At 38.1% G+C, this 461,373-nt stretch carries 414 protein-coding genes, 1 tRNA gene, 2 pseudogenes, 2 riboswitches and 3 other annotated features (2 of these 422 only partly in view); of the genes and pseudogenes, 108 read left to right on the top strand and 309 right to left on the bottom strand.

What is annotated here, in order from left to right; genetic code table 11:
• The 5 genes from purQ to purE form a co-directional block, all read right to left on the bottom strand.
• Nucleotides 1-38, bottom strand: partial view of a phosphoribosylformylglycinamidine synthase subunit PurQ gene (purQ, locus tag AC6CHJ_RS02990; RefSeq protein ID WP_498287240.1) — the 5' end (the start) only. Its footprint begins 649 nt before the window's first position; 38 of the gene's 687 nt are visible here — the first part of the coding sequence; it begins with the start codon at nucleotides 36-38; its stop codon lies beyond the left edge, outside the window.
• On the bottom strand, nucleotides 35-289 hold the full coding sequence (purS, locus tag AC6CHJ_RS02985; RefSeq protein ID WP_147194494.1) for a phosphoribosylformylglycinamidine synthase subunit PurS: 255 nt from the start codon (nucleotides 287-289) through the stop codon (nucleotides 35-37). The genes purQ and purS overlap by 4 nt, the downstream gene beginning before the upstream one ends.
• The gene (gene purC / locus AC6CHJ_RS02980; protein WP_498287238.1) at nucleotides 282-1,001 is read right to left on the bottom strand and encodes a phosphoribosylaminoimidazolesuccinocarboxamide synthase; all 720 of its coding nucleotides are present in this window, start codon (nucleotides 999-1,001) and stop codon (nucleotides 282-284) included. The genes purS and purC overlap by 8 nt, the downstream gene beginning before the upstream one ends.
• 94 nt (nucleotides 1,002-1,095) lie before the next feature.
• Nucleotides 1,096-2,244 carry a 5-(carboxyamino)imidazole ribonucleotide synthase gene (gene purK / locus AC6CHJ_RS02975; RefSeq protein WP_498287236.1) on the bottom strand — a complete coding sequence of 383 codons (1,149 nt, stop codon included), beginning with the start codon at nucleotides 2,242-2,244 and terminating at the stop codon, nucleotides 1,096-1,098.
• Nucleotides 2,228-2,713 (bottom strand): 5-(carboxyamino)imidazole ribonucleotide mutase, encoded by a 486-nt coding sequence (gene purE, locus AC6CHJ_RS02970; RefSeq protein ID WP_147194502.1) that lies wholly within the window; start codon nucleotides 2,711-2,713, stop codon nucleotides 2,228-2,230. The genes purK and purE overlap by 17 nt, the downstream gene beginning before the upstream one ends.
• Nucleotides 2,714-2,862: 149 nt before the next feature.
• Nucleotides 2,863-2,964, bottom strand: a riboswitch (purine riboswitch).
• 656 nt (nucleotides 2,965-3,620) lie between these two features.
• On the opposite strand from purE, the gene AC6CHJ_RS02965 reads away from it, so the two are divergent.
• Nucleotides 3,621-3,920 carry a DUF3784 domain-containing protein gene (locus AC6CHJ_RS02965; RefSeq protein WP_498287234.1) on the top strand — a complete coding sequence of 100 codons (300 nt, stop codon included), beginning with the start codon at nucleotides 3,621-3,623 and terminating at the stop codon, nucleotides 3,918-3,920.
• Nucleotides 3,921-4,042: 122 nt separating this feature from the next.
• Here AC6CHJ_RS02965 and AC6CHJ_RS02960 read toward each other — a convergent pair whose 3' ends face one another.
• The 3 genes from AC6CHJ_RS02960 to AC6CHJ_RS02950 all read right to left on the bottom strand — a co-directional run bounded on the left by AC6CHJ_RS02960 (nucleotide 4,043) and on the right by AC6CHJ_RS02950 (nucleotide 6,023).
• A complete protein-coding gene (locus AC6CHJ_RS02960; RefSeq protein WP_498287232.1) occupies nucleotides 4,043-4,633 on the bottom strand; it encodes a histidine phosphatase family protein in 591 nt (196 codons plus the stop codon).
• Nucleotides 4,634-4,641: 8 nt separating this feature from the next.
• Nucleotides 4,642-5,403, bottom strand: coding sequence for a thermonuclease family protein (locus AC6CHJ_RS02955; RefSeq protein ID WP_498287230.1), 762 nt, complete (start codon nucleotides 5,401-5,403; stop codon nucleotides 4,642-4,644).
• A gap of 74 nt (nucleotides 5,404-5,477) precedes the next feature.
• A complete protein-coding gene (locus tag AC6CHJ_RS02950; RefSeq protein ID WP_498287228.1) occupies nucleotides 5,478-6,023 on the bottom strand; it encodes a phosphatidylglycerophosphatase A family protein in 546 nt (181 codons plus the stop codon).
• A 94-nt stretch (nucleotides 6,024-6,117) separates the two neighbouring features.
• Here AC6CHJ_RS02950 and AC6CHJ_RS02945 point away from each other — a divergent pair, with 94 nt between their 5' ends.
• The 3 genes from AC6CHJ_RS02945 (at nucleotide 6,118) to AC6CHJ_RS02935 (ending at nucleotide 7,875) form a co-directional block, all read left to right on the top strand.
• Nucleotides 6,118-6,843, top strand: coding sequence for an alpha/beta hydrolase (locus AC6CHJ_RS02945; RefSeq protein WP_498287226.1), 726 nt, complete (start codon nucleotides 6,118-6,120; stop codon nucleotides 6,841-6,843).
• Between the two features lie 84 nt (nucleotides 6,844-6,927).
• Nucleotides 6,928-7,443 carry a YjcG family protein gene (locus tag AC6CHJ_RS02940; RefSeq protein WP_498287224.1) on the top strand — a complete coding sequence of 172 codons (516 nt, stop codon included), beginning with the start codon at nucleotides 6,928-6,930 and terminating at the stop codon, nucleotides 7,441-7,443.
• A gap of 3 nt (nucleotides 7,444-7,446) precedes the next feature.
• Nucleotides 7,447-7,875, top strand: a complete 429-nt coding sequence (locus AC6CHJ_RS02935; RefSeq protein WP_147194521.1) for a GNAT family N-acetyltransferase — start codon at nucleotides 7,447-7,449, stop codon at nucleotides 7,873-7,875.
• A gap of 103 nt (nucleotides 7,876-7,978) precedes the next feature.
• Here the strand turns inward: AC6CHJ_RS02935 and AC6CHJ_RS02930 are convergent, their stop codons facing one another.
• From AC6CHJ_RS02930 to AC6CHJ_RS02900, 7 genes are all read right to left on the bottom strand, one after another.
• The gene (locus AC6CHJ_RS02930; RefSeq protein ID WP_392994897.1) at nucleotides 7,979-8,281 is read right to left on the bottom strand and encodes a hypothetical protein; all 303 of its coding nucleotides are present in this window, start codon (nucleotides 8,279-8,281) and stop codon (nucleotides 7,979-7,981) included.
• Between the two features lie 79 nt (nucleotides 8,282-8,360).
• Nucleotides 8,361-8,606: a stage VI sporulation protein F gene (locus AC6CHJ_RS02925; RefSeq protein ID WP_066784841.1), complete on the bottom strand. Its 246-nt coding sequence runs from the start codon at nucleotides 8,604-8,606 to the stop codon at nucleotides 8,361-8,363.
• Nucleotides 8,607-8,619: 13 nt separating this feature from the next.
• A complete protein-coding gene (locus tag AC6CHJ_RS02920; protein ID WP_392994899.1) occupies nucleotides 8,620-8,787 on the bottom strand; it encodes a YjcZ family sporulation protein in 168 nt (55 codons plus the stop codon).
• Nucleotides 8,788-8,852: 65 nt separating this feature from the next.
• The gene (spoVAE, locus tag AC6CHJ_RS02915; protein WP_392994901.1) at nucleotides 8,853-9,218 is read right to left on the bottom strand and encodes a stage V sporulation protein AE; all 366 of its coding nucleotides are present in this window, start codon (nucleotides 9,216-9,218) and stop codon (nucleotides 8,853-8,855) included.
• A 10-nt stretch (nucleotides 9,219-9,228) separates the two neighbouring features.
• Nucleotides 9,229-10,233: a stage V sporulation protein AD gene (locus AC6CHJ_RS02910; RefSeq protein WP_392995667.1), complete on the bottom strand. Its 1,005-nt coding sequence runs from the start codon at nucleotides 10,231-10,233 to the stop codon at nucleotides 9,229-9,231.
• Entirely contained in the window at nucleotides 10,233-10,688 is a 456-nt protein-coding gene (gene spoVAC, locus AC6CHJ_RS02905; protein ID WP_392994902.1) for a stage V sporulation protein AC, read from the bottom strand. Before spoVAC ends, AC6CHJ_RS02910 begins: the two co-directional genes overlap by 1 nt.
• Nucleotides 10,688-11,101, bottom strand: a complete 414-nt coding sequence (locus AC6CHJ_RS02900; RefSeq protein WP_392994904.1) for a YhcN/YlaJ family sporulation lipoprotein — start codon at nucleotides 11,099-11,101, stop codon at nucleotides 10,688-10,690. The genes spoVAC and AC6CHJ_RS02900 overlap by 1 nt, the downstream gene beginning before the upstream one ends.
• 137 nt (nucleotides 11,102-11,238) lie before the next feature.
• Between AC6CHJ_RS02900 and AC6CHJ_RS02895 the strand changes: the two genes are divergently transcribed.
• Nucleotides 11,239-11,784 (top strand): CotY/CotZ family spore coat protein, encoded by a 546-nt coding sequence (locus tag AC6CHJ_RS02895; protein ID WP_392994906.1) that lies wholly within the window; start codon nucleotides 11,239-11,241, stop codon nucleotides 11,782-11,784.
• Nucleotides 11,785-11,923: 139 nt separating this feature from the next.
• Complete coding sequence (locus AC6CHJ_RS02890; RefSeq protein WP_392994908.1) at nucleotides 11,924-12,469, top strand: CotY/CotZ family spore coat protein; 546 nt, start codon at nucleotides 11,924-11,926, stop codon at nucleotides 12,467-12,469.
• Between the two features lie 168 nt (nucleotides 12,470-12,637).
• Here AC6CHJ_RS02890 and AC6CHJ_RS02885 read toward each other — a convergent pair whose 3' ends face one another.
• From AC6CHJ_RS02885 to AC6CHJ_RS02860, 6 genes are all read right to left on the bottom strand, one after another.
• Entirely contained in the window at nucleotides 12,638-13,087 is a 450-nt protein-coding gene (locus AC6CHJ_RS02885) for a hypothetical protein (protein ID WP_392994910.1), read from the bottom strand.
• Nucleotides 13,088-13,137: 50 nt separating this feature from the next.
• The gene (gene mgtE, locus AC6CHJ_RS02880; RefSeq protein WP_249775541.1) at nucleotides 13,138-14,514 is read right to left on the bottom strand and encodes a magnesium transporter; all 1,377 of its coding nucleotides are present in this window, start codon (nucleotides 14,512-14,514) and stop codon (nucleotides 13,138-13,140) included.
• A 554-nt stretch (nucleotides 14,515-15,068) separates the two neighbouring features.
• Entirely contained in the window at nucleotides 15,069-15,992 is a 924-nt protein-coding gene (locus tag AC6CHJ_RS02875) for an RluA family pseudouridine synthase (RefSeq protein ID WP_392994912.1), read from the bottom strand.
• Complete coding sequence (locus AC6CHJ_RS02870; RefSeq protein WP_066784812.1) at nucleotides 15,992-16,798, bottom strand: NAD kinase; 807 nt, start codon at nucleotides 16,796-16,798, stop codon at nucleotides 15,992-15,994. Before AC6CHJ_RS02870 ends, AC6CHJ_RS02875 begins: the two co-directional genes overlap by 1 nt.
• Entirely contained in the window at nucleotides 16,795-17,475 is a 681-nt protein-coding gene (gene yjbM / locus AC6CHJ_RS02865; RefSeq protein ID WP_066784810.1) for a GTP diphosphokinase, read from the bottom strand. Before yjbM ends, AC6CHJ_RS02870 begins: the two co-directional genes overlap by 4 nt.
• A 20-nt stretch (nucleotides 17,476-17,495) precedes the next feature.
• Nucleotides 17,496-17,882, bottom strand: coding sequence for a UPF0738 family protein (locus tag AC6CHJ_RS02860; protein ID WP_147194553.1), 387 nt, complete (start codon nucleotides 17,880-17,882; stop codon nucleotides 17,496-17,498).
• 213 nt (nucleotides 17,883-18,095) lie between these two features.
• On the opposite strand from AC6CHJ_RS02860, the gene AC6CHJ_RS02855 reads away from it, so the two are divergent.
• From AC6CHJ_RS02855 to AC6CHJ_RS02840, 4 genes are all read left to right on the top strand, one after another.
• Nucleotides 18,096-18,674 (top strand): CYTH domain-containing protein, encoded by a 579-nt coding sequence (locus AC6CHJ_RS02855; RefSeq protein ID WP_147194555.1) that lies wholly within the window; start codon nucleotides 18,096-18,098, stop codon nucleotides 18,672-18,674.
• Nucleotides 18,675-18,748: 74 nt separating this feature from the next.
• Entirely contained in the window at nucleotides 18,749-19,543 is a 795-nt protein-coding gene (locus tag AC6CHJ_RS02850; protein ID WP_498287220.1) for a lytic transglycosylase domain-containing protein, read from the top strand.
• A gap of 191 nt (nucleotides 19,544-19,734) precedes the next feature.
• The gene (locus tag AC6CHJ_RS02845) at nucleotides 19,735-20,136 is read left to right on the top strand and encodes a globin domain-containing protein (RefSeq protein WP_066784795.1); all 402 of its coding nucleotides are present in this window, start codon (nucleotides 19,735-19,737) and stop codon (nucleotides 20,134-20,136) included.
• Complete coding sequence (locus tag AC6CHJ_RS02840) at nucleotides 20,133-20,945, top strand: DsbA family protein (protein ID WP_147194558.1); 813 nt, start codon at nucleotides 20,133-20,135, stop codon at nucleotides 20,943-20,945. Before AC6CHJ_RS02845 ends, AC6CHJ_RS02840 begins: the two co-directional genes overlap by 4 nt.
• Before the next feature lie 458 nt (nucleotides 20,946-21,403).
• Here the strand turns inward: AC6CHJ_RS02840 and pepF are convergent, their stop codons facing one another.
• The 4 genes from pepF to spxA form a co-directional block, all read right to left on the bottom strand.
• A complete protein-coding gene (pepF, locus tag AC6CHJ_RS02835) occupies nucleotides 21,404-23,218 on the bottom strand; it encodes an oligoendopeptidase F (RefSeq protein ID WP_498287218.1) in 1,815 nt (604 codons plus the stop codon).
• A gap of 60 nt (nucleotides 23,219-23,278) precedes the next feature.
• Nucleotides 23,279-24,394 carry a competence protein CoiA gene (locus AC6CHJ_RS02830; RefSeq protein WP_498287216.1) on the bottom strand — a complete coding sequence of 372 codons (1,116 nt, stop codon included), beginning with the start codon at nucleotides 24,392-24,394 and terminating at the stop codon, nucleotides 23,279-23,281.
• Between the two features lie 97 nt (nucleotides 24,395-24,491).
• Nucleotides 24,492-25,151 carry an adaptor protein MecA gene (gene mecA, locus AC6CHJ_RS02825; protein ID WP_147194567.1) on the bottom strand — a complete coding sequence of 220 codons (660 nt, stop codon included), beginning with the start codon at nucleotides 25,149-25,151 and terminating at the stop codon, nucleotides 24,492-24,494.
• 414 nt (nucleotides 25,152-25,565) lie between these two features.
• Nucleotides 25,566-25,961 (bottom strand): transcriptional regulator SpxA, encoded by a 396-nt coding sequence (spxA, locus tag AC6CHJ_RS02820; RefSeq protein ID WP_066791827.1) that lies wholly within the window; start codon nucleotides 25,959-25,961, stop codon nucleotides 25,566-25,568.
• 507 nt (nucleotides 25,962-26,468) lie between these two features.
• Nucleotides 26,469-26,684 (top strand) — a binding site (T-box leader).
• Nucleotides 26,685-26,740: 56 nt separating this feature from the next.
• On the opposite strand from spxA, the gene trpS reads away from it, so the two are divergent.
• Nucleotides 26,741-27,730 (top strand): tryptophan--tRNA ligase, encoded by a 990-nt coding sequence (trpS, locus tag AC6CHJ_RS02815; RefSeq protein ID WP_147194570.1) that lies wholly within the window; start codon nucleotides 26,741-26,743, stop codon nucleotides 27,728-27,730.
• Here the strand turns inward: trpS and AC6CHJ_RS02810 are convergent.
• The 3 genes from AC6CHJ_RS02810 to AC6CHJ_RS02800 form a co-directional block, all read right to left on the bottom strand.
• A complete protein-coding gene (locus tag AC6CHJ_RS02810; protein WP_470411867.1) occupies nucleotides 27,684-27,842 on the bottom strand; it encodes a hypothetical protein in 159 nt (52 codons plus the stop codon). The genes trpS and AC6CHJ_RS02810 overlap by 47 nt on opposite strands.
• 212 nt (nucleotides 27,843-28,054) lie before the next feature.
• Nucleotides 28,055-29,290, bottom strand: a complete 1,236-nt coding sequence (gene fabF / locus AC6CHJ_RS02805; protein ID WP_066784784.1) for a beta-ketoacyl-ACP synthase II — start codon at nucleotides 29,288-29,290, stop codon at nucleotides 28,055-28,057.
• A gap of 28 nt (nucleotides 29,291-29,318) precedes the next feature.
• Nucleotides 29,319-30,257 carry a beta-ketoacyl-ACP synthase III gene (locus AC6CHJ_RS02800; protein WP_066784782.1) on the bottom strand — a complete coding sequence of 313 codons (939 nt, stop codon included), beginning with the start codon at nucleotides 30,255-30,257 and terminating at the stop codon, nucleotides 29,319-29,321.
• A 327-nt stretch (nucleotides 30,258-30,584) separates the two neighbouring features.
• On the opposite strand from AC6CHJ_RS02800, the gene AC6CHJ_RS02795 reads away from it, so the two are divergent.
• On the top strand, nucleotides 30,585-30,788 hold the full coding sequence (locus AC6CHJ_RS02795; protein WP_066784779.1) for a YjzD family protein: 204 nt from the start codon (nucleotides 30,585-30,587) through the stop codon (nucleotides 30,786-30,788).
• A gap of 53 nt (nucleotides 30,789-30,841) precedes the next feature.
• On the opposite strand, the gene AC6CHJ_RS02790 is transcribed toward AC6CHJ_RS02795, so the two are convergent.
• Nucleotides 30,842-32,989 carry an ATP-dependent Clp protease ATP-binding subunit gene (locus AC6CHJ_RS02790; protein WP_147194573.1) on the bottom strand — a complete coding sequence of 716 codons (2,148 nt, stop codon included), beginning with the start codon at nucleotides 32,987-32,989 and terminating at the stop codon, nucleotides 30,842-30,844.
• A gap of 198 nt (nucleotides 32,990-33,187) precedes the next feature.
• On the opposite strand from AC6CHJ_RS02790, the gene AC6CHJ_RS02785 reads away from it, so the two are divergent.
• Nucleotides 33,188-33,892, top strand: coding sequence for a Crp/Fnr family transcriptional regulator (locus AC6CHJ_RS02785; protein ID WP_392994928.1), 705 nt, complete (start codon nucleotides 33,188-33,190; stop codon nucleotides 33,890-33,892).
• A 97-nt stretch (nucleotides 33,893-33,989) separates the two neighbouring features.
• On the opposite strand, the gene AC6CHJ_RS02780 is transcribed toward AC6CHJ_RS02785, so the two are convergent.
• The 3 genes from AC6CHJ_RS02780 to AC6CHJ_RS02770 form a co-directional block, all read right to left on the bottom strand.
• Entirely contained in the window at nucleotides 33,990-34,298 is a 309-nt protein-coding gene (locus tag AC6CHJ_RS02780) for a metal-sulfur cluster assembly factor (RefSeq protein ID WP_066784777.1), read from the bottom strand.
• 52 nt (nucleotides 34,299-34,350) lie between these two features.
• Nucleotides 34,351-35,121, bottom strand: coding sequence for a prolyl oligopeptidase family serine peptidase (locus tag AC6CHJ_RS02775; RefSeq protein ID WP_147194576.1), 771 nt, complete (start codon nucleotides 35,119-35,121; stop codon nucleotides 34,351-34,353).
• Between the two features lie 74 nt (nucleotides 35,122-35,195).
• Complete coding sequence (locus AC6CHJ_RS02770) at nucleotides 35,196-35,825, bottom strand: HAD family hydrolase (protein ID WP_498287215.1); 630 nt, start codon at nucleotides 35,823-35,825, stop codon at nucleotides 35,196-35,198.
• Nucleotides 35,826-36,236: 411 nt separating this feature from the next.
• Between AC6CHJ_RS02770 and AC6CHJ_RS02765 the strand changes: the two genes are divergently transcribed.
• Nucleotides 36,237-37,046 carry a Cof-type HAD-IIB family hydrolase gene (locus AC6CHJ_RS02765; protein WP_147194582.1) on the top strand — a complete coding sequence of 270 codons (810 nt, stop codon included), beginning with the start codon at nucleotides 36,237-36,239 and terminating at the stop codon, nucleotides 37,044-37,046.
• A 25-nt stretch (nucleotides 37,047-37,071) separates the two neighbouring features.
• Nucleotides 37,072-37,929, top strand: coding sequence for a DegV family protein (locus AC6CHJ_RS02760; RefSeq protein ID WP_498287214.1), 858 nt, complete (start codon nucleotides 37,072-37,074; stop codon nucleotides 37,927-37,929).
• Nucleotides 37,930-37,981: 52 nt separating this feature from the next.
• Here the strand turns inward: AC6CHJ_RS02760 and AC6CHJ_RS02755 are convergent, their stop codons facing one another.
• The 16 genes from AC6CHJ_RS02755 to uvrB all read right to left on the bottom strand — a co-directional run bounded on the left by AC6CHJ_RS02755 (nucleotide 37,982) and on the right by uvrB (nucleotide 63,420).
• Nucleotides 37,982-39,448 carry an alpha-amylase family glycosyl hydrolase gene (locus AC6CHJ_RS02755; protein WP_498287213.1) on the bottom strand — a complete coding sequence of 489 codons (1,467 nt, stop codon included), beginning with the start codon at nucleotides 39,446-39,448 and terminating at the stop codon, nucleotides 37,982-37,984.
• 176 nt (nucleotides 39,449-39,624) lie between these two features.
• The gene (locus tag AC6CHJ_RS02750) at nucleotides 39,625-39,981 is read right to left on the bottom strand and encodes a YisL family protein (protein ID WP_066784757.1); all 357 of its coding nucleotides are present in this window, start codon (nucleotides 39,979-39,981) and stop codon (nucleotides 39,625-39,627) included.
• 165 nt (nucleotides 39,982-40,146) lie between these two features.
• A complete protein-coding gene (locus AC6CHJ_RS02745; protein ID WP_392994935.1) occupies nucleotides 40,147-41,049 on the bottom strand; it encodes a fumarylacetoacetate hydrolase family protein in 903 nt (300 codons plus the stop codon).
• Nucleotides 41,050-41,090: 41 nt separating this feature from the next.
• Entirely contained in the window at nucleotides 41,091-42,275 is a 1,185-nt protein-coding gene (locus AC6CHJ_RS02740) for a DUF418 domain-containing protein (protein WP_392994937.1), read from the bottom strand.
• An 11-nt stretch (nucleotides 42,276-42,286) separates the two neighbouring features.
• Nucleotides 42,287-45,952 carry a helicase-exonuclease AddAB subunit AddA gene (gene addA, locus AC6CHJ_RS02735; protein WP_498287212.1) on the bottom strand — a complete coding sequence of 1,222 codons (3,666 nt, stop codon included), beginning with the start codon at nucleotides 45,950-45,952 and terminating at the stop codon, nucleotides 42,287-42,289.
• Nucleotides 45,933-49,442, bottom strand: coding sequence for a helicase-exonuclease AddAB subunit AddB (gene addB / locus AC6CHJ_RS02730; protein WP_498287211.1), 3,510 nt, complete (start codon nucleotides 49,440-49,442; stop codon nucleotides 45,933-45,935). The genes addA and addB overlap by 20 nt, the downstream gene beginning before the upstream one ends.
• A 52-nt stretch (nucleotides 49,443-49,494) precedes the next feature.
• Nucleotides 49,495-50,121 carry a TVP38/TMEM64 family protein gene (locus tag AC6CHJ_RS02725; protein WP_392994943.1) on the bottom strand — a complete coding sequence of 209 codons (627 nt, stop codon included), beginning with the start codon at nucleotides 50,119-50,121 and terminating at the stop codon, nucleotides 49,495-49,497.
• A gap of 327 nt (nucleotides 50,122-50,448) precedes the next feature.
• Nucleotides 50,449-51,618 carry a PDZ domain-containing protein gene (locus AC6CHJ_RS02720; protein WP_498287210.1) on the bottom strand — a complete coding sequence of 390 codons (1,170 nt, stop codon included), beginning with the start codon at nucleotides 51,616-51,618 and terminating at the stop codon, nucleotides 50,449-50,451.
• Between the two features lie 236 nt (nucleotides 51,619-51,854).
• Nucleotides 51,855-53,285 carry a S41 family peptidase gene (locus tag AC6CHJ_RS02715; protein ID WP_498287209.1) on the bottom strand — a complete coding sequence of 477 codons (1,431 nt, stop codon included), beginning with the start codon at nucleotides 53,283-53,285 and terminating at the stop codon, nucleotides 51,855-51,857.
• 81 nt (nucleotides 53,286-53,366) lie between these two features.
• The gene (locus tag AC6CHJ_RS02710) at nucleotides 53,367-53,942 is read right to left on the bottom strand and encodes a peroxiredoxin family protein (protein WP_184117514.1); all 576 of its coding nucleotides are present in this window, start codon (nucleotides 53,940-53,942) and stop codon (nucleotides 53,367-53,369) included.
• A gap of 160 nt (nucleotides 53,943-54,102) precedes the next feature.
• Complete coding sequence (locus tag AC6CHJ_RS02705) at nucleotides 54,103-55,380, bottom strand: murein hydrolase activator EnvC family protein (protein WP_498288505.1); 1,278 nt, start codon at nucleotides 55,378-55,380, stop codon at nucleotides 54,103-54,105.
• Nucleotides 55,381-55,441: 61 nt separating this feature from the next.
• Nucleotides 55,442-56,326 carry a permease-like cell division protein FtsX gene (ftsX, locus tag AC6CHJ_RS02700; protein WP_066784732.1) on the bottom strand — a complete coding sequence of 295 codons (885 nt, stop codon included), beginning with the start codon at nucleotides 56,324-56,326 and terminating at the stop codon, nucleotides 55,442-55,444.
• Entirely contained in the window at nucleotides 56,316-57,002 is a 687-nt protein-coding gene (gene ftsE / locus AC6CHJ_RS02695) for a cell division ATP-binding protein FtsE (protein ID WP_066784729.1), read from the bottom strand. The genes ftsX and ftsE overlap by 11 nt, the downstream gene beginning before the upstream one ends.
• A 211-nt stretch (nucleotides 57,003-57,213) precedes the next feature.
• Nucleotides 57,214-58,410, bottom strand: coding sequence for a DUF4097 family beta strand repeat-containing protein (locus tag AC6CHJ_RS02690; RefSeq protein ID WP_392994951.1), 1,197 nt, complete (start codon nucleotides 58,408-58,410; stop codon nucleotides 57,214-57,216).
• 157 nt (nucleotides 58,411-58,567) lie between these two features.
• Nucleotides 58,568-61,432, bottom strand: a complete 2,865-nt coding sequence (gene uvrA / locus AC6CHJ_RS02685; protein WP_249775527.1) for an excinuclease ABC subunit UvrA — start codon at nucleotides 61,430-61,432, stop codon at nucleotides 58,568-58,570.
• A gap of 5 nt (nucleotides 61,433-61,437) precedes the next feature.
• Nucleotides 61,438-63,420 (bottom strand): excinuclease ABC subunit UvrB, encoded by a 1,983-nt coding sequence (gene uvrB / locus AC6CHJ_RS02680; RefSeq protein ID WP_498287208.1) that lies wholly within the window; start codon nucleotides 63,418-63,420, stop codon nucleotides 61,438-61,440.
• Nucleotides 63,421-63,867: 447 nt separating this feature from the next.
• Here uvrB and AC6CHJ_RS02675 point away from each other — a divergent pair, with 447 nt between their 5' ends.
• Nucleotides 63,868-64,428, top strand: coding sequence for a competence protein ComK (locus AC6CHJ_RS02675; RefSeq protein ID WP_150283706.1), 561 nt, complete (start codon nucleotides 63,868-63,870; stop codon nucleotides 64,426-64,428).
• Here the strand turns inward: AC6CHJ_RS02675 and AC6CHJ_RS02670 are convergent.
• The 11 genes from AC6CHJ_RS02670 to AC6CHJ_RS02620 all read right to left on the bottom strand — a co-directional run bounded on the left by AC6CHJ_RS02670 (nucleotide 64,418) and on the right by AC6CHJ_RS02620 (nucleotide 80,632).
• Entirely contained in the window at nucleotides 64,418-64,771 is a 354-nt protein-coding gene (locus AC6CHJ_RS02670) for a YhjD family protein (RefSeq protein WP_066784719.1), read from the bottom strand. The genes AC6CHJ_RS02675 and AC6CHJ_RS02670 overlap by 11 nt on opposite strands.
• A 219-nt stretch (nucleotides 64,772-64,990) precedes the next feature.
• Nucleotides 64,991-66,089 (bottom strand): peptide chain release factor 2 gene (gene prfB / locus AC6CHJ_RS02665; protein WP_147195101.1). Its coding sequence is split into 2 segments (ribosomal slippage): nucleotides 64,991-66,016 and nucleotides 66,018-66,089, totalling 1,098 coding nucleotides; the frame shifts between segments, so codons are not numbered across the junction.
• A gap of 265 nt (nucleotides 66,090-66,354) precedes the next feature.
• The gene (gene secA / locus AC6CHJ_RS02660) at nucleotides 66,355-68,862 is read right to left on the bottom strand and encodes a preprotein translocase subunit SecA (protein WP_498287207.1); all 2,508 of its coding nucleotides are present in this window, start codon (nucleotides 68,860-68,862) and stop codon (nucleotides 66,355-66,357) included.
• 390 nt (nucleotides 68,863-69,252) lie between these two features.
• On the bottom strand, nucleotides 69,253-69,822 hold the full coding sequence (gene hpf / locus AC6CHJ_RS02655; protein WP_249775524.1) for a ribosome hibernation-promoting factor, HPF/YfiA family: 570 nt from the start codon (nucleotides 69,820-69,822) through the stop codon (nucleotides 69,253-69,255).
• A gap of 392 nt (nucleotides 69,823-70,214) precedes the next feature.
• A complete protein-coding gene (locus AC6CHJ_RS02650) occupies nucleotides 70,215-74,774 on the bottom strand; it encodes a hypothetical protein (RefSeq protein WP_498287206.1) in 4,560 nt (1,519 codons plus the stop codon).
• 153 nt (nucleotides 74,775-74,927) lie between these two features.
• Nucleotides 74,928-75,314 carry a PilZ domain-containing protein gene (locus AC6CHJ_RS02645; RefSeq protein ID WP_392994962.1) on the bottom strand — a complete coding sequence of 129 codons (387 nt, stop codon included), beginning with the start codon at nucleotides 75,312-75,314 and terminating at the stop codon, nucleotides 74,928-74,930.
• 118 nt (nucleotides 75,315-75,432) lie between these two features.
• Nucleotides 75,433-75,792: a flagellar protein FliT gene (locus AC6CHJ_RS02640; protein ID WP_392994964.1), complete on the bottom strand. Its 360-nt coding sequence runs from the start codon at nucleotides 75,790-75,792 to the stop codon at nucleotides 75,433-75,435.
• Nucleotides 75,792-76,223: a flagellar export chaperone FliS gene (fliS, locus tag AC6CHJ_RS02635; RefSeq protein ID WP_498287205.1), complete on the bottom strand. Its 432-nt coding sequence runs from the start codon at nucleotides 76,221-76,223 to the stop codon at nucleotides 75,792-75,794. Before fliS ends, AC6CHJ_RS02640 begins: the two co-directional genes overlap by 1 nt.
• Before the next feature lie 6 nt (nucleotides 76,224-76,229).
• Nucleotides 76,230-78,044, bottom strand: coding sequence for a flagellar filament capping protein FliD (fliD, locus tag AC6CHJ_RS02630; RefSeq protein WP_498287204.1), 1,815 nt, complete (start codon nucleotides 78,042-78,044; stop codon nucleotides 76,230-76,232).
• Between the two features lie 12 nt (nucleotides 78,045-78,056).
• Nucleotides 78,057-78,398, bottom strand: a complete 342-nt coding sequence (locus AC6CHJ_RS02625; protein ID WP_066784695.1) for a flagellar protein FlaG — start codon at nucleotides 78,396-78,398, stop codon at nucleotides 78,057-78,059.
• Nucleotides 78,399-78,535: 137 nt separating this feature from the next.
• Nucleotides 78,536-80,632, bottom strand: a complete 2,097-nt coding sequence (locus AC6CHJ_RS02620; protein WP_498287203.1) for a methyl-accepting chemotaxis protein — start codon at nucleotides 80,630-80,632, stop codon at nucleotides 78,536-78,538.
• A gap of 406 nt (nucleotides 80,633-81,038) precedes the next feature.
• On the opposite strand from AC6CHJ_RS02620, the gene AC6CHJ_RS02615 reads away from it, so the two are divergent.
• Nucleotides 81,039-82,730, top strand: coding sequence for a methyl-accepting chemotaxis protein (locus AC6CHJ_RS02615; RefSeq protein ID WP_498287202.1), 1,692 nt, complete (start codon nucleotides 81,039-81,041; stop codon nucleotides 82,728-82,730).
• 367 nt (nucleotides 82,731-83,097) lie between these two features.
• Here AC6CHJ_RS02615 and AC6CHJ_RS02610 read toward each other — a convergent pair whose 3' ends face one another.
• The 9 genes from AC6CHJ_RS02610 to AC6CHJ_RS02570 form a co-directional block, all read right to left on the bottom strand.
• Nucleotides 83,098-84,663, bottom strand: a complete 1,566-nt coding sequence (locus tag AC6CHJ_RS02610; RefSeq protein ID WP_498287201.1) for a Vga family ABC-F type ribosomal protection protein — start codon at nucleotides 84,661-84,663, stop codon at nucleotides 83,098-83,100.
• A gap of 320 nt (nucleotides 84,664-84,983) precedes the next feature.
• Complete coding sequence (gene lpdA / locus AC6CHJ_RS02605) at nucleotides 84,984-86,435, bottom strand: dihydrolipoyl dehydrogenase (protein ID WP_498287200.1); 1,452 nt, start codon at nucleotides 86,433-86,435, stop codon at nucleotides 84,984-84,986.
• Nucleotides 86,436-87,656 (bottom strand): dihydrolipoamide acetyltransferase family protein, encoded by a 1,221-nt coding sequence (locus AC6CHJ_RS02600; RefSeq protein WP_498287199.1) that lies wholly within the window; start codon nucleotides 87,654-87,656, stop codon nucleotides 86,436-86,438.
• 90 nt (nucleotides 87,657-87,746) lie between these two features.
• The gene (locus AC6CHJ_RS02595; RefSeq protein WP_498288503.1) at nucleotides 87,747-88,760 is read right to left on the bottom strand and encodes an alpha-ketoacid dehydrogenase subunit beta; all 1,014 of its coding nucleotides are present in this window, start codon (nucleotides 88,758-88,760) and stop codon (nucleotides 87,747-87,749) included.
• Nucleotides 88,761-88,772: 12 nt separating this feature from the next.
• The gene (gene pdhA, locus AC6CHJ_RS02590) at nucleotides 88,773-89,828 is read right to left on the bottom strand and encodes a pyruvate dehydrogenase (acetyl-transferring) E1 component subunit alpha (RefSeq protein WP_498287198.1); all 1,056 of its coding nucleotides are present in this window, start codon (nucleotides 89,826-89,828) and stop codon (nucleotides 88,773-88,775) included.
• Nucleotides 89,829-89,846: 18 nt separating this feature from the next.
• On the bottom strand, nucleotides 89,847-90,989 hold the full coding sequence (locus AC6CHJ_RS02585; protein WP_498287197.1) for a Leu/Phe/Val dehydrogenase: 1,143 nt from the start codon (nucleotides 90,987-90,989) through the stop codon (nucleotides 89,847-89,849).
• A gap of 280 nt (nucleotides 90,990-91,269) precedes the next feature.
• Entirely contained in the window at nucleotides 91,270-91,725 is a 456-nt protein-coding gene (locus AC6CHJ_RS02580; RefSeq protein WP_066784673.1) for an Lrp/AsnC family transcriptional regulator, read from the bottom strand.
• 49 nt (nucleotides 91,726-91,774) lie between these two features.
• Nucleotides 91,775-93,130 (bottom strand): sodium-dependent transporter, encoded by a 1,356-nt coding sequence (locus AC6CHJ_RS02575; protein ID WP_498287196.1) that lies wholly within the window; start codon nucleotides 93,128-93,130, stop codon nucleotides 91,775-91,777.
• Between the two features lie 204 nt (nucleotides 93,131-93,334).
• Nucleotides 93,335-94,345 (bottom strand): NAD(P)H-dependent flavin oxidoreductase, encoded by a 1,011-nt coding sequence (locus tag AC6CHJ_RS02570; protein ID WP_498287195.1) that lies wholly within the window; start codon nucleotides 94,343-94,345, stop codon nucleotides 93,335-93,337.
• An 80-nt stretch (nucleotides 94,346-94,425) separates the two neighbouring features.
• Between AC6CHJ_RS02570 and AC6CHJ_RS02565 the strand changes: the two genes are divergently transcribed.
• Nucleotides 94,426-94,944, top strand: coding sequence for a gamma carbonic anhydrase family protein (locus AC6CHJ_RS02565; RefSeq protein WP_498287194.1), 519 nt, complete (start codon nucleotides 94,426-94,428; stop codon nucleotides 94,942-94,944).
• Nucleotides 94,945-95,079: 135 nt separating this feature from the next.
• Here the strand turns inward: AC6CHJ_RS02565 and paaX are convergent, their stop codons facing one another.
• The 15 genes from paaX to AC6CHJ_RS02490 form a co-directional block, all read right to left on the bottom strand.
• Complete coding sequence (gene paaX, locus AC6CHJ_RS02560) at nucleotides 95,080-95,970, bottom strand: phenylacetic acid degradation operon negative regulatory protein PaaX (protein WP_147194679.1); 891 nt, start codon at nucleotides 95,968-95,970, stop codon at nucleotides 95,080-95,082.
• A 71-nt stretch (nucleotides 95,971-96,041) separates the two neighbouring features.
• Nucleotides 96,042-96,818 (bottom strand): enoyl-CoA hydratase-related protein, encoded by a 777-nt coding sequence (locus tag AC6CHJ_RS02555; RefSeq protein ID WP_392994988.1) that lies wholly within the window; start codon nucleotides 96,816-96,818, stop codon nucleotides 96,042-96,044.
• 96 nt (nucleotides 96,819-96,914) lie between these two features.
• The gene (locus AC6CHJ_RS02550) at nucleotides 96,915-98,120 is read right to left on the bottom strand and encodes an acetyl-CoA C-acyltransferase (protein ID WP_498287193.1); all 1,206 of its coding nucleotides are present in this window, start codon (nucleotides 98,118-98,120) and stop codon (nucleotides 96,915-96,917) included.
• Nucleotides 98,117-98,989, bottom strand: a complete 873-nt coding sequence (locus AC6CHJ_RS02545; RefSeq protein WP_498287192.1) for a 3-hydroxyacyl-CoA dehydrogenase — start codon at nucleotides 98,987-98,989, stop codon at nucleotides 98,117-98,119. The genes AC6CHJ_RS02550 and AC6CHJ_RS02545 overlap by 4 nt, the downstream gene beginning before the upstream one ends.
• 70 nt (nucleotides 98,990-99,059) lie before the next feature.
• Nucleotides 99,060-100,577, bottom strand: coding sequence for an aldehyde dehydrogenase family protein (locus AC6CHJ_RS02540; RefSeq protein WP_498287191.1), 1,518 nt, complete (start codon nucleotides 100,575-100,577; stop codon nucleotides 99,060-99,062).
• A gap of 14 nt (nucleotides 100,578-100,591) precedes the next feature.
• Entirely contained in the window at nucleotides 100,592-101,365 is a 774-nt protein-coding gene (locus AC6CHJ_RS02535; protein ID WP_498287190.1) for an enoyl-CoA hydratase-related protein, read from the bottom strand.
• A 12-nt stretch (nucleotides 101,366-101,377) separates the two neighbouring features.
• The gene (locus AC6CHJ_RS02530) at nucleotides 101,378-102,154 is read right to left on the bottom strand and encodes an enoyl-CoA hydratase/isomerase family protein (RefSeq protein ID WP_498287189.1); all 777 of its coding nucleotides are present in this window, start codon (nucleotides 102,152-102,154) and stop codon (nucleotides 101,378-101,380) included.
• A complete protein-coding gene (locus tag AC6CHJ_RS02525) occupies nucleotides 102,151-102,459 on the bottom strand; it encodes an EthD family reductase (RefSeq protein WP_066784641.1) in 309 nt (102 codons plus the stop codon). The genes AC6CHJ_RS02530 and AC6CHJ_RS02525 overlap by 4 nt, the downstream gene beginning before the upstream one ends.
• Before the next feature lie 18 nt (nucleotides 102,460-102,477).
• Nucleotides 102,478-102,978: a 1,2-phenylacetyl-CoA epoxidase subunit PaaD gene (paaD, locus tag AC6CHJ_RS02520; RefSeq protein ID WP_256366253.1), complete on the bottom strand. Its 501-nt coding sequence runs from the start codon at nucleotides 102,976-102,978 to the stop codon at nucleotides 102,478-102,480.
• A gap of 26 nt (nucleotides 102,979-103,004) precedes the next feature.
• Nucleotides 103,005-103,817, bottom strand: a complete 813-nt coding sequence (paaC, locus tag AC6CHJ_RS02515; protein WP_498287188.1) for a 1,2-phenylacetyl-CoA epoxidase subunit PaaC — start codon at nucleotides 103,815-103,817, stop codon at nucleotides 103,005-103,007.
• Complete coding sequence (gene paaB / locus AC6CHJ_RS02510; RefSeq protein ID WP_251645422.1) at nucleotides 103,814-104,158, bottom strand: 1,2-phenylacetyl-CoA epoxidase subunit PaaB; 345 nt, start codon at nucleotides 104,156-104,158, stop codon at nucleotides 103,814-103,816. Before paaB ends, paaC begins: the two co-directional genes overlap by 4 nt.
• Nucleotides 104,159-104,182: 24 nt before the next feature.
• Nucleotides 104,183-105,121, bottom strand: a complete 939-nt coding sequence (gene paaA, locus AC6CHJ_RS02505) for a 1,2-phenylacetyl-CoA epoxidase subunit PaaA (protein ID WP_392995673.1) — start codon at nucleotides 105,119-105,121, stop codon at nucleotides 104,183-104,185.
• Nucleotides 105,122-105,280: 159 nt separating this feature from the next.
• Complete coding sequence (locus tag AC6CHJ_RS02500; protein ID WP_392995001.1) at nucleotides 105,281-105,520, bottom strand: ferredoxin; 240 nt, start codon at nucleotides 105,518-105,520, stop codon at nucleotides 105,281-105,283.
• A gap of 37 nt (nucleotides 105,521-105,557) precedes the next feature.
• Nucleotides 105,558-106,580 carry an NAD(P)/FAD-dependent oxidoreductase gene (locus tag AC6CHJ_RS02495; protein WP_147194711.1) on the bottom strand — a complete coding sequence of 341 codons (1,023 nt, stop codon included), beginning with the start codon at nucleotides 106,578-106,580 and terminating at the stop codon, nucleotides 105,558-105,560.
• A gap of 25 nt (nucleotides 106,581-106,605) precedes the next feature.
• The gene (locus AC6CHJ_RS02490; RefSeq protein WP_392995003.1) at nucleotides 106,606-107,934 is read right to left on the bottom strand and encodes a phenylacetate--CoA ligase family protein; all 1,329 of its coding nucleotides are present in this window, start codon (nucleotides 107,932-107,934) and stop codon (nucleotides 106,606-106,608) included.
• A gap of 267 nt (nucleotides 107,935-108,201) precedes the next feature.
• On the opposite strand from AC6CHJ_RS02490, the gene AC6CHJ_RS02485 reads away from it, so the two are divergent.
• The 6 genes from AC6CHJ_RS02485 to AC6CHJ_RS02460 all read left to right on the top strand — a co-directional run bounded on the left by AC6CHJ_RS02485 (nucleotide 108,202) and on the right by AC6CHJ_RS02460 (nucleotide 114,237).
• Nucleotides 108,202-108,879 (top strand): TrkA C-terminal domain-containing protein, encoded by a 678-nt coding sequence (locus AC6CHJ_RS02485; RefSeq protein ID WP_392995005.1) that lies wholly within the window; start codon nucleotides 108,202-108,204, stop codon nucleotides 108,877-108,879.
• Nucleotides 108,880-108,968: 89 nt separating this feature from the next.
• The gene (locus AC6CHJ_RS02480; RefSeq protein WP_066784624.1) at nucleotides 108,969-109,172 is read left to right on the top strand and encodes a zinc ribbon domain-containing protein; all 204 of its coding nucleotides are present in this window, start codon (nucleotides 108,969-108,971) and stop codon (nucleotides 109,170-109,172) included.
• A gap of 269 nt (nucleotides 109,173-109,441) precedes the next feature.
• Nucleotides 109,442-111,091 carry a peptide ABC transporter substrate-binding protein gene (locus AC6CHJ_RS02475; RefSeq protein ID WP_392995006.1) on the top strand — a complete coding sequence of 550 codons (1,650 nt, stop codon included), beginning with the start codon at nucleotides 109,442-109,444 and terminating at the stop codon, nucleotides 111,089-111,091.
• Between the two features lie 299 nt (nucleotides 111,092-111,390).
• A complete protein-coding gene (gene pdxR, locus AC6CHJ_RS02470; RefSeq protein ID WP_392995008.1) occupies nucleotides 111,391-112,839 on the top strand; it encodes a MocR-like pyridoxine biosynthesis transcription factor PdxR in 1,449 nt (482 codons plus the stop codon).
• Nucleotides 112,840-112,843: 4 nt separating this feature from the next.
• The gene (locus tag AC6CHJ_RS02465) at nucleotides 112,844-113,755 is read left to right on the top strand and encodes a D-alanine--D-alanine ligase (RefSeq protein ID WP_392995010.1); all 912 of its coding nucleotides are present in this window, start codon (nucleotides 112,844-112,846) and stop codon (nucleotides 113,753-113,755) included.
• Nucleotides 113,756-113,811: 56 nt separating this feature from the next.
• Nucleotides 113,812-114,237 (top strand): GNAT family N-acetyltransferase, encoded by a 426-nt coding sequence (locus tag AC6CHJ_RS02460; RefSeq protein WP_498287187.1) that lies wholly within the window; start codon nucleotides 113,812-113,814, stop codon nucleotides 114,235-114,237.
• Nucleotides 114,238-114,309: 72 nt separating this feature from the next.
• Here the strand turns inward: AC6CHJ_RS02460 and AC6CHJ_RS02455 are convergent, their stop codons facing one another.
• From AC6CHJ_RS02455 to AC6CHJ_RS02445, 3 genes are all read right to left on the bottom strand, one after another.
• Nucleotides 114,310-115,788 (bottom strand): aldehyde dehydrogenase family protein, encoded by a 1,479-nt coding sequence (locus AC6CHJ_RS02455; RefSeq protein ID WP_498287186.1) that lies wholly within the window; start codon nucleotides 115,786-115,788, stop codon nucleotides 114,310-114,312.
• A 208-nt stretch (nucleotides 115,789-115,996) separates the two neighbouring features.
• Nucleotides 115,997-116,479 (bottom strand): hypothetical protein, encoded by a 483-nt coding sequence (locus AC6CHJ_RS02450; RefSeq protein WP_498287185.1) that lies wholly within the window; start codon nucleotides 116,477-116,479, stop codon nucleotides 115,997-115,999.
• Between the two features lie 74 nt (nucleotides 116,480-116,553).
• Nucleotides 116,554-116,844, bottom strand: a complete 291-nt coding sequence (locus tag AC6CHJ_RS02445; RefSeq protein WP_498287184.1) for a hypothetical protein — start codon at nucleotides 116,842-116,844, stop codon at nucleotides 116,554-116,556.
• Nucleotides 116,845-117,246: 402 nt separating this feature from the next.
• Between AC6CHJ_RS02445 and AC6CHJ_RS02440 the strand changes: the two genes are divergently transcribed.
• The 4 genes from AC6CHJ_RS02440 to AC6CHJ_RS02425 are packed head-to-tail and all read left to right on the top strand — an operon-like array spanning nucleotide 117,247 to nucleotide 120,439.
• Nucleotides 117,247-117,891 (top strand): class I SAM-dependent DNA methyltransferase, encoded by a 645-nt coding sequence (locus AC6CHJ_RS02440; protein ID WP_446738769.1) that lies wholly within the window; start codon nucleotides 117,247-117,249, stop codon nucleotides 117,889-117,891.
• 2 nt (nucleotides 117,892-117,893) lie between these two features.
• On the top strand, nucleotides 117,894-118,364 hold the full coding sequence (locus AC6CHJ_RS02435) for an S-ribosylhomocysteine lyase (protein WP_498287183.1): 471 nt from the start codon (nucleotides 117,894-117,896) through the stop codon (nucleotides 118,362-118,364).
• Between the two features lie 15 nt (nucleotides 118,365-118,379).
• Nucleotides 118,380-119,303 (top strand): PLP-dependent cysteine synthase family protein, encoded by a 924-nt coding sequence (locus AC6CHJ_RS02430; protein ID WP_498287182.1) that lies wholly within the window; start codon nucleotides 118,380-118,382, stop codon nucleotides 119,301-119,303.
• Nucleotides 119,304-119,305: 2 nt separating this feature from the next.
• Nucleotides 119,306-120,439, top strand: coding sequence for a bifunctional cystathionine gamma-lyase/homocysteine desulfhydrase (locus tag AC6CHJ_RS02425; RefSeq protein WP_498287181.1), 1,134 nt, complete (start codon nucleotides 119,306-119,308; stop codon nucleotides 120,437-120,439).
• 266 nt (nucleotides 120,440-120,705) lie between these two features.
• Here the strand turns inward: AC6CHJ_RS02425 and AC6CHJ_RS02420 are convergent, their stop codons facing one another.
• The 18 genes from AC6CHJ_RS02420 to AC6CHJ_RS02335 all read right to left on the bottom strand — a co-directional run bounded on the left by AC6CHJ_RS02420 (nucleotide 120,706) and on the right by AC6CHJ_RS02335 (nucleotide 137,768).
• Entirely contained in the window at nucleotides 120,706-121,176 is a 471-nt protein-coding gene (locus AC6CHJ_RS02420; RefSeq protein ID WP_498287180.1) for an SMI1/KNR4 family protein, read from the bottom strand.
• Between the two features lie 23 nt (nucleotides 121,177-121,199).
• A complete protein-coding gene (locus tag AC6CHJ_RS02415; protein WP_498287179.1) occupies nucleotides 121,200-122,882 on the bottom strand; it encodes an HNH endonuclease in 1,683 nt (560 codons plus the stop codon).
• Between the two features lie 1,030 nt (nucleotides 122,883-123,912).
• Nucleotides 123,913-125,106 carry a flagellin lysine-N-methylase gene (gene fliB, locus AC6CHJ_RS02410; protein ID WP_498287178.1) on the bottom strand — a complete coding sequence of 398 codons (1,194 nt, stop codon included), beginning with the start codon at nucleotides 125,104-125,106 and terminating at the stop codon, nucleotides 123,913-123,915.
• Nucleotides 125,107-125,271: 165 nt separating this feature from the next.
• Entirely contained in the window at nucleotides 125,272-126,489 is a 1,218-nt protein-coding gene (locus tag AC6CHJ_RS02405) for a flagellin N-terminal helical domain-containing protein (RefSeq protein WP_498287177.1), read from the bottom strand.
• A gap of 144 nt (nucleotides 126,490-126,633) precedes the next feature.
• Nucleotides 126,634-126,846 carry a carbon storage regulator CsrA gene (csrA, locus tag AC6CHJ_RS02400; protein ID WP_498287176.1) on the bottom strand — a complete coding sequence of 71 codons (213 nt, stop codon included), beginning with the start codon at nucleotides 126,844-126,846 and terminating at the stop codon, nucleotides 126,634-126,636.
• A gap of 4 nt (nucleotides 126,847-126,850) precedes the next feature.
• Nucleotides 126,851-127,288: a flagellar assembly protein FliW gene (gene fliW, locus AC6CHJ_RS02395; protein WP_498287175.1), complete on the bottom strand. Its 438-nt coding sequence runs from the start codon at nucleotides 127,286-127,288 to the stop codon at nucleotides 126,851-126,853.
• An 11-nt stretch (nucleotides 127,289-127,299) separates the two neighbouring features.
• Nucleotides 127,300-127,854 (bottom strand): DUF6470 family protein, encoded by a 555-nt coding sequence (locus AC6CHJ_RS02390; protein WP_498287174.1) that lies wholly within the window; start codon nucleotides 127,852-127,854, stop codon nucleotides 127,300-127,302.
• Between the two features lie 55 nt (nucleotides 127,855-127,909).
• Nucleotides 127,910-128,779 carry a flagellar hook-associated protein FlgL gene (gene flgL / locus AC6CHJ_RS02385; RefSeq protein WP_498287173.1) on the bottom strand — a complete coding sequence of 290 codons (870 nt, stop codon included), beginning with the start codon at nucleotides 128,777-128,779 and terminating at the stop codon, nucleotides 127,910-127,912.
• A gap of 17 nt (nucleotides 128,780-128,796) precedes the next feature.
• The gene (gene flgK, locus AC6CHJ_RS02380) at nucleotides 128,797-130,419 is read right to left on the bottom strand and encodes a flagellar hook-associated protein FlgK (protein ID WP_498287172.1); all 1,623 of its coding nucleotides are present in this window, start codon (nucleotides 130,417-130,419) and stop codon (nucleotides 128,797-128,799) included.
• A 29-nt stretch (nucleotides 130,420-130,448) separates the two neighbouring features.
• Nucleotides 130,449-130,943 carry a flagellar protein FlgN gene (locus AC6CHJ_RS02375; protein WP_498287171.1) on the bottom strand — a complete coding sequence of 165 codons (495 nt, stop codon included), beginning with the start codon at nucleotides 130,941-130,943 and terminating at the stop codon, nucleotides 130,449-130,451.
• A gap of 12 nt (nucleotides 130,944-130,955) precedes the next feature.
• Nucleotides 130,956-131,219 (bottom strand): flagellar biosynthesis anti-sigma factor FlgM, encoded by a 264-nt coding sequence (flgM, locus tag AC6CHJ_RS02370; protein WP_498287170.1) that lies wholly within the window; start codon nucleotides 131,217-131,219, stop codon nucleotides 130,956-130,958.
• A gap of 171 nt (nucleotides 131,220-131,390) precedes the next feature.
• Entirely contained in the window at nucleotides 131,391-131,807 is a 417-nt protein-coding gene (locus AC6CHJ_RS02365; protein ID WP_498287169.1) for a TIGR03826 family flagellar region protein, read from the bottom strand.
• 129 nt (nucleotides 131,808-131,936) lie between these two features.
• Nucleotides 131,937-132,536: a ComF family protein gene (locus tag AC6CHJ_RS02360; RefSeq protein ID WP_498287168.1), complete on the bottom strand. Its 600-nt coding sequence runs from the start codon at nucleotides 132,534-132,536 to the stop codon at nucleotides 131,937-131,939.
• A complete protein-coding gene (locus tag AC6CHJ_RS02355; RefSeq protein WP_498287167.1) occupies nucleotides 132,533-133,975 on the bottom strand; it encodes an ATP-dependent helicase ComFA in 1,443 nt (480 codons plus the stop codon). The genes AC6CHJ_RS02360 and AC6CHJ_RS02355 overlap by 4 nt, the downstream gene beginning before the upstream one ends.
• A gap of 121 nt (nucleotides 133,976-134,096) precedes the next feature.
• Nucleotides 134,097-134,939, bottom strand: coding sequence for a DegV family protein (locus AC6CHJ_RS02350; RefSeq protein WP_498287166.1), 843 nt, complete (start codon nucleotides 134,937-134,939; stop codon nucleotides 134,097-134,099).
• A 131-nt stretch (nucleotides 134,940-135,070) separates the two neighbouring features.
• A complete protein-coding gene (locus tag AC6CHJ_RS02345; protein ID WP_498287165.1) occupies nucleotides 135,071-135,700 on the bottom strand; it encodes a nuclear transport factor 2 family protein in 630 nt (209 codons plus the stop codon).
• A 215-nt stretch (nucleotides 135,701-135,915) separates the two neighbouring features.
• Nucleotides 135,916-136,590 (bottom strand): response regulator transcription factor, encoded by a 675-nt coding sequence (locus tag AC6CHJ_RS02340; protein ID WP_066784550.1) that lies wholly within the window; start codon nucleotides 136,588-136,590, stop codon nucleotides 135,916-135,918.
• Nucleotides 136,591-136,622: 32 nt separating this feature from the next.
• On the bottom strand, nucleotides 136,623-137,768 hold the full coding sequence (locus AC6CHJ_RS02335; RefSeq protein WP_147194822.1) for a sensor histidine kinase: 1,146 nt from the start codon (nucleotides 137,766-137,768) through the stop codon (nucleotides 136,623-136,625).
• A 186-nt stretch (nucleotides 137,769-137,954) separates the two neighbouring features.
• Here AC6CHJ_RS02335 and AC6CHJ_RS02330 point away from each other — a divergent pair, with 186 nt between their 5' ends.
• Together AC6CHJ_RS02330 and AC6CHJ_RS02325 are read left to right on the top strand one after the other, a co-directional pair.
• Nucleotides 137,955-138,590, top strand: a complete 636-nt coding sequence (locus AC6CHJ_RS02330; RefSeq protein ID WP_249775473.1) for a YigZ family protein — start codon at nucleotides 137,955-137,957, stop codon at nucleotides 138,588-138,590.
• A gap of 137 nt (nucleotides 138,591-138,727) precedes the next feature.
• Nucleotides 138,728-139,939 carry an LCP family protein gene (locus tag AC6CHJ_RS02325; RefSeq protein WP_392995043.1) on the top strand — a complete coding sequence of 404 codons (1,212 nt, stop codon included), beginning with the start codon at nucleotides 138,728-138,730 and terminating at the stop codon, nucleotides 139,937-139,939.
• 413 nt (nucleotides 139,940-140,352) lie between these two features.
• Here AC6CHJ_RS02325 and AC6CHJ_RS02320 read toward each other — a convergent pair whose 3' ends face one another.
• Nucleotides 140,353-141,396, bottom strand: a complete 1,044-nt coding sequence (locus tag AC6CHJ_RS02320) for a glycosyltransferase family 4 protein (RefSeq protein ID WP_066784542.1) — start codon at nucleotides 141,394-141,396, stop codon at nucleotides 140,353-140,355.
• A 624-nt stretch (nucleotides 141,397-142,020) separates the two neighbouring features.
• Here AC6CHJ_RS02320 and brnQ point away from each other — a divergent pair.
• Nucleotides 142,021-143,343 (top strand): branched-chain amino acid transport system II carrier protein, encoded by a 1,323-nt coding sequence (gene brnQ, locus AC6CHJ_RS02315; protein WP_498287164.1) that lies wholly within the window; start codon nucleotides 142,021-142,023, stop codon nucleotides 143,341-143,343.
• Nucleotides 143,344-143,642: 299 nt separating this feature from the next.
• Nucleotides 143,643-145,220, top strand: coding sequence for an FMN-binding glutamate synthase family protein (locus AC6CHJ_RS02310; RefSeq protein WP_147194834.1), 1,578 nt, complete (start codon nucleotides 143,643-143,645; stop codon nucleotides 145,218-145,220).
• Nucleotides 145,221-145,531: 311 nt separating this feature from the next.
• Here the strand turns inward: AC6CHJ_RS02310 and AC6CHJ_RS02305 are convergent, their stop codons facing one another.
• Entirely contained in the window at nucleotides 145,532-146,848 is a 1,317-nt protein-coding gene (locus AC6CHJ_RS02305; RefSeq protein WP_498287163.1) for an NAD-dependent malic enzyme, read from the bottom strand.
• A 578-nt stretch (nucleotides 146,849-147,426) separates the two neighbouring features.
• Here AC6CHJ_RS02305 and AC6CHJ_RS02300 point away from each other — a divergent pair.
• The 3 genes from AC6CHJ_RS02300 (at nucleotide 147,427) to AC6CHJ_RS02290 (ending at nucleotide 151,674) form a co-directional block, all read left to right on the top strand.
• Nucleotides 147,427-149,118: a methyl-accepting chemotaxis protein gene (locus AC6CHJ_RS02300; RefSeq protein WP_498287162.1), complete on the top strand. Its 1,692-nt coding sequence runs from the start codon at nucleotides 147,427-147,429 to the stop codon at nucleotides 149,116-149,118.
• 210 nt (nucleotides 149,119-149,328) lie between these two features.
• A complete protein-coding gene (locus tag AC6CHJ_RS02295) occupies nucleotides 149,329-150,639 on the top strand; it encodes a C40 family peptidase (protein ID WP_498287161.1) in 1,311 nt (436 codons plus the stop codon).
• Between the two features lie 300 nt (nucleotides 150,640-150,939).
• Nucleotides 150,940-151,674 (top strand): C40 family peptidase, encoded by a 735-nt coding sequence (locus tag AC6CHJ_RS02290; RefSeq protein WP_498287160.1) that lies wholly within the window; start codon nucleotides 150,940-150,942, stop codon nucleotides 151,672-151,674.
• A gap of 80 nt (nucleotides 151,675-151,754) precedes the next feature.
• Here the strand turns inward: AC6CHJ_RS02290 and AC6CHJ_RS02285 are convergent, their stop codons facing one another.
• Nucleotides 151,755-153,236 carry a S1C family serine protease gene (locus AC6CHJ_RS02285; RefSeq protein WP_498287159.1) on the bottom strand — a complete coding sequence of 494 codons (1,482 nt, stop codon included), beginning with the start codon at nucleotides 153,234-153,236 and terminating at the stop codon, nucleotides 151,755-151,757.
• 320 nt (nucleotides 153,237-153,556) lie between these two features.
• Between AC6CHJ_RS02285 and AC6CHJ_RS02280 the strand changes: the two genes are divergently transcribed.
• The 5 genes from AC6CHJ_RS02280 (at nucleotide 153,557) to AC6CHJ_RS02260 (ending at nucleotide 156,152) form a co-directional block, all read left to right on the top strand.
• Nucleotides 153,557-154,270 (top strand): WecB/TagA/CpsF family glycosyltransferase, encoded by a 714-nt coding sequence (locus AC6CHJ_RS02280; RefSeq protein ID WP_498287158.1) that lies wholly within the window; start codon nucleotides 153,557-153,559, stop codon nucleotides 154,268-154,270.
• A gap of 182 nt (nucleotides 154,271-154,452) precedes the next feature.
• A complete protein-coding gene (locus AC6CHJ_RS02275) occupies nucleotides 154,453-154,782 on the top strand; it encodes a hypothetical protein (RefSeq protein WP_498287157.1) in 330 nt (109 codons plus the stop codon).
• Nucleotides 154,766-155,404: an O-methyltransferase gene (locus tag AC6CHJ_RS02270; protein ID WP_498287156.1), complete on the top strand. Its 639-nt coding sequence runs from the start codon at nucleotides 154,766-154,768 to the stop codon at nucleotides 155,402-155,404. Before AC6CHJ_RS02275 ends, AC6CHJ_RS02270 begins: the two co-directional genes overlap by 17 nt.
• A 160-nt stretch (nucleotides 155,405-155,564) precedes the next feature.
• Complete coding sequence (locus AC6CHJ_RS02265) at nucleotides 155,565-155,951, top strand: potassium channel family protein (protein WP_066784496.1); 387 nt, start codon at nucleotides 155,565-155,567, stop codon at nucleotides 155,949-155,951.
• A gap of 130 nt (nucleotides 155,952-156,081) precedes the next feature.
• A tRNA-Thr gene (locus AC6CHJ_RS02260) sits at nucleotides 156,082-156,152 on the top strand.
• A gap of 164 nt (nucleotides 156,153-156,316) precedes the next feature.
• Here AC6CHJ_RS02260 and AC6CHJ_RS02255 read toward each other — a convergent pair.
• The 4 genes from AC6CHJ_RS02255 to AC6CHJ_RS02240 form a co-directional block, all read right to left on the bottom strand.
• Nucleotides 156,317-159,220, bottom strand: a complete 2,904-nt coding sequence (locus AC6CHJ_RS02255; RefSeq protein ID WP_498287155.1) for an immunoglobulin-like domain-containing protein — start codon at nucleotides 159,218-159,220, stop codon at nucleotides 156,317-156,319.
• A 656-nt stretch (nucleotides 159,221-159,876) separates the two neighbouring features.
• Nucleotides 159,877-160,167 carry a DUF2653 family protein gene (locus tag AC6CHJ_RS02250; RefSeq protein ID WP_066784491.1) on the bottom strand — a complete coding sequence of 97 codons (291 nt, stop codon included), beginning with the start codon at nucleotides 160,165-160,167 and terminating at the stop codon, nucleotides 159,877-159,879.
• On the bottom strand, nucleotides 160,155-160,634 hold the full coding sequence (locus tag AC6CHJ_RS02245; RefSeq protein ID WP_066784490.1) for a hypothetical protein: 480 nt from the start codon (nucleotides 160,632-160,634) through the stop codon (nucleotides 160,155-160,157). The genes AC6CHJ_RS02250 and AC6CHJ_RS02245 overlap by 13 nt, the downstream gene beginning before the upstream one ends.
• A 134-nt stretch (nucleotides 160,635-160,768) precedes the next feature.
• Nucleotides 160,769-162,511, bottom strand: a complete 1,743-nt coding sequence (locus AC6CHJ_RS02240; RefSeq protein ID WP_392995066.1) for a bifunctional metallophosphatase/5'-nucleotidase — start codon at nucleotides 162,509-162,511, stop codon at nucleotides 160,769-160,771.
• A 264-nt stretch (nucleotides 162,512-162,775) separates the two neighbouring features.
• On the opposite strand from AC6CHJ_RS02240, the gene AC6CHJ_RS02235 reads away from it, so the two are divergent.
• Complete coding sequence (locus AC6CHJ_RS02235) at nucleotides 162,776-163,162, top strand: PaaI family thioesterase (RefSeq protein WP_236717725.1); 387 nt, start codon at nucleotides 162,776-162,778, stop codon at nucleotides 163,160-163,162.
• Nucleotides 163,163-163,311: 149 nt separating this feature from the next.
• Here AC6CHJ_RS02235 and AC6CHJ_RS02230 read toward each other — a convergent pair whose 3' ends face one another.
• From AC6CHJ_RS02230 to AC6CHJ_RS02205, 6 genes are all read right to left on the bottom strand, one after another.
• Complete coding sequence (locus tag AC6CHJ_RS02230) at nucleotides 163,312-163,914, bottom strand: competence protein ComK (RefSeq protein WP_184117518.1); 603 nt, start codon at nucleotides 163,912-163,914, stop codon at nucleotides 163,312-163,314.
• 310 nt (nucleotides 163,915-164,224) lie between these two features.
• Complete coding sequence (locus AC6CHJ_RS02225; RefSeq protein ID WP_249775461.1) at nucleotides 164,225-164,563, bottom strand: DUF5658 family protein; 339 nt, start codon at nucleotides 164,561-164,563, stop codon at nucleotides 164,225-164,227.
• A 121-nt stretch (nucleotides 164,564-164,684) separates the two neighbouring features.
• Nucleotides 164,685-165,083: a hypothetical protein gene (locus tag AC6CHJ_RS02220; RefSeq protein ID WP_249775460.1), complete on the bottom strand. Its 399-nt coding sequence runs from the start codon at nucleotides 165,081-165,083 to the stop codon at nucleotides 164,685-164,687.
• Between the two features lie 155 nt (nucleotides 165,084-165,238).
• Nucleotides 165,239-166,693, bottom strand: a complete 1,455-nt coding sequence (locus tag AC6CHJ_RS02215; RefSeq protein ID WP_498288501.1) for a methyl-accepting chemotaxis protein — start codon at nucleotides 166,691-166,693, stop codon at nucleotides 165,239-165,241.
• A gap of 199 nt (nucleotides 166,694-166,892) precedes the next feature.
• Nucleotides 166,893-167,543: a C40 family peptidase gene (locus AC6CHJ_RS02210; protein WP_147194883.1), complete on the bottom strand. Its 651-nt coding sequence runs from the start codon at nucleotides 167,541-167,543 to the stop codon at nucleotides 166,893-166,895.
• A gap of 369 nt (nucleotides 167,544-167,912) precedes the next feature.
• Nucleotides 167,913-168,170 (bottom strand): hypothetical protein, encoded by a 258-nt coding sequence (locus AC6CHJ_RS02205; protein ID WP_147194886.1) that lies wholly within the window; start codon nucleotides 168,168-168,170, stop codon nucleotides 167,913-167,915.
• A gap of 160 nt (nucleotides 168,171-168,330) precedes the next feature.
• Between AC6CHJ_RS02205 and AC6CHJ_RS02200 the strand changes: the two genes are divergently transcribed.
• Together AC6CHJ_RS02200 and AC6CHJ_RS02195 are read left to right on the top strand one after the other, a co-directional pair.
• Complete coding sequence (locus AC6CHJ_RS02200) at nucleotides 168,331-168,960, top strand: LysE family transporter (protein ID WP_066784462.1); 630 nt, start codon at nucleotides 168,331-168,333, stop codon at nucleotides 168,958-168,960.
• A 52-nt stretch (nucleotides 168,961-169,012) separates the two neighbouring features.
• Nucleotides 169,013-170,269 carry an MFS transporter gene (locus AC6CHJ_RS02195; RefSeq protein WP_498287154.1) on the top strand — a complete coding sequence of 419 codons (1,257 nt, stop codon included), beginning with the start codon at nucleotides 169,013-169,015 and terminating at the stop codon, nucleotides 170,267-170,269.
• Between the two features lie 41 nt (nucleotides 170,270-170,310).
• On the opposite strand, the gene AC6CHJ_RS02190 is transcribed toward AC6CHJ_RS02195, so the two are convergent.
• The 3 genes from AC6CHJ_RS02190 to AC6CHJ_RS02180 all read right to left on the bottom strand — a co-directional run bounded on the left by AC6CHJ_RS02190 (nucleotide 170,311) and on the right by AC6CHJ_RS02180 (nucleotide 171,240).
• Nucleotides 170,311-170,577 (bottom strand): YqhV family protein, encoded by a 267-nt coding sequence (locus AC6CHJ_RS02190; protein ID WP_371859438.1) that lies wholly within the window; start codon nucleotides 170,575-170,577, stop codon nucleotides 170,311-170,313.
• 118 nt (nucleotides 170,578-170,695) lie between these two features.
• Nucleotides 170,696-170,971, bottom strand: a complete 276-nt coding sequence (locus tag AC6CHJ_RS02185) for a hypothetical protein (RefSeq protein WP_147194895.1) — start codon at nucleotides 170,969-170,971, stop codon at nucleotides 170,696-170,698.
• Between the two features lie 29 nt (nucleotides 170,972-171,000).
• Entirely contained in the window at nucleotides 171,001-171,240 is a 240-nt protein-coding gene (locus AC6CHJ_RS02180) for a hypothetical protein (protein WP_150283637.1), read from the bottom strand.
• 149 nt (nucleotides 171,241-171,389) lie between these two features.
• Between AC6CHJ_RS02180 and AC6CHJ_RS02175 the strand changes: the two genes are divergently transcribed.
• Nucleotides 171,390-171,764: a hypothetical protein gene (locus AC6CHJ_RS02175; RefSeq protein ID WP_249775458.1), complete on the top strand. Its 375-nt coding sequence runs from the start codon at nucleotides 171,390-171,392 to the stop codon at nucleotides 171,762-171,764.
• Nucleotides 171,765-171,868: 104 nt separating this feature from the next.
• Nucleotides 171,869-172,693, top strand: coding sequence for a hypothetical protein (locus tag AC6CHJ_RS02170; RefSeq protein WP_249775457.1), 825 nt, complete (start codon nucleotides 171,869-171,871; stop codon nucleotides 172,691-172,693).
• Between the two features lie 43 nt (nucleotides 172,694-172,736).
• Here AC6CHJ_RS02170 and AC6CHJ_RS02165 read toward each other — a convergent pair whose 3' ends face one another.
• The 15 genes from AC6CHJ_RS02165 to AC6CHJ_RS02095 form a co-directional block, all read right to left on the bottom strand.
• The gene (locus AC6CHJ_RS02165; protein ID WP_498287153.1) at nucleotides 172,737-174,164 is read right to left on the bottom strand and encodes an aldehyde dehydrogenase family protein; all 1,428 of its coding nucleotides are present in this window, start codon (nucleotides 174,162-174,164) and stop codon (nucleotides 172,737-172,739) included.
• A 269-nt stretch (nucleotides 174,165-174,433) separates the two neighbouring features.
• Nucleotides 174,434-175,843 carry an efflux RND transporter periplasmic adaptor subunit gene (locus AC6CHJ_RS02160; protein WP_498287152.1) on the bottom strand — a complete coding sequence of 470 codons (1,410 nt, stop codon included), beginning with the start codon at nucleotides 175,841-175,843 and terminating at the stop codon, nucleotides 174,434-174,436.
• 15 nt (nucleotides 175,844-175,858) lie between these two features.
• Nucleotides 175,859-176,521 carry a hypothetical protein gene (locus AC6CHJ_RS02155; RefSeq protein WP_498287151.1) on the bottom strand — a complete coding sequence of 221 codons (663 nt, stop codon included), beginning with the start codon at nucleotides 176,519-176,521 and terminating at the stop codon, nucleotides 175,859-175,861.
• Nucleotides 176,522-176,674: 153 nt separating this feature from the next.
• Nucleotides 176,675-177,673, bottom strand: a complete 999-nt coding sequence (locus tag AC6CHJ_RS02150; protein ID WP_498287150.1) for a nuclease-related domain-containing protein — start codon at nucleotides 177,671-177,673, stop codon at nucleotides 176,675-176,677.
• A 1,079-nt stretch (nucleotides 177,674-178,752) separates the two neighbouring features.
• On the bottom strand, nucleotides 178,753-179,673 hold the full coding sequence (gene rbsB / locus AC6CHJ_RS02145; RefSeq protein ID WP_498287149.1) for a ribose ABC transporter substrate-binding protein RbsB: 921 nt from the start codon (nucleotides 179,671-179,673) through the stop codon (nucleotides 178,753-178,755).
• A gap of 11 nt (nucleotides 179,674-179,684) precedes the next feature.
• Entirely contained in the window at nucleotides 179,685-180,641 is a 957-nt protein-coding gene (gene rbsC / locus AC6CHJ_RS02140; protein WP_221297946.1) for a ribose ABC transporter permease, read from the bottom strand.
• Nucleotides 180,607-182,103: a sugar ABC transporter ATP-binding protein gene (locus AC6CHJ_RS02135; protein ID WP_498287148.1), complete on the bottom strand. Its 1,497-nt coding sequence runs from the start codon at nucleotides 182,101-182,103 to the stop codon at nucleotides 180,607-180,609. The genes rbsC and AC6CHJ_RS02135 overlap by 35 nt, the downstream gene beginning before the upstream one ends.
• Nucleotides 182,104-182,120: 17 nt before the next feature.
• Nucleotides 182,121-182,510, bottom strand: a complete 390-nt coding sequence (rbsD, locus tag AC6CHJ_RS02130) for a D-ribose pyranase (protein WP_249775451.1) — start codon at nucleotides 182,508-182,510, stop codon at nucleotides 182,121-182,123.
• Nucleotides 182,511-182,515: 5 nt separating this feature from the next.
• Nucleotides 182,516-183,391: a ribokinase gene (rbsK, locus tag AC6CHJ_RS02125; protein WP_498287147.1), complete on the bottom strand. Its 876-nt coding sequence runs from the start codon at nucleotides 183,389-183,391 to the stop codon at nucleotides 182,516-182,518.
• A gap of 11 nt (nucleotides 183,392-183,402) precedes the next feature.
• Nucleotides 183,403-184,377, bottom strand: coding sequence for a LacI family DNA-binding transcriptional regulator (locus tag AC6CHJ_RS02120; protein ID WP_498287146.1), 975 nt, complete (start codon nucleotides 184,375-184,377; stop codon nucleotides 183,403-183,405).
• 225 nt (nucleotides 184,378-184,602) lie between these two features.
• The gene (locus AC6CHJ_RS02115) at nucleotides 184,603-186,642 is read right to left on the bottom strand and encodes a cellulose biosynthesis cyclic di-GMP-binding regulatory protein BcsB (RefSeq protein ID WP_498287145.1); all 2,040 of its coding nucleotides are present in this window, start codon (nucleotides 186,640-186,642) and stop codon (nucleotides 184,603-184,605) included.
• Between the two features lie 11 nt (nucleotides 186,643-186,653).
• Nucleotides 186,654-187,913, bottom strand: a complete 1,260-nt coding sequence (locus tag AC6CHJ_RS02110) for a glycosyltransferase family 2 protein (RefSeq protein WP_498287144.1) — start codon at nucleotides 187,911-187,913, stop codon at nucleotides 186,654-186,656.
• Nucleotides 187,906-189,354: a DUF2334 domain-containing protein gene (locus AC6CHJ_RS02105; protein WP_498287143.1), complete on the bottom strand. Its 1,449-nt coding sequence runs from the start codon at nucleotides 189,352-189,354 to the stop codon at nucleotides 187,906-187,908. The genes AC6CHJ_RS02110 and AC6CHJ_RS02105 overlap by 8 nt, the downstream gene beginning before the upstream one ends.
• Nucleotides 189,344-190,198, bottom strand: coding sequence for a diguanylate cyclase domain-containing protein (locus AC6CHJ_RS02100; RefSeq protein ID WP_249775445.1), 855 nt, complete (start codon nucleotides 190,196-190,198; stop codon nucleotides 189,344-189,346). Before AC6CHJ_RS02100 ends, AC6CHJ_RS02105 begins: the two co-directional genes overlap by 11 nt.
• Nucleotides 190,182-191,246: a glycosyl hydrolase family 8 gene (locus AC6CHJ_RS02095; RefSeq protein ID WP_498287142.1), complete on the bottom strand. Its 1,065-nt coding sequence runs from the start codon at nucleotides 191,244-191,246 to the stop codon at nucleotides 190,182-190,184. Before AC6CHJ_RS02095 ends, AC6CHJ_RS02100 begins: the two co-directional genes overlap by 17 nt.
• A gap of 423 nt (nucleotides 191,247-191,669) precedes the next feature.
• Here AC6CHJ_RS02095 and AC6CHJ_RS02090 point away from each other — a divergent pair, with 423 nt between their 5' ends.
• Together AC6CHJ_RS02090 and AC6CHJ_RS02085 are read left to right on the top strand one after the other, a co-directional pair.
• Nucleotides 191,670-193,124: an MFS transporter gene (locus AC6CHJ_RS02090; protein WP_147194947.1), complete on the top strand. Its 1,455-nt coding sequence runs from the start codon at nucleotides 191,670-191,672 to the stop codon at nucleotides 193,122-193,124.
• A 266-nt stretch (nucleotides 193,125-193,390) separates the two neighbouring features.
• Nucleotides 193,391-193,882 carry a TspO/MBR family protein gene (locus tag AC6CHJ_RS02085; RefSeq protein ID WP_498287141.1) on the top strand — a complete coding sequence of 164 codons (492 nt, stop codon included), beginning with the start codon at nucleotides 193,391-193,393 and terminating at the stop codon, nucleotides 193,880-193,882.
• Between the two features lie 365 nt (nucleotides 193,883-194,247).
• On the opposite strand, the gene AC6CHJ_RS02080 is transcribed toward AC6CHJ_RS02085, so the two are convergent.
• The 8 genes from AC6CHJ_RS02080 to AC6CHJ_RS02045 form a co-directional block, all read right to left on the bottom strand.
• A complete protein-coding gene (locus tag AC6CHJ_RS02080; protein ID WP_498287140.1) occupies nucleotides 194,248-195,246 on the bottom strand; it encodes an HAAS signaling domain-containing protein in 999 nt (332 codons plus the stop codon).
• A complete protein-coding gene (locus AC6CHJ_RS02075; protein WP_498287139.1) occupies nucleotides 195,233-195,580 on the bottom strand; it encodes a PadR family transcriptional regulator in 348 nt (115 codons plus the stop codon). The genes AC6CHJ_RS02080 and AC6CHJ_RS02075 overlap by 14 nt, the downstream gene beginning before the upstream one ends.
• 381 nt (nucleotides 195,581-195,961) lie before the next feature.
• Nucleotides 195,962-196,675: a CAP domain-containing protein gene (locus tag AC6CHJ_RS02070; protein WP_184117519.1), complete on the bottom strand. Its 714-nt coding sequence runs from the start codon at nucleotides 196,673-196,675 to the stop codon at nucleotides 195,962-195,964.
• 135 nt (nucleotides 196,676-196,810) lie between these two features.
• A complete protein-coding gene (locus tag AC6CHJ_RS02065; protein WP_150283621.1) occupies nucleotides 196,811-197,266 on the bottom strand; it encodes a GNAT family N-acetyltransferase in 456 nt (151 codons plus the stop codon).
• A gap of 156 nt (nucleotides 197,267-197,422) precedes the next feature.
• Nucleotides 197,423-198,097, bottom strand: a complete 675-nt coding sequence (locus tag AC6CHJ_RS02060) for an N-acetylmannosamine-6-phosphate 2-epimerase (RefSeq protein ID WP_498287138.1) — start codon at nucleotides 198,095-198,097, stop codon at nucleotides 197,423-197,425.
• 1 nt (nucleotide 198,098) lies between these two features.
• Entirely contained in the window at nucleotides 198,099-198,974 is an 876-nt protein-coding gene (locus AC6CHJ_RS02055) for an ROK family protein (RefSeq protein ID WP_498287137.1), read from the bottom strand.
• Nucleotides 198,975-198,983: 9 nt separating this feature from the next.
• The gene (locus tag AC6CHJ_RS02050) at nucleotides 198,984-199,655 is read right to left on the bottom strand and encodes a FadR/GntR family transcriptional regulator (RefSeq protein WP_251645345.1); all 672 of its coding nucleotides are present in this window, start codon (nucleotides 199,653-199,655) and stop codon (nucleotides 198,984-198,986) included.
• The gene (locus tag AC6CHJ_RS02045; RefSeq protein ID WP_498287136.1) at nucleotides 199,633-200,349 is read right to left on the bottom strand and encodes a FadR/GntR family transcriptional regulator; all 717 of its coding nucleotides are present in this window, start codon (nucleotides 200,347-200,349) and stop codon (nucleotides 199,633-199,635) included. The genes AC6CHJ_RS02050 and AC6CHJ_RS02045 overlap by 23 nt, the downstream gene beginning before the upstream one ends.
• A 193-nt stretch (nucleotides 200,350-200,542) precedes the next feature.
• On the opposite strand from AC6CHJ_RS02045, the gene AC6CHJ_RS02040 reads away from it, so the two are divergent.
• The 4 genes from AC6CHJ_RS02040 (at nucleotide 200,543) to AC6CHJ_RS02025 (ending at nucleotide 205,501) form a co-directional block, all read left to right on the top strand.
• Complete coding sequence (locus AC6CHJ_RS02040) at nucleotides 200,543-201,412, top strand: N-acetylneuraminate lyase (RefSeq protein WP_498287135.1); 870 nt, start codon at nucleotides 200,543-200,545, stop codon at nucleotides 201,410-201,412.
• Nucleotides 201,413-201,504: 92 nt separating this feature from the next.
• The gene (locus AC6CHJ_RS02035; protein ID WP_147194980.1) at nucleotides 201,505-203,046 is read left to right on the top strand and encodes a sodium:solute symporter family protein; all 1,542 of its coding nucleotides are present in this window, start codon (nucleotides 201,505-201,507) and stop codon (nucleotides 203,044-203,046) included.
• 232 nt (nucleotides 203,047-203,278) lie between these two features.
• Nucleotides 203,279-204,397: a C39 family peptidase gene (locus AC6CHJ_RS02030; RefSeq protein ID WP_498287134.1), complete on the top strand. Its 1,119-nt coding sequence runs from the start codon at nucleotides 203,279-203,281 to the stop codon at nucleotides 204,395-204,397.
• 48 nt (nucleotides 204,398-204,445) lie between these two features.
• A complete protein-coding gene (locus AC6CHJ_RS02025) occupies nucleotides 204,446-205,501 on the top strand; it encodes a DUF5776 domain-containing protein (RefSeq protein WP_498287133.1) in 1,056 nt (351 codons plus the stop codon).
• A 182-nt stretch (nucleotides 205,502-205,683) separates the two neighbouring features.
• On the opposite strand, the gene AC6CHJ_RS02020 is transcribed toward AC6CHJ_RS02025, so the two are convergent.
• Nucleotides 205,684-206,547 (bottom strand): pentapeptide repeat-containing protein, encoded by an 864-nt coding sequence (locus tag AC6CHJ_RS02020; protein ID WP_498287132.1) that lies wholly within the window; start codon nucleotides 206,545-206,547, stop codon nucleotides 205,684-205,686.
• A gap of 184 nt (nucleotides 206,548-206,731) precedes the next feature.
• Here AC6CHJ_RS02020 and AC6CHJ_RS02015 point away from each other — a divergent pair, with 184 nt between their 5' ends.
• The 3 genes from AC6CHJ_RS02015 to AC6CHJ_RS02005 all read left to right on the top strand — a co-directional run bounded on the left by AC6CHJ_RS02015 (nucleotide 206,732) and on the right by AC6CHJ_RS02005 (nucleotide 211,005).
• Nucleotides 206,732-208,081, top strand: a complete 1,350-nt coding sequence (locus AC6CHJ_RS02015) for a uracil/xanthine transporter (protein ID WP_498287131.1) — start codon at nucleotides 206,732-206,734, stop codon at nucleotides 208,079-208,081.
• An 82-nt stretch (nucleotides 208,082-208,163) separates the two neighbouring features.
• Complete coding sequence (ggt, locus tag AC6CHJ_RS02010; protein WP_249775432.1) at nucleotides 208,164-209,795, top strand: gamma-glutamyltransferase; 1,632 nt, start codon at nucleotides 208,164-208,166, stop codon at nucleotides 209,793-209,795.
• A 46-nt stretch (nucleotides 209,796-209,841) separates the two neighbouring features.
• Entirely contained in the window at nucleotides 209,842-211,005 is a 1,164-nt protein-coding gene (locus AC6CHJ_RS02005) for an oxalate decarboxylase family bicupin (RefSeq protein WP_147194990.1), read from the top strand.
• 134 nt (nucleotides 211,006-211,139) lie between these two features.
• Here AC6CHJ_RS02005 and AC6CHJ_RS02000 read toward each other — a convergent pair whose 3' ends face one another.
• A complete protein-coding gene (locus tag AC6CHJ_RS02000; protein WP_249775431.1) occupies nucleotides 211,140-212,624 on the bottom strand; it encodes an FAD-dependent oxidoreductase in 1,485 nt (494 codons plus the stop codon).
• 89 nt (nucleotides 212,625-212,713) lie between these two features.
• Entirely contained in the window at nucleotides 212,714-213,379 is a 666-nt protein-coding gene (locus AC6CHJ_RS01995) for a YoaK family protein (RefSeq protein ID WP_147194995.1), read from the bottom strand.
• Nucleotides 213,380-213,996: 617 nt separating this feature from the next.
• Here AC6CHJ_RS01995 and AC6CHJ_RS01990 point away from each other — a divergent pair.
• A complete protein-coding gene (locus AC6CHJ_RS01990; RefSeq protein ID WP_249775430.1) occupies nucleotides 213,997-215,208 on the top strand; it encodes a SpoIIE family protein phosphatase in 1,212 nt (403 codons plus the stop codon).
• A 101-nt stretch (nucleotides 215,209-215,309) separates the two neighbouring features.
• On the opposite strand, the gene AC6CHJ_RS01985 is transcribed toward AC6CHJ_RS01990, so the two are convergent.
• The 4 genes from AC6CHJ_RS01985 to AC6CHJ_RS01970 all read right to left on the bottom strand — a co-directional run bounded on the left by AC6CHJ_RS01985 (nucleotide 215,310) and on the right by AC6CHJ_RS01970 (nucleotide 219,364).
• Nucleotides 215,310-216,398: a Ger(x)C family spore germination protein gene (locus tag AC6CHJ_RS01985; protein WP_249775429.1), complete on the bottom strand. Its 1,089-nt coding sequence runs from the start codon at nucleotides 216,396-216,398 to the stop codon at nucleotides 215,310-215,312.
• Nucleotides 216,383-217,417, bottom strand: a complete 1,035-nt coding sequence (locus AC6CHJ_RS01980) for a GerAB/ArcD/ProY family transporter (RefSeq protein ID WP_249775428.1) — start codon at nucleotides 217,415-217,417, stop codon at nucleotides 216,383-216,385. The genes AC6CHJ_RS01985 and AC6CHJ_RS01980 overlap by 16 nt, the downstream gene beginning before the upstream one ends.
• A complete protein-coding gene (locus tag AC6CHJ_RS01975) occupies nucleotides 217,414-218,832 on the bottom strand; it encodes a spore germination protein (RefSeq protein ID WP_249775427.1) in 1,419 nt (472 codons plus the stop codon). Before AC6CHJ_RS01975 ends, AC6CHJ_RS01980 begins: the two co-directional genes overlap by 4 nt.
• Nucleotides 218,833-219,163: 331 nt before the next feature.
• Complete coding sequence (locus tag AC6CHJ_RS01970; RefSeq protein ID WP_147195002.1) at nucleotides 219,164-219,364, bottom strand: hypothetical protein; 201 nt, start codon at nucleotides 219,362-219,364, stop codon at nucleotides 219,164-219,166.
• Between the two features lie 847 nt (nucleotides 219,365-220,211).
• Here AC6CHJ_RS01970 and AC6CHJ_RS01965 point away from each other — a divergent pair.
• Entirely contained in the window at nucleotides 220,212-221,954 is a 1,743-nt protein-coding gene (locus AC6CHJ_RS01965) for an ABC transporter ATP-binding protein (RefSeq protein ID WP_498287130.1), read from the top strand.
• Nucleotides 221,955-222,144: 190 nt separating this feature from the next.
• Here the strand turns inward: AC6CHJ_RS01965 and AC6CHJ_RS01960 are convergent, their stop codons facing one another.
• From AC6CHJ_RS01960 to AC6CHJ_RS01950, 3 genes are all read right to left on the bottom strand, one after another.
• Nucleotides 222,145-222,669, bottom strand: coding sequence for a DUF1643 domain-containing protein (locus tag AC6CHJ_RS01960; protein ID WP_147195006.1), 525 nt, complete (start codon nucleotides 222,667-222,669; stop codon nucleotides 222,145-222,147).
• Nucleotides 222,670-222,772: 103 nt separating this feature from the next.
• The gene (locus tag AC6CHJ_RS01955; protein ID WP_498287129.1) at nucleotides 222,773-223,405 is read right to left on the bottom strand and encodes a DUF1801 domain-containing protein; all 633 of its coding nucleotides are present in this window, start codon (nucleotides 223,403-223,405) and stop codon (nucleotides 222,773-222,775) included.
• Nucleotides 223,406-223,438: 33 nt separating this feature from the next.
• Nucleotides 223,439-224,236 (bottom strand): ABC transporter substrate-binding protein, encoded by a 798-nt coding sequence (locus AC6CHJ_RS01950; RefSeq protein ID WP_498287128.1) that lies wholly within the window; start codon nucleotides 224,234-224,236, stop codon nucleotides 223,439-223,441.
• Nucleotides 224,237-224,582: 346 nt separating this feature from the next.
• Here AC6CHJ_RS01950 and AC6CHJ_RS01945 point away from each other — a divergent pair, with 346 nt between their 5' ends.
• Genes AC6CHJ_RS01945 through AC6CHJ_RS01935 form a run of 3 tightly spaced genes read left to right on the top strand, consistent with a single transcriptional unit; the run spans nucleotide 224,583 to nucleotide 227,417 of the window.
• Nucleotides 224,583-225,173, top strand: coding sequence for a DeoR family transcriptional regulator (locus AC6CHJ_RS01945; protein ID WP_498287127.1), 591 nt, complete (start codon nucleotides 224,583-224,585; stop codon nucleotides 225,171-225,173).
• A gap of 36 nt (nucleotides 225,174-225,209) precedes the next feature.
• On the top strand, nucleotides 225,210-226,766 hold the full coding sequence (locus AC6CHJ_RS01940; RefSeq protein WP_498287126.1) for a copper resistance CopC/CopD family protein: 1,557 nt from the start codon (nucleotides 225,210-225,212) through the stop codon (nucleotides 226,764-226,766).
• Between the two features lie 18 nt (nucleotides 226,767-226,784).
• Nucleotides 226,785-227,417, top strand: a complete 633-nt coding sequence (locus tag AC6CHJ_RS01935) for a YcnI family copper-binding membrane protein (protein WP_066784326.1) — start codon at nucleotides 226,785-226,787, stop codon at nucleotides 227,415-227,417.
• Between the two features lie 247 nt (nucleotides 227,418-227,664).
• Here AC6CHJ_RS01935 and AC6CHJ_RS01930 read toward each other — a convergent pair whose 3' ends face one another.
• The 17 genes from AC6CHJ_RS01930 to AC6CHJ_RS01850 form a co-directional block, all read right to left on the bottom strand.
• Nucleotides 227,665-231,183, bottom strand: coding sequence for a S8 family peptidase (locus AC6CHJ_RS01930; RefSeq protein ID WP_498287125.1), 3,519 nt, complete (start codon nucleotides 231,181-231,183; stop codon nucleotides 227,665-227,667).
• Nucleotides 231,184-231,448: 265 nt separating this feature from the next.
• On the bottom strand, nucleotides 231,449-233,113 hold the full coding sequence (locus tag AC6CHJ_RS01925) for a glycerol-3-phosphate dehydrogenase/oxidase (protein ID WP_498287124.1): 1,665 nt from the start codon (nucleotides 233,111-233,113) through the stop codon (nucleotides 231,449-231,451).
• Nucleotides 233,114-233,260: 147 nt separating this feature from the next.
• Nucleotides 233,261-234,751: a glycerol kinase GlpK gene (glpK, locus tag AC6CHJ_RS01920; RefSeq protein WP_498287123.1), complete on the bottom strand. Its 1,491-nt coding sequence runs from the start codon at nucleotides 234,749-234,751 to the stop codon at nucleotides 233,261-233,263.
• A 240-nt stretch (nucleotides 234,752-234,991) separates the two neighbouring features.
• The gene (locus AC6CHJ_RS01915; protein WP_498287122.1) at nucleotides 234,992-235,822 is read right to left on the bottom strand and encodes an MIP/aquaporin family protein; all 831 of its coding nucleotides are present in this window, start codon (nucleotides 235,820-235,822) and stop codon (nucleotides 234,992-234,994) included.
• Nucleotides 235,823-236,009: 187 nt separating this feature from the next.
• Nucleotides 236,010-236,555: a glycerol-3-phosphate responsive antiterminator gene (locus tag AC6CHJ_RS01910; RefSeq protein ID WP_280524617.1), complete on the bottom strand. Its 546-nt coding sequence runs from the start codon at nucleotides 236,553-236,555 to the stop codon at nucleotides 236,010-236,012.
• Nucleotides 236,556-236,891: 336 nt separating this feature from the next.
• Complete coding sequence (locus AC6CHJ_RS01905; protein ID WP_498287121.1) at nucleotides 236,892-237,674, bottom strand: YibE/F family protein; 783 nt, start codon at nucleotides 237,672-237,674, stop codon at nucleotides 236,892-236,894.
• Complete coding sequence (locus AC6CHJ_RS01900) at nucleotides 237,671-238,789, bottom strand: YibE/F family protein (protein ID WP_498287120.1); 1,119 nt, start codon at nucleotides 238,787-238,789, stop codon at nucleotides 237,671-237,673. Before AC6CHJ_RS01900 ends, AC6CHJ_RS01905 begins: the two co-directional genes overlap by 4 nt.
• 118 nt (nucleotides 238,790-238,907) lie before the next feature.
• Nucleotides 238,908-239,825, bottom strand: a complete 918-nt coding sequence (locus AC6CHJ_RS01895) for a nucleoside hydrolase (RefSeq protein ID WP_498287119.1) — start codon at nucleotides 239,823-239,825, stop codon at nucleotides 238,908-238,910.
• A gap of 318 nt (nucleotides 239,826-240,143) precedes the next feature.
• A complete protein-coding gene (locus AC6CHJ_RS01890; protein ID WP_498287118.1) occupies nucleotides 240,144-241,415 on the bottom strand; it encodes a right-handed parallel beta-helix repeat-containing protein in 1,272 nt (423 codons plus the stop codon).
• A gap of 162 nt (nucleotides 241,416-241,577) precedes the next feature.
• Nucleotides 241,578-242,258, bottom strand: coding sequence for a DUF4956 domain-containing protein (locus tag AC6CHJ_RS01885; RefSeq protein ID WP_147195136.1), 681 nt, complete (start codon nucleotides 242,256-242,258; stop codon nucleotides 241,578-241,580).
• Nucleotides 242,259-242,276: 18 nt separating this feature from the next.
• Nucleotides 242,277-242,984: a polyphosphate polymerase domain-containing protein gene (locus tag AC6CHJ_RS01880; protein ID WP_498287117.1), complete on the bottom strand. Its 708-nt coding sequence runs from the start codon at nucleotides 242,982-242,984 to the stop codon at nucleotides 242,277-242,279.
• Between the two features lies 1 nt (nucleotide 242,985).
• A complete protein-coding gene (pelG, locus tag AC6CHJ_RS01875; protein ID WP_498287116.1) occupies nucleotides 242,986-246,075 on the bottom strand; it encodes an exopolysaccharide Pel transporter PelG in 3,090 nt (1,029 codons plus the stop codon).
• A 2-nt stretch (nucleotides 246,076-246,077) separates the two neighbouring features.
• On the bottom strand, nucleotides 246,078-247,493 hold the full coding sequence (gene pelF, locus AC6CHJ_RS01870) for a GT4 family glycosyltransferase PelF (protein WP_498287115.1): 1,416 nt from the start codon (nucleotides 247,491-247,493) through the stop codon (nucleotides 246,078-246,080).
• Nucleotide 247,494: 1 nt separating this feature from the next.
• Nucleotides 247,495-249,327, bottom strand: coding sequence for a DUF2194 domain-containing protein (locus AC6CHJ_RS01865; RefSeq protein ID WP_498287114.1), 1,833 nt, complete (start codon nucleotides 249,325-249,327; stop codon nucleotides 247,495-247,497).
• On the bottom strand, nucleotides 249,311-250,216 hold the full coding sequence (locus AC6CHJ_RS01860; RefSeq protein WP_498287113.1) for a hypothetical protein: 906 nt from the start codon (nucleotides 250,214-250,216) through the stop codon (nucleotides 249,311-249,313). The genes AC6CHJ_RS01865 and AC6CHJ_RS01860 overlap by 17 nt, the downstream gene beginning before the upstream one ends.
• 2 nt (nucleotides 250,217-250,218) lie before the next feature.
• Entirely contained in the window at nucleotides 250,219-252,402 is a 2,184-nt protein-coding gene (locus AC6CHJ_RS01855) for an NAD-dependent epimerase/dehydratase family protein (RefSeq protein ID WP_498287112.1), read from the bottom strand.
• A 515-nt stretch (nucleotides 252,403-252,917) separates the two neighbouring features.
• Nucleotides 252,918-254,069 carry a glycerate kinase gene (locus AC6CHJ_RS01850; protein ID WP_498287111.1) on the bottom strand — a complete coding sequence of 384 codons (1,152 nt, stop codon included), beginning with the start codon at nucleotides 254,067-254,069 and terminating at the stop codon, nucleotides 252,918-252,920.
• Nucleotides 254,070-254,275: 206 nt separating this feature from the next.
• Here AC6CHJ_RS01850 and AC6CHJ_RS01845 point away from each other — a divergent pair, with 206 nt between their 5' ends.
• On the top strand, nucleotides 254,276-255,058 hold the full coding sequence (locus AC6CHJ_RS01845; RefSeq protein ID WP_498287110.1) for a helix-turn-helix domain-containing protein: 783 nt from the start codon (nucleotides 254,276-254,278) through the stop codon (nucleotides 255,056-255,058).
• 84 nt (nucleotides 255,059-255,142) lie between these two features.
• Here AC6CHJ_RS01845 and AC6CHJ_RS01840 read toward each other — a convergent pair whose 3' ends face one another.
• The 3 genes from AC6CHJ_RS01840 to pxpB are packed head-to-tail and all read right to left on the bottom strand — an operon-like array spanning nucleotide 255,143 to nucleotide 257,630.
• On the bottom strand, nucleotides 255,143-255,910 hold the full coding sequence (locus AC6CHJ_RS01840) for a LamB/YcsF family protein (RefSeq protein ID WP_498287109.1): 768 nt from the start codon (nucleotides 255,908-255,910) through the stop codon (nucleotides 255,143-255,145).
• Nucleotides 255,911-255,912: 2 nt separating this feature from the next.
• Nucleotides 255,913-256,923, bottom strand: a complete 1,011-nt coding sequence (locus tag AC6CHJ_RS01835) for a 5-oxoprolinase subunit C family protein (RefSeq protein WP_498287108.1) — start codon at nucleotides 256,921-256,923, stop codon at nucleotides 255,913-255,915.
• Nucleotides 256,920-257,630, bottom strand: coding sequence for a 5-oxoprolinase subunit PxpB (gene pxpB / locus AC6CHJ_RS01830; protein ID WP_147195160.1), 711 nt, complete (start codon nucleotides 257,628-257,630; stop codon nucleotides 256,920-256,922). The genes AC6CHJ_RS01835 and pxpB overlap by 4 nt, the downstream gene beginning before the upstream one ends.
• A gap of 265 nt (nucleotides 257,631-257,895) precedes the next feature.
• Here pxpB and AC6CHJ_RS01825 point away from each other — a divergent pair, with 265 nt between their 5' ends.
• The 9 genes from AC6CHJ_RS01825 (at nucleotide 257,896) to AC6CHJ_RS01785 (ending at nucleotide 266,648) form a co-directional block, all read left to right on the top strand.
• A complete protein-coding gene (locus tag AC6CHJ_RS01825) occupies nucleotides 257,896-258,603 on the top strand; it encodes a DUF969 domain-containing protein (RefSeq protein ID WP_147195162.1) in 708 nt (235 codons plus the stop codon).
• Nucleotides 258,603-259,556, top strand: coding sequence for a DUF979 domain-containing protein (locus AC6CHJ_RS01820; RefSeq protein WP_498287107.1), 954 nt, complete (start codon nucleotides 258,603-258,605; stop codon nucleotides 259,554-259,556). The genes AC6CHJ_RS01825 and AC6CHJ_RS01820 overlap by 1 nt, the downstream gene beginning before the upstream one ends.
• A gap of 13 nt (nucleotides 259,557-259,569) precedes the next feature.
• Nucleotides 259,570-260,217 (top strand): pyroglutamyl-peptidase I, encoded by a 648-nt coding sequence (gene pcp, locus AC6CHJ_RS01815; RefSeq protein WP_392995178.1) that lies wholly within the window; start codon nucleotides 259,570-259,572, stop codon nucleotides 260,215-260,217.
• 412 nt (nucleotides 260,218-260,629) lie between these two features.
• On the top strand, nucleotides 260,630-261,499 hold the full coding sequence (locus AC6CHJ_RS01810) for a MurR/RpiR family transcriptional regulator (protein ID WP_498287106.1): 870 nt from the start codon (nucleotides 260,630-260,632) through the stop codon (nucleotides 261,497-261,499).
• 3 nt (nucleotides 261,500-261,502) lie between these two features.
• A complete protein-coding gene (locus AC6CHJ_RS01805) occupies nucleotides 261,503-262,630 on the top strand; it encodes an amidohydrolase (protein ID WP_498287105.1) in 1,128 nt (375 codons plus the stop codon).
• Entirely contained in the window at nucleotides 262,631-263,440 is an 810-nt protein-coding gene (locus tag AC6CHJ_RS01800) for a GNAT family N-acetyltransferase (protein ID WP_392995184.1), read from the top strand.
• Nucleotides 263,441-263,442: 2 nt separating this feature from the next.
• Complete coding sequence (menC, locus tag AC6CHJ_RS01795; protein WP_392995186.1) at nucleotides 263,443-264,549, top strand: o-succinylbenzoate synthase; 1,107 nt, start codon at nucleotides 263,443-263,445, stop codon at nucleotides 264,547-264,549.
• 13 nt (nucleotides 264,550-264,562) lie between these two features.
• Nucleotides 264,563-265,639: a YkvI family membrane protein gene (locus tag AC6CHJ_RS01790; protein ID WP_498287104.1), complete on the top strand. Its 1,077-nt coding sequence runs from the start codon at nucleotides 264,563-264,565 to the stop codon at nucleotides 265,637-265,639.
• A 169-nt stretch (nucleotides 265,640-265,808) separates the two neighbouring features.
• Entirely contained in the window at nucleotides 265,809-266,648 is an 840-nt protein-coding gene (locus AC6CHJ_RS01785) for a glycerophosphodiester phosphodiesterase family protein (RefSeq protein WP_498287103.1), read from the top strand.
• Nucleotides 266,649-266,816: 168 nt separating this feature from the next.
• On the opposite strand, the gene AC6CHJ_RS01780 is transcribed toward AC6CHJ_RS01785, so the two are convergent.
• Genes AC6CHJ_RS01780 through AC6CHJ_RS01765 form a run of 4 tightly spaced genes read right to left on the bottom strand, consistent with a single transcriptional unit; the run spans nucleotide 266,817 to nucleotide 271,611 of the window.
• Nucleotides 266,817-268,397 (bottom strand): ROK family protein, encoded by a 1,581-nt coding sequence (locus AC6CHJ_RS01780; protein ID WP_498287102.1) that lies wholly within the window; start codon nucleotides 268,395-268,397, stop codon nucleotides 266,817-266,819.
• Entirely contained in the window at nucleotides 268,397-269,491 is a 1,095-nt protein-coding gene (locus AC6CHJ_RS01775; protein ID WP_498287101.1) for an S-methyl thiohydantoin desulfurase family protein, read from the bottom strand. Before AC6CHJ_RS01775 ends, AC6CHJ_RS01780 begins: the two co-directional genes overlap by 1 nt.
• Nucleotides 269,492-269,520: 29 nt before the next feature.
• Complete coding sequence (locus AC6CHJ_RS01770; protein ID WP_498287100.1) at nucleotides 269,521-270,840, bottom strand: purine-cytosine permease family protein; 1,320 nt, start codon at nucleotides 270,838-270,840, stop codon at nucleotides 269,521-269,523.
• 48 nt (nucleotides 270,841-270,888) lie between these two features.
• A complete protein-coding gene (locus tag AC6CHJ_RS01765; RefSeq protein WP_498287099.1) occupies nucleotides 270,889-271,611 on the bottom strand; it encodes an aspartate/glutamate racemase family protein in 723 nt (240 codons plus the stop codon).
• Between the two features lie 214 nt (nucleotides 271,612-271,825).
• Between AC6CHJ_RS01765 and AC6CHJ_RS01760 the strand changes: the two genes are divergently transcribed.
• Nucleotides 271,826-272,413, top strand: coding sequence for a TetR/AcrR family transcriptional regulator (locus AC6CHJ_RS01760; RefSeq protein ID WP_498287098.1), 588 nt, complete (start codon nucleotides 271,826-271,828; stop codon nucleotides 272,411-272,413).
• A 106-nt stretch (nucleotides 272,414-272,519) separates the two neighbouring features.
• On the opposite strand, the gene AC6CHJ_RS01755 is transcribed toward AC6CHJ_RS01760, so the two are convergent.
• The 5 genes from AC6CHJ_RS01755 to AC6CHJ_RS01735 form a co-directional block, all read right to left on the bottom strand.
• Nucleotides 272,520-273,947 (bottom strand): M20 family metallopeptidase, encoded by a 1,428-nt coding sequence (locus AC6CHJ_RS01755; RefSeq protein ID WP_498287097.1) that lies wholly within the window; start codon nucleotides 273,945-273,947, stop codon nucleotides 272,520-272,522.
• Nucleotides 273,948-273,976: 29 nt separating this feature from the next.
• Nucleotides 273,977-275,401, bottom strand: coding sequence for a YfcC family protein (locus AC6CHJ_RS01750; protein WP_498287096.1), 1,425 nt, complete (start codon nucleotides 275,399-275,401; stop codon nucleotides 273,977-273,979).
• 333 nt (nucleotides 275,402-275,734) lie between these two features.
• Entirely contained in the window at nucleotides 275,735-277,348 is a 1,614-nt protein-coding gene (locus tag AC6CHJ_RS01745; protein ID WP_498287095.1) for a M20/M25/M40 family metallo-hydrolase, read from the bottom strand.
• A gap of 57 nt (nucleotides 277,349-277,405) precedes the next feature.
• Complete coding sequence (locus AC6CHJ_RS01740) at nucleotides 277,406-278,167, bottom strand: dimethylarginine dimethylaminohydrolase family protein (protein ID WP_498287094.1); 762 nt, start codon at nucleotides 278,165-278,167, stop codon at nucleotides 277,406-277,408.
• A gap of 25 nt (nucleotides 278,168-278,192) precedes the next feature.
• A complete protein-coding gene (locus AC6CHJ_RS01735; protein ID WP_498287093.1) occupies nucleotides 278,193-279,065 on the bottom strand; it encodes a dimethylarginine dimethylaminohydrolase family protein in 873 nt (290 codons plus the stop codon).
• Nucleotides 279,066-279,218: 153 nt separating this feature from the next.
• Here AC6CHJ_RS01735 and AC6CHJ_RS01730 point away from each other — a divergent pair, with 153 nt between their 5' ends.
• On the top strand, nucleotides 279,219-279,956 hold the full coding sequence (locus AC6CHJ_RS01730) for an IclR family transcriptional regulator (RefSeq protein ID WP_249775372.1): 738 nt from the start codon (nucleotides 279,219-279,221) through the stop codon (nucleotides 279,954-279,956).
• Nucleotides 279,957-280,012: 56 nt separating this feature from the next.
• On the opposite strand, the gene AC6CHJ_RS01725 is transcribed toward AC6CHJ_RS01730, so the two are convergent.
• From AC6CHJ_RS01725 to AC6CHJ_RS01690, 8 genes are all read right to left on the bottom strand, one after another.
• Nucleotides 280,013-281,446 (bottom strand): amino acid permease, encoded by a 1,434-nt coding sequence (locus tag AC6CHJ_RS01725; protein WP_249775371.1) that lies wholly within the window; start codon nucleotides 281,444-281,446, stop codon nucleotides 280,013-280,015.
• Between the two features lie 359 nt (nucleotides 281,447-281,805).
• Nucleotides 281,806-282,888, bottom strand: a complete 1,083-nt coding sequence (locus AC6CHJ_RS01720; protein ID WP_392995207.1) for a DmpA family aminopeptidase — start codon at nucleotides 282,886-282,888, stop codon at nucleotides 281,806-281,808.
• A 52-nt stretch (nucleotides 282,889-282,940) separates the two neighbouring features.
• Nucleotides 282,941-283,906, bottom strand: coding sequence for an ABC transporter ATP-binding protein (locus AC6CHJ_RS01715; protein ID WP_392995209.1), 966 nt, complete (start codon nucleotides 283,904-283,906; stop codon nucleotides 282,941-282,943).
• Nucleotides 283,907-284,899 carry an ABC transporter ATP-binding protein gene (locus tag AC6CHJ_RS01710; protein WP_392995211.1) on the bottom strand — a complete coding sequence of 331 codons (993 nt, stop codon included), beginning with the start codon at nucleotides 284,897-284,899 and terminating at the stop codon, nucleotides 283,907-283,909. It abuts the gene before it with no gap.
• A gap of 18 nt (nucleotides 284,900-284,917) precedes the next feature.
• The gene (gene nikC / locus AC6CHJ_RS01705; protein WP_249775970.1) at nucleotides 284,918-285,802 is read right to left on the bottom strand and encodes a nickel transporter permease; all 885 of its coding nucleotides are present in this window, start codon (nucleotides 285,800-285,802) and stop codon (nucleotides 284,918-284,920) included.
• A 33-nt stretch (nucleotides 285,803-285,835) separates the two neighbouring features.
• Nucleotides 285,836-286,756 carry a glutathione ABC transporter permease GsiC gene (gene gsiC / locus AC6CHJ_RS01700; RefSeq protein WP_147195198.1) on the bottom strand — a complete coding sequence of 307 codons (921 nt, stop codon included), beginning with the start codon at nucleotides 286,754-286,756 and terminating at the stop codon, nucleotides 285,836-285,838.
• A gap of 81 nt (nucleotides 286,757-286,837) precedes the next feature.
• Nucleotides 286,838-288,448: a glutathione ABC transporter substrate-binding protein gene (locus AC6CHJ_RS01695; protein WP_498287092.1), complete on the bottom strand. Its 1,611-nt coding sequence runs from the start codon at nucleotides 288,446-288,448 to the stop codon at nucleotides 286,838-286,840.
• A 36-nt stretch (nucleotides 288,449-288,484) separates the two neighbouring features.
• Complete coding sequence (locus AC6CHJ_RS01690) at nucleotides 288,485-289,495, bottom strand: asparaginase (RefSeq protein WP_392995216.1); 1,011 nt, start codon at nucleotides 289,493-289,495, stop codon at nucleotides 288,485-288,487.
• Between the two features lie 303 nt (nucleotides 289,496-289,798).
• Between AC6CHJ_RS01690 and AC6CHJ_RS01685 the strand changes: the two genes are divergently transcribed.
• Both AC6CHJ_RS01685 and AC6CHJ_RS01680 read left to right on the top strand, forming a co-directional pair.
• Nucleotides 289,799-290,701 (top strand): DMT family transporter, encoded by a 903-nt coding sequence (locus AC6CHJ_RS01685; protein WP_498288499.1) that lies wholly within the window; start codon nucleotides 289,799-289,801, stop codon nucleotides 290,699-290,701.
• A 52-nt stretch (nucleotides 290,702-290,753) separates the two neighbouring features.
• Nucleotides 290,754-291,131: a DUF4181 domain-containing protein gene (locus AC6CHJ_RS01680; protein ID WP_392995218.1), complete on the top strand. Its 378-nt coding sequence runs from the start codon at nucleotides 290,754-290,756 to the stop codon at nucleotides 291,129-291,131.
• A gap of 56 nt (nucleotides 291,132-291,187) precedes the next feature.
• Here AC6CHJ_RS01680 and AC6CHJ_RS01675 read toward each other — a convergent pair whose 3' ends face one another.
• From AC6CHJ_RS01675 to AC6CHJ_RS01635, 9 genes are all read right to left on the bottom strand, one after another.
• Complete coding sequence (locus AC6CHJ_RS01675; protein ID WP_498287091.1) at nucleotides 291,188-292,525, bottom strand: purine-cytosine permease family protein; 1,338 nt, start codon at nucleotides 292,523-292,525, stop codon at nucleotides 291,188-291,190.
• 69 nt (nucleotides 292,526-292,594) lie between these two features.
• The gene (locus tag AC6CHJ_RS01670) at nucleotides 292,595-292,909 is read right to left on the bottom strand and encodes a cupin domain-containing protein (RefSeq protein WP_066784157.1); all 315 of its coding nucleotides are present in this window, start codon (nucleotides 292,907-292,909) and stop codon (nucleotides 292,595-292,597) included.
• Nucleotides 292,910-292,923: 14 nt separating this feature from the next.
• Complete coding sequence (locus AC6CHJ_RS01665; RefSeq protein WP_150283553.1) at nucleotides 292,924-294,657, bottom strand: hydantoinase B/oxoprolinase family protein; 1,734 nt, start codon at nucleotides 294,655-294,657, stop codon at nucleotides 292,924-292,926.
• A gap of 1 nt (nucleotide 294,658) precedes the next feature.
• Nucleotides 294,659-296,701: a hydantoinase/oxoprolinase family protein gene (locus AC6CHJ_RS01660; RefSeq protein WP_392995224.1), complete on the bottom strand. Its 2,043-nt coding sequence runs from the start codon at nucleotides 296,699-296,701 to the stop codon at nucleotides 294,659-294,661.
• Between the two features lie 24 nt (nucleotides 296,702-296,725).
• Complete coding sequence (locus AC6CHJ_RS01655) at nucleotides 296,726-297,271, bottom strand: helix-turn-helix domain-containing protein (RefSeq protein ID WP_498287090.1); 546 nt, start codon at nucleotides 297,269-297,271, stop codon at nucleotides 296,726-296,728.
• A gap of 424 nt (nucleotides 297,272-297,695) precedes the next feature.
• Nucleotides 297,696-299,174 carry a sodium:solute symporter family protein gene (locus AC6CHJ_RS01650; protein WP_498287089.1) on the bottom strand — a complete coding sequence of 493 codons (1,479 nt, stop codon included), beginning with the start codon at nucleotides 299,172-299,174 and terminating at the stop codon, nucleotides 297,696-297,698.
• Nucleotides 299,171-299,371: a DUF3311 domain-containing protein gene (locus AC6CHJ_RS01645; protein ID WP_251645232.1), complete on the bottom strand. Its 201-nt coding sequence runs from the start codon at nucleotides 299,369-299,371 to the stop codon at nucleotides 299,171-299,173. Before AC6CHJ_RS01645 ends, AC6CHJ_RS01650 begins: the two co-directional genes overlap by 4 nt.
• A 60-nt stretch (nucleotides 299,372-299,431) precedes the next feature.
• A complete protein-coding gene (locus AC6CHJ_RS01640; protein ID WP_498287088.1) occupies nucleotides 299,432-300,619 on the bottom strand; it encodes a M20 family metallopeptidase in 1,188 nt (395 codons plus the stop codon).
• A gap of 21 nt (nucleotides 300,620-300,640) precedes the next feature.
• On the bottom strand, nucleotides 300,641-301,888 hold the full coding sequence (locus tag AC6CHJ_RS01635; protein WP_498287087.1) for a Zn-dependent hydrolase: 1,248 nt from the start codon (nucleotides 301,886-301,888) through the stop codon (nucleotides 300,641-300,643).
• A gap of 197 nt (nucleotides 301,889-302,085) precedes the next feature.
• Between AC6CHJ_RS01635 and AC6CHJ_RS01630 the strand changes: the two genes are divergently transcribed.
• The 3 genes from AC6CHJ_RS01630 to AC6CHJ_RS01620 are packed head-to-tail and all read left to right on the top strand — an operon-like array spanning nucleotide 302,086 to nucleotide 304,745.
• A complete protein-coding gene (locus tag AC6CHJ_RS01630; protein ID WP_498287086.1) occupies nucleotides 302,086-303,921 on the top strand; it encodes a helix-turn-helix domain-containing protein in 1,836 nt (611 codons plus the stop codon).
• A 35-nt stretch (nucleotides 303,922-303,956) separates the two neighbouring features.
• On the top strand, nucleotides 303,957-304,346 hold the full coding sequence (locus tag AC6CHJ_RS01625) for a hypothetical protein (protein WP_498287085.1): 390 nt from the start codon (nucleotides 303,957-303,959) through the stop codon (nucleotides 304,344-304,346).
• Nucleotides 304,347-304,379: 33 nt separating this feature from the next.
• The gene (locus AC6CHJ_RS01620) at nucleotides 304,380-304,745 is read left to right on the top strand and encodes a hypothetical protein (RefSeq protein ID WP_249775355.1); all 366 of its coding nucleotides are present in this window, start codon (nucleotides 304,380-304,382) and stop codon (nucleotides 304,743-304,745) included.
• A 44-nt stretch (nucleotides 304,746-304,789) separates the two neighbouring features.
• On the opposite strand, the gene AC6CHJ_RS01615 is transcribed toward AC6CHJ_RS01620, so the two are convergent.
• Together AC6CHJ_RS01615 and AC6CHJ_RS01610 are read right to left on the bottom strand one after the other, a co-directional pair.
• The gene (locus tag AC6CHJ_RS01615) at nucleotides 304,790-305,221 is read right to left on the bottom strand and encodes a hypothetical protein (protein ID WP_147195225.1); all 432 of its coding nucleotides are present in this window, start codon (nucleotides 305,219-305,221) and stop codon (nucleotides 304,790-304,792) included.
• A 12-nt stretch (nucleotides 305,222-305,233) separates the two neighbouring features.
• Entirely contained in the window at nucleotides 305,234-305,734 is a 501-nt protein-coding gene (locus AC6CHJ_RS01610; protein ID WP_498287084.1) for a GNAT family N-acetyltransferase, read from the bottom strand.
• 140 nt (nucleotides 305,735-305,874) lie between these two features.
• Between AC6CHJ_RS01610 and AC6CHJ_RS01605 the strand changes: the two genes are divergently transcribed.
• Both AC6CHJ_RS01605 and AC6CHJ_RS01600 read left to right on the top strand, forming a co-directional pair.
• Nucleotides 305,875-306,438: an N-acetylmuramoyl-L-alanine amidase family protein gene (locus tag AC6CHJ_RS01605; protein ID WP_498287083.1), complete on the top strand. Its 564-nt coding sequence runs from the start codon at nucleotides 305,875-305,877 to the stop codon at nucleotides 306,436-306,438.
• 326 nt (nucleotides 306,439-306,764) lie between these two features.
• On the top strand, nucleotides 306,765-307,109 hold the full coding sequence (locus AC6CHJ_RS01600; RefSeq protein ID WP_184117524.1) for a DUF4181 domain-containing protein: 345 nt from the start codon (nucleotides 306,765-306,767) through the stop codon (nucleotides 307,107-307,109).
• 228 nt (nucleotides 307,110-307,337) lie between these two features.
• Here AC6CHJ_RS01600 and AC6CHJ_RS01595 read toward each other — a convergent pair whose 3' ends face one another.
• The 5 genes from AC6CHJ_RS01595 to AC6CHJ_RS01575 form a co-directional block, all read right to left on the bottom strand.
• Nucleotides 307,338-308,594 (bottom strand): helix-turn-helix domain-containing protein, encoded by a 1,257-nt coding sequence (locus AC6CHJ_RS01595; protein ID WP_249775351.1) that lies wholly within the window; start codon nucleotides 308,592-308,594, stop codon nucleotides 307,338-307,340.
• A 119-nt stretch (nucleotides 308,595-308,713) separates the two neighbouring features.
• Nucleotides 308,714-310,351 carry a M4 family metallopeptidase gene (locus AC6CHJ_RS01590; protein WP_498287082.1) on the bottom strand — a complete coding sequence of 546 codons (1,638 nt, stop codon included), beginning with the start codon at nucleotides 310,349-310,351 and terminating at the stop codon, nucleotides 308,714-308,716.
• Nucleotides 310,352-310,659: 308 nt separating this feature from the next.
• Nucleotides 310,660-310,815, bottom strand: a complete 156-nt coding sequence (locus AC6CHJ_RS01585; RefSeq protein ID WP_498287081.1) for a hypothetical protein — start codon at nucleotides 310,813-310,815, stop codon at nucleotides 310,660-310,662.
• Between the two features lie 198 nt (nucleotides 310,816-311,013).
• Nucleotides 311,014-312,087: a helix-turn-helix domain-containing protein gene (locus AC6CHJ_RS01580; RefSeq protein ID WP_498287080.1), complete on the bottom strand. Its 1,074-nt coding sequence runs from the start codon at nucleotides 312,085-312,087 to the stop codon at nucleotides 311,014-311,016.
• An 81-nt stretch (nucleotides 312,088-312,168) separates the two neighbouring features.
• Nucleotides 312,169-312,765: a class I SAM-dependent methyltransferase gene (locus tag AC6CHJ_RS01575; RefSeq protein ID WP_498287079.1), complete on the bottom strand. Its 597-nt coding sequence runs from the start codon at nucleotides 312,763-312,765 to the stop codon at nucleotides 312,169-312,171.
• A 284-nt stretch (nucleotides 312,766-313,049) separates the two neighbouring features.
• Between AC6CHJ_RS01575 and AC6CHJ_RS01570 the strand changes: the two genes are divergently transcribed.
• The gene (locus AC6CHJ_RS01570; RefSeq protein ID WP_498287078.1) at nucleotides 313,050-314,078 is read left to right on the top strand and encodes a DUF5011 domain-containing protein; all 1,029 of its coding nucleotides are present in this window, start codon (nucleotides 313,050-313,052) and stop codon (nucleotides 314,076-314,078) included.
• A 459-nt stretch (nucleotides 314,079-314,537) separates the two neighbouring features.
• Here the strand turns inward: AC6CHJ_RS01570 and AC6CHJ_RS01565 are convergent, their stop codons facing one another.
• From AC6CHJ_RS01565 to AC6CHJ_RS01555, 3 genes are all read right to left on the bottom strand, one after another.
• A complete protein-coding gene (locus AC6CHJ_RS01565; RefSeq protein ID WP_498287077.1) occupies nucleotides 314,538-315,407 on the bottom strand; it encodes a DNA-3-methyladenine glycosylase family protein in 870 nt (289 codons plus the stop codon).
• A 171-nt stretch (nucleotides 315,408-315,578) separates the two neighbouring features.
• Nucleotides 315,579-316,424 (bottom strand): glyoxal/methylglyoxal reductase, encoded by an 846-nt coding sequence (gene pgoN, locus AC6CHJ_RS01560; RefSeq protein ID WP_147195246.1) that lies wholly within the window; start codon nucleotides 316,422-316,424, stop codon nucleotides 315,579-315,581.
• 22 nt (nucleotides 316,425-316,446) lie between these two features.
• Entirely contained in the window at nucleotides 316,447-317,640 is a 1,194-nt protein-coding gene (locus AC6CHJ_RS01555) for an MFS transporter (RefSeq protein WP_249775345.1), read from the bottom strand.
• A 201-nt stretch (nucleotides 317,641-317,841) separates the two neighbouring features.
• On the opposite strand from AC6CHJ_RS01555, the gene AC6CHJ_RS01550 reads away from it, so the two are divergent.
• Nucleotides 317,842-318,213: a winged helix-turn-helix transcriptional regulator gene (locus tag AC6CHJ_RS01550; protein ID WP_147195695.1), complete on the top strand. Its 372-nt coding sequence runs from the start codon at nucleotides 317,842-317,844 to the stop codon at nucleotides 318,211-318,213.
• A gap of 159 nt (nucleotides 318,214-318,372) precedes the next feature.
• On the opposite strand, the gene AC6CHJ_RS01545 is transcribed toward AC6CHJ_RS01550, so the two are convergent.
• Nucleotides 318,373-319,068 (bottom strand): hypothetical protein, encoded by a 696-nt coding sequence (locus AC6CHJ_RS01545; RefSeq protein ID WP_498287076.1) that lies wholly within the window; start codon nucleotides 319,066-319,068, stop codon nucleotides 318,373-318,375.
• A 451-nt stretch (nucleotides 319,069-319,519) separates the two neighbouring features.
• Here AC6CHJ_RS01545 and AC6CHJ_RS01540 point away from each other — a divergent pair, with 451 nt between their 5' ends.
• Nucleotides 319,520-319,696: a hypothetical protein gene (locus tag AC6CHJ_RS01540; protein WP_184117525.1), complete on the top strand. Its 177-nt coding sequence runs from the start codon at nucleotides 319,520-319,522 to the stop codon at nucleotides 319,694-319,696.
• A 551-nt stretch (nucleotides 319,697-320,247) separates the two neighbouring features.
• Complete coding sequence (locus tag AC6CHJ_RS01535) at nucleotides 320,248-320,811, top strand: hypothetical protein (protein ID WP_498287075.1); 564 nt, start codon at nucleotides 320,248-320,250, stop codon at nucleotides 320,809-320,811.
• A gap of 130 nt (nucleotides 320,812-320,941) precedes the next feature.
• On the opposite strand, the gene AC6CHJ_RS01530 is transcribed toward AC6CHJ_RS01535, so the two are convergent.
• The 9 genes from AC6CHJ_RS01530 to AC6CHJ_RS01490 all read right to left on the bottom strand — a co-directional run bounded on the left by AC6CHJ_RS01530 (nucleotide 320,942) and on the right by AC6CHJ_RS01490 (nucleotide 328,923).
• A complete protein-coding gene (locus AC6CHJ_RS01530) occupies nucleotides 320,942-321,241 on the bottom strand; it encodes a hypothetical protein (RefSeq protein WP_498287074.1) in 300 nt (99 codons plus the stop codon).
• A 75-nt stretch (nucleotides 321,242-321,316) separates the two neighbouring features.
• Nucleotides 321,317-323,023, bottom strand: a complete 1,707-nt coding sequence (locus AC6CHJ_RS01525; protein WP_498287073.1) for a M20/M25/M40 family metallo-hydrolase — start codon at nucleotides 323,021-323,023, stop codon at nucleotides 321,317-321,319.
• Nucleotides 323,024-323,157: 134 nt separating this feature from the next.
• The gene (locus AC6CHJ_RS01520; RefSeq protein ID WP_498287072.1) at nucleotides 323,158-323,898 is read right to left on the bottom strand and encodes an IclR family transcriptional regulator; all 741 of its coding nucleotides are present in this window, start codon (nucleotides 323,896-323,898) and stop codon (nucleotides 323,158-323,160) included.
• An 87-nt stretch (nucleotides 323,899-323,985) separates the two neighbouring features.
• On the bottom strand, nucleotides 323,986-325,401 hold the full coding sequence (locus tag AC6CHJ_RS01515; RefSeq protein ID WP_066784067.1) for an alanine/glycine:cation symporter family protein: 1,416 nt from the start codon (nucleotides 325,399-325,401) through the stop codon (nucleotides 323,986-323,988).
• Between the two features lie 190 nt (nucleotides 325,402-325,591).
• Nucleotides 325,592-325,807, bottom strand: coding sequence for a DUF2922 domain-containing protein (locus tag AC6CHJ_RS01510; RefSeq protein WP_392995268.1), 216 nt, complete (start codon nucleotides 325,805-325,807; stop codon nucleotides 325,592-325,594).
• 20 nt (nucleotides 325,808-325,827) lie between these two features.
• Nucleotides 325,828-326,046 (bottom strand): DUF1659 domain-containing protein, encoded by a 219-nt coding sequence (locus tag AC6CHJ_RS01505; RefSeq protein ID WP_392995270.1) that lies wholly within the window; start codon nucleotides 326,044-326,046, stop codon nucleotides 325,828-325,830.
• A gap of 110 nt (nucleotides 326,047-326,156) precedes the next feature.
• Nucleotides 326,157-327,467 carry an aldehyde dehydrogenase gene (locus tag AC6CHJ_RS01500; RefSeq protein ID WP_498287071.1) on the bottom strand — a complete coding sequence of 437 codons (1,311 nt, stop codon included), beginning with the start codon at nucleotides 327,465-327,467 and terminating at the stop codon, nucleotides 326,157-326,159.
• Between the two features lie 346 nt (nucleotides 327,468-327,813).
• Complete coding sequence (locus AC6CHJ_RS01495; protein WP_498287070.1) at nucleotides 327,814-327,939, bottom strand: hypothetical protein; 126 nt, start codon at nucleotides 327,937-327,939, stop codon at nucleotides 327,814-327,816.
• A gap of 234 nt (nucleotides 327,940-328,173) precedes the next feature.
• Nucleotides 328,174-328,923, bottom strand: coding sequence for an SDR family NAD(P)-dependent oxidoreductase (locus AC6CHJ_RS01490; RefSeq protein WP_498287069.1), 750 nt, complete (start codon nucleotides 328,921-328,923; stop codon nucleotides 328,174-328,176).
• Between the two features lie 365 nt (nucleotides 328,924-329,288).
• Between AC6CHJ_RS01490 and AC6CHJ_RS01485 the strand changes: the two genes are divergently transcribed.
• The 5 genes from AC6CHJ_RS01485 to AC6CHJ_RS01465 all read left to right on the top strand — a co-directional run bounded on the left by AC6CHJ_RS01485 (nucleotide 329,289) and on the right by AC6CHJ_RS01465 (nucleotide 334,492).
• Nucleotides 329,289-330,719 (top strand): GntP family permease, encoded by a 1,431-nt coding sequence (locus tag AC6CHJ_RS01485; RefSeq protein WP_498287068.1) that lies wholly within the window; start codon nucleotides 329,289-329,291, stop codon nucleotides 330,717-330,719.
• Between the two features lie 65 nt (nucleotides 330,720-330,784).
• Nucleotides 330,785-331,501, top strand: coding sequence for a CoA transferase subunit A (locus tag AC6CHJ_RS01480; RefSeq protein ID WP_147195262.1), 717 nt, complete (start codon nucleotides 330,785-330,787; stop codon nucleotides 331,499-331,501).
• Nucleotides 331,492-332,142, top strand: coding sequence for a 3-oxoacid CoA-transferase subunit B (locus AC6CHJ_RS01475; protein WP_147195264.1), 651 nt, complete (start codon nucleotides 331,492-331,494; stop codon nucleotides 332,140-332,142). The genes AC6CHJ_RS01480 and AC6CHJ_RS01475 overlap by 10 nt, the downstream gene beginning before the upstream one ends.
• A gap of 31 nt (nucleotides 332,143-332,173) precedes the next feature.
• Nucleotides 332,174-332,959 (top strand): 3-hydroxybutyrate dehydrogenase, encoded by a 786-nt coding sequence (locus AC6CHJ_RS01470; RefSeq protein ID WP_498287067.1) that lies wholly within the window; start codon nucleotides 332,174-332,176, stop codon nucleotides 332,957-332,959.
• A 141-nt stretch (nucleotides 332,960-333,100) separates the two neighbouring features.
• Nucleotides 333,101-334,492, top strand: coding sequence for a sigma-54 interaction domain-containing protein (locus tag AC6CHJ_RS01465; protein ID WP_392995280.1), 1,392 nt, complete (start codon nucleotides 333,101-333,103; stop codon nucleotides 334,490-334,492).
• Between the two features lie 130 nt (nucleotides 334,493-334,622).
• Here the strand turns inward: AC6CHJ_RS01465 and AC6CHJ_RS01460 are convergent, their stop codons facing one another.
• Nucleotides 334,623-335,495: an effector binding domain-containing protein gene (locus tag AC6CHJ_RS01460; RefSeq protein ID WP_498287066.1), complete on the bottom strand. Its 873-nt coding sequence runs from the start codon at nucleotides 335,493-335,495 to the stop codon at nucleotides 334,623-334,625.
• A gap of 453 nt (nucleotides 335,496-335,948) precedes the next feature.
• Here AC6CHJ_RS01460 and arr point away from each other — a divergent pair, with 453 nt between their 5' ends.
• Nucleotides 335,949-336,365, top strand: a complete 417-nt coding sequence (gene arr / locus AC6CHJ_RS01455) for an NAD(+)--rifampin ADP-ribosyltransferase (protein WP_147195274.1) — start codon at nucleotides 335,949-335,951, stop codon at nucleotides 336,363-336,365.
• A gap of 128 nt (nucleotides 336,366-336,493) precedes the next feature.
• Here arr and AC6CHJ_RS01450 read toward each other — a convergent pair whose 3' ends face one another.
• From AC6CHJ_RS01450 to AC6CHJ_RS01430, 5 genes and pseudogenes are all read right to left on the bottom strand, one after another.
• Nucleotides 336,494-336,865 (bottom strand): DoxX family protein, encoded by a 372-nt coding sequence (locus tag AC6CHJ_RS01450; RefSeq protein ID WP_498287065.1) that lies wholly within the window; start codon nucleotides 336,863-336,865, stop codon nucleotides 336,494-336,496.
• A gap of 419 nt (nucleotides 336,866-337,284) precedes the next feature.
• On the bottom strand, nucleotides 337,285-337,854 hold the full coding sequence (locus AC6CHJ_RS01445) for a hypothetical protein (RefSeq protein ID WP_498287064.1): 570 nt from the start codon (nucleotides 337,852-337,854) through the stop codon (nucleotides 337,285-337,287).
• A 462-nt stretch (nucleotides 337,855-338,316) separates the two neighbouring features.
• Nucleotides 338,317-338,466 (bottom strand): annotated as a pseudogene (locus AC6CHJ_RS01440) (DNA alkylation repair protein); the annotation flags it as partial.
• A gap of 9 nt (nucleotides 338,467-338,475) precedes the next feature.
• The gene (locus AC6CHJ_RS01435) at nucleotides 338,476-340,908 is read right to left on the bottom strand and encodes a S8 family peptidase (protein WP_498287063.1); all 2,433 of its coding nucleotides are present in this window, start codon (nucleotides 340,906-340,908) and stop codon (nucleotides 338,476-338,478) included.
• Between the two features lie 262 nt (nucleotides 340,909-341,170).
• Nucleotides 341,171-341,839, bottom strand: coding sequence for a DNA alkylation repair protein (locus AC6CHJ_RS01430; protein WP_498287062.1), 669 nt, complete (start codon nucleotides 341,837-341,839; stop codon nucleotides 341,171-341,173).
• A gap of 217 nt (nucleotides 341,840-342,056) precedes the next feature.
• Nucleotides 342,057-342,142, top strand: a riboswitch (cyclic di-GMP riboswitch).
• A 23-nt stretch (nucleotides 342,143-342,165) separates the two neighbouring features.
• On the opposite strand from AC6CHJ_RS01430, the gene AC6CHJ_RS01425 reads away from it, so the two are divergent.
• Both AC6CHJ_RS01425 and AC6CHJ_RS01420 read left to right on the top strand, forming a co-directional pair.
• Nucleotides 342,166-342,942 (top strand): hypothetical protein, encoded by a 777-nt coding sequence (locus AC6CHJ_RS01425; protein ID WP_498287061.1) that lies wholly within the window; start codon nucleotides 342,166-342,168, stop codon nucleotides 342,940-342,942.
• A 514-nt stretch (nucleotides 342,943-343,456) separates the two neighbouring features.
• Nucleotides 343,457-344,491, top strand: coding sequence for an acyltransferase family protein (locus tag AC6CHJ_RS01420; RefSeq protein WP_498287060.1), 1,035 nt, complete (start codon nucleotides 343,457-343,459; stop codon nucleotides 344,489-344,491).
• A gap of 160 nt (nucleotides 344,492-344,651) precedes the next feature.
• On the opposite strand, the gene AC6CHJ_RS01415 is transcribed toward AC6CHJ_RS01420, so the two are convergent.
• The 5 genes from AC6CHJ_RS01415 to AC6CHJ_RS01395 all read right to left on the bottom strand — a co-directional run bounded on the left by AC6CHJ_RS01415 (nucleotide 344,652) and on the right by AC6CHJ_RS01395 (nucleotide 353,897).
• Nucleotides 344,652-349,160 carry an endonuclease gene (locus tag AC6CHJ_RS01415; RefSeq protein ID WP_498287059.1) on the bottom strand — a complete coding sequence of 1,503 codons (4,509 nt, stop codon included), beginning with the start codon at nucleotides 349,158-349,160 and terminating at the stop codon, nucleotides 344,652-344,654.
• A 543-nt stretch (nucleotides 349,161-349,703) separates the two neighbouring features.
• Nucleotides 349,704-350,471 (bottom strand): PHP domain-containing protein, encoded by a 768-nt coding sequence (locus tag AC6CHJ_RS01410; RefSeq protein WP_498287058.1) that lies wholly within the window; start codon nucleotides 350,469-350,471, stop codon nucleotides 349,704-349,706.
• A 16-nt stretch (nucleotides 350,472-350,487) separates the two neighbouring features.
• Nucleotides 350,488-351,306 (bottom strand): energy-coupling factor transporter transmembrane component T family protein, encoded by an 819-nt coding sequence (locus AC6CHJ_RS01405; RefSeq protein ID WP_498287057.1) that lies wholly within the window; start codon nucleotides 351,304-351,306, stop codon nucleotides 350,488-350,490.
• A complete protein-coding gene (locus tag AC6CHJ_RS01400) occupies nucleotides 351,293-353,026 on the bottom strand; it encodes an ABC transporter ATP-binding protein (protein WP_498287056.1) in 1,734 nt (577 codons plus the stop codon). Before AC6CHJ_RS01400 ends, AC6CHJ_RS01405 begins: the two co-directional genes overlap by 14 nt.
• Nucleotides 353,019-353,897, bottom strand: a complete 879-nt coding sequence (locus tag AC6CHJ_RS01395; protein ID WP_392995686.1) for a DUF8171 family membrane protein — start codon at nucleotides 353,895-353,897, stop codon at nucleotides 353,019-353,021. The genes AC6CHJ_RS01400 and AC6CHJ_RS01395 overlap by 8 nt, the downstream gene beginning before the upstream one ends.
• 151 nt (nucleotides 353,898-354,048) lie before the next feature.
• Between AC6CHJ_RS01395 and AC6CHJ_RS01390 the strand changes: the two genes are divergently transcribed.
• Nucleotides 354,049-354,240 carry a hypothetical protein gene (locus tag AC6CHJ_RS01390; RefSeq protein WP_498287055.1) on the top strand — a complete coding sequence of 64 codons (192 nt, stop codon included), beginning with the start codon at nucleotides 354,049-354,051 and terminating at the stop codon, nucleotides 354,238-354,240.
• Here the strand turns inward: AC6CHJ_RS01390 and AC6CHJ_RS01385 are convergent.
• The 7 genes from AC6CHJ_RS01385 to AC6CHJ_RS01355 form a co-directional block, all read right to left on the bottom strand.
• Nucleotides 354,226-355,428 (bottom strand): amidohydrolase, encoded by a 1,203-nt coding sequence (locus tag AC6CHJ_RS01385; protein WP_498287054.1) that lies wholly within the window; start codon nucleotides 355,426-355,428, stop codon nucleotides 354,226-354,228. The two genes, AC6CHJ_RS01390 and AC6CHJ_RS01385, sit on opposite strands and share 15 nt — an antisense overlap.
• Nucleotides 355,429-355,560: 132 nt before the next feature.
• On the bottom strand, nucleotides 355,561-356,991 hold the full coding sequence (locus tag AC6CHJ_RS01380) for a YfcC family protein (RefSeq protein WP_498287053.1): 1,431 nt from the start codon (nucleotides 356,989-356,991) through the stop codon (nucleotides 355,561-355,563).
• Nucleotides 356,992-357,537: 546 nt separating this feature from the next.
• Entirely contained in the window at nucleotides 357,538-357,843 is a 306-nt protein-coding gene (locus tag AC6CHJ_RS01375; protein WP_249775319.1) for a DUF2628 domain-containing protein, read from the bottom strand.
• 190 nt (nucleotides 357,844-358,033) lie between these two features.
• Nucleotides 358,034-359,482 carry an NPCBM/NEW2 domain-containing protein gene (locus AC6CHJ_RS01370; protein ID WP_498287052.1) on the bottom strand — a complete coding sequence of 483 codons (1,449 nt, stop codon included), beginning with the start codon at nucleotides 359,480-359,482 and terminating at the stop codon, nucleotides 358,034-358,036.
• Between the two features lie 31 nt (nucleotides 359,483-359,513).
• Nucleotides 359,514-360,980, bottom strand: coding sequence for an immunoglobulin-like domain-containing protein (locus tag AC6CHJ_RS01365; RefSeq protein WP_498287051.1), 1,467 nt, complete (start codon nucleotides 360,978-360,980; stop codon nucleotides 359,514-359,516).
• A 157-nt stretch (nucleotides 360,981-361,137) separates the two neighbouring features.
• Nucleotides 361,138-365,355 carry a S8 family serine peptidase gene (locus tag AC6CHJ_RS01360; RefSeq protein WP_498287050.1) on the bottom strand — a complete coding sequence of 1,406 codons (4,218 nt, stop codon included), beginning with the start codon at nucleotides 365,353-365,355 and terminating at the stop codon, nucleotides 361,138-361,140.
• A 397-nt stretch (nucleotides 365,356-365,752) separates the two neighbouring features.
• Entirely contained in the window at nucleotides 365,753-366,925 is a 1,173-nt protein-coding gene (locus tag AC6CHJ_RS01355; protein WP_498287049.1) for an MDR family MFS transporter, read from the bottom strand.
• Between the two features lie 127 nt (nucleotides 366,926-367,052).
• Between AC6CHJ_RS01355 and AC6CHJ_RS01350 the strand changes: the two genes are divergently transcribed.
• The 3 genes from AC6CHJ_RS01350 (at nucleotide 367,053) to AC6CHJ_RS01340 (ending at nucleotide 369,355) form a co-directional block, all read left to right on the top strand.
• On the top strand, nucleotides 367,053-367,532 hold the full coding sequence (locus tag AC6CHJ_RS01350; protein WP_498287048.1) for a hypothetical protein: 480 nt from the start codon (nucleotides 367,053-367,055) through the stop codon (nucleotides 367,530-367,532).
• 110 nt (nucleotides 367,533-367,642) lie between these two features.
• On the top strand, nucleotides 367,643-368,083 hold the full coding sequence (locus AC6CHJ_RS01345; protein WP_498287047.1) for a hypothetical protein: 441 nt from the start codon (nucleotides 367,643-367,645) through the stop codon (nucleotides 368,081-368,083).
• Nucleotides 368,084-368,266: 183 nt separating this feature from the next.
• Nucleotides 368,267-369,355 carry a fibronectin type III domain-containing protein gene (locus AC6CHJ_RS01340; protein WP_498287046.1) on the top strand — a complete coding sequence of 363 codons (1,089 nt, stop codon included), beginning with the start codon at nucleotides 368,267-368,269 and terminating at the stop codon, nucleotides 369,353-369,355.
• Between the two features lie 63 nt (nucleotides 369,356-369,418).
• On the opposite strand, the gene AC6CHJ_RS01335 is transcribed toward AC6CHJ_RS01340, so the two are convergent.
• The 12 genes and pseudogenes from AC6CHJ_RS01335 to AC6CHJ_RS01280 all read right to left on the bottom strand — a co-directional run bounded on the left by AC6CHJ_RS01335 (nucleotide 369,419) and on the right by AC6CHJ_RS01280 (nucleotide 383,240).
• Nucleotides 369,419-372,394, bottom strand: coding sequence for a S8 family peptidase (locus AC6CHJ_RS01335; protein ID WP_498287045.1), 2,976 nt, complete (start codon nucleotides 372,392-372,394; stop codon nucleotides 369,419-369,421).
• A gap of 215 nt (nucleotides 372,395-372,609) precedes the next feature.
• The gene (locus AC6CHJ_RS01330; protein ID WP_498287044.1) at nucleotides 372,610-372,924 is read right to left on the bottom strand and encodes a hypothetical protein; all 315 of its coding nucleotides are present in this window, start codon (nucleotides 372,922-372,924) and stop codon (nucleotides 372,610-372,612) included.
• 308 nt (nucleotides 372,925-373,232) lie between these two features.
• Complete coding sequence (locus tag AC6CHJ_RS01325) at nucleotides 373,233-373,454, bottom strand: immunoglobulin-like domain-containing protein (protein WP_498287043.1); 222 nt, start codon at nucleotides 373,452-373,454, stop codon at nucleotides 373,233-373,235.
• The gene (locus tag AC6CHJ_RS01320) at nucleotides 373,455-373,688 is read right to left on the bottom strand and encodes a hypothetical protein (RefSeq protein ID WP_498287042.1); all 234 of its coding nucleotides are present in this window, start codon (nucleotides 373,686-373,688) and stop codon (nucleotides 373,455-373,457) included. It abuts the gene before it with no gap.
• A gap of 329 nt (nucleotides 373,689-374,017) precedes the next feature.
• Nucleotides 374,018-374,611, bottom strand: a pseudogene (locus tag AC6CHJ_RS01315) (DUF1533 domain-containing protein); the annotation flags it as partial.
• 843 nt (nucleotides 374,612-375,454) lie between these two features.
• Complete coding sequence (locus tag AC6CHJ_RS01310; RefSeq protein WP_498287041.1) at nucleotides 375,455-376,033, bottom strand: hypothetical protein; 579 nt, start codon at nucleotides 376,031-376,033, stop codon at nucleotides 375,455-375,457.
• Nucleotides 376,034-376,748: 715 nt separating this feature from the next.
• Entirely contained in the window at nucleotides 376,749-378,518 is a 1,770-nt protein-coding gene (locus AC6CHJ_RS01305; protein WP_498287040.1) for a hypothetical protein, read from the bottom strand.
• 702 nt (nucleotides 378,519-379,220) lie between these two features.
• A complete protein-coding gene (locus tag AC6CHJ_RS01300; RefSeq protein WP_498287039.1) occupies nucleotides 379,221-379,598 on the bottom strand; it encodes a PM1101 family membrane protein in 378 nt (125 codons plus the stop codon).
• Between the two features lie 150 nt (nucleotides 379,599-379,748).
• Nucleotides 379,749-380,588, bottom strand: coding sequence for a tyrosine-type recombinase/integrase (locus AC6CHJ_RS01295; protein WP_498287038.1), 840 nt, complete (start codon nucleotides 380,586-380,588; stop codon nucleotides 379,749-379,751).
• Between the two features lie 11 nt (nucleotides 380,589-380,599).
• Entirely contained in the window at nucleotides 380,600-381,487 is an 888-nt protein-coding gene (locus AC6CHJ_RS01290) for a tyrosine-type recombinase/integrase (protein ID WP_498287037.1), read from the bottom strand.
• Between the two features lie 19 nt (nucleotides 381,488-381,506).
• Nucleotides 381,507-382,340 carry a site-specific tyrosine recombinase/integron integrase gene (gene xerA, locus AC6CHJ_RS01285; protein WP_498287036.1) on the bottom strand — a complete coding sequence of 278 codons (834 nt, stop codon included), beginning with the start codon at nucleotides 382,338-382,340 and terminating at the stop codon, nucleotides 381,507-381,509.
• Between the two features lie 6 nt (nucleotides 382,341-382,346).
• On the bottom strand, nucleotides 382,347-383,240 hold the full coding sequence (locus AC6CHJ_RS01280) for a tyrosine-type recombinase/integrase (protein WP_498287035.1): 894 nt from the start codon (nucleotides 383,238-383,240) through the stop codon (nucleotides 382,347-382,349).
• Between the two features lie 306 nt (nucleotides 383,241-383,546).
• Here AC6CHJ_RS01280 and AC6CHJ_RS01275 point away from each other — a divergent pair, with 306 nt between their 5' ends.
• The gene (locus tag AC6CHJ_RS01275) at nucleotides 383,547-384,422 is read left to right on the top strand and encodes a helix-turn-helix domain-containing protein (protein WP_498287034.1); all 876 of its coding nucleotides are present in this window, start codon (nucleotides 383,547-383,549) and stop codon (nucleotides 384,420-384,422) included.
• 910 nt (nucleotides 384,423-385,332) lie between these two features.
• Here the strand turns inward: AC6CHJ_RS01275 and AC6CHJ_RS01270 are convergent.
• Nucleotides 385,333-388,716 (bottom strand): immunoglobulin-like domain-containing protein, encoded by a 3,384-nt coding sequence (locus AC6CHJ_RS01270; protein WP_498287033.1) that lies wholly within the window; start codon nucleotides 388,714-388,716, stop codon nucleotides 385,333-385,335.
• 1,206 nt (nucleotides 388,717-389,922) lie between these two features.
• On the opposite strand from AC6CHJ_RS01270, the gene AC6CHJ_RS01265 reads away from it, so the two are divergent.
• Entirely contained in the window at nucleotides 389,923-390,408 is a 486-nt protein-coding gene (locus AC6CHJ_RS01265; RefSeq protein ID WP_498287032.1) for a sigma-70 family RNA polymerase sigma factor, read from the top strand.
• A gap of 129 nt (nucleotides 390,409-390,537) precedes the next feature.
• Here AC6CHJ_RS01265 and AC6CHJ_RS01260 read toward each other — a convergent pair whose 3' ends face one another.
• The 9 genes from AC6CHJ_RS01260 to AC6CHJ_RS01220 form a co-directional block, all read right to left on the bottom strand.
• Nucleotides 390,538-390,693, bottom strand: a complete 156-nt coding sequence (locus tag AC6CHJ_RS01260; RefSeq protein ID WP_158512616.1) for a YwzD family small protein — start codon at nucleotides 390,691-390,693, stop codon at nucleotides 390,538-390,540.
• Nucleotides 390,694-391,028: 335 nt separating this feature from the next.
• Complete coding sequence (locus AC6CHJ_RS01255) at nucleotides 391,029-391,634, bottom strand: alpha/beta hydrolase (RefSeq protein WP_498287031.1); 606 nt, start codon at nucleotides 391,632-391,634, stop codon at nucleotides 391,029-391,031.
• A gap of 40 nt (nucleotides 391,635-391,674) precedes the next feature.
• Nucleotides 391,675-392,283 (bottom strand): flavin reductase family protein, encoded by a 609-nt coding sequence (locus tag AC6CHJ_RS01250; protein ID WP_498287030.1) that lies wholly within the window; start codon nucleotides 392,281-392,283, stop codon nucleotides 391,675-391,677.
• Between the two features lie 23 nt (nucleotides 392,284-392,306).
• A complete protein-coding gene (locus AC6CHJ_RS01245) occupies nucleotides 392,307-393,245 on the bottom strand; it encodes a ring-cleaving dioxygenase (RefSeq protein WP_498287029.1) in 939 nt (312 codons plus the stop codon).
• Nucleotides 393,246-393,266: 21 nt separating this feature from the next.
• The gene (locus tag AC6CHJ_RS01240) at nucleotides 393,267-393,887 is read right to left on the bottom strand and encodes a nitroreductase family protein (protein ID WP_498287028.1); all 621 of its coding nucleotides are present in this window, start codon (nucleotides 393,885-393,887) and stop codon (nucleotides 393,267-393,269) included.
• A gap of 137 nt (nucleotides 393,888-394,024) precedes the next feature.
• Complete coding sequence (locus AC6CHJ_RS01235) at nucleotides 394,025-394,618, bottom strand: NADPH-dependent FMN reductase (RefSeq protein WP_498287027.1); 594 nt, start codon at nucleotides 394,616-394,618, stop codon at nucleotides 394,025-394,027.
• A 12-nt stretch (nucleotides 394,619-394,630) separates the two neighbouring features.
• Nucleotides 394,631-395,614 carry a ring-cleaving dioxygenase gene (locus AC6CHJ_RS01230; protein ID WP_498287026.1) on the bottom strand — a complete coding sequence of 328 codons (984 nt, stop codon included), beginning with the start codon at nucleotides 395,612-395,614 and terminating at the stop codon, nucleotides 394,631-394,633.
• A 127-nt stretch (nucleotides 395,615-395,741) separates the two neighbouring features.
• Complete coding sequence (locus AC6CHJ_RS01225) at nucleotides 395,742-396,269, bottom strand: YceI family protein (RefSeq protein WP_147195327.1); 528 nt, start codon at nucleotides 396,267-396,269, stop codon at nucleotides 395,742-395,744.
• Nucleotides 396,270-396,649: 380 nt separating this feature from the next.
• The gene (locus AC6CHJ_RS01220; protein ID WP_066791788.1) at nucleotides 396,650-397,645 is read right to left on the bottom strand and encodes an LLM class flavin-dependent oxidoreductase; all 996 of its coding nucleotides are present in this window, start codon (nucleotides 397,643-397,645) and stop codon (nucleotides 396,650-396,652) included.
• 193 nt (nucleotides 397,646-397,838) lie between these two features.
• Nucleotides 397,839-398,062: a binding site (T-box leader), on the top strand.
• A 56-nt stretch (nucleotides 398,063-398,118) separates the two neighbouring features.
• Nucleotides 398,119-398,343, top strand: a binding site (T-box leader).
• Nucleotides 398,344-398,391: 48 nt separating this feature from the next.
• Between AC6CHJ_RS01220 and thrS the strand changes: the two genes are divergently transcribed.
• The 3 genes from thrS (at nucleotide 398,392) to AC6CHJ_RS01205 (ending at nucleotide 402,390) form a co-directional block, all read left to right on the top strand.
• Nucleotides 398,392-400,305 carry a threonine--tRNA ligase gene (gene thrS / locus AC6CHJ_RS01215; protein WP_498288497.1) on the top strand — a complete coding sequence of 638 codons (1,914 nt, stop codon included), beginning with the start codon at nucleotides 398,392-398,394 and terminating at the stop codon, nucleotides 400,303-400,305.
• 434 nt (nucleotides 400,306-400,739) lie between these two features.
• Nucleotides 400,740-401,690 carry a nuclease-related domain-containing protein gene (locus AC6CHJ_RS01210; protein ID WP_498287025.1) on the top strand — a complete coding sequence of 317 codons (951 nt, stop codon included), beginning with the start codon at nucleotides 400,740-400,742 and terminating at the stop codon, nucleotides 401,688-401,690.
• Nucleotides 401,691-401,904: 214 nt separating this feature from the next.
• Nucleotides 401,905-402,390, top strand: a complete 486-nt coding sequence (locus AC6CHJ_RS01205) for a tetratricopeptide repeat protein (RefSeq protein ID WP_498287024.1) — start codon at nucleotides 401,905-401,907, stop codon at nucleotides 402,388-402,390.
• A gap of 81 nt (nucleotides 402,391-402,471) precedes the next feature.
• Here the strand turns inward: AC6CHJ_RS01205 and AC6CHJ_RS01200 are convergent, their stop codons facing one another.
• The 5 genes from AC6CHJ_RS01200 to AC6CHJ_RS01180 all read right to left on the bottom strand — a co-directional run bounded on the left by AC6CHJ_RS01200 (nucleotide 402,472) and on the right by AC6CHJ_RS01180 (nucleotide 409,861).
• Nucleotides 402,472-404,676 carry a glucosaminidase domain-containing protein gene (locus AC6CHJ_RS01200; protein ID WP_498287023.1) on the bottom strand — a complete coding sequence of 735 codons (2,205 nt, stop codon included), beginning with the start codon at nucleotides 404,674-404,676 and terminating at the stop codon, nucleotides 402,472-402,474.
• A 125-nt stretch (nucleotides 404,677-404,801) separates the two neighbouring features.
• Entirely contained in the window at nucleotides 404,802-406,364 is a 1,563-nt protein-coding gene (locus AC6CHJ_RS01195; RefSeq protein WP_498287022.1) for a glucosaminidase domain-containing protein, read from the bottom strand.
• 245 nt (nucleotides 406,365-406,609) lie between these two features.
• Nucleotides 406,610-408,157: a glycosyltransferase gene (locus tag AC6CHJ_RS01190; protein WP_498287021.1), complete on the bottom strand. Its 1,548-nt coding sequence runs from the start codon at nucleotides 408,155-408,157 to the stop codon at nucleotides 406,610-406,612.
• A gap of 60 nt (nucleotides 408,158-408,217) precedes the next feature.
• Nucleotides 408,218-409,015, bottom strand: coding sequence for a teichoic acids export ABC transporter ATP-binding subunit TagH (gene tagH, locus AC6CHJ_RS01185; protein WP_249775297.1), 798 nt, complete (start codon nucleotides 409,013-409,015; stop codon nucleotides 408,218-408,220).
• Between the two features lie 24 nt (nucleotides 409,016-409,039).
• Nucleotides 409,040-409,861, bottom strand: coding sequence for an ABC transporter permease (locus tag AC6CHJ_RS01180; protein WP_066791781.1), 822 nt, complete (start codon nucleotides 409,859-409,861; stop codon nucleotides 409,040-409,042).
• Between the two features lie 408 nt (nucleotides 409,862-410,269).
• Here AC6CHJ_RS01180 and AC6CHJ_RS01175 point away from each other — a divergent pair, with 408 nt between their 5' ends.
• Together AC6CHJ_RS01175 and tagD are read left to right on the top strand one after the other, a co-directional pair.
• A complete protein-coding gene (locus AC6CHJ_RS01175; protein WP_392995354.1) occupies nucleotides 410,270-411,427 on the top strand; it encodes a CDP-glycerol glycerophosphotransferase family protein in 1,158 nt (385 codons plus the stop codon).
• A gap of 25 nt (nucleotides 411,428-411,452) precedes the next feature.
• Nucleotides 411,453-411,839 carry a glycerol-3-phosphate cytidylyltransferase gene (gene tagD / locus AC6CHJ_RS01170; protein WP_392995356.1) on the top strand — a complete coding sequence of 129 codons (387 nt, stop codon included), beginning with the start codon at nucleotides 411,453-411,455 and terminating at the stop codon, nucleotides 411,837-411,839.
• Nucleotides 411,840-411,936: 97 nt separating this feature from the next.
• Here tagD and AC6CHJ_RS01165 read toward each other — a convergent pair whose 3' ends face one another.
• Both AC6CHJ_RS01165 and AC6CHJ_RS01160 read right to left on the bottom strand, forming a co-directional pair.
• Nucleotides 411,937-412,125, bottom strand: a complete 189-nt coding sequence (locus AC6CHJ_RS01165; RefSeq protein WP_498287020.1) for a hypothetical protein — start codon at nucleotides 412,123-412,125, stop codon at nucleotides 411,937-411,939.
• 247 nt (nucleotides 412,126-412,372) lie between these two features.
• Nucleotides 412,373-412,729: a hypothetical protein gene (locus tag AC6CHJ_RS01160; protein WP_498287019.1), complete on the bottom strand. Its 357-nt coding sequence runs from the start codon at nucleotides 412,727-412,729 to the stop codon at nucleotides 412,373-412,375.
• Nucleotides 412,730-413,047: 318 nt separating this feature from the next.
• Here AC6CHJ_RS01160 and AC6CHJ_RS01155 point away from each other — a divergent pair, with 318 nt between their 5' ends.
• Nucleotides 413,048-415,033 (top strand): acyltransferase family protein, encoded by a 1,986-nt coding sequence (locus AC6CHJ_RS01155; RefSeq protein WP_498287018.1) that lies wholly within the window; start codon nucleotides 413,048-413,050, stop codon nucleotides 415,031-415,033.
• A gap of 145 nt (nucleotides 415,034-415,178) precedes the next feature.
• Here the strand turns inward: AC6CHJ_RS01155 and AC6CHJ_RS01150 are convergent, their stop codons facing one another.
• From AC6CHJ_RS01150 to AC6CHJ_RS01140, 3 genes are all read right to left on the bottom strand, one after another.
• Nucleotides 415,179-416,573, bottom strand: coding sequence for a polysaccharide pyruvyl transferase family protein (locus tag AC6CHJ_RS01150; protein WP_392995364.1), 1,395 nt, complete (start codon nucleotides 416,571-416,573; stop codon nucleotides 415,179-415,181).
• Between the two features lie 34 nt (nucleotides 416,574-416,607).
• Nucleotides 416,608-417,786: a CDP-glycerol glycerophosphotransferase family protein gene (locus AC6CHJ_RS01145; protein ID WP_249775290.1), complete on the bottom strand. Its 1,179-nt coding sequence runs from the start codon at nucleotides 417,784-417,786 to the stop codon at nucleotides 416,608-416,610.
• A gap of 172 nt (nucleotides 417,787-417,958) precedes the next feature.
• Nucleotides 417,959-419,053, bottom strand: a complete 1,095-nt coding sequence (locus tag AC6CHJ_RS01140; protein WP_498287017.1) for a glycosyltransferase family 2 protein — start codon at nucleotides 419,051-419,053, stop codon at nucleotides 417,959-417,961.
• Nucleotides 419,054-419,237: 184 nt separating this feature from the next.
• Here AC6CHJ_RS01140 and AC6CHJ_RS01135 point away from each other — a divergent pair, with 184 nt between their 5' ends.
• On the top strand, nucleotides 419,238-419,702 hold the full coding sequence (locus tag AC6CHJ_RS01135; protein ID WP_498287016.1) for an SAM-dependent methyltransferase: 465 nt from the start codon (nucleotides 419,238-419,240) through the stop codon (nucleotides 419,700-419,702).
• Nucleotides 419,703-419,911: 209 nt separating this feature from the next.
• On the opposite strand, the gene AC6CHJ_RS01130 is transcribed toward AC6CHJ_RS01135, so the two are convergent.
• A complete protein-coding gene (locus AC6CHJ_RS01130) occupies nucleotides 419,912-420,898 on the bottom strand; it encodes a YhdH/YhfP family quinone oxidoreductase (protein ID WP_498287015.1) in 987 nt (328 codons plus the stop codon).
• Nucleotides 420,899-421,000: 102 nt separating this feature from the next.
• Between AC6CHJ_RS01130 and AC6CHJ_RS01125 the strand changes: the two genes are divergently transcribed.
• The gene (locus AC6CHJ_RS01125; RefSeq protein WP_147195374.1) at nucleotides 421,001-421,420 is read left to right on the top strand and encodes a MarR family winged helix-turn-helix transcriptional regulator; all 420 of its coding nucleotides are present in this window, start codon (nucleotides 421,001-421,003) and stop codon (nucleotides 421,418-421,420) included.
• 52 nt (nucleotides 421,421-421,472) lie between these two features.
• Here AC6CHJ_RS01125 and AC6CHJ_RS01120 read toward each other — a convergent pair whose 3' ends face one another.
• The 5 genes from AC6CHJ_RS01120 to AC6CHJ_RS01100 form a co-directional block, all read right to left on the bottom strand.
• Complete coding sequence (locus AC6CHJ_RS01120; RefSeq protein ID WP_498287014.1) at nucleotides 421,473-422,111, bottom strand: LysE family translocator; 639 nt, start codon at nucleotides 422,109-422,111, stop codon at nucleotides 421,473-421,475.
• Nucleotides 422,112-422,335: 224 nt separating this feature from the next.
• Nucleotides 422,336-423,493, bottom strand: coding sequence for an aminotransferase class I/II-fold pyridoxal phosphate-dependent enzyme (locus AC6CHJ_RS01115; RefSeq protein WP_498287013.1), 1,158 nt, complete (start codon nucleotides 423,491-423,493; stop codon nucleotides 422,336-422,338).
• Nucleotides 423,494-423,635: 142 nt separating this feature from the next.
• Nucleotides 423,636-424,784 carry a CDP-glycerol glycerophosphotransferase family protein gene (locus AC6CHJ_RS01110; protein ID WP_498287012.1) on the bottom strand — a complete coding sequence of 383 codons (1,149 nt, stop codon included), beginning with the start codon at nucleotides 424,782-424,784 and terminating at the stop codon, nucleotides 423,636-423,638.
• 2 nt (nucleotides 424,785-424,786) lie between these two features.
• Entirely contained in the window at nucleotides 424,787-425,812 is a 1,026-nt protein-coding gene (locus AC6CHJ_RS01105; RefSeq protein WP_249775282.1) for a ribitol-5-phosphate dehydrogenase, read from the bottom strand.
• On the bottom strand, nucleotides 425,809-426,522 hold the full coding sequence (locus AC6CHJ_RS01100; protein WP_498287011.1) for an IspD/TarI family cytidylyltransferase: 714 nt from the start codon (nucleotides 426,520-426,522) through the stop codon (nucleotides 425,809-425,811). The genes AC6CHJ_RS01105 and AC6CHJ_RS01100 overlap by 4 nt, the downstream gene beginning before the upstream one ends.
• 754 nt (nucleotides 426,523-427,276) lie before the next feature.
• Between AC6CHJ_RS01100 and AC6CHJ_RS01095 the strand changes: the two genes are divergently transcribed.
• A complete protein-coding gene (locus AC6CHJ_RS01095; protein WP_066791768.1) occupies nucleotides 427,277-427,462 on the top strand; it encodes a sporulation histidine kinase inhibitor Sda in 186 nt (61 codons plus the stop codon).
• Nucleotides 427,463-427,897: 435 nt separating this feature from the next.
• On the opposite strand, the gene AC6CHJ_RS01090 is transcribed toward AC6CHJ_RS01095, so the two are convergent.
• On the bottom strand, nucleotides 427,898-428,365 hold the full coding sequence (locus AC6CHJ_RS01090) for an IDEAL domain-containing protein (protein WP_066791767.1): 468 nt from the start codon (nucleotides 428,363-428,365) through the stop codon (nucleotides 427,898-427,900).
• Between the two features lie 212 nt (nucleotides 428,366-428,577).
• On the opposite strand from AC6CHJ_RS01090, the gene AC6CHJ_RS01085 reads away from it, so the two are divergent.
• Both AC6CHJ_RS01085 and AC6CHJ_RS01080 read left to right on the top strand, forming a co-directional pair.
• A complete protein-coding gene (locus AC6CHJ_RS01085; protein ID WP_498287010.1) occupies nucleotides 428,578-430,149 on the top strand; it encodes an SWIM zinc finger family protein in 1,572 nt (523 codons plus the stop codon).
• A complete protein-coding gene (locus AC6CHJ_RS01080; RefSeq protein WP_498287009.1) occupies nucleotides 430,146-432,920 on the top strand; it encodes a DEAD/DEAH box helicase in 2,775 nt (924 codons plus the stop codon). Before AC6CHJ_RS01085 ends, AC6CHJ_RS01080 begins: the two co-directional genes overlap by 4 nt.
• A 268-nt stretch (nucleotides 432,921-433,188) precedes the next feature.
• On the opposite strand, the gene AC6CHJ_RS01075 is transcribed toward AC6CHJ_RS01080, so the two are convergent.
• Nucleotides 433,189-433,614, bottom strand: a complete 426-nt coding sequence (locus AC6CHJ_RS01075; protein ID WP_147195385.1) for a single-stranded DNA-binding protein — start codon at nucleotides 433,612-433,614, stop codon at nucleotides 433,189-433,191.
• Between the two features lie 298 nt (nucleotides 433,615-433,912).
• On the opposite strand from AC6CHJ_RS01075, the gene AC6CHJ_RS01070 reads away from it, so the two are divergent.
• Nucleotides 433,913-434,347, top strand: a complete 435-nt coding sequence (locus AC6CHJ_RS01070) for a YwpF family protein (RefSeq protein WP_307723578.1) — start codon at nucleotides 433,913-433,915, stop codon at nucleotides 434,345-434,347.
• A 64-nt stretch (nucleotides 434,348-434,411) separates the two neighbouring features.
• Here the strand turns inward: AC6CHJ_RS01070 and AC6CHJ_RS01065 are convergent, their stop codons facing one another.
• The 32 genes from AC6CHJ_RS01065 to prfA all read right to left on the bottom strand — a co-directional run.
• Entirely contained in the window at nucleotides 434,412-434,801 is a 390-nt protein-coding gene (locus tag AC6CHJ_RS01065; RefSeq protein ID WP_498287008.1) for a hypothetical protein, read from the bottom strand.
• Between the two features lie 123 nt (nucleotides 434,802-434,924).
• Nucleotides 434,925-435,365 carry a 3-hydroxyacyl-ACP dehydratase FabZ gene (gene fabZ / locus AC6CHJ_RS01060; protein ID WP_066791762.1) on the bottom strand — a complete coding sequence of 147 codons (441 nt, stop codon included), beginning with the start codon at nucleotides 435,363-435,365 and terminating at the stop codon, nucleotides 434,925-434,927.
• Nucleotides 435,366-435,393: 28 nt separating this feature from the next.
• A complete protein-coding gene (locus tag AC6CHJ_RS01055; protein WP_066791761.1) occupies nucleotides 435,394-435,684 on the bottom strand; it encodes a DNA-directed RNA polymerase subunit beta in 291 nt (96 codons plus the stop codon).
• Between the two features lie 18 nt (nucleotides 435,685-435,702).
• Nucleotides 435,703-436,536, bottom strand: a complete 834-nt coding sequence (locus AC6CHJ_RS01050; RefSeq protein ID WP_498287007.1) for a flagellar hook-basal body protein — start codon at nucleotides 436,534-436,536, stop codon at nucleotides 435,703-435,705.
• A 24-nt stretch (nucleotides 436,537-436,560) separates the two neighbouring features.
• The gene (locus AC6CHJ_RS01045; protein ID WP_147195391.1) at nucleotides 436,561-437,400 is read right to left on the bottom strand and encodes a flagellar hook-basal body protein; all 840 of its coding nucleotides are present in this window, start codon (nucleotides 437,398-437,400) and stop codon (nucleotides 436,561-436,563) included.
• Nucleotides 437,401-437,533: 133 nt separating this feature from the next.
• Entirely contained in the window at nucleotides 437,534-438,532 is a 999-nt protein-coding gene (locus tag AC6CHJ_RS01040) for a rod shape-determining protein (protein ID WP_249775276.1), read from the bottom strand.
• 155 nt (nucleotides 438,533-438,687) lie between these two features.
• Complete coding sequence (locus AC6CHJ_RS01035; protein ID WP_066791757.1) at nucleotides 438,688-438,969, bottom strand: sporulation transcriptional regulator SpoIIID; 282 nt, start codon at nucleotides 438,967-438,969, stop codon at nucleotides 438,688-438,690.
• A gap of 84 nt (nucleotides 438,970-439,053) precedes the next feature.
• Nucleotides 439,054-439,713, bottom strand: coding sequence for a M23 family metallopeptidase (locus tag AC6CHJ_RS01030; RefSeq protein ID WP_147195395.1), 660 nt, complete (start codon nucleotides 439,711-439,713; stop codon nucleotides 439,054-439,056).
• Nucleotides 439,714-439,723: 10 nt separating this feature from the next.
• Nucleotides 439,724-440,743 carry a stage II sporulation protein D gene (spoIID, locus tag AC6CHJ_RS01025; protein ID WP_147195396.1) on the bottom strand — a complete coding sequence of 340 codons (1,020 nt, stop codon included), beginning with the start codon at nucleotides 440,741-440,743 and terminating at the stop codon, nucleotides 439,724-439,726.
• Between the two features lie 563 nt (nucleotides 440,744-441,306).
• A complete protein-coding gene (murA, locus tag AC6CHJ_RS01020) occupies nucleotides 441,307-442,608 on the bottom strand; it encodes a UDP-N-acetylglucosamine 1-carboxyvinyltransferase (RefSeq protein ID WP_498287006.1) in 1,302 nt (433 codons plus the stop codon).
• A 443-nt stretch (nucleotides 442,609-443,051) separates the two neighbouring features.
• The gene (locus tag AC6CHJ_RS01015; protein WP_066791753.1) at nucleotides 443,052-443,297 is read right to left on the bottom strand and encodes a DUF1146 family protein; all 246 of its coding nucleotides are present in this window, start codon (nucleotides 443,295-443,297) and stop codon (nucleotides 443,052-443,054) included.
• Between the two features lie 204 nt (nucleotides 443,298-443,501).
• Nucleotides 443,502-443,906, bottom strand: a complete 405-nt coding sequence (locus AC6CHJ_RS01010; protein WP_147195399.1) for a F0F1 ATP synthase subunit epsilon — start codon at nucleotides 443,904-443,906, stop codon at nucleotides 443,502-443,504.
• Between the two features lie 24 nt (nucleotides 443,907-443,930).
• Nucleotides 443,931-445,346 carry a F0F1 ATP synthase subunit beta gene (gene atpD / locus AC6CHJ_RS01005; RefSeq protein ID WP_066791751.1) on the bottom strand — a complete coding sequence of 472 codons (1,416 nt, stop codon included), beginning with the start codon at nucleotides 445,344-445,346 and terminating at the stop codon, nucleotides 443,931-443,933.
• A 47-nt stretch (nucleotides 445,347-445,393) separates the two neighbouring features.
• A complete protein-coding gene (gene atpG / locus AC6CHJ_RS01000) occupies nucleotides 445,394-446,254 on the bottom strand; it encodes an ATP synthase F1 subunit gamma (protein WP_147195401.1) in 861 nt (286 codons plus the stop codon).
• A 51-nt stretch (nucleotides 446,255-446,305) separates the two neighbouring features.
• Nucleotides 446,306-447,826, bottom strand: coding sequence for a F0F1 ATP synthase subunit alpha (atpA, locus tag AC6CHJ_RS00995; RefSeq protein ID WP_066791749.1), 1,521 nt, complete (start codon nucleotides 447,824-447,826; stop codon nucleotides 446,306-446,308).
• A 28-nt stretch (nucleotides 447,827-447,854) separates the two neighbouring features.
• The gene (locus AC6CHJ_RS00990; RefSeq protein ID WP_147195403.1) at nucleotides 447,855-448,391 is read right to left on the bottom strand and encodes a F0F1 ATP synthase subunit delta; all 537 of its coding nucleotides are present in this window, start codon (nucleotides 448,389-448,391) and stop codon (nucleotides 447,855-447,857) included.
• Nucleotides 448,388-448,912 (bottom strand): F0F1 ATP synthase subunit B, encoded by a 525-nt coding sequence (atpF, locus tag AC6CHJ_RS00985; RefSeq protein ID WP_147195405.1) that lies wholly within the window; start codon nucleotides 448,910-448,912, stop codon nucleotides 448,388-448,390. The genes AC6CHJ_RS00990 and atpF overlap by 4 nt, the downstream gene beginning before the upstream one ends.
• A 162-nt stretch (nucleotides 448,913-449,074) precedes the next feature.
• Nucleotides 449,075-449,290, bottom strand: a complete 216-nt coding sequence (atpE, locus tag AC6CHJ_RS00980) for a F0F1 ATP synthase subunit C (protein WP_147195406.1) — start codon at nucleotides 449,288-449,290, stop codon at nucleotides 449,075-449,077.
• 77 nt (nucleotides 449,291-449,367) lie between these two features.
• Nucleotides 449,368-450,081, bottom strand: a complete 714-nt coding sequence (gene atpB, locus AC6CHJ_RS00975; RefSeq protein WP_392995398.1) for a F0F1 ATP synthase subunit A — start codon at nucleotides 450,079-450,081, stop codon at nucleotides 449,368-449,370.
• Between the two features lie 28 nt (nucleotides 450,082-450,109).
• Nucleotides 450,110-450,481, bottom strand: coding sequence for an ATP synthase subunit I (locus AC6CHJ_RS00970; RefSeq protein WP_066791744.1), 372 nt, complete (start codon nucleotides 450,479-450,481; stop codon nucleotides 450,110-450,112).
• 653 nt (nucleotides 450,482-451,134) lie between these two features.
• Nucleotides 451,135-452,253 (bottom strand): non-hydrolyzing UDP-N-acetylglucosamine 2-epimerase, encoded by a 1,119-nt coding sequence (gene wecB / locus AC6CHJ_RS00965; RefSeq protein ID WP_498287005.1) that lies wholly within the window; start codon nucleotides 452,251-452,253, stop codon nucleotides 451,135-451,137.
• Nucleotides 452,254-452,276: 23 nt separating this feature from the next.
• Nucleotides 452,277-452,906 carry a uracil phosphoribosyltransferase gene (gene upp / locus AC6CHJ_RS00960; RefSeq protein ID WP_066791742.1) on the bottom strand — a complete coding sequence of 210 codons (630 nt, stop codon included), beginning with the start codon at nucleotides 452,904-452,906 and terminating at the stop codon, nucleotides 452,277-452,279.
• Between the two features lie 420 nt (nucleotides 452,907-453,326).
• Nucleotides 453,327-454,589 carry a serine hydroxymethyltransferase gene (gene glyA / locus AC6CHJ_RS00955; protein ID WP_066791741.1) on the bottom strand — a complete coding sequence of 421 codons (1,263 nt, stop codon included), beginning with the start codon at nucleotides 454,587-454,589 and terminating at the stop codon, nucleotides 453,327-453,329.
• Between the two features lie 28 nt (nucleotides 454,590-454,617).
• On the bottom strand, nucleotides 454,618-455,160 hold the full coding sequence (locus tag AC6CHJ_RS00950; RefSeq protein ID WP_392995401.1) for a TIGR01440 family protein: 543 nt from the start codon (nucleotides 455,158-455,160) through the stop codon (nucleotides 454,618-454,620).
• A gap of 23 nt (nucleotides 455,161-455,183) precedes the next feature.
• Nucleotides 455,184-455,627, bottom strand: coding sequence for a ribose 5-phosphate isomerase B (gene rpiB, locus AC6CHJ_RS00945; RefSeq protein ID WP_249775274.1), 444 nt, complete (start codon nucleotides 455,625-455,627; stop codon nucleotides 455,184-455,186).
• 256 nt (nucleotides 455,628-455,883) lie between these two features.
• Entirely contained in the window at nucleotides 455,884-457,176 is a 1,293-nt protein-coding gene (locus tag AC6CHJ_RS00940) for a methyl-accepting chemotaxis protein (RefSeq protein WP_249775273.1), read from the bottom strand.
• A gap of 3 nt (nucleotides 457,177-457,179) precedes the next feature.
• A complete protein-coding gene (locus AC6CHJ_RS00935) occupies nucleotides 457,180-457,617 on the bottom strand; it encodes a low molecular weight protein arginine phosphatase (protein WP_147195417.1) in 438 nt (145 codons plus the stop codon).
• 55 nt (nucleotides 457,618-457,672) lie between these two features.
• Nucleotides 457,673-458,170, bottom strand: coding sequence for a manganese efflux pump (locus tag AC6CHJ_RS00930; protein ID WP_147195419.1), 498 nt, complete (start codon nucleotides 458,168-458,170; stop codon nucleotides 457,673-457,675).
• A gap of 427 nt (nucleotides 458,171-458,597) precedes the next feature.
• Nucleotides 458,598-459,632, bottom strand: a complete 1,035-nt coding sequence (locus AC6CHJ_RS00925) for an L-threonylcarbamoyladenylate synthase (protein ID WP_392995404.1) — start codon at nucleotides 459,630-459,632, stop codon at nucleotides 458,598-458,600.
• Between the two features lie 108 nt (nucleotides 459,633-459,740).
• Nucleotides 459,741-460,349 (bottom strand): stage II sporulation protein R, encoded by a 609-nt coding sequence (locus AC6CHJ_RS00920; protein WP_249775270.1) that lies wholly within the window; start codon nucleotides 460,347-460,349, stop codon nucleotides 459,741-459,743.
• 45 nt (nucleotides 460,350-460,394) lie between these two features.
• On the bottom strand, nucleotides 460,395-461,261 hold the full coding sequence (prmC, locus tag AC6CHJ_RS00915) for a peptide chain release factor N(5)-glutamine methyltransferase (protein ID WP_498287004.1): 867 nt from the start codon (nucleotides 461,259-461,261) through the stop codon (nucleotides 460,395-460,397).
• On the bottom strand, nucleotides 461,245-461,373 hold the final stretch of the coding sequence (gene prfA, locus AC6CHJ_RS00910) for a peptide chain release factor 1 (protein ID WP_147195427.1). Its footprint extends 951 nt past the window's final position; the window shows 129 of its 1,080 coding nt (coding positions 952-1,080); its start codon lies off the right edge, out of view — the gene reads right to left on this strand; it ends in the stop codon at nucleotides 461,245-461,247. Before prfA ends, prmC begins: the two co-directional genes overlap by 17 nt.

Below are 461,373 nucleotides of genomic sequence, written 5' to 3'. Positions count from 1 at the left end.
CAGTTCGAACCAGGAAATACAATGACAGCAAACTTCATAGCGCGGCAACCTCCTTGATATCGTAGCGATAGTCTTCAATCACCGTGTTTGCCAGGAGTTTCTGGCACACTTCATTGACCAAACCATCTATATCTTGTTCTTTTTGATCAATGGTAAGTTCAAGATATTTACCAATTCGTATATCTTCAACTCCTTTATAGCCAAGGCTATGCAAGGATTGTTTTACAGCCGAACCTTGAGGATCTAATACACTTTCACGCAATGTAATATATACTTGTACCTTATACATGGATTTCTTCCTCCAATTTCATGAGAATCGTTTGGTAAGCTTCTGTTAAACTGCCTAAGTCCCGGCGAAAGACATCTTTATCTAGCTTTTTATTTGTAGCTGTTTCCCATAGTCGACAAGTATCCGGCGATATTTCATCTGCAAGCAAAATTTTACCGTCTGCTGTTTTGCCGAACTCTAATTTAAAATCTATAAGTGTAATACCAAGTTCTTGAAAGAAAGCACTCAACACTGCATTTACCTGCTGTGCATACTGTTTTAGCAAAATTACATCCGCTGTGGAAGCAATCGCCAGTTCTTCAATATGATCTTCATTGAGCAGTGGATCGCCCAATGCATCATCTTTATAGTAAAATTCAACAAGCGGTTTAGAGAATGGCACGCCCTCTGCTATACCGAGCCTTTTGGACAGGCTACCGGCAGCTTTGTTTCGCACTACCACTTCCAATGGAATAATGGATACTTTCTTTGCAAGGTGCTCTCGTTCGGAAATTTTCTGGATGAAATGAGATTGAATGTTTTCGCTATGAAGCTTTGAAAACAGCAAACTTGTAATCGAATTATTTAAAACCCCTTTACCTGCAATCTCTGCTTTTTTCTCCCCATTAAAAGCAGTGGCTTCATCCTTATATTGTATTAGGACTACATCTTCCTGATCTGTTGCGTATATCTTTTTTGCTTTCCCTTCATATAACATCTCTCTCTTTTCCATTCCTGCCCCTCCATTTTCCGAATAGTATGACTAAATAATTGATAAAATACGCCATAAAGATAGTCAAACACCTATTTCAATATATGTGCATGATTTATGTGTTTAAGGGTGTTTTCCATAATCCGCTTTTTTCAATTTGCACAAGAGCTTCTTCTGTATTCCGGTGAAGAATATTAATATGGCCCATTTTCCGATTAAACGCCGCTTCTTTTTTTGCATAAATGTGATACTTCCACCCATGACTATGTGATATCGTTGTAATCGCGTTCTCCATATGCTGTCCCAGCAAATTCATCATGACAACGGGTTTTAGCAATTCGGTACTTCCTAGTGGCCAATTACAGATTGCCCGAATATGCTGTTCAAATTGTGAGGTTTCGCAGGCATCCAGTGTGAAGTGTCCTGAGTTGTGCGGCCGTGGTGCGAGTTCATTCATAATCACTTTATCTTCTTCTGTCAAAAACATCTCGACCGCAAGCGTGCCGACAACTTCTAGCTTTTCTGCGAGCATCATTGCCTGTTTGGTAGCCTCTTCGGCTGCTTTTTCACTGATGCGGGCAGGTACAATGGTCTGCGCTAAAATATTGTCTTGATGAATATTTTCAGCAATTGGGAAGCACGTGCATTCACCGTCTGCTTTTCTAGTCAAAATGACAGATATTTCTTTCACGTAGGGCACCCAAGCTTCTAATACACAGACACCGCTTTGTATAAGATCGCTTGCGCGAGATAAATCTATACGGCTCTTTATTACAAGCTGCCCTTTACCGTCATAACCGCCGCGAGCTGTTTTTAATACGCACGGAAATCCTATTTTTTCTACCCCGATTGCAAGTTCCTCCAAGGTTTGAATGACACAATATGGAGCGACCTCAACACCGCTGGACTTTAGAGCCGTTTTTTCAGCAATACGGTTTTGGCTGATTCTTAATAATGCAGAGCCTTGAGGCAAATACGCATAATCACTAAGCCAATTCAATGCTGGAGAGCTAATATTTTCGAATTCAAATGTAATGACATCACTTACACCTGCAAGTTCTTGTAATTTTTCTGTATCATCATAAGCACCAATAATCTCAACATCTGCTACCTGTGCACATGGCCCATTTGGAGTGGGATCTAATACCGCAACACGAAACCCCATTGCTTTCGCAGCAATGGCCATCATTCTGCCAAGCTGTCCTCCGCCGATAATGCCAATCGTTTGCCCCGGTACAATCACAAGGCTATGTAAGTTGTTCACTGCTGTTTAGCACCTTCTCCCTTGTCTCATTGCGCATTCTTTCTAACTTTTCCGCTAACATTTCATCTGATGTCGCCAAAATTTGAGCAGCCAGCAGACCAGCGTTTGTTGCACCTGCTTTCCCGATTGCTACTGTTGCGACTGGCACACCGCCAGGCATTTGCACAATCGATAAAAGAGAATCTAACCCATTGAGCGCCTTTGTTTGTACTGGAACGCCAATAACGGGAACCGTTGTCTTAGCAGCTGTCATACCTGGTAAGTGGGCCGCTCCTCCTGCACCAGCGATTATTACTTTTATGCCGTGTTCCTTTGCCCCTTCGGCATATTGGAATAATAATTCTGGCGTTCGGTGAGCTGATACTACTCGTTTTTCAAAGTCGATTTTCAGTTCCTCTAAAATGGCACATGTATGCTTCATTGTTTCCCAATCAGATGTGCTTCCCATAATTACCCCAACTTGTGGCATCTCTTTCCCTCCATCTAACATAAAGATTAAGTAAGACATCACTCTACTCTGCATTCTTTTGAAATAAAAAACCGGACAGATTACTTTCAAAGAGAAAGTAGTCTGTCCGGAAAGTGAAAATGGGTACACTGGTCCCATTCTATCCAGCAAACGGTTCTACTTTCTCTCATAGTCCAATAATTTACGGTTATTGGGTAGAAACTTTCGGGCCATATTCCCGGGGATATATGAGAGAATTTCTTATTACACCCTGATAATACTACAGGATTATCCAGCTGTCAAACCAATAATCGAACATTATATAATTTTATTTATATAATGTTCGCTTTTTAAATAACTAATTATAAACCGCACCGCTCCAGACGGCGCTTTCCGCGGGCTTGGCTTCAATCTCCTCATCACTTCGTTCTTGCGGGGCTTTCAGCTCAAGCTTTTCAAGTAGAAGATGCTATCTATAGCTAGCCGAATGTAAAAACAAGGTTTAATTTTTGCTCATAATGTCTACTTATTTCGCTTCGCTCCAGACGGCGCTTTCCGCGGGCTTGGCTTCAATCTCCTCGTCACTTTGTTCCTGTGGGGCTTTCAGCTCAAGCTTTTCAAGTAGAAGATGCTATCTATAGCTAGCCGACCGTAAAAACGAGGTTTAATTTTTCCCCATAATGTCTGCTTATATCGCTGCGCTCCAGACGGCGCTTTCCGCGGGCTTGGCTTCAATCTCCTCGTCACTTTGTTCCTGCGGGGCTTTCAGCTCAAGCTTTTCCCGCAGGAGACGCCGTCTTCCGCTACGCTATAGGATAAAGATTGTTCAAGTTTTTTGTTGCATAGTATGATGAAATCAACATTTTACACTTTTAGGTTTTTTACGTATTCTAATACATATTAAATTGTAAAGGACGGAAGAGCGGATATGAATCTTAACGGGTTTATTTTAACTTTAATTGTGGGATTCATTTTAATCTTATTAGGTTATTTAATTTGGTATAAAAAGATGCTTTTTCTAATTGCGAGTTATAATGAAACAACTTTTGAAGGGGATAAAGAAAAGTTAGCAAAGGGCACGGGCATTGTTCTTATCTTATTAGGTATAGTTTTGATAGTTTTGCCTTATTTTCTATACTGGTTTGGAAACACTCTAGTCTATTGTTTACTCGCTATTATAGGAATAGCTGGAATAATAGTAGTTATTATGATGAAGAGTAAACCATAGTTTAAATCGTCTATTTTTCATTCTTCTAATAGAATCACATAAAAAAGGATAGATAGAGCTGTTTCAATCGTCTCTATCTATCCTTTTTAAGCATTTAAAGTTGTAATAACAACATACTGTTTCTACTTGCCCTCTTGTTTTAAATCCGTCATATAGCTTGTATCATTATATGTTTCTAATAACCATTTCTCTTTTTCATATGATATTGTGCTAACTCCACCGTTTGATAAGCGAGGGACTTCCGGAAAAACTGCTATCTTATCGACCATATCAAAGATTGTATGGATGACTGCTCCATGTGTGACTAAGATAACCTCATCGTGGGGATAGCTTTGCTGAATCTTTTGCAAACCCTTTGCTAACCTTTGGCAGAGACTTTCCATAGATTCTTGGTTCGGATATTGCTTGCTTGGATATAATTTCAAACGTTCTTCTAGTGTTAGTCCTTCTGCCTTGCCAAAGTTTCGTTCTTTAAACTCGTCTATCAAAATTAATGGCAGGTGCAGCGTTTCATTCATTATAGTAGCAGTTTGCCGTGCTCTTTGAAGTGTGCTACTAAAAATAGCTTGGCAATTTTTATCTTGAAAGTAATTCCTACAAGCAATCGCCTGCCGCTTCCCATTTTCATTCAGTACAGTATCTGTCCCACCTTGAATTTTCCCCGCTAAATTCCAATCTGTTTCTCCATGGCGAAGCATATAGATTTTTGTCATTGATACACCTACCTTGCCGCTTTTGTAAAACCTGCCTTTTTGGCTTCCTCTTCTGTACAAAATGTTTTTTCCGGTTTTACATTATTGTACTGAGCCATTCCTGGCATGTGGTATAGTTTATTTCCTTTGCTGTTGATATTGCCTTTAATCGTACAAGCACTTTTTCCGTTATCTTTTTGTCGGAAAGTCCCGTTTGAATTTTTCGTATGTTGTTGCTTTTCAACAACAGATTTGACAAATCCTCGATCCGTCACATATCCGTCATATCTCCATATCCCTATCTTCTTTTTCTTAGCTTGTTCTTGAATATCTTTAAATTCATTTACATACTTTGTATTCGGCTGATAGATATAGCCAACACGCGCTAGTCCCTCAGCCACTAATTGTTCTTGCACACTTTTTCCATCTGCATAGACATAAGCTAGCAGGCGGCCATACTTGTCCTCCTTATCGCCAACATCAAACTCTAAGGAAACGTTTTTAGCATGATTCAATATCTCTCTATTTTTAGACTGTGCCTCGCGCCCGTATGGCTGCTCACCAAGTTGTTTATGATACATCTCGGGTGTATCAATCAATAAGTAGCGAACTTTTTTTAGTTCACCATTATATTTTACCTTAATTGTATCGCCATCCATCACGCTTATTACCTTTACAGGTACCTTTTCTGATGTTTCAGTTTCTTGTTCATTGCTAGAAGAATTGTCCAATGTACAGCCGGCAAGTACTACAAGTACCAAGCTGCATAGTAGGATGATCCACCATTTCATACTATCACCATATTTTCTTTATAAATTTGCATAACGCGACGAAACAGCGCCAAGTATGACGCTGCCCAAAGACGCTATACTCTGTCTCTTCCTGCAATGGATTCACCTGTTTCTTCGACGTCGCGAATACGATGTGCTAGTCGAGAAGAAGCAGATGCAGCAATGCTTGCAATCAAATCATCTAAAAATGTGTGGACGCCTGTTCCGTCTCTAGTATCCAATTTCTTGATGATGCCGATTTTTTGCTTATCTAAATGTCCATACGTTGTCATTGCTATACTTCCGTATGTGAGAACAGAGCCTATCGCAAGTGTTTCATCAATGCCAAACAGGCTTTCATCTGATTCTATTAATTGCTGCAACGGCTGGGATAGCATTCCCTTTTCTGCTAGTTCATCTAATTCAACTCCGACGAGAATAGCATGCTGTACCTCTCTCTTATTGAGAACCCGTTCGACTGATTGAATGCAATGTGCCAGTGTCAAGCCGTTGCTATAGGGATATTGCATTTCAAATACAATTTCGGCGATATCGCTAATCAATACGCCACGTCGCAAAATTGCTTCTTTTGCTGCATTTCGGACGTTTTCGGAGGATATATTCACTTTTTCATTATACATAATAATGACCTCATTTCTCCCTATATTTCTTATTATACCTTTGCAAATTCATATGTTACAATTTCCCTACAGAATGTTGAAGGGTGTGTTTGGTATGGGACAAGGAACTATTAACGATATAGCATTTTTTAGCGAAGCACTACAAGAAGAATTACATTTGTTGATTTATCTACCAGAAAATTATTCACCGCTTTACAAATATACTATTTTAATCGCTTCTGACGGGCGCGACTATTTTCAGTTAGGACGCATTTCTAGAATTGCCGATGAATATTTGGCAAATGAAGAGATTGAAAATTTAATTATTGTGGGCGTTCCATATAAAAATGTGGAAGATCGTAGACGCAAGTACTTGCCAAATGGCGACTTACATACCGCTTATTTGCGTTTCTTAGCACATGAGCTTGTGCCCTATTTAGACAAAAATTATTCCACTTATCATATGGGCATGGCCCGGGCACTCATTGGTGATTCTCAAGCAGCCACAGTATCTTTGCTTGCCGCTGTCGCCTATCCTAATACTTTTGGAAAGGTACTGCTTCAATCGCCGCAAGTGAATGAAGAGGTGCTCCAGAAAGTCCAAGAAATGAAAGATCCTCATGCTTTTTCGGTATATCACGTTATCGGTTCTTTAGAAACGGAAGTCGTGACGATGGATAAAAAAGTAAAAGACTTTTTGACACCAAACCGAAAACTTCACCAACTGCTTAAGGAACTAGATGTTGAAACGTTTTACGATGAATTTGAGGGCAAACATACGTGGAAATTTTGGCAAGCTGACTTAAAAAGAGCTATCCGACAAAATTTCGGTCAAAAATAAATAGTTAGGTAATAACCTTTACAGTAATTTCTGCTATACTGAAAATTAAGTTAATTATTTTTCTATTAAGGAGGTTTTCATAATATGAAATATGGAATTGTTGCATTCCCATCAAAAGAAATCCAAGATTTTGCTAACTCTTATCGTAAAAGATATGATACCCATTACGCAAAAATTACTCCGCATATTACATTAAAAGGAGAAACAGAAATCCAATCTTCTGAAATTGAGGAAATCTCAGCATCTATTAAGAAGGTGTGCGAACAATTTAATCCGCTAACTATTTCTATTTCAAAGATTAGCTCTTTTGCACCTGTAAATAATGCCATTTATTTAAAAGTGGAGCCGACAGAACAACTTATGCGCTTATACGAGGCATTAGAAAATGATGTTGCAGGCGGCGAAGCAAAATATAAATTTGTACCTCATATTACGATTGCCCAAGATATGAGCGACGGGGAACATGATGATGTCTTTGGCCAATTGCGCATGACAAAGGTTGATTTCAACGAAACAATTAATCGTATTCATTTGCTTTATCAGTTAGAGGATGGTTCTTGGACAGTGTTTGAAACTTACCGACTTAGAGGAGAAGAGTAATTATTGGTTTTCGCTAAGATTGTTGAAACAGAAAAAGAATTGCAGGATGCTTTTTTTGTTCGAAGAGAAGTGTTTGTGAAAGAACAAGGAATTCCTCAACCTTTAGAAATAGATGAATATGATGAGAGTGCTACACACTTTGTCGCATACTTTGATAATCGACCGATTGCCGCTGGGCGTGTAAGATTTACAGATGAACTAGTAGCTGTTGTAGAACGCGTATGCGTTTTACCAGATTTCCGGCGAAAGCAGATTGGTATTCTCATGATGAATTGCCTAGAAGATTTTATTCATGGCTCAGAGATTCGTAAAGTAAAGTTGAATGCCCAAACGCATGCTATTCCTTTTTACGAGAAACAGAATTATATCATCACTTCTCCAGAATTTCTCGATGCCGGAATACCTTACCGCGCTATGGAAAAAATAATATAACAGCAAAAAAGCTACGATGTCTTTGAATCTCAAGTACATCGTAGCTTTTTATTTGGAAGAAGTATGAAAGGGTTTAGGTTGATCCATTGATGAAATGAGCATATTAGACATATAAGTTGCAAATCAATCCCTTATCCGTTTTATTCACAATTTCGTGATCGTAAGAATCAGCTGTATGGCGTTTAGGCCTGTGTATGATTGGTTGGTGTACAGGTGTAGATCTTTTTTTCTCTACATAGAAAGATTGCTTCATCGTTTGTCTTTTTTGCTCTAACTCCTGCTGAAACTTTGATGAATTTTTGACTTTCTCAACACGTTCAATGTATGAATAGGATTCTCTAGTTTGTGCAGAGCGATTGATATATTGAGCAGCTTGATAGTCATTTATTGGTAAAATATAACTCATTATAAGCACCCCCGACAGTTTTTTATCCTTTATACCCTATATGTTCAAAAGATAAACATCATGCCGAGGGAATCTTATATTAAAGCATATCTTGGATTTTACTTATGTCCAAATTCTTGCCATTCTTCATAATAGAATTGACAATTTGCTCTTCTAGATCTTTTGAAACAGGCTTATTTGCAAGCTTCGCTACTTTTTTTACGATTTTACGTACTTGACGTTCATCTTGAAAGTCGGCGCTTTGAATGGCATTTGCTAGTGCGAAGACTTCTTCCATCGGAACCCCAGTCTTTTGTTCAATCTTACGAAAGAAAGGTGAATTCATTCAATATCCTCCTCTAGCAAATGAAACTTGCGCCAACAATAATCAACAAGATGAATAAAACAACGATTAAAATGAAAGTAGATCCACCGTAAGAAGATCCACCACCTTCATAACCATAGCAGCCTCCGCCGAAGCCGCCTCCGTATCCGTAACCGCCTCCGCATCCGTATCCCCATGACATATACATCCCCTCCTCTCTTTTCTCTATATCCTATGCCATTTGGAAAAGAGAGACCGGGCGTATGTCTATGGATGCTGACCTTTTGAGTGGAAAATAAGCGCACCAATCATACCAAAAACAATTGCTGCACTGATACCCGAACTTGTCACTTCGAACATTCCTGTCAGAACGCCAATCCATCCGTGCTTTTCTGCTTCCGCTAGAGCACCGTGGGTCAAGGAGTTACCAAAGGAGGTGATCGGAATAGTTGCACCAGCTCCAGCAAAGTCAATTAACGGTTCATACAAATTAAAGCCGTCTAAAACTGAACCAAGAACAACCAGAATACTTAAAGTATGTGCTGGGGTCAGTTTTCCTAAATCCATAATCAGTTGCCCTACAACACAAATAAGGCCTCCTACAATAAAAGCAATCAACAATGTTGCAATCATATTTATATCCTCATTTCATTGAAATTTCGATGGCGTGTGCCGTGCAAGGAATAGACTCATTTTGCTGAACAGTAAGCGGTGAAAGCAATGCTCCTGTTGCGACTGCTAAGACCCTTTCATACTTCTTCTCATTCAATCCCTTTAGAATAGTACTGAAAAAGACAGATGCAGAGCACCCCGCACCACTTGCTCCGGCTAGAAATTTTTGATCATCTCCATAGAATTCTGCTCCGGCATCACGGATTTTCATGACATCTTGCTGAGCCATCCCTTCTTTAATTAAACATTCCTGTAATATTGGAAGACCAACCTTCGCCAAATCTCCCGTAATGATTAAATCATAATCGCTTAATGATTGGCCTCTTCCTTTTAAATGCCTTGTAATTGTGTCGCAAGCTGCAGGTGCCATAGCTGCCCCCATATGGAAAGGATCATTTTGCTGCAAATCGATGGATTTTCCGACAGTTGCAGCCTCTATAACAGGACTATTCATCTGCCCTTTTGCAATTAATGCATAGCCTGCTGCTGTTACGGTCCATTGAGCTGTACCAGGTTTTTGTCCGCCATATTCCACTGGATATCGAAATTGTCTTTCAATGGAGTTATGCTGGCTTGCTGCACCAGCCAAGGCATATTTACTTGCCCCTAATTCTGTTAGCAGTGCTGCCACAATAGCTCCAGATATGGAAGTAGCACAGGCAGAATAAAGTCCAAAATACGGAATACCTAGCGTAGACGCCAGAAAGTTGGAGGGGGTCATTTGATTAACTAAATCTCCACTCATAAGGAAGTCAACATCACGTTCTTTAATATTCGCTTTTTCTAACGCAATTTGACATGCTTGAAGAGCCATCTGCTTATGACCTTTTTCATTAGATTTTTCTTCTGCTCTTTCATCATCTAAAAGAAGATCAAAATCTGCAGCGAATACACTTTTTTTCTCTAGAGGCCCACCTACTACTCCAGAAGCAATAATGGAAGGCTTTGATGGGAAATAAATTACTCCTTGATCCATTACCAATTCGTCACCCCCACCGTTACTAATATAAGTTTTACTAGTGCTACAACGAAGGCTGATACAACGCCGAATACAATAACAGAACCAGCTAATTTAAAAATATTGCCACCGACACCGAGTACATATCCTTCAGATTTATGTTCAATTGCTGATGAAATAACAGCATTACCAAAACCTGTAACAGGTACAGCGCTGCCAGCTCCTGCAAATTGTGCAAGTTTCTTATAAAGCCCAAATCCAGTAAATAGCATTGATAAGAAAATTATGGTTGCGACTGTCGGGTTTCCTGCTGTTCTTTCTGTAAAGTTAAAATAAGTCATATAAAAAAACGTGATCAGCTGGCCAATTGTGCAAATGATGCCCCCTACGAGAAAAGCCTTTAAACAGTTTTTTATAATGGAAGGTTTTGGCGACAGGGATTGTTGTAAAGTATCATATTGTTTTGCATCCATTAAGTTTGTTCCTCCGCTAATTCTTTTAGATTTTTAATTTTTTCTTTTACCTTCTTCTCACTCATTTTCTTCTCATTTAATCGATCTGTTTCCATTATTATTTTCTGATCTGTACTAACTAGCACATCGCGATTAGGAAGCGCACGCTTAATTTCTTTTTTCCACTTCTTTTCATATTTCTTTTTATTCCATTTTGAAAATGGCTTTACCTCAACACCCACAATTGCCTCTTTTTTTGTAAATAAGATAGATACCTTCTGGACATGTTTGTCATGACCTAAAACTTTTTCTACCGATTGCCGTTCTTCCTGATATTTGTGGTCATCATTGACTGAGATAGCTGTACTATTAGATTTTCCGCATCCAGCAAGCAAAGTTAAAAGAGTGATAAATATCAACAGACTTTTTTTCATATCTTCCCCATCCTTTTTACTGATAGTATGCGAATTTTAGATTCAATTTATTCAAATGCAATAATGATAATAGCCTGTGCCATCTCGTTGATTAGCCATATAGTATAAAGAATTGGAAATAAGGAGGTGAAATTTGAATGGGTTGTGGAAGAGAAAGTACAAGTGTGAGCCCAATTATTTCAGGAAGTTGCGTGTGTGACGTATTACAAACAATTTTGGACCTCCAAGTTCAACGAGAAAATAACGAGTGCGGTCCTTGTCCTTCCAGCTGTTTCCTAGAACCTCTAGGCGGTTTAGTAAGTCCATCAAGATCAAATGCTGATACTCGTGTATTTATGCTAGTGACTAAAGATGGCACGCCGTTTAAAGCTTTCTTCAAAAACTCTCGTCATCATCGGAATTCTCCAGGGAATGGAGCACAAGGCGGTATGAATAATCATCATCATCATCAGTCTTGCTTCTCTGTTTTCTTCCGTGTAGAAGACATTTTTGATGACTGCTGTGCAACATTACGTGTATTAAAACCAAACCGTAACATCCTTAAAGAATGTGGCTCTATTGACTTCAACAAAATTTGTGAAGTAACTGACTTTGAACTTACAGATAGTTGCATTACCGTAGATCTAAATTGCTTCTGCGGTGTACAATGCGTGCAAGATGTCTTCCTAGACGTTTGCCGCTAAAAAGCTCGCTCAAGGTGAAACAGCGTCGTAATATTACGAAGGGCCCTAATCTAAGATTAGGGCCCTTTGTTCTTATAGCCCAGTCTCTTTTTTTAATAAGGCATATGTTATAGAGAATCTGAATAAGGATGTGATAATAATGGGTTGTGGAAGAGAAAGTTCAAGCAGTTCAAGTTCAAGTTCAAGCGTTAAGCCAATCACTTCAGCTAATTGTGTGTGTGATGTCGTGCAAGCAATCTTAGACATTCAAACACAGGACATCACGAATGATTGCCAATGCCCTTCCAACTGTTTCCTAGAACCTCTCGGTGGCTTGGTAAGTCCGGCTAGATCCAATGCGGACACACGTGTATTTATGTTATTAACAAAAGATGGCACACCATTTAAAGCATTTTTCAAATCGCGTCACCACGCTTCACAAAATGATGGTCCACCTCATCATCACGGATGTTTTTCTGTATTTTTCCGTGTAGAAGATGTATTTGATGGCTGTTGTGCAACGTTGCGTGTATTAAAACCAAACAAAAACATTCATAAAGATTGCGATTGCGGCTCGATTGATTTAAATGCACTTTGCGATGTAACGGATTTTGCCCTTACAGATAGCTGTATTACTGTGGATTTAAATTGCTTCTGCGGCGTGCAATGCATCCAGGACGTCTTCTTAAATGTTTGTCCTGATTAACAAAAATACCTAAACCAGAAAACGAATAGACGCGAAAAAGCGGGATTCTCCTTTACTATGGTGAATCTCGCTTTTTTCATACCGAAAAATAACTCATAGTGTGAATTATTTTTCAGCATAAAAAAAGCCTAGAAAAATATCTAGGCTAATTTTTAAAAAAATATTCTATTACTCAAAATCGATTTTGTCTTGTTCAACATGTTGGACCTGTGTTTTAAAGAAAGAGCTTCCTCTCCACACCAAATCAGAAAATTCCCAAACCTTATATGTTAACAATTTTTCAGAGGTTTGAATAAAGACGTCTTCTGTCTCACTATCAAACTTCTTTACTACTCCAGTAATCTCCTGCCCATCATTCAGTACAAATACAAGTGGCTGATATGCCCTTTGCTGGAATGGCTTTGACAGGAAATGAAGTCTCTCTTTTCTTTTTACTAATTCATCAGCTTGAAGATTATGTTTGCTTGGGTTTTGTTCATTCTCTAAGTGCTCTAGGTGCTCTGTTTGGTCTTCAATTACTATATTTTCGATTAGCACCTCGCCAGTTTCGACAGGGACCACCGTTTCCCTAAAAAAAGCAGGGGGCGTTTTGATAAAAAGGAGTGGGTCTTTTCCCACAATCACACATCCTTTTTATTTTTATCATATGCCTAATATGCCATATGGGTTCACATGAGATGATTAATGAAAGCTGTAGCAATTCCTAAGTAAATCAGAATACTGGTAATGTCATTTAATGTTGTGATAAAAGGACCTGAAGCAACTGCAGGGTCAATATTCATGCGGTGCATCACTAACGGAATCACTGCACCAGCCAACGTTGCCACGACGATTGAGCAACAGATGGCCACACCTACCAACAATCCTAGAAGGAATGTATGTTGCCAGAAGTATACAATGCCGAGCGCGATGATCCCGCAAACAACTCCCATGATGATGCCAGTGACCATCTCTCTAAGCATCAATGCCCATTTGTTATCTTCTTCTGAATTCCCTGTCGCAATACCCCGGACCGCAACCGCAAGCGCCTGTGTACCACTATTCCCTGAAGTCCCGCCAATTAACGGTATAAATGCAGCCAACAACGCTACTTTTTCAAGCGTATCAGTAAATAGATCAACTAAATTAGCCGTAATCATACCAAGGAACAACAGTATGACAAGCCAAGGTAATCTTTTTTTGGCAGCCAAAAAAGGATTCTTGTCAAATGTATCCATATCTGAAACACCTGCTAGCTTGGAATAGTCCTCAGATGCTTCTTCATCAATAACATCAATAATATCATCAACTGTGATAATACCGAGCATTTCATTTTTTGAATTAATAACGGGCACCGCTAGGAAGTTATAGTCCTTCATAATCTGAGCTACATCTTCCTGGTCATCCGCTACCTTCACGCTTACGACACGATCGTTCATAATTTCATGGATTAGTGTATCTTCATCCGCGATAATTAAATCACGCAATGAAATGACACCTGCCAAATGTTCTGCATCATCCACCACAAAGATATAATAGATGGTTTCGGCATTCGGCGCCTCATTCCGCAGTATCGTCATAGCAGACCTTACAGTGGAATTTTCGGGGATTGCCACATATTCCGTGGTCATAATAGAACCCGCAGTATATTCCTCATAATGAAGAAGCTCCCGAATTTCCTGGGCATCTTCATTGCTCATTAATTTTAAAAAATGGCTAATTTGGTCTTTGTCTAATTCATTTAATACATCGACCGCATCATCCGTGTACATTTCTGAAATCATTTGCGCCGCATAAATAGGCGTCATTTCCTCAAGAAACCGAGTATATCCATTATCGTCAAGTTCTAGAGCTTCGAAGATTTCCGCCAACTCTTTCGGGGACAAGTATTGATAGATCACCTGTCGTATATCTGGTTCCACCTTCTCATAAAACTGTGCCTGATCATATGGATGAAGCGATAAATACTCTTCTCTGAATGCAAGTGTATCGCCTTGGTGAATTAACGAGCATAAATGCTCTTCATCAAATTGTACTTCATCATTTTCTGTTGTGTTATCCATCATGCATGTCCCCTCCTCTCGATTTGGATCTTTTTTAATACCTTACTATAATAGTTCGAAGTTTCGACAAGGGTCAATTCTTTTTTAGTGTTTCTGTCGAATCAATTTCATAAATCCGTTTTCATAAAAGAACGTTTTAACCTTTTATTTATTCATAATAGTTCTGGCTAGACACACTTTGCAGTGGAAGACTTAATCAATTCATTCTTGCAAGTATTCAGCTCAAGCTCTACCTGCAGTGATCACTATATCTACTGCACTATACCCCAAAAATATCATATAAAAAAGAGCCTGGGACATAACTAAAGTAGTCCGTTCCCCTGCGCTCCAAAAGATCGCTTTCCGCGGGGCGCACCTTGAGCCTTCTCGTCGCTTACGCTCCTGCGGGGTCTCAAAATTGCACTAAATCCCGCAGGAGTCGACCTTTTTCCGCTCCGGTCCACTCCCAAAACTGAATAGGGGTTTGGGATATTTAAAGGCAGTCATATAGAAAAAATGCATGAAGGCGTATTGTCCTTCATGCATTTTTATTTTTGAAATTATGGCCCAGCCTCTTGTTAATTTACACCACTATTTGAATGGCTGAGCAAAATATGCTCCATATCTTCCGGAAGATTGCTATACCATATCATTTCCTCTTGGGAGAGAGGATGTTGAAGCTTTAGCGAAACACAGTGCAGCGCCTGCCGTCTAATCAATGTGCACTTTCCTCCATATAAGTCATCACCCAGCAATGGATGTCCAAGCGAAGATAGGTGTACACGAATCTGATGTGTTCTGCCTGTATGCAAAGTCAAACGAACATGGCTTACTTCTTCTCCATTTACATTAAAACGGTTTAAGACAGTGACATCCGTATGGGCGTATTGTCCATCCTCTGTTACTTCACGTTCAATAATGCTTCCTGCTTTTCTGCCAATCGGTGCGATGATTTGCTGAAAGTCTTCTTTCACGTGGCCATGTACAAGAGCTTCATATGTTCGGTAAATGGTATGCGATTTTTGTGCTTCGCTGAGCAAATGATGTATATGGCGGTGCTTTGCTATACACATCAACCCTGATGTATCGCGGTCTAATCTTGTGACGATATGAACAGTGGATGCCACATCCTGCTCTTGCAAATGCCCCGCAATCTTATTCGCAATACTGCCTGTCGGATGGTCATGTGAGGGTATAGAACTTTGACCATCCGGCTTTTCGACAATCAATAACGCTTGATCTTCATAACAGATAGTTAAACGTCCTTTTTCAGGTATTAAGCCAGCACTAATCTCTTCTTTAGGAAAAATAACCTTAATTTCGTCGCCTTCTGTTAAGGGACGACGCACATTCTGTTCTTCACCATTGACCAACAGTGCGCCACCGCGAAATTTGATCGCTGTTAATGTTCTCTTCGAAATGCCAAATTGAGCTAGTGCATCTCTAAGTAATTGTCCATTTAGAGATGCATGAAACGTTAAATGGTATCGTAAATCTTTCATTAGTCCCTCAAATCGCTATCAATAAAGGAGTCGTGTACACGTTGCCAGAAAGGAAATGCTCTAAAACGCGCAAATCTTACTTTATCTTTTGCCACACGATATTGAATGGTTTTCACGTTTTTATGCAAAAGCTGAATATGATCAATCGTTACCATAAAATCATCCACCTTTACAGGCTTTAATACACAGTTGTGATGTGCAGGTAACACGAGCGAAGAGCCAACTGTACGGAATACGCGATTATTAATAGAAGCCATTTCCGTTAGTTGAATTGTCTCTAATGACGGATGAATGATGGCTCCTCCCAGTGCCTTGTTATAAGCTGTACTGCCGGAAGGAGTAGAGACACATAGACCGTCGCCGCGGAAACGTTCAAATAGCTTACCGTTTAACTCTATATCCATTACTAGCGTGACCTCTGGCGACTTCACAGTAGATTCGTTTAGCGCTAAATAGGTAAAACAATCCGTATTGTCTTGATAATTAATCGTCATTTCTAATAATGGATACTCAATCACATCAAACTCATTTTTAGCAATTGAAATGACCAATTTTTCAATTTCAGCTGGCTTCCAATCTGCATAGAAACCGAGATGACCTGTATGGATTCCTACAAAAGCCACTTCTGATAGCATATGTGTATATCTATGGAAAGCCTGTAATAGTGTACCGTCACCGCCGATAGATAAGACTATTTCCGGCTTTTCTTCGTCTAATTCCAACCCGAAATGTGTTAAATAGTTAATAGCTCGTTCCATCAGTTCATTAGACTGTGGATCATTCCGTGACTGAACTGCGAATCTCATCGTTTTCCTTCATCTCCTTTCCCTTGGCTTTGGCGCACTTCTGGATTGTTTGCTTCTTTATATTCTGTGAAATATGCCTGCGCTTCTCGAATCTCCTCGCGAATCTCAGACATCTCCTCATCAAGCATGAATGCCGCTTCGGCTGCGCTTTGAAGACGCTTTTTTATCTCGTCAGGAAATAACCCTTTATATTTATAGTTTAACGAATGTTCAATTGAAGCCCAGAAATTCATAGCGAGCGTTCGTATTTGGATTTCTGCCAATATCTTTTTTTCGCCCTGAATGGTTCCGACAGGATATTCAATTATCATATGATAAGAACGATATCCACTTTTTTTCACATTCGTAATATAATCTTTTTCTTCTATGATATGTAAATCATTTCTTTGACGCAAAAGGTCAATCACAACTGGTATATCATCGACAAATTGGCACATAATTCGCACGCCTGCGATATCTTGCAATTCATGTGCAAGTGTATCGGAAGGTTCAAAGACCAAACCTTTTTCCAATGTCTTATCATATATACTTGCAAGCGGTTTTACTCTGCCTGTGACAAATTCAATCGGCGATGTCCTATTTGATTTCTCAAATTGAGCACGTATTCCTTTTAATTTTATTTTCAATTCATCAACGGCTTGCTTATATGGCTGCAAAAAGCGATCCCATTGTCCCATGATAAGTCCCCCTAACACATTTAGGCTTCACTCAAAAGTTGTGCAAACACTTCCTCAACCGCTGTTGTAAAAGCTTCGCCGTAATTAGAGTTGCCTTCAATATTATATATTAGCGATCTTAATTCATCCCATAGATGAACTAATTCCACTTTACCCGCATCCCATTTTAACACAGGTACTGCATTTATCTGCATAGCAGCAGCTAAATTCGGCCAAATAGCTTGCGGGAATTCCACATAGCTATATCCCTCTTCCTCGTCCATCATATATACAAAAGTCATGGCATCCGAGTCTGTAATAAGCTTGCCGGACGGCGTTCCCATTATATTCTCCTCTTGGTTTTCAAGTAGAAAATTAATATGTGTATTTTCTAAAGTACTACTGCCAATCGTATATGTTTTTCTCACTATTCTTCTCCCCTTTTGTGAAGTGTTTCTCTTGTTTTGTATTATGGATTTCACGATCAAATTGTTCGCTCTTTACTTAGTTGTAGAACTCCATATTATTTTATCATAAAGACGTTCTTTTCTAACCATATTCTTCATTTTTACATCTGTACACCTTTGTTGTCATTTTAGCCTATATTCCGCTATAATTCAGGATAAGAAAGGGTGAAAAGAATGCCCCAAGAATTAGAAATTGAATTCAAAAATATGCTGACAAAAGATGAGTTTATCAAACTCGCCAACTATTTCAACCTAAAACAAGATGACTTTCGTGAACAAACCAATTATTACTTTGATACAAGGGACTTCTTACTGAAACAGCTGCGTGCAGGTCTCCGTATACGAAAAAAAGGCTCTTCCTTTGAATGTACATTAAAAGAACCGTTCACCGGTATAGGGCTCATGGAAACAACGGACAGGCTAACTGCAAGCGAAGCAGACTCTTTTCTAAAAGGAGAAGGCCCACTTGCTGCCTCAGAAGTAAACCAACGGCTTGAAGCATTAAAAATTAATATAAAAGACTTAAATAATATAGGTACACTTATCACCAAACGTGCCGAAATAAAGTACGAGGGTGGTCTTCTAGTTTTAGACCATTCAAATTATGGACGTACGGAAGACTATGAACTAGAATATGAAGTATCAAATGAGGAAAAAGGAAAAGCAACATTCCTTGAATTTCTTGCTAGCCATTCGATTCCCATCCGTCCTGCAGAGAAAAAAATTGCCCGCTTGATGAATGCGAAAAAGTAAGATCTTTCTCTTATTACATCATGTGTAAGGGATATTTTTTACAATCTCTGTTTGATAAAAAGTGAGGTCTATTCATGAACATTCAATCTATTCTTCCATATATACAATCACTTAATACGAGTACGGCAGATATAAATGGAAATAACACAACAAATTCTTTTGCTAACATGATGGGGCAATCTGCTGGCTTATCAACAGAATCATCCGATACTTCGCAAATGCTTGGTATGTCTAATGCTTTGTCGAATACAGGAACACAATTATTGCAATTATTATCTTCTAGCGGTATGCAGAATAGTAATTTAGCCAACGCCTTCAATCCGACCCAACTGTTGGGCAGCTTAGGCTCCTTATCCAACAGTGCCAACTCGCTTTATTACAACGGGACATCTCCCGTTTACAGTCCAGCTACGATGAACTTTACAAATGGTTCCGCGTCTGTGTTAAATACAAAACAGCAGCCCATGAGTGCCGCGACAGGGTCTGGGCCACAAACGGGTTTTGATGAGTTAATCACGAAGGCTTCCAATATGTATGGGATTCCGGAAAAAATGATAAAATCGGTAATTAAACAAGAATCTGGCTTTAATCCAAGTGCTACTAGCTCCGCTGGTGCAGGAGGTTTAATGCAATTAATGCCGAGTACCGCTAAATTCTTGGGTGTTTCCAATGTGTATGATGCCGAACAAAATATCATGGGCGGTACTAAATATTTAAAACAATTATTTGATAAATTTGGGGGCAATTACGATTTAATGCTCGCTGGATACAATGCAGGACCTGGAGCAGTTGCAAAATATGGCGGCGTTCCTCCTTATAAAGAAACGATGAACTATGTGCAATCTATTATGAATACATTTAATGCTTAAGTCTCTTATATTACTGGCCAATCTTAGCTAACTGTCATCTTTTTACGTTTAATTATGTATGATTTTAGCACGTAGATTGGCTTTTTACTTTGTACTCTATGAAATTTGAAATAGATAACGTATCATTTGTTTGAGAAAATAGAAAGAGGTTGATAAAATAGGATTACAGCTAAAGCAAAGGAGATACATCTATGATGCAAAAACCTATTATCCCATTTGAGGAAATTGGTGAGGAAAGACTCTATAAATTAATTGATATTTTCTATTCAAAAGTTGCCAACAATCCGAAGCTAAAGCCTATATTCCCTGATGATTTAACTGAGACCGCACGCAAACAAAAGCAATTTCAAACTCAATATTTAGGCGGTCCCAACATTTATACACAAGAGCACGGCCATCCCATGATGAAAGCTAGGCATATGCCATTTAAGATTACTCCTGAAAGAGCTCAAGCTTGGTTGGAGTGCATGTCCGAAGCTATGGATGAAGTCGGCTTAGACGGCAAATTTAGACACGTGTACTATCAACGTCTTGTCCAAACTGCACATCACATGATCAACGCACCGGACGAAGACGAGGAGGTTTTAGAGTGAACAATATTCAGTATTTAAGCGAAAAACCTGCTGTCTCCCCATCTCTAAGCAAACCGATTGAACTTTATGTGTTCATTGATTTGCTTTCTCCGGGGAGCTTTGAACTTCAAGCGCTAATCCGACAATTACAAATAAACTATGGCCATTATTTTTCAATGCGCTTTGTCCTGAGCACAGAATTAAATTCTTTAAACAGTGCTTGTCAGCGTATTAATAGTTGCCAAACACAAGAAGAGCTAGTGGACCTATCACATCCTGTCCTGCCTTCCATCGCCGTAAAGGCTGCGGAACTGCAAGGAAAAAAAGCAGGTTATCGCTATTTAACTAAGCTCCAGGAATACACCTATTTAAATACAAAAAATGTATGCCAATGCAGTACATTACAAGAAATCGCTTATGAAACAAATCTAGATGTAGAAGAATTCCAAACAGACTTTTTATCCGTGGAAGCTTCCCGCTCTTTCCAAAATGATTTATGCATCGCACGAGAAATGGAAGTAGATGAAGTGCCAAGCTTTGTATTCTTCAATGAAAATATTGAGGATGAGGGATTAAAAGTTTCAGGCAGTTACTCCTATGAAGTCTATGAAAAAATATTAGAAGAATTACTCGGTGAAAAGCTAGTTTGCCAGCAACCGCCATCAGTAGAAGATTTATTCCATCGCTTTCATACATTTACAACAAAAGAATTAGCAGCAATTTATCAAATTTCCCCTTCTACTTGTGAACGTGAGCTAAAGAAAAAAATGTTGCAACAAAAAGTAGACCGAGTGAGTTATGAAAACTTATCGCTCTGGCGTTTAAAATAAATGAACAAAAAAGCCCTAACTGTTGATAACAGTTAGGGCTTTCTATGTTGAGATATAACATTCTAAAAAGGGCAAAAAAATAAAGAAGCATCTCTACGGGAGATGCTTCTTTTCACAAAGGGGATGGGAGAAATGTTCACGTTCAAACAAAGGGGTGTATGTTTGTTTGTGATTTATTTCACATCTATTACTTTAGCACGGAAAATCGCATATATCAACGCTTTGAACATCTTTTCACAAAGTTGTCAAATAGAAAGCGTTATCATTGAATATTATCCATTTATTCACAGGGCTTTCTTCTATATGCGTAATAATTTAATATGTGGATGAAGTGGGGATAGCTACACTTTCCTGGGGTCAGACTTCTCTAATACTTTCTATTAGCAATATCCCCCGTCTGTACCCAAAGCAAAAAAGATTGAACTCTTCAACTAGAGAGTCCAATCTTTATCATTCGTTTATTGTTCTGACAAAAGCTTTTCTAATTCTTCTAAGTTTCGCTCGAACACTTTACATGCTTCTTCAATTGGGGATGCAGATTCCATATCAACACCAGCAGCTTTTAAAACATTGATAGGATAATCTGAGCAGCCTGCTTTTAGGAACTCATTGATATAGCGCTCTACAGCTGGTTTGCCCTCTGATAAAATTTGAGAACTTAATGCAATTGCAGCACTTTTACCTGTTGCATATTGATACACATAATAGTTGTAGTAGAAGTGTGGAATGCGAGCCCATTCCAAGCCGATCTCTTCATCTACGACCATGTCGTCACCAAAATATTTCTTATTTAACTCATAGTATACTTCAGTCATACGATCAGCAGTTAGAGCTTCACCTTTTTGGTCCATTTGATGAATAATATGCTCAAATTCTGCGAACATTGTTTGACGAATAATGGTTCCACGGAAGCCTTCAAGCCAATGGTTTAAGATATAAATTCTTGTTTTCGGATCATCAATTGTTTTCAGCAGGTAGTCATTTAACAATTCTTCATTACATGTGGATGCTACCTCTGCCACAAAAATTGAATAATCACCGTACACGAACGGTTGATTGTTGCGTGTGAAATAACTGTGGACACTATGTCCAAATTCATGCACAAGTGTGAACAAGTTATCCAGATTGTTTTGCCAGTTCATCAGAATGTATGGATTTGTTCCGTAAGAACCTGATGAATAAGCCCCGCTGCGTTTGCCTTTGCTTTCTAAAACATCCACCCAGCGATCTTTTAAAGCTTGCTCAACGATACCTACATACTCATCACCCATCACACTTAAGGATTTGAGCATATGTTCCTTGGCTTCGTCATAAGTCATATCAATTTTTGATTCAGCGACAAGTGGTGTATAGACATCCCACATATGCAATTCATCTACTTGAAGCATTTTTTTGCGCAATGCAATGTAGCGGTGCATCAACGGTAAATACTTGTGGATAGTTTCAAGCAATTGATCGTATACTTTTTCTGGAATATGATTTGCGCTCATAGCAGCTTGGCGGGCAGAATCATAATGGCGAATTTCAGCATTCACATTATGAGCTTTCACATTGCCTGATAACGTTGCTGCAAACGTATTTTTAAAATCTCCATACGTTTTGTACATCGCACGGAATGCAGCCTCACGGACTGAGCGATCTTTGCTTTCCAAGAAATGAACATAGTTGCCATGAGTTAATTGAACTTCATTACCTTCTTCATCACGTACAGTTGGGAATTCCAGGTCTGCATTGTTCAGCATGCTAAAGGTATTAGAAGAAGCACCCGTTACCTCAGACATTTGCGAAAGCAATGCCTCTTGCTCTGCAGGCAAAATATGAGGGCGTTCATTATTAATTTCTTCTAATTCATGTGTATATAATTGGAGATCCTTATTTTCTTTCAAATATTCTTTAATTACCGCTTCATCCAACGCTAAAATTTCCGGCGTCAAGAAAGACAGGCTTGTAGAAACCTTTGCATATAATGTTTTAGCGCGACTGTCCATAGCTTGGTATGTGGAATTCGTTGTATCTTGGTCATTGCGCATATGAGAATATGCATAAAGCTTTCCAAGCTTAGTATAAACTTCATCGCGGAAACGAAGGACTTTAAGCAATGCATCCGATCCTTCAGCAATAGTACCTTGATATTGCGAAGCCTGTTTCGCCAATTCTGTTAATTCTTGATAAGAAGTTTCCCAATCAGCATTTGACTGAAAAATATCTTCCAATTTCCATGTTAATTCCTCTGGTACTTCTTCTCTTGTAAGTGCTTTCGTTTTTTCTGTCATTACTTAAACCTCCTACTTTCAACTCCAAAAATGGACTGCTCTATTATTTTCTCAATTTTCTTAAGTTTTTGCAAGAAATTGGCTATAAATATAGTGAAATATCTTTTCTTCCTCATAATGGCTAAATATATCTTCAATATCTAAATGATTTAATATTTCGCTATAAAAACGAATTGATTCTGTATCTACACATATGCCATGTGAGTCAGTGAAATCCTTTGCTAATTTTGGACTATAAGCCATACAATTTTGATGCTGTGTATATAAAAAATATAGCCATAACAGCTGCCATTCAACTGCTTCTATTGAATGCGGCTTTTTATTTATTGGGATGCCAACAAATAAGGGCAACTTCTCAGGGATGACTCGTAAATAATAGCAAGCACGTAAAAAGGGATCCTTTACTCCCCTCTTGCTTATTTGTAGTCTTCCTCTAAGAACTCGTTCTCGTTGCCTTTTCCAAAGCTGCCAATATTCTAAGCATTCATTCTTTGTGAGTGCACTTGCACGCAAAAAAGGAAAGTGCTGTTGGTCAATGGCAAGTGTTTGTACCTTTGCAATGAAGCGATACCCGCCAATAGGGAGCAGATAATTAAAGTACACGAATAGTTTTAAAGTGGGGTTGTAGGTGATGAGATGGGCATGTTGATTACTATATGTGATGAACTGCTGTTTAAATGGGGATAAACGTATTTGTTGAATTCCAACTTTATGAGGATTTTTGGCCGTAGGGGTATGTAAAATCCACAGTGGAATCATTTTTTCCTTGTGATAGCCAGTTGTACGTTTTACCATTTGGGGTTTGGAAATCGTACTGTATTGAAATTCAATAGCATATTGCTGTTCTTCTACTTTGATAAGAAGATCGGGACGTTGCATTAAACTTTTTAGATAAGGCTCTAGCTTTGCCTCTATCTGCAGTCTTTGAAACATTTCATATAAATGCCGTTTTCCAAGCAAGTGTGTAGCTGTCTCGCCTTCTGAAAAATACTGGCAAGACCCTTTCTTTCTGTGTGCAAAATGCGGAATCATCACTTGTCCAATTTTTAAATGCACGGCTTTTTGGCATTGCGGACAATAAAATTGTTCTTTTTCTCTCAAACGACTTAACCCATTTTTATCCTCATTTCCAGACAACAAAATGAGCTTGTTCGAGGAATCAAGTGCCGTCAACATTCAATCACCTCCACAAACCAAGTGTAAGAATATTCAACACTGAATGCAAACAAAAAACCCTCTCTACTTGGAAATAGAGAAGGTTTCAAAGAAACTGTTAGAAGTATTTTCGTACTGTTTCTAAACAGTTTTTATCCATAATTAATTTTCCGTATTCTTCTAAAAGGTGAATGGTTGTATCTGCTTCTTCTGCACATTCGGAGATAACGCTTAGATAGTCTTCTAAATCATCCATCGTCATTTCCTCGTCAAAGTCAGCATGCAAGAAATACTTGCCTTTCATCTCGAAAAGTGATGTTTCAAAGTTTGCACTTTGCGGCATTCTTTCTGCTATATCAATTATGTCGTCAAAGTCTTTTAGGATAAACGTATACCCATCTATATCATCCTCAACTTCGCCGAAAATTGTATCAAAGTTAGAGGAACCCGCCTTCGCATCAAGCCCACTAAACGCATTTTCAAAAAACTTTCTTTTTTCTTCAATACTGGAAGGGAGATCCATCAAACCATCAGGAGATAACTTTGTAGATGTTACCGTCAATTCGAGACCTTTGTCAGTTGCCACAACTTGGATCCATAACGGGCCATCCATTTCAAAATCTATATCATCATTAATTTCTTCCATCATAACCCAGAAGAGTTCTTCGCCTTTATCACGGTCATACCAAATTTCATCTTTGGTGAATCCTCGTTCTTCAATATCAACGTAAGAAATGAAGAGTTTTAGTGTATTCTCATTAATGCGTTCCATATCCATTTTACACAACCCCCTTCGGTCCATAATTATAATATTCTTCAACGATCATGTAGCCAGATTTTCAAGGTGTATTACTTTAACAGCGTCTATTACTATTGTATGACGAGATGGTGAAAAATGAAAAGGATAAATCTTAGGAAATATCAATAGTATATGAATTATAATAGTTTTAAGTTCCATTTGCCAATAAGAAGCAATAGATTATGGCAATGTGAATAGAATGTATTCACCGCAATTGTTTTAACATTATATTCTGATGCCTTGCCATTGTTGACACATCGCTGTTCTTTAATATCCTCATGTCTTTACCTTCTTCTTTACCCACAAATGGCTTTTAAAAAACGAAAAAAGCTAAAACCCATCAGACGATGGATTCTAGCTTAGCTTGTACACCTGTACTTGATCTATACAGAGTTAGTTCACCATTTTTTGCGCTTCTTGCAATTGGTAAGCACGAACTTTACGTGGTAGGAAACGACGAATTTCATCTTCGTTGTACCCCACTTGCAGACGCTTTTCGTCTAAAATGATTGGACGTCTTAATAAGCCAGGATTTTCTTGGATTAACTCATATAATCGTTGTAAAGGTAATGATTCAACGTCTACTTTTAATTTTTGGAAAATCTTTGAGCGTGTAGAGATAATCTCATCTGTGCCATCTTCCGTCATTCGTAGTATTTCTTTAATTTCGCTTATGCTTAACGGCTCCGCGAAGATATTTCTTTCTTTATATGAAATCTCATGTTCTTCTAACCATGCTTTTGCTTTTCTACATGAAGTACAACTCGGTGATGTAAAAAGAGTGACCATCATCTCAAAAACACATCCTTTCGAAAATGTGAGTTAATGTATATAGGAATTGCTGTATTGTTAAATTAGAATTACTCTAATAAAGAAGTCTAACATCATTATACACCATAAATTCTCATTTGAATATACACAAAATAGAAATTACATCAATTGATTGACGACTAAATATGACGAATTATTCTATTATGTTCAGTTTCACTATTATTCGTCATAGAGCAATTCTCAGTTATATCTGTATTATCCCCATTTTCAGGAACAACTAAACATAAAAATCCAGAATAATTTTCTCAATTAATACCTTTACACTGAAAATGAGTTGCTATACTATTATTTACGTTTAATTGCCAAAAAGGTTCCAAAACTTTTTGAAAAGATGAAAAATAAAGAAGATATTTTTTAGATATTCTCTAACTGACTTGCAGTAGACAAATAAAAGCTTTCTCTATAATTGGAAGTTATGCAACAGTTGCTTTTTCAAAAACGCTATATTATAATTTTCACCATATTGATAAAACGTTGAAGAAGAAGAGTACTTATAGTTCGTTTGTAAAGAGAGTCTGTGGCTGGTGGAAACAGATCATACGCTATAGGGAATGGGCTTCTGAGTAGCTTTATGAAAACATAGTAGTAAGGCTCGGGTTTGTCCTACGTTACAGGATTAGAGTGGCCGGATTCGGCAAACTTGGGTGGTACCGCGGATACATAACATTATTCGTCCCTTTTCAGAGGGATGAATAATGTTTTTTGTTTTTATAAGAAATTTTTAGGAGGAAAAAGAAATGAAAAGAATTTTTTCAGGTGTACAACCAACAGGTGTCATTACATTAGGAAACTATATTGGGGCCTTTCGGCAGTTCGTGGCTATGCAGGAGGATTATGATTGCATCTTTTGTATCGCTGATGAACATGCAATTACTGTACCGCAAGACAGCGATTCACTAAGAAACAGCATACGAGCTCTTGCCGCTACTTATATTGCAGCAGGCATTGACCCTCATAAATCAACATTATTCATTCAATCTGAAGTTCCTGCACATGCACAAGCAGGCTGGATGTTAACTTGTACAGCTTATATCGGAGAATTGGAACGCATGACTCAATTTAAAGATAAGTCGAAAGGAAAAGATGCCGTATCAGCAGGCCTTTTAACTTACCCTCCATTAATGGCAGCAGATATCTTGCTTTATAATACAGACATCGTTCCTGTTGGAGAGGATCAAAAACAACATCTTGAAATCACACGTGATCTAGCAGAGCGATTCAACAAACGCTATGGCGAAGTATTTACTATTCCAGAAATTCAACTCCCTAAGAACGGCGCTCGCATCAAATCACTTCAAGATCCATTGAAGAAGATGAGCAAATCAGATGAGAACAAAAAAGCAACAATCCGTTTGCTGGATACGCCAAAAGAAATCGAGAAAAAGATCAAATCAGCCGTTACTGATTCGGAAGGTATCGTGAAATTCGATATGGAAAATAAGCCAGGCGTTTCTAATCTTTTAACTATTGAAGCAGCGTTGAGCAATATGTCGATAGACGATTTAGTCTCAAAATATGATGGACTTGGCTATGGTGCTTTTAAAGCTGGCGTAGCGGAAAGCGTTATTCAACACCTAACACCAATTCAAGAAAGATACAATGAATTAATTGATTCACCTGAATTGGATGAAATTCTGAATGTTGGTGCTGAGAAAGCCAACAAGATTGCAAGTGAAACTGTTACGAAAATGGAGTCCGCGATGGGCTTGGGAAGAAAAAGACGGTAATCAGTCCAAGACATGCTCCTAAAAAGATTTTAAAATCCACTGTCTTCAAGATGAAAATAAATACATCAGACCATGGATAACCGAGAGCATGATAGTTTAAATACAAAATCATATGAGTGGCGGTCAATACAACTAGTCCATAACAAATTAAAAAAAATAAGAATCGCATATCATTATCCTTTTCTTGTTTTTTTATTTCAGTGTTTGAAAGAGATTTGTTGTGTGAAATTTCGCTTTGTCGTTTAAAGAATCTATTATAAGCTATGAAAAAAAGCCTTTCTCTATTCATGAGAAAGGCTTTTCTACTAGTTTTAACTTTTTGTATTACATCTTTTTAAACAGTAGTGAAGCATTATGTCCACCAAAACCAAGCGAATTGCTCATCACGTAAGAGATTTCTTGCTCTCTTGCTTTATTTGGCACATAATCCAAATCACATTCTTCATCTGGTGTTTCAAGATTCATTGTCGGTGGCAGAATATTTTCTTGCAACGCCAATACAGAGAAGATTGCCTCAATGCCACCTGCTGCACCAAGTAAATGGCCGGTCATTGATTTAGTTGAACTGATCGCTAATTTATAAGCATGCTCTCCGAAAACTGTTTTGACCGCTTTCGTTTCGAATAAATCATTATAGACCGTACTTGTTCCGTGAGCATTAATGTAATCCACTTGCTCAGGAGATACATCTGCATCATTAAGTGCTTGTTGCATAGCACGTGCTGCTCCTTCACCTTCTGGAGCAGGAGCTGTGATATGGTGGGCATCACCTGTTGAGCCGTAGCCAATAACTTCTGCGTAAATTTTTGCACCACGGTTAACCGCATGCTCATATTCTTCCAAGATCACAATACCAGCACCTTCGCCAATGACGAAGCCATCACGATTTTTATCGAACGGACGTGAAGCTGTTTTTGGATCTGGATTTAATGTTAGTGCAGTATTTGAACAGAAACCAGCTACTGCCATGTTAGTAATCGGTGCTTCTGCTCCACCTGAAATCATGACATCAGCATCACCACGTTCAATTACCTTGAAGGCGTCACCGATTGAGTTTGTACCTGATGCACAAGCTGTTACTGAACATGAATTAATCGCTTTTGCTCCGAAATGGATGGATACTTGACCCGCAGCCATATCGGGGATCATCATTGGTACAAAAAATGGACTCACACGACGTTGCCCTTTTTCAAGGAAATTATTATATTGCTGTTCAAATGTCTCCATTCCACCAATTCCTGAACCAATCCATACACCCGTGCGCAATCCGACCTCAGGCGTAATTTCTAGGTTTGAATCTTCAACAGCCATAATAGATGCGGCTAATGCATATTGAGTAAAACGGTCCATTTTTCTCGCATCTTTTTTAGAAATATATTTTTCAATATCAAAGTCTTTTACTTCAGCAGCAATTTTAGCCGGAAATTTTTCTGGATCCAATCTTGTTAATGGTCCAATTCCAACATGGCCTGCTTTAATATTTTCCCAAGTTGTTGAAATATCGTTTCCTAGCGGTGTTACTGCTCCAATACCAGTCACTACTACTCGACGTTTTGCCATGGTTATAATTCCTCACTTTTCCTTTGTGTTATTTTCCCCATCTCATTGCAACAGCGCCCCAAGTTAATCCAGCTCCGAAACCTACTAAAACAAGTAGATCATCATCTTTAATGCGGCCGTTCTCCAACTCTTCTACTAACGCATTACCAATTGAAGCAGCTGAAGTGTTACCGTATTTGTGGATAACTGACGACATTTTTTCAGGCGGTAATTCCAACCGTTGTCTAGAAGCTTCCATGATACGGATATTAGCTTGATGCGGAATCAAAAAGTCTACATCATTTTTTGTTAAGCCTGCTTTATCAATTACATTTAGTGCAGATTGCCCCATTTGACGAACTGCAAATTTAAATACTTCGCGGCCATTCATTGAAAGATAGTTTTCTTTCGTTTGATATAGATGATTTCCACCTGAACCGTCTGAACCCAATTCAAATGAAAGTATACCTCTTCCTTCAGAAACTTTACCTACCACTGCTGCAGCTGCACCGTCTCCAAAAAGAACGGCTGTATTACGATCAGACCAGTCAACAATTTTTGTTAGTTTTTCAACTCCAACAACCAAAACATAATCGTAAACACCTGACTCAATAAACTGCTTAGCTGTGACTAAACCATAAATATAGCCAGCACATGCTGCAGAAAGATCCATCGCTGCTGCATTAACTGCACCAAGCTGGTCTTGTATCATGCAGGCTACACTCGGAAACGGCTGATCCGGCGTAACAGTAGCTACTAGAATTAATCCAATTTGTTCTGGTTTTATGCCAGCGTCTTTGATCGCTTTATCTGCTGCTTCAAATGCCATATGGGATGTATCTTGGTCATCTGCAGCGATATGACGTTCTTGTATGCCAGTACGTGTGCGAATCCATTCATCTGACGTATCCATCATTTTTTCTAAATCAAAATTTGTTAATACCTTCTCTGGAACACATCTTCCTACTCCAACAATCCCAGCATTCATGAGGTAGCGCCTCTTTTCTTATTATCAATTATTAGTATCTGGTCTTAATTATAGCGAATAATTCTCTTTTTATCAATATGAATCAATTTTGTTCTTATCAGATTGCAAAAGTTTCTTCCAAAAAAATAAAACGTTATGGTATGATAGAGTTGATAAAAAGTGAAACGAACACTCAGATTTCATGAGGTTTAATCCTCAATTAGTGCGCGTTGAACCAATCGGGCATTTATGGTCAGTAACTCTTCTAACCATTCGTTATCACTCAAGTGTTGAGTTGAGGTCTTGCTGCCCCCATAATGCGGATAAAAGTGAGCTAGAGGTGATTATATGAAATACATTATGTTAGTGATTTGGTCAGCATTATTGGTTTCCACTTTAAACTATGTTGTGAGCTCAATCAATAATGTGCCATTAGATGGACCAGCATTCACAAAAGGATTATGGATATCACTTATCATTTCAGTATTAATCTTAATAATGGATGCAGTGATTCCAAAAGATTCACCAAAAGAAATCGGTCAACACGAATAATGACTAAAAAACCTGTCCCAAATAATGGACAGGTTTTTTATTTTGAAGAATGATTATTTACTTTCTTTATGAATGGTTACTTTACCATCCTCCAAGGCTACTACTAATCGGTCTCCGGCGCTTGCTTCGCCTTTTAATAATTCTTGCGCTACCAAAGTTTCAATATAGCGTTGAACAAAGCGGCGTAGTGGACGTGCGCCAAATGCAGGGTCAATGCCTTCTTTGACTACCCATTCTAGTACATCTTCATTTACGATTAGCTCAATATCTTGTTCTGCCACCCGCTTTTGAAGGAGTGCTACATATTTTTTAGCAATTTCGTAATATTGTTTTTCTGATAAGGAATGAAACATCACGATATCATCAAGTCGGTTAAGCAATTCAGGTTTAAAATGTTGTTTCAATTCTGCCATTACTAGATCTTCGATTGCATGATCGCTATCTTGCCCTTTTAACTCCAACAAATAGTGTGAGCCAATATTGGAAGTTAAGATAATGACTGTATTAGTAAAGTTGACTGTACGCCCTTGACTATCGGTTATGCGACCATCATCCAATATTTGTAACAAGATATTCGCTACATCAGGATGAGCTTTTTCAATTTCATCGAGCAACACAACAGAATAAGGATTTCTGCGAACGGCTTCTGTCAATTGACCGCCTTCTTCGTATCCAATATATCCTGGAGGTGCACCCACTAATCTTGAAACACTGTGTTTTTCCATGTATTCGGACATATCTATACGAATGAAATGATCTTCTGAATCAAATAGCTGAGCAGCCAATGCTTTAGCTAATTCTGTTTTGCCGACACCTGTTGGACCTAAAAATAGGAATGAACCAATAGGCTTGTTCGGATCTTGAATGCCAGCTCTTGCACGCCATACAGCTTCCGTCACCAATCTTACCGCATCGTCTTGCCCTACTACACGTTCATGCAATGTGTCTTTTAGATGCAATAGCTTTTCGCGTTCACCTTCTACTAATTTAGTCACAGGAATACCCGTCCATCTTGAAACGATTGATGCAATCTCTTCCGCTGTTACATCTTCCCGTAACAAACGGCTTTCATCATCAGTTTGCAAAGATTTTTCAAGCGATTGCAGTTCTTTTTCTAATTCTGGAATTTTGCCATGGCGCAAAACGGCAGCTTTGTTAAGATCATATTGATTCTCTGCATCCTCTAATTCTCTACGATAGCGGTTTAATGTTTCCCGTTTTTCTTGGATAGCTTGCAGTGCATTTTTTTCTGACTCCCACTGCTCTTTCATATTTTTAGATGATGCTTTTAATTGATCTAACTCTTCGCGTAAAGCTATAAGCCGTTTTTTGCTTGCTTCGTCTTTTTCTTTTTGTAACGCTTGTTCTTCAATCTCTAGTTGCATTTGGCGACGTGTTACTTCATCTAGCTCTTGTGGCATTGAATCGATTTCAGTACGAATCATCGCACAAGCTTCATCGACTAAATCAATCGCTTTATCTGGTAAGAAGCGCTCTGTTAAATAACGATTAGACAATTCTGCTGCCGCTACAATCGCTCTATCATGAATTTTTACGGCATGATGCAATTCAAAGCTTTCCTTTAAACCACGTAAAATGGAAATAGTATCTTCTACTGATGGCTCTCGCACGAGTACTTGTTGGAAGCGACGTTCAAGCGCCGGATCTTTTTCAATATACATGCGATATTCATCAAGCGTTGTCGCGCCAATACAATGTAATTCACCGCGTGCAAGCATTGGTTTAAGCATATTGCCTGCATCCATTGCTCCGTCTGTTTTTCCTGCGCCAACAATAGTATGAATTTCATCAATGAATAAAATAATACGGCCTTCACTTTCTTTGACTTCTTTCAAGACACCCTTTAACCGTTCTTCAAATTGGCCACGGTAGCTCGCACCAGCCACTAATGCACTCATATCAAGCTCATATATGAGATGATCCTTTAATCCTTCAGGTACATCTTTTTTTACAATACGCTGTGCAAGGCCCTCAACAATAGCTGTTTTCCCTACCCCAGGTTCACCAATTAATACTGGGTTATTTTTCGTTTTACGGGACAATATTCTAATAACATTCCGAATTTCTTGGTCTCGACCAATGACAGGATCCATCTTTCCTTTTTTCACTTCTTCTACTAAATTCCGTCCAAATTGTTCTAATGGGCTTTTTTGCTCTTCGTTATTCATTTGCATTTGCATTCAAATCAGCTCCCTTTGACCATTACTGACCTTATGTTGATTTTATTATATTCTTCTCTATCTTTAATGTAAAGTAATATGTTTGACCTTATTTGACTAAATAATAATTACCATTATTTACTGTATTCACATGACTATCATTCTAACTACGCTGTGTTATAATGAGAAAAATAGATTACGCGAAGGATGGGATAGGTATTGGCAGATTTGGATCATTTTGAACCGCTTCCACAAAAGATACGGAAAATCTTTGAAGAACATGGTTCATTGATTAAATTTCCTAAGAGTAGCCATATTTGCATCGAGGGAGAGCCAGTTAAAGATCTTTTCTTTATCGTAGCTGGGAAAGTGGTTGTATCGAAAGAAACTGCAGGAGGCAAAGAATTGTCGCTCCGAATTTGTGGTAGTGATGATTGCATTGGTGAAGGAATTGTTTTTAGCACATCTGGTTTTTATCCACTGAGTGCGAAAACATTGGAAGCCTCTCAAATTCTTACATTAGATGCAGGCCTTTTCGAAATACTTTTAGCTCAAGAACCTGATTTGTTAATTGAGTATATTAAATGGCTGCAGCTTCAAAATTTAAAAACCCAAACGAAGCTGCGTGATTTGCTGCTATTTGGCAAGAAAGGTGCGCTATATTCCACTATCATTCGTTTATCCAATACGTACGGTGAAAAAATAGAAAATGGTGACATTCTAATTAACTATCCATTAACAAACACTACGCTAGCAAATTTGTGTGCTACAAGCCGTGAAGTAATCAATCGTACGCTGCATGAATTAAAGAATTTAGACGTCATTTCTTTTGATAAAGGATTGATTACCGTCCATCAATTAAACTATTTAAAAGATCAATGTGAATGTGATAACTGCCCTATTAGCGTCTGTCGTATTGACTAATGCTCTATCTTCTATGTATACCCTACTGTCATGAATATATTCGGAATGCTTATATAAAAAATCAGTGAAGAACTAGTTCTCCACTGATTTTTAATTTTTATCGAATACCTAATGCCATTTTTGCGTAGCGTGACATCTTATCTTTAGACCAAGGCGGATTCCAGACAACATTGACATCTACATCTTTTACTTCTGGAATTTCAAATAAAGCTGTACGGATTTGATCCACAATCACTGGTCCCAGTGGGCAACCCATAGAAGTAAGTGTCATTGTGATGACGCATAGTCCTTCTTCAGACATATCCACGTCATAGACTAAACCTAAATTGACGATATCTATACCCAGTTCTGGGTCAATAACATTTTCAAGTGCACCTAGAATATTTTCTTTTAAATCTGCATCCATGGTTTTATCCCCTTTCTTCATATTGTTCCCTAATCATATCATCCCTAAATCACTATGCCAAATGGTCAGCAAGGAAAGCAGTCCCTGCAAGCATCCCTGCACGAGATACTTTGTGGCCAGAAGACGAATCAACCATAAACGCCAAATCTTCTGGATGATCCTGATAATAATCTTTTTGAAGTAGTTTATAAAATTCATGCGTAGGCTTAAATGGTACCATTTGGTCCTTTTTGCCATGCCAAAAGAATACAGGGCGACCTAACAGACCTTCTGGTTCTTTACTTAAGTCAAAACGACTAAGCGTTTTATACATTCTCTCTAACTCTTCGTCATTCAACGGAATTTTAAACCCTTTTTCTTCAATGCCGGCAATTTGTTCCTTCGCTAATTCTACATAAGCTGGAGAGCCCATCATAACAGCCGCGGTTTTGATCCACGGATATACTTTCAATGCGCCAAGCGTCACAATGCCACCCATTGAGGTTCCAGAAAGGCCAATTTCACCTTCTTTTGCCAACCCTTTTTCTAGCAGCTGGTTGCGTAAAAATTGTACTTCTTCGATAGAAGTTAAAACAATTTCCCAAAAACGAAGACTCAACTGAACTTCATCCAGTTCTTCTTCGCGTTCCCCATGCAATAGCGCATCAGGCAATAATACACGTAGACCCTTATTTACTAACTGGTAAGCATAATGTAGATTATGTTCTTTTGCGCTTGTAAATCCGTGCAAAAAAATGACAGTGGGCGCTTCTTTTGTCGCCGACTGTTCATTGTATATATGAAGTAAAGGGATATTGCCCCAAATTTCATGGTCCACTTTCATTTCATTCACTCCCTCATTTCGTTATGTCAATGTTATCAAAAAAAAGAAAGTGAAGCCAATCTGATGTTATATACTTATGGTTTCAAGCCTACTAATACTGCTATATCCTGTGGTTTTTTTAACACGTATTCCGCTAAGTCATAGCCCTCTGTTGTTTTCGCTCCCCACAATGCCAGGGCAAAATGTACTCCTGCTTTATAGGCGCAATGCATATCATAGATGGAATCACCAATGTACAGCGCGCTACTACTTGGTATACCTAATCCTTCTAGGCAAGCCAATAGTGGCTCTGGCTCTGGTTTGTGTTTGACTGTATCGTCAGCGCAAACTATATACTGAAAATAGGTATTCAATCCAAATGGTTCGAACTCTCTTTTCAATTCGTCTCTTGTTTTAGAAGTAACAATCCCCATTTGGATCTGCTTATCAGCCAATAACTCTATAATTTCTTCTATATCGCTAAACAATCCAACCTCATCAGCATATTCTAATACGGCTTGCGACCACTTCTTATCCATTTTATCTACATTCATAACAGGGAGTTGCTTGAGTGCCTCTTTCCCCGGAATTCCTAAAGAAAACTTTAGATCATCTAATTCATAACTTAATCCTTCTTCTTTCAATACCTGCTGTAGAGATAATAAGATGGCTTTTTCTGTATCCAATAAAGTACCATCAATATCAAAAATAATCGATTTGTACATCTGAACCACTCCCCTTTGTTAGTTATTCTAAAAATTATATAACCTTTAGAAATACATTAAACCCTTTATTGTGAATAAACTTTGACTAAAGCCTTATTGAAAGGATAAACTTTAATATATCTTACCAACTGAATCAACTTCATATATCCATTTAAATAGTGTATAAACGAACTTTTTTATTTTTAATCATTCAGAATTTCTGCGAATTAACGCTTCGCTTCAAACGGCATTTTTCGCGGACTTACACTATAAAATAAAGAAAGCTCGTTCATTTCAACTATATGGTGAAAATGATTCAGCTATTGGCATTTAAACATATGTATTCCTATGATGAAAATTTCACTTAAATCACAGGACTAGCTAAATTTGGACTACACATCGACAAAACAAATAAGAAAAGGAGTTATCAGCATGGCACAACAACATTTAATTGTTTTAGATTTAGATGGAACCCTATTAACTGATGAAAAAGTGATTTCTGATAAAACAAAGGCCACATTGCAAAAAGCTAGAGAGGCTGGACATGAAGTCATGATTGCAACAGGAAGGCCCTATCGTGCAAGTAAATTGTTCTATCATGAACTAGGTTTGCACACACCCATCGTCAATTTCAATGGTGCATTTGTACATCATCCTCTAGACCAAAACTGGAAGACAGTACATAAGCCGATTGACTTAAAAGTTGTACAAGAAGTCGTAGAGTCATTAAACAGAGAGCAGTTTGAAAATTTAATTGCTGAAGTCATGGATGACGTGTATGTACAATACCATGATGAGAAGCTATTAAATATTTTTAGTATGGGTGACCCGAAAGTAACGACGGGAGACTTGCATCAATATCTAAAAGACAACCCAACAAGTTTGTTAATTCAAGCGAAAGAAAGCAGCGTGCCGAGCATTCGTCAATACCTGGCAGACACGAAAGCCGAATTGATTGATCATAGGCGTTGGGGAGATCCTTTCCCGGTCATAGAAATCGTACGTCATGGCTTGAATAAAGCTGTCGGCCTCTCTCATGTAGCGAAAGACCTGGGCATTCCTCGCGACCGCATTATTGCTTTTGGCGATGAGGACAATGACCTTGAAATGATTGAATATGCAGGTGTAGGCGTAGCAATGGGCAATGGCATTAGCCAACTTAAAAATATTGCGAATGAAGTAACAACAACCAACAACGAAGACGGAATTGCTGAATTCCTTATTGATCGTCTTCATATATAGAGAATAGAATACAGGGGGTTTTAAAATGAGAATTTACGCAGATAGCGCATCTGATTTGCCAAAGTCTTTTTATGAACAAGAGGATGTTACACTCTTCCCACTTCGCGTTCATCTAAAAGGAAAAGAATATGATGACATCATTGGCGTCGACATGGATGAGGTGTATCAAGCCATCCGGGATGGAGAATCATTAAAAACCTCGCAAGCTTCACCCGAACGTTTTTTGAAGGAATTTAACGCTTTAGGTCAATCCGGAGAAGAAGGAATCTACATTGCTTTCTCATCTGAACTTTCGGGAACCTACAATACTGCCGTCATGATGGCGCAGCAGGCAAAAGAAAATTACCCGGATTTAAAGCTAACTATTATTGATACAAAATGTGCCTCTCTTGGTTACGGACTAATCGTTAAAGAAGCTGCCCGCATGAAGAATGAAGGCAAATCTTACGATGAAGTGACGGAAAGAGCGCGATTTAACGCACTCCATATGGAGCATTTATTTACAGTAGATGATTTAGATTATCTTGCAAAGGGTGGCAGACTCTCCAAAGCGAGTGCTTTTATCGGTGGCCTTTTGAGCATTAAACCTGTTTTAGATGTAGAAGATGGAAAATTGGTGCCTATCGAAAAATATAGAGGGCGCAAAAAAGTATTTAAACGCCTGATAGAGTTAATGAAAGAACGAGGCGACTCACTTTCTGAACAAGTGATTGCCATTAGCCACAGCGATGACCTCGCTGCAGCAGAGGAAATGAAAGCTTTGATTGAGGAGAATTTTCATCCTAAAGCAGTAGAAATTCATTTAATCGGATCCGTCATTGCGGCACATACAGGGACAGGTACTATTTCTGTCTTCTTCTTAAATCAGCTGCCCGAAAAATAAAAGAATACAAAAAAAGCTCTTTCTTATCTTTTCGATAAGAAGAGCTTTTATTTTATGCTTTTTTCCCTCTACGTCCTCTACGAAGCAACAAAACAATGAAGGTAATAAAGATGACATACACAAGTCCTAGCGCTATCATATACGGAATATTAATTCCCTTATGGTCAGTAACTTGGTAAAACTCAACAAGTTCACGGTCTAAAACAATGTTGTATTTTTCATCTTCTTTTTGTTGGCGCACAATATCTTTTTCAAAGATGCCGTGCAGTTCCTTATTATTACCAATCACAGATGGATCCAAAACATATCTCTTTGTTTTATCTGTATTATTGACAACTATAATCCATTTTTCTTTTCCAGAGTAGCGCTCATATACGATTAAACCATCTTTATTTTCTAACAGCTTAAATTTCCCTGTACGCAATGCCTCCGATTTGTTTCTAACTGATTGAAGATCTTCAATATAGGAAATAATATCATCTTTTGTACGGAAATCCATTGGCGCATGTGATTCATCTGTGGTCACACCATTTTGCGCGATTTCAGTACCATATGAAACAATCGGCACACCAGGCAATGTCATGATTGCTCCCAGTGCAACTTTAATCCGTGTAGGTGGGAACATGTTTTCTTCAGCAGATGCATGTGTAAAGCGAGCACTATATAAATCATCAAGCATTAGTGCAACAGGCTTTTGCGAGGTATCGTTAATACTATTACCTAATGGCTTCTCTAGCTGTGAAGAGTCTTGATCCACATTCTTAAAGATGGATTGGTATGTATCAATCGTATCTTTGTTTACTTTCAAATCAAAATCAGCATCGCTTGGCTCATTTGTAATCACATACAAATTTTTATTTTTTTGTTTAAGCGCTGTAATCATCTTATTGAGAAATGCAGTGTCTGCTTTGCCAAGCTCTGTTAATCGGATTCCATCCACTTTATACTTACCTACAAAATCTACTGCTGCTTGTATTAATGCGTCTTGTACAGCAGGATTGGATGTCTTCCAATTGATGCGATCAGAATTTGCTAGCTCGTACCAGTCTTGATGGCCTTTTTCTAATACCCATGCATGATTTTTACTTACATTGTTAATCGGAAAATCTACCATCGTTTTAATTTGGTTTTTATGCAAAGTTCCAATTAATGATGAAAATTCTTTGCCTGTACCGAAATGGCGCTCAATTTTATTGTAATCTACAACGGCTTGTCCATCATATGTTTCGGATGAAAAAACAGAACCTAATGAAAGCATGGTAAAACCTAAATCTTGAAAATATGAAAGCTTAGTAGCGATCCCATCAAAGTCTCCACCATGAAAAGCTTTTGGATCTTTTGCATTAATATTATAATCATTCTCTACATTTTTATCGAAAAATCGGTCTATTAATACATCATAAATACTTTCATTTTGAATTTGGGGTGTCTCTTCTTTCGCAGATACTGCCGGGGCTGTGCCAATTGCCGTGGCCAGCAATATGGATGCAACTGTAGTACTAATCCATTTTACATTCAACTCGAAGTCCTCCTCTATAGAACTGTCCAACATAATTTTAACAAACGAATAACAATCTCTCCATACGTACTTGCAAAAAAAATGTAATCCTTCTGTAATTTCAACAAAGTTGTGAATGTCCTTTGACAGAAAAAAACACACATTCTTACAGAATGTGTGCTTTAATCTACTGCCTTTTAGATATGAAGGAAACCTAATGGCAAATGTGCTCCCATATATACAGTGAATACAAGGAAGATAATAAAGAGCGCCCAAAGTACGCCTGTAGATTTTGATTTTTGTTTGCGAACTAGGACCATTTCCATCATGCCGATTACAAGTAATCCGCCCAATAGTTTTAATCCGTATTCCATTGCCATAGAGCCTGCCATTGCAGAACTAAATACAACGCCGCCTGAAATAATGATTAAAATGTAGAATACACGTAAAATCATATGTGTGATTTTTTGGCCTTTAGAGCCGTTTTGCATCATAACAGCTACGAAGAATAAAATGACTGCTATAATAACCGATGTAAAATGTAAGTGTATCATTTCGTATTTTCCCCCAAATAGTTATTGTCTTATTTATCCTACCAAATTTGTTATGTACTATACAAATTTTAGACCGATGGATAATAGATTCCATCGGTCTTATTCTTAATTCTGACATAATTATTTCAATAATGTAGATTAAAAGGGCTACACATGTCAGCTTCGTTATTCAAAACTGTTTACCAAAGTGCCGATTCCTTCGATTGATACTTTCACCACATCTCCTGCTTTCAGGTATTGCGGCGGATTCATACCCTTACCGACGCCTGCAGGAGTGCCAGTCAAAATAACATCTCCAGGTTCTAACGTTACTAATCTAGAAATCTCTACTATTAAATCTTCAACAGTGTGCATCATATCTAGGGTTGTACCATTTTGACGTACTTCGTCATTTACCTTTGTCACAACAGTTAAATTCTGCGGATTAGGTAATTCATCTTTCGTCACCAAATAAGGTCCCATTGGGCAAGAGCCATCTAAACTTTTGCCTAAGAAAAATTGCTTATGTTTTCCCTGTAAATCTCGTGCAGTAATGTCATTGGCAATCGTATAGCCAAACACATAATCAAAGGCTAGGTTTTTCGGTATGTCTTTTCCCTTTTTGCCAATCACAACAGCTAGTTCACCTTCATAATCCAATTGAGATGTTACATTTGCATGTATAGGCAAAGTTTGTTCGTCAGCAGCAATAGCTGTCGGCGCTTTTGTAAATACGACAATATCCTCAGGAGCTTCTGCTGCACCCATTTCTTTTGCATGCTCATTATAATTTTTGCCAACGCAAATAATATTTTTAGTAGTACGCGGTATAGGCGCCAACCACTCAATATCATTAAAGCTATATTTAAAGTGAGCTGGGTTCTCTGATTCTTCAGCAGCTCTTACTAGTTTGCGTGTTTGCTCCACAAATTCAAAGCCATTCGTCATGCCTTCTACTATTGTTTTAGCATACGAAGGCAGAACTTGTAGCTCATCCTGAATCGCAAGTACATCCCAAACTGCTTCTTCTTTTTTCACCTTTGGACCAAAGCCCAATTGATCATTATAACGAAAAGAAAGAATTTTCATAAATGTAGCACTCCTTTTTTTACCCATCATACAACATTTACTTAAATATTTCCTCTTTTTTCGCTAATCTTTCCATACGTAATACGTTTCCATAGGCTTTCTAGTGGTCCTTGGCGAAAAATCAATAACCAGAACATAGAAAAAACTGCTAAAATCGCGTATATTCCAAGCGCTAACCAGGTGATTGTATCAAGACCTAATTTTCCATAAAGCCCTAATCCAAAATGATAAAAAATAAGTGTACAAATAAGGGATTCTAATAAGTAAACAGTTAATGACATTCTCCCTGCCATCGCAAAAGGCAATAAAATCTTCGTTGCATAAGGAATGCAACAAATAAGAATGATAGCACTAGCATATCCAACAGCTAAAAGCGGTCCACCGAATTGCATTTGAATGCTATCTAGAAAATAAGTGCGATCCATTGTATAAGGCAACATTTTTAAAATAATTCCAAGTACAATGAGCACGACCGCAGTCACAACCCACTTAGATAGATGATTTTTAGCACTTTCTATTAACTTCCATTTAGCCGCCGCGGCTCCAATTAACATGAAAGGTAGTATGGTGAACAAGGCCATAATCCACATAGAAGGAGAAAATTGTACGCTCGCATCTGTTAAACGTTGCTGGAACGCATCCATCCAAGAACCGCTCCCATAAGCTTTAATCGCACTTTGAACAGCTTGTATATCCGCGTATTCAAATGTATCTGATGAAGCTTTAACTAATGAGGCGATATATGCCCGCAAAGCTACCAAACCATTTATTGCTCCGTAAAATAGCAAACCAATCGCTAATAAAAACTGGGGCTTCATACGAATCAAGCTAATGGCAATAAGGCCGCAGAAAGCATACATCATTAAAATATCTCCCCACCAAAGAAGCAGTACATGAAGTACACCGATGATGAATAGCACCACCAAACGTTTTACGCTCAATTTATAAAAACTTTTTCCTAGTCTTTCCGCCTTTTCCTGTTGCATCGCAAGACCATAGCCGAACAACATGGCAAAAAGCGGATAAAAACTGCCCTGCACGAGAATATCCAACCATTTATGATATGAAATATCAAGCGGCGTTGAAAAATACGTCTTTAAATCTACATATGGTACTGGCGTACTGAATGCAAACATATTTACGAGAAGAATGCCAAGTAAACTGACCCCTCGCAGAATATCTATGGTAGCGACTCTCTCTTTGGTCGCCGTTGGGGTACTCTGCACGTCTATTCCTCCTATAATTGTATAGAGTGATTAGCATTAAATGCGTAAATCACTTTCTCTGCAATCTCAATCTTCAATATCTCTTCTATTGCTTTTTTATAGAGTGAAAGCTGCACTTCATATCGCTTAACCATTTCAGTACGCAAGCCCTCTATTGATTGCATATGGGGCAAAAGTCGATCCGTCTTATAATCGAGCAAAATCCACTTCCCAGTTGCATCTTTTAACAGGCAGTCGATTACCCCCTGCACAACCTGCGTATCTCCCTCATTGTCTGCAAGACTTAGCGTGAAAGGCATTTCTCGATGAAGCTCTTGCGCATTCATAAAGCGGATGCCTGTTTCACTTTTAAAGAAGTCGATAATCTTGTTCGGTTTCACAGCTTTCGCTTCTTCTTCTGTTAACAGTTGGCGCTCCACTAAAGAATCCACAAACCTGCGTACCGTTTCTTCGCTATGAAGACCTTCTTTTGGGATATGCTGCATCACTGTATGGATAGCTGTCCCCGTTTCTGCTGCTGTCAGAGATTGCTGCTGTAAAAATGCAGGCCTTTGTGCTACTCTTTGCTGATTTGGCGTGCTGCTCGTAAAGAGCTCTGGCTCTTCTTGTGATTGTAGCTGCTGCAGTCTCTTTAATTCACTGACAGATGTTTTGGAACGTTTAGCAATCGCTCGTTCATATGCGTAAGGTTCGTCAAAGCGTCTTTCGATCTCTGCAACCATTGCCGGATTTACTTCCGCTTCTGGTAAAGATTCTTTATCCTCTTCTACTTTCTCTACCTCAGTTTCATACAAATCATTCACATGCAAAACATTTAATTTCCATTGAGATTGTTCTGCCCCTACCTCTTCTCCTTTGAAATGAGGATGTCTTGCAAATGCCGGTCCGATCCAATCTAAATAGCTTTTTGCTTTTGCGCGAAGGTAGTCCGGAAGCATTTCTCCATCTGGCAGCTGTGCTGAATCCGTCCACTGTTTCTTCGCTTTCTCCCAATCTTTAATCGTTCCAAGTAAGAAAAGCTTCTCCTTCGCCCTTGTCATGGCTACATACAGAATACGCATCTCTTCTGATTTCATTTCTAGTGTTTTCTTTTCTACCATCGCAAGGAAAGGCAGAGATGTGTACTGGATTCTCTTTTCTGGATCAATCATCTTCACAGCTAAGCCAAATTCTTGGTCAAATAAGTAAGGCAAATGGAAATCCATTTTATTAAATTCACGGCCAAGCCCTGCTACAAAAACAAAAGGAAACTCTAGGCCTTTAGATGAATGGATGGTCATGAGACGAACAACATTTTCCTTCTCACTGATAGCTTTAGCAGTTCCTAAGTCATTTCCCCGCAACCGCATGCGCTCTACAAAACGTAAGAAGCGGAAAAGACCTCGGAATGACGTTTTTTCATAAGCTATAGCCCGATCATGTAACGCACGGAGATTCGCCTGCCTTTGCTTGCCATTTGACATAGCTCCGACCATCTCATAATAATTTGTATCCATATAAACGCGCCATATCAAATCAGCCAGAGATCCGCGTCTTGCCAAATCTCGCCAATCCTCTAGTTGCAATAAGAAACGCTGTAACTTCGAGGCAGTATTGGCGTTTAACCCGGCTCCTTCACTACGCACGAATTGTTTAAGCGCTTCGTAGAATGATGCCTTCGGTTGTGCAAGGCGAATTTTGGCCAATTCATTTTCAGTAAGACCCACAAAAGGTGCTCTTAAAACCGATACAAACGGAATATCTTGATAAGGATTATCGATTGTTTTTAAGGTGTTTAACATAATCATGACTTCAAGTGCTTCAAAATAACCTTTTGAAATCTCCGCATACAATGGGATCTCCGCTGCCTTAAACTCATCCACCAAATCTGCAGACCAAGTCATTGAACGCATTAGAATGACAAAATCCCTATACTCGATGGGTCTTTCTTTTTTGGTCCACGGATCCATTACTGTCATACCTGAATCCATCATGCGTCTAATTTCTTTAATCATAAATCTAGCTTCTTGCTGGGATTTCTTTAACTCTTCTTCCTCGGATGCTTGCGAACCGCTTTCATCCTCATTCTCTTCGGTATATAAAATAGCCAATTCAATTGGCATTTCTTTTTCGTCATAAGGTGCTTGTGGTTTTAAAGCGGCAGCTTCATCATAAACCACTTCTCCTACTTCCTCGCCCATGATTTGTTTAAAAACATAGTTTGTTCCATGCAACACTTGTGGACGACTACGGAAGTTAGCGTTCAAGTCTATACGGAGGCCTGAATTCTCCCCCTCATTGTAAGCTAGATACTTATGAAGAAATAGAGTTGGTTCTGCTAAGCGGAATCGATAGATGGCCTGCTTCACATCACCGACCATAAACATGTTGCCGTTTGATGCTTCACCTGTTTTGATGAGCTGTAGGATGGTCTCTTGAAGAAAATTGACATCTTGGTATTCATCAATTAACACTTCTTTAAAATGGGCCCGATAATCAAGTGCAACCGACGAAGGCACCATTTCGCCATCCACGTCTTCCGTTAAAATAGCTAATGCGTAGTGTTCTAAATCTGAAAAGTCTACTAATCCCTTTGAGCTTTTAGCTGCTCCATACATTTCGCTAAATTGTAAAGCCAGCTCTACCAACGTTGCAATCATCGGCTTCATAAAGCGAATTTCATCAAGCAGCCTTTCTGGAGAACGCTGAAAATACTTTTCAACTGGCTTTTCAAACATTTCTTTTACTTGCTTACGTTTCGCTTTTGCCATTTCTAGCAGTTCTTCATCACAGCTACCCTTCTTTTGGGCTTTCGCTCTGTCTAGTTTAGCCTTTTGGAAGAATGAATGAGCCTCCTGCCAGCTTCTCTCACTAACAAGAGCTCTTGCCTCTTGAAGCAGCACTAAATCTTTTTCTGCTGTTTCCCCATACGCATAAGGCCCATCTGGCAACAGTGCAAGCTGACGGATTTCTTGGGCAATGTGGATAGCCCCATCAATATCATGCAAAATGGCCTTTTTCACATATGGAATGAAAGGCAAATCATCTACAACAGCATCATCTGCAATGGTATATTGCTCTGGCAAGGCCAAAAGCCATTTAGATGGCTCTGGATTGACGCGAGACATTTCATATAACTTAGAAATGAGCACTTCAATCGCCTGGTCATCTCGATCGGATGTAAAACTATCCACTAACCGGTAGACACGCTCTGCATATTCACCGTCATAGGCCGCTTCTAGCACTTGCGCGAGAATATCATCCTTTAGCAATGCTGCTTCTGTTTCATCTGCAATGCGAAAACCTGGGTCTATGTTCAGTAAATATGCATATTGCCGCACGATATTTAAGCAAAACGAATGCAGTGTAGAAATCTGCGCTTTATTAATCAGACTTAATTGCCTGCGCAAATGCTTAGAAGTAGGGTCTTTCTTAATTTCCTTCTCAAGCGCATCGGCCATACGATGTCTCATTTCTGCCGCAGATGCATTTGTGAATGTAACAACAAGCAGCTGATCAACGTCAATGGGATGGTCAGATGAAATGACTTTCTCAATCATCCGATTAATCAATACTGCCGTTTTACCTGACCCTGCTGCTGCAGAGACTAGGATATCTTGTCCAGTTGCCCATATGGCTTTCCACTGTTCGTCCGTCCATGTCGCATCGTCCGGCTTTTTAGGTATGGCTGAGGTCATCGTGACCACTCTCCTTTCGTATCTTTTCAATTACTTGTTCAGGCTTATCCAGCGATAATTGGCGATAATGCTGCGCTGGGTCTGTTGTATCAAATTGACATACACTTTTAAATGAACAGAACTCGCATGCGGTACGCTGATTCATCTTGAATGGGCTTATGTCCGTTTTGCCTTCCAAAATTTCCTGGCCTGCCTTTTTATGCTTACTCCGAATAAAGTGTGTAAGTGAACTCATATCATCTGGCGCTATGATGGATGACATACCGGGAGATGCATTGCCGTCTTTTTTGACATAAACAGGCACGACCTTGGAATATCCTCCACTCTCAGCAAGATTTTCGTCCATCGCAAGGATTGATTGAGAATCATTTAATAATAGGCCACGCATTTTAAATTCCTTTAAACGCTCAGTTTCGGCTTCTTCTATTGATAAGCTATTAGATGCGCTTAGCATTGGGTTGTGAACATGAATATAAAGAACGCCGCCAGCTTCGGCATGGACCGGAAGCCATTCCTCTGAATTCGTAATGGCCACATCTAGGTATGTCAGCATCTGTAAAGATAGTCCATAGTAAACTTCATTTAAATCCAGCTTGCGGGCAGATGATTTATAATCGACAACGCGTATATACGGTTTACCGTCAATGGTTGTTGCATCCACACGGTCAATTCGGCCGCGCATTTGCATTTTCTTATTGTTGTCCAACTGAATAACAAGTGGTGGCAAAGGCTCATTCGGCCCAAAAGCTGCTTCAATCGCAATGGGTTTAAAGCCCGACACTCTTGCATGCTGGCTTAGCGATTGCAGTGTACGTTGTACGATATAGGTCAACTTTCGAGCAATATAGCGGTAGCGTGCATTGCTTAATAAAATTTGGTGATATAAAAGTGGCGATATTTCTTCAACAGCTTTTTTAGCTAAATGCGCACATTGCTCATTCGTTAATTGGCTCCATGAGAGGTGCAGACAATCCGTTTCTTCACTAATCCATTTCAAAGCAGCATGAAAAAGATCGCCGATTGTAGGTGTTTCTAAGCGATACTCTGCTCTTTCCTCCAGATTTAATCCATACATTGAAAAATGGGAGAATGGACAGCGATAAAACTTCTCTATTCGCGATACACTGGAAGTTAATGTAGATCCATAAAGGGCCTCTGTCATTTCAGCTGTTAAAGGTTCAGCCTGCCCATGCGTTTTTAATGGACGCATTAAGCGCTCTAAAATGGTTCTCCAATAAGGATCCTTCTCATAATACTGTTGAAGCGCTAACCATTCAGGACTTAACTCTCCATGCTCCTGTTGCATCCGTAGTCCTTTCATTAAATACGCAAGCGACGTACGCGGATGCACAATATATGACATAATATCAAAAGCCTCAGTCGATTCGGTCGGATCAATAAGCGCCATTGTTTTACGTATGTTTTTCAGTTGATCTTCCAAGCGTTTGATATACAAAGACGGTAGCAGTGCCTTGCTTTCTTCATCAGCCATCGCATAAGAAACAAACAAACGATGGGATTGCATAGTAAATGCATGGTAGGTGATAAATTCTTCTTCTAACAAGCGAGTTTTAGAGGTTGGTGCGATTTCATGCCCAAGTCTTGAAAACCACTCACGTTCGCTGTCTGCCAATATCCCTTCATAATCGAGCCGTTTTGGATACACACCATCATTTACGCCAATCACAAAAACTGCCTTAACATGTGTTAAACGAGCTATATCAGCTGATGCTATTGTTATTTGGTCTATAGAAGGCGGAATTCTTGAGAACTCCAATGTATCAAAGCCTTCATCTAAAATCTCAAAGGCTTCTTCCAAATTCATAGGCTGATCGCCAAAAAGAAGAACAAACTGGTCTAGGATATCCACCCAATTTTTCCATGCTTGTTCATGCTCACTTGCTTCCAGTAAACGTCCTTTTTCAATTTCATAGTCCTTTAACGTTTGCAGCTTATCAAATACTTCTAGCGTCTCCATGAAACGATAAATGGCTGTGGCGATATCTCTCCCAGTAACGGCTTCTTGCAATTCCGTTTCCAACGATTTCAATGGGACACGTATTTTTTCACGTACCAATTCTATCTCCTGTTGATACGCTCGTTCTTCGTCTGTTTGATTGGCCGTATATAATTCCAGACCGCGATATTTTTTATAGAGCCAGCGATCATCTTCAAACCAGCGTTTTCCGTATATACCTTTTGCCAAAACAAAATTTTCAAGTAAGTCCGCTCTTTCTCGCCATATTTGCTTTTCTGCATTCATTGGGAAAAATAAATCTGTTTTGACGGCACGGAAAATAGGCTCATACTGCCAGCCAGATTGGATAGCTTCCAAAGCTGATCGGCTTAATTCAATCAGCGGATGATGAAGCATCGGCTTTTTTTGGCTAACAAAGTATGGCAGATCATATTGAGGAAAGATCGTGTGGATTAGGGGATCATAGACATCTTGTTGGCGATAAAGAATTGCCATATCACGATAACGCATGCCATCCTCATGGACAAGCCCATGAATTTTTCGGGCAACAGCATGAACTTCTGCCCGACGATTAGATGCTTCAATGATCTCCGCACTGCCATCGCTCTCTTGTTGAAGTGCTGGGAATGCATCAAACTGACTTTCTAAATGTCGTAAATCAGCCGTCTGAAATCTGTGTTGCTCTCTTTGATGGATAGTCGGTTCTAATTCAACGCCATTTTCCTGCGCTATTTCAATTAATTTAGCGCACGTTCTTGAAGATTGATAGAACAATGCATGCTCGTCTTCTGCATCTGCAATAGACTCCATTGGTAAAACAACCGTTACGCGGCGCGCTGTTTTTAGCAATTCCTCTACGACTTCTAACTCTCGTGTAGTAAATGCCGTAAAGCCATCTATATAAATGTCTGCCTGTTGGATAGCAAGTGATTTTCCCAGCTGTGACGCTAACAATGGATAGTAGCCCTCACTATCAACATACGTCGTGCCCAATGATTCTTCTATTGCCCCTACAAGCAAATGTAAGTCATGCATTTTATCCTGTAGCGTTTTAGGCGCATCTACATCTGCAAAACTAGCCATTAGATTTGTTAGCGCTGTACTATCCAAACTATATCTGCTAAATTCCTTTAGCAATGACTCCATTTCAGCTGTAAATCCCCGTTTATCAGCAGCTTTCTTAAACAGAGCAAATTCTTCTTTGTGTTGGTCCAACAATTTCCGGATCAGCATTCGATAGCCAAAGCCATTGACTTCTTTGCGGCTAATCCCACCTGTTTCTTGTAGAACACGCCATGCCAGTCGTTTAAAGGTTGTGACTTGTGCACGAATAAGCCCTTTAATGCTATATTCGTGTGTCATATCTCTCTCGGCTGAAAATGACATCTGATCAGGCACAATTAAAAAAATCGGCGAACCAATTGGCTGCTCTTCCACTTTCGCCACAATTTCTTGTTGAATCAGGGCTGTTTTGCCCGATCCAGATCTGCCTGTAATGAATCGCAGTGACATACATAACCCCCACTTTCTTTTCCTTTATTATAGCACAATACGAACTAGCGTTCTATTTATGTTCATATTTAGATGAATTTCTCATTTCTTCTTTCATTTTATTGTTCATTCGCGCTTCGACATGCTTTCCTCCCCACCATAAGAGAACCAGAACGACCACAATCAAGCCTGTCCTAACAGGATTTGTAATGAGTGCTCGCAAATCTGAGCCTATCCAACTAATAATAAAGATCATCACTAGCTTTGCCAGCATCACCGTGACTAAATAATTCTTCTTTTTAAGCTTGGATAAGCCCGCCACCACATTGACAATAGCTGATGGGGTGAAAGGAAAACAAAGCAATATTAATAATGGGGTGAACCCTTGGTATTCAACCCAATGTATAAGCTTTTGAACAGCAGAACGATTTGAAATAAAGCGCAGGATTTTGCTTCTGCCAAACTTTCGGATAATAATAAATACAGAGTAAGCCCCTAACACTGCGCCTGCCCACGAAAATAAAAATCCCCACCATAATCCATAGGCGCTAGCATTCGCCACCACGAATGCCGCTAATGGCAAAAACGGCAAAAAAGCCTCTAAGAATGGCAAGGCTATAGCTAGTAGAGTCCCAATTAAACGATAATGTTGTGCAAGCAGCTGAAATTTCTCAATGGATAACCATTCAGGCACGGTCATTGCCCCTTTCGACAAATCTTACTTTTATAGTTAAGACTAATATAGCCATTTATAAGTTGCGTTACGATTCAGTTGAAACTTTTTTGCTATTTTCGATATACATTTACCCGTTGAACTTAATAGGGGGGTAGTCCAATTATTATACAACACTTTGTACAGGGGTGAGAGACAAAAGGATTGCCTTAATTTCGACATGTTGTTCTCCAAAATACAAAAAGACGGCCTGTCCTTTCAGACAGCAACCGTCATAATAGATATGTTTCTATTTATATATATGCTAGTTTTAAGAATTAACTCTAGCTTAATCTTCTGCTTGCAATGTATCTTCTATCGAACTACTAGCAAGCCAATTCGATAGTGGTCATGACGATAAATGACATGCTGCCTTAACCGAACTTCTCCGTCCTGGTCAACCACTTCTAGTCGACAATGAGCTGCATTTATTTGGAGCGCTTCATATAATTCTTCTTCATTTGAGACCGGAATGCCATTGACTTTACGAATGCATTCACCCACTTGAATGCCCATAGCTGCAGCCGGGGAATCCGGCAAAACCCCCGCAACCATCACACCATTATCTTTGGGCGTTACGGCATAGGTACCATGGCGTTCACTTAATGAATATAGGATTGAAATAAAAATACGTCCAATTATACCGACAAATACTGCTGCGACTCCCATGATTGGAAAGAAGTATGCAATAATTCCTTCAATTAAGACAAGCAGGCCCAGTATTTCAATTGTTTTCCCTACTTGTGGATAAAAGTGTACCGGCAACAACTTTCTTGATCTCTGTTGGAAACCAATGACAAACGGTACAAGAATTAGTGAGAATGTATTGCTTCCTAGCGTAAACTGCGGCCAATATGGAACATATTCGTGAATCGCTCCACTCGGAATGACGAAGAAAATAGGCAGCATCCACAATCGTTTGGCAAGGTAGATAGCGGATGGTAAACCTCGTTCAGACTTTAATATTTTAGGTGAAGCAAGTTTAGCAGCGTTCTTTAAGACAAGAGCACCTTCCGCGACCAGCACAAGCCCAATTAATATAGGAATCGTACTTAACATCCCGACATGCATAGAATGGCTTGTCACATCCCATTTCAAGAAGTGCCAAGAGCCATCTGCAATATATGTATACCATAAGATAACAAATGCGATGCCAAGTGGATAAACAGCAGAAGCTGCATGATAATAAAAAACAGCGATTAAAATAACGCCGACGACTGCACTGATTACAATAAATTGAATGGGAACTGTTAATCCTACGATTAAGCTTATGGCTGAGATGATAACTCCAGGCAACCAGCCTTCTTTCACCATAAGGATTGTCTCAGACCATCCCCAAAAAATTCGTGTCTTAAAGGATTTCCGTTCTGATTTTACACGCTGATAGCCAATTAAAATAGCGAATAAGATTCCTATATATAATAAAGGATTTAAAAAGAAACGGCCGATGCCTTTGATAAATTCCATGATTACATCTATGTACATACGTTTTGCATCACCTTTCATTCTCCGGCAGTTAATATAATGGTGCTTTCATTGTATCAAACAGCCGATTGAAAACGAAGTGTTTTAATGATTATGTACCATTTATCTTATATTAGGGAATGTAAAAGCGGTGAAAAGCAATAGTTTACTCTTCTTCACTTTCTGGCTCAAGAATTGCAAGATTAGCCCTGTAGGAAGCGGTCGAGCATGACTGCTCACCTACAGGGCTTTCTCATCTATTTCAATTTTTGATTAATATAGCTAATCGCCATTTGGAGCTGCGTATCATTTTCTTCTTTCTCTCTATATTGAACCATCTCTTCACGCAGGGTTGTTAAGAATTCCTCATTCATCTCACTTTTGCCGGACAGATTGTGTTTATCACTATACTGTTGAACAGCTTTTGCTGTGGATTTGTCATAATACCCATCCAATCGGCTAATTTGGTAGCCCTGTGTTTTTAATACTTCTTGGATGGATTGGATATCATCTGCAAAATCTCCTTCTTTAAATTTCCCTGCGATTGGTGGCAATTTCATATGAAATAGGGGATTTTGTTCCACTTCAACTCCAGCTTGGATACCCTTGCCATGAATCCATTCCCTTTTTGGCGTCAGCCATTTATTCGTAGAAAGCTTCAATTCGCCCCCATTAGATAATGGCCAAGTTTCTTGTACAGTACCTTTCCCAAAACTTTTAACACCAATAATAATTGCTCGATCTAACTCTTTTAACGCTCCACTTAGCACTTCACTCGCAGAGGCACTTCCCTCATCTTGCAGCAGGACCATCGGCAGCTGTTTTAACTTTTCATCATAATCAAACGCAAGATCATCTTTTGCGACTTTTAAAGGCTCTTGATTGCCCATCGCATCTTCCATGTAGGCGAAAGTAGAATCCGGTTTAACGACACTTCCAATAACTTGTGCGACACTTTTGAGATATCCGCCAGGGTTGCTTCTTACATCAATGATTAAAGCTTGAATATTATTTTTCATTAGTTCGCTTGTTTGCTGGTACCATTCTTCTGCCGTCTTTTCACCAAAAACAGAAATAGCGATATAACCAATATTTTTGTCTTTTACCCCAATGAGCTTGCTTTTGACAGATGTTTGCGCAATTGCTCCTCTTGTAATTTTGATATCTACATGTCGGTTTTCTGAAGGCCTAAATACTGTCATGGTAAGGGTTGTACCCTCATCGCCCCTTATAAGTGCAAGCAATTGAGTTAATGACTTTCCTTCTGCCCTTTGCTTATCTATTTGGACGATTTCGTCATAAGGTTTAAGCCCAGCTTTCTCAGCTGGTGACCCTTTCATTGGCGACACGACAATAAACCGGCCTTGGCTTTGGGTAATCTCTGCTCCTATCCCTACACGTTCATCAGATAATTGTTCCTTATGCATTTTTGCTTCTTCTTTTGTATAGTAGGTGCTGTATGGATCCTTCAAAGCGCCCGCCATACCTGTAATCGCGCCTTCAACCAATTGTTTTTCCGTTGTACTATGAACCGACTCTTGGCGAATTAATTGATATGCTTCTCCAACAGGTTCTAAAGTCGTTGATTCAGCCTTCACTGCTTCTTTTGTTTTTTGGGACTTCATGAAATAGAAAATCCCTCCGCATACCAATACACTAATAAATAAATAAAGCCACCATTTTCGCATTAATCTCAGTCCCTCCCATATCTTTGCACTATATGAGAGAGAGTCCTGAAATAAAACTAAAATGGTGGACATGTTTTGAAATTATTTTAGGGAACTCATTGCATATTCCATCATTTTCCTATCCATTGGACCCTTAATTATCTGCTTAATTTGTCCTTTTTCGTTAATGAAATAGGTTGTAGGAATGTTAACTATTTCGTACTGCTTTTGCTGTTCCCCTTTCTTATCTAATAAGATAGGGTATGTGATATCGTACGATTCGGCAAACTCTTTAATATACTCTTTACTTTTATCAGCACTAGTCAAATTGACCGCTAATATTTCTACATTATCTTTTTTATTCAAGCTTTTATAATACTTCTCCATTTGTGGTATCTCTTCTTTACATGGTGGACACCATGTTGTCCAGAAGTTCAGGATTATTTTTTTGCCGCGATAATCTGATAGCTTCACTTTTTTCCCTTCGAGAGTCTTAAGCGTAAAATCAGGAGCATATTGACTGATTTCTACTCCACTCTCTTCTACTTCTTTTGTTTCTACTTGTGTGTATGAGGTGTCGATTTTTTCTGCTTCTGTTATTTTCGACTTTAAAAAGTTCGTGAGCGCAAAAACAATTAATGCCGCGACTAGCAGCAAACCGAAAACTTTCTTTTTCACTTTTTCGCCTCCAGCTTTGCATATCTATAAGAATTTATGCTTGTTACCATACTAAAAATGCTATCACAATCTAATTTGAAAAGCTATGAATGCTGTGTGAATAGATACATTGGAAATAAAAAAGTTGCCGGCTAAATAGCCAGCAACCAATTCATTATGTTTAAAATGAGATATACCGCAAAGGATTGACCGCTCCTACTTTTTGCCCTTCCCATGGTGTTGTATGGATTTCAAAATGGAGGTGGCTGCCGTATGCGCGGCCTGTATGCCCCATATAGCCAATCACCTGGCCTTTATGAACCCTTTCGCCAACAGATACCTTATATTGGCTTAAATGTGCATAAACTGTCGTAAAGATATGTCCTTCAATGGAATGTGTCATCATGATCACATTGCCGTAGGTAGACAAGGGACTAGCACGAAACACTACTCCATCGGAGGCTGCTACTACAGGGGTGCCCTCTTTATTCGCAAGATCAATACCATAGTGAAATTCTGCACCTTCACCTAAATCCCGCCAACCGTGATTGGATGTCAGCCGCCCTACAGCCGGCTTTGTCCATGTTCCAAACGTGACCTCGGGCAGTTCGCCCGTCTCCATTTGAGAAGCAGCCGAAGTAGCTGCATTTGACGTAGAGGACATTTGTGCTGCTAGGTTTGCTAGTCTTTGCTGTTCTTCTTCAATCTCTCTTTTCACATTTTCACTCATCGTGACAGCTTCTGAGTATTCCTTTTCAAGGAGTCTCTTCCCTGTTTGCAGCTTTTTTTGTTCTGCTTCCAGTTTGTCGATTATACGATTTTTATCTATTATTTGTTCATCATACGATTTACGAAGCAATTCTAATTGTTCACGGTAGATTTTTTTCTTCTCTACTTTCCCATCAAGCTCTGCCTGTTTCTCTTCCAAACGCTCCTTTTTGTAGCGTTGTTCTCGTAAAATTTGGCGATCTGCTTGTAATAATGTATTCACAGCACCTACACGGTCAATAAAATCACCTAAACTTTGTGATTGTAAGACAAGGGTCACATAGCTTAAACTCCCATTGTTTTCTTGAAGAGCCCTTGCACGATTATCAAGCAATTCAGAACGTTGATTGATTGTTTGCTGCATGCTTTCAACCGATACACTTAATTGTTTGATTGCTTTAGACATCTTGTGTTCTTTCGCAAGCACGGAACCAATTTTCAAATCAGTTTTAGTAAGTTTACGATCAAGGCTAGCGATTTGGTCCATATAATTCTCAATTGTTGCTTGATGTTGATTAATCTCAGAAGTTTTTGCATCTAATTTTGAATGGATTTCACTTTTTTCTTTGTCCATTCTTTGCTGTTTACTATTTAAGTCCTTGATAGATGTTGCATGCACCTTTATCGTTGGCCATACTAGAGTAAATGCGATTGTGGTACATAGTAAAGCTTTTAAGGCCCTTGATTTCATGTTCAACCACGAATCCCCCTGATATTCTTTCTCTCTCAACATTGCACATTTATGGCTTAACTTACACTTTTAAGAATTTACGTACAGACATAAAACTTCCCCACATACCGATGATTACGCCCATTACTAATATCAATGCATCTATCTCAATGATAAATGGAGAAACGCTTAGCAATTCGAACACTTCTCCCTTTAATCTTGGCGCTAGCGCACTATGGATATTTGCATACGCAAGCGTTACAACTACAATCGGAATAATTGATCCTAAAATACCTAGCCAAATCCCTTCTAGTAAGAAAGGAATGCGTACAAACCAGTTTGTAGCACCTACAAGTTTCATGATTTCAATCTCTTTACTTCGAGCAAAAATAGTAATTTTGATAGTATTCGAAATTAGGAACATTGCAGTCAGCAATAAGGCAATGATGAGTACAATCCCCACATTTCTACCTGTGTTTAACACATTGAAGAGCTTCTCGATTTTCCCTTTTCCGTATAGCGCTTCATATGTACCATCCATCTTATCAATTTGTTTAGCGATTTTCGCTGTCTGTTGAGGGTTGGATGCTTTGACATAAAGAACATTTCGCAATGGATTACTTTGTTTAAATAAACTTAAATCATTACCAAAGTCTTTCACTAAACCGCTTAATTCACTCTCTTTTGATGAATAGCGTATTGATTCTACCCCTGGCAAGTTCTTAATTTGATCTTGCAGATTGCTCTCATCTTTTTCATTTGCTTGTAAATCGATGAGTACTTTGATCTCCACATCGTTTTCCAGATCATCGGCAACTTTGTTTAAGTTCATCATAATCACCATAAATACTCCTACAAGCAATAGGGTTACGGTGACGGCACTGACAGAAGCAAATGTCATCCATCCATTTCTGGCAATTGATTTAAAGCTTTCTCGTAAATGACGCGACAAGGTGTTAAATTTCATAGCCGTAATCACCTCCTCGTTCATCACGAACAATTAGTCCGCCTTCAATGGCAACAACACGACGCCTCATATTATTAACGATTTCTCGATTGTGCGTCGCCATAATAATGGTTGTCCCTCTTGCATTAATCTCTTCAAATAAACTCATAATCTCCCAAGATGTATCAGGGTCTAGGTTTCCGGTCGGTTCATCGGCAATTACTACTTTTGGTAAATTGACAATGGATCTCGCAATCGACACGCGTTGTTGCTCGCCACCCGATAATTCATCCGGAAACATTCTCGCTTTCTTTTTTAAGCCCACTAAATCCAACACATCCATCACACGTTTCCGTATTTTTTCCGGATGTTCTTCAATTACCTCAAGAGCAAATGCGACGTTCTCAAAGACAGTAAGCTTTGGCAGCAGCTTAAAATCTTGAAAGACTACGCCGATTTGCCTTCTTAAGTAAGGAACTTCTTTATTCTTCAAATTAGACAGGTTCATGCCATTCACAACAATTTCACCTGATGACGCTTTTTCTTCCCGATACATCATCTTAATAAAAGTCGATTTCCCAGCACCGCTCGGACCGACAATATAAACAAACTCCCCTTGGTTAATTCTTATATTGAGCCCATTCAGCGCTACAATACCATTGGGGTACTTTTTATAGACATTCTTCATTTCTATCATATTTAGACCACCTATGTTTTAGTAAAACTTGACTATTTTCCACTCTATTATATCACGGCACTATTTGTCTACCATTACAAGTGTATTTCAAATAGGTGAATTATTACTTGGGTGTTTCTTTTTATTTACTTGTTATTTAATGTGCAAAAAAAGACTGCATCAAAAGAAAGCGTTAAAGCTTTCTTTTAAAGCAGTCTTCTTACCATAACTTTTAAAGGTTATATCGAACTATAACTGAACCAGTTTTTGTTTCCCCTTCAACTAGCAGAGTTTGTGTATCTTCAATTACTTTTGAGAATTGTACACTCTTTTGCAAGAACTGATTTTGTTCATTTTGTCGTTGGATATCCGGTAGACGCACATCTACTTTTCCTAAGTTTGAAGTGACTTCACCCTGTAGGGAGGTATTATTCGGTATATAAATTTCCACTGCACCAGCAATTGTTTGGGCACGGATATTCTTTGCTTTTTCAGTTCGAGTCGTCACTACGACATGGCCATTAGCTGATTTCGCATCTAATTCTTCTATTTTGCCATCGACATAAATGCGGCCATTGACTGTTTCTACTTCTGCTTTTTTCCCTTTCACATCACGTAGGTCAATTGCGCCATTGGCAGTTTCTGCTTCCAATTGGTAGAAACCAACATTTTTGAAATCAATACCACCATTCATTGTTTTGACTTTTATTTGTTCGATGTCAATGTTAGCTGTTTTAAATCCTCCATTGAATTGGCGGATTGTGACGAAATCATATTTTTTTGCCGGAATGTAAATAGTAGCATCTAGGCGCAGTTTTTTTGTTGCAGAGACAATTCGTAATGTATCATCATCTGCCTTGCTGACTACACCTTGATTGAATTCATTTAATATGTCATCCGACATTTTTCCAATGGTTGGTCGAATTCGATATACAATTTTCGCGCTCTCTTCGTTCGTTGGAATCAACTCGATATTACCATTGGGAATATCAATACTAATATTAGAAAACGTAGCGTTTTGTAACTCTTCTATTTTTTCTTCTGAGGCTGAAGAACTCATAAACCCTTTGTCAAAATCGAATTCTTTCACTTTCGAGAAAGTAGTGTTCATTAAATTCACCAATTTCGTTCCAAATTGTGTGAAGTCTTTTCGTATTTCTTCAAAGAATTCATCTTCATTGCCCGATTGGCGTTGTTCAGTTGTCTGCTCCCCATACTGGTCACTTGCCATCTTCTCTTTTTTCGACTCATTTTCGAAATATTCTTTCTGTGGAGCAGTCTTGCTGCTATCAGTTGTTGCTTTATTTTCGTTTGGCTGTTGATTCATGTTTGATGGCTGCTCAAGTTTTTCAAATAGTACGATTGCTTCTTGGGCGGTGATTGTGCCTTTTTCGACTAAATCCAAAATTCGTTTACGTTCATCTTGCATAATAACACCCTCCATTATTCGTCTTACTACATGTACGAATTCACTGGCAAAAAGTTTCATAATAGCGGAAGGAGATATACCTGCCAAAGCTTACTTAGCTCTCTATGACAGATAAATCTCCATTTCCAGTCATGCTATCTTAATCATTTTACTAATACTATTTCTGCGCTTTTTCGAGCGATGCTTCCATACGGGCTCGATCACGTTCTAATACACGATTCAAATAAAATCCAGTATATGAACCTTCTGTGTCAGCTACTTGCTCAGGCGTTCCCTTAGCAACAACAGTACCACCTTTATCTCCGCCTTCTGGTCCCATATCTATAATGTAGTCAACTGTTTTTATTACATCAAGATTATGTTCGATAACCAGCACTGTGTCGCCATTCTCTACAAGTCGATGTAACACTTTCAATAGACGAGAAATATCATCTGCATGAAGTCCTGTTGTCGGTTCATCCAATATATAAATGGATTTTCCATTAGACCGTTTATGCAATTCAGATGCCAGTTTAACGCGTTGCGCTTCCCCACCGGATAACGTAGTTGCTGGTTGGCCAAGTTTGATATAACCTAATCCCACATCAACTAATGTTTGCAGCTTTCTAGCAATACGCGGGATGTTTTTGAAGAATTCCAAGCCATTTTCAACTGTCATTTCGAGCACATCTGAAATATTTTGGTCTTTATATTTTACCTCAAGTGTTTCCCGATTATAACGTTTGCCATGACATACTTCACATGGTACGTAAACATCAGGCAAGAAATGCATCTCAATTTTGATGATCCCGTCTCCACGACACGCTTCACAGCGTCCGCCTTTGACATTAAAGCTAAAGCGTCCTTTTTTATAACCGCGTACTTTCGCTTCATTTGTAGAAGCGAACACATCTCGAATATCATCAAATACCCCTGTATATGTTGCTGGGTTAGAACGTGGCGTTCTACCGATTGGTGACTGGTCAATATCTATCACTTTTTCTAACTGCTCGATCCCTTCTATTTCTTTCACTTCGCCAGGCTTAATCTTGGCGCGGTTCAATTTATGAGCGAGCGTTTTATATAGAATTTCATTGACTAACGTACTCTTCCCAGATCCAGAAACACCAGTTACCGCAACAAATACGCCTAATGGAATATCTACTTTTACATTTTTCAAATTGTTTTCTCTTGCCCCTTTAATCTTGATATAGCGGCCATCAGGGGTTCTCCGTTCAATTGGCAATGGGATAAATTTCTCGCCGCTTAAATATTTCCCTGTCAATGAATGCGGATTATGCATAACCTCCTGCGGTGTACCGGCAGCAACAATTTCACCGCCATGTGCTCCTGCGCCAGGTCCTACATCGATTAAATAATCAGCGGCCATCATTGTATCCTCATCATGCTCAACAACAATCAATGTGTTGCCCAGATCTCTCATGCTTTGCAATGTAGCGATTAGACGGTCATTATCGCGCTGATGTAGGCCAATTGACGGCTCATCTAGGATATATAACACACCAGTTAACCGAGAGCCAATTTGAGTGGCGAGACGAATACGCTGTGCCTCCCCGCCCGATAATGTGCCTGCTGCACGGTTTAATGTTAGATAATCCAAACCAACATTGATTAAAAAGCTTAATCGCTCTTGAATCTCTCTTAAAATCAACCGGGCAATCTGCATATCTTTTTCCGATAGCTCTAGTTCTTTAAATAGTTGGAATGCTTCTTTTACAGATAGCTCTGTTACTTCACCAATATGCATACCATTGATCTTTACAGCTAATGATTCGGGTTTTAAACGATGACCGTGACATGATGGGCACGGTTGCTGTACCATGTATTTTTCCATTTGCTCACGTACATAATCCGAGCTAGTTTCTTTGTAGCGTCGTTCTACATTTCTTAACACACCTTCAAAGAAAATATTTTGGTCTCGTACGCTTCCGAATTCATTTTCATAGTGGAAGTGAATACTATCATTTCCCGATCCATTCAATATCTTATCCATTTGTTCACTTGATAGCTCTTTTACCGGCACATCCATTGGGATGCCGTAATGGTAGCAAACAGCTTTCAATAATTGCGGATAGAATTGTGAGCTTGTTGGAATCCATGGAGCAATGGCTCCTTCATCCAATGTCAAATCCCAGTCTGGTATGACTAATTCTTTATCTACTACTAGTTTAGAGCCAAGACCGTCACATCTTGCACATGCACCAAACGGGCTGTTGAAGGAGAACATTTTCGGTTCTAATTCGCCGATTGAAAAGCCACAAATAGGACAAGCGTGATGTTCGCTGAATAACAGTTCTTCATGTTCCATCACATCGACTACTACACGGCCTTCTGCAAGCCTTAACGCTGTTTCTAATGAATCGCTTATACGTGCCTCGACGCCTTCTTTTAAAACGATACGGTCTATGACCACTTCAATCGTATGTTTTTTATTCTTGTCTAATTCAATATTATCGTCTAAATCGCGGAGTTCACCATCTATTCGTGCACGAACAAACCCCTGTTTTTTTAGATCCTCTAAAAGTTTTACATGTGTGCCCTTTCTCCCTTGGATCATGGGTGCAAGCAGTTGAAGCTTGGTACGCTCAGGATACTGCTTAATGCGATCCACCATTTGTTCAATGGTTTGAGAAGTAATTTCAATACCATGCTTTGGACAGATTGGTTTTCCGACACGAGCAAAAAGCAATCGCAGGTAATCATAAATCTCCGTTACCGTTCCGACTGTTGAACGTGGATTTCGGCTTGTTGTTTTTTGATCGATTGATATGGCAGGCGATAAGCCTTCTATCGCATCTACATCCGGCTTGTCCATCTGACCTAAAAATTGCCGTGCATAAGATGACAGCGACTCAACATAACGCCTTTGACCTTCCGCATAAATCGTATCAAAAGCGAGAGAGGATTTCCCTGAACCCGACAAACCAGTAATCACGACTAATTGGTCTCTTGGAATGGTCACATCTATATTTTTTAAATTATTTGCTCTGGCACCTTGTACTACAATCTCTTGATTTTTCAAATTGGTCATCCTTCCGACTTCAATTCCAAAATAGTGTCTCTTAATTCTGCTGCCCGCTCAAAATCAAGCGCTTTTGCAGCATCCTTCATTTCTGTCTCTAATGATTCAAGCAATGTGATTTTTTCCGCCTTCGTAAGCTTTTTGCCTTGGGTTGCCTTTGTCAAATATGATTCAGGTTCCTCCGCAGCTTGTGTTGCGCGAATCACATCCCGAATTTCTTTTTGTATAGTTTTAGGTGTAATATTGTGTTTTTCATTATATTCCATTTGAATTGTACGACGGCGTTCCGTTTCCTCGAGTGCTTTTGCCATTGAATCTGTAATGCGATCAGCATACATAATGACATGCCCATTGGCATTTCGAGCAGCACGACCGATTGTTTGGATTAAAGAACGTTCTGAACGAAGGAAACCTTCTTTATCCGCATCTAAAATAGCGACAAGCGAAACTTCCGGAATGTCTAGTCCTTCACGAAGCAAGTTAATACCGACTAGTACATCATATGTTCCTACACGCAGCTCGCGAATAATCTCAATACGCTCTAACGTTTTTATTTCAGAGTGCAAATACTGTACCTTGATGCCCATCTCTTTTAAATAATCGGTTAAATCCTCCGACATTTTTTTCGTAAGCGTCGTAATGAGTACACGTTCATTCCGTTGAATTCTATTTTGAATTTCATCCATTAGGTCATCGATTTGGCCTTCGATTGGGCGTACATCGATTTCTGGATCAAGCAAGCCAGTCGGGCGAATAATTTGTTCAGCCATCTCAGGTGTATGTTCCAATTCATAAGGACCAGGCGTTGCCGAAACATAAATTGCGTTATGAATATGTTTCTCAAATTCTTCAAATTTCAGCGGCCTGTTATCAAGTGCGGACGGCAAGCGGAATCCGTGTTCTACTAGTACGTTTTTGCGTGCTTGGTCTCCATTATACATACCACGGATTTGCGGCAATGTAACATGACTTTCATCAATAACAAGCAGAAAGTCTTCCGGGAAGTAATCAAGCAATGTATAAGGTGTAACACCAGCCGGGCGCAATGTAAGATGCCTTGAATAGTTTTCTATGCCAGAGCAGAAGCCCATTTCGCGCATCATTTCCAAGTCGTAATTCGTTCGTTGCTCTAATCGCTGTGCTTCAAGCAGCTTGTCTTCTTCTCGCATATGTTTTAATTGATCTTTCAGTTCTACTTCAATATTATCTATTGCTTTTAATAATTTCTCCTCACGCGTAACGAAGTGGGATGCTGGGAAAATAGCAATATGTTCTCTATCTCCAAGTACTTCGCCTGTCAACGCATCTACTTCTCTAATGCGGTCAACTTCATCCCCGAAAAATTCAATACGGATACAGTGTTCATCTCGAGATGCAGGGAAAATTTCGACTACATCTCCGCGCACTCTAAAGGTACCACGCGTGAAATTTATATCATTTCGTTCATACTGGATATCTACCAGTTTGCGGAGCAGCTGGTTGCGTTCAATTTCCATCCCTGTACGAATGGACACAACCATTTCACGATACTCTTCCGGGTTCCCCAAGCCATAGATACAAGAAACGGATGCAATAATAATTACATCATCTCGTTCAAACAATGAGGAAGTGGCAGAGTGCCGCAGTTTATCGATTTCATCATTGATGCTGGCGTCCTTTTCAATGTAGGTATCGGTTTGTGGCACATACGCTTCCGGTTGGTAATAATCATAATAGCTGACGAAATACTCGACAGCATTATTTGGAAAAAACTCCTTAAACTCACTGTAAAGTTGACCTGCGAGCGTTTTATTATGCGCAATGATCAGCGTCGGCTTTTTCACCTCTTTGATAACGTTTGAAATCGTAAAAGTTTTCCCCGTTCCTGTTGCGCCAAGAAGTGTTTGATGCTGTTTATTTTGTCTAACGCCTTCAACCAGTTCTTTAATCGCTGCAGGCTGGTCGCCACTCGGTTGATATGCGGAATGTAATTCAAAATCTTTACTCATTTGGTTCCTCCCCGTTCCTTAAAACTCTTAGACATATTTTAACATAGCTACGCACAAGTATCCAGAAATAAGCGAACGTACGTTTTATTGTTTAAATAAAAAAACCGCTCCATCTGAACGGTTTTTAATTTTTAAATTGAATGATAACAGTCACAGTTTTCTACTTTGGGGGCTTTTACTGAGAAAGTAAAACAAAAATAGTTTAATTTTACCCTCATATGGCCCAAGCAAAGTATTCATTCTACCAACAAAAAGAGAAGAACGACCAATGATATGGCACTTTTCTCTGTTTTATTTCCTGAAATACTTTTTGTTAGTATAGGAAAAACAACATGAATATGCAATCTTTTTTACTTTCTCATCTATCTATAGAAATAGTGTAGTTGAGATCATTATATACCCGTAAATTTAGTCTTTGAATCCACCAACATACTAGGAGGAATAAAAATGGAAATTATAAAAATTCATGAATTTTATCTCACACCGGATATTTGCATGCTTAAGCCTATTTTGGTAGACAAACGAAATTATTCACTTGTTATTGAGCTCAATCGTCAATACATCGTCTCGTGTACCGTGACCCGATTGATTAATTATATTTGTACTTCACTCGGCACTTCATTGGACGTATCACTGGAATATTCAAATTACGTATTTAGCAAAGTAAACGAACATGCCAAATCAGACACAATTATTAAACTACCTATCATCTTAACGGCTCTTTTACAGCCATATATTTTCTTTCCGACTGCATCACCTAAGAAAAAGCATAACGCATGGATTTTGTGGCAAAATTTTAGAGGACATACTATGATGAATAAACAAGAAATGGGCTTATATTTCAAAAAAGGAGTTTATATAGAGGAACAATTAAGTTTTACAACACTTTCAAGGCAGCAATATTATGCTTCCATCCTTTATTTCCGTCATATGGACGAGGTGATTAATAGACATCAAAAAATGGACAATCGTTCAATTATAGAGCGCGGCTTGTTTCTTATGACTTAGATAAATAGTGAGTTAACAGTTCTTCCACATGATTGCGCAGCCGAATATTCGAGTATCGGCGGCAATCTTGGGCTCTTTTATTGATAAAAATGTATTCGGAGAATAGATCATCTCGCTCCCCGCGGAATACTTGCAGCTGATGCATAGCCAAATAACGTTTCGTCTCAGCCAGTTCTTTGTGGACTCGCTTGGTTGTCTGTTCAAGCAGCCTTATATAGGGTTGTTTTAATTTAAAATGCCCTTGCTCAAATTCCTTGCTATCACGCTTTAGAATTTGCAGCACCATTGGCAAGTAAATGGCCTGCTCTAACCTATGAATTGCTTCATTCGATAAATTCAACATCGCCAACAACCTCCATAGAAAACAAACGTTCTTATTTTATTTTATATTCGAGTTGCTCATTTAGCAAGTAAATTTAAGAACAAACGTTTGGTATATTTTGTCTCAATACCCAAAATAGAAAGAGACAACACCGCTACTAGCAAAAAATACGCCCGTTCAGATGAGACCTTGCAAAAGTCTATCCGCTCGGGCGTATTATTTATTCATAACTTACAGTTTTTATAATTGTGAGCGCAAATATGCATTAATAAACTGGTCAATATCGCCATCCATCACCGCTTGGACATTACCGGTTTCTGTGTTGGTGCGATGGTCTTTCACCATTGAATACGGATGGAATACATATGAACGGATTTGGCTACTCCAGCCGATTTCCTTCTGTTCACCGCGGATATCATCTAGCTGAGCTTGCTGCTCTTCTACTTTTAGCTGATACAATTTCGCCTGCAGCATATTCATCGCTTTCTCACGGTTTTTAATTTGTGAGCGTTCAGCCTGGCATGCTACCACAACACCTGTTGGCAAGTGAGTAATACGGACAGCGGATTCTGTTTTATTGATATGCTGTCCTCCTGCGCCTGATGCACGATACGTATCTACTTTTAAATCTTCTGAACGAATTTCAACAGCAATCTCATCAGTAAACTCCGGCATAACATCTGCAGACACAAAGGAAGTATGTCGACGTCCCGCGGAATCGAATGGTGAAATACGTACAAGGCGATGAACGCCTTTTTCGGCTTTCAGGTAACCGTATGCATTATGTCCACGAATTGCGAGTGTAACAGACTTCAACCCTGCTTCATCGCCTGGCAAGTAGTCTAATGTTTCTACTTTGAAATCATGTTTTTCTGCCCAGCGCGTATACATACGCAAAAGCATAGACCCCCAATCTTGGGACTCGGTACCGCCTGCACCTGGGTGAAGTTCCACAATGGCATTGTTTTGATCGTAAGGATCGCTTAAAAGCAATTGCAGTTCGAAATCCTCGGTGCGTTTTTTAAACTCATCCATCTCGTTAAAAAGTTCTTGCTGCAATTCTTCATCTGGTTCCTCTTTCAATAAATCCAGTGTCATTTCAAGGTTTTCTTGCGTTTCAACTAATTCGTGAAATTCGTTGACGATTTCTTTTAAACCTCTGGATTCACTGATAATTTTTTGCGCATTGTTTTGATCATCCCAGAAAGATGGCTCAAGCATCATTTCATCCAATTCTTGAATCCGCGCCTCTTTGTTTTCTAAGTCAAAGAGACCCCCTAAAGTCTTCTAATTTTGTGGACGTCCCATCAAGGTCGTTCCGAACATCTGATAATTCCATCATAATTTGTTCCTCCAATTACATTAAATATTCAATAATTTATCACGCATCTTGGCCAATTTTCAACAACTAAGGCTGGATGTTATTCACTGTAAGTATACTTATAGAAGGGAGAATTTTCTACAACTATACCTATGAAAAGACATAAAGGAGTTGTTCAAATTTTGAACAGCTCCTTTTGCCAATTACATCATTCATTTTAACCCACATTACGGGCAGTAAGAGCTCATCAGCGGGAGATAAAGAATCCCACTATTTTTACTCTTTATACAGCACCGTGGCAGTTTTTATATTTCTTACCGCTACCGCATGGGCATAAATCATTACGACCTACTTCTTGCTGTTTACGGACTGGCTTGCGTTTAGAAGTCTTTTCATCGGTTTTCGGATTTACCGCTTCACCCTTCGCTACTTCTTCACGTTCAAGATTACTGCGGATTTCTGCTTTCATTGCATATTGAGCAACGTCAGAACGGATTGCTTCTACCATTGCTTCGAACATCGCAAAGCCTTCTGATTGATATTCACGAAGCGGATCTGTTTGAGCATACGCACGTAAATGAATACCTTGGCGCAATTGGTCCATTGCATCGATGTGGTCAATCCATTTAGAGTCAATTGCACGAAGCAAGATAACTTTCTCAAACTCGCGCATGCGGTCTGGCGTAAGTTCTTCTTCTTTTCGGTCATATTCTTTTTTCACTTCAGTGCGAAGGAATTCAATGATTTCTTCTTGTGTTTTCCCTTTGAATGAATCGACAGTAGCAACGCCTTCTGGTAGCAAATTAGCACCTACAAAACTTGCTAGTCCTGTTAGATTCCATTCAGTTGGATTTTCTTCAGTTGTATATGAATGAACTGCGCTAACTAGTACTTCGTCTACCATTGATTCAACTAAGCCACGCATATTCTCTGTTTCCAAAACCTCATAACGCTCTTTATAGATGATTTCACGTTGTTGACGCAAGACATCATCATATTGCAATAAGCGTTTACGCGCATCGAAGTTATTACCTTCTACACGTTTTTGAGCAGATTCAACGGCTTTGGATACCATTTTCGATTGGATTGGCTGTGTATCGTCCATCCCTAATCTTGTCATCATATTTTTCATGCTTTCTGAGCCGAAACGTTTCATCAATTCATCTTCCAAAGAAAGATAGAATTGTGTGATACCAGGGTCACCTTGACGTCCAGCACGGCCTCGCAGCTGATTATCGATACGGCGTGATTCATGACGTTCTGTACCAATAACGGCTAATCCGCCTAAATCAAGTACGCCTTCACCAAGTTTAATATCTGTACCACGACCAGCCATGTTTGTTGCAATAGTTACAGCGCCTTTTTGACCTGCTTCTGCAACAATCTCTGCTTCGCGCTCATGGTTTTTCGCATTCAAGACATTGTGCGGAATGCTGCGTTTTGCTAATAAATGCGAGATTAATTCTGATGTTTCGATAGCAACTGTACCAACAAGTACTGGCTGCCCTTTTTGATGACGGTCTGCAATTTCATTTGCCACCGCTTCAAATTTACCTTGCATAGATGCATAAATTAAATCCGGACGGTCATCACGTGCAATTGGTTTGTTAGTCGGAATCACAACAACATTCATATTATAAATATTGCGGAATTCCTCTTCTTCCGTTTTAGCTGTACCTGTCATACCAGATAACTTTTCATACATACGGAAATAGTTTTGGAACGTAATAGTCGCCATGGTCATAGACTCGTTTTGAATTTCCACGCCTTCTTTTGCTTCGATGGCTTGGTGTAATCCTTCTGAATAACGGCGGCCTTGCATAATACGTCCTGTAAATGAGTCAACGATTAATATTTCACCGTCTTGTACCACATAATCAACATCCAAGTGCATACTAACATGCGCTTTTAACGATTGGTTAATGGCATGGTTTAGACCAACATGCGTTAAATCAAACAAGTTATCAATATTGAAAGCTCTCTCTGCTTTTTCAATCCCTTGTTCTGTCATTGTAACGCCTTTAGTTTCTACATCATAATTGTAGTCTTCATCTTTTTTCAATGTGCGTACAAACGCGTTTGATTGTTTGTATAAGGCAGCTGATTTATTCGCTTGACCAGAAATGATTAAAGGTGTACGGGCTTCATCGACTAAGATGGAGTCCACTTCATCGATTACTGCATAATGCAGCGGGCGTTGAACACGTTCTTCTTTATAAAGCACCATGTTGTCGCGCAAGTAGTCGAAGCCAAGTTCGTTGTTTGTGCTATATGTGATATCACAAGCATAAGCTTCTCTTTTTTCATCTTTTGACATGTTATTCAAGTTCAATCCAACTGTTAAACCTAAAAATTCATATAATGGACGCATTGTTTCAGCATCACGGCTTGCTAAGTACTCGTTGACTGTAACAACATGCACGCCTTTATGAGTAAGGGCATTTAAGTAAACAGGTAAAGTGGAAGTCAACGTTTTACCTTCCCCTGTCTTCATCTCAGCAATATTCCCTTCATGAAGCGTTGCGCCCCCCATTAATTGAACTGGGTAAGGGTACATGCCTAAAACGCGTTTAGATGCCTCACGAACAACTGCAAAAGCTTCAGGGCGAATTTTATCTAAATCTTCGCCGTTAGAAAAACGTTCGTAGAATTCATTCGTTTTTGCTTTTAATTCTTCATCTGTTAATTTAGCCATATCTTCAGCAAATGCATCGACTGCACTTGCAACTTTTTCTAAGTGTTTTAATTCTTTTTTATTTGGATCAAAAATTTTATTTAATATGCTAGGCATTGATTTTCACATCCTATATAGTCTCAACCTTCATTTTAACACTGTCTGAACGTTTAAAGCAAATGAACAATTAGTAAAAATCTATTATTCCTAAACAAATAATACAAGGAAAAAAGATATACAGAATTGAAATTTACAAATCTATTCAGTGTGATGAATCAAATCATCTACTGTGAGCGTTCACTTAACATATAACAGTAATGATAACTTAACAGTAAAGTAAATAAATTGAAAAATCAATCTTTAATTTCTTTTAAAAGAAATACATAGAAGGAAAGATTTGATTTCAAAAATTGATAATGAAGGATATCACACAAAAGCCCAGCTGAGCAAACATTAGGTTGCTCCTGCTGGGCTTATCTAAAAAGCAAATACTATGAATTTATTATCTTAACTAGTTTCAATCAGTCCGTATTTACCATCTCTGCGTTTGTAGACAATATTTGTGCCGTCTGACTCTGCATCTGTGTAAATAAAGAAATCATGACCGAGTAAGTTCATTTGTAGAATGGCTTCCTCTTCGTCCATAGGTTTCAAGGAAAGTTGTTTTGTACGGACAACTGATAGTTCTTCCTCTGAATCATTCGGATCAGTCACTGCTCCAGGGGAATTTTCAGTCTGAACATTTGCAAAGTAAATGCCTACTCCTTCACGATCGCGGAATTTACGATTAACTTTTGTTTTATGCTTGCGAATTTGACGTTCCAACTTGCCAATAATCAAGTCAACTGCAGCATACATATCATCATTAGCCTCTTCTGCACGTAAAGTTAAACTTTTCATAGGAATTGTTACTTCTACTTTCGTACTCTTGTCATTGTAAACCTTTAAATTTACATGAGCAATCGCATTAAGATCTTCATTGAAATAGCGTTCTAATTTTTGAAGCTTTGTTTCAACATACTCTCGAATTGCTGGAGTTACCTCAATGTTTTCACCACGAATGTTAAATGTTAGCATGTAAACTCCTCCTTTAATCAACCATACTAATATTATTCTACAATGCCCGTTAAAACCCTTCTTAAAACACATAATTAATTAATTTTTTTTGATGTTGTTATTGTGTTCTGCCACTATTTTGTCTTATTTCCACTAAAGTATATTGCTTGGGACTTAGATATAGAACAAAATGATATATTTTTGATATTTTAAAGAAATTACAAAATAAAGTTGAGGGGGTTCATTTAAACTCGAAATGGATAAACAAACTCTTCATCACTTCTATCTGGACATATTGTATTACTTGGCCTAAATAAAGAAAAAAGAAGAACAGCTTATGCTGCCCTTCTCGTTTGGTTACTTTCCATTTATAGGTCTAGTTTCGGAACATTAATCTTGTTGCTTAAAAATCATCAAAGGTCATTCAACTGATTTTTAATATCATACACTGCATAGAAATATTGATAGCGTTGTAACGCTTTGCGGTCAATAAGTGTACTTAATTTGATCTCTTCTCCCTTGATAAGCTTTGGTATGTTCAGGTCTTTGTACAGCCCATCAAGATCCTTCATTTTACTTATAATTTTAGTGCAAGTAGCGTTTGCATCCCCTGAGCAATATTCATTATTATTATTTGTTTCATCTGCAGACATTTCCTCTACAACGTTTACTCCACTCTCAAATTCAGTAAGTTTTTGAATGGCGGGTTCAATATTTTTATCTTGGCGATACTGTTTTAATTTGTTTATATTCTTCACATATTTTTTTGCATTATCCGACATAACGTCATATGTTTTACTTGCTTCAATAACTGCTTTTGTATATCCAGACTTTCCGGGTGTAATAGCTAGAATCTTTTTATCAAGTTCTTTAGCAGCTTTAAGATTTTCGCCTTCATTTAACAGGTCTTTTTGTGTTTCATTGTTAGCAATTTTTCTATCAACAATGGCCTTTTGATCCTTACCTAACTTTTCATAGAGAGCAATCGCTTGCGACAATTTATCAATATAAGCGTCATTAACGTTGATACCTAGAGCCCCCAAATCAACTACAACTGTCACAATTGGTGCGTATTTATTGTAGACTGCTAGCACTTTGCTATCGACATATGTTAAGGCTTTTTTATCAAGTCCTTGATACAAATTCACCGCTGTCTCCACGTCAGAATATGGACTGTCTGGATTTAAACTGTTAACAGCCCTTTCAAATTCTTCAGCGGCTATTTTTGGTGTTGTGTACTCCCCTCCTGATTCGATACTATTAAAATTCGTCACTACATATTTTTTCACTGTATCTGACAATTTTTTATACTCCTGTATCAGTTTTTTCAAATCAGTCCCATATTTTTTGCTATTTGGATCAAGTGATCGATAGCTATTATCTAATTTTTGAGCTTGTTTGATTGGTGTTTCTTCGGTTAAAAATTCTTTTTTCCAATCTGTATTCGAAACAATAGCTTTTGGATCTAACGACAATTTTTTATAAATGACAATTGTGGAAAGCATTAGTTGAATATCATTATTGCTATACTTACCATCCTTGTTTATCTTAGCTATATTCCCCCCCATTTCTACTAACGGAGCATAGCTATTATATTTTGTTAACGTTGGCTTATCTAATAGAGAATTCTGCACTTCATTTAGTGCATTATACTTGTTGACCACATTCTCAACACCACTGAAAGAACTACTCTTAGACAATCCGTTCACCGCTTGAATAAAGTCATCAATTTCGTCCATTATTACTTTTGCATTAAACAGTTTTTCAAAACCCTTAATTTCGTCAGAGTAAATAACATAAGCCTGAACGTTCGTCCCTGCATGCATAAATCTGTAGTAAAGGGCAATTGCCCCATCTCTATAGTTAGAATTAGATGGATTTAACGCTTCATACGCCTCATTAATTTTTTGTGCTTCTAGGAAATTCTGAATCGCTACATCACTCAGCGGGATTGACGGACGAATAATTTCATTTTCAACAAATACACGGTTCGGATCATATGGAATATTATGTGTTTTCTCATATGTGTGGTCATTTGCGTACCTTGGCGCTTTACTAATAATGGCTCTTTGAGGAGAATCCATTTGATTATAAAGCTCTATTGCCTTATTAATGCTTTTTAGGTCATTTTTATTGATTAGTTTATCCTTCGAAGCATAACCTTCCCCTTCAACAAACCTTCCATATTGTACGTATATGCTTTTGGCGATATCCTGAATCGTCAAGATATCTTCGAATTTCTGATATTGTTCCATAATTGTCGGATCTAAAATAGTTGTTAGTGGCACATTATACTGTGCATTGATCATGTTATATTTCACATTATTTACATAGAAATCTTTCACTCTTTTTACATCCAACAAGCCAGGTGTATATCCTTTATTGCTGATTTCCCATAGATCTTTTACCATTTGCTCGAATTCTCTTGCAGTAGCTAGCTGTGGAATATATCTTGTACCCACTTGTTCCAAGGCCTTTTTGTTAGCTACATATTTTTTCACCTGTGAAGGTGCACGATCATAAAGAGAATAGTAGACTTTCAAAACATCCACTTCATACTTGCTATCAGTAGGCTTAATTTTCTCGAATGCTTTATCGATTGTTGCAGCTTGAGCAATTTCATCCGCATCTTGTAAAAACTTATATTTAGAACGGTCTGCATCATCTATTACTTTTTTCGGATCAGTTGCTAACTTTTTATACGTTTTGATAACTTGTTGTATATATTCGATATTAGTAGGAGAAATATCATTTGGATCATCTATTTTAATCAAATTAAACATTTGCATAATATCTGCAATTGGCTCGTATTGTTTATACTTTTTCATGATTTTACTGTCGACAAGACTGCTAACTTTAGTATAAGGCTCAACATTTGCTAAGTAGTAAGTAACTGCTGGGAGAACATCTTGTACGGCTTTGCTTTCTCGGTTCAATTGATTAACCTTCTTTTCAAAGTATGAAGCAACATCTTTTTCTTTCTTATAAGTTGCTTCTAATCCCGCTATTTTTGATCCATTCACTAAATATTTTAGCATTTCAGGAGATGCATCGTCATAGTCACTATATACTTTTTTGGCATCTTTCGGATACGTTTTACTCGATTTTTTCAATTTAGCATATGCTTTATCCAATGCTTGCGCTTCTTTTATATTAGCTTCTTCACCACCAAGCACATCAATCGTTGGCTTGTGTGTCTGTGTGGCACTATCTACAATCGTTTTTTGTGGCGTGCCTAGTTTTTTATACGTTTTAATAACAGATAAAAGATCGGCAATATTCTTCGTTGAATAGCCGTAGTAAGTACTACTCAATGTCTTATCCGGAATTTTTTTGAATGCTGCAACAACTTGAGGTATCCCAGCATATTGATTGTATGTCTTAAGCACGTCTTTATCCACTAGTGCTGTTTGATTCGGTTTTGCGTTAGACATGGTGTTGTACTTATCAACAACTTTTTTCAGGTCTTGTAACGTTGTATCTGCTGTTAAATCATTGACCGATTTAGTAAAGTCAGCTGCTTTTTCTTTCGCTTCTTTTGTAATTTCAGGTATTTTTTCAATTGCCTTAGCGTTTTTTACAAATCGTTTCACATCAGTTGAGACATTATTATATGCATCATAGGCTTTTTGCAAGTCCGCTAAGTAACTAGGGCTTGTTTTTTTCTTCTGTGTGGCTTCGTACTCTTTATCAATTGCCTGTGCGCTAGCTACGTTCTTTTCTTCTAAAAGATATGGCTTTTTGGAATCTATTTTTGTTTGAACAATCTCTTTCTGCTCCGCTCCGAGCTTTTTATATTTTGCAAGCTGATCAATTAAGTTATCTATTTGTGCTGTTTCTAAATGAACAGTAGTCAAATCCGGTAACTTGTTTATCCCATCTACAATACCTGGTATAGGCTCGTACTTTTTATAGATAGCTACTATCTTTTTATCTACCAAATCAAGTGGAGCTAATTTAGGATAACTATTTGGAGAGCCTGCTGTTTTTTTGCTTATTAACTTATATTTATCGACAGCATTTTGAATATTAATGAGTGTAGGTGAAACGGCTTCATCAATATCATTTACGTCTTTCGTAAAAGACTCAGCTGCTTTTATTTGATTATCATAAATATTACTTAGTTTATCAATTGATGTAGCATTTGGCATAAAACTCGCCACTAGAGAGTTTTCTGGAGTTGCTTTTTTATATTCCCAATACAAAGCAACAGCATCTTTTCCATACGTATTACTGGATGTCTTCAAACTTGCGTATTTCTTCTCCAGTGTGGCAGCTGTTTTAATTGTGTCAGCTTGAGTTAAATAACCATTTAATTTACTTTTCTCTTCTGGACTCATTAAATGGTCTAACAGATTTTTTTGAGCGCCAGAAAGCTTATTATACGACGTTAAAAAGTCATATATTCTGGGACCATTGTTTGCCTTTGTAGCTTCACTTGTTTCCTCCGCAGTCGCTAGAGTCATTAAGCGATATGAACTTGTAACAGTGTTATAATGATTTAATTTTTTTACCGTAGTAGCAGGGACAGCCGCTTTGGTTGCTGCATTCATGCTATCATAGGTCTTTTTCAACGGAGCAGCTTTTGTTCTGTAGTTTTTATCAGTTAATTTAGCGACGTCAGCTTGGAGCTTTTTTACTTTCTTAAGAGCTGGCTGTATTTTTGCCCAATGCTTTTTTAAAGTTGAATAATTCGCAACTAACTTTTTGTCTTTTTTCGATAGTTTATCGTATGCACTTTTGGCAGTTTTTGTTTTTTGGATGTAGTCAGCTTTTTGAGATTTAATCGCTTTAATCTTATTAATAACTGCTTTAGCTTTTTTGCTTGTTTTTTTGGATACCATCGTAATATCAGCATGGGTTGATATGTCAGTACCGGCTTGTGCTTCTATGCTTTCCTTGCTAGCAGCAGACAAAAATGTAGGCGCGATTAATACAGCTGCAAGTCCCATAGCCACAAATGATTTACGCATATGAATCCCCCTTTATGGAATGTTATTTATATAGTCTCTCTTAGTCTCTCTTCTATTATATCGGAAGAGAAATTGGTAATGTTAGAATAACTGGTTTATTTAAGAAATGAAAAATCCCGTAAAGATTTGTTTCTCTACGGGAATAGTCTACATTTATATTTGCTGTTTTTTGTCAATGATTTCTTGTTTACGACGTAATTTTAATTCTGAAATTATCAGCGTTTCAATCAGCTCATCGGTTTCTAAATCTATACCATAATGATAATGGCCAAAAGCAGGACGCTTCCATTTCACTTCACCATGTACAGCAATAGGTTTGGCATGTAAGACAAAGAGAAGCTCAATAACACAAACTTTGCCTTCAATTGGTAAATTATCGTTTAAAGCAATCCTCGCACCGCTGGGGCTTAAATCGACTAACTGGCAAAATTCTGAGGCAGAAGAAAAATCCTGTACAGTTCCGTCCATTATTACTTTATACTTTGAAGTTATCCTGTTCTCAAATATATGCCGAAATGACTCGGTACGTTTAAACTTCATAACGCTTTCCAACACCTTTACTACTAAATTGTTTCTATTATAACGAGAGTGACAATATGAAGAATAGAACTAAAAAAGACTCTAGCAAAAACAGCAGCCTTCGCTAGAGTAATTACTTTTACTTCTTACCATCAAAGTAGCTACCATCCATCACACGGACACTCGCATAAGGATCAACGTAACTTCTTTCAGATTTCTTAGATAAATGGAGATTTTTTATATCTGTTGAGATTTCATCTTTCTGGGCTTTCAAACGTTTTCGGATTCTTTCATCTAGCTCACGCAACTGCATTTCAAACGGATGACCCGGCAGTGGATTTACTTCCAACTGCTGTAGTTTCTCAATAATAGCTCCTCGTTCATCTAATAAACGTTCTGTTATTTGTAAATAATCATCCCGCTCTTTATCCGGCGGCAGCTCGGACAAATGTTTAAAAAGCTGTGCAGATACTTGCAATAGTTGCTGAAGCAAATCCATTATAATTGATTTCCTACAAACTGTTTTTGGCGGTTAAACTTAATGACTTCTTTCCATGTATCACGGAACTCTACCACTAAGCTCTCCACTTCATCAATAATGGAAGGATCATTTTTTATATTCGCCTCCATTAAACGGCGATTCATATAATCATAAAGTGGCAACATTTCATTTGAAACAGCCAAATCCATATTTAATGTAGACATTAATTCTTTGATGATATTTTGAGCTTTAATAAGATTAGTATTTTTCACTTCAATATTTTTCTCAAGAATTCCTTTTTTTGCTTGATGCAAAAATTTCAGACAGCCATTGTATAACATAAGTGTTAGCTCACCAGGAGAGGCGGTTGTGACACTATTTTGTTTGTATGCATTATAAGCATTTTGTGCTTGCAAGTTGGACAACTCCTTTTTATTTACAAAGTTCATATATATCTATTGGGCGAAATAAGAGGCTTGGCTATTTGCACGTGCGATGGCATCCTCCATCGCCGAAAATTGCTTCCAATAACGATTTTCTATTGTTTTTAAACGATCTTTCCAATCAGCAATTTTATCAGTAAGACCCTCAAGCTGTTTACCAATCGTATACGTGTTATCCACTGAAGAGGCCTTACCAGCACGTTCTTCAATCGTTTTTACAGTATTTTGTGAAATCTTACGCATTTGAGCGACTATCCCTGTATCAGATTGGGTAAAGAGTTTCATAACGCTTTCCGGATCTTTTGTTAGAGCTCCTCGTAGCTTGTCCTCATTGATCTCTAATTTTCCGCCATCAGTAAAGGTATTAGTTGTAGTAATACCGATTTCGAAAAGAGCTTTCTTTGTTCCATCGCCCATATCCACTCCGTTATACAGAGTGCTACGCAGATTGGAAAGCGCATTACGAACGATAGAATCACTGCGAATGGCGCCAGACTTTGCTTTTTCTTCCCATCTTTTGATTTGATCTTCAGACATTTGAGAACGCTGTGCATCTGTAAGCGGCTGATAGTCCTTGTACTTAGCTTCACCAATTTTATCATTCAATGACGTAATAAGATCATTATACAAGTTGATGAAATCTTTCATTTTACCCATCATGGCATCAGTGTCTGTTGAGGAGCTGATGTTAACGGTATTCAAATTCGCATTAGTAGGATCTTCGATAAAAGCTTGCTTTAATGTAATAGTGTAGCCAGAAATGGAGACTTGGTTTGATGTACTTTCCATGTTAATGCCATTTATTTTATACTGTGCATTTTTTCCACTTTCTACAATTTCATTTGTTTGTTCTGAACCAAAGCCTAACGCTTGCATAATCCCTTTATTTGTTAAAGTCTTTTCAGTTTCTACTCCGTTTTCATCTAACGTACTCTCACTAACAAATTGAACTGAACCTCCCTCTGCTTTTCCAGTAGCATTTACTGTAAGTGACATTTTTCCGTTCGCAAAAATTGCTGTTAGTCCCTCTTTATTTAGTTTGCTTGTAAAGTCAGAAATAGTATCAGTGTCTTTATATCCAATCTTAACTTCCTTCATTGAGCCATCATTTTGAAGAACCTTCAACGTCAAGCTATGATTCCCCGAAGAAGCACCTAATTGTGAGAGAGTTGTATTTTTGTCTGCCGTATAGGTACTAGTTTTTTTATTTAATTCTTCTACAAAATTATTATCGCTACTTTCGTATATTTCTTGACCTAAATCTAACTTTCCACCAAGTAACTTTGCATTTGTTAAACCTGCTGTTTTTAACTTTTTTATTAAGTCTTCTACGGAATCAGTAGATGAATAACTAACAGTCTTTTTCTCGCCATCTTCACTTAGTTTAAAAGAAAGTTCACCATCACTGCCTAGTGTTGTTTTATTTTCTAATCCTGTGACTGTAATTTCCGTAGAAGAGATTGCTCGACCCGCCGTAGCGAGCTGTGTCACACTCTCAATTGAAAGTGATCCGCTCGCTGATGCAGAAGCTGTAACAGATACTTTTGTACTATCTGATACATTAACTGTCTTCGTTGGATACTTTCCTTGAAGACCAAAATTATCGAACAATGTTTTTTCAAACGTCGAAAATTTAGTATTTACTTCCCGATAAGCATCGCGTTGCCATTCATATTTTTGCTTTTGTTGTACAAGCTTTTCCATTTGGATACTTTGCGCTTGCATTAGTTTTTCTACCATAGATTCCGTATCTATACCGGATGCTAAACCAGTTATACGACTACCGCTTGTTTGTAAATATGAATAACTTGATATATTGTTCGCCATTTCATTCACTCCTTAAATCTTTTCGTCTACTATATTTCCGATAATCTTTTGCATTTCGTAGTAAGCATCTAATACTTGTTTAGATGGGATTTCACGAATCACTTCATCTGTTTTCGAGTCGACCACTTTGACATAATACTCTTTCAATCCATCATGATAGACAAACTTCAAGTTATTATTATGTACCTCCATGAACTCATTCAACTTGTCAATTGCTTTTTGGAAAGTTGCTTTTGGTATGTCATTTTCTTTGTTTTGATTTAAACTTTCTTCCGTTGATTCATTCGCATTTTTTGTTAAAGGTGTATTTGCTATAGCCGGATCGACCGGCGGCATCTGTGAAGCAATTCGCATAGACAGATTCCTCCCTACAATTAGCATGCATAATTAGTTACCTTTAATATCGGATAAGTCTTTTGCTTTTCAATAGTTCATTAGAAAGAAATCAAAAAACCGCCACTCCAAATAGGAATAGGCGGTTTTCTGTTCAATTATTTAAAGCGTTCAATAACATCTTCTAATTCACTGGCAATTTGTTTCATATGCTCAGTAGAAGTTGACACATGCTCCATTTCTTGCTGTTGTTGGACAGCAGATGCACTCACTTCTTCCGCTGATGCAGCCGTTTCGTCTGAAATCGCCGCTACATTGCGAATTGCTTCCATTGCTCTTTCTTTATATGTCAGCATTTCTTCTAGCTTCTTGGACAATTGCTCAATGGAGCCGCCCATTTCTTTTGCTACTGACGCGTTTTCCATAAACGTTGTCTCGGTATCAGAGACAGATTGATTGGTTGTTTCCATCAATTCTATATTATGTTGAATGAGCGAAACTGTTTGAGCTGTTTCATTCAAAATTTCTTGCACTGTATGCTGAATACTTTCTGTTTCTGTACGTGATTGCTCAGCCAACTTTCTTACTTCTTCTGCCACAACCGCGAATCCTTTGCCATGCTCCCCTGCTCTTGCAGCTTCGATGCTCGCATTCAATGCCAATAAATTAGTTTGTGCTGTAATGCCCTGGATGGATTCAATGACCGCATTAATTTCTGCCATCTTATGGGATAGAACTGAAATTTGAGCTTCCACTTTACTGTTCATATCGTTAGTGGTTTCATGATGATTACGAAGTAATTCTACTTGCTTAATTCCTTGTTTAGTAGAATGAGCTGATTTCAGTGACAACTGATCCATATTTGCAGAAAGTGCTGCTAATGCATCAATCTGTGAAGAAAGATCCACCATTTGCTGATTTGTATTTTCTGCATCAATTGATTGTTGTTGGGCACCTTGCGCAATCTGTTCTACTGCTGCTGCCACTTCTTCGCTCGCCGCTGAAACCTCTTCAAATGCACGATGCACGTTCGTAGATGTTTGATTCAAGCGCGAAGTAGATTCTTTGACCGTGCCAATGACTTCATTTGTTTGGTCTAACATATCATTGAACGCTATAGCTACAAGCCCAATTTCATCCGGACGTATTTGCGATTCATCTATTTTCTCAGTTAGATCACCTGAAGCTGCTTTTTCAATGGATTTTCTTAAGCTGGCAAGAGGTTTCAATTGATGATGAATGAACCAGAACGACACAGCTGCCATCAGGATGATGATAATAACACCTGCAATGATTGTTAGAGTTAAAATAGATTTAAACGTAGCCAGAATACTTGATTTAGGAACTACCGACTGCACGCTCCATACCTCATCTGCTCCCTCGACTTTTATGGGTGCAAATGCGTTAAAGGCTTGTTCTTTTAATTGCTTTGAATCAACATACAGACTTGGTATATCACCTTTTGCCAATTGGCTTTTTACCGGTTTCCAATTAATTGCATTCGCCATATTGGTTCCAGTGATTTTGGGGTTAATACTATTCGCTACCACAGTCCCATTGTCTGTGATAATACTTGCATAACCTCCATCAGGCTTCATGTCCTTAACCAATTCATTTAAGAAATCCATTGAAATTCCAGCTGTTATTACACCTGCAAATTGATGATCTTCTGTATAAATAGGCGCAGCTATAGAAGCCACATAAATAGATTCATTTCCTACTTTAAACTCCTGTGGTTCCGTTAATACAGTACGATCTTCATTTTTAGGAATAGCGTACCATTTACTCATCTCTTCATTATCATATCCGACTGCTGGTACAACATTAACTTGTTCGTTATTTTTTAACATATACGGGATGTATCGGCCATGTTCATCCAATAACTTAGGATCTACTAAATTCTTTTTAGGCGCGATATTTTTTTCTAAAATGACAGATATGCCGGTAAGCTGCGTAGTATTATCTAAGTTTTGCTTCATAATACTTAAAACTGATTGCGCTGTTAGTTTATGATCATTTGCCAGTGCTTCTAACGCATGTTTTGTAGCCTTTATTGTTTCTTCTGTGGCCTCAAATCGTTCAGAAATTTCCGCAGCATATAGTTCTGAATGCTCTTTTGCATATTTTTCTGAGTCTTGGATACTTTTTTGATATAAATTGATACTTACTAATACTGAATATATCAGGAACAATATTAGAAACAGCCCTATAATAACCCCTGACAATCTCCAACCTATACTTTTGGTCTTCTTCATGTTATTTTTCTCCCCTAGTTGTCTCTATGTATAGCGTTTTGGACCAATATACCCAAAAGGCGATCGGTACGTTAAACTATTCTACCATGTTCATTCAATAGTAAAAAGTAATAAGTATTTTTCCAGAAACATTCCAAAGAATAAAAATATTAGCTTCCAATTTAAAAATATTGTAAATTTAATAACATGTTATTATAATAGAAAAGTTGCTGGGCAATTTGACTTAATAACTATATAAAGATGCTTTTCTCATTGAAAAAAGAGTATATACAAAACATAAATAACTTTGTACATAGCACCACAAAGCATAAAATAGGTCAAAAGATTTGTTGTTTTAAGAAAACAACAAATTCCCAATAGAATTAAAATTATATGCTATAAAGCATAGTAGAAAAGGATGATGAAAATGAAATGGACCATTAACCGAAAACTTCTCGGTGGTTTCGGAGTAGTAATTGCGATCTTAATTGCTATGGTTGCAATAAGCTTTTCCCAACTTCGTTCAGTGAATGATAGTTATAGCTTCCTCTTGCAAGACAAAGCACAAAAAGCTGTGGATATTAAAGATTTACAGGTTGCCGTAAAGCAAGAAATGTCTAGTTTAAGAGGCTATTTACTTTTAGGGACTGATCAAGCTTTACAAGAATATACACAATCACGCGAGGATTTTAAAAATAAGTACAATAATCTACAAAGTAGATTTAAGATTGCTGAAGCTAAGAAAATGTTAAGTGATTTAAATAATATTGAAGATGAATATAACCAACTCTCCGAGCAAGTCGTTGCACTTCAAAAACAAAAGAAAACAGAAGAAGCAAATCTTTTAATGACTTCAAAAGGAAAAGATATTGTAACTCGTATTAATGAGCAATCAAAAAAGCTTTCTGATTATCAAAATGATATTCTGGACAAAGGTAACAAAGAAACATCAGACACAGTAAAACATACAATAAACGTGTTAATTATCATCGGCATCATTGCAGTTATAATCTCCATTACCATTGCATGGTTCATCGGCCGTCTTATATCTAAGCCACTCATCGCCATTGCACAATCAACCTCGCGCGTTTCAGACGGTGATTTAACTGTTGAGCCTATTCAAGTGAAAAATAAAGATGAAATTGGTGATTTAGCTCAATCATTCAATTTGATGACTGATAACCTTCGTAGTTTAATTCATAAAGTAAACAATAATGCAGTCCAAGTTGCTTCTTCAGCAGAAGAATTAACTGCTAGCGCTGAACAAACTTCACTGGCGACAAACCAAATTGCAACGAGCATCCATGAAATTTCAAGCGGTGCAGAACTGCAAGGCCAAGGTGCAATGGAAAGCTCTAGTGCAATGAATGAAATGACAGTAGGTATTCAACAAGTAGCTGAATCTTCAGCACAAGTTTCTGAACTATCAAGCGATACATTAAAAGAAGCTAATAATGGCCATGACTCGTTGAAAAAAGTGATTTCTCAAATGAACACCATTACAGATGTAGTAGATGATTCTGCTAGAGTCGTCAAAAATTTGGGCAGCCATTCTGAAGAAATTGGCCATATTATTGAAGTGATAACTTCAATCGCCGATCAAACAAATTTGTTGGCACTAAACGCTGCGATTGAATCAGCTCGAGCTGGCGAACATGGCAAAGGCTTCGCAGTAGTTGCTGCCGAAGTACGAAAATTAGCTGAACAATCCAAGCAATCCGCTGACCAAATCGCTCAATTGATCAGCAAAATTCAAAATGATACGGCACGTGCAGTAGATGTTATGACACAAGGAACACATGAAGTGCAAGTCGGCATGACTGTCGTACATGAAGCTGAAACTGGCTTTAAAGAGATTATGAAATTAATAGAACAAGTTTCTACCAAAATAGAAGAGTCTACAGCTATCTCTGAAGAAATGTCAGCAGGCGCTGAACAAATCAACGCCACTATGGAAGATATAGCTCAAATAGCACAAACTTCCGCGACAAATACTCAACACGTGGCTGCTGCTTCTGAAGAGCAACTGGCATCAATGGAGGAAATTTCTTCTTCTGCTTTGGCGCTTTCTAAGATGGCGGAAGAGTTGCAAGAACATGTGAACCAGTTCAAAATCTGATTTATCATTGATTTGTAACTTTTAAATATCACCACAAACGAAAAAGACGCTACTCGATTGAGTAGCGCCTTTTTCATCCCACTAGTTGCGGGATTCAAGGGAAATTACTAGAAAATAATTCTAGCGCTAAATATAACGGTTCAGGACGAGTGTTCCTTTCGCCCGGAAACTAAATTCCCCGTACAAGGTGTTTTCCAATACATCTTCTGCAGTCGCTGTTAAACACTTCATGTCTATCAGTCCCCTTCGTTGTAGTATTGTTTTTCCCTTGTATTTTATATATACCCGCTGTCGCAGGCTTAAAACATATTTTATAAAATTTGTTAGGATTGATAGTAGCTTTTTCTTCTGACTACCAATTACGGAGCTATTTTAATTCCCTTTTTTCTTTCAGCAACCTTTGAAATTCCATCTCTAATTCACTAGACGGTTCAATACTTAGGCGGCTGAGCACTTCTGTTATTTTTGTCTCTAATAAGAGAAGCTGGTCAGACTTAGAATTATCTTTTTTAGGCTTTTGTTGCTGTACATATTGCGGATAACTACCTTCGAAAATATGGATCTTCTGCTTCTTAACCTCCAATATTCGAGTAGCAATCTTTTCAATAAATTGACGGTCATGCGATACAAAAAGAATCGTGCCTTCATAATCTTGCAGGAGTGATTCTAAAGCTTCTACCGCTTCAGTATCTAAGAAATTAGTCGGCTCATCTAGCACTAATGTATTTAGATCACTGACAAATAATTTGGCGAACGCTACTTTTACTCGTTCACCCCCGCTTAATACACCAACAGGTTTATACACATCATCATGATAGAAATGCAAGCGTGCAAGAACTGTACGAATTAGGTCTTCCCCTCTTTTAGAAGTAGATTGCACGTTTTCTAGGATTGTTTTTTCGGTGTCTAATATATCGAGTTTCTGACTGAAATAGCCCATTTGAATAGAGGGAGAAATCGAAATGCCTGCATCTCTTGCCATTATTTTTTTGAGGAGTGTTGTTTTCCCTGTTCCATTTGCTCCGATTATTGCTAATTTATCGCCGCCTCGTATGAAGAAGCTTGCTTTTTTCCATAGCTTTCTTTCCCCGAAAGACCCTTCCACGTTTTCAAATCGAAAGACTATACGTCCATTCACTAAATCTGCATGAGGTAAATCCATTTTTATAGGGGCACGCTCTTTGCTCTTTTCCACTTTTTCAAGATTTTCTATTCTCGTTTCAATGGCTTTAGCAGATTGATATAACTTTTTTTGTTTTTTTGCAAAGTATGGCTTTGTTCCAGTAATTCTAGCTTCTGAGGAGCTCAGCTTTTTCGGTTTTTTTGTGGCTCTTTTTGCTTTTTCTTCTTTTAATATTAAAGCTTCTTCAAGCTGTTTCTTTTCTTTTACGTACTTTTCGTATGCCGCTTGCTCTTGATTCTTTTCCACTTCTTTTTGTTTTACATATTCACTATAATTGCCTTTATATTTTGTCAGCTGGCCATCTCTTATTTCCCATATACTCGTGCAGAGAGCATCCAAAAATGTCCGGTCATGTGATACTAAAATAAATGCTCCTTGCCAGCTTTTCATACTTTTTTCCAACCAGCTGATATGAGAAAGGTCCAAATGAGTTGTCGGTTCATCTAATAGCAGTAAGCCTGAATTTCGATTGAGGCTTTTTTGAATATATTCTTGTGTGACTTCTCCACCACTTTTGGTTGTGACATCAACCTTTAATTGCGGAATATACTCACACTCTACATATTGATGCACAAACCCATTATCAGGCGTTATTTTCTGAGCTAAAATCTGTAATAGTGTCGTCTTTCCGCTTCCGTTCGGTCCAACTAGCCCAATCCGTTCATGCTGTTGCACCTCGAGTTCTGTAATATCCAACAACAAACGATCTTTTACATAATGTTTTATTTGTCCCGCTTTTAATACCTGCATAAATTCATCTCCTTTTGGAGACAGAAAATGCCTCCTATTTTATGCAGAATAGGAGGCATTCATAATAGAGGATCATTAAATAAGCCTATAAAGAGACCATTCAATCCAACTATAGAAATACAATCCTATTCTGAAAATGACAATTGAAGGCATCAAAAAGAAGCGGTGTCCGCCTACTTAAAACCTTCATTTGTGTGTTTTCAATCATAGGATTAGTAAATCATTTAGTTGGGTCACCCTCTCGTCCGTTTGAATTACAATTATCTTAAACCAAAGAGCAAAATTCTGTCAAATGAAATTTGCCCTCTGTGGAAAATCTTTTACCTAATAAAGCTCAAGGAACTTTCCTTTTGCCTTTTTCCCTTTGGTACAGTATGGATTGCCTGGCCAATAAGCCCTTCCACACTTTCTAACAGGGCTTCATTCATACTAGGGTGGGCAAAGGCCGGAAATTTTGCATCCTCTTCTTTCGCTGCCATTTCCAATAGTTGAACAAATGCGCTTGATAGCTCAACCGCTCCTTCTCCTATCATATGAATGCCTAAAATAAAGTCATTTGAAGCATCTGTCACTACTTTAATAAAGCCATCTTTATTGCCAGTAATCATGGCATAGCCATTACTCCCCAATGCAAATTGATTTACACGAAGATCGATTCCAAGATTTTGGGCTTGCTGTTCAGTCAAACCAACTGAAGCAATTGGCGGAATGGAATGAACAATGGTTGGTAGGAATGCTAAATCTACCTCCGGATTGCCACCAGCAATCGATTCTACTGCGGCTTTGCCTTGCTTGATTGCCTTTACTGCGAGAAGTGGACCTTCCGTCACATCCCCGATCGCGTAAATAGAGGGAACTGTTGTCCTCATATTTCGATCAATCTTTATAAACCCATTTACATTTTGCTCGATACCAAATCGTTGTAGCCCTAGATCCTCTACATTCGGCTTCCTGTTCCCTGCTGCGAACAAATGTGTACCTGAAACATCCTCTTCTTTTCCTTGCGTTCTGAACCTTACATCTATACCTGCTTCTGTTTCCTCGGCTGACAAAATCTTCGCTTCTTTGTAGACCTTTATCTTCTTTTTCTTCAGTAACCGGTTCAATTCCTTAGTGATAGAACTATCAAATATAAAATCATCTGTGTCTTCCAATAGAATTGTCACTTGAGCCCCTAATGCATGAAAGCTTGAAGCCACTTCTAGCGATATATAATCATGGCCATAAACGATTAAATGCTCGGGCAACTCCTGCAAATCAAATATTTCCTGAGAAAGCAGCATACGCTTATTGGTTTTGGGACATCCCTCTGGCAACACAGGGCTACTACCTGTAGCGATAATTGCTTGCTTGAACGTATAAATATCAAATTGGTGGCCATTTTCAACACCAATCCGATCTTCTCCAATCAATCCTGCCTTCCCTTTAATTATTTCCACTTTATTGGCTTTGCAAAGTGTTTCTACACCACTTCTGAGTTGATCAGTCACTTTCGATTTATAGGAAAGCAGCTTGTTTAGGTTAAATGATGTTTCCCCAACGAAAAGACCTAGCTCTTTCATATGCCCAGTTTCTGACTGTTTTTTCGCAGCATATGTAAACACTTTAGACGGAATGCAGCCCCTATTCAAACAAACGCCGCCAAGTTTTTCTTGCTCAATCAACGTTACAGATAAACCAAGCTGCGCAGCACGAATGGCCGCACTATATCCGCCGGGGCCGCCACCGATAATGACCAAATCTCTTTCTTGACTGATATCTCCAACGACCATCTATATCATCTCCAGCATCAGTTTGTTTGGCTGTTCAATTAAACTAGCAAAACGATTTGTAAATGCAACCGCAGTAGCACCATCTGCAACACGATGATCAAAAGACATGGACAATGTCATCACATGTCCAATAACAATCTCATCATTCTCCGTCACGATTGGTACTTTTTTTGTTTTATGGAAAGCGATCAGTGCTGTTTCCGGATAGTTGATAATTGGTGTTGCACCTGTACTTCCAAGCGGGCCCACATTACTAACAGTAAATGTGCTGTTTTGAATTTCAGCAGCCACAAGCTTGCCGTCTCTCGCCTTTTCATTTAAGCGTTTCATTTCATCATGGATTTGTTTTATTGATTTCGTATCAGCATGATGAATAACTGGAACAATTAAGCCCTCTTTTGTATCTACTGCCATGCCAAGATGGTACTCTTTTTTTAGCAATATTCTATCGTTTTCTTCATCGAGCTCTGCATTAAATACAGGGAAATCTTTCAAAGCAAAGACCAGGGCTTTCATGAAGAAAGCAGGCACCGATACATGAACGCCTTCCTTCTTTAATTCCTCCCGCAGCTTCAGAAGTTTTGTCATATTGACTTCTTCAAAATGGGTCACATGCGGAATCGTAAAGAGGGATTTTGTCATTTTCTTCGCGATTTGTTTGCGTATACCCTGGAACGGAATTTCATCAGGCGATATTGGCTTTGCCAGGATTTCTGGCTCTAAAATAGTCGATACAGCTTCATTCTCTGCTAACTGTTCTCCCTTCATAAACCGGTATACATCTTCTTCTGTTACCCTTCCAGAGGGATCCGATGGTGTAACATCTTCAATATTGATATGGTGATCGCGTGCAATTTTGCGTGTATAGGGAGTAGCTAATACGCGATTAAACGAAGAAACAAACTCATTATTCTCCTTTAATAGCACCGGAACTTCTTCTTTAGGAGTTTCAGATGCCTTGCCTTCACTAACAGGTTCTAAGCTTCCTTCTCCTTCAATGTAAAGCAGCGTCGTACCTACAGCTACGGTTGTGCCTGTACTAATAATAATTTCTTTTATTGTACCGGCTCCAGGTGAGGGCAATTCTGCCACCATCTTATCCGTCTGCACTTCTACAAGCGGCTGGTCAGCTATCACCCGATCTCCTGGTTTAACAAGGTAATGAATAATTTCACCTTCTGTCATTCCTTCTCCGATATCATGAAGTTTTACCTCTAGCATAGACGTTCCCCCATTTCAAAAATCAGAATGCATTTATTCTCTTTATAGAAAAATAGAAGACGCCAGGAATTGGCGCCTTCAGCCACACGATTAGAAATGAACAGCCTTTTCAATACTTTCTAATACACGTGCTGGCGTTGGAAGAAAGTCTTCCTCTAATGCAAAGAAAGGCACTGGCACATCAAAGCCTGTAACACGCTCAATAGGCGCCCGCAAATATAAGAAAGATGTATCGTTAATAATAGAGATAATATCATTGCCAAGACCGCCAGTTAAATGAGCTTCATGAACAATAACAGCTCTCCCTGTTTTTTGTACAGATTCCGCAATGATTTCTCGATCGATTGGATAGAGTGTTCTCAAATCAATAATGTCACAGCTGATTCCTTTTTTCACGGCTTGCTGCGCCGCCTTTTCTACAAGGGGCATCATAGCCCCCCAGGCAATCAGAGTGACATCTGTACCTCCTCTCACCCTTTTTCCTTTGCCAATCTCAACTGTATATTTTCCAACCGGCACTTCTTCTCTTTTCGCACGATAGCTCTTCATTGGCTCAAGCATTAATACCGGGTCTGGGTCTTCCATTGCCGCGATCAGCAGCCCTTTTGCGTCATAGGGAGTAGATGGGCAAACAACCTTTATTCCCGGCATATGTGTGAACAGGGATTCTGTGCTATCAGAATGAATTTCAGGTGAACGGATTCCTGCGCCGTATGGGGCTCGAATAACCATCGGCACAGTATAATGCCCCATGGTTCTCATCCGAAGCCGTGAGACATGTGTCATAATTTGTTCGTAAGCTGGATAAATGAAGCCTAAAAATTGAATTTCCGCAATAGGTTTAAATCCATTGACTGCAAGGCCGATAGATGTACCTATAATTCCAGCTTCTGAAAGGGGTGTATCAACAACACGATCAGTACCAAATTTCTCTTGAAGCCCTTCCGTCGCACGAAAAACTCCCCCATTCTTTCCAATATCCTCACCAAGAATCATGACACTTTCATCGCTTTCAAGCAGCGTTTTCATCGCATCATTGACAGCTCCTACTATCGTCAAAAGCTGTGTGGCCGTATTTTCTCGTTGTATCTCCTTAACTTCCATTTCCAAAGCCCATTACCCCCTCTTCAAATGTGCAAGATAGGATTCTTTTTGCTCAGCCAGTTGTGTCGGCATTTCAGCGAAAACATGGTCGAACAAATCTTCCACGTTTGCTTTTGGATAGCTTTCCATCTCTTCAACAGCTGTCTCTACTTCTGCTTTGATTAATGCTTCTATCTCAACAATCCAAGCCTCATCCCAGCAGCTGTTTTTCTTCATAAAACGCTCTAGTCGCACTAATGGATCTACTATCTCTTTCCCTTGGTCTTCCGGACGATATTTTGACGGATCATCTGCAGTTGTATGGGCACCTGTACGCCAAGTCACCGCTTCAATAAGCGTTGGCCCTCTACCGTTTCTAGCATCTTCTAAGGCCTTTTTAGCCTCAAAGTAAACAGAGAAACAGTCATTGCCGTCAATACGTACTCCTGGCATGCCATATGCGACAGCTTTTTGAGCAATCGTTTCAGAATTCATTTGCTTTTCAATCGGAACCGATATGGCATACCGGTTATTCTGATTAAAAAATAAGACAGGTGCTTTTAATACACTGGCGAAATTTAATCCTTCATGGAAATCTCCTTCAGATGTTGCTCCATCTCCAAAATAAGCAATGGCTGCATTCCGCGTCCCTTTACGCATTTCTGCCCAAGCTGCTCCTGCTGCATGCGGCAATTGTGTAGCAATCGGCACAGCAGGCGGAAAAATATTCTTTCCTACAGGGGGAACACACCCCTCTGCTCTTCCATTCCAGTAAAGATAGGTCTCTACCATAGGGGCGCCAAATGTAAGCTTTGCACCGTGATCGCGGTATGTTGGAAACATCCAATCATCCTGCCCCAGTGCTAGTGCACTGCCCACCTGTGAAGCTTCCTGCCCCTCCATTGGTGCATATGTGCCAAGGCGTCCTTGCCGCTGCAAGCTGATCGCTTTTCTATCAAAGGCCCGAATCCGCTTCATATGGTAAAACAACTCTTTTGCTAGCTCTCCATGCAGTTGTTCACAATAGGAAGCGTCTACTACGTTTCCTTCATCATCTATGATTCTTTTGATCGGAAATTGAGTCTCCATAGTACCCTCCTCACACAATTATTTACGAATCGCCCATTTTGGCTTGATAGAAGAAGTGAAGAAGCTGTTTCGCTTTCCTCTGGATGCCATGCGTTGCTCACACATTCGGTTTGCTGCTTCCATCGTAGTGATGCTGTCCAGTCTTGCTTGCTGGTATACTTCAAGAATGGCATCATAAATATGTTTTGTTTTTGCAAGTACACGTTCTTTATTCACACCGTATAATTCATCCGCTACCTGAATGAGACCACCCGAGTTGATAATGTAATCCGGTGCATATAGAATGCCTTTTTCAGTAAGCTGTCTTCCATGCTCTTCAGCAAGAAGTTGATTATTGGCTGAACCAGCGATTGCTTTTACTTTCAACTGTGCAATGGTTTCATCGTTAATAACTCCACCAAAGGCACAAGGAACAAAAACATCTGCTTCTTGTGTATATATTTCATGGCTAGCCACAATAGAAACTGAACCTGGCATAGTTTTTGCTTTTTCTTGTATCGCCTGTAAGCTTTGTTCGTTGATATCTGTCACAATCAAATGAGCGCCTTCTTCCAGTAAGCCTTCTGCTACTTTAAAGCCAACTTTTCCTAAGCCTTGAACGGCATATGTATGGCCGCCAAGACTGTCTCTACCAAAGAGCGTTCTATTTGTTGCTTTGATGCCATAAAGAACACCCATAGCAGTCGGAACAGAAGAATCTCCTCCGCCTCCATAAGCTTCCGGTACACCAACGATACAATTGGTCTCTTTCATGGCATGAATGAAATCTTCCATATTTGTGCCCATATCTGTCCCCGTATAAAAACGGCCACCCAGCGATTCAACAAACTGGCCAAAAGCTCTGAACAATTCAGGTGATTTATCTTTTAACGGATCCCCGATGATAACTGCTTTTCCTCCACCAAAATCAACGTCTGAGGCAGCACATTTATAACTCATGCCTTTCGAGAGGCGCAGGGCATCTTCAAGTGCTTCTTCCACACTGTTATATGGCTGCATGCGGCACCCGCCAAGCGCAGGTCCAAGCGTTGTATTATGAATGGCAATAATTGCCTTCAAGCCCGATGCCGGATCGTTGCAAAAGACCACTTGTTCATGTTTAGACATTTTTTCAAAAAGCGTAAATTCTTCTGTTATTGATTTCTTTTCTACCAGATTCATTTTTATCCCCGCTTTCATTGAATGGTTGACGTCTCTTCTCCACTGTAAGCCCTTTCAAAATAGTGCTAATGAAGATAAATAAATGTAACTTTAATTATAAAAGGTTAGAGTGTACAAATATATATCAAACTGATCTAATTTTCTGAAATTATTTAACATTATGAATATATTTATTGATCAATTACTCCGATTTGTAAGTTCCTTTTACTGCAGTAAAAAACCCCTTTCCAAAGTGAAAGAGGTCGCGAATGAAAGTCTATTATTCTTTTATTTTAAAGGCTCACGGCCATTCTTGCTCAATAGCTGATGGCAAAACTATTTTTTCCGAAACAGGTGATTTTAGCACGATCGATGTATGGATAATACCGTAGTGAATTAGATAATCAATAAGCTTATTTAAATGGTCCACATCATTGACTGCTGCCTTCAATAAATAGTTCACAGTGCCAGTTAAACGGTGACATTCAATGATATCGGGATGGTTTCGAGTCATTTCTTCAAAATCATCATAAAGAACCTTTACTTCACTCACCTGAATGAATAAAAGCAGGTTTCGACCTACTGCATTAGGCAATACTCTTGCTCCAATTTTGTCGATCGTTCCTTTTTCAGTTAACCTTGTAAAACGTTCGGCTACACTTGGCCTGCTGAGGGAGAGTTTTTTTGATAAATCGCTTAGTGTAATTCGTCCATCTTCCTGAAGAATTTTCAAAAGTTGAATATCTGTCACGTCCATGTTATCACCCTCAAACGTTTTATTTTACGCATAGCTTTCTTCTATTCTATTAAAAAAAATAGTCGAAGACGCCAAGAACATCCAAGTAAACAATCACAATCACAACAGGCACAATGTATTTAATCAATAGGAACCATGTAGCAAAAATTTTCTTTCCAATAGATGAGCCAGAAGAAATCTCTTCTACTAATCTTTCTTTTGAAATTTTCATCGGAACAAAAATGGCGATCAACAAAGCCCCCAGCGGTAGAAGCAAATTACTTACAAGATAATCAGCCGCATCAAAAATAGACTTTTTGAAAATCAATACGTCGCTCCACACACCGTATGACAGTGCAGAAGGTACGCCTACAACAAAAATAAGTAGACCGATGATCCATGAATATTTCATCCGTTTGCTGTCATCGCCTTTTGCTAGTACGGCCACAATAATCTCAAGCATAGAAAAAGCAGAAGTTAATGCGGCAAATAAAAATAGGATTAAAAAGGCAAGTAAAAAGACAATGCCAAATGGAATTTGGTTAAAGACTGTTGGCAGCACATTAAATAGCAATACTGGCCCTGCATCTGGTTTCAGACCAAACGAGAAAACAGCAGGGAAAATAGCCAATCCAGCTAACACTGCTACAAGCAGGTTCATGACCACGATGGAAATAGCGGATTGTGGGATACTTTCCTTCTTAGATAAATAGGAGCTGTATGTGACCATGACGGATACCCCCACACTCAAGGTAAAGAATGACTGCCCCATGGCAAATAAGATTGTATCCGAAGTAATCTTTGATAAATCAGGATTAAGAAAGAATTCAAGTCCTTTCATTGATCCTTCTAGTGTTAGAGAACGAATAATAATAAGCAGGAATAAAATAAACAATGCCGGCATCATAAATTGGCTTGCCTTTTCAATACCAGCTGTTACACCCCGTGAAACCACATAAATCGTGATGGCCATAAACAAGAATTGACCGAAAATAGAAAGGAATGGACTGGATATCGTTTCGCCAAATAAAGTCCCATATTGGACTTCTGTTAGACCATTTAAAGCCCCGGTAAAACCTTTATAAATATAAATTAAGATCCATCCGCCTACTACACTATAAAATGATAGCAAGATAAAGCATGTAAAAATGCCAAGCCTTCCAATAAAATGCCATGAAGAGTTTGGCGCTAGTTCCTTATATGATTCTATTGCATCTTTTTGCGTACTTCTTCCGATAATGAACTCTCCAATTAAAAGCGGCAAACCGACAAGCAATGTAAAGAGAATAAAAATGAGTAGAAAAATTCCTCCCCCGCTTGTACCCGCTACATAAGGAAACTTCCAGATAGCGCCGAGCCCAATTGCAGAACCAGCAGCTGCCAGAATGAACCCCAGCTTCGATGACCATTGTTCTTTCTGTTCCAATACTCCACCCCTTCATATTTATTAAACAGGAAAACGCTTACACTTCTCTCTTTTAATCCCCTCTATTGGTATAACGTTTTTCCAACTTCATTTTATCAACCCGTTATATGAAAATCAACATTATTTTCTGAAAATTCTATCACCTATATTCAACAAAATCCGCTCCTTACAAGGGGATATTTTCCTTGTAAGGATTAATCAGTACTATATATCCTTTTCTCCAAGGATAACAGTCGCACCTTGCTTCGCCGCACGAAATCGGATTTCTTTTACTTCTTGTGCTGCAAAATTAAGCTGCTCATCTGCCGATTCCATCATTCTTTCGAACAATTCCTTAACAGTCGGTACATCATCAATTAGTCCTGCAATTTGGCCACTGTTAATAAAGCCATTTTCCATATCGCCTTTCAACGCGCCTTGTATATGTTTATCTTCCGAAGTCCATTCTGTATACTGATCTAACGTCATCCCCTCTTGTTCCTGCTCTTTTAAGCGCTTTGCATAAGGATTTTTTAAAATCCGTCTGACCCTACCAACACTGCGACCCAAAATCATCGTTTCTGTATCCTCTGCTTGGACAAGATGATTCTTGTACGCTTCATGGAATGGCGCCTCTTTTGTTGCAATCAGCCTTGTCCCTATTTGTACGCCGCTTGCGCCAAGTATAAGAGCTGCTGCTAAGCCTCTGCCATCGCCAATCCCACCAGCAGCTAGTACCGGTACATTTACATGCTCCACAATCTGTGGTATCAGTGTAAATGTAGTTAATTCAAGAGAAGAGTTAATCCCTGCTGCTTCGAACCCTTCCGCTACAAGGATATCCGCACCAGCTGCCTCTGCTTTTTGTGCATGTTTAACAGATGCTACAAGTGCAATTACCTTGATTCCATGTTCATGGAGTAGTGGAATGAGTGGTGCTGGATTACCTGCTGATAGTGAAACAAACGGAATTTTATGCTTGATAACCAAATCAATAAGATCTTTTGTATAAGGTGATACGCTTATTGCTATATTTACCGCAAAGCTTTTAGCTGTAAGCTGTTTTGTTTCTAGAATAATCTTTTCTACCTCATCAGGATCCATAGTACCGCACCCAATCGTGCCAAGCCCTCCCGCTTCTGAAACGGCAGCGGTTAATTGGGCATTGCTAATATTGCCCATCCCCCCTTGGATAATAGGATAGTTTATTTGAAGCAATTCACAAACATCTATCATTTTTTCTCCTCCCTTTGAAATTATGTTATAATAAATAGAATAGAAAAACAATTTAGAAAATTACTGACGGAGGGTATGCTATGATTATTGCTTTTAACGGGAAAAATCCGCAGCTCGAAGAAAATGTATTTATTGCACCTGGCTCTCAACTGATAGGAGATGTCCATGTCGGCTCAGAATCGACCATTTGGTTTAATGCTGTGCTTCGCGGCGACGAAGGCTCCATTACAATAGGTAAACGATGCAGCATCCAAGATAACTCAACCATACATTTGTATGAAGGTTCTCCGGTTGTCGTGGAAGATGAAGTAACGGTTGGCCATAATGTTATTTTGCATGGCTGTAAGGTGGGGAAACGTTCAATTATTGGCATGGGGTCCACCATACTAGACAATACAGAAATCGGTGAAGAGTGCATTATTGGCGCCAACACTTTAATTCCGAGCGGCAATAAAATTCCTCCTCGTTCACTTGTGGTTGGCTCACCTGGTAAAGTGGTCCGCGAACTAAATGACAAAGACCTTGAACTCATTCAGTTATCTATTGATACGTATGTGCAAAAAGGATATGACTTTAGAAAAGCTTTAGAGCAAGATTAAATTATGTTAGCACCCAACAGACATCTAACTATCAGCTAGTAGTAAATAGTATGAACCAATGGGTTAAAAGATGCCTTGGATATATTTTATATACTAGTAGATTGAAAACCCAGAAAGCTTTTCGTTTTCTGGGTTTTACTTTGGATTCTCATTGACTAGATATGGATGATGCGCTGCATTATACGTTTTGTCTTTACGACGCATATCATTATCCTCACTGAATACTTCTTCAAAAAATCGGCTGGCTGGCTCTGCCAGTAATTTGTAGTATTGGCTGAATAGAAGTGAGGCATGGTCACCATTCCACAAAGGAGGTAACAACTCTTTTGGCAATCCCGGGTCGGTAAATAGAAATTTACGGTATTCATGCACTAGGTTCGCCCGCGCAACAAAACATTCCGCATCTGTCATTTGCCCAGTTGCCATAGCACTTTGGTGGATAATATATCTTTTGCTATATGTTGCAATAAACTCTTCATACTTTCCTTCAATCTCTTGTAGCGGCCAACTTTTTTCGACAAGTGCACGGTCTTCATTTGGCCCTTTGTAATCTGAAACAAAGAAATCAACATACTCGCTTATTTCATATTTTTCAACTAGCATCTTCACTTCTTTTTCAAGATCGTTTGGTGAAATCCAACAGCCACTTGAAAAGCTCCCGAAACCACTCCATAGTAGCTCTTTGCGTAATTCATCACGGATTAACCTTTTTTCTTCTGGAATGGTATACATCAGCATGCGCCATTTGCCATCCCATGAATGTGCCTTTAACTTGAAAATCCGGTGTGCTGCTTCTTCCATACGCGCTTCTCCCCGTGGCGTAAGGTAATAATAGCTTTTGTTCCCCTTTTTTTCGGATACAATCCAGCCCTGCTTCACCATTCGAGAGACAGCAACTCGAACGGATTGCTCATTATGTCCAAACTCTTTCAATACACGAATTAAACTGCCGATCCATATTTTATTTCCGTAATGACGAATATAGTCGCCATAGATGGTGAAAATCATTGATTGTGTATTCGCCATTTCATTCCTCTCTTTCTTCTTTTTTCGACATTTCTTTATTTTCTTATTATAACGTTAATTTGATAGAATGCCTACTTGCCGATATACTCTGGTTCCCTTTTTTCACTAAAAGCCTGTAGTGCTTCTAAGCGATCTGTTGTTGGTATCGTAAGTTCATACGCTTTAGCTTCAATAGCTAGACCTGTTTGTAAGTCTGTATTCATTCCTTGTGTGATAGCATATTTGGCTTGTTTTAAAGCAACAGGACCATTTTTCATCATATCTACCGCCAATTGTTCACAGGTACTCATTAATTCCTCTTTCTTCACTACTTGCAATACAACCCCCATGGACAATCCTTCTTGTGCTGAAAATTTCTTGGCGGTAAAAATGAGTTCCTTCGCTTTCATTTCCCCTACTAATCTAGGCAGGCGCTGTGTTCCACCTGCTCCTGGTATGATGGCCCAGCTTGTTTCAGTCAAACCCATTTGCGTATCTTCTACTGCGATGGGGAAGTCACAAGCAATCATCAATTCAAATCCACCGCCCAGTGCATAGCCATTGACTGCTGCAATGGTTGGCTGTGGGAGGCTCGCAATGCCATTGAATACATCGCGAATTGCTTTTACATTTCGTCGGACTTCTGCTTCGGTTAAATGTTTGCGCTCTTTTAAATCAGCACCTGCGCTAAATGCTTTATTGCCGGCACCAGTAAATATGACTACTTTAACCTCTGGGTCAATCGAAATTTCATCTGTAACTTCTTGTAAGCATTTAAGAGTCTCATAATTAAAACAATTAAGAGATTCTTCCCGATTAATAGTTACATAAGCAATATTATTTTTCTTCGTATATAATACGGTCGACATACTACCATTCCTTTCTATTAAAAAGACTGTCCGTCTTTTGCCCACGCTCTTACATAAAAGAGCATGGGGCTTGAAGGGACAGCCTATTTACAACGTTTATTCATTGTAATTTTCTACAATAGCTGCAATGCCTTGACCGACACCAATACACATTGTGACCAATCCGAATTTTTCGTTTCGCCTTTTCATCTCATAAAGAAGTGTTGTCAAAATACGAGCCCCACTAGCACCTAATGGATGGCCAAAAGCGATGGCTCCTCCGTTGACATTCACTTTATTCGAATCTAATTCTAGCTGGCGAATGCATTCAATTGACTGGGAAGCAAAAGCTTCGTTCAACTCAATAAGCCCGATATCATTTACAGTCAGGTGTGCTCGTTTAAGCGCTTTTTGGGTTGCGTAAATTGGGCCAAGACCCATAACGGCCGGTTCTAGCCCCGCTGTAGCTCCTGTTATATATTTGGCGAGCGGATTTACATTTAGCTCTTTCGCTTTTTCCGCGCTCATAAGCAGCAATGCAGCTGCCCCATCGTTTACCCCAGATGCATTTCCCGCTGTCACAGTACCACCTTCAAAAAGTGGCTTTAGGTTTCCAAGCTTTTCAAGTGTTGTCTCTGGACGCGGATGTTCATCACGGTCAACAACCATTTCACTTCCTTTGCGGTCCTTATATACAACCGGAACAATCTCTTCCGTAAAACGATTTTCTTCCAATGCTTTTTTGGCCCGTTGCTGACTTTCATGTGCAAATGCGTCTTGATCCTCACGAGAAATGGCATAGCGCTGCGCAACATTTTCTGCCGTTTGCGGCATCGAGTCTGTTCCATACATTTCATGTAGTACAGGATTAGTAAAACGCCAGCCGATTGTTGTATCTTGCAGTTCCATATTTCCCCGTGGGAACTCCTGATTTGGCTTTGCCATGACTAATGGCGCTCGTGTCATGCTTTCTGTACCGCCTGCAATAAAGATATCTCCTTCGCCTACTGAAATTGCTCGTGCAGCATACATCACAGCATCTAAGCCTGAGCCGCACAGGCGATTAACCGTGGTGCCGCCGACCTCTACTGGAAGACCTGCAAGTAGGGCTGCCATTCTTGCCACATTGCGGTTGTCTTCTCCAGCTTGGTTCGCGTTGCCTAATACAACTTCTTCAATCTGTTCTGGAGGGATTGCCGGGTTTCGCTCAAGCAATGCTTTAATGACAACTGCTCCAAGATCATCCGGCCTGACATCCTTTAATGAACCTTTATATCTACCAATTGGCGTACGGACTGCATCTACAATAACGACTTCTCTCATTTTTTTATCAGCTCTTTTTGATCAGTATAGTCATACACGCCTCTTCCACTTTTGCGGCCAAGCCTTCCCGCTTTCACATACTGTTCAAGAAGTGGTGCAGGACGATATTTTTCACCTAGCTTTTCATGCAAATACTTTAAGTTGTTCAAACGGACATCAAGGCCCACAAGATCAACTAATTCAAAGGGACCCATTGGATAATTCAATCCAAGTTTTATCGCTTTATCAATCTCTTCAGGCGTGCCGAGCCCTTCTTGTAACATATAGAAGGCCTCATTACCGACTAATGCACTGATCCGACTTGTCACAAACCCAGGGAATTCATTAATGACAACGGTCTCCTTCCCCATTTTTTCAGCGACTTCTCTAATTACAGATGCTGTTTCATCGCTTGTTTCTAGCCCGCGGATAATTTCAACGAGAGGCATTTTATGTACAGGGTTGAAAAAATGCATCGCAATCGTTTTATCCGGACGCTTCGCATAGGAAGCAATCTCTGTCGGGCTCATAGTAGAAGTATTTGTTGCGAAGTAGCAATGCTCTTGGGCATGCTCCTCCATCATTTCAAATACTTGTTTCTTAATAGCTGCTACTTCTGGTACAGCTTCAATCAGTAAATCAGCCCCTGCCGCGACGAATGCTAAGTCTGTTTCAAAATGTAAATTTCCACGAGCCTGTTCTGCTGCCTCTACAGTGATATGTCCACGGGAGATGCTTTTTTCAAAAATGGTCTCAATCTCTTTTTTTGCATTATGCAATGCCTCTTCGCTTACATCTGCAACTGTGACAGAGTATCCGCCAAGTGCTCCAACATAAGCAATTCCTCTGCCCATGACACCTGAACCAATGACGCCAATGCGTTTGATCATATTTTTCTCCTCCTTTATGCAGGAAAACGGACAAGAGATCATGGTCACCTGTCCGTCTTCAATAAATAGTTTAAACGCCTAATGGATTAAGGGGACGGCTGCCATAGTAAGATAGGATACTCTTTGTTTCTGTGTAGAGATCCAGTGACTCAATACTTAGCTCACGGCCAAAGCCTGACTGCTTGTATCCGCCAAATGGCGTTCCCGGAAATGCAGAGAACGGACAGTTGACCATGACAATGCCTGCTTGAATCCCGTTGGCTACACGTGTTGCTTTGGCGCCGTCTTTTGTCCAAACCGCAGAACCGAGACCAAATTCCGTATCGTTCGCCAGCTTAATCGCTTCTTTTTCATCTTTAAACTTCATGACAACAACAACAGGTCCAAAGATTTCTTCTTTTACTGCTTTCATATCATGATTTACATTTGCAATCACAGTTGGTTCATACCAGAAGCCATTTTCAAAGCCTTCAGGTTTTGCCACATGCCCTCCAGCAAGAATTTCTGCGCCATCTTCCACCGCAGATTTTACATAGCTGTCAATTGTGTCAAGCTGACGTTGGTCGATGATTGCCCCCATATGTGTACCTTTATCAAATGGATCGCCCAGTTTAATAGCTTTTGCCTTTTGGACGAACTTGCTCATGAATTCCTCATATATATCTTCTTGCACATACAAGCGTGAACGTGCTTCGCAAGATTGTCCGCTATTATAGAAAATACCAAACAATGATCCATCAACTGCCGCATCAATGTCTGCATCATTAAAGACAAGATTAGGCGATTTGCCTCCAAGCTCAAGTGTCACGCGCTTTAATGATTGCGATGCTTTGGCCATAATGTTTTTCCCAATTGGCGTAGAGCCTGTGAATGCAACTTTATCCACTTGTGGATGACCCACTAGATAATCGCCCACTTCAGCACCTGATCCTGGAATAATATTCACAACGCCTGCAGGAACACCTGCTTCTAGGCAAATTTCGCCAAGGATAATCGTTGTAAGTGGTGTAAGCGAAGCAGGTTTAACAATAACTGAACAGCCAACAGCAATCGCCGGTGCCACTTTCCATGCAGCCATCATCATCGGGTAATTCCATGGCGTGATTTGGGCACAAACGCCGACAGGTTCTTTTTCTGTATAGTTATGGAATTGTCCAGGCACATTATTGACCGTCCCGCGGTGGCCGACAATCGCGCCTGCGTAGAATTCAAAATCTTCAATGGCTTGCATAACCTGTCCCTGTGCAGCATGGATAGACTTACCTGTATCAAGAATTTCTAGTTCCACTAGTTCGTTGAAACGGGCACGCATAATAGAAGCAATCTTATTCAATACTTGTGCACGGCGGCCGACAGGGTACTTCTTCCATTTACCGTTATCAAATGCTTCGCGTGCAGCAGATACCGCTCGATCTGCATCCTCTTTTGAAGCTTTTGCTACTTCAGCTACCAATTCGCCGGTTGCAGGATTGTATACTTTTATCGTTTCGTCACTGCTGCTTTTTACCTTCTCTCCGTTAATGATTAAATGGTAAAAATCTCGTTTCATTGCTGCTTGTTCTACCTTGATTTCTTGAGTTGTTGACATCTATTCCACTCCTTTTATTTTCCTAGGAAAACTGGTTTTCTCTTCTGCATAAACGCATCAACGCCCTCACGATGATCAGCTGTCAAACCAGCGATCCGTTGTCCTTGGGCTTCACGTTCAAGATATTCGTCAAATGAAAGTGTGCTTGCCTCTTTCAGTGACCGTTTGATTAAGCCCATTGCCTTTGTCGGCATAGTTGCAAGGCGGGCTGCAAATGTGTGTACTTCATCAGTAAATGTTTCTGCTGTATAAACTCTATTAGCGAGACCAAGCTCAACAGCTCTCTCTGCTGGTATTTTCTCACCCAGCATTGCTAACTCAGCTGCTTTTCCTTCACCTACAAGCTTCGTTAGGAAATAAAGATTGCCTGAATCCGGTATGAGCCCAACATGTATAAAAGCATTAACGAAACTAGCATTCTCAGAAACTAAGCGAAAATCACAAGCAAGCGATAGAGAAAATCCAGCACCAGCGGCAACTCCGTTCACGGCTGCTACGATGGGCTTTTCGCATCGCCTCATCTCTTTTACCATTGGTCCATAATGCGATCTTAAAATATCTCCGTGATCCATCGTTTCATCTACTTCAGACAAATCTTGGCCGGAACAAAACGCTCGCCCTGCTCCTGTGATTACTATTGTCCGGACTTCTTCATCTCGTGAAGCTGTCTTAACGGCATCTTTGATTTCACTGTTCATCCTTGCTGTAAACGCGTTAAGTTTGTCAGGTCTGTTCAACGTGAGCCAGGCAACTCCATCTCTTACATCATAATGAATGGTTTCAAACATAGATGCAGCTCCTTATCTACCTTTATATTCTGGTTTTCTTTTTTCTACAAAAGCATTCATGCCTTCTTTTTGATCCTGTGAAGCAAAAAGAAGATAAAAATTTTTTCGTTCATACTGCATGCCCTCGTATAGTGGATAATCGACAGCCTTATTGACTGAATCCTTGATCAGACGTAAAGAAAGTGGTGGCTGTTTTGCAATCTTGGCCGCAAATTTCAATGTTTCTTCCATTAATAATTCCGGGGAAACAATTTGATTAATCACACCATGTGTTAAAGCATCTTCTGCTGGAATCCTCTCTCCTGTCCAAAGCCACTGAAGCGCTTTTGTTCGTCCTGCCAGCTTTGTCAGCCTTTGAGTCCCACCTGCTCCAGGCATAACACCGAGTGATACTTCTGGGAAACTAAATTCGGTGCCAGAAGCCGCGATTAAAAGATCGCAGCATAACGCAAGCTCAAATCCGCCGCCAAATACAAACCCTTTCACAGCTCCAATGATAGGCTTTTTTATGAGTGAGAGGCGGTCCCAATCGGCAAACTGGTTTAACAATTCCAGCCGAATCGGATCATCCTCCGCCATTTCATCTATATCAGCGCCAGCTGAGAAAGAGTGACCCTTTCCGGTTAAGACAATCACCTGCACCTCTTCATTTCGGTCAAATAACTCCATTGCTTCCACGACTTCACTGACCATTTTTCGATTAAGAGCATTTAACTGGCGGGGGCGGTTTAACTCTATGACCGCCGTTCCGCCTGTTATAAATGTGTCGATACAGTCAAAAGCACTCATTCTACTTCCTCGCCGATCATCAATGTTACAAGATCACCTGCAAATCCCATTAAATCTTTTCCGGAAGCTTTCCCTTCATCCGATTTCATGCCACTTTTCAAATCTTCCATGCTGTCATAAATCATTTCGCACATGAGATAAAGATCTGGTTCACCGCCTGCCATCACATTTTTAGTAAATCTCGTTACTTTCATTTCACGAAGACCTGGAATTTTTGCTGTAACGGGTCCGTGAACATTAAAATAATGCTCATCAAATTTCTCTTTGTCTTTCGGTTGTTTGTATAATGCCACTACTTTTGCCATTCTAAATCCCTCCACTTTTTACATGATTGTTGATACTGGTTTCATTGCTTCAAACGGGTTCTTACAACTTTTGCAGTACAAAATGCTTCTGCAGGCAGTAGGCCCGAAGATATTTTCCATGGTTACATAAGTAGAATCGCAGTAAGGGCAATCCACATGCCATGAACCATCTTCTTCAAAGTGCTGCGGCGGCGGAGCAATACCAAATGCGCGCAGCCCTTTGTGCCCTTCTTCAGTAATACGTTCAGATGTCCAAGGTGGATGGAATACAAATTCGACTTCTACCTCACCCACCGATGGCAGTCTTTTCACTGCATTCACTGTATTTTTCTTAATAATTTCTAATGCAGGACATCCCAGAAAAGTGGGAAGGAGCACTACATTCACGTTGTTCCCTTCCACATTCACTTTCTCTACCATGCCTAAATCAATGATGCTGACTGTATCGATTTCTGGATCTTTCACGCCCATTAACGCATTTAATACTTCTTGTCGAATTTCTTCTTCAAGTGATACCACCTGAGATCACCTCTTTTGATGTTCATTTACCAAGCTGCTGCAGGATCTAATCTGTACACTTCTGACAGAGTCTTTAATGCAGATGCCAATTCTTCCGTATGATCGCCATTGCGGCCATTCTTTGCCGAAGCTTCTGGAAGGTCTGGCACTTTCATCGCAACACATTCAAAAGGTAACGCCATGTTCGATTTCCATTCCTCTTTTAATTGATCTTCGCTGGCAATTAGACCGCTCTGATCAATCGCTGTTTTTTCATCTCCGTACGAGAAAACATCGCCAAAGTCCTTCATCACAAGCTCTATTGCTTCGTTCATTCGGCGTTTTGCTTCTTCTGTTGAATTGAGAAGCTGAATAAACCATGTTTTCCAGTGCAGAAGATGATAGTACAGCTCCATGTTTACTTTTACAGCCGTTTCAGCAAGCGGCTTATAGTTGCTTTGCCGTAATGAATCCATCTTGACTTTTTTCGCTTGGGTGTAGAAGAAATTCCTAACAACGGCGTAAGCCCAGTCATATTTCGGTGTTTCCATGTAATAGCCTTCACCGTTCACTCGTTCAGCGAGCACACTATTTCTTCTATCCTGAGCTTCTCGCAGGTGTGCAAGGTCATCTGCTTTTCCAGGACCAAGATCCTCAAGCAGTGTATAGAACATAGCCGCATGCCCCATTGTATCTTGACTGATGGAGGAAGACGCCACATCCTCTTCTATATGTGGGGCAAGGCCGAGCCATTCAGAGCCGCGGAAAGAGATGAGAAAATCATCGTCCGCTAATTGAAACAATAGATTTTCTAATGCTTTTTTATATTCAGGGCTTAAAACGTTTTCTCCGCTGCTCATTTGCTGTTCCCTCCCCAAGATAGAATCTCTTTTTCATCCAGCATTTGCTGCTCGTAATGGCGCCACTTCTTTTTCAGATAGCCATAGCCTTTAGTTGTACGATATTGCTTATTATCCAATCGGCCGAGCGTCAGTTTCTCATCAGCATTCATAGAACGGATATGTTCTCTATCTACAATCCAGATATCTGCAACAGGCTCACGGCGCATAAAGTTTTCTTGTGCCATGATAAACGCCATATCTTTGTTTGGCGCAAGCAGGCTAAATTGGTGTTGAAAAGCAGAACTCGGCGTTCGTTTGCTAAACACTTCAAATTCTCGGTAAAATGTTTTTTCTGCCATTTATATGACCTCCCATCGGTACAATTAATTGGTTGTAGCTGCTAATGCATCACGAACCCATGCGTTATTTTCATATGAGGTTCTACGAAGATTGAGGCGAGCTTGTGAACGTGGTCCTTGGTTTTTAATAATTTTCTTAAACTCAGACCAATCCGGCTGCTGGTAGATCCACATTTGTTTTTCTTCATCGTAATGCATGGTTGGATCCGGCAGTTTAAGCCCGAGCGAAAGAATCCGTGGAATATATTTTGTAAAGAAGTCTTGCCTTAGTTGTTCATTTGTTTTTGTACGGATTTTATATTTAATCGTAATGTCCTGTTTGGAGGAGCCAGTTGTTTCCTTACTTGCCGGGCCAAAGAACATCAACAAAGATTCCCACCAATGATTTATTGCTTCTTGTACCATCGTTCTCTGTTCTTCTGTTCCTTCTGCAAGCGCCATAATGATGGCTTCCCCATGCTGTGCATGGAAGACTTCTTCTGCACAGATGCGCTGAAGTGCTCGTGCATACGGACCATAGGAGGAGCCAAGCATGTTTGTTTGAGTAATAATCGCTGCGCCATCTACGAGCCAGCCGATCAGCCCTGCATCTCCCCAAGATTTCGTATCCATATGGAAGACGTTATGGAATTTTAAGTCTCCATTAAATAAATCCTGCATGATATCGCTGCGGGTTTTACCGTATGGCTTCAATAAATCTTCCGCTACGCGAAGCAGTAGTTGCCCATGCCCCATTTCATCTTGCACTTTCGCCATGATGGCAAGCTTTCTATGAAGCGTCGGGGCTTTCGGTACCCATTCTTTTTCCGGAAGTGCTCCCATAATTTCGCTGATACCATGCATGGAAATTAACTTAATGAGCGCGATTCGATATTCTTCAGGCATCCAGTCATCGGCCTCAATTTTATCTCCCGCTTCAATCCGCTCGATAAATTGTTCAAGCATTTCTTCTTCGCTTTTCATTGCCAGATTAGACACTTGCTCTCCTCCTAAAAAATTAATTTATTTGTAGTTTTCTATAACAGATTTACACGCCGTTACGATTATATGTTATGTGTCAAAGAAATATTTCCACCATTATCAGGTTTTGTTGCGCTTCCCCACTTTTAATAAAAGGACTATTTAGGATTTCACAACGAAAAATGGCTCACTTTCCACTTTTATTGAATCTGTCGGACAACCTTCTACCGCATCCTCTAAGTCTTCAAGCAGATATTCAGGAACTTCAACGCGTCCTTCGTTATCATCTAAAATGACATGAGAGATGCCTTCTTCGTCATAATCGAAAATATCTGGTGCACTGGCTTCGCAAGCACCGCATGCAATACAAGTTTCTTTGTCCACCATGGTGTACTTCGGCATGATAAAAGTTCCTCCTTTGGTCTTTGTAAGGGGTAGTTTACACAGATTTTGCTATGTTTTTTTCGCTTTCTCCCATCACAGAGGTGCTGTGCAATGGCTGCACTTTTGCTTTTGGGTCAATATAGACTTTGGCATTGCTAACTGCAGTTGGCGCTTCGCCGAAACCACTGGCAATAAGCTTTACCTTTCCTTCGTATGTGCAAATATCTCCGGCAGCGTAAATCCCTTCAATATTCGTTTCCATCCTTGAGTTAACAACAATGCTATTCTTCTCAATCTCGAGACCCCAATTCTTCATAGGTCCAAGCGATGACACAAAGCCGTATGTGACGACAACATCATCCACCTCAATCGTCTCTTTTCGGTCGCCTTTTACCTGCTCCAGCACAACCTTTTCAATCCGATCTTTACCGATTAATTCTGTTGGAACAAACGGCGTCATGATCGTAACTGAAGAATTCTTCATATTTTCCACGCTATGCTCATGGGCTCGGAACTTATCTCGTCGGTGGGCAATGGTAACCTGTTCAGCTATTGGTTCAAGCATTAATGCCCAATCTACCGCTGAATCTCCTCCTCCAAACACTTGCACTTTTTTACCGGCAAATTTGTTAAGGTCTTGGATGAAATAATGGAGGTTTTGACCTTCATACTTCTCTGCTTCTTTCAACTCCAGCTTCCGAGGCTGAAAAGCCCCATTTCCTGCTGTAATAACAATGGCCTTGGTATAATGAATGCCATTGTTTGTTGTTAACTCAAAAATGCCATCTTCTCGTTTTTCAAGAATTTCAACTGATTCCCCTAAGCAAATAGTCGGTTGAAATTGGTCCATCTGTTCTTTCAGATTATCAACCAGCTCCTGCGCCTTGATTTTTGGAAAACCCGCCACATCATAGATATATTTTTCTGGGTAAAGTGCCGATAGCTGACCGCCAAGCTGCGGCAGGCTCTCAATCACTTTGCAGGACATTTTCCGCAAACCTGCATAAAAAGCAGTAAACATGCCAACTGGCCCACCACCAATTATCGTAATATCAAAAATATTCTGATTTTCATTCATTCAATTCCGTCCTTCCATGTTTCTATTACACTACTACTGCCTTAGAATCTCTTAAATCAACAATTCGGGCAGCTTTGCCTTCTGACCTTGGTATTGCTTTAGGAATATTAAAGACAGTGTTTATGGTCACTAAGCATGTAGATTTCATTACACGCTGGATTTCTTTCTTTATTTTCGAAACACGTTCATGTGACAAGTCTTGGCCTATTTCCTCATATAGCTTGCTTTCTATCTCGACATGTAACACTGCTTCGTCCATTGCTCCATTGCGGATAAGGTGGATTTGGAAATGCGGCACAAGTCCATCGATTTGAAGTAGCACCCGCTCTATTTCAGATGGGAAGACATTTACACCTCGGATAATAATCATGTCATCCGTACGTCCCTTTACTCTAGACATTCTGACTGTTGTCCGTCCACAGCTACATTTTTCTCTTGATAAAGAGGCAAGGTCGCCTGTACGATAACGTAAAACTGGAAACGCTTCCTTTGTTAAGCTTGTAAAAACAAGCTCGCCAATTTCTCCATCTGAGACTGGTTCCAACGTCATCGGATCAATTACTTCTACAAAGAAATGATCTTCTTGTACATGTAGGCCATCTTGCGCTTCTGCACACTCAATTGAGACACCTGGCCCCATAATTTCGCTCAATCCATAAATATCAACTGCTTTCAAATTAAACATCTCTTCAAGCTTAGTCCGCATCTCTTCAGACCAGGGCTCAGCACCAAAAATGCCATATTCGACCGATGTTTCTCTCGGATCTTTTCCCATCTCCAGCATCTTCTCACCTATGTTTAAAATGTAAGATGGGGTTCCACAAATTCCACGCGGTTTGAAATCTTCAATAACCGTGATTTGCCGTTCTGTATTACCTCCTGATATGGGAATGACTGCCGCTCCAAGTATTTCAGCACCGTAGTGTAAGCCAAGCCCACCTGTAAACAATCCATAGCCGTATGCATTGTGGAATATATCCGTTTTCTTCCCTCCCGCAGCCACTATGGACCGGGCGACAATTTCGCTCCAAACTTTTAAATCATTCTCTGTATAACCAACAACAGTCGGCTTCCCACTTGTTCCTGATGAAGCATGGATTCTCACAAGCCTCTCTTGTGGAACAGCAAATAAACCATATGGATAATGATCCCGCAAATCTTGTTTTTTTGTAAATGGGAGCCTTAGTATGTCATCCAAGCATTTAATATCATCTGGTGTAATCCCTATTTCACTAAATTTATTTCTATAGAATTCTACATTTTCATAGACTAACCTTACTGTGTTTTGAAGCCGCTCAACCTGTAAGCTCTCCATTTCAGAACGCGCCATTGTTTCAATTTGCGGATTGTACATGTGGTGTAACCCCCTAATTGTAGAATATGGAACATTAAAATCTGAAACTATATAACACTTTTTAAACGATTAATTATTTAGTTGTAATACAATTAAATTCTAATTTTCGTTTTACCAGTTGTCAACTGTAAATTCTGAAAATTCTTTTATATTTGAGCGTTACCTTCTATATCTTAAAAGCATTTGAGATTTAGATAACAAAAGTAGCATGTTTCTCAAGAAGCAAGAATCGGGTAATTAAAGGAGGGATAAGGAGCGTGAGCGAAGATGGGCTACGTATTTATTATGTTATATTTCGTGATTATTGGTTTCGTAATTGAGATTTCTGTCATGTTATTTCACTTTACCGGCCTCAAAACAAAAATATCGAGGTTTCAGGTCATCTCAATGCTAACAGCCACTGGCTTCACGACAGATGAATCCAAGATTATCATTGATCATCCGATACGAAGAAAAATTGCATCATTTCTTATATTATTCGGTGCCTTTTCACTTGCGGTCATCATTTCCTCCATCAGTAATATTCTGTCGGACGATTTAAGATTAAAAGAGCTATCCATCATTTGCGGTGTACTCTTTGCAATTCTGGCGATTTTAAAATTGCCTTTGACTCGAAAAAAATTAACACGATCTTTTAAACGAGAGTTAGAGAATGAATTTCAAATATATGAGCGTCCTGTAAAAGATGTTTTATATCTAGACAGTGAGGATTTTGTAACAGAAATGAATATTACTGAACACTCTAAATTAGTGGGTAAAAGGATATCTGACATATTAGATGAGAAAGAAGACATACGTATATTATTCATTAAAAGAGGAGAAGTTTGGATAAGAAAGGATTTATTCTCCTGTACCTTAAATCAAGGTGACCAAGTACTGCTCTATGGAAATAAAAAAGAGATTGAAGAAAAATTTGCTCGGGAACTAAATCAAAAGATGATCTAACGTATTCAAATAAAATAAAAATCGTAACGAATCTTTTAGTTCAATTATTCGTAGATGAATCATAGACAAAATGAAAAGGAGGAATTGAATTGGAAGGTAAAGGCTGTATTAAGTGTGGTTGTACGGATGCTGTTACGAAGGAAGTTGCTATGACGGGCACAGGTTTGTCCAAGATGTTTGATATTCAGCACAATCAATTTATTGTGGTGTATTGCAAAAATTGTGGGTATGCAGAGTTTTATAACAAAAAGTCATCTGCTTCCTCAAATATTTTAGATTTATTCTTTGGTTAGATGATATGTAGTTCGCTAATTGCATAAGATGAAACAAAAAAAGAGAAGTGAGAAGCCACTTCTCTTTTTTATTATCTAGTTATCTCCTCTTAATTATATTTCATATTCCAAAGAATGATATATTTCGATATGCGAAATTATAGTACTGAAAATTCATTAAATTTTAATAAATTTAATAATTCTGTTTTATTCTACTTTATCCTTTGATATAGTATTAATAGTTACTCTTCTCAAGTAGCTAAATTTTTCATTAGATAAGGGGGATTTTTATGAAGAAAAGGTTTTTATCGCTTGTGCTATTATCAGCTTTAATGCTAGTACTTGCTGCATGTAACTTCGGCGGAACGAAAGAAAAAGATACCTCTTCCGGCGGTCAATCTTCTGGCACTACCAAAAACGAAGATAAAACGTTAAATCTTTCAATCGCGTCTGAACCACCGAGCTTAAATCCACAATTGGCAACGGACAGTACATCTGGTGCTATCATCCGTGCAGCATTTGAGGGTCTTACTCGTGTAGACAAAGACGGTAATGTTCAAAACGCAATGGCGGAGGATGTAAAAGTTAGCGACGATAAACTAACTTACACTTTCAAGTTGCGTGATGCAAAATGGTCAAATGGCGATCCTGTAGTAGCAGGCGACTTCGCTTACGCTTGGAAATGGGCGCTAGATCCAAAGAACGCTTCTGAATATGCATCTATTCTTTACCCTATTAAAGGTGCAGAAAAGTTTAACGGTGGAAAAGGTTCTGCTGATGATTTAGGAATCAAAGTAGTTGATGAGAAAACATTAGAAGTAACACTTGAAAACCCAACTCCTTACTTCTTAGAACTAACAGCATTCTATACTTATATGCCTGTTAACGAAAAAGTAGTTAAAGACAATAAAAAATGGTTCGCTGAAGCTGGCGATACTTATGTAACAAACGGTCCTTTCACATTGAGCGACTGGAAACACAATGATTCCGTTACCCTTAAAAAGTATGCTGACTACTGGGATAAAGATAATGTAGCTTTATCTACTGTTAATATTAAAATGGTTGAATCTGAAACAACTGCTAACCGTATGTTTAAAAGCGGTGATCTTGATTACTTAGGCTCTCCATACCAAACTGTTCCACTTGATGCAATGGATGGTTATAAAAAAGACAAAACGTTAAAATCTACACCATATGCAGCAATCTATGAATATAAGTTCAATACAAAAGGTAAATTCACTAAAAACGCTAATATCCGTAAAGCATTATCTTATGCAATCGACCGTCAAGGTTTAGCTGATAATGTACTAAAAGGCGGACAAAAACCAGCATTGAGCAATGTGCCAATCGCAATCGAAGGCTTTGAAGAAGAAAACAACAAATTCAAAGACAACGATATCGAAGCAGCGAAAAAAGCACTTGAAGAAGGTATGAAAGAATTAGGTATCAAAAAAGCTAGCGATATCAAAATTGGCATTTCTATCAACACAAGTGAAGCACACGCTGCTATCGCACAATATATTCAAGAAGGCTGGCACAAAAACCTAGGTATCGAAGTGAAGATGGATAACTCAGAATGGCAAGTATTCCTTGATAAAGTAACTGCCCTAGATTATGATGTAGCACGTATGGGCTGGATCGCTGACTTCAACGATGCTTACACATTCCTAGAACGTTATGATACTGCTAAAAATGGTAACAATGATACTGCTTGGGAAGATCCAAAGTACAAATCTTTACTAGTTTCTGCAACAAAAGAAACGGACGAAAACAAACGTCTTGATTTATTAAAAGAAGCTAACACAGTGTTAGCTGAACAAATGCCAATCGCACCAATCTACTTCTATGTAAACAACTATGTAGAAAAAGATTATGTGAAAAACATGGCACCAAACAAGCTAGGTGAAATTGACCTTAAAGCTGTAGATATCGAAAAATAACTTTAAAAAACTGCTTCCACCGTTAATTCGTTGGAAGCAGTTTTTTAGTTTCCTATAGTTTTGTATAATTTAGTATAGAGATTTTTTCTATACTGGCTTGCTTTTGTCGATATCTAACCCCCTACTTTTATATTTCGCTTTTCAAAAAAGGTACCTCAGAAATTAATGCCAGTTGTACATTCATTTGTTATCACTACCTATAGTACTTCCCCCTACCACAAGACACGAAAAATACATATTGTGTGGACCTTTTGAATTTTGATTGGAAATGTAAAAATGTTATGGAGAGGATGAATTCATTGTTTAACGATTTTAAGCTAACGAAAGGTCGTCCTATATATATTCAACTGAAGGATTATCTTAAAAGGATGATTACCAACGGACATTTACTTGAACAACAAAAGCTTCCATCTACCCGCGAACTCAGCTCATTATTATCCATCAGTCGAAATACCGTTCTAACGGCTTATACAGATTTGGAGCAAGAAGGGCTTATCTATGCGGTGAAAGGAAAAGGACACTTTGTAAGCCGTGTTGAAACATTCAAATCCCAATCCATCCAGTTGAATTGGACAGAAAAGATCAATCAGCAAACCTTTCTTGCAGAAAAGATGGACCTCATGAAGCATGGAGTGGGCTGGAAAAAAGGAATGATCTCATTTACTAGCATCGCCCCCGATGAAAAGCTTTTTGATGTAGAGAATTTCAAAAGAGCTTTTTTAAATCGGATGTCCTTAGAGGGAGATATTGTTCTGAACTACGGCTATGCAAAGGGCTATAAACCACTTATCGAATACCTGCTTCATTACATGGAGATTAAAGGGGTCGATACGAGAAACAAAGATATTTTAATTACAAATGGATTTACGGAAGGCCTTGATTTACTTTTATCCTCTTTAAATAAAAAGAATGGCCGTCTTATTTGCGAAAACCCAACCCATCATTCTGCCCTTAAGCTTTTTCAATTACACGGCTTTGAAATCGATGGAATTGAAATGGAAAACGACGGTGTTAATGTAAAGAAGCTAGAAAAATCCCTATCCGAAAAGGAATATGATTTTGCTTACTTGATTCCGTCTTACCATAATCCAACGGGCATCGTAACTTCCTCAGAAAAAAGGAAGAAAATGATGGATCTGTTTTCAGCCTATCAACTGCCCATTATTGAAGATGGATTTAATGAAGAATTACGTTACTCAGGATCACATCTAGCACCGTTAGCTGCTTTTGGTGGACTTGGCAATAACGTCATATATATTAGTAGCTTCTCTAAGATTCTTTTTCCTGGCTTACGGGTTGGGTGGATTTTAGCTGACAAAGAGTTGATTTATTACTTGGAAAGTATGAAAAGAGCCCGTACTATTCATACATCAACGTTAGATCAAGCGGTGTTGTATCAATATTTAAATGATGGCTATTTTGAAAAATATATAAAAAAAGCGAGAGCAGTCTATAAGAAAAAATATGAGCTGGCTGTCAATTGCTGTAAGCAATATATCCCCTGTAAACGGATAACCGGTGACGGTGGACTACACCTTTTTATAGAACTAAATAACAATATAGATGCACAAAAGCTACTGGAATCATGTTACCCAAAGGGCGTTGTTTTTTCGTTAGGCCATGTTTTTTACACGGACAATAATGGAAAACATACGCTGCGTTTAGGCTTTTCTAGGCTACAAAAAAACGAGATTGTTGAAGGAATTAAAATTATAGGAGACACATTAAAAACTAATTTTGGAGGTTAAACAAATGAGAGTTGGCGTCATTATGGGAGGGGTTTCCTCCGAGAAGCAAGTTTCAATCATGACAGGTGAAGAAATGATGGTCCATTTAGATAAGGATAAATATGAGGTCGTACCGATTCGTATTGAGAAAAAAGAAGACCTAATAGAAAAAGCACGGAATCTTGACGTTGCACTATTGGCGTTACATGGTAAATATGGTGAGGATGGGACAATTCAAGGTACTCTAGATACTTTAGGCGTTCCCTATACAGGAAGCAATGTCTTGTCCAGCAGTTTATGTATGGATAAGAATATATCGAAAAAGGTCATCAGATATGAAGGCGTACAAACACCTGATTGGATTCACCTTTCAAATAATGATGAACTTAATCTGGACGAATTAGATCAATTGGGATTCCCTGTAGTGGTGAAACCTAATTCAGGCGGTTCGAGTGTAGGTGTAAAAATTGTGTATGACAAGGAATCAGTTAAATCAGCGATAGCGGACGTATTCAAATGGGATACAGAAGTAATTATTGAAAAGGTTATTTCAGGCGACGAAATCACTTGCCCCATATTGGATGGAAAGCTTTTGCCTATCATTTCTATACGGCATCAGGGTGAGTTCTTTGATTACACCTCGAAATATGATGATGCAGCTACCATTGAAGAGGTGGTTCAGCTCCCTAACGAAACACATAATCTTGTCGCTGATTCAGCCATCTCTTGCTATAAGGCATTGAAATGTAGCGTTTATGCCCGAGTAGACATGATGATTTACAACGGTGTTCCCTATGTGTTAGAAGTTAATACACTACCTGGATTAACAAAAAATAGTCTAATGCCGAAAAGTGCAGAAGCAGCAGGTATACCTTACTCTCAATTGCTTGATTCTATTATTGAAAGTTCACTTCAAGCTAGGAGAAATGAAGCTTAATATATAACCTGATGAGAGTTAAATGTTCTATTGGAAACAATAAGGAGTGGAATAAGATGGTTATAAGAAAAGCGGTTATAGAGGATTGGAAACAGATTTCTTCGCTATTAGACCAGTTGGATTACTCGAATACTGAATCATTTATTAAAGAGAAGCTCGAAGTACTTCTTCGCAATCCGAATGAAGAATTATTAGTTTTTGAGGAAAGCAATCAAGTTATTGCGTTCATATCAATGCATTTTATCCCCCAGCTTGCTCTGAAGGGCGATTTCGCTAGAATAAGCTATTTCGCAGTTGATCAACATATTAGAAGCAAGGGGCTTGGGCGCAAGATTGAAGAGTACTGTACGAATTTAGCCATTGAAAAAAATTGCGATAGAATCGAAGTGCATTGCCATTCAAGAAGAACCGATGCCCATAGGTTTTATATGCGACAAGGGTATTCTGAATCACCGAAATACTTTATCAAAATGTTGGCCTAATCTGACTAAACTTTTTGGTTATCAAAAAACGAGAAACCCCAGCAGGTTTCTCGTTTTGGCTAAATGATAAATTTATTCAGGAATATACGGCAATTCCAGCTCATTTGGCAGGTTGATAACGTGAGTTTCTGTGTAGGACTTAATGCCATCTTCCCCATATTCACGACCCACACCTGATTGTTTGACACCTCCAAATGGGAAACGAACGTCTAATCCTTGCACTGCAGCGGTGTTAATCATCGTTGTGCCAGCTTCAATACGACGAGCTACTTTAATTGCATGTTCTTCTTCGCCCCATACTGAACTTGTTAAACCATAGATGCTTTCATTATGCAGCTTGATTACCTCTTCCTCATCATCAAAAGGAAGTATTGGTACAGTTGGCCCGAATTGTTCTTCTACAACGATGCGGTCATGATAGTCTGCCCCCAACACTAATGTTGGCTGTAGAAAATACCCATTATCCATTAGTTCAGGATTTACAATCGTACCAAGCTGAACAATTTCAGCTCCTTTACTCTTCGCTTCCTCCACTAAACTTTTCACAAAGGTCACTTGATTTTTGTTGTTCACCGGACCAACTGTTACTTTTGGATTGAACGGATCCCCTACTTTAATCCATTTGTTTGCGGCTTCAATATATTTTTCCACAAATGCATCATAAATCGACCGATGCACATAGACACGCTTCGCAATCATACAAATTTGTCCAGCTGTTAGGAAGTTGGAAATCACCATTCGGCGTAATGCCCGTTCGTCGTTGACATCAAAGTCTTCCAATACAATAGCAGCATCGTTTCCGCCAAGTTCTAATGTCATTTTTTTAATGGTTTCAGAAGCTGCCTTCATGATATTTTTCGCCGTATTTGTACCGCCTGTAAAAGCAATTTTCGCCACTTTAGGATTTGATGTTAGTTCAATCCCTACTTCTGCATCCCCGTTCACCAGATTTAAAACACCAGCAGGAAATTCATCTGCAATGATTTCAGCTACACGGCTTACTGCTAAAGGAGCAAACGGGCTTGGTTTTAGCACCATCGTATTTCCTGTTAAAAGCGCAGGCGCAATTTTAATAGTCGAAAGAGAAATAGGATAATTCCAAGGCGTGATTGCTGATACGACGCCAACAGGATCATGCGTAATAATGGTTCTGCCGTTTTCATGTTTTTTATCTTCAGGTGCTGTCACTTTTTTGACATGCTCAACAGCAAATTCCATCCACATAAGAGAAATAGCAATCTCTCCTTGCGCATCGTAAAGGGCTTTCCCATGCTCACGAGACAATAGTTCCGCAATTTCGGGCGTTGCATCTTTAATTTTTTGTATCGCCCGTTTCATTCTTTCAATCCGTTCTTCTACATCTGTCCATGCCCAAGTCTTAAATGCTTCAAAAGCTGCATCAATTGCTTGGACTGTTTCTTCCTTCGTATTATTTGGAGCGTAACCTACAATTTGATCAGGATGTGTTGGATTTTCTCGTGTAATTTTTTTATCTGTTTGTATTTTCTCGCCATTTATTATAGCGTTTACTGTTATCGGTTCCTTAGTCATAAATAACCCTCCAAATTTAGCAAACTTCGCTTTCTTAGTATGTTAATCTGACCTGTTTTTATACTTATGAAAGTCGTTTGTAATTGGAGAAGCTAAACCTCAGAAGCTTGAATTTATTACATGGTTTCTTCCTACTCTAGTTATAGGCATATGAGTCGAAGAAAAAAACAAGAATTAATAAGCCTTCTTTTTAAAATACTGCTATATCCTATGTATATTTTTTTAGTTTTTTTAAGTCATTTCTAAAATCACTTTTATAAGAGTCATCTGAAATATAATCCAGAAAATCCGCAAACTCATTTCCTTTTTCATAGAAAGTTTCAATAAATTCCTTAGTATCGCTAGCTAATAGCTGTTCATCTACTGATAAGCGTAAACTACTTTTATTTTTCTTTTCGAACTTAATTTGGATAGGAATATTAGGAAAATAAATTTCACCTTCTCCATTATCTATGAATTTTTCTAATGCATTTTTATAAAAGTACCATAATGAATCAATATCATCATAAGCATCAAAATCTTCTATTTTTCCATGAATACCGTTTTCAAAGACAAGAACACCTTCTAAATTTAATAATCCATCTTCAAAAATATCTTTTTTTGTAGCAATAATTTCTTTTATTGCTTCTATTTTTTCAATATTAATAAACATATCTTCTTCTTTTAAAAAAATAAAGGACTTAATTCTCATTTAATAAATATCCTCCTTTACTTTTACTACATAATACAGTGGTTTTATCCTTATCATAAGCAGTCTTATACTAATTACTTTTTGCACTCTTCCAATCTTATTTCTTTAATTATTTTCTCAGCGTTATTCATTTCAGCTAGTAATCGATTTTGATAGTCACTATAGCTATCCATATACGCTTTTACCCCACCCAAAATATGTATTTCCACTATATACTCCCGACCTGTTAATATATCTAGAGATTTTTTATACCTTTTATATATTAAGTGTAATACACCACTATTATTAATTTGTTCCCCATAATCTTCCTCCAAATAACCTATCACGACTCTTATTTGTTCAATTAACTGCTTCTTCTTATCCACCTTATCCCCCCTAACTAGTAGCATAGTTTTTTATTTATTATAAGGTGAAAAAGGAGAATTTGTCGCTATATCTTCGACGAATTCATATAGTCTTCGTATATATTAAGGGGAAAATCCCTGTAAAAAAGCCGAAACTTCTTCTTTTTTGCAAATCTTGTGAAATTGAAAGCATTCACTTTAAGTGAAAATAAGGTGTGAAGACAATCGTCAAAAAAACTGATAGCTCCATATATTAAAACAAGCGGAATGTAACTGTAGCTGCTTCCACAGTAAAGTTTGTATTAGTTCTTCACTATTTTGTTAACGTGAAAAAATAGATATTTGACATTCTTGATTTTTCTGAAAACATCTGGTAGTCTAATTTTAATTCCTAGTAAATTAATCTGAAAAGAGGGGATGAGTATGGGAAGAGAATTCAACGACTTGTTTGATCAATGGGCCCAGACATATGATGGAACGATTTCGGGCCATGATCTTGAATATACAGAAGTGTTTACAAGGTATGATGAGATTTTAGAGGAAGTGGCAGACCGTGCATCCGGTTTTGTTATTGAATTTGGTGTAGGAACCGGCAACCTGACGAGCAAGCTTGTCAGCAAAGGAAGTGAGGTCTATGCTGTTGAACCATCCCAAGGGATGAGAGAAAAAGCAAAGGAGAAGCTCCCTGATCTCACGCTGATTGACGGTGATTTTCTTCAGTTTCCCAATCCTCTCGTAAAAGCCGATGCAATTGTCAGCACCTATGCCTTTCATCATTTAACAGATGAAGAGAAAGATAGAGCGATTGGCCGTTTTCATGAAGTGCTCAATGAGAATGGGAGAATTGTTTTTGCTGACACTGTTTTCTTGGACGATAATGCCTATAAAGCAAAAATCAAAGAGTCCGAGGAAAAGGGATTCTTCCGGCTTGCCGAAGATTTAAAAAGTGAGTACTACACGACCATTCCTGTTCTGACCAAATTATTCGAGAAGAATGGTTTTTTAGTAAAATTTGAGCAACAAAATGAGTTTGTCTGGCTAATAGACTCAATAAAAAAGGAGAGATAACTATGGCAGCACAACAAAAGATGAATGTAGAAAGCTTTAATCTCGACCATACAAAAGTAGCAGCACCCTATGTCCGACTTGCAGGTGTCAAAGAAGGGATCAACGGAGATGTCATCCGCAAATATGATATTCGCTTTTGCCAGCCGAACAAAGAGCATTTAGAAATGCCTGCTTTGCACTCGCTTGAGCATATGATGGCAGAATTCAGCCGGAACCATTCTGATAAAATTGTCGACATTGGACCAATGGGCTGCCAAACAGGCTATTACATGGCGTTAATCAACCATGATGATTATGAAGAAGTACTCGATATTCTTGAAAAAACGCTGAATGATGTGCTGGTAGCGACCGATGTACCTGCCTGCAACGAGGTACAATGCGGCTGGGCAGCGAGCCACAGCCTGGAAGGTGCAAAAGAAGCAGCAAGAAAAATGCTGGCAAAAAGAGACGAATGGACAGAAGTATTTGCCTAAAAATGAGGGAGCAGTATGAAGTACGCAAAAAACATTCAACAATTGATCGGCCATACTCCGTTGCTTGAATTGAATGCTTTTCCTTTGCCTGAAGGTGTCAGACTGTTTGCCAAATTAGAATTTTTCAATCCTGGTGGCAGTGTAAAAGACCGGCTCGGCCAGTATTTGCTTGAGCAGGCTTTTCGTTCAGGAGAACTTCAGAAAGGCGGCACGGTGATTGAACCAACCGCTGGCAATACTGGCATCGGTTTGGCGCTTGCAGCCATCCATTATGGGGTAAAAGCTGTATTCGTCACACCAGAAAAATTTAGCCAAGAAAAGCAAATTTTAATGAAGGCGCTTGGAGCAAAAGTGGTGAATACGCCGACAGTGCTCGGGATGGAAGGCGCCATAAAGAAAGCAGAAGAGCTTCTACAAACAATTCCTAATTCCTATTATCCAGGACAATTTCGGAATGAATGGAATCCTGCCACTTATTATGAAACACTCGGTCCTGAACTTGTAGAAGCAATGGAAGGACAGATTGATATATTTGTAGCGGGAGCTGGATCAGGCGGGACATTTACCGGAACTGCCCGCTATTTAAAGGATCACGTTCCCGGTGTCCGCTGTGTCGTGGTAGAACCTGAAGGATCCATATTGAACGGCGGAAAGCCAGGAAGCCATGAGACAGAAGGAATTGGCATGGAATTCCTTCCCCCATTTATTGATACTGTATTATTTGATGGAATTCATACGATTTCTGATAAGGATGCATTCCATTATCTGAGGGAAGCGGCAAGATTAGAAGGCCTATTGGTCGGGAGCTCTTCCGGCGCTGCCCTGGCTGCAGCGTTGAAGGAAGCGGAACAAGCGGCTCCAGGAAGCCATATTGTCACCATTTTTCCTGATAGCAGCGAACGATATATAAGTAACAGAATATATGACGAGGTGAAATAAAGATGAAAAAGAAAACACAATTAATACATGGTGGAATCAGCAGTGATCCATATACTGGTGCAGTTTCAATACCGATCTACCAGTCTAGTACATTCAAGCAGGACGGCGTCGGCAATTTCACATACGAATACGCAAGAACAGGCAACCCGACGAGAGAAGCGTTGGAAAAGCTGATTGCTGATATCGAAGGCGGCGCTCGTGGGTTTGCATTCGGATCTGGTATGGCTGCCATTACAGCAGTAGTTCATTTGTTCTCATCTGGCGACCATGTGATCTTAACCGATGACGTGTACGGTGGTTCCTTCCGTGTCATGACGAAGGTATTCAACCGTTTTGGCATTGAAGTTTCGTTTGTAGATACAACAGATCTAGATGCAGTTAAGGAGGAGATTCGACCTGAGACAAAGGCAATCTTTGTGGAGACGCCTACGAATCCTCTATTGAAAGTGACAGATATTAAAGCGGTCAGCGCAATTGCCAAAGAGCATCATTTACTGTTCATCGTTGACAACACATTTAGCACGCCTTACTGGCAGAACCCGATTGCATTGGGCGCAGATATTGTTCTGCACAGCGCGACGAAGTATCTTGGTGGTCATAGCGATGTCGTGGCTGGTCTCGCCGTAACGGCAACAGAAGAGCTTGGAGAAGACCTCCATTTCATCCAAAACTCTACCGGCGGGATACTAGGACCACAAGACAGTTGGATTTTGATGAGAGGCATCAAAACGCTCGGTATCCGTATGGAGGAAATCGAATCGAATACAAAAGCGATTTTAGAGATGCTCCAAGAAGAGGAAGCAGTAGGAAAAATCTTCTATCCAGGCCTTGCAGATCACCCGGGACATGAGGTCCACCAATCCCAAGCTGGCGGATTTGGAGGCATGGTCTCCTTTACTGTGGAAAATGAGGAAAAAGCGCGGGAAGTTGTGAAAAATGTTCGCTACTTCACATTGGCAGAAAGCCTTGGTGCTGTCGAAAGCTTGATCTCTGTTCCCCCTCTCATGACTCATGCTTCCATTCCACGAGAACGGAGATTAGAACTGGGCATTGAGGATGGACTTGTACGGATTTCGGTTGGACTGGAAGATGCCGAAGACCTTGTGGAAGATTTGCGCTCTGCTTTGCGGAAATAAGGAATACTAAAAAGCTGCGGAATTTTATTCTGCAGCTTTTTTGTGTCTAAGGTATATATGTGGACCTTGAAAGTGGATAAGGGAAATTTCCATCATTATTCAAGAGGCTCGAGGTTTTATTCCCTCTTAATATCACAAGAGAATACACATAAGTAAAACACCTGTTGCTCAAAAGGCAATCAGGTGCTTTCTTTTATACTACAAAATAACCCTGTCATTAATATCAAATTTAATTTCATATTTTTTCAGCTTTTTCATTCTTTGTTCTATTCAAGTGTCTTTAAAAATTCGGTAAAGTTATCTGCTACATTATATGTAACAGGCTCAAACTCACCGGATTCTTCATGAGACCATACACAAACTGATGGATTGTCTTTATCTATTCTATAATCTAAGCATACAAAGTCGCCCGCAAAAACACTGGCTATTGGCAATACCTCTGCTCCTAATAAGTCTTCATTATCTGTTAATCTTTCACCTATTTGAGAAAATACAACATCTATATCATAAATTCCTTTTGGATGATTCTCAATATCCTCTAATATACATAAAAATCTTTCTAACGCATAACTACGGTTGTTACACACAAATGTTGCTTCCTCAACTTCTACACCATTATTTTCTTTTATAAATTCTAAGAATGAATTGGGTAATGATAGTCTCCAATATTTTTCATGATTTTTTATTAATTCCTCTGAAGGTAACGGTCTTACTATTGTGTTCTTTTTTATTTTCATGTTTCTTCTCCTTTCTTTAATTGCTACCTGGGAGCATCTGCCCACATTCCTGTAGATCTGCCACCATTATGAATAGTTATATTGTGTATTCCAAAGGGTACTAACTCCATTTTGCCTGGTACTTCCGTATGGTGCCATGTCATCCCTTCTGGTCTTCCTCCAATTATATTATCTAGCCATTCAAATTGTGCCTCATCAGACTTTAACCAGAGACCTTCTGGTAAATCTTTAGTCACTACCACAAGTCCAGCGCCCTTAAAATCTGCAAAACCATATCTCATTCTATCTGCTTTTATAACATTTACATTTGGAATCAGACCATCTGCAATTGCTTTTTCCTTTATCAATTTCTTTTGGCGAGCAGATAAATACTCTCCCCCATGTAAGGACTTATTCCATGACCAAGTTTTGTTTGTTTGAATTTTTTCACTGTATAATCGTACAAAATCATCAACAACGTCATCAAAAGTTTTGGTACCATTAATAAACTCATCGATGTTTTTTAGGTTTACTTTACCCGCACCCTTAGCAGTCAAAATCCCATCCTTCTCCGCCTGCTTCACCGCTAAATACTCATCCGCCTTCGCAGGGAGTTTACCAGATGGAAGTCCTCGTTCTACACCCGTGACTACATTCCCAGCGGTTGTTTGAACCGCACGGACTTCGATTGGGCGGAGGGCATTGTCAATAAATTTGGCTGATTGGCGGACTGTTTGTTGGCCTGTCTTTGATGTGACTGCAGCGAGAACTGGATGCTTCAGGGTAAATTTCAGCTGATCGCCATGGGCTTTTCCTAGATTCCTCGCATGTTCCAGTGTCGACTTTAAGGCAGATCCCCCTGCATTCTCAACAGTTTTATAGGCTGATTTCATTACATTCGCAAGAGCTGGCATATTTTTTAATAAGGCTTTTCCCGCAGCTGCGCCGGCGCCCGGCACAATCGCAAATGCCCCCCTTACTAGTCGTTCGTTATCAGCGAGTTTTCTGCCGGATATGAGATCTTCTCCCATGATGGCTCCTCCGACATCAATGGCCGTGTAGGCAGCGCCTGCCACGAGCCCAGCGGGTGGGCAGACAATCGTTAAGCCTACTACAACTCCTGTAGCAATTAAATTAAACCAAAATTCCTTCTTCTCTTGACCCGCACGGATGCCTTCATATTCAAAGGCACCACTATTTAAAGCGGCTGTTTCATAATCCTCCTGGGAAGCTTTGACATCTGGATTTTCCAGCTTCCACGCCTCATATTCAGCTTTCAGGTTATCAGAATACTCCGTGTCGGCTTCATATAAATCCGTTAGCTTGATTTCCTTTTTATCGTGTCTATAAAAAAAGGGACCTGTTTGAACGTTAATCGTATTCGCTGTTGTGTACGCAGAAACATTCATATCCGCCATCTTTTGCATATATTCATCGATGCTTTTATAGAAAGGTTCGTCTACTTTTTCATCTATAATTTTACCAATTCCCTTGGCATAATCATATAATTTTTTGTACTTCTCACGGGTGGGTTTTGCTTCTGGTTGGTATGTCTGGGGGCTAAAAGTAATGGCTCTATCGATATCTTTGTCTGCTATTTCGCTCTTCGATTCCTTAAATAGGTCATCTGCATGCTCATACTTATTGTCATACTTGTGCGCTTCATTCACTTTTTCCAGTGCCGAAGCTATACTCTTCCACTTCGCCTCTTCATAGAGAATCTTCACCTACTGCAACACCTCTTATAACAATTGAGGGGGCAATATTCATATACGTCTCCTTCAATTGTAAAAAATTTATATTTCTATTTTAAAAAAGGAAAATATAGGCGTCAATGAGCATTCTAGTTTAGAAGAATGTACCGACAAAGCATGGTGTTTGTTAAAAGAATCATATTAAAAGGTGGAAAATAGAGAAATTGAATAGATCACTTTAATTGTTCTATGTAAATATATCCATCTTGAGAAATGAAGATAAGACTAATCGTCTTATACTTTTTGGCTTGAGAAATCTCTAATGGACTACCTCCATAGAGAAAATAATTAATAAAATTGACAAGTTGAGAGGTGATAAGAAGAAATAAAAACCGCGTATACGAAAATGAATGGATAGCCTTTAAAACGATCTGAAGATATTTCCAAAGTCTAAATAAGGAGATATCCTAAAAATACGAAAGATTTTTCATTATTACATATACTCTCCAAAATAAAATTAGGGCTTCTCAAAGAGAGAAGCCTATTATTAAGAATATCATATGTTTACGAAATACCTTTGTAGTCTAAACAAACGTGAATGTAAAAATTTCACGTGTTTAGAATTCTTAGTACCTAGACTTTTTCGAGTTAAGAATTGAGGTTTATCATTGTAACACATATTTATTTAAAGCATTTTGAATAATATCTTTCCATATTATAAAGGATGGATATAAAAAATCATTTATAATGTTGACTTTTATATAATAGTGTTCAAAATATCCATCTAGTTTAAAAACTGCTTCCGTTACACACTGAAACTTTTCAATCGCCTGTTGGATTGATTTATCGTCCGCTAATAAGTGTTTAAGTAAAAAGTTTGCCTGAGAATACTGGTCAAAGAATCGAGAATATCAAATAATATTAGGTCGCCCTCTGTCTTACTAAAATCAGTAAAACTACTATAATATATACAAAACCCTCTTCAATTCCGTTTACAAGATTAAAATATTGTTGACATAAATTAATTTTTTCTTCCGTTATCAATGGCATTACTTAATTCAACCTAATTTTTAATTAATATTGCCATGTAAGGCATTGTTGTAAATTTGTTATCTTTTAATAAATCAAATATTCTAATTAAGTAGGTATTGTTATGTTCAACAGTTTTTGCAAAAGACTGAATTAGCTTGATAATAAGATCTGTGGTTAACCCCTGGTGAAAACCTGCCATGCCAATTAAATGGAGCTTAATCATTGAATAGTGTATGATTAACATCACATAATCATCGAAAAGAGTTTTAAGTTCGAAAGGGAATAGATTTTTAAAGACATGATTTACAACATAATTTTCTAAAATGTATTCATGTTCTGACATAAAAGGATTGTAATAGTCTTCAATAGCCTTTTTATAATGATTAGTAACTTCTTCAACGGTAGATTCTTTGGTATAGTTAATACCTGATAACATCTCAGTTAAGCACTCAAAATATCGATGGCTGTTAATCCCTTGGCTATATCGATAATCAACTAGTTCTTTACATAACTCCATTTGTATTGCTAATTGAGATGGTACTTCAACAAGCATAGCTTCCATACCTCGATCTGCCATTACATTAGTATACTTGGCAATGATATTAGGAATTTCATCAATATAGCCTTGATCAATGTATTCCTGTACTTTTTGATAGAACATTCCTAAAAGGATGAGCCGTTCTGATAACGTATAAGTACGATCCTGTAGAACCTGAATAGAAAATATGCGTAATTCCCAAAAGTACTTCTGTGGTGTTTTTTTAAGTTCATCTGTCTTTAAGTTTCTTACGATAAATCCAGGAGTATTAGCTGGTTCTTCAACCTCGTCAAATTCCATCCCATTTGGATTTAAAAGTGCCAACCGTGCCGCTTCTGGACAAGACATAGTAGCTGATTTTTCCACTACATCATTAATACTGTTAATTGAGCGAGGATAGACAGCACAAGTATTCGATAAAAATTCTTCTCCCAAATTCATCTGTACCCTACAAAGCTTTTCTTCAGATAGGAAAGAACAATTTCCTCTCTTGTCCATTTTTATTTTAGCATAGGATTTTGAAGACGCGTTAGAACGTTGTCTAGTCACATTCTTTGCAAAGAGCGGCTTTAGTTCTGCATCACTTGATTTTTTATATTTTTTATAGGTTTCTTCATCGATATTTACTCTCCATCCTATACAACAGGAGTCTTCACAAGCAGAGCCTATACATGAAAATTGTTTCATATATTGTGGAACAAGTAACTGTCTATTATTGTATGAGTAAGTGTCATGGACTTCGTCTCCTTAGAAATATTACATAACTAACATAGAAGTCTTGAAAATTAAGGCACCTATGTTAATTATGAAAAAAAAAAAGAGATTGGGATAATCCCAATCTCCCTTGGTAAATTAACGAAGAAGTTGTAGAACTCCTTGTGGTTGTTGGTTCGCTTGAGCCAACATAGCTTGTGCAGCTTGAGAAAGAATAGAGTTCTTAGTTTGGTTCATCATTTCTTTCGCCATGTCTACGTCACGGATACGAGATTCCGCAGCAGTTAGGTTTTCAGAAGATGTATTTAAGTTATTGATTGTATGCTCTAAACGATTTTGGTTAGCACCTAGTTTAGAACGTTCAGCAGATACTTTATCAATAGCTGATTGAATAGTTGTAACTGCAGATGCAGCCGCAGAATTCGTTAGAACACTAAGAGCTTGTTCTGTAGTTGTACTACTTGTACCATCAGTAACTCCTAATTTAGCGTTTGCTGTTCCGGTAGTGGAAATACCTAAAGCTTTTGCTCTCATATCAGAAATGTCTAGTGTTAAACTTTGGTTTTCATTAGCGCCAATTTGGAATTTTAAGCTTTTAGTTGGATCTGCTGCAACTGCAGTAACCTTGTCAACCCCTGCAGTATTTACAGTTACTGCACCACCATTTACTGTTGGTGCAGTAGCTGTTTCTTTACCAGTTTTTTGTGTTAATTTAAAATTAGCACCATCTGCAGCCGCAGTATATTTTGTATTTAAATTAGTATTACCATTGATTTTCGCAATTAAATCTGTTGCATCTTTAAATTTACCAGTATCACCAGCAGTAGCAGATGCATCAAAAGTAAATGTTTGTCCATCTATTGTAAAGTCATTATTTGAGAATGCTACTGTATAATCTCCAGCAACTGCTGTTACACCTGCAACTGCCGCACCGTCTTTAGTTCCATTCAATAATTTTTGAGTATTGAATTCAGTTGTATTACCAATACGGTTAATTTCTGAAGTCATTTGGTTAATTTCTTTTTGGATTTCTTCACGGTCAGAAGTTGTATTAGTATCGTTACCAGCTTGTACTGCTAACTCACGCATACGTTGAAGAATATCATGTGTTTCGTTTAATGCACCCTCAGCCGTTTGGATCAAAGAGATACCATCTTGAGAGTTCTTAGAAGCCATATCTAAACCGCGGATTTGTCCACGCATTTTTTCAGAGATTGCAAGACCTGCAGCGTCATCTCCAGCTTTGTTAATACGAAGGCCTGAAGATAATTTCTCCATTGATTTTGATTGAGCATTTGTTGCACTACCCAATTGACGATGTGTGTTAAGAGCTGCGATATTGTGATTGATAATCATTATTTGTTCCTCCTTGGATTATACGGTTCACATCCTTGTGAACCTTTGTTTTTGGCAGGGAATCAAGCCGGCCGGTCTCTTTTCCCTGTTACATACTTACTATCGGAGCGATGTGTAATAGTTTAATAGTTTTAATTAAATTTTTTACTTTTTCTTTTTAAAAATGTCTAAATTTTGGATTACTGCTTCTGTGTTTGATTCTGACACTTCTGTTCGCAGTTCGCCTCGCACGATTTCTACACTTTTCGGAGCTTGGATGCCTAGTTTGATTTGATCACCTTTAATTTCGGTAACGACAATCTCTACTTCATCCCCTACCCAAATGGTTTCGCCAACTTTACGTGATAGTACTAGCATCTCCTCACCCCTTTATACTTTCTGTTGAAATTAGGTGACGGATACTATAATCTTCATTGTTTAAAATAATTTGTTTTGCTTTATTATTACTAGTGTTCCAGACGATTGGAGCCTTAAGATTGACGGTTGATTGCTCGATTGTTTCTTTTAGTGAAACAATTGAAAGGACTGCAACTTCTTTAGGGGCACTTAAGTGCAATGAATGAACGATGGCTTCGTCGATCTCAAAATTATAATTTGTTGTGATTTCATAAGGATTGGTGACGATAAACGCTATCTCTGCTGTTAAGACTGATTGAAGCACATGAAATGCCTCATTATCCTCAATGGGCAGTAGGACAAACTCTTTTTCCCCCTCAAACCCTGGAATGCCATGTTCAAAATGTAGAATTTGAGATGATTCAATCTCCAATTCTCCTAGATAGGCTGTTTGGATTTTCACGCTATCTCTCCTTATACTTGCCAATCAATTTTTAATGACGGATACTGTAGCGTTTCCATAGTTACTTTACCCGGTGTATAGTTATGAATTGGCTTATTAATTTTAGTGTTGTTGATTACTTTTTGTGGCTGTGCTTCAATATTTGCTTTGCCTGGCTGGAATGAAATTTTGACGCTGCCAGGTGATGGAACAAACTTGATACCTAATCCTGAATAAGGTTGCCTTCCAGATTGTTCGGCATGTACAGGGATTGGATTGGATCCATTCTCAATACGCATAAGATCGTCTCCCTCCCCTGCCCTTCTTGAAATTCCCTCGAGTAGCTGCCCACGGCTATAACTAGCGACTTCTGCTGTGCGTCTGATACTGCTCATCATATCTAAGTCTGCACGTGCTTCTGTTGTATCGATGGAAAGCTCGGGCTTAGTCGTACTAATTTCGAGAATGGCTGCTGGCTGTTCCAAATCTAGATTTGCCTGCGGCTGCTGGATTTCTTGTACAGGCTGCTGAATGTTTAGTCCTAACTTCCCTTGTGTTGATTCTAACTGTAATTTCGGCATGTCCATAGATGTCACCTCTTTAAAGAAAGCGTTTGGACACATAGTTCCAAACGCTTAACTCTTATCTTAAAAAGTCTGTCAATGAAGGCTGAATAATACGAGCTCCAACAGACAATGCAGCTCGATGGATGGATTCCTGTGTGATCATGTTAGTGATTGCCTTTTCATAATCAACATCTTCATTATCGGCCATTTGCTTGGTCGTAATAATTTCTTGCGATGATAAACGATCTTCCATTAATTCCACGCGATTTTGACGTGCGCCAATGTCTGCACGAATAGTCAATAAATCATTGCTATTAGTATTTAAATCCGATAAAGAACTACTGTAATCTTCTGCTGTTGTAGCACTATCCAACTTTGCAAACATATCATCAATACTTTGGAAAGTTTTGAGTGGCATCGTGTTTGATTGCAATGAAATGCCGTCAAATATCTCTATATTGATGGATTTTTCAAATGCTGGATCAGTTTCATAGGCGCCTGTTTCTTTATTAAATGGCGCTGTAGTTGTTTTCGTACCGCTGAAAATATACTTCTCACCAATTTTTGTATTGGATAAATCTTGTACATGCTGTCTTAATTGTTTTAATTCCGCTTTAATTTTATCACGATCTTCATCTGTTGTAGTATCACTTGAAGCTTGAATTAATATATCATTCGTCCGTTGCAGTGCTGCATTCACTTTATCCAGTGTGCTGTCAGAAGTATCCAGCCAATTGGATACTTCACCTATGTTACGTTCATATTGCTCTACTTTTCCAAGTGCGGTACGATAATTAATCCCTTTCATAACAACAACAGGGTCATCGGATGGGCGGTTTACTTTTTTCCCTGTTTCCACTTGGCGCTGCAAATCGCCCATTTTACCGTAGCTATTTGATAGATTGCGCAGCATATTGTTCGAGAGCATCGACTGTGTTACACGCATCTCACTTTACCTCCTACCTATAGACCTACTCGGCCCATGCCGTTAATAATTTTATCTAATGTTTCATCAATTGCTGTAATCATACGAGCAGATGCGCTGTATGCTTTTTGGAATGTAATCATATTGGTCATTTCTTCATCCAATGATACAGAGCTAGTGGATGCACGACGTTCTGTCACAGATTGTAACAGCGTTTCCGAACTATACTGCAAACGGTTTGCTTGTTGGCCGTCAACACCGAGCTGACCTATTAATCCTTCGAAATAAGATTGCGTACTGATATCACCTAACTCTTTGATTGGCGAAAACTTCATATTCGCAAGCTCTTGCGCTTTTTTACCATTACCTGGTTCTGAGTTACCTTTTGGAGAATCGGAAGCGGCAATTAATTTTGGGTCTTTCACAATATCCTCATCAACTTGGATATTCGTAGCTGAAATTACCCCTGATCCATCTTTTGTTACGAAGAAAGCTTTGCCTATTTCTCCATTTAAATCTGTACCGCCCTGATGAATTTCATTAAACTCTTTCGCAAAAGCTTGTGCCATTTTATCTAAGTTTGCAAGCATGTCTGGCAATTTACCCACAAGAGTGCCTTTTGTACCTTCTGTACCATCTGTTGCTTCTGTGCCACCTACAAGGTAACCGTATGAATTCACTAAAGATTTCAGCTTACCTGTGTCAGTAAATGTACTCGCTTTTTGTATCTCTTTGGTTTGTGATGACCAGTCGCTATTAATCGGGGTTTCGACAACTTTTTTATCTCCATCAAGTGTTTTTTTGACCAGATAGAAACCAGTTACAGGTTCTGTAGGGGTTACGCCATCTTTAGCTCCCTCTGTCCGCAGTTCAGCATGTTCTGCACCATCTACTAACTTCAGCTTCTTATCTCCTATTTTAATAGAGATAGTGAGCGAGCCTTCAGAAATAGCTAATGCGTTGCCCCCTGATTTTTGATATTCCAAATCAATCGGGAAATAGCTAGAAAGCTCATCAACAAGATTATCTCTCGCATCATACAAATCATTAGGCAAGTAGCCATTTGGTTCTACATCTTTAATCTGTCTGTTGATATTAGCAATTTGTTCGGCAATTGAATTAATATCCCTTAGTGAGATACCAATTTCTTTGCCCACGTTATCTTGTACTTGTTTTAGTGAAGTTGCCATGTAGTTAAAAGAATCTGCTACTGCCACGCCACGTTGAACAACAACTGCGCGTGCGCCACCATCTTCTGGGTGTACGCTTAAGTCTTGCAATGAATTCCAAAATTCGTTCATCGTTTGGGCAAGCCCGTAATCGGATGGTTCGTTTAAGATATCTTCCATTTGCGTTATGACTTGCGATGTAGATTGCCAAAATCCGAGTTTATTGGTCTCTTGTCGGTATTGATTGTCAACAAATTTATCACGGACTCTTTCTATTGATCCCGCTTCAACACCTGTACCTAAAAAACCAGGCATTCTAGGTGAGTTTGTGCCTACACCCGGGAATCCTTGAGTCGGCTGCAAGTTGACGCGTTGACGCGAATAGCCGATTGTATTGGCATTAGAAATATTATGGCCGACTGTGTAAAGTGCTAGTTGTTGGGCTGCAAGGCCTCGCTTGCTTGTTTCTAAACCCATAAAAGTGGAGCCCATTCTTTTTCCTCCTATAATAATTCGTGCATTTATGCTTGCGAATCGAAATTTGTTTTCGGCATATGGCTGCCTCTGGTTTCGTTTTTTGAATAATTCACTTGATTTTGCTCAGGGCGCATCAAGTCGAGCGTCATATTGACATATTGTAGCGATTGGTAAATCATTTTTTGATTTAATTCATTTTGCTGTTTCAATGAATCTATAAGACTAACTAAGCGATCGCTAGCCTCTTTCAATGCGTTTTTTTCACCTTGTGTGCTAGCTGCTTCCATAACTTGTGCAACAGTATTACTGCCAGACGAAGCAAATCCCTTTGCTTTGAAGTAATCCGTTACTGCCTTCTGGCGCTGTTGTTCAAGTTGCGATATGGCTAGTACATGTGCTTGCTCGTCTTTCAGCATTTGGTCGAGAGCTTCCATATCGCCGACTTTGATTAGGTCTGTTTTGCGATAAGCTAGTTTGAGCAGGCTTTTATGCATTTTTTCAAGTTTATCCATGATGGTTAACAGCGGCTCTATGGACATGTTCTCTCTCCTTTATTTGCGGTAATAGCGCAATAAGTCTGATGCTAATTTATTTGCATCGACTTTGTAGTTGCCTGTTTCCACTTGTTCTTTAATTTGACCAATGCGTTCTGCGCGGTCGGTACTGTAGCTTTTGATTCCTTGAAGGTCTTTCGCTGCAGATGAGATCTCAATTTGGTCCGTCATATTGACCGTACTCTTCTTTAATTTCTCAGTTTTTAATGATTGATTTTGGTATGGATTTACCTTATTCACACCGTAATTTTGGATTTTCAACGTAATGACCTCCTCTTTTTTTATGATCGTCTACTTTTTATTTCGGTACAATTTGGTGAATGTTAAGCCAATACACAATAAAACGAAAGAGTTCCTATTGTTTGTGATTTAGTATAGTACTTTTTTCTATAAAAAAACCTTCATTCGCCAAAAGGAATGAAGGTTTGTGTTTTATTTATTATTTCTGTCAGATAAATAAGTTGCTTTCGTTTTTTCATCTCTCGCTTGCCTAAATTCACGTGCTGCATCAAATTTATTCAGCTCTTTTTTCAATACATCTGCACAATCGTCGCAAAGTTTACCCGACGTTGTTAAGCGTCCACATTGATCGCACGGATAGCCTAAATTCGGGAATAAGGCCGGTTGCAGCCTGTTTTTTCTAACCCATTTATATAAAAGCTCTTCTTCCACGCCTGTGACTTCAACAATCCGTTCAACTGTCGCTGCTCGGTTTTCTCGTTTACGCAAAAAGCGATAGACGACTTCATACATCTTTTCTTCATCCTGTGTACATTTCGGGCAGACTTCCCTTACGCCAGTATAATTAAAGAAGCCACCGCACTTCGGACAATTTCGCAATTCTCCCATTGTCATTCCTCCAACTTATTAGCCACTAAGACTTTTGGCATTCTATGGACATCATAGCAAAACAAAAAGCATATGCCTATAGAAAATTAAGTGAAAAGTCAATAAGAGTTTATATTATTACAGGCACTATTATCCTTGAATCAGTGCAAATGACGTTACTTTCCTCGCCCCTGCTTCCCTTAGTAACGCAGCAGCATGTTTAAGAGTTGTACCTGTTGTCACAATATCATCGATCAACAGATAATCGATATTCTCTATCTGACAGTCTTCCTTTAAACTGAAAAATTGCTCTGATTGCTCCCGCTCCAATTTTGATTTAGTCGCTTGGTTTTGCGTAGTCATTTTCTCTAAACAATGTGTATAAGTGATGCTAGCAACCCTCAACAGTTCATCCACCAGGGCAAATGTCCGTTCTTTTTTCTTTAAAGGATGCATAGGAATTGGCACAATCGTCGCAGAACTATTTTTCAAATAAGTAGCAATGTCTGACCGAAAAACTTCTGCTAAAACAACATCCTGCCCAAATTTGAATTGATGAAGATAATCATGCATCGCTCCATTATAGTGATATAGCGCAAAGACATCTTCATATTTTTGCTCGCTGTCTTGTACCCGCTCAAATTTCCCCAAGCACTTCTCACAGACAACAGGCTCGGGCATTGAAGTAAACAGCAACTTCCAAGTAAGTTGGTGACGCAATGGTGCTGAGCATAAATAGCAGTGCATCATTGAATCACTTCCATTTCGTTCAGCTTTACGATTTCCCTTCGTGCCTCATCCATTTCCAACGTAATGCCATGATGGAAGAATACTAAATCTCCTGAAGGATGGTCCGCTGAGCGGCCGACACGTCCACCAATTTGGATGAGCGCACTTTTGTTGAAAATGGCGCTTTCCGAACCAACCACCGCTACTTGCACTCGTGGAATGGTGATGCCACGTTCTAAAATAGTTGTGGTCAAAAGCCCTGGTATTTTACTCTGCCTTAAAGCTAGCACCTTTTCTTTTCGGTCTGAGTCCTCTGCGTGAACAGCTTGTATAGCTGGATGCAATTGCTGAAATAAGCCAACCGACTTTTCCATTAGCTCAATTGTAGGAAAAAACACTAAAAAAGGTTCTTCTTTCTCCAGCCGATCACAGATCCATTGCTTTAGCTTTTGAGGGATTTTGCCTTTTGTTAGTTTCTTTTGATAACTGAACAATGAATCAAAACGCGGCACTGGCAAAGGGTGTGTATGATACCTTCTAGGAATAAAAGAATATCCGCCCTTGCTTTTTTTAATCCTATTGTTTAATTCATCAGATGGTGTTGCGGTTACATAAAGAATGGGTGCTTCCGGTTTCTTTGCTTTCTGCACAGCTTCTTGTAATGTTTGATCAAATGTATATGGAAAGGCATCCGCTTCATCAACAATGACTACATCAAATGCTTCTTCAAAACGGTAAAGCTGATGTGTCGTTGCCATGATGAGTTGTGAATAGCGTTTATCCACCTCCGCTCCCCCATAAAGTGCTTGTACAAATGTTTGTGGAAACACTTTTTGAAACCGCGGAGCAAGCTCGAGCACTACATCTGTTCGAGGCGTCGCCACACATACTCGTTTATGGCTCTTTAGGCATTCGGCAATGGCTGGGAATAAAATCTCAGTTTTCCCCGCTCCACAAACTGCATGCGTAAGATGATCTCTACTTAGGCGTACACTTTCTATCAGCTCGACAGAAGCCTTTTCTTGCTGTGGTGTAAAGGTACCTTCCCATTCAAACGTATTTCCCTTGGACACTATTTTCTTTCGAGGACCAATCCATTTTATTAATTGTGTACAGGAACTGACTCTGCCCATGTTAATGCAATGCCTGCAGTACACACATGTCTGTTCACACTTTGCACAATGAAAACATGCGAAAAAGTGTTGGTTTATATTGCGACAACGATTACATTGCCATTTTTCTTTGGAAAATAAATGATTAGTTGTAGAGATTAATTGAACGCCAGAGATGACTTCTACATAGCCAAGCTTAATTTGCTGATCGATTGTTTCACTTCTTAAAAATGATTGATTGCGTAGCCATAGCCTGCCAGTTAAAAAGTCTCGAAGCTGATGATGCAAAAGGTGTAAAGGGGAAGATTGGGTAAGAATAAGCTGTGATTTGTTTAACTGAAATCGCAATGTTTCCCTCCAATTCTGGGGTTGGATTGAATTAAGTTTAGCGATATTCGAGAGTCATAACAAGGGATATTTCATAAAAAAAATCCCGATAGACAAACTTGCATCAACGGGATTTTAACAATTATTTTCGATACCACCCAAGCCCAAGTGAACCCTCGCCAAGGTGCGTACCAATAACAGGACCGAAATAGCTTAATGTGAATTCAACGGATGGATATTTTTCTTGAAGGACACGCATCCATTCTTTCCCTTCCTCTTCACAATTACCATGGATGACGGAAGCTTTGATATTTGGATGGACTGCTACATCTTCGCCAAGTAAATCTTCTATACGCTTAAGCGCTTTTTTACGTGTACGGATTTTTTCAAATGGGACAATCACTTTATCTTGGAAATGCAAGATAGGTTTAACTTGCAGCAATCCACCGATTAAGGCTGATGCCGCTGATAGACGGCCACCACGTTGCAAGTGCGCCAAATCGTCCACCATAAAGTAAGCACGTACTGTTTTTTTCATTTCTTCAAGTCTCGCTATGATTTCTTTTGCAGAAGCACCTTGTTTGGCCATTTTACCTGCCTCAATGACATAGAAGCCTTGGACATAACAGGCAATTTCACTATCAAAACCATGTACATCTAAATTTTTGACCATCTCACCAGCTTGTACAGCGCCTTGATATGTTCCACTAATACCACTTGATAAATGGATTGTTACGACTTCATCATAGTCTTTCGCTAGTTTTTCAAACAAGGAGACAAATTTGCCGATTGGCGGCTGCGATGTTTTAGGAAGCTCTTTTTCTTCCCGAACTTTTTTATAGAACGTCCCTACGTCTAGATCGACGCCTTCCTCATAAGACTCTCCCTCAAAAATAACGCTTAGTGGGACTACATGTATATTTAAATCTTTTATTTCATCCTCTGACAGATAGGCTGTGCTATCTGTAACGATGGCGGTTGTCATTAATTGTTCACTCCCCTACCTACATAAATACAATTCTATAATAGATCCCTTGTTATGTTCAATGGGAAATAGATAAACTCGGCAAAACAAAAATGAACGCAAAGATTTCTCCGCGTCCATTAGCAGTACTTCTATTTTTTTGTGCCCATGACATAGACGGCAGAAACGCCCCATTTGCCATTGTCCTTCGTCATTACTGTCACTTGGTTGAGTGGTTGTGTGAAGGAGTTGCTGTCCTGTTTCACAACAGTTTTGATATTCGCAAAGATTTCTGCGTAATTGTCCTTGTATTTCTTCAAGGTAATATTTTTAGCGGTGCGCTTTACATCATAGTCTTTAAACGCTTGTTTAGTGTAGTCAATTTCTTCTTTATAATCGAAGCCTTGTGGTTTATCCGCAATGGTGTTGGCATATCGATCAATATCTTTATCATTAAATGCAGCAATATATTCATCGAAGACGGCTAATATAGCTTTTTTCTCTTCAGCTGGCGCTGTTTGATCTTCATCAACTTTGCCGTCTGAATTTAGCTCAAAACCTACACCTTCATCATCTGAGGAAACAGATGATTTCGCGGGCTGTTCATTCGCTTCTGTATTTTGTTTCGTATCGGAAATACCGTGATTAATCGCGTTATTTTGAGATGTATAATCACTATCTTTGGTCGACCCTGTATTGCTACTCGCTTTTTCATCATTGTTGCCACATGCAGCTAGCATCAACGCACATACACCGACTAGCGCTATCTTTCGTAAAAACATGGATGAGGCCCTCCTACTTTGTATTCAGCAAACATATTGACGTCAAAAGAATTAATATGTTTCATTTCAAACAATATCAGTATAATCCAGTTAAGATAGCGTGTCATCTTCTTTTAACTTCCTTAACTTCCTCGGTATCCATCTTAACACGGTATAAATAGTAAAAAGCTAGAGTAGCGGGTCGAACTCCGCTATACTCTAGCTTTTTAAATTTCTTATCTTACTTCGACCCAGCCGTTTTTAATTGCGGTAACAACTGCTTGCGTACGGTCGTTTACATTCATTTTTTGAAGAATGCTTGATACATGGTTTTTAACTGTTTTCTCTGAGATGAATAATGTTTCACCAATTGCTCTATTGCTTTGACCATCTGTTAAAAGTTGTAGCACTTCACATTCACGCTTTGTAAGCAAGTGGAATGGACGGCGAATTTCTGTTTGATGGAATGAACCTTTGTTTTCGCGTTCGCTTAAACGACGGTATTCCGCTACTAAGTTTCTTGTTACTTTTGGATGCAAGTAGGAGCCGCCAGCAGCTACGATTTTAATCGCATCAACAATTTCATCCGCATCCATTTCTTTAAGCATATAACCTAATGCACCTGATTTTAATGCATGCGATACATATGACTCGTCATCATGGATGGACAAAATCATCACTTTAGCATTAGGGTGTCCTTCAATAAGCTCAGCTGTCGCTTCGACGCCATTTTTTTGTGGCATATTAATATCCATCAAGACAACATCTGGTTGATACTCTTCATATAGTTGGATAAGATCCGTACCATCGTCGCCTTCTGCAACGACTTCAAATGAATCTTCAAAGTCCAATATACGTTTAACCCCTTCGCGGAATAATTGATGATCATCAATAATAATAATTTTTGTCATGAAAACTTCCTCCTAAATTGCACCTAAATTCTCTATTTTGTTTTAATTGGTATTTTAAACATGATGCGCGTTCCTTGTTTTTCTACAGAATCTAAATTCATTTCGCCACCTAGCAAATCGACACGTTCCTTCATTCCAATCAAGCCAAAAGAATTCTGTTTTGTAGTTTGTGGATTAAATCCAATGCCATCATCTTTAATGGAGATATTGATAAAGTCTTTACAACTCTCTAGTTTAACCCACACCTGATGTGATTTTCCATGTTGGATTGCATTATTTACACACTCTTGCACCAAACGGAAAATGGCTACTTCGTATTTTGAATCAAGCCGGGTCTGTTCTCCAATGCTTTGGAAATAAACCTTCGTTCCTTGATGATACTCTTCTACAGAACTTAGGTATTTTTTCAAGGTCGGTACGATTCCTAAGTCATCTAGAGCCATAGGTCGTAAATCATAAATAATACGTCTTACCTCATGCAAGGCATCCCGCACCATACCCTTTAGTTCTACTATTTCCAGCAAAGCTTTTTCAATACCTCGTTCTTGATATGTACGATTGATTATATCAGTGCGTAGCAATACATTAGCAAGCATTTGTGCGGGACCATCATGAATTTCTCTTGAAATCCGTTTTCTTTCTTCTTCAGTGGCTTCAATAATTTTCATGGTGTAGTCTTCACGCATCTTCGCATTTTCTAATGCCGGACGAATGCTCTTCAAATCAACGGTCAAATAATTCAGCACCACGTTAACTTGGCTAACCAAATGATCCGCCCGTTCAATTGTATCGAGTAGAGAGCGCATTCTTCTTTCTAAGTCATCTCTCTTATCGCGCAATAACCTTTCTTCTGCTTGAAGAATCGAATAACGAATCTGAATCTTATTTGCTTGGTCATAGGCTTTTTGAATCTCTGCTTCACTATAAATGTTGAAATTCTTAGAAACTTCCGCTAAACGAGTTCTCGACAATCGTGACTTTTTCTCTAGCACATCATTTTCCAGAATTACTTCCTTTATTTTAGAACGAACTTGTTCCAGCTCGAGTTTCATTTCATCAAATGTTTTGCGACTCTGTTCACTGATAGTGAAGATGTCATTCTTTGATTCGTCGATGGTTTTAATCATTCGGTTGAAGATTAAATCCAACGATTCTAAGTCGAATTTATCGTTTAACATTCACATCATCCTTATTTTTTGTGCTACATTTAAATCAATACTTCGCCTGTTTGCTGGCTTATATATCTTTCCTACTGTATTCACATCATTATTATATCACGTGTCAGACTTAAGACTATTAAATTATGATGACAAACAGATGTCTAAGGCTTCACGAAATAGGACCTATATAAAGAGGAGTGTAACATGAGAAAAAATTATTTAACAATAAAAAGCGCTGGTTCGAATGAAATTGTAATATCAAAATCAAGATTTATCTCTAATTGTAAACGGGTGGAAAATGAGGAAGAAGCATTAGACTTTATTCAATCAATTAAAAAAGAGCATCATTCTGCAAATCACAACTGCTCTGCATATATAATCGGTGAGAATAACCAATACCAAAAAGCAAATGATGATGGAGAACCTAGTGGAACTGCCGGTGTACCTATATTAGAAGTTATCAAAAAACAAAACCTGCAAGATACAGTCATTGTCATCACTCGCTACTTCGGTGGCATAAAATTGGGTGCAGGCGGTTTAGTACGAGCGTATGGTAAGGCAGCGTCTGCTGGTATTGAGGCTAGCGGAGTCGTAGAACGAAAGTTACATAATGTTATGAAGGCAGCAATTGACTATACCTGGCTCGGAAAACTAGAAAATGAAATTCGAAATTCTTCTTATTTAATTAAAGAGATTGCTTACGCAGATAATGTAGAATTTTACGTATATGTTCCTGAAGAACAAGAAGCAGAGTTTAGCGAATGGTTGACAAACATGACTAATGGGCAAGTAATGATTACATGTGTTGACAAAGTATTTCGTGAATTCGACAAAATATAATGAAATTTTAATTTTACCTTTACATTTTCACATAGTATAATGAAGTTCGCTATATGTGCTAAAAGAAACTTCTTTCTTTTGAATAGCGTCAAATAATTATCTACACTTAGTATTCCTAAATTTAGAGGAGATTATATATGACAAATTCTAGAATACAGGCAAAAAAAGAGAAAAGAGTGAAAAAGACGCCTAAGAAGAAAAAGTCGCGTCTCGCTTTAAAAGTCTTTTTAATTGTCATTGCATTAATGCTCGTTTCTGGCGGTGCCTATGCATACTATTTATACAAACAAGGCGAGAAGGCTGCCAACAAAGCATATGATAATGAAAACCAACGTGAAAAATCTGATTTGCGTACTGAAAAAGTTGAACCGTTGAAAGACAATATCTCAATCCTATTTGTTGGGATTGATGACAGCGAAAAACGAGAACAAGGCACTGATCATTCCCGCTCAGATGCTTTAATGCTTGCCACTTTAAATAACAAAGATAAATCAGTAAAATTATTGAGCATTCCGCGTGACTCTTATGTTTATATTCCCTATGTAGGCTACCAAGATAAAATTACGCATGCCCATGCATACGGCGGTACACAAGCAACAATCGATACTGTTGAAAACTTGTTGAATGTTCCAGTGGATTACTATTATCGATTGAACTTTGATGCGTTTATTCAGATTGTAGATGCATTAGGCGGTATCGAAGTGAAAGTACCTTACGCCCTACATGAGTTAGACGAAAATGACAAACGGACAGTTAACTTAAAACCTGGAAAGCAAGTCCTAGATGGTAGTGAAGCATTAGCGCTTGCACGTACACGCCACCAGGACAGTGACATACAACGTGGCGAACGCCAACAAATGATTTTAAAAGCCATAATTAAAAAAGCTTCTTCCGTTTCATCATTCACAAAATATGATAACATCCTTGCAGCAATCGGTAACAATATGAAAACCAATATGACGTTCGGCGAAATGAAGTCCCTTGCGGCCTATGTGAAAAACGGGATGCCAAAAGTTAAGTCGCTTTCATTAAAAGGTAACGATGATATGTCTACAGGTGTTTACTACTATAAACTTGACGAAAATGGTTTAGCTGAAACACGCCAAGTTTTGCAAAAACAACTAGGAATTAGTGACAGTGATTTAAACAAATCAAATCAACAAACTGACAACAACACTAATCAACAAAATACTAATAATCAGCAGAACAATACTAATCAACAAAACACGAATAACCAACAGCAAAACACAAACCAACAAAATAATAATGCCGGAAACAACAATGCTGGCTACCAATCTGGATCCACTAACAACTATAGTGGCAGTTACAATTCCGGCGGTAATCAATAAAGTCGCTTCATTGGCTAATAAATAAAAAACACCCCAAACGTTAGAATCAAATCTAGCTTTGAGGTGTTTTTTGGTCTTTCACAATAATTTTTTCAATCCAAATTAGTATTGCGTAATAATAGTTTCGTTTCAAAAAGCACTTTCTACGTGCTTGTTTTAATCTCTTCGTCACTACGTTCATGCAGGACTTTATGTTCAAGTGCATTTCGTAAGAGATATCGTATCTACAACCCTAGTTAAAAAAATCCATCTATTTACTGAGTTTAATGATATTGAATAACTAAATCATCCTTCCCTATCTTTACTAAACTTCAGCTAGTTATTCATTTCCTTTATCTATTTATTAACTAAAAAAAGACGTGAAAGATATATATCTTTCACGTCTTTTAATTAGAATTTTAAATAATCACTAGTTATTTACGTCTTACTAGATTTAAAAGTGGTCGGTAATTTTGTCCAGCTAGTCCAATCGCTTCAACAAATAATTCAATGGCTATCAAGATCACCGTGATTAACAAAATAGCTCCCCATACTGTAGCCATCGAGAATGTAACTGCTGCTACTCCGAACATCGCTGCAATACCGTAAATTAACAGTACTGTTTGGCGATGAGTAAATCCAAGACTCATCAAACGATGATGCAAATGGGATTTGTCAGGACTAAATGGCGGTTGTTTATTTAATAAACGGCGCACAATAGCAAAGAATGTATCTGAAATTGGCACGCCCAACATTACGATAGGAATAACCAAAGAGATAAACGTAACATTTTTAAAACCAAGTAATGATAAGACGGCAATCATAAAGCCAAGGAACAGCGCGCCTGTATCACCCATAAAAATTTTAGCTGGATGGAAATTATAAAATAAGAAACCACAAGTACTTGCAGCAAGAATTAAAGCAATCACAAGTACAAAACCATTACTCATAATAAACGCCATACCAGCAAGTGTAACTAAAGCAATCGTAGAAACACCAGCAGCAAGGCCATCCAATCCATCTATTAAGTTAATTGCATTTGTAATAGCTAATATCCAAAGTATCGTTAATGGAATACTAAAGTATCCAAAGTCTAATTTTCCGTTAAAAGGCAAGTTGATAAAATCAATTTGAACGCCGCCAAAGAAGATGACGATTAATGCTGCTGCCAATTGGCCAAGCAGTTTTGCTTTTGGCGTAATTTCAAGCATATCATCAAGAGCCCCAGTTATAACAATCACAAAGCCGCCAAGCAAAATAGCAACTATCGATACAGACTTATCCATAGGATGTGCCACAGCAATCCCTATTAGAAAGGCTATAAAAATGGCTAAACCGCCAAGTCGCGGCATTACACTGCTGTGTACTTTGCGATGGTTTGGTTTATCAACAGCGCCAATGCGGTATGCGAGTTTCTTAACGAACGGAGTCAAGAGTATTGAAGCAACAAAAGCTACAATTAGTGCTAGGTAAGTCATATTACCCGTCCTCCTTACGAACTCTACATCATTTTATATGAAATATGCGTCCCAATAACGCAGTGATATACTATTTCTCATTAAGTACAAAGACTATTATAGCACGAAATTAGCAAAATAGCAGTCTCTTTCAAGGAATTCATTGGGCAACTCACATTCACAAATGTACTTCTTCCCCAATTCTATTCTTTATACACATAGACAAAATGCAGTCGCTCTACTTATTTCTAATCTTCACTATATATTAATTGGGATACTCTAAAATTACAAGACGTATTTAAGAACAAATTGTTCCAATTATTGTTCTTCATTTTACCAGACTATTGATCTCTTTAAAATAGAACTGTTAATAGTAAATAAATACATTTAAAAAGCCTTAAGATTTTAATGTATTCGACAAATTATAAAAATATTCATCTTTTTATCACAAAATAGTGTTTTTTTCGATATTTTTTTATGGTACTCTAATCAATAGCTTTTGAAATTTTAATTAGAATTTTCAGATATTAAATAAATTCACTTACTATTCTAATTAAAAAATGATATACGGCAAAACACAGGCCAATGAAAAACACTAAAACACTTCTTAGATTTTTCAGTGCCTAAGTAAAAAGGAGTTTTTCTATGGAAATTCAAAAACTGTCACTTGGAGAAAAAATTTCGGTAGGATTTATGCTATTTGCCCTTTTCCTTGGTGCAGGCAACATTATTTTCCCGCCATTGCTAGGACAACAATCAGGCGAACATTTTGTATTAGCCATTATAGGATTTTTAATCACAGGTGTGGGTTTGCCTTTACTAGGCGTTATTACAGTTGCTAAATCAGGTGGCGAATTACAGGATATGGCTTCTAAAGTAAGCCCATTATTTGGAATCATTTTCACAGCAATTGTTTATCTAGCTATCGGTCCTTTCTTCGCCATGCCGCGTACCGGAACCGTTTCATACGAATTAGGGGTAAAACCTTATTTATCAGAACATACCGCTTCTATGAGCTGGCCACTAATTATTTTTACAATACTCTTCTTCTTAATTACCGTGTTTTTTGCATTGAATCCAAGCAAGCTTATTGACCGAGTAGGAAAAATTCTAACACCAGCACTTCTGATTGTAATCGCGGCTCTTGCCGTAAAAGCTGTTGTAACCCCAATGGATGGAGCAGGAAAAGCGATTGGTAAATATGTCTCAAATCCATTCGGCGAAGGTTTTGTACAGGGCTATTTAACAATGGACTTTCTTGCAGCACTAATTTTCGGTATTGTAATCATCGAAGCATTAAAGGGTAAAAATATTACGCATAAACCAACTGTTGTGAAAACAACTGTTTTTGCAGCCTTTATTGCAGCAGCTGGGCTTGCGCTCGTTTATATAGCTCTTGGTTATATAGGTTCTTCCAGCTACCAATCAATTGGCCAATTTAAAGAAGGTGCAGATATTATTACAAAGTCTGCCTACATTCTATATGGACAATTCGGTAACATTTTATTAACTGCGGTGATTTTGCTGGCATGTCTGACAACTTCGATCGGATTAATGACAGCCTCATCAGAGTTTTTCTATAAATTGTTCCCATCGATTTCATATAAAACATGGGTTTGGATTTTCGCAATCTTCTCTACTGTTGTATCAAACATAGGTCTAGCACAACTAATTGCAATTTCAACACCAGTTCTATTAGCTATTTATCCGCTAGCAATTGTTTTGATGATATTAACATTGGTATCTAAATGGTTCAATGACGCACGCTCTGTATACATTACTGCACTAATCTTTACTGCTCTCATTAGTATTTACGATGGTCTTAAAGGTGCAAATATTAAATGGCCAGGCTATGAGGCATTTTTGAAAGAAATTCCACTCTATACAACAGGAATCGGATGGCTCATTCCCGCTTTAATAGGTGCAGTGATTGGCTGGATCATTTCTCTTTTCCTAAAAAGAAAATAATATATTATTATTTAAGCGATTAGAGCGAATCTCTAATCGCTTTTTATTGTGTTTTCATTTAATAGGATAAAACAATATTTTAAACCTTCCCTTTAACCAGTCATAGGCAATCGTTTACCTTCTATATAATTATTAATTTTGATTAAATTTACAACTATAAAAAAACGCTTTCAAAAATTTTATAAAAGACTCAACTTTTTAAGAACAAAAGCTTGAATTCATCTCATAGTGTGATATATTTAATACGCTATTGAGATATATTCATAAATTAGACACAAAGGATTGAGGGTGTAACAAAAATGGAGTGGTATGAATTAGTCGCTTCGATTATTTTAATTTTATTGGCAATCTTTGTCGTTGTTCTAGGGATCGCATTATTATTCCTGCAAATAATGGACAAAAAACAAAAACAACATGCCATCTTGCGAAATTTCCCGGTTCTTGGCAGGGTCCGCTATATTACAGAAAAAGTCGGTCCTGAGCTTCGACAATATCTATTCGACGGAGACAATGAAGGGAAGCCATTTAGTCGAGAAGACTTCTTACATGTCGTATTACCTGGGAAATACTTGAGTAATGTCATCGGATTCGGTTCAAAAAGAAATTTTGAAGAACCAGGATATTATATTCGTAATGCCACATTTACTAAACAAGTAGAAGAAATGCGCGTAGACCAAACACAAACAGTTGAAACACAAAAATATGTAATTGATTCAGATAGCCTAATTAGCCGTAAAGAGCATACTGAAAAAATTGTCGCTAAACCATGGTTATTGCCTGATGAAGACGCCGTTGTCATTGGACCTAATTGCCGTGAGCCTTTCCATGTGAAGAGCTTGGTTGGCCAATCAGCGATGAGTTATGGTGCTTTAGGGAAAAATGCAATTAGCGCTTTATCAAAAGGGATCGGCTTAGCCAAAGGTTCTTGGATGAACACTGGTGAAGGGGGCGTTTCCGATCACCATTTAGCGGGTGGTTCTGACCTAATCGCACAAATTGGTTCTGGTTTATTTGGCTTCCGTACACTTGAAGGCGACTTCAGTTTTGAATTATTAAAAGAAAAAGCAGCTATACCACAAGTAAAAGCATTTGAACTAAAATTGGCTCAAGGTGCAAAAACACGAGGCGGCCACGTCGAAGGCGATAAAGTAACCGAAGAGATTGCCCGTATCCGTAACGTAGTACCTGGTAAAACAATCAACAGTCCAAACCGTTTCCGCCAATTCGATGATTTCCCATCATTATTCGACTTTATCGAACAAATTCGTGAGGTAGGCGGACTTCCAGTCGGCATTAAAGTGGTTATCGGCAGTCCAGATGATGCAGACAACCTTGCTTCATATATGAAAGAGTCTGGCAAAGGCCCTGACTTCATTACAATCGATGGTGCTGAAGGCGGTACTGGTGCTACTTATCAAGATTTAGCTGATAGTGTGGGACTTCCATTGCACAGCGGTCTTGTCCTTTTACATGACGCACTTGTAAAACATGGTGTCCGAGACCGTGTCAAAATCATAGCTTCCGGTAAAATTATCACTTCAGATCGTGCAGCTGTCATCCTTGGCCTTGGCGCAGATTTAATCAATGTAGCACGTGGATTTATGATTTCAGTAGGATGCATTATGGCACAACGTTGTCACACAAATGAATGCCCTGCAGGAGTAGCTACAACAGATCCAAAACTTCAAAATGGTTTAATCGTTGATGAGAAAAAGTTCCGCGTTACTAACTATATTTTAACAATGCGGGAAGGCCTTTACCGAGTAGCAGCTGCTGCCGGCCTGGATTCTCCTACTAAATTTAATAGCGAACATATTGTCTATAAAGATGAACATGGCCGTGTATATAAAGTAGAAAACCTTAATCCTAAATTTTAATTTAAATAGAAAGAACTCCCCTGCTCTTTTAGCGGGATGGTGAATACATGCGAGTATAAGAGCGATTCCGTCGTTCTTATGCTCGTTTTTTTTCGTATAAATTCATTCGATTGTTTCAACTGATACAAATCTACCTCACTACCATCTACTAGTGCTTACATGCTTAACCATCTTAATATAAAACAATTTATATATATTTATACCTGACAAACTTAAAATTAAAGTATAAAGGCAACTTCAGTTGAAAACCCAACAAAAGTTGCCTTTTTTATTTAGAAAGCAAGGTAGGTTATTCTGGTACCCAGCCTATTTTAATCTAACTCTTTTAATGCAATTCGTTCCACTGCTTTCGCAACAGAGCTGTGGACATTCGGATCTAGTGGGTGTGGCACTAAATCGCCATTATGTGTAGCATCCACGATTGCATTCGCTGCAGCCAGCAACATCGGATAAGTAATGCTTTTTGCATTGGCATTTAAAGCACCACGGAAGATGCCTGGGAACCCAAGAACATTGTTTACAAGTCGTCCATCAGCCGCATAGGCCGCTCCTGCTTGTAATGCCTCCTCTGGTGTGATTTCAGGGAATGGATTGGATAACGCCAATATGATTTGCCCTGTTCTCACCATGCTTGGTTTAATAAGACCTTTGACACCGGTTGTCGCAATCACAATATCACATTTTTGCATGAGCTCTTCTAAAGAATTCATAACTGTACCACCGAAACTGCGTAAGCGATCACAAGAACTTTCTTGTAAATCACTACCACACACTTCTTTCACGCCATACTCAATCAGCATACGAGAAATGGCAAGTCCTGCAGCTCCAAGACCTACTTGTCCAACAACTGCTTGTTTTAAGTCAACGCCTGCATAACGGCTAGCAGATAAAACTGCAGCTAATGTTACAACCGCAGTACCATGTTGGTCGTCATGCATAACAGGTATATTTAAATCTTTCTTTAAGCGTTCTTCGATTTCAAAGCAATGAGGTGAACCAATATCCTCTAGAAGAATCCCGCCAAACCCTTGTGAAATATGTTTTACTGTTTCAACGACTTCATCAGGATCACTCGTATCAAGTAGTATTGGTATACCGCTAATTCCTGCAAATTGGTCAAACAGCACAGATTTGCCTTCCATGACAGGCATCCCAGCTACAGATCCTATATTACCAAGCCCTAAAATAGCAGTACCATCTGTGACAATCGCTACTGTATTACCAATGCTTGTAAAGTAATTTGCTTTCTCAGGTGAACGCTCAATTTCTTGGCAGACACTTGCCACGCCAGGTGTATAAATACGTCGAAGATCACTAAGTGAACGAACATCAATCTTCCTGGACATATGTATTTTTCCACCTTCATGAGCCTTCATTACATCGTCGGAAACAGCGCGGACAGTAATATCTTCTAAACCATTTAACGCACCCACAATGGCATCCAATTGTTCTACACTGTCGCATGTACAAGAAACATCACGAATTGTAGACAACGTGCCAATCTTTAGCGTCTTAATATCGCCGATATCGCCACCTTGGTCGCCGATCGCTTTTGCAACTTTAGCGAAATTCCCTGGTTTTGATGGTGTTTCTACTATTAGACTACGTATAATATTTTGTATTGCCATATATTTTCCTCCACCTTACACTATTATGACTATTTTGTGACGATTAGAAATACATTCTACCCCTTTCGTCTTTAAAGGTAAATATACTCCCTATAAACTTACAAGATTTCTGTTCAAAATAAACGAAATAGAGGTTCTTTCATTATGCTAAAAGAAAAATTAATTCAATTAGAAATTAAGTGTATAGAAGTTGTAGTACTTAGTTATACTGGAAATATAATCATCCAACTCCCATAGCATATTTCGATTTGAAATATAAATTCATGTGAAAAAACCTTCCCCCAAGAGAACCGCTTCCCCCTTAGCGGTTCTTTTACTATTTAATCCGACTTATTTCCCGAGGAATAACCTTTATTTTTATTTATTCCCCTTGTATTGATTACTAAATCTTCTCTTTTACACAGTAATTCTATTTTATTTTAAAGTAATCATCTTATTTTTGCACTAAATTATGAAAAATTTGTCGAAAATGCAAACATGCCTATTTTCAGATGAGGCAGTTACATTTATACTAGTAAAAGTATAAGTAAATTCAGTCAAAAGTTACAAAATCCATTGTGAAAATATGAGGTGTGGTAATGAGCATTAAAAAGATGATTCGTCTGACAATCATAATTACAGCTATTTTAGTTATTCTAAACGGATTAAGTTTAGGCTATCTGGCAAAAAGTATATCCAATCAAAACAAAATTGAAAGAATTAACCGAGAAGATAGTTCAATTGCTCTTTCATTGATGAAGAATACTGAAACAAAGTCTTCTAATATTCGTACATACGCAGAATCTGGCTCTAGCCGTTTCTTACAAGCTTATGAGCGTGAGGTCCAATCCTCACTAAACGCTGATGAGACTTTAAAAAAATTAAAGAGCAATCAACTTCCAGAAGATATTATTGCTCTTGCCGAATATGCGATTACACAATCAGAACAACTTAAACCACTAGAAGAAAAAGCAATCTCATTAGCAAAATCCGAGGAATTCGTCCAGGCAAAAGATATACTTTATGGAACTGAATATAGTTTATTAAAAGATAATATCAGCAGCTCTATTGATTCTTTTGACAAATCATTAAAAAAATTAACAGCAAAACAAGTAGCAAAAGCTAAAACGCAGGTAAAAGTGAGCATTATCACAATGGCGGGCCTTCTAGCGCTATTTATGATTTATATTGCAGTAGTTCTATCTTATTTTTCTCATAAAATGAAACCTATATACTCACTAAAGAATTTTGTTTTAGAAGTAGCGAATGGCAATTTAACAATTGAACCAATTCACCATGGACAAGAAGATGAAATTGATGAACTTTCGGAAGCATTTAATGGCATGTATCAAAATTTAAGAGACATGATCCATACATTAACTCAAACGAGTGAACATCTAGCAGCTTCTTCCGAAGAATTGTACGCGAGTACTGAGCAAACCAATAATACAACTAAAATTGTAAGCCAAAAAATTGATCAGCTTGCACTTGATTCTGCGATGCAAACTGACTACTTAACAAATGGAACAAATTCAGTGAATGTTGTTGCTAGCCAAATTAGCGCTGTAGCCGAATCAGCTGCTTCCGCTGCTAAATCAGCTGCAAACTCATCAGACAAAACGGTATTTGGCGGAAAGCATCTAAAGAATACGGTCAAACAAATAAAAGAGATCAAAGCAGAAGTGGCAGAAACCCAAACTTCTTTATTAGAGCTCGCGAATAGTTCAAAGAGAATTAACAGCATGCTTTCTACGATTACTGAAATTTCGGAGCAGACGAATCTGTTAGCACTTAACGCAGCAATAGAAGCGGCTCGTGCCGGGGAGCATGGTAAAGGTTTTGCGGTAGTGGCCGGGGAAGTTCGAAAGCTTGCAGAGGAATCGGCACGTTCAGCGAATGAAATACGTGAAACAACCGAAAATATCGAAAAGTATATGCATAAAACAGTACAGCAAATGGAACAAGTCAATTTAAAGGCTGATGATGGTTTCAACAGTATTCAAACAACAGGTAAAGCATTCCAGGAGATTTATACAATGTCTATTAATCTTTCTAATGAAATAAAAGAAGTATCGACTATTACCGAAGAAATGGCAGCAGCCTCTCAGGAAACTGCAGCTTCCCTTGAAAATGTAAATGCTATTTCACAAGAAACAAATTCAAAAACTCAAGAGATTGCTAACCTGAGTGAGGAGCAATATGCAATTGTTGAAGAAATTACAGCCTCAGCAGAAGAGTTGAGCCAGTTAGCAGAAACATTAAACAAACAGATACAAGTCTTTCAAGTGTAAAGAAAAAGCGCAAATTGCGCTTTTTTTATTTTCACCTACTTATTTAATGGTCCTTTAGTAGTTACCACTCCTACATATATTTTAAAAATATTTCAATCTATCTATCAAAACTCCCTTTTTTCGTCAGTTGATTGTATTAAATCCCATTTTTCTCTACAATACAGTTAATAAAATATACTCATAAGATCCAACCCAAAAGGAGTGACCTATATGAAAAAAGCAATCGTTTCTGCTCTAGCTGTATGTGCTACCACTTTTGTAATACATGACCAAGATGCGAAAGCAAGTACTAATACATACAAGGTAAAAAGTGGTGATTCACTATATGTCATAGCAAAAAAGAAAAATACGACAATCACCAAACTTAAAAAACTGAACCATCTGACTTCAGATCTTATTTATGTAGGACAAACCTTAAAAACCTCAGGCTCAACGAGCAACAGTGCGAGCAAGAAAACCTCTGCTCCGAAAAAAAGTACAACAAGTAAAAGTACAACTGTTACGAAAAAGTCTGGTACGTACAAAGTAAAACCAGGAGATTATATCGCAAAAATTGCAGCCAATCATGGTATTACATTATCAGCCTTAATGAAAGCTAATGGCCTAAAAAATGACCTTATTTTTGCTGGCCAAACATTGAAGATACCTGGCTCAAGTACTACAGTCACTCATGTTTCTTCTAACAAGAATAATTCTCCAAAACCAACGACAAGCAAAAAAGCAACGACCTACACTGTCAAATCAGGTGATTATGTAGGAAAGATTGCTGCAGCTTTTAACGTATCCATTGCGTCAATCGAAAAAAATAATAACATAAAAAACCATGTTATTTATGTTGGTCAAAAGTTAAAAATTAATGGGTCTTCAACAAAACCAGCAAGCAATAACACGAAACCAGCGACACCTAGTAAGACTCCAGCAGCACCTTCAAACGCAAAAAAATATACTGTGGTGTCAGGTGATACGCTTTCGGTAATAGCTCACAAATTTGGTATAACAATCACACAGCTAAAATCTTGGAATGGATTAACTTCAGATATGATTCGCGTTGGACAAGTCCTCGCAGTAAAAAATAGCGGAACAACAGTCCAACAAGATAAAGAGAATACAACAGGTGTGTCTAATCCAACACCTGGACAAGCGTCATCTACTGTATTAAAAAATGCTATTAATATTGGGCTTTCTATGAAAGGAACACCTTATGTATGGGGTGGTTCTTCGCCAAGCGGCTTTGATTGCAGCGGTTTTATTTACTATGTATTTAAACAAGCTGGCTATAAAAACATCAGCCGCACAAGCGCTGCTAGCTATGAGGCACGCTCTTACTATGTTTCCAGTCCGAAACCTGGCGATCTAGTATTCTTTAAAAATACGTACAAGACTGGTATCTCGCATTTAGGGATCTATATTGGGAATGGCCAATTCGTCCATGCCGGCGGTGATTATGTACAGGTATCTTCGGTAAATGAATCTTATTGGAAGAGCCACTTTGATAGCTATAAACGATTTTATGATTTATAAGTTATAAATTTTCCCTATATTACTAACTTTTAAACCTTATCTAATATTTTTGGATAAGGTTTTTTTACATTGAGAAAGCCTGATATATCAACGTTTTTGTCGAAGTGTAATCATTATGCTCTATTTTTGTTACAAGACTGTAATATAACTGTAAACGAAATAGCATTGTTAATTTATCAGATTTTTTATAAAGTTATACTTGTAAAAAACGAAACAAAACATAACATTTGAACTATAATGATTGAACTTAAATAACTACGAAATATAAAAAAACTTACTAGAATAGTTGGAGGACCTTTCATGAAAAAGAGAACTTTCTTAACGGCTATCGCATCAGGCGCATTAGCATTAACAATTGGATTTGGCCAAGTAAAAGCAGCAGAACAACATGATACAGCAACTACTACAGAACATACATCTATTACAATGGTTTCAAGCTCACAAGCTGTTAAAATCAGCGGCAAATACCATGTTACTGCAAATTCCTTAACATTACGTAAGTCACCTTCTCTAACTGCTGGAAAGTTAGGTTACTTCAAAAAAAATAAAACTGTAAATGCAAGCTACAAAAAAGTAGTGTCAGGTAGAACATGGTTAAAAGTTAGTGCACAAGGCAAAACAGGCTGGATGTCTGCAGCTTACTTAAAAGCTGGCGCTGGCGTTAAAACAACTTCTTCTAGTACAAATCAAAGTGATATTGTAAATACAGCTAAAAACTACTTGGGTGTTCCTTATGTTTATGGTGGAACCACTCCATCTGGTTTTGACTGCAGTGGTTTTACACGCTACGTTTTAAGCAAACATGGTATTACTTTACCACGTACAAGTCGTCAGCAACGTGCTGCCCTACCATATACAAGCAATCCACAACCAGGAGATTTAGTATTCTTTAATGTAGGTGGCGGTGCTATTACACATGTGGCAATTTATGCAGGCAATGGCATGATTGTTCATGCAGCAGGCAGCCATGTACAATACCAAACAATGAGCACTTATTGGAAAAATTACATTCATAGCTACGGTAGCATTCGCTAACTGAATGTTATAAGTAGTGCCCGTTAGAACAAATATATCGTACGTTAAAAAAGCTCAGCTAACGTAGCTGAGCTTTTTCATTAGGATGCAGTTTGATAAGTTTCTTCTTCACTTGCAGGTTCAGTTGACTTTGGTTCTACAACTGATTTGTTTTCCTTAACACTTTTCGTTTGAACTGCTGGTGTTTCTTCATCATCAGTATCTTGCTCTGTTGTCTCCAATTCTTCTGCAGAGGCTCCATCGTCTTGAGTACTGTTGATCGTAATTTCTTTAAATTGATAATCCGCATAGTCGTCGATAACAATTTTATAGATTATTTTTTCTTTTAATTGATGCTCTTGCTTATTTTTATCTACATAAGTGAATGTAGAGTCAACTTCGGCAGTCGCATAATCGTCTGTGATTTGAATATTGCCGATTGAATGTTTTAAATCTTTATACTTTCTGCCATCAGCTGTGTATGTTTCTAGCATCTTAGATGCAGCATTTTGCGCTGTACTTCCTGGTAGGATATAGGACTCATATGAAGGTCTTTTAACTGGGTCTTTAATAGCAAGTGGTACAAGATCATAGAAGCTATCGATATAATCTTTTATCAAGTCTTTCCCTAGATATGCTTCATCTCTGTGATCATTATCAAAATCTTGATCGTTATCAATATCGATCTCTACATCTTTGTTTGACCATCCTGTAATTAAATTCATTATTTGTTTAATTGGTATAGCGTAACCTATTTCAGGTTGATCTGTTAAAATAATCGAATTAATACCAATTACGTTACCTGTTTCTGCATTAATCAGCGGGCCACCGCTAGAACCGGGATGCAAACGAGCTGTCATTTCATATAGACCGCTATATGTGTATTCATCCGTAAACTCTGCGCCAATGTTTGTGATTTTTCCTTCAGTTGAAGTGCCGCCCTTATTATTCGGGCTACCAATTGCAATAACAGGCGTGTTAAGTCTTGCTGGTGCTGTATCTAAAACGAGCGGATCTTTCCCTTCGAGTTCTGGTACACGTATAAGTGCAACGTCTGTCTTTTTTGAAATTCCAATGACCTGACCTTGAAACTCTTGGCCATGCTCATTTGAAACTAAAACATAAGAAGCATCTTTCGCGACATGGGCATTCGTGATAATGTCTCCTTTTTTGTTAAATAGGAATCCAGAGCCTTGCTGCAAATCTGTCACGATCGTATAGACTTGCGTTTTAGCGTTTGCAATAATTGCAGAGGTATCATTTTTAGGCATAACAACATTTGTTTCTTCTTTGGTCGTCGTTGGTTGGCCAGTTGCAGGAATATCATTAGTCACACTGCCCTCTTGACGGCTAGCTGTCACCTTATCCTCTTGTTCCTTTTTCGGTTCTTCTTTCTTTTTTGTCTCTTCCTTTTTAGGCTTATTGATTTTTTCTACTTTAATATGTTCATTTTCATTTGCTGACTTTTCATTTTTGGTTAGGAGCATAAACGCACCCAAGATAATGGCTGCCATTAAAACAATGGATACAGCTATTCTTTTGATGGATGCTTTCTTTGGCTGATACCGTCGATTTTTAGTCATCACACATCCACTTCCTATCATTATTTAATTGTCAATACTATAGACGAATGAGCCTATATGAAAGTTTCAAAATTTTATCAATTCGGCTTTCTAGATTCAATTTCACAAAGATTATCATAGCATAAATTCCAGAGAATAGAATGAGAAAATAGATTTTTTTCGAAGGTATTTCTACTTATTTGTTTTACCCTATTTTCAGCACTATATGCACTCCTCACTTTCTTTTCCATAGGTCTCCTTTATAATGTCTACTCGGTTTATTTAAAGATTCCATTCCGTAGTATATAATGAGGGAAAAAGTGTTATGGAAGGTAAGTTGAATGAAAAAGATAAATATATTGGGCATTCCTTTTGTAGATACTACCAAAAAAGAGTTTGTAAGCCATGTTTTGACCTTGGCAACCAGCAACAAGGAACCCATTTCAATCGTAACAGCGAATCCCGAAATTGTTATGCTAACAAAAGAAAATGCACAATATGAACAATACGTACAGCGATCGACCTATGTAGTCGCAGACGGTATAGGCGTTGTCATCGGTTCTAAAATATTAGGTACTCCTTTGCGCGAACGGATACCAGGCTATGAATTAGTACACGCATTTATGAAAAATGCTGATGTTAATAAAAATCGATTCTTCTTTTATGGCGGCAAGCCTGGTGTAGCAGAAGCAGCGGCTAAAAAGGCAATCGCCCTCTACCCTCATATTAATATTGTAGGGACTGCTGATGGCTATGGTGACAGTGACGCAGTAGCCACTCAGGCAGCGTCCTTAAAGCCTGATTTTATTTTTATTGCTACGGGAGCTCCCAAACAAGAAGAATGGATAGCTAGTCACCGCCATCAATTCGAGCACTGTGTCATGATGGGCGTAGGCGGCAGTTTGGACGTGTTATCAGGCAATGTTCGCCGTGCGCCACAACTCTTTATCAAGCTTAATCTTGAATGGTTCTATCGCCTAATCACACAACCCACCCGTATAAAACGTATGATGAAAATACCTCTTTTTCTGCTTAAGGTGTTGCAATCAAAATAACAATTTGCCGATTCTATTAAATTGAATCGGCTTTTTTATATTCCCAATTTCCATTCAAAAATCCAATAGCAATTTTTTAATAAAAATTCGCTCTTATAATTTATATTGATTTGTTGTATACAATTGTATACAATAATTTTATATTCCGATTGTATACAATTGTATACAGAAAGAGGTGCGATATGAGACCAAATGAGGAAAGAGGCGGCCGACATCGGCATCATGGCGGCCATCATACAAAGGGTCCTAAAACATTTAGGCGCGGCAGAGCAATAGCGTTTTTAGAGATACTTCAGCTAAAACGTATGACTATCAAACAGCAACTAGACGAACCCGAATTTGAAACTATTAAGCCAATCTTAATCGGCGAGTTAAAGGCACTCGACATGGTTATCAACGAATTTATACAGCTATTTGATTTAGAAGAAAGTGATGAAATGGTAACAACTGAAAATCCTTCTATAGAAGCCTCAGAAACGATAGGAGATCCTGCAGATGAAACTAATCAATGAATACATCGATAGCCTCTTCGCTCCAACAGATACAGGTTTAGAGGACGTGCTGACATCGATTGAAGAAAACGGAATGCGTTCTATCTCCGTATCACCTGGATCTGGTAAGCTTCTTACTATGCTGGTATCTTTATCACAAGCTAAAGAGGTACTAGAAATTGGAGCACTTGGCGGCTATAGTGGCATATGCTTGGCCAGAGGATTTGGCAGTGAAGGTTATTTAACATCACTCGAATTAGAGGAGAACTATGCTGCCCTCGCTCATCAAAACTTAACCAAAGCAGGCTTTGGTAATCAAGTTACCTACTTGACTGGTCCAGCACTAGAAAGCCTCCAAATTCTAAAAGAAAATAATAAACAATATGACTTTTTCTTTATAGATGCAGACAAACTAAATTACATTAACTATTTAAACGCTTGTATCGAACTCGCCAAAGATGGTGCTATCATTGTCACAGACAATGTCTTAGCTGGCGGTAGTGTTGCTGATCCAAACGCACAGCCTAAACGATATAGCGAGTTTATGAAAGAGTACAATCAAACAGTCTCAGAACACTCTCAGTTGCAATCTGTATTAATACCGATCGGCGACGGAATGACGGTTTCACGCGTGATAAAATAGTTATACAAAATGCTGACTGCTAGCAAATGCTATATGCTTTGTGAGCAGTTTTTCAATTTTTAATCCTGCTTATCCGACTCCCCCACCCCTCAACCTAGAAATATTTTCCCTTGCATGATACTGTATCCAATGAATAATAACGAGGAGGAATTATCTCACTTTGATTTCATTTATCCTAACACTAAAACGACTGCTAGAAGCTTTGTATAAATCATCAAAACACCCTTTATTTTTATCGCTTATTACTACCCTATTTTTCATCATTCTGTCAGGCGTGTTATTTTATACACAAAAAGAAGGCTGGGCCGTACTAGACGCCATCTATTTCTGCGTTGTGAGCATTATTCCAACCGGCATCGATACCAACCTTTCCCCTGAAACAGCGATAGGAAAAGTATTCACTATGTTCTATCTTATCGTTGGAACAGGCACAATGCTCCTAACACTCATACTTTTGGCCAAATCGACCATCAATAATGATGATGATTTTAAGAAAACCTTTAAAAGTGGTAAATGGAAGCGCGAGGGACAAGAGGAAGAGAAATAATTCCAGCTCTTCTCACCTGCATTATGAGAAGAAACGTTACGATCTATTGGAACTTTTTTAAATTTCACCTAAATCGTGAAATCTGAATTATGAAGAAATAAGTGCTATACTACTGGTGTAAATAATTATTGCCGACTTAGTTTAATGGCAGAACGGTGGTCTCGTAATCCACTGATAAGAGTTCGATTCTCTTAGTCGGCATATTAAAAAACCGACAACTAACATAAATCCCCTCTACCTTTAAGTAGAAGGGATTTGATTGTTACAGTATTAAAAAGCATTAAGCTCCTAATCTACTATAAGATTAGGAGCTTATTATTGTAATTCTTAAACCTTTACTATTCAAAGAGTAGAAGGTTACTTGTCTATCTAGATTCTGAAACTGTTAAAGTTTTAGAATCATTAATATTATCAATTACTTTTCCAGTAGTAACATCAATTAATGAGAATTTAATTGTGTACTCACCTGCTTTAGAAAAATTAACAGTCATTTCTGTTGTTTGATCATAATCAGCAGAGACAGCAAATCCACTATCAGGTCCCCATTTTCCAGTTTCTTTTCCATCTGCTTTAAGAGCTTGTTCTAAAACGTTATTCAAGCTGTCAGTAGCTTTGAAAGTTGCTGTTGCATCTTCAGGACCACTAACTACAAAATTAAATTGAGCGTTCTCATAGCCTTTGCCTAAATTTTCGATAGCTTTAAAGTTAACTTTCACTTGGTTATCTTCATTTGCCACCAAGTTTGCAGGGACTTCAAAACCAAATGCATATTTTGAATTAGTTGCATCTACAGCTTTAACCGTAACATTAAATTCTTTTGTGATACTTTGAACACCGTTAAAGGTTGCAGTCAATGTTACTGTTTTGTCTCCAGCCAAAGCAGAAGGACGAGTGATTTTACCAATTTCAGAAATTATATCTTTGTTGTTAGTAGTCCAAGTAATCTTAGTACCGTTTGTTCCTTCTGATGGTAATACTAAATCATCTGTAACTGCATCTAGATTTTCTAGTTTGTTAGCTTGAGCTAAGTTAAATACATTTTTAGCATCTTCAGCATTTACTTTGTCAATATTATCTTGAATTGCTTTAACTGTTATTACATTTCCGTCAATTTCACTGCTGTATTTTGCAATCAAATCTGTGCTGACATTTTTAAATCCATTTTCTTTCAAAGATTCAAGTAGACGTACTTGGCTCACACCGTTAGCTGTAAGTACACTTTTCACTACTTTCACTTCATCTAGACGATTGCCAAAGTCTTCTTTGATATTTTTCCCTTTTTTATCTCCATCTTGATAAACAAGGTCTGCCGGTACTGTAGTGATTGCTTGTTCAGCTTCGGTGATCGCTTGTTCATTAGTAGGAGCTTGTTCTGCAGCTGCTACCTTAGATTCTACTTTACTCACAATTTCATTAGTAACACTATCGATTACTTCTTGAATTGCTTTAGCATTCGTCTTAGCTTCATGGTTAGCTCCTAATTCTGCTGCGTAAGTTTCGATATATTCATCGCGTACATTTGTAAATACACCGAGCTCTTCACCATCTTTTAATGCTTTAAGAAGTGTCACTTGGTTTTCTGCTGTGTTGACAGCAGTGACAGTGTTGATTTCATTAATTGTTTTTTGGATTTCAGAAACAGTTTTATTATTAGTGCCAAGCTTTGCAGCATAAGTCTCGATTAAATCAGCATTAATGTTCTTGAAATATTCATCTTGAAGAGCTTTCAATAATTCCACTTGGTTTGTAGCCTCATTAACTGCTTTAACTGCAGCGTCTGCCTTTGCAAAGTCTACAGTAAAATTAGCGTCCGCAGATACTTCTCCAACAGTAACACGTACAGTGTAATCTCCATCTTGAAGGTTACTAAAAGTTGTAGAAATTTTACCATCTGTATCGATTGCAACGTTTTCTTTCACTGCTGTAGCTTGTGCAGAAGTATCTCCGTTAGCAAATACAGAAACAGTTGCTGTTGCTTTTTCATTCTCCGTTACATTTAGCACATCAAGATTTTTAGCTGATGCAGTTACTGCTGTTGTTTTTGTTGTTTCATCTGTAACTGCTTTTACATCCTCGACCTTTACTTCTGTTGCTTTAACTACAACAGTCACAACAACTTTTTCAGCTTTGTTACCTGCAGCGTCTTCAGCACTGAAAGTTACTGTATAAGTTCCTGAAACAGTAGTATCAATCTTATCAAGTTCTTTTCCTTCAGCATTTGTAATAGTAGATTTCACTTCTACTTCTTTATCCTTATTATCTGTTGCAGTTACTGTTGGAAGGGTGAAGTCAGCACCATTTTCAACAGTGATCGTAGCCTCTCCATTAATTGATAATTTTGGAGCTTCTGTATCAGGCGCATCGTATTTTACGGTAGTTTTGTATTCTTCTCCTTTATAAGAGAAAGTTATTACGTTTTCGCCAACAGTTAGTTCTTTTTCAAGAGTGATAGTTACTAATTCATTAGAGTCTTCAAATTTCACAGAAATTTGCTTTGAATTAATTACAGTTACTGATTGTAATTCCAGCTTAATTTTTACACCCTTTTTTATAGTGACAACCTTACCATCAATTTTAAAGTCGCCGTTTGCTAAAATGCCATTATTGTAATACTTACCATTTGCCTTTGCTTTTACAAGACCTTTAGCGCGAGCAAAACCATCAAATAAAATGTCTTTATCTGTCACTAAGTATTGACCAACATTTTGGTGACCATTTTTGTATAGATATTTATCTTTTTTAGCAGTTTTATAACCTTTTTTCAATTTGCCATTGTAGAATAATAACTCTTCATGATTAGCCGTTTTATAGCCCTGTTTAAGGTAACCATTGTAATACAGTGAAGGGTTTTCATTTACATCTCCGTATACCTCATAACCTTTTGCAAGATGACCATCTTTGTATAAACGCTCTCCATTCCCAGCAACTTTAAAACCAGTTTTAAGAGAACCGTTATGGAACAATAGTTTATTATTTCGAGCAGTTTTGTATCCCTTTTTAAGAGATCCGTCGTGATAAAGTTTAATTGTTTTACCTGAACCTACAGTTTTATACCCTTTATTCAATTTACCATTGTGGTAAAGTTTTGATTTGAAAACTACGTACCCTTTTACTAATTTCCCTGTTTTAGCATTTACTAGTTTGCCATGTGACACTTTATATTTAGAAGCCGCAGATGCGTGTGTTGTTCCTGGAAGGATCGCAGCAGTTACTACAGATGTGACTAGAGCAACAGCAGCAGCACTTTTAACAAGTTTAAAATTTTTCATTTTCCATTCTCCTTTTACAAACGAACTATTATAGGATTACGTATCTATGCATTTAATACGACTAAATATACTAAAAAAATACAATTTATAATCCTCAGTGACCATATTATCATACAATTTGATAAAGTATAATAGTTTTTTGCAAAATATTAATAAAAAGCGAATAATAAATAATTAATACTAATAAATTTATATCATTTACCACTTTTAATTACTATTTATCTACTTTAAAAATTGGATATAAAACTTATAAGTACCTTCTATTACTTTAAATACTATTATAGTAAAAATACGTAACTAAAAATAATTGAAATTATTATCCAAACCCCTACCCTCTTTTCAAATTTAACTAGGACTTTTTTATACTAGTATAATAAAAAATAACCATATCGTTCGTATTTTATATATTTTCTTTGCTTTTATTTCGACATAATTCGACATTCATTCGTATTTTAGTGGAATTTTTCAAAACAAAAGAGATTAATTGCTATTTTCTCCCCCCCGTTCTCCAGTTAACTAACTAATATATTTTGGTTTATAAAATTACCTATGCACCATTTTTCAAATGATAATCTAATAAGACTCTTAGCCCCTTATTACGTCTTTTCCATTTTCCTAAAAAATAAAAGCCATCCATAATTGGATGGCTTTATTTCTTATTCTATAACGGCAATCATGCCCTCTTCATCATCAATTTCTAATCGGATGCTTGCTGCATAGGGATCTACGTTGGTTTCTTCTTGTAAATAGGCACGGATAGCGGACAACATGTTGGCTACGCGATACGTATCTTGTCGATTATTATAATATGCATCGGCAGAGTAGCCTTCATCGTCATCAAAGCAAAGCTCGATCTCTACATTTTCGGGCATTACATTGATTTGGCGTGCATGGTATACGCATAATGCGTTAATTAATTGGTCCTCTGATAAGACTATTGTTTCCATACATTTCGGTCCTCGTCACGTTTTTTGTTGCCACGGAACATTTGGAAAACTTTCATGATTAACATAATAAGTACCAAGATGGCAATAACATTGATTAATAAACCAAATAAGTTGCCCATTGCACCCATATTGCTAAGCATTCCACCAAATAAAAGTCCTGCCAGTCCTCCGAGCATCATGCCACGCATAAATCCGCCCTTTCTTGGAGTTGAATTAGCGGTTTTTGATTTGTTAGTTTTGTTGTTAAAGCTTGAGTTTTTGTTATCTTGTGTATTTCGATTTGTATTGGATTTATTGTTATTGAAAATAGAATTATTGGAATTACCGTTTGAATTAAAACCTCTTTTGCCTGATTTGTATCCTCTTGCATCAGCTGTGATGCTAAAATGGTCTGAAACAACAGGCCCTACAGTTGAGAAAGCAAGAGTAGCTGCAAATAAAGCTGCCGCAAGTTTTTTAAATTTCAATTAAATACCCTCCATTAGTGTGTAATTAATATTACTTACTCTTATCTTATCATTTTCCTTACATTATATGAAATGAAACGCTAAGGCAAAAAAAATCCTCCTGCTTTTATAGCAAGAGGATTTTTATTAGTTTGTTAGTCCACTTTTACATTACGCACTTCTGTTGGCTCATCAATAGTTTGTTTACCTTTTAAGTAGTTGATGAATGCATCAGTATCTACTTCGATTGTTTTATCATTTGTTGCTGTTGTGAATGCTTTGAAGTTATCGCCACCTGTTGCGATAAAGTCGTTAATTACAACAGAATATGTTTTTGCAGAATCAATTTTTTCATCTGTATCTCCTACAAATACATCTACAACACCTTTTGAATTATACGTATAGTGCAAGCCAGATACTTCTAAGCCATAACCACCTGTGAATTGTTGGTTGATTGCTTCTTTAATATTAGCACCAGTCATGTCTACAACTTTCAAGTAGTTGCCGAATGGTTGGACTGCTTGCGCTTTACCCCATGTAATAACATTTTTGTCTCCGTCTTTAACTGTAGTAAGGTCAGCACGGATACCACCAGAGTTTGTCATAGCAAAGTCAGCATTGTAGCCTAGAGCTTTTGCTTGGCTTAATTGTCCATCAGTTACTAAGTTGCCGACTGGAGAACCGCCTAGTGGATGAGCGACACGGTCTCTTGTAATGGATTCAAATGATGCTGTTGCGATTGGCGCATCAATTTTCTCTTTTACTAAAGATTTCGCTTCGTTCACAATGCCATTTACCTTCTTAGATACTTTGTTGCTGTTGATTTGTTCTTCAGTTGGCAAGTAGTTATATTTTACAATACCAGATGGTGTTTTAATAAAGTCTTTTGTCTTTTTGCTAATTTTACCTGTTACAACTGAATAGGCTTTACCAAATGATTTTGCCTCAATAATGCGTGTATTTTTGTAAACGCCATTAGCAAAGTTGTGATCATGGCCGCCGATTACTACGTCTACAGAGTGTTTCGGATCGATTTTTTCAAGCTCTTTCAGCATATCCACTGTTTGGCCTAAAATTTTCTCTTTTCCTTGTGTTTCAATTGATGTGTCTGCATCTGTGTTATAGGCACCTGAGTGTGCAACTACGACGATTGCATTTACACCTTGTTTACGCAAAACTTTTGAATATTTTGCGATTGCTTTTGCCGGATTTACCACTTCGATATTCTCAACGTGTTTAGATAGTACTACTGTTTTAATGTCTGGTGTAACGACACCGATAAACCCAACTTTAACTCCACCATATTTTTTCACTGTATAAGGTTTGAAGCCACTAAGGATTTTCTTAGACTTTTTATCTACAATGTTGGAAGTTAGGATCTCCATATTGCTTTTAGTCAATTTATAATCTTTTACTAATTCATAGTTTTGTGTTGCTTCAGTCGGTGCAAGGCCGTTTAAAATTCGTTTGAATTCATCGATTCCCTCATCAAATTCATGGTTACCTAGTGCTCCAACAGTAAATTTAATTGCATTGGCTGCATTCATTGTTGGCTCGTCTTGAAGTAAGCTTGAATAAGATGGACTTCCGCCTACTAAGTCGCCTGCACTAATTCTGTAAGTATTTGCAGCAGCTGTTTTTAATTTGTACTTCTTAGCAAACGCTGCTTTTTCTTGCTCAAAGTGATACGCAAGAGCTGGTGCTCCTCCGATTGGTGTGCCATCAGTAGCTTTATAACTCTCTCCGATATTACCATGCATATCATTGATAGATAGAAACTGTACTGGCACAGTTGTTGGTGCTTTCGGTTTTGCTGGCGTTGTTTTGGCAAAAGCTGACATAGGCGTCATTAATAATGCAGCAGCCCCTAATGTTGCGACGATTTTTGTTTTAAACACTCTCTACACTCTCCCATTTTATATGTAAGTTTGTTTCTTCTTCATTGTATAGTCTGCTATATAACAATACAATACTCAAAATTAAAAATAATATAATAATAGCATGTAAGACTATTCAGATAATACTATATCATCATTTCAAATAAATGAAAGCGCTTTTTTATTAAAAATTTTGAAGAATTTTGCCTAAATATGATATAATTACGTAGAACTTATAGTTAGATGTGCCTGTTAAAATTTGGGGAGGAATTTATTTTGACAACAATGAAATCTGTTCAACAACGTTTTGAAGAAAGTCCTTTTTGGCAAACACTTGGACTTGAATATATACATGCTGAAGATGGAATTGCCGAAATTGCCTTTGACTATAAAAAAGAACTAAACAATGTGGTGGGTACAATGCACGGCGGTGTCTTCATGTCAGCTCTTGATACTGTGATGGGCATTGCAACACATACGCTTGGTTTTAAAGATGTAATTACTATTCAACTAGAAACGCGTTTTTTAAAGCCGGTTACTCACGGTCGTGTGAAAGGGCTAGCGCGTATCATATCGCAAACCCGTTCAACAACCATTGTAGAAGGCCGTCTCTATGACGAAGAAGATGAACTCGTTGGATTTGCAACAGGTACATTTAAAGGTAGTAATTAAGGATAGAGATGCCCACTCTTTTAAGAGATTGGGCATCTTTTCATATGTCTCTATTGTAGGTAAAGAGGATCCGATATACTTTACCATTCTGGCTTTTGAGCTTGTCTCCCTCCCTATTCTGCAAGTTATACTGTACAGTTCATTATGTGTTAAGGTACTAAGTTCGCTTCGCCTTCATCGTCACCTTTAACCTTTTGTTTTGGTTTTCTATTAATTTGATAGTTGATGCTATTCTCTTCTTTAATAATCTCGTATTTTGCATAGTTTCTCTTTTCTTTTGGAGGGATTCGCATATAAAACGTATAGTATTCTATTTGCGCTTTTAATGCGCATGCACGATTCATTCTCCGTTCAAATGTACTTACTGTAATATCCATTATTAATTCGGTTCCACTAGTAAAAGTAATAATCGTACCTAAGCTACCGTATGCACTGTACCTTTTTATATGGTTAAGTGCTAACCATATGCAGCCATCTTTCTTTGGCGAGAAAACGGGAAACCAGACTCTTTCGTTAATAGTGACCGGATGCATCTTAACTTTACCAAGAATATGCTTTGTCCCTTGTCCAGCCCCTGTTAAGCTAGAGCCTGAGAATTTTAAATTGGCGTCCATAATTTCGATTGGATTTAAATCGCTTAGTGTAACTCCCCCTAATTCCATAATTTTAGTTTTTACCTTCCCTGTCGCATTCTCGTAAAATGGGATAAGTGCAAGCGTTTCAATAGATAAAGCGTAAACATGTTTAATCAATTCATTTCCCTCCTCATTAATAAAATAAAAGCGATAAAACAAAATTTCCCGCCATCAAATCAAACATAATTTGTAAATTCGACATAATTCAGGATAATTTTATATTATATTATTACTATTAAAATCCGCTGTCAAATAAATATATTTTCCTATTAAATTCACTATAAAATCCCTTTTTTCTCTCAAAAACCTGTTAATTAGCGGTTTTGTTATTTTACACTGTTAAAAGCTGATTAACTTTTTTCATTACTTTCTTAACTTAAACGGCCTAAATCACCTTAATTTTAACCAACCAAAAGGCTAAAATTATTTAAATAGAAAGTGCCAATACACTCACAATCCAACTAATATGCATAAGAAAAACAATACTATAGATAACAAGCGCTGCTCTTAAAAGTAGATTTGTCAATAAAGTAGCCCTCATCTTACTTAGAATAACAATGAGAGCTACAGGTAAAGCTAATTTCATTAAATAAAAGGCTATTTTACTCGAGCTGTATATCCAACTCATTAAAGGATTGGCTTCGCCAATAATATGATTGCGTAAGCCTATGTCTGTTAAAATTGTATCTAACAAGCATAATATGAATAATATATAAACATTAATAAATTGCCGTTTACTTTCGGGCTGTGTTATAGATTGTTCCACTAAAACTCCTCCTAAATTGCCAATGTTGAATAAGTCTAAGGCAAATAGAAAGGTTTTTATTCACATACCAAAAAGGACTGGCCAGAAAAATTCTGTGCCAGCCCTTCTAATTTATATTAAATTACATCCATGGATGGCCTGGGTTCCATTGTTGCCATTGTTGGTGATGGCCATCATGATGCATTGGGTATGTTTGCCAATGCTGTTGTGTTGGACGCCAATGGTGTTGACCGGATTGCCAAGGATAGGATTGATGGTATCCATGATGCATTGGATATCCATGGCCACCATGACCTCCATGGCTTCCATGACCCCCATGGCTTCCATGATGTCCCATATTCCAGTTGCCGTGTTGTTGATGTTGCATATGTCCATAGTTTTGATTCCAATCATGCCCCTGTCCCCATTGATCGCCAGAGTGCCACCCACCATACTGTTGACTCATTTGTGACATCCATGGGTTATACTCCATATTTTCCCTCATGTAATTAACGCCTTGCCCATCAAAAGGTTGAACCATTCTCTAAACACTCCCTTTTCATTATTCCTTGTATCATATGGTCAAATGACTAAGGCAATTGGGCCTTTATACTAATAGATTAACAATGGGTAAAGCGTATCGGAAAAGAACATTTCTTTGACCAACAAAAAAACCAGCATTCGCTGGTTTTTCATCTATAGTTGTGTTGCTGCCTCGTATGTTTCCACGAGATTATGGGCCGTTTTTTTCTGGTCATCTGCTAGCATACTTAGTGTAGCATTGAGCTCTTCTAATGAAGCAGTGCTTCCCTCAATAATTGTTGCAAATTCATTTGTATTCGCTTCAATAGTGCCTGTCTTGTCCTCAACACTTTTAATTTCACTTGCTACTACTATCATTTGCTGATTCAGGTTTTGCATAGCAGTATATAAATGATTAAACGCATTTACTGACTTTTCTACAGTTTCCACTTGTTGCTCGACACGTTTCGCCCCTACTTGTAATTGGCTTAAAGTACTTTCATTGTATGTGTTAACATTACTTAGATTTTCATCAATTTTCACTAATGTATCTGCAGTAGTGGAGGCCAATTTACGGATTTCTTCGGCTACAACAGCGAAGCCCTTCCCATATTCACCGGCACGCGCGGCTTCAATAGAAGCATTGAGGGCCAACAGATTAGTTTGTTCTGTAATCCCTTTAATCGCAACTGTGAATGTATTGGTTTCTTGTATTTTAGAAGTCAGCGTTTCAACGGATTGAGAAAGTTGTTGGAAAAATCCAGAGAAATTATCGATTTCATCCTTCATTTCTTTCATATTTTTCGCACCCTGTGTTGCTTGTTGACCAGCTTCCTCTGTTTCATTTTTAGCGCCTTCTACCGAGCGTCCAATATCGAGTACCGTTTTGTGCATATATTGGATATCTTGTGCAATATCGTTGATCCGATAATTCTGCTGTTCTGCTCCAGCACTTACCTCACTCACTGCCCCTAGCATCTCTTGATATGAAGTAGTGGTGTTTTCAAAAGTATTTTTAATATCGTTTAAATTAGAAGTTATTGTACCGACTGTTGTATTCAGCTGATTCGAAGTATCTTTTTCCTTTTCTGCCTGCTCATGTACTGTGCGTAAGTAGCCCAACGCTTGGTCGAGCACTCTACCATTTTGCAAAATTTGTAGATACAATCCAATAATCATTAATAAATAAACTAATACGACATTGGCCAATTGACTATGTATATCTTCATCTTGAAAATTGATATAGTTCATATAAATTGTCATAAGGCCGAGGATTACTCCGGTAAAGTAAATCTTTCGATTAGAATGAATACTTGCCACTATAATTAAGAAAAAGCTTAAAGCAATAGTACCTAGTGTTGATTCACCTTGGCCAAAAATCAAAGTCATACTAATTAGAAATATCATGGCAACAACAAAGTATGGGAAAGCAATTTTTAGCGCATTAATTTTTTTCTGTGCAAAATAAGCGATTATAAAAAGTAAAAAAGATATTCCCAAACTAATCCTTACCAAATTTGTTGATGACAATATAAGCTGCGCAATTGTGCCTAACCCAGAGCAAATAAAGACCATTAAAAATAGGTAAAAGTTTTTCTTTTGAAGGTCTTCCCATTTCAGTTCATCCATCGTCAAATTTCTCACTTCCTCAGCGATTAAGTAAAAATTCCTGTTATCTTAAAAGATAATTAGGCCTTTTTTCATCATTATTATAACAGCGTGAGATTCAACTTTTCAATGTAAAATGAAAAAAATTACAGACCTTACCCTTAATTATGTCAAAAAAACCATTTAGCTTTTCAACTAAATGGTTTTGGTTTATATCAAATTATAAATGTCTGTAACCAGCAAAGTGTTTTTTCCAGTAAGATTCATTCACAGAGCTAACTTGAACCTTTGTACCGCTTGCACTAACAAACTTGCTGTTGCCCATATAAATACCGATATGTGAAATTCCTGATTTATATGTATTTTTAAAGAAAACTAAATCGCCAATACGAGGTGATTTGGTTGCAGATGAACGTGCATAAAAACCTTGGGCATTTGTGCGCGATACAGAGTATCCTGCTTTTTTATATGCATAGTAAATAAGTCCGCTACAATCAAAACCGCTTTTTGACGAGCCGCCAAAAACGTATTTTATCCCCTGTTGCTTAAGAGCAATTGCTAGAGCTTTGGAAGCTTTAGACGAGGATGAAACGCCTGCAACACTTTTGCTGACTTTTTTCGTAGCTTTCTTTTTAGCTTTTGTTTTTTTCACTTTTAATTTTTGGCCTACATATATTTTTGTAGACTTCATATGATTTAATTTCATAATTGTTTTGTATGAAATATGATATTTGCTTCCTATTTTAGAAAGAGTGTCGCCTGATTTTACTTTGTATGTAACTGTAGCTGCTGATGCGGTTGTTTCTTCTCCCACGGTTGTAAATAGCAGTGCCGAACTTAGTGCGATTGCTGTTAGTAATGGTTTTCTCATTTAATATTCTCCCTTAGTTGAATCAATCTCATAAGTCTTTTTAATAGCATATAGACGAACAGTAATCTGTTCTCCAGACAGAACTTTCAGCGATATTAGCTTACTCTCTATATTGCTTCATTTCGCTAGGCTTCCAGCTCGATCGCATCCCTTAGAAGATGCCGTATCCGTAATACTATCAATACTCTTTTTTTAGTGAAATTTTATTATGAAATTAACTCAGTTATTATCTTTATTAGTTATATTTATTTTTTGTAGTTATTTATTGAACATGTTCATTATAAGGGGTGAATATGACAAGAATGTGATAAGGAGAACAAATTTATATTACAAAAAGGCTCGCATCTTATTTAAGAAGCGAGCCACTCTCTATGAATAAAAATGATTTCCGTCGATCATTTCTTTCGCTTTTTTTGATTTGTCTATTCTATGATACTCTGAAATTTGGATAACTCGTACATGCCCCGTAAAGAGTTCATGATAAATACCTCTAGAATCTGTAAAGTGGATGTATTGATCTCTTTCACTTTGGATTAATGCTTCTGCTTCTGCTTGCGACTCAACAAAAATAAAACGTCGCACATAATGTTCTTGGTCAAAAAAGTAAGTCACTTTAAATTCCTTCATCAACAAACCTCCTTTTTTCTCTTATGTGTAAGCATATCCATCCTAGGCCATACTAAAACTTTAATCGCTCGGTTCCTCCTCAGAAATTTTTTCACTATTAGTCGTAATGGTTGTCTCCGCTGAATAGGATGTAAGACACCACAAAACGGAGGAAACCACAATGCACTCTTTTTTCCCTTATTTCTTTTTAGGCATATCTTTGGCCGCGCCGATTGGACCAGTTAAGGCAACACTGCTAAACCTTGGGATAAAAAATGGTTTTTTTCATGCCTGGTTTTTTAGCCTTGGCGCCATCGCAACTGACATGTTGTATATGTTATTGGTTTACTTTGGTATTGGGCATTTTATTGAATTTCAAGTCGTCAAAACCATTCTTTGGTCTTTTGGCTGCTTCGTCTTATTGTATACAGGGATTGAAAACTTATTAACCCTCCATAAAGTTAAACTTAATACCAACTTTAAAAAGGTCACAAGATTAAGACATTCATTTTTATCTGGTTTCTTCATCGCCCTTTTAAATCCTTTGACCATCCTTTTTTGGCTTGGCATTTATGGTTCTGTATTAGTAGGCGGTTCTGGGAAACTTGAGAAATGGGAAATTATTTTATATAGCTTAGTGATATTGCTTGGCATTGTATTGGTAGACCTTTTTATGTCAAGTATTTCAAGTGGCTCTCGAAAAGTCCTTTCTACGAAGTTTTTAAATGGCATCTCAATCGTTTCCTCTTTGTCTATGATTGGCTTTGGTATTCACTTTGGCTACCAAGCATATCAAGCCCTGTTTGCATAAAAAAGTACAATACGGAAAACCTACCTCTAACAAATAAAATTGAGGTGTTTTCATGGGGAATACGGAAAAAGATGATGTGAAGGTAGGTTTTTGGGCGATATTCAGCTTAGCTTCCATCCCTCTAGTCATGACGCTCGGCAATTCGATGTTAATTCCTGTATTGCCGATTTTAGAAAAGAAAGTTGATATTTCTTCCTTCCAATCAAGTATGATTATTACCAGCTACTCTATTGCAGCCATTCTGTTTATCCCAGTAGCTGGTTATTTATCGGATCGATTTGGACGAAAAATCGTTATTTTGCCATGTTTAATTTTAGCTCTGATCGGCGGATTAATATCAGCCATCGCCTCATGGAAGCTGGATAGCCCCTACACCATGATTATTATTGGACGAGTCCTTCAAGGTATAGGCGCAGCGGGGGCCATGCCTATCGTTATTCCTCTTGTTGGAGATCTTTTTAATGGCGATGAAGAAAAGGCTACATCCAGCCTTGGCATTATTGAAACATCTAATACATTCGGTAAAGTGCTAAGTCCTATATTGGGTTCCATTTTTGCTGCTTTTCTGTGGTTTTTACCCTTCTTCTCGATTTCTTTCTTCAGTTTAATTTCCATCATTTTAATATTCTTCTTCATTAAAGTCCCCAAGGAAAAGGACGAGCCTGTCGCCTTCAAAGAATTTGTATCCAACGTTAAAGAAACATTTTCAAGAGAAGGTAAGTGGCTGTCTGTTGTCTTTTTAAGCGGTATATATGTCATGCTTGTGCTATTTGGCATGTTGTTTTTCCTGTCTGAGGTTCTGGAAAGCACTCATGATATCAAAGGTGTGAAAAAAGGATTTATCTTGGCCATTCCGTTATTGATGCTGTGTATCGCCTCCTTTATTACGGGTAAAAAAGCAAAGGGCGAAATTAAAGCATTGAAAAAGCTGATTTTGTTTTCACTAATCATCACCTCTGCGAGTATTGCTTTTATTGGTTTTTTAGAGGATCATTTAGTTTTCCTTTTGATCGTTGTAAGTATTGCCAGCATTGCTCTAGGCTGCTTACTGCCTGTACTAGATGCCATTATTACTCAAAATATTAAAAAGGAAGAACGCGGTACAGTTACCTCCTTTTACAGTGCTGCTCGCTTTATTGGCGTTGCTGCTGGCCCACCAGTCATGTCGCTTGTAATGAAAAACTATTTGAATCATAGTTATATCACCGCTAGCATATTAGGATTGATCTTAGTATGGCTTGTCGTTAAATTGATTAAAGCGGAGGAGATTGGTTCAAAAAATAAAAACTTGGAACCAAAGACAGAATAAAAAAGGACCAGATTCTCTTGAATCGGTCCTTCTTTTATCATTCATTTGGCATTCATACTGATAAGAATTAGCGTAACGCCAGCAAATAGGCAGATCATGCGCGTCATAGAAATCTTATCTGCTAGCCCAAACATGGCAACGGCCGTAGTAATAATCAGTACAGTAGGTCCCACTAACGCTAGCATTGTATTGATATAAAACGCCTTCTCTAGATTGTTGAACCTAAACATAAATAATGCGGCCATAATTTCAAGACTTCCTGAAAACAGGCGCATCACAACCATAATTAATACGGATTTATCTATAATTCATCATCCAATCTTCCATTTCGTTTCTATATTTCACTATATGTCTGATGTGGACAATTTATATTTACTTTTTAAAAAGCATATGAAAAAGCCTCCGTTAATGTTCGGAGGCTTTAACCTATCTGTTGCTGTACTTTTCATCTAACATGTCAAAAATTTCTTTATAGCTAGGACCAGAAGCGGCATTTAACCTTTTGACTTCCTCAATATCCGTTCCAGTCCATGTATACTTTTTTGGCGTTTCTGGGTCAATCATATTGCCATTCGATTGTGTATCTGTCCATTCATGATTTGCTACTATTTCTTTTATTTCATTGTAAGATGGTCCAGACATCGCATTTTGCCTTTTTACTTCCTCAATGTCTGTGCCCACTTCAGTATATTTTTTATTCATCTGTTGTCTCTCCTTTCATTTTTGTTTATTCACACATCTGTGGATTGAGGTTGATCAGGTTCTCCTTTAGCTTGATGTTGACTAACACCACCGGATGAAAATAAAGGGGGTTTCTCATAATCGACTGGATGACTATAGGCAGATGTCATCGTTCCGCCATACTGTCCTACAATCGTTTTGATTGCATCACTTGTGGCTTCAACCTGCGAATTTTGATCGTATACTTTCTTAAAATCCAATGATTTTTTTGAATGATTGTCTAAACTCAAAAGATCACCTCCTATTTTTTTAGGTTTCTTCAAAAAGTGCAATTTATCCGGTTTTAGAGAGCTGTCGATTTCTATCCTGTTGATTGATTAAATTTGTATAATTTTGTCCATAATGATCCTAACGATTGTTTATAAAGGTGGAATTATGTATGTTGAAAAAACTAATCAGTATAGCACTTATTTGCGCCATATCTTTTGGAGCAGGCATTTATTATACATTGAATACATCATCAACTAAGTTTCTAGATTGGAACAAAAATAGTGTTGAATTATTTGCCGCTGCCCCAGCCACACTTTCTTCTGTATTCGATGACGTCAAACTTGTGTTATCCACATCAATGAATTTTATTGATAATCAATTAGACAATCTCTTCCATGAAGATAAGGAGAAAGAGACAAAACTGATAAAGTATATAGAAAAAAATCATGATAATCCTATAAAACCTGTGGATGACTCTCAAAAAATTGATGTCGACAATGAAGAAATCGATCCAATGCCTGCAGATGGCGGAATGGGTATATAAAAAAAGCTCCTATTGTTTGGCTACAAACAGAAGGAGCTTTTTTGTGAATAAATCAAACTTCTAACCGATAATTAAACTATAATTTATCAAAAAGGAGTTCAATCATGATGAAAAATCTGAGATTATTACTACTTTTAGTAGTTGCTCTTTTAGCTATGCAAGTATCAGCTACAGCCAAATCTAATCCAGTTCATACATTACAGCTAAGTAAGCAATTAAAAGCGAAGACACTTTTTTATCCCTACAGAGACCCAGCAGGTGTAACGGGCTCAAAATCAAAGGGATTACAAGGCATCACAGTCGATGAGCATCAACAATATTATCTCACCTACTCAACAGGTGATAAAACGCGGTACGGGTATATTTATAAATATAGCTCTAAAGGGAAACTGATGAAAAAAAGTGAACGTCTCACGATTGGACATGGCCAAGCTATTGCCTATAAAGATGGCTACTTATATCAATTAGCAGATATACGCGGACAAAGCCGGTATACATTGCAAAAAATCAATGTAAAAACATTTAAAGTGGAACGCAAATGGCTGGTTCCGTCGACAATCCATCCCAATGTTATTGCTATGTTGGATAAAAATACAGCAGTTGGCGTTTCTAAATCCGGCAATGGTTATGACCTCAACAAGATTCATTTAGGAAAAGGAAAAGAAGCTGATCGTGATTGGCGAGAAAAGGTACACATTAATGGTCTTGTCGGAACAACCCCAGGTAAGGAAGTACAAGGCTTTGCATATGGAAAGGGGAAATATTATATCCTTTCAAATGGCGAATATATGATAGTGAATCCTGATGGAAGCCAAAGCCAGAAACTACGGTTGAACACCGATAGAGAACCTGAAGGTATCAGTATTACGAATAGCGGAAGAATTGTGATGGGCTTTAATAAATTGAATGAAATATTTATTGAGATGTAAAAAAACATCCAAGTTCTATTATGGAACTTGGATGTTTTTTATATTATGATGGCATACCGATAATCGATTTAACTTCTAAGTATTCTTCGATTCCGTATGCGCCCCATTCTCGGCCGATACCTGATTGCTTATAGCCGCCAAATGGAGCAGCAAAATCAGCTGGTACTTGGTTTATCGTGATGCGGCCTGCTCTGATAGAAGAAGCCACTTTTATTAATGTGTCTTTATCTTCACCGACAACATAACCTGCTAATCCAAAAATCGTATCGTTCGCAATCTCAATGGCTTCATCAAGAGTTTCATAGGTTAGGATAGACATCACTGGACCAAAGATCTCCTCTTGAGCTATAGTCATATCAATTTTCACATTCACGAAAACAGTTGGCTTTACATAATAGCCTTTGTCTAATCCTTCAGGTTTGCCCGTACCACCGACAACAAGTGTGGCACCTTCAGATTGCCCTTTTTTAATATAATCCTGTACTCGATTATATTGTTTTTCAGATACGAGTGGCCCTAAGTATGTGTTGCGGTCATACGGATCTCCAACTGGGAATTCTGGAAGAACCTCTTTAACTGCCTCAATGAACTCATCTTTCATTGATTGTGGAATTAACGTACGGGTCGCAGCTGCACAGACTTGGCCTGAGTTGGATAGAATATTGCCAACTGCAATTTTTGCAGCTTTTTTCACATCATAATCATCAAGAACAATGAGAGGAGATTTCCCACCAAGTTCTAATGCCACTTTTTTTATCGTTTTTGCGCCATTTTCAGTAATTTTTTGGCCGACAGCCCCTGAACCTGTAAATGAAACAAAGTCGATATCAGGGTGAGAGCTAATGCCATTTCCGACAACTTCACCTGTACCGTTTACAAGGTTAAATACTCCTTTTGGTACATTTGCTGCTTCAAAGATTTCTGCCAATATAATTGCAGCAAAAGGTGTTAGCTCAGAAGGTTTTAAAACAACTGTACTTCCTGCCGCAAAGGCACTTGCAAGCTTTGTAGAAGTTTGGTTAGTTGGAAAATTCCAAGGTGTGATCAGCCCAGACACCCCGATCGCCTCTTTTGTAATAAGAGTGGAGCCTCTTTTTTCAGTGAACTCTAAAGCTTCAAGCTCTTTAGCTGCTTGTCTAAAGTGAGAAAGCCCCATATTGTAGTGTACTTTTTCACTCATTTTTATCGGAGCACCAAGTTCTTGTGTGATTGTTTCTATAATATCGTCTTTGCGTTTTTCATATTCATCCGCAATTCGGTTCAGTAAATCAATGCGTTCTTGCTTTGAAGTTTGTGAAAAAGAAGGGAAAGCCTCCCGTGCAGCAGCAACAGCTTTATCTAGGTCTTCCTCTGTCCCACTGCTGATTTGGCCAATTACTTCCTCCGTTGCAGGATTAATGACATCAATTGTTTCGCTTCCTGTAGATGCAATCCATTCGCCATTAATAAAATGCTCTAATCGAGATTTCATATTTATCGCTCCTTTTTCAAATAATAAAGGGGAAATGAGATGTTTCACTACCACCATTTATTCCCTTTCTTCGAATATAGCATAAATAAGATAGATCTATAAAGGATGAGGTCCTGCATAGCAAATAGTATCCATATTTGTCTTATGATCTTCTCGTTTATTTAAAAGGAAAAGCCATTATACGACAAAATAGTCACCTAGCATCAATCGACAAAAGATGCATAAACAAAAAAACTGTAGACGAGGTTTGACTCGCCTACAGTTTACTATTATTCAAAAAGACCGATAAGGATATATTTTGCCTTTTGAATAGAAGGCAACGCTTTGATATCCTTTTTATTCAAATTCTCTGATTTACTTGGTGTAATAAACGGAGATGGATCAGAAACTTTGACGTTTTGTTCATTTGTTACGATCGTATCCTTTGTTAGAATGCCTTCGATAACCTGATTTTTTTTCTTATAAGATACACCTATTTGAATCGGTTGTTTTCGGACCATGCCATTTTTCGTCATTTGGTATACATAATACTTTTTATTTTCTTTTTCAATAGACTTTGATGCAATCACAGGCACTTGAAGAGCTTCAGCTAATGTTACCTGCATATCCATTTTTGTACCAAGTAACAACGGTTTTTCTTTTTCAGTTACCGTCGACGCCTCGTTATTTAGGTTTACCTTTGATTGTTTGTCTGAATTTTTCGCAGCATCCGTGTTGCCACTTATTTCTGTGGTATTTTCTTCAGCTTCACTTGTGATTCCTGTTGGCTCATCAGTTGGTGTATCCTCTATTGTACTGTTGTCACTTTCTTTTCCTAATTTAACCAAAAAAGAATACATAGGTTCTTTTTTTGCTGTTTTATAGTCAGGAATAGCGATAACTTGCGATACTTCACCTGTATAATACTGATCCAACAGTGGTGAATACAATTTAACCGCTTGCCCTTCTTGAACTTCGTGCACCCGCGTTGCAGGCAAGTTACCCTTTACCGCTGAACTAGCAGAGGCAATTGTAATCATAGGATCCTGCAGTTCTGGGTTAATATTTGTTACTTGCCCATCAACTGGACTCACTACATTTAAATCTTGTAATTGCTCATCAATCCTAGATAGTTTCGCATCGTTTTCAGTTAGAGTTGCTTCTAGCTTGCTCTTTTCCGTTTGAGCTGCGGCTATTTTTTGTTGTACATTGCTATCAATAATTGGAGAGGTATCTATATTTACATCTACTTTTACTTTTTTGTTTTCTGTTTCGGTTTTTGCTGTATCCACTGGAGCTTGTTGTTTAATTTGCTGCAATTCTGTAATTTCATTTTCCACACTGCTCATCTCGCTTTGCAGCCGTTCTTTCCGGTCTTCTAATACTGCTTTTTTATCCTCCAATTTTTGCGCATCATACACAAATAACGGGGTTCCAGCAGTCACCGTTTCGCCCTCTTTTACAAGGATTTTATCTAATGAACCCTTGCGTTTATCAAAATATACATGCGTTTCAGACTCTGGCTCTGTCACACCTTTTGTATAAAATAATTTTTTTACATTATCTTTTTCTACTCTTGTCCAGTCTCGAACATTAATTGTTCTTTCAGCTTTGCTATTTTCTTTTAAAAGAAGATACACATTGCATAGAACAAACACAATGGCCAATACGGCAATAATCGACTTGCTCCACTTCTTCAATTTTTCCAATCTCCTTTAGAAAAAGAATTCTATCTTCATATAAGATATGAAACCTGCAAAGATCCAATAAATCACATATAGTATCACATTTAGTACGAATAGCGTTTGCTTACGTCCTTCAATTAACTTCGTTAGATAGAAATATGATAAGAAGAACATCGCTAACCGGAATAAAGTGAGTTCACTTAAAAAGTCTATAGCAATCACATTCGAAGTGATATATTGTGCGATGACGCCAAATGAAAAAACATTTGATGCAGACCCAATATTTAGCCCCAAAAATAATGGAATAAGGAGGAGTTTCTCAATAAGGAAAAGTCCCAATACATTCATTTGCATAATCATCATTTTGCGGAACTGTCCATTGGCAAAAGCCACATAATATAAGCTGCTTAAATACAAGAAGATGGTTGGAATGATAAGGGCTTGCAGCAGCTTTCCTATTAAGAAAAGTTGCTTTCTCGCTTCAAAGGCGGAATCTGTGAGCGTTGGTAGTTCCTTCGAGATGGATTCACTCCCAATGCCAAGCGAGCTACCCACCATGTAGATTAAAATACTTGCCAGATATAATAAAATAATAGAAAGACGATAACGTTTATAATGCTCTGCTTCCGCTAACATTTCTCTATAAACAGCGGGCGTAAAAATCCCTCTAAACGGGTTTATCCTCAGTATCATATTTTTTTCTCCTTTAATCGCATCCTTCTTCAAGATTCATAGAATGAAAATGAAGAAAGCCCTGTACGAGAGTCTCAAACAGAGCAAGAAAATCTGCGAATATACTGCACATTCTTTCTTTTATTTTAGATAGGAATGTAAAAGATTGCAACTTTATTTGGGGGATTTTTCAAGTAATTTGTTGAAAAGAGGCTGATTATATCGATAGATGTATTTTCTCGACCGGGTATTCCCGTTTTGTAGGAGACTTGTCCTACTAATTAATCTTGTAATCGATTTTTGTGAACAATCTTGAAGGTATTTTTTACATTCCTCGTGAGTGATAGAAGATTTGAAAAGTAAAAACCAATCGAGCAATGCATTTTCTGTTGCCTGTGGTATTGTTTGTTCACATAGATTACAAAGCCACGTCCTCTGGGTTTGGCGTATACCTTTACCGCCGCATTGACACATGATACCAGTTTGCAAATGACTAAGGGGGATATGGTATTTTTCTGAAAGAGGAAAATGGTTATACGGATGCTGCTCTTCTTTCAATTTAGATATGATGGCATATAATTGTTGGGCAGAGATGAAGTGGGGTTGTTGTTCTAAGGATTGAAGATATAAAGGGATTTCTCTTAGACCGAGCAGTTTCTCTTGCGTTGGGGGCGTCTCGAGTAACACATGCTCGTTTGGCAAAATGATTGCCTTGTGGATGGGAAGGTCCAGGTTAAAATGTTGTTTTAGCCAATAATTTAAACTATCCCCAGCTCTCTTCACTTGCATCTGTGGGCATGGGTAGCTAAAAACTTTTCCATTTAAATTTTGATGTAGCGAATAAGGATTTTCATTAAACTTTAGATGACCTTTTAAGTTCTTAACTTCCAAAATACATATAAAACTACGCGTTATGATGAGTGTATCAATCTCTATTTGCCTATTCTGCGATACTCTTAACTCTACATTCGGCAAAATATAGTGAATGTTGGAAAAGTGTGTCTCTAATATGGCCCGATCAACTCTCTTTTCACCGCTAAATCCAATCTTGATATTCTCAAAATCTCGAACAATTTCAGCTCGTTTCGAAGAATGTTGACTGAGGCGAATCAATAACCGTCGATATGCAGTAAAGAGTAATGATTTTGTTCTACCTTCTATAATGTTTATCATCTCCTAACTTATTCATTATATTACCACTCCTTAAATATACTTCAAGTTATTTTAAAAGTAGTTTGATAATGGTGATATTTATGAATTGGTTACACTTGGCTTTTAGGTTGACTTTATTAGGGGCACTCGAGGACTTATTCGGGTCACTCACCTTGATTCCGGTCACTCGTAGGGTCATTCGGGTCACTCACTCCCTTTTTAAGGACACTCGCTCTGATTGAGGTCACTCATAGACTCATTCGGGTCACTCACTCCCTTTTTAAGGACACTCGCTCTGATTGAGGTCACTCATAGGCTCATTCGGGTCACTCACTCCCTTTTTGAGGTCACTCGTCCACTTATTCGGGACACTCGGGAGCCTATTCGGGACACTCGCCCTGATTGAGGTCACTCATAGGCTCATTCGGGTCACTCATTCCCTTTTTAAGGACACTCGTCCACTTATTTTGGTCACTTTGTAGACTCATTGGGATCACTCACCTTGATTCCGGTCACTCATGTTCTTATTCGGGTCACTTACTCCCTTTTTAAGGACACTCGTCCACTTATTCCGGACACTCGGGAGCCTATTTGGGACACTCGCCCTGATTGAGGTCACTCGTAGACTCATTCGGATCACTCACTCCCTTTTTGAGGACACTCGTCCACTTATTCGGGACACTCGGAAGCCTATTTGGGACACTCGGAAGCCTATTTGGGACACTCGCCCTGATTGAGGCCACTCATAGTCTCATTCGGGTCACTCACTCCCTTTTTGAGGTCACTCGTCCACTTATTCGAGACACTCGGGAGCCTATTTGGTACACTCGCTCTGATTGTGGTCACTCATAGTCTCATTCGGGTCACTCACTCCCTTTTTGAGGTCACTCGTCCACTTATTCGGGACACTCGCCCTGATTGAGGTCACTCATAGGCTCATTTGGGTCACTCACTCCCTTTTTGAGGTCACTCGCGAGCCTATTTGGGACACTCATAGTCTCATTCCGGCCACTCGCTTGCCTCTTTCTTACACTTATCCTAATTCCCCCTCCCAATAAAAAAATCACACTTCAAATGAAGTGTGATTTTCTACGCTACTCTTATTTCTTAATTAGTTCTAAGTCGACTGGAATATTTTTCTCTACTTTTTCACCTTTTAGGGATTTAACAGCTGTTTCTACAGCAATTTCGCCAATTTCTGTTGGTTGTTGTGCGATTGTTGCTGCTAACTTGCCTGATTTTACAGCTTTTACAGCATCATCAGTAGCGTCAAAGCCGACTACTTTGATTTTTTTGCCGGAAGCTTCAATTGCTTCTAGTGCGCCTAAAGCCATTTCATCATTATGAGCGAATACACCTTTAATATCTGGGTTAGATTGAAGGATATTTTCCATAACTGTTAGACCTTCAGAGCGGTTAAAGTTAGCTGTTTGTTTTTTGACTACATCTAAGCCTTTATCTGCTACTTTATGGAAGCCTTCTCCTCTATCGCGAGCTGCTGATGAACCTGCTACACCTTCAAGCTCAGCTACTTTCGCTCCATCGCCAATCAATGATTTCAAATAGTCGCCTGCCATTTCTCCACCTTCAACGTTATCGGAAGCGATATGAGCTACAACTTTACCGCCGTCTGATGAACGGTCAACTGTGATAACTGGAATTTTTGCATCGTTTGCTGATTCGACTGCAGATGCTACTGCTTCTGAGTCAGTTGGATTGATGATGATCAGGTCTACATCTTGTTGAATTAAATCTTCTACGTCCGAAGCTTGTTTCGATGCATTATCTTGTGCATCTACTACTGTTAAATTTACATGTTCTTTCTTCGCTTCTTTTTTCGCGCCATCTGATAATGTAACGAAGAATGGGTTATTTAGAGTTGAGACAGACAAACCGATTTTCATATCGTCATTTGATTTTTTCGAGTCTTTTGAAGCTGAATCATCACCATTTGGTGACATAGAGCAAGCTCCTAGTAATAATGATGCTGATAACGCTAGAGTCCATGATAATTTTTTCATTTTTATCTCTCCTATGCTGTTTTTTTACGATCAAGTAGTACTGCGATTAGAATGACAATCCCCTTCACGACTTGTTGGAAGAAGGATGAAACGCCAATTAAGTTTAAGCCATTATTTAATACGCCGATAATTAGTGCACCGACTAATGTGCCGAAGATCCAGCCACGTCCGCCTGTTAAAGAAGTACCGCCTAATACAACTGCCGCAATGGCATCTAATTCATAAGATTGGCCTGCTGTCGGCTGTGCTGAATTTAAACGAGAAGTAAGAATTAAAGCAGACAATGCAGCAAGCATACCTGTTAGTGCATATACCGCGATGGTGATGCGGTCTACATTAATGCCAGACAAACGGGAAGCTTCCTCGTTACCGCCAATTGCGTACACTCTGCGGCCGAATGTTGTTTGTTTTAAAATAAAGTAAAGAACAATGAAAGCCACGATCATAGTCACTACTGGCACAGGGATTCCAAATAAATACCCTTTCCCGAATAGTTGGAATGCCTGTGAATCACCTAGACCTGAGACCGGTTTACCATCTGTATAAACAAGTGTTAGACCTCGGAAAATAGTCATAGTGGCAAGTGTTGCGATAAATGGTGCTACTTTACCTTTTGCGATAATAACCCCATTGATAGCTCCAAGCAATGCACCTAATAGTAAACCAATAAGCATAGCTAAAAGTGGATTCATACCACCTGCAAGTAAGCCTGCACTAATAGCTCCTGTCAGCGCTAATGTCGAGCCGACCGATAAATCGATTCCGCCTGTTAAAATGACAAACGTCATCCCAAATGCGATTAAGGCACTGATGGATACTTGACGCAGAACATTAAAAATATTTGTAGCTGTTAAAAAACTAGGGCTCATAAATGAAATAATAATGATGATTAAAAGAAGTCCTAGCAATGGTCCGAGTTTTTGAATTAAATCTTTAGATTTGGACAACTTTGTCACCTCCAGTGGCATAATACATAATTTTTTCTTGCGTCATATTTTCCTTTGTTACTTCTCCTGTAACTTTTCCTTCATGCATAACGAGCACGCGATCTGCCATGCCGATTACTTCTGGTAGTTCAGAGGAAATCATTAAGATTGCGACACCTTGCTCAGCAAGGTTATTAATAATTTGATAGATTTCTTTTTTAGCCCCAATATCGACTCCGCGTGTCGGCTCATCCAGGATCAAGATTTTCGGTTCATCGCCTAACCATTTAGCAATGACCACTTTTTGCTGGTTCCCACCACTCAAAGACTTGGCTGTTTGCATTGGGCCTGATGTACGAACCCCCAGCTTTTTGATTAAATCGCTTACAAAACTCTTTTCTTTTGCTCGATTGATGATACCCATGTTTGAAGCTTTGTCTAGGTTGGTCAGCAACACATTGTCTTTTATTGAGAAATCAACGACTAAACCTTCCGATTTGCGGTCCTCTGTCACATATCCAATGCCATGTTTTTTAGCGTGAAGCGGATTCGTGATTTTTACTTTCTTGCCGTCAATGAAGATTTCTCCTTTTGCCATTTTGCGATATCCGAAGATGGCCTGTGCTACCTCTGTACGCCCAGCTCCCATTAATCCTGCGATGGCAAGGACTTCACCCTTACGTAGCTTGAAATTAATATCCTCACAATAACCATCTCTGGTAAGACCCTTCACCTCAAGCTTGACGTCGCCTATTTCAGCATGGCGTTCTGGAAAACGTTCACCTAGCTCACGTCCAACCATCATTTTGACAATCTCATCGAAAGTAGTTTCTTTAATCACTCGAACACCGACATATTGTCCATCACGTAGGATCGTAATACGATTGCAAATCGCAAAGATTTCTTCCATACGATGTGAAATATAAACAAATGAAACGCCTTGTTCTTGTAGCTTGTGAATGGTCTTAAATAGTGTTTGAATTTCACGATCTGTTAAAGCTGCCGTCGGTTCATCCATAATAATGACCTTTGCCTTCGTTTCAATTGCTTTAGCAATTTCAATAATCTGCTGTTTCCCAACAGAAAGTTGTCCAGCTGGCGTTTTGACATCTATATCGAGCCCTAATTGGCTTAAAATACGTGAAGCTTCTTTGTTCATTTCTTTCGTTTTTAAAATGCCTGTTCTGCCAAGGGTCTGCTCATTCCCTAAAAATAGGTTTTCTGCAACCGATAAATCTGGCAAAATATTAAGCTCTTGATGGATGACGGCGATGCCTAGTGCTTCTGCTTCTTTGGGAGATTTAAAGTCGACTTCTTGTCCATTCACTTTGATTACGCCTGCATCCCGTTCATAAATGCCTGTCAAAATTTTCATTAGCGTTGATTTACCTGCTCCGTTTTCACCCATCAACGCATGGATTTCTCCGTCCTCGAGAGAAAAATTGACGCCTTTTAACACGACATTACCGTTAAAGGCTTTATCAATGCCTGTCATTTCAATCATTTTGTAACACCGCCCTTTTAAAAAATCACACCTGATTGCAAAAGTATATTAGCGTATGGTGTTGCCTCTCCTGTGCGGATAATAACTTTGGCATCCACCGATTTTTGTTTTAATTGTTCATGGCTGACCTTTTCTATTGGACATGGAAAAGGTGTTAGCTGACTATAAAGCTCCGCATTTTCTGCGTCCATTTCTGTTGCTATCCAAGCTTTTTCTGCTTTGAAATCACCAAGCACAGTTTCGAGTATGTCTATGAAACTAGGTTTTCCCATTTTATAGGCAAGGTCAATGCATGTGACTCCGTCCGGAATGGGCAGACCGCAATCAGCAATCATGATGGTATCTGTATGACCGATCTTTGCGAAAATACCTGCCAGCTCCCGATTTAAAATTCCTTGTTTTTTCAAACTGCTCATCCTTTCAAGCGGGCTTCCACCATTTGAAGTGTTGGCATGCCGCCTTGCGCTCCGAATTTCTCTACAGATAAGGATGCTGCAATGTTCGCAAATCGTACTGCTTCTTTTAACGGCTGTCCTGATGTTATGGCGTATGCAAGTGCACCATTGAATGTATCGCCGGCTCCTGTTGTATCTACCGCTTTTGTTTTAAAGCCTTCAATGAATACATGTTCTTTGCCGTTATAATAGCGAGCTCCAGCTGCACCCAAAGTGACGATTAATTGGTTTGGATACTTCTCAAGAGCTTCTTCTATTTCACTATGAAAGATCTCTTCGCACTCTGTTTCATTTGGAGTTAAGTAAGCAATGCTACTCATCCATTCTTCCTTAAAGTTTTTCGCAGGTGCTGGATTTAGTAGAACAGGAATGTCTGCTTCTTTACAAACACGAAGTGCATAATCAACGGTTTCTTGCGGAATCTCCAATTGCATGATGACTAGTTCACTGCGCTCGATTAATTCTCTCGCTTCGTCAATTTCAGCTTCTGTTACAAGTCCATTTGCACCGGGCACAACGATAATCCGGTTGTCATTTTCATATAAAAGGATATTGGCAATGCCCGTTGCTGTTTCTTGAGCAGTGGCAACAAAACGTGTGTGAATGCCTTCTGTTGATAAATTTGCTGTGAGTTCTTGGCCAAATCCGTCTTGTCCTACAGCGCCTACCATATGAATGTCTCCACCAAGTCTCGCTGCTGCGACCGCTTGATTTGCGCCTTTTCCGCCAGGCACTGTTTCAAAACGATTGCCTAGCACGGTTTCTCCTTGTTTAGGAAAAATCGTTGTATCTACTACTAAGTCCATATTGATACTGCCAATGACTGTAATCATTTGACCCCTCCTTATTTTGTCGAGCGCCGAATGACTAACTCTGTCGGCAATTCGATGAGATGATTATCTATAGGTTCTTCTTTAATTTTCTTTAACAATAATTCTGTCGCTACTTTACCAAGATGATAAATATCTTGAGCAACTGTGGTTAGTTCTGGTGTGACAAGCGCTCCAAGGCTAATTCCATCAAACCCTACAATTTGGATATCATCTGGAATTTTTCTACCCAGCGATTGCGCTGCTTTCATAGCACCAATCGCAGAAGCATCACTTGCTGCGAACACTCCATCAATTGTTGGAAAAGCACTGAGTATGTTGAAAGCTTTTTGTTCAGCTTCTGTAAATTCAAATGGCGATGTGATGGTTTCGACTTGAATATCCTGCGCATTATTGACTACTTCCAGAAAACCCTTCATCCGATCTTCGGCTACTCCGATTCCTTGAGGCCCTCTTATGCAAAGAATATGTTTGCATCCTTGGTCAAGTAAATAGTTGGTCGCCGTTTTAGCGCCTTCTACATTGTTTGTCGTAACAGTCGGTATGGTAGGATCTAATCGCCTGTCGAGCGCAACTATCGGCAATTTGATATGGCGGTAATATTCCGCTTCCGTATAATTAGTCGTTACAATCAGCCCTGCTGCATAATTTTGCTGCAATGATTGTATATAATGCTTTTCTTTCTCCTGTTGTTCAGAAGAGTTGCAAAGGACAACCGTATAGCCATTCGAAAAAGCTGTTTCCTCTACGGCTTTCGCCAATTCCGGGAAGAAAGGATTAGTAATATCAGGAACAAGCAATCCTATAATATTTGTCTTTTTTGTACTGAGTGAACGTGCCATCTGATTTGGTTTATATCCCAATTCTTGAATTGATTTCTTGAGTACATTTTTTGTTTCCTCACTTACATAGCCCTTGTCATTTAAATAACGCGAAACGGTCGCAACCGAAACGCCTGCGTGTTTACCCACATCCCTAATTGTTACCATTAATTTCTCCTTATTGAACGTGTAACCGGTTACATATGTAATCGTTTACACATAATATACTTAAAAACTTTAATTATGTCAACATAATAATTAATTTATGTCATACTAAATATAAATTTCTCCCGTAAATCTTGATTAGTATGTCACTTTAACAGTATTCAAAGAATGGTTGATCCTTAATTCTCCTAAAAAAACCCTTTTCTTATAGAAAAGGGTTTAAATCGTTTATTTTTCAATGTTGGTCGTATTCTTTTTCTTTCTCCGTATGGCCATGTAAAGAATAAGAGCAATAGCCGCGATGAGAATAACAAAACCTACTATATAAGGTACAGCTTGTTTCTTTGTATCGTTTTTGGAGACATTATTTGTTTCAGTAACTTTTTTAGTAGAAACAATAAAGCGACCGTCTTTTGTTTCAACTGCTGCTGATTTGTTAGCGTTTGAGTTTTTCAACTGACGATAAAAATCATCATCCTGGAGAGATTGCTCGCGGTTTCCAAGCACGAGCAACGGTTCGCTAGACTGCCAGAAATTTTGTGTGATGTAAGCAGTTAATGCGACTGCCTGCGGTAAGAAGCCTTCTTCCATCATTTTTTCATCTGATAATGGGAGTTGGTCTCTTTTATCTTTTAATAAATTAAAATTGTTCGCTTCCCCTGTAAAGATTAGCGCATATTTTTGCAGTTCGGCCTGCGAAACCTCTTTTTCTGTTTTTAATTTAATAGGCGGAAGCTCACCGTTAATAAATAATGTTTTGTATAGAGCGAGCATTTGACTATCGCTCACTTGTCTTTGATTAGGCATGATGATCAGTGTTTGATGATCAAAAGCATTGGGATAATCACGCAATGAAAATACCGTATTGTTTGCTTTTTCAGCAAGATTCAACGTGCTGTCTCCATCAATATACAACTCAAAACGTTCACCTGTATGCTCACATGGATCTTCTAATTGGAATCCAGTGACCTCGAATCTCAAATCAACGAGCGAATGCTTGTTTAATAAATTCGTTTGAATGGGTACATTCGCTTCATATATACCTGATTGTGTTTTCTTTAGTTTGCTAAGATCAATGGAATGAGGAACATCATTGACATAAAGGATTAGCTCTGTTTTCCGGCCATTCTCTTCATCTTTTACAGGCATGGTTGCTGATTTTTTCAAATACAAATGAAGGTTTGCTTGATTGTCTTCTTCCATGCGAGGCAATGAAACATAATAATCTTTTGATGTTGTGTTACCGCCAGATAAGGTTTCACTCTTAAAGCCTAATTCGTTGAGTTTTATATGAGTGCCGTCCTTCTTCTTTGACTGCGGCAATTGGTCTACCGTCATCTGTTGCCCCGACAGTTGCTTTGTTAAATCTTCTTTTAATAAAAGATCAATTCTTTGTTCAATGGTACTGCTGTTGTCTGCAGTTACAAAAAGTACAGGAACCTCATTCTTGTTGCCTTGATTGTGCAATATTCCGCTTTTGAGGGAGATTCCATCTTTGTAGCTGACATTTGCCTTAGACATAATGCGTTGTATTTCCGTTGTTTTAAACTCATCTTTAGCTCCGACAAAAATCACTGGACCTTTTACTGTGCGAAGATGAGTTTCTCGTGATACTGTAGCCTCGCTGTCCTCCTCTTCTGATAAAAATGCCGCTAGCTGATAAGCGCTATTTAAAGTAGCTGTTGATGGATTGTCTGGTAATACTATCTGGGTGTTCCCTGTTTTAAAAGTAGATGGATAATCGCTTAATGCTATTTCTTTTTTTTCTTTTGCAAACGAAGAGATGGATGAAAGTACATCAATCTTCAGCCAGTTACCTTGATCACCCGGCGCAACACATACGCCTTCTTTTACCACTCCATAAAAACTCGCTGTTATCGTATGATCTCCTTTTGTTAAAGCTCTTTTTGGTAAATCAATCGTCACGCTATTGTTTGTTTTCTTGCCTGCAAGAGAAATTGACTTAACGGGTAGTCCATCCACTTTCACTGTAAACGATGAAGGGGATTTTAGTAATTCCGAATGCTCCAAGTGAAAAGTAGCACTATGCTTTTTATTTCTTTCACTTTCTTCTAGTGAATAATAAAAGTCAGTGGAAGATGATGGCCCCTGCAATTCGATTACTTTATTGGTAAGCGGTTTTTCTTCGTTACTTGTGCCTTCTATTGTAATAGGGTGCTTCACCGTAATGTTCGTTGCTGCCTTTCCAGGCAAAGAAAATAGAAACAGGCTGAAGAACAATGCTGCAAGATATATAAAGTTTCTCATGTTTCTCCTCCTTACTTTGGCTTCTTCGCAAAGCGCTCTGTTTTATACCATTTGACTTCTTGGCCTGTAATCAAACGCTTGATTTCTAAATATAAAGAACGAACCACTAACACAATCCACATCTGTGAATATGTAAAATACATGGCGATGACATATATGAAATTCTTCCAATTCATCTCTGTTTTTTCAATACTTAATGTGACCATCACTTCTCCTAGGAAGAGTAAAAATGCAAGTCCCCAGAGAATTAAAGAGATATTGCCAATGCTAAGACCGATATCATAGAACAAATTGATGATAAATAAAGCATTCGACAGAATTACTCCAAAGAAAAATAGGAAATAAGTGAAAAAGAAATAAAACAAATCAAAGATAATACTCTTTCTCTTTAGTGTTAAAAATTGGCGAAGAAACTTTAGCACAACATATTGATTGCCACGCGCCCACCGTGTTCTCTGTTTCCACCATACACTCAAGGTTTCCGGTTCTTGTTCCCATGTAATAGCTTTTGGGAAAAAGCGGATATGGTAGCCTAGATTATAAACACGAATGGTCAGCTCTGTATCCTCTGCTAATGCCTTAACATCCCAACCGCCAAGCCTCTCTAAAATACTGCGGCGAATAGCAAAGTTAGTACCAGGAATGGTGGCAACACGGAACCATTTCCAACGTCCGCCTTGTGCCATCCATTGAAAACAAATCGTTTCAATATTGATAAAACGAGTCAGCCAGGTTTCTTCCGCATTGATGACACGGAATTTGCCGACTGTTGCTGCGGCTTTGGGGTCATTTTGAAGTCCCATCACCAAGTACCAAACCGCCATTCGCTCCGGTGTGTTGTCTGCATCATATACGATAACAATCTCGCTGGACGAGTCAGCAAGCGCAGAATTTAATGCAGAGGATTTGCCTTTTCCCTTATTCGGTTCCACTGTTTCAAGGACGCGGATAAATGGGTATTTTTCCGCAAACCTACTTGCAATCAAGCCCGTATCATCGGACGAATTATCGTTAATAACAATGACTTCAAGCTTATCCTTGGGATAATACAACCGAGACATCGCTCGTAAAGTCTGTTCGATAACGAGTTCTTCATTATGGGCTGGTATAAAGACACTAACAGTTGGCAGCTCCTCCATATTTCTGGACCATTCAGGAATGGGCTTTTCAAAACTGCGGAAATGGAGATAGCCCCCTTCCATTAGAAACATATGATATAACAGCATTACCCATATAAGAAATAGTGCTATATAAAATAAAAGATCAGCCATGCTCATTCCTCTCCTCAAACAATCGCTTGCGCAATGTTATACGCAAACGAAGCGTATTTATGAAAAAAATCCCTACAAAAACTGTCACAACCACTAGAATGGCCCACAAAACAACTTCAAAAGGCCTTTCCTGGAAATACATTTGTAGTCGATCCTTTATAGTAAATGACTTCTTCACGTGCAGGGCTCCGCTTTTTTCTTGTTTGATATCTACTTTCTTTGTCTTGACTTGAAGCTGACTCTTCCGAAAATCAATCCATTCAATTGGCATTTGGGTATCTTCCAATGTGCTGATGATTTTTTCCATCAAGGGAGCTCCTAGATAGACTGGATAAGGCATGCCTATCGCTGAACCTGGCACATTTCTTAATCGAGCAAGCGATGCCTGAAACTGATTAATGGACGTCTCCGTTGATTCTTGTATCTGATTTACATTTATCGGATATATTATATGACCATCCTGTTTTGCCATATAAAAGTGGTGGCTATGTTCATGCAGGGCAGCCGTAAACCCTTTAGTTGGATTGCTGATAATTGTAGGATAGAGCTTATTTAAAACCATATATTCCAAACTATTATCTACTTCATTGCCAGAAGGAGATAGAATAAGCGATGCCCCTCTTTGTTGAAGAGAACGCAGGTACTTAACCAGCTTTTTGTTATCCTGAATATAATAGGATGAGCCATCTTTCTCTTTGTAAATCGGCGTAATTGCTAGATGAAGTGGAATGTGACGAGAAGAAAGCTCGTTGATTGTTTCTTTTAGCTTTGTTAAATTGGTTTTCATATTTATATTCGTTAGGACGATATAGGCTGGATGTGTATTTTGAAACTGTATGCCCAGCACTTGGCTAAAGAGATGCGGCAAGCTGTAGACAAAGTCTGTTGACGACATCAAATCGCCCATATAAGACCAGTTTGAATGAAGAGAACGCGATACGAATGGCACTTTTTGCGTTAACGTAGAGGCATGTACAAGGACTTTCCATTGTTCTTTCGGGGGTATCATAGCATGCCACCTAATTGGTTCTGTCAACGTATAGTTGCCAATTTTGCGTAGTTTTATATTTTCACGGTCTTTCCACTTTCCCAAGGGTTTTAATTGCGTGGCATTTTCGCCAATAGCAAGTGCCGGCCCTTTGAAATGTTCCATTGCTCTTTTTGCTTTAAGGGGAACTTTCTCCTTATAGGTGCTAATAAACACTAGCCTGCGATATTGCTTCAAGTTGTTATCAGTTAATGATTCTACGGGGATTGTATCGACAGACACTACAGATTCCAACATCTCCTGCAATGCTACGATTTCTTCATTGACTCGCCCGTCGCTTGTCATATAGACGATTGCAGTGTCCTTTTCTTTGGCAGAAGCATATGTATTTCCTGCATAAATAACACTTCCTAAAAGAACAAGAGTAAACAGCCAAAACTTCTTATAGCTCACTTGTTCTCATCTCCCTTTCCATCTCTCCTAGCAATTCATCAAGGGTACGCTCGCTATTAGGTGTATAGGTAATGTAGCTTGTTTTGTATTGGAGTGTTATCCATTTGCCATTGAGTAGTTGATGATTTTTGAGTATGTCATCCAATTTTTGATAAATAATATCAATCGAAGCGTCTGATGTTTCTGTCAACAGCAAACCGATTTCATTCTGCTGATACCGAAACTTTTTATCAATATGACGGAGCTTGCCTGTAATTCTTAAAGCTAACTGCTTCCAAAGATTATTTGCTTCTTTCATGCCATATAGTTTTTTAAATTGACTATAATTCTCAAGCTTTAAGAGAATGAAGGTAAATGTATGATGATAGCGATCAGCTCTTCGCATTTCTTCATTTAATGTCAAACGCATACGCATCTCATTGTCAAAACCCGTCTCCGGATCCACCGCTACAAAATTCTTGATATCTTGTTGAAGCCTTTTGTTATACTCCTGCTGCGTCACAAGTATTCCTTGTATCTTCCCTGCGGCGAGGACGCCCAGCAAAAGTACAATCCCGTATCCTAAAAATAACTGTAATGGCATACGAGTCGCTGATACAGCTTCACCCGAAAACTCCGTATAAATCAGGGCTGTACCTGTTATAAACAGATAAATTAAACTGCTAATTAATCCTGCTACCAACCCACGCCACAGCGTAAAGAAAAAGATAAGAAGCAATAGGATATATAATAACAGCCGTGTATTCTCACCATTCAACAAAAAATAAGGGGGCAATTGACTCAGTATAATAAATAAAGCCCCAAAGCCAAATAATTCTCTTAGCCATTTACTTTTTAGTTGCATGCGCCATCTCCCTTTCTGCTAATAATGGGGATAGATTATCAAATGCATGAGTTTCTTTTGTTTTTGCATCATAGTAACCAGATTTTTTATTAATTTTCATTTCATTCATTTTTCCATAAAATTCTTGGGCCAGTTTGAAGTCTCCTGCTTTAAGCATATAGCGTGTAGCAAGTGCGTAAACTGCGGGTGATTCATACTGCACAGAGGGTTTTTCAGTACTTGCTGTATACCTGCCATAAAGTTTATGTTCCCTTCTATATATCTTAATAAGCCATTTTTTGAAAGTTTGGGTATTTTGACCAACAGATGCTTGGTGATATGCGACATAAAGCTGATCAACTAAATGCAAATCATCGTCATATACGTACGTTTGATTATCAATCTGATAGGCCTTTGGATAGGTATCATTTTTTGATAGTGGCGCCTTACTTAAAATCGATAGCTGCTTTTGATATTGTTCCTCTGTAAGAACATCATGTTTTTTCATTTCCTTTAAAGATTGTGGCATTATATAGCTCAGCGTTAATACATTTGCTTTTTTATATGTATCTACATCTACATAATCAACAAAAAAGCCATCCCGCATTCCGTCTTTTACTAGCGATTGGCTGATTGTCTTCCCTAACTTGGTATATGCTGCACTATGCCATTTGTCCCCTGCTTTTAGTAAAATACCTGCAATTCTTTCATCATCAATCAATGCATTGACAGTTGCCTGTTTTTCTCCGTCAATTTTCCATGCAAGCAATCCGTTCTTTAAAAAATGGTCTTTAATCACTTTTACTTGTTGATGAAAACGTTTCTGGTCACCTTTTTCATATAAATAAGCTAACCATAAACCTGCAGATTCAGATAAATAGACATTTTTTTGATCAGTTAAATTCGTGCGCAAAAGCCCATCCTCATTGATTAAATGATTAATCACAAATTTTTCGGTAGATGAAAGAGGCTTTACTTCCTGGGATTGAATACTTTTCTTCATGCAGCTCGTTAATACAAGCAAACAACATATGAGCAGCAGACATATACTGATACCTCGGCGATTCAAATGGCTTCCCTCCAATAAAAAATACATATATTAATATACCTTATTAGTGTCGAATTTTGTTGAATTTATATGAAATAAGAACCTATTTCACTCACAAAAAGATTTATCTATTTTTAATATGTTTATAGGCTGATTGAATAGGGAATCAGAACATGGTGGACATTATGGGTTGTTAAATTTAGTTTCTTCTATTATAATAGTATACCTATTCATCATTAGGAAATGCGTTTATCTTTTTTCACATCTAACAACTTCATAGTTTCATCTCTTTTCACTCATTACTTTGCAACAATACAACTGAATATGGTCTCTTAAAAGGTACGGAGATTGTTTTTAAGTTTCCGCTATTTCTTTTAAACATAGGTATCTTTTTGGAGCTTCTCGAAAATAGCAAAAACTAAATAGAGGAGCTGTTTTAGAAATATGGTACAAAAAAATCTTGATATTGAGCCTTCGGATATTAATATCGTAAGCTCAAAGAAAGCAAAGAAAGCTGTATTTGCAACAGGTGTAGGTAATATGATGGAATGGTTTGATTTTGGACTTTACGCATACCTAGCTGTTGTAATCAGTGAATTATTCTTTGCAGGAGTAAGTAACCCCAGTCTTCAACTCGTCTTTACATTCGCCACTTTTGCGGTTGCTTTCTTAATTCGTCCACTCGGCGGCATATTCTTTGGCCGGATCGGGGACAAATATGGACGAAAGATCGTCTTAAGTACGACCATTATTATGATGGCAATCTCTACCCTCTTAATCGGTATTTTACCCACTTATGAACAAATCGGTGTTTGGGCACCTATTTTACTGCTTGTAGCACGCATGATTCAAGGCTTTTCAACAGGCGGCGAATACTCAGGCGCAATGGTCTATATTGCAGAATCTTCTCCTGATAAAAAACGTGGGACTCTTGGCAGCGGCCTGGAAATTGGTACGCTCGTTGGCTATATTTTTGCCTCTGGGGTTGTCACACTACTTACTTTTATGCTGTCGCATGAACAAATGCTATCATGGGGATGGCGTTTACCGTTCATTATTGCAGCGCCAATTGGTTTAGTCGGCCTATACTTACGCCGTCATTTAGATGAATCTCCTGTATTTGAAGAAATGGAAGAAGCACGTGAAAGTGAAGAACACATTCCATTTAGAGATATCATTAAGTACTATAAAAAAGATTTACTACTAAGTATTGTGATTGTGGCTTTCTTTAACATTACAAACTATATGATACTGTCGTACATTCCTTCTTATATGACAGAGGTATTGCATATTCACAATACAGTAAGCTTAGTCATTTTGTTAGTTGTGATGATGATTATGATTCCACTTGCACTCTTCTTTGGTCGCTGGAGTGATAAGATTGGTAATAAACGTATTGTTCAAATTGGTTTACTTGGAACGCTTATTTTAGCTGTCCCTGCATTTTCAATGATGGGTTATGGCCATATCGGCTGGATTTTCGCTGGCGTCTTTTTGCTGGGCTTCTTCCTAAGCTGTTATGAAGGTACTATGCCGTCGCTATTACCAACACTTTTCTTCTCAGATGTCAGATACCGTGCACTTGCCGTATCGTTTAACATCTCTGTTTCAATTTTTGGTGGTACTACACCACTTGTAGCATCTTATCTTGTACATGCTACAAAAAATCCATTGTCACCTGCCATCTATCTAATGGTGATTAGTATTATTGGCTTCGTAATCTTTACATGGCTATTCCGCGATACATCTGGACGTCCACTAAAAGGCTCGTTCCCAGCTGTGGATTCACGTAAAGAGTTTAAAGAAGTCCTAGATCAAGACCCAGATGATGTCCTTTGGTGGCAATCTGAAACTATGGAAGCAAAAGAAGCAGAACTTCAGGCAAAAATGGCTGACTAATGTGTTTATGTTGTTAGATGTAGCAACCCCCTCGAATTTTATCGAGGGGGTTTTTATTATTATGATTAGTTTCTCTAGAAGACGTAATCTGTAAAGTTTCGGGAGTAAATTTTAGATTAGCGTTAGTAAATCCTCGAAGTGCGGTAGTATTTTTCCTCTGGACGGGGGTAAATTACTTTTATACGACAGTAATCCGTTAAGATTCATCAGGTATTGTTTGGATTATTACTACAAGGGAAAGATGATAGTCAGGAGGTGTATTTTCTATGGAATTATTGAAAGTTAATGGAAAGATGGATACAAAGAGCTTGGCCAAGAATGTCCTCGTCCCTATTATTGGAGGTTCCGTTACTGGGTGGCTTGCCAATCGACATGCTCAAGAGAAATATCAGAAGCTGAAAAAACCCTCGTTTTCTCCGCCTTCCGCTGTTTTCCCCATTGCCTGGACTACATTATATGGATTAATGGGACTCGCAAAATATAGAGTATCCAAACAGCAAGAAGGTAAAAGAAAAAAGGAAATTTCCATCTATGAACTACAGCTTGGACTTAATTTCTTATGGTCATTTTTGTTCTTCCGTTGGGAGCTTCGTGGCACGGCATTAGTGGAAATGACCGTATTGCTAGGCGCGATTGCACTCACTGCCTATGACTTCTTCCAAGTTGATCGAACAGCAGGCACATTGATGATTCCTTATATCGGATGGGTTATCTTCGCGCTCAGTCTAAATTATGCTACTTGGAAATTGAACGAATAAAAAATATTTTACATTGTAATGTTAAAAACAAGGTAGTGCTTTAAAACTAATTAAAATTAGCTAATAATATAAAAATGTACATTACTATAATCAATTTAGTAGTGTACGTTTTTATATTGCTTACATGTCTCCTAAACGTTATTTTGAATTATTAAAAAGAGGTTATGAAGCTTTCAAAGGAAGAATCAGTGAACAAGCTAATAGCTGTGGTGCAATATATAGTAGAGAATCAAAGAAGAGGGATGCTAATCATTTTAAGCAGTTTAAATAGCTAATTTCAAAAAAATAGCCTTGTTAAATTAGTTTTAACAAGGCTAGCTTAACTTTCTTCTTTAACCAACGTTCCCAAAATTGCTTTCACACGATTAACGAATTCTAGCCTTGCGATATCCATCATTTACATTGATTGCAGCACCTACTATAAAGAAGAAAATGCCGCCCCCAATAATCCATGATTTCAATTGGTTAGCCGTTATCTCGAATATATCAGTCATATACATAATAAAATTCTGTGTAATTAAATCTGGATTTATTAAAATCACAATGAAGACAATGGTGGAAATCAACTGGAATGCCGTATTAAAAATAGCCATTCCTTTAGTCCATTTACTTTTAATTAATTTATAAATAGCCAATGCGATTTCCAAACAAATTACAATTAGAACGATAAACCAATACTGGAGCAAGACCTCTTGATTAGCGACTGGAGTGATGAATTCAAATCTATTTCCCTCTCCCCTATAAATACCAACAAGATGGTCTGCATAAAAATAAATGGTTGCCCAAATGGCCGTCCACATTAAACTGCCAAATACCTCAAGCTTTGTAATGGTTTTTTTCTTAGGAATATAAGCGACGTTTTTCAAATCAGCAGGTGTCCATTTTTTAAGGTTTGTAGTTAAGGGTTGTTCATCTTTTCCGTTATCTACCCTTTCTATAATAGCGAAAACAAGTGTTAGCCAAAAGAATACTTGGATCCCAACTTCCAGAGTTTTCAATATACCATATGCAATCACATCAAAAATAACATTTAATATCGCTTCTTCTCCATCATATCCAATAAAATATTCTGCAATCATGGAAATCAGCGAAATAACAACGGCAATCGGCAATATCATTTTTAGCAATGACACATACACATCAAAATAACGTGGGCCTATAAGATGCATCGGTCGATCCCTATAACCGACAGCTAACGTGACAGGACTTCCTAATTTTTCAAGAACAGTCTTTACTTCTTCCTCGCTGTAATCGTTGGGCAGCATATCCTCTATGGTTGACCGTAGCTCAAGTGCAATATCCCCACGACTCTTTTCAGGCAGCCTTCGAGTAACTTCCTGAATATAAACTTCAATTAAATTCATCAACTTCCCCTCCCTTTAATAAGCTATAAAGTTCCTTAGAATTTTCAATCCATTCCTTCTTTAACTGCAAAAATATCTCAAAACCATATTCACTTAAAACATAGTACTTACGGGGTCTACTCTCAGATGTATCCCAACTACTTGTCACCAACTCCTGTTTTTCTAATCGGCGCAGTAAAGGATATAAGGTACTTTGCTCAATGGAAATACCTGCTCCTTCCAATAACTGAACTAGTGAATAACCGTACTGGGGGTTTCGTAATTGGCTTAAAACAGCTAATGTTAACGTTCCTCTTCTAAGTTCTGTCGATAATGAATTCAATAAATTACCCATTCACCCACCTCATTTTGCTTTACTAGATGTGATACAGTATTTGATTTATACTATGCAACGTACACTATTGTTGATACCAAAACAATTTAAATTAAATAATTTTTCTGAAGTTTAAAGATAGTGTAATAAAAAAACCACCAATTAGATTTAATCTAAAAGGTGGTTCCCAATTTAATTTGTTTCTTCTACAAAACTACTTCTTTAATTTAGATGTTCCTTTACAATTTTACTCTAATATAACCGCAAACAACCGGTTTTATTTGGCAGGCTTATTCAATTAATCATTCTGTGGAATACAAGTTATAGCCTTCAAAACAAATAAAAGCTGAACTAATAGAAAAATTAGTTCAGCTTTAAAATGAGATATCCTTTTTTCTTTTCTTATTTTGTTAGAAAATGTTGCGTCCAATAGAAACGTTTGTTGCTTTTATCGTAATAAACGCCAACACCCATTTCCTTAAAGTTTTTGTTTAAAATATTTTCGCGGTGCCCTTTTGAATTCATCCATGCAATCATTACTTCTTTCGTGGATGGATAACCATAGGCAATGTTTTCGCCCATTCCCGTAATGTTTATGCCAATATGGCTAGTAATTAGGTTAGACCATGTTTTATACTTTCCGCCATCGTGGCCGAAATAATTTTTTTGTGCCATTTCTTTACTCTTGTAATAAGCTGTATAGTTCATCACTTTATTTTCTTTAAGAGGTTTTAAGCCTGCTTTTTTTCTTTCTTTATTAACAAGGGTGATAATCTTTGATTCTCTTTCACTGCTGCTCTTTCTTTTTAAATCCTTAAAGTCAGCTAGTTTTACATAGCCCTTTAAGCCTTTTTCGCTAAAGTAAGCCCAAGATTTATTTTTTGTAATCTTAAGCTTTACGCGTACTTTCTTGTCAATATATCCAACAGCCGTATTTTTTGTGCTTGCACCCTTACGTACATAAGTTTTCTTCGTACTCAGCATGTAAGTTTGCGTTGTCTTTGTAGCCGCAGATGCTGTTTTAGGACCTGCATCTAAAACGCTTGGGGTTGCTGGGACAACAGCAAGGGTAGCTGCTAACACAATCGATAAACCTGTAACTAACCATTTTTTCATTTTATTTCCTCCCTTTGGAATAAAAATGCACATTGTCTAACATATGTATACACATGCTAAGATAACACCTTATACCCTTTTTTGCACTACATAAACAAAAAAATCCAACTTTATTCGTTGGATTTTTTTTAAAATTTAGTTCGAAATATCCTTAACCATTACTTTCTCTCCTTTGGTATCTAGTTCACCGGTGAAGAAGAACCCATATTGCTGATACAAATGGATAGCATGCTTGTTGTTATCATATACGCTTAAATAGATTTTCTTACACTGATACTTCGCAATTAAATGCTGGATTAATTGCTCAAGAAAAAGACGACCATAACCCTTTCCTTGGTAATGCGAATCAATCAAAAACCGATCTAGCCACACTCGTTGTCCCTCTTTTTCATCCTGAAAGGCACCATACATGGCGAACCCTACAGGAATGTCGTCTACATACAAACCAACGGGGACAAAATTGGCATTCTCACCGGCTTCCTCTAAGCATTCTTGTGTTGTTTCAATAAACCCTTCTTGCGCTTTAGCTACATGCAGTGCTAAAATTTCATCTTTGTTGGAGATGGTAATGTTACGAATACTCGCAACCATAATTTCAAAACCCTTCTTATCAAATTTAATACTTCATTCTAATTATATAAAATTATGTGTGATTCACCCAAATATTATGTATATATAAGAACTCACCAGATATTTGATATATATAATAAAAGCCTTTAACCTTGGTGAGATTAAAGACTTTACAGTTTAAAACTTTTCCACAAAGCGCTGAGTGATTTCTTTTGGCCGTGTGATGGCTCCTCCAACTACACATGCGTGAGCACCTATCTCCATGCATCGCTGATACATTTCAGGGGTCAAAATATTGCCTTCTGCAATAACTGGTATCTTAATTTGACTGAGAACGTTCTTAAGAAATTCAAAGTCATTATCATATAATTTCTTCCCTTTTGTTTTTTCTGTATAGCCATGCAATGTCGTAGAGATACAAGTGAAACCCAATCTCTCTGCTTCGATTGCCTCTTCAAGCGTTGCAATATCTGCCATCAGCTGGCATTCAGGAGCCTTCTCTTTCACATACGCAACCAACTCACTTAAATGAATGTCACCAGGGCGTTTTCTGCTTGTTGCATCCAGCGCAATCATATCACATTGGCTTTCTAGCAATTCATCAATTTCTTTCGTAGTGGCAGTAATATAGATATCACTATCTCTATAATCGCGCTTTACTATGCCTACAATAGGTAAATCCACTTCTTCTTTAATCGCTAAAATATCTTCCTTTGAGTTTGCACGTATCCCTTTTGCGCCCCCCTGCCAGGCAGCTAACGCCATTTTGGACATGATAAAAGAACTGTGTAATGGTTCATTCGGTAAAGCTTGGCATGAAACAATCAGACCGTCTTTGACTTGTTGGATCATTCTACTTTTCCTCCTTAAAAAATGGGTATACAGCACCGTACAAGGCTGCATCATTATACAGCTGCGCCACTTTAATTTCCGTTTTTAGAAAATGGGATGGCAAGAACTCCTCCACCTGTTCTTCAATGAGGTGCAATAAAAAGTCTCCTTGTTGAGAAATGCCTCCACCAATTATTATGCAGCTCGGGTCAACCAACAGGATAATTTCAGAAATCCCTCTCGCGACTTCCTTACACCAATCTCTAATCATATCAGTGCAGCTCACATCACCTAGTTTCGCTTTGTCGAAAGCATCTTGCACTGTAAAATCAGTGCCTAATTCTTCTACAACATTCCTTGATAAAGCAGAGGTAGAAGCCCTCATTTCATAGTTTGTTTTAGAAGCAGGGTCATATAATAAATAGCCGACCGAGTGAGCTTGCAAATGGTAGCCATCTACAATTTCCTCATCATAATAGGCACCACCTATCCCCGTACCTAGTGTAATGCAATAGACTTGATCGTGATGTTGCGCCGCACCTTTCCATATTTCGCCTAACAATGCAGCATTTACATCATTCTCAACATGAACAGGCAAATCAAACTTTTCAACTATATGTTTTTTAAAGGAAGTGCCTTTATAATTTTTAATTGTAGGCCCGGCGTATACAATTTCGCCTTTCTGCCTATCAACAATTCCGGCTGTGCTTATACCGATTCCATTTATTGAGCTTACGCTTAAACATTTTTCTATTATCTCGTCTACTTGTTGTAAAATGGCAGACTCCATATTTCTCTTTGTAGCTACTTTTCCCTTATCAATAAGATGTAGCTGCTCATCAACCAATCCGTATTTAATATAGGTGCCGCCGATATCTATTGTTAAATATTTAGCCATGGTAGTCCCCTATGCACGTGTATTTTTCATGTGATTTGTCAAAAGCTTTTTGGCTCGTTCTGCGTCTCCCGCTAGCAAGGCTGCAACTATTTCCTGATGTTCTTTAATAATGGCCTGATATTCTGCATGGGTCAGCTGTACATGCTGTACTTGGAAAAAGTAGCTTGTAATCATATTAGTCATTTGTATAAACAACTCATTGCCCGTTGCTTTCAAAAGCTCCTTATGGAAGGCAAGATCAGCATTTCTGAATTCTTCCGGGGTTGTAAGTCCTGCACTATTTTCCACCAATTCTTTTAGGCGATTTAATTCGTCCTTGCGATTTGCCTTCACAATTTCATCAATAGCACTTGATTCAAAAAGTGCCCTTAAGCCCACAATTTCTTTCATTTTCCCGCTATTGATTTGCCATAAGAAGAAAAAGTTGTCCAATAAATTTTCAAAATTTGTTTCGTTTAAAAATGCTCCATGTCCTTGGCGTACAGTAATGATTTCCGTATTTTCAAGAAAGCTCAGTGCTTCTCTGACCACAGACCTGCTCACTCCGAATAACTCTGTAAATTTCCTTTCAGTTGGGAGCTGGTCGCCAGCTTTTAATTCATGATCAATAATATACTGCTTAATTTCTTGGATGATCATTTTCTTTAATGACTTTCTTTCAGATGATTGAATCGGCTCCATCGTCAGGTGTCTCCTTTAATTGTTGAACCAATTTAAAAATAGGTTCAAAATGCTTTTTCATTTTATTTTGCGCTTCATGAAGGTTTCCTGTTTCTATAGTTTCAATAATAGCTTTATGTTCTGTATATGCCTGTAGCAGTTCGTCTTCTTTTTCTTTTACATCAATACAAACAAATGAAAAGTATTCGTTGATAATTTCGCTAAATAAATAGTACGTACTATTATCAGTAGCTTTCATTAAAGCTTGGTGAAATAGTCGATCATACGGCTTAGGATCATCCTTTGCTATAATCGCTTGAAAGTATGATTCATTTAAGTTTGTTAATTCGGTTGTATCTGCGAGCGTATTATTTTCAATGATTAATCTTAGAGCACCCATTTCAACAATCTCTCGCGTTTCAATTAATTCTTTAAGCTTTATCCCGTACGTATCATAATGAAATTTCAAGATTTCTGTAATGGAATCAAGCTTTGGTTCTGCAATATAAACTCCGCCACCTGATTTGATAGTCAATATGCCAATGGTTTGGAGAGATATAAGCGCTTCTCTAACAACCGTTCTACTTACCTGAAGCTTGGCTACCAACTCTTTTTCAGATAGGAATCTATCATTCGGTTTGTATTCTTGGTCTTTGATATAATTTTTTATTCGATCAATTGCAAGGTCGACCAAAGATATCTTCTGGATAACCATCTTTCACCTTCTCCTCCTCTTTTTTTCTATCATAACGACTCTGATCTATAAGCTGCAACTATATGAAAACCCTTACAAAAAATATTGACTTTTCAATTTGAGCCTTTTATGATGGTACTAACTAAAAATTGGTCTGACAATATTATATATTTTACGTATTGTTTTATCAATTAGTAAATAGGAGGAATGAGTAATGAAAGGTTTATTTTCTGCATTGCTTGTACCATTTGATGAAAATGGCCAAATAATTGAACAAGGTTTGCGTGATGTCGTAAGGTTTAACATTGATGTTCAACAAATTGATGGACTTTATGTAAATGGAAGTTCGGGAGAAAACTTCTTACTTTCCACAGAACAAAAGAAGCAGATTTTTCAAATCGTAAGCGATGAAAATAAAGGTAAAGTTAAATTAATTGCACAGGTTGGCTCGCTTAATCTTAATGAAGCAATTGAGCTTGGTAAATATGCAACAGAACTTGGATATGATAGCCTTTCTGCTGTCACGCCTTTCTATTACAAATTTACATTCCAAGAAATCAAAGCTTACTATGAAACAATTATTCGTGAAACTGGCAACGATATGATTATTTACGCTATTCCAGCGCTTACTGGTGTTTCAATGTCCATGGCTCAGTTTGACGAGCTTTTCCAAAATGAAAAGATTATAGGTGTGAAATATACAGACGGTAACTTCTTCTTACTTGAACGTCTTAGAAAACAATATCCTAATAAACTTATTTACTCAGGGTTTGATGAAATGTTAATTTACGGAGCAATCAGCGGTGTTGACGGTGCAATCGGTAGCACCTATAACGTAAACGGAAAACAAGCAAAACAAATATGGGATTTATGCCAAACCGGCAAAGTCGCAGAGGCCTACGAAGTACAACATAAAACCAATGATTTGATTGAAAAGATTTTAGAGCTTGGCTTGTATCAAACGTTAAAAGAAATACTGAACGTAAAAGGCATTCAAGCCGGCACCGTCAAACAGCCAATGTCTTCTCTGGATCCAGTAAAGAAAGATGCAGTAAAAGATCTTGTGGAAAAATTTGAACTCTAATTTTTAGCAATCTTTTAGTAGATTGCTACGGACTAAATTGAAAGAATTTTGTATAAATAAAAAATGTTTTATTTATTGAAAGGGTGAGTTTGATGGAGAAAATTAGCTTTGGAACGGCCAATTGGGCGGTACTTGTTCTTTATTTGCTGGCTATGTTGGCGGTAGGGATTTATTTCACAAAGAGATCAAGCAAAAATACAGATGCTTTCTTTACAGCTAGTGGCAAAATTCCCGCATGGGCTGCCGGGTTTAGTATATATGCAACGACATTAAGTGCGATTACATATATGTCAACACCCGAACAGGCTTTTTTATCTGACTGGTCCTATGCAGCCGGGAATCTCACGATTTTGGTGATTATTCCGGTCTTAATCTATTTTTATGTTCCTTTCTTCAGAAAATTAAATGTGACAACTGCCTATGAATATTTAGAAGCACGATTTGGGGTATCTCTTCGCTTTATTGGCAGCTTGTTATTCACACTGTTCCATATTGGACGCGTAGCCATCGTTATTTATTTGCCGACATTGGCTATCACACTTGTATCTGATATTAATCCGATTATTATCGCAACAGCTGTTGGAGGTTTATGTATCATCTATACATTCCTAGGTGGTATGGAAGGGGTTATTTGGAGTGATGTTATCCAAGGGATTATTCTATTGGGCGGAGCAATTTTGCTTGTCTTTTTAGGGATTCATGCGATTGACGGTGGCTTTTCTACGGTGATGCAAAACGCGATGGACCATGATAAATTAATCACGGCGAAAAACTTCCAATTCGGGGGTGCAGCTGCTGCCATTCCCATTATTTTCTTGGGCTCTATTTTTAATAATCTACATCAATATACGGCGAGCCAAGATGTGGTGCAGCGTTATCAAACCACGAGTTCCATTAAGGAAACCAATAAATCTCTATGGACAAACGGCATTTTAGCTTTGGTGACAATTCCTGTTTTCTTCGGTATGGGAACTGTGCTTTTTAGTTATTACAACAATGTCACTTCACTTCCCGAAGGCTTTAATACGTCTGCTCTTGTTCCTTACTTTATCGTTTCCAGTTTGCCGGCAGGCGTGGCAGGTCTTCTGATTGCTGCTATTTTTGCAGCTTGCCAATCAACTATTTCATCAAGCTTGAATAGTATTTCTGCTTGTGTAACAGTTGATTTTAAACAACGTTTCTTTGGAAAAGATGAGAAAAAAGATGTTTGGTTGGCTCGTATCATCGTCATCATAGCAGGCCTACTCGGTATGGCTGCAGCTCTTTATCTAATTTCAACTAATCGTGCAGAAACATGGAATCTCTTCCTAGCTATTACCGGATTGTTTGGTGTACCTATTGCCGGTATTTTCGCATTAGGTATATTTACAAAACGCGCAAATACACCAGGCGTGTTAATCGGCCTATTCCTAAGTGCAATTACAGCGTATTTTGTTCAAAAGACTAATTTAACGCCGTTTACAGTTAGTATCGTTTCATTCTGTTCTGCATATGTATATGGATATATCATTAGTCTACTATTCTCTCGATCAACAAAAGATACAACAGGTTTAACTATCTATACTAAAGATGAAGTTTATAAAAAACCCACTCAAGAAGCAGGAGTGGAGCCTTCAATCGAGAGCATCAGCTAAATATAACAAAAATAGCTTAACCTTTCGCTCCATGATTAGGTATTAAAATAATATAGTTAAATACGAAAGTTCGCTTATTTTTTAAGCGAACTTTTTTAAATAAATATAAAGAAAAAGGACTATAAGCTACATTCCATTTTTTAATTTTTTTGTAAATTCACCCATTAACCTATATACTTTTAGCATGAATGGGTAATACATTATAAATAAATTAACATTGGAGGGACTATAAATGAAGAATAATAGAAAGAAAATTGGCTTATCTACTATAGTGGCTGCTTCGCTTCTATTTGCAGAGCCTTCTCTATATTCTGTTCATGCGGCAAATGAAACACCCAAGCTCCCAAAGGCAAATGAGCTAAATCAGCAAAGAATCTTAAAACAGACACCAGCTATACACGAAGAAAATCAACGTGTCGATCAGTTGCTAGAGGACACACCAACCAGTGCTACAGAGGCTATTCCTAAAACCGATGATGAAAGCGACGGAGAGTTAAATAAACCAACCAATCCACAAACTCCTTCTGAAGAATCAGATGAAAGTAAAGAAGTTCCACAAACGAAACCACCGAAGGAAACACCTTTAAAGGCAAAACATTTTTACTATAAAAAGATAGATGAAAAAAAACAGAATTTCTATCTAAAAATCAAAACAGTGCAAAAGAAAAATTACCCTATCTATAAACATAATCCCTATAATGTAGACAAGAATTCCATGAAACCAAGCCACCGCAGCTTCAACTATAAGAGCAAGAAAATGTACATAAGCAGATCTGCTAAAGCTGGCGGAAAACTATGGTACAGAATTTCATATAAAGGCAAATTGTTAGGGTGGATTGAAGCAAATGGCTTAAGCGAATATTATAAAAACCTAAACGTAAAGGTCATTAATCAACTTCCTGAGTTGCCAACTGGTTGTGAAATTACTGCCGTCACCATGATGCTCCAGTATAAAGGAGCCAAAGTGGATAAGATGAAAATGGCCAGGGAAATGCCAAGAACTAGTACATTAAACGGCAATCTAGGCTTCGTTGGTAGTCCCTATAGTAAAGCAGGTTGGTGGATCTTCCCTCCTGCATTGATGAAACTAGTCAAAAAATATGCCGGTTCCTCGGTTAACATGACAGGCAAATCGTTTACATCGATTAAAAAACAAATCAATCGTAATCACCCGGTAGTTGTATGGGTAGCAAATGTCGATGGTTTTGTAAATCACGCATTAACTGTGACAGGCTATGACAATTCAAGAGTTTATTTTAATGACCCTTGGACAGGTAAAAAAAGCAGCATGAAAATCAGTACATTTAAGAAACATTGGAAAGATGACAAATATCGGGCAATCAGCTATTAATGAAGAAATGCAAGTTTATTAATATACTAGGAAAGTTGAGGCTCATATATGAAGCGAAAATGGATAATGGGTTTGATGGCAAGTATTCTCTTGCTCTCCCCTACGATTGGCAAGGAATCCACTGCACAGGCAAAAGAAGTATCAACGTTCTATAAGACCAATCCTGTGATTGTAAAGGTAATAGCAGGTACCTCCATGTATAAAGATGTTGAATTTAAAAAGAAAGTAAGCTTTCAAAAGAAAGGCACCTATTTGCATGTTAAGCGAATTGTCTCCTCTTCTAAAGGAACACCGCGCCTTCAATTGACGAATGGCAACTATTTTACCGCTCATAAACACTTTGTGGTAAAAACGAAGGGTTATCAAAATCCCAAGGCCTACTATCAAGTTCAATATAAACAAATCAAGCCAACAGGGAAAGTTGGCTATAATTTAAGTCGAGGCTACGAAGGCATCAAGACATGGAAAGTTATGAATAAACTTGGGATTATCGGACCCAACGGCTATGCTAAATATAACAATGCCACATATAATGCCGTGCGTAATTTCCAAGCCAAAAATCATCTGCCCGTTACAGGTAATGTGGATATAAAAACTTGGAAGAAATTAGGCTTCAGTAAAGCATCATGGTATAGCATTGACCAGTATATAGCACCGCTTAAAGCCTTTGCTTGGGATGGACGTAAAGAACATATCGAAGCGATGATTACACAAAGCTATAAATATTTAGGAAAACCCTATATCGTCGGTGCTTCCTCTTCACCAAGCTATGGACTAGATTGCAGTGGGCTTGTAACGCAAGGATTGTATGCGGGCGGGATTAACCCTGTCCCAGTATCAAGCATCCAACACGCACATCCTGGCAATGAGTGGAACAGCCGCAAACTGTTTGCTTCTTCGAAATTTAAAAAAGTAAGCTACAGCAAGCGGCAGCGTGGTGATTTAATCTTTTACTATGAGCCGGGTACACACACCATTTGGCATGTGGCAATCTATCTCGGCGACAACAAAGTAATCGAATCATGGCCACAAAAAGTCATGATTTCACCAGTTGTCAACGCACACTGTAACGTAATTGCAGGTGTAAGACGTCCATTTGTATAAAAGAAAGGCCTTTGTTCAAGACGCTGAACAAAGGCCTTTTTGTATTGTCATCAATAAAAATGAACAAGTAAACATACATTCTTATCAGAGCCTCCCTCAGAGAAACTGCAAGGTTTGATTAAACGCTAGCAGGTCCTATTACCTGAAGATTAAAAATATAAAACAGACAGCGATAGCTACCTTTACCAATGAGAAGGTTTCTGTATATACATTGGCAACCGGGTCATCTCATTTCCTTTTGCTGAATTGATTTGCATTTGAGTCAAAAACATACTAGTAGAAAGATCAGCTCCACCCAAATTAACATCTCGTAAATCAGCACCAATGAAATTTACTTCTCTCAAATCTGAATTTCTCATATCTGAAGCAATCAAATAAGCTCCTCTAAAATCAGCAGCCCTTAAATCTTTTCCTTCTAGTTTCTTTCCGATCCAGTCCACTCTTGCATGATCAAAATCTTTTATATTTCGATTACCAGGCAGTTTACTAATCGCTTTTTCCCTAACAAAGTTACTTGCTATAGTTAGAAGCTCATTTAAAGAAAAACGGTACATTATCAAATCAAGGGCAAGTAAATCATCTGCATCCAACTCAGTTAAATACTGCAATTTCTTTAACTGTATTCTCAATTTATCTGCTATATCTTCCGGTATTTCATAAGACAGAGCTTCTGAAACATATGCAATCATTTCATGGAGCTGCTCCATAATTGGAAATACCTGAAACATCTTCTTCCCTATTTCAGGATTTCCTCGCCAACTCTGTCCCTTAAAAGTAACCTGAGAAACGACCTGCCCCGCACCCAAGCAATCAAAAACTGTACATCCTTTGAAGCCTTTATCTCTCAACTGGCTGTGTATTTGACAGCTGTAATTAGGTTGCAAATTCAGGCAGGGAGTTCCTGCCGGTTTATTAATTGAAAAATCGCTTGAAGCAACAATATTTAGAGCAGTACAACAGAGACCAAAACATTTTGTGCAATCTGCTTTCATTCCCTCTCTGATCTGACGAGCAGCTTCTTTATCAATTATAGTAGTTTTAGACATTGTCATTTCTCACTTCCATCCCATCAATGGTCTATCACCTAAAATATAGCATAATATTTCATACATGTATTTACATTTTTAAGGTATATATATCTAGATTTTAATAGTATTAATAAACCTAATTTCGTTTTATTTTATTTTTTTAGGGAATCTTCTACTAACCTAAAAGATTGGAGGTTAGGTAATGGAACAAAATATGAAAAAAGAAATGAAGAAGGAGTTTTCTTGCCTAAAGGAGCCATCTCAATGGATTGCAGGAATTGAGTGGTTTTTCTTTATTTTCGCCAATATTGTCATTATCCCATTAACAGTGGGAAAAGCATTTAAGCTTGGACAAGACAGTATTATTACCACGTTACAATTATCCTTCTTAGTGACAGGAGCAGCTTGTTTATTGCAAGCTTTCATTGGCCACAAAAGAGCGATTCTTGAGGGTCAATCAGGATTATGGTGGGGCATGATTTTATCAATTGTCAGCATGGCTACCGCACAAGGGACTTCCCTCGGGGAATTAGGGGGCAGTTTGACAGTTGGAATCCTGATTTCCGCTGTTTTAAATATAGCTATTGGGCTTTTTGGCTGGGGGCCTGCTATTTCAAAGCTTTTCAAACCAGGTGTTATGGCTGTATTTATGCTATTGTTTGGCATTCAATTAATCCAAATCTTCCTAAAAGGCATGTTAGGCATACCGATGGGCAATGCGCCTGATGATGCGAAAATCAAATTATCCGTAGCAGTCTTGACGCTTGTCATTGCAGCTATAATGATTTTTATTAATGTGAAGGCACCTGTTAAATACAGCAAGTATTCACTTCTCGGCGGGATTGTTGTCGGGTGGATTGCGTATGCACTTATTTTTGGACCAGAGCATTCTGTCAAAACTGATGCTTCCTTCAAGTTCCAACTGTTTAATTTGGGTAAACCCGCTTGGAATATTGGCATTATAGTGATGGCTGTCATTACAGGCTTGATGAATTTGGCAAATACATTTGGTGCTTTAAAAGGAACAGAAAATTTATATGATGAAGAAACGAGCAAGAAGCAATACAAGCGCAGCCTTACAATTTCAGGCGTATTTTCTGGCTTGAGCGGGCTATTCGGACTAGTTCCTTATGCTCCATTTGTTTCTTCTATTGGTTTTTTAGAACAATCTGGAATCGTCAAACGCCTGCCTTTTGTGATAGGAAGTGTCCTATTTTTCATGATGGGATTGATACCGCCTGCAGCACATTTCTTTTCTAATATTCCGCTTAGCATTGGCAGTATGGTCCTCTTTGTTGCTTATTTACAGCTCTTAAATTCATCTATGGACTTCTTTAAGAAAATAGAGCTGAACAAGCAAAATGTCTATCGATCTGCTATTCCCCTTTTTTTAGCCATCGTCATTATGATTATGCCTGACTCTTATTTTTCATCTCTTCCAAAGGTAGTACAGCCTATAGTCGGAAATGGCTTATTAATGGGCATATTGATCGCACTTATTTTAGAAAATACCGTGAAATGGAATCGTATTAAACCACCTTCTAAAAATTAATATGTTTTACCCATATGTAAAAGGGTATGCATAGTTATAGGGGCGAAATTACCTATAAATTTTCTAATTTGGAGGTACTTAAATGGTTCAAAAATCCAGGGTATATGGTGAAGATATTGATCCTCGCTACGGCAACTCCTTTATATCTAACAAAAATGCAGTTGCCACTCCTAACGAACTTGCTTCAATGGCCGCAAACCAAATTCTTATCAAAGGTGGAAATGCCATTGATGCAATGGTTACAGCCAACTCAGTTCTAGGTGTTGTATTCCCTCATATGACAGGAGCGGGTGGCGATTCTTTTTGGTTAATTTATGATGCAAAAACTGGTAAACGTCACGCCTTAAATGCTACTGGGCACTCAGGAAAGAATGTCACGCGTGATCAATTCAATCGGGAAGACGGCATGGACATCCGCGGAGCTAAAGCAGTTACCACAGTACCAGGAGCTGTCAGCGGATGGATTGAAGCGCATGAGCGGTTTGGAAAGCTTCCATTAAAAGATTGTTTAGAGCCAGCGATTGATTACGCTTACAATGGATTTCCTGTTGGAGACTCTCTTGCTAAGTTCTCAGAAAGTGCTCTTACATTACTCCGCACATACCCATCGACAGCTAAGGTTTACCTCAAAGATGGTGTCGCTCCGTATATCAAAGGCGACATCCTTAAGAATCCTGATCTTGGAAAAACTCTCGAGAAAATAGCAGAACACGGTAAAGATGCATTTTACAAAGGTGAAATAGCCGATATGGTTACAGCATTTTTGCAAAAAAATGGAGGATTGCTAACAAAAGAAGACTTTGCTAATCACAAAGCAGAATGGGTAGAACCTGTTTCTGTAGAATACGGCGACCGCAAAGTCATTGCGCCGCCGCCCAATTCAGCTGGAATGGTCACACTCCAAATCCTTGGTATGATGGATCATTTAGATATTACAAGCTTAATCGGCCAAGAGGAAAAATTTATTGATTACTTTACACGTGCCACGGCTTTTTCATTTATGGACCGGGACCAATATTTAGATGATCCTGCATTCAATAAAGTTCCAACTGATATCTTACTAAGCAAAGAATACTTTGAAGAACGCGTTAAAAAAATGCATGATCCATCGCTTGGTCCACCGGAAAACGGATATGCCAAGAAAGGAGATACAACATTTAGTTGTGCAGTTGATGAAGAAGGCAATGCAGTTGGAGTCATCCAAAGCCTCTATTGGGAATGGGGCTCAGGTTTCGTCGCAGAAGGGACAGGCATGATGCTTCAAAACCGTGGTGCTTACTTCTCGCTTGATCCAAAAGCGCATAACACTTTAGAACCTAATAAACGCCCTGCCCATACGTTAACTTGTTCCATGGTGTTCAAAGACGACAAACCCGAGCTAGTTGTTGGAGCAATGGGCGGAGACGGCGAACCGCAGACACAAGCACTGATTATCATGCGAATATTAAACCAGCATTACTCTGTCCAAGAAGCAATCGATGCTCCAAGATGGCTTCTCGGCCGTACATGGGGAGAAGATATACGGGGTCTTCGTTTAGAAAGCCGTTATGATAAAGAAATTGCAAAAAAACTCGAGGAGCTAGGTCATATTAACGTTTCCATGGTAGAAAACTTCAGTGACTTGATGGGTCATGCACAGGCAATTCGCATATGGCCTGATCGCCTTGAATCTGGAGCAGATCCGCGAGCTGGCGGACTAGCAATTGGCAACTAACTCGTTTTTTGAAAAATCCAATCATATTGAAAGGAGAAATTCAAGAATGACTTTAAATAAACAAAATGAAAACACTAACCCACAACCAATGAGCGGTGAGCGCGGAGGAGAAATTTGGGGTGCCCAAAATCCGGAAATTGACCGCCAAAATCCAGATATATTAGTTCCCCCAACGACTGATAAAGGGACTATGCCAAACTTAAAATTCCCATATGCTTTATCACATATGCGTGTAGAATATGGCGGCTGGTCTCGTGAGGTAACAGTTCGTGAAATGCCTGCATCTACTACTATCGCTGGCGTTAATATGCATTTAGAGCCAGGAGGGGTACGTGAGCTTCATTGGCACAAAGAAGGCGAATGGTCTTACATGATTAAAGGAAAAGCAAGAATTACAGCTATCTCTCCTGATGGCCGTGAGTTTGTAGACGATGTAGAGGAAGGAGATTTGTGGTATTTCCCAAGAGGTGTTCCTCATTCTATCAAGGGTCTAAGCGAAGGAGCCGAATTCCTGCTCGCATTTGATGATGGTAGTTTCTCAGAGAATAGTACATTCTCAATCACAGATTGGTTCGCACACACACCTAAAGACGTCCTTGCTGCAAACTTTGGCGTTTCAGAAGAGGAATTCGATAATATTCCAAGCGGCGAAGTATACATGTATCAAGGAAAAGTACCAGGTCCCATTGCGCAAGATTTACCAGATGATGCAAATGAATTTGTTAAAAATCCTTATAGCTTTAAACTTCATGATGTTGAGCCAATTGTCACAAACGGCGGTAAAGTGTGGATTTCAGATTCAAATAACTTTCCAGCCTCTACTACAGTGGCAGCAGCTCTTGTTGAATTAGAACCGGGTGCTGTCCGTGAATTACATTGGCATCCAAACAATGATGAATGGCAGTACTATCTTGAAGGACAAGGCCGAATGACTGTGTTTGCCTCTGGCGGCAAAGCTCGGACATATGATTATCAAGCTGGTGATGTTGGTTATGTTCCATTTGCGATGGGACACTATGTCCAAAACACAGGAGATACTCCTCTCCGCTTCCTTGAAATCTTCAAAAGTGATCACTATGCAGATATCTCACTTAATCAATGGATGTCTCAAACACCAAAATCACTTCTAAAAGAACACTTACCTCTAAGCGATGAATTTATCAAAAATGCGTTGCATAGCGATAAACGTCCGAATGTAAAATTTAAATAATAACCGTAGAGCCCTGTAGATTTGTATCTGCAGGGCTTTCGCTTTCTTAATGTGATAGTGTAATACCTTCCCTCTTGATACACATAAAGAAAGCCCTAAATCTTTCAAAAGATTTAGAGCTTTCTTTTCATATTTTAAAATGGGCTCACTCTCTTCAATGGTTCTTTTGCAGGTCCTGATATGACTTCTCCTTTTCCATCAAAGATAGAACCGTGGCATGGACAATCCCATGTATGGTCTCCATCATTCCATTTCACTTCACAGCCGAGATGTGTACAGGCTAAGTTCATATAATGAACCTCGCCATTTGCATCCTTATACATCCCTGCAGGTTTTCCATCTACTTCAAACTTCTTCGCTTGCCCTTCCTTAAGTTCAGCTGCTTCATCTAAAATAGTAGGAGTTAATTTCTTCCCGTGATTCTGTTGCTTTGGCAGACTACGATTCGGGTCATACAATGGCTGATATGGGTTTTCTTCTCCCATAATTAAATCGGTAATCAACTCTGCTCCCACTATACCAGTTGTCATACCCCATTCATTAAAGCCAGTCATAACATAAATGGAATCAGTTCCTTTTTGCAACTTCCCTATGAAGGCACGTGAATCGGGTGTAAGATAACCATGTGCTGACCAATAGTCCAGCATTTCGGTTAAACCAAATTCTTTTTCTACTCTGTCTTTAATAGATTCATACCTTTCCACTGTAGATACATTATCGCCAGTTGGATGAGATTGACCACCGATAATTAAAACAGGCTCTTCTTCATAATACGCGGACCTAAAGGAAAGCTCTGGTCTATCATTGCTTATATACATGCCTTGCAAATTTCGATCCAGATGAGCAAACGCGGTTAAATGTGTTGTAGAGGGTTTCATGTTTTTCGAATAAAATGACTCTGGATCTTCTGCGGGGAACAATGTAGCTAAGACCATATCATCACATATTACCTGGAATTGCGTATCAGTATTAAGAGTAAGACGATCACCGTCTCGTTCATAACCCGTATATTTGGTATGCTGATAAATATGGGCCCCCATGTCTTCCAATTCTCTTAAAATACCCTGCAGAAATTTAACCGGATGGAATTGTGCTTGATTCCTCATAACGAGTGCCCCTTTTATATCAAAAGAAATAGGAATGTCATCGACCATCTCTCCATCTATTCCTAATTTTCGGTAAGCAATTTCCTCACTTTCTAATTGCTCTAGAGAACTTTCTTTTTGTGAGAAGACGTACGCATCTGTTCTTTCAAAATCACAATCAATCCCATATTCCTTTACAAGTGACTCGGCTATATCGATAGCTTTTGAGTTCGCTTCATAATAAAGTCTCGCTAACTCTTCTCCGCTTTGTTTAATTAGTTTATTGTAAACAAGTTCATGCTGAGCTGACAGCTTTGCAGTCGTACCTCCAGTTGTTCCGCTAATTAATTCTCTTGATTCCAATAGAGCTACCTTCTTGCCTTTCTTTGCTAAAAAGTAAGATGCCAAAATACCTGAAATTCCTCCACCTACAATAGCCACATCCACTTCGACCGTATTGGCCAGCTTTGTGTAACTTAGCCCTTTGGCTGACATGCGCCAAAAGGAACGATTTTCGCCAATTAATTTATTCAATACAAAATCCTCCTATACTGGATATTTAAACCTTATACACTTCTACCTTTACTGGTAAAAAGTAAACATCCAAATAGGAGGATTGTCCCTTATTCTTTTACAAAAAACATGCTGACAATGGATAAGCAAACAAGATAGAAAGCAAACCATAAGCTATAGGTAGCGTGCCATTGCACAACTAGCGTCCCAATGCCTACCCCGAAGATAAACATCACAATAACGGTCAATTGATTGAGAAAATCGCTTTTCGCCTTCTTCTCTTTATTGAATAGAATACGATATAAGCTGTTCATCAAATTTTTCGCATTGCCTGTCATAATTCCATTGTTCACTTGTGTATCTCTAATTTTCCGGAACATTGTTAATTCATAGCCTGATAAGATTCCAAGTAAAACGCCCATCACGCGCGTATCTAATTGAAGCTGATATATAGCTAGCAATAATAGTAGGGCAGCTTGGAAATAGAGAAACAATCGATATTTGAGCATTCTCAGCTCCGCAAACTTCACAAGAAAAATCTCTCCTAAGAAAACACCTAGCGCGAATCCGAAGAACACAATGATATTACGGACAGCTTGCCGCCATTCTCCAGAAAACAGCTTCACGGCAAATGTCACCATATTCCCTGTCTGAGCACTCGCAAACACGTGGTTTTGCGCCATAAAAGTATATGCATCAATAAATCCCATCAAAAATGCTGCAATGATTGTCAAAAGTGTAATAACTCGATTGGATGACTTTTGTTTCTCTGACATAAGATCTTCTCCTATTAATAGGGTTTTATATTTCAAGCTTAAAAGTATGTATGATTACCCATTACCCTCAACACTATAAAAGTATTCGAAAACATTGTAAACCACTCTGCCTCGTTCAATCTACCATTCATTTCCTCGTTCCAGATAATACCTTTCGCACTGTTCTTCCATTTCGTATCATGTGACTTTCAACTTCCATTAGGGAGGTATAGTAGATTCCAGATATTGTTTGATAGTTATTTGATTTGATAGTAAATCGTGAATATTAACTTTACCTAGATTAATTATGTTATGATTAATCACGATTTAGATCTTTCGGTTATTAAAATAACTGGAGAACCCTTTTTCTCATTTTAAAACTACTCTTTATTTCGCTAGGCAACTTTTTTTGCAAACATCTTAAAATATCTCGAGAATGGTAGAAATCCTACACCTGCACTGATGATATCATTACTCATACAATACGCATCTACATATTTCAAATATTAGTGTATTAGAATAATTGAATGCAATTGGACATTGTCTACATATGAGCTATCCTGAAGAATTATCAAATACAAACCATCAATGTTTGAAACAACAGTTAACTAAAAAGCAGATAGAGGAGATTTTATAAAATGGATGAGCTATTGGATCGTGCACCATGTGGTTTTCTAAGTATGACAGAAGATGGTACCATCACATTGGTAAATCAAACTTTAGTAGAACTGCTTGATTATAAGAGAGAGAATTTGGTTGGGGAACATATCAATTTGATCCTAACTTCTCCATCATGCCTTTTTGTTCAGCTTTACCTTTTACCACTTATAGCGCTAGAAGGCCACGTTGAAGAATTGTATATAACTTTAAAGACAAAGAATGGCGGAGAAATTCCTATTCTTATCAATGCTTCTAAAAAAAACGTAATTGAAAACAATAATATTAAGTGCATATTAATTCCAATTAGACAAAGAAATAAGTATGAAAACGAACTGTTAATCGCAAAAAAAGATGCTGAAGCAGCTCTAAAAGCTAAGCATGATGCTATTGAAGAATTACGGGTAACACTAGAAACATTAGAATCTCAAGCAGAGGAACTTCTAAGACTGAATGAACAAAACCAACAATTCAAAATAGAAACAAAAAGAGAGCTTGAACTGGCTCGAAAAATTCAACAAACATCGTTAACCTCTCCAATTCAAAATAAAGATATTGAAATGGAAACATACTATAAAGCATCTAAAGACTTATCTGGTGATATATATGGGATTTATCAACTTGATTCAACCCGATTCGGGATTATCCTTCTTGACGTAATGGGACATGGTATCTCTTCAGCATTAATCACGATGTCTCTTCATGCCCTTTTCCATAGATTAATTAGGGAGGATGGCCTCACAGTCGAAAAAGTGATGAAAGGTTTAGATAACCATCTGCATGAATTGTTCCAAAATAACGAAGAGGCAAGGCATTATTGTACTGCTATTTTTCTCTTAGTAGATACAGATAAACAACAAATCGATTACATAAATGCCGGCCATCCATCTGCACTGTGGCAAGATGCGAATAGTACACAATTTGAATTACATTCGACTACTCCTCCTCTTGGTTTATTTAAAAATGTGCTATTTGAATCTCAAACCCTTTTATATAAAAACAGCGGTAGATTACTCCTTTATACAGATGGTGTAGACCCACTGGGGACAGAATATTTGCATCCCTTCCTTATGGAGAATGCATCTCTATCTTTACCTGCATTTAAGAAAAAAATGTTACAAACACTTTCCAACTGTCAGATTGATAACTCTAAGAGTGATGATCAGTGTTTTATTATTATTGATATAAAATGAAGAATTAAGCTGCTATAGCCTTTTCAATAAACAAACATGAATGTGTAACATTCATGTTTGTTTCAGTAATCTAACTAAAAGACAATCAGTAGACAGATTGCTTATCTAGTGCTGCCACTTCTTTCGATTTGTACATTTACTTTTGCCTTTATTTCCATGTCCTTATATAATTCTTTCCATTTTCCTTCTTTCCATAGATTCGGATGATATGCTCTAATCTCTTCTCCTATCCCTATTACATCTGATTCAGCATCCTGGCATTTTTTAAACATCTTGGCCATGTCTTTTTCAATCCTTTTTGCAATAAACTTCTCTATTGGATCTCTTTTTTTCTTTTTGTTTAAATGGTCAGGTGGATATTCTGTCATGACAACAGGCATTTTTATTTCATAGGTCATCTTTATCTTACTTCCAACCTGAGCCACTTTTTTCTTCTTTTTAAAACGGATCACACTAAATGAAACCGGAATTTGTTCTCCATCCTTATCCCATAAATATGATAGCTCAGCAAAATTTGCTTTTCCATGGCCTAATAAAGTGACAAATTGAGACTCTCTTTGTGTAAGATGAACGCCGGTATATTTTTGACCATTAAATAATGCTAAACCTTTTGCTTGTGGAAGCCCTTTTCCACTAGTTTTTATATATGGTAACCCTAAGTCCACTCCTTCACTAAACATTAGATTGGCTGCAATTTCTAAATTAGTTTTAGGATATATAGAGTAATCTTCAAAGCTTTTTATAAAGTCTAAATAATACTCACCAATCTCTTTTGGTATGGTTTCTTTCAAATTTAAATATCTTTTTACAGATCCATCTGTTATAGCAATTTTCGCAGTCATCGGACTCTGAGCTGAACGGTAATAGACATCTAACATTTTATATAAGTTTTTTTTTGCTGTATCTTCATTAAATAATATTGTCGTCAACTCTGCTATATCTATAGCTTGCTCTGATTTGTTATTAGCATCCATCCTCACTTCTCTCGCTGTTTTACCTTTTCCATCAAGTACAATATATTGAGTTGGATCATCACTAGAACTAGGATATGCATAGTAGGCTTTGATATCCCCAATATACCCATCAACTCCTATAACAGATATGATAGCAAGATCTTTATACAACCTCTGATCCCAACAACCACTAAGAAATAGAGAACCAATCACGAAGAACATCAAAGCTCGGCGCATTTAGATTTCCTCCTTCTATTGAATAACATAATGATGAAAGGAAGAATAAAAGTAGTTGGGATATAAAAATAGTGGAAGTGGTTTCGAATGAATTCCATTACTTGAATGTTTATTATTCCTACGCTACCAATAAAAACAATCAAATGCAAAACAGCCATTGGCCATATTTTGTGCTTACGTTTCTGTTTGAAATAGACAATTCGTATATTGAACACGATTAGACCAAATGAAATAATGCTCCAGCCCAGCCATAAAAAAAAGAAGAAAATATCGAGTCTTTTTACAAATGTTACTTCGATTGATTTTAAAATATACAAGATAGGTTCTGTTACATACGGCAAAGCATCTGTAGCAAAATACATTTTAGTAACAATAACTAAGAAACCAATAAATAGTGTTATAGAAAGTTGGAAGGTTAGAATATCTTTAAAGCTTATTTTATCCTCTGGCAAAACATATTTTCTTAATACTAAATACCCCTCTAGTCCTGTAAAAGCAGCCATTGCAACCATCGTCCCTTTCATCCATTGACCTCCTGTACTCGTCCCTATTGGGAATAGATGATTAAGGCTTAACTCTGGAATAGAAAATAACAAATATATAATAAAAATAAAAATAAAAGGAATTATAAATACTGGTAAATTGATAATTGTAGACGGTCTGCTTACACTGATATAAAAAGATATTAATAACATTAATACTAATGAAATAGTATGAGGTGTGTTTTGCTGTACCCATATATTCAAATTGTATTGCATATAAATAATTGAACCAATGAGAACAATTATCCAAATGAAAATATATATCCAAGCTGTGAATTTCCCTAAATCGAAGTACTTATATAATTTTTCGTATATCCATAATTGAAAGAAAACAATTAGTGATCCCACAAAGAATATAATCCACGCATCACGCCCACCAGCTAAAATAATTGTTTCGGGATAACCAATAAATATGATACCTGTTGATCTGAAAAAGAGCATGAGAAAAAGTTGAACTTTTGTAATTGTAAAATTCATATTTCCCTTCCTTTCGGGTCAAAACTGCTGGGTTGTGGAGAAGATTTGGTGTGTTTTCCACGGAATAAAATTTGTTTCACTTTCTTTGGATCAAATGGAACTATTGGATATAGATAGGGTGATTTCAATGAGTTTAAATTACATAAATGAACAACTAAAGCAAGCGCTCCTAGCAATATCCCAAAGAATCCTAGTATTGAAGCAGCAAACATAAACGGAAAACGCAAAACTCGGATAGAAGTATTTAACTCCACTGACGGTACTACATAACTAGATATAGCCGTTAAAGCTACCACAATTACAACCATATTTGAAACTAAACCTGCATTGATAATGACATCTCCGACCACTAAACCACCGACAATACCAATAGTTTGAACCAAAGCTACTGGAAGCCGTACACTGGCCTCACGAATGAGTTCAATAATAACTTCAACAATCAATGCTTCAAATATGGGTCTATAGGGAATTTCACTTATATCTAATTTTAACTTCTTACTTAATTCTATTGGCAGCACCTCATAATGAAAACTAACAACCGCTATATAAAAGGCCGGTAAAAAAATGGCTGCCAGAAAACTAAAGACTCGCACCATCCGATAAAAAGAACCCACGATTACACGACTATTAAAGTCATCAGGCGATTGGTAAAATGAAAATAATGTGACTGGTGCGATAAAAGCATTCGGGGAAAAATCAGACATTATAATAATTTTCCCCTCAGAAAGATTAGCGAAGACCCTATCTGGCCTTTCTGTATTCAAGATTTGTGGAAATGGCGATAAAGGAGAATCCTCAATAAAGTCATTTGCTTGACCAGAAGTGTATAATCCATCTATTTTATCTTTCATTAGATTGAGTTTACGCTCTAATTCTGTGAGGTTATCTTGATTGGCAAAGCGGGCTAAATAAAAATAATATACCTCAGCTTTATTGTCCGTTCCAACAGTCACTTTTTTAACAATTAAATCTGGTACGCGCATCCTTTTTCTGATTAATCCCAAATTCACATCCATATCTTCGACAAACCCTTCATGAGAACCTCGTATAATTGCTTCGTTCGTCGGTTCATCTGGGGAACGATGAGGTAAGTCTGGTATGGTAAAACGAACCATTTCCTGAGAATTCAATAATAGTAGCACTGTAAATCCCTGGCAAACATACTCAACTAATTTTTCAAGATTATAACTCTCCTTTTGGGAAGATGTCGTTGCATCCCACTCTTTTTCGTTTACCGTTGTTTGCATCTTCAATAAATTCACTATATCTTGTACATCTTTTTTGTTAGCCATCGAACTGTAGTAACAGAGAATAGCATACTGATCTTTCGGAAAAGAAATTTCTCTAGCTACAAAATCTACCGAATTATAAAAAGTAGCATTTAATTTTTCAACCATCGATTCTAGCTGAAGCACTTTAATACCCCCTACTCTACTCTTTTTTAATAAATTTAATTAAAAATAATCTATTTAACTTTCATACCTTCTTTTCTTCAGTATGGATTGAAAGATTACATTTCAAACAGAATCTCTTAATTTATTTATTTGGAAAGAGTGAATAACCTAGAATCTCTCTTCTCACAAGATTGATTAAAACGCGGGACATATAATATGAAGGTTGGTCCTTAGGAGAATGCTAATTTAGTTAAAGTCAAAAAGCCGAACTATATAGAATGCTGTGCTAGCATTGCTAATAGTTCGGCTTTTCTAGTTGTGGATAACTAATTGATAATCTTTTCATTAAGAATCATTCAATAAAATAATTATCTCTTGAAATCATTTTATTTTTATAATTACATTCTATCAATTCCAATATTTTTTCTTCATTCAAACCAGTCAAAGTACTTATCGTTTGAATATGACATGGAACAGATAACGTTTTGCAACGCTGTATTATCCCATCTATTTGCATATAATAGAGCTGATCTCGATCTACCATTTTCCCCATAATCTTTATCCCCTATCCTAATTATTCTCAAGCAATTGAAGAATTTTACACGATAGTTATTACTAATTGGATATTTATAAATTTTAATAAAAATAATTTTGTTTCTACTTGCCTTCCACTTTTGAAAAATAGCAAAAACAGCATCCAGAAAACAACAGAAATATGGTAAAAAAACTAATCTCTATCAAGTTATGTTATGGAGATAAAAGAGAATCGAAGGATGAAAAAGAAGGTTTTTCGAGGATTTTTCAATAATAAATGTAGTCACAAAAACTAATTACAGAAAATACAACAGTAGTTTATTTGAATCATTTCATAAATTTTTTGTAATAGTATATAAAGGAATCTTTATCTTTGCCGATTAAGGCTTCGCTCCAACTGGATTTTAAACTCAAGCTCATCAAAAGGATTTACGTCTTCCTAAACACTATAAAATCGAGATTATTCGTCAATCTTCGTCTGTTTTTACGAAAAATACTCATTTATCAAATTGATTCTCATAAACTCCCCCCTTAGTGTATTTATTATATAAATTCTTCATTTAAATACTCTAATCCTTTATTTAAGCAAATAAATACTTAATCTATCTAAAATAGTACAGTTTTTATTATTAAAAGATCTTTGTTGGAATCTACTACCCATACTATAGGTTTAAATTGCCATTTTCAAGCAAAATCACTTTTTGTCAAAAGTGAAGAAATACTGTTTTCCAGATATTTTGATATAAAGTTACACGCTACCTTTTGCAAATTACCTTTTGATTAAATTTTATTCAATCCCTGCTGCCTGACACACACTGAAAAGATGTATATAATTTTATTACTATGAGAGAAAGGAACACTACTCTATGAAACAAGAAAAGAATCAAAAAGGCTGGCGTCCGTTTCTTCAGCTTGTACAACAAGCGAACCCGCCAAAACTCTTAATCAGCATAGCCATCCTGCTAAGTCTAGTTACGACAGGTGTGGGCTTGCTCGTACCACTTTTCACTAAAAACCTGGTGAATGATTTTTCAATTAGCGCTATCAACGCAAAAAGTGTATCCTTCCTAGTCGTAGCGATTCTTGCTCAGGCATTGGCAAGCGGTTTCTCCATTTATTTATTGAATCGTATTGGTCAAACCGTTGTAGCGAGCATTCGAGATAGGCTTTGGAAGAAGCTACTTGTATTGCCTGTCAGTTATTTTGATGAACACCCTTCTGGCGAGACGGTTAGCCGAATGACTAATGATACGTCGGTTGTGAAGGATCTCATCTCTGACCACTTAGCAAACTTTGTTGCAGGTATTATTTCCATTGTGGGTTCTATTATCGTTCTCTTTATTTTAGATTGGAAAATGACCCTTGTGATGTTCATTGCAATACCGATTGCGGCTGCTATACTTGTTCCACTTGGTAAAAAGATGTACAAAATTGCTAAAGGAACACAGGATGAAACGGCAAAATTCACCGCTGTCCTTCAGCAGGTCTTATCTGAAATTCGACTTGTTAAATCTTCCAATGCTGAAGAAGTTGAATATGCGAATGGGCGTCGAGGCATTACTAACTTATTCAATTTTGGTTTAAGAGAAGCTAAAGTCCAATCGTTAATTGGTCCAATCATTAGCCTTGTCATGATGACACTTCTTGTTCTGCTACTGGGTTATGGCGGCATGCGTGTTTCATCCGGTGCGTTAACAGCGGGCTCTTTAGTTGCATTCATCATGTATTTGTTTCAAATCATTATGCCAATGGCCCAAATGGCGTCATTTTTCACTCACTTCCAAAAAGCTACAGGTGCCACAGAACGAATCATTGATATTCTTGAATTAGCCCCAGAACCGAATGCTACAGATGATGTTGAACAGGTAAATGCAGATTTAAAAGTGGAACATGTCAACTACAGCTACAATGAAAAGGATACTATCTTACATGATATAAACTTTACTATCCAGTCAGGAAAAGTAACCGCTATTGTCGGACCTAGCGGAAGCGGTAAAACAACCCTGTTCTCTCTCTTTGAACGTTACTACCAGCCCAATAGTGGACGTATTACCATTGGCGATAAATCAATCAACGATTTCACCCTTGCCTCTTGGCGAAGCCATATCGGTTATGTATCACAAGAAAGCCCGATTGTGTCTGGGACTATACGGGATAATATCTGCTACGGTTTGATGCGTGAGGTGACCGACGAGGAGATTCAGACTGTCGCTAAAATGGCTTATGCCGATCAATTTATCGCGGATCTCCCAAATGGCTATAGTACAGAAGTCGGCGAAAGAGGAATGAAACTTTCTGGCGGCCAACGCCAACGAATTGCCATTGCTCGAGCGTTTTTAAGAAATCCAGAAATTTTGATGCTAGATGAAGCGACATCTAGCCTTGACAGCAAATCGGAGAAGGTTGTGCAACAAGCATTAAACGATCTAATGAATGGTCGAACCACGATTGTCATCGCCCACCGTCTCTCAACAGTTATTGATTCAGATCAGATTATTTTTCTTGAAAAAGGTAAAATCACAGGAAGCGGTACACATGAGGAGCTCTATCAATCACATCCTCTTTACAAAGAATTCGCAGATCAGCAATTGCATAGAGTGGAAGAATAGTAGACCCCTTATTCACAGTGAAAAACTGGTAGTTAGCCAGAACTACTGTGGATAAGGGGTTTTAAATGAAAGATTTAAAGAACTTTTACTATTCCGAACGCAAACAATCCCCAACCTTTTAACAGGCTGGAGACTAAATCTTTGGTCTTTATAGTTTTATGGTTAATGAAATTTTCCAACCGTTGAAAAATTATGATGACAGGCCTATCTTTTCATGAAATTGATATTCCTTAAAATAAGTCATCGTTTTAATGAACGATGGATGCATAGGACAGCCAAAACTATTAGCATCTAGAAGGTGCGCTTTTTTTCCTGTCTCTTCTAAATATTTCAAAATAGGATAGTTGGCATTAAACCATCCCCCTTTTGAACCCCATGCTGCCACCACAATATGAGCTTTATCAATCGATTTCTTGATCGTCCAAAGATTTTGAGGAATAGAACGTATTTCTGCCCCTAGCAACTCTTCTGTTTTAGCGGTGCGTAAAGAAAATAAATTAACAATACTGATTGAGCCATAACCATTAAATTCGGCAATCTTAATGCAACGATCAATCGTGTGGTCACATTTGTCCAAATCAATAGAACTCGGATTTAACATAATATATAAACAATCCGGCAAATCTTCATCCCATGTACAAGTGAGTTTTAGACGGTGTTTCTGAGATTCGTCGAAGATTACTTCAATGTGCTCGTGCGATTTCCATGCTCTCATTTCCTCAGCACCTCATTCAGTATTTTAGTTTTTATTTCATTCTTCTCTAGAAGTCCAAAACCCTTTATTATTCGACAGATTCATTGTTTATTTTTCAATAACCTTATATAAACTTGTGTGAACCATCGCAATTCGGCATTTTTTTTGACATGCCACATATACAATCGTTCAATCCTTTACCGCTAAGAATTCTTTCGATATTCTTTGTTATCCTAGCATCGCGCGTTTTTGATTGTTTGGCAGCTGAAAAATGCATGATATAGGCTCTTTGTCGTCCAGGCGTTAATGACTCAAAAGATGCTTTTAAAGCTGGCATTTCAACAAATTTTGTTTTCAATTCTTCTGGCATCTCTACTTCTTCTTTTTTGGGAGCTACCTTCATGCCGGCCTTTTCCACTTGAATTGCTTCAAAGATATATGCTTTTACCGTGTCTTTCATAGACTCCATCTCTATGACATTAGCAAATCGAATTTGGCGACCACCTTGTGTATTCTCCCCTGGTTTGACTAAGATGCCATTGGGATCCTTTAATAAGGAGCCTTTAAAGAAGCCCAGTGCACAATATTTTTTAAATGCCTGAATCATAACGATATTGTTATCATCCATCGTGTAGCAAGGAATCCGCCACTTCCATTCTTCCGTAAGGCCACAGGATAGAATTATTTCTCTCAGCAATTTCATTTCCTCTTGCCAAAGGGTCGCACTGTTTATATATTCATCAATTTTGGGATTCATTTTGCTCAAAACCTTCCTAATTCATTTACTTTACTAATCTCTTTCAGAGATAGCTCTTCTTTTTACGTCCTTCAGATATTCAGAAGCCTCCAGCATCTTTGTGCCATACCAAAACATCTCACCATCTACTAAAAGAATTTTGACCTTTGGAAGGAACTTACGAAATTCTGCTATATGCTTTTCTTGAAATGGAAAAGGTTCCGAAGCAAGCAGAAGGACATCAAGATTAGCCTCTGCAAGTTCTTCGTTTGTAACCTCAGGGTATCTTGATTCTTTCTTCGTAAAGGGATTTTCGAACCCTAATATCCTTAAGACATCATCAATATAAGTTGTTCCGCCAACGGCCATATAAGGCTTTCGCCAAATTATATAGGCGGCTTTAAGCGTTTGATCCTCTGTAGGTGTAGGAAAAACATTTTGACATGAGGTAAGCAGCTCATGAGCCTGCTTCTTTCGATTGGTCAATGCCCCGAGTGTTTCAATCAACCGATATGCATCGTCTGTACTCTGTACCTCTGTGACGAAAACTGGAGCAATCTCTTCTAAAGCAAGCACAATGTCTCTCGTATTTTCTTCTTTTTCTGCCAAAATTAAATCCGGCTGCAAATCACGGATAGTTTCAATCTTAACCTCTTTTGTGCCGCCGACGATGGGAATATTTTCTACTTTTCCTTTTGGAAATATACAATATTTTGTGCGTCCTACAATCATTTCGTCAAGCCCTAATGAAAAAAGAGTTTCCGTAATGGCTGGGCAAATAGAGAGTATTCGTTTAGGAGAGTCAGGAACAGTTATATGCCTTCCAATATGATCCGTTATAGAATTTGCCATTTTGCAACTCCTCCATAGTTCGACCTTCAATAACTTTCGAATATTCTGTCGATTATATCGTTAGTTTATTTTACAGTATGACATTGATGATATCTAGTGTTTCTACATTAGAAAAGAGTATATTTTAAAAAGTAAATTACCCGGATATGAGAGTACAATTTAATTTAGCCGTTGTAAATAGGACGAATATATACTTCCCTGTCACAAAAAGTTTCTATTTTAATAATAAAGCAGTAAACAATCAGACTATCTCGTTGATTTTTATTGGTATTGCACTTACAATTATCATGTTATAAAATGTTTATTTTTGTTATAAATTATCAATACTATAACAGGAGGGGATATCATGTTGCCGCTTGAACGACAAAAGCGCATAAAAGAATTAATCAGTGAAAGAAAACATTTGAAGATTACAGAGTTAAGTGAGCTATTGAATGTTTCCGAAATGACCATTCATCGTGATGTAAAGCCATTGATTCAGGAGGGCATGGTCGAAAAAACGTTTGGAGGCATTTGTCTTGCTCCATCATACCAAGCTTCCAATAGTACTAACTCGAATGTCTGTGTACTATGCCACAAAAGTATAAATGATAAGTTAGCCTATCGATTAATTTTAAGCAATAACCAGATTGAAATGGCTTGTTGTACACATTGCGGACTGCTACGGCATCAACAGCTGGAAGAGGAAACCATTCAAGCTATTTGCCCAGACTTTCTTACCCAAACAACAATTAGTGCACCTATGGCATGGTATGTGATGGACACATCTCTGAATTTAGGGTGCTGCCAACCTCAAGTACTTCCCTTTCAATGGCGTGAGCATGCGGAGAACTTTGTAAAAGGTTTTGGTGGTAAAGTGTATTCGTTTGAAGAAGCTATGCAACAAGTCTCTCAAAAAATGAATGGCAGCAATAATAATTGCTGTTCAGATTGCTAGGGGGAGTTTGCTATCTTTAAAAAGTATATTGCCCAATTGGCGTTGTTCATAGTAGCTTCCATAGCCTTGTTGCTTCCCCTTTTTGGGATGCCTACTGCCGATGCACATTCTGCCCTTATCGAATCGATACCTGCTGAAAAAGCTGTAACTGAAAAATCACCAACCACATTAAAGTTGCGCTTTAATGAGCCAGTAGAATTAGACTTAGCGAATGTTACTATTTATGATCGTAACTCATTGCCTGTCTTTACTCACCAACCAGAAAGTAACAGTGAGCGTTCAGCTAATCTTTCTTTTTCACTTCCTAAGTTAAAAGAAGGAACTTATACCGTTCAATGGAGTGTTGTGTCATTAGATGGTCATCCTGTCAGCGGTTCTTACTACTTTTCAGTTGGCAAAGCAACTAGTAATGGAGCAAATGCGATCGCGGATGGCAATCAATCAAGCGGTGTAATGTTGATTATCTTCCGAACGATTGCACAAGGCGCTATTGTCTTACTAGCAGGTGTCTACATATTTAGCCTTTGGGCGGAGAGACGCAACTATCCTGCTCTTCGTCAGTTAATCACTAAATTCAACTGGATTTATCCAATCCTACTGGTAGCGAGTGGAGCCGAATTAGTGGCTTACGTAAATTCACTCCCACCTGGATTGGTACAAGCTATGTTTAAAGGAAGATGGGATCTATTGCTGCACTTCCCATTTGTGCTGATGTTATTTGCCCAATTAGCTTGTATACTACTTCTCTTGATTCCTGGTATGGTGCGAGGCTGGTATATTATCTTGTGGCTAGCATTGGCCATCACGCCAGCGTTTGGAGGACATGTATGGGGTCTGGCACATCCATATGCTGCATTGATTCCGCGTATTATTCACCAACTAGGCATAAGCCTATGGTTAGGCGCACTTTTGTACATGATTTTAATTAGACGCAAAGGAAAAGTTCATTGGGAAGAATTTAGATTCTTCTTCGTCAATCGAGTTCTTGTCTTTTCCGGGTTAGTCATCCTTTCCGGAATAGCCATGGTATTTTTCCAAACCAGTTGGAAAGCTATATTTGAAGGATGGATGAATTGGAGCACATTGCTTCTTTGCAAAATTGTGCTTACTCTTCTAATGCTTTGCTTGGCACTTGTGCAAACACTTAAATGGAAGAAAAACGGAGAATTTTCTACTTTCCGTCTAATTCGCACAGAATGGTTGATCGGTATTGTTCTTATATTACTTGGTGTTTGGTTAAGCCAATCAGCTTATCCCCTGCCAAAAACTTCGTATGATAAAGCTTTGACAGCATCGGAGTCAACAGTCCAAGTTCATATGAAAAATTTGCATGCCGGCAATAAAACAATGACGATCGAAATACCTCCGCTAAAAGGGAAAAAACCAAAAGATGTGAGCGTTACAATCTTTATGACCGATCATGATATGAAGGCCGGTCCTTATCCTGCCAAAGAAATGGATACCGGAAATTATCAGGTCTCACTTCCTTTCGTAATGTCCGGCAACTATCGTTACAGTATCACAGCCAACTACCCTGGTGGAAAAACCACGGAATGGACTGATCAAGTCTCAATCAGCAGTGCAAATAATTAATAATAGGAGAAGATAAAAATGAAAACAAAGAAAAAATGGTTAACCCCTATATTAGCTACATCAATTTTAATGGGATTTACTTATACAGCGGATGCTCATGTCTCTGTACAACCAAAGGAATCAACAACAAATGCATATGAGAAGTATACAATGCGTGTACCTGTTGAAAAGGATATCAACACAACTAAAGTAGAATTAAAGGTTCCTAAAGGGGTCAGTCTTGTCTCTGTTATGCCAATACCTGATTGGGGTTATGAACTTAAAAAAGATAAGGATGGACAAGTCAGCTCAGTTATTTGGACAGCTAAAAAAGCTGGAATTAAAGCCAACGAATTTATGGAATTCGCCTTTATTGGTGCGAATCCAAGCAAACCAGGAGAAGTGAGCTGGAATGCGTTACAAACCTATAAAGATGGTTCTGTAGTAAAATGGACAGGCGCTCCTGATTCAGATGAGCCGGCTTCTGTGACTACGATTAACAAAGGCGATGCAGAAGCAGGACATAATAAGGCTAATGCTCAAAGCGAAGCCAAAACAACGGAAGCAAAAGCTGAAACAAGCACAAACGATTCCTCCAATTGGCTTCCAATTACACTATCTGCAGTAGCTCTTTTACTAGCACTAATTAGTCTGTTTCGTAAAAAAGGCTGATATTAAAGAATAGGGATTAAAACCTCTGAAAACTTTAAAGTACTAATTTGAACTTGTGAAGAAGTGGAATTAACTACGCTTTCCGCGGGCGAGCGCCGAGCCTCCTCGCTACGCTGTGGGGTCTCGTCTGTCTCGCTATCCCGCAGGAGTCTTCGTTATTTCCACTTCCGCAAATTACAATCTATCAAATATATACTTCTACTAAAAAAGTCTTCAACCTCCTTAGAGATTGAAGACTTTTTAATTCTTATTTATTAGTTGAAATGCTTAGTTTATATGGCTTCATGCTAGCATTGCCATTTACATCATTCACCTTGATATGATATCTGCCTTTTTTCAGATTAAATGGGGTGATTTCTGCATCGCCGCTAGAATAGTAATCTGACTTAAATACTAGTTTTCCATTTTTATAAACAGAAATGACACCATCAATTTCTTGGCCAGTAGATAGCTTGATGACCCCTTTGGTATTTTTCGTTACATTATATTCATACCAGTCGCTATCTCCCTTTGTGATACCTGCATTGAAGTAGCCTGTGGCAGTTTTCACCTTTGTTCCTTTCAGCTTAAGTGGCTTAGACGGGATATTTTTCTTCACAACTGAGCCAGCATCTTCATCCTTCGTGGGTGCTGAAGCAAGTGTAAATGTGTAAGGGACAATAGACATTGGAACATTACCATTCATCATTGGTTCCATCATAATGAAATAATTTTTTCCCTTTTTAGCGTTAAATGACCCATATAAATGACCCCAAATACCCTTGTCAATGACATGAACATAATTATATTCTTCTTCATCTATTTTTCTATTATTATTTCGGTCTTCAATTATACCCGTCAAACCTGCATATACGCTTAATAAATCCTTAGCATATGTTGCTTTCATGGTATCTGTAATGGTGTGCTCATCAATGGTAACACCGATTAACTCCGTTTTCTTTGCCTGATAATAAAAAATATCCCTATCATATGGCATTGCAAAATTCCCTTTAAACGATGCTCCAGGTAAATTTTTCACATTCTCAAATGAATCATTGTCTTCATATTGATCCTCTACTCCGGATAGCCTTACCTTAGAGCTTAGCTTGTACGGTTCAAACGAAATACTATTAGAATCATTAAAGTAATTCGATTGGATATTCACTAAATATGTCTTGCCTTTTTTAAAACCTGTATAGAAATTCTTCTTGGTTGAGATTAAACTACTGCCCCAATCAATGTTATCACCAAGGTTATTTAAGTTTAATATTTTTTCACCTTTTTCATTTTTCTCCTCATCAAGCTGATATATATCCATCATTGGAATCTCATTATCTTTATTTTCTAACGTAAATTTAAAGATGGCTGTTTGTTCTGGCTTGATGATATACCAATCCTCATCCATGTTGTTTTGCAAATAAGCGGATGTCTCCCCAATCATAGAGTAAGGTCTTGCGCTATCAAGTATCCCCTGAACATATTCATTAGGATCTTCTGTTTGTGGATCTTCTGACTCTTGTTCTTCTGCCTCCTCAAGTGCTGCTCGTTGTTTGGCAAGCGCATCTGTTTGTAGGCTTTCAGTTCCCTCTGTTTCTTCAGTAGATTCTTTATCTTCCATTTTCGGATAGTTATCCTCATCCTCTGGGAGCACTTTCGTTTCTATTTTTAATCCATAAGGAATAATCGATTGTTCAACGGATGTATTGGATTCTGAAATCTCCATACCCATAAAGAAGTCAAAAAGGCCAAAGTAATTGCTTGGTTTATTGGAGACTTTAAGGATATAGGTTCCCGGCTCAGCTGAATAAGTAAGCTTATCACCTTCACTTGTACCACCATTATTGGCATAAGCAATTGGTTCAATTTCATCTTTTCCCTCTAGCATGTTCTTAAGCAATTTTGTTTTTTCTTCTTCTGTTGTTTCCTCATCAGGCGATAGTAGTTGGTCTAATTGATACAAGCTCATGCTTGGATTCACACCTGGCACTCCAGTTGTCGTAATCTTAACCGCTTGTTTCTCCTCAACTTTGAAAGTATAGTAATCATTATCGCCTTTCTCACCGATGAATGTATAGCCCTCTTTCGATTCGAATGGGAGTGCATCTATAGCTACCATATTTTCTACAGATGAATCATCCTTAGGGAGTTCCTTCGTTTTTTCAACGGACAATGAATAATGAGATTGTTTTTTTGATGTGCTGTCATAGCTACCGTTTACATCTTTCACGCCAATAGCCACAGTTCCTGAAAATGGTGCCTTTACAAGCTTTCCTTCCGGCTTGCCAGCTCCGGTGCTATTTACGTCCATTATTTCTTTTTTGTTATCCCCATAGAAATGGATCATCATTTTATAATCATACTGGGCAGCACCTTCTAGCACAGCTTGAATCGAGTCACCTTCTTCAACCTTAAACTGGATCCATTTTTGTTCAAAAGGCTTCGTTATCTGGCCATCTATTTTTATCTTATCGTTGCTTTCTACTTTTTGAGCATTGTTAAGTATTTCCTGCTGATTCCACTTTTCCTTTACAAATGTAGGAACTTTCTTAGTGTTAAATTTCATCGCTTCTACAACATTCAGGAGACCGTTCGCATATTTCTCGTCAAAACCTGCTGGACCTAAGTCTGTCGCGCTTTGCTCTAAAATATACTCGACTTGTGACGGCGTTAATTTTGGATATTTGGACAGCAATAAAGCAGCGGCACCTGCTACCATTGGCGAAGCCATAGAAGTACCGCTCATTTTTTGGAAGCTTGATTTCTTCTCTGCCTCATAAAAAGTGCTGTAAATTTCATCTCCTGGGGCGACAAGATCAACAGAAGTTCCGTAACTCGAATAATCCGCTAATTTTTTTCGGCTATCCACAGCTCCTACGCTGATGACGCCTTCATAGCCAGCCGGATAATTCACCCAATCATCTCCAGAGTTGCCCGCAGACGCCACGACGACCACGCCTTTTTCATTCGCTTTATTGATCGCTTCTTCGATTAAAGGCGAGGGCATTGGACCACCAAGACTCATATTAATTACCTTTGCGCCTTTTTTTACTGCATGTAAAATCCCTTCAGCTATGCTATAGTCACTAGCACCCCAACGTTCAAACACATCTATCGGCAGGATTTTGACATTTGGATTTATCCCGTATCCACCAATTCCGTTATTTTTATTGGCTGCTATAATCCCGGCCACATGTGTTCCATGATTATCTGTTGCAGGCTGATGCATTGGGTCCAGGGCGTTATAGCCAGGCAAAAATAAGCCCTTTAGATCTGGATGTGTTGTGTCAATACCTGTATCAATGACCGCTACAGTCACTTTGGTTTTACCCGCTAGCTGCTGGGCTTTGGTGATATTTAACATAGAGAGATGATACTGCTCTGCAGCTTTCGGGTCGGTATTCCCCATTGTTTGATAGTTTACACTTGGGCCGATAGATTGGACCTTCTGAAGTTTTTGATATTTTTGAATCACTTTATACAGGTTTTTCTTGTCCTTCACTTTTACTACGGCATAGTGCAGGTTCGAAAACTGCTTTACGACTGTACCACCTGCAAGTTTGTGCTCTGTTGCTGTCAGAGGCTTATCAAATTTAATAACGAGTGTATCCTTGCTCAATGGGTTTTGCTTTTCGGTATCTCCTGAGTGGATTCCCTTCGCCTCGAACTTAGAAAGATTTGTACTACTATATGGCTTGCTTACTGCCGCTGTCCAAGTTGGCATGATAGTAGAAGCCATAAGGCCAGTACTGACACCTAGAATAGCGAGTTTCTGATAAAATGATTTCAACATTTCCCCTCCTAAAAACATAGTCATATGAATCATAGCTTTTATTCAAAATTTTGGAAATATATTCCGTAACCAAAATTCCGCTAGAATTCGACACGCATTAGATTGAGATGTATCTTGACTAAGATAGGTCAATTTGTTAGTATTTACACCATTTATAAAGTGTAAATAGAAAAGGTGTGATAGATTTTTGACAGTATTTCATCCAACAAAAAAGTCTCCATCTTTTTAGAAGATGGAGACTTTCATAGTTTCAATGTGATTATTATTTTTGTAAATCTGCTGGAATCACTGCAAAATTCAATTCGCGTTCTAGCTCTTCCTCAAGACGTGCTTTCTCTTCTTCAGACCAACCAAAGACTGTTTGCATATAATGAATAACTCTTTCTTTTGATTGTCTCACAGTATCTATTGAGAATAGAAGGAAACCTGTTCGTCTTAGGAAAAAGTCGAGCGGTGTTACAGCCATTTCGTGCTCGATTGCATATACAAGCATAGAGAATAGGCCAAGAGGCAAGCCACAATCTTTTGCTTCCTCTTTTTTCGTACGGGCAATTTCAAATAAAATTTCCGCATTTGAACCATATTTACGTACTATATCGTTTGATTCTTTTTCAGTTAATCCTGCATCGATACCATTTTTAAGCTGATTGGCCATAAAGGTTTGGAAACCTTTTGAACCGCCAACATGTCCGCCTGATAATGGAAGATGTTTTGTTTTTGTGCCTGGGAATTGACGATTTTCTTCTGCAGCAAATTTCTTAGCCACAAGATCGACTACATTTTCAGCCATTTTACGATAGCCTGTCAATTTACCGCCTGCAATGGTGATTAGGCCAGATTGAGATTCCCAAATTTCATCTTTTCGGGATATCTCAGACGCATTTTTTCCTTCTTGATAAATCAGTGGACGAACGCCAGCCCAGCTAGATTCAACATCATCATCTTTTATGCCAACAGTCGGGAACATATAGTTTATCGCTTTGATGATATAGTTTCTATCTTCTGTTGTCATGCGTGGTGTTGCCTTTTCTTTATTATAGAAAGTATCTGTTGTGCCCACATACGTTTTTCCTTCACGCGGAATCGCGAACACCATACGTCCGTCTGGCGTGTCGAAATATACAGCTTGTTTCAATGGGAATTTTGATTGGTCGAACACAAGGTGAACACCTTTCGATAATTGCAGGACTTTGCCTTTTTTTGAATGGTCTTTTTCACGAATATCATCTACCCATGGTCCTGCTGCATTGACGATTTTTTTCGCTGTGATGTTAAATGTTTCATCTGTTAAAAGGTCACGCACGGTCACACCGATAATTTTTCCGTTTTCATATAAGAGCTCTTCTACACGTGCATAATTCAATGCCAATGCGCCGAATTTCACAGCTTCTTTCATCGTTTCCATTGTTAAACGTGCATCGTCTGTCCGGTATTCTACATAGTAGCCACCGCCAATGAGGTCTTCTTTTTTTACAAGTGGTGCACGTTCGATCGTTTCGTCTTTTGATAGCATTTTTCTACGTTCAGATCTTTTTACGCCTGCTAAAAAGTCATAGACTTTCAAACCTAGAGAGGTACTATATCTGCCGAATGTTCCCCCTTTATGGAATGGCAACAACATCCATTCAGGGGTTGTCACATGTGGGCCATTTTCATAAACAATCGCTCTTTCTTTCCCTACTTCTGCAACTACTCCGACTTGCAGTTGTTTTAAATAGCGCAAACCGCCATGTACTAACTTAGTTGAACGGCTAGATGTGCCTGCCGCAAAATCTTGCATTTCCACTAGCGCTATTTTCATGCCACGTGTTGATGCATCTAACGCAATCCCGGCACCTGTAATTCCACCACCGATTACGAGGACATCATGTTGTACATCAGTCATTGCTTTCTTGATTTCTTGCCGATTTTTATTTGAAAATTCCACAGTAAACCCTCCTGAGAATAAAATAAAAAGAGGCCAAAGAAAACATTTATAAATAAATGTTTCTTTGGCCTCTCCAAATCTCCAACCTGTTATTAACTTGGTTCTATTATATCATTTTCTACATGTGCTGTCATTAAAAAGTGGTTACTATTTAAAAGCCATTGTTGCATGAATCGCTTTTTTCCAGCCATTGTATAGGTCATTTCTTCTTTCTTCTTCCATGGTAGGCTCGAATGCCTGGTCAATCGCCCATTGTTGGGCGATCTCATCCTCATTGTCCCAGAAACCAACAGCAAGACCTGCTAAATATGCAGCGCCTAAAGCTGTTGTCTCATTAATGCGTGGACGTTCTACCGGCACATTTAGTATATCGCTTTGGAATTCCATTAAGAAATTATTCTTCACTGCACCGCCGTCTACACGCAATGTTTTAAGCTCGATACCTGAATCTGATTCCATAGATGAAAGAACATCTTTCGTTTGATAAGCAAGTGATTCAAGTGTAGCGCGTACAAAATGCTCTTTGGATGTTCCGCGAGTTAGGCCGAACACTGCACCTCGCACATCGCTGTCCCAATATGGAGTACCAAGACCTACAAAAGCAGGTACCACATAAACGCCATCAGTAGATTCTACACTTGTAGCGTATTCTTCACTGTCAGCGGCATCTCTGAACATTCGCAGTCCATCACGTAACCATTGGATTGCAGAACCTGCAACAAATATACTTCCCTCTAATGCATATTCCACTTTTCCATTCAATCCCCATGCGATGGTTGTTAAAAGACCATGTTTAGAAGGTACAGGTTTTTCACCTGTATTCATGAGCATAAAGCAGCCTGTGCCATATGTGTTTTTCGCCATGCCTGGTTCAAAGCATGCCTGGCCGAATAGCGCTGCCTGTTGGTCGCCTGCAGCACCAGCAATCGGAATCTCTTGCCCAAAGAAGTGGTAATCTACCGTATTCGCATATACTTCTGATGATGGACGCACTTCAGGAAGCATTTGTTTTGGCACATCCAGAATAGAAAGAAGCTCTTCATCCCATTCCAAGTCATAGATGTTGAACATAAGTGTGCGAGAAGCATTTGTGTAATCTGTTACATGCGCTTTGCCACCAGATAGTTTCCAAATCAACCAAGTATCAATGGTTCCGAATAAGAGTTTTCCAGCTTCTGCTTTTTCACGTGCGCCTTCCACATTATCAAGAATCCATTTTACTTTCGTGCCAGAGAAATAAGCATCAATCAGAAGACCCGTTTTCTCACGGAATAGGTCATTATGTCCTGCAGCCTTTAATTCCTCGCAAATGCCACTAGTTTGGCGTGATTGCCAAACAATCGCATTGTAAATCGGTTTGCCTGTCTCTTTATCCCAGACAACGGTTGTTTCGCGTTGGTTAGTAATGCCGATACCCGCGATTTGCTCTGGTTTAACGTTTGCTTCGGATAAACAAGATGCGATCACCGCTAAGATAGAGCCCCAAATTTGGCTTGCGTCATGCTCAACCCAGCCTGGTTGCGGGAAGTATTGTGTAAATTCCTTTTGAGCTGTATGAACGATTTCTCCTTTATGATTAAAAAGAATAGCCCGAGAGCTAGTAGTTCCTTGATCCAAGGATAAAATGTACTTTTCCATGATATGTCCCCCTCAATGCATATTTTAAATAGGTAAAATAATTACGTAACACTTTCAGTGATTTACTGCCAATAACCGTTCCGCTTCAGACGCACTTTCCGTAGGATATCTTCTCATCACTTCGTTCTTGCGTGCCCGCGGAGTCGCCGTCTTCTGCTACACAATATAGATAAAGAACGTTCATTTATTAAAATTGTATGATGTAATTGACTTAAGTAACTCTGATAACATTATATATTTTTATTCATTTATTTTAGCTGATTTGGGATCGTGTGCAATTTTCCCTTTCTCGCCAAAGATATAGCATAGAACAAGCAACACGATAACCACGATTAGTACAATCCAGAATAAACCAGTTAGCTCTCCTTTAAATGCTGCTTTAAAGAAAAGTGCACCGAGTGAACCACCTAGTATTGGCCCAACAACCGGAATCCAAGCATATCCCCAGTTAGATCCGCCTTTACCAGCAATCGGTAAGATGGCATGAGCAATACGAGGACCGAGATCACGGGCAGGATTGATCGCATAACCTGTAGTTCCGCCAAGCGACATCCCAATTACGACAATCAAGGAACCTACAGCTAATGGATTTAGCCCTTCTGAGAATTTGTTTGCCCCAATAAAGTCTAAGCCTAACACCAGAATAAATGTACCAATCATTTCGCTTAAAAGATTTGAAAATGTATGTGGTATTGCTGGTCCAGTAGCAAATACACCTAATTTAGCGGCAGGATCATCTGTTGCTTTCCAATGTGGAAGATAATGAAGATAGATTAACACTGATCCTAAAATAGCTCCAATCATTTGACCCAGAATATATTTTGGTACATCTGCCCAAGGAAAATCACCGTTCATCGCTAGGCCAATGGTTACAGCTGGATTTAAATGTGCGCCGCTTATACTACCGACTGCAAATACACCCATTGTCACCGCAAGCCCCCAGGCCAACGAAATGACAACCCATCCTCCGTTTTTTGCGAAAGATTTGTTTAGATTAGCACCGGCGCAAACCCCTGCACCAAATACAACCAAAATCATAGTACCTAACATTTCACCCCAAAATGGTGTCATACTAACCGCTCCCCTTTATTTGAATGAATTTGTGTAAAAGAAAAAGGGAGACCATAGACATAGATAGCTTCTCAAAAAGAGCTACTACTGCCTGTGATCTCCCAATCTCCTTCACGATTATTAACTTACAATACATATTAATCGTAAAAGAAAGCGCTGTCAACAAGTATTTTTACATTTCAAACTTCTAGGAAAAGCGCTTCCATATTTCTTTCTCTGATGTGGTAATCGCAGAAGCCCCTGCATTAAGCGCTTTTTCTGCGTCTTCCACTGTACGGATTAGCCCACCTGCAAAGATTGGAATGTTCAACCTGTCTTTTACCTCACGTATCATATGAGGCATGGCCCCAGGCATTACTTCTATAAAATCGGGTTCTATCTTCTCGATGAGTTTATAGCTTTTCTCCAGCGCATGGCTGTCAATTAAAAAAATTCTCTGCACGGCGATTACGCCATTTTTTTTGGCTGTGGTAATCACGGTTGATTTGGTAGAAATCAGTCCATATGGTTTATATTCCTGGCACACATATGTTGTCCCAAAATCATCATTTTTTAGTCCATGAACTAAATCCATATGATAAAACATTTTTTTATTATGTTCTTTAGCCATTTTATGGATATTCTTCAGCTGAGAGATGTGGACCTCCAGAAATACCCCTATTTCAAAGGGCGATGCTAAAAACTTCTCAAAATCCTTCATCGTCGACATGGCCGGCAATATTTTTTGCTGCAAATAGAATCACCTCCACTGCTGCACCAATGTGTTTCTTGATTATATAACTTTTCCCCTTCTTTCTAAAGATTTTTGTACGGCGGCAGGTGAGAGTGATGATTCGGTTTATTATATGGAAAACAGTAGGTGTTTAGGACTTTAATTCGTCACAGACAAAAATAAATTTTTCAGTTAATTGGCAGTGAATTCTTCCGCAAAAATAACTGAAGCCAATTAACCACTTTGTACATTACTACCCTTCAAAGCATAGCACTGAAACGCGAAACCTAGTCATCCACTAACAATAAAGAAAAAGCCTTCATCTCCATTAGAAATGATAGGCTTATTACAGTTTTTCTATTCGTATTGTTTTGTATCTTCGCCTTGTACATATTTTGTGATATACCATGCATTAAGACCTGCCGCTATCGGAATAATGAGCGCAATGCCGATACCTCCACAGAAAATCGTCAGCATTTCCGCTCCGAAGACTTTCGAATTAATGATTTCCCCAAAGGAATATGATAGATCACGGAACCATAGTAGCAGTGCCATGTAGCCACCAATGAAAGCGAAGAAAAGTGTATTCGTATCAGAGCCCAATATATCTCTGCCAATGACCATCCCTGAGTTGAAAAGCTCCTGGCGGCTTATTTTCGGATGATGATGAAATACTTCCCTTATCGGCGAAGAAATGGCGATTGCCACATCGGTAATGGCGCCAAGCGTACTGATAATGATTAATGATACAGCTACTTTCACAAAATCTATTCCTATATGCAGTGAAAATATACTGATACCCTCCTCTTCTTCTTCGCTGAAACCTTGGATCATCGCTTTTTTGGCGAATAGATAAATAAGCAAAAGAAGAATACTTATTGTGATAAGTGTCGATACGAAGGCAATCACTGTTTTGCTGTTAATGCCATTAATATAAAAGAGATTGATTGCACTAACGCCAATACATGCAATCAAGGTCAAAACCACCGGATTATTATGCGAATTTAACATTAAGATAACAGTAAATAGAATGACGATAAAATTCAAAAATAACGCGATGAAGGATTTTGCCCCTTTTGCCCCTCCAACAAGAATCATTAAAATAAGTAAAATTGCTGCCAATACTACAATCGTATTCATATATTAGCCCTCTTTCTCTTTATGAAAAAAATTGAAATATATAAGCCAATCGGAATCGCCAGCACGATACCTATGCCGCCCGCCAAAGCCCGTGTTAATTCTAAAGAAAGATTAACGGACAACGTGTATCCTAGCGGAAGTGCATTTTTTAAATAGAGAATCAACATGGGAATAGAACCGCTAATATATGCAAAAAACAAAATGCTCGTCATGGTACCCATGATATCTCTGCCAATTTCGAGTCCAGACTTTTTCAATGCCTGAATCGTTATGTCGTGGTTCTTCTCCCACAACTCAAAAATAGAAGAAGTGATGGTAATCGCAACATCCATGACGGCGCCAAGCGCTCCAATAAATAGTCCTGCAATGAACACGGTCTTATAGGGTCGTGTCAAAAACTGCATCTCTTCATAGCGAAGGCCGTTTTCTGAAGTCAGCCGCATGACAAGCAGTGTAATGCCAATAGAAGCAAAGGTCCCTAACAACGTTGTCAAAATGGCTGCATATGTTTTTTGGTTCGGCCCATTAATAACCAAAAGCGACAGAACTGTAAAGAGAATTACCAATAAACCCGAAAGAAGTAATAGATTTTGTCCAGTTCGTACATATATTTCAAGAGCTCCTGCCAGTAAAGCAATATTGACAGCTAAGCTAAAGACAGCGAATAGCCCCTGTTTTTTCCCAATCCCGTATAAAACAAAGAGAAACGCCCAAAAACCTGCCATCATATATTTATCGCGTTTTACATCTTGGATAGTACCCTTCAAGGTCTTCTCTTTTGACTTATCAATAGTGATAAATAACTCATCACCCGTTTTATAGGCTTGATCGTAGGCCTTCGATTTCGTGTATGAATTCGTTAACTCGATTTTCTTTCCTTTTTGTTTGCCATTTTTTAATTCACCAATCAGCTTCTGCGTGTACAGGCGATCTTTATTTCCATTCATATCTATCTCAGCTTCTGAATGCGTGACTTCCATATGGGCTACTTTAGCAATTGGTCGGTCATATACACCATAGTTATTCGTTACAAAAACCATGGAAACTAAACATAAAAAAAGCAACAGGCAAAAGATAAAAACCTGTTTCTTCTTCAAGTTGTTCTTCCACTTCACTAGAAATCCACCTCCTAGGCATAGGACGATATCTGCTCTCACACGTTGCACTGCTCAAATGTCGAGAAGACAGGACAGAAAAAGAGGACACCTGTGTAGGGTCCCCTTTTTCAAATCGTTATACAGTATGATTAACAAAATGCTCTACAAATCTATCTGCATCTACTTCTGTACATACGCGAATTTTTGGTCCGCCATTTGACTGCTCGAAGGTTCTGCCGACTTCTTCCCCTTCTGTTACGACACCTACTTCGATGGACTCCAATTTAACAAAGCTTGGGTCAATCACAACGCCTACAGCTAGTGGGTCATGAAGCGCGCAGCCGCCAATGCCAGGATATGTAGATTCATAAAAATCAATATAAAACTCTGTAATGTCTGCCAAAAATGCAGCGCTCTCTTTTCCTGTTTCACGCCATTCTTGCAACTTGGAAATTGGCAATAATGTCTGCATGGTTACATCTAGCCCAACAAGAACCACTTCAATACCAGAAGCAAAAACAAATTCTGCTGCTTCCGGATCCGCATGAATATTCGCTTCTGCAAATGGAGTCGTATTTCCTGGTACTCTTACTGCACCACCCATGATGACCACTTCTTTCACGAGCGAAACAATTTCTGGATCTTTTTGGATAGCAAGCGCAATGTTCGTCAGCGGTCCAACAGCAATAATCGTAATCTCATGTGGGTGTTTTTTCACCTGTTCAATGATGAAATCAGGTGCATATTGGCTTTCCGCCTGGAAATTCAAAATATCATCAGATCTTTTATTACCTAATCCATCCTCACCATGGACATGCCTTGCCCAATGCGTTTTCTCACCACGTGCGAAGGTCTCTGCCGCTCCTTGATAAACCGGTATCTGCTTTCCTAACTTTTCTAGTACAGTTAGTGTATTGCGGGTTGCATCCTCCACTGGCACATTACCAAAACAAGTCGTAAAGGCAAGCACCTCCAGTTCGCTTGCTTTGACTGCATATGCCATCGCCATTGCATCATCTATACCAGTATCTACATCAAAAATTATCTTGTTCAACAATATTCTCTCCTTCTTTTAAACAATTGAATCCTTTCAAAGAAAACTATGTATCGCAACTTACCAGCGTTGCTATATAAGAAATCCATGGTTCTAAAAAGGAACTATATCATATTGAGTAAGTATTTAGCTACATTATTATACTACTTTTTCGAATCGTTGGTCTTTATCCGATTTTTGTCCCACTATATCTACTAATAGATGGAAAGGCTGCTTTACAAATACAATTTCCACAAAGTGAAAAGCCAAACAATTAGAAAGTAACTTCCGCTTCGTTTGGCTTTATTGTTCCTAATTACATTAAAAATTTAAAGCATCCTAGAAAGATAGAGATAAATATTCATAGGTAGGAAAAATGGAGAATTCAAAATAGGTTTTGTTATTTTTAAAAGTGTTTTCTGGATTTTTTTTCGGGACGGGATAAATAGTTGTCGATTTCTTTTTTATATAAAATTTATTGTCTATAATCTGATTCTTTTTGGCATATTTTTGAAAAGTAATCTCACCATAGCCTTGATGCTTAATATCATTTAAAGAGAATGCATTATTTGTAATGATATTTTTGCTTGCTCCACCATTTGAGGTATATGCCCCGCCTAATAGAAGACCTGCCCCGTTATTATTGAAGATATTATTATTCTTCACCGTTACTGAACTTGTTGTTTTCCCTTTTCTTTCGCTTGCAAGCTCTATCCCAAAATCATTTTTATATACGATATTATTTAATATCTTAACCGCTTTTCCTCCGTCTACATAAATACCGCCTGCAGCATAGTGCCCAGCGTAGGATGGGTTCTTTTTAGAACTGTTCAGATAGACACGATTGTTTTTAATCGTTCCATTTCTTGCTTGGTCTATGCACCCAGTACATGTCCCATAAAACCCCGCTATATCAATGCCAATATTATTATTATCATGTACTACATTATCTGATATAGTAAACTTTTCTACATTACCGTTCAGTGTTAATGCTTCACTATTACCCAGAATTAAATGGTGGATATTGTTGTCCTTGATTGTGATATCCGAAATAGGATCTGAGGCATTTCCGTAAATCAATATCCCATGTGCATTTCCTTTTTTCGAATGATTTTCAATATGATGAATATCATTTTGAACGAGACGTATGTGATGGCTCTGATTCATAACTAGGATACCGTTCGGGTAATATTCAGGACCGTTTGTGATTAAGTTCTTCATTTCAAATCCGTCAATTACAATGTAATTTGCATTTATCGTAAAGAAAGCTGAATTCCCTTTCTTTATCACCTGCTCATTCATATCCATTACTGGCGTTTCTCCTGGATATGCCTTGAACGTAATATATCCATCTTCCGCTGTGCCGGAATTTTTAATAGAGACCAACTCAGGATAAATACCTCCCCTAACATATACAAGATCTCCAGGTGCAGTATTGTCTGCAGCTTTTTGTATTGTTTTCCAAGGCTCATGTATGGTTCCGCTATTCTCGTCATTCCCATTATTATCTACATAAAAAATACGAGAAGTGGTTGTCTCTGCACTGGCATCTATACACCAGATAAAGAGACTTAGGCAAGCAATGATCAAGCAAGAAAGACATCTACCCATTGTATTGTCTCGCCATAAAAATCGGATATTATTAACTATATCGGTTTCCTCCTTTCTATAAATATTCCTACCGCTATAATACCATTAATGGTTACTAAAAAAGCTCACACCCGTAAAAAACACAGCCTCCATATAAGGCTGTGTTTGTATATAATTTATGCATTATTGTGCGTAGTCGCCTGTGTAGTTGACTAAGGAGCAAGACTGCACACCATTCATTTGGTCAATTTCTCTCAGAAAAGCTGTGTTGTCATCAACTAAATTAATCTCCACTGTTACCTCTGTAAATCCGTTACGAATGCTTTTGGATTTTAGCTTTGTATTTAGTTTTCGCAATAATACACGTAGCTCGTCAGTTGCTTCATCTGTATGCCGTATGATCAGCAAGTACACTTCATGTTTTGCTTTCTTCTTAGACAACCATGCAATGACCAGACCAAATGCAAGAGAACCAATAATAGATAATGGATACATTTTAGCCCCTGTCGCAATACCAGCTGCGATCGCCCAAAACATATATGCTATATCTAATGGATCTTTAACTGCTGTTCTAAAACGGACAATACTCAAAGCCCCTACCATCCCTAGTGACAGGATAATATTTGAGCTGATGGTCATAATGATTAAAGTGGTAATCATTGTCATTAGAACGAATGAAACATTATAGTTATAGCTATAGACAACACCGCGGAAATATTTTTTATAAATCCAGTAGATAAACATCCCGATGCCAAAAGAACAAGCTAACCCTAGTACTATATCAATATAGGATACCGTCTCAAAAGATTCGAGATGAAGAATGCTTTTCTTAAAAAAATCTTGAAAACCCATTGTATCATTCATATAATTTCCCTCAAGTTTCTATTTAAAGTTTTGAAATGTTGCTTCTCTGCATAGCACATATTTAGAAATAGCAGAACGCAGCATTCTCTCAGGTTGTAATAACTGACGAATGCTACCAGGTAAAAAATGGTCAAATTTCACTTCCATGATGACTTGTTCCGGCAATAATACTTCCTGAGAAATCATATGTTCATCGAACAAATCAATAGTATTGACTGCAGCATTTAATTTTTTATCGAATGTAATCCTTACGTTACCAGGCTCATACACATATGGCTCTCGTGTATAACTCACAATAACGACTGGCTGGAAATTTCGATACATTAAAGCGGCATAGAAGTCCTTGAGCAATACATCTTCTTTATCTGCCAAGACCTCCGGATGCCCATTTAAAATGGCCTCGTACTCTTGCTTAGAAAGAGGAGCATTTTCCTTACATATAAAATCTCCATTCTTACTTTTTCTCTCTAGCGTAATCTTTTGATCGCTCCCATTATAAATACGAATGCGATATTTCTCTCGATTGAGAACGCCGTTGTTTTTGTCATACAGTGAATGCTGATGTATACCATCAAAGTATAAACTTGAGATGAGATACCCCTCTTCATCAAATGAATGGGAATCAAGCGGTAAGAAACTAGCAATCTTCTTTTGTAACGCCACATATTCTAAAGCGTTGAGATAATATTTAAATTCGTGTCTAAAAACCTTTTGTGCAATATCCATATTAATCTACCTCAAAATCTCTTATTCCGTAATAATTTGTTCCTTCTTCATCTGTATACAAATCAAAAGAGGTTTGCTGATGGTTCTTGCTATCCCTAACTGATACCTTCCAGAAATAATGCCCTTTAGCCAAATCTTCTAATTCCACTCTATTAGTGCGTATATCTCTCTTAGTAGCAACTATATTTTTCATAGAAGGATCTTTAGCAACCGTAAATGTATAAAATACATCATCGCCCTGTAAATCAAAGGAAACATCCCATGTGAAGATCAATTTATTACCGTTTTGTTCTACATCATCCGTATAAAAAGGCTTCGGTTTTTGTATATCCGCATAATATCTTTTCTTAGCTCTATCCGGTGTATTTCTTATTAAGTCTAAGTCATTCTCATAAAGCTTATTTTCAATAGGCAAATAATTTTTATCTGGACTGCTAAAGACGAATGGTTTTACTAGACCTTTATATTGATTCATTTGAGCAGTCACTGTACGTTTATTGATTAGGTTTGATAACTCTTCAATTTTATCCGTTAATCTTTGAACATTTTTTTCTGAACGAAAATAACGATTTAACAATACATTTCCCCAATAGTTACTGATCCCTGCTTGGTAAGGTCGGATACTATTAACACTTCGCTGTAATTCCCAACCGCCATCATAATCCCACGGCAAGATAAACCATTTATCAGAATTCAATGGTGAATAAAGAAAGAAGTTATTGGCATCCGTATCCATATTGTCCATGAGAATATTCATTGCGGTCCAAGTAAGCAAATTATCCACATCAAAGTGTTTTTCAATAACATCCTCTATTGGCATATTATCGTTATTCACATCATCCAACATAGAAATCAACTTTTCGGGGTCATCTTTTCCTTTAACCTCTAAAATAGATTCAAATTTTTGTTTATCATATTTCGGGTCTGTTTTCACTTTGATTTCATCAGGATACCGATTAAATTCAAAGAAAGTTACCTTATATAAATAACCATTCGGATCTAGTAAATGTGTACGAAGAAACCTTTTATTCGGCTGCTCAATTTGTGTATAGAGGCCATAATCCTCATATTTCTTTTTGTTTCCATCAGTCAAATCCTTTACATACAAATGGACAAACTGCGTACGAAGGCTTGTCATATGTGGAATTTTTTCCATCAAGTCAAAACTCAATTTATTTCGTAAACGACTAGGATCATCAATATGTTTATTTAAATTAATTGTGCGTTGTTGCTGCCAAAGACCTGCACTATCAAACAATTTGATTTTATATGATTTCTGCGCAGCCTCTCGTGAAGAGTTCCCCCGAAGGCTTATTTTGGCATTAGGTTCATCCTCATTTACACTAAATTCCCCTTTATCACCACCAGTGCCTTCGGCAAAAATAATATCCAATTTGTCTTTGTTCTGGCGATTGGTATTTCGATTGAGTTTATACCAATCTAACCCTTTAGATTTGTCTGGCAACACGGTAATATACATATTTTTAATCGAGTGATCTTGATCTTTTTCATACAAACGCTTATCATCTTCTAACTTATCGTTATTTTTCGCAGATTCGACCTCTATCTCATTCTTCACTTGTTGTTTCTTATTATCGGCCTGACTCTCTTTGGAACAGGCTGTTAGCAACATTGCCGCACTAATAGAAAGAACGAAAAGAGAAAGAGATTTTAAGGGACGCGATAAAGCCTGCTTCTTCTTGCTCATCGTAATAGCTGGCTGAGAACAGAAGGTATAGTAATCTAAGTTTTTAATAATATAAAGCAACCGATAAATGGCAATGAATAAAACAAAGAATGACGCAAAAAACATGCCTGCACCATCAAAATTTATCTTCAGAGTGCCAAACGTTAAAAGAACGTTCACTAGTATAAATAAGCCACTAATAAATAAAACTCCCTTTCGATCATCAAAATACATGAGCAAATGCAAGATAACAAACAGAATGATAAAGAAGACATATCCCAAACACAATATAAGGAACAAATCCAGTTGTTCCATGGTAAATCCAATCTTAGGCAAATACAGAATACCTAAAGCGATAGATAAAACCGTAAATAGCACTTGGACTTCTACGAGGAAGGTCAGCTGTTGCATCAATACTTCCCGAAGCTTCTTCTTTGCTTTGCTCATACTCTCATATGTGCCGCCGTTCACGACGTTTTGGTAATAATTTAAAAACCTTTCATAAAATTTGGTTTCTACCATCACGACAAATAAGACGAGAGACGACAATACAGAGATATACGCGTAAAAAACTGGCACATCATAAAATGGCATTAAGACAAATCGGCCGGCCACTATAAAATGACGATCGGAGAATATCCAATAAACAAAATTATGAATATAAACGCCAGAATACACGAATAGACCACTAAAAAAAATAGATGGATACTTCCGGATATACGTTAAAAAGGCAAAGTAATCTTTTGAAGGATCTCTTGGAAAAACACGTTCAAAGTGAAACATAATCATTCCTACTATTACTGCGAATCCCACATCAATACCAGCTAAAGCGCTAATTGCGGGTGGTAGTGTTGTCACTTTGAACAATAAGAGACTAATTAATATTGAAATAACAACGCCGATCACGAACCCTCGTACTATTCTCTTATAGTCTTTCAGGGCAGATAAAAAAACATTTTGTAGCCAAATAATCACTAATTCTATAAAGAACAAATAAGCAACTAGTTTATAGCCTATCGATTCTTCCACACTATAAAGAAAGAGTAGAGCAATTACTCCAGCTAGCGGCACGACAACAATGAGAGTTCCATAATAAGCTGAAATAATTTTGCTGAATGACTTCTGGTACACCATGTCGGCAACATATCTAGTAGCGCTCATTGAAAATCCAGATGTTATGATGATGGAGAACACAAAACTATAAACCATCGTTGCAATAAACAACTCGTTCTCTAAGTATCTGCTGCCATTCGCCTTCATCATCATTTGTTGGGCAAACATCAAAATTAAGCACAAAATCATTGGACCAATCGTAGTCACAGAAGAATATACATAAGCTCTTACATTTTGAACAAGCCCCTGTTCTCTATATAGTTTTCGAAGTTCAAAACCAATTCCCGCCATGTCTATTCCTCTCCTATCGATTGATATAATTGTCGATAGTTTGATATCAAAGCAGATCTGGTATAAAAATGTTTCACTCGTTCCAATCCATTCTTTCCAAATTCTCTGCGTAATTCAGGTTTATTGCACAGTTCAATCATGTAATGCGCGATTTCTTCATAATGCATAACCGGTGCAATAAATCCTGCCTGACCACAATCATCATCTAATCCGCCAAACAGCATTTCTTTGCATCCGCCAACATTTGTGCATACAAAGGGTTTCCCACAGGCTAACCCTTCAAGAATAGCCAATGGTTGGCCTTCACTGATACTAGTTAATAGGAAAAAGTCTATTTGCCCTAAAAAGTCTTTGATATTGACTAAACCTGTAAAAACAATATTTTTTATTTCGAGAGCATCTACCAATTGAAGGCACTCCTCGTAGTACTCAGAGTCCTCATCAGTAGGGCCCATGATATAGAGCTCAACATTTGGAACCTTCTTTTCTACTAATGCAAAGCTTTGGATCATTGTTTTAATATCTTTAATAGGCACGACCCTGACGATTGCTCCAATTCGAATATGTTGAGTATCTGATTTTACTTCTAGCTGTTGATAATCCTTCCACTCAACACCATTCGGAATAAGCCGAATTTTTTCATCAGGGCAGCCTAATTCTATTTCGATTTCTCTGTTACGGTTGAAGAGTGTCACGACTTGGTCTGCAGCATGATAAATAGAGCTTGATAAAGTGTAAAAGTAGTTAATCCAAATATCTTTGAAATATCCTTTAACCCAATCTGCTTTAATAATTTCTTCTTCTCTTTCACGCGAATAGATCCCATGCTCTGTCAGGACCAATGGCTTCTGGTATAGATGCTTGGCTAATGTCCCTATTACACCTGCATATCCTGTGGAGACAGCATGGTAGATATCCGCTTTAGGGACCTCATGCTGGATAATGGATATGAGAGGTAGCAACATAGAGCTGATCGTCCAATATAGTTCGGTGAAAGGTGCTTGCGTGTATTCATTCTTCCCCATAAACTCGACCAGATCATAATAATCCTTGCTTGATAAAAATTCGCCTACATTAGAAAACTTCTTGCTTCGTATCAAATCAAATAACTCGTTCCAGGGCACATTTACATCATTATTGATTAACGAGATGAGGGACTCTTTCTGTACAGTCGAAAGATTATACCTTTTCCCCCATTTCTTTTTCTCATATAAATATTCATCTAAAAATATCTCTTTTAATTCCACTACATTTGGCGGCAGCTGGTATTTATACTGTCCCTTTTGTTTCATTTCTGCTCCTATAGCATAAATGATAAATTCATGCTCCTTCATCGTTGTCATAAGGCTGTGAATCCAGCTAGAAACACCGCCCGCCACATATGGATAAGATCCTTCAGCTATCAAGCATATGCGCATATCAGGATTCCCCCAAATCAATTTTAAAATCTGCCTTTTTTGCTTCTATTAAGTACGTATGTGTATCAATCTTTGTAGCTTCACAATGCTCTAATCTATTCAGCTTCTTATCTGTTCGTAGGATATAAAACTGGTTCGGCGCATAGTTGCTAATATGACCTTCCAAACGATTTTCCGTATGCTTCCATTCCACTTGCATTTGCAGCGTATTGGCTACTTCATAAGCTGCATCTGTTGATGTATTAGCACGCAGCCACGGATACGTTCCTTTAATTCTTGCCATGTATTGATCAAATTCATCATACATCTCTTTCCAGCCAAGATTATTGCTGCGATCTTCACTAATCACATCATCGGGGTGGGCAAAATGAGAAAAGTACCCTAACTCTGTGACAGTATTAGCGATGGACCACCGATCAAATCCACTCTCAAAATAGCCTGATGTAATTCGAGGCATTTCAATAATGCCATCTTTTGCAACCTCAAACTCTTGGACATAGCCGAGTCCCGTCATATCCTCCCTATACACAGAACTTATGACAGTTAAATCTGGCCAAGCTGCCTTTAAAGCGCGTCTTCCTTCTTCAGACAGTACATTGGATGGCGGAATATAGCTAGTAATCTTGTAATTTGGGAATGCCCTGCTTACATACGCGCTGAGTTCACGAATGGAATCCGACATATCCTCTTCATCCTTCCACACCTTGTAGCCATATACTGAAGATACTTTTGGGTCTAAAACAAGCGATTGATGATTAAATCCATGAAAGCCTAATTCTCCGCCGCTTTTTAATAATTCTCTACCAAAGGCAATTAAGTAATGGCTATCTTTATCTTCTACACTATCAAAAGGAGGTGTTACTACATCTGTGTACGATTCAATAATCCCACCAGTGTATTTAAAACCATACTTCTTCGCTGTTTTCAGCATATTCGGCCACCAAATTTCATTATAGAAAGATGGGATGTCACGCTGATATTCCTTTGATATAGCAGCATTCCTGCCTTTTGGAATAGGTGCGGGAAAATCATCAATATAAAACAGCTTTTCATTAAACACAGGATAAATATAATCAGGAACTAATAGACTTAAGGCGCCTGTAAATAGACCACGACTTATCTTTTCTTGCATGATGGTCCCATTGAAAACCATAAAAGCCCCTTCGCCATATTTACTTTTCCAGAGGAGCGGCGTTTTATCTGCACTTTCAGCAAGCAATTCTGTTTGATCATCAAGATCCAGACTGATCGAATCGTTTGTTATAAAATCATCGTCGACTTTATATCCTTTTTCTCCAATTAATACATTTGACAACAGGTGAATACCTTTTGGTGATACATAATCTCCAAAACTTGAGATACCCAACTTCCGATATAAAATTTGATATGCTGAATCCTGATTAAAGACTGACATAAAAAGGACATAGCCACCATTCTGTACATATTTTTCGATAGTCTCTACAGAACCAAGATCTTTTAAATGCTCGGTAGCAAGAATTGTGGTATTACAATCCTTTAACTTTACTCGGTGTTCCTTCGTATCAAAAATTGTGGTTCGCTTTTTCATATTTTCAAGCGCTTTTTCAGCATTCGCTTTTAGCTTCCTGTTATAATCGCTTGAAGAATTATATGCTATACAATAATTATCTCCGGTTAGCTGAGGTGTCTTCCGCTGGTTCTCCAACGTTGCCAAATATTGATTTCTTTGTGGATGATCTGCTTTTTGAGCTTTCAAAACGGTTTGTGAACGAGAAAACAAGAGTAAAAGACCACAGGCAAATAAAAGAAATAGAATAATATATACTTTTCTTAATTCCTTACTTTTGAAGTTCATGCTTATTTCCTCCCGACCAGTATCTCACGACGGTAAGAGCACGATTGGAAAATTGGATTGTTGAATTCATCAATTCATCTAAAATCTCCTGCATCTTCATTTTTGATTTTGTTCTGTAATAGTACTCCATCAGAAACAGGTAGGGCTCCTCATTCAAAGGGTAGGCTTCCAAGTATTGAAGCCCCGTCTTTTCAGCCTCTTGGTATTCCTGCAATTCCATTTCTACTCTCATCTTCTCTTCATAAATCTCTGGTTCACCTTGCCCATGTTCAATCAATATCCCTACAGCTTGGATGTAAATATACTTATACTTCTTTAACGTTTGATCATCTAAAAATCCGCTTGCCATGTACTCTTTCACAACCTGCGCATATGATCTAGCAACCGTTGTGTCTTGCTGATTCTTTTCAAATTCTACAGAAAAACGCTGAAGTGAAAGAGATAATTTTCGTTTCACTTCCATGACAGCAGCTACAGCAAAGTGAGAAGTTTCCGAGTCCTCATTTAGCACCGCTATTTTGATGACATCAATATATTGCATGGTGTCTTTCTTTAAAACATCGAGCATCAATTTCCTTCTCGTCGTAAAATCATTGATAACCAATGCTTCTTTAATCGGAATCACATTCAATTCTTTTTCACGCTTTACACTTTCTTCTTTTGTTAATAACTCAATTTCTATATCATTCGTTTGCTCATTCATATAATCCTCTAAAAATTTACCTTCATTTGAAATAAACTTTTTTGGCCAAATGCTAGGTAACAACCAGCCAATTAACGGTAAAAAGGACACAAGCGTCATACCTAAAAGCCATTCCTTTACATTTCTTTTAGCCAACGCAAGGATAATAGCAGAGACTATTACATAAATAAGATAGAGGTACAGCATTTTTACATTTCCCCTTCTAACAAGCGCATAGAAATATGATTTGCCTCAAAACGCGATAAAATTAACTCCACATCATTCCGATTTGTATTCGAAAGAATGACACCCATCCGATTCTGGTCTAACATGCCAATGTAATCCGTTTCTCGTAATAAATTTGATAATTTATTTGCATAAACACTTATCTCTTGCTGAACAACAAAAGCCTCAAGCACTGCATACGGCATACCGTACTTATCTTTTTGTTCCCTCTTGCTTTCTAATATGCTTTTAAATACTTCTAGATATAAGACATTCGTTTCAGGAATAAATCGGTTAGCCTCTGTCGCCTCTATATAACGCAATGCTCTATCTAATGCTGAACCAGCAAGCTCTGTTGTGATTTTAAATAAATTTTCATGGTAGAGTGACATGTGTTTAAATTCCATCCAGTCGATTGTAATCACAGCAGAAATCTTATTGTTGCGATAGATGGGTGCTGCCATAATAGGCGTATCCGGCCACAACTCTTTATTTACAAAGATAGTGCCTGTTTGCAATACATGCTGTATATATTTATATTCAGTTGCTTTAATCGAATTTTTTTGAGCTGATTGAGAGAAGTTTGTATTCGCTACTAATCTTAAAAATGCTTGGTTACGATTAAAGACATAAATTGATACATTATCAGCGTCCATCACCTGTTTTACTACTTGAACAGCTTTTGAAAATACCTTTTCCGGCTCCAGTTCATCTAGTTCTTTTATTATGGAATAAATTTCACCAAAGCTATCTTCGCTATTCAATAGACGCATTTGGAGCTCATCCTTAACCTCTCGAGTTTCTGTATGAATGCCTTCTAAAAACTCATAACGTTGTTCCAGCTCAGTCATTTTTTGTCGCTGCTCTTGCAAGCGGTTTGTTTTACGTTGTACAGAGTAGCCAACTACTAATCCGATAAATAAGAATAAAGCAACCTGGAAGAAAAATGATGTATCGTACAATAAAGATATAAACTCTCTTCCCTCAAACAGTTTCTCTATGGTTAATAGTCCAATTGATAAGCCGACAGACAAGATAGATTGTTTAATACCATACATAGCACCAAAAATCATAATATAAAAAACACCAATTTCTGTCGTATTAAAAATAGATATATCATTTGTCAGCACAAACCATGCGATGATAAGGAAAACAACTATATTTTCGATGTAAGCTTTAAAAGGCTTTACCACATGCGCAAAATTCTTCGGCTTATCTGTTGCTTCTACAGAAGTAGCTGCTATTTCTTTTTGCGCCCGATCTCTTGCAGCCCATTGATATGTTTTTTCTAATCCTGACCTAATATCATAAAGTGGACTCCAATCGATGCCATCCATAAGTTTCCTATTATTTAAAACAGAGTGGCGGATATCGCCTTCTTTTTCAGGCAGCATATTTACTTTCACTTTTCCGTGTATATCCTGAAAGATCTGCGCCAAGTCATTAATGCTTGTTTCTGTGTTTGTGGATAGATTAAAGACTCCACTAATAGGAGCATTGGTCGACCTATATATAGCGTCCGCAATATCGCCGACATATATAAAATCTCTTGTTTGTTCGCCGTCTCCGAAAATCTTCAGTGCTTCGCTATTTAATGTGTTGTTTACAAACTTAGAAACGACCCCACCCTCGCCTTTACTATTCTGACGAGGACCATATACATTTGAAAAACGAAAACACACAGTTTCAAACCCATATATTTCGTTCCACTTTTCACAATACGTTTCACCAATCCATTTGCTGATTCCATATGGTGATATTGGTGCACATTCCTCTTCTTCTGATAAAGGCAATTGACCGTTCACACCATATACAGCTGCAGATGAAGCAAATATAAACTTCTTCACATGGTACTTTTGAGAAAGTGATAATATATTTACAAGCCCAACAACATTAGATTCTGTATCTAACAAAGGATTATTAAAGGATTTTACGACACTTATTTGAGCAGCTAGGTGAATGACAATATCAAATCGGACTGCTTTAAAAATTTCTTCACATTTTGGATCATCAACAGAAAGTACGTATCTTTTGTGTTTAAAGGTGATATTCTCTTTCTTGCCTGATGATAAATCATCAATAATAAATATTTCATGGTCTTCTTTATGAAAGCGATCAGCTACATGCGAACCAATGAAACCATAGCCTCCTGTTATTAATACTTTCATACTGTTTCTCCTCGTATTTTCATAGTAAGCACTTTGGCTCCTTATCATGCCCCTGAATCCCTTATTATCACTAGGTTTATAGGGGTTATTAATTATATTCCTCTCAATAATTCTTAATGCCTAAAACACACTTTCTAATAAAAATTATTTTTCAGCCATAAGTATAATGTTCTATTATTATTTCTATTTTACTTGAAATAATTCCTCTATTATATCTTTCGAATCAATTTTAACTTTCATAGTATAGCAAAAACTAGAAGAAATACTATATAAAATCGGCAAAAATACTTCATATCAAACACTAATTTTCTTTTTGAAAGCCTCTAACTGAACACCTTTGTTATCATACCGTCACAGCACTGAATAAAAACTGAACAAAAAAAGCACCTGCCATCTTTTAATAGTGGCAAGTGCTTAAGTAACAATTAATTAATTTTTTGTAGAAAATCATTCAAAGACCTAGCTCCTCTTGTTTCTGGTAGAAGTTTCCGTTAAAGTGAAACTTTTTTGCGATGTTATAATTTCTTTTCTTTATTTTTCTTACATACGAATCTTCCCATCACTTCTTTTGTCTTCTCCTTCAAATATACAAAGGCTGCATCCATTGCCTTTTCCGTTGAGACGCTCTCTTCTACAACCGAATTGATTTCATTAAAATAGGGTGTAAGACTATATCGGCAATCCTCATCAATCGTTCCAGAAATTAAAATAGTGGGTTTGCCTGCTTTTTTGGCTGCTTGGGCGATTCCTATGGGCGTCTTTCCTGATAATGTCTGTAGGTCTGTTTTTCCTTCTCCGGTCAATACAAGATCGGCGTCTGATACATGGTGAGTAAAATCAACAGCTTCTAATACTACATGAATACCTTGTCTCATTTGTCCATCAAAAAAAGCTAGGAATGCTCCTCCAGCACCTCCCGCGGCTCCTGCTCCTTCTTTCTCGTGTAACGCAATGCCAACCTCTCTTTCAATCACATTCGCAAAACGTTTTAAACTAGAATCCAATAAAACAACCTCTTCAGCAGAAGCACCTTTTTGTGGTCCAAAAATAACTGAAGCTCCATTTGGACCGACGAATGGATTTTTCACATCACACGCTATGATAAATTCAGAATCTGCAATGCGAGCATCCCAACCATTCATATCTATGGAGGCTACATCAGCTAATGCTCCTCCACCTTTTTTCAGGTCTGCGCCTTCATCATTTAATAAACGAATGCCAAGAGCCTGCAGCAAGCCTGCTCCCCCATCATTCGTCGCACTCCCACCTAATCCAATGATAAATTTACGATACCCTGCATTCAATGCATGCTGGATCAATTGTCCGGTCCCATATGAAGACGCCTTTATCGGATTTAATGCCTCTTTATTTAAACGAGTAAGCCCTGAAGCTTCAGCTATTTCAATTACACATGTCTCTCCATCACCAAGCACTCCATATGCTGCCTGGACGTTTTCCCCCAGCGGATCTTCTACAAGTACGTGGGTAAGTTCGCCATTCGTTGCATCAATTAAACTTTGCATCGTGCCTTCTCCACCATCAGCCACAGGCAATACAATCGTTTTTATATTTGAGTCCACTTCCAGTATTCCTTCTTTCATAGCATTAGCAGCTTCCATTGCTGTTAAACTACCTTTGAATGAATCAGGCGCCAATAGTATTTTCATTTGCTCTACCTCCTCTGTATGAAATTCATTCTGAAAAAATTTTCTTTATAAAAAAGCCTTCAACCTGAAAGAAGATTGAAGACATATATTTATTTAACATGACTGATATCATCATTCACATAAAGCGAAAAAATTCTTTCTCTTGTTGTCCTCTTTCTCCCACTTTCTTCTATTTAATATGTAAAAGCAGAAAGAGGGAGAATACAATGGCACGTTTTGATTATTTGGCACCATATGCGACATTTACAACTGTACAAGAAATGGACGAAGTAGTGGAACAACATATCCACAAGCATTACTACAATTTGACTCCATCAGACAAGGCAATTCTTTATAAAATGGCTTCGCATGCATTGGATTACCCGGGAGCCTGCCACCTAAAAGCACAAACAATTGCAGCAGCTTTAGGCATTTCTGTAAGAACTGTTTTCCGTACGCTTAAACGCCTAGAAGAATTTCAAATTATCCAACGCATCCAAACAAAAAAGATGAATGGCATCAAAGGCGCCAACATCTTTTCTATTTTACCCTACCATGACACATCGATTTTGGCACATCAAGAGGAAGCTGAAACCCCTTGTGAGAGTAAGGCGGAGGTTGTAACAACTGAACAAGAACCTTCTTTATCTTCTAATCCTAAACATCAATACGGTAAACATACGTACCCGATGCTCAATACATCCATACGTAATCGAATCTTTCATTATCTAGCTTCTACCACAGGTAATACATCAGAGACAAAGAGGTTTGCAGATGTAGTGTACAAGCAACTAAAGCCGTTGCTGGAATGGGAAATATATCAATCCCGCAAACAACAACTCGAAGATATTAGTTTTACGGCCTTCAAAGAAACCATTCAACAGACCAAAAAGCAGTTTATTCGCAATCCCTTTGGCTATATGTACAAAAAGCTAGATAGAAAATTGAATCGGTTTATCGTAGATGTGATGGAATTTTATTTGGAAGCGGTAAGAAGAAGTGATGCGTAGTAGGTGTTCATTAGGTGCCACAATCCATGCCTCTGTCATTCAAGAATATATGTAATTTTTTTAGCACAACTATCAAGGCGTTATTCACTTAAAGCTTGCAATCTTTGCTACTTCAATCCCAGCTTCCCGCAGGCTACTAGAAATATAACTAGCAAAGTCCAGTGCATTCTCTCCATCGCCATGAATACAAATGGTATCTGCTTGGATAGGGACGTCTATACCTTGAAGTGACGCTACAGTCCCTTCCTTTACCATGCGGATGACGCCTTTCACAGCTGTTTCGCGGTCCGTAATGAGAGCCTGCGGTTCAGTCCTTGATGTTAGTGAGCCATCACTTTGATATGTTCTGTCGGCAAATACTTCATTTGCTGTGCGCAAGCCAATTTTTTCACCTGCTTTGACTAGCTCGCTTCCTGCTAAACCAAATAAAATAATGCTTGGATCCACTTTGTAGACGGCTTCTGCAATCGCCATCGCGAGTGATGAATTTTTTGCTGCCATATTGTATAAAGCCCCGTGGGGTTTCACGTGTTGAATTTGTCCGCCTTCTGATTTAGCAAAAGCATAAATTGCCCCTATTTGATAGACAACAAGGTCATATGCTTCCTGCGGAGAAATTTGCATATTTCTTCTACCAAAGCCGACTAAATCTTGCAATCCTGGATGTACGCCTAGCCCAACATTTTTGTCTATTGCCATACGGACCGTTTTCCTAATGGTCGCAGGGTCTCCTGCATGAAAGCCGCAAGCAATATTAGCAGAAGTGATGAAATCCAGAATTTCTTCATCTCTTCCCATTTTGTAAGTGCCAAAGCTCTCCCCCATATCACAATTCAAATCAACCTTAAGCATGTTTATTCCCCCTCGTTTAGTTTCAATTCTATCGCTTTTTTTAGCAATTGTATTTTTCTTTCCTTTTGCAAAAGCAACTTCTGGGCCTCTTCATGAGTAATTTCTGTAAAACGGATGGTATCACCTGGCTTTGCTTGAGCCAATAATGGCAAATCAACAGCAGCAACTTGCCCAATCTTTGGATAGCCTCCTGTTGTTTGGCGGTCTGCCAGCAAAATAATCGGATTTCCATCTGAAGGTACTTGGATTGTCCCAAAGCTTACCGCTTCTGATAACATGTCAATCGGTTGCGCTAACGACAATGGAACTCCTTTTAATCGGTACCCCATACGGTCTGATTGTGTAGAAACATCAAAACGCGAGGAGAAAAAAGCATTTTGGCTTGAAGTTGAAAAAAGTGAGTAGTGACGTCCCTTCATCACACGAATCACTTGGTCATTTTTAAAAGCAGGGATGAGCTCAGATGCAATGGACCATTCAGCTTCTACGAATGTTTGATTTTTCATGTCTTTTTTCAGTTGACCCATCATGTGCTGCGCTACTCCACTAATTGAATCGGTTGAAATTTTATCTCCCTGTTTTATAGCTCCTCCATTAAACCCACCAATGCCAGCCTTAAGATATGTTGATTTGCTCTCCATGACCGAGGGTACAGCCAATCCGCCTGCAATCCCCAAATTCACTCGGCATCCAGCCTTCGCCGCACCAAATCGAAGTTCGCTTCCTTTTTTCACATAAATGGTTTTCCACATTGAAACTGGCTCTCCATTAATTGAAGGAGATAAATCACCACCGCAAATTGATAGAAGTGTATCTTCATGAAATTCTATATGAGGACCCATAAGTGTGATTTCTAATGTAGCGGCATTTTCTTCATTTCCCACTAACAAATTCGATATCCGGTGTGCAACGGTATCCATTGCTCCGCCCACAACTACCCCGTATTTTTGAAAGCCATACCGACCTAGGTCTTGAATCGTTGTGAGGAGTCCGGGTTTTTTTATAGTGATCATCCTTCTTGCCCTCCCCACTCTATGTACTCTTGATAGCTAATCGGTTTAAAACGAATTTTATCTCCAGCTCGCAACAAACTTGGTGTTTCGGCATTTGGTTGAAATAGCTCTACTGGTGTCCGGCCAATTAAATTCCAGCCACCAGGTGTTGAAATCGGATAAATACCCGTTTGTTTGCCAGCAATCCCAACTGTTCTTTCGGGTATTTTCAATCTTGGAGATGGCAATCTAGGCGCTGCAATTTCCTCAGACATCCCTCCAAGATACGGAAATCCTGGTGCGAACCCAATCATATAGACAGTGTATTCTGCAGAAGAATGGATTTGAACTACCTCATCTGCCGTTAAGCCGTTCAACTTAGCAACAGATTCTAAATCCGGGCCAAATTGTTCCCCATAGCATACCGGAATCTCCACAATTCTCGTTTCTGTATGCTGGTTCACAGGTAAGTCTGATAATGCCTCATGTAATTCATTGCAAACAAACTGGTTTGGGAGCTCTCCTTTTAAATTATTCATTATTTTTAACGGATTATAAAAAATAGTTACTGTCGAAAATGCGGGTATGTATTCTACCATCCAATGGAATGAATGATTCTCTAAAAAAGATGAAATGGCTTGTACCTTTTGATGCGTGAGTAAATTTAGTTCATTTCCCAATTCGATAATGATTGCATTTTCTCCCAATGGATACAAGGAATAATCCATTAAGTCTCCCCCTCGCAAAAATCATTAATTTAATAGCTTTTCTAATATAAATATCAATATACTATTATAGTATATTTTATTTTAAAGATTTAAACAATTTAAAATAGAGTAAAGTCTTTATTTATTTATTAATATTTTTATTTATATTTAATTTATAGATAATTAATACTATTTTAAAATTAAACTTCTGAAGCCCTTTTCAGCCTATTTTATATCTGTTAGTATTTTTATATTCAAAAAATTCCTAAGAGAAAGAAGAGTTTATATGGTTTTAATTGGCGTTGCATTAATTATCATCGGATTTGCATTAAGGCTAAATTCTCTTGTAGTTGTAACTGTCGCCGGTTTAGTAACTGGTTTAATTGCAGGTATGCCTATAAAAGAAATCATTACCCAATTTGGAGAAGCCTTTACGACAAATCGTTATATGTCTATTTTGATTGTTACACTTCCCGTCATCGGCCTTTTAGAAAGAAGCGGGTTACAAAATCAGGCGGGACATCTTGTTTCAAAAATAAAAGCCGCTACAGCAGGCCGTATCCTTACGATCTACTTGCTGATTCGCGAAATCGGTGCCGCTCTTGGATTAAATAGTATTGGCGGGCATCCACAAACTGTTAGACCGCTTATCGCCCCTATGGCTGAGGGTGCAGCAGAAGCAAAATATGGAGAGGTTCCCGAAAAAGAAAAAGAAGAAATTCGAGCGCATGCTGCAGCAGCAGATAATATTGGACTCTTTTTTGGAGAAGATATTTTTGTAGCTGTCGGTGCAATTTTACTGATGAAAGGCTTCTTTGATCAAAACGGGATTGAAGCAGACCCTATATCGATGGCACTTTGGGGTATCCCTACCGCTATCTTTGTTTTCATCGTCCACTCAATAAGACTTTATTTCTTTGATAAAAAGCTAGATCGGAAACTAAGAGGCAAGACAGAGAACACTCCACCGATCAGTAAAAAGGATGTGAGCTAATGGTTTTTTCAGTTGAATTTATTTATATCATCATGGGTATTATTGGGTTTTGTTGTTCCATCTATACTTTTTTAGATAAAGCAAACCCACGCCGAATTTCCTCCGGTTTATTCTATCTTCTTTATTCTCTTACACTACTATTCGGCAAAGTCATACCGCCGTTTTACATAGGAATCATGGTTATCCTTATGGTGCTAATCGTCGGCTTGGGCGGTTTAAAGAAAGGTTCATATGAAGAGGCGACTGAGGGACAACGCGAAGAGCGCCGGAAGAAACTTGGAAATATGTTATTCCTGCCTGCCTTATTAATACCGATTATCACGGTTATAGGCTCTAAGTTATTTGTTAATGTAAAAATTGGCTCACTGCAATTATTAGATCCAGCTAACCCTACACTTGTATCACTGGGCATTGCATGTTTAATCGCAATCCTCGCAGCAGTAGCACTGACAAAAAGTACACCTAAAACCACCATTAAAGAGTCACGAAGATTATTAGAAGCAATCGGCTGGGCAGTTGTACTCCCTCAACTATTAGCTACACTTGGAACCATTTTCACTTCTGCCGATGTGGGCAAAGTCGTTTCAGATATGGTCACAAAGGTTATACCAGAGACATCTTTATTCTGGGTAGTATTTGCGTTCTGTATCGGAATGTGCGTCTTTACGATGATTATGGGAAATGCATTTGCAGCGTTCCCTGTGATGGCAGCTGGTATTGCCATTCCATTATTGATCAAACAATTCGGCGCCAATCCGAATCAAATAGCGGCTATTTCAATGTTTGCAGGCTATTGCGGCACATTGATGACACCAATGGCTGCAAACTTCAATATTGTGCCTGCAGCTCTACTAGATTTAAAGGATAAGAATCATGTTATTCGAGTTCAAATTCCAACAGCATTATGTGCATTAGCTTTCAATATCGTTCTTATGTATTTTCTAATTAAATAGGAGGAATGTTCAAATGGAGAAAAAAGTACTGATTACCGGGTTTGACCCGTTTGGTAGTGATACTGTGAACCCCGCTTTAGAAGCTGTGAAAAAGTTAGAAGGCCAAAAAATTGATGATGTAACCATCATTACACAAGAAGTTCCTACTGTCTTTCATGAGTCAATTAAAGTTGTAACGGAATCCATTGAAAAGCACCAGCCCGATGTGGTAATTCTTGTTGGACAAGCTGGCGGACGCACTCAAATTACACCTGAACGGATTGCTATTAATATTGATGATGCGCGTATCCCTGATAACAAGAAGAATCAACCCATTGATGAACCGATTGCAGCAGACGGTCCGGCTGCCTACTGGTCCACTCTGCCAGTTAAAAGAATGGTGCATGATATGAGAGAAGCCGGGATTCCAGCAGCCGTCTCTCATACTGCCGGTACATTTGTCTGTAACCATTTATTCTATGGCGTCATGCATTATCTGGCTAATCATGCGCCGCATATTCGTGGAGGGTTTATCCATATTCCTTTCATCCCTGAGCAAGCCGTCTCTAACAACCAACCAAGCTTAAGTCTAGATACCATCGTAGAAGGCATTAAACTATCTGCAGTAGCGGCTGCACATGATCATGAAGATATTCGTGAAGTTGGCGGTACCATTTGCTGATAGATTTGTATTGAGGTATTGAACATGTGTAATTGTAAATGTTTTTATTAATTCATATTAAATTGAAGTGGGACAGCTGCGCTTCCTGTGGGATCTTACCTGTCTCGCTAATCCCTAAGGAGTCTCCGCTGTCCCACTTCATAAACACATATATTATTTTTGGCCTTCATAATTATGTAGTAGACTACTGACCCCTAAATTGGCTTTTAGTATAATGTTGTCACTTTCAAGGTATGCTTCACTATTCTCTCCTCTGGTCTAATCAACTTTAACCTTGTCCTTTTTTATCCGTCTTTAATCGTTATTAATCTCATAAAATATTTCTGAATATTCATTGTTTTATGAATTAATTTATGCTATCCTCGTATGAAGTTGAAACTTCAAAATATAAAATAAAAAGGAGAGACTTCTCTTGGAAAAAGAACGAAGTATCAAAGAATTGATTGAGATGCAATTCCATGATCTCTCAAAAGCTCAACAAAAGGTAGCAAACTTTGTCTTACGGCATCCCAAATTTGTGAGTGTTCACTCAGCTACTGAGGTTGGTGAAAAGGCGGGAACAAGTGAAACGACAGTTATTCGCTTCTGCTTTGCGCTTGGGCTTGAAGGCTATACAGAACTACAAAAGAAAATTACCTTACATGTTTTTAATAATACCGCTGTTAGTACACTTGGTTACTATGTTTCTTCGAAAATGGAGCTCTACAATGACCAATGTCTAGTAGAAAAAGGCATGAACAAAGACAGTACAAAAATCAGCGGGATTGCCAAGCAAATTAATAAAGAACATTTTAATGAGGCAACCGAACGACTACATAAAGCAAAAAATCTATATATTTTGGGTGGAGGTGCATCAGAGTTTGGGGCAAGATGGCTGCACTTTACGTTAAATATCCTTCGGCCGAACGTGAAGCTGATTCAAACGGACTCGGCGGATCTCTTTCGGACAATGCAGGAAATAGATGAGGATTCGGTTGTCGTTGTCATTTCATTGCATCGGTATTTTAAGGAACCCATTCAAATTGCAGAAACTCTTCACAACCAAGGGGTTACGGTCTTAGCTATTACAGATTCGAAATTAGCCCCTATCCATAAACACAGCTCATATTCCTTTATTCTCGAACAGCCTGAACTGTCGACGATTGATCTCATGCCATCTCTTATATCATTTTTAAATGTTATCGTGACAGGTATGATGACTCTTGATCCGCAATATTATCAGGATCAGCGAGTAAGATACGATGATTATAAAAATAGCTTTATTGCAGATCGGTGGTTTTAACTGATGAAACAACCATTTACCGAAAGACTACAAACGATTTTCGAACATCTACATCATTACCCTGAGACTAGCTGGAATGAAGTAGAAACAACGTCTTATATTGCAGATTTCCTTCGTCAAGAGGGTTTGAAGCCACATCTTTTTAAAAATATGACGGGTTTATATGTTGATATTGGAGAAGGCATTCCAAAAGTTGGTTTCCGCACAGACATGGATGCACTATGGCAAGAAGTAGACGGTGAATTCAAAGCAAATCACTCTTGTGGACACGACGGACATATGACCGTGGCCTTAGGGGTAGTGCTGCTCCTGAAAGAAATGGCCCCTTCCCTGCCAGGCGCCATTCGAATTCTTTTTCAGCCGGCTGAAGAAAAAGCACAAGGAGCAAAGGCACTCGCCGAATTAGGAATTGTAGATTCACTGACCTATTTGTTCGGCACCCATGTAAGACCGCTATACGAGTTACAGGACGGAACCTATTCTCCAGCACTCTATCACGGAGCAGCAAAACTATTTACCGGAACCATCCAAGGACTTGAAGCACATGGAGCACGTCCTGAGAAAGGAGTGAATGCCATTGAAGTAGCAGCTGCCATGATCGATGGGTTAAAAAGGATTTGGATTAGCCCCGAACAATCAGCTTCTATTAAGATGACACAGCTTCAGGCAGGTGGTTCATCTACTAACATCATTCCTGGGAGTGCCACATTCAGCATCGATGCACGGGCTCAAAATAATGAATCGATGGATGAACTAACAAGAGGCTTTGACAAGGTAGTGGAAGCCGTCAGCACATTATTTGGCGCAGTCATCACTTACAAGATAGATGCGCATATTGCAGCAGCACAAGTTGATGATAGCGCGAAAAACATAATGAAGCAGGCCATCCTCGATGTGGTTGGTGAAGATCATTTAGCGCCTGAGATTGTGACACCAGGTGGTGAGGATTTTCACTTTTATGCCTATACACGCCCCCATTTGAAAACAACCATGCTTGGTCTTGGATGTGGGGTTACACCCGGATTACATCACCCAAATATGACTTTTAATCAGGAGCGACTCCCAACAGGTGTTGAAATTATTGCAAGAGCCTTAATACTAGCCCTACATCAAATAGAAAGAAGCGATTAGATGATGAATATTCGAGAATTGAAGACCATTGCTGAGATGGAACAGATTCAAGAGCTTGAACAAAAAGTATGGGATATGGATCCCATACCGACTCATCAAACCTTAACAGCTGTAAAAAATGGTGGCATTATAGTTGGAGCATTTGATGGAGTCGATTTAGTTGGCTTCAGCTATGGATTTCCTGGTTTTGATAATGGAAAAAGCTATTTATGCTCTCATATGCTCGGGATTGATGAGAATTACCGTTCACAAGGTATTGGTGAAAAGTTAAAACTTGCACAGCGTGAAATGGCCATTGCAAAGGGCTTCCACATCATGAAATGGACATATGATCCACTTGAAACCCGCAATGCATCCCTAAACCTAACGAAACTAAACGGCATATGTAACACCTACTTCGAAGATTGCTATGGAAAAATGCAGAATAAATTTAATCAAGGTTTACCATCAGACCGGTTTGAAGTGCATTGGCATTTGACTAGTCCATATGTGATTGAAAAACAACAGCCTCAAATAGAAGTAGTCAAAGCCTTGAACACCATTTCTCTAAATGAAGACCGGCTACCCGTTTTTATTGCAAGCCCAGAGCAAGAATTAAATAAACCTGCCTATTCCATTTCAGTACCGAAAGATTTTCAATTCCTCAAAGCGCAAAGTCAAATACTCGCAATTGATTGGCGCTTGCAAACACGTAAGATATTTCTACGCCTATTTAAAGCAGGCTATGCTGCTGTACGTTTGCAATCGTATGAAACGCATAATGACTATATTTTTGTGAAAACAGAAACATTAGAATTTGGAGGAGAGTAACTATGAAAATTGTAAATATCACGATCCGTCAACTAAAAATGAAATTAAAGGATCCTTTCACTACAAGTTTTGGAACATTTACAGATAGAGATTTTCTCGTGCTTGAAGCGCAGGACCAAGATGGAACGATTGGCTGGGGTGAATCAGTCGCCTTCCACTCGCCTTGGTATAACGAAGAGACTTTGCAGACCAACTGGCACATGCTGGAGGACTTTTTAATCCCATTGCTTTTAAATAAGGAAATCCACCACCCGGATGAAGTTAGTGAGTTATTTGCACCTATTCGGAAAAATAATATGGCTAAGTCCACTATTGAAGGAGCCGTGTGGGATATTTATGCACAGCAAACAAATCAATCTCTTGCCTCTGCACTCGGCGGTACAAGAGATAAAATTGAAGTCGGGATTAGTATTGGCATTCAACAATCCATTGAAGAGCTAGTTGAATTAGTCGATGGCTACGTCAAAGAAGGCTACAAACGGATTAAAGTGAAAATTAAGCCAGGCTGGGATGTGGAGGTCATGCGCATATTACGAAACACTTTCCCTGATGTTGCCATGATGGCAGATGCCAATTCCGCCTATCGGTTAGAAGACGCAGAATTGTTGAAACAGCTAGATGCGTTCAACCTCACGATGATTGAACAGCCTTTAGCATCAGATGACATTATTGACCACGCACAGCTGCAAAAAATGCTAGAAACGCCGATTTGCTTAGATGAAAGCATCCACTCGCTTGAAGATGCACGAAAAGCAGTAGAGTTTGGGAGTACAAAAATTATTAATATTAAAATCGGACGTGTCGGCGGATTAACCGAAGCCAAGAAAATCCACGATTACTGTGAAGCAAACGACATTCCTGTATGGTGTGGCGGCATGCTCGAATCAGGTATTGGGCGTGCACATAATGTGGCTTTAACAACATTATCGAATTTTACATTACCGGGAGATACAGCAAGCTCAAATAGATATTGGGATAAGGATATTATCAAGCCTGAAGTCGTATCCAAAAATGGCTACATCAACATACCGCAGGCTGCTGGAATAGGATATGAAATTGACCGTGAGGCTGTGGAATCCTTTACTGTTGTCAAAAAACATTACAAATAATGGAGGGAAATATATGAGGAAAAGTTTACAGATTGGCGCCGCTTTCGTTGGATTGATTGTAGGAGCCGGATTTGCTTCCGGCCAGGAAATCATGCAGTACTTTACAAGCTTTGGTCTTTGGGGAACCATCGGTGGAATTCTTGCAACTATCGCCTTTACATTTCTAGGCTATATGTTGGCTCAGCTTGGCTCAGATTTACAAACTTCTTCACATAAAGAAGTGATTTATCATATTGGCGGCCGGTATATCGGATTTGTTTTAGATGTCTTAATTACATTCTTTTTATTCGGTGTAGCGGTTGTCATGTTTGCCGGTTCTGGATCAACATTCCATCAAATGTTCGGCATTCCTCCATTAATAGGCAGTTTGATTATGGTCGCTGCCACCATCCTAACATTATTGCTGAATATAAAGAATATCATCAATTTAATCGCTGTGATCACTCCCTATTTAATGGCGATTATTTTCATTATATTAATCTATTCTATTTTTACGATGGATCTCTCCTTAGCTGATGCCAACACAATCGCTAAAGAGCAAGGTTCCGCTGCCTCTAATTGGGTGCTGGGTGCACTGCTTTATGTTTCCTATAATATCGCAGCTGGTGCCGCCTTGTTGATTGTGATGGGCGGAACGATTAAAGACCGCAAAATCGCAGGTATGGGTGGGATATATGGCGGGATTATGTTGGGTGCCTTAATTATCCTTATTAATATTGCGATGTTTGTAAAGATCGATGTGATCAAAGGTGTTGACATGCCAACTCTTGAATTAGCTACCCAAATCCACCCCATTGTTGGCGTTCTTATGGGAATTGCCCTGCTTGGCATGATGTATAACACTGCGGTCGGCATGTTCTATGCTTTCACCGTTCGTTTCGTACAACCTGAAAAAAAACACTTCAAGCCTGCCATTGTTGTGATTGGTTTACTTGGATTCGGAGCAAGCCTTGTCGGTTTCACCACCCTTGTCGGAAAGGTCTACTCTACTATGGGCTACCTGGGACTCGCCTTAATCATAGCTATTATCCTTTCGTGGGCTCGAAAAGCAAAGAGACAAAAAACAGCGAATGCTCCAGAACCTTTGTAGAAAATGTTCCTATATTTTTAGAGTTAGGCATTTGAATTTATCGGTTACTTTATAAAATGTAGCAAGTATAAAAATTTCACATAAAAAATGAAATCTACGTTGTTCACATGCAGGAACAATATTATTATTAAAATTAATAATTTAAAAAGCCTACCAGGAGAGTGAAGTAATGAATAAACTGTCTAAAATTTTGGGTGCTTCTGTTTTAGGAATGATGTTAATTGCATGTGCGTCAACAACAGATGTCAATTCCGTGAAGGGAAAAGATAAGAAGTTAATTCTGGCCCATCGTGGTGCATCTTCTATGGCCCCGGAACACACATTGGCTGCATACAATAAAGCTGTTGATTTGGGTACTGATTATATCGAAATTGATTTAAGAATGACAAAAGATGATCGTTTAATTGCAATTCATGACAATACAGTTAATCGAACAACTAATGGTAAAGGGGATGTAAGAAGTTTAACTTTAAAAGAGATTAAAGAACTTGATGCAGGTAGTTGGTTTGATAAGAAGTTTAGTAAAGAAAGGGTACCAACTATAGAGGAAATATTCGATAAATATGGAGACAAAACGAATTATTATATCGAAACTAGATTAGTAGATCATAAAACTTTGATGGAAAGTAAACTCATTGATATTGTGAAAAAGAAAAAGTTAAAAAGTAAAGTAATAATTGAATCTTTTTCTGCAAGCAGTTTGAAAAAGGTACATAAACTTGATTCTAAGATTCCTTTAATTCAACTTAACACCTATAAAAGCACAGAGAATTTCACAAGTGAAAAGATAAAAAAATGGAGAGAATACGCATCAGGTGTTGGTATGAATGCTGAAATTGCTGATAAGAATTTAATTAATCTTCTCCATAAAAATAATTTACTTGTGTATACTTTTTTCTTTAACAACGAAAAAAAACTTACCAAGAAAGTCATTGGCTTAGGAGTTGATGGGATTTTCACCAATTATCTTGATTATGCAAAAATAGTTATAGCATCTACTAAAAAGTAGGTGTATTTTTTTGTGTTTATGACACCTTGAACTGTATCTGCAGGAATCAGCGCCCTCCTCTTCACACAATTACAATGATGCTCATCATTAAAATCAAAGATATTCCATCCCCCTAAGGAGATGGAACATCTATTGATCAATTGGTAAATTATAAATTGAACTTTAAAATCACACCAATTCTTTCATTTCAAATTGTGCCAAATCACCAGCAGCTTTTACGCGTATACGTGTTGCATTTCCCGGCATATAGGCAAGTGGAACATCCTCAACATCTACGATGACCAAGCTTTCTTCAGCTGCCCCCGCATTGATCGCTTCTGTTTTAGCCTGTAGTTTTGCGTGCTCTAATGCTTTTTCTCTTCCTATTTCATCTAAAGAATAAATCTTTTCAATTTGTCCGCTTACTTGTGAGATAGCTGAACCGATTGCGTTGGCAACACCTGAATGCTCCGGACGGATTACCTCTGAAGCACCTTCCAGATGTTCCGGCAACAATACGCTGCCACCTCCTACAAGAATCACAGGTACGGGGTCTGCGCTCGTCTTCATTTTATCAATGGCTTCTTCTACAAGTGACACCATCTTAGTGTACATCCTATTCAACAATTCCTTTTCTAAATGTGCTACCTTAGCAGAATCACCGATCTCTACTTTGCCTAGAGCTACAGCAACATCTGTAGCCGTTAAAATATCTCCTCCAAAGACAAGGCTCTTTTCCTGTAATTTGTACCCAACGCTATCCGGTCCAATCGTGAATTCTCCATCCTCTTGGGTACGAATCACTGTCCCTCCTCCAAGTCCTATGGACACAAGGTCAGGCATACGGAAGTTGGTTCTAGCACCACCAATTTCAACTGCTAGAGACGATTCTCGCGGGAAGGATTGTACTAAAACACCCACATCGGATGTTGTACCCCCAACATCTACCACAATTGCATCAGTGAGCTCACTTAAATAAGAAGCCCCGCGCAATGAGTTGGTCGGACCGCAAGCTACAGTAAATATAGGGTACTTGACTGTATATTCAATAGACATTAGTGTCCCGTCATTTTGTCCGAAAAATACTTTCGCATCTATTCCTTCGCTCTTCAGTGCGTTAATAAATCCGTCGGCTGCTGTTTTTGCCACATTCACAACGGATGCATTCAGAATCGTTGCATTTTCTCTTTCTAAAAGTCCTACTGAACCAATTTCAGAGGATAGTGATAAAGGAATATGTTCGCCTAGCACTTCTCGAAGTATCTCGCTTGCTCTTTCTTCATGCGATTTGGATACAGGCGAGAACACTGATGTAATCGCAATTGAATCTACCTTTCCCTTAATCTCCTCAGCTATTTGATATAAATGATCTTCATCTAACGGAACAATTTCCCTGCCATCAAATTCATGACCTCCACGTACGAGATAAACATGTTTCCCTAGTACTTTCCGAAGGTCATCAGGAACACCAATCAGTGGCTTCACTGATAAAGTTGCAGGAGCTCCGATTCGGATGGCAGCTACTTTATTTAACCTTTTTCTTTCTACTATGGCATTCGTGCAATGAGTGGTGCCAAGCATTGCATATTTAATTTTCTCACGAGGTACGTTTGCTTGCGTAATAATTTGGTGCATTGCATTATAAATGCCTGTTGCCACATCTTCAGTTGTCGGGTATTTTGTCTCTGACAATACAGTATTATTTTGGTCTAGCAAAACGGCATCTGTATGGGTTCCGCCTACGTCAATTCCTATACGATAAATACTCATTATGATAGCACTCCTTTTTTCGCAAGATTTTCTACAGGTACATAGTCCACATCGTATCCAAAGTATCGTGGACCGACAGCCTTAATTCCTTCTTCCGTTCTCCATTTTGGGTGGCATGGTATACCAATGACGACACATCTTGATCCATATCGAATGCCTTCTGTTGTGATAGGTAGCCCTGTTTCTGCATCAAGCACCGCAATCAAATCCGGGGTAACACAAAGTAAGTGATTGTCTGTCTTGGCAAGAAGATGTTCATTTTGGAAATGTAGCTGCAGTGTTTCCCCTTTATATGAATGAAGTCCCTCAAATGTTGCAATCCCCTTCGCAAAACCTGATTCTGTTTTGCGATTGATATCACTAACTTTGCCGTTGAACAATTCATAACCATCAATCTGCTTCAATAATTCCTGGATTGGGTTTACATTCTTTTCTTTGGCGAGCCTAATCGTTCTACCGATTTCCTCTTCCAGTTTTAAAATATTTTTCACGCCACTGTCGCGTAGATTCTTGCCAGTCATTGAATACATCGCAGTCATAGCGGATCCGCCCATTTGGATAGTGACAGCACGAGCAATTCTTTCTGTCCACACATTATCCACCGTAGATAACAAAGTTGTATTACCTTTTTCATCTGCGAGTATGGCAGGTGTAGCAGATATTCCATCTAGATAAAAAGTGACCATTTGTAATTCAGGGAATGCTCGACCCATTCCATCTGCGTCTATGACAGGAATGCCTAGTTTGGCAGCAAGCGCAAATGGAATCATAGAATTGACACCCCCTGCTTCTATTGGGAATGTGGCATACACCTTTTTCCCTAAATAGTTTTCAAGGTTTTTAAAAGCCAAAATAGGCTCTTCACCGCTTGGCGCTTTTTCCAGCATCACTGTTGGTGCCCCCATCATGGAGGATGGCACTACTAAAGCGTCGTCTGGTACTTCCTCTACATCTAAAAGTGTGACTTCCCCGTATTCTTCGATTGCCTGCAGTGCCATCAGCTTTCCGATATATGGGTCACCTCCACCGCCTGTTCCTAGCACTGCTGCGCCAACTGCAATATCTTCAATTTGTTGTTTGCCTATTTTCCTCATTAAAAAGCCTCCCGAATATTCCGATTTTTTTATGCCACTTGTTTCTCATTTTCAATATGTTTATTTGCACTCGATCTCGTAGCTAATTTCCCAATGTAATAAACTACACCACTTACCACAAGAGAATTAATAGAAGGAATCCCTAGAGTGACAAAATAACCTGCCGCAAAACCCATTGCCCAAGCGATAAGTGTAATCGGACTTAGCTTTTCACCCACCACTGGTAGTGTCCCTTCTTCTCTGCTTTCATCAAGTGCTTGGCGATTGGTTTTTAATATGAAATAGTCAATCACCATAATACCGGCAACCGGCGGTATCAGAACGCCCAACAGGACAAGAAAATCGACGAATCTATCAAGAATACCTAGAACAGAAAGCAGCGTTCCAATAACCCCGATAACCAATGTGACAATCCCTCGGTTTAGTTTCACCTTAAATACTGAATCAAAGATATTTGTAAAACCAAGTGATGAGGAATATAAATTCAGATTATTAATTTTGATTGTTGATGAAACGACTACTAATGCGCCTAGCCAGCCAGATGTTTGCATCATGATGCTCGCCACGTCATTTGTTCTAGCAGCAAGTGCCATCAAAACCGCAATCATATTAATAAAAAGTTCGCCAATAACAGTTCCAATCATCGTCATCCAAAAGACGTCTTTTCCACTTTTAGCAAAACGGCTAAAGTCCGGTGTGATGACTGCTCCGATAATAAATCCTCCGGCGACCATTGTTGCTGCTACGCCCATGGTCATCTTTTCACCAGCAGGAGCCGTGCTCATTAGTTCAAAAATGGAATGATCTTTAAGGACCTGATAAATCCCAAAGGCTACAGCGATTAGAAATGCAGGCACAGCGATTGTCGCGGTCGCGCTTAATAATTTAAATCCAAAAATCACGAGAACCGTAACAGCAAGTCCCGTTAGTGTAGCCGCAACAGGGAGACTTAATTTCCCATGGCTTGCCTGTACTAGCCCTTCTGCAAAAACGGAGTTCTGTACACCGAACCAGCCAATTGTGGAAATCGCAATAACAGCACCAATAATACTTGACCCATAACGGCCAAAGCCCGTCCATCTTGACAATAGACTCGTGGAAAGACCTTCACGTGCTCCTGCATATCCTAGGAGAAGGCTAATTACTTCTAAAATGAAACTGCCGAACATCGTTGCCCAAAAGGCTTGCCAAAAGGTCATGCCATATCCTAATGCTGCCCCGATCACAAATGAGGATATCGTTGCCATTGATCCAACACGTACAATCGACACATTCCATAATGATTGTCGTGCTGATTGCGGTACGCGAGATAGTGAATAATCATCCATTGCATTTTGTTTATTTTCCATTTGCCTCTTCTCCTCTACTCAGCTCTAACTCATAGGAACTAAACTCTATTACATCTTTACTCTTTGTTTTGAAGGTGGCGTCATATATGTCAAACGACTTTGTTTCACACCCATCTCTATCAAACCTTCTAGCATCTTTGTTGCGGCAAATGCCGGATCAATCACTGGCACATCATAGTCTTTTTCTTTAAGACGCTCTTGCAGTTCTGCTGCTACGCCCAAAAAGCCTGTACATCCAAGTACGATTGCATGTGCACCGTCTTGTTCTATTGCCTTCACCATTTCTTCGAATAGGGCCTCTTTCAACCTTTCCTTCTCATGAACTTCTAATACAGGAATATTAATATATCGAGTGGATGCTAGATTCCCGTGCACACCTAAAGTCTTGCTGATATTCTCAATCATTGGCACCACATTCGGTAGCACCGACACGACTGAAAAGGACTTGGCCAATGAACTCGCAAATAGCATTCCTGCTTCACATGGCCCAACGACAGGAATATCTAGTATCTCCCTGGCAGGCTTCACTCCGGGATCTCCGAAACAATCGCTAATAATCCCATCATAGCCTTCCTCTTCCGCCTCCATAGCTTTTTCTAGCAAATTCGGTACGCTTAATGCTTCATCATATTCACTTTCTATTGATGCAGGACCATAATCTAGACTGCAAACGCCAAATTCTGTGTTAGCCGTACCATATAAATCAAATTCCTTTTTCGTTTCCTCTAAAAATACATCTGTAATAATAGGCATGATTACTTTAATTTTCATTGTCTGCTCTCCTTTTTCATTTATACTTAAAGTGATAAGGCTAGAATTCTTTTCATGCAATGCTAGATTAACTTTAAAACCACCCCTTTTGCGTGAATATTCCAGTTACCTTACAAATAATTCAATTAATATGAAATATTCAGATAATATAAAGTTTAATAAAATATATACTACCTAATATTAGTTAGGTAATCAAGAGGGAGAAGGAAATAGATTGTCGACAAAAATTAACATTATGAAAGCGGCTACAGAACTATTTGCCATAAAAGGATATGAAGGAACAACTTTAAAGGATATTGCAAATGCAGTTGGCATAAAGCCTCCATCTATTTATGCATTCTTTGAGGGAAAGGAAGATGTGTTGCTGCATATCTATCAAGAGATACTTGATGAGCATCATAAGCATCTGCAGGATATGCTAGAACAATTGAAGAATGGATACGCCAAAAATAAGCTGTATGGATTGTTAGTAACCGCGGCAGAATATCATTTATCTGAAGCTGGAAAAATGAAATTGTTTAGAAGGCTGATGCTCTTCCCGCCTGAAATTTTACAAAGCGAAATCACAGAAAGCTTCCAAAAACTTGTTGCAATAGAACGACAAGCAATTAATGCTGTCTTTGAAGAAGCTATACGCAACAAAGAGGTTAGAGAAGGAAAAAGTGAAGACATGACAACTGCCTTCCAATGCTTAATGAATGGTTTGTTCTTAGAGTCACAGTATTATGATGAGCAGGAATTCTATCTACGACTTGATATTATTTGGGAGGAATACTGGATGGGAATTAGTAGAAAAGTCTGAGTTCTAGGAACATCCATAGTCATCTCAATCACACTAAAAAACCGTGATATGTTGATAACATCACGGTTTTTCTTTGTGCGGAAAATCAATAGTAGAATCCATTTAATTATCTACGGATTCTATATTGCTTATAGTCCTCCGGAAGAGGTGAAACATAGCTTTCTCCATCAAGACGTTCAAGCAATTCTTCTTTCGCCTTCTGGATTAGATCTGGTCTCTTCATCACTTCAGCGGCAGTAGCAGCAATCACTTTTCCTGCATGCAGCATTCCCTTGTGGCCGATGGAAGACCCACCTTGTGAGACCATTTGCCAAGAGTGCAAAGAGGTACCTATTGCTGCACAGGCAGCATAGCATTGTGCTGTCGGAACAATCCAGCTGACATCTCCCACATCTGTAGAACCAGGCATGACTTCTATGTCCTCCACATGCGGCTCCACGATATCAGAGAGCTCTTTTCCTTTTAACTCTTTCACATTTTGCAAACCAAATTCTTTTTCTGCATCTGTAAGTGTATCTCTAATTTCTTTGGCTAATTGTATTTCCTTTTCGTTAAATTGAGGTACACCGAGCTCTACATATTTTTCCTGCATAACGGTTTCTAACGTTGTATTGGGAATATAATTGAACATGGCCGAATCAAAACCAATCTCAAGCTCGGTGCCTGTCATAAGAGCAGCTCCTCTTGCAATATCGCAGACCCGCTCATAAATCTCATGTGTTTGTTTTACTTCTGGCGCACGAACAAAGTACAACACTTCCGCTTCTGATTGAACCACGTTTGGCGACACTCCACCTGTATTGGTGATCGCATAGTGAACCCTTGCTTCCGGAATGATATGCTCTCTTAAATAATTCACTCCAACACTCGTTAACTCTACCGCGTCCAACGCACTTCTCCCTAAATAAGGACTTGCTGCAGCATGAGAACTTTTGCCTGTAAAGCGGAAATTCACTTCATAGCATGCGAGTGTGCGAGAAGACCAAATTTTATTATGAGCTTCTGGGTGCCATGTTAAGGCAAAGTCGACATCATCAAACACGCCTTCTCGAACCATGAAGATTTTACCGCCCCCGATTTCTTCTCCAGGACATCCATAATACCGTATAGTACCTGGTAAATTGTTTTCTTCCATTAATTGACGAAGAGCAATCGCTGCGGCTAGCGACCCAGTACCAAGCAAATTATGTCCACAGCCATGGCCGTTACCGTTTTTCACAACCTCTTCTTGTTTGGTTGATCCTGCTTTTTGGCTTAGACCAGTCAAGGCATCAAATTCACCTAAAATCGCCACCACAGGATTGCCAGTTCCATAGCTTCCCACAAAGGCTGTTTCAATGCCGCTAATCCCTCTCTCCACCTGAAACCCTTCATCTTCAAGCACCTTGCTAATGAGATCGGCAGACTTCCATTCTTCAAATCCAGTCTCAGCATATTCCCAAAGCTGATCACTGATGCCAATCAGCTTGTCTCGTTTTTCTTCAATTAATTGATCTATTCTTTCTACTTCATTTTCTATTTTTGTTTCATTCAATTAGAACACCTCATTTTTTTATTTATATTTTAAAAAGGTCCATATTTTGTGAGATAGGCGATAATGACAAACACGATGGCTACTGCATATTGCACGAGCACCAATGGAAACAGCCATTTTAACCAGCGAAGATAAGAAACGCCAACCAAGGCAGCTCCTGCTACAGCTATGCCAGGTATTATCATATTGAATATGCCATCGCCAAATGTGAATATAAGTACAGCTGTCTGTCGGGTAACCCCAATGATGTCAGATAGCGGAGACATAATCGGCATTGTTAGAGCAGCCATTCCACTGCCGGAAGGAACCGCTATATGGAGCAGCGAATCGAAAACCATCATGCCAATTGCCGCAAAGGAAGGAGGCAAGTCCTTAATTAAAGTAGAGGCATAATACAGAATGGTATCCATGATGTGTCCCTGATCGAGCACAATCACAATGCCTCTTGCAACGCCAATAATCATGGCACCATAAATGAGTGCTTGAGATCCTTTCATGAATTCATCAACTAATGTATTGGTGTTATAGCGGGCAATGAGCCCAATTGCAATACCAAATATAATGAACATTCCGGCAATTTCATTTATAAACCAGCCAAATTTTACGACTCCCACGCCGAGGATAATCAAATTGAGAACAAAGCAAGCGAGAATCAATTTATGTTTGCGTGTTAATGTAATATCAGACTTTAATAGCTGGTCAATTTGTTCACGTTGAATTGTTCCATATTCCCCTAAGGACGGGTCTTGTTTCACTTTCATCGCGTGCCGATAAACAAAAATTACAGATACTATGTACATAACAACAAAAGCTGCAATCCGAAGGCCCATCCCCGAGAATGGCGGAAGCCCAGCTATTCCTTGTGCCACCCCTACAGTAAATGGATTCATAATCGCCGTCGTAAAACCTGCGGATACACCGACTAACACAATGCTAAGACCTGTAAGCGCATCATATCCTAGCCCTACAATCAGCGGAGTGATAATCAGAATATAAGGAAGTGTTTCCTCATACATCCCAAGCAACGAGCCTAACAATGCAAAAAATAGCATCAAAACGGGAATGAGTAATTTCTCTTTAGAGCCGAACTTGCGAGTCATCGTTACAATGAAAGCCTCAACAGCACCCGTCGAATTCAGCACGCCGTATGCACCACCAATAATTAAGAGGAAAAACATAATTGAAGCTGCATCGACCATCCCAGCAGGGATACTACCCAAGATGCCCATAAACCCAACTGGTTCAGCCTTTATAAAATGAAACGAATCTGGCTTCACAATACTCCTGCCATCGATCATTTCCCTTTCATATTCTCCAGTTGGCATAATATACGTCAATATTACGCAGATAGCTAACAATCCTAATAAAAGAGCAAAGACATTAATCTCTTTCGGCTTCTTCCCAGCTTTTGCCTCTCGTATGTCTACAACCTTTGGCGCCGTATTATTTGTCATACCTTTCCCCCCTTATCATCTATTCTTTTTAAATGAATAGTAATAAATTTTGAATATTGCTAATAAATATACAGAAGTACATATATTCCGTCAACCGAAATATTCTAAATATTTTAAATTAGTAATATGGTAACACTTTAATTGGATGAATCATAAGTTTTACTTTATTAGTAAAGATTCATTTGCTAATCTATAAATTTCAAAGCTAAAAATAGCTCTAAATTTCAACATTAATGCTGGTATTTCAGCTATGTATTTTTAAAAAAACAACAACAAAAAAGCCTCCAACCTTATAAAAGATTGAAGACTTTGACATAATCTACGATATTGTTTTCACTGAACAGTTATTTTCATCAAGCTTTTTATTAAACGATCAAGCATAGCAGGAGTTTGAATAAATGCACTTTCAATATGTAGTCGTTCAGTTAATTGATGGGGGTCCTTCCCAAACGGTCCTACATTAAGTACAGGTGCTTGAAGTTTATGCATATCAGCAAATGGAATACTGTAAACGTCTCCCCATACTGGTGTATTTCGCTCAAATGCAGCCCATCCATCCTCATCTCCACTATAATGGACATAACTTAAATCACAAATCCCGTTGAAATAATGGACTTGATCCATTGCTACACCAAATTCTATAGCTACATCTTTTACCAATTGGACAGCATCCATAATAAGCGGATCATCAGATGTGTTAACGGCCGGATAATATGGTGGGGCGAATAGCAATACGATAGCTGGTGCCAACTCTTGGCATTCTATCATCAACTTATCTGCTATTCGTAAAGATTGCTCACGTTCGTCCCAATTAGAATTCGTGATAACTTCATCTCGTATCTGTACCACTCGTTCAATGCCCAACTTGTTTTCTGCGTAAGAAAGTAATTGTTCGTAACGCAATACTTTTACTTTCCCTACGCCTTCGATTCCTTGTTTTAAGCAAAGTGCTGTATACGCCTTATTACAGTCTTCTGCTGATTCCTCTGCAATTTGCTCAAATAAATCCAATACCTCAGAAGCTGACCGTTTCATTAAAAATACATTATATAGAGCAGAGGCACGGTAAGGCGTTTGTGTTGAATACGCATCTTTTAAATCTCTTTGCTGTAGAGAAACCGGCAACGGCGTGGTTTCCGAAAGATCACTTTCTTGGAAAAGCGCATTCCATTCCATTCGTTGCGTCAAGAAGGTTGAAATATAATTTGCTGTCATCCCTTTTAGCGGCTCGCCAACATGCGTTTCTTTTCCATAGAAAAGAGCAGCTGGCATAATCTTACCAATTGTCCCTGAATAAATGTAATGTTTCTCATCACCAGGTATTTGTGCAAATGAAGGTTCACTATTTAAAAACAATTTATAAGCAATGCCATATTGATCGCGCATCTTGACTAGTTCTGTTACGGCCCTTCTCATGCCAGATGAATTCACTTCTTCATCCGGAACAGTTAATAAAATTAGATTAATGGGCCACTTTTCTATACTTGCTTTTTCGATAAGTGCCATATGCAGCGCGAGGCCCATTTTCATATCCATTGTCCCTCGACCAAACAAGTATTTCCCTGATTCAAGATCCAGCCGCGCATCTTCCGGAAGATTACTTTTTCGGTTGAGTAGCTCTTTTGTTAGTTCTTCAGGCTGGAAGGCAAGCGGCTCAAGATCCCCATATTCTTCTGTTTGCACAGTGTCAAAATGGCTGATTAAAACTACCGTTTCTTCTACCTCTTGGTTTCTATAAAAGGCAGTCACCAATTTCCGACCAAGGTCAGCTTCGTGAAGAGACAAGTATTCTGGATACATTTTGAAATATTCCAGGTCGCCTAACTTTTTATGGACTTTATGTGCAAATTGGCGTTCCCCCTCTGTAAAGGTTCGACTATCCCAGCTGACAAGCTCACATAATAGTGCTCTAAGCTTTTCCGGGGTGGCCCATAATAATTGACTCATCCCAAACACCTTCCTTGATAAAATTTCCCTTAGTGATAGTTTTATATTCTATTTATACTAGAACCGTAAAGATAAACAGCTTAATCCGCCATCTTGCTTTTGGAATTCGGACATTTCTAATTCAATGGTTTTATAACCTGCTTCATTCATTTTTCGTTTTGTTTCTTCATAGCCTTTTGGGATGATAACGTAATCGTTTACTCTTATGCAGTTTGCAGAGTATTCATCCTCAGCTGATACTGTCAGTTTGTCATATTGTTCGAAATCTGGATGATCTAAAAATTCGCCTGCTGCCACAATCAAATTATTGCCTAGATAAGCAATCCCCGTTTTGAGGTGGAAAAATTTTTCTAACGGGACAATAGTTCCTTTATAACCTTCAGATTCTACTATCTCTTTTAACTGGCGTGCCCCTTCTTCATTTGTACGCTCTGAGATGCCTATATAAAAATGATTATCCGCCTGAAGAACATCTCCACCATCTAAAGTGCCTGGTGCCTTGATATAATATATTTTTTCATAAAAATCTTTTAACACAGCTTCCATTTCTGTTATCTCGCCATTTCGTGAATCCGCTCCTGGATTGGAAACCACCGCAAACTCAGAAGTTAGAACTGCAGTGTCTTCCACAAATGTAGAATCGGGAAATTCTTCACTTGCCGGCAGATGAGTTACTTCTACACCACATTTTTTTAATGCTTCTACATAAGCCTTGTGCTGTTCCAATAATTTCTCGTAATCCGGCTTACCAAGATTTGATGTTGTTAATCCATTTACATAGCTTTCCCCAGGTGTTTTTACAATTACATTTTTAAACATTTACTATTCCCCCATTGTTTTTAGTTTATTTACGCACTACTGGACATGTTAAACAAGTTGGTCCTCCTGTGCCCTTATAGCTAATTTCTTGCCCCTTGTATTCATATACTTCAGCCCCTGCATCAATCAACTGTTGTTTGGTCTGATTGTTGCCTTCTGCAATAACGCATACCCTTGGAGCCAAGGCTAGTACATTACACCCTAGATTCATATATTCATCATCAGAAACTTCAATGAGCTGGATGCCCCGTTCAATCAATAGCTGCCTAAAGAAGACTGGCATGAGCCGTGAATACACTACTGCTAAATCATGATCTACCATGCTGATGAATGACATTAAATGCAGGCATTCGAGCACTCCTTGATCATGCGGAAGTTGTACAACAATGAATTCATCAACAAGAGGTGCTGTTATTTCTTTCAACTGTCGAATTGCTTCAGCATTCGTCCGATAGCCCAATCCTACAGCAAGCGTTCTGTCATCAAGCCACACAAGATCCCCAGCATCAGAAACAGCATCTCCTGTCAATTCACCAATAATAGGAATGTTCTTTTCCCCAAGAAATTCTTTATATGCCTTTGCTTCAGGCTGCCTTACTGCCTTTCCAGATTTTAAAATGATGGCTCCATCACTTGTAAATTTCACTGGATCATGGGCATATAAGGAATCCAATCCTGCATCAGAAAAGACAGGCAAATAATCAATATTCGGAACATGTTTCTTCAGGATAGAAATAAACGTAGCGTGTTCTTTTACTGCTTCTTCGTAATTCGGCTCTTCTAAATAGTTGAATCTCTTCCATTCCTTCGAGACATTTTCTTGATTGATAAATGATTCTTCTGGCCGTTTAACAATTACTCTTTCTAAGGGTTTATACATAGATGAACAAAAACTCATTCTCTCCCACTCCTTTTTCCGCATTGTGAAACATATTTCTGCTTAAAGGAAAATCTTCTTAAATTATAAAAGTGAATATGTTATAATGTCAATATGTTTTAAATTTTTAGAAATCTTTATTTTTAATGAACCGAAAGATAGGTGACAAACCATATGCAATCAATTGACCGTGCGATGAGTGTTATTAAAATATTAGTTTCTGATTCTGATAACTGGATGTCTATTACAGAGCTCGCGGAAGCATGCAACCTTCCCATTAGCTCTATGCACCGACTACTAAAAGCCATGATGAAACATGGATTAATCCAACAAGATCTCCAATCCAAACAATATAGCTTAGGGAATAGTTGGCTTGAATACGGTTTAATTATGTATGACAAAATGGACTATATTAGTCAGATTAGACCTGAACTAGAGAGGCTTATGAACAACGTAGAAGAAAGCGTCTACCTTAGCCAACCTATGGGAAATGAATCACTAATTATTGAGCGAATTGACAGTATAGCAAACCCAATTCGGGTGTATGATCAGCTAGGATCTAAGATTCCTATGAACATAGGTGCTGCCAATAAAACGATGCTCTCATTTATGCCATACCAACAGACAAAGAAAATTTTAGAATCTCTTTTGCCTGAGCAGGAAATAGAAGCTTGTTGGGAAGTTTTAAAAGAAACAAAAATGAACGGATACGGAATCAGCCACAATGAAAGAACGGAAGGGACGACTTCTGTTGCCGCCCCGATTTTAAACCATTTTGGAGAAGTCCATGGTGCAGTAAGCATCGGATTTGTCAGCTTTAATTTAACAGATGATAGACTAGACTTCCTCATTAAAAATGTGGTGGAAACAGGCAACCGCATTTCTAAAAAGTTAGGGTATAACGGCTTTTAATAAGACAAGCAATGGGTTTACCAGCAGTGCTAATAACTCATTGCTTTTTATTATGGCTATGATTCTTGTTCAGTTATTTGTACAATGGTTTGTTCAGTAAACTCCTCTTCTTTTGTCACCACTTTCTTCGCCAACTTAAATTTATAAAACAATACACAAGCAATTAAGAAACCTACGCCATAAAACACACCCAGTCTCTGGGTAGGATCAAAGGCAAGAAAGATAAGAATAAAGAAACAAAATCCAAAACAAAATAACGGGACGATTGGATATAATGGAACCTTGTATTTTAAATCCGTCAGCTTCCCTCCCCCTTTTAGGAACTTTCGACGGAACATATATTGAGATAAAGCAATACCCATCCAGGAAATAGTGACCGATATTCCGGCTATAGACATCAATAAAACAAATACTGTGTCAGCTGCTATGAAGCTTGTTAATAAAGATAAAAGCGAAAAAGAGATGGTGAATATAAGGGCATTGAGTGGAACTTTTCTCTTAGTTAATTTTCCGAAGACTCTAGGAGCCATTCCATCGTGAGCCATTGACCATAATAAACGTGTTGAAGCATACAGACAGGAATTTCCTACTGATAAGATAGCAGTTAAAATAATAAAATTCATAATGCCCGCCGCATATGGCACACCGGCTATTTTCATTAGAGTAACAAATGGACTTTCCAATAATCCTAATTCAGAAGAAGGGAAAATAGCGGAAAGAATAATGATCGATGAAATGTAGAAAACGATTATTCTAAAAAGAACATTGCGAATCGCTTTCGGAATATTTTTTTCCGGCTCTTCACTTTCACCTGCAGCAATTCCAATTAATTCTGACCCTTGGTAGGAGAAAATAACATTCATCATGGTAACAAAGACAATGGCAATACCTGCCGGGAAAAGACCGGTCGGCGCTAAATTCGTCATAAAGGGAGTTGAGCGGTCAGATAAAGGAATGAAACCAAAGATTCCTGCGATGCCAATAAGAATAAATGCAATCACAGCTACTACCTTTATCCCCGCGAACCAATACTCCGCCTCAGCAAATCCTTTCGTTGTTAACGCATTTAAAGTGAATAAAAGCACAATAAATGCAGCACACCAAATCCAAACTGGCGTATGAGGAAACCAATGCTTCATAATCATGCCTGCAGCTGTAAATTCAACACCTGCAGTTGCAGCTGAACCCACAAAATACATCCATCCTAGTGAGAAACCCGCAGATGGCCCAATGTATTTAGCTGCGTACTTTTGAAACGAACCAGTAACTGGCATATGAACAGCAAGCTCCCCCAAGCAAACCATAACCATATACAAAATCAAACCGCCAATCAAATAGCCAATAATAGCTCCCCCGGCTCCTGCTTGATTAATCGTAAAACCTGCATTCAAAAAAAGCCCGGTCCCGATAACGCCGCCTAGTGAAAGCATAAATAAATGGCGTTTTTTCATCGAACGGTTTAACTGTTCGTGTGTTTCCATTTTCTCCATTAACCGCACCCCCAAGATATGTTTGAAGTCTAAAAGAACCAAACCTGTTCCCCTATTAAAAGCTATAAGCGCTTCTTTGCCCCCTCTTTCCGCATAGCAGAATTAAATTCTGTTAAAAGGAATATTGATTAAATTATAAATAACGATACTTTTATTTGTCAATATCTTTTGAATAGTCAAAATGTAAATGCTTTCATTTCATAATAATGATGAGCATTTAAAATAGATCGGCTTGAAACCAAAACTAGATCACATACCTCCTCCTATAATAATTTTTCAGACATAAAAAAATCCCCATTCAATAAACAGATTAACTGTCTACCAAATAGGGAGCTTCAATATTAAGTTAATAAGTACAACTAACTATTCCATCCTTTAAGTCCCATTAAAATCTTATAAGGAACTTCCTCTTTCACCTTTCCCTTGTTACCCTCGGTAGTGGTGGCTTTACAGATAGAATTCCAAATAGCTTCTTCCACAGTGTCCACCGCCATTTCAAAAAGTTGGGAGATCAGCTGGCCATCCTCTCGTAAAAAGTGAAATGTGTTGCATTCCTGGTTAGGTGGCAGCTTATGAGGAATACGATGCGCTGTGGAAAAGGCAATAACGATATCTCCGCTTCCATGGGATGCATAAGACCCCGTTCTTGAAAGACCAAAGGCAGCGCGTTTCGCTAATCGTTGCAACTGCCGTTCATTTAAAGGAGCATCTGTTGCAAGGACTATCATAATAGAGCCATCTGGCATTCTTTCTTTGTTCTCTTCCGCTTTCGCGAATCGGCCGTCACCCGGTATGCGCAAATCTTTTTTTTCACCAAAGTTGCTCACGACTAAAGCTCCGACTGTATACAGATTATCCCCAAAGGAGGCCACTCTTGAGCTTGTCCCAATGCCTCCTTTATAACCTAAGCAAGACATACCTGTCCCCGCACCAACGCATCCTTCTTCCACCATGCCACTATCAGCATTCTGAATTGCTTGAATGGCATGTTCTGGTGCAACATGCATGCCGCGAATATCATTCAGATACCCATCGTTGCATTCTCCTACAATGACATTGACAGTGCCGGTTGTATCGCCAATTTGCGGATTTTGCCTGAGAAGATAACGAATGGTTCCATCTAAGACTGCCGGAACAGATAGCGTATTTGTTAGCATAATGGGGCTTTCAAGTACACCCAATTCTTGTAGCTGGATGGTCCCTACCGTCTTGCCAAACCCATTAATCACATATGAGCTCCCTAAAACTTTTTCTTCGAAGAGAGAATCAGCATGAGGCAGGATAGCTGTTACCCCTGTTCGAATGGCATGTCCGTCTTCATTATTATAGGAAAGGGTAACATGTCCCACCTTCACATCCGAAACATCTGTTATCGAATTATGTTTTCCGGTTTCGAATCTACCTATTTTAATACCTAGATCACGTAGCCTAACTCTGCCCATTTCTTTTCACCACCAAAATTTGTCTATTATATAAATTGAAGACTATCTCTTTTCAATATAAATGACAAGCAGAAAAATGGCCTGGAGAAGTTTCCTTTAATACAGGAACTTCGGTTTTGCATATTTCCATACAGGCATTGCAGCGTGGGTGGAACGTACAACCAGTTGGTGGATTTGATGGGCTTGGTATATCTCCTTGTAAAACAATCCGTTCTTTTTTCACACGCGGATTAGCTATTGGCACAGCAGACATTAAGGCTTTGGTGTATGGATGCTTTGGATTTTCGTACAATGTTTCCTTCCGAGCAATCTCTACTAATTTACCAAGATACATTACACCTACCCGATCACTGATATGTTCGACAACACTTAAATCATGAGATATGAAGAGATAAGTTAACCCAAATTCCTCTTGTAAATCTTGCATGAGATTCAACACTTGCGATTGAATGGACACATCCAATGCAGACACAGGTTCATCTGCTACTATCAATTTCGGATTGACAGCAAGCGCTCGCGCAATCCCAATTCGTTGCCTTTGTCCACCACTGAATTCATGTGGATAACGATTGGCGTGATAGGATGTAAGCCCAACACATTCTAATAATTCATGTACTTTTTTTATTCTGTCTTTTTTGTTCATCATATTATGAACAATTAAGGGCTCAGCAATAGTTTCGCCTATCGTCATTCGTGGATTTAAGGAGGCATATGGATCCTGAAAGATCATTTGTAATTCTTTTCTTGCCTCTCGAATTTGTTTATCGTTTAACTTACTAAGATCTCTTCCGTCAAACAAGATTTCTCCCTCAGTCGGTGCAAGCAGTCTTGTAATCATTCGTCCAGTCGTAGACTTGCCGCATCCACTTTCCCCAACTAACCCTAACGTCTCTCCTTTTTCGATAGTAAGCGATACTCCGTCCACTGCTCGAACAAAAGACTTTTTCTGCCCAAACAAACCTTTGTTGACTGGAAAATGTTTTTTTAGATTTTTGACTTCCAATAAGAGCTCTGTCATTTACTTTGCCTCCTTTACAAATTCATCCTCATAAAGGAAACAGCGACACTGATGTCCATTCGAAATCTGGCTCAACTCTGGATCTTCCGTTTTACAAATCTCCATTACTTCTATGCAACGCGGAGCAAATTTGCAGCCCTTTGGCATATTAGCAGGAGTCGGAACATTACCCGGAATAGACGTAAGCCGCTCTGATTTCAATCCTAATTTTGGAACAGAATTTAACAAGCCCTTTGTATAAGGATGTTTCGGATTTTCAAATAGTTCAAAGACATCCGCCTCTTCTACCACCTTGCCCGCGTACATAACGACAATACGATCACACATTTCGGCCACTACCCCTAAATCATGAGTGATCAGCATCATAGCTGTTCCCTTTTCTTGTTTCACTTTTTTCATGATTTCTAATATTTGAGCCTGTATGGTTACATCTAATGCGGTTGTTGGTTCGTCTGCTATTAATAATGTAGGATTACAAGACATGGCCATCGCAATCATTACTCTCTGTCTCATGCCGCCGGAAAGTTGGTGGGGAAATTCATCGATAATCTCTTCTGCTCTAGGTATACCAACAAGTTTTAACATGTTGATGACGTGTTCTCGCGTTTTTTTCTTGTCATACTTCAAGTGTAGCCTAACAGCCTCTCCAATTTGTTTACCAATTTTATAAACTGGATTAAGCGATGTCATAGGTTCTTGAAAGATCATAGCTATTTCATTGCCTCGTATTTTACGCATTTTGTCTTCTGGCAGGGTTAAAAGATCACTATCTTTGAACCTGATGGATCCATCTACGACTTTACCAGGTGTATGACCAAGCAAGCCCATAACAGAAAGCGACGTTACACTTTTACCACATCCGGATTCACCCACAATGCCCAGTGTCTCTCCTTCATTGATAAATAGGTCAACGCCATTCACTGCAGGTATTTGTTGATTATCAACGAAAAAATAAGTTTTTAAATTAGATATCTCTAATAACCTATTACTCATATGATCGCTCCCTATCTATTAATCTTTCATCTTCGGATCGAGCGCATCTCGTAATCCATCACCTAACAAATTAAAAGCAAGAACCGTAATAAATATGGATAGACCGGGGAAAAACGTAACATGGGGAGCCGTGTTTAGAAAATCTCTCCCTGCACTGAGCATGGCACCCCATTCTGGAGATGGCGGCTGAGCACCCAATCCTAAAAAGCTCAGACTTGCAGCTGTTAAAATCGCTGTGCCAATTCGCATCGTAAAATAGACAATGATACTTGAGAGGGTGCTGGGGAAAATGTGTTTAAATATAATCCTTTTTGCTGATGCTCCAACTGACCTGGCCGATTCAACATACAACGTTTCTTTAATCGAGAGAGTACTGCTTCTGACAATTCGCGCAAAAGTCGGTATACCAAAAATAGCAACAGCAATCACGACATTCCCTAACCCTGGCCCCAAGATAGCGATAATCCCAATAGCGAGTAAAATGCCGGGAAAGGCAAATAAAACATCACAAATTCGCATAATCATATTATCGAGCCAGCCACCATAATAACCACTGACTAAGCCTAAAATTGTTCCAAGAACAGCACTGAAAAATACAGAGCTTAATCCGACAAAAAGAGAAATTCTTGTTCCTTCGATAATTCTGCTAAAGATGTCTCTTCCAAATGCATCTGTGCCAGCTAAATGCTGCATGGACGGTGAACTCAAAATATTTTCATAATCCGGCTCTACAGCTGAATATGGTGCAATAAATGGACCTAATAGCGCCACAATAAATAAGAATCCAATAAAAAAGGCAGCAATCATTGCAATACGCTGTTTCTTAAATTTTCTCCAGAACTCTAAAAACGGGGTTCGGACTTTTTCGGCTTCTTGTCGGCCATCTTTTAAATGAAGATCCACAGTACCATTTTTCAACTCTCTACCCCCTCTTTATTATTTATAGCGAATTTGCGGATTCATCATCCCATATAAAACATCCACAATTAGATTAATCAAAATGAACTCTAATGCAAAAAGCAGCATTTCTGCTTGAATGACTGGATAATCGCGGAACGATACTGAATCAATTAACAAACGTCCTAATCCAGGCCAACTAAATACAGTTTCCACGACAATAGATCCTCCCAATAAAAAGCCAAACTGTAATCCAGTCATCGTTATTACTGGTATCATGGCATTCTTTAAAGCATGATTCCACACCACTACATTTTCTTTAAGCCCCTTCGCCCTTCCAGTCCGAATATAATCTTCTCTTAGAATGTCCATTAAAGAAGATCGTGTAAAACGCGCTATAACAGCAGCTACTCCTGCTCCTAAAGTGACTGAAGGAAGAATATAGCTTTTCCAAGACTCAATTCCTCCTGTTGGAAACCATCCAAGCTTTACTGAAAATAATTGAATGAGCATTAAACCTAGCCAAAAGGATGGTAATGAGATCCCTGAAACAGCTCCAAACATCCCTGTGTAATCTTGCCACTTGTTTCGCTTTGTGGCTGAAATGACTCCTATCAGCAATCCAAAAACAATTGCCCACACCATACTCCAAATTGTTAACCAGAAGGTGGGCATAAATCTGTCCGCTATCTCATCAAATACAGGTCTTTTGGTTTTCATTGATGTACCTAAATCACCCTGTAGTATTTTCCCTAGATATACAAAGTATTGTTTAACTTTTGGTTGGTCTAAACCCAATTCTTGCCGTACAAGTTCTACATCTTTATAGCTCGCATCAGGTCCTGCTACTAGTCTTGCAGGATCTCCTGGAATCATATGCACAAACATAAATATAAAAATAGAGACAATGAAGAGAGTTGGAATAATCCCTAATAAGCGCTTAATCGTATAGTGAAACATAATCCTCCCCCTCGAAGATTGTTAGTAAAGGTTCTTATAATAGTGAGCGCTAATTTTGCAACTAGCGCTCTTCACTATGTGTTATCTTTTAATTTCAGCTTCACTTGCGCTCAGCGCACCATCGGGAAGTAAATAGACGCCTTCTAAATAATTCTTTTTGCCTGCCATTGTATCTTCAACCATGAGATACGCCCATGGTGCATCCTTCCAAATAATTTCTTGCATTTCAGCATAGGCTTCTTTGCGTTTTTCTTGGTCTGCTGTTTGAAGGCCTGCATCAATTAATTCATCTACTTTTTTATTTTCATAATATGATACGTTATAAGATGTTGGAGGAGCTGAATCACCCGCTAGCAGTGGGCGGATTCCCCAGTCTGCATCACCTGTAGAAGAAGACCAACCGCCATAGTAAAGCTCTACCTCAGCATCTTTTGCATTTTGCACAGACCAAATTTTATCTGAAAGTGTCCCGGATTCCATCGGGACCACGTTTACTTTAATACCGACTTGGCTCAGTTGCTGTTGTATGAATTCCATTGCCTTCATAGCATCCGAGTTGTTCGCACCCCATACTTTTGTTTCAAAACCATTCTCGTATCCTGCTTCTTTTAACAATTTTTTTGCTTTTTCAAGATCATAAGGATATGGTGTTTGCTTAGAATAGAATTGGAGACCTTCTGGAATAATGGAGTCCATTACACTTCCATATCCGCGGTAAACCACTTTTAAAAATGCTTCCTTATTGATAGCATAGTTAATTGCCTGGCGTACTCGCACATCATTAAAGGGTTTCTTCGTGGTATTCATTGACATATACCGGGCCACAATGGATGGTTTATTTTCGACGACAATTCCGTTTTTACCGTTTATTTGAGCAGCTTGTTCAGTTGGAATTGGATAAATGAAATCAGCTTCGCCTGTTTGAAGCATGGCTACACGTGCACCATTTTCAGGCACTGGCTTAAACTTTATGTCATCAACTTTCGGCAATCCTTCTTGCCAGTAATCTGGATTTTTTACAACTGTTAAATGATCACTTTGATCCCACTCAGAAAATTTGAATGTACCTGTGCCAACTGGATGTGTTGCAACATCTTTTCCATACTTTTTAATGGCTTTAGGGCTCATGATTCTTGCCGCTGGATGGGCGAAGTTATTCAGCATTGCACCAAATGGTTTCTTTAATGTCACCTTGAAGGTGTAATCATCGATCGCTTCTGTTTTCTCCACAAGCTCGAACATGCTATAACGTTTTAATTTATTATCCGGATTTGCTACACGATCGATATTGACCTTTACAGCTTTTGCATTAAATGGAGCACCATCGTGAAACTTTATTCCTTTTCTCAGATTGAAGGTGATTTCTTTTGCATCTTTACTAGCTTTATAGCTTTCCGCCAATACAGGAATCATTTTCATATCCTTATCAAAGCCAACAAGTCCTTCTAACATGGTGGATTGAATGGAACCAGACAGTGTATCATTTGTGTCTTGTGGATCCATGCTCACAAGATTATCTTTAATGGCAATCGTAAGAGAGTTGCCTTCTTTCTTTGCAAGCGATTGGTTTTTAGGATTTGCATTCTTGGATGGATTAGGTTCTTTGCTTGTGGAACCAGAACACCCTGCAAGCACAAGGAGTACTGCCAATAAACTAGTTAACCATACAAATAGACATCTTTTCTTAAACATTTCCCTTCCCCCTCGACATTTTTATTTTCCCTGCTTCTAACACTTTCGCAAAATAAAAGATGGAACAAGTTGCCCTATATCCTCTTGTCGGGCATTTTTTAAAACTGGCTGATGATATTGCCTTAAATGATTCAATTGTTCTTGATCTAATAAATCCAACTGTCTCAGTACCTCTAATGCTGTTGGATAAACGGCCCTGCTGTTCCCGTCTTCTACCTTTATAGCAATGCCGACGCCAGTTTCTTTATCGCCAATTAAGTACACAGCCTCGGCTCCTGCTTTTCCAAACATTCTTCCTGCGGCAGCTTTCATAAAATCTGTACAAAAACGGGCCGTCCCACCAACCATTTCCGGATATTTCATCATAGCGGTAGTGATTCGATTAACCGCTTCGGTCCGGCTGTCTGAAAATGTGTTTGGACGAGTCATTCTTGCAAATCCATATGCTAATCGTTCTAATGGCAATGCATGTACCGGCACTCCACAACCGTCTATCCCAATCTTTATTTTTTCAATTGGATACTCAGTCACCTCAGAAATCACCTTCATGATACGTTGTTGGACAGGATGATCAGGTAAATAATAGTCTTCCAGTGATTCACTGTTATGCTTTGCTGTCACTAGCATGCCTGTATGCTTCCCTGAACAATTATTATATAAAGGGGTCAGTTCCTTTCCGGCTGTCATGAGCTGTTTATAAGTTTCCTGCGAATGAGGAATATGGGTGCCGCATTGCAAGGCCGCTTCTTCTATGCCTGTCCTTTTTAACATCGCTATAACGCGATCGGTATGCTGTGCTTCTCCGCTATGTGATGCACAACATAAGGAGAGGTCCTGTTCACTTAGCCCATATCGATCCGCTGCTCCCGTTTCCACAATCGGCATAGCTTGCAACGGTTTCACTGCAGAACGAGCATAGGTTTCTCGATATGGGTCACCCGCTGCATATAGTAATGTACCTGCCGAATCAACAACTGCTACATGTCCAAAATGAGAGCTTTCTATCTTTTTCCCGCGGTAAACATCTACAAGTTTCAATGGATTCATCTTTATGCACCTCTTCTCATCAATAAAATTCGTTCAAATGTTTGACCTATTATATTGATGAGGAAAGTCTATTAGAACCGAATTCTTTCAGAGAATATCAATAATCCTTCATAGATACCAGATAAAAGTGGTATAACCATTTTGCAGAAGAGGCATATAGCATGTTTTTTTATTGCTGTGATAATTCTTTGATGGACATTGGAATATAGAGTGGCCTTTATATGGGTAATTTTATTTATTCAAAATTCAGAAATGCCTGTTATAATTAGCTATACTTAAATAAAGGAGCTGGCTACCTTGCCTATGTTGTATGTATGTTTATTGTTATTGACGAGTTTTCTATGGGCGGGGAATTTTGTAGTGGGAAAATCACTTGTAGACCATGCTAGCCCCATTACCTTGACTACTTTAAGATGGTTGATTGCTGTACTTTGTCTCCTACCTTTTGTATGGTGGAAAGAAAAGAAGCTGTTGCCATCAAAAAGTGCCATTCTACCACTTATACTGATGGGTGTGACAGGCGTGGTATTATTTAATATTTTTCAATTTTTAGCGCTCGAACATACTTCGGCGACAAATGTTGGGTTAATCTCCACACTTAATACCATTTCAATCGCTGTCTTTTCTTTTTTTCTATTAAAAGAGCGGATTGCTCCATTACAAACACTCGCAATGGCCTCCTCTTTCTTTGGCGTTTTGCTTGTACTGACAAAAGGGAAATTAGGCTTACTTCTCGCCTTTCAATTCAATGTGGGTGATTTGTGGATGATTGCGGCTGTTCTGATTTGGGGGCTTTATTCTGTTTTTAGTAAATGGTCGATGGCGAAAACCACACCGTTAATGGCTACCTTGTATTCAGGTATTTTTGGGCTAATCGCCATAATTCCTTTTAATGTGGCTGACTTCCACATCACCAATGTCAATCCATCCTTCTTGGGTGCCCTTTTTTATACCGGGCTGATCTCTACAGTCCTATGTATGGTGCTTTGGAATATTGGCGTACAAAAAATCGGCGCAACAACTGCTGGCCTTTTCTTGAATTTCAATCCTATTTTTACAGCCATCTTATCTTTTTTACTTTTAAGTGAACGAATGACGTTCATCCAAGTGATCGGCAGCATCATCGTCATTGCAGGCTGCTACTTGTTTTCTATTTTTAAAGCAAAAGAAGACGCTGAAGTTCATGAAGAAAGTTCGGCTGCATGAGATGAGTAATTCTTAAAACACAATACTCCTATACGAAGGAGGGTACATTACGATGAAATTCTTAATTTTCCTTACCTTATTATTAGTTGGCGGTTGGATTATCGAATATCTACTTCGAAAAACCTTTAACGTCAAAAGAAATGGTTATATTTATAAGCCTATCAATCTACTACATAAACGTTTAGAATGGACGCTGCTTGGACTTTTCTTCATTTCAATCATACTTTTTTCTAAGTATACTTTTTTAATTGTGCTGCTTTATTTGATTATACTGAATCTGTTCCGCGGTTTTATGGAATGGTTATTTGCTAGAGATAAAAGAGAATATATTATCACTCTTTTATTTATGATAATTTATCTTCTGTTTGTGGCAATCACCTATTTCTTATTTGTATCATTCGATTTTATTCCGCCATTTCATTGGAATTAAAAATAAACCCAAGATTGCTGTAGAAATAGCAATCTTGGGTTTTAATTTATTCATCATTAAACAGTAAAATGGTCAGGTGCAATATTCTTTTTAACACGCATAGCAATCATATAGACAATCGCAGAAACCAATAGCGATTGGACTGCTGGGAGCCCTACATTATATACATATTGCGTCAAATAGCCAACAAAGATACCGGCAACTAAAGCGATCGTTGCCATCCAGTTCCATCCATTCTTATCTTCCCACTCCTGTTTACGAATCATGAAGAAGTCCGCCATCATTACTCCACCGATTGCTGGATACAATAGAGCAGTTAAATACAAGAAGTCCATAAAGTGGTCAAGAATTCCCAATAGTGCAACTATTATAGCGAGTATTGTTCCTAATAATGTTAAAAGCGCACGCCCCTTACCGGAATTCACATTCAAAACATTTGCTAAGGCGAGACCCATGCTATAGTTATTTACAAGCTGTGAGGTCCATGTAGCAAACCATAGGATTAGAAATCCCCAAATCGGAAAACCCATGCCCATCATCACATTCACAATATCAGCATCACCTACGCCTACTGCCATTATTGCTCCGACAATGAAAAGAGGGAATCCAACTAATATGATGCCACTCGGAATGATAAAGTTATCCTTCCAAGTTGGTTTTGCATAGCGCGTGTAATCTGATGCGATCACCCACTGAGAAACATTCACCCCAATAACAAGGCTGATAGCCGCCCATATAGACATGGTAGGCTCAGGATGCCAGGAACTAATGGTTTCCCACCCTGTATTCTTTAAGGCATAGTATATTCCTCCAGCAATCAAAAGTAAGCCTGCTGGTACAGCGATATAATCTGTCCATTTCATTGAGCTATAGCCAATAATAGAAGGCAATGCAAAGAGCAAACCACAAATAACCGTGACAACGGCCCACCCTATCCAGTTATTCTTATAATCAATCCCAAACATCGCTGATATAGCATTCCCCGCAACTGCCGTTTGAACTGCCCACCAGCCAAGTGAAACAAGGAAAATCGTCAGTCCGACTAAGACTTTTGCTTGCACAGATCCAAAGCTCGTCTTCGCTATAACGGAAGAGGCTCTTCCTGTTTTAGCGCCGATATATCCTTGAAGCGTATTTCCAATCCACTGAATACCGAATAGTGAAATAATCAGTATCACAAGAATGGTAGACAATCCAAAGCTAGCAGCAAGAGAAGCTCCTACCATCAAAACCGGAATGGTAAATTCTAAACCGCCAAAAATCATGGCTGGTGTCAGCCAATGCTGTCGCTGAGATTCTGGAATTGAATCCAACGCTTGGTCTTGTTCCATAAAACCTTCAGCACTCGTTTTGTTCGTTTTTTCCTCCACCTCTACTGTATTCGGTTGTGCCATATGTTTCCTCCTTTTCATATAAAAATGAGAGAATAGAAAACTTGTAAAAGCTTCTATTCTCTCTTTGCATTACTTAGATTTCACTAAGGCATATACTAATTCGCAATCATTTTCTCCGCCTACACACCAATGGTATTCGCCTGCTGGAATATAGGAGGCTTCACCTGCTTGAATCTTGTATGGATTCCCACCACTTTCGCCAGATAAAGAACCTTTAATAATAAAGGAGTATTCATGCTCTTCATGAACAGTCGTTCCGTCTAAAGGAAGCCGTTCACCGGCTGGAATGGTAACATAACCAAACTTTACTTCTGCATCTTGAAACTGATTTTGGAAGAGAACCTGTACAATATCCTCTGTAATCTTTGGTTGTTCGATTTTCATACTCATTCCTCCAATTATGATCTTCTAGGGAGCTCTTTATAGTCAAAGGTAATCGGATTTACTTCCACTTGGAAGTGTTCCTTCGCTTCTTCAATGGTGAAATATCCATTTTTTACGTCTTTGGCTACCTGTTCTGCCGGGCGTTTTTCCGGGCTTCCGTATCCTCCGCCTGTTCCTGTCATTAAGCGAATAACATCATTTTTTTGTAGTTTATAACGCGGATACACACCATATGGTCCGTCTACTTCGCCACTAGCTTTATGAATATAAAATTCATTTGGCGAGCCTTCGTTACCGCCGTTCATACCCCAAGGATAAAATTTATTACGCCCAAAGGTTACTGTAGCAGCTTGTCCATCTGTTAATGCACGATATGAACGAATGACCCCTTTTCCGCCAATGTATTCCCCTGCACCGGCACCATTTCCATCCTCTCGAAGGCTGTATTCATCAATCAAAACACCATAACGAGTTTCTGCCACTTCAACCGGGACATTATAGGTTTCTCCATCAGCCATACAGAATTGACCAGAAGCTCCGTCTTGGCCCTGTCCGCCTCCCCATCCACCAACGGATGGTTCCACAATTAGGAATGGCTCGTCTGTATCTTGATGATTACCTGACAGAGTTACAGCGCATACAGACAAATGATGCCCTGCAGTCAGGCGATTTGGAAGATGCGAAGCTAATGCTTTCCAGACTAAGTCCATACCTCCTAATAATGTCTCGAAGTAGTTTGACACTGGAACAGGACGTTCAGCTGACATAATCGATTTTGGATCAACAATTACTTGGAGCGGCCTAAAGACACCATCATTCACATCTTGTTCAGGGTTTGTAATAGCTAAGAAAATCGTGCGCACAGCTGACATTAGACCCGTGTATGAACAGTTTACTGGACCGGGAACTTGCGGGCTGCTTCCTCGGAAATCGCAGATAAATTCATCATCTGTAATCGTTACTTTTACTTTAATCTTGAACGGGCCATTGCCAATGCCATCCGTATCAATAAAATCTTCAGCCTCAAAAACACCCTTAGGCAGTTTTTTAATCTCTTGTCTTGAGATGGTTTCACCATGATCTAAGAGATAATTAATCGCTGCTACGATTGTTTCCTTACTGTGTTTATCACACAATTCCTTTATACGGCGGTCGCCTGTACGCAATGCAGCAACCTGAGCCCACATATCACCTAATGAAAGGTCTGGGAAACGGACATTAGAACGAATGATTTCAACGATTGCCTCATTCAGGCGGCCTTCATCATAAAGCTTAATACAATTAAATTGCAGGCCTTCTTGGAATATATCAACAGCATCATTCGTAAACGAGCCCGGGTCTTTCCCCCCTACTTCTGTCCAGTGAGCCTTGTTAGCAGAAAAAGCAATCAGCTCTCCCTCGTAAAAGATTGGCATTACAAGCCCTACATCCGATAGATGGGAGCCCCCACCATTGTAAGGATCATTGATAATAAACACATCGCCGGGCTTTATTTTTTCGCCGGGATACTTTTTGATTGTTTCTTTTACCATAAATGTAAGCATCCCAATGAAGCCTGTGACACCATTACCTTGTGTAAGAAGATTACCTTTTGCGTCTGTTAAACCACTTGCATAATCCAGCACTTCATAAATGATTGGGCTCATCGATGTTCGAGCAAGAGCGATAAACATTTCATCCCCTGCCGCCAAAAGAGAATCTTTCACAATTTCCAGCGTAAACGGGTCCACTTTCACAGAAGTAATCATATTACTTTTCCTCCATTTCGATAATGATGTTTCCGTAGGTGTCTAAATGCAGTTGCTGGCCTTCATAAATAACCGTCACAGCCGCTTTTTCTTCAACTACAGCAGGTCCCTTAATGACCTTATTAGATGGGAGCTTTTCACGATCATAAACTGGTGTATTGATCCAACCTTTATTCTCAAAGTAAACTGAACGGAATTCTTTACGAGCTTCCAGGACTGTCCCTATCCGTTCAATTTTTGCAATGACCGGCTTAGGTACTTTACCGAAAGCTGTTACGTGCAAATTAACAATTTCAGTCGGAGAATCTTCTAATTTAAATGTATAGTTCTTTTCATGAAGAGTATGGAATCTCTCAATAATGTCTCTCTTATCTTCTTCCGACCATTTCCCCACAGGAACTGGTACCTTTACCGTGTGTTCTTGACCTAGGTAACGCATATCTGCGAAACGATGGAACTCTACTTTATCTTCTGTCATGCCTTCATCCTCATAATGACGAAGTGCGTGATTCTCAATTTCATCCCACTGTGCAGTTATTTCATCTAAAGATAGTTCATTCATTCGCTTGATATAGGTTTGAATATAATCATGTCTCAAGTCCGTCATCAGCATGCCCCATGCGGAGAATACCGGAGATGCGATTGGGACAACGACTTTTTTCACACCGAGTTCAAGAGCAAGAGCTGGCGCATGCATAGAGCCACCTCCGCCAAAGGCTAATAAAGTAAAATCTTGCGGGTTATACCCTTTACGGATGGAGATTAACTTTAAAGCATTCAACATATTCGAATTGGCAATACGAATAATGCCTAAAGCAGCTTCTTCAGCTGTAATGCCAAATTGATTGCCGACTTTTGTTTGAATGGCTTCTCGCACTTCATCCATATCCACATCGTAATCAAAATTCTTAGGTGATAAGCGACCAGCCAATAAATTAGCGTCCGTAGTAGTCGGCTCAGTGCCGCCTAATCCATACGCCACTGGTCCTGGCATAGCTCCAGCTGATTGAGGCCCTACTTTTAGAGAACCTGCATTATCGATCCATGCAATCGAACCGCCTCCATTGCCGATCTCCACGATATCGACTACAGGTGCCTTTATAGGGTAGCCCGCGTTACGGCTGTCTCTTTCAATATAGTAATCTGTTGAAACCTTCACTTCTCCATTTTCGATTAGTGAACATTTAGCCGTTGTCCCGCCAATATCAAATGCAATAATATTCTTTTCTCCAATTAATTCACCTAACACAGCAGCACCATAGATACCAGCAACGGGGCCTGATTCAACCATATTGATAGGTGCTTCCTTTGCATTGTTAAACTTCGTTGTCCCGCCATTTGATTGCATAATGTAACGCTGATCGCTCTTTGTTTGTTTTTGCAATTCTCTATCCAGCTTATCCACATATGTGGTAGCTGCCGGTTGCACATATGCATTTAGAACTGCTGTATTCGTTCGTTCATATTCACGCCATTCTTTTGTAATATCACTTGATGCAGTGACAAACACTTCCGGCCATAGTTCTTTAATTATTTTTACAGTCTCTTCTTCATGAGCTGAATTTACATAGGAGTGCAGGTAAGAAACAGCAATAGATTCGACGCCTTCACTTTTAAAGTACTGTATACACTCTTCAATATCTTTGCGATTCAGCGGTGAAAGTACCTCTCCCTTATAATTCAGGCGTTCATCCACCTCTAGGCGTAAATGACGTTCAACAAACGGTTCAGGTTTTTCGTATCTTACGTTAAAAAGATCCGGTCTGTTGCCCCTTGCAATTTCGAGGATGTCGCGGAAACCTTTTGTAGTAATTAACCCCATTTTGGCACCCTTACGTTCTGTCAAAGCATTAATAATCACGGTAGTACCATGAATAAATGTAGATAACTCTCCACTTTGAACATCAGCCTTCTCCATTACATCTAAAACGCCTTTTTCAAAATTAGGTGGAGTCGTATTACTTTTTGCAATTCCAATAACACCGCTATCATCAACGTATACTAAATCTGTGAAGGTGCCTCCGATATCTGTTGCTACTCTCATTTGATCTACACTCCCTTTTTTAAATTAAAAAATAACAGGTGTTGAGACGCTTAAAATCTTGGTTTCTTTTGAAGTGGGATTTTCCCATGCATGCAAAAGTTCTGACGGAAAATGGACTGTGTCCCCAACTGTCAGGTGATAAGACTCCCCATTGATCGTAAATATCACTTCACCCTCTAAAACATAGTAGAGCTCTTCGCCTAAATGGCTATAGCTATGCTCTTCTTTCAGATGAGGGGGAAGAATCACTAATAATGGTTCAAGTTTACGATCGGGAAAAGCACCTGATAGCCGGATATACTTCTGCTCTCCTCCATTTACCTTTAACGTTTTTTGCTCCTGCTTTTTGATGAGATAATTCTGATTTACTTTATCGTCTTCAAAAAAGTAGATCATAGGAACATCCAAAGCAGTTGCTAATTTCTTTAGCGAAGTAATCGATAATGAAGAAGTTCCTCTTTCAATTTGTGAAAGAAAACTTAATGAAAGTCCCGTCTCTTCGCTTAGCTCTTTTAATGTCAAATTCTTTTGATGCCTTAATTCTTTGATTTTCTTATAGATGTCTTCCATGTTGCTAACTCCTAAAAAATTATAGTAGTACTGTAAATCATATTCTTCTTAATCCTTTGAAATGCTTTTAAATTACAGTGTCACTGTAATTTTTATCATAGTAACACAATATTTTTTGATAATCTATAATTTTTAGAATATTTATTATATTTTATTTCCAATATATCTTTTGGAATTACAGTATAAGTGAAATTATTATTTCTCCTATTACTCACCGTACTGTATGAGTGAATTACAAGAGGATGCTGGGGACTTAAATTGCTTTCTTTCGGTAGTAAATTTCCTCAAAGCGGTGGTAAATGTTGTGGGAGCGGTAGTAAATTGCCCAAGAACGGTGGAAAATCGACGTTCACCGAGGGTAAATTACCCCATCAAAAAAGTCTTCAACCTCCGAAGAGGCCAAAGACTTTAATTATTATAGCTATTAAGCTACTTGCTTATCAACAGAATCCTCGACAGTAGCTTGCGTTTTAGTTAGAGCACTTACGCCAAATGTCACAATAAGATTGACGATCAACGCTACTACACCCACGTTAAGATCCTTCACAAATTGCGGCAATGATGGGAAGAGTGTTCCGATTGTAGAGCCACTGATTGTAATGTAGGCCACCATGAACACGCCGACAGCAATACCTGCGAAGGCACCCGCCTTTGTCACTGGATTCTTTTTGCCAAGGCTGAAAACAAGTGCAGGGAATAATTGAGTTACTAGGCTATAGCCCATTAACAGTAGTGTAACAAGTGTATCTCCACCCTTGAACGTAAAGAACAGTGCAACAATCGCCATAACTGGCACAAGGTTTTTCGCTAATTTTGAAATTTGTTGGTCTGTAGCTGACGGTACAAATACCTTATAAACATTCTTAGCAAGCAAGGTAGATGAAGACATCATAATCATTGAACCTGGAACAATAGCAGTCAGCAATCCTGCTGCACCGATTAATCCGACAACCCATGGATCAAAGGTTTGCATGGAGAGTTTTAATAAAGCTAAATCTCCATCCGCTCCTTGTAAGCCTTTCACTTGAAGAATTGCGGCAAATCCTACAAAGAATACAAATAATAATACTAGCTGATACAATGGCATGATAATAGCATTTTTCTTAAATACGCGTGCATTTTCGGCAGAGTAGATCGTACCGAATGTATGAGGCCACATATAAAAGCCTAGTGCAGTCAATAAGACTGTTGAAATAAACCAAGAGGTACTTAAGCCTGCATCTGGAAGTGCAAGGAAGCCTGGTTTTGCTGCTTCAATTGATTCGAACATCGGTTGGAAACCGCCGTAATAATGCATCGGCAAATATATTCCTAAGAATAGGACAATACCGAGTATCATCGTATCCTTGATTACCGCTGTCCATGCAGAGCCGTGAATACCTGAAATCATGACATAGACAGTTACTGAAATTACACCAATCCAAATGGCAGCTGTAGAAGAAATAGAGCCACCAGATGCTTCAGCCACAATAATCCCCAAACCTTTAAGCTGTAAGACCAAGTATGGAATAAGTGCTGCCACACCAACAAGTGAGACAAATACGCCTAGATAAGGGCTTTTATATTTGCTGACAAAGAAATCCGATTGACTCATCAGCTTGTGGTCTTTTGCATATCGCCAAACGGCTGGCAATAGCCAGTACGACATGATATAAGCCAAACAGCCATAGCCTAGAATGTAGTATGTTGGACCACCTTTACCATATGCCCAGCCACTACCACCAAGGAATGTAAAGGTCGTATAAATTTCCCCTGCCATCAGCAAGAAGACAAAGATAGTGCCGAATCCGCGGCCGCCCACTGTCCATTGTTCAAGGTTCATATCCTTGCCTTTTTGTGCTCGAACGCCCAAGAAGATGGATAGCAATAAAAATCCAAATATGATAACTAAAGCAATATTCATTGTACTTCCTCCTTCTTATTCTCGGGGTCTAATTTGAAGACGATAGCCATAATACCTGAACTCAGCACTACCCATAAGACCACATAAAATAGAAGGAAAGGCATGCCGAAAACATACGGTGTCACTTTATTAGCAAATGGAATGCCACCTAGCAATCCGACGAATGGGATTAGAGCAAGAAGATGATGCAGTTTCATTGAGTAACCTCCTTATTTTATAAGAACCGCCGGATACCCAGCGGCTCTAACTTTTACTATTTATTTACCTAAGAATTTAAACACCGCATGCAGGAATGTTTTCACGCCAATTTCAAGCGCATCTTCGTCTACTGTAAAGCGTGCATGGTGGTGTGGATAAGTGATTCCTTTTTCTTCATTACCTGCACCTACATAGAAGAAGCAGCCTGGCGCTTTTTCCATGTAAGCTGAAAAGTCCTCGCCACCCATATTTGGCTTCATCAGATCAAGTGCTTCCTCGCCAAATACTTCACGCACCGTTTCCTCAATCACTGCCGTTACTTCCTCATCGTTAATCACAGGACGGTAGCCAAACTCATATTTGAAGTCATATGTCGCTTCATGTGCTTCAGTAATCCCTTTAATAACGCGTTCCATCTTTTCCGGAATGCTTTTACGAAGGTCAGCATCAAAGCTGCGAACAGTACCGCAAATATCCACAGATCCAGGAATGACATTATGTGTTGTACCACCTACAAATTGCGTTACAGAAAGTACTAGATTGTCTAGTGGATCTGTATTGCGTGATACAATATGCTGTAAATTCGTTACAACCTGAGCTGCAACTGCAATGGAGTCAACCGTTTGATGCGGAAGAGCCGCATGCCCGCCTTTTCCGTTGACTGTTAACCAGAACGTATCAGGAGCTGCCATCATCGGGCCATATACAACACCGATCTTTCCAAGTTCAAGAGGTGACCATAAATGAGTACCGATGACAAGATCAACGCCATCCATCACACCTGCTTGCACCATTTCTTCTGCACCGCCTGGGAACAGCTCTTCAGCATGCTGGAAGAAGAAACGGACTTCCCCATTGATTTGATCTTTTAATCCAGAAAGAATTTTAGCTGCGCCTAGAAGCATAGCTGTATGGCCATCATGACCACAAGCATGCATAACGCCCGGAACCTGGGAAGCAAATTCAAAAGTGTTTTCCTCATGGATAGGAAGTGCATCCATATCCGCTCTTAGTGCCAATGTTTTGCCTGGATTAGGGCCAATTAAACGAGCCATCACACTTGTTTTCGTTGGGCGAGAAAGCTCTAGGTTGCCAAACGATTCTAACGTGTCATAAACAAATTGTGCTGTTTTTTCTTCTTCAAAAGAGAGTTCCGGATTTTCATGCAAATGTCTTCTCCATTTAATAACATCCTCTCTCATATCTTCTGCTGCTTTATTTAAATCTACTGTTACGCTCTCATTCATTGTCATGTCTCCCCTTTTCTACTAATCTATCGTTTCGTTTACTTTTTGGACTGCTAGCGTTAACAGAGTTTGGCAAAGAATATTCGCGCCGTCCGCACAATCATCCTTTGAACTCCATTCAGCAGGATCATGGCTGATGCCATCCTTCGAGCGAATAAAAACCATCCCCATTGGACATAAATCTTTAAACTGCATACCATCATGTCCGGCGCCACTTGGAAGATATGTTTTTTCAAGTCCTACTATGTCAAATGCCTCTTCTACTGCTTTCTTTACTGAATCTGCACATGGGACCGGTGTAACGCGCTGCAAATCTTCTATCGTTAGGCGCACTCCTTGCTTTTCACAAATATCATAAGCTTGTTCACGAATTCGTGTTTCCACCTCGTCGCGCACTGCTTCATCCGTATCGCGCAAATCTAGTGTAAACTCAGCTCTGCCTGGGATAATATTAATGCCTCCTGGCTTCACATCCAGCTGACCGACTGTACCGACTGTTGTGCCATTTCGACCGGCTTCTGTTTCAATCGCAAGCATTACTTTCGCTGCCGCTACCAATGCATCCTGACGAATAGCCATTGGAGTTGCACCTGCATGGCCTGCTTCCCCTTCAATGATGAATTTCTGCCAGAGAGGACCTGCAATCCCTGTCACAATGCCCGCTGACAGTTTTTGTGTCTCTAGCACTTTCCCTTGTTCGATATGTAGTTCAATATAAGCTTTGACTTTCTCTGGTCTTCTAGCTGCACGGCCGATAGATTCAGGATTCAGCCCATCAGCCTTCATCGCCTCCGCAATAGAGGTTCCTTCTTTATCCCTTTGCTCTAAATCTTTCTCAGTAAGCGTGCCCGCAACACCACGGCTGCCAATCATGCCAAAGCTAAATCTTGCGCCCTCTTCATCCGTAAAAGCAATCACTTCAATCGGATGCTCTGTTTCAATTCCTTGTTCGTTCATACTCTGCAATGCATCAATCGCAGCCAAAACGCCAAGCGGCCCATCAAAATTTCCTCCATGGAACACGGAATCAATATGCGACCCTGTCAAAACTACACTCGCGTCTGGATTCTTCCCTTCTTTTCTGCCAATGAGGTTGCCAACTTCATCCTCCCAAACTAGCAGACCCGCTTCCTTCATATAAGAAGTGACCAATTCCTTTGCTTCCCGTAATTCCTTTGTAAAAGATAAGCGGATTACTCCCCCGCCTTCCGCCTTACCAATCTCTCCAAGACGTTCAAGCCGGCTCCATAATCTTTCCGGGTTTATCATGATTGCCCCCTTCCCGACATCGTGTGATGGCTAAAATTTTGTGTTAAGAACCATTATAAAACTTTTCTGAATATTTGTTATGTTTTTGAAAACAAAATTAACACTAAATTTTTGTGTAAATCTACAAAAAGTAGAGAAAATAGTATGAAAATTTATTATAATTGATAAATATTATCTAGAATATGAGGTGACGCCAAATGAAAGAAACATTGAGCCATCGCCAGCTGCAATCTTTAATCGAGGTTTCAAATGTATTGAATTCTACTTTAGATATTGATACGGTAATAGATTCCATCATGGACCAAACAGTTTCTATTACAGAAGCAGCACACGGGGGTGTTTTATTTATCTATGACAAGGTGCAGAATGTTCTTTTGCCCAGATCTAATAGACGCTTCACAACAGCTCTATCCGAAGTGCGCCTTCAACCTGGCGAATCGATGACAGGTTTAGCCTTCAATGCACGTGAGTGTTTGATTTTCAAAAATAGAGTGGAAGTAGAAAAAGCTACTGCTACTTTATCTGAGAAAAATTCAAAGCTAATGTACGCCTCTGTTCCGATGCTTCCCTACTCTTCCATATGCTCACCTATTCTTTCGAACGGTGAATGCATTGGAGTTATTACCCTTGATTCCTTTGATCCGAACCTACAGTTTGTGCCTCAGGATATTCATTTGCTTAATGCTATTGCACATCAGGCTGCAGTTGCATTAGAAAAAGCCAATCTATATCAAGAACAGGAACAGACAGTCAAAGTATTGGAGAGATTAAACAATACAATCATCGATCAAAACAAAATACTTTCCCGTTCAGTCGAAATTCATAAAAATCTTGCGACGCTCGTATTAAAAGGAGAAGGACTGCAATCTATTATCAGTTATTTGCATGAAATCACAGGCTATCAAGTTTTCCTATTCGACGAGTTAGGGGAAAACATCTCCCATGCCTATGATGTAAGCTGGAATGACGACAAACTGTTTAAGTTAAAGGAAAAAGTTCAAAAAACAATGCAAACCAATGAAATCGTGCGTTCGTCCATTGAAAGAACAATCAACCCACATTATCCATACATAAACCTACTTACTATTGGTGCAAGACCTGAAATTTTTGGTTCACTCGTTGTAGCAGCTAGTGAGAAAATAGATGCCGTCGATTTGGCAGCATTGGAACACGCATGCACTGTCATCTCACTTGAAATGGTGAAAGAACAAGCTATTTTTGAAGCAAAAGAACGGATAGATGGTGAATTTATTAATGACCTCCTTGCTGGTAAAATGGATGATGCGCTCGTTCAAAAAGCAAAGCAGTTACATTTTGATCCGAGTGGAAATTATATTGCCCTCATCTTGCGTATAGATGAAGAGGATCAGCTTCGAACCAGCATCAGCCGGCATTTCATCCAGTTGGCTAATCATATATTTTCACATCATCAAATAAAAGGAATTGCCGTCCGAAACCATGACCAAATCGTTATGCTCATGACCTTTCCGCAAAAGGTTTCTGTCTCTTATACCACAACGCAAATAAAGGAGCTTGTCTCAAAACTCCAACACGAGTATGTGGTCAAAAAATGGGGCGATGCGTTGTCAATTGGCATCGGCCGGATTCATCCAACACTGCAAAAAGCAACAAAGTCATTACAGGAAGCGGCAAAATGCTTGCAGTTCATGAGCAGTTACGGAGAGAACAACAAAGTCGTTAGCTATAAAGACTTAGGTGTTCATCAGCTGCTTCTTCAAAACACGGAGGATGAGCTAATGGAATTTATATATGAAACGCTTGGTCCACTCATCCGATATGATCAAAATAAAAAAGGTGGACTGCTCCCTTCCCTATTTGCCTATCTGGAATATAACCAAAATGCAAAAGAAGCAGCAGAAGCCATCCATGTTCATACAAATACACTTCTCTACAGGATAAAGAGAGTGGAAGAAATCTTAGAGACCAACCTATCAAACAGCCAGCAATTTCTCACCATCAACCTTGCCGTGAGCCTTTATCCGTTTCTGCAGGAGAAAATCGAGATGGGCTAGAACTTTAGCTCAATCATTAATTAGGAGAATGAGAGATGAAAACTCGAAAAATAAATGCCATGTTAATCGGAATTGCTGCATTGATCGTAATAGGCTATTCCATTTTCAAAATTTATAATGGAAAAGAGATGGGATTTAATGAGGTAGGTACAATCGGGGTGTTATTGATGATGTTTTTCTCTACCCTCACCTGGGGAGATAAAATAGACCAAGATGGCATATTACAGGAGGAAGAACTTGGTCAAAGAATTACAGAAAAAAGCTCTAAAATAAGTTACTTTCTTCTACTATTCTTTATTGTAGTAGCTGTAGCTGCCGATAAATTAATAAATGGGACAATCAATGCTTTTTTATTAGGTCTATTAGGTTTAGCGATGATTATATTACCTATTGTTGAATACGTGGTTGCTAAAAAGTATCAGTAAAATAAAAGAATCGTATTGAAGGAGAGATAAATGATGCATATTTATTGGTTAGGCGGAGGGCTCTTTCCTCTTGATTGGGAGTTTTGTTTTTTAACAGTCTCCGAATACAAGGAGAGATTAATTGAGAAACGAAAAAGCAACCCTGATTATTTTGATTTAAAAACAGGCGGGATGGACAAATTGTCTGCTCTTATAGATGAACGCGTGAATTTTGCTCTAAATAACTTTCGTGAGGAATTTAATGAACATGGTAATGCATTAAGATGCCCACCCCTGATTATTCCAATTCCCCGTGGAGATATAAGTAACGGGGCAGATTTCATTATCATCTTAAAGCGAGAGGAAGATGGAGACACAGCAGTTTACTCTCCCTACCCTATCTCATACTTAGAAACATGAGGGATTCTGTATCGATAGAACAAACTAAAAAGCAACTTCCAAAATTAAGGGAGTTGCTTTTTTATCAAAACTAACAAATCATTAAATGCTTCTTTATCAAGAAAGGTATAAGGTTCATCAGATTCTGCATCAATCACAAAAGTACCCTGTTTTGAGAGATATAATTGAAATGATCCACCACTGCCGCCAATAAGGACTATATAATCGTCTCCCAACCACTTTGAAGTTCTAATACGTTTTACTTCAACTTCCCTCAAAACTTGTATAAATTTTGTTGAATCAGCTTGATCAAAATCTATTATTTTGGCTTCCTTATCACTGATGTTAATTAAGCTAACATCCACTTTATCAAAATTAACATCAGTTAAGATATCATTCGCTAAGGATTTTGTTTTAAAGGTATTCATATAATGTATCCCTGTCCACACTAATAAAATAATGACTATAACTGAAAAACCAATCTTTAATTTTCCCATTCAGATTTCCCCTTATAAATACAAAACCATATGTTCTTCATCATAATATGTATTATCAACCTTTAATGCCCTTTTCTCTTTTGCGTATATCGAAAAGCCACAGGTGGTGTACAACTTTATGGCAGGGATATTAGTTGATACAACGCTTAAATATATTTGCTCAACGCCTTCTAAACTTTTCGCTTTTTCAATTGCTTTATAAATTAAAGTCTTTCCTAATCCACTTCCTTGCTTTTCAGGTTTAATGTACATCGCTACAATCGTTGCTCTGTGATTCAGCTTTATTAATGGCTCTCTAAATAAGGTGACCACTCCCACTAGCTCGTTTTCTTCAAAAGCACCAAAAGTAAATGAGTTCACGGGATCAGTAAATCGCTCTTTATATTTCGCTGCTGTTTGGTTTTTTTCCTCTTCGTAGGTTGTGGCAAAAGCATCTGGGCTATGTTGGAGAGCTTCAAGCCTGAGAGTAAAATAGTCCTCAGCGTCATTAGTTCTTAATTGTCTTAATTCCATATGTGTCCCCTCCTTTCTATAAATATACGGTACTACAATATCGTATTCCTCTAAGCTATAAAAAATAATTAAATGTCCCTTTTTCATCTTTCTTCTCTATGTACTAGTTGAAGTAATAAAAAGTTATGGAGGGATATATTATGTTACTACTATTTGATTATGGCCATGGAGGCAGAGACCCCGGAGCTACTGCAAGTAAAAGAAAGGAATCAGACGATGTATTGAAACTCGGAAAAGCCATTGCGGCCATATTGCGAGAAAAAGGTCTAACTATCGATGAAACGCGGAATCGTGATGTCACGATTTCTTTGCTCGCTCGCAGCAATCTTGAACACAAGAAAAAATATGACTACTTTATCTCGTTTCACCGCAACGCAGCAAAAAATTCTAGTGCGACCGGAGCAGAAACCTATGTTTATCTTACTAACAACAAAAAAGCTAAAGCTCTCGCTATCCCCATACAACAAGCAATGGTGAACCTTGGATTTAAAGATAGGGGTGTGAAACAGGCTGACTTCCACGTTCTACGGGAAACCTACTCACAAGCGATTCTTATTGAAGTTGGCTTTATCACTAATAAAACAGATAATGGACTCTTTGATACCAAATTTGATCAGCTTGCTAATGAAATCGCGGCAGCTATCTATAAACATTGTGTTATCAAAATAACGAAAGGGTCATCTTCTAACCCATGTTCACGCTAAGTCTTTTTGGCATCTATTAAGTTTGGATCTCTGTCTCACCAATGATTGTTCCGCCAAACCTGCGTCGCGGGTAGCTTAGGACTTAAATTGCTTTCTTTCGGGAGTTAACTTCCACTCAGCGGTTGTAAATGGAGAGAGAACGGTAGTAAAACGCTCGGGAACGGTTGGAAATCATCTAAGAACAGCGGTAAACCTTCCTAACTTTTTTCCTCTATGCATTTAAATTTTTATCAACTCTTAGAATGAATTTGTAGACTCTTCTTATCTTATTGAATATTCAAAAATCAATAAGTATAATAGTATAAAAAAGGTTGGAGTGTATTATATTGCTAAAATTTATAATTATTTTTTCTGTCTTTTGTATTATTGTTTGGGCTTTAGATTTACTACTAAGAAAAAGCTTAAAAATCCCAAAAGATAAGGATTACCGCTTTGTCAATTCTACACACAAAAAAATTGAAATCTCCATGATTTTAATTTTCCTATTTGTTTTAGTTTTTAGTAACTATAAATTCCCACTCGCCATGATCTTATTAATTTCTTTTGTTTTAATTCGAGCTTTTATTGAATGGAAATATGATAAAAATAGAAGAGAATACATCATAACGCTTATTTCAATTTTCACCTATCCGACTTTTATAAGCATTGCTTATTATTTGTCTTTTAATTGAGTTATAGTGAAAATAAAAAGAGTGGTTCCCCTTTTTGTAGGAGGAACCACTCTTATTCTATTTTAAAGGGGGGTATTTTGTTCAGATAAATTTTCAATCAACTTCTTAATATTTTATACCAGGGATAATATCATGGTCTGGAAATTCTAGACCTACATATAGACTTAAAGCACCTGTTAAAATTAATGTGAATACTAATAATTGTTTTCTTTTCATTTTGTTTTCCTCCTAATTGTGACGAGCTTTATTTGCTAAACGATAAAGCTCGCTCGCTTTTTTGTACTTAGTATTTTGGAAGTAATAGTTTGCTAGCTTTTCTGCATATTCCACAACGTACTGGTTTAACTGTTCTTTTTCAAAGAAATCGATCGCCTCCCGAAGTGTTTCTTCATATTGCTCATTTTCCAGATTTCTAATCTCCATATATTGAAGATGAAAGTGAAAATGGTATTCTCTATAAGGAAAAGTATCTAATAAAGACAGTCCCTTATCACACCATTCCATTGCTGCTCCAAACTGTTCCAGTTTCATATATTCTTTCGATAGCAAATAAATTAAACATAATAATTCATTACCCGATAATTGTGCAGACTGGAAGGCAGACTGTAGCTGATCAATAGCTTCTAGAGAACGACCCATATCTGAATAAAGATAACCTAGATTATGTTGCGTGATAGCAATTGTATGCGTTTTTTGTAATTTCTCAGAAAGCTGCAAGGCTCTTTTTAAAAACTTTTCAGATTCATAATAATCTTGAATTCGGCGTTGATTAACACCTATTAAAATTAATGAATCAAGTAAATTTTCAATATCAAATTCTGCTTCAAAGGATTCGATAGCATTTCTAGCAACCTGAATGGATTGAAAATACAAGCGATGATGTGTGTATAACCAAGCTTGGTTAAAATAGATTCTACCTTTTTCAATCTCTGAAATTTCAATAAGCTTCATTAAGCCTATTAGCTTTTCATTGCATTTCATGGCTTTATGAAATTCCTCTTTCCTACACAGATACAAACTTAAGTAGTAATAATAATCAAAAAATATTTGTGGCCACTGGGAAAGCAGATCAATCGATGTTTGATGGATTTTTTGATACTGAATGGTAGACTGTTTGACTTGTCCTGTAAAAACATATAATCCAAATAAGTAAATATCGTACTGTATACGAATCTCTTGCGATTGACTTTCTTGAATTAGACCATTTAACTCTGGAATGAGCTTTTCAGCTTCTGAAAAGTTTCTGTTTTTTACATTCCCTTTAAACTGAGTAAAAACCCTCAGTAATCCCCCATCAAATTCATTCACTGCTTCCTCCGAGTCAAGTCCCAGCCTTTCACATAACATGTTGATGACTTCCTCACTCGCCGTGGCTACACCATTTTCGATTTTTGAAAGATAGGAAATTGCACATATTCCATCTGCTAGATCTTTTTGCGTAATGTTTTTCAGTTTTCGAAAGTAACGGATTCGTTCACCGATCAATTTGTCTAATCCCTCCTCCCACTATTCCTTATTAATAGTTTAATTATTCCATTAAATTAGAACAATAGGTTGGAGGGCCTAAAACAAACCGGTATACTATGAATTAATTATTAATATTCCTAGTTGACGCCAACTTTTGTCCACGCGGATGCCACTCCATTGTACTGTGTGCTTCCTGTGCCGTATAAATCAGCTGCTGATGCTAACATAGCTGCACGTGCTGCGCTAAAATTACTTTTTGGTGAAAGATAAACGGTTAGCGCGCGATAGTAGATTTTTTGAGCTGCATCGTATCCAATGCTTTGGATTGTATTATAAGCTGCTTTGTTTGGAATACCACTGTTTGTGTGGACACCGCCATTATCTGATGTAGTGTTGACATAGCCGCTCATATTATCCGGCTGGCCATATTGAGTTGGATTGGACAAACTTCTTAATGCATCACCTGCAATTTTAGGTGTGTACACATCTTCACCTATTAAGAAATTCTTTTTATCCATAAACATCGCAAAGGTATCAGAAATTGATTCGTTAAGTGCACCTGATTGTCCTTGATACTCTAAACCGGCGGTTCTTTCTGTCACGGCATGGGTAATCTCATGTCCTACAACATCAAGAGATCCTGATAATGATGTAAAGGTAGTTCCATCTCCATCACCGTATACCATTTGTGAACCGTTCCAGAAAGCATTATTATAATTTCTTCCATAGTGTACAGTAGAAGTTATCGTTGCGCCTTTATTATCAAAACTATTACGGTTGAAAGTATTTTTATAATAATCGTAAACAACGCCTGCATAGTAGTGTGCATCTACATCGGCACGTTGATTTGTAGCATTAAAGTTGTCATCAGGATCGACAGAGTAGCTTCCTGGCAGGCTGGATAAATTTTTAGCAGTTCTAGTTTCAATCACGCCTGTCATTGCCTTAGTTGTATCATATAAATAGTAAGTGCCGCTTGAATAATAGGTATTCAATTTCTTCGTATCTCCAAGAACTCCTACGCCTGTCCCTTCTGTTACTGCATTATAGGAATCAATGACATTACCAGTTTCTGCATCTACATAAACAACCCAGTTCGCTGGATAAGGGTTAATAAATTGGAGATTGACTTTGTATGCATTATAGAAATTATCTCCTTTTTTATAAATCACCTGTTTTCCTTCCTCGTTGGTGCCACTTTGTTTTTCTCCTTTTGGTCCAACTTCAAAGTCAACTAGTGTTTCATCTTTTGTCAGATCGATAGATTTCCAAGCATTGTTGATTGCTTCTTTTTTCGAAAGGTTTGTTTTCAGTTTACCCTTACCTTTAAAGTAATCTCCTGCTTCTACAAATACGTCACCATTGACAGCAGTTACATAGCCCTTCTCATCTGTGTGAACTTTTAGTGCAGAACCATCAACCGGAATACCTTGAACAGATTGTACAAAGTCAAAGTGTTTACTTCCGATTTCATCCTTCGTTACATCCAATAATGTTAAATCTTTCTCTACATCAAATGGATAGGTTTCTTTATTATCTTTAAGGAATTGTTTAACCGCTTCTTTGTCTTTATGCGGTTTGTTTGAAAGTTTCCCATGAATGAAGGTAGGAACGGCTTGTCCTTTTTTCTTGGTTACGTTTTTCTCATTACCAGATTCCTTGATTTTTGCTGCTAACACATTTTGAGAATTTGTAGCATGGGCAGTTGACGAAAACGGTAGTACGGCACCAACAGTTAAACTAAGAGCAAGAGCGATAGATGTACCTTTTTTCATAGATTATTCCTCCTAAGATTTATTTTTTGTAATTTTCTAAATCTTATCACAGCTTGCTAGTTTGGTAAATTGGGAAAACTAGTTAAAAAACCTTAAAATATCAGCGTTAATAGAGAGGTATTTTCCTCAACTTTCAATGTAAGTTATTCTCGTATATTGCAACAAATCTATCTATATTTATTAACCAAAAAAGTCTTCTATCAATTAGTGATAGAAGACAATTTTTATTTTAGCTTAGATATATAATCAATGAGCAGAATTTTATTGAATATGTGATAAATTTATAAATAATTTTAATTGAATACTAATTAACTCTTTTTATCTCGTATTTCTTCTAAAACTTTTATTATTGTTTTATTTTGTGCATTAATACCTGTTAATAACTTGGTAATTTTCATGCTATTTATTATATAAAATAGGATTAATATAATTGCCAGTATTACTATTTCCATCATCACTGCCATTTCTCCTTTAGAATAAATTCAACTTTAACCCTTCTATTTCCCAATTCATTGTGTTGTTTATATTCCATATCTCTTTTAATAGGACAAATCAAATAGAATGCTAACTGCTAACAATCTCAGGAGAAAAATGTCTAAATGTCTTGTAACTAATACAAGTCTAAATTCTAATCGTAAAGAGAACTTAGGCTTACTAGTAAATTATCTATTTTTATGAATGAGCTCTATATATTGTGTATCTCCATACCCTATGGTTGGGAAACGATTAAACAATCTATTCACTAATTCCATAGTAGGTTCATCTTTATTTTTTGCTATATATTTCACTACAGCATTGTCTTCTTTAAGCATATCTAAATAAATTTCTATGGCCTGATACATTACTGGAAACACGTCATTCGTTGGTCTTTGATGTTTTATTAGCACTTCTTTATAAATAGCAGAATAAGTACCCAATTTAAGTTCAGTTACATTCACTTTAAACTCATCTTCTCTAAAACTATATAGGAATATTTCTCCCTTATAGTTGGACTGCTCTAGATAAGCAAGCATTGTAAGTAGGTTCATCTGACAAAACATATCTTCTCCAAACCATAAAACAATACATTTATACTGTTTAGTAAACAGGTTATCCAATGGCTCGATTACTTTTTTAAAATAATTTTCTACTGAATCATTGTGTCCCTGAGCACGAGTTTTCACAAACTCTTCATCGAACACTTGGCTAGTTGCTGCATTTACGCACATGGCTTCATTAAATGGAACGTAATCAGAATCACCCATTAGTTTATTCTCTTTAAATTGTTCATACATAAATTGACCGTTTAATAAATTTAGTACATCTCTATCAAATAGCTTGCTTGACTGCCTTTTTAATTTTCCAACCTCTTTTGTTGAAATAATCATTCCATCCCACTCCCCTTCTTTTTCTAGAGTAAGTTTAATAAATGATTGAACAGGCATCTCATTAAGCTGAAACTCTCTTGGATTCAGGCCAAAAACGCTTTTAAACGCTCTGCTATATGCTTCTTGCGAAGAATAACCATAATCAACAGCGATATCAATTATTCTCCTATTATTTTTCAAGTCATCGGTAGATAAATATACCTTTCTAAGAAGAACATATCGTCTAATCGTTATACCCGTAGCCTGATGAAATTTAAAAGAACAATAATAAGGAGAATAGCCCATATAGCTAGAAAGCTCTTCTAGTGAAAAATCATTTTTTAACGTAGCTTCAATCCAATCAATCATATATTGTATCTGTTCATTCATCTATCTCACTCCTCTATTCCATTATAGGAGGCCTTTATTTCATCATTTTGATATTTCTTGTGCTTAAATTAAAGAGCGGGTTCATTTTACGCAGCTTGCTATAAACATTGACGCATCTTGGTTCATAAAAATTCGTTCTCCATGATAGAATGTCTTCATTTCTATTGATGTAAATCCTGCTTCAGCGAGAGTGGTCTTTAGTTCTTCATGAGCGAAACCGTTATGAACTTTCGGATGGTAGATTTTTTTATTTTTATCAAAATCGACAATGATTAGTTTGCCGCCAGGATTTAATATACTGAACAACTCTTGCAGTATTTTTTTCGTATCTGGCACATGAAGGAGCACTAAAGACATGACAACAATGTCCGTTTTCAACGCTGGTGTTTCCACTGTAAAATCCGAATAAAGTACCTTGGCATTTGTAATTCTCTTTTGATTAATTTTTGCTTTAGCTACTTCTAGCATTTGCTTTGATGAATCAATCAATAAAACAGAATCAACCAAATCAGCTATCTCCAGACTGACCAGTCCCGTTCCACTTCCGTAATCTACTAATGATTGAGATGAGCAATCTTGCAATTCCTTCCTGACTTGCTTTGAAATCACCTTAGCTAATTGCATCCTATATACCGTGTCGTACCTTTTCGCCATTTGTTCAAATACGTTCTCTTCCATTTTACTTTCCTCCACTTTTAGAAATATGCTATTTTACCTACAACAATAATTGATATCCTTTAAACAATTTGCACACCCTTTGATTTCCGCTCACAATTACCTTTTGAAAGACAAATAGTTATTAAATATTAATTCCATATTAATCCTATTTACTGATGCATCAACTTTTTTTTATTACTATAATAGTATTACTTTTATCATAGATTAGAGTTCTCTAAACCACCAATACCTCTCTACTCATCTCAAAACAATTCATTAAATAAAACAAAGTAAGGAGAATTAGCATGAAGAAATTTTTAAGCGCACTATTTTTTGCAGTAACTGCTTTGATTGCAGCTACTACTGCTTCTGCAACATCCATAAATGTTGTAAATGAATTAGAAAACAACCATGAAGAAGCAACAGCACAACTGGTTGAAGGCAATACAAAAGTAAATGGCTATATGGACGAGGAAAGAGATTATTATCGAATAGAGCTAACAGAAACAACTGCTATTGACTTCACTTTTAATAATATTGATCGTATAAATGGTTTTAAGTGGTCTATTTATTCCGCTAATGATTATAATTTTCAAAATATTAATAATGATACACACATTAACGTAGCTTCTTCAACAAAAACAAAACTGGTATTAAAACCAGGAATCTACTATATCGAAATATCCAACAATGTTTCTCAAGGAAGCTATACATTACAAATGAATAAAAAACTATATCACTTAACAGATTTAAGAGGGATGGGCTCTTCATCTAATCCTTTTTTATTAGAAAATAATACAATAGTAAACGAAGTTTCTTCTTCTTATGATGACGATATAGATTATTATCAAATTGAATTAAGCAAAAGAAGCCGAGTTACGTTAACGATTTCTAATACAGATCACCAAAACGGTTTTAACTGGTACATATACCCAAGGACAAAGGATTACTATTTTAATCATATTAATGAAAATACACACGTTAACCTAAATACATCAACAAAATTTTCGAGCATCTTAAGTCCAGGAACTTACTATGTCCGTATTCAAAATGAAGATTATGTTGGACGTTATACATTAAAAACATTAATAAATTCTGATATCCAAAAACCTGTCTTTAAGGGCATTTCCAACAAAATCATTAAGCGTGGCCAAGCCTTCAGTACAACTAAGGGCATTTCAGCAATTGATAACAAAGACGGTAATATCACGAAGAAAATTAAGATTTCTGGGAAAGTAAATTCAAAGAAAAAAGGCATTTATACACTTACTTATACTGTAACTGATAAAGCAGGTAATAAATCAATTGTTAAGCGGAAAATAACTGTAAAATAATTATATTTTTGAGTTTACAGCACCCTCTGTCAATTCAAATTAAGATGAGCAAACTATGATAAGAATAAGGCTAAAGAGAGCGTGTATTGAAATGATAGTTCAATACACGCTCTCAACTTTTAATTTATAATTAAACACATGCTTTGATCCGATAAAATGAGCGATTACTTTATGCATCTTCTATGCAATATTCACATTTCCAATAATAGCACGATACAATTTCCCTCTTATTCACCTGTAAAGCAAATTCAATAGAAACAATCTTAGTAAAAAGATTTTTTTCCAAGGTCAGTTATCCCACAGTTGGAGATTTGCACGGGCTTACTTCTTCAGCTCATCCTACAGGGATCTCCGCCTTACCAAGAATTTTACCTAAATATGCTAATACTTATATACCTTATAAAATATAATAACCAGCATTATCCAAGGTGGTTTACTAAAGCAATCTAAAATTAAAAACTATGTTTCAATACTCCGCCATAGATAAAGGGAGGCATAGCTTAAATAAGGAGACCATGGCTTGCTGTACTTTTCCATCTCATCCATTGTCGGCTTCTGTGGGAGGTTGTACCATTTTTTGATAGCGTTCTGGATACCGATATCAGCTTTAGGAAAATGATTAGGACGACCAACGCCGAATAAAAGAAAGTTTTCAGCTGTCCATCTGCCGATTCCTCGGATTTTTATAAGCGTATTCATGATTTCTTCATCAGGCTGTTGAGCAAGCGCCTCTAAATCTAAATGCCCCTCTGCAATTGTTTTAGCAAGGCCAATAACATATTCTGCTTTCCTCGTACTAAATTGGAGTGCTCTCAGTTCTTCTACAGTCAGTAGCGCCACTTCTTCTGGCGTTGGATAAAACCATACGCCGTCTAGTTGCATACCAAATGTGTGTACAAACCGTTCCGTCAATGTATGGGCAAAGGCAAGATTTAGTTGCTGATGAATAATACATTTAACCAAGCAGTTAAAATAATCAAAATCAAGCACAATTGCCGTTCCCCGATGCTCTTCAAAAAGATCACGAAGGTCAGTGCCTGCAAAATGTGTAGCAATCTCGTGTAAAGATTCATTCCAACGGAAAATCCTTCTCACGTGGCGAACTGCTTCCTCTCTAAATTCTTCTTTTTCCCCTTGAATATAAAATGCCGGTTCATCAACCGTGCCAATCCCTTGAACTGTTACCACCATAGGCTCACCCTGTAACCGTAGGGGCACTTTTATTCTACGTTCCGACAAATCAACCTCATGCAGAGGATCTAATGCCAGCCTACTCAATACCAAATCAAAATTATACGGACCTTGAATGTTTACATTTTCCGTCCACATGCCCATTCACCCTTTGTTATTTTTCTTCGATTATAGCATTTATATGGAATATATTGCTTGAATGCTATAGGGGTCACATTACTTTACTAAGACAAATGTGAAAAGCTTCTAGAAATTAAAAAAGCACAGAGAAAGAATTATCTTTCTCTGCACTCTGAATCCGTCTATTCATTAAAAATCAAAGTTATCTGGATCTGGACCTACACGGTGGTTTTGGTTTAATCCATCGATTACTTCCAATTCTTCTTGTGTTAATTCAAAATCAAATAAATCTACATTTTCAACAATACGGTGTTCTTTTGTTGATTTTGGAATGGTCATTACACCATTTTGCAAGTCCCAACGTACGATGATTTGGGCAACTGATTTATTATGTTTCGCTGCAATTTCTTTTAGTACTTCATTATCTAACAGCTGACCTTGCATTAATGGTGACCATGCTTCAAGCTGAATGTTGTTGTCTTGGCAGAATGCTTTCAACTCTTTTTGAGTTAATCGTGGGTGAAGTTCTACTTGATTGATCACCGGTTTAATTTCTGCATCCTTCATTAAATCTTCTAAATGATGAACTTGGAAGTTACTTACGCCGATTGCTTTTACGCGTCCTTCTTTATAAAGAGTTTCTAACGCTCTCCATGCATCCTTATATTTGCCTTCCACTGGCCAATGAATCAAATATAGGTCTAAATAGTCTAAGCCTAGTTTTTTCAAGCTTGTTTCATAAGCAGCAAGAGTTGATTCATACCCTAAATCTTCATTCCAAACCTTTGATGTGACAAATAAGTCTTCTCTTGAAATACCTGCTTCTTTTAAGCCTTCTTGAATTCCTTTACCTACACCTTCTTCGTTTCCATAAATGGCTGCAGTATCAATACTGCGGTAGCCATGTTTGATAGCTGTTTTTACAGCATTCACTAATTCAGGGCCTTCCTCCACTTTAAAGACGCCTAGTCCTAGCCAAGGCATTTTCACACCATTATTCAAAGTAGTTGTATCTTGTAAATTTTTTGCTGTCATCTGTAAAACCTCCACAATTTTATTATATTTTACTCTCTTGATCTTTTCGTTCCAATGATTTACTAATTCCTGTTAATACTGCTGCCACGACAACCATGATTGCACCAATCCATGGTGTATGGATAAGTCCTATTGAGTCAGTCACAAGGCCTCCTACATAAGAGCCTAGTGCAATCCCGGCATTAAATGCAGCAATATTTATCGCAGAAGCAACATCCACCGCACTAGGAACAAAGCGCTCTGCCAGCATAACAACATATACTTGCAATCCCGGCACATTCATAAAGGCTAAAAGCCCCATCAAAATAATTGTGATTAATCCAGCAACTTTATATGGTGCTGTAAAATTCAAAACAAATAGGATGATGGCTTGTATAATAAACATATAGAACAGGGCACGAATTGGGTTTTTATTCGATAGCTTTCCACCAACCATGTTTCCAATCGCAATCGCAATACCGTAAACTAACAAAATAACAGCTACTGTTCCTTCTTTAAAACCAGTAATATCCTGAAGCAATGGTGATAAGAAAGTAAATACCACAAATGTTCCGCCATATCCAAGAGCTGTAATGATGAATACAAGCAATAGTCGTCCGTTTGTTACAAGTTTAAGCTGGTCGCTAAAGCTTGTTTTGATTCCTTTTTTCAAATTAGATGGAACCAGGATGCTATTTGCGATGAAAGCAATGACCCCTATAATGACAATGGTAATAAAGGCTGCTCTCCATCCAAGCTGCTGTCCAATAAAGGTTCCAAATGGTACACCCGTTACTGTAGCCACCGTAAGTCCGGTAAACATAATTGAAATCGCGCTAGCTCTTTTATTTTCCGGTACTAAATCGGCCGCAATAGTCGAACCTATTGACATAAATACCCCATGTGAAAATGCGGCGATAACGCGTGCTACTAGCAATAACCCAATCGTTGTAGAGCTAGCTGCAAGTGTATTCCCGATAATAAAGACAACCATAATCCAAAGCAATAATGTCTTCTTTGACATTCCTGATGTCAAAGATGTTAATATAGGAGCACCGAATGTTGCCCCTAAGGCATATAAAGATACCGTTAAGCCTGCTGTCGTAACTGGAATACTTAAATCATTTGCAATAAGGGGCAGTAACCCGACACTAATGAATTCAGTTGTTCCAATCGCAAAAGCACTCACTGCTAAAGCAAGCAAAGCTAACGTACTTTGTTTTTTGCCTAAAGCCATAATATCTCCTCCTTCATTTTTTATATAAATAGAAACTTTCTTTTCGGATAAGATTTACGAAAGAAAGTATAGTATCAATTGGCTGGCAAATGTTATTATGGTATATATCAATCACAAAGAAAAGTACGCACTTTAAAGTTCTATAGAAACATAAAAGTATCATAGGAACCTTTTAGTACCTATAAGGAGGATAAATAAAAGATGCAAAAGAAGAAATATAATATATCTGTGGAAGCCACATTAGAAGTCATTGGCGGTAAGTGGAAATGTGTGATTCTTTGCCATCTGACTCACGGCAAAAAACGCACAAGCGAATTAAAGCGGCTCATGCCAAACATCACACAAAAGATGCTTACCCAACAGCTTCGTGAACTAGAAGAGGATGGCGTAATCAACCGAATCGTCTACAACCAGGTGCCACCAAAGGTAGAATACGAACTCAGTGAATATGGCCAAAGCTTAGAGGGCATCCTCAATTCACTATGTTTATGGGGAGAAAGCCATTTAACAAAAGTATACGGAGATAAATTTTCTGTTTTAGAAGATAGTGTGTTGAATGATCAACTAAAATAAGAATTACCTCATCCTAAATGAAGATTTGATGATTGTTACCCAATCGTTTGAATTCCGTTCAAACGATTGGTTTTTTTCATTCTGATTAGTTAAATGCATAAAAAAACTGCCTTATCTATCAAATAGACAAGACAGTGATTACCTTTATTAAGCTCTAACCTAATCAGCAGCATTTAGACTGATCTGCTCCTGTACGTTTAATTCATCCTCATTTTCAGTTTCGTTATTGGTAACATTTTCGGTTGTAGCAGTAGTTTGTTTAACACTCTCTGCAAGAGATCCTTGTACATTGGTCATTTGTTCCTTCAATTTTTCTAGTCGATTAGATTTATATTCACTATGTACACCGCGTTTTGCATCAATCTTCATTTCACTTTCTAGTGAAACCTTTTCACGAGAAAGCGTACGTCCCATTCGTGACAGTGTTTTAGTTTGCTCTAATGAGTCTGCTTTAGAAAAAATAGACTCCTCTGTAGTTTTGGGTGCTGACTCTTTGGACTCTGGAGTTTTATTTTCCAGCTTCCCTTTTTGCTCTTGAGCAATCTGTGCATCAATATCAGAGATTTGCTTTTCTAAGGCTTTCATTTGTTCTTTCAAACTAGATAGATCATTTCCTTTATCAAGTGCTCGTTCAGTTAGCTTGTTTTTCTGCTCTAGAATATTTTCACGTTGTTTCATTAAGCTCTCAATAAGGGAGCTTTTTTTGTTATGGCTACCAAACAATTGACGAGCCTGTACACCAATTGAAATAGAGTCTTTTGGTTGCTCTTGCTTTTGTTGTTGCATCTCCTGATTTTTCATCACGGTTACATTCGCGTGAATAAAATTCACTTTATGTTCTACCTGTATTTTCATCTCGAAGCCCCCTAACACATTCCTTATCTCATTCGTTATATCGGCGTAAATACAGTCACTTTACATGAATTGGGTGTTTTATGCCACGAATGGTTATTTGGTTGCTAAAAAATTTAGTAGTTTGAAGGATTTGAGAGGTAAATTTAGGGTTAAAACATCTTTGATTCTTGTAAATGTATTTAATAACTATGTTCGGTAATCGCAAATTACTAGGAAATGATTTTTCGCTTCCATCTTCACCAATCTAGAGACTACAGTCGTATGATATGCCTATATTTTGCTTATTCTCTTTTAATTTTCTGATTGTATAACATACTTTAAAAATCCTATTCCATTTTGTCCTCTTGCTTCTTAAAACTGTAATATTAGTTAACTAAATTTAACATTCAAATTCATTAAAAATGGTTTATAATAATTAAAAAAATTAAGCTTGCGTTGGGGAGTAGAAACAATGGATAACGAAATGTATAAGTCATCAGATCTTAATCCAAATGAAGAACAAAAGTCTCAAAAAACTGACGAAAATGAAATTTTAATTTCTATAGAAGAAACCATAGCCCAAAACAGAAAAATATTAGCGGAAAATCGTGAAATCTTACCAAGTTATCGAGATTCTTCACTTTCTTAATTTTTTATGTTTTGTAAAACGAGAAGCGGGCTTTTATAGCAAAAAATAAAGTGCAGACTCCTAATGCGGAGCCTGCACTTTATTTATTTAAGCTCCTTTAATCACATTCTTATCATTTCCTAGAGCCACCACAATACCGATCGTATCCGGAAAACCTTATTATCCAGAGTTAAATACTGACCTTGTTAAATTAGCTATGGAACGTAGTGGTATCAAAACTACGAATAAAATCTTGTTTAAAAAACCTGAATTCGAACAGTTAGCTTTGTTTTAATATGTTTTGCAATTAAATACTTTACTTTTACTGCATAACTTCTACGACACATCATATTACGAATGCGTAGAGATTGAATTAAAACATAGGGTAATAGTATTTGACCTTAGAGTAGTAAAATTGCTAGATGAGGTTGCTCTTTAAAATCTTAATATAACCACATTATTCAACCTTAATTAGGTTTTATAGGTGTTATTGCGGGTCTATATTTAAAACACAGCATTTCTATTTTACTATATAAATGGTACAATTATACCAAACAGAAAGGAAAGTGAAAATGAGAAAAATCATAATAAGTATGCTGGCTATTTTAACATTATTCTTCTTGCCTTCTATGGATAGTCTTGCTAAAACAAAAACAATACAAAATGGCGCAAGCTATCTTCCAAGCACAAAATATAATTATGACATTTATTTAAAATATGCATACAAAGAAAAAGTGACTGTATCATGTAAAAAAACCGAATATGCAACTCGATCATGCGTAAATGGAAATTATGGAAATATTAAAGAAGTTGGAGTTTCCTATTATTATGGGGATAATTTTTTAAGTTTTGGTGAAGCAAATAATATGGACAGTTCCATCATTCCAGGAATCAAATTTCCAATGAAACAAGGAAAAAAATACACAATAAAGAACATGATGACCTATTATAAAGTTGAGGCTGTTGATTCGACAAAGAAGATTGGTAGTAAAACTTATAAACATGTTATTCGTATTAAATATGACAAGTATTATCGTGTCTATATTGCTAAAAACTATGGCATTATTTTAATCAATACACTTGATACAAAAAAGCAAACTACTAGATACAAGGTGTTAAATTATAAAAAGAAGTAATTATAATCAAATCGGATTGAGAGAGTCAATTCAATAGTGTAAGTTGCTCTAATTTAAATAAATCAAAAACCCCCAATTGAGGGGTTTTTATATTTTAGCAAACTGAAATTTACTGCACCCCAATACAGATTTATAAAGTAGTATACTTGTCGTTTATACTCATGTTGTTTGTCATCTTGACGTTCTTTTGCAATTTTCCAAAAGCCCATATACTTGTTGAATTCATTTGAGATTTCTTTTCATTGAGAATAATTTCTCTTTCATAATCTCTCACTTCTTCATCTGTTTCGCTATTCTTCACTCCAAAGGCTTTGCGGTTTATTGAAATTTGCAACATGACTTTTAAGCTTTGCTTTCTTGTAAAAGTATTAGATGAGTTAACTTGAAACCCTTTAAAAGTTACATTTTCATGAGCTATAAAATGTTCCATTTGGTTTTCCCCAATCAATGATTAAGACGAAAAGATTAGATAATCTCTTCGTCTCACCTGAAAATATTCCGATTATTAGATTCCAATTGGTTCCTCATACTGTCTTTCTGACAAATCAGGCGCTGATAATTTTTTTTTTAATAAATTCATTGCCATAGTGCGAATCACTATCGGTAAAACATGGAATGTATATGGTTTATACACTCGCTCTGTCCATTTATGGCCATCTTTTCCGTATACCCCAACGTTAATAGACGGTATATTTAATCCGCGAATCTCGTTAACTGGCACAGGATAAATAGAATCCCATTCAGGGAAATTATTGATTAATGAGCTAAGCTCCTCATCACTTTCATGCAAGGATAGGAAACTGCCATCTGCTAAATACGGGAAGAATTTTTTTAAGGCAAATGTTTCGCCCGTCACCTGTTCCATTTCTACTAACGTTTCTTTTACCGATTTTAGAATCTCTGCATCCCGTTCATTGGATTGGTTCAAATAGTTGTGCGGCAAATAAGGAGGTGCAAAGAAAATGATGACTCTTGGTTTTTTATACGGATCCCAGTTCTGCAATTCCTCAACAATTTTAAAGCAAAGCTCCCTTGCTTCCATCTCTTTGTTTTCTCGCTGCACTTTTTTGGCCACTTCATAAGCAGGAATGCCTTGTGCCACTAATTCCTTCATAAAGTCAGCTAAGCTCGTCACTTCTAAATGCCACGACAGCTTTTTACCAGGCAATCCAGTTCGTTTCAGGAATTCTTCGTATTGCTTAGATAAATGAGCTTCTACGTCTACACATGCATCTGTAGCAATCGCAATCAACTTATCCATCACTTCTTTTGCAGAAAGCTCAAATAAGAAGTAGTTAAAATATAGGTAACTGCTTGTTGCAGTCTGTACTGAATAAAACTTCTTTGTATCTCTTTGTTGTAAACACGTTGGGGGAAGTGTCATTTCCCCTTCAATATTTTCAGCCAGCTCCAGATTATTATGGATTCGGCGTGTCAGTTCTGCTGCTACAAAGTTGGGGTCCACACCTGATAGCGTATCTCCTACATGTGCCTCGCGTCCGTAAATATAAAAACTCGGAAGAATTTTACCAGCAGCACCCGTATAAATATAGCGGTGCGGATCATTTTCATAGAGAGGCGTGATGAAATCATCATTAATAGCTGAGATAAATTCCAGCCCATGCTCTTCTTTTAAACGCTTCAACTCTGGAATAGCTGAGATGATTCCTTTATGCTGGGATTCCTCATCAGGATTGAACATAAGAAGAATGTTCCCGTCCAGTTCTTCAGCATGTTCAGAAAAATAAAGAACATTGGCTAAATGGACAGCAGCTCCACTCTTCATATCGACAGATCCTCTTCCAAACATCCAATCGCCAGAATTTGCATCCATTTGGACATCTTTATCCAGTTCGTATGTTTTGAAAAACTGTTCGATTTGGTCAGGGTTAAAGGCATCCTGTTTCAAATGTCCAAAATCCTCAATGCCCACTGTATCAATATGCGAATGGAAAATAATTGTATTTGTAGAGCTTCCCTTCCCTTTTACCAAGGCAAAAATATTTTTACGGTAAGGATCGTTCGGGACTTTTTTCTCCCAAACTTGATTAGGGTTTTGAATAAAGTAAGGAAAACTTTGAAGGATCTTCTTGAGTGAATCTGCGATAGCTCCCTCTCCAGCTGTTCCGTTCACGCTGTCTATCCCGACAAGCTGTCTTGTCAAAAATTCAACTTGTTGAGGCAAAGTCATTTCTTTTAATTGTTGATACATACCCATCCCTCCAATGTTTTCTGCATTATGGAAACGCTTTCTATTTTATTTATATTCATAATATATAATATTCAAATTAGTTTGTCATTATTTTTTTCACTAAAAAATCCCTTGATTAACTCAAGGGATTCCCATCAATAAAATCTTCCTATTCGATTTGAGATTTGCTCCGCAGCCACTTTTACTTTTTCTACTAGCTGTGGAAGACTCTCCTCTGTTATTCGAAAATCAGGACCATTAATGCTTACTGCAGCTAAAACCTTATTGCCGTATCCAAAAATGGGCGCTGCAATAGATATAGTGCCTTCCGTACGCTCCGAATTACTCATCGCATACCTATTCCGGCGTACTTCTTCTATCGTTTCCTTTAATTGAATGGTTTCTTCATCTGTCAAACCTAGCTTTTTTATAATATCTGCTCTTTCTTCTTCCTTCAAAAAGGACAAGATGGCCTTGTTGGGTGCACCGACATTCAATGGACTGCGAATACCCAAAGTTTCAGCGATTCGAACCTTTAAGGGACTGTCCACTATTTCAATTGTCATCCCGAAATTCCCATCTTGAATGTTTAAGTAAATACTTTCTTTTACGTCCAGTGCTAGGTCTTCCATAATCGGACGAGCTACATTTCTATAATCAATACTTTCAAGCACTTGTAAACCAATTTCCATCCAAAGAAGGCCTATTTTATAATGCTTTGTGTTAGGATTTTGTATAACAAGACCATGATCAATTAAGGAGTTTAATAAACGATGCATTGTACTGATTGGCAACTCTGTGCGTTTTGATAGCTCAGAAATGGACCATTCATTTCGATGTGGATCTGATCTTAAAATATGAATAATTGACATGGCACGGTCAATCGATTGAATCATGGTATTCTCCTATTCTTAAAAAATAGTTATTGAATCTATTATACTATTCCCCTGAATAGGAAAACAACAATCGACAGACTTTAACGACTATTCCGCCTTTTCTAATGACTGTTCTGGCTGAGAAAGCTGGACTTCCTCCATGTAGTTTTTCTTTTTATAGATACGTGTAAAGTAATCTTTTGTAATCTCCTTCACCTCACCGCCTAAGAATAACAGGGCGATAATGTTCGGCAAAATAACAAGAGCTAAAAGAATATCGAGGAATTGCCAGACAAACTTTAATCCGCCAATTGCACCGACAAATATGGCTCCAACATATACAAAACGCATTACTTTTGAAAAGAATGTACCAAATAAATATTCCGCTTGTTTCTCTCCGTAATAGATGATAACCACCACAGTCGATAACACAAAACAAAAGAGTGCAATGCTCATGATAATGCCAGCTAACTGGTCACCGAAAACTTGTCCCCACGCCATCGTCACCATGCTCGAAGCCTGTTCAGAAGGAACTTTCTCCCATTGCCCTGTACAAAGAACAACGATAGCCGTCATTGTACAAATGATGATGGTATCAACGATTACTTCAAAAACACCCCAGAACCCTTGTTTTGCAGGGTGATCAGTTTTAGCGGTTGCATGTGCAATAGGTGCTGTTCCCATTCCGGCTTCATTTGAGTAGGTTCCCCTTGCAAGTCCCCATCGAATGGCAGCTGCAATACCAGCTCCACCAAATCCACCTGCAGCAGCTATCGGTGTGAAAGCATGTTCAAAAATTAAAGCGAATATTGAAGGTATAGCAGATACATTGGCAAAGACTACAATTAAAGATCCAATTATATAAATGCCCACCATAAAAGGAACAAACTTCTCTGTAATTTTACCGATTCTTGAAATCCCACCAAAAACAATAATGCCAATTAACACCATAACTAATAAGCCCGTAATGATAGGCGAAATATGAAACGCACCAGAAATGGTTGTGGAAAGTGAATTGGATTGCACCATTGTGCTTGCTACAATTTCGAGCATTAAAGCAAAAGCAAAGAATGAGGCTACCGGCTTCCATCCCAAACCTTTCTCAATATAATACATGGGTCCCCCAACCCATTCCCCTTCTTCATTTTTCTCCCGATATTTTACTCCTAGCACAACTTCAGAATATTTAGCAGCCATTCCTATTAATGAGACAACCCACATCCAAAATATTGCCCCTGGTCCCCCGAATGCAATCGCTACAGGCACACCAATAATATTTGCCGCACCTACAGTTGAAGCTAACGCAGATGTAGCCGCTTGAAATGGTGTTAATGTTCCCTCAGATGCATCAGATTTGCTAAGAATTTTCCCGAAGGTTTGACTGATAATATGAGGCATATAACGAAACTGAAAGAAACCTAATTTAAAAGTAAGATACAGCCCCCCACCTAATAGCAAAAGCATCATCGGAAGTCCCCATATAAAATCAGTAATACCTCCAATAAGATTCATAAACTTGTCCAAAATTATTTCCCCCTTTGTGAACGCTTACAAAAATACAAATGTTTCCGTAATACGGAAATACTTTCTATAATAAAATTATATCAAAGGGAAATATCAATTGTATACACATTTCTAAAATTTCTAAAATAGATATTCTTATATTCAAAAAAGCTGTTCCATCTATATTTGATAGATGGAACAGCTCTGCTATTTATGCTTCTAATTCAGTTACAGTCCGCTCAACATAACGGGCACTATCTATTTCCGCTAAGCGTTCCCCTTTTATCTCAAACACGCCTTTTTCAATGATGGTGTTCATCACATCATACACCTCTTTGGATGATAGCCCCTCTTTTGGCGCATCAATACTCATTGAATAGCCTATGCCCTTCGAGGTTTGGAATTGAAGCTGTAATACTTTTGACATTGGTTCTCCTCCTTTTCATATTATTGTTGAATGCTTTCTTGCATTAGAATCCCTGTGCCGATCCATTCGTGCGCGTAAAGACTTGCAAGTGCTGTACCTACAGCTGCCAAGTTTTCTAATTGTGCATCTCGCGCTACATTTTGAAATGCTTTTGTTTTTTCGATCATTTGTCCTTGCGTATTCACGCCAGTAGAGAATTTAATGCGAAGTGTACCTTTTTCAAATGTTTTCGTTGCCATGTTGCTCACCTCCCTTTCATTCACTACATAGACTAAACTTCGAAAAAGAGGACAAGTATTTATAAAAAATGAAAAAAGCACCAACCCAAAGGTTAGTGCTCTTAAAACCATTATTTAGCTCGATTTAGCTTCAAAATGGATTTATAGTGTGTAAAGGTATCAAAGCTACCTTGTCCATGATAAGATCCCATACCACTCTCACCTACGCCCCCGAATGGCAGGTAAGGTGTAGCTAAATGGGAGATGGTGTCATTGATACAGCCACCACCAAATGAGATATTTCCTAGAACAGTGTTTTCTACTTCTTCGTCTTCTGTGAATAGGTACAGTGCAAGCGGTTTTGGTCTTTCTACAATTTTGTGGATTACTTCTGTTAAATCATCGTACTCGATGACTGGAAGAATCGGTCCAAAAATTTCATCTTGCATGACTGGATCTTCCCACTTGATGCCGTCTAATACAGTAGGCGCGATAAATAGGCGGTCTTCCTCTGTATCGCCTCCTACTACTCGTGTCCCATTGTCTAGGAAAGCGGACAGGCGGTTGAAATGTCGATCATTAATAATGTGTGTGAAGTCTGGATTTTTGGATACATCTTCTCCAAACATCTCCTTAATTTGTCCTTTCATCTTCTCAAGGAATTCATCTTTCACACTCTTGTGAATTAGCAAGTAGTCTGGTGCTACGCAGGTTTGACCGGCATTAGAGAATTTCCCTTTAGTAATGCGCTGAGCTGCAGTATCGAGATCTGCATCCTCATGGACAATACAAGGGCTCTTTCCGCCTAATTCCAGTGTGACAGGTGTTAAATGTTTTGCAGCTGCTGACATGATAATCTTCCCAACACCCGTACTTCCGGTAAAGAAGATATAATCGAATTTTTCTTTTAATAGAGCTGTACTTGTTTCTGCTTCACCTTCTACAACCGCAATGTATTCTTCTGGAAAATTTTCTTGCACCATTTTTGCAAGCACTCCTGAAGTAGCAGGCGTAAATTCTGATGGTTTCAGCACAGCACAGTTGCCGGCGCAAATCGCACCGATTAATGGCGCAACCGCTAATTGGAATGGATAGTTCCAAGGCGCAATAATTAAAGCCAAACCATAAGGCTCTGGGTAAAGCATACTCGAAGCATTACCAAAAACCTCTGGCGTTTGTGCTTCTTTCGGCTTAGCCCACGTATGCACATTATCTAAGATATATTTGATTTCGTGTAAAACGAATCCAATTTCAGTGCGATAACCCTCTTTTTCTGACTTGTTCAAGTCCTTACGCAAAGCTGCAAGTATTTCATTTTCATACTTCTTCATTGCGTCTACAAGTTTATTTAATGTCTCTACACGAAACTCGACATCCTTTGTTTTTCCTGTACGGAAAAAAGCCCGTTGTCGTTCTACAAGACCTTTATAATTTTCTGACATGATTATTCCCCTCTCAAACAAACTATACTTATTTGATGCAAAACCAGATTTCCTGCTTTTATTAATCCATAATTCTACCTAATTCTAAGCAAATATAGATATTATCATTTTTAAGTATAAAATGTATTATATACAATATACCTTCAATACACTAGTATACTGAATCGTGATTCTGCATTCTTTACTCTTCCCGAAAAAAAATATATCATTCAGCTGAACTAAATACCTTTGATTACCCGCTTCTTACTTTTTAAAACAAAACATTGTATGAAAAATGTGAAAAGCTCACCAATTTTTGTGGATATTTTATTTATGAACGACATGCATTTAAGACTTATGTAAGGTTTCAGCGATAAACATTTGTAGAGCGGTTGTAAATGGCCCCGCGACGGTGGTAAACGAGTTCTCCGCGGTTGTAAATCATCGCACATAGGTTGTAAGTTATTCCACCTTCAGCTTTTGGCCCCGGCATGGAAACTTGTTCTCCAACTTGACTGTAGGCGCGAACACCGGGGTATCTTAAGACCTAAATTGTATAGTTTCGACGGTAAATTTTCAGCGAGCGGTGGTAAATGGTCCCGCAACGGTGGTAAATGTACTAACAGCGGTTGTAAATCATCGCACATAGGTTGTAAGTTATTCCACCCACAACGGCAGAAAAAATCCCTTCTCCAGTAGAAAAGGGATTTAAGCTATCTTTAAATTATTAAACTGCAGTATATCCACCATCAACCAGCAAACTTGCTCCTGAGATAAAGGATGCATCATCACTTGCTAAGAAGAGAACAGCTTTTGCTACTTCTTCCGGTCTGCCCAAACGGCCGATTGGATGGAGTTCAATCAATTCTTGTTTTGCTTCTTCTGGCATGCCAGCAAGCAATGGAGTATCGATATAACCTGGGTTTACATTATTAATTCGAATGCCTTTTGCTGCATATTCAGAGGTTGCCGTTTGTGTAAGCAATTTTACGCCGCCTTTTGAAGCTGCATATGCACTGACTCCTGGCTTCCCTACAAATCCATGGATGGAATCATTATTAACAATGGCGCCGCCTGTTTCTTGTTTTAACATTTGCGCAAGGGCGTATTTATTGCAAAGGAAAACCCCATTAAGGTTGACATCGATTACCTTCTTCCAATCAGCATAGTTCATTTCATGAACAAGCGTTGCTGCACCAATTCCTGCATTGGCAAAAAGGACATCTAAGCTTCCATATTTACTCACAGTCTCTTCAACTAAACGTTGTACTTCTTCCTCTTCCGTTACGTTTGTTTTCATAAACATGGTTTGGTATCCATCTTGATTTAATTGATCCGAAAGCGCTTGTCCTTTATCAGACATGTCAGAAATCACGACATTCGCTCCTTCTTTCGCGAACTCTACTACCGTAGCTTCCCCGATACCACTTGCTCCACCAGTTACAATAACTGTTTTTCCTTTAAAACGATCTGCCATTTTCGATTCCTCCCTTAGAAATGATTTAACTTTTCGTCATTATTATAGCACTTTCTAAAAAAGCTAAACCGTCTGAAGTATTGCATTGGAAATAATTTCATTATTTCTAATAGCAGTTATCATTCCGTAATATCGGAAAATTCCACTTTTACGGAACGCTTCTAAAATGAAAAATCCGATAATCCGGAAATTTAAAATTAATTTGCAAATTACACCGTAGAATTCTTAGTAATTAAGGGATTTGCTTAAACAGATGTTTTTGGCATGATTCTTGCAATTAAATTAAGCTGAAGGGGATTTTTCAAAAAAGGAGGATGTATTTTTCTGCAAACGCTTTCTTACAAATAATAATAAGGGGGATTTTCATGGATTTAATTGTCATACTGTTGGCGCTTGGTTTATTAATGTTTGTTGCTTACCGTGGATTTTCAGTCATTTTATTCGCGCCTATTTGTGCACTTTTTGCTGTTTTATTAACAGAGCCTAGCTATGTATTACCTTTCTTCTCTGGCGTTTTCATGGAGAAAATGGTCGGTTTTATAAAATCTTATTTTCCTGTCTTCTTACTTGGAGCTATTTTCGGCAAGGTTGTGGAAATGTCTGGCCTTGCAGAATCCATTGCCAAAACGATTGTTAAATTAATCGGTGCCAAAAGAGCGATTCTTACCATCGTTTTATTAGGAGCTATTTTAACATATAGCGGCGTTAGCTTATTTGTAGTTGTTTTTGCTGTTTATCCATTTGCAGCACAGCTGTTTAGAGAAGCAAATATTCCGAAACGCCTTATTCCGGGGACCATCGCATTGGGCGCATTTTCTTTCACGATGGATGCCATTCCTGGTACCCCGCAAATCCAAAACGTTATTCCGATTTCTTTCTTTAAAACGGATATTTATGCTGCACCTACGTTAGGAATTCTTGGCGGACTATTTGTATTAATTTTTGGATTGCTTTATTTAGAATCCCGCAGGAAAAAAGCAGCCAAAGCTGGAGAAGGCTATTATGGCTTCGAAACAGAAACGGCTGCTACTCTTGAAACGATGAAGGAAGAGCCTGCTATCAAATTTACGGCAAATCAATCTGTACTCCGTCAAATCTTTGCCTTTGTACCTCTGATCCTTGTCGGCGTAATGAATAAAGTTTTCGTCACTTATATTCCGAAATGGTATCCAAACGGATTCGACTTTTCAAAAATCGGGCTAGATTCATTTGGTGTAGTTGATACTTCAGCAGTTGCGGCTATCTGGGCTGTAGAGATGGCACTTGTTGTTGGGATCTTTGCCACCATTCTATATGACTGGAATCGAGTAAAAGTAAACTTTAAAGAAGGCTTAAATGCAAGTATCAGCGGTTCTTTACTCGCGACCATGAATACTGGTGCAGAGTACGGATTTGGTGGAATTATAGCTGCTCTTCCAGGATTCTCAGCTATTAGTGGTGGGATTTCTCATACCTTCACGAATCCGCTCGTAAATGGTGCGGTAACAACCTCCACACTTGCCGGTATCACTGGCTCAGCATCTGGCGGCATGGGGATTGCTTTAAGTGCCATGGCAGATAAATATAATCAGATGATTGAAGCGGCCAATATTCCGCCTGAAGTGATGCATCGCGTTGTCGCTATGGCATCTGGCGGCATGGATACACTGCCTCACAATGGTGCAGTCATTACTCTCCTTGCCGTTACAGGTTTAACGCATCGCCAAGCTTACAAAGATATATTTGCTGTAACAATCATTAAAACAATTGCCGTTTTCTTCATCATTGCGCTTTATTCTTTAACAGGCATTGTATAAATCTTTTGAAAGGTTACTAGTTTCTATTATGCTAGTAACCTTCATTTGAAAGGGAGACTTCTAAAATGAGTAAAATCAATGAAAGCTTTGAATCAGCCATTCAAGAGATACAAGATGGTGCAACCATTATTGTAGGGGGCTTCGGCTTATCCGGCATTCCAGAAAAGTCAATCCTCGCGCTTCGAGATAAAGGTGTAAAAGACTTAACCATTATCAGTAATAATTGTGGCGTGGATGATTGGGGACTTGGCCTATTGTTAGCAAATAAACAAATCAAGAAAATGATTTCCTCTTATGTTGGGGAAAACAAGATCTTTGAACAGCAATTTTTAAGTGGTGAGCTAGAGGTAGAACTTGTTCCTCAGGGTACATTAGCAGAACGTATCCGAGCGGGTGGCGCTGGAATACCTGGCTTCTATACAGCAACAGGTGTTGGCACGAAAATTGCTGAAGGTAAAGAACACAAAGAATTTGACGGAAAGATGTATATCCTTGAAAGAGGCATTACAGCTGATTTTGCTCTTGTAAAAGCATGGAAAGCAGACACTCTCGGGAATTTGGTATACCGAAAAACAGCACGCAATTTCAATCCTCTGGCTGCTATGGCCGGAAAGGTAACGATAGCTGAAGTCGAAGAAATTGTAGAACCAGGTGAACTCCAACCGGATCAGATTCATACACCTAGCATTTTTGTACAAAGGCTCTTACAAGGCAACGGATATGAAAAACGGATTGAACGTAAGACAGTACAAGTGGAGAAAGGAGATTTTTCATGGACGTAAGACAAAAAATTATTCAACGTGCTGTATTAGAAATAAAAGATGGTATGAATGTGAATTTAGGCATTGGCATACCTACTCTGCTTGCTAATGAAATTCCCCCTTCCATCAACGTGTTGCTTCAATCTGAAAACGGGCTACTAGGGATCGGTCCTTACCCTACCCCCGCTGAGGTAGATCCAGATTTAATTAATGCAGGAAAGGAAACTGTAACAGCTGTGCCCGGTGCTGCCTTTTTTGATAGCGCAGAATCATTTGCCATGATTCGCGGTGGCCATATTGATTTGGCTATCCTTGGCGGTATGGAGGTTTCGGAAACTGGCGATCTTGCCAACTGGATGATTCCAGGGAAGATGGTAAAAGGAATGGGCGGCGCGATGGATCTTGTGAACGGTGCAAAAAAAGTAGTCGTGGTTATGGAGCACGTCAATAAGCATGGCGAATCAAAAGTAAAACAAATATGTACCCTTCCTTTAACAGGTAAGAATGTTGTGCATTGTTTAATTACGGATTTGGCTGTTTTTGAATTCACTTCAAGTGGAATGGTATTAATAGAACTGGTGGATGGCGCCACCTTAGAAGAAGTACAAGAAAAAACGGAAGCTTCTTTTACCGTGAGCCCACAACTGCTTATACATCAATAATAACAACTACAGAAAAACGGAGGGAACGAACATGGGAATGTTATTAGAAGGAAAAACAGCTTTGATTACGGGAGCAGCAAGCGGCATCGGCCTTGAAATTGCGAAAGTTTTTGCCAAGGAAGGTGCAAAAGTAGCGATTTCGGATTTGAAGGAAGAAGCGACAATCACAGTAGTCAATGAGTTGAAAGAACAAGGCTTTGAGGCGATTGCCGCTCCATGTGATGTAAGTGATGAAGAGGCATTTGCAAAAAGCATTAAAAAAACCTATCAAGCCTTTGGACGGATAGATATCTTAATTAATAACGCCGGCCTGCAGCATGTATCAAATATCGAAGACTTTCCAACAGCTAAATTCAAGCAAATGATCGATGTCATGCTTACAGCGCCGTTTGTGGGAATCAAGCATGTATTTCCTATTATGAAACAACAAGGCTTTGGCAGAGTCATTAATATGGCTTCCATCAACGGACTGATCGGTTTTGCCGGAAAAGCTGCCTACAATAGTGCAAAGCACGGTGTCATCGGATTAACCAAAGTAGCTGCATTAGAAGGAGCAGAGCAAGGTATTACTGTAAATGCTCTATGTCCGGGCTATGTAGATACGCCATTAGTACGTAATCAACTTTCAGACCTAGCGGCAACTCGCGGTGTCGAACTTGATAAAGTGATGGAAGACGTACTCTTCCCATTCATTCCTCAAAAAAGACTGCTCACTGTAGAAGAAATAGCGGATTACGCTGTCTTCTTAGCCAGCGATAAAGCAAAGGGTGTTACCGGGCAAGCAGTGGTTCTTGACGGTGGCTATACTGTTCAATAAGAGAGCCTATTACCGCATGAAGATACTCCCTTTCATGCGGTTTATTACTTTATAGCACTGTATGAAGTTTTTTAAATTTTAAATATTTTAATATTCTTTTGCTATAATAGAGTTATTAGATATTAAAAAGGGAGGCACATGATGAACGGATTTCAAAATATTCCCTTTAACTGGCTTGAAAAGATTATCAATCTAGCAGCAGAGCGAATTGTTTTAGTTAATCGCCAAGGAATCATTCTCTATATTAATACGGCTTATTGCGATTTTATCGGGACCACTGTTGATTGGGCCATTGGCAGGCATATTGAAGATGTAATTGAAAATACTCGTATGCATATCGTGGCAGAGACCGGCCGTGCAGAACTGGCTGCTGTCCAATCGATTAATGGCAGCGAAATGATCGCGAACCGTTTCCCTCTAATTATAGATGGCGAACTGGTTGGAGCCCTAGGCACAGTGATGTTCAGCAATCCAGAGGAATGGCAGAAATATCAGCGAAAGATTCAGTCACTGGTCGATGAGCTCGCCTATTATAAAACTCGGTTTGAAAAAGAATTGAAAAGCAAATACACCTTTGTTGATTTAATCGGGAGTAGCACAGACTTCATAGCTGCAAAAAAACTGGCGGAAAGAGTAGCTGGAAGCCAATCGTCTGTTTTGCTGTTAGGTGAATCGGGCACAGGAAAGGAATTATTTGCGCATGCCATTCACTCGGGCAGCCCTCGTGCATCATTTCCTTTCGTCCCCATTAATTGCGCCTCTATTCCCGATCATTTATTGGAATCTGAGCTATTCGGCTATGAGGAAGGCGCCTTTACCGGAGCTAAAAAAGGCGGCAAAAAAGGACAATTTCAAAACGCAAACCTAGGGACAATTTTTCTGGATGAAATCGGTGACATGCCCCTTTCTATGCAAAGCAAGCTACTAAGAGTTCTGCAAGAAAAAGAAGTACAGCCCATCGGCAGCCAGCAATCCATCCCAATCGATGTCCGTGTCATCGCCGCCACACATCGGAATTTAGAAAAAATGGTGCAAGAGGGAAAGTTTCGACAAGATTTATATTACCGATTAAATGTCATTAAGATCGACATTCCCCCTCTACACAAACGGAAAGCTGATATTCCGATAATTAGTCTGCATTTATTAGAAAAGCTAGCGAAGAAATTTTACCGTGAGGAGCTATCTCTTTCACCGGAAGTCATCCAAAGGCTTCAAAGCCATATGTGGCCTGGCAATATTCGTGAGCTGGAGAACGTTTTAGAACGTGCCATCAATGTACTCGACGGGAAAACCATTGAGCTGTTTCACCTGCCTTTATATTTACAGGATGTAGCAGAGGATACAAAGGACACTCAATTTGAAGGTCAGACTACTATTCCTTTAAGCCCCTTAAAAGATACAGTCGCTCATGCCGAAAAGTCGGCAATTCGACGCGCACTGGCTGTAGCAAAAGGCAACAAACAAGAAGCCGCCAAGTTGCTGCAAATTAGCAAAACCAGCTTCTATGACAAATGCAAACTATATAATTTATAAGGAGCAACCTACTGTGATGATAGGATTGCTCCTTTTCTTTAGCCACCATCATTGTGAGCAAGCCGTAAATCCTTTAAACACCTAAAAAACCAGCCTATTAAGGCTGGTTTTTAATCTAAATAGTTTGTTTTTAATTCACCTTTTGCTTCAAAGGAATCCATATCTCTGAATATAAATCCTCACTCGAAGGGTCCTCATCTGAATATACTTCTAATTCTGGGGTACCCGCGTGTTCATATGAATTTGAGGGAAACCACTCTTGAAAAATCTGCTTCCACACTCGTTGCATAGCATCTGGCATGGGTCCGTGAACTTCAAAAACTGCCCATCTTGAAGCGGGAATATCAAGTGTTTCCAACCCTTCAGGTGTTGTACCAGCATATTCTGTAGCTATCCAATAATCAAATAAATCACTTTTGCTTTCTTTTGTAGCAGCACATACACCAAGAACTCCCTCTATTTTTCCATTGTTCAAGCTAAATAAAAGATCGTCCGTACCGTCTTTATTCACTTGATCCCACAATTTAGGTATCCCTTTTAGGTTCTCATCATTCACAGTTGAAAACTCTCTTTTTATCCCTACTACCTGAAAACTTTCTCTTTCAACAATTTTATACTTCATCGGCTCTGCCCCTTTCAGACTCACCTGAATGACCAGGCGGTTATAAGAATTAAGCATCCCTTTATTAAACCGCGCTTCTCTAGGTGTTATCCCGTGCTGCCTTCGAAATGCTTTGGTAAACGATTCAGGAGTTTCATAACCATATTTAAAGGCAATATCAATAACTTTATTTTTCGTATTAGAGAGTTCCTGCGCAGCTAAGGTTAACCGTCTTCGTCTTATATACTCTCCAACGGTACTATCAGTCAAAATATTGAATGTTCGTTGAAAGTGAAAAACGGATGCTTGTGCCTCCTTTGCTATATCGTCGATTGTCATTTCCTCTAACAAATGTTCTTCTATAAAGTTTATTGCCCTCTGTAAAGAATCAATCCACTCCATATCGCACCTCCTTGAATTAAGGATACTAATTTCATGGCCATAAAACCTGTCATTATCTGCTTTTATAGGACCTTTTTTTATTTATATCCAGTAGTAGTTTCTTCTCCAAGTAAGAAGGGTTCTCCTTCAAATGAATGGTTTGTCTAATAAAAAAACCAGCCTATTAAAAGACTGGTTTCTTACCACATACGTATTAATAATTGAAAGAATAGAAAAGAAAATAACTCCTCTACACTATAAAAAAATCTTACTCTTCAAGAAGATTAAGGTTTCTGTCTAAGTTTGTTATATAATTCTAAATTGAAATAATCAGCTTGGTTAAAAATAATACCATTAACCCCTTGCCTCTACTTACATTATAACCCAACCTAAATATTATTTATAGACTGTTTTTTCGCTCTGATCCTGCCTTATACTGTAATACGAAAGTCTACAAATAAGGAGAGTGGCTATATGAATAACCAAACGAATACCTTAGATCCAGGGCCTTTCTTTCACGGTACGAAAGCAAATCTGAAAATTGGAGAACTGCTTGAACCATTATACTTATCCAATTATCAGGATAAAAAATCTAACTATATCTATTTTACTGCCACATTAAACGCAGCTAAATGGGGTGCTGAATTAGCCAGAACTAATTCAAAAGAGAGAATCTATATTGTAGAACCATTAGGTGATTTTGAGAATGATCCGAACTTAACTGACAAAAGATTCCCGGGAAACCCTACACGTTCTTATAGGTCCAAATCTCCTTTGAAAATTGTAGCTGAATTAGGTTCATGGGAAAGGCATTCTGATGAAGAAATAAATCATATGATCACATCTTTAAAAAAATTAAGTGAAGAAGGAAAAAATGTAATATACGATTGATTAGTTAGCCTTAACTAATTTTCCATAAAAAAATCGTATTCAGAGGTGAACTCTTGAATACGGTTTTTTTGTTTTATTTGAAGCCTACAATACCACATACGCTTCGACAGAATGTGTTCTTCTCAACTTTAATTTTCTCTTTTTCCAAGCTTTAGAGCTCCCATAATCAAAGGGATTTGTAGTGGCAGCCGAAGCCATAAGATTAAAGGATTTGCTTTTTGACCTGGCTTGAATGATATTTTCTTTATTGTCATATACACATTTGCCGGAAAAACGGCCACCATAAAGAACGCTAACAATTTACTTGTAATGGCTTGACCTTTTTTCACCCAAAGCAATACAGAAAAGATAATCTCAAACACGCCTGTCACTAATACAATAGCTCGACGGAATGGGAGGATTTTCGGAACGATTCTGCGGAAACCGGGTTCATGGATGAAATGCAGGACCCCTGCTCCAAATAAAATAACCGAATAGATGGATCTCAAAAAAGTTTTCATCTGCGTACTCCCTTCATCTTTATATTACTTCTTATTGTAACTCTTTATTACCTTACATCACATTGTGTAAACAGAACAATTTTCATCCGTTCATAACAGTAGATAATATATCCTTTTAAGTTGTAAACTGTAAATTTTTAGTGTACAGTAAATATACAAAACAACGAACTAAGAGTACGATTCTCAGAGTTTATTATAACCGCATTTGTTTTGATTTATCTTAACGCTTCGCTCAGAAAAATAGTATGGAAAAGAGAGAATGTTAAATGCACATTAATTATTTTGATATAACTTTTACTCTGTTATTTTTCATCGCTTTATTTTTTGTTATAGCCTTTATTAGACGTATGATAGCAATAAAAAAGAGCAGCTAATGCTGCTCTTTTCTTATGGGCTAAATCCATTCCCAATCATATCCCCTATTCATGAACTGGTATATAACCCTTCTGAACATAAATTACCGGATCAAAGTATGTGTTTTGATTATATTTCTGAGATATATCAGCACTTATTTTTTTAAAGGTCATATAGCTTTGATTTGTCTTACTCATTTTTACTTTGGCTGATATATAAATACTTTTTTTATTTTTAAAAGTTAATTTAAAATAATTTTTGACATTCTTTTCTTCAACAAAAACACTATTCGTTAAATCATTAGGCTTATTTAAAACTTGTTCAATATGTTCTAATTCTATGTTAGTAACTGATTTAGTTTGTAAATATGGTTTTAAATAATTCACTTTCCACTCTGGCTCTGTAATGGCATCTCTGGATTGTACAATATTCATTGTTAGAGTTATCAAAATCGCCATTACAATTACTATTGAAATTGAATTCCCTACAATAGCTGCACCTGTCTTTTTCGTTTTTACAAATTCAACTAATATAGCCACTAAAACAATTGCCCAAAACACACACGCCACTATTGCTATAAGATTATTATCCACGTTTATTTTGTCATACATTAATTTAACTTTTTCTATATTCATTGGAGCACTCATTTCTTCGTAAGTTTTACTATCTTTTAAAATATGTAGTGCACATATCATTTAGATAAATAATTGCTATTTATAAGGCAAAAAAATAATAGTTCTCAAATTGATTCCTCTTAACCTAAAAACAGAGTAGCATGTTTCGTAGAGACAGAGACTCTCCTCCTTTATAATGATGTCATTATTTATTATACTATTTTTAAAAAAATTTACCTATTATAGAAAATAGTTTACTAATTTTAAATTCTCCCAATTGGAGGCTTAGAATTATAGCAAATACAAACATATACCTCAGACAGATCTACTCTTGTTTTAAGACGTAAATTGCTCAGCTTCGGCAGTAAACTTCCTGAGAGCAGTTGTAAATTTGAATTGAGGGGTTGTAAATGGGGCCTTAGGTGTTGTAAATAATTCGGAACCGGTGGTAAATTAACACCACTGTCCCCCTTCTTGCTTATCTCACCGAAGTCTTTTCAAGGCCTCTCGTTTACTAAGCGGTTTTAATTGATTTGTTGCTACAAACTCCTTTACATCTTGGGGGTTCGTTTTCCCATATTCCCTTAAGGCCCACCCTATAGCTTTCTGAATAAAGAATTCATTGCTGTCTGCTCTTATAATCTATCTCTTTTTTCCAACTGAACGACGTGAAATCGGTCCGTTCCTATATGTTTTATGATTTCCTATTGCTTCAACAGTTACTGTGTAAGTTCCATGGACTTTCATTTTTGAAGTAAAGCTATATTTATGGGTACTCCCGGTAACATATTTTTTATTGACTAATTTAGCTCCACGATATAATGTGAGTTCATATTTTGAGGCTTTCGCTACCGAATGCCATTGAATTACAGTACCTTTCCAAGAAGGCTTTAATACTTGTTTTAACGTTATCTTTTTATCCGAATGTGCTGATGCTGCTCCAGTTTGGTAGCTTTTATTATCACCGATGGCTTTGATGGTTACAGTGTATTCACCAGGATTTTTCATTTTAGAAGAAAAATTATACTTCTTATCTCCTGCCGCGACTCTTTTAGTTAGGATTAGCGTTTTTCCTCTATATAATCGCAACTCGGCTGTTTTAGCATGTTCGAGCATTTTCCAATGAATGCTATCGCCACTCCAAGTTGGCTTTTGTGGTTTTGCTAACGTTGTCAATTTTTTATTTACTTCAGATGGACTAGAAACAATACTGTCTCTATAATTCACTGAATCACCTATTGCCTGAACGGTTACTGTATATGAGCCTGGCTTTACCATCTGTTTTTCAAAATTAAATTGCTGAACATTGTTTTGAACTGTTTGCGTCTGTATTAATGTCTTTCCATTGTAGAGTTTTAACTCATATTGGGAAGCATCTGTCACTTCATCCCATCGAATAGTATTGCTATCCCAGATTGGTTTTTTAACTTGCTTTAAAGTTGATATGATTTTACTTGTATCAGAATACGTTGAAACAGGTCCGTCCTGATAATGTGCACCATCTCCTATCGCTCGGACTGTCACTGTATAGCTCCCCGGACTCTCCATCTCAGAGGATAGATTTATTTCATGTACTGTACCATCAACCCGCGTTGTATAGATGATCGTATTGTCCTTATATAATTCTACTTCATATTGGAAAGCATTTGGGACATCTGTCCATACAATAGTTTCTCCCAGTAAAATCGGTTTTTGCACTCTGTCTAACGTTATCCCAATGACTTGCATCCAAGAAAAATCCAATCTAGGTGTTGTCGTGTTATTCGTCCTATCTGTAACGCTCACACCGTCTTCTTTCATGTAAGAGAGAATTTGATCTACAGAGGAATTAGGATATTTTTGACGAACCAGTGTAAATCCACCTGTTACCTGAGGTGTTGACATTGATGTCCCTGACAAATAGCCATCCCCCCCTCCAGGCAAGGAAGAATATACAGGTTCCCCTGGTGCTAATAAATCTAAAAAGCTAACGCTATTTGAGAAGCTGGACACCTGATCGTAATCATTTGTGGAGCCTACACTCACAACAGAAGAGATACAGGCAGGTGCACTGATGGCGCTTTTATAGGAGTCGTTGCCAGAAGCTGCAATCGTCGCGATGCCTGCACTTTTTAGATTGTCTACCATATTTTTTATGCTGGTATAGTATCTATCACAAGTACTTGAATACTTACCACCACCTAAGCTCATATTTATAGCAGAAATATCATACTGATCTCTTAATAAATAGACTCTCTCTAGCCCATTTAATAAATCGGAAAAATTCCCTTCTCCATCCTTATCTGCCAGTACTTTTATTGCTAAAATATTCGCATCTTTAGCAACACCTGAAAAGCTCGTCGTTTTACCTGCTGCAATTCCAGCTACATGTGTACCATGACCCTCAATATCATTCGCAGCGCCTGCTCCTGTCGCTGTCGTTTTCCCATCACAATTTCGGTCCGAACTGAAGCATGCTTCATAGACGACTTTATCTTTTAAATAGGGATGGCTTCGATCTATACCTGTATCAAGGATAGCAATGGTCTTCCCTTCCCCTGTATATCCAGCAGACCATGCACTCTCTGTATTCATAAGACGGTTTGTAACAATATCCTTTGCTCTTAATTTATCTTCAAGCAGGGTTGAATTGGTTTTTATATCGCTTTTAGAAATGACGCCATCCTCCGTGATACTCTTAACATCCGGATTCTCGGCTAAAGCTTTTAGACCCTCTTCATCTACCTCCATTGCCATATAGGGAATGGTTTTATATTTAGAAATATGGCCTTTGTTATCTAAATCCTCAATAACTGCATCTTGAGTCTCCTGTATATTACTTTCCTGCTTATCCTTTTGACTCTTAGATACTCGTCCTTCTGGCGTGAATTTTTCTTCCAATTGTACAATTACCTTAATTTTGTTTTTCTTGCTTTTAGCTACTTTTTGTTCTAAGCTGCTTTGTATTTTTATAGTAGGATCAATCTTATTTTCTATTCTGTCTTTGCCTTTAGCTTCTATTTCTACATTCATTTGCAGACCAAAGAAAAGAAGGCAAAGGATTGGACATATTAAAAAGTGGTTAAAACCCTTCATGCTTAAGACTCCTTATATCTCTATTTTGTTAGCATATTTTAATTTATCGGGTTGATTAGCTAAATTTTTAGACCCTCAAAAAAATGATAAATATATTTATATTTTAGGTACCAGCCAACACAATGATTTCCAAAGTTGGCGCTACGATAATTAATATCCTTGAAAAGCCAACATTTTTTTGGTTTTTTATATTCCACTTTCTTATAAAAAATTAAATAAAAAACTCAGCCTTCAATAGGCTGAGTTTACGTTCTGTTCATTATTATAAGAGTCTTTTCAAGGCCTCACGTTTACTAAGCGGTTTTAATTGATTTGTTGCTACGAACTCCTTTACTGCATCAGGGTTCGTCTTCCCATATTCTCTCAAGATCCATCCTATCGCTTTTTGAATAAAGAATTCATTGCTGTCGGCTCTTGTACGAATATAGTGAAATAGGCGGTCTTCGTCTGTTTGTTCCCTATACCGAAGCTGGTACAGTAATGCTGATCTTTCTAACCATATATTGTCGTTTAAAATCCATTCATCTGCATACGAAGAAATCAACTGTGGATAGGCTGTAAACAAATACCCCATTATATGTGGCGAAAGTACATCTACCGTATCCCACCATGATTTCGTCACCAACAAAGAACATAGCCACGGCATATCCTCAGGCGTAAGTTCCTTTTTTGCCTTCTCTAGTATATCGAGCGCCGCCTTTTGATACTCTCTTTCGGGAAGCTCCCATAATGTTAAAATGACCTCTTTTAGATTTTCTTTTGAGGGGACACCATGTTCGTTCAAAAATTGTTTCGTCAGCTTTCTGCGGATAGGGGTTCGGATTCCTAAAAATTGAAACTGATTGCGCAAATAATTTTTTGACCAGTTCGCGTATTCTTCATTCTTATGTTGGTTATATAATTCAACCAGTTGTTTTATGTAACTGTTCATACCTGCCACCTGCTCTAAGTTATTTATATTTCCCTTCTTTAAAGCTTATCTCATTGTACTCCTTATTAAACGCATTAATAATTCTACTATGCCTTAATAGCTAACTTCTTTAATATTCAAAAAATTTTCTAAGGATAGGCCTTTTTAACCTATTCAACATACAAAAAACTCATTATATTTATAAATAATTGTTGCTGTTTCTTCTGTATAAAGATAGACAACGACAAGGCAACACTATAGAAATATAGTTACGCAAAGCTATAGGGGCTAAGGTGGTTTCCACTAAGCCAGCCAGTTACCGAATTATCTATAAAAGGAGAATGTATATGATAAACATGAAGAATGCATGGAGTGTAGGACTAGCAGCAACATTGCTACTGTCACAGGGAATGACTGTAGCAAATGCAAAAGAACATTCAGAAAAAAGCCATGGGAAGAAAACACAAACTCATGACAAAAATAAAAATAAGATCGCTGATAAATGGGAAAAGAAGTATAAGCTAACTGGTAAAAATATCGCTTCACAAGACAAAGATAAGGATGGTCTTCCAAATATAGTGGAATACCAGCTTCACTTAAATCCTTTATCTGCAGACACTGATAAAAATCATGTAAACGATGGGTTGGAAGATGCGGATGGTGACAAATTAAGCAATAGAGCTGAAGTAGAGCTTAGGACGGATCCCAGCAATCCAGATTCTGATCATGATAAGATTAAAGACGGTGCTGAAGTAGACAAGCATGGCGTAGAATACTCAAAAAAAGTTCGTGAATTCGAACTAGAAATTGAGACTGATGATGATGACTTCGAGGCTGAGTATGAATATAAAAAAGGCCATGCCAAAATAAAAGTAAGTAAGAAATTCATCTCAAAAGCGACGGTTGAAGCCTTAGTTAAGAAATTCGAAGCATCCACGGAGTTAACAGAAGAAGAAATGCAATCAATTATTGAAACAGAGTTACACTTGGAAGGTTCATATGATATGGAAGCCGAAGTAGAATTTTTAAATGGCAAAGAAGTAGAACTTGAAAAACAATCATTAGATTACGATGATTCCCAAGCAGACGATGATGATAATCAAAATGATGAGGACGAAGATTAATATCCTTGAAAAGCCAACAATTTTGTTGGCTTTTTATATTATTTCCACTGAAAAACTATGGCTTCACTTTAATAGTTTGAATGGAGAAAAAAAACATAATAAAAGGACTTTTTAATATGAATTCAAACAAATCTACTCCAATAGAAACAAAGCAGTATAGTAAAATTTCGCTCTTTTCATTAAAGTATTATGATTTTCCTTGTAAGATACTTTTATAGCCATTAAGATTTAACATAGTGACCTCAAGAATAATATCAATTTAGGAGGACGAGAGAAACCTCCGTTAGATAGAAGCTTAGAATGTTACTGTGCTAAATATACTTTTTACCATTAACTTTCTTTCAGAAGTCCCACTCTCACAGATGGGCCTTTTATTTTTTAGGTCGCCATTTTGCATTTTAGATTAGTTTTAGAACCAACACGAAATAATGCGCAAACTAGCTTCATAATTTAAAAACTATCTACTATATCAATAATATAATAGATAGTTGAAATGAAAGTGAGGAATTACGTATTGATTGCTAAAGAACGAGTTTTTACTTTTGATAATTCAAAAGCTTTATTGATTTTTCTAGTAGTTCTCGGGCACTTCGTTGACTACTATACTGATATCTCTCGTAATATGCAGGTTCTATTTTTCTTTATATATATTTTTCATATGCCTCTCTTTATCTTTATAGCCGGTTTATTTAGTAAATCTACTATTAATAAATCACCATTTCGAATTGATCGAGTACTGACTTTCTTATTGCTCTATTTTATATTGGAAATAGTGCTGTATCTTATGCTTCATGTATGGTTTGGAAGCGAGAGCTATGACTTAACCATGTTTTCTGAAGATGGCGTATCATGGTTTATGTTTGCCATGGCAGCGTGGCTTTGCATAGGTTACTTCTTAAATCAATTCAAACCAAAGTATGTGCTCATTGGCACTACAGTATTAGCCTTATTAGTTGGCTACGATAAAGAAGTAGGTGATTTTTTAGTCGCTTCTCGAATTATAGTCTATCTACCTTTCTTTATGGCGGGTTACTATACAAATCCGCAAAAACTCGCTTGTTTTTTACAAAAAAAATCTGTTCGCATAATAAGTGGGGTTATTCTCTTATTAACGATAGCCTTTATCTACTTCAATATTGATCTGATTTATGGCTTACGTCCCCTATTGTCAGGTCGTAATGCGTATGTAGTTGCAGGCCTACCGGTCATGGGTGGTTTTATCCGTCTAGGTTTAATGATTGTGACGACGATTGTCTCTTTAGCCGTTATGGCAATCATGCCTAACAAAAAAACATGGTATACAGTAATAGGAGTAAGATCTCTACAAGTTTATTTCTTGCATCGTTTTATCCTATTTATTTATCAACATTATCACTTGAATGACTACTTAGCTAAAATTTCACCTAACCATTGGTTAGAAATATATCTATGTTTCGCAGCCATTCTAACGCTTCTCCTATCTTGGAAAGGCTTCGGATGGATACTTATTAAAATTCAGTCCATTTCTTATGTACGATTTAAGAAGCAAGAAAAAGTGGCCAGCCAATAAAATCAAAGCCCCCTTGAAGGGAGGATTAAACCGTCGCCCCGTCCTTCCTTCATATTGGGTGCTTTTTTTATACCCTGCCTCAAAAGGAAAGCTGAACTATTATTAAGAATGCTAAAGTAGCATTTTTTAATAGTTCAGCTTTCTGAGTTTATCTAATAATTTACCAAATAGCTTCTACCCATTCTGGATGATCAACAAATGGATTTCGGTTCCCTTGAATGTTAAATATTTTTTCGTTTCGTTGTTTTTCCCATTCACTTACCGGGTCTTGTTTATTCCATTGCTTTAAAACAGATAGTTTGCCATGGTAAGGGTTTGTTCCATTGTTGACTTGATCGTTCAATTCTAAGTCAACTCTGTCACCCTTTTCATAACGAGTAGCCATGTAAAAGAGCATTCTTGCAATATCCCCTTTTACGTCATTTGGCGGCTCAAACGAATCGCCATCTCTTTTACAAAGAGAGCAACCGTTGATTGCGTTTCCACCGTTATCAAAATCTAGATTACCTCTTGCCCCGTTAACTTGAACGTCGGCTGGTCGTAAATGATGAATGTCTGTACCTGGGCCATTGCTCGTTCCGAAATTGCCATGGGATTTAGCCCATGTATGCTCTCTATTCCAGTCGCCCGCATTGCCACCGGCTCTATCCTTTGAGCGAGATTCACCTGTATAAAGAAGGATAACATTATTTTTGTTTTTTGGATCCTCATCAGTGATTTTCAAAGCATCCCATACTTCACTGTATGAAAGCACTTTATTATCATCTATTATATCGTGCAATGCCGTTTTTAACGCTTGCCCTTCTTTCCCGATAGCATCGCTATAATATTGATCCGTAGCATTGGCAGTTGTCACAGTTACGCTGAAACGAGAAGTAACAGATTTTTTACCATCTGAAGCTGTAACAGCCACTAAATGTGTACCAGTTGGCAAATCTAACGTTAATTCTGAACCGTTAATCGTGCCCATCGTAGAACTGAAGGTTAGTTTATCTCCGTCTGGATCAAGAAAATAATCTGCCAAAGAAAAGTTTAGCTTTTTTCCAGCTGTTATCGTTTGATTATCAAAACCTTTTTTGGCTACTGGTGCATTGTTTTCTGCTGGTTTATTAGGCTGCTCTATTTTTTTGCCCTCTGAATCTCTAAACTGAATTGTTTCAGGGTTCGCACCGTTTTTATAAACGATATTTTTTAGATTTTCAGCCCCTCTAATTTCCTTGACATTAGGACCATCAATAATTACTTTTTCTAACGCAAGACCTGTGAAGTTAATAATTGCACCCGCTTTGTTAGGGTCAACCGTCACTGTCGCTCCTTTAAAGCCTTTCTCGAATCCTTTTCCTTTAAGCTCTGCATACTGAGAACTTCTAATGATAATTCCCTCTGAAATATTGCCACTTTCAAAATTCACTCCAATGCTCGGTGGAGCAAATGTTAGTTTTTTCTGTTTAACATTTACTAAATGAACCATCTTTTTAGGAATAATCGGTTCAGCAATATCGTCGTCTGCTTTTTTCGCCAAGGCAAGCTGCACCATTACTGGATCATGGTCACTCGCTCGACCAGCCATGTCAGTGAAATCTGAATTGATATGAAGAATATCGATATTCGCCGAGTTAGCTAGATTATTTGATACCAAAATATGATCTAATACCTGTGAATTCCCCTGATATACGTACGTATAACGATCGGCTTTTTCCACTTTATTAATCATATTCGTCATATATTTACCTTCCAGTATTTTTAACGAATCAGTAAATTGGAAATCGTTATAATCACCTACTGAGACAATATTTGCATCTGGATTGTCAGCTTTAATTTTTTCTGTAAAGTCTCTCACGATTGTTGCAATTTTATGGCGTTGAACTTCACTTACCAATTTAGGCGGCTGTGATGAGCCAAACAATGGTGTATCTCCTGATTTAGAGTTCCAGTGATTCGCAATGACAACAACACTTTCACCTTTAAAGTCAAATTGTGCAGCTAGCGGTTTTCGGCTATTATCAAATGCTGGATTTGTAGGATCAATTCGTCCAGGATTCAATGAAAGCTTTCCATCTTTATAATCTACTGCTGTTGTTGCATCACCACTTGGAATGTCTTTCGTTAATTGCACGCGGTCTGGATTATACATGAAGCCGACACGGATATTCGCATTCGGTGCACCACCATCTGCATTATTTTCCGGGTCAATATTAGCATAGTTATATTTCACGCCACCTGCTTCTTCAATTTTAGCAATTAAACGCTTATAGCTTTGATCAGCAGCAGCATCTCCTGCAGCAGAACCATTGTTATCTTGAACCTCTGTTACACCAACAATATCAGGATTTTTCATATCTGATGCAATCGCGCGAGCCAATTTGCCAGCTTTGTCCTCAGAGGTTTCTTTTGTATTGTTAGAGAAGTTTTCTAGATTATAAGAAGCAACGGTTAATTTGTCATCCTCTTTTACAATTGTTGTGGTTTCTGGCTTCGAATCACCTTCCACAAGTTTTGCTTTCATATCCTCATAATCAGCGTAGATTTTGTAATTCGAGAAGCCATAGTTTACTACCCCAGTAATAGGCCCCTTAAATTTATCGCCTGTCGCCACTTTAAAATCTCTCGCTTGTGTATTATCGTACAGTTTAAACTGAATACGATCTGCGTTTGCATTATCCTCTGTATATAAGACACCCCCATGAATGGTATCTGTTTTTCTATCTTCTAGAACAGTCATCAAATCACCATGATCTTGAGGCCCTACAGCTTTCACATCTCCTACCTGCACTCTCATGCCTTCAAGAGATTCCCAGAAATCAATCGCATCTTCCTGTGGATCAAATTGAGTAAATTGATCATTATCAATCACTTCAGATGGCAGATTATTACGATCAATAACTACCGGTTCTGGAAGGGTGACATTACTCTTCAACACGCCTACCTTCCCGCCTTGATCGTTGCGAGCATTAAGCTGTGTGACAGATAAATCCGTCTCTTTTTTAGAGTCAGCATAGCCGTCAATTTGGAATTCATCTACTTTACCATTCACACTGACAAGATCCCCAACTTTTACGCTCGCTGCTGTGTTACCCGTATAGACAATAATCCCTTCTGATGTCTTTGGATTGTTGTCTTTTTTCGAATCTGGTGTTTGCATGTGGAAGTAGTTGCCGCTTCCGATTTTATAAATATATGTGACAATACCTTCAATTCCTGAAACAGTCTTACCTTTCATTTGGGAGTCATGTGACTCTCCTTGAATATCATGAATTTGAATTCCTTCTGCTGAATCAAAAACAGTATATTCATACGAAGCAACAGGACTATCTTTCAAACCATCTTTAACAGCAAACGCTTTTACTATCATTTTATCTTGAATAGTAATTGGTTTACTATATACCTTACTTGATTTCGTAGGCTCTGTTCCATCCGTTGTATAATAAATAGTTGCTCCATCTGTTGGGGTCGTTAGAGCTAATTCAGTACCTTTTGCCACTGCTCCAGCTTTCACTGATGGCGTGACAGGCTGAACAACACTCGCATCTTCAACGATATCTGATGTGGAACGTGGAATGACTTGGTATACAGTATCGAATTGCTGAACAATCCCCGTAATGGAGTCATAGGTTTTACCAACAGCTAAATTCAATGTTTTTGTCTCATCACGTACGACAAATTCAGTAGTACCATCTGTCACAGTATAGTTCGCCCACGTACTGCCATCTTCCACAGATAAAATTTTAATATTTTTAGCTTTTACTAGGCGTGATTCATTTTCCTCTGCCACTTCTGCACCTGTAACAGCTTTAGGCGCTGGTGACCCTACATTAGATTTCTTCTCAACCATTTTTGCCCCGTCTAGTTGCAATAATCCTTTGTAATCAGCTAATGTGCCTGTCAACGTGACTTCATCGCCCACTACTGCATCTAATGTAGCTGGTCGAACGGCTAATCCACCCGTTTCATCCTGAACAGAGATTGTATTTTTAAGTTTCGCCGCTACCATAGCTTTGATTGTGACCGTATCGCCTAAAGGTAGCGCTCTTGCTTGTTCAATTGATTTGATCTCAACTGGGGTTCCTGGTTCTACTGATGAACCATCCATTGAATGCTTGCCCAGGTTAGATACATCGTCTATCGGAAGTTTATCCCACTCCTTAGTAGGCTCGAACGCATCATCAATAACGGTATCACCTGATGTAATAGTCGATTTTCGAACTAATGTTAAGTCCGCCATATTATTGACTCTCGTACCTACTTGTCCAAGAGAATCAATGACAGCGTTTGCTTTTTTTAATACAACAGCATCATCCCCGTTAAAATTGATAACGCTACCATTCGCAAGATTTCCCTTACTCTTTATCGAGTCATTCGCATTATTATTGTAAATAACATAAGTATCTCCAGCTTGAATACTTCCACTAAGTTTTAATGTGGCAGTTGCTGTAGTAGCTCCATTTGCATAAAGTTCTAGGGAATACTGACTTAAATCAATTGTAGATCCAGTCCCATTATAAAGTTCAATTGCTTTATTGCTGCTACTTCCCTCAATGTACTCAGAAATAATTAATTCTGAAGCATTTCCTGTAGCTGCTGATGTAGGTATGGCAGGTGTTAAGATACTAGCTACTAAGAGTGACGACAAAAATGCATTAAAAGGCTTTTTCCATTTTCGTTTATTCATGTAAACTAGTTCCTTTCTGTATCAGAATTTGTTTAAGAATGAAAGCGTTACTTCGAGCACCATACACACTAGCAGTTGCAGGATTACTTAATGAGTAGTTTGTCACGAATAAAATTCCTCCCCAATCGTTATTATTTTCACTGTGCTGATTGATTTGAAATCAGAATTTAGTGAATATCTTAATTATTTACTATAGAAATAGATTTTTCCACTTTCTAGCTATAAAAATATTTAATATTAACAATTGTAATATTATTAAAAAATTGCTATTACTAATACAATTACTCAGCATTCAAATTTTTACTCTCATTTCGAAAGGTTTATACTCTGCAAAGCTCTCTATTACAGGGGTTGGTTAAGTCGAAAACATGCTAAACCGAAGATTTTTTCTCTAAGCTCTAACCTTGTCTTTTGGCTATTGGATACAATTATCTTATATGTACACTCAACTCTATACGTTCAACTTTTCCTTTCACTTGAAATATAGGTATGAAAAAACACCTTTCATTGCTAAATACGTCTAGCAGTGAAAGGTGTAATTCATTACTTATTTGTCATGGCTTCATACATTTCCTTCTCGATTGCTTTCTGCTCCGTTGCACTCTGTACTTTTTCATGCAAATTTTCGGAAATTCGAACAGCGTAACTACCATTTAAAATAATATCCTTTAAATCGTTAACAGTGTTACAGTCTCTTTCTAACTCATTCAATATACAGCCATACTGTAATCGATGATGTGTATCACTTCCTCCAACCACCGGTTTATTTAAGCTATTTGCAAATTCATAAACTAATTGTGAGTTTTCGTCGATTCCTATAGAATGCAGGTCCTTCCCATTCAAATCAAAAGCATCCAACTTACTCAATAACGATTGATCTAGTTCATATAAAGGAGTGCTCTTACGATAAGGATGAGCACCTATAATTAAAACTTCATAGGGTTCAACAAGTTCAAACAACTGAGCAAAGTGAATAAAATTTTCTTTTGATGAATATGGTTCTAGTTGCATTCGTATTTCTCGAAGTGTATCTCGATCTGCTATGATTAAAATATGTCCAACTTCCCGGATATCTACTTCCATTCCAGGGAACACTTTTACATTATCCACCAAGTAATACCCGTGTTCATATGGATAAGTCGCATCTAACGTATTATATACATCAAAGAAATGATGCGTATTGAAATGCTCTGTTAATGCAAATCCGTCAAGACCATTTTCCTTCGCCGATTTAACCATATTCTGAAAATAGTCTAGTGAAAAATCTACCTTCTTAGAAAGCTTGCCATGTGTGTGGAAATCAAAATTCATCTTTATACACTCCTTTTTAATAGTAAACACCTAGTGTAAAACTAATCCCAATATAAAAAATCGAAAAGAGAATAAATAAGTAATCATTCCGCTTAAAGTAAAAGTAGGCCGTTTTAAGCTTTAATACTTCCTGCTTATTTGTAGAATGGCTAAATCCTTTTGTTTCTAATGCTTCAACAGTTGTTCTTGAACGCTTTGCCCCATTCAATATAAGGGGATAAAAAGATAACACCAAAATTTTCATATAATAAACGCCCATACGCCAATAAAATACCCCAGGTTTTTCAGGCGCTTTACCACGCAAACGATAGGACAATATTACTTTATGAAACTCTTCTATTAAGGTAGGCAGAATACGATAACCATAAGAAACACTAAAAGAAACTTGAGAAGGAACACCAAGGCGTAATAAGGCATCGCTAAATTTTTCCGGATCTAAACTTGTAAAGACGGCAACACTTGCCAAAGATATGACTGCCAGCTTAATGGTAAGCCACAATAATGGAATCATTGATGCAAAATCCCCACCAAAAAATAAAGAAATAATAAATAATACGGTTATTTCACTTAGTAACCCTACACATAAAATAGTTAAGATGAGCGGGCTTACGCGAGCTAAATATGTCATGATAACCATAAATACTAAAAAGCTAACTAAAATGATTTCATTATGGATGAACCATGGAACAATGGCAAAAAACATATACCAAAAAATAAGTGTCCTTGGATCTAATCTACCTAACATGGTATCGCCACTACCGTAAGCTGTTTTCAAAAGCTCTCCTTTTACATATTCCAGTGAAAACTTATCTGATAAGTTTTTATACATATTCATAAGCTTTATCCCTGCCTTCTATGCTGTTAAAATACATACAAAAATCTTCTACAGTATAGATTGGTTGTGGTAAACCAAGCTTCATACTTAGCTCGACTATTTGAGGGATTACTAGTCCCGCTTTTTGCAGCAGCTTCTCATTCCTGAAAATCTCCTGTCGATTCCCATCAGCAATTATTTCACCTTTATGCATGACGATAATACGAGTCGCCCACTCTGCTACAAGCTGCATATCATGAGTCGCTATAATAACTGTTTTTACATGTGATTTTAATGTTTCAAGCATATGAACAACATGTTTTTTTGTCGCTATATCCAAATTGGCTGTTGGCTCATCAAGTAAAATGACCTGGGGCTGCATGGTAGCGGCGATAGCTAAGGATACTCTTCTTTTTTGACCACCGCTTAGTAGCCTAGCATCTCTTTCCTTCAGTTCATAAAGAGAGAAGTCATTTATAATATTTTCAACTGTTTTTTCGTACTCTTTCACGTTTCTTGCCTTTAAGAAAAGTTCAATTTCTCTTTTAACAGAGTCTTCAATAAACATTTCTTCAGGATTTTGGTACACATAGGAAACATATTTTCCTAATTTCTCGGGAGATGACTTTGTTGCTTTATTATTTAGAACCATGACCTCCCCCTGACTCGGCTTGACTATACCTGCCATACATTTGATCATGGAGGATTTACCAGCACCATTATTGCCAACAATCGCAATACGTTCCCCTTCATAGAAGGTAGTATTAATGTTATTTAATACTTGTTTTTGTTGCTTTCTTAAATCCTGGAATTGTAACGATACGTTGTCTAAGTGGATAATTGCTTTTTCTTTTTGGACATTTAATTTCTCAACTTTACGTTGTGAAAGCGGCGTACTTTTTGAAAACATACTAAAGTGGCCGATCCCTTCTGCCATTGTAATGGGTAGCTCATCAGAGACTGGATCATTTACTACTATCATTCTTGCTGCTTGTGTTATTTGGGGTGGATAAATTCCATGGCCAACTAACTCATCCACTCTCGATAAAGCACGCTTCACCGGCTCTTTCCATAACACACGCCCGCGATCCATCAACACAACAGTATGACAATAATCTGCTATAAATTCTGCATGATGTTCAATCACAATGATGGTTATCCCTAACTCTTCATTTAACTTTTTCAGTATTTTATAGACTTCTTCTGCATGCTGAGGGTCTAGTTGTGCAACAGGCTCATCCACAATTAGTACTTTCGGTTTCATAGCAAGAACTGCTGCAATCGCTAGTAAATGTTTTTGTCCACCACTTAGTTGCCAAATAAATTCATTGGCAATAGAAGAAAGTCCGGTTACTTCTAATGCCCACAGTCCTCTTTCTTTATAATCTTTGAAGCCGAAATTTAATGGCGCAAAAGAAGCATCATCAATAACTGTTGGGCGCATAATTTGATTCTCAAAGTCTTGGTAAACATAACCGATATCTTTCGACAGCTCAGCGACTGAACATCTCGAAACATCACGATTTTCTAGGAGCACTTCCCCTTCAAAATCACCTACATAAAATTTAGGGATCAATCCATTAAATGTCTTGCATAAGGTGGATTTACCAGAACCATTTCCACCAATAATCGCAATAAATTCTCCCTTATCAATAGTCAAATTTGCCTTGTTGATTACTTTATCTTCAGCACCTGGATATGTAAAAGACACATCTTTTACTTCAATAATCGGCTTAACCAACGTTTTTTAGCTCCTTTGTATTCATTTTTGATCTAGAGCGTATTACTACTAGGACCACAATCGTAACTAAAGCAGCTAATGAAATAGGTACCCAAATAAACCAATTCCCGATAGTTTCTAAAAACTCAGGCTCCCATTCCCCAAATGCCCATTCTGTTTCTGACAAAAACTCTGATAAAATAGCAATACTTGCTAGAACAACTGCAATTACCACTAATTTAGGGGTAATAATCTGGCCTAAAGAATAGTGCACTTTATTGTTACGTGGCTTCATTCCTAATAACGGTTCGATTTTCCCGTATAAGCGTGGCACTAAATACAAAGTCGGTAATAAAGCAAATAAAATTCCTGAGAATAGAAGATCATTTAACAGCGCGACACCCTCTACAATGACAATACTTTCTGCTAGTCCTGAAACTGCTTCAAACTCATCAACACCAATCCAAACCTTCCCTATATCTACAATCGCACCCAATAAATGATAAACAAGTAGTCCTGCCATGACTGCAATGGTAACTTGTTTACGATTAAGCGGATTACGAACTAAAATTCCTGCAATAAACATGCCCAATGAAAAAGTAATAAATTTTTCTACTTCTCCAATACCACCAAATTGGCCAAGCATTAGCTCACCGAATATAATTTCCCCAAGCGAAGCACCAACAGCAGCATAAAAAGGATGGAAAAGTATACATAGCGTTAAAGGAATAAAAGCAAAGTATTCTACAGAAAGCTCAATGAACCCTAATTGTATAGATGGAATTAACTCTGTGAACATGTTTGATAACCCGTAAAGTGACATTGATAAGATAAACACCATCATTTTTTGCGACTGGGTCAATTGGTACGGTTTTTGAACTGACACTGACATTGACATCGTTATTTACCTCCTAAGATTGATAGTTTCAGTATAGGTAGATATTGTTAATATTGTATGAATTTATTGATAAGAGGTTGTAAATATTTAAATACAGATGCTAGTTAACTTATAGGTAAGTAAATCACTTTTTCAAAGGGTTGGCATGAAGGTTTCAGAAGAAGCCATTACAAAAGGATTTGTACGAGGTAAAGCAACACCAATCCCTAATCGGATCGATGCTGCTTTTTTATTAATTGTCGTTCTGAAATATATTAGTTTTCGACAGGCAAAGCAACCGAATTATTCAACATATAAATTTGCTCTTCATTCATATATCGATTTAGCTATTCACTAACAGTTTGCTTTTTGAACCGAAGTCTTCTTTTATCTTTTCTAGTAATACCGGATTTTCAATAAGTGAGAGTATGGTGTTGCCAATTAAACGAGCGCCTTGATTAATAACTTCTTTTGACTTTTCACTAAGGCATACATCAACCATTTCTTGTGAATGCAATGTGAAATAGTCATTAGAGCAAGCCAACATGGGATGGAAAGCAGGGCATTGATAACTCACATTCCCTATATCGGAGCTTCCCATAGAGTCGTCTTCTTCAATAAATGGTAAATCCATTTCCTCCATTACGGATTTAATAACCTCTATTCCAGGCTCGTTCTGAAGCATATCACTATAAGGATAGCCGATCATTTCTATATCGAATGAGGTTTCGGTTGCTATAGCAGCTCCTTTGATGCAATTTTCTACTTTTTCAATAACTGTATCTAAATAAGCACGATTACTATGCCTTAGTTCTACTTGGATTTCGGCGTAATCCGGAATAATATTAGATGCCTTTCCACCATGGACAATGTAGTAAGACATTCGTGTGTCAGGCTTTACCCGTTGCCTTAATTGATCTATAGCATGGAATGTCAATTGAGCGGCACTGAGCGCATTTTTTCCTTCCCAAGGAGAAGCAGCCGCGTGTGCAGGTTTTCCATAGAATCTCACGCGATACGCACTGAGAGCTAAAAACTTCACTTTAGGCATTGTGGTATTAGAGTTTAGGTGAACCATCATAGCAAAATCATATTTTTTAAAAACGCCCTGGTTAACCATAGTAATTTTTTCACCGTGCAGCTCTTCATCAGGGGTTCCTATTAAATCTATGTTTACATTCAGTTTATCGCTGATGCTGTGTAGAGCAAGAGCTGTGAGTAAACTCATGCTGCCGCTCATACTATGACCACAGCCATGTCCCAAGTCTGGCAATGCATCATATTCTGCCAAAATAGCAATATGCGCTTGTGGGTTTTCTACATTGTTTACGTTGGCGCGAAATGCAGTCGGCAAACCGCAAAACTCTTCTTCTACCTCCATGCCTTGTTCTCTACAAATGTCTACAAACTTTTGGCATGCTTTAAATTCTTCTCCAGAAAGTTCTGGATTTTCTGCGAGAAAATAATTTAACTGATGGCAGATGTTTTGGTATTTCAAAACAGCTTCTTCAAATAGCTCTTTTATATGTGTTGGATTAATAGCCATTGTATGTATGGCCTCCTTTTTCTTTTTTAGTTGCATTAGCGGGCTCTTGATTCTTGCCTTTAACCCATAAGTGAAACGAAAGGATACGTGTAAGTTGGTTACGCTTACAAAAGCATGAACACGGATACTTTACTAAAATGGTCCATACTGTACAGCTTGAGCAATGATTAAAAATACAATGATAATAGCAAATTGGAGAATTACATAGGGAAATACCCATTTGACCCATTTAGAGTATGGAATTCCCATCATACCTAATCCGGCTAATAAAACGCCTCCGGTTGGAATGATCAAGTTGGATACACCTGCGCCCATTATGGTGGCAAGCACGGTTGTTTGTCTTGTAACGCCTACAAGGTCTGCCAATGGAGACATGATTGGCATAACTAAGGAAGCATGCCCACTTCCAGAAGGAACAATAAAATGAATAAAGAAGTTGGAAATAGCTATTCCAATAGCCGTAATAGTTGGTGGAAGGTTGCCGATTAAAGTTGACGTATAATATAAGATGGAGTCTAATAATCCGCCAGCCGTCAAAACAACTAAGATAGTATTGGCAATACCAATAATCATAGCACCGGAAATCATGTCCGAGCATCCTCTGATAAAGCTGTTGGCTACTTCATTTGCAGAAATCCTGCCTATGATGGCCATAATGATAGCACCTAAGAGGAAAACGGCAGCAATTTCACTAATATACCAGCCTAATTCTATCACGCCATAAATAAGAGCAATGAAGCAAAACAAAAGAACAAATAGTGAGAGGGAATGCCTTTTATTCATTTTATAACCTGTCATTACCACGGTGTTCTTTGTCGGTTGGAATCTCCCGTATTCAGCCATTTCAGGGTTTTTTTCAATTCTATTAACATGCCTGAGTATAAAAAATACCGTTAAAAGGTAGAAGGTTGCGTAAATACCTACTCGCAATCCTATTCCTGAATACATAGGAAGTTCGGCAATTGTTTGGGCAACCCCAATCGTAAAAGGATTTGTAATGCCTGCTGTGAAGCCAGCGCCAATCACTCCTAGAAACACGATAGCAAAACCTGTAATTGCATCAAAGCCTATGGCAATAGTCATTGGAACAATAATAGCTATATAGACAAGCGAATCTTCTGCAGAGCCAATAAGAGTGCCTAATAAAGAAAATAACAAAACCATTATAGGAACAATCAATTTCTTTCTAGCTCCAAATTTCTCTACTGTAAACTTTATTAGCTCGTCAATGGACCCTGTTGCCTGCATAATGCCAAGTGCTCCACCAAAAAGCAATACAAACATAATGATAGGGGCTCCGTTTACCATGCCTTCATGAAAGCTTTTGAACATTTGAAGCAAACCCACCGGTGTAGAATCAACAAATTCAAATTTCGAAGGATCAATTATAGTTCTTCCACCTTCTTCAATTCGTGCATATTTGCCTGCTGGCACAATATAGGTCAACACAGTCGCAGCTGCAATGATGATAAACATTAATACATAAGCATTTAAAGCTTGTTTAGGCTTTTTTTCTTGTAATTTATGGTTATCTTCGATGTTGTTTTTTAATGGAAAGTTCAATTAATTTCCTCCTCTGAGAAATGAAAAATTCCCTATATTATCTAATCAAGATAGAAGATGTTTAAGCTATTACTAGTAATCTAGGAAAGCTGATAAGTTGGAGAATTTATTCTTAAAAATTGAAACAGTTATATAAACCCTCTTTATACTCCTCCTTGTTCTTTTGATTTCTGAAAATCCATACCATTGACTAGCAAATTCTCTTATAAAGGAAGCTTAACCCACTATATCTCATTAATTTGGCGCTTTTATATATAATTTTCCAATCAGCGGAATACTCTTCCATTTATTAAGTTACATTTATTATAGATATATATATTATAAAATTCAATGTATTTTGAATATTTAAATGATTAGATTAGCAACATTTTTTCGTTTGCTAATATTCAGACCTAAATTTAAGCGGAAGAACAGTCGCACCATTCATAAATACCTTATAAAAATCAAAATCTATATCATTTAAATCCAGTATTTAGTATACATACTTATTAGCAAATCAAAAAATCTCCAATCACTATATGATTGGAGATTTACTATACAAATTTGTTAGGCAATGACGCCTGCAGTATGTAATAGTTGTTCTGATTGTTCATCGGCCGGTGAGTATTGTTTTTCTAAAAGTTCTTTAATATAGATTTTATTATAAATAAATGCAAATATAATATCCGCAACCATACCACCTAAGCCAAATGTAAATGATCCCAAAGCCGCTGCAACAATAAACATAATAATCGCCCATTTTAAATCACCGCGGAAGAGTGCAGGGAAAAATCCAAAAAAGAAGGTAGTCCAGCTAAAACCAACTTTTACATTCTTCATCACACCAGCGCTATTCTTTAAATTCACTTTCATCTAAATCACCACCTTCCTACTAATAACATACTGATTATAGCAGTTCCTTTTACTCAATGGAATAGAATTTGTTAACAAAAATAAAGGAAAAGGTAAATTTTTTTATAGTTTTTTGAGATTAGTAGGTTAGTGGGTATCTCTTATTTTTTAATTATTTATCATTCGATATTGTCTTATAAGTCTTACTCTGCTATTTAGCCAGCTTTGTAAAGACAACATTTCCAAATACTACGCCCTGCGTTCCTTTAGCGCCCTTTTTTTGTATAACTTTCAGCGTCACCTTTTTGGTTTTGCTAGGGAAACGAAGAGTTAAACTTTTTACGTCTTTCTTCGTCAGTGTGCGTTTGTACAGCAATTTTTTGTCTCCATAGATATATACAGTGGATTTTCCATAATTGCCTGTTAACCACTGTGAATCAAGTGAGAGCTTTGTCTTAAATGCATTGAAGCCCATCCCCGCAATGTCATAGACTGCATAGCCTGTTCCACCCGAGTTGCTATATGTTGAAAGACCCACACCATCTATTGCAATTTTGTTGTTGCTATATCGGAAAAGAGTATTCTGCCATTCAGATGAATAATAGTAGGTTGAATATTCAGTAGCACCAACTGTTTTTGCTGATACTGTTTTAGGGACAGTGACAAGTCGGTCTTTGGTTTTTATAAATAATGGATGGATAAACACAATCCTCTGTGTGCCCCTTGCACCTTTTATTTGCTTTCCAACAATGCGAAGGTTTTTAGTTCCTTTTGGTAAATTTAATCTTACTGTCTGCACAGGTGTTTTAGCCGTTAGCTCTTTTTCATATAAAAGGTAATCATCTGCATAAATCCCTACTGCAGAACGCCCATAATCCCCTAGCATCCATGTAGCATCTAGCGATAACTTTGTCTCAAAGCGATCGAAGCCCATCTGGTCAATATTATAAGAGGCAGAAACTGATCCTCCATATAAGCCTGAATGCATGCCAAATCCATCTGTGACTAGATTTCCCTTGATATCTTGAAAGGCATTATCTGACCATTGATTTACATAGTAGCCGTAATAAATATTATTACTTATCGCCCCTATTGTATTGGGGCTGACTGGCAGCTCTTTATCCGTATTTTTATATTCTCCATCTAAAGAAAAAGAAGGGTTGTCTAGCACAACGTTATGACCTCCTTTACCGCCTTTATTTTGCTTTATAACAATACGAAAGTTACTCGTATTCATGGGTAGCTTTACATTAACAGGCAGAATACCGCTATTCTTCGTTAATTGCTTTTCATATAACAGGACATCATCAGCATAAATTCCTATTGCGGTCTTTCCATAATCGCCTACAATTCGGTTTGCATCTAAACTTACTTTCGCTTTAAATGTTTTATAGCCCATCTCTTTAATGTTATATGTTGCAAATGCTGTGTTTCTTTCCCATGAGCCTGTTGTAAGTGCAACCCCCGTATCTATAAGGTTTCCTTCTCTATCTGTTAAAGGTTCACCATTAATCTTGTTCACATAAAATAAACTGCTTGTTTGGTATGGCTTAATGTCTAATAAAGAAATATCTCCTGCCGCATATGAGGGAGTTGGCCGAAAGACGATCACTAGCAATGCAAATACCGCTATGAAAAATCCTAGAATTTTTTTATTCATAATGACCTCCATTAATTGATTGGCTTACTAGCTACCACTTCTTTACTTTAACTTTTATAGTTTTGGTTGTTTTATGCCCTGCCCCATCTACCACTGAGTAAGTGATTTTATAGGTACCTGGTTTTTGGGTGTTTACTTTCCCTTTTACTTTTAACTTTGATGTTAAATCAATCGTACCATCAAAGGCTTGTACGCCGGCTTTCGGATCAAAGGAACTCCACTGATAAATCGTTCGATTCTTTGCCCCTTTGATGATAGGTTTTTTAGTATCAACTACTGTAACCTTTTTGTCTTCATAAAAACCAAGATATTGAACACGAAGAGTCGTTGTGCCTTTTTTTGCCGCAATCAGTTTGTTTTCATATTGGTCAAAGTAGGCAACATTTAAATTACTAGATTGTACTCTAATCTGTGAATTAATAGTCTGAGTCGATTGATTGGCAAGCGTTGCTACAACTTCTGGCGTATATTGATACCCCACCTCTAACTTCAGTAATTTGGGTGAAAGATTAATTTTAGTTATATACTTATTGAGATTTTTGCCATTATATAATTCTCTATCAACTAACACAAACTTGCCCTTTGGCATCACGAATACAGGTCCTCTAGCTCCATCTAACTCCGTGTAAATACGGAAGCCCGTTTTTGCTTCAAATAACTTAAAGCCATTATACTCAGAAGTGATTGCTAGATATTTGCCTGACTGATCGATATGCATTTGAATGGCTGGATCATTCCCCACATAATAGGCATTTCTATCAAGCGGTAACTCTTGTTCCCCTGATGCAATATCATATATTTGTAAATGCGCATCGCTAGTAGCTACATATAATTTCTTGTAATCAGCAGATACTACGGCCGTTTCTATATTGCTGCCAGGTACAATGACATCTTGGTAATTCCCACGATTATCGTATAGATTAATTTGTTTATCTGAGACAGAAAGTATTGTTGAAGGCGTTGCAAGGATTTCTTTTGAATTGGACAACCCTGTTACAAACTCTACTTGTCCTATACGAGTATTGAATGCTATTAGTTTTGTTTTAGAAGAAAACAACAATACATCTTCGTTAGGTACAAAAGTATCCAAAGTGAAATCGTAGTTGTTTGATTTATAGTAATCAAAATAATTATCTTCTTCTCCAAACAACTCTTCCGATTGAAACTCTTTCTTTTCGAAACCATCATATATGGTTAGTTTATAGCCATTACCTAGTGCAAATACATTGCCTTCTTCATTCGCCACAGCTGTATCGGCATAGGAATCGAATTCTTTCAATACATTGCCTGTCATTAAATCCATAATAGTGTCGTTATTAATCAAGGCATTTGTTTGATTAGGTATATCACCCAATATCCCTTGAATTGAACTATAGGATATATTCTCGTTGACTGATGGAAGAGATACGCCTGTTGTCGCTTTAGCATTCGGCGCAGTAATCCAAAGGAACAAGAATGCTACAATAGTTATTAAGCTTCCATTAATATATTTCTTCATTGTGAGCCTCCGTTTTTTATTTTGTATATAAAATAAATATATAACAAACGTAGAAGTAAACATATGCTAAAAATTTGATTCATTTTATCTAAACCTTAATACCTAGAAAACAATAAAAACCCAATCTCTAAGGAGATTGGGTTTTTTAATTAGTATATTATTTTTTTACTTTAACTTTTAAAGTCTTGCTAGTATTTTTTGCTTTATCCTTTGCGTAAACAGAAAGTGTCGTATTCAGCTTTTGTTTTTTGATTTTCACTGAATACTTACCATGTTTATCGGCTACTGCTTTACCAATAATACTGCCGTTTGCCTTAATATAAACAGTCGAACCAGCTTCCGCTTTACCTGTCACTACAGTAGTTTTTGTCGTAATTGACTTTGTCACTGTTGGACGAGAAGGTGCTGTTTTATCCAACACTTTCACTTTTGCCGCTTTACCGCGGTTTCCAGCATTGTCAAATGCCTTCACCATAAGCACAGTTCCAGCCTTTTGTTTTGGCAACTTAATAGTGAATTCACCTTTTGCATTCGCTTTTTTAGTCGCAATTTCTTTACTTGATTTGTAAACGACAACCGTTGCATTTGCTTCCGTTTTGCCCTTTAACACTGTATCTTTATCGCTGAAATCATTCACTTTTGGTGGAACAGGAGCAGTTGTATCCTTATCGCCACCTTTATTGATAACTACTTCTTTCTTCGTTACATGTCCTGCAATATCAGTAGCTTCGAAGACAATTTTATTTTCCCCATTCACTAATTTTACAGGAACCTCAAGTTCATGAGTTAGTGATCTCATTTCATATGGTTCATCGAATTGATGTGCATACACCTCATCGCCGTCTACCGTTAAACGAAGGTCATCAAAGTTATCAGAAACCTTCACTTTTAGCGTTACAATGCTTACTTTTTCACTAACTACATTATCTTTTGGAAGACCGCTAATTTCAATAGTTGCTGCTGCTGTATCGACAATCAGTTGGCGCTTGAACTCCACTTTATTGCCTGCATAGTCTTCACCCGTAAAGATGACATCATTCACACCATCTTCTGTGAAGGCTATTTCAGTATCAAATTCATATTGTTTTGTTTTTTCGTTGTAGACTGTAGGGATATCCATCTCGCCGCCTACGAGTTTATCGCCTTTGACTTTTAATGTTTTAACGCCAGATACGTCGTCAACATAACCCTTGACTGAAACTTTGTGATCATCAAACACACCTAGTGCTTCAGGGGATGTCGTCACGATAAATGGAATGGTCTTATCCTCTTCGTGTCCAATTGTTACTTTTTCCATATTGTTTGCATAATCTACTGCGACTACTTCAACACGTGTTGAAGCTTTCAGGTTTTCTAATGGTACATCAAATGCAGTTTTTCCAGCTGGGTCGAACTGACCTTGGCTTTTTCCATCTACGAAAATCTCAATATACTGCAATCCGCTACCTTTCATATCAGTCGCTTCAAACTTGAGATTGCCTTTTTTCTCGCTAACAGATGCATTGGAGATGACAGGCTTCACAGTATCTACAATAACAGGAATTTTAACTGTTTGCGGTTCTTTTCCTGTATAATCCAACTGAGTTTTAATTTGATAGAAGTACGTGCCGTCTTCTGCTTTTTTATTCTTGATAAAGCCATCCCATGTTGTTTTGTCAGGATTATAAACATAAGGCTGTTTCGCTTGATAGTTCTTCGTTTGAAGACCTGTTTTCGCTAGGGTTCTAAGCGTTTTTCCGTTTTCATCTACGATACTGTACTCAACCGATTTACTATTACGTAAGAAGGTAATAGCAGGTGCAATTTCATCACTAGATTTATCGCCATTTGGAGAAAATGCAATTTTGTCTGCATCTAAATTCAAAGTTGCTAGATTTTCACCAAGAATCTCACCTTCTTCATCTACCATGAAGGAGCTGCCTAGATAAGAATCTTCATCATACGCCAACTCATCAAGGATTGGCGCTTTGTTCCAATCTCCTTTAAAGCCGACAAAAGGAACTGTCAGTGTTGGAGCAGCTTGGTCTTTTTTGTTTTCAAGGCTTACATAACCTTCAACAAAGTAGCCGTTCTTCATTAACTTCGCTAATTCTTCATCAGCATTTTTCAAATCTACTTTTATCGTAATATCTTTTGATTCTTTGCCTTTTAATTCAACATGTGGCGTATCTACTGTCACACTAGCTTTCGCGATATTTTGTTCTTTCAGTGAAAGTGTACCGCCGTTCACTGCATCTGTTAGGACAGATGTATTAACATCATAGGCAATAGCCTCATCGCTCATATTCTTCGCAGTTAAAGTGAAAGTGAATGAGTCGCCGTTAATTTCTTTTAGCTCAACCTTGCCTTCATTCGTGCCTTTGTTTACTACATAAGCAGGTGTCGTAACGGCAGAATGCAATTGCATGATGCCTGAGCCCTGGCGGCGAGGTGAGTAGTAGATGCCTCCATTATCTGGATCCTCTACTGGTTTTGCTGTATTCATTAGCAACACTTTCGCCATTTTAGATCTTTCTGCATTTTTCAAGTCAGGGAATAACTCATGTACGCGTTGTAGAACAAGCGCAGACCCGCCGGATACATGTGGTGCTGCCATCGATGTACCACTCATTAGGCCGTATTTATCGTTATTTAAAGTAGAATAGATTTGTCCACCTGGTGCAGTAATTTCTGGCTTCAGCTCAAGGCTTGGCGTTACGCCCCATGAAGTAAAGCTAGACATCTTACCAGCTGACGTATTAACGACAGATTTTTGTTCACCTGTGAACGTAACCTTCCCAGTGCCGCCAGCCTCTTTCAATTTGGCAATCAAATTATTACCTTCACTTTGTGCAAGCGAAACTAAAGGAATAGTTGGCGCATTTAATGCCATGCTCACATAGTCGCCATGTGCTGCTAAACCTTTAACGATTACACCAGCAGCACCCGCTTTTTCTGCCGCTGCTTGGATTTCGCCATAGTTAGGATTTGATGCAACTCGTTCTGCAACTACAATCTTGCCTTTGACGTCTTTGTCTTTATATTGACCTTCACTTCCGTCACCCACCAAGACTGCATCAACTTCATTCTTTTCGAACACTTCTAATGGATTTGGAGATGATTGCTTTTTGTAAGGAACTGTTAATGTTTCATTGCCAACTTTAATCTCAAATACATCGAGGCTGATTTTATTGTTTTCCATTGAAGCTACTGATAGAGAGCTTTTAGATACAGATGGAGCTCCCACTAACCCGATATCTGGGTTTGAAGCCAATGGTTGTCCACCAAACTCCCCACTCAAGTTATCTGAGTTACCAGCAGAAATAGACATAACAATACCGTTGTTCACAGCGTTGTCTACAGCTTTTTGCTCTAAGTTATTATCATCTACAAAGCCTGCAGTAGAGCCTAAGCTCATATTCAATACATCTGCGCCAAGCTTGATACCGTCATCTATTGCTTTAATATAGATATCCCCAAAAGTAGATGGCATTGCTGGGTCATTACCGAATACTTTTAGCGCTAATAGCTGTGCTTCTGGTGCTACACCTTGGATACCGCCTTTGCTTTCATCACCATTCGCTGCTACAGTACCGCCAACGTGCATACCGTGCATAGATGCATCTGGACCAAGATCTAGTACTTCATCATTTTTATCAGCATAGTTATAGCCATAAGGGACCTTATCTGTGTAGAATTTACCCGGCAAGCTGTTTTTCGAAATGATATCGCCAGTAGAATCCTTCGATAACTTCTCTCTATCCGTGCTTGTCAGTCTCATATCTTTATGGTGATAGTCAATCCCTGTATCGATAATGCCGACAACCATGCCTTTTCCGTTATAGCCGTCTTTCCATGTTTGCTGTGCTTCGACCATTTCCTTACTCGTAACCATATTTGGTTTTTCTTTTGGTCGTTCATATTCAGTAGCAATACTGACACTCTCAACGCCTGGCATTTTCTCTAATTTTTCAATATCTCCATATTTAACTTCACCGCTGACACCATTTAAGACAGTAGTGAATGAGTTTTCAAGCTTTAAGCTGACTTTTTCTTGCTTAACATTAGCCAAAAATCCTTTTTGTTCATCTTTAATAGAATTTTGTAGCTTTGTACGTGTACTAGCATTTAATTCTTTATACATGACGCCTTTATCTTGCGCATAAGAAATGGCAGGGGCACCTTCTAATTCAACAATAACTCGTACTTTTTGATTTTGTTTATATTCGTTGCCACTATTAAGCTTCGTTCTTTCAGTTTTCTTTTGGGAAAGATTAATTTTCGTATATTGAACTCCAGACTCTGCTTTTGCATGGCTTGTCATCATAACCATTTGAGATGCAAGCAAAGCTGATGCGATTCCGACTGTAAATCCTTTTTTCATCTTTTTATCCAAGTCATTCTCCCCTTTAAACTATCAAGTTATAAGATTATGTAGTCTCTATGTTTGTATTAGTATTTTAACACTTTTAACATTTTTGTTAAATAGGAATATTCTAAATATTTATTATTATTAATTAAGTATTTTTCGACAAATAATGGTTAAGATGACCTATTTTAGTGAAATTTTTGTAATAAAATAAAGGATTGCCTGCAGCAGCTTCTTATAGTTACTTAGAGTTATTTCTTAATGTTTCCTCTCAATCTATCACTTAAATAAAAAAAGCGCAGTTCCCATAATTGTAAACTGCGCCTGATTTTTGAATATCTTTTTTACAGCGTTAATAAATTCATTCTATACGAATTAAAATTGGCAATGATGAGCCTTTGTATGTTCATTCGTTAGTTCTTCATTAATTCCGTAACGCCTTTTTGTATATCCAAATACTGCTTGCCATCACCAATGCCAAAATAGTATACATCCAGACAACGGCAATAACTAAGAGCCAACCACCTAAAATCGGGCCAATAAAACCACCAATATTTTTTAACTGAGCAGCTCCCAAATAAAGGCCTTTTTGATTAGCCGGTGCAATTTCTTCAATAAGAGCATTCATCATGGGGAAGCAGAAAATCTCACCAATTGAAAAAATAATCATACTCCCAATAAACATCCACTTATTTTCTGACACGCCAAATAGGAGAAGTCCCATTGAAAAAATAATAATGCCAATTTGTAGTGACTTATAAATCGATATTTTCTCCGTTAATACGCTAAGCGGTAACTGTAATGCTAATACTGTAATTGAATTAGTAACAATTACATAACTAAACAGCTTCACACCGTCCTCCACTCTTAAATCGATAAGCTGCGGCAAGGTAGAATCAAATTGGGAATAGCCAAGAGAAATTAAGATACCGCCCAAGATTAGTAGCAGTAACTTTGTATCCTTACTGATTGTCTTAAAAATAGCACCAATATGACCTTTTGATTTTAATTTTTGTTGCTGTGATTGATAACGATTCAATACAAACAGCAAAAATACTCCATACATCGCATACATAATCCCAGTAATCATAAATGGAATCGAAGCACTTGCCATATTTGATATCCAAACTCCTAGCAGAGGACCGATAACAGCAGCAATATTAATTGCCGTATAACGTACTGAAAATAATCGACGCTTTTTATTGTTCTCTGTAAAATCAACCATTAAAGCTTGTGTACCAGGCTCGAAAAATGATCGACATAAGCCGTTAACTGCATTGAGCACGACAAATATGACTGCAGATGTTGTGAAAGCAAAACCGAAAAAGGTTAAACTCCAAACAAATACTGTTATGATAATGACTGTTTTACGTTCAAATCGATCTGTTAAATAGCCGCCAAAAAGTCCGCCAAAGGTAGAGAATAACGGACCTACGCCTAATGTTAGGCCTATGATTAAGGGAGAGGCATGTAAGTGATTATGTAAATATAAAGCTAAAAATGGCATAGCCATAAAGCTTGCAGTTCGTGCAAATATTGTTCCGCATAGTATTATCCACACCAACGGATGAAAATAATGAATAATAGATTTCGTCACATTTTACCTCCTTTCTAACAAAACTTTACTTATCTATTTAAGATATACTAAAACTTACTAGAATAAGTACTTTTTTAGTCTTTATTTCTTAATTTAGTTTATAGCTTCGAAAAGGAGGTGTTAGTAGATGAAAAAAATGACTAGTTCTCTCTTTCGTATCATCTATATTTTTAGTGCAGTCATAACAATTGGCTCTTTTACTTTTGCAAATTTAACAGCTGTTTCTCCAACTCATAATAGCGGAGGAAATGGCAATATTGGATTATTGGGATTCTTTTTCTTATTTCCAATCATCCTTATTTTTGTTGCTATGTCTATTAGTTATCTACATGAATATATGTATCTGAAATTGAAAAAAAGCTCTATTCGAATTATTACAAGTGGAAGCTTAATAGGAATGACTTTGATTATAAGTATTACTCTTATAAGGGCATTTAAATTAAAATCAGTCCTAGCCGATGTAAACCCAATATATCGTGGAAGAACGGATATTCCTTTATCCACTATATACTCAAATGCTGTTTTTTTTAACTTCTTCACTTTTGTTTTGTTATTACTTATTTGTTTCTTTATCAGTGGACTGATGACATTAAAAGAAAAAAATTAACTATTCATTAATTCAATAAAAGTCCAAGGATTACAGATATTTAATATTAACTCTCTTTATAATCTTTATTATTTTTCAAATAAAAAAATAGGAACTAAAGGAGGATTATAATGAAAAAAAGGTTTATAGCCATGATATTAGCGGTGGTTTTATTTGCATTAGGATTTTCTTGTTTTTTCTACACTCCGAGCTCTCAACGGGCGCCTAACGTCTATTATTTTGGTTTTTTTGAAACCTTTATATGTGTTATTGCTTATGCTGGCTTTCTTTATCTTATTGCAGGAATTCCCTTTTCAATTCTCATTGATTGGCTGATTAGAAAATTGAATAGAGGATCAAAATGGCGAAAGTACTTTTGGGGATTAGGTATGTATTCTTTGGCAGGCGCAATTGTTGGCGCCCTTTTCATTATATTTGGTGGAAATATCTATTGGAAAGGCATGCTTCTATTTGCATTACCAGGCGTCATCGCATCTAATTTGTACTTTCACTTATTGTTGTTAATATCGTGGAAATATAAAGGGTTGAGCAAGGTTGGCTCTAAGGTCTAGCTAATAATAGTAACAACAGTAAATTCTCCATGTTTTAAGCTTATTTTGTAATCAGTAAATAGGTAAATTGATAAAGGGTTAGTATCTATTTGTATCAATAAAATAAGCAAAAACCTATCAATGACTCTAGAAATTTTTTACTGTATAGTTAAAAGTATGAAAATTTCAGAAACGAGGTATAACATGAAAAAGGTATTATTGTTACTAGGAATGCTTGTCCTATCATTCATTATTTTTTCAAATTCGGCTGCTGCTGATGAAAAAGGTTCTCGGACCAACCCATTTAGTGCCTATGATGAAAACTCTATCACGCTCCAAAGATACGACTTTGATACACCTAAAAAAATAAAAATCCAATTGCTTGATCTGTCATTTGGGGGACCCGTTGATTCTATTATTGAGAGCGAAAATATGTTTAATAGAAAACCCGCCTCTGATGAACAATGGTCTTTATTCAAATATAAAATCACCTATGTTAGCAGTCCTAAAGATGAAGAGCTTGATCTAAGTGATGTGATTGCCTATTATGCAGATGATTTTTATTTCGATAAAAACTTCCGGTCAGTACCACCTATTGATATCGCTACTTTAGGCGATTTATACGATAGCCAAAATGTAATGAACCTATCAATCTATCCAGGCTCCAACACTTTGGCTTATACAGCAGCACTCTTTAAGAAAAATAATCAATATCCATATTTCCGAATCAAGCGCGCAAATGGAAGTTATTACTGGTTCTCAACAGATCCATCATATAAACCTAAAGCAAATTCATCAATTAATCTCTCAGCAATTAACCTATCAGCAAAAATGAATAGTAATTCCCCAACATATACGGGCAATTCAGTCAAACCGAATGTGTCCATCTATGCTGGACAAAAAAAGCTAAAGCAAAATGTAGATTACAAACTCAAGTTTGCTGATAACATTGATGTAGGTTATGGAAAGATTTTGGTAGAGGGCATGGGAAAATATACAGGAAAGAAAAGCTTCACTTTCGCAATTAAACCACAAAAAACAACTATTTATAGCATCAGCAATAATAAAAACAAAAGTATCAATGTTAGCTGGGATTATGTAGTCGGAGCAAAAAATTACAAAGTATTCTACAAGACAGGCTCAAAGATGAAGAGCTTAAAAACAACCAAAACATCAGCTACCATTAAAGGATTAACAAAAAATAAAACATACAAAGTATATATCGTCTCTTACTATGACTCAAAAGTATATAGTGCCAACAGCAATACCAAATCAATCAAGATTAAGAAATAAAAATACCGCTCATTCCTTTTGGGAGTGAGCGGTGTTTGTTTTTGAGTTACCTATTCTATCAATCTATCTTCTCTTTTCAATCGAATGATGTGAAATTGGTCCGTTTTTATACGTTTTTTGATTTCCGATTGCTTGGACGGTCACGGAGTATTTACCATGTACTTTCATTTTAGAAGAATAGCTAAATTTATGGACTTTAGCTGCCACCTGTTTTGTATAAATTAATTTATTACCTCGGTACAATTTGAGTTCATATTTTGAGGATTTAGCAACAGTATGCCATTGAATAACGGTACCGCTCCAAGTCGGTTTGGCTACTTGTTTTAAGGTTATCCTTTTACTCGAATGATCCGAGGCTACTCCTGTTTGGTAGTTTTTATTATCTCCAATAGCTTTTACAGTTACGGTGTACTCACCTGGATCTTTCATTTTAGAAGAAAGATTATACTTCTTCTCTTTTGCTGCCGCTCTTTTAGAATAAATTAATCTACTTCCTCTGTACAACCGAACCTCCACGGTTTTAACCGAATCACTTGTTTTCCAGTGAACAGTATCGCCTACCCAAGTTGGTTTTTGTACCTTCGCAAGCGTGATCAGCTTCTTGTTTACATTAGACAGGCTAGATATAAGACTATCTCGATAATTGATTGTATCACCTATCGCTTGAATGCTTACCGTATATGCTCCTGGCTTAACCATTTGGTCCCCAAAATTATATTGATCTACACTACTCGCTACTCGCTTCTTAGCTATTAATGATGCACCTTTATATAACTGAAGCTCGTAGTACGATGTATTAGCTACCTTTTTCCATAGGATAGTGCTGCCATGCCAAGTTGGTTGTTGAACCTGTGGCAGTGTGGCTACTTTTTGATTTACATCAGAAAGGCTAGAAACAGAACCATCGCTTGAATTGACCGAATCCCCTATTGCTTGAACAGTTACTGCATACGATCCTGGAGCTGTTATGAGTGAAGCAAAATTATATTGATTTATTCCATTCGAAACCTGCAGTCTGCGAACAATTGAAGTCCCTCTATATAAGGTAATTTCGTATTGAGAAGCATCTGGAACCTCAGTCCATACAATACGGTCATCATTCCACTGCGGTTTCGATACCTGCTGTAGGCGCATTAGTTTTTGAGTCATATCAGAAAATCTAGAAACAGGACCATCTTCATAATGGTTTGAGTCGCCAATAGCTTGGACTGTTGCCATATAAGATCCAGGACTTGTCATGAGTGAAGCAAAATCATATTGTTTTATATCGCTAGCAACTCTCTCCGTATGAATTAAAGTCGTTTCTCTATATAATTTAAGCTCATATTGAGAAGCATCAGCTACTCCATTCCATTGAAGTATATTCCCATTCCAAGTTGGCTTTTGAACTTGTGTTAGCGTTTTTACGATTTGATTGATATCAGATTCAGGAGAAACAGGGCCATCCTGATAATTAACGCCATCACCAATCGCTTGGACTGTTACGGTATAGGATCCATTACTGTCCATCTCATTAGAAAGGTTCAGTTCATGTACACTCCCTGAAACGCGCTGTGTAGAGATCACGGTATCTTCTTTATATAGTCTCACCTCATATTGGGAAGCATTCGGAATACTTGTCCATTCAATCGTTCCCCCTTGCCAGGTTGGTTTTTGCACTTGATTCAACGTGACTAAGTTAGGTTTCATCCAAGCAAAGTCCAATCTAGGTGTCGATATATAATTCGTCCAATCTGTCACCCTAACTCCGTTTACCTTCATATAAGAAAGAATTTGATCAACAGTCGCATTAGGATACTTTTGACGCACTAGTGTGAAGCCTCCTGTTACTTGTGGCGTTGCCATAGATGTACCTGACTTATAGCCGTAACCGCCTCCTGGAACGGAAGAATATACATCTTCCCCAGGAGCCAATAAATCTAGGAAACTAGCACTATTCGAAAAGCTCGATACATCATCATAATCATTTGTAGATCCTACACTCACAACAGAAGAAATACAGGCTGGTGCACTGAGCGCGTTTTTGTAGGAATCATTCCCTGAAGCAGCAATTGTCGCAATGCCTGCGCTCTTTAGATTATCTACAATACTTTTTATACTCGAATAAGAACCATCACATGTACTGTAAAATTGACCGCCCCCTAAACTTAGATTAATAGCAGATATATCATACTGATTTCTTAATAAGTAGATTCGTTCAAGCCCATTTAATAAATCTGAAAAGTTACCCTTTCCCCCAGCATCAGGCAATACTTTAATCGCTATAATCTTGGAATCTTTAGCCACCCCCGACATCCATGACGTATTACCAGTAGCTATGCCGGCCACATGTGTACCATGCCCTTCTGTGTCATTCGCTGTCCCTGTACCTGTTGCAGTAGACTTCCCATTACAGTTTAAATTGGAGCTAAAGCATGCCTCATAAACCACTTTATTCTTTAAAAATGGATGAGTACGATCGACACCAGTATCAAGGATGGCGATGGTCTCCCCTTCTCCTGTAAAACCAGCTGACCATGCGTTTTCAGTATTCATCACACTGTTCGTCATGAAAAGCTTTGAACTTAATTCATCCTCTAGTTCACCAGTGTTTTTTATATCACTTTTAGAGATGACGCCATCTTCCATAATACTTTTTACAGACGGGTTTTCAGCTAAAGCTTGTAAACCTTCTGCATCTACTGTCATTGCCATATAAGGAATGGTTTTATATTTGGAAATATGGCCCGTAACATTTTGATTGTCCAAATCTTTAACAATAGTATCCTGTGTCTCTTGAATACTACTTTCTTGTACATTCTTTTGGCTTTTAGAAATTTGTCCTTCTGGCTTAAACTTATCATCCAATTGAACAATTACTTTCATCTTTCCCTTTTTGCTATTGGCTAATTTCTGTTCTAAATTGCTTTGTATTTTTATCGTATCACCAATCTTATCTGTTATTCGCTCACTATCTTTTGCTTCTACATTGAATTGCATTTCAAACAAAAAGAAGCAAAGGATCGGCATAATAATTAAGACATATTTAAAACCCTTCATCGTATAACTCCTTATCTATATATAATCAAAACATAACTTAGTAATTTACTAATATGTATCCATAGAAAGAATAGATACTCGGATTTATTCTCGGTTTATTTGCTGTTTTTTTAAGTCCTTCTATAAAATTATTAAACCTAAAAAGACTCTGTGCACTTCTTAAAAAATCAAATAAAAAAGTCTCACTCTCTCTATGAGAATGAGACCTTTTATTTTTATTTAAGTCCTGCTTGAGACTTAGCAAATACCTTACCGTTGTTAAATTGGATTAATACCGAGCTATAAGAAGTATTGCCTTTAAATTCATACATAGTAGATTTATATTCACCAGCACTTGCTGAGCTGACTAGTTTACCCTTACTCCCAATTATGCTTCGGACTTTCTTAACAGTCATCCCAGTTTTAATACTCTTGAATTCTTTTAAAGAGCATGTCGGCGGGTTCTTTTTCGCAGAAGCATCTGAAAAATCACCTGTTGTAAAAGAAAACAGAACACCTAAAACCAACAATGAGCTTATAAACTTTTTCACCCTATACACCTCGTTTCCTTTATATCATTAGACACAGTTATTTAAATATTGCCTGACAACATAAACATTAATATATTACTAAAATAATAATATAGATGTTCTTCATGTAAACACATTATACTATATTAGTGATATTAATTGGAAGAATTAATTTTAAAGTTAGAAAGGATAATTTTTAAAATATCCATAAAGCGAAGATTATTATAAGTCTGATTTTAAAGAGGCAAGTATTCTATTAAAAATAGTTTGATTTTAGGAAAGTACTAGAAGAACAAGACAAAAATCCTTGAGATGGAGAGCTTGAGAGTTTATTTGACTTCAAAAAAGACGCCTAAGTGCTGTCGTTGTTTTCTATGTTGGTCTCCAAATTCTTTTATAATTCTATATTTACCTGTAACCACATTATCTTTTAAATATGTTTCTAAATGAACCTTTTCAGTGTTAGAGGAGTAAGGCTCCACTGTATACAATTCGGTTGTAAAAGCTGTTTCACCAATCGGATATACTTTTTCCCATTCCCCCCCTTTCACTTACTTATCAATTAACCATTCGCTACCGTATGTTACCTGATCCTTACTATTATTTTCTATATTGATTTGTAAAACAGGTTGATTTAGATTAATGCTGCTACTATTTAGCGAAAGTGTAATATCATCTTCGGAAGCAGAGATATCTTGTATATTAGGAAAGTAAATGGTTGTAACTAGCCACAAAACTAATACAATCACTACACAAATAAAGATAGCTAAAAATGACTTTTTCATAGACACTCTCCTTTATATAAAGAATTATCATTTAAGTAACAAACTACATATAAAATTCTTTAACATACTCTTATACTAATACGGTTATTTTCTTTAATTTTGTTAGAAAAACACTCAAACCAATTTTAATTTTAGAGAATTACGGTTTGTTTAGTCGAGAACATCAACTTTAATTGGCTAAGATGTTTATTAAATTTACCCATTAACTCAGGATATCTATAAAGGAGTTATCAGCCAAAGAAAAGAAAAGAACCAGCCCAAAGGCCAGCCCTTTCTTGTAATCTAATTCAGTTTACGGAATCATCAAAGTTATATGATATAAGATTTACTTAAGGTTGGAAGATAACGTTACCTTTAGCATCCTTCCAAATAATAGTTGCACTATCACCAGAATCTACATAGTTAATTTGTAGAGCGACATACGCCTTCCCAAGGCTATCACCGGTCGAACCCGTGATAGTGCTTGGCGCAGTCAAATTAGCTGTTGACATTTTATAGTTTACATTATTAAATCTCACAAACTCTTCAGTTGATGGATTATTGTTCGTAATATTTACGTCTAACTTAAATTGATATCCAGGAATGAGATTGTTGTATTGATCTTTAGCAGTTAAAGTCGCAATACGTCCTTCGCCTGGAGCCAATATCTTAAGCGTGGTTGAGGAATTAGCTTCAACAAAATCCCCTGCTTTAACATTCTGCGTTACTGAAGAATCTGGATAGCCATCTGCTAACACAGTTATTGAATGATCCCCAGATATCTTTACAACACCCTGGTTAACTGTTATTTTGCCCGCTGTTACACTATATTGTTCTGATGTAAGGCTTACTGTATCTACTTTAATACCTGTAATTTTCCCTCTCCAATCAGCATCCTCAGCAAACGTAATATCTAAATCATTGTCTACATTATTAAGTGTCGTATCTCCCGTTAATTCTTTTGCTGTTTTTGGTACGCTTTTCCCGTCTTATACCCTTCTGGGCTTTCGATCCGGGCCTTCACCATGCAAGCGGCTTTCACCGCACACGGCGATCCGTCAATGGAGTAGTTAAAAATGAAAACCAAATAACCGGTTGACAAGTTTTCGTCTAAACTGGCTAATGTTGCAGTTCAACATATTTTTATGTTTTTTAAATACTGACCACTGACTAGGTTCCTTTGCTCCTGCTAGTTTTCTCCTCCTCGCATGTTACCAAACGAGTTCAAACGGCTAGCTATCAACACTACTATGAACCTGCAGCCATCCCACTGGCATCACAGGTGCTAACACACCTCTTCCAGCACGACTTCAAACGTTCCATTACTTCTATCCCTTTTTTAAATAACCTTAGGTCCCCACTATCCAGGAATGAGAACGACTGGTTTAACAGCCTGAATTGTTCCAATCGCCATATGTTATCTTATACATATGGATGAATGCTAACCTGCTAGCTTATACTTTTAGCATTCATTACCTCACCCTGCCTACATGGATTCGTCTACCTGACCATAATTATCTTTTAAGGAGCCCCGCCTCTACAACGAGTACGTCTTCACCTGACTTCATCCCTTCGGCTTGTTAGAACCTCACTGGATGCAGGAGGATTAGGCACATGATAAAAAGGCTGTTATCATGATTAGGGATTCCACCTAATAATTCGAAGTAACAGTTAGAAAACATTCCACGACTAATAAAGTTTGTATACTTTTTGTTTTGTACATGGGATGGTGTTCCACTTCTTTCTCTATTACTTTAATAGATTATAAAGTAACGTTTCGTTTAATTTTATTGAGCAGAAATTTGTTCTTTAGTTGGTACATTAATTGCTTTGAAAGTTGTATTTATAGAATATCCCTTATTATCAATAAGTGTTATCGTAACATTTCTTAAAGAAGTATTTTGTTGGTTTACTACAGCTGATACTAATGTAGATCCATTAGAAGATTTCCAGTTACTTCCTTGTGCATTACCATTCCAATTATATTCAATACCATTAAACTTAATCTTTTTAACTGTTTCTCCAGTATCTTGGCGATATAAGGCACCAAGATATCTAGCAAAAGTATTCATTACATATGAATCGATTGCATAATCTTTAGCATCTTTAAGTCCACCTGTACCGTTTACTTTTCCATTTTCATCTATACTTAAACCAGAATAGATTGCTTGGATTCCATTTGCAACGTCAGTATCTTCTTCAATACTGAAATCGCCAGTTACCTCTTTATCAGATACAATTAATTTTTCGATATCTAACCAGTTAGTAGCTGTACTATATTGATAACCAGTTGCTTCAGTTAGATAGCTCGTCAAAGCTACTTGCGCTGCTTTTTCCTCTTTTGATGGACCAGGTGGTGTTGGCAATGGTTTACCATTCCGTGTCTATCCTGCCATAGATTTCGACCGGTCTACACCGTACGTGCCACTTTCATGGCATACGGCGTTCCATCGATAGTTTCTCTACCGACTAGGTTCCTTCGCTCCTGCCAGTTTTCTCCTCTCAGTAAGTTACCCTACCGATACAAACGGCTGACAATCAACACTACTACGAACCTGCTGACTTCCTTAGTGTCTCGCTGGAGTTACTCCTCCTCTTCACTAAGACTCTCAAACGTTCCATATCTGTCATCCCTCTTTTTGATGGCCTTAGGCCTCCACTATGCAATATGAGAAGAACCGGTTTAATAGCCTGAATTATCCCGATTCCACTCCTATCATTTCATACAGGGAGATGACTAACCAGCCGAAGGTTCTTTGTAGATTAGTCATTACCTCATACAGCTTTAATCCATGGATTCATTTTCTTGACCATAGTCATCTTTTAAGGAGCCCCGCATACGACTTGCACGTATTACGACTTCGCCTGGCTTCACCCATCTGGTAAGTAAGTCATTTAGGGTGCAGGAGGATTAGGCTCTATGCATATTAGGCTATTACATAGGTCGGGAAATTCTCCCGATATTTGACAGTATATAGTTAAAGAAAAGCCTCGCACCTTTCTTAAGATACGAGGACTGATCTTCACCCATTTCATCTAAAAGTTATTCATAGATTTATAGAGTAACGTTTCGCGCTTTTGTTATTCGGCTACTGCTGTGATTGCTTTGTCGATATCTGCTTTGATGTTAGTCAAATTAGTATAAAGGATTTTAGCATTATCTTTATCTTTTGGAACATTTGCACGGAATGCTTCTGCAACTGCAATTTTTTGAGAAGCAGAAAGATCTTCAAATGGTTTGTAATCAAGGCTACCCAACGCTGAATTATATTCAGTAATTGTAGAAGCATTATTTACACCAGTAATTAAACCAGTTCGTGCTGTATCTTGGGCAGTAATTGCAGCATTAACTGCTGTTTTATTTTCATAACCATTTGTAGGCTTGTTAGAGTTCACCAAACCAGCTACTTCTAATTTACTTGTAGAAGAAAGATTGATAAAGTCATTGTTGCCTGTTGCAATAGCAAACCTAGTTAGTGCAGCTTGAGCAGCCGTATCAGTAGATGCAGCATTAAGTTCGATACGAGCATTTTCAGCATTTACAATGTTTTGAACATCGCTTTTAACTGATGCAATTTCATCAGGAGTTGTTTTAGCCCCTGATGCTGCAGTTTTAATCTCATCATATACAGCTAGGTAAGCAGAAGAATTTGCATCTTCAATATTTTTAAGACCAGTAGCTTTTAGCGTCGCTAACAATGCTGCCTCTTTTTCAGCAGGAGAAGTGATTTCTGATGTTCCGTTATGGAATACACCACCTACTTCTGTACCCATTTCAAGCTTCGTTAGTGGTGCTGTAACTGCAGCATCATTAACATTGTTAACTTTTGTTTGTACTGCTTTAATCATAGTAGTTACATTACTTGCCGATTCAGTTGAAGGGCTAGAAATAGTAGTTAGAGTTGTAAAAGCAGTTCTATAAGCTTTTAGACTGTCCTCACTTGTGTTAACAGTTTTAATATCGAAATCTGCTTTGTCAGCATAAGCTGCAAGGTCTTGAAGCTTTTTCAGAACGTCTGCAGTTTTAGTAGCTGAACCTTCTGGAGAATCAACAACTTGTGCTACAGCATTATAAAGTTCAGCACGTTTTTGTGTATTTACTTTAACAATAGCATTCTCAATGTCAGCTGCTGTTTTTACTGTTTCAGTTTCTGTAGCTGCTAGCGCTTTTGTTGCATCCATGTATTTGGTACGAAGGTCAGTGTAGAACTGTTCTGAACCAATAACAGATTTATTATCTACTTGTGCAACAAGTGCATTGTATGCATTAGCAAGTTGAGCTGCTGTTGAAGCTTCTTTAACGTTTAAAACTTTATTAAGAAGATCAAGATCTTTTTGAAGATTTGCTTTAACTTTATCCGTAGATACTTTTGAATCGTCTTCACGTACAAAGTTCATTGCTTTAACTGCTTTATCATAGTCAGCACGCTTTGCATTATTTTTCGCAGTATTTACTGCAGTAGTAGCTGCTGCTACATTAGCATTATCTAAAACAGTTTGAATATTTTTAAACTCATTTTCAGTCGCTTTTAGAGGACCTTGATTTGAGTTCATAGCTTTTAAATTATCAATATAAGTTGCAATTGTTGATTCATTTACTTGTGACCATGATTTAAGAGCATCTAATACTAATACTTGGCTACCATTTTCTAAAGCTTTTGCTAAAGCATCAACTTTTTCTGCTTGTTCAGCAGCAGTTAGTTGACTAGCGTTTACTTTATCAACGAATGCTTGAACTTCCTCTAACGTTTTGAATCCATCAGCTGGTTTGTCAGCTGCTTTATAAGCAGATGAATTTTTAACAACTAAGTTTTTAATACCTGCTGCTGTTAATGCGTTATATAATTTCAACTCTGTATTAGCTGAGTTAATTTCATCAAGTTGAGCAGCTACATCTGTGTCATAAGAGATACCTTCAATAGTCCAAACACCAGTTGGCTCAGAAGTTAGAGGAGTTTTAAACTTAAAGTTAGCAACTGTTTCGTTGATAACAAGATTTAAAGGTGTTACTTCAACAATATTGCCATTGTTATCTTTAACTGTGATAGTAGCTCCTTCGACATCTTTGTCAAGCTTTTTGATGTTAAGAGTTACACCAGTTTTAGTAATCGCACTTTCCTTTTGTTCTTGTTACAAACAAAAAAGCCACAAACCGTTGATAATACTGAGTTTGTGGCGTTTTCCTTTTGATTGATGAGTATGGGTAATGTTGAAAGAATGGATTGGTGCCATTCTTCATTTCTAATCAATTTTTGCTTGAACTTGAAAAATCTAAGAACAAATGCTCTACTTCTTAAGCGATTAAAAACTTAGATACAAGATTTTTACTGAACCTTATGTAGAAGATAAATAAAACCAGTAGAACTTTATTTCACTTCTTATCACCAATATGAAATCACATTAAACATGAAAAATATAAACTGACTTTGCAGGTGTATAAGGAGTAGACACAAAAACAAAAAAATTATAAACAGAAGTTGAAGAAATTTTCTCTACAAACACAAGCAATATCAACAATTATCATTTGTTTTGTATATACTTTCCTATCCATTTTTAATGTCTAGTGCATATTACTTTTTTTTCACCATTCGGACTAAGCACAACCTCTAAATTATAATCTTTATATAAGGCATATGCTACAACTGCACCACCTATTGAAGCAATTGCTATAATAGCTCCGGTTGATAATCCTACGCCTGTAATTCCTGCTTCTGTAGCAGCTGAAAAAACTATTGAAGCACCTCCTGTTGGAATAGCAGCAACAACTCCTGCTGCTAGCACACCAGACAATATCATTACTTTTCTTTTAGAAAGCTTTGAGATTCCCTTTGCTTTTTGTACTTTCTCAGCTAAGGATCCAACAATTAAAAATTCTTTTACTTTATCTTTTTGAGCTTTCTTTAATTCTGCTTTTGTTTTTACAACTAGCATAGTATCACCCTCTTCCAATATTATATACCCATTTATTATATCATTTTCAGGAGATTTATATATCCAAATTACTAGTAATATCAAAAAAGGAGAGGAATCACTCCCCTCCTTTAATTAGATATATGGCAAGACAGATACCTTAATCAAAGATTACATCCATTGATCGTACAGTTGTTTTTGCGCTTCTTGGTATAAACGAGTATACATTTGTGTGTGTTTCGGATTGACATGGCCTAATAAAGCTTGTATATACTCAAGCTTCATTCCCTTTAATGCTAAGTGTGCCGCAAAAGTATGTCGGAGTGAATGTGGAGTGAGTTGGAAGCCAATTTCTTGATTGTAGGATTTAAGCCAATTCTCAATCGATGCGGCATTGACTGGTGCAGTTCCATACTTATTGATGAAAACAAACGGAAGTCTATCAATGCGGGTGTCTAAGTAAGCTTTCACATGTTCCTCACACACGTTCGTAAACAGAACAATCCGCTCTTTCTTCCCCTTCCCTCTAGGAATTCGAATTGTTCGCTCCTCCCAATTAATGTCTTCTAGCTTCATGTTAGTCAATTCCCTTAGGCGAACTCCCGTGAAATAAAATACTTCTATTATTGCTCTTAGAATCAAGTTGCCTTCACAAAGACTTCTTAGTTTAGTCATTTGCTCCTTTGTTAAGTAATTAGGAATTTTATCTTCATCTTTAGGGAGAGGAATCGCTTCAACAGGATTATTAGTTATGAACCCATCCTCTACGCAGAAATTGTAGAACAAGCGTAATCCAAATATTTTAGTTTTGATTGAGCTCGATTTATAACCTTCTTCATCCATATGCTTCAGCCAATTACGTATATCGCGTGTAGTAATCTCATTAAACGGTTTCTTACAAAAACCAATCAATTGATTAATCGCTATTCTATAGACTTGGATTATTTTTTCGGACAATCTAAAGCTGTATTCATCTACAAATTGGTTAATACATTCCTCTGTAGTGAGCATTTTATTCCTCCCTATCCCATAAATTTTCGATATTGTGATGTTATCGCTTGATTGGAGAGCCTTGCGTAAATCTGTGTTGTGCTTAAATCAGCATGTCCAAGCTCATCGCTAATAAATGATAGCTCTGCACCTTTGACTAATAATTCCGTAGCAAAGGTATGACGGAATCGATGTGCATGCAAACTACCAGATATCCCAGCGTTCTCTCCAATCTTTTTCATTACACTGTGAATGCCTCCCATGCCCAATCGTGTGTCTGTCCAAGCAGTCACAAAAAGCGGGGATGTTTCCTGTGTTTCACGTGATTCTATATAACGTTCTAAAAGAATTGCACATTTATCAGAAAAATGAACATATCGTATTTTCTTACCTTTCCCTACAACACGTGCTGTACGGTTCTCAAGATCAACTTCTCCTATATTGAGAGAGTATACTTCTCCTATTCGACATCCTGATGACAGTAAGAACTCAACTAATGCTTGGTTTCTAAGTGAGGTCTGTTCACTTTCTTGTCTAACTTTGGCGATTTCCTTTTTTTCTAAGTATTTAGGAAGAGCCTTAGGAGGTCGTGGAATCCAACGTTTTTTAATTGGTGAATGTTCTATTAGTGATTCTTGCAAGCAGAAATTGTAAAAAGACGAAAGAACTATCAAATTTTGTTTGTAGCTCGATTCTTTTAAATGGCTTTTGTTTGTTTTGAACCAACTTAATATTTGTTTAGATGTAAGTGCAGAATATGCATCTTCCATTTTTCCAAAAAAATCTTCCAGATACTTTCTATATGAGATAATCGTTCTCTCACTTTTGTTCGACAATTTTAAACTTGATAAAAAATCATTCACTATCTCTTCATTTTCTTTATTCAATAGTTTTTTCTTTAATTCCCAATAGCGTTCCATTTTTTTTCGTCTCCCTCTGTTAGTTTGTATACCGATCATATTGCTTTTTTCGGGCATGCTCCATTAGTCGGGTGTAAATTCTTGTGCTATTAATATTGGCATGACCGAGTAATTCCTGAATATAGCTTTGGGGCATGTTTTTTTCTGCTAAATGGGCTGCAAATGTATGTCGCATGGTGTGTGGTTTGACCTTAAATCCTAATTTCTCTGAGTACCCCCGAAACTTCTTTTCCACATAAACTCGGCTTAAGTGCCCTCCTCTATTATTGGAAAATAAGTATTCATTGTTATATTTTCGCTGAGAAAGATACGTTTTCAGGCGTTCGGCACAATCATGGGTAAATAATACGAATCGTTCTTTATTTCCTTTTCCTTTTCGAATCCAAATCTGTCTTGTATCCCATTTTATATCTTCAAGCTTAATCTGAAGAAGTTCACTTACTCTTACCCCAGTAGTATATAAAGCTTCTACTATTGCACGGTCTCTCGAATCTGCCTTTGTCAGCTCTTGAAGTTGTGCCACCTGGCGTTTATTTAAATAATAAGGTAGCGAATCATCCTTTTTAGGCGTATGAATAGTCAGTGTGGGATCTTTCTTTATATTATTTTCTTCCAAACAATAACGATAAAATGATTTCAAAGCACTTAGTCTTAAATGGATGGTATTCGGTTTCAGCTCTTGCTCTTCCATTGAAGAGAGCCATGCACGTATATTGGTTGGTTTTACCTCATCATAATTTTTTTCACAGAATGAAAAAAAATTGAGGAGGGCCATGTTATAGCTTCGAATTGTTTCTGGGCTAAACCGAGCACTATTATCATCAAAGAAAGACTGCATAATTTCTAGATTCATAGTCATCTACCCCATTTTATTTTGATAGGCTAAGATCATATCTTCAGTAGGTATACGTGCATAAATTCGTGTTGTATTTAAATCCGCATGTCCCATTTCATCCGCAATAAATTCGATTTCTGCCCCTCTTGCCAGCATGTTTGTTGCAAATGTATGTCGGCAGCAGTGTGGATGTAATGACTGCGCAAGCCCAGCCAATTTTCCAAGTTTCGTTGTAGCATAGTAAATTCCACTTTCTCCAAGTGCATTACCAAATTTATTGATGAATAGCGGGTCTGTTGGGTTTGCCAATCTTGTTCGCAAATATTCATCCAATACAATTGCACATTCTTCAGAAAAGTGTATACTTCGTATCTTTTTTCCTTTTCCTTTAACTTTCGCCGTCCGTCTTTCAAAATCGACATCTCCGATGGTTAATTGAGAGACTTCAAATCTACGACATCCAGAAGAAAATAGGAAGAGTACTAGCGCTCGATCTCTAAGAGATAATCGTTCTGCAACCATTTTTGCTCTTGCATATTCATGCTCATTTAGATATTTCGGCAACGACTGTGAGATTTTCGGTCGCCAACGATTCTTAATGACCATGGAATCCAAGTAATCTTCTGCTATACAAAACTTAAAGAATGAAGAAAGTGTAGAAAGCACAAGATCCATTGTTTTTTCTTTTTTTCCGACAGAATACTCTTGAAACCATTTGAAAACATCATCCGATGTTAAATCAAAAATTGGTTTAGTGTATTCACTAAAAAAACGTTCTAGTATCCAAGAGTATTTTATTATGGTTGCCTCTGCTTTATTTGCTAACTTTAAACTTAGCAAATATTCATTTAAAATCTTTTTTGATTGATCAGAAATGAATTCATTTGTACTAATCCAATATTTTTTTGACGAGTTCATTTGGTAACCTCCTTTCTATCAACCCATTTTTATCTAGTATTTTTCTTTTTAAACATTTTTTTAGATAGCAAGCTTCACCTCGTCCCCTAAAAAACACAAAAAGCCTAATTCCCTAAATAGGAACTAGGCTAGAATATCTTATACATTACTCCAAAATTATTGATTCACTTTTGATTTAAATACTTAAATAAAGAATAACTAAACATGACGAAATCACCCTTTAATATTTTAAACCATCTACTTTTGTATGAAATAAACTAAAAGTGGAAATGAATTGGCTATATAAATCATAAAGGTGGGTTATACATGGTAGTTAAAAGTAAGACTAAACAAGCAGGAACAACGAAATTGAAGAAAAATATTTTAGGCAATTATTTAAAAACACTCCGTGAACAACATGGTATTTCTATGAATGCTTTGTCTGAACAAATTAATCTATCTGTTCAGTTTATCAGTTTCATTGAGAAGGGAGAGCGTTCTGTTAGCTTACAAACACTTAAGAAATATGCAGAGTATTTCAAAGTGGATTTTGACTTTTTAATTGATTTGCTAGATGAACAAAAGAAGATTGGGAAAGAAGAAAAAGTTGAAAAAGAAAAGTTGGACGAACAAGTAGACACTAAGGAACAGATAGTTTCATCAGCCGAACAACAAATTCAGAAATTAAATGATTTAATTTTAAGATTAAACCCACAGTCATCAGAAGATCTCGTTTCAAGTTTCATTAAACAGGTTAATGACCATTTAATCAAGATGACGCCCAAATATACACTAACTAATCTACGAGATACGTATAATAAGGTATTAAAGTTTGAGCATAGTACTACTGAAACAATTATCTTTGATGGTTTTCTTCAACTTCCTGAAAATAATCAGCTGCCTTTCAAATTAACTCGTGTTGGCGATGCCATTACATTAGAATTGTTGCAGCCTGACAGAAGTAATATAGCGTCTTTCGAAAAATGGATGGGCCCTCATGTATTCAGTTATTTGTGTGATGTTAGTTTGCCTCAAGATTTCAATGCTCAACAAGGAGTTTTATTTTGCTGGTTTTCACCAAGTACCACCATTCAGGAACAATACGACTATTTGTTAAAACAAGCCCTAACTGTAGAATCGGTGCTTCCAAATTCCATTCAGTTAGCTTGGCATATCCAACAAAATTATGAGGAATCTGCATAAGATAAAATCAGTTATCTTTAAAATTCAACAACAATAGTAGTTAATTAATTCACCAAAAGCATATACAAACTAATTATTTTCTATAATGTAGTGAATTTACAAGCGCTCGTCTTTGGCGGCGCTTTTAATTTTTCTTCACTCTTTCAACTAAAAGCCGGATTTAGTTGAAAGAGTACTTGCTATACCTCTAATATGACCAATAACACCAAAGATTAAACAACTATTTATAAAAATAAAATTCTTAATGATGTCGTTATTGCTTATGTATAACTGGTGTAGCTTTATTTCTTTATTACCTCTCACTCAGATGTACGATGTTCGCTTTTTTGGAAGAAGCGATTCTCCCTTTTTGTATAGGATGATGTCTGATAATAATTTACCTTTCTTATATAATTTAATATTCATCTATTCAACACTCCTCATATTTGTTCTTCCTACAATATAAATAGCCCTAACTTCATAAAGGAATTAGAACTTTATAATTCAATCATAGCTATAATATATGTTGTATTTAGAGTGAGTTTATTTCAATCTTTGATGAAAAAAGTAAAACTATAACCATCTCTTTTTCGTTTTATATTTGATGGTAGCATAAGAAAGAACCAACCCGAAGGCAAGACTGTTCCTACAATCTTTCAAATAGTTAAGTTGATTTTCAAGGCATTATTTACAGTATTCAACACTGCCTTTCCATCTACATAGCAATTTTGATTACTTTATTTTCTGCAGTTTCAGTTGTTTCGACAATTACCAAAGTAATTCGGTAATGGATTTCTTTATCGTTATCTCCCTTTACTTTATTCCAATCTCCTGCGCTTTCGTTATGGGATTAGGATATCAATATTTCAGTTTTCAGGATTTGAAACAAAAAAGACCTAACCTTTAAGAGGTTAGGTCTTTATTCTAAATTTTAATCAGCTGTTGGAGCAGCAGTAGTTACAGTTACAGACTTCGTATCTTTTACAGTATCTACTGTAGTAGATGTAATTGTAACAGTCGCAGTTGTTGTTCCTTCATCAGTAGCAAGACTATCTACTGTAATAGAAACTTTAGTAGTATCAATTTTATTAACACCAGTTTGTGCAAGAATAGCCGCTTTCACAGCCGCAACTTTTTGTGCATCAGTAGTAGCTGTTGCTGGCACTTCATATGAACCTTTAACTTTAGCTTTTTCATCTGCTACTGCAGCTGTTGCGTTAAATGTATCAACAGTAGTTTGAATCTCAGCTTTAGTCAAAGCAGAACCTTTTGTAGTTTTAGCAGTCCCTACTGCTAGGTTTACTCCACTTAGATTCTCAGTATCTACACCAGTAATACCTGCAGCTTTATAATTAGCAACTGTTGCTCTACCTGCATTAATAGTAGCTAAAGCTTCTGTTACATCCGCTTGAACTGTAAACTTAACAGTTACTGGATCAGAGATTAGGTTTTTATCATCTGAACCATTTGTAATTTTTGTGATAACAACATCCATTGTACCTTTAGCATCAGTTAACCCGGTAACATTTCCAGCAGTAGAAACAGTTAGGCCTACTCTGTTAGTAGTAGTGAATGTAACTTGTGGACTAGCAGATTCTAGTTCTTTTCCAAACTGATCTTTTACTTTAAGGATAGATTTAAGGGCTTCTTCTGTATTAATTGGTGTAGACAAAGTACCAATTTCCGCAGAAGTTTTCAATACATCATTTCTGCTAAAGCTTACAGAAGCAGCAGTTGATTTAGTGTTTACGATGTCAAACTTAACTGTATCAACTACCAAGGATCCTACTTTTACTTGAACATAAGCAGTTCCAGATTTACCTGGTTTAGCTGCAACTGTTCCAGTAGCAGAGTCTAAAGACAATAATTCATTTTCCGCAGTTAATGCTTTACCGTCAGCTCCAACTTCAGTCAAAGTAACGTTACCAGTTGTTTCACCTAGTTTGTTACCGTTTGTATCCACATCGTATACTTTGATTGTTGTAGATTGAGGTGCTTTATCTTCAGCATCAGTTTCATTACCAGCATCTAGCTTAACTGAACCAGCTTCTGCTTTATATTCAGCAAGATCGCCTGCTTTAACTACATTAACGTTGATTGTCTTTGTAATTGTAGTTTCGCCATCTTTATACTCAACTTTAACAGCTGTAGATCCTTCTTTAACACCATTGATTGATACTTTACCATTATCATAAGATGCAGTAGCGATTGTGTTGTCAACAGTTGCTACTGTTACTTTATCCGCACCCGGTGCAGCTACCTTGTTGCCATACTGATCTTTGAATGTTACATCAACAGTACCAGCAGCTTTTCCAGCGATTACTGATGTAGAAGTTTTAGCTACTTCTAGTGAAGAGATAACTGGAGCTTTTTTGACATCAATTTTGATAGTTTGTTCAATATCACCTTGCTTAACTCGTACATAACCTACACCAACAGAAATTGGTTTGATTGTACCATCATCTTCTACAATTACAATAGTTGGTGTCAAGTTAGTCAAAGTTGGTTGGTCATCACCATTGAATTCAGTTACAGCAGTTGCTCCATCACCAGTGTTGTTTCCATACTGGTCTACATAGTATACCGCTAATTTCTTAGTATCATTTTCAAATACAGAGTTTACTTTATCTTCAGCTTTTAATTCTTCAAAAGCCTTAGTTGTTCCAGCTGCTACGCCAGTATAAACGTAAGAACCTGCAAATTTAGCTGGTGCTGCAGAAGAAACTTTAATTGTTGTTTTTGTTGATTTAACAACTTTGTCGCCATCTTTAACAACAGCTACAACAATTACAGAGTCACCGTCAGAACCACTTACAGTTCCACTTCCAGTAACTACAGTACTGTTCGCTGATTCAAATGTTACTGTCTGTTCTTTTGATACGTCACGACCTAGCTCATCCGTAACCTTAACAACATTTTTCAATTCAGTACCTGGAGCTACTGTAGTTTGTGTAAATGTTACATTTTTAACTGCAGCAGTTACATATTTGAAATCTACAGATTGAGTATCGATAACATTACCTTGTGCATCTTTAACACCAGAAACTTCTACTTTATATGCTGAATCTGCAGCAAACTTGTCAACAAATGAAAGTGTAGCTGTTTTCTTATCTTCACTCAATTCAACTTTGCTTACAAATACGTTATCGCCTTTAGCGTTAGTAACTTTTACGTTTGCAGGATTAATATCTGCAATTTCCTTGTTGAACTTAACTTCAGCTTGAGTAGCGTTAATCGCACTTACAGTTTCTACTTTAAATGCACCTTCTTTAACCACTACAGTAACAACAACATTTTCAGCTTTGTTACCAGCAGCATCTTCAGCGCTGTAAGTTACAGTGTAAGTACCAGCTACTTTAGTGTCGATTTCTTTTAGTTCTTTACCTTCAGCATCTGTAATTACAGATTTAACTTCAACTTCTTTATCTTTGTTGTCAGTTGCAGTTACTTCAGGAAGATCTAGTTTTTCTCCATTTTCTACTGTAACTGTAGTAACGCCACCAGCAACTGTTAATACTGGAGCTTCTTTATCAGCACCTACTAGAACGCCGTTTTCGATAGTAACTTTTTCGCCGCCAATAACGAATTCGCCGTTAGCTAGTACGCCATCGTTGTAATATTTTTCTTCGAATTTCACTAGGCCAATAGCGCGTTTAGCACCATCATATAGTGTACCTTCGAAAAGTTTTTTGCCTTCGTTTTGTTTGCTTCCATCATACAATACACCGCTAAGTTCTACTAAACCTTCGTTTAGACGGCCATCTTTGTAAAGAACAGTACCTTCTTTAGCTGTTTTGTAGCCTTTTTTAAGTTCACCATTGTAGAACAATAGAGTTGCATTGTTAGCAGTTTTATAACCTGATTTTAGGTAGCCGTTGTAGTAAAGTTTTGGGTTTTTATCCACATCACCGTATACTTCGTAACCTTTTGCTAGGAAACCATCTTTATAAAGGCGTTCACCAGAACCAGCTGATTTGTAACCTTTTTTAAGTGATCCGTTGAAGAATAGTAATTTACTATTGCGTGCAGTTTTGTAACCTTTTTTAAGAGAACCGTTGTAGTAAAGTTTGATTGTTTTACCTGAACCAACAGTTTTGTAACCTTTTTTCAATTTACCATTGTAGTAAAGTTTAGATTTGAATACTACGTAACCTTTAACTACTTTACCAGTTTTAGCGTTAACTAATTTACCGTTTGTTACTTTGTACTTAGAAGCAGCAGATGCTGAAGTTGTTCCAGGAACGACAGCAGCAGTTACTACTGAAGCACCAAGAGCTAAAGCAGCTGTAGTTTTTACTAGTTTAAAATTCTTCATGAATTGAAAATCCTCCCTTATTGGATATGATTAGCATAAAATCGCATTGATAGACTTATCAACTAACCATGCTTGTCCTTATTATCGACTAAAACCTATCAATTTTCCACCTTTTTTTCTGTAAAAATATTGAACAATAAAATTATATTGTCATTTTATTGCTAAAAATATCAAAATACTATCTGAAATGTCTATTAAATTATCGTTTTTTTATAAAAATGATGGTTTTTTATTAAAAAATGCAAACTATTGGTCTATAAGTTTCATTTTAGTTGTATCTATTTGGTAGTTATTTATTTTATTTTGACATTAATAGATTCCTTTTGTTGTTTACTAAAAAATAAACCAATTTAATTTTGTTATAAAATCAGGTTTAAACACACATTAGAACGGGTAAGACGATCAGGAGTTTCTTCCTTTATATATACAACTTTTTACCCTAAAATTATAATTATACAAATATAACTTATTGTTTTATTTTATCTCAAATATATCCAATGCACTTATACAAAACTCTTTTATAATCTACTACTTTTTTATCAACATGCTATTTTGTCTTGTGTGTTTGTCATTTCTATTTTTCTACATCTTTCGACATGATATACACAATCGACCATTGATTGATATATGTTTAAAGGTTGAGTTGCTATTGTGATCACTGTTTAATTCTACATGTGTATAGGTTATTCCTCTTTTGCTTTCCCTCTCCGTGCACATGCTTATATACTTGCCTTTACTACTTAATCTCTTCCACGCTTATAGGTTGCTCCCTCCTCCAACACACCTCATAGGCGTTCTCTGCTCTTTTATTTTGCCACCCTGATACATTATGGTCTTTGTCTCGAAAACATTCCTTCAAATTTCAATTTTCACTAATCGGATTTATTCAGCAGTCATGTGTACGTTTTCTGTTGAAGATTTTCACTACAACCCCCTTCTACTTTTGATAATTTTTTATGATATAAGATTTGAGTAATTATTTTATTTATATAGTAAAAAGATGATTTTTCTATATTTCTATATTTGCATAGAAAAAAGTTCATTTTTGTCGTTTACGGCTTCCATTCGGATCGTTTGGAGCCCGTAAACGACCTTTTTGGCGTGATTAATCGACAGAATGGCTTTTGTACATCTTTCTGAAAAGATTCTATTCTGAACTCACCTAGGAATAACCCGTTGTGCACAATGAGAATTGAGAAATCAAATATGTATCAATTTGAAGAAGTCCTGACGAAATACGAACCGATGATTTCAGCATCCCTCCGAAAGTGCAGAATCTACAAAAACCATGAACAATATCGCCAAACTGCTCGCATTGCCCTCTGGCAGGCGTGGCAAAAATATGAAAGTGCACAGGGAGACTTTACCCCCTATGCTTATAGGTGCATTCATGGCAGTATTTTAGATGAATTAAAACGAGAGATTCGTTATGAGGCGCACTATCAACCTGAGGAAGACTCCCAGTTGGAGACATACTTGCCTATGAAGTTGGACAATGAAATAGCTAATGAATTGGAAGGTTTATTGAATAACCTGGAGGAACATGATCGGCAATTTCTCATAGATTACTATATAAGAGGGTTCAATTATGAAGAACTTTCGGGGAAGTATGGTACTAGCATCGTTGCCTTAAAAAGGCGGCGAGGTCGGTTAATTAAACGAGTTCGGGAAAATAATACTGTTAAGATTTAAGGCATAAAAAAGGCACCTTTGACAAGTTTGTTAAGGGTGCCTTTTATGTTGATCTGTTTATAGGGAGTGTTTGGGGTAAGTGCAATTGGCGAATTTTCGAAAAGTTGCATGAAGTTATACTAAGTATCATTAGCCTTGCGTATTTGCTACCCATAGGACGTCCTTCATCTTATCCGCTAGCTCTTGTACTAAATCTGAAGCTGAGAGTGTACCCTCTTCATTTCCTCTTTGGTAACCGTATAATAAGATTTCTTTGAACTTCATTTGCATTTCTTCTTGTGACATATGTCTTCCTCCTCTAAATTTTATTCATAAAGAGGAGATACCCGATGTTTTGTATAGGTAAACTTTTTTGAAGAATTTTTTTGTTTAATGAAAGTTAATTATTGATAGCAAAATCTGTGAGTTTTGCTGACGGAAAGAAGGCAGGGACTTAATTTGTCTTTTTTCGTGAGTAAACTTCTTCTCAGCGGCAGTAAATTAGATGAGTACGGTAGTAAACGCCTCGTGAGCGGTTGTATTTCTAGTAGGAACGACAGTAAATTTTAAAAAGCCTCTAACCTACTAAATGGATCTCGTTCATTTAGTAAGCTAAAGGCTATAAGATAGTATTATTTTTTCTAACCTAACTTCAAATACCATTCTTTTGCGCTTTCCACTTCACCCATTGTTAATTGGTGACCTCTATTTTCCCAATGAAGCTCAACGCTAGCACTAGCTTGTTGTAGTAGCTGTTGTAATTCTTTCGTCTCTTCAGGAGAGCAGATCGGGTCGTTTGTTCCGGCACCGATAAATACAGACGTATTTGCTAGGTCTGGTAAAGTGATGCCTCTTCTTGGCACCATTGGGTGGAACAGGATGGCTCCTTTTAAGGCTTGTTGGTAGTGAAATAGCAGGCTGGCTGCAATATTGGCTCCGTTTGAGTAGCCGATGGCAATGATGTTATCTCGATCGAAGTCGTATTTTTCTGCTGCTTCATCTAAAAACTCATTTAATTCATTCGTGCGGAAGATTAAATCCTCTTCATCAAATACCCCTTCAGATAATCGACGGAAGAATCTTGGCATGCCTTGTTCTAGGACATTCCCTCTAACGCTTAATACGTTAGCTTCATCATCTATGACTCCTGCTAATGGCAGCAAATCAAGTTCATTCCCGCCGGTACCATGGAGCATTAAAAATGTTGGTTTATTCGGGTTGGTTCCTTTATTAAAAATGTGTTTCATGTTGCAACCTCCTCTTGTGTCCTTTTACTAGTAACCAAAGCTATTTTGGTCTTTCTATTTCAAACATCTCACCAATTTTAGCATAGGATTGGCCTGCCAATCTGCTAACGGCCGCTAATCCTCTAGGATTGATTCTTCCTTTTTCATAAATAGCCTCTTCTATATGAAATTGAACGATTCTACCAATGATTAGGTCACAGCCTGGCTCGTCTGTGCCACCTAACTCTAAGGCTTGCTCAAGTACACATTCCATACGGACCTTTGATTCTTTAACTCCTGGCACCGTAATCTTTGTACTTTCCACAGGCGTTAAGTTTGCTAGCTCTACTTCACTTTGTTCGGGTGGCAGGCTAGCTGCGGTTATATTAACCTTATCTACATTGTGTTCATCCACAATATGAACAACAAACTCGTTTGCTTCCAATATGTTTCGAGCTGTGTCCTTCATTTTCCCATTGGCTCGTTGAATCGATAGGGATATCATAGGCGGATTAGATGAAACAATATTAAAGTAGCTGAATGGAGCTCCGTTCAGAACTCCATCTTGCGTAAGGGATGTAACAAATGCAACCGGCCTAGGGATAATGCTTCCTGTCAAAAATTTATAATTTTCTCTTTCAGACATTGTTTCTGGGTCAATCGATCGCATCGTCATCATTCCTTTTATATGATTTAATCTAGCTCTCTCACTTCAATCGGAATTAATCTCCGCTCCATGCCTGCTCTATAAGGTTCAAACTGTTCAGGCAGCATTAATTTTTCACCCATTGTTTCTGGTGACTCATCATGTGCAAATCCTGGAGGATCTGTTGCAATTTCAAACAGGATTTCGCCGTGTTCTCTGAAGTAGATGGCATTGAAATAATTCCTGTCTCGAACCGGTGTTACGCCATACCCATGTTGGGAGATATATTTTTGCCAATCTAATTGGTCCTCGTTATCAATGGCACGCCATGCAATGTGATGTACTGTTCCGACACCCATAATTCCACGGCCATTTGTTGTTAGTTTCAGGTCGATAACATTCCCGATATCAGCGCTAGAACGGAAACGAATATAGTCTCCCTCTTGCCCTACTACTTCGAGGCCCATGATTTCTTCGACTAACTTAGATGTCTCGCTTGGATGTGTGGAATAAAGTGTAGCTCCGGCAAATCCTTTGATCGCAAATTGTGGTGTGATTTCTCCGGTAGTCCATGTATTTGTTTCCCCTGCTTCTCTTTCAACTAGCTCTAAGTGTAAGCCATGCGGATCATCAAATGCTAGGACTTCTTCTCCAAAGCGTTCCATCACTGTATATTGTACATTAAATTTAGCCAGTCTTTGTTTCCAAAAAGCCATAGCCCCCTGCGGAATAGCATATGCTGTTACTCCAACTTGTCCGTCACCAATTTCGCCCTGCTGTGCATTTGCCCAAGGGAAGAACGTAATGATAGTGCCTGGTTTTCCACCTTCATTACCAAAATAAAGATGGTAAGTAGCCGGATCATCAAAATTGACTGTTTTTTTCACTAAGCGTAATCCTAATACACCTGCATAAAAATCTACGTTTTCTTGTGGGTGGCCTACAATGGCTGTAATGTGATGAATACCCATTGTTTTTTTGCTCATTTTACTCACTCCAATTCTTTATTAAACGATGGTGACGAACTCATTCACGGGCTTGCGATAGCCTCGAGGTTGTCTGCTCGCTACTTTTTCTTTTCCTAGTGTAATCATTAACGCTACCTCGTATTGATCACTGATATTCAGGATTTCTTTTACTTTATCCTCTTCAAATCCAATCATCGGACAAGTGTCCCACCCTTTTTCTTTAGCTGCCAGCATAAACAGCATAGAAGATAAGGAAGCATTTCGAATGGCTTCATCTCTTTGGAATGAAGGTCCTCTTGTTTCATACAAATCAACGGTACCTTCTACTGCAAAGTCATATTCTTGTTTATTTAATATACCCAGCATCAATAATCCTTCATTAATTTCTGCTGCTTTTTTATAGGCTTCTTTATCGCCCAATACCAAGATGACAGCTGATGCACTATGAACCTTATACTGCCCATTAGCAGCCTTTCTTATTTCCTCTTTTACCTCTGGGTCTGTCACAACTACATAATGCGTGTGTTGAAGATTGAAAGCTGAAGGTCCGAGCTTTACTAGACCAAATATTTCATCTAACTCTTCCTGTGAAATCTCATAACTCGGAAGAAAGTTGCTTGCCGATCGTCTTTCCTTTACCAACTGTGTGAATTCTGTCATCTCCATATCCCCTTATCTGTCTCTTTTCTCATAACGACTGAGCACATCCATCAACTTGTTTGATGTGATTTGCTCAATTTTCATGATGAACATATACATGCGCATTTCGCTGCGCATGTATATGAATGATAAAAAGATTAACGAATTGTAAACAATGCTTTTGACCAAGGAACGACTTGATCTAACATTTGATTCACTGATTCTTCTTGAACAGCTTTTGGTTTGAAGTCTGTACCGTTTTCGAAATCTGTGAACAATGATAGTGCTGGGTGTACACGAACATCCGCTACAAGCAATTCACCTAAGATGCCGCGTAGGTGTTCTGCTGCACGAGCTCCGCCAACTGAACCGTATGATACGATACCAGCTGCTTTGTTGTTCCATTCTTCACGAAGATAGTCTAGTGCATTTTTAAGTGAACCAGTAATAGAGTGGTTGTATTCTTGTACGATAAATACAAAGCCATCTTGTGCTGCAATCGCTTCTGACCATGCAGCTGCGCCTGATGCATCTCCGCCTGCTTCCCCTAGCAGTGGCAATTTGTAATCTGCAATATCAATGATTGTGTAGTTTGCGTCATCGCGTTTGTCTGCGATTTCTTTTACCCACGCACCTACTTGTGGACTTACACGTCCTTCACGAGTTGATCCTAAAATAATACCGATATTTACTTTTGTCATTGTTTCTTCCTCCTCTTGTTTTGTACCAAATAATTTAGACATAAATCCCATGATTTCACTTCCCTATAAATATTCCTTTTCAAATGCTCGAGTACTGCGCACTGTATCAATAGGTCTTACAATTTTTTCAATTTCTTCGCGCTTTGGCTCAAAGAATGGCGGCAATGATAGTTTTTCACCAAGTGTTTCATATGGTTCATCCCCCATGAAGCCAGGACCATCTGTTGCTAATTCAAATAAAACGGAAGGGGCAGCATTTGTATAAAGAGAACCAAAATAGTAGCGTTCTACATAGCCGGAGTTTGGCAATTTATATAACTCTAAACGTTGTTGCCAAGCATCCAAGTCAGCTCGGTCATTCACTCGGAATGCTGTGTGATGGACTGTGCCATAGCCTTGTCGAGCTTGAGGAAGCACGGTGTTCATTTCAACGATTACTTGAGCCCCGTTTCCCCCTTCACCCATTTCGAATAGTTTGAAGGAGCCTTCTTTAGCGACTTCTTTCATGAAGAATACTTCCTCTAACAGTTGTTTGAAGTAGTCAGCGAAAGAAGTCCGGACAAAAATTGGTCCTAATCCAGTAATCGCATATTCAAGTGGCACCGGCCCATTTTGCCAAGGTGTCCCTGCTGGCACTCCCGCGTTTAACTCATCTGATATGAGCTGATAATTTTGGTCGTCAAAATCGACGAATGACAAAGTTTTTTTGCCAAACTGTTCTTGGATGCCTGTATGTCTCACTTCAAATTTATCAAAGCGTTTTACCCAATAAGCTAATGCCTCATCCTTTGGAACCCGGAAAGATGTTTTAGAAATTTCATTTGTGCCATGCACCCCTTTTGGAATGCCTGGGAAATCAAAGAATGTCATATCTGTTCCTGGGCTGCCGACATCATCTGTGAAGTACAAATGATAGGTTTGGATATCATCTTGGTTCACTGTTTTTTTCACTAATTGAAGACCTAATACGTAAGTGAAGAAATCATATATTTTTTCTGCACTGCTTGTTATAGCTGTCACGTGATGTAGTCCTTTAAGTGCGTCCATGAAATACCCCTCCCATATAATTATCTTGAATTCGAGATATTGTTTTAAAAAAATGCTTTTGAGCTTTTGTTTGGTAGATGATGCTGAACTTATATCAACTAAATTCAGCATCATTCACAGGCTTTTATTATGCAGCTGGGTTAATTTCTAATTCTACTTTGATTTTGATGTCTTTACCTACTAGTACGCCACCTGTTTCTAGTGCTGCGTTCCAAGTTAAGTCGAATTCTTCACGGTTGATTTTTGTTTCCGCTTCGAATCCGTACACTTCTACGCCCCATGGGTTTGTACCTTTACCGCCGTATTCTACGTCGAATGTTACTGGTTTTGTTACGCCTTTGATTGTTAAGTCACCAGTTACTTTGTAGTCATCGCCGTCTTTCACGATGTTTGTAGATGTAAAGTCGATAGTTGGGTTGTTTTCTGCATCGAAGAAATCTGCTGATTTCAAATGATTGTCGCGATCTTCGCTATTTGTGTTAATGCTTGCTACATCAAATTTGAATGCAATTGTTGCTGTTGTTAAATCTGTTAAATCTGCTGCTTCTACATCTGCAGTATAAGAATCAAATTGTCCTCTTACTTTTGAAACCATCATGTGTTTTACTTCAAAACCTACTGTTGAATGTGATTGATCTACTGTCCATTTTGCCATTTTAAATCTCCTCCATTGTTTATAATCTGAAAATACTAACTGTCTCGAAATCGAGATATATATTAAAAAAATAATAGACTTAAAACAAATATCTTTAATTCGAGATAATCTTCTCATGAAAACAAACTCTTGTCAATACTCTTTTTAAAACTTATTTACTTTAATCAAATTTAGCATAATAAAAACCCGCAGCAATCTTGGTAAGGCAATGAATGTTAGTGAAGCGTTTCATGATATTGAAGGGAAATAGATGCGATTTTCTGAAGGCGAGCGGTAGCCCACTTTAATATTTATTTCCACTTCAATAAAATTATTCATCAAAATCTCAATGAATTACTTCTCTTTTACATGTGCCCTATTTATGCATGCGGGTCTCTTATTTAATCCAATAATTCTTTTGCTAATAGTGTGTAGCTTTGTTTTCGACTTTCGATGCTGAATTGGTTGCAATTGAACATCGCTTCGTCAAAGCCATATTGCTCTTGATCTCGACGAATAATATCGCCTACTTCCTTCGGTGTTCCGACTAGATGCAATTTGCGATTTTCTTCAATCATCATTTTGTCCATTTCAGTTAATGGATAGTCTTTTGCTTCTTCTGGTGACAAGGTTTGGATTAAGTTGCCTTGCATCAGCTGTAGTCTAGAAATATCAATCGGCATTGCTAAGAATTCTGCTTCTTCTTTTGTTTCTGCTACAGTTGTCGCATATGTCACCAGAATTTCTGGTGTTTCCATAAAGTATGAAGGCTCGAAATTAGCGCGATATGTGTCGAAGATTTCTCTCGTCATTCCACCATTGAAGAATTGAGCAAAGGAGTAACCCATTCCCATGCGACCTGCTCGTACGGCACTATTACCAGTCGAGCCTAATAACCATGCTTCAGGAAGTTCTACGCGCGCTGGTGTCGCCACGACTGAATCATAGACAGAGATGCCTGGTTTTTGATCGTTCATCAACTTAAGTGTTGTTTCAATTTCTTTATATTGATCCGTCATCTCAGGTCGTTTACCTTTTGCCATCGCATAAATAGCATAAGTATCTCCGCCTGGTGCGCGTCCAACGCCAAAGTCGATGCGGCCAGGTGACAGTGCGCTTAATGTTTTGAACACTTCCGCTACTTTTAATGGTGAGTAATGCATCATCATGATGCCGCCTGTGCCGATACGAATACGGTTTGTTTTAGCAGCCAAGTGAGCCGCTGTTACTTCAGGCGCAGAGCTTGCAAGCGATTGCCCGTTATGATGCTCCGCCATCCACATACGGTGATAGCCTAGCTCTTCACCAAGAATCGCCAATGTTTCGCTGTTTTTTAAAGCCTGTGCCGGTTTAGCCCCTTTTGGTATCGGCGCTTGATCTAGAATAGAGAGTCTCATATTACTCATCCTTCCCTTTTTCATCTATCTGTGTAAATGTGATATTTATACGTCATAATGCTAGCGGAAGTTTAAGGGGATGTAAAATGATTGGATTGGTGAGGAAGTTAAGACAATAAATTGTTCATAATTAAAATAGGTGTTGCTAAATAGTAATAATTATCATAATATATATAATAATTTAATTCTTGATGAAGAAGCGCTGATAAGGACATGAATTGCTTTTACGGTTTACAGAGAGGGAAGTTTTGCTGAAATCTTCCTAACGCAGGAGAGTAATTTACCACCTTTGAGCTGTATCGGGGAATCTAGTATCCGGTACCGTCTATGCTACGTTACAGCACCAAAGCCATAAGTTGTTTTCTAACTTATGGGAAGTTGGGTGGAACCACGGGTTAAAACGTACTCGTCCCTTTATTAGGGATGCGTGCGTTTTTTTGTATTTAACAGGATTCCATTGATTGAGATAAAAATTAAAAGCGATGATGAGGACATGAATTATTTTTACGGTTTACAGAGAGGGAAGTTTTGCTGAAATCTTCCTAGCTTAGGAAAATAATTTACCACCTTTAAGCTGTATTGGGGAATGTAGTATCCAATACCGTCTATGCTACGTTACAGCACCAGAGCCATAGGCTATTCTTTAGCGTATGGAAAGTTGGGTGGAACCACGGGTTAACAACACACTCGTCCCTTGTTTAGGGATGCGTGTGTTTTTTTATTATAAAAAAGGAGTGTTTAACATGATGAATGATCAATTTATAAAAATTCAGTTTCCAGATGGCAAAAAACAGCAATACGATCGAGGCGTAACACTAACAGATATTGCCCACTCCATTAGCCCAAGTCTTTCTAAAAAGACAATTGTCGGTTATGTAAATGGGATACCTACAGATGTAGCACGTCCAGTTACAGAAGATGTACAGATTTCCTTATACGATGCAGCTTCAAAAGAAGGAATAGCAGTGGTTCGCCATTCAACAGCCCACTTATTGGCACACGCATTAAAACGTATATATCCTTCTATTCATTTTGGAGTTGGCCCTGTCATTGAAGATGGTTTTTATTACGATGTGGAGCTGGATTCCCCTATCACTCCAAGTGATTTACCTCAAATAGAAAAGGTTATGAAACAAATCATTAATGAGAACTTGGAGATGAATCGAAAGGAAGTTTCACGCGAGAAAGCTAAACAATTATTTGCGCATGATCCATTAAAGCTTGAGTTGTTAGAAGACATTCCACAGGATGAAACAGTTACTGTTTATGAACAGGGTGACTTTTATGATTTATGCCGGGGTCCTCATATACCTTCTACAGGTAAGGTCCAGAATTTTAAACTAACAAAAGTGTCTGGGGCATATTGGCGAGGCGATAGTAATAATAAAATGCTTCAACGCATTTATGGTGTCGCTTTTGCAACAAAGGATGAGCTACGTGACTATTTTGTCTTTCTAGAGGAAGCGGAAAAGCGAAATCACCGTAAACTTGGAAAAGAACTTGAGTTATTCATGTTCTCAGAGGAAGCACCCGGCATGCCATTTTATCTGGCAAATGGCCAGATTATACGGAATGAGCTCGAGTCCTTTTTACGAAATTTACAGGCTAAGTATGATTATAAAGAGGTGCGAACTCCACTCATGATGAATCAGAGATTGTGGGAGCAATCCGGTCACTGGGATCACTACAAAGAAAATATGTACTTTACTCAGGTTGATGAACAAAACTTTGCCTTAAAACCGATGAACTGTCCTGGACATATGCTCATCTTTAAAAATGAACGACATTCCTATCGTGATTTGCCTATTCGCATGGCGGAATTCGGGCAAGTTCATCGACATGAATTCAGCGGTGCCTTAAATGGTTTATTACGCGTCAGATCATTTTGCCAGGATGATGCTCATATTTTCGTTACACCAGAACAGATTGAAGATGAAATTACTCTTGCGTTAAAAATCATCGACCATGTGTATAAAGTATTCGGATTTGAATATGAAATTGAATTATCGACACGCCCAGAGGATTCAATGGGCAGCGAGGAACTGTGGAATCGGGCTGAAACAGCTTTAGAAAACGTACTAAATAACTTGGGGTATCCTTACAAAATCAATGAGGGCGATGGTGCCTTTTATGGCCCCAAAATTGATATTCACATAAAAGATGCCATTCAACGCAGCCATCAATGCGCTACAGTGCAACTCGACTTCCAGCTACCAGAGAAGTTTGATTTAACATATATAGACAAACAAAATGAAAAAGCTCGTCCGGTGGTCATTCATCGCGCAGTATTCGGTTCCATCGATCGTTTCTTAGGCATTTTAATTGAACATTTTGCAGGAGCCTTCCCTGTTTGGCTCGCTCCTACACAGGTACAAATTGTTCCCGTCTCTCAGGTTCACCTAGATTATTGCTTCAAAATCCAATCTCAGCTGAGACAATTAGGGGTACGAGTTAAAATTGACGATGACGAAGAAAAATTAGGCTATAAAATAAGAAGAGCACATATGCAAAAGATCCCTTATATTATTGTGCTTGGTGATGAAGAGTTAAAAGAAAACGCAGTAAATGTTCGGAAGCACGGAGAAAAACAATCAATCAGTATACCATTTAAGGATTTTAAAGAAAATATTGTAAAGCAAATAAATGACCGCAGCATTTAAAATAAACAAGGGAGAACCTTATATTGGTCCTCCCCTTGTGTTTAATCGGGATGATAATTGGATATTACCGCGAATGGAAGGTATCTTCAGGACTTAAATTGTTCTTTTTTGGGAGTAAACTACCTGAGAGCGGTTGTAAAATTGGTATGAACGGTAGTAAAAGTGTTCGTAGCGGTTGTAAATCATCAGAGAACGATAGTAAGCATCAATTTCAATTACTTTTCTTCCTCTCCTTTTAAATAACTCTCTGAAGATATTTTGCATAAAAAATTTTCAACTACAATAGTTAGCCGATAATCAACATTATCTATATTTTTTAAGTATGCTTTTCTATTTTGTATGTTTATTTGATGGTTGTAGCATTTGCGGCCATTTTACACATATTTCTTCTTATTATATACTCGTTTAAACAATTGAGTTTGGGAGTGATTTTTATGTTGATTAAACCTTTTGCACCCACCCATTATTTAGATGCCTTGCGAAAACTGAGTGATCGGTTATCTGCGACTCATCCTTTGAAACAGGAATTGGAGAGGCAATGGAGAAGTATAGATGCTGGCGATTTAGGAGAGAAAATTATAGTTGATACGCTTGGTCAGTTGCATCCATCTGAAAAGTATTATGTATTTCATAACTTATCTCTTGTATTAGAATCTAAAATACAAATAGATATTTTACTGTTAACTGCAAATTTTGCAGTTGTTTTTGAGGTAAAGAATATCAAAGGAACGATAGAATTAAGACAAAATCCTCGACAATTGGTGCGCCATTTATCAACAGGTGAATCACATGCATTTCCTAGTCCAGAACCCCAACTGGAAGAATACATCCACCAACTCAAAGTTTACTTTTCACACAACCATATCAATCTCCCCATCTACGGTGCGGTGGTCTTCCCCTTTTCATCAAGCTACATTGAACGAACTTCATCAGCCACTACTCTTCTTTTAAAAAACGATATTAAACCATATGTTCGAAATCTACCGTTACAAAAAGAACCTTTGTCTCCCCGGCAGCTAGAAAAACTCGTCTATTCCTTATCGAAACAGCATACTGATTATAATCCTTATCCATTGTTGAAGAGATATAACCTTTCGAGAAAGGACGTTTTGAACGGAGTAGCTTGTCCAAACTGCCGTAAATTGTACATGCGAAGAATAAATATGCATTGGTACTGTACCTATTGCCATCACACAAGCCGCGATGCTCATGTGCAGGCTATCTATGACTATTTTGCTTTGATTGATTCCTCTATTTCTAGTTTGGAATGCTATCAATTTCTAGGTTTGGCAAATTCGAGACAAGCCTACCGCCTATTAAGTCAGATGAAGCTTCAGAAAATTGGTAAGTTTAAAGATGCCCGCTACATACCCGATTATCAATAATCTTCTTCCTTTGCCTTCGGTATCCTACCACTAATTAAGAGTATCTTAGGACTTAAATTGCTCTATTTCGTGAGTTAACTAGTGAAGAGCGGTGGTAAATCAGATGGGAGCGTCTGTAAAAGCCATAGCAGCGGTTGTAAACCCACAGGCTACGGTAGTAAAATTTAAATGTTCAAACTTCAAGATAATGAAGCCAAATATTTCGGAGGTTCAGATGAAAACAGAATTGAACAAAGCATTAGATTTAAGAAAGAGTGGAGAATATAAGGCATCTAATGAACTTTTCTTAAAACTTGTATTGAACTATCCTGACGATGCTGTCTTAAACTATCAATGTGCTTGGAGTTTTGACCTTTTAGGTGACGAAGTGAATGCTATTCCTTACTATGAAAAAGCTATTCAGTTGGGATTACCTTCAAAGGATTTAGAAGAAGCATACATAGGCTTAGGTAGCTCCTATAGAACCATAGGAGAATATGAAAAATCCAAAGATGTCTTTCTACAGGGAATCGAAGCTTTCCCAACTAGTCAGGTACTCAAAACTTTTTATTCCATGACGCTATATAATTTAAATGAACATAGTCAGGCAATGGAGATATTATTAAAGTGTTTAATACAGACGACTAATGATGAAGAAATTCTTAGTTACAAAAAAGCTATTGAATTATATGCTGGCCAATTAGATCGGATTTGGGACTAATTGATAGTATGGGATGGCAATCGCCATCCTTTTTGCTTTTTAAAACATTAAAAACTCCGCCTGTCATAGGCGGAGTTTTCTCTAAAACTTCGTAATAATAGTAGAGCTAATCCAAGCTTTGGTTGTAGTGCCTGGAATGTAAAGCTGATACCATGTTGTGTTGCTTTCGTCTTTTTCAGTGACTGGTTTGTTTTTGCTGTCTAAGACGAGTTTGAAATACGTTTCGTCATTTAGTTTAGTTAAAATTTTTGAGCCTTTTGTTGTTGGTTTGTCGCGGACATTGCAGCCGTCTCCGTTCGTAACAGCTAGGTTTTGGATATCGAGGCTTTCGCTGCTTACCCATGCTTGGTCCGTAGTTTTTCCATTGGCATCTGTATATTGAATGCGGAACCAGCGTGCTTTGAACTTTCCATTTTCTTTAATATCCTTGACGTCTGAATTATGGCCAAGCAGTGTAATGCTCTTGCCTTTTGCCAGCGTGCCTAGTAGACGCGTTTTAGATGGGTAAGGCATTGTATAAACTTCCGTCGTTGCAATTGTTGTTGCCTTAATGCCTTTATCAAATGTTTTAAAGATACTTGGCTGTGGCATATTGGCAGGAATAATATGATCGTATGTTTTATTCACTGGTGCCGGTACTATTGTGCTGATTGGCTGCGCAGCATAGTAGCTAGAGTTGTATGGCTTCATTTCTTCCATAATGCGTGTAATGGTGCGTCCCCAGTTTTTATCTGTCGCGTATCGAACATTCATGCCAGCCACATTAACACCATTATTATAGACGCCGCCAACCCTTAAATAATTTTGATAAATTTTTTCTGCATAATAAGCAAGACCTTCTTTTCCTGAAGGGAAGTATAGCGCACATGTAAATGGCGCAGAATCATATGCTTGATAGCCAAAGAAGTTGTTTTTGTATTGAGAGATTTGCGAGCTTCCCCACCCTGTCTCAACGATTGCATGCGCGAACATAAATTGTGCACTAATGCCGTACTCTTTTTGAATTTCCAAGAAAGCAGGAATCATTTTGTAAAGAGTGGCTGAAGTGATTGCAGTACCTTTTTTCTTAATTAAGTAATTTTGCATTTCACTCTGCGTGATGTTAGATGTTTTGCGCAGGTTTTCTGCTATATAGTTATTGCCTGCTTGTTCAAGATTGATCCAAACGGTTTTACCGCCGATCGAACCTTGGTAATATGTTTTGCCGTTTACTACCTCTACCTTTTTAGCTGTGAAAGCTTTCGCACGGTAGGCATCAAGATCCTTATGGACAACGTTATTTGTATCGCCATCAGAGATATTATAGGCTGCACCGGAGCCTGTTAGGTACAGTTTCAGGTTAGTTGTGCTTGATGATGTGATATTTTTCAGATTCAATTGGCCTTCTTCTACCCAGCCGATTGGTTTTGAGTCGCGGCTAATTTGGTAGTAGGTTTTGCTTTTGATAATTGCTTTCTTATAAACATAGAAGTTTTCGTTGCTATAGCTGCTTCCTAGTTCGGCATCTACTAACTTAGTTGGATCTTGATAGATTTTGGCCGTACTTTTTAAAGAACCAATTTTTTCAACAGCTGTTGTTTCAAAAGAAGGATCTTCCTTTGGTGGCTCAACTGGTTTAGTAGGTTCAGTCGGTTTGGTTGGTTCTTCTGTTTTAGGGGGTTCGGTTGGCTTTGGTGTTTCCGGTTTTGGGACACTTGTTGTTGGTTTTGTTGTAGTGACCTGATTGTATTTAAGCCAGACCGTTTGGCCATTTAATTTGCCACTGTACCATACGTCATTGCCAACTTTTTCGGTTGTTTTGGGTTGGAACAGTGTATTTTTGTCTTTGGTGAGAGTTGTAAACATAACATTACGCTCGTCTCCCCAAGGTCTTGTATACGCTTTGCCGTTCCCTTTCACATAACGTTTAGTTGTGCTATTTTTAGCAATCGTATGAGTTCTCGTTGTAATATCTTTCGATTTAACCCACCCAACAGTTGGTTTGCTCGGATCTTTGTAATTACTTATTAAAAAGTACGCTGTATCCTTGTAAATGGCTTTCTTATTTATATAAAACGTCAGGTGGAGCTGCTTAGCGCTTGTTGTCCCCTTTGTAGCTGTTGGTGTTGGATAGATGATGGCTTTCGCAGTTTTAATTCTGCCAAGTCGGCTTGTTTTGCCTTGTTTTACTTTTGCTTTGACAGTCGTTTTAGCATCCGCTTGAATAGTAGGAATGGCCGTTGTAACAGTCGTTGCAAGGATAGCTGCAGAAATCATCGAAGCAGCTAATGTTTTAGGAATCGGCATATAAAACTTCCTTTCTAGTAAAATCATGGATTTTTACTAACTATATCATGATTTTTATGAATTTAATAGATAGTAGATTGTGTCAAAATAAAAACGAGGTTCCAGAGAAGGAACCTCGTTACTTTTTAGTTGAACATTTGCAGGTTAGAGCTTTTAATCCATAATTTTTTCGTAGAGCCTGGTTTGTAGATTTGATACCATTTTACTTTTTTCTTGTCTGTTTTTGTGACATATTTATTGTCTTTTTTGACAAGCTTGATCAACGTATTCTTATTAACTGAGGCAACTTGTGTGTACTTGTCATTTTGAAGTGTTGTCTGATTGTTGGTAAAACCTAAATTCGCAACCGCAATTTGGTCACTTCTGAGCCAGCCTTGTTTGCCGCTGTAATCAATGCGATACCAGCGCACCATTTTACCTTTGGTATTTTTGAAGTCACGGACATCTGTGTGGTAGGCCTTTAATGTGATAGCCTGTCCTTTTTTATATGTGCCGTATTGTGCTGAGTAAACATATGGCAGGCTATAGATTTGAGCGCCTTCAGTTACATCCACTTTCGCTTTAATCTCCTCCGGCATTGTTAGGAATTGATCCGGCTGTGGTTTACCTACCGGAATAACGTTATCGTATTCTTTTGGCTCTTTAAAAACAACTTTACTAGCTGTTGTCTTACTGTAATAGCTGCTGCTATACGTTTTCATTTGAGCCATTAAATTGGCAATCTTATCGCTCCATTGCGGGTCTGTTGCATACCGGACGTTCATACCAAGCAGTGTCGGACCGTTGTAATACGCGCCAGAGCTTGTTAGATAGTCTCGATATATTTTATAGGCATATGCGCTAAGTCCAGCCTTGCCCGACGGGAAATATTTCGCGCAGGTTAATGCACAGGTATCATAGGCTTGATAGCCAAAATAATTGTTTTTATATTGGGAAATGGTTGAACTTCCCCAGCCTGTTTCTAAAATAGCATGTGCCAGCATAAACTGCGCATTAATTCCCGCTTCTTTTTGTAGCGTAACGAAAGTCGGGGCTAGCTTGTACAATACATTATTCGGTAATTTCCCTTTACTGATTAAGAAGTTTTGCATTTCTTTCGCTGTAACGTTTGATGGTTTTCTAAGGTTAAGTGATGTGTATGGGTTTGTTTTGAGCGCACTCGTTGAAACCCATACAGTTTTTTTGTTCAATGTACCTTTGTACCAAAGAGTGCTGCCAATCTTTTCAATGCGAGTAGCTTTGAATTCTTTTGCACGAGAGCTACTGAGTGAGGATACTTTGTTCTTCGTTGTACCCCATGGCATGTTATAGGAGTTGTGCGTCCCTGCTATGTATGCTGTCGTCTTCTTGGTGCTTTGCAGGATGCGTTTATGGCGTGTGATGTCTTTTGTCGCTAACCAGCCAACTTTAGTGTTGCCTTGGGAAAGCTGATAGTACGTTGTTTTGCCAATCTTTGTTTTGCTGTTGGCTTCATATGTTTTACTCGTATGTGTCTTCGTAGCTAGCTTGAAGCTTTTGAGCTTCGTTGGATTGCTATAAATTTTGGCTGACGTCGTTTTGATACGAGCAACTTCCTGAGTTTTTGTTGTCTTGTATGCAGTTTTTGCACCTGCGGGTACTTGCATAGTGATGGTGATGCCGAGGATAAATGTTAGGAATAGAAAAAATCCTTTTGCAGTTTGATTCATGAGTACTCCCTTCGGTGAATGTTTTAGATATGGCTATTGTAACCGAAAATGGAAGCTTTTTAAACAGTAAGTAGTGACTTTTGTTGCTTAAAGAAGGAAAAAAGACTTAAATTATTCAATTTCGGTAGTAAATTTCCGGGGAACGGTTGTAAATCTGATGGCAACGGTTGAAAATTTTCCAGGAGCGGTTATAAAGCCCACGACACTAGCAATAAATGATGGCACCTACTAAAAAAACCATCGCCCTAAAGCAATGGTTTCTGTTTATCTTCTTCAATTGTGTTCTGAATTAGTTTCTTCCAGTTTTCATAGAAGCTTTGCGGTGTATATTGTTCTTTCACTAATTGCTGAGCATTGTTGCCCATTCGTTGTCTGTCTTCCGGATTATCAAGCAATATTTTGATACGATCGGCTAATGCCTCCATATCACCATCTTGTACAAGATAGCCGGTTTCATCATTTTGGATGAGTTGAGCTGGTCCGTAATTGGTGTCATAAGCTACAACAGGTGTACTATTGGCGAATGCTTCGAGAATACTTTGGACAAAACCTTTCGCTTCTGCCGTAACGAGTGAGACAGCTGATTTCGCGTAGACCGCATCAGTATCTTGAACAGGTGCTTTTAGTTTGACACCGTGAGCGACTTTAAGCTTTTTAATTAATTTCTTCAGATTGTCTTCTTCTTCGCCCGCACCATAAATTTCAAGCTTCGCGCCTGGTATGTCACGCGCAACCTCCATGAATGCTTCGATCGCTTGGCCAATACGATTTTCTTTCGTAAAATCTGCGATCATCGATACAAGCAGCGAATTTCTTTCATTTTTAGCGCGTGGTATTTCAACACTTGGTGAGATAACATGGATATTGCCTCTGTTGCCGATCTCTTTGTGCAAGTCCAGCTGTTGCTGTGAAGTCGGTACAACGATTGGATAACCTTTAGAAATAATATCAAGTATTGGCTTCGTTGTTTTACTGTAGTCACTGCCCAATGTGTAAGGCGCTTCAAAATGATTTTGGTGTATGTTATAAATTTTATAAGCTAAATCATCATCAAGCTGAATAACACGATTGACAGTTAACGCGCCGTCTACAATGATGACAGGCTTCACGACTTCTGTCCGGCACAGCTCCTCAAGCCAGTAAATTTGAAAGTCTTTCCGATTCGAAAAGTCCTCCGCTTTTTTATGAGCAGGATCATATAGGAAAAGTGCTTGCTGCTTATCAGTTTTATAATTGAACCAATTGGTGCAGTAACAAAAGCCATCTGGTGTAAAGAAGCGCTCTTGATTCTTTTTATTATTGGCTGGGTGGAACAAAGTCTCGCGGATTTTGTAGCCCTTCGGATTGTACTCTTCTCTTCGGATTCGTACGCGGTTCTCATCGAAGTAGTCGATGAATTTCAGAACGCCATCCTCATCCCATTGCTTATATTTGAAATAACTGCCGTTTTGGAAATAACGTGCAAATGTATCCCCATCCTGTACCCAATAGTCGCCCTCATATTTTTTGATATTTTGTTCATATTGCGCTTTTTGAGCAGAGGACACTTCTTTAGACGAGAACTTTTGTCTGTAATAATCAAAGACGTTTAACACTTCAACCTCTTTTTTAAGCCAGCCCGAAGCATAAAGCTTTTTTATAATCTCATCATAATTAATTTTGAAGTCCATTGTCAGAATGACTGGGCGATAATCATCATTTGCAAAAAGGGATGCCCGCTGTAATAACTCCTTTGTTGTGTCATCCAGCGTATCGCTAATGCCCCATGTTGTCATAAATACTGTTCTTTTCATTGAGTTCACATCCTTTTAAGGTGAAACACGGACCGAGTTTTAGCCTCGATCCGTGAAAAACTACTTGTTGTTCTGTTTGCGGCGATTGGCCAATTTATCGCGGAAAGCCTTTTGATCTGCAGGCGAAAGTTTATGATATTTCTTAATGAATTCAGAGTAGTTTTTCATGACAATATTAGTCGGTCCAAATTCTCGTAAGTGGCCGCCTTCAATCCAAGCAATCTTCGTACAGAAGCTTCGAACCTGCGAAAGATTATGGCTGACAAAAAAGATGGTCTTCCCACGTTTTTTGTATTCATTCATCTTGGCAAGTGATTTGTCAGCAAAGGTTTGGTCCCCCACCGACAGTGCTTCATCAATGATCAATATATCAGGGTCTGCGGTTACACTTATGGCAAAGCCAAGTTTTGATTTCATCCCGCTAGAGTATTTTTTTACTGGCTGGTAGATAAAGTCCCCAAGCTCTGAAAACTCGATAATATCTGGCAAGACTTTTGCGATTCTTTCTTTGCTATAGCCCATCAGCAAGCACTTGAATTCGATATTCTCAATGCCTGTCAATTGATTGTTCAGACCTGCATTGATAGCAATCACATTGACTTCTCCATCGACGATCACCTCGCCTGATGTTGGCGGCACGATACCGCCGATAATATTAGATAGAGTCGATTTGCCGGAGCCGTTGATGCCTACCAGGCCTACGACATCCCCTTTTTCGACTGCGAAGGAGATGTCTTCTATTGCATTAAAATCAGAACCTGATTTTCCAGGCAACACAAGATCTTTCAGCTGTTCGCCCTTGGTTTTATACATACGATAAGTTTTAGTTACATTTTTAATAATCACGGATTCCGCCATGGTAATTCTCCTTTTAATACATTTTTAGATAAAGTCAGAGAAGCGGTTTCTGAATTTAAAGTGCGCTGTTGAACCGATTAACAGAAGGAATAGTATTAATCCCCAGTTGTATAATGTCAGCTGCCAGTGTTCTACAATGTACCAGTCATTATATAAAAGCGAGGCTCTGTAGCCATTAGCTAGATAATAGAATGGGTTAAGCTGTAAAATACTTTGAATCCAGTGCGGCATCGATGTAGAACGATCCCATAGAATAGGCGATAAGAAGAACATCGCTTGTAATAGTGACTGTATCAGCATTTGAATATCCCGTACAACAACAGTAAGGGTTGATGTCACGAGTGTTATCGCAAATGCGAGAATATAGCTCATCAGCAAGAAATAAATTAGCTGTATATAATAGATGCTTGGGTAAAAGCCTTTAATCCAGAACACAATCATAATGAGACCGACAAGCGCTAAGTGGCCATAATATCTCCCCATGATGATATAGCTCGGCAATACGGATAATGGGAAATTCATCTTGGCGACCATCGTATATTTTTGATAAATGGCCTTTGATCCGTTTAAGATCGCCTTATTGATGAAGAACCACATCGATATCCCTGCAAGCATCCAGTAGATATATGGTATTTCTGAGTGGCCGTTTGAGATATTCTCTCTTCCTCGCATCCCAAAGCCGAAGACGAACCAGTACATCGCCATTTGAATAGCTGGATTAAGTATTTCCCATGCAAAACCTAGATAGTTGTTTTGATTGTCGATGCGCAACTGAAATTTAGCCAAGCGCATTATTAAATAAAAAGAATGGTATTGTTCTTTTATAATTTTTATAAGTGCTCTCATTTCGTTAATTCCTCAATTTCGTGGTTTTGATTTCCTAAATGAATGCTGCTATGCCCCCTTTTTCATGCCTTTTTCGCTTACGCTACAATGCTAACGCTAGCGGCAATCGAAGGTTCCACAATACACCAATTCATTTATATTTATTAAGAAAAATACTTCAACATAGTATAACATATTAATGGAAAATATTCCGTTAGCGCAATAACATCTTTTTGTGAAATTTGTCATGCGGTATTTTTTAGAAAAAGTCGGCAAAACTATGCTATAATCAGTAATTATACAGAGAAACTTCAATCAGTTTGTATTATACATTCTCTGATTGTTGCAAGTTATTAAAGCCGCATTTATTGATTTGTGGCATAGACCTGCCAATGCAGGATAGATCGTTTTTGTAGATTGGGTGAATGAATGAGAAAAGAATGGTTAATTGAACTATTTTTATTTATAAATAAATGTATTTTTGGACTATTTAATCTATTTCCTATAAAGAAGAAGATTGTATTTATATGTGATTTTGGAGATAACGCACGCTTTGTAGCAGATGAGCTGACAAGGCGCGGTGAAAGAAGTTTCATCGTACTGCGTACTGCTAAATGTAAGGAAACATTTAAAGGGACAGGAGCCCAAGCGATACTAACGTTTAATCCAACCAATATGGTGGATTATGTGAGGGGTCTTTATCATTTGGCGACAGCTCGGACCATTTTGATTGATAATTATTTCCCAGTTCTCAGTGTGACAGATTTCCGACCGGATGTGGAATGTATTCAGCTATGGCATGCAGCAGGTGCTGTGAAGAAGTTTGGTATGCAAGATGCGAGCGTGTTGTTCCGTTCTCCCGCTGCTGTACGACGTTTTAGACGAGTATACAATCGGATGAATCGGGTGGTAGTGGGCTCAGACGAGATGGTACCGATTTTCAAATCTGCCTTTGAGATGAAAGACGGCCAGTTTTTACGGTTAGGCATTCCTCGCACAGACTTTTTCTATGACTTGGATGCTATGGAAGCGGCGAAAATTGCGATATTCAAGCAATATCCTGACATGATCGGCAAACGTATTATTCTTTATGCGCCTACTTTCCGCGATCAGCAGCTTAATGCGCAAAGTATTCCTTTAGACTTTGAGGATATCATCAACCAACTTGGCGAAAATTATTTATTGATCATTAAATTGCATCCGGCTGTAGCACAAAATGTGGCGGCGATGAATCATCCGCAAATCATCTCTGTAAAAAATGATGTGCCCATTAACGAATTGCTGTGTGTGGCGGATTGCGTCATCTCAGATTATTCTTCGATTCCATTTGAATATGCTCTCCTTGGAAAGCCACAAATCTTTTATCCATATGACTTGGAGAAGTATGAGATGGAACGCGGTTTTTGGACAAACTATGAAGAGCTTGTCCCAGGGCCTGTCGTATCAACTGATGATGAACTTGTCTATGTACTGCAAAATAATGTATTTGACCTTGAACGTATTCAACGATTCTCTGCTTCGTGGAATCAATTCTCGGATGGACATGCAAGCAGCAAGCTAGTCGATTATTTGCTGGCACGAAATTAGTTGCGCATTGAATGGAGGTCTTACTGTGAAACGAATCATTACATATGGGACATTTGATCTTCTCCATGTCGGCCATATTAATATTTTACGACGAGCAAAATCGCTTGGTGACTATCTTGTCGTAGCCATATCGACCGACGAATTCAATGCCCTCAAAGGCAAACAAGCATACTACAGCTACGAGGATCGAAAAACCATCCTCGAAGCAGTCCGGTATGTGGATGAAGTCATCCCTGAAAACACATGGGACCAAAAAATTGACGATGTTAAAACACATCGGATTGACACATTTGTCATGGGCCATGACTGGGAAGGCAAATTTGACTTTCTGAAAGACTATTGTGAAGTGATATACCTTCCCCGAACAGAAGGCATTTCTACAACGAAAATAAAAGATGATTTAACGAACTAGTAACTGCAGAGGTGACTCTGCAGTTTTTTGTTTGGTTTCAGGTTCTATAGGGAGCAGCGTTTCTGTTTCTGCTCATTAATTTTTTAATATTTTGGTGTTAATTTATTAAGTTAAAAATAACCATTAGGAAGATTGAAAGTATAAAATAGCCAACAATCATAAAACCTATAAATTTTAACGGTTTAGGTAATCTGTTTATTTTAGCATTATCAGTACCCAATGCATTTCCTTCTATTTTATTGAAATGGTCAATGACATCATTAAAAGGCTGTTTTTTATCTTCCATAGTGAATTAATCGCTCCCTTTCTCAATTTCCCCATATTTTATATGATTAACTTTTCATATTATTTGTGAGTTAATAACCAAAGTAAACTGCAGAGCCGACTCTGTAGTTGGTTGTTTCTTTACATATTATTGAGAAATAGAAGCCATAAAAATCATATTATTTTCTAATGAACTTTAATCTTTTATTCAGATCCCCAAAAAAAGCCTAAATACGCAAAAACAAAAATAGCTAATGAATTAGATTATTCTACTCCTGAGTGTTTTTTTTATAATCCTTGAAAAACTTACCTAATATTAATAAATATAATATCCAAATAACATATCCAGTAGGATTCAAGCCATGCTGAGAACGTCCACCCAACAAATAAGAAATAACAATTAAAGCCATCATACACGTAGCATTTAAAACCTCTACTAACGCTTCTTGTTTTTTATCTATTTTCCATTTAGACTTTTCATTTTTAGAACAATAATTATTCAATAATAGAATTACTACTAACAAAATAAGTGATACGAATATAAAATTACTACCTCGTACAAAGAAATCTAAAAGTATTATAAATGCTAAAGTTATATGGAACATATAAAAAGTGATCCTTTCCAAAAACACACTTCCTCTTCACACATGGTATCTATATTAGTTAATAATACCAATATTGAAAGGATGAGTAAATTGAAAAATCATAACAAACACACTTTCTACTATAGTAATTGTATTTTAATTATCGCTGTAAATCTTTGTCCAAGATCATTAGTTAGTATCCTTTCTGATTCATGTCTTGATACCTTGTTCGAGGTAACGTAAAGATAATAAGCTGCTATAAACTATATTTCTTATAAAAAATAAATTTACATTTTTGGTTATTTGTTTGCTATAATTTATAGTTGCATATTAAACAATTTACTGAGATGGAGCTTAAAAATGAACAAAAATATAATCAATATAGAACGAAAATTCCGTCCAGAAATAGAAGGATTACGCATTGTTGCCGCTCTTTTAGTAGCTATTTATCATATTTGGTTTGGTAAAGTTTCAGGTGGCGTAGATGTATTCTTCGTTGTTTCTGGGTTTTTAATTACTACTTCTATTATTTCCACGATTAATAAAACAGGGGAATTTAAATTTTGGCCATACATATCAAAATTAATGAAAAGACTGTTTCCTCTAGCATTTATTATTATTACTGTGATTTTAGTGCTGAGTATATTTTTCTTACCTTTAACCATTTTTGATAAAACACTTAAAGAAGCCATTTCATCCATGTTTTATTATCAAAATTGGCAGTTGGCAATCAGTAATACAGATTATTTAGATGCCAATCAAATGAAAAGCCCGCTAGAGCATTATTGGGCTATGTCAATTCAAGGACAATTTTATATCATTTGGTTTATATTATTCACTTGTATATTATTCGGTATAAAAAAATATAATCTTTCAAATGGAAGACGATTAGTAAACTTGGTTTTAGGATTTATATTTGTTGTATCATTTGTCTATTCTATTTATTTGACTAAAGTAAACCAACCATTAGCTTATTTTATTACGTTTACAAGAGTATGGGAGTTTGCTTTAGGTGGTTTGTTATGTATTAACTTAAGTCGAATTAAAATACCTAACATAGCAGCAGAGATAATAGGATGGATTGGCCTTATAGGGTTAATTCTTACGGGGGCTTTATTTGACGTTTCGACAATGTTCCCAGGATATATAGCAGCATGGCCAATGACATGCGCATTGCTCATTATTCTATCTGGAAACAAAGAAACAAAGTATGGTGTTAAAAACTTCTTGGCGATGCCTATCATGATTAAATTAGGTGGTGTATCATTCGGAATTTATTTATGGCATTGGGTATTATTATCATTCTATAAATATAATATATCCGAGAACCCAGGCATCATTTCAGGGATATTAATTATTGCATTATCCATTGTACTTTCGTTTATTACTACTAAATATATAGAAGCACCAATAAGAAATGCAAAATCAAATAAAGTAGCATTTAAAAAGATTGGTCTTATCGCACTAGTAAACATTTTACTGATTGCTGGCTTGTACACTCAAAATGCTTACTTAAAAACGGCTGATAATAAAGACCTTGCAAGTAAAGATTACCCAGGTGCTTTAGCGGTTAAAATGAAAGGCAAATTAAAGGAAATGGATCCGAAACCTGGTTTTGCCAATGTATTTGATGATTTACCTCAATCGCATCTTGATGATACGAATCAGGGCTTGAAAAAATCAGATTTAAAAATAGGTACTTATGGAAAGAAAAAAGATTATAAAGCAACCATTGCGTTGGTAGGAAGCTCGCATTCTGAGCATTGGCTAGGAGCTGTCATTGAAGCTGCTAAAGAAAATGATTATAGAGTAATTAATATAACTAGATCTGGAACAAGATTCTCAACAGGATATGAAGACAATACATTGAAAGGCCAATGGGTAAAAAATCTAGAAAATTATCTAAAAAAATCAGATGATATAGATTTAGTTTTATCACATGTTACAGCAGCCGATACAACCAAAGATAGAATCCAGCAACAAATGGTTGATGAGTTGATGAAAGTAAAAAATGAATATGGCATCAATGTTTTAGCAATCAGAGATATTCCAAGATACGAATTTAACGTTTCTGAGGAACTTGAGAAATCTGGAGAAAAAGAAACAATTAAGATGATGAATAAAGCTAATAATCAAAAAGATGAATCCTATTGGAAAAAGCTATTAGAAAATGAAAAAGACCTAGCAACATTCGATCCAACAGAATACTTTAAAATAAATGGAGAGTATAGACCAATTATAGGGAATATCGTTATATACAGAGATATGGACCATATGACAAATACTTATTCCAAAACCTTTGGACCTATTTTAAGTGAAAAGATTAAAAATATAGTAAAGAAATAAAATAAACACGACAGCCATCGGGGTTGTCGTGTTTTTTTTATTTTCAGTTCTAGGATTTTCTTTTCAATATTTCGTCTCTAAAAAATATATCATTATCGAGCTAATTAAAAAAATGCCCACTCACAATGGAATGGGCATTTTTATTTTATTTCTTTGCAAACATGTTCGCAATTTTCAATGCTGTGCGTACTGATTTGCGGTTTAATGTACCTTGCAGGTGTTTAATTTGTTTTTCTTTTTCTTCTAGTCTGCGTTTTTCAGCAGCGCCGCTAGAAGGTGCTTTTGGTTTTGGTGCTTTTTTGCTTTCGAGCTCTGAAAGTGTTTCGAAGCGTTTTACTGCTTCTGGAATCGTACAGCTAGTGATTGGTTCTAGAGGTGGCTGTAAATCGATACCTGCTAACTTTTCATCAAGCGGAATACGTGTTGGTTCGTTACCATTTTTATAAATATGGTCGATTTTACTTAGGTTTAGGAAATCAATATAACGATCAAAATTTTCACCTTGATATTTTGATGCTTCATGGAAGTCCACTTTTTCAATTAAGTCCCAAATGTTTGTGTTGTCGTCAATATCCTTTGCCCATACATGTGTTAAATGGTGGTATTCAGTTAATTCGCGCATACGACCATCTTTTGGAATCATCAAGCTTGGCGTTCCGGCAATTGTTGACGTAATATTACCGTGCAAACGCGCACCGAATGCAAAATCTGCTTGTTGCAAGAATTCTAACCATGTTGGAACGTTTAAGAAATAACGAACGCGGTTATTAGCATAAACAGGATCTGTAATTTTTCCTGGGTAGTTGCCATGTTCGATTTTTGGAATTTCCGGATAGCCAACATACGTCAAGCGCAATTCTTTCAGCCATTGCGGGATGAAGTAATGATTTGGGAATTCGTCCATGCTGCGTGTAATGAAATCTAAAACATTTTTCGGTGAAAGACGTGATGAGTTGACAGCAACCATAGATTCTGGCGTAATATTCGTTTCACGGATTTTTAATTCACGTCCAAACGTATACATAGATGGGCAGCCAATAGCCATATGGTCTACACCATCTTTAAAGCCAAGACGAGATAAATAGTCAGCCGTGATCTGGCCGCGCACACCGATCATTGGCGATCTTTTTAGTACAGCTTTGACAAATGCTTTTACATCTTCATCAAATTCAAATTCATCATCCGGTTTAGGATCAAATGTTGTACGCAAGCCAACGCCTATTACATAAACGGGAATGGTCAATTTGTTAATTAACTGAGTATATTTGTGAAGTGTTGGCACAAAATCTTTACGGAATGCATCCGCAAGAGGAATTAGATAAGCATCATACGTTTCATTGATGTAATCCGCATCCTTTGGATTGATTTTATAATAATCGGGTACGAATTCTACGTTCTCATCCGTCATTAATGTGCGGTACACACTGTATGCATAAATAAGGTTGCCTACATTTCCGCCAATTGAATTGTTTACAATCATTTCAGCGGGGGTAAACGTTTGAAATGGCGTAATCCCTGAGCGTATTAAATATTTCTTCATGTGTTGATAACACTCCTTCTTCTTTCTTAGGGGGTTAAGACTTGGAAGCCATGCAAGCGTCAATTAAATCCGCTACACGTTCAGTAGACTTACCATCCAAATCCTCAAAGAATTTGTCTGTAAATGTTTTATAATCTACACCTTTTACATCTTTTAATTGAATTGCTTCATCAATCATGGCATCACAGGTGCGGACGATCGGACCTGGTGTAAAGTCTTGATATGGAATATAGAAATCACGTGTTTCAATATACTCTTCAAGGTCAAAGCAATAAAAAATCATCGGTTTGTTTAATAATGCATACTCAAAGCAAACAGATGAATAGTCTGTGATTAAAACATCTGTAATAAACAACAGATCATTGACGCTTGGGTATTTCGTGAAATCTTGAATCTTATCCTTGTATTCAGCAGGGATATGAACTTTCTTCTTCACAAATGGATGCATTTTGATTAGGAAGATGGTATTGTCATCCAACTTTTCGTAAATACGATCGAAATCAAGCATCTCCATTGGAAAGTGTGCACTGCTTTGTCCATTACCTCTAAAAGTTGGCGCATAGAGTACAATTTTTTTCCCTCTAAATTCCGGATACTTAGTATACAACATTTCTTCTTTATCTTTCTTGTATGTTTCATCGAAGAAAACATCGGTACGTGGAATTCCAGTAGGAATAACCTTGTCCAAAGAAACACCAAAGCCTTCTGCATAGAATGGCGCAACAGTTGAAGAGCTGACCGTTACTTTCGTATAGTTTTTATGGTTTTTAGAGTTCGGATCTGGTCCGCCGATCTTGCCTACACGGCTGTAGCCAAATGTTTTAAATGCGCCAACTGCATGCCAAAGTTGAACTAAATCAGCATTTTTACGAATTTTTAGCGGATAGACCATCGGATAAAAATCATCCACCATGATAACTTTCGACGTCGCCATATTGTAGGCTAGCTGGATAATCTCCAAGTATCTTTTGCGCTTTTTAACGCTTTCTTTTAGCAAGAAATAATACTCATACTTATGCCTTCTCTTCAACTCATCATAAACAAATTGAAAATTGTCGCTCAATGTTTTGCGGCTATCTGAAAGAATCGAGATTTTGTTGTTATTGATTGGCAATAGAGAAAACATTTTATAAAGTGCTTGGAATATTTCTCTTTTGAATTTTCTATCTAGTTTTTTCCGAAATTTCTTTTTCACTTTTTTTAGCTTTTTCAATGCATGTACCTCTTTTACCGTTTAATGAGAAATATTATGGCGTCATCGTGTTGTATCTGTAATCGCTTTATTCACGCCACATCTTTTTGTCGTATAACTTTCTACATTATAAAGTTTTTTCTTCATTCGTTCCAGTGGATTCCCCTAATTCGGACAAATTGTGCTATTCTTCTCATCCTTCTGTTTTATTGCCGCTTTGTGATTTCTTTTCTGATTTTAGCTTTTTGATTTCTCTTTTCAACTCTTTATTTTCTTTTTTAAGCTTTTTGACATCTGTTGTTAATGTTCTTAGCTTTTCCGCAATTGTTAGTTTATATAAATCATTTTCACGAATATAATATAATCTTTCACTAAATGTAGCTGTCACGTATTGGTCTGCTTCCTCAGGCATGCTCTCGTTGAGAAAACGTGAGAAGGCAAGAAGCCATTCTTTCTTTTGTCCCACTGTCATGTGCTTGTCCTTGAAGAAATCCTTTGATTGTCCATGACGGAACATGCGCGTCACAAATTTGCCCGCCAGTTTATGCTTGTACTCTGTATCTCCGACAGAACCTTGATAAATGGAATGCAGGATGTCGCCCATTAAACGAAAATATAGATCTGTATCTAGTTCATTTTCCGATAAATGTCCATCCTCGTGCTTCGTCACAAAGTAGCACTCATAATCAGCTACAATCGAGATTTGCTCCGTATTGCAATACATGGCAACTGTGAATGCTTGATCCTCTGCTACAATGGCATCTGCGTCAAAAGATAGCTTCAACGCACGCACTTTCTCTAGTCTAAACATTTTGAGGGCTGACAAGGCATAGAACAGGCTATCATCTAGTATTTCTGCCTTCTCTAAATTCCCTTTGGCAAAAATAGCTTGCGGTACTTTCCTACCCTTCACGCCGACATATTTACCGATCACTATATCGGAATTGTTTGCATGGCCATATGCATACATTCTTTCTAAGGATTCTGCACCCAAATAGTCATCACTATCGACAAAAAAGATATACTCGCCCTGCGCCATGGCGATTGCTTCATTTCTCGGTACACTGGCGCCACCCGAATTTTCGCTGCGATAAATTGTTTGGATGAGCGATGGGTAGCGCATTTTAAAATACTCAAGTATGCTCTGCGTCCGGTCAGTTGATGCATCATCCACGACAATAACCTCATACTCATCTTTATTTAAAGATTGTTCTACAATTGAATTCAAGCATGTTTCAATATATTCTTCCGCATTATAAACGGGAACTGCTACGGTTACTTTTTTCATATCCAAAACCTCCACTCATAGTATATCCATTTTTTCCTTATATCCCAATTTAGTATTTTATAATCTTTTATCAATGATTTTATAGGCAACATTAGGTTTTGAAGTAGGAGAAAAACAATTAACAAATAAAAAGTCCGTATATAATTAAATTAGAGAGAATTTTTTATTAGAAGGAGGAATCAGTATGCAGTATACGATTGAACCAATTGCCTTTGTTAACAATACAAGAAAGGATATTGCGGATGATCAATGGGGTCCAGTCATATCAACAATTGAACTTGTGGAAAATATAGATGAAGCCTCACTAAGAGGCATTCATGAATTCTCGCATCTAGAAATCATTTTTTACTTTGATAAGGTTTCAGATGATAAAATTCAGTATGAAGCAAGACATCCAAGAAACAATACAAATTATCCTGTGGTCGGTATTTTTGCGCAAAGAGGAAAAAACAGACCGAATAAAATAGGTGTCACGATCGTTGAGCTGATTGAACTAAAACAGCGATCCTTCATTGTAAAGGGGTTAGATGCAATCGACGGCACACCTATTATTGATATTAAGCCTGTGATGAAGGAATTTTTGCCTAGAGGTGAAGTAAGACAACCGGATTGGTCCGTTTCTTTAATGAAAAATTATTGGGGAGATTAAACCCTCATTAATGTGTAAGAAAAATACCCGTATACAAACAAGATGTATACGGGTATTCACCATGAATTTTGAATGCAATTGTAGCGGAAGACGGCGACCCCCTGCGGGAAAAGTTTGAGCTGAAAACCCTGCATGAGGAGATTGATGCCAAGCTCGCGGAAAGCGCGTCTGGAGCGGAACAATTATTGAAAAACAATTAGATAGTACTTCTAAAATTTAACAATCGTTCTACCTACATGCTGACCATTTTTAATAGCTTCAATTGTTTGTGGTACTTCATCAAGCGAGATTTCATTTATTAAGGTCGTTTGAGAAATATTCCAGTCATTGGCTATTCTCTCCCAAACAGCAGGGCGATCTTCAATTGGTACATTTACTGAGTCAATGCCTAAAAGGCTTATTCCTCTCAGGATAAATGGCAACACAGTTGATGATATTTTTATACCCCCTGCATTTCCACACATACTCATACTACCACCATAAGAAATTTGAGGAATGAGGACAGAAGCAATGTCGCCGCCCACAGTGTCCAGGACAAAGTCAAAATTTTGCTTATTCAACGGTTTATTCAGTTCCCCTAATTCATGTGCAAAAACGATCTCTGTTGCTCCTAAAGACTTTGCGACCTCTACCTGATAATCTTTTCGAACTAAAGCTGCGATATTTTTGTAACCTATTTTAGATAAAATCTGTAAAGCTACGCTACCTACTCCACCGGTTGAGCCAGTGACTAGGATTCTAGCATCTTTGTTTACATCCAAGCCTTTCTTTTCTAAAGCCATGATAGAGAGGGAGGCCGTAAATCCAGCTGTTCCAAAAACCATAGCATCTTTTAAGGTTAAGTTGTTTGGCAATGGAACAATCCAATCCCCTGGTATTCTCGCATACTCTGCAAACCCGCCTGTATGGCTCACTCCAGTACCAAAGCCTGTAACCAATACTTTCTGACCTTCTGTATATCGGCTATCTGTTGAACTAAAAACAGTTCCACTTAAATCAATACCAGGTATCATCGGATAATTCCGTATCACTCCTGCATTTTTTTGAACGGCTAACATATCCTTATAATTTATGGAAGAGTATGCTATCTTAATTAACACATCTCCCTCAGAAAGAGCGTCCATATGAACATCCTCTAACCCATAAATGACCTGATCTTGTTGTTCCTTTACCACTATTGCCTTGAATGTATCCATAGATATCTTCCTCCTTTTGCTACAAAATACTTTTGATACAAAACTATTCCATTACAAAAGTTACCATGATATTATAGGTAATGTCAATTTGGAGGAGATTTAATGGAATTAAAAGAGTGTATCAATTTTTTACTAAGCGTAAGTCAAAATAAAGTGTTTAAATACTTCAGCAAGCTATTAGAGGAATATGGCGTGACACCAGCTCAATATGGTGTGTTGAATTGTCTATGGAGAGAAGGACAATTATCCCCTAAGCAAATTGGAGAAATGGTCCACTTAGAAGCCCCTACTGTCTCGGGAATATTAGATAAAATGCAAAAGGCCGGATTAATAGAACGTTCGGTGGATCCAAACAATCGTAGAAATGTCCTAGTAATAGCTACTCAAAAGTCGAATGAAATCAGAGAAGAAGTAGAGGTAGCCACAAATAAGCTAAATGATAAGGTTCTTCAAGATTTAACTGAAAGTGATACGGAAGCGTTAAAAAAAGCATTAGAAGCTATAATAAAGTCTGATTTTTAATGAACTTATCCCGTCTAAGAAAGGACAACACATTAAAGGTGTTGTCCTTTTTTCAGCTCACTAGTAGTCTCTTTGTCGCTAACACAAACTCAACTAGGAAATACCCTGCAAAGCATAATAAAATACACCCAGCAATAATCGATACCCATTTGATCATGGTTTGATTCATCACTTTCCTTGTTACAGCAACAATAGAAAGCAGACCAATATCATGAAGTAAGATTCCGCTTAATATCCCCGCACCAACAACTAAAAATTTTGCTGGTTGAGTCATATCATAGGAATCGGAAAGTACAGCGCCAAAAACAGAAATCCAAAACATCAGATTTCCTGGTGAAAGAGCTACGAATAAGCCATTACGATAGGAGCTAAAAAATGATACATTCGATTTATCACCAGCAAGTGCAATGTCTTGATTCGAGTTTTTAATAGAATCATACCCTAAATAGGCTAAGAAAAAAGCACCAATCAGCCACATTGGTATTTGTATATAGGATATAGAAAGTATAGATGCCAATCCCATATACAAGGCAATAATTAATAGGAAATCAACCGTCATTCCACCTAACCCTACAGCCCATCCTTGCATAAATCCTTTTTTCAGACCTTGTTTCGTCATTTCCACCGTCATAGCTCCTACAGGCATTGCAATTGCAAGACCAGCTATTAAATATGTAAAATATAAACTCAAAAAAACACTCCCTTCAGCACTTTCTCCATCCACATATTTCTATTTTTAATATAGCATATATTTTTAAATAATTATTCATTATTGTAAATTTTCATACAAAAAGATACTAGTTAGAGTCTTTTTTAGTCTATATACATTAAACAAATATGGAGCAACTTCAAGAAGGGCATCACATAGTGATGTCCTTCATAATTGTCTTATCTAGTTTTGATTACAAGCGCATATCATGAGAGTGTTTGTATGAAACGTTCAAGACGATTCATGCCTTCCTCCAATTCTTGATCTGAATAGGCGTATGTGATGCGGAGGTAGCCTTCTCCATACGGAGTAAAGACAGAACCTGGGATGGTACCGACACCGGCTTCCTTCAGTAAACGTACAGCAAATTCTTCAGAAGTAAGACCGAATTTTTTGATGGATGGGAAGATATAGAATGCACCAGTTGGCAGCAATACATCAATGCCCATTGCCTTTAACCTTTTGTATACATAATCTCTACGTCTTATATAGCTTTCATTCATAATGGCAGGCGTATCCCTGCAATTTGTCAGTGCTTCAATGGCTGCATATTGACTGGGAACAGAGGCACAGATAGCATTGAAGGAATGCACTTTCACTACTTCTTGAATAAGTGAAGCATCAGCAAGCAGGAACCCGATACGGAAACCCGTCATAGCATGGGACTTAGATAGACCATGAATAAGAAAGAGGCGATCTTTTAGTTCGGGATAATAGCCAAATGAACGGTGTTCCCCGCTAAATGTATTTTCGCTATAAATTTCATCAGATACAATGTAGATGTCCTCTTCCTTTAGCACTTCTGCCAATGCATCCATTTGGTCGGGTGTAATTGTGGCACCTGTTGGGTTTGATGGGAAATTAAAAATTACCGCTTTAGTCTTAGGGGTAATGAGCTCTTTAAGTTTGGTCGCAGATGGTTGAAAACCGGTGTCTGTTGTATCCAAATAAACCGTTTTTGCACCACAGTATGAGATAACTGGCTCATAACCTGCATAAATAGGGGCAGGCAAAATAACCTCATCGCCTTTCTCTAAAATGGTACGGAGCACTGAATCAATTGCCTGGGAAGCCCCATTCGTCACAAGGATTTCAGTATTTGCATCATACTGGCATTGATATTTATCAGCTAAAAATGTAGAGACTGCTTTCCGAAGTTCTACTAAACCAGCATTCACGGAATAAGTAGTTAGATTATTTTCGAGTGCATAGATACCAGCTCTTTTTACAGCCTCTGGTGGCGCAAAATCAGGTTGGCCTATGGTTAAATTAATGGCATTTGGAAAGTTTACTAGAAGGTTGGAAAACTTTCGAATTCCGGGCAAACCGATTCGATGGATTTGTGGATTCAATGATAATGGCATAGCAATTCCCTCTTTCCCTAATTCTCTATCATTCCATTATAGTGTTCAATTCGGAATAGTTGAACAATTATATTTATAAAAGACGGAAAATTCTCCTAAATCCATAAAAAAGCAGACAAACAAGAAAATGTTTGTCTGCTGCTTATTTAAACAATTGCTCAACAATGCTCTTTGCGATATGTGAGGTTTGGGAAAAATTATATTCTACCATGCGAGAGGTATCATATGATTCGCCTGTATGCCGACTGTTAATCCAATCGATCAGTGCTGACCTGCTTCTTAAAATAGCACCGTCTGAAATGTTATGAAGGTCATTATATAACCCGCGATTTTTTGTATAGGCTTCTAAGTCTGGCACATAATGCGCTAATGGCTTGTGGAATAGCGCAAATTCAAATATAGCCGAAGAGTAATCAGTGATGAAAGCATCTGCCACTAGCATCCAATCATTTGTAGAAAACTGCCCGTCAACAATGATGTTGCTCGTTTTTTGAAGCGCCTCGAAATGGCTATGGTCAATATACGGATGACCTACAAAGACAATTAGCTTGTCCTTGTCAAGATGTCCGGCTGTCTTGATTAACTCTTCTACGATATCAAGATCAGATTCCTTTGAGCTGCTTCCAGCGCGGTATGTAGGCGCAATCAGTATTTTAACCATCCCTCGCTGTTTTTCAGACAAGGTCTCTAATATCTGATCGCGCGTCTTTTCTACAAATGCTTGATCGCTAAAGTAATCAATGCGCGGCACCCCAACTGGATAAATACGATCTTTCTGCATATGAAATGCTTCTGCATAATACGGAATCATGTTTTCAGAAGATACGAATACATGGGTATAATGAGAATGGATTGGCACAACGTCTAAATAACTGCTGCTTGGACCAAATTTTGTGTTGACCGTACTATAGCCAAATTTCTTAAAAGCTCCTGCTGCATGCCAAAGTTGCACTATATCTGTTTCTTTTCGCGGATAGATTAAATAAACCGGCAAGTAATAATCATCCAACAAGATAATTTTCGCATCTGCAATCATATTGATTTCCTTAAACAACTTTACGCTAATCTTGTTGTTCGGCTTGATAATATGAAATTGCAGCTCTGGGTGAGTCTTTTTCATTTCTTCATATACTGCCTTCAAGTTGCCTTCAAGCTCGTCTTGGCGATATAAAGGAATGACAACCTTATTTGACTTTACAGGCTTTCCTATGCATGCCAGACGATAACAGCACCGATAGATCAGCCTGTAAAGCGATAATATTTTGTACTGAATGGATCTTCCAATGCCCATTTCTAGATTTTCCAGTTCATGATGGTTTTGCCCCATGAATTAGAAAGGTCTGATTCGAATGCACCGAGCGCATCTTGTACAGATGTCACGTGGAAGACTTGTCCAATTAAAGTAGCTAGATATTCAACGATTTCTGGATGTTCTTTATAAATGTCCACTGTGCGTTGGAAGTCGGCCACACCGCTTCGGCTGCTACCGATAAGTGTTAATCCTTTTTCCAGTACCATGCGCGTATTGATTTCTACCGGATATTCACTAACGCCAAGCAATGCAATAGAGCCTTCTGGTTTGATGACATCAATGATTTGGTCAATTGCGTATTGGCTTCCCTTGCCGCCAGCACATTCGAAGGCATGATCAATTTCATAGCCTTCTGGGATATCATTAATGTAAATCGCTTCATCGCAGAAAGAGAATTGATTTAATTTGTAATCTGTTTTCCCAAAGATTGTTACTTTACAATCAGGGTATAGCGTTTTTAAGAACAAGGATGTAATAAAACCAAGATTGCCGTCTCCCCAAACGCCGAATGAACTGCGGCGTTTGATGGATTTTTCTTCGAAACGAGTGATAGCATGCACAGCAACAGAAACAAGTTCTGTATAGGCAGCAACATTCATATCAATATCTTGCGGCAATACAATCAAACGGTCGCGGCGGATAAATACATAGTCCTGCATAAATCCATCATAGCCGCTTGATCTGAAGTGGCTTGAAGTCAAATAATTTTCTCTAATATAAGGATCTTCTTCTGTAGGCTTGTTCGGTACCATAACAACCTTTGTGCCTACAGGAAATTCATCTTGCGGGTCATAAGCGATTTCACCAACACCCTCATGGATAAGAGCCATCGGAAGCTTTTTCTTCATTGCTTCTTCGCCGCGCGTGCCTGTGTAATAGCGTTGGTCCGCCGCGCAAATAGAAAGATGTGTAGGGCGTACAACCACTTTTTCTGCTGTTATAGAGCTGTCTTTGTAAGTGACTTCAATTTGTCTTGGTGATACGAGGCGATAAATTTGGTTAATCACTTATCCATACTTCCTTTCAATATTGCGTTGGAAACACTTAAATCGTACGGTGTTGTCACTTTGATATTAAATGTTTCACCGCGCACTAATTTCACTTGAAGTCCCTTGATGGCAAAAATTTTGCACGCATCTGTAAGGATTTCTTTTTCTTCTTCACTAAGCGTACTATATATTTGTTTTAATTTATTGATTTTGAAGGTTTGTGGCGTTTGCCCTTGATACATATGTGATCTGATTGGAATAGATGAGATATATTCGCCGTCTGTTGATTCTACAATCGTATCAATCGCGCTGATAACAGTATCCACAGCATCATTTTTTAAGCCCTCTTCAATATTTTGTTCGATAATGCGGTGCGTCAAGAAAGGTCTTACTGCATCATGTGTAATGATGATATCTTCTTCACTGACCGGAGAAACGCTTTCAATATATGAAATGATGTTCATGATTGTATCGTTACGATCTGTTCCGCCTTCGATTACTTTAATGTTTGGCATTGTTAAGCCGTATTTCACTAATGTATCGGTAGTGTGACGAATCCATTCTTTAGGAGTTGCTACAATAATGGTATCGATTTTTTTATTTAGTATAAACTTTTCAATTGTGTGGATAATGATTGGTTTTTCATTTAAGTGTAAAAATTGTTTTGGCATTGGCACATTGCCCATTCGCGTGCCTTTTCCGCCTGCTAGTATTCCAGCATAAATCATTTGTATAGCACCTCTTCTTTTTTGAAATTCCGACACTAGCCGGTATGCATAATGCTATGTTGTTACCTTGTCGTATAGGCACTAATTGTAGCATATTTTCATTGTATGTTCTACTAACGCCAGATAGCGCTAATTGCTTATCATCCTTACATGACGTATAGATTAGGATAGGGTTCGCTCTTTTCATCTTAGTTATACAAAATCTTCTGCCTCTCAAACGATAAAAACAATGCATTGTCTATTGAATCGAACCTTTGTTCTTTGTTATAATGAAACGTAAGTTCGGTGAGTAAGAGATAAAAGATATTTCCGCTCAACGAATTATATATTTTTAAAAATTAATTGGAAAATTTTCTTATAAAAGGTTTAGTATTTGTTTATTTGGATATTTATTAAGGTGTTGGAAATTATTTTTGGAGCGATTATGTCTTTAGCAATTGAACCAAAATAGTTATAAACTAACCTAATCTTTATGATAGAACTAATATTCACAAAAAAGTTTTCGACAAATTTCGATATTTCTGTCTTCTGTGGATAAGTTTATGCACAATGTCCACACTCATAGTCAACTGGTTTCCTATTTTTCCACACAGTTTAATCACATCTTATCCACTATTTCTTGTGGATAAAGGGCATATTGTTTTGCTGGAAGCGATTTGTTAAATTAGGTGTACACCCAAGCAACCTACAATAATATTCTTTCGTTTGACCATATAGAACCAGTATTTTCAAAAAAAAAGAAGGAGGGAAGTTTATGGATACGTTATCAGACAAATTATTGGTTCAAGCATATAAAGATGCCAAAAGAAACAATTTGAACCCTGAATTCATCCGCATTCTTGAGGAAGAAATTCATCATCGTGTGCTTCGGAAAGTCTTATCCAACTCACAGGGCAGGGATATGTTGTTTGATGAAGAATCCCTGATGGAGATTCAGTAACTCCGTAACCGCTTACCTATACTCCGGTAGCGTTCAGTTACTGACTCCATATACCTGCCGTCTGATGATTTCCTCCATTGTCCTTCACTCAATTTTATTTTTAACTTCTTTTATTCTGTGTTTTACACCAATGCATATACACCACTATTCCATCGACCCTTTCTGTCATTAGTCACAAAAGGTCTTAACTCTTCATATCTATGAATAAGGCAGTGTGAAGACGGAGGGATTGGGATGAGAGGGTTGTGGAAACGTTTAGGTTTCGACTTTATGGATGCCGTCATATGGGTTTATTGTTGTTTCCTCGCCATACTATTAATCTTGCTATTTATCCTTCTCTTAATTGGATAATGTTCCCCTAATTATAATAGATAATTTTTTTATATAGCAAAAGCACCCAATCTTTAGAGATTAGGTGCTTCTTAATTGTTTAACTTATTGTTCAACCTGTGCGTCCTCCATTGGTGCGATCTCTTTTGCGAGAGTATAGAATAACTCTTCATCTCGCTCTGCTAGTGCTTTGTCAATCAACTGTAAGCGATTAATGTCTTCCAGTTCTTTTATCAGCAAATCCATCTCTGAAGGGGCGCTCAGCTGTTCATCTCTTTTTAATTCAAGATCATCTAATATTAACTCCAAATGTTTATTTACATCCGATGTCAACATCAATTCATGTAAGGGCAATCGAAGAAATCGGCTTCCTTTTTGAAATACAAAGACTTCTGACAAGTTCTCGATGCGCAAAGTGGATAAATTAATCACAATTTCCTTACCTTCTATAGGGATGAAATGAAATACTTCTTCGTCCTTTATTATGGAGAAATATTGATAGGCAAAAACCATTTTGAGCCTTGCGCCATCTCGCTTTGTGTAGAATGGTTCCATTCTTTTCACTTCCAACATTCTATTCCCCTCCTTATAAGGAATATTCTGATTATTAACAATATATCATGTAACCTTTAATCATGACACAAAAATCTTTGTCGCCTTTTCTGAATGTTTTTAAATTCATTTGCACAATTATGAAGGCTTTTGGCGAAACGGTTCAAAGGCATTTACGGCAGACCTTAAATAGCGATATAATGAAAGGAAAGTTTTTTTCAGGAGCGATCACTATGAATATGAATATTTCTGAAGTGGCCAACAGATATGAAGGCTTTATACGCAATCAAATGGCCGAAATAGCTTTACAACTTCATGCCAGCGATACTGAGGATGAAGAATTAGTACGGCGTGCAGCCTTTTTGGCGCGCCATAATTATGTGAAAATCAACACGTTTAGCGAAACACAAAATACAATTCAATTTGTGGTGCAAGACGCTATGCCAACACTAGTTCAATTAAACATGAATACTGATCGCATATCATGCAACTGTCCAAGAGAAATATGGTGCCGCCATAAAGTGGCAGCCATTTTTGTTCTGTATCAATATATTGACTCTTTATCAGACTGGCTAGATAACTTCCGCAGAAGTAAATCTACACAGCTTCATCTCCTAAAAGATGAACGGTCGCCTGAATCTTGGTTAGCTCTAGTAGAAAGAGTGTATAAGGCCAACTTATTTCGTCAAACATCGCTCACTCCATACTTGCTGGAGAGTATTTTTCAAGATATGCAGCGCCAAGTTTTTCGTGAGACGCCTCTCGAACGCGAATGGCAAAGTTTGTTTAAGCTTTTCACACATATGGCACTAGTGATTCATACGTGGAAGCACTTAGAAGATGTCCATAAATCCTATGGTGGCTATATCATTCGCTTTATCGATAACGAAAAGGAAAATATTAGGGAGCATATACGGACGACTTCTTCAAAATCCCGTCTTTTTGCAACAGATCCATTTTACGATACACTTCAGGCGATGGTTCGCCGATTTACTTTGCAGGAAAAGGGCTTTTTTGGACATCGTTTAATGATTTACAAGAACTTCTGGGAATCAATGTTTAACGAAAAAGCGAGACGTGAGAATGAGCTACAAACAATCCGGCAAACTACGCAAGTAGTGGATGATGTTCGTATTGAAAGCATAGAGTCTATGTTTTATATTATGCTGAAAAATTATGAGGAACTAGGTCGTGAGCTTTCGAAGATGAACTCGGAAGACCTGCTGCTATGGCTCGACTTGGCTCAATTTGCCGCACACAATAACGATTATGAAGCACTTTCAATGATTTTGCGTACAATGCTTCCTCACTTAGATACTTTTATAAATAACCATATTTCAATTCGTTACCGCCCAAACTTTGTGGGGGCTTTCCATAGGCTATGTTCTTATATCAATCTTAATGACGAAGAAGCGGAAGTTTTATTTGCAGCAGCAGGCACGTATGGGTTGCAGCCCTATTCGCTCTTTTTAGTTGAACGCGGTCGATTCACTGAATGGTCGGCACTTCATCACCGCTTCCCTTCCTCACTCGGATATCTGGAAAATTGCGGTCTCAAAACAGTCATAGAGCAAAAACCGGAAGTACTTTTGCCGCTATACCATTCATTGGCGATGAATGAATTGGGCCAAAAATCCCGTCAGCATTATAAACAGGCAGTACAAGTATGGAAAAAAATGAAGACCGCTGCCAAAAAAAGCGGAAAGAACGAGTTTTGGAATCAATACATCGACCAAACGAAAAAACAATATAAGCGCCTGCGAGCATTGCAAGAAGAAATCGAGAAAGGAAACCTCAAGCTATGACATTACAATTAAAAGTGCCAGCTTCATTTTTGAAAACCTTGCTAGTGGAAATCAAAACTGAAAATGGCCAGTCCTACACGATCCAATCGCTTGATGAGCACGGCACACCTATGAATGTTGATGAGTGGCTATCTTTCCTTTTTTATCAATACGAGGCATCCTTTTATGGCCTAACAGCAGTCCATACAGACGATACGGTTACAGTGACACCACTGGAATTCATCGAGCTGTTCTCAGCCCAGCAAAGGCATCCTTTTATTTCTATCGAAGGAGCAGATAAGGCTTCAAACGAAAGGATAGAGGCAGCTTCTACTGCGTCAAAATATTGGTATAGCGAGAATCTTTGGGATTATGTATCAGTGCAAGAAGACCAGCTTGCCCTCCAATTGCCAATTAATGAACAAGCTTCACAATTAGTGAATACAGCCTTGGCCCAAAAGCTAGTCGAATTGGGGCTTGCCATTGGAGAAATCCCTTCCCTTTTATCTTATTTCCGAAATGGCGGTTGGCCTATCCATTCCAAAACTGTTGAAGATGAGATCTATGTTGGCATGAGGCTAAGAGAGCCAGCAGAAAACGAAGATGAATGGCATCTTGAAACCGTCATTCGAGGCAAGAAAAGTATGAATTACTGGGCTCCACCAGTTCGAAAACGCACCTTAAAAATTGAAAATGCTCTTCCTGAAAAGTGGAAGAACTATGCAATCGGCATTCATCAGTTGCAACAGCAAATGATCGACCTGTTGAGAGATCAAGCATATATGCAAGACGTTGACTCAGAGAAGTTCCTTTCATCTCGGTTAAAAGATGCGGATGTTCGAGAGTTTTTACGGTCAGATTTCGCGAGGCTTCAAGCATTAGGTTTTGAAATTGTTCTACCTGCATGGCTGAAAGAGCTGAAGGACTCCCGCTTTAAAGTGCGGGCAACCGCGAATACTGCATCAAACTATAAATCAGCTGCCGGCCTGCAAGAAATCTTAACATTTAACTGGAAGCTATCTTTAAATGGCCAAGAGATTTCAATGGAAGACTTCCAACAGATGGTGAATGATAATCGTGAATTCATAAGAGCTGGTACAGAATGGGTACGCGTTGATGCACAGTGGATGCAAGAGATTCGCAAGCTGATGGATAAAGCCGAATCGGAGAATTGGACAGTGAAAGATCTTTTGTTCCAAGAGTTGCCGGAAGAGCTAACCATCCCGCTTGACGACGAGGAAGAAGAGGAAGCAGATGATCCATTCTTCCAATTCGAAATGCAAAAGTCCCTGCGAGAGTATGTTAAGAAACTTGTGGATAAAAAAGGAATGCCACAAGTTCCCATCTCTCAAAATCTACATGCAGAATTACGTCCTTATCAACAAGAAGGATTTGAATGGCTATCCTTTATGCACGACCAACAATTCGGTGCTTGCTTAGCTGATGATATGGGTCTCGGGAAAACCGTACAGCTTATTTCTTATTTGCTGCATATCTATGATGAAAACAAAGAAGCGTCACCGTCTCTGATTATTTGTCCAACCTCTGTGCTTGGCAACTGGCAAAAAGAATTAGCACGATTTGCTCCTACCCTAAAGGTCTATATGCATTATGGTCCAACACGTTTGAAGGACCAAACATTTTACGATCATTTGCAGCGTGAAAAACCGCAAATTGTGTTATCAACCTACGGTACGATCACCCAGGATGTAGAAATGCTTGAAGAAATAGAGTGGTCAAATGTTACGCTAGACGAAGCGCAAAACATTAAAAACATGCACACAAAACAATCGAAGGCGATTCGAAAATTGCGTGGAAAACATCATATAGCATTGACTGGTACACCCGTTGAAAACCGATTATCTGAACTATGGGCGATCTTTGATTTTATATACAAAGGTTATCTGGGCAGCTTTTCACGCTTCCAGGAAGAATATATAGCGCCGATTGAGCGAGATGATTCAGAAGTCCATAAACACCGTTTACGTAAGAAAATCCAGCCGTTCCTGCTGCGACGTACCAAGCAGGATCCTGCCCTTATGCTCAATCTGCCTGACAAAGTGGAACAACGGGAATATTGCCCACTGACAGAGGAGCAGGCCGTGCTTTATGAAAGCTTTATACAAGAAACGGTGCAAAAACTGGAGACACTCTCAGGCTTTGAAAGAAAAGGGCTTATCTTAAAGATGCTTAATAAGTTGAAGCAGCTGTGTAACCATCCTGCCCTTTATTTAAAGGAGCCTTTCGAGAACGCCAAAGAAATGATGGAACGCTCTGAGAAGCTGGATCGTATTATTACGCTGGCTGGCGATATTGCAGGCAATGGTGAGCAGTGCCTAATCTTTACACAATATATCGGAATGGGACAGCTCATACAGCATTGTCTAACAGAACTCTACGATATAGATGCGCCATTTTTAACAGGCAGCATGCCAAAAAATCAGCGTGATTATTTTGTCGAGTCTTTCCAAAAAGGCGAATTCCCCATTTTCATTTTGTCCTTAAAGGCTGGGGGCACAGGCCTGAATTTAACTGCAGCTAACCATGTTCTCCATGCAGACAGGTGGTGGAATCCAGCAGTTGAAAACCAAGCAACAGACCGTGCGTACCGGATTGGCCAAACCCAATTTGTCCATGTTCATAAGTTCATGACGACTGGGACGGTAGAGGAAAAAATTGATACATTATTAACCGAAAAGCAATCATTGTCGGAAGAATTAATCCAATCCAGCCAATGGATTACGGAACTAAATGACGATGAGATCAAGGATTTATTGTCATTTAACTTTTAGCCAAATTAAAAAAGGTTCTGCTATTTACAGCAGAACCTTTTTATTATGTACAGATAAAGTCATACAATCGATGACTTCATCCGCTGTCTTCCCCATAGACATTTGTTTAATACGCTTTACTTTCATCACATAATTTCCCTGTACCTGTAATAGCCTTTTTTGAATTGTTCTGTGGATGATCATTTGGTTGAATTTTTTATTTAGAACAATTCATCAAACCCATTGGCGCGGTCTTGCCATAGGAGCTATCATTACAAACTTTGCCGCATTATACAATCGGCAACCCTTCTACTTCTTCTGTCGGTAATACAAAGCCCTGTGGTACGTTATTTTGAGTTGTTGCCCTCTGAGTTCCTTTTTGTGTATGTTCTTCGCGGTTCTTCAATGCGATAAAACGAACTTCATCCGCTACCACTTCTGTTAAATATACTCGCTTACCATCGTCACGGTCATAAGACCTTGATTGCAACCGGCCACCAACCCCAATTAATGAGCCTTTTCCGCAATACTTGACAACATTCGCAGCGAGCTTGCCCCATACAACACAAGATACAAAGTCAGCTTCAACCTGACCATTCGCATTTTTGAACTTGCGATTTATGGCAATGGTAAAGCTTGTTGCCATCCTACCTTCCGCTAATCGCCTCAAGTCTGGATCTTTTGTTATCCTCCCCACAAGAGCAACTTGATTCACCCCTTCACCTCCTCCCGCTTAAGTTATACCTATCATACGGAGGTGGCTACGTTTTAGCAAAATAGCGAAAACAAATTTCAACCTATATTTTGATTCGATATTCAATTTTATTTCTGGAGAAACGGAGCGTTATGCTGTTTTCCTCATGCAGGAAAATACGTAAAAATCTATTTTAGCTTTTTTTCATGTTATAATAATGACATCTACTATCTAGACCAAAAAATAAAGCAAAAATTCTCAGAATCATCAAACATAACTAACATTTGTGTCATATACTATATTTTTTGAAAGATTGGCGGTGATTATTATAAAGACATTCAAAATGCTATCATTAGAGTTGTTAGAAGAAAATCAGTTCACGTCATACCCGCTCATAGACGGGATTATTATCAATCAAGAAAATAGCCATAAATATTGGATTCTAGAGATGTATATGGATGCTCAGTATGCCGACGATTTTGCTAAATATCTTGGGACAGATGACATCCTTGACGTCCGTGCAGTGATTTCTTATCCGGACAATGAACCTGCTTACTTCCGCGTTGTTGTCCATAACATTACGGAAATGCCCGATACTGGCCATGTATCTGTCTTGTTGAAAGGTACACTAAATTCCAACAGAAGGCAGTACGCTGAGCAGCTATTGCTTGAACTTGTAGAAGAAGGCTTAACGGGCAATGTATTGCTTGAACGATTCAAGTCTGATTTACATAATCGAAAAAAATTAAAATAAAAACACGAAAAAAAGATGATCTCTTAACAGAAATCATCTTTTTTCTATAGGGTGTTAACCCTTTCTATTTATTGTCATCGTTATCATGATGTACATTATTGCCGTTTGTAGCTTCATCATCTGTTACCATACGGTCATTAGGTGTTGGCTGGTTGCCTGGCAACACATCATTAACGCCACGTTCTACATCTTCAGTGACATCATTGACGCCTTCTTCAACGTCTGTCATGCCATTGTTCACGCCTTGCTCAATGTCAGTTGTTGTACTGCCGTTTTGAGCGCCGTTGTTTACACCGTCATTTGTAACGCCGTCATCTGTATTGCCAGTGTTAACATCACGGTTGACGTCCTCCATCGGTGTTTCCATACGTGTATCTTCTACTGCTTTTTTGTTATTGCACCCAACCAATAGAATGGCAGTACAAATTAAAACGCCTGCTGATTTTCTCCACATACTAAAATCCTCCTTCCAGCATATAATCTTAAACCACGACACGCTGTGTGCGATTCAAGAATAGTATGAACGGAAAGAGGAAAACTATCCTTACAACTAAAAAAACTTTTTAAAAGCAGGACTTTATTCTTTTGGAGCTGCAGGTCCAATTGCAAATAGGATATCCGCTTCACTAGCAAGCTCTCCATCCACAGTTGCTTTTGCATGGCCTTTTCCCATTGTGCCGCGAATTCTTGTGAATTCTACTTCAATATGAAGCTGGTCACCAGGGACTACCTGACGTTTAAAACGTGCGTTGTCTATACCTGTTAGGAAGGCTAGACGACCTTTAAAGTCATCTGAACTCAATAAGGCAACGCCGCCTACTTGTGCCATTGCTTCAATAATAAGTACGCCAGGCATTACAGGATAGCCTGGGAAATGCCCATTAAAGAAAGGCTCATTAATTGATACATTTTTAATGCCGACAGCACGTTTGCCTTCTTCTACTTCTGTAATCCGGTCCACTAAAAGAAATGGATAGCGGTGCGGCAATATTTGTTGGATTTGTTCTGCAGTTAGCAATGCTCTTCCTCCTCTATAAATCAACTGCCTATTTGCCGTTCATAAGATCAAAGACATGTTCCCAAGTCTCTGGTTTAAAAACGCCGAATGGGTTGCCATCACCGATAACGCCATAGCCAATCATAGCTCCGGCGATGACTGCAATAGCTAGTAAAACAACAACAATTAGGATTCTGATGCCGATGGATAAAATACCTCTAGTGACCCAGTTTCCGTCTCTTTCTCCAACACCTGCTTGCTTTTGCTGTTTCGCTTCTTTGCGAGTTTTAGCGGCACGAGTTGGATTTTCAGTTTTTTGTTCTGTTGTATTATTTGCCATTACAAAATTCTCCTCTACTTATCGAATCCCATTTACTAGCCCCATCATTTGATCAGCCATTGTAATGGTACGTGCGTTAAATTGGTATGAACGCTGAGTATTAATGAGATCGGACATCTCTTTCGAAATATCTACATTAGATGCTTCAAGACCACCATTTTGCATGGCGATTTGGTTTCGGTTTCCGCCTTGCAAATTTTGGAGCACTGAAGCTTCTTGAACACCAAATTCACCGAAGTTCTCAGGCAAACCGATATAAGTGCCTGAAATATGTTCCATTAGCTCCGGCTTTTGAATTTGAGTTACACCTAACTCTATTTTAACACTTCTATTATTATACTGAACATTTAAATTCCCGTCTGCTGTTACGCTGAATTCTTTTGCGCCGTCCGGCAATTGAATTGCATTTCCTCTAGAATCAGCAATTGGATAGCCATCGTTATTGACAAGCATCACATTCCCATTATCTGTTGGTGAGAGATAAAAATCTCCTTGTCTTGTGTAGACTGTTTTAGTAGTGTTGCCATCTGGCATCAAGACATTAAAATATTGTCTTTCTTTCGACAAAGAAAAATCAAGTGCTCGACCAGTTTGTTGAAATGTGCCGAGTTTCGAATTAATTTGCGCTTGCGCAAGACCTGCTCCGACTCCTATGCGGATACCGGGCTGTGATTGCCGTGGTGCTTTATCTTTATCATCATTATCGAACTGTTGGTATAGCAGTTCGCCAAATTTTGTTTCCTTCGCTTTAAAGCCATGCGTATTGCTGTTAGATATGTTGTTACTGATTGTATCCAACTGTTGCTGTAATTGCCCCATTGTATTGGCAGCAGACACCATTGTTCTGATCACTTAATATCCCTCCAAAGCCAATGCTTATACTTTGCCGATTTCATTGACTGCTTTATCCATGCTTCGGTCATATGCTTGAAGAATCTTTTGGTTTGCTTCAAATGCTCTATAGGCTGTCATCATATCCGTCATCGTGCGTGCTGAATCAACATTGGAGCGTTCAATATAGCCTTGTTTCGTTGAAAATTGTACACCGTTCACTGTATAAGCTGAAGGAAGATTATCACCATTATTTGTATAATAAAGCCCTGCATCACGTTTTGCTAGTGTATCCGGTTCATCAGAATAGGCAATTCCGAGTTTAGCCACTCTTCGTCCTTGCTCATAAACATCCCCATTCTCTCGAATTTGAAAGTCATCGCTTTGTAAATTAATCTTTTGGCCTTGATCTGAAAGGACAAATAAACCTTGTGAGTTTACTAGATTGCCAGCAGCATCAAGAGTAAAGCTGCCATTACGTGTATATGCCTCATTACCCGCTTCATTTTGTAAACGGTAAAATATCGCTCCCTTTGTGCCCGTTTCTTCGTTTACAGGGAGATTGCCGTCTACTAATGCTACATCCGTTGGCATATCTGTCGCGGTGATTTGGCCTTGCGTATAGTCTGGCAGCGTTTCTTGCATGTATGTGCCTGTACCGAGCGCGCCAATTTGTTTAACGGAACTGCCTTCATAGCCATTCTGGCGATTTGCAGGACCGCTTTTTGTAATGGTTGACATCAGCATATCCGGAAACGCGCGGATAGTTGATTGATCTGCTTTAAACCCAGGAGTATTAGCATTGGCAATATTATTCGATAATAGTTCAGTGCGCCGCTGCTCTGCAATCATGCCGGTAGCGACCGTGTAAAATCCACGAAACATTTCATTCATCCTTCCAGCTGGAATGTATATAGTAATCGTTCTTCAATGAGTATCGTAGTTGAATATTTTTATTTTAAATTAAATTTTACTTAGTATATTTTTATTGATTCTATCATTTTTTTATTTCGGCTAATTATTTCATACGTTTAGGTGTTCGGTCAATATTTTCTAATATTATTCCTGTACCTATCGCTACACAGTTCATAGGGTTTTCAGCAATGAAGACAGGTACTTTAATTTCTTCGGCCAATAAACGGTCTAAGCCGTGAAGTAGCGCACCTCCGCCCGTTACCATTACCCCACGGTCTATAATGTCTGCTGAGAGCTCTGGAGGCGTTTTTTCGAGTACATTTTTGGCTGATTGTATAATAAGCGATACGGACTCTTGTAAAGCTTGTTCAATTTCATGCGAATGGACTTCTAAAGTTCTTGGCAGACCTGTTACCAAATCTCGGCCACGAATCTCCATGGATTCATTGCGTCCTTCCGGATAGACTGTACCGATTGTGATTTTAATATTCTCCGCTGTTCTTTCACCAATCAGGAGTTTGTATTTTTTCTTGATATATTGGAAGATATCATGGTCAAACAAATCCCCGGCCACTTTGATAGATTCTGATGTTACGATGTCGCCCATAGATAAGACTGCTACATCCGTAGTGCCTCCGCCTATATCAATAACCATATTGCCGCTTGGCTGAAAAATATCCATTCCCGCACCAATTGCTGAAACTTTTGGTTCTTCTTCTAAAAACACGTTGCGTCCACCAGATTTCTCTGCTGCTTCCCGAATCGCTTTTTGTTCAACACTTGTAATATTTGTAGGACAGCAAATAAGAATACGAGGTTTAGACATAAATCCTTTGATATTCAGTTTATTGATAAAGTAGCGAAGCATAGACTCTGTCATATCAAAATCAGCAATGACACCATCTCTTAAAGGACGGATCGCCACAATGTTTCCAGGCGTACGGCCGACCATCTTGCGTGCTTCTTCGCCAACAGCCAATACTTCGTTTGTTTTTTGATCTAGTGCTACAACGGATGGTTCGTTCAAAACGATACCTTTCCCTTTTAAGTGAATTAGCACATTGGCCGTACCTAAATCGATTCCTATATCTCTCGAAAACATAATTTCACCTTTCCTAACTGTTCTTTCGCACGTTTATATATATATGTATCTAGAATATTTTAGCATAGCCTATACGCAATTACATCTATTATTTCTCCATATTATGGGCTTTTTGGCGGGTTTTCCACCTGCTCAAAATAAAAAAAACACCCCCGCTAATCTTGTTGCGAAGGTGTCTTATTATCGGCATGGTGCGTCAACCATTTTTGCCGAGTTGCCTCTCCACCGCGTATATGACGGATGGATTTGTGGTAAGCTAAGATCTCGCTTACTTCTTTCGCTAATTCTTCATTCACCAGCATCAATCTTTCTGTAAGATCCTTATGAATGGTACTTTTGGAGTAACCAGTCTTTTGTGCTAAGGCTCTTACGGTTTGCTTAGTTTCCTTCAGCATAAAACCGAGTTTTAAACAGCGGTTGCGAATATGTTCGTGCACATTCTCTTCCTTTCCACAATGTACGAACGTTTCTTTACCATATGTTTAAAATCGTATGCTTAGAACTTGGGTGAATTGAATTTTCTAAAAAGCAAGTAAACTTGTTGGGTTGATGTGCTTGCCTTCTTGCATTACTTCAAAGTATAAATGATTTCCTGCAGCTGGGTTGTATTGGTTATCAGTTGTTTTACCGATAACTTGTCCTTGATCCACTTTATCGCCTTTTTTAACAGCGATATCTGAGACAGAGCTATAAACAGTTGTCATGCCATTCGAATGTGAAATCGTGATTTCATTCCCGATAAATGGATCACTCTTCACTTCTTCTACTTTACCGCTTAATGCTGCTAATACATCAAAGCTTTCACCGTTGACAGCAATAGAGATGCCATCGCTTGTCGTAAATGTTTGGTTAAAGACAAGCAATGCGCCTGCTCTTGATTCTTCATTTGCTTCTACATCGTAATAGTCCTGTACAACTTTAGCGTCTTTTAAAAGTGCATCTTTAAATGGATACTGCAAAGATTCCGTTTGTGCATTTGTTTCGACAGTCGGTGACTTTGCACCATTTGTTGCTGTTAACTTGCTGCCTGTCAATGGTTTTGAAGAATTGGTTAATGCTGAGTAGCCCCAAACACCGGCAACAAGCAATACTGCAAAGCTTGCATAAATAACTGGCCAGAACCAGCGTTGTTTTGTTACATTTTTCTTTTGTGGAGTAGGTTTTTTATTTTCCTCTCTCATGTTCATCACCTCATTTGCTATTCTTGTCAATAGCTTGAGAGTTTAAACATAGAGAAGAAGATTTTTTTAATTTTTCTATTTTTACGTGTTGATAGAAATGATGCAATATTTCGCTCGAGCTCGCCCCCTTTTCTGCAAGAGCTTTTGCTCCGTATTGACTCATACCTACACCATGTCCATATCCTGTTGTTTGGACTTTGACCTTTTTCGTGTCAGTATCCCAAGCAACGGTGAAATCAGATGAAGCAAGCTGCAATTTTTCTCTCACTTCTCTGCCTGTCCACTTTTTTGTACCCGAAGCTATATACTTCACTCTGCCCGAAGAATTCCGTGCAATCTTTATATTGTAGATTTGAGATTTCGTCCACTGTTGATTGAACGCGTTATTCCATTGCATCAGCGTGAATGTATAGTTGGTGTGAAAACGCGGTGATTCTTTTTCGCTTGTTGGCACAGTTACGGACTGCAGATAGGGAACCACTTGTCCACTGTAGCTTTTGGCGCTCTCCGTTTGGCCATTACTAGTCGAGAAAAACATAGCTGTAATAAGATCCTTTTTATAAGTAAGTACTTGTCCCTTTGTTGCTTGTACAGCTTTGCGGATCTTTTTTTCGTTCTTTTGGTAATTGGCACCCCAATCTTTTTTGCGCTGTGCAGGACTTGCATAAGCCTGGGCAGAGACAGTTGGTTCAATCTTACTTTTGCCGAAGCTTGTTCGCTTTAAAGCAAATGTCCTTGACGCAATGGCCTGAGCCTTTAAAGCTTCCAAATCAAAAGAAGCGGGCATTTCTGCCGCCACAACTCCTACTATATATTCTTCTAGTGGGTACGTTTCCTTTTGGCCCACTATTTGAATAGTAATCGGGCAGCTTCCATCTTTTTCTTTCACAGTATCTTGTCCACTTTTTAAAGGCCGTGCGACGTGTGTTTGTACTGGTACTTTCTCCTTGGCTTTTTGTTTAATCACAATAGTTGGCAGCAAAAACAATGCGACGATTGAAATGAGAATATATAGGTGTATTTTTTTCATAGTGAATTATATGTATGGTTTTTATTGATTATGCATAAAGAGGTGGGGCATCAGTTTGACTGTTGAAGTTGGGGTTAGGACAGGTAGAGGTGGGTTGATTATGGCTTGGGAATGATTTTAGGGACACTCAGGCTTCTTTTTGGGACACTCAGGCTGCTATTCAGGTCACTCAGTTGATTTCTCTACCCACTCGAAGCTCTTTTGCGGACACTCGGGTCTATTTGGGACACTCAGTCCTCTTTTTGGGTCACTCAGATCGCTATTCGGGTCACTCGAGGCGCTTTTACGGTCACTCGGCTCTTTTTGGGTCACTCAGGCTCCTTTTTAGGACACTCAGTTGATTTTTCGACCCACTCGAGGCGCTTTTACGGTCACTGGCTCCATTCGGGTCATTCAGGCTCCTTTTTAGGACACTCAGGTCTCTATTCAGGTCACTCAACCGCTTATTCGATCCACTCGAAGATCTTTTACTGACACTGGGGTCACAGGCTCTGATTAAGGGCTTATACATTTCCCAAAATAAAAAAACTCAGTGCATACATGCAATGAGTTTTTTTCATTTTTTATGAATTAACTTGCAATTCTTTGGCAAAGACTTCTTCTGTAGAGATACGTTCAATATCAGCACCTAGAGCCGCTAATTTTGTATGGAAATTAACATATCCTCTGTCCAGATGCTTCAGTTCTGACACGCGTGTAATGCCTTCAGCAACTAAGCCAGCTAGAATCAATGCTGCAGCTGCGCGCAAATCTGTCGCTGCTACTTCTGCACCTTGCAATTTGCATGGTCCATCAATCATAACAGAGCGGCCATCGATTTTAGCATTCGCGTTCATACGACGGAATTCTTCTACATGCATGAAACGATTTTCAAAAACAGTTTCTGTTATAACACTTGCACCTTCTGCAACAAGCATTAATGACATAAGCTGTGATTGCATATCAGTAGGGAATCCTGGATGTGGCATTGTTTTCACATCAACTGCTTTTAATGGATGTGTTGCACGGACGCGCAAGCCTTCTCCTTCTTCCTCAATTTCGACGCCCATTTCCACCATTTTAGAAATTAAGGCTGTCATATGCTCTGGTACTGCATTTTCAATGTGTACATCTCCGCCAGTAATTGCAGCTGCAACCATGAATGTGCCTGCTTCAATTCTGTCAGGAATAATAGAATGTATTGTACCATATAATGTTTCAACACCTTCGATACGGATTGTATCCGTACCAGCGCCGACTACTTTACCGCCCATTTCATTGATGAAATTCGCTAAATCGACAATTTCCGGCTCTTTTGCAGCATTTTCGATAATTGTCGTACCATCAGCTAGCGCAGCAGCTGTCAAGATGTTCTCTGTCGCTCCAACACTTGGGAAATCCAAGTAAATTTTAGCGCCTTTTAATCGGCCTTCTGTGTGTGCTTCTACATAGCCATGGCCCGTAGAAATTTTAGCTCCCATTAGTTCAAAGCCTTTTAAATGCTGATCAATTGGGCGAGAACCGATTGCACAGCCACCAGGCATTGCTACACGCGCATAGCCATTGCGGGCAAGAAGCGGACCCATCACCAAAATAGACGCACGCATTTTGCGTACAAACTCAAATTGAGCTTCAGATGATAATTGTTCCGAAGCATCAATTTCAACAATATTTTCCTCACTTGAGAAAGATAATTGAACATTTAAGCTTTTTAGTACTTCATCTATTGTATAAACATCGGCCAAGTTCGGCACGTTTTTAATTATATTTTTTCCTTCAGATGCTAATAACGATGCTGCTAGAACTGGTAGAACAGCGTTTTTTGCTCCTTCTACTTTTACTTTCCCGCTTAACACCTTACCGCCTTTTACAACAATTTTCTCCACAATATGTCCCTCCGAACTTATTCTAAATATCCATATTTATGTTTCAGTCCATCAAATTCATCCATTTTTTAAATCATCATTGTAAATAATTAGTAACAAAGCAAATTACATAATACAGCTTTTTCTGGATAAAGACAAGCACCGTTTACACTATTTTAGCAGTCTACGAATAAATAACTATAGTATTCCTATATTACGTAAAATACTTTGGAAGTGTGTAAAGATTTTCTAAAATTCCGCACCCAACTTAGGTACCCGTCATTTTCTTGGATAAAACAACTTACGACAATTTATTTCCCAGGCAATGTTACGCTTTATGCAAAAGAAATAATGTATGATGCATCAAATTTGTATAAGTGCATACATCTATTATAATACATCATCCGGATTGAATGTTTGTATAATCAGTTTGTGCCATTATTTCTTTTGCATACAGAATAGCTTTAATTAAATAAATATGGCAATTGTTTAGACCATGCTGCAATTGCAAGAAAGAAATTTGACACAGTTGCACCAATGGCAATGCTCAATAAAATAAAAACAAGCTGTATTTGGAATACATGATTTTTTTTAAAGATGTTCTCCACCCTAAAGGCTTGCAATGCATAAAAGGTAATAGCAATAAAGAAAATATGTGAACATATGCTAATTAGTGCATTTTGGCCAACCATTGTTGTAATTGTGTTCATAACGTCCCTCCTTAATACTTGTAAAAAAGCGAGCAGAATATCCTGCTCGCTTAAAAAGTTAATTTTATCCGGCTTAAAGGGCAGTAAGACTTTCCATCATCAAAAAGTTCAGATGGAGATCGCTGTCTCTAAAAACCCGAATAGAATACTTACTATCAGCAAGGAATGAAGAAAACCCAGCCAATTGAAGTTTCACTTTATTACTTAGATGTTACCCTCTTTAACGTTGATACGATTCATCGCGCGTTTTAGAGATAATTCCGCACGTTTGAAATCAATGTCATCTTGCTTGCTTTGAAGTCGGCTTTCAGCACGTTTTACAGCTTCCTTCGCACGTGCTATATCAATTTGATCAGCACCTTCTGCAGAAGGTGTTAGGATTGTCACTTTATCAGGACGAATCTCAACAAAGCCGCCGCTTACTGCTACAACATCCATACTGTTGTCTTTTTTAAGTCGAACAGCACTAACTGCTAAAGGAGCTACTGTTGGAATATGTCCAGGCAGAATACCCATTTCACCAGTTACAGTCTTCACAATAACCATGCTTACTTCTGAATCGTATACTGGGCCGTCAGGAGTGACAATGTTGACTACAGTTGTCTTCATATTTTTTCCTCCAAGTCCCTAGTATTAAAGTTCTACGCCCATATCTTTTGCTTTCGCAACTACTTCTTCGATTGGACCTACAAGTCGGAATGCATCTTCTGGTAATTTATCGTACTTGCCATCTAGAATTTCTCTGAATCCGCGTACAGTATCTTTTACATGTACGTAAGATCCTTTTTGACCAGTGAATTGTTCTGCCACGTGGAAGTTTTGTGATAAGAAGAATTGAATTCGGCGTGCGCGGCCAACAATCAATTTATCCTCATCAGACAACTCGTCCATACCAAGGATTGCGATGATATCTTGCAATTCGTTGTAGCGTTGTAATGTTGATTGTACTTGACGAGCTACATCATAGTGTTCTTTCCCTACGATTTCAGGAGAAAGCGCACGTGATGTTGACGCAAGTGGGTCAACCGCTGGGTAGATACCCATTTCAGATAATTTACGTTCAAGGTTTGTTGTTGCATCTAAGTGAGCGAATGTTGTAGCAGGAGCCGGGTCAGTATAGTCATCGGCTGGTACATATACAGCTTGGATAGATGTTACAGAACCTTTATTTGTAGACGTGATACGTTCTTGCAAACGACCCATTTCAGTCGCAAGAGTTGGTTGGTAACCTACTGCAGATGGCATACGGCCTAAAAGCGCAGATACCTCAGAACCCGCTTGAGTGAAACGGAAGATATTATCGATGAATAGTAGAACGTCTTGTCCCATTTCATCACGGAAGTATTCAGCCATTGTAAGACCAGTCAAAGCTACACGCATACGTGCACCAGGTGGCTCATTCATTTGTCCGAATACCATTGCTGTTTTCTTGATAACGCCAGAATCGCTCATTTCGTAGTAAAGGTCGTTCCCTTCACGAGTACGTTCACCTACACCAGAGAATACGGAGATACCACCGTGCCCTTGTGCGATGTTGTTGATTAATTCTTGGATTAGTACAGTTTTACCTACACCGGCACCACCGAATAGGCCGACTTTACCACCTTTGATATAAGGAGCTAATAAGTCAACTACTTTAATACCTGTTTCAAGTACTTCAACATTTGTTGAAAGTTCTTCGAATGTAGGTGCTTCGCGGTGGATTGGGTCACGGCGAACATCTGCTGTGATTGGTGCGTCTAAGTCAATTGTTTCACCTAATACGTTGAATACACGACCTAGTGTTGCTTCACCAACTGGTACTGAAATAGCAGCACCTTTGTCAGTTACGGCTGCGCCACGTTGCAAGCCATCTGTAGATGACATTGCGATTGTACGAACAGCGTTGTCACCTAAGTGAAGAGCTACTTCCAGTGTAAGCGTTACAGCTTCTTCATTTGGACGTTTGATTTCTACAGTTAGCGCATTGTTTATTTCTGGCAATGTGTTGTTGTCGAATTGGACATCGACAACTGGACCCATTACTTGAAGAACGTGTCCTGTGTTCATACTTGTATTCCCTCCTATCGAACTATTACAGCAGTGGGGAAGCTCGCCTATTCTAAGGCCGCAGCTCCGCCAACGATTTCTGTAATTTCTTGTGTAATCGCCGCTTGACGTGCACGGTTATACAATATTGTTAAGTCATTGATTAATTCATGAGCGTTATCTGTAGCACTCTTCATTGCTGTCATACGTGCAGCATGTTCACTCGCTTTACCGTCTAGCAACGCGCCGTAAATCAAGCTTTCTGCATATTGAGGCAGCAATACTTCTAGAATCGCTTCGCCTGATGGCTCGAATTCGTAGCTTGCCCCTGTAGCGCTTGACGGAGTTATATCCGTAATTGGCAATACTTTTTTCTCCGTAGGTTCGTTGGCAATTGCACTGATAAAGTGACTGTAATACATATAAAGTTCATCATATGTACCGTCTGTGAACATACCAACAGCTTTACGAGCAATTTGTTTAATATCCGCAAATGAAGGTTGATCGGGCAAACCGATTTCTTCTCCTACGACAGTGAAGCCTTGTTTACTAAAGAAATCACGAACAACACGGCCCACAGCAAAGATCACGACGTTTTCTTTTGTATGGCCATGACGGTTCATTGCGTCTAGTGCAGTACGAATAATATTCGAATTGTATGCACCTGCAAGCCCACGATCTGAAGCCATAATCAAGTAAGCCGTTTTCTTCACCGGACGAGAGACTAACATAGGATGTGAGCCATCTGGTGTGCCTGCTGCAATCGCTGCAACAACATCTTGTATTTTATTCATATATGGAACATATGCTTTAGCATTTGCTTCGGCACGCGCCATTTTAGAAGAAGACACAAGTTGCATGGCATTTGTGATTTTACTTGTACTCGTTGTAGATTTAATGCGTTGTTTTACTTCGCGTAATGATGCCACTGGTATTTCACCACCTTACCGTTTTATTTTATCAATCCGCATCAAAAAATCTTACTCTGCTGAAGGAGCGAAAGTTTTCTTGAATGCATTAAGAGTTGATGCCATATCTTCGTCAGATGGCAGGCCTTTTGTTGTGCGAATTTGATTTAAAACGCCAGCGCCTTTTTCGTCATTCGCATCTAACCATGCATATAGTTCTTGTTCAAAACGAACAATATCTTGCACTGGGATATCATCTAAGAACCCTTTAGTTAATGCGTAAAGAATAACTACTTGTTTTTCAACTTTGATTGGTTTATTTAGATCTTGTTTCAGTACTTCTACTGTACGTTGACCACGTTCAAGTTTAGCTTTTGTAGCCGCATCAAGGTCTGAACCGAATTGAGCGAATGATTCAAGCTCACGGTATGCAGCTAAGTCAAGACGTAGCGTACCTGCAACTTTTTTCATCGCTTTAATTTGAGCAGAACCACCAACACGAGATACAGAAAGACCTGCGTTGATCGCTGGGCGTACACCAGAGTTGAACAAGTCTGATTGTAAGAAGATTTGTCCATCAGTGATAGAGATTACGTTTGTTGGAATGTATGCACCGATATCGCCTGCTTGTGTTTCAACGAATGGAAGCGCAGTGATTGAACCGCCGCCGTATGATTCGTTTAATTTCGCAGCGCGTTCAAGTAAACGACTGTGTAAGTAGAATACGTCACCAGGGTAAGCTTCACGACCTGGAGGACGGCGCAATAGTAATGAAAGTTCACGATAAGCTGCTGCTTGTTTAGACAGATCATCATAAACGATAAGTACGTCTTTGCCTTGAAGCATTAACTCTTCACCCATTGATACACCAGCATAAGGAGCTAGGTATAAAAGTGGAGCTGGAGATGATGCTGAAGCTGTGATAACGATTGTGTAATCTAAAGCTCCGTTTTTGCGCAATGTTTCAACAACGCTACGTACTGTAGATTCTTTTTGGCCGATTGCCACATAGATACAAGTCATGTTTTGGTCAGCTTGGTTTAAGATCGTATCGATCGCAACAGATGTTTTACCTGTTTGGCGGTCACCGATGATTAACTCACGTTGGCCACGACCGATTGGAACTAAAGCGTCAATCGCTTTAATACCAGTTTGTAGTGGTTCATCAACTGATTTACGTGCCATTACGCCGAAAGCAGGGCTTTCGATTGGACGAGTTTTTGTTGTATGAATTGGACCTAGTCCATCCACTGGTAAGCCTAATGCGTTTACTACACGGCCAATTAGTTCTTCACCAACTGGCACTTCCATAATACGACCTGTACGACGTACTTCATCGCCTTCTTTGATGCCTTTAGCTGGTCCTAGAATAACAATACCGACATTATTTTCTTCTAAGTTTTGTGCCATACCAAGAACACCTGTTGAGAATTCTAATAATTCTCCAGCCATGACGTTGTCTAGGCCGTGAGCACGAGCGATACCGTCACCAACAGTGATGATAGTACCCACTTCGCTAACTTGCATTTCAGATTGGTAATTTTCCATCTGTTTTTTTATAAGTCCACTGATTTCTTCAGCTTTGATGCCCACGTTTGTCACCTCTTTAATGTTTATTGGATTAACCGATCAATTTACGTTGTAAGCCTGTAAGCTTTGTTGCAACAGAATTATCGTAAATCTGGTTTCCGATTTGAACTCGAATGCCACCAATTAAGCCTGGCTCGATTTCGTTTGTAATATGGAGCGCACTTTTTCCTACCAATCCTGCGAATGTGGCAGAAATGCGTTTCTTTTCTTGTTCTGTAAGCGGACGAGTCGAGAAGACAATCGCATCTGCAATGCCTTGTGCAGCATTCGCTTGTTCGATAAATGCATCAATTACATTGACCACTTCATGAATGCGTTTTTTATCAACTAACAATTTAAGTGCATTCACAATAATTGGCTGTACAGAAGCAAAAAGTTCAGAAAGGATTGCTTTCTTCTTCTCATCGCCAATACGTGGTGAATCTAGCAATTGGAAAAGTTCGCCGTTCTCTTTGAAGGCAATCTTCACTTCACGTAAGTCTTCTGTTACTTCTTTCAGCAATTTATGTTCTACAGCTAATTGAAATAAGGCTTTTGCATAACGAGTGCTAGCAGTCGATTGGCTCATCGATTTTCCCCTGCCTTCGCAATCGTTTCTTCGATTAGTGAACGATTATCTTCTTCGGATACTTCTTTATTAAGCACTTTTGAAGCTGCAAGAACAGAAAGCGAAACCACTTCTTCGCGCAATGCGGCAATGGCTTTTTCTTTTTCTGTTTCGATATCACGTTTAGCAGATTCTTGTAAACGCACAGCTTCATTGCGAGCTGCTGAAACAATCTCTTCTTTTTGAAGATCTGCTTGTTTCTTCGCATTTTCAACAATCGCTTGTGCTTCTACACGCGCTTCTTTAAGAAGGCTGCGTTGTTCTTCCAGTAATTGTTTCGTTTCTTGGCGGCTTTTTTCAGCTGCCTCTAAATCACCCGCAACTTGCTCTTCACGTTGTTGCATAATGCCCATCAAAGGACCCCATGCAAACTTTTTCAGAAGAAGCATTAGGACGATAAAGACTACTAATGTTGCAAGAATATCTCCCCAGTTTACACCTGGATGAGCTGCTTCACCTAGTAATAGATAGTCTAAAAACACGATTGTTTCACTCCCTTCAAGAGCCTAGAGTTCATATCATTTATGATTGAATCTTTGTATAAGATATACATTCTGAGTCATTTTCCCTTAAGAAATAAAGGAATGGCGAAGGATTCAATAAATGGAATTTTCTTCGCCATTTGATAAAACAGTTAAAGACGATTAACCTTTGTTCATTACGATAAATGCGATAACTACCGCGATGATTGGAAGGGCTTCGACTAATGCTACCCCGATGAACATTGTTGTTTGAAGAACGCCACGAGCTTCTGGTTGACGAGCGATTCCTTCTACTGTTCTTGAAACGATTAAACCGTTACCGATACCTGCGCCAAGTGCACCTAAACCAACTGCGATTGCTGCTGCTAATAAACCCATTGTTAATTTTCCTCCTTGGAAATTGTTTGTATTTTTGTGGTTGTCAGCTGCCTAGCAAATGCCAGACAAATTTATACTTAATGGTCTTCGCTCACTTTGTGAGACATATAAACCATTGTTAACATAACGAAAATAAATGCTTGGATTGATCCGATAAACACGGAGAATCCTTGCCATACTAATGTTGGGATGGCTGCTGCTGCAAAGCCCCAACCTGACCACATAGTAGCCAGTCCTGCAAGCAATCCTAGTAGAATTTCACCTGCATAGATGTTACCATAGAGCCGTAGACCCAACGTTAACGTATTCGCAAACTCTTCAATAATTTTCAAAGGGAATAAGAATAACATTGGTTTTGTGAATGTCCCGATGTAATTACTCATACCGCGCATTTTCACGCCGTAGTAGTTTGATAATACGAGAATCAATACTGCTAGAGTCATTGTAATAGTAGGATCTGCTGTTGGTGATTTCCACCATAAGTATCCATTAACTTTGACTGAGAATGGAAGACCTAACATGTTAGCAACAAAAATGAACATAATCAGCGTGATGCCCAATACATGGAACCTTCCGCCAGTTTTCCAGTCCATATTACTGTTGATAATATTTTTCACAAAATCCATAACCCATTCCATAAAGTTTTGCATGCCTGTCGGCTTTAACTTTAGGCTTCTTGTAGAAATGAAAGCGATTAGAAAAACAATTAAAGCTGTGACAAGCAAAACTAATAAGTTTGCCGGGTTAAAATCTAATCCCCATAATTCAAAATGCGGATTGTTGTGTTCCACTTTGTATTCACCTCACTTTCAACTGTGCTTATTGGTTTTTTACATGAAATACGATCCTGTCTACTAAAAGCAGAACGTACGGAATCATTAGCCCAATGACAACGCTTACTAAGTGAAAATATGTAGGCCACGTAAGTGCGACTGCTGCCGCTGCGAAACCAGAGGCAAAACGTAAGCCGGAACCTAAACCAGGAGCCCTTTTTTCTTCACTTAACGCACGGTCAAATTTTTCCATTCTTCGGACTAGAATCCAAAAGTTATAATGACCAAAAAGCACGCCTACTATGAGACCAGCGAATACTGTTTTAAAAGATGTGAAGCCCCAGCCTAGCGCACAAAATGCGAGCAAAAAAAATAACATTTTCTTTTGCCGTGCAAAAATCTGATGCATTTCAAGCATTGGTCTTTAATCTCCTGAATCTTATTTTCGAATGATGGAAGTAATAGCTGACCACCGAATAGATGTCAGTTAAGTAGTAAAATACTACTAGCGACCCAATAGACAAAATATCACTATTCACAAAAAGTAAATATGATAAATAGACCAGAGGAAACCGCTTTACTTTTGACATCGACTAGACGTACAAAAACCGCTAAAATTCTGCAGTAAACCTATTTTCACTGCACATTTAGTAGAAACTTGGTATCAAAAGATTTTCAAAGAGTTTTTTCTATGAAACCCTTATCATTCTTACCCTTTGTAAGCATACAATAGTGAATATTTCATGTCAATTGGTTATTGAGAAAATCTTCACAAGATGCCTAATTTGTCAAATAGTAGACAAATATTTAAGCATTATTATCCTTTTACTATTTTTGGTTGAATGGTAGATTTAATTCCATCCTCGAAACATAGTTATAAACACTCTTACAAGAAACGATAATAATATATTAAAAAAATGATATAAATAAGAAAAACACCTTATAAACTCTAAAAAGTTTATAAGGTGTTCTGGAAATTATCATTCATTCATGCAAAAGCAAATCAAACAACCAATTTCTGTTGGTCTTAACTAGCAATTTGCATTTTTTCCTAACAATAGAAAAGCTACTTTATTTTGTTGTTAAATATTTGTATAAAAATTCAACTATTCTTTCAGAAGCATGCCCATCTCCGTATGGATTAGCAGCATGTGCCATGCCATTATATGCCTCTTCATTTGTCAATAATTGACTTGCTAACTGATAAATGGTTTCTTCATTTGTTCCGGCTAGCTTCAATGTCCCTGCTTGAATTCCCTCTGGACGCTCTGTGGTATCACGCAGGACAAGGACTGGCTTCCCAAGCGACGGCGCTTCTTCTTGAACCCCGCCAGAATCAGTCAAAATCATATAAGATCTTTTAGCAAAGTTATGGAAATCAAATACTTCTAAAGGCTCAATCAAATGAACTCTTGATTCATCTCCAAGTATTTCATTCGCAATTTCCCGTACAGCTGGGTTCATATGAATCGGATAAACAATTTGAAGATTATTAAATTCATCAATTAATCGTTTAACAGCTTTGAATATATGACGCATCGGTTCACCAAGATTTTCTCTGCGATGGGCTGTCAGCAGAATCATGCGATCTTTCCCGATTCTTTCTAAAATAGGATGTGTGTAATTGTCTTTAATGGTTGTTTGCAACGCATCAATCGCTGTATTGCCTGTAACAACAATTGCTTGTTCGTTTTTATTTTCGCTCAACAAATTTTGCTTCGCTTGTTCAGTTGGCGCAAAATGAATGTCAGCCATAATCCCCGTCAACTGGCGATTCATTTCTTCCGGGAACGGAGAATATTTATTGCCAGTTCTAAGACCCGCTTCGACATGTCCGATGGCAATCTGATTATAGAAGGCTGCAAGACTTGCGATAAATGTAGTTGTCGTATCCCCATGTACAAGAATAATGTCAGGAGTTACTTCCTTCAAAACTGCATCTAAACCTGCCAATCCCCTTGTTGTCACATCAACAAGGGTTTGGCGTTCTATCATAATGTTCAAATCATAATCAGGGGTGATTTGAAATGTTTCCAGCACTTGGTCGAGCATTTCTCTATGCTGCGCAGTTACGGTCACAATCGTTTCGAACTTGTCTGGATGCTTTTTCAATTCCAATACAAGGGGCGCCATTTTTATTGCTTCTGGTCTTGTCCCAAATACCGTCATTACTTTCCATTTTTTAGACAATCAAAACACTCCTTGCGAAATCATTATTTTGTGCCGAATAAACGGTCTCCAGCATCGCCAAGACCTGGAACAATATAACCGTGGTCATTTAGTTTTTCATCTAATGCCGCGATATAAATGTCGATTTCCGGATGATGCTCATGAATAGCTTCTACACCTTCTGGAGCAGCGATCAAGCACATAAATTTAATATTTTTAGCGCCACGTTTTTTTAGTGAATCAATTGCTTCAATCGCAGATCCACCTGTTGCTAGCATTGGGTCCACAATAATAAATTCACGTTCTTCAATATCCGCTGGGAATTTTGCATAGTATTCAACAGGTTTTAGTGTTTCTGGATCGCGGTAAAGACCAATATGCGCAACCTTTGCAGCTGGAATTAATTTTAACATCCCATCTACCATACCTAAGCCTGCACGAAGTATAGGTACAATTGCCATTTTCTTACCGGATAAAACTTGTGTAGTTGTTTTCGTAACTGGTGTATCGATTTCGATATCTTCTGTTGGCATATCACGTGTAATTTCAAATGCCATCAGTGTAGCCACTTCATCTACTAGTTCACGAAACTCTTTTGTACCTGTGTTCTTATCACGAATGTATGTTAGCTTATGTTGAATTAATGGATGGTCAAATACGTATACTTTTCCCAAGGTGTTCTCTCCCTACTTATATATATTTATCTTGCTTTTGCACACAACTAATCACCCTAAAATAAACTCAGAAGAGAATGCTTTTAGGAGAATACTTACTGCGTGTGAAAAGCCCGATCGCAACTGCCAATCTGCAGAAATGTAATTCTACACTGTTGGTAGTTTCAGTTTATCCTGCTTATTATAACAGAAATAGCAGGTTCTTATGTAATTCGTTTATATTTTTTATTAACTTTATATTCTCATTGCCCACAAAATGGGGGGTCTCTTAATGTTATGACGTTACAACATGACTTTTGGATGCATAAATTCTAAACAAATTTTAAAAAACTATTTGAATAAATAATATCGATCAAATAAAAAGCTGCTTTCACTAATAGTGAGAGCAGCTTTTGTATGAATCCCGGATTTACGGGCTGATTATTTAGAGTAGATTGGGTGTTTGTCTGTTAATTCTTTTACGCGTTTAATGGCATCTTCTTTCACAGCTTCGTCTTCTGGATTTTTCAATACCGCTGCAATAATAGAAGCAACTTCTTTCATATCCTCTTCTTTGAAACCGCGAGAAGTAATTGCTGGTGTTCCTACGCGTACGCCAGATGTAACAAATGGGCTTTCTGGATCGAATGGAATGGTATTTTTATTGGCAGTGATATGAACATCATCCAATAATTTCTCAGCTACCTTACCAGTAAGACCTAAAGAACGCACATCTAAAAGCAATAGATGGTTGTCTGTGCCACCGGAAACGATATTGATGCCTTCTGCTGTAAGAGCTTCACCGAAAACTTTTGCATTTTTTACAACTTGTTGGATGTATTCTTTGTATTCTGGTTGTTGCGCTTCACCAAATGCTACAGCTTTTGCTGCAATCACATGCATTAGAGGGCCACCTTGGATACCAGGGAAGATGGATTTATCGATTTTTTTACCCCATTCTTCTTTACAAAGAATTAAACCGCCGCGTGGTCCACGCAATGTTTTGTGCGTTGTAGAAGTAACAAAATCTGCATATGGCACTGGATTTGGATGTGCTCCAGCTGCTACAAGACCTGCAATATGAGCCATGTCCACCATGAAATAAGCGCCTACTTCATCGGCAATTTCACGGAATTTAGCAAAGTCGATTTCGCGTGGGTAAGCTGATGCACCCGCTACGATTAATTTTGGTTTATGTTCTAGTGCTTTTTGGCGAACATCCTCATAATCAATCACATGTGTATCTTCTGTCACACCATATTCTACGAAATTGTATTGGATGCCTGAGAAGTTTACTGGGCTACCATGCGTTAAATGGCCGCCGTGAGATAAATTCATCCCTAAAACTGTATCTCCTTGCTCCAAGATTGTGAAGTATACAGCCATATTTGCTTGTGCACCTGAGTGTGGTTGTACATTGGCATATTCCGCACCGAAAATTTCTTTTAAACGGTCGCGTGCAATATTTTCAACAACATCGACATATTCACAACCGCCATAATAGCGTTTACCAGGATAGCCTTCTGCATATTTATTTGTTAGAACTGAGCCTTGTGCCTCTAAGACAGCTTCTGAAACAATATTTTCAGATGCAATCAACTCGATATTTGATTGTTGACGTGCGAATTCTTTTTCCATCGCTTCAAATACTGCTTTGTCTTGTGATGCAATCATTGATTTTTCTTGTGCTGCAAGATTTCCCATAACCCTTTTCCCCCTGTTTTATGAAAATTTAATTATATATAGCACGCTCGCCGCCAATTAATTTAGGGCGAGTCGTTGCAACTGTCACTACCGCATCTCCAATATGTGTAATGGAAGTACGAAGTGGAACTGCTACTCTTTTCAAATGCATGCCAATTAATGTTTGGCCCATGTCAATACCTGCATGTGCAAGAACTTCTTCCACCACAACCGGATCTTTCAGCTGGCGATATGCATAGGCTGACATGGATCCGCCAGCCTTTTGAGCAGGAACAACTGATACAGGCTCAAGCCCGTATTTTTCTGCTGCTTCTCTTTCGATGGTGATGGCACGATTGATATGTTCGCATCCTTGGAATGCTAAATAAAGACGATGTTTTTCGGAAAATGCGCTTAATGGCTTATAAAGTGCTTCCGCAATCTCTAAGCCTCCTGCTGTACCGATTTTTTGCCCTTTAATTTCCGATGTTGAACAACCTATAACCAACAGTTGACCTTCACGAAAATGGACTTGTTGCTCAAATTCGGCTAACAGCGTTTGTAGCTGATCTTCGATTTGTTGTAAGTTCATCGCTTAAGCCTCTCATCTGTTGTTTAGTTTTTTGATTCTACTGTAGAAATTTTTTCAATACGGCGTTCATGACGTCCACCTTCGAAATCAGTCAATAACCATGTTTTTGCGATTTCACGAGCAAGCCCAGGACCAATCACTCTTTCGCCCATAGCCAATACATTGGAATCATTATGACAACGAGTTGCTTTAGCACTGAACAAGTCATGTACAAGCGCGCAGCGAATACCTTTTACTTTATTAGCTGTAATCGACATGCCAATGCCCGTACCGCAAATGAGGATGCCTCGGTCAAATTTCCCGCTTGCAACTCCTTCTGCAACTGGTAAAGCATAGTCTGGATAATCCACCGAACCTTCAGCTGTTGGGCCAAAATCCTCGTATTCCATCCCTAATTCTTCTAATAGATTAACGATCTCTTTGCGTAAATTGTTACCGCCGTGATCTGATGATATTGCGATTTTCAAAAGAAGTCCCCTCTTTTCATTATGCTATTCATCTCGTACGTACGAGAATATATTCATTACTATGCTCGTTAAAATTAAAACGGTTTATCTAATCTTCAGCCGTTACTAGCTGAAGGAAGTTTCACTTTTAGTTTACCATTTATTTTAGTATAAAGACATATTTTTCACTCAATTTAGAAGGGGGTGATACGTTTAGAATCCATGTTTATTTTAGACATAAAAAAAAGCGGAGAAAGTTTATTTCCCCGCGTACAGATTATCGTTCGAATTGTTGGATCATTTGATATAGATCTTCTGATTGTTTTTTTAGCATATGTGACAGTTGGTCGATTTGTTCAATAGAGCGTACTTGCTCGTCCGTAGCACTTTGGACTTCAACTGCCCCTGCTGACGTTTGCTCAGCAATGGCTGCCACTTCTTGTGATTGGTGAGCCGTTTTTTCGATGTTGTTTAATTGCTTGCTAACGAATTCAGAGATTTCTACTATTGAAGCAGCCATATCGCCAACCCTCGTTGACATGCCATCTACTGCAGATGTGGTTTCTGAAATTCGAGCTACTTCACCTTCTGCAATGCTCACTTGCTCGGTCATCTTACCAACGACAGTTTGTACATCCAGTTGAATGGTTTGGATAAGCTGCGTAATCCCTTTGACCGCTTCGGCACTTTCATCCGCCAACTTACGAACCTCTTCAGCTACAACAGCAAAGCCTTTACCATGTTCTCCAGCTCTTGCTGCTTCAATAGAAGCATTCAGAGCCAACAAATTCGTTTGTTCTGCAATATCACCGACAAGCTGAATAATTTGCTCTACCTTCAAAGCATTTTGCTCTAATTGATGGATATCCTGTAACGCCATAGAATTCCCTGAAGCAATTTTTTGGATACCTTCTACCAAATCATTGATAGCGTCAGTCGTATGCTTTAATTCTCCCATCATTTGAGTAGATTGATTGGATGAAGTCAAGGCACGTTGATTTACCTCTTCAGCTAATAAACGAACATCTTCTAAGGCTTCCGCTGTCTCTTGAATCGCAATGGCAGAACCAGTTGCTCCTTCAGAAATTTGTGAAATCGTTTCTGCGATTGATTCTGTCTGTCTTGTAGCACGTTCTGTTTCTTCCGATAAGTCTAAAACAGTTGCATTGGTAGTTTGGAAGTTTTGATTTATGCTTGTTACCATTTGACGAAGACTCACAAGCATTGTTTGGAATGCCTCTGACAGCGAACGGATCTCATCTGAACTTCTTGGCATATCAATATCTTTGCCAATTTTCCCCTCTGCTGCTTCTATTGCAACATTCTCTAACTTTTGTAATGGTTTCACTAATAGGGAGCTAAAAATGCCAGCCAAAATACCAGACCAAATAATACCTAAAACATATGTAATGAGTTGAAACACCGATTGTTTAACATTCGGGAAAAATTGCGGTTGCACATATTCAATAAAGATAAAACTAATGCTGTAGGTGACAATTGCTAGGATGGTGACGAATAAAATGAGTTTCTTTTTTAGCCCAAAAGAATGCTGCACACTTTTTTTTGCCATGGGTTATTCCTCCAGTAGTTTCTTTTCAAGTACGTCAATTAAGTTGTTCAGTTCTTCAAATGTTGTTAAATACGTATCCAGGTCTCCACCAAATGGATCGATGACATCTTCATCTCTATCTAAAACATATTCTTTTAGAGTAAAGGTCTTATCTGCCATTTGAGGATATACTTGTAATAATGCTTCTTTATGCCCACCTGTCATAGTTAAAATCAAATGTGAACTCTGTAGTTCCTCAATATTCACCGGCTGCGAAATATGGTCATGGTCTATGTGATGCTTTTGTAACGCAGCCTGAGCATTTGCTGACATTGGCTGTCCCGGCATTGCATAGATTCCCGCTGATTTAACTTCTACTCCTGGTAAGTTTCTTGATTTTAAAATAGCTGCTGCCATGGGGCTTCTACAAGTATTACCTGTACAAATAAAGTAAATTCTCATCGTGCACTCTTACCCTTCATTATATAGTATAACGCTGACGAAATGTTCAAATTTTTTATAAATTTAGTGAAAAAATACCCATCAAAAGTAATGCAGCTCCTGCAAGCATCTGTAGATATATACCTAAAGCTACTGGAATTTTCTTATTTAAGGTTAAAGCAATAAAGGAAAATAGGAAGGCAAAAATCCCCATACTGCATATAAGCAGTGTCTCCCTTAGTTGAAGCATACCAAAAGATATGCTCACTGAAAAGGTATCAAGACTTGTTGTAATAGCCAGTATGACGACCGGAATCGTTGCTGGCCTTTGATCTTTTGCCGCTAGTAATAGTTGTACACCAATTAAACTTAATAATATACCAGAAATATTTTGGGCTAAGCTCGATATATAGGATGCAAGCCATTCACCTACGTGGAAACCGATTAAAGGAAACAACATGTGAAGGGCACCTGTCCATAGAGATAGCCAAAAGCGATATTTTACATTTGGCAATAGCAAATAAATTGTCAACACATCTATTGCTGTAAATATAGCTGCAAGTATTTCTGCCAAAACAGCACTCCCTTCTCTATCACAATCTTTTATATCCTATGAAACGAAGTTCTTCTTCATTCCAGATTGAGGATGGGAGAAAAAAGGGGGTACTAATTTTTAATAATAAAAAATGCTTCCTATATAATAAGAAGCATTTTTTATTTACTGAATTTAACTCAAGGGCGTGGGTAAAACTCCCACGAAAAGTATAAGACCTCCAAAAAACCAAAAACTTAGTTATCATTAATCATTTGGTTTAGAAGTAGTGGAAACAACTACGCTTTCCACGGGCGAGCGCCGAGCCTCCTCGCTGCGCTGTGGGGTCTCGCCTGTCTTGCTATGCCGCAGGAGTCTCCGTTGTTTCAACTACAATTAAATTTTTGTACAAATGATAATAATAATTTAATACCTACTCAGTCTTTCAGTATGCTCGAAACGCCCTTTATTATATATTGTTTAGCGTATACCATTTGCCGCCTGCTGATTTTTCCAAGCGATTCATAATCGCTGCGCCTACACCTTCTGTTGAAGTAGCAGTAGCCAGCACTATCTGTGCATCTGTAGAATCACATGCGCGCAAGGCATGAAAAAGATGAGACGCCATTTCATCCTGTGTGTTACCAATTGAAAAGAACCAATCAGGTGATAACTCTTTGAAGGATGGCGGTGCAATCAATGCTACCTTATAATGCTTCGCTTGCAAATGTTGAATCGCCTCTTGGACAATCTGTTTGTTTCTTTCAATTAAGTATACGGGTGCATTCGGAGCATAATGGGTATATTTCATTCCCGGCGCTTTCGGGGCGCCTTGTTCCTGCTCTATATGTGTAGGCTGTTCAACTGGCCCTATCACTTCCTCTAGCATCTCTTTTGTAATCGCACCCGGACGTAAGATTACCGGTATTTCCTTTGTTAGATCAAGGACAGTTGATTCAACGCCAACACCTGTCGCCCCTCCATCTAATATTAAAGGAATTTTTCCGGCTAAGTCTTGTTCCACATGAATAGCTTCCGTTGGGCTTGGTTTGCCGCTTCGATTTGCGCTTGGTGCTGCTACCGGCATACCTAAAGCTTGCAATAATTTTAACGCTACAGGGTGACTCGGCATCCGAATACCGACAGTATCTAGGCCTGCTGTTACGCTTTTTGCAAAGACATTTGGCTTTGACTTGAAAATCATGGTTAATGGCCCTGGCCAAAATGCATCCATACACTTCACCGCTTTTTCAGAAATGCTATCCACATATTTACTAAGCTCTTCCTTCGTGCCGATGTGAACAATTAGCGGATTATCAGACGGCCTTCCTTTAGCACTGTATATTTTTTTGACTGCTGCTTCATTTGTAGCGACAGCTCCAAGTCCATAGACTGTCTCTGTTGGCAACGCTACAATCTCGCCTTCAGCTAACAAATTCACAGCTTGTGTATAACTTTTTTCAGATTCCACATTGTTATCCACAACAAGCCGTTGCGTTTCCATTCGATTACCTCCCGATAAACCTTATTTTTCAGAAAGTTATACACAATTTGTTGATAACATTCTCTGAAATGTGGACAAGTTTGCACAATTTTGTGATTAACTCTCATCCTAAAATATTTTTTTGAACCATTCAACGATGAAAAACTTTGGTTTTTCTTCTTCTTTTTCTTTTTTCTCATCTTTTACTTCTTTATCTTTATAGCAAACCTTAGGAAATAAACCACACCACCAATTGTCGCCTTTCCCTGCGCCGATGGTGACAACGACTGCTTTATAGACATCCTGTGCATACATTTTGTAATCATCACGTTTTGGCGGAAATAAAGCTTTCGTTGTTTGGACATTGATTTCGCCCGACTCAATCTTTGGTGCCAGCGTTCTTTTGATCTCACTTTCAATTGTGGATAAGTTAATGGAGCCTGAGCTATTGGCCATCTCTTTTTCTATAATCGGTTTTATATTTTCTAAGATCTGCTTTTTATAAAGTTGGTCTGCTTGCGAGTTGCTATTAGCAATAAGGCGGAATCTCGGCTGTGCCAAATCCGCGCTATATTGTTGTGTAGCAACACTTTGAAAAATAAGAAGCAGTAATTGGATAAGTAATAAAGATGTTATGAATAATAAAAGTGTCGCCACTTGTGATTGTTTTTTTGGTTGTTTAATAGATTCATAAGACACGATTTCAGGTTGTTTGATTGTATAGTAATCTTCTAGCATATTGTATCCCCTCCATGAAACTATCATGGGCAAAGAGATTACTATTTATACATCTATTTCACAAAAAACCATTCGATCGTTTGAATTAATATCTTTTAATAGCTCAACCTTGGCATCAGGAAAGCTATCTTTGAATAATTGGACGACAGCTGGACCTTGTTTATAACCAATTTCCAATCCTATGAAACTAGGTTTTGCCATAATACTTGGCAATGTTTCTGCTAGTTTTCTATATAAGGCTAAACCATTTTCTTCTGCAAAGAGTGCTGTGTGCGGTTCATGATCCAGCACGATCTCAGACATCTCCTCCGCCTCTTGATAAGCAATATAGGGCGGGTTTGATAAAACAATTTGCCACTTTTGTTGAACGATTGGTTCTGTCAAATCGCCTTGCAAAAAACATATATCTGCACTCAATCGTTTGGCATTGTTCTCCGCTACCTGTAATGCTTGTGGCGAAATATCAGTTGCTGTCACCTCTAGTAGGGGCATTTCTTTTTTCATCGTGATAGCGATTGCCCCGCTGCCTGTCCCAATATCTGCAAGCTTTATCTCTGCTCCGTTTTCAAATATTCGCTGAGCTCGTTTTAACGCTTCTTCCACCAATTCTTCTGTCTCCGGTCTCGGTATGAGGACGGAAGGATCGACTGTAAATGTTCGTCCGTAGAATTCTTCTGAACCCGTGATATATTGGATTGGCGTCCCTTTCGCATGTGACTCAACCATTTGCCAATACGCTTGGTTTTGCTCTGCTGTTAAAGGCTCCCTCATACTGATTAATAATTCAGTATGTGACTTATTTAATGCATGCTGCAATAGAAGTCTTGCAGCAATTTCCTCTCGACCATGTTCCTGCAAAAAAGAAGAAGCCCCATTCAGGGCCTCATAAATGTATTTAAAGGGCTGCGTCATTTAGCGCATCCAACTTCTTCGCTTGTTCTTCCAAAATCAAAGCATCAATCAACTCATCTAATTTCCCATCAATAATTTGGTCGAGTTTTTGGATGGTTAAGCCAATGCGGTG

This window comes from Rummeliibacillus sp. GQ308, from assembly GCF_059759115.1.
The sequence above is the reverse complement of the archived record's forward strand: the minus strand, read 5'-3'. Positions and strand labels throughout refer to the sequence as shown.

Bases quoted from the DNA above. Each gene is read 5' to 3' on its own strand.
- AC6CHJ_RS01570 (WP_498287078.1), top strand. From the start codon at position 313,050: ATGAAGAAATTTTTAAGCGCACTATTTTTTGCAGTAACTGCTTTGATT.
- AC6CHJ_RS02270 (WP_498287156.1), top strand. From the start codon at position 154,766: ATGAAACTAATCAATGAATACATCGATAGCCTCTTCGCTCCAACAGAT.
- AC6CHJ_RS01765 (WP_498287099.1), bottom strand. From the start codon at position 271,611: ATGAAAATTAAAGTAATCATGCCTATTATTACAGATGTATTTTTAGAG.
- pelG (WP_498287116.1), bottom strand. From the start codon at position 246,075: ATGGCGGGAATTGGTTTTGAACTTCGAAAACTATATAGAGAACAGGGG.
- AC6CHJ_RS02940 (WP_498287224.1), top strand. From the start codon at position 6,928: ATGAAATATGGAATTGTTGCATTCCCATCAAAAGAAATCCAAGATTTT.
- secA (WP_498287207.1), bottom strand. From the start codon at position 68,862: ATGCCTAGCATATTAAATAAAATTTTTGATCCAAATAAAAAAGAATTA.
- AC6CHJ_RS01435 (WP_498287063.1), bottom strand. From the start codon at position 340,908: ATGAAGGGTTTTAACCACTTTTTAATATGTCCAATCCTTTGCCTTCTT.
- AC6CHJ_RS01150 (WP_392995364.1), bottom strand. From the start codon at position 416,573: ATGAAGAAATATTTAATACGCTCAGGGATTACGCCATTTCAAACGTTT.
- AC6CHJ_RS02750 (WP_066784757.1), bottom strand. From the start codon at position 39,981: ATGATACACTTACATTTTACATCGGTTATTATAGCAGTCATTTTATTC.
- AC6CHJ_RS02110 (WP_498287144.1), bottom strand. From the start codon at position 187,913: ATGGCTGATCTTTTATTTTATATAGCACTATTTCTTATATGGGTAATG.
- AC6CHJ_RS02200 (WP_066784462.1), top strand. From the start codon at position 168,331: ATGCACTCTTTTTTCCCTTATTTCTTTTTAGGCATATCTTTGGCCGCG.
- AC6CHJ_RS01265 (WP_498287032.1), top strand. From the start codon at position 389,923: ATGTATCAATTTGAAGAAGTCCTGACGAAATACGAACCGATGATTTCA.
- AC6CHJ_RS01085 (WP_498287010.1), top strand. From the start codon at position 428,578: ATGAATATGAATATTTCTGAAGTGGCCAACAGATATGAAGGCTTTATA.
- AC6CHJ_RS01190 (WP_498287021.1), bottom strand. From the start codon at position 408,157: ATGAAAAGAACAGTATTTATGACAACATGGGGCATTAGCGATACGCTG.
- AC6CHJ_RS01775 (WP_498287101.1), bottom strand. From the start codon at position 269,491: ATGAGGAAAATAGGCAAACAACAAATTGAAGATATTGCAGTTGGCGCA.
- AC6CHJ_RS02075 (WP_498287139.1), bottom strand. From the start codon at position 195,580: ATGGGTAATTTATTGAATTCATTATCGACAGAACTTAGAAGAGGAACG.
- fabF (WP_066784784.1), bottom strand. From the start codon at position 29,290: ATGGCAAAACGTCGAGTAGTAGTGACTGGTATTGGAGCAGTAACACCG.
- AC6CHJ_RS01460 (WP_498287066.1), bottom strand. From the start codon at position 335,495: ATGGAGTGGATTGATTCTTTACAGAGGGCAATAAACTTTATAGAAGAA.
- AC6CHJ_RS01230 (WP_498287026.1), bottom strand. From the start codon at position 395,614: ATGGACGCACTTAAAGGACTACATCACGTGACAGCTATAACAAGCAGT.
- AC6CHJ_RS02330 (WP_249775473.1), top strand. From the start codon at position 137,955: ATGAGAAAAAATTATTTAACAATAAAAAGCGCTGGTTCGAATGAAATT.
- AC6CHJ_RS01205 (WP_498287024.1), top strand. From the start codon at position 401,905: ATGAAAACAGAATTGAACAAAGCATTAGATTTAAGAAAGAGTGGAGAA.
- paaC (WP_498287188.1), bottom strand. From the start codon at position 103,817: ATGAGCAGCGGAGAAAACGTTTTAAGCCCTGAATATAAAAAAGCATTA.
- AC6CHJ_RS02705 (WP_498288505.1), bottom strand. From the start codon at position 55,380: ATGAAATCAAGGGCCTTAAAAGCTTTACTATGTACCACAATCGCATTT.
- AC6CHJ_RS02810 (WP_470411867.1), bottom strand. From the start codon at position 27,842: ATGATTTTGTATTTAAACTATCATGCTCTCGGTTATCCATGGTCTGAT.
- menC (WP_392995186.1), top strand. From the start codon at position 263,443: ATGAAAATTGTAAATATCACGATCCGTCAACTAAAAATGAAATTAAAG.
- AC6CHJ_RS01745 (WP_498287095.1), bottom strand. From the start codon at position 277,348: ATGAGTCAATTATTATGGGCCACCCCGGAAAAGCTTAGAGCACTATTA.
- AC6CHJ_RS02890 (WP_392994908.1), top strand. From the start codon at position 11,924: ATGGGTTGTGGAAGAGAAAGTTCAAGCAGTTCAAGTTCAAGTTCAAGC.
- AC6CHJ_RS02165 (WP_498287153.1), bottom strand. From the start codon at position 174,164: ATGAAATCTCGATTAGAGCATTTTATTAATGGCGAATGGATTGCATCT.
- AC6CHJ_RS01510 (WP_392995268.1), bottom strand. From the start codon at position 325,807: ATGTCAAAAGTATTACAGCTTCAATTCCAAACCTCGAAGGGCATAGGC.
- AC6CHJ_RS02115 (WP_498287145.1), bottom strand. From the start codon at position 186,642: ATGAGAAACTTTATATATCTTGCAGCATTGTTCTTCAGCCTGTTTCTA.
- AC6CHJ_RS01715 (WP_392995209.1), bottom strand. From the start codon at position 283,906: ATGACAGAGCTCTTATTGGAAGTCAAAAATCTAAAAAAACATTTTCCA.
- AC6CHJ_RS01110 (WP_498287012.1), bottom strand. From the start codon at position 424,784: ATGGGCATTGGAAGATCCATTCAGTACAAAATATTATCGCTTTACAGG.
- AC6CHJ_RS01545 (WP_498287076.1), bottom strand. From the start codon at position 319,068: ATGAAAATACAGGTAGAACATAAAGTGAATTTTATTCACGCGAATGTA.
- gsiC (WP_147195198.1), bottom strand. From the start codon at position 286,756: ATGTTTCACTATACGATTAAGCGCTTATTAGGGATTATTCCAACTCTC.
- AC6CHJ_RS01945 (WP_498287127.1), top strand. From the start codon at position 224,583: ATGTTGCCGCTTGAACGACAAAAGCGCATAAAAGAATTAATCAGTGAA.
- AC6CHJ_RS02910 (WP_392995667.1), bottom strand. From the start codon at position 10,233: ATGGATCAAGGAGTAATTTATTTCCCATCAAAGCCTTCCATTATTGCT.
- AC6CHJ_RS02375 (WP_498287171.1), bottom strand. From the start codon at position 130,943: ATGTCCATAGAGCCGCTGTTAACCATCATGGATAAACTTGAAAAAATG.
- AC6CHJ_RS00940 (WP_249775273.1), bottom strand. From the start codon at position 457,176: ATGGCAAAAAAAAGTGTGCAGCATTCTTTTGGGCTAAAAAAGAAACTC.
- AC6CHJ_RS02460 (WP_498287187.1), top strand. From the start codon at position 113,812: ATGGTTATAAGAAAAGCGGTTATAGAGGATTGGAAACAGATTTCTTCG.
- AC6CHJ_RS01450 (WP_498287065.1), bottom strand. From the start codon at position 336,865: ATGAAAACTTTTTTGAGATCCATCTATTCGGTTATTTTATTTGGAGCA.
- AC6CHJ_RS02895 (WP_392994906.1), top strand. From the start codon at position 11,239: ATGGGTTGTGGAAGAGAAAGTACAAGTGTGAGCCCAATTATTTCAGGA.
- AC6CHJ_RS01045 (WP_147195391.1), bottom strand. From the start codon at position 437,400: ATGTTTCGTGGATTTTACACGGTCGCTACCGGCATGATTGCAGAGCAG.
- AC6CHJ_RS02435 (WP_498287183.1), top strand. From the start codon at position 117,894: ATGGCAGCACAACAAAAGATGAATGTAGAAAGCTTTAATCTCGACCAT.
- AC6CHJ_RS01985 (WP_249775429.1), bottom strand. From the start codon at position 216,398: ATGCGCCGAGCTTTGATGTTCTTCGTGATTGGTTCTCTATTTCTTAGT.
- AC6CHJ_RS02345 (WP_498287165.1), bottom strand. From the start codon at position 135,700: ATGTTTTTACGAAAGATAGCGCTAGTCGGTGTATGTGCGTTGATGCTA.
- AC6CHJ_RS01555 (WP_249775345.1), bottom strand. From the start codon at position 317,640: ATGGCTTTAGGCAAAAAACAAAGTACGTTAGCTTTGCTTGCTTTAGCA.
- AC6CHJ_RS01635 (WP_498287087.1), bottom strand. From the start codon at position 301,888: ATGATAAACCCGGAAAGATTATGGAGCCGGCTTGAACGTCTTGGAGAG.
- AC6CHJ_RS02900 (WP_392994904.1), bottom strand. From the start codon at position 11,101: ATGAAAAAAAGTCTGTTGATATTTATCACTCTTTTAACTTTGCTTGCT.
- AC6CHJ_RS02215 (WP_498288501.1), bottom strand. From the start codon at position 166,693: ATGGATGAACTGAAATGGGAAGACCTTCAAAAGAAAAACTTTTACCTA.
- AC6CHJ_RS01605 (WP_498287083.1), top strand. From the start codon at position 305,875: ATGTTACTACTATTTGATTATGGCCATGGAGGCAGAGACCCCGGAGCT.
- AC6CHJ_RS01845 (WP_498287110.1), top strand. From the start codon at position 254,276: ATGGCACGTTTTGATTATTTGGCACCATATGCGACATTTACAACTGTA.
- AC6CHJ_RS01725 (WP_249775371.1), bottom strand. From the start codon at position 281,446: ATGGAGAAAATGGAAACACACGAACAGTTAAACCGTTCGATGAAAAAA.
- AC6CHJ_RS01125 (WP_147195374.1), top strand. From the start codon at position 421,001: ATGGAATTAAAAGAGTGTATCAATTTTTTACTAAGCGTAAGTCAAAAT.
- yjbM (WP_066784810.1), bottom strand. From the start codon at position 17,475: ATGGGACAATGGGATCGCTTTTTGCAGCCATATAAGCAAGCCGTTGAT.
- AC6CHJ_RS02035 (WP_147194980.1), top strand. From the start codon at position 201,505: ATGGAGAAAATTAGCTTTGGAACGGCCAATTGGGCGGTACTTGTTCTT.
- AC6CHJ_RS01135 (WP_498287016.1), top strand. From the start codon at position 419,238: ATGCAGTATACGATTGAACCAATTGCCTTTGTTAACAATACAAGAAAG.
- AC6CHJ_RS01980 (WP_249775428.1), bottom strand. From the start codon at position 217,417: ATGAATTTTACAATTACAAAAGTTCAACTTTTTCTCATGCTCTTTTTC.
- AC6CHJ_RS01590 (WP_498287082.1), bottom strand. From the start codon at position 310,351: ATGAAAAAAGGTACATCTATCGCTCTTGCTCTTAGTTTAACTGTTGGT.
- AC6CHJ_RS02175 (WP_249775458.1), top strand. From the start codon at position 171,390: ATGTTGAAAAAACTAATCAGTATAGCACTTATTTGCGCCATATCTTTT.
- AC6CHJ_RS01575 (WP_498287079.1), bottom strand. From the start codon at position 312,765: ATGGAAGAGAACGTATTTGAACAAATGGCGAAAAGGTACGACACGGTA.
- AC6CHJ_RS02765 (WP_147194582.1), top strand. From the start codon at position 36,237: ATGGCACAACAACATTTAATTGTTTTAGATTTAGATGGAACCCTATTA.
- AC6CHJ_RS02040 (WP_498287135.1), top strand. From the start codon at position 200,543: ATGAAAGGTTTATTTTCTGCATTGCTTGTACCATTTGATGAAAATGGC.
- AC6CHJ_RS01040 (WP_249775276.1), bottom strand. From the start codon at position 438,532: ATGTTTTCGAGAGATATAGGAATCGATTTAGGTACGGCCAATGTGCTA.
- AC6CHJ_RS02290 (WP_498287160.1), top strand. From the start codon at position 150,940: ATGAAAAAGAGAACTTTCTTAACGGCTATCGCATCAGGCGCATTAGCA.
- AC6CHJ_RS01840 (WP_498287109.1), bottom strand. From the start codon at position 255,910: ATGCTTAAGGTTGATTTGAATTGTGATATGGGGGAGAGCTTTGGCACT.
- AC6CHJ_RS01290 (WP_498287037.1), bottom strand. From the start codon at position 381,487: ATGGAACGCTATTGGGAATTAAAGAAAAAACTATTGAATAAAGAAAAT.
- spxA (WP_066791827.1), bottom strand. From the start codon at position 25,961: ATGGTCACTCTTTTTACATCACCGAGTTGTACTTCATGTAGAAAAGCA.
- xerA (WP_498287036.1), bottom strand. From the start codon at position 382,340: ATGAATCTAGAAATTATGCAGTCTTTCTTTGATGATAATAGTGCTCGG.
- AC6CHJ_RS02495 (WP_147194711.1), bottom strand. From the start codon at position 106,580: ATGAATGAAAATCAGAATATTTTTGATATTACGATAATTGGTGGTGGG.
- AC6CHJ_RS01240 (WP_498287028.1), bottom strand. From the start codon at position 393,887: ATGACAGAATTCACACAGTTGGTAAAGGAAAGACGATCGGCAAGCAAC.
- AC6CHJ_RS02150 (WP_498287150.1), bottom strand. From the start codon at position 177,673: ATGATAAACATTATAGAAGGTAGAACAAAATCATTACTCTTTACTGCA.
- AC6CHJ_RS02455 (WP_498287186.1), bottom strand. From the start codon at position 115,788: ATGACTAAGGAACCGATAACAGTAAACGCTATAATAAATGGCGAGAAA.
- AC6CHJ_RS02795 (WP_066784779.1), top strand. From the start codon at position 30,585: ATGAAATACATTATGTTAGTGATTTGGTCAGCATTATTGGTTTCCACT.
- AC6CHJ_RS01445 (WP_498287064.1), bottom strand. From the start codon at position 337,854: ATGAATATAGAAAAAGTTAAATTAATGTATGACAAAATAAACGTGGAT.
- hpf (WP_249775524.1), bottom strand. From the start codon at position 69,822: ATGCTAACATTTAACATTCGTGGTGAAAACATTGAGGTAACTCCAGCA.
- AC6CHJ_RS01630 (WP_498287086.1), top strand. From the start codon at position 302,086: ATGAAAGAAACATTGAGCCATCGCCAGCTGCAATCTTTAATCGAGGTT.
- AC6CHJ_RS01890 (WP_498287118.1), bottom strand. From the start codon at position 241,415: ATGGGTAGATGTCTTTCTTGCTTGATCATTGCTTGCCTAAGTCTCTTT.
- AC6CHJ_RS01385 (WP_498287054.1), bottom strand. From the start codon at position 355,428: ATGGCTATTAATCCAACACATATAAAAGAGCTATTTGAAGAAGCTGTT.
- AC6CHJ_RS01520 (WP_498287072.1), bottom strand. From the start codon at position 323,898: ATGATTCAATCGATTGACCGTGCCATGTCAATTATTCATATTTTAAGA.
- AC6CHJ_RS01490 (WP_498287069.1), bottom strand. From the start codon at position 328,923: ATGGCAGATCGTTTTAAAGGAAAAACAGTTATTGTAACTGGTGGAGCA.
- AC6CHJ_RS01960 (WP_147195006.1), bottom strand. From the start codon at position 222,669: ATGAGAGCATGGAAATCGCACGAGCACATTGAAGTAATCTTCGACGAA.
- AC6CHJ_RS02615 (WP_498287202.1), top strand. From the start codon at position 81,039: ATGAAATGGACCATTAACCGAAAACTTCTCGGTGGTTTCGGAGTAGTA.
- AC6CHJ_RS01405 (WP_498287057.1), bottom strand. From the start codon at position 351,306: ATGAATATGTATAAAAACTTATCAGATAAGTTTTCACTGGAATATGTA.
- AC6CHJ_RS01320 (WP_498287042.1), bottom strand. From the start codon at position 373,688: ATGAAAAAGTCATTTTTAGCTATCTTTATTTGTGTAGTGATTGTATTA.
- AC6CHJ_RS02770 (WP_498287215.1), bottom strand. From the start codon at position 35,825: ATGTACAAATCGATTATTTTTGATATTGATGGTACTTTATTGGATACA.
- AC6CHJ_RS02020 (WP_498287132.1), bottom strand. From the start codon at position 206,547: ATGTCTAAAACTACTATAATTGATAAAGAAGCTGCTCGTCAGATCAGA.
- AC6CHJ_RS01065 (WP_498287008.1), bottom strand. From the start codon at position 434,801: ATGTGGAGAAAATCAGCAGGCGTTTTAATTTGTACTGCCATTCTATTG.
- AC6CHJ_RS01730 (WP_249775372.1), top strand. From the start codon at position 279,219: ATGCAATCAATTGACCGTGCGATGAGTGTTATTAAAATATTAGTTTCT.
- flgL (WP_498287173.1), bottom strand. From the start codon at position 128,779: ATGCGTGTAACACAGTCGATGCTCTCGAACAATATGCTGCGCAATCTA.
- AC6CHJ_RS01260 (WP_158512616.1), bottom strand. From the start codon at position 390,693: ATGTCACAAGAAGAAATGCAAATGAAGTTCAAAGAAATCTTATTATAC.
- AC6CHJ_RS01805 (WP_498287105.1), top strand. From the start codon at position 261,503: ATGAAACAACCATTTACCGAAAGACTACAAACGATTTTCGAACATCTA.
- ftsE (WP_066784729.1), bottom strand. From the start codon at position 57,002: ATGATAGAAATGAAGAATGTCTATAAAAAGTACCCCAATGGTATTGTA.
- AC6CHJ_RS02275 (WP_498287157.1), top strand. From the start codon at position 154,453: ATGAGACCAAATGAGGAAAGAGGCGGCCGACATCGGCATCATGGCGGC.
- glyA (WP_066791741.1), bottom strand. From the start codon at position 454,589: ATGGGAAATCTTGCAGCACAAGAAAAATCAATGATTGCATCACAAGAC.
- AC6CHJ_RS01790 (WP_498287104.1), top strand. From the start codon at position 264,563: ATGAGGAAAAGTTTACAGATTGGCGCCGCTTTCGTTGGATTGATTGTA.
- AC6CHJ_RS01800 (WP_392995184.1), top strand. From the start codon at position 262,631: ATGATGAATATTCGAGAATTGAAGACCATTGCTGAGATGGAACAGATT.
- AC6CHJ_RS02060 (WP_498287138.1), bottom strand. From the start codon at position 198,097: ATGATCCAACAAGTCAAAGACGGTCTGATTGTTTCATGCCAAGCTTTA.
- AC6CHJ_RS02100 (WP_249775445.1), bottom strand. From the start codon at position 190,198: ATGCAACTAAAAAGTAAATGGCTAAGAGAATTATTTGGCTTTGGGGCT.
- AC6CHJ_RS02720 (WP_498287210.1), bottom strand. From the start codon at position 51,618: ATGTACATAGATGTAATCATGGAATTTATCAAAGGCATCGGCCGTTTC.
- AC6CHJ_RS02525 (WP_066784641.1), bottom strand. From the start codon at position 102,459: ATGGCAAAAGTAGTGGCATTATACAAACAACCGAAAGACAAAGAGAAA.
- mgtE (WP_249775541.1), bottom strand. From the start codon at position 14,514: ATGATGGATAACACAACAGAAAATGATGAAGTACAATTTGATGAAGAG.
- AC6CHJ_RS01100 (WP_498287011.1), bottom strand. From the start codon at position 426,522: ATGATTTATGCTGGAATACTAGCAGGCGGAAAAGGCACGCGAATGGGC.
- tagH (WP_249775297.1), bottom strand. From the start codon at position 409,015: ATGGCGGAATCCGTGATTATTAAAAATGTAACTAAAACTTATCGTATG.
- AC6CHJ_RS02775 (WP_147194576.1), bottom strand. From the start codon at position 35,121: ATGAAAGTGGACCATGAAATTTGGGGCAATATCCCTTTACTTCATATA.
- AC6CHJ_RS01615 (WP_147195225.1), bottom strand. From the start codon at position 305,221: ATGGGAAAATTAAAGATTGGTTTTTCAGTTATAGTCATTATTTTATTA.
- AC6CHJ_RS02420 (WP_498287180.1), bottom strand. From the start codon at position 121,176: ATGAAAATAAAAAAGAACACAATAGTAAGACCGTTACCTTCAGAGGAA.
- AC6CHJ_RS02305 (WP_498287163.1), bottom strand. From the start codon at position 146,848: ATGGCAATACAAAATATTATACGTAGTCTAATAGTAGAAACACCATCA.
- AC6CHJ_RS01175 (WP_392995354.1), top strand. From the start codon at position 410,270: ATGAGAAAAGAATGGTTAATTGAACTATTTTTATTTATAAATAAATGT.
- AC6CHJ_RS01935 (WP_066784326.1), top strand. From the start codon at position 226,785: ATGAAAACAAAGAAAAAATGGTTAACCCCTATATTAGCTACATCAATT.
- AC6CHJ_RS02570 (WP_498287195.1), bottom strand. From the start codon at position 94,345: ATGATAGATGTTTGTGAATTGCTTCAAATAAACTATCCTATTATCCAA.
- AC6CHJ_RS01735 (WP_498287093.1), bottom strand. From the start codon at position 279,065: ATGAGTTTTTGTTCATCTATGTATAAACCCTTAGAAAGAGTAATTGTT.
- AC6CHJ_RS01335 (WP_498287045.1), bottom strand. From the start codon at position 372,394: ATGAAGGGTTTTAAATATGTCTTAATTATTATGCCGATCCTTTGCTTC.
- AC6CHJ_RS01480 (WP_147195262.1), top strand. From the start codon at position 330,785: ATGAGTAAAATCAATGAAAGCTTTGAATCAGCCATTCAAGAGATACAA.
- AC6CHJ_RS01410 (WP_498287058.1), bottom strand. From the start codon at position 350,471: ATGAATTTTGATTTCCACACACATGGCAAGCTTTCTAAGAAGGTAGAT.
- AC6CHJ_RS02960 (WP_498287232.1), bottom strand. From the start codon at position 4,633: ATGACAAAAATCTATATGCTTCGCCATGGAGAAACAGATTGGAATTTA.
- AC6CHJ_RS02690 (WP_392994951.1), bottom strand. From the start codon at position 58,410: ATGCAAGATGAACGTAAACGAATTTTGGATTTAGTCGAAAAAGGCACA.
- AC6CHJ_RS02875 (WP_392994912.1), bottom strand. From the start codon at position 15,992: ATGAAAGATTTACGATACCATTTAACGTTTCATGCATCTCTAAATGGA.
- AC6CHJ_RS02090 (WP_147194947.1), top strand. From the start codon at position 191,670: ATGGTACAAAAAAATCTTGATATTGAGCCTTCGGATATTAATATCGTA.
- AC6CHJ_RS02185 (WP_147194895.1), bottom strand. From the start codon at position 170,971: ATGAATAAAAAATATACTGAAGTGGGCACAGACATTGAGGAAGTAAAA.
- AC6CHJ_RS01090 (WP_066791767.1), bottom strand. From the start codon at position 428,365: ATGTTGGAAGTGAAAAGAATGGAACCATTCTACACAAAGCGAGATGGC.
- AC6CHJ_RS02210 (WP_147194883.1), bottom strand. From the start codon at position 167,543: ATGAGAAAACCATTACTAACAGCAATCGCACTAAGTTCGGCACTGCTA.
- AC6CHJ_RS02565 (WP_498287194.1), top strand. From the start codon at position 94,426: ATGATTATTGCTTTTAACGGGAAAAATCCGCAGCTCGAAGAAAATGTA.
- AC6CHJ_RS01905 (WP_498287121.1), bottom strand. From the start codon at position 237,674: ATGAATACGATTGTAGTATTGGCAGCAATTTTACTTATTTTAATGATT.
- AC6CHJ_RS01195 (WP_498287022.1), bottom strand. From the start codon at position 406,364: ATGAATCAAACTGCAAAAGGATTTTTTCTATTCCTAACATTTATCCTC.
- AC6CHJ_RS01690 (WP_392995216.1), bottom strand. From the start codon at position 289,495: ATGAATCCATTGAAACTTGTAGATGTTTACCGCGGGAAAAAGATAGAA.
- AC6CHJ_RS01235 (WP_498287027.1), bottom strand. From the start codon at position 394,618: ATGGGATTTATGTCTAAATTATTTGGTACAAAACAAGAGGAGGAAGAA.
- AC6CHJ_RS01080 (WP_498287009.1), top strand. From the start codon at position 430,146: ATGACATTACAATTAAAAGTGCCAGCTTCATTTTTGAAAACCTTGCTA.
- AC6CHJ_RS01915 (WP_498287122.1), bottom strand. From the start codon at position 235,822: ATGACACCATTTTGGGGTGAAATGTTAGGTACTATGATTTTGGTTGTA.
- AC6CHJ_RS02535 (WP_498287190.1), bottom strand. From the start codon at position 101,365: ATGTTTGAAACCATTCATTATGATGTAAGAGATGGAGTTGCCTGGCTC.
- paaA (WP_392995673.1), bottom strand. From the start codon at position 105,121: ATGAAAAGCGAAGAAGAAATGCTTGAACAATTTATCGAGCGGATTGAA.
- AC6CHJ_RS01645 (WP_251645232.1), bottom strand. From the start codon at position 299,371: ATGAAACTGCATCATCTTCTTGCTCTAATCCCATTCGTCGGATTGCTA.
- AC6CHJ_RS01470 (WP_498287067.1), top strand. From the start codon at position 332,174: ATGGGAATGTTATTAGAAGGAAAAACAGCTTTGATTACGGGAGCAGCA.
- lpdA (WP_498287200.1), bottom strand. From the start codon at position 86,435: ATGGTCGTTGGAGATATCAGTCAAGAAAGAGATTTGGTCATTATCGGT.
- AC6CHJ_RS02235 (WP_236717725.1), top strand. From the start codon at position 162,776: ATGAAATCTGTTCAACAACGTTTTGAAGAAAGTCCTTTTTGGCAAACA.
- AC6CHJ_RS01695 (WP_498287092.1), bottom strand. From the start codon at position 288,448: ATGTTTAAGAAAAGATGTCTATTTGTATGGTTAACTAGTTTATTGGCA.
- addA (WP_498287212.1), bottom strand. From the start codon at position 45,952: ATGACCTCAGCCATACCTAAAAAGCCGGACGATGCGACATGGACGGAC.
- pcp (WP_392995178.1), top strand. From the start codon at position 259,570: ATGGAGAAAAAAGTACTGATTACCGGGTTTGACCCGTTTGGTAGTGAT.
- paaX (WP_147194679.1), bottom strand. From the start codon at position 95,970: ATGGCGAATACACAATCAATGATTTTCACCATCTATGGCGACTATATT.
- AC6CHJ_RS02595 (WP_498288503.1), bottom strand. From the start codon at position 88,760: ATGGAAGTTAAGGAGATACAACGAGAAAATACGGCCACACAGCTTTTG.
- mecA (WP_147194567.1), bottom strand. From the start codon at position 25,151: ATGGATATGGAACGCATTAATGAGAATACACTAAAACTCTTCATTTCT.
- AC6CHJ_RS01820 (WP_498287107.1), top strand. From the start codon at position 258,603: ATGGTTTTTTCAGTTGAATTTATTTATATCATCATGGGTATTATTGGG.
- AC6CHJ_RS01640 (WP_498287088.1), bottom strand. From the start codon at position 300,619: ATGAATGAGAGCGTAACAGTAGATTTAAATAAAGCAGCAGAAGATATG.
- AC6CHJ_RS01680 (WP_392995218.1), top strand. From the start codon at position 290,754: ATGAAATTCTTAATTTTCCTTACCTTATTATTAGTTGGCGGTTGGATT.
- AC6CHJ_RS02725 (WP_392994943.1), bottom strand. From the start codon at position 50,121: ATGACCGTGCCTGAATGGTTATCCATTGAGAAATTTCAGCTGCTTGCA.
- spoIID (WP_147195396.1), bottom strand. From the start codon at position 440,743: ATGAAAAAAATACACCTATATATTCTCATTTCAATCGTCGCATTGTTT.
- AC6CHJ_RS02620 (WP_498287203.1), bottom strand. From the start codon at position 80,632: ATGAAGAAGACCAAAAGTATAGGTTGGAGATTGTCAGGGGTTATTATA.
- AC6CHJ_RS01280 (WP_498287035.1), bottom strand. From the start codon at position 383,240: ATGAACTCGTCAAAAAAATATTGGATTAGTACAAATGAATTCATTTCT.
- flgK (WP_498287172.1), bottom strand. From the start codon at position 130,419: ATGGGCTCCACTTTTATGGGTTTAGAAACAAGCAAGCGAGGCCTTGCA.
- AC6CHJ_RS01370 (WP_498287052.1), bottom strand. From the start codon at position 359,482: ATGAATAAAAAAATTCTAGGATTTTTCATAGCGGTATTTGCATTGCTA.
- AC6CHJ_RS02285 (WP_498287159.1), bottom strand. From the start codon at position 153,236: ATGACTAAAAATCGACGGTATCAGCCAAAGAAAGCATCCATCAAAAGA.
- AC6CHJ_RS02070 (WP_184117519.1), bottom strand. From the start codon at position 196,675: ATGAAAAAATGGTTAGTTACAGGTTTATCGATTGTGTTAGCAGCTACC.
- AC6CHJ_RS01855 (WP_498287112.1), bottom strand. From the start codon at position 252,402: ATGAAAGTATTAATAACAGGAGGCTATGGTTTCATTGGTTCGCATGTA.
- AC6CHJ_RS02390 (WP_498287174.1), bottom strand. From the start codon at position 127,854: ATGGACATGCCGAAATTACAGTTAGAATCAACACAAGGGAAGTTAGGA.
- AC6CHJ_RS01670 (WP_066784157.1), bottom strand. From the start codon at position 292,909: ATGAAAATCGAACAACCAAAGATTACAGAGGATATTGTACAGGTTCTC.
- AC6CHJ_RS02715 (WP_498287209.1), bottom strand. From the start codon at position 53,285: ATGCGAAAATGGTGGCTTTATTTATTTATTAGTGTATTGGTATGCGGA.
- AC6CHJ_RS01970 (WP_147195002.1), bottom strand. From the start codon at position 219,364: ATGGGGAAAATGGTAGATCGAGATCAGCTCTATTATATGCAAATAGAT.
- AC6CHJ_RS02250 (WP_066784491.1), bottom strand. From the start codon at position 160,167: ATGGAAACAATAGTCTTATCAGAGGACCAATTAATTAACGCATTATGC.
- AC6CHJ_RS01525 (WP_498287073.1), bottom strand. From the start codon at position 323,023: ATGTATCAACAATTAAAAGAAATGACTTTGCCTCAACAAGTTGAATTT.
- AC6CHJ_RS02320 (WP_066784542.1), bottom strand. From the start codon at position 141,396: ATGACTTACCTAGCACTAATTGTAGCTTTTGTTGCTTCAATACTCTTG.
- AC6CHJ_RS01505 (WP_392995270.1), bottom strand. From the start codon at position 326,046: ATGGCAACGAAAACATTTGAAAAAGGTACACTTCGCATTAAATTCTCT.
- AC6CHJ_RS01770 (WP_498287100.1), bottom strand. From the start codon at position 270,840: ATGGAAAATAAACAAAATGCAATGGATGATTATTCACTATCTCGCGTA.
- AC6CHJ_RS02485 (WP_392995005.1), top strand. From the start codon at position 108,202: ATGGGCTACGTATTTATTATGTTATATTTCGTGATTATTGGTTTCGTA.
- purS (WP_147194494.1), bottom strand. From the start codon at position 289: ATGTATAAGGTACAAGTATATATTACATTGCGTGAAAGTGTATTAGAT.
- AC6CHJ_RS02030 (WP_498287134.1), top strand. From the start codon at position 203,279: ATGAAGAATAATAGAAAGAAAATTGGCTTATCTACTATAGTGGCTGCT.
- AC6CHJ_RS01340 (WP_498287046.1), top strand. From the start codon at position 368,267: ATGAAAAAGGTATTATTGTTACTAGGAATGCTTGTCCTATCATTCATT.
- AC6CHJ_RS01995 (WP_147194995.1), bottom strand. From the start codon at position 213,379: ATGTCAGAGAAACAAAAGTCATCCAATCGAGTTATTACACTTTTGACA.
- AC6CHJ_RS01835 (WP_498287108.1), bottom strand. From the start codon at position 256,923: ATGATCACTATAAAAAAACCCGGACTCCTCACAACGATTCAAGACCTA.
- AC6CHJ_RS02945 (WP_498287226.1), top strand. From the start codon at position 6,118: ATGGGACAAGGAACTATTAACGATATAGCATTTTTTAGCGAAGCACTA.
- AC6CHJ_RS02610 (WP_498287201.1), bottom strand. From the start codon at position 84,663: ATGCAGGTATTAAAAGCGGGACAAATAAAACATTATGTAAAAGATCGT.
- AC6CHJ_RS01130 (WP_498287015.1), bottom strand. From the start codon at position 420,898: ATGGATACATTCAAGGCAATAGTGGTAAAGGAACAACAAGATCAGGTC.
- AC6CHJ_RS01055 (WP_066791761.1), bottom strand. From the start codon at position 435,684: ATGGCAAATAATACAACAGAACAAAAAACTGAAAATCCAACTCGTGCC.
- AC6CHJ_RS02205 (WP_147194886.1), bottom strand. From the start codon at position 168,170: ATGAAGGAATTTAAAGTGACTTACTTTTTTGACCAAGAACATTATGTG.
- AC6CHJ_RS01880 (WP_498287117.1), bottom strand. From the start codon at position 242,984: ATGGATATTGCACAAAAGGTTTTTAGACACGAATTTAAATATTATCTC.
- rbsB (WP_498287149.1), bottom strand. From the start codon at position 179,673: ATGAAAAAATTATCATGGACTCTAGCGTTATCAGCATCATTATTACTA.
- AC6CHJ_RS01415 (WP_498287059.1), bottom strand. From the start codon at position 349,160: ATGAATAAACGAAAATGGAAAAAGCCTTTTAATGCATTTTTGTCGTCA.
- AC6CHJ_RS01965 (WP_498287130.1), top strand. From the start codon at position 220,212: ATGAAACAAGAAAAGAATCAAAAAGGCTGGCGTCCGTTTCTTCAGCTT.
- AC6CHJ_RS02645 (WP_392994962.1), bottom strand. From the start codon at position 75,314: ATGAAGTTTAAACGTACCGAGTCATTTCGGCATATATTTGAGAACAGG.
- AC6CHJ_RS02550 (WP_498287193.1), bottom strand. From the start codon at position 98,120: ATGAGAGAAGTCGTTATTGTAGATGCAGTCCGTACGCCAATTGGTAGA.
- AC6CHJ_RS01740 (WP_498287094.1), bottom strand. From the start codon at position 278,167: ATGTTTAAAAATGTAATTGTAAAAACACCTGGGGAAAGCTATGTAAAT.
- AC6CHJ_RS01780 (WP_498287102.1), bottom strand. From the start codon at position 268,397: ATGAGTATTTATCGTATAGGAATTGACGTAGGCGGAACCCATACAGAT.
- AC6CHJ_RS01610 (WP_498287084.1), bottom strand. From the start codon at position 305,734: ATGGAATTAAGACAATTAAGAACTAATGACGCTGAGGACTATTTTACT.
- AC6CHJ_RS00935 (WP_147195417.1), bottom strand. From the start codon at position 457,617: ATGAGAATTTACTTTATTTGTACAGGTAATACTTGTAGAAGCCCCATG.
- AC6CHJ_RS01550 (WP_147195695.1), top strand. From the start codon at position 317,842: ATGCAAAAGAAGAAATATAATATATCTGTGGAAGCCACATTAGAAGTC.
- AC6CHJ_RS01540 (WP_184117525.1), top strand. From the start codon at position 319,520: ATGGATAACGAAATGTATAAGTCATCAGATCTTAATCCAAATGAAGAA.
- AC6CHJ_RS01495 (WP_498287070.1), bottom strand. From the start codon at position 327,939: ATGCCGGGGCCAAAAGCTGAAGGTGGAATAACTTACAACCTATGTGCG.
- AC6CHJ_RS01245 (WP_498287029.1), bottom strand. From the start codon at position 393,245: ATGAGCAAAAAAACAATGGGTATTCATCACATTACAGCCATTGTAGGC.
- AC6CHJ_RS02465 (WP_392995010.1), top strand. From the start codon at position 112,844: ATGAGAGTTGGCGTCATTATGGGAGGGGTTTCCTCCGAGAAGCAAGTT.
- atpE (WP_147195406.1), bottom strand. From the start codon at position 449,290: ATGGGTTTATTAGCAGCAGCAATCGCAGTTGGTTTAGGTGCACTTGGC.
- AC6CHJ_RS02845 (WP_066784795.1), top strand. From the start codon at position 19,735: ATGATGCAAAAACCTATTATCCCATTTGAGGAAATTGGTGAGGAAAGA.
- AC6CHJ_RS01650 (WP_498287089.1), bottom strand. From the start codon at position 299,174: ATGAATATTGCTTTAGTTATCATATTTGGATTTTTATTGCTATCCATC.
- AC6CHJ_RS02005 (WP_147194990.1), top strand. From the start codon at position 209,842: ATGACTTTAAATAAACAAAATGAAAACACTAACCCACAACCAATGAGC.
- AC6CHJ_RS02015 (WP_498287131.1), top strand. From the start codon at position 206,732: ATGGAACAAAATATGAAAAAAGAAATGAAGAAGGAGTTTTCTTGCCTA.
- AC6CHJ_RS02055 (WP_498287137.1), bottom strand. From the start codon at position 198,974: ATGGCTAAATATTTAACAATAGATATCGGCGGCACCTATATTAAATAC.
- AC6CHJ_RS02650 (WP_498287206.1), bottom strand. From the start codon at position 74,774: ATGCGTAAATCATTTGTGGCTATGGGACTTGCAGCTGTATTAATCGCG.
- AC6CHJ_RS01580 (WP_498287080.1), bottom strand. From the start codon at position 312,087: ATGAATGAACAGATACAATATATGATTGATTGGATTGAAGCTACGTTA.
- AC6CHJ_RS01685 (WP_498288499.1), top strand. From the start codon at position 289,799: ATGTTGTATGTATGTTTATTGTTATTGACGAGTTTTCTATGGGCGGGG.
- AC6CHJ_RS01665 (WP_150283553.1), bottom strand. From the start codon at position 294,657: ATGATTACTTCTGTGAAAGTGGACCCGTTTACGCTGGAAATTGTGAAA.
- AC6CHJ_RS02360 (WP_498287168.1), bottom strand. From the start codon at position 132,536: ATGATGCACTGCTATTTATGCTCAGCACCATTGCGTCACCAACTTACT.
- AC6CHJ_RS02220 (WP_249775460.1), bottom strand. From the start codon at position 165,083: ATGGTTCAACCTTTTGATGGGCAAGGCGTTAATTACATGAGGGAAAAT.
- fliB (WP_498287178.1), bottom strand. From the start codon at position 125,106: ATGAAACAATTTTCATGTATAGGCTCTGCTTGTGAAGACTCCTGTTGT.
- spoVAC (WP_392994902.1), bottom strand. From the start codon at position 10,688: ATGGATGCAAAACAATATGATACTTTACAACAATCCCTGTCGCCAAAA.
- AC6CHJ_RS02925 (WP_066784841.1), bottom strand. From the start codon at position 8,606: ATGAATTCACCTTTCTTTCGTAAGATTGAACAAAAGACTGGGGTTCCG.
- AC6CHJ_RS02490 (WP_392995003.1), bottom strand. From the start codon at position 107,934: ATGTACAATCCGCAAATTGAAACAATGGCGCGTTCTGAAATGGAGAGC.
- AC6CHJ_RS01825 (WP_147195162.1), top strand. From the start codon at position 257,896: ATGGTTTTAATTGGCGTTGCATTAATTATCATCGGATTTGCATTAAGG.
- AC6CHJ_RS02340 (WP_066784550.1), bottom strand. From the start codon at position 136,590: ATGACAAAAATTATTATTATTGATGATCATCAATTATTCCGCGAAGGG.
- AC6CHJ_RS02120 (WP_498287146.1), bottom strand. From the start codon at position 184,377: ATGGTAACAATTAGGGATGTGGGTAAACACGCAGGCGTTTCGGTTGCG.
- fliD (WP_498287204.1), bottom strand. From the start codon at position 78,044: ATGGCGAACAATATATCAAGTTATTCATATTTACAAACAAGCGGTAGT.
- AC6CHJ_RS02955 (WP_498287230.1), bottom strand. From the start codon at position 5,403: ATGAAATGGTGGATCATCCTACTATGCAGCTTGGTACTTGTAGTACTT.
- AC6CHJ_RS02065 (WP_150283621.1), bottom strand. From the start codon at position 197,266: ATGGTTGCGAGTATTCGTAACATTACCATCTCCAACAAAGATGAAATT.
- AC6CHJ_RS01095 (WP_066791768.1), top strand. From the start codon at position 427,277: ATGGATACGTTATCAGACAAATTATTGGTTCAAGCATATAAAGATGCC.
- AC6CHJ_RS02830 (WP_498287216.1), bottom strand. From the start codon at position 24,394: ATGTTGACGGCACTTGATTCCTCGAACAAGCTCATTTTGTTGTCTGGA.
- AC6CHJ_RS02195 (WP_498287154.1), top strand. From the start codon at position 169,013: ATGGGGAATACGGAAAAAGATGATGTGAAGGTAGGTTTTTGGGCGATA.
- AC6CHJ_RS02450 (WP_498287185.1), bottom strand. From the start codon at position 116,479: ATGAGAATTAAGTCCTTTATTTTTTTAAAAGAAGAAGATATGTTTATT.
- AC6CHJ_RS02530 (WP_498287189.1), bottom strand. From the start codon at position 102,154: ATGAGTGCTTTTGACTGTATCGACACATTTATAACAGGCGGAACGGCG.
- AC6CHJ_RS01200 (WP_498287023.1), bottom strand. From the start codon at position 404,676: ATGCCGATTCCTAAAACATTAGCTGCTTCGATGATTTCTGCAGCTATC.
- paaB (WP_251645422.1), bottom strand. From the start codon at position 104,158: ATGGCAGAAAAAACATTTTACCGAGAATTTGAAGTGTTTAGCAAACGA.
- AC6CHJ_RS02585 (WP_498287197.1), bottom strand. From the start codon at position 90,989: ATGAATCTGGTAGAAAAGAAATCAATAACAGAAGAATTTACGCTTTTT.
- AC6CHJ_RS01365 (WP_498287051.1), bottom strand. From the start codon at position 360,980: ATGAAGAAATATATTAATGGAAGCTTAATAACTATTGTAGCATTCTTG.
- AC6CHJ_RS02790 (WP_147194573.1), bottom strand. From the start codon at position 32,989: ATGCAAATGCAAATGAATAACGAAGAGCAAAAAAGCCCATTAGAACAA.
- AC6CHJ_RS02295 (WP_498287161.1), top strand. From the start codon at position 149,329: ATGAAAAAAGCAATCGTTTCTGCTCTAGCTGTATGTGCTACCACTTTT.
- AC6CHJ_RS02430 (WP_498287182.1), top strand. From the start codon at position 118,380: ATGAAGTACGCAAAAAACATTCAACAATTGATCGGCCATACTCCGTTG.
- AC6CHJ_RS02255 (WP_498287155.1), bottom strand. From the start codon at position 159,220: ATGAAAAATTTTAAACTTGTTAAAAGTGCTGCTGCTGTTGCTCTAGTC.
- atpD (WP_066791751.1), bottom strand. From the start codon at position 445,346: ATGAACACAGGACACGTTCTTCAAGTAATGGGTCCAGTTGTCGATGTC.
- trpS (WP_147194570.1), top strand. From the start codon at position 26,741: ATGAAAAGAATTTTTTCAGGTGTACAACCAACAGGTGTCATTACATTA.
- AC6CHJ_RS01475 (WP_147195264.1), top strand. From the start codon at position 331,492: ATGGACGTAAGACAAAAAATTATTCAACGTGCTGTATTAGAAATAAAA.
- AC6CHJ_RS01655 (WP_498287090.1), bottom strand. From the start codon at position 297,271: ATGGAAGACATCTATAAGAAAATCAAAGAATTAAGGCATCAAAAGAAT.
- AC6CHJ_RS01165 (WP_498287020.1), bottom strand. From the start codon at position 412,125: ATGGAAGATAAAAAACAGCCTTTTAATGATGTCATTGACCATTTCAAT.
- AC6CHJ_RS02325 (WP_392995043.1), top strand. From the start codon at position 138,728: ATGACAAATTCTAGAATACAGGCAAAAAAAGAGAAAAGAGTGAAAAAG.
- AC6CHJ_RS01220 (WP_066791788.1), bottom strand. From the start codon at position 397,645: ATGAGACTCTCTATTCTAGATCAAGCGCCGATACCAAAAGGGGCTAAA.
- AC6CHJ_RS01010 (WP_147195399.1), bottom strand. From the start codon at position 443,906: ATGAAGACAACTGTAGTCAACATTGTCACTCCTGACGGCCCAGTATAC.
- AC6CHJ_RS02965 (WP_498287234.1), top strand. From the start codon at position 3,621: ATGAATCTTAACGGGTTTATTTTAACTTTAATTGTGGGATTCATTTTA.
- AC6CHJ_RS01675 (WP_498287091.1), bottom strand. From the start codon at position 292,525: ATGGCACAACCGAATACAGTAGAGGTGGAGGAAAAAACGAACAAAACG.
- thrS (WP_498288497.1), top strand. From the start codon at position 398,392: ATGAATGATCAATTTATAAAAATTCAGTTTCCAGATGGCAAAAAACAG.
- AC6CHJ_RS01015 (WP_066791753.1), bottom strand. From the start codon at position 443,297: ATGAACACAATTACAACAATGGTTGGCCAAAATGCACTAATTAGCATA.
- AC6CHJ_RS01785 (WP_498287103.1), top strand. From the start codon at position 265,809: ATGAATAAACTGTCTAAAATTTTGGGTGCTTCTGTTTTAGGAATGATG.
- pdhA (WP_498287198.1), bottom strand. From the start codon at position 89,828: ATGGAGACTCAATTTCCGATCAAAAGAATCATAGATGATGAAGGAAAC.
- AC6CHJ_RS01140 (WP_498287017.1), bottom strand. From the start codon at position 419,053: ATGAAAAAAGTAACCGTAGCAGTTCCCGTTTATAATGCGGAAGAATAT.
- AC6CHJ_RS02135 (WP_498287148.1), bottom strand. From the start codon at position 182,103: ATGATTGAAATGACAGGCATTGATAAAGCCTTTAACGGTAATGTCGTG.
- AC6CHJ_RS02540 (WP_498287191.1), bottom strand. From the start codon at position 100,577: ATGTCAACAACTCAAGAAATCAAGGTAGAACAAGCAGCAATGAAACGA.
- AC6CHJ_RS01275 (WP_498287034.1), top strand. From the start codon at position 383,547: ATGGTAGTTAAAAGTAAGACTAAACAAGCAGGAACAACGAAATTGAAG.
- AC6CHJ_RS02870 (WP_066784812.1), bottom strand. From the start codon at position 16,798: ATGAGATTCGCAGTTCAGTCACGGAATGATCCACAGTCTAATGAACTG.
- AC6CHJ_RS01530 (WP_498287074.1), bottom strand. From the start codon at position 321,241: ATGGAACATTTTATAGCTCATGAAAATGTAACTTTTAAAGGGTTTCAA.
- AC6CHJ_RS02670 (WP_066784719.1), bottom strand. From the start codon at position 64,771: ATGTTGAATTTATCGAATGAAGCAATTCATAGGTTAGAGCAGGCCATT.
- AC6CHJ_RS02640 (WP_392994964.1), bottom strand. From the start codon at position 75,792: ATGGATTTGCTTCAGCAACTATTGCAAGTATCTGCACAGCTTTTTAAA.
- AC6CHJ_RS01155 (WP_498287018.1), top strand. From the start codon at position 413,048: ATGAACAAAAATATAATCAATATAGAACGAAAATTCCGTCCAGAAATA.
- AC6CHJ_RS01425 (WP_498287061.1), top strand. From the start codon at position 342,166: ATGATAAACATGAAGAATGCATGGAGTGTAGGACTAGCAGCAACATTG.
- AC6CHJ_RS01270 (WP_498287033.1), bottom strand. From the start codon at position 388,716: ATGAAGAATTTTAAACTAGTAAAAACTACAGCTGCTTTAGCTCTTGGT.
- AC6CHJ_RS01660 (WP_392995224.1), bottom strand. From the start codon at position 296,701: ATGAGAGTAGCAACAGATATCGGAGGCACCTTCACAGATTTAGTATAC.
- AC6CHJ_RS01850 (WP_498287111.1), bottom strand. From the start codon at position 254,069: ATGAAAATACTATTGGCGCCTGATTCATTCAAAGGTAGTTTAACAGCA.
- AC6CHJ_RS02850 (WP_498287220.1), top strand. From the start codon at position 18,749: ATGAACATTCAATCTATTCTTCCATATATACAATCACTTAATACGAGT.
- AC6CHJ_RS02045 (WP_498287136.1), bottom strand. From the start codon at position 200,349: ATGGTTATCCAGAAGATATCTTTGGTCGACCTTGCAATTGATCGAATA.
- AC6CHJ_RS02950 (WP_498287228.1), bottom strand. From the start codon at position 6,023: ATGTATAATGAAAAAGTGAATATATCCTCCGAAAACGTCCGAAATGCA.
- AC6CHJ_RS01345 (WP_498287047.1), top strand. From the start codon at position 367,643: ATGAAAAAAAGGTTTATAGCCATGATATTAGCGGTGGTTTTATTTGCA.
- AC6CHJ_RS02780 (WP_066784777.1), bottom strand. From the start codon at position 34,298: ATGGATGCAGATTTAAAAGAAAATATTCTAGGTGCACTTGAAAATGTT.
- AC6CHJ_RS02760 (WP_498287214.1), top strand. From the start codon at position 37,072: ATGAGAATTTACGCAGATAGCGCATCTGATTTGCCAAAGTCTTTTTAT.
- AC6CHJ_RS00920 (WP_249775270.1), bottom strand. From the start codon at position 460,349: ATGCTAGAAGATTACTATACAATCAAACAACCTGAAATCGTGTCTTAT.
- AC6CHJ_RS02555 (WP_392994988.1), bottom strand. From the start codon at position 96,818: ATGTCGACCGTATTATATACGAAGAAAAATAATATTGCTTATGTAACT.
- AC6CHJ_RS01350 (WP_498287048.1), top strand. From the start codon at position 367,053: ATGAAAAAAATGACTAGTTCTCTCTTTCGTATCATCTATATTTTTAGT.
- AC6CHJ_RS01990 (WP_249775430.1), top strand. From the start codon at position 213,997: ATGGATGAGCTATTGGATCGTGCACCATGTGGTTTTCTAAGTATGACA.
- AC6CHJ_RS02800 (WP_066784782.1), bottom strand. From the start codon at position 30,257: ATGAATGCTGGGATTGTTGGAGTAGGAAGATGTGTTCCAGAGAAGGTA.
- csrA (WP_498287176.1), bottom strand. From the start codon at position 126,846: ATGCTAGTACTATCACGTAAAGTTGGCGAAACCATTTGGGTAGGGGAT.
- AC6CHJ_RS01395 (WP_392995686.1), bottom strand. From the start codon at position 353,897: ATGTCAGTGTCAGTTCAAAAACCGTACCAATTGACCCAGTCGCAAAAA.
- AC6CHJ_RS00990 (WP_147195403.1), bottom strand. From the start codon at position 448,391: ATGAGCCAATCGACTGCTAGCACTCGTTATGCAAAAGCCTTATTTCAA.
- AC6CHJ_RS01295 (WP_498287038.1), bottom strand. From the start codon at position 380,588: ATGCTCACTACAGAGGAATGTATTAACCAATTTGTAGATGAATACAGC.
- AC6CHJ_RS02170 (WP_249775457.1), top strand. From the start codon at position 171,869: ATGATGAAAAATCTGAGATTATTACTACTTTTAGTAGTTGCTCTTTTA.
- AC6CHJ_RS01535 (WP_498287075.1), top strand. From the start codon at position 320,248: ATGAGAAAAATCATAATAAGTATGCTGGCTATTTTAACATTATTCTTC.
- AC6CHJ_RS01390 (WP_498287055.1), top strand. From the start codon at position 354,049: ATGAAGGTTTCAGAAGAAGCCATTACAAAAGGATTTGTACGAGGTAAA.
- AC6CHJ_RS00950 (WP_392995401.1), bottom strand. From the start codon at position 455,160: ATGAACTTACAACAAATCGAAGATCAGCTACAAACGCTGTTAGCCGAA.
- AC6CHJ_RS01430 (WP_498287062.1), bottom strand. From the start codon at position 341,839: ATGAACAGTTACATAAAACAACTGGTTGAATTATATAACCAACATAAG.
- AC6CHJ_RS01255 (WP_498287031.1), bottom strand. From the start codon at position 391,634: ATGAAACACATTTTTAATAAAGGAACCAACCCGAATAAACCAACATTT.
- AC6CHJ_RS02545 (WP_498287192.1), bottom strand. From the start codon at position 98,989: ATGATCAAACGCATTGGCGTCATTGGTTCAGGTGTCATGGGCAGAGGA.
- AC6CHJ_RS02085 (WP_498287141.1), top strand. From the start codon at position 193,391: ATGGAATTATTGAAAGTTAATGGAAAGATGGATACAAAGAGCTTGGCC.
- AC6CHJ_RS02625 (WP_066784695.1), bottom strand. From the start codon at position 78,398: ATGCGAATTGCTTCACAGATGCCGCCGGTCGATCCGGCTATAGCAAAT.
- AC6CHJ_RS02080 (WP_498287140.1), bottom strand. From the start codon at position 195,246: ATGAATTTAATTGAAGTTTATATTCAGGAAGTTACTCGAAGGCTGCCT.
- AC6CHJ_RS01710 (WP_392995211.1), bottom strand. From the start codon at position 284,899: ATGAGTAATAGGTTATTAGAGATATCTAATTTAAAAACTTATTTTTTC.
- AC6CHJ_RS02365 (WP_498287169.1), bottom strand. From the start codon at position 131,807: ATGGGAGAATTGCGAAATTGTCCGAAGTGCGGTGGCTTCTTTAATTAT.
- prmC (WP_498287004.1), bottom strand. From the start codon at position 461,261: ATGACGCAGCCCTTTAAATACATTTATGAGGCCCTGAATGGGGCTTCT.
- AC6CHJ_RS02155 (WP_498287151.1), bottom strand. From the start codon at position 176,521: ATGATACTGAGGATAAACCCGTTTAGAGGGATTTTTACGCCCGCTGTT.
- AC6CHJ_RS02300 (WP_498287162.1), top strand. From the start codon at position 147,427: ATGAGCATTAAAAAGATGATTCGTCTGACAATCATAATTACAGCTATT.
- AC6CHJ_RS02425 (WP_498287181.1), top strand. From the start codon at position 119,306: ATGAAAAAGAAAACACAATTAATACATGGTGGAATCAGCAGTGATCCA.
- AC6CHJ_RS02920 (WP_392994899.1), bottom strand. From the start codon at position 8,787: ATGTCATGGGGATACGGATGCGGAGGCGGTTACGGATACGGAGGCGGC.
- AC6CHJ_RS01375 (WP_249775319.1), bottom strand. From the start codon at position 357,843: ATGAAAGTGAATTTAAAGAATAGCGCTGGTGTGATGAAGAATGTAAAA.
- AC6CHJ_RS02930 (WP_392994897.1), bottom strand. From the start codon at position 8,281: ATGAGTTATATTTTACCAATAAATGACTATCAAGCTGCTCAATATATC.
- AC6CHJ_RS01210 (WP_498287025.1), top strand. From the start codon at position 400,740: ATGTTGATTAAACCTTTTGCACCCACCCATTATTTAGATGCCTTGCGA.
- AC6CHJ_RS02310 (WP_147194834.1), top strand. From the start codon at position 143,643: ATGGAGTGGTATGAATTAGTCGCTTCGATTATTTTAATTTTATTGGCA.
- AC6CHJ_RS01500 (WP_498287071.1), bottom strand. From the start codon at position 327,467: ATGTCAGAAAATTATAAAGGTCTTGTAGAACGACAACGGGCTTTTTTC.
- AC6CHJ_RS01565 (WP_498287077.1), bottom strand. From the start codon at position 315,407: ATGTGGACGGAAAATGTAAACATTCAAGGTCCGTATAATTTTGATTTG.
- AC6CHJ_RS02580 (WP_066784673.1), bottom strand. From the start codon at position 91,725: ATGGACGTGACAGATATTCAACTTTTGAAAATTCTTCAGGAAGATGGA.
- glpK (WP_498287123.1), bottom strand. From the start codon at position 234,751: ATGGAAAAGTACATTTTATCCTTGGATCAAGGAACTACTAGCTCTCGG.
- rbsC (WP_221297946.1), bottom strand. From the start codon at position 180,641: ATGCCACTGGAGGTGACAAAGTTGTCCAAATCTAAAGATTTAATTCAA.
- AC6CHJ_RS00925 (WP_392995404.1), bottom strand. From the start codon at position 459,632: ATGGAAACGCAACGGCTTGTTGTGGATAACAATGTGGAATCTGAAAAA.
- AC6CHJ_RS01115 (WP_498287013.1), bottom strand. From the start codon at position 423,493: ATGCCATTATCATTGAATCCACAAATCCATCGAATCGGTTTGCCCGGA.
- AC6CHJ_RS01955 (WP_498287129.1), bottom strand. From the start codon at position 223,405: ATGAATCCCAAAATTGATGAATATATAAACAGTGCGACCCTTTGGCAA.
- spoVAE (WP_392994901.1), bottom strand. From the start codon at position 9,218: ATGATTGCAACATTGTTGATTGCTTTTATTGTAGGAGGCCTTATTTGT.
- AC6CHJ_RS02280 (WP_498287158.1), top strand. From the start codon at position 153,557: ATGAAAAAGATAAATATATTGGGCATTCCTTTTGTAGATACTACCAAA.
- AC6CHJ_RS02335 (WP_147194822.1), bottom strand. From the start codon at position 137,768: ATGTTAAACGATAAATTCGACTTAGAATCGTTGGATTTAATCTTCAAC.
- AC6CHJ_RS01585 (WP_498287081.1), bottom strand. From the start codon at position 310,815: ATGGCAGTGATGATGGAAATAGTAATACTGGCAATTATATTAATCCTA.
- ftsX (WP_066784732.1), bottom strand. From the start codon at position 56,326: ATGAAATTTAACACCTTGTCGCGTCATTTACGAGAAAGCTTTAAATCA.
- AC6CHJ_RS02050 (WP_251645345.1), bottom strand. From the start codon at position 199,655: ATGGAGCCGATTCAATCATCTGAAAGAAAGTCATTAAAGAAAATGATC.
- AC6CHJ_RS01750 (WP_498287096.1), bottom strand. From the start codon at position 275,401: ATGACAAATAATACGGCGCCAAAGGTTGTAGACATACGAGAGGCAAAA.
- purE (WP_147194502.1), bottom strand. From the start codon at position 2,713: ATGCCACAAGTTGGGGTAATTATGGGAAGCACATCTGATTGGGAAACA.
- AC6CHJ_RS01225 (WP_147195327.1), bottom strand. From the start codon at position 396,269: ATGGCAAAATGGACAGTAGATCAATCACATTCAACAGTAGGTTTTGAA.
- brnQ (WP_498287164.1), top strand. From the start codon at position 142,021: ATGGAAATTCAAAAACTGTCACTTGGAGAAAAAATTTCGGTAGGATTT.
- AC6CHJ_RS01300 (WP_498287039.1), bottom strand. From the start codon at position 379,598: ATGCTAGTTGTAAAAACAAAAGCAGAATTAAAGAAAGCTCAAAAAGAT.
- addB (WP_498287211.1), bottom strand. From the start codon at position 49,442: ATGTCACTGCGATTCATTACAGGCAGATCTGGATCGGGCAAAACAGCC.
- AC6CHJ_RS02745 (WP_392994935.1), bottom strand. From the start codon at position 41,049: ATGAAAATTCTTTCTTTTCGTTATAATGATCAATTGGGCTTTGGTCCA.
- pgoN (WP_147195246.1), bottom strand. From the start codon at position 316,424: ATGACAGCAAAAAATTTACAAGATACAACTACTTTGAATAATGGTGTG.
- pxpB (WP_147195160.1), bottom strand. From the start codon at position 257,630: ATGGATTATTCCTTGTATCCATTGGGAGAAAATGCAATCATTATCGAA.
- pepF (WP_498287218.1), bottom strand. From the start codon at position 23,218: ATGACAGAAAAAACGAAAGCACTTACAAGAGAAGAAGTACCAGAGGAA.
- AC6CHJ_RS01860 (WP_498287113.1), bottom strand. From the start codon at position 250,216: ATGCTGTACCTCTATCTTATTTATGTAATAGTCTCTGCTATTATCCTT.
- AC6CHJ_RS01950 (WP_498287128.1), bottom strand. From the start codon at position 224,236: ATGGCAAATTCTATAACGGATCATATTGGAAGGCATATAACTGTTCCT.
- AC6CHJ_RS01620 (WP_249775355.1), top strand. From the start codon at position 304,380: ATGCATATTTATTGGTTAGGCGGAGGGCTCTTTCCTCTTGATTGGGAG.
- AC6CHJ_RS01485 (WP_498287068.1), top strand. From the start codon at position 329,289: ATGGATTTAATTGTCATACTGTTGGCGCTTGGTTTATTAATGTTTGTT.
- AC6CHJ_RS02025 (WP_498287133.1), top strand. From the start codon at position 204,446: ATGAAGCGAAAATGGATAATGGGTTTGATGGCAAGTATTCTCTTGCTC.
- AC6CHJ_RS01250 (WP_498287030.1), bottom strand. From the start codon at position 392,283: ATGCGATCGATTGACCCAGAAACAATGTCTGAAAGAGAAAATTATAAA.
- AC6CHJ_RS02475 (WP_392995006.1), top strand. From the start codon at position 109,442: ATGAAGAAAAGGTTTTTATCGCTTGTGCTATTATCAGCTTTAATGCTA.
- AC6CHJ_RS02675 (WP_150283706.1), top strand. From the start codon at position 63,868: ATGGAAATTATAAAAATTCATGAATTTTATCTCACACCGGATATTTGC.
- AC6CHJ_RS02500 (WP_392995001.1), bottom strand. From the start codon at position 105,520: ATGCCGAAGTACACCATGGTGGACAAAGAAACTTGTATTGCATGCGGT.
- pelF (WP_498287115.1), bottom strand. From the start codon at position 247,493: ATGCGCATATGCTTGATAGCTGAAGGATCTTATCCATATGTGGCGGGC.
- uvrB (WP_498287208.1), bottom strand. From the start codon at position 63,420: ATGAGTAAAGATTTTGAATTACATTCCGCATATCAACCGAGTGGCGAC.
- AC6CHJ_RS01465 (WP_392995280.1), top strand. From the start codon at position 333,101: ATGAACGGATTTCAAAATATTCCCTTTAACTGGCTTGAAAAGATTATC.
- AC6CHJ_RS02600 (WP_498287199.1), bottom strand. From the start codon at position 87,656: ATGCTAGAGGTAAAACTTCATGATATCGGAGAAGGAATGACAGAAGGT.
- ggt (WP_249775432.1), top strand. From the start codon at position 208,164: ATGGTTCAAAAATCCAGGGTATATGGTGAAGATATTGATCCTCGCTAC.
- AC6CHJ_RS02440 (WP_446738769.1), top strand. From the start codon at position 117,247: ATGGGAAGAGAATTCAACGACTTGTTTGATCAATGGGCCCAGACATAT.
- arr (WP_147195274.1), top strand. From the start codon at position 335,949: ATGAATAACCAAACGAATACCTTAGATCCAGGGCCTTTCTTTCACGGT.
- AC6CHJ_RS02350 (WP_498287166.1), bottom strand. From the start codon at position 134,939: ATGACAACCGCCATCGTTACAGATAGCACAGCCTATCTGTCAGAGGAT.
- AC6CHJ_RS01885 (WP_147195136.1), bottom strand. From the start codon at position 242,258: ATGAATGATACAATGGGTTTTCAAGATTTTTTTAAGAAAAGCATTCTT.
- fliS (WP_498287205.1), bottom strand. From the start codon at position 76,223: ATGAACTTTGTAAATAAAAAGGAGTTGTCCAACTTGCAAGCACAAAAT.
- AC6CHJ_RS02855 (WP_147194555.1), top strand. From the start codon at position 18,096: ATGCCCCAAGAATTAGAAATTGAATTCAAAAATATGCTGACAAAAGAT.
- AC6CHJ_RS01865 (WP_498287114.1), bottom strand. From the start codon at position 249,327: ATGAACTTCAAAAGTAAGGAATTAAGAAAAGTATATATTATTCTATTT.
- AC6CHJ_RS00970 (WP_066791744.1), bottom strand. From the start codon at position 450,481: ATGCTTGAAATGCATCAGATTTTTGCACGGCAAAAGAAAATGTTATTT.
- AC6CHJ_RS01625 (WP_498287085.1), top strand. From the start codon at position 303,957: ATGAAAACTCGAAAAATAAATGCCATGTTAATCGGAATTGCTGCATTG.
- AC6CHJ_RS01030 (WP_147195395.1), bottom strand. From the start codon at position 439,713: ATGAGAGAGGAAAATAAAAAACCTACTCCACAAAAGAAAAATGTAACA.
- AC6CHJ_RS01180 (WP_066791781.1), bottom strand. From the start codon at position 409,861: ATGAGAGCACTTATAAAAATTATAAAAGAACAATACCATTCTTTTTAT.
- purC (WP_498287238.1), bottom strand. From the start codon at position 1,001: ATGGAAAAGAGAGAGATGTTATATGAAGGGAAAGCAAAAAAGATATAC.
- rbsK (WP_498287147.1), bottom strand. From the start codon at position 183,391: ATGATTACAGTCATTGGCAGTATCAATATGGACTTAGTAGTAGATACA.
- AC6CHJ_RS02405 (WP_498287177.1), bottom strand. From the start codon at position 126,489: ATGATTATCAATCACAATATCGCAGCTCTTAACACACATCGTCAATTG.
- AC6CHJ_RS01720 (WP_392995207.1), bottom strand. From the start codon at position 282,888: ATGGGCAGAGTTAGGCTACGTGATCTAGGTATTAAAATAGGTAGATTC.